Source organism: Corynebacterium silvaticum (genome assembly GCF_002162115.2).
Classification (GTDB): domain Bacteria; phylum Actinomycetota; class Actinomycetes; order Mycobacteriales; family Mycobacteriaceae; genus Corynebacterium; species Corynebacterium silvaticum.
This window is the reverse complement of record NZ_CP021417.2, coordinates 1,036,132-1,497,504: the sequence shown is the minus strand read 5'-3', so window position 1 is coordinate 1,497,504 and position 461,373 is coordinate 1,036,132. Positions and strand designations below refer to the sequence as shown.

General features: G+C 52.7%; 384 protein-coding genes, 13 tRNA genes, 3 rRNA genes, 18 pseudogenes and 1 riboswitch (2 of these 419 cut by a window edge). Of the genes and pseudogenes, 191 read left to right on the top strand and 227 right to left on the bottom strand.

The window, feature by feature from the left end; all coding sequences use genetic code 11:
- Positions 1–902, top strand: the 3' portion of a protein-coding gene (locus CBE74_RS19435; RefSeq protein ID WP_134315928.1) for a DEAD/DEAH box helicase. The gene continues 805 nt to the left of window position 1, outside the view; only the last 902 of its 1,707 coding nucleotides appear in the window; the start codon falls outside the window, past its left edge; its stop codon occupies positions 900–902.
- A gap of 160 nt (positions 903–1,062) precedes the next feature.
- Positions 1,063–1,572: a hypothetical protein gene (locus CBE74_RS19430; protein WP_087454105.1), complete on the top strand. Its 510-nt coding sequence runs from the start codon at positions 1,063–1,065 to the stop codon at positions 1,570–1,572.
- A gap of 82 nt (positions 1,573–1,654) precedes the next feature.
- On the opposite strand, the gene CBE74_RS19425 is transcribed toward CBE74_RS19430, so the two are convergent.
- Positions 1,655–3,232: an RNA polymerase sigma factor gene (locus tag CBE74_RS19425; protein WP_087454104.1), complete on the bottom strand. Its 1,578-nt coding sequence runs from the start codon at positions 3,230–3,232 to the stop codon at positions 1,655–1,657.
- A gap of 366 nt (positions 3,233–3,598) precedes the next feature.
- Positions 3,599–4,351 carry a polyphosphate--glucose phosphotransferase gene (ppgK, locus tag CBE74_RS19420; protein WP_087454103.1) on the bottom strand — a complete coding sequence of 251 codons (753 nt, stop codon included), beginning with the start codon at positions 4,349–4,351 and terminating at the stop codon, positions 3,599–3,601.
- Positions 4,352–4,580: 229 nt separating this feature from the next.
- Here ppgK and CBE74_RS19415 point away from each other — a divergent pair, with 229 nt between their 5' ends.
- Positions 4,581–5,513 carry an inositol monophosphatase family protein gene (locus CBE74_RS19415; RefSeq protein ID WP_087454102.1) on the top strand — a complete coding sequence of 311 codons (933 nt, stop codon included), beginning with the start codon at positions 4,581–4,583 and terminating at the stop codon, positions 5,511–5,513.
- Positions 5,514–5,706: 193 nt separating this feature from the next.
- Positions 5,707–6,000, top strand: a complete 294-nt coding sequence (locus tag CBE74_RS19410) for a DUF4193 domain-containing protein (RefSeq protein ID WP_087454101.1) — start codon at positions 5,707–5,709, stop codon at positions 5,998–6,000.
- Between the two features lie 150 nt (positions 6,001–6,150).
- Here the strand turns inward: CBE74_RS19410 and CBE74_RS19405 are convergent, their stop codons facing one another.
- A complete protein-coding gene (locus CBE74_RS19405) occupies positions 6,151–6,648 on the bottom strand; it encodes a DUF3093 domain-containing protein (protein ID WP_087454100.1) in 498 nt (165 codons plus the stop codon).
- A gap of 231 nt (positions 6,649–6,879) precedes the next feature.
- Between CBE74_RS19405 and dut the strand changes: the two genes are divergently transcribed.
- The 5 genes from dut (at position 6,880) to dxs (ending at position 12,453) form a co-directional block, all read left to right on the top strand.
- The gene (gene dut / locus CBE74_RS19400; RefSeq protein WP_087454099.1) at positions 6,880–7,344 is read left to right on the top strand and encodes a dUTP diphosphatase; all 465 of its coding nucleotides are present in this window, start codon (positions 6,880–6,882) and stop codon (positions 7,342–7,344) included.
- Between the two features lie 105 nt (positions 7,345–7,449).
- Complete coding sequence (locus CBE74_RS19395; RefSeq protein WP_087454098.1) at positions 7,450–8,262, top strand: DUF3710 domain-containing protein; 813 nt, start codon at positions 7,450–7,452, stop codon at positions 8,260–8,262.
- Between the two features lie 24 nt (positions 8,263–8,286).
- Positions 8,287–8,991, top strand: a complete 705-nt coding sequence (locus tag CBE74_RS19390; protein ID WP_087454097.1) for a DUF3159 domain-containing protein — start codon at positions 8,287–8,289, stop codon at positions 8,989–8,991.
- Complete coding sequence (locus CBE74_RS19385) at positions 8,992–10,311, top strand: class I SAM-dependent RNA methyltransferase (protein ID WP_087454096.1); 1,320 nt, start codon at positions 8,992–8,994, stop codon at positions 10,309–10,311.
- Positions 10,312–10,533: 222 nt separating this feature from the next.
- The gene (gene dxs, locus CBE74_RS19380; RefSeq protein WP_087454095.1) at positions 10,534–12,453 is read left to right on the top strand and encodes a 1-deoxy-D-xylulose-5-phosphate synthase; all 1,920 of its coding nucleotides are present in this window, start codon (positions 10,534–10,536) and stop codon (positions 12,451–12,453) included.
- A 24-nt stretch (positions 12,454–12,477) separates the two neighbouring features.
- Here the strand turns inward: dxs and CBE74_RS19375 are convergent, their stop codons facing one another.
- The gene (locus tag CBE74_RS19375; protein WP_087454094.1) at positions 12,478–13,683 is read right to left on the bottom strand and encodes an HRDC domain-containing protein; all 1,206 of its coding nucleotides are present in this window, start codon (positions 13,681–13,683) and stop codon (positions 12,478–12,480) included.
- Between the two features lie 10 nt (positions 13,684–13,693).
- Positions 13,694–14,302: a DUF3000 domain-containing protein gene (locus tag CBE74_RS19370; protein ID WP_087454093.1), complete on the bottom strand. Its 609-nt coding sequence runs from the start codon at positions 14,300–14,302 to the stop codon at positions 13,694–13,696.
- Positions 14,303–14,638: 336 nt separating this feature from the next.
- Between CBE74_RS19370 and hemQ the strand changes: the two genes are divergently transcribed.
- Entirely contained in the window at positions 14,639–15,343 is a 705-nt protein-coding gene (hemQ, locus tag CBE74_RS19365) for a hydrogen peroxide-dependent heme synthase (protein ID WP_087454901.1), read from the top strand.
- A gap of 76 nt (positions 15,344–15,419) precedes the next feature.
- Here the strand turns inward: hemQ and msrB are convergent, their stop codons facing one another.
- The 9 genes from msrB to CBE74_RS19320 form a co-directional block, all read right to left on the bottom strand.
- Positions 15,420–15,830: a peptide-methionine (R)-S-oxide reductase MsrB gene (gene msrB / locus CBE74_RS19360; RefSeq protein ID WP_023635823.1), complete on the bottom strand. Its 411-nt coding sequence runs from the start codon at positions 15,828–15,830 to the stop codon at positions 15,420–15,422.
- Positions 15,831–16,056: 226 nt separating this feature from the next.
- On the bottom strand, positions 16,057–17,337 hold the full coding sequence (locus tag CBE74_RS19355) for a glycosyltransferase family 87 protein (RefSeq protein ID WP_087454092.1): 1,281 nt from the start codon (positions 17,335–17,337) through the stop codon (positions 16,057–16,059).
- A 71-nt stretch (positions 17,338–17,408) separates the two neighbouring features.
- Positions 17,409–18,203, bottom strand: coding sequence for a pyrimidine reductase family protein (locus tag CBE74_RS19350; RefSeq protein WP_087454091.1), 795 nt, complete (start codon positions 18,201–18,203; stop codon positions 17,409–17,411).
- Between the two features lie 54 nt (positions 18,204–18,257).
- Positions 18,258–18,330 (bottom strand) — tRNA-Gly (locus CBE74_RS19345).
- 36 nt (positions 18,331–18,366) lie between these two features.
- Positions 18,367–18,441: transfer RNA gene (locus CBE74_RS19340), tRNA-Val, on the bottom strand.
- Positions 18,442–18,449: 8 nt separating this feature from the next.
- A tRNA-Cys gene (locus CBE74_RS19335) sits at positions 18,450–18,520 on the bottom strand.
- A 33-nt stretch (positions 18,521–18,553) separates the two neighbouring features.
- Positions 18,554–18,626 (bottom strand) — tRNA-Gly (locus CBE74_RS19330).
- 36 nt (positions 18,627–18,662) lie between these two features.
- Positions 18,663–18,737 (bottom strand) — tRNA-Val (locus CBE74_RS19325).
- A 23-nt stretch (positions 18,738–18,760) separates the two neighbouring features.
- A tRNA-Gly gene (locus tag CBE74_RS19320) sits at positions 18,761–18,836 on the bottom strand.
- 366 nt (positions 18,837–19,202) lie between these two features.
- Between CBE74_RS19320 and CBE74_RS19315 the strand changes: the two genes are divergently transcribed.
- Positions 19,203–19,277 (top strand) — tRNA-Val (locus CBE74_RS19315).
- A gap of 164 nt (positions 19,278–19,441) precedes the next feature.
- On the opposite strand, the gene CBE74_RS19310 is transcribed toward CBE74_RS19315, so the two are convergent.
- Positions 19,442–19,519: an excalibur calcium-binding domain-containing protein gene (locus CBE74_RS19310; protein WP_080669081.1), complete on the bottom strand. Its 78-nt coding sequence runs from the start codon at positions 19,517–19,519 to the stop codon at positions 19,442–19,444.
- 164 nt (positions 19,520–19,683) lie between these two features.
- On the opposite strand from CBE74_RS19310, the gene CBE74_RS19305 reads away from it, so the two are divergent.
- The 10 genes and pseudogenes from CBE74_RS19305 (at position 19,684) to CBE74_RS19260 (ending at position 29,841) form a co-directional block, all read left to right on the top strand.
- Positions 19,684–19,998, top strand: coding sequence for a hypothetical protein (locus CBE74_RS19305; RefSeq protein WP_225871134.1), 315 nt, complete (start codon positions 19,684–19,686; stop codon positions 19,996–19,998).
- A gap of 870 nt (positions 19,999–20,868) precedes the next feature.
- Positions 20,869–21,462, top strand: a complete 594-nt coding sequence (locus CBE74_RS19300; protein ID WP_087454089.1) for a copper resistance CopC family protein — start codon at positions 20,869–20,871, stop codon at positions 21,460–21,462.
- 3 nt (positions 21,463–21,465) lie between these two features.
- Positions 21,466–22,071, top strand: coding sequence for a copper chaperone PCu(A)C (locus tag CBE74_RS19295; protein ID WP_087454088.1), 606 nt, complete (start codon positions 21,466–21,468; stop codon positions 22,069–22,071).
- A 112-nt stretch (positions 22,072–22,183) separates the two neighbouring features.
- Positions 22,184–23,491 carry a Dyp-type peroxidase gene (locus CBE74_RS19290; protein ID WP_087454087.1) on the top strand — a complete coding sequence of 436 codons (1,308 nt, stop codon included), beginning with the start codon at positions 22,184–22,186 and terminating at the stop codon, positions 23,489–23,491.
- 233 nt (positions 23,492–23,724) lie between these two features.
- Positions 23,725–25,794 (top strand): threonine--tRNA ligase, encoded by a 2,070-nt coding sequence (thrS, locus tag CBE74_RS19285; protein WP_087454086.1) that lies wholly within the window; start codon positions 23,725–23,727, stop codon positions 25,792–25,794.
- A gap of 184 nt (positions 25,795–25,978) precedes the next feature.
- The gene (locus CBE74_RS19280) at positions 25,979–26,572 is read left to right on the top strand and encodes an ATP adenylyltransferase (protein ID WP_087454085.1); all 594 of its coding nucleotides are present in this window, start codon (positions 25,979–25,981) and stop codon (positions 26,570–26,572) included.
- Positions 26,565–27,248 (top strand): annotated as a pseudogene (gene pgsA, locus CBE74_RS19275) (phosphatidylinositol phosphate synthase); the annotation flags it as partial. The gene CBE74_RS19280 and the pseudogene pgsA, both read left to right, overlap by 8 nt.
- A 6-nt stretch (positions 27,249–27,254) precedes the next feature.
- Positions 27,255–28,172, top strand: a complete 918-nt coding sequence (locus CBE74_RS19270) for a phosphatidylinositol mannoside acyltransferase (RefSeq protein ID WP_087454900.1) — start codon at positions 27,255–27,257, stop codon at positions 28,170–28,172.
- 104 nt (positions 28,173–28,276) lie between these two features.
- On the top strand, positions 28,277–29,386 hold the full coding sequence (locus CBE74_RS19265) for a glycosyltransferase family 4 protein (protein WP_087454084.1): 1,110 nt from the start codon (positions 28,277–28,279) through the stop codon (positions 29,384–29,386).
- On the top strand, positions 29,383–29,841 hold the full coding sequence (locus tag CBE74_RS19260; RefSeq protein ID WP_087454083.1) for a LemA family protein: 459 nt from the start codon (positions 29,383–29,385) through the stop codon (positions 29,839–29,841). Before CBE74_RS19265 ends, CBE74_RS19260 begins: the two co-directional genes overlap by 4 nt.
- A gap of 12 nt (positions 29,842–29,853) precedes the next feature.
- On the opposite strand, the gene CBE74_RS19255 is transcribed toward CBE74_RS19260, so the two are convergent.
- From CBE74_RS19255 to CBE74_RS19245, 3 genes are all read right to left on the bottom strand, one after another.
- Positions 29,854–31,068 (bottom strand): aminotransferase class I/II-fold pyridoxal phosphate-dependent enzyme, encoded by a 1,215-nt coding sequence (locus tag CBE74_RS19255; protein WP_167552596.1) that lies wholly within the window; start codon positions 31,066–31,068, stop codon positions 29,854–29,856.
- Positions 31,065–31,799 carry a 6-carboxyhexanoate--CoA ligase gene (locus CBE74_RS19250; protein WP_087454082.1) on the bottom strand — a complete coding sequence of 245 codons (735 nt, stop codon included), beginning with the start codon at positions 31,797–31,799 and terminating at the stop codon, positions 31,065–31,067. The genes CBE74_RS19255 and CBE74_RS19250 overlap by 4 nt, the downstream gene beginning before the upstream one ends.
- 61 nt (positions 31,800–31,860) lie before the next feature.
- On the bottom strand, positions 31,861–33,327 hold the full coding sequence (locus CBE74_RS19245; protein ID WP_087454081.1) for a hypothetical protein: 1,467 nt from the start codon (positions 33,325–33,327) through the stop codon (positions 31,861–31,863).
- 220 nt (positions 33,328–33,547) lie between these two features.
- Here CBE74_RS19245 and CBE74_RS19240 point away from each other — a divergent pair, with 220 nt between their 5' ends.
- The 9 genes from CBE74_RS19240 to CBE74_RS19200 all read left to right on the top strand — a co-directional run bounded on the left by CBE74_RS19240 (position 33,548) and on the right by CBE74_RS19200 (position 43,909).
- Positions 33,548–34,408 (top strand): acyl-CoA thioesterase, encoded by an 861-nt coding sequence (locus tag CBE74_RS19240; protein WP_087454080.1) that lies wholly within the window; start codon positions 33,548–33,550, stop codon positions 34,406–34,408.
- Between the two features lie 281 nt (positions 34,409–34,689).
- Entirely contained in the window at positions 34,690–35,442 is a 753-nt protein-coding gene (locus CBE74_RS19235) for a YebC/PmpR family DNA-binding transcriptional regulator (RefSeq protein WP_087454079.1), read from the top strand.
- 413 nt (positions 35,443–35,855) lie between these two features.
- Positions 35,856–36,437 carry a crossover junction endodeoxyribonuclease RuvC gene (gene ruvC / locus CBE74_RS19230; RefSeq protein WP_087454898.1) on the top strand — a complete coding sequence of 194 codons (582 nt, stop codon included), beginning with the start codon at positions 35,856–35,858 and terminating at the stop codon, positions 36,435–36,437.
- A 162-nt stretch (positions 36,438–36,599) separates the two neighbouring features.
- Positions 36,600–37,214, top strand: coding sequence for a Holliday junction branch migration protein RuvA (ruvA, locus tag CBE74_RS19225; protein ID WP_087454078.1), 615 nt, complete (start codon positions 36,600–36,602; stop codon positions 37,212–37,214).
- A gap of 21 nt (positions 37,215–37,235) precedes the next feature.
- Positions 37,236–38,333, top strand: coding sequence for a Holliday junction branch migration DNA helicase RuvB (ruvB, locus tag CBE74_RS19220; protein WP_087454077.1), 1,098 nt, complete (start codon positions 37,236–37,238; stop codon positions 38,331–38,333).
- A 46-nt stretch (positions 38,334–38,379) separates the two neighbouring features.
- Positions 38,380–38,715, top strand: coding sequence for a preprotein translocase subunit YajC (yajC, locus tag CBE74_RS19215; RefSeq protein ID WP_087454076.1), 336 nt, complete (start codon positions 38,380–38,382; stop codon positions 38,713–38,715).
- Positions 38,716–39,054: 339 nt separating this feature from the next.
- Complete coding sequence (gene secD, locus CBE74_RS19210; protein ID WP_087454075.1) at positions 39,055–40,923, top strand: protein translocase subunit SecD; 1,869 nt, start codon at positions 39,055–39,057, stop codon at positions 40,921–40,923.
- Complete coding sequence (secF, locus tag CBE74_RS19205) at positions 40,920–42,041, top strand: protein translocase subunit SecF (protein ID WP_087454074.1); 1,122 nt, start codon at positions 40,920–40,922, stop codon at positions 42,039–42,041. Before secD ends, secF begins: the two co-directional genes overlap by 4 nt.
- A 227-nt stretch (positions 42,042–42,268) precedes the next feature.
- The gene (locus CBE74_RS19200; RefSeq protein WP_087454073.1) at positions 42,269–43,909 is read left to right on the top strand and encodes an ABC transporter substrate-binding protein; all 1,641 of its coding nucleotides are present in this window, start codon (positions 42,269–42,271) and stop codon (positions 43,907–43,909) included.
- 13 nt (positions 43,910–43,922) lie between these two features.
- Here the strand turns inward: CBE74_RS19200 and CBE74_RS19195 are convergent, their stop codons facing one another.
- Positions 43,923–44,057, bottom strand: a complete 135-nt coding sequence (locus CBE74_RS19195) for a hypothetical protein (RefSeq protein ID WP_259493860.1) — start codon at positions 44,055–44,057, stop codon at positions 43,923–43,925.
- 9 nt (positions 44,058–44,066) lie between these two features.
- On the opposite strand from CBE74_RS19195, the gene CBE74_RS19190 reads away from it, so the two are divergent.
- Together CBE74_RS19190 and CBE74_RS19185 are read left to right on the top strand one after the other, a co-directional pair.
- A complete protein-coding gene (locus CBE74_RS19190; RefSeq protein ID WP_087454072.1) occupies positions 44,067–44,624 on the top strand; it encodes an adenine phosphoribosyltransferase in 558 nt (185 codons plus the stop codon).
- Positions 44,625–44,699: 75 nt separating this feature from the next.
- Positions 44,700–46,979, top strand: a complete 2,280-nt coding sequence (locus CBE74_RS19185; protein ID WP_087454897.1) for a RelA/SpoT family protein — start codon at positions 44,700–44,702, stop codon at positions 46,977–46,979.
- A gap of 168 nt (positions 46,980–47,147) precedes the next feature.
- Here CBE74_RS19185 and CBE74_RS19180 read toward each other — a convergent pair whose 3' ends face one another.
- Positions 47,148–47,414, bottom strand: a complete 267-nt coding sequence (locus CBE74_RS19180; protein WP_087454071.1) for a hypothetical protein — start codon at positions 47,412–47,414, stop codon at positions 47,148–47,150.
- A gap of 409 nt (positions 47,415–47,823) precedes the next feature.
- The gene (locus CBE74_RS19175; RefSeq protein WP_087454070.1) at positions 47,824–48,678 is read right to left on the bottom strand and encodes a peptidylprolyl isomerase; all 855 of its coding nucleotides are present in this window, start codon (positions 48,676–48,678) and stop codon (positions 47,824–47,826) included.
- A gap of 198 nt (positions 48,679–48,876) precedes the next feature.
- Between CBE74_RS19175 and tpx the strand changes: the two genes are divergently transcribed.
- From tpx to hisS, 3 genes are all read left to right on the top strand, one after another.
- Complete coding sequence (tpx, locus tag CBE74_RS19170) at positions 48,877–49,374, top strand: thiol peroxidase (RefSeq protein ID WP_087454896.1); 498 nt, start codon at positions 48,877–48,879, stop codon at positions 49,372–49,374.
- Positions 49,375–49,432: 58 nt separating this feature from the next.
- Positions 49,433–50,071, top strand: a complete 639-nt coding sequence (locus tag CBE74_RS19165) for an MBL fold metallo-hydrolase (protein ID WP_087454069.1) — start codon at positions 49,433–49,435, stop codon at positions 50,069–50,071.
- Between the two features lie 83 nt (positions 50,072–50,154).
- Positions 50,155–51,426, top strand: a complete 1,272-nt coding sequence (gene hisS, locus CBE74_RS19160; RefSeq protein WP_087454068.1) for a histidine--tRNA ligase — start codon at positions 50,155–50,157, stop codon at positions 51,424–51,426.
- 66 nt (positions 51,427–51,492) lie between these two features.
- Here hisS and CBE74_RS19155 read toward each other — a convergent pair whose 3' ends face one another.
- From CBE74_RS19155 to CBE74_RS19145, 3 genes are all read right to left on the bottom strand, one after another.
- Positions 51,493–52,899 (bottom strand): L-serine ammonia-lyase, encoded by a 1,407-nt coding sequence (locus tag CBE74_RS19155; protein ID WP_087454067.1) that lies wholly within the window; start codon positions 52,897–52,899, stop codon positions 51,493–51,495.
- 232 nt (positions 52,900–53,131) lie between these two features.
- A complete protein-coding gene (locus CBE74_RS19150; RefSeq protein WP_087454066.1) occupies positions 53,132–53,668 on the bottom strand; it encodes a CE1759 family FMN reductase in 537 nt (178 codons plus the stop codon).
- Positions 53,656–54,258 carry a TetR/AcrR family transcriptional regulator gene (locus tag CBE74_RS19145; RefSeq protein ID WP_087454065.1) on the bottom strand — a complete coding sequence of 201 codons (603 nt, stop codon included), beginning with the start codon at positions 54,256–54,258 and terminating at the stop codon, positions 53,656–53,658. Before CBE74_RS19145 ends, CBE74_RS19150 begins: the two co-directional genes overlap by 13 nt.
- A 160-nt stretch (positions 54,259–54,418) precedes the next feature.
- On the opposite strand from CBE74_RS19145, the gene CBE74_RS19140 reads away from it, so the two are divergent.
- From CBE74_RS19140 to CBE74_RS19130, 3 genes and pseudogenes are all read left to right on the top strand, one after another.
- A complete protein-coding gene (locus CBE74_RS19140) occupies positions 54,419–55,186 on the top strand; it encodes an ATP-binding cassette domain-containing protein (RefSeq protein ID WP_087454064.1) in 768 nt (255 codons plus the stop codon).
- A 42-nt stretch (positions 55,187–55,228) separates the two neighbouring features.
- Positions 55,229–57,250 (top strand): YhgE/Pip domain-containing protein, encoded by a 2,022-nt coding sequence (locus tag CBE74_RS19135; protein ID WP_087454063.1) that lies wholly within the window; start codon positions 55,229–55,231, stop codon positions 57,248–57,250.
- Positions 57,251–57,285: 35 nt separating this feature from the next.
- Positions 57,286–60,049 (top strand): annotated as a pseudogene (locus tag CBE74_RS19130) (DEAD/DEAH box helicase).
- Positions 60,050–60,095: 46 nt separating this feature from the next.
- On the opposite strand, the gene ypfJ reads toward CBE74_RS19130, so the two are convergent.
- Positions 60,096–60,971 (bottom strand): KPN_02809 family neutral zinc metallopeptidase, encoded by an 876-nt coding sequence (gene ypfJ, locus CBE74_RS19120; RefSeq protein WP_087454895.1) that lies wholly within the window; start codon positions 60,969–60,971, stop codon positions 60,096–60,098.
- A gap of 320 nt (positions 60,972–61,291) precedes the next feature.
- On the opposite strand from ypfJ, the gene aspS reads away from it, so the two are divergent.
- The 15 genes from aspS (at position 61,292) to nusB (ending at position 78,709) form a co-directional block, all read left to right on the top strand.
- The gene (aspS, locus tag CBE74_RS19115) at positions 61,292–63,085 is read left to right on the top strand and encodes an aspartate--tRNA ligase (protein ID WP_180316378.1); all 1,794 of its coding nucleotides are present in this window, start codon (positions 61,292–61,294) and stop codon (positions 63,083–63,085) included.
- A 134-nt stretch (positions 63,086–63,219) separates the two neighbouring features.
- Entirely contained in the window at positions 63,220–64,551 is a 1,332-nt protein-coding gene (locus tag CBE74_RS19110) for a phosphotransferase family protein (protein ID WP_087454062.1), read from the top strand.
- Between the two features lie 204 nt (positions 64,552–64,755).
- A complete protein-coding gene (locus CBE74_RS19105) occupies positions 64,756–66,093 on the top strand; it encodes a replication-associated recombination protein A (protein WP_087454061.1) in 1,338 nt (445 codons plus the stop codon).
- Positions 66,094–66,325: 232 nt separating this feature from the next.
- Positions 66,326–68,998, top strand: a complete 2,673-nt coding sequence (alaS, locus tag CBE74_RS19100) for an alanine--tRNA ligase (protein ID WP_087454060.1) — start codon at positions 66,326–66,328, stop codon at positions 68,996–68,998.
- 365 nt (positions 68,999–69,363) lie between these two features.
- Positions 69,364–69,957, top strand: a complete 594-nt coding sequence (gene ruvX / locus CBE74_RS19095) for a Holliday junction resolvase RuvX (protein ID WP_087454059.1) — start codon at positions 69,364–69,366, stop codon at positions 69,955–69,957.
- A gap of 3 nt (positions 69,958–69,960) precedes the next feature.
- The gene (mltG, locus tag CBE74_RS19090) at positions 69,961–71,109 is read left to right on the top strand and encodes an endolytic transglycosylase MltG (protein WP_087454058.1); all 1,149 of its coding nucleotides are present in this window, start codon (positions 69,961–69,963) and stop codon (positions 71,107–71,109) included.
- Between the two features lie 117 nt (positions 71,110–71,226).
- Positions 71,227–72,102, top strand: coding sequence for a shikimate dehydrogenase (locus CBE74_RS19085; RefSeq protein WP_087454057.1), 876 nt, complete (start codon positions 71,227–71,229; stop codon positions 72,100–72,102).
- 56 nt (positions 72,103–72,158) lie between these two features.
- On the top strand, positions 72,159–72,689 hold the full coding sequence (locus tag CBE74_RS19080; protein WP_087454056.1) for a prepilin peptidase: 531 nt from the start codon (positions 72,159–72,161) through the stop codon (positions 72,687–72,689).
- 82 nt (positions 72,690–72,771) lie between these two features.
- Positions 72,772–73,986 carry a chorismate synthase gene (gene aroC, locus CBE74_RS19075; RefSeq protein WP_180709359.1) on the top strand — a complete coding sequence of 405 codons (1,215 nt, stop codon included), beginning with the start codon at positions 72,772–72,774 and terminating at the stop codon, positions 73,984–73,986.
- A gap of 8 nt (positions 73,987–73,994) precedes the next feature.
- Positions 73,995–74,591: a shikimate kinase gene (locus tag CBE74_RS19070; RefSeq protein ID WP_087454054.1), complete on the top strand. Its 597-nt coding sequence runs from the start codon at positions 73,995–73,997 to the stop codon at positions 74,589–74,591.
- A gap of 49 nt (positions 74,592–74,640) precedes the next feature.
- Positions 74,641–75,720 carry a 3-dehydroquinate synthase gene (gene aroB / locus CBE74_RS19065; protein WP_087454053.1) on the top strand — a complete coding sequence of 360 codons (1,080 nt, stop codon included), beginning with the start codon at positions 74,641–74,643 and terminating at the stop codon, positions 75,718–75,720.
- A gap of 2 nt (positions 75,721–75,722) precedes the next feature.
- A complete protein-coding gene (gene aroQ, locus CBE74_RS19060; RefSeq protein WP_087454052.1) occupies positions 75,723–76,163 on the top strand; it encodes a type II 3-dehydroquinate dehydratase in 441 nt (146 codons plus the stop codon).
- Positions 76,164–76,240: 77 nt separating this feature from the next.
- A complete protein-coding gene (locus CBE74_RS19055; RefSeq protein WP_087454051.1) occupies positions 76,241–77,335 on the top strand; it encodes a M24 family metallopeptidase in 1,095 nt (364 codons plus the stop codon).
- Between the two features lie 160 nt (positions 77,336–77,495).
- Entirely contained in the window at positions 77,496–78,059 is a 564-nt protein-coding gene (gene efp / locus CBE74_RS19050) for an elongation factor P (RefSeq protein ID WP_087454050.1), read from the top strand.
- Positions 78,060–78,067: 8 nt separating this feature from the next.
- Complete coding sequence (gene nusB / locus CBE74_RS19045) at positions 78,068–78,709, top strand: transcription antitermination factor NusB (RefSeq protein WP_087454893.1); 642 nt, start codon at positions 78,068–78,070, stop codon at positions 78,707–78,709.
- An 86-nt stretch (positions 78,710–78,795) separates the two neighbouring features.
- Here the strand turns inward: nusB and CBE74_RS19040 are convergent, their stop codons facing one another.
- From CBE74_RS19040 to CBE74_RS19030, 3 genes are read right to left on the bottom strand one after another with little or no spacing between them, the layout of a single operon-like run.
- Complete coding sequence (locus CBE74_RS19040) at positions 78,796–79,221, bottom strand: YbjN domain-containing protein (RefSeq protein ID WP_087454049.1); 426 nt, start codon at positions 79,219–79,221, stop codon at positions 78,796–78,798.
- Positions 79,214–79,687 carry a YbjN domain-containing protein gene (locus CBE74_RS19035; protein ID WP_087454048.1) on the bottom strand — a complete coding sequence of 158 codons (474 nt, stop codon included), beginning with the start codon at positions 79,685–79,687 and terminating at the stop codon, positions 79,214–79,216. The genes CBE74_RS19040 and CBE74_RS19035 overlap by 8 nt, the downstream gene beginning before the upstream one ends.
- A 4-nt stretch (positions 79,688–79,691) precedes the next feature.
- Entirely contained in the window at positions 79,692–81,071 is a 1,380-nt protein-coding gene (locus CBE74_RS19030) for a TIGR01777 family oxidoreductase (RefSeq protein WP_087454047.1), read from the bottom strand.
- A 572-nt stretch (positions 81,072–81,643) separates the two neighbouring features.
- Between CBE74_RS19030 and pyrR the strand changes: the two genes are divergently transcribed.
- From pyrR to secG, 30 genes are all read left to right on the top strand, one after another.
- Positions 81,644–82,216, top strand: coding sequence for a bifunctional pyr operon transcriptional regulator/uracil phosphoribosyltransferase PyrR (gene pyrR, locus CBE74_RS19025; protein WP_087454046.1), 573 nt, complete (start codon positions 81,644–81,646; stop codon positions 82,214–82,216).
- Between the two features lie 2 nt (positions 82,217–82,218).
- On the top strand, positions 82,219–83,160 hold the full coding sequence (locus tag CBE74_RS19020) for an aspartate carbamoyltransferase catalytic subunit (protein ID WP_087454045.1): 942 nt from the start codon (positions 82,219–82,221) through the stop codon (positions 83,158–83,160).
- An 18-nt stretch (positions 83,161–83,178) separates the two neighbouring features.
- Positions 83,179–84,537, top strand: coding sequence for a dihydroorotase (locus tag CBE74_RS19015; RefSeq protein WP_087454044.1), 1,359 nt, complete (start codon positions 83,179–83,181; stop codon positions 84,535–84,537).
- Positions 84,538–84,640: 103 nt separating this feature from the next.
- On the top strand, positions 84,641–85,873 hold the full coding sequence (gene carA, locus CBE74_RS19010) for a glutamine-hydrolyzing carbamoyl-phosphate synthase small subunit (RefSeq protein WP_087454043.1): 1,233 nt from the start codon (positions 84,641–84,643) through the stop codon (positions 85,871–85,873).
- A 21-nt stretch (positions 85,874–85,894) separates the two neighbouring features.
- Positions 85,895–89,257 (top strand): carbamoyl-phosphate synthase large subunit, encoded by a 3,363-nt coding sequence (gene carB, locus CBE74_RS19005; RefSeq protein ID WP_087454042.1) that lies wholly within the window; start codon positions 85,895–85,897, stop codon positions 89,255–89,257.
- Positions 89,258–89,278: 21 nt separating this feature from the next.
- The gene (gene pyrF, locus CBE74_RS19000; RefSeq protein WP_171483226.1) at positions 89,279–90,103 is read left to right on the top strand and encodes an orotidine-5'-phosphate decarboxylase; all 825 of its coding nucleotides are present in this window, start codon (positions 89,279–89,281) and stop codon (positions 90,101–90,103) included.
- 352 nt (positions 90,104–90,455) lie between these two features.
- Entirely contained in the window at positions 90,456–90,779 is a 324-nt protein-coding gene (mihF, locus tag CBE74_RS18995) for an integration host factor, actinobacterial type (RefSeq protein WP_013911603.1), read from the top strand.
- Between the two features lie 3 nt (positions 90,780–90,782).
- Complete coding sequence (gmk, locus tag CBE74_RS18990) at positions 90,783–91,358, top strand: guanylate kinase (protein ID WP_087454040.1); 576 nt, start codon at positions 90,783–90,785, stop codon at positions 91,356–91,358.
- Positions 91,359–91,479: 121 nt separating this feature from the next.
- Positions 91,480–91,758 carry a DNA-directed RNA polymerase subunit omega gene (rpoZ, locus tag CBE74_RS18985; RefSeq protein ID WP_013911601.1) on the top strand — a complete coding sequence of 93 codons (279 nt, stop codon included), beginning with the start codon at positions 91,480–91,482 and terminating at the stop codon, positions 91,756–91,758.
- Between the two features lie 105 nt (positions 91,759–91,863).
- Positions 91,864–93,117 (top strand): bifunctional phosphopantothenoylcysteine decarboxylase/phosphopantothenate--cysteine ligase CoaBC, encoded by a 1,254-nt coding sequence (gene coaBC, locus CBE74_RS18980; RefSeq protein ID WP_087454892.1) that lies wholly within the window; start codon positions 91,864–91,866, stop codon positions 93,115–93,117.
- Between the two features lie 168 nt (positions 93,118–93,285).
- Complete coding sequence (gene metK / locus CBE74_RS18975) at positions 93,286–94,515, top strand: methionine adenosyltransferase (protein WP_087454039.1); 1,230 nt, start codon at positions 93,286–93,288, stop codon at positions 94,513–94,515.
- 66 nt (positions 94,516–94,581) lie between these two features.
- Complete coding sequence (locus tag CBE74_RS18970; protein ID WP_087454038.1) at positions 94,582–96,627, top strand: primosomal protein N'; 2,046 nt, start codon at positions 94,582–94,584, stop codon at positions 96,625–96,627.
- Between the two features lie 129 nt (positions 96,628–96,756).
- The gene (def, locus tag CBE74_RS18965) at positions 96,757–97,266 is read left to right on the top strand and encodes a peptide deformylase (protein WP_087454037.1); all 510 of its coding nucleotides are present in this window, start codon (positions 96,757–96,759) and stop codon (positions 97,264–97,266) included.
- 41 nt (positions 97,267–97,307) lie between these two features.
- Positions 97,308–98,249 (top strand): methionyl-tRNA formyltransferase, encoded by a 942-nt coding sequence (gene fmt / locus CBE74_RS18960; protein WP_087454036.1) that lies wholly within the window; start codon positions 97,308–97,310, stop codon positions 98,247–98,249.
- Positions 98,246–99,760, top strand: coding sequence for an RsmB/NOP family class I SAM-dependent RNA methyltransferase (locus tag CBE74_RS18955; protein ID WP_087454035.1), 1,515 nt, complete (start codon positions 98,246–98,248; stop codon positions 99,758–99,760). The genes fmt and CBE74_RS18955 overlap by 4 nt, the downstream gene beginning before the upstream one ends.
- 83 nt (positions 99,761–99,843) lie before the next feature.
- Positions 99,844–100,518, top strand: coding sequence for a ribulose-phosphate 3-epimerase (rpe, locus tag CBE74_RS18950; RefSeq protein ID WP_087454034.1), 675 nt, complete (start codon positions 99,844–99,846; stop codon positions 100,516–100,518).
- Between the two features lie 13 nt (positions 100,519–100,531).
- The gene (gene ribD, locus CBE74_RS18945) at positions 100,532–101,593 is read left to right on the top strand and encodes a bifunctional diaminohydroxyphosphoribosylaminopyrimidine deaminase/5-amino-6-(5-phosphoribosylamino)uracil reductase RibD (protein WP_087454891.1); all 1,062 of its coding nucleotides are present in this window, start codon (positions 100,532–100,534) and stop codon (positions 101,591–101,593) included.
- 145 nt (positions 101,594–101,738) lie between these two features.
- Complete coding sequence (locus tag CBE74_RS18940) at positions 101,739–102,380, top strand: riboflavin synthase (protein WP_087454033.1); 642 nt, start codon at positions 101,739–101,741, stop codon at positions 102,378–102,380.
- 16 nt (positions 102,381–102,396) lie between these two features.
- Positions 102,397–103,743, top strand: coding sequence for a bifunctional 3,4-dihydroxy-2-butanone-4-phosphate synthase/GTP cyclohydrolase II (locus tag CBE74_RS18935; RefSeq protein WP_375167322.1), 1,347 nt, complete (start codon positions 102,397–102,399; stop codon positions 103,741–103,743).
- An 11-nt stretch (positions 103,744–103,754) separates the two neighbouring features.
- Positions 103,755–104,228 carry a 6,7-dimethyl-8-ribityllumazine synthase gene (gene ribH, locus CBE74_RS18930; protein ID WP_087454031.1) on the top strand — a complete coding sequence of 158 codons (474 nt, stop codon included), beginning with the start codon at positions 103,755–103,757 and terminating at the stop codon, positions 104,226–104,228.
- A 204-nt stretch (positions 104,229–104,432) separates the two neighbouring features.
- Positions 104,433–104,999, top strand: a complete 567-nt coding sequence (locus CBE74_RS18925) for a PH domain-containing protein (protein WP_087454030.1) — start codon at positions 104,433–104,435, stop codon at positions 104,997–104,999.
- 8 nt (positions 105,000–105,007) lie between these two features.
- Positions 105,008–107,035, top strand: a complete 2,028-nt coding sequence (gene uvrC, locus CBE74_RS18920; RefSeq protein ID WP_087454029.1) for an excinuclease ABC subunit UvrC — start codon at positions 105,008–105,010, stop codon at positions 107,033–107,035.
- 123 nt (positions 107,036–107,158) lie between these two features.
- Positions 107,159–108,022 (top strand): RNase adapter RapZ, encoded by an 864-nt coding sequence (gene rapZ / locus CBE74_RS18915; protein ID WP_216605323.1) that lies wholly within the window; start codon positions 107,159–107,161, stop codon positions 108,020–108,022.
- A gap of 11 nt (positions 108,023–108,033) precedes the next feature.
- Positions 108,034–109,062 (top strand): gluconeogenesis factor YvcK family protein, encoded by a 1,029-nt coding sequence (locus CBE74_RS18910; RefSeq protein ID WP_087454027.1) that lies wholly within the window; start codon positions 108,034–108,036, stop codon positions 109,060–109,062.
- 121 nt (positions 109,063–109,183) lie between these two features.
- Positions 109,184–110,173 carry a DNA-binding protein WhiA gene (gene whiA, locus CBE74_RS18905; protein WP_087454026.1) on the top strand — a complete coding sequence of 330 codons (990 nt, stop codon included), beginning with the start codon at positions 109,184–109,186 and terminating at the stop codon, positions 110,171–110,173.
- Positions 110,174–110,557: 384 nt separating this feature from the next.
- Entirely contained in the window at positions 110,558–111,562 is a 1,005-nt protein-coding gene (gene gap / locus CBE74_RS18900; protein ID WP_087454025.1) for a type I glyceraldehyde-3-phosphate dehydrogenase, read from the top strand.
- A 171-nt stretch (positions 111,563–111,733) separates the two neighbouring features.
- Complete coding sequence (locus tag CBE74_RS18895; protein ID WP_087454024.1) at positions 111,734–112,948, top strand: phosphoglycerate kinase; 1,215 nt, start codon at positions 111,734–111,736, stop codon at positions 112,946–112,948.
- Positions 112,949–113,067: 119 nt separating this feature from the next.
- Positions 113,068–113,847, top strand: a complete 780-nt coding sequence (tpiA, locus tag CBE74_RS18890; protein ID WP_087454023.1) for a triose-phosphate isomerase — start codon at positions 113,068–113,070, stop codon at positions 113,845–113,847.
- A 116-nt stretch (positions 113,848–113,963) separates the two neighbouring features.
- Positions 113,964–116,783, top strand: coding sequence for a phosphoenolpyruvate carboxylase (gene ppc, locus CBE74_RS18885; protein ID WP_087454022.1), 2,820 nt, complete (start codon positions 113,964–113,966; stop codon positions 116,781–116,783).
- 108 nt (positions 116,784–116,891) lie between these two features.
- Complete coding sequence (gene secG, locus CBE74_RS18880) at positions 116,892–117,128, top strand: preprotein translocase subunit SecG (protein WP_013241961.1); 237 nt, start codon at positions 116,892–116,894, stop codon at positions 117,126–117,128.
- A gap of 67 nt (positions 117,129–117,195) precedes the next feature.
- Here secG and pgl read toward each other — a convergent pair whose 3' ends face one another.
- The 5 genes from pgl to tkt form a co-directional block, all read right to left on the bottom strand.
- Entirely contained in the window at positions 117,196–117,906 is a 711-nt protein-coding gene (pgl, locus tag CBE74_RS18875; RefSeq protein ID WP_087454021.1) for a 6-phosphogluconolactonase, read from the bottom strand.
- A 20-nt stretch (positions 117,907–117,926) separates the two neighbouring features.
- Positions 117,927–118,886 (bottom strand): glucose-6-phosphate dehydrogenase assembly protein OpcA, encoded by a 960-nt coding sequence (locus CBE74_RS18870; protein ID WP_087454020.1) that lies wholly within the window; start codon positions 118,884–118,886, stop codon positions 117,927–117,929.
- 65 nt (positions 118,887–118,951) lie between these two features.
- Positions 118,952–120,517, bottom strand: a complete 1,566-nt coding sequence (zwf, locus tag CBE74_RS18865) for a glucose-6-phosphate dehydrogenase (protein WP_225870104.1) — start codon at positions 120,515–120,517, stop codon at positions 118,952–118,954.
- 204 nt (positions 120,518–120,721) lie between these two features.
- Entirely contained in the window at positions 120,722–121,804 is a 1,083-nt protein-coding gene (gene tal / locus CBE74_RS18860; protein WP_087454019.1) for a transaldolase, read from the bottom strand.
- 117 nt (positions 121,805–121,921) lie between these two features.
- On the bottom strand, positions 121,922–124,015 hold the full coding sequence (gene tkt, locus CBE74_RS18855) for a transketolase (RefSeq protein WP_087454018.1): 2,094 nt from the start codon (positions 124,013–124,015) through the stop codon (positions 121,922–121,924).
- A gap of 363 nt (positions 124,016–124,378) precedes the next feature.
- On the opposite strand from tkt, the gene CBE74_RS18850 reads away from it, so the two are divergent.
- Entirely contained in the window at positions 124,379–125,311 is a 933-nt protein-coding gene (locus CBE74_RS18850; RefSeq protein WP_087454017.1) for a heme o synthase, read from the top strand.
- Positions 125,312–125,458: 147 nt separating this feature from the next.
- Here the strand turns inward: CBE74_RS18850 and CBE74_RS18845 are convergent, their stop codons facing one another.
- From CBE74_RS18845 to mptB, 4 genes are all read right to left on the bottom strand, one after another.
- Complete coding sequence (locus tag CBE74_RS18845; protein ID WP_087454016.1) at positions 125,459–126,457, bottom strand: COX15/CtaA family protein; 999 nt, start codon at positions 126,455–126,457, stop codon at positions 125,459–125,461.
- 96 nt (positions 126,458–126,553) lie between these two features.
- Positions 126,554–127,354, bottom strand: a complete 801-nt coding sequence (locus tag CBE74_RS18840; protein ID WP_087454015.1) for an ABC transporter permease — start codon at positions 127,352–127,354, stop codon at positions 126,554–126,556.
- A gap of 1 nt (position 127,355) precedes the next feature.
- The gene (locus CBE74_RS18835) at positions 127,356–128,312 is read right to left on the bottom strand and encodes an ABC transporter ATP-binding protein (protein ID WP_087454014.1); all 957 of its coding nucleotides are present in this window, start codon (positions 128,310–128,312) and stop codon (positions 127,356–127,358) included.
- Between the two features lie 18 nt (positions 128,313–128,330).
- Positions 128,331–130,169 carry a polyprenol phosphomannose-dependent alpha 1,6 mannosyltransferase MptB gene (mptB, locus tag CBE74_RS18830; protein ID WP_087454013.1) on the bottom strand — a complete coding sequence of 613 codons (1,839 nt, stop codon included), beginning with the start codon at positions 130,167–130,169 and terminating at the stop codon, positions 128,331–128,333.
- 344 nt (positions 130,170–130,513) lie between these two features.
- Here mptB and CBE74_RS18825 point away from each other — a divergent pair, with 344 nt between their 5' ends.
- From CBE74_RS18825 to CBE74_RS18790, 8 genes are all read left to right on the top strand, one after another.
- Positions 130,514–131,287 carry a helix-turn-helix transcriptional regulator gene (locus tag CBE74_RS18825; RefSeq protein WP_087454889.1) on the top strand — a complete coding sequence of 258 codons (774 nt, stop codon included), beginning with the start codon at positions 130,514–130,516 and terminating at the stop codon, positions 131,285–131,287.
- The gene (sufB, locus tag CBE74_RS18820) at positions 131,284–132,738 is read left to right on the top strand and encodes a Fe-S cluster assembly protein SufB (RefSeq protein ID WP_087454012.1); all 1,455 of its coding nucleotides are present in this window, start codon (positions 131,284–131,286) and stop codon (positions 132,736–132,738) included. Before CBE74_RS18825 ends, sufB begins: the two co-directional genes overlap by 4 nt.
- 5 nt (positions 132,739–132,743) lie before the next feature.
- Complete coding sequence (gene sufD, locus CBE74_RS18815; protein ID WP_087454011.1) at positions 132,744–133,925, top strand: Fe-S cluster assembly protein SufD; 1,182 nt, start codon at positions 132,744–132,746, stop codon at positions 133,923–133,925.
- Between the two features lie 114 nt (positions 133,926–134,039).
- A complete protein-coding gene (sufC, locus tag CBE74_RS18810; RefSeq protein ID WP_087454010.1) occupies positions 134,040–134,798 on the top strand; it encodes a Fe-S cluster assembly ATPase SufC in 759 nt (252 codons plus the stop codon).
- Positions 134,795–136,084, top strand: a complete 1,290-nt coding sequence (locus CBE74_RS18805) for a cysteine desulfurase (RefSeq protein ID WP_087454009.1) — start codon at positions 134,795–134,797, stop codon at positions 136,082–136,084. The genes sufC and CBE74_RS18805 overlap by 4 nt, the downstream gene beginning before the upstream one ends.
- The gene (gene sufU / locus CBE74_RS18800; RefSeq protein ID WP_087454008.1) at positions 136,081–136,530 is read left to right on the top strand and encodes a Fe-S cluster assembly sulfur transfer protein SufU; all 450 of its coding nucleotides are present in this window, start codon (positions 136,081–136,083) and stop codon (positions 136,528–136,530) included. Before CBE74_RS18805 ends, sufU begins: the two co-directional genes overlap by 4 nt.
- A complete protein-coding gene (locus tag CBE74_RS18795; protein ID WP_087454007.1) occupies positions 136,527–137,018 on the top strand; it encodes a metal-sulfur cluster assembly factor in 492 nt (163 codons plus the stop codon). The genes sufU and CBE74_RS18795 overlap by 4 nt, the downstream gene beginning before the upstream one ends.
- Positions 137,019–137,125: 107 nt before the next feature.
- Positions 137,126–138,757 carry an ABC-F family ATP-binding cassette domain-containing protein gene (locus CBE74_RS18790; RefSeq protein WP_087454006.1) on the top strand — a complete coding sequence of 544 codons (1,632 nt, stop codon included), beginning with the start codon at positions 137,126–137,128 and terminating at the stop codon, positions 138,755–138,757.
- Positions 138,758–138,941: 184 nt separating this feature from the next.
- Here CBE74_RS18790 and CBE74_RS18785 read toward each other — a convergent pair whose 3' ends face one another.
- A complete protein-coding gene (locus CBE74_RS18785; protein ID WP_087454005.1) occupies positions 138,942–141,098 on the bottom strand; it encodes a DUF5979 domain-containing protein in 2,157 nt (718 codons plus the stop codon).
- Positions 141,099–141,456: 358 nt separating this feature from the next.
- On the bottom strand, positions 141,457–142,566 hold the full coding sequence (locus CBE74_RS18780; RefSeq protein WP_087454004.1) for an ATP-binding protein: 1,110 nt from the start codon (positions 142,564–142,566) through the stop codon (positions 141,457–141,459).
- A gap of 154 nt (positions 142,567–142,720) precedes the next feature.
- Between CBE74_RS18780 and CBE74_RS24615 the strand changes: the two genes are divergently transcribed.
- Positions 142,721–142,930: a hypothetical protein gene (locus CBE74_RS24615; protein WP_087454003.1), complete on the top strand. Its 210-nt coding sequence runs from the start codon at positions 142,721–142,723 to the stop codon at positions 142,928–142,930.
- Positions 142,931–142,991: 61 nt separating this feature from the next.
- Here the strand turns inward: CBE74_RS24615 and CBE74_RS18775 are convergent, their stop codons facing one another.
- The 5 genes from CBE74_RS18775 to acnA all read right to left on the bottom strand — a co-directional run bounded on the left by CBE74_RS18775 (position 142,992) and on the right by acnA (position 148,979).
- Positions 142,992–144,356, bottom strand: a complete 1,365-nt coding sequence (locus CBE74_RS18775; RefSeq protein ID WP_087454002.1) for a PFL family protein — start codon at positions 144,354–144,356, stop codon at positions 142,992–142,994.
- 21 nt (positions 144,357–144,377) lie between these two features.
- A complete protein-coding gene (locus CBE74_RS18770; RefSeq protein WP_087454001.1) occupies positions 144,378–144,647 on the bottom strand; it encodes an ACT domain-containing protein in 270 nt (89 codons plus the stop codon).
- 52 nt (positions 144,648–144,699) lie between these two features.
- Positions 144,700–145,419 carry a glutamine amidotransferase gene (locus CBE74_RS18765; RefSeq protein ID WP_087454000.1) on the bottom strand — a complete coding sequence of 240 codons (720 nt, stop codon included), beginning with the start codon at positions 145,417–145,419 and terminating at the stop codon, positions 144,700–144,702.
- Between the two features lie 77 nt (positions 145,420–145,496).
- Positions 145,497–146,075, bottom strand: a complete 579-nt coding sequence (locus CBE74_RS18760) for a TetR/AcrR family transcriptional regulator (protein ID WP_087453999.1) — start codon at positions 146,073–146,075, stop codon at positions 145,497–145,499.
- Positions 146,076–146,171: 96 nt separating this feature from the next.
- On the bottom strand, positions 146,172–148,979 hold the full coding sequence (gene acnA, locus CBE74_RS18755) for an aconitate hydratase AcnA (protein WP_171483210.1): 2,808 nt from the start codon (positions 148,977–148,979) through the stop codon (positions 146,172–146,174).
- Between the two features lie 378 nt (positions 148,980–149,357).
- Here acnA and CBE74_RS18750 point away from each other — a divergent pair, with 378 nt between their 5' ends.
- From CBE74_RS18750 to CBE74_RS18740, 3 genes are all read left to right on the top strand, one after another.
- Positions 149,358–149,870 (top strand): Rv1476 family membrane protein, encoded by a 513-nt coding sequence (locus CBE74_RS18750; RefSeq protein ID WP_225870088.1) that lies wholly within the window; start codon positions 149,358–149,360, stop codon positions 149,868–149,870.
- 572 nt (positions 149,871–150,442) lie between these two features.
- Complete coding sequence (locus CBE74_RS18745) at positions 150,443–152,083, top strand: DIP1281 family NlpC/P60 protein (protein WP_166741002.1); 1,641 nt, start codon at positions 150,443–150,445, stop codon at positions 152,081–152,083.
- Positions 152,084–152,224: 141 nt separating this feature from the next.
- The gene (locus CBE74_RS18740; RefSeq protein WP_134315908.1) at positions 152,225–153,355 is read left to right on the top strand and encodes a ferrochelatase; all 1,131 of its coding nucleotides are present in this window, start codon (positions 152,225–152,227) and stop codon (positions 153,353–153,355) included.
- Here the strand turns inward: CBE74_RS18740 and CBE74_RS18735 are convergent.
- Positions 153,328–154,108, bottom strand: a pseudogene (locus tag CBE74_RS18735) (hypothetical protein). The gene CBE74_RS18740 and the pseudogene CBE74_RS18735 overlap by 28 nt on opposite strands.
- Before the next feature lie 33 nt (positions 154,109–154,141).
- Between CBE74_RS18735 and CBE74_RS18725 the strand changes: the two are divergent.
- From CBE74_RS18725 to CBE74_RS18715, 3 genes and pseudogenes are all read left to right on the top strand, one after another.
- Positions 154,142–154,984, top strand: coding sequence for a DUF3097 domain-containing protein (locus CBE74_RS18725; RefSeq protein WP_087453995.1), 843 nt, complete (start codon positions 154,142–154,144; stop codon positions 154,982–154,984).
- 50 nt (positions 154,985–155,034) lie between these two features.
- The gene (locus CBE74_RS18720) at positions 155,035–155,463 is read left to right on the top strand and encodes an NfeD family protein (protein WP_087454887.1); all 429 of its coding nucleotides are present in this window, start codon (positions 155,035–155,037) and stop codon (positions 155,461–155,463) included.
- Positions 155,464–156,675: pseudogene (locus CBE74_RS18715) on the top strand (SPFH domain-containing protein).
- A gap of 70 nt (positions 156,676–156,745) precedes the next feature.
- On the opposite strand, the gene CBE74_RS18710 reads toward CBE74_RS18715, so the two are convergent.
- Both CBE74_RS18710 and CBE74_RS18705 read right to left on the bottom strand, forming a co-directional pair.
- Positions 156,746–157,318, bottom strand: a complete 573-nt coding sequence (locus tag CBE74_RS18710) for a MarR family transcriptional regulator (protein ID WP_087453994.1) — start codon at positions 157,316–157,318, stop codon at positions 156,746–156,748.
- Between the two features lie 90 nt (positions 157,319–157,408).
- Positions 157,409–158,110, bottom strand: a complete 702-nt coding sequence (locus tag CBE74_RS18705; protein ID WP_087453993.1) for a TVP38/TMEM64 family protein — start codon at positions 158,108–158,110, stop codon at positions 157,409–157,411.
- Between the two features lie 224 nt (positions 158,111–158,334).
- On the opposite strand from CBE74_RS18705, the gene CBE74_RS18700 reads away from it, so the two are divergent.
- The 3 genes from CBE74_RS18700 (at position 158,335) to meaB (ending at position 163,539) form a co-directional block, all read left to right on the top strand.
- The gene (locus CBE74_RS18700; RefSeq protein ID WP_087453992.1) at positions 158,335–160,146 is read left to right on the top strand and encodes a methylmalonyl-CoA mutase family protein; all 1,812 of its coding nucleotides are present in this window, start codon (positions 158,335–158,337) and stop codon (positions 160,144–160,146) included.
- Between the two features lie 5 nt (positions 160,147–160,151).
- Positions 160,152–162,359, top strand: a complete 2,208-nt coding sequence (gene scpA, locus CBE74_RS18695) for a methylmalonyl-CoA mutase (RefSeq protein ID WP_087453991.1) — start codon at positions 160,152–160,154, stop codon at positions 162,357–162,359.
- A 76-nt stretch (positions 162,360–162,435) separates the two neighbouring features.
- Positions 162,436–163,539 (top strand): methylmalonyl Co-A mutase-associated GTPase MeaB, encoded by a 1,104-nt coding sequence (gene meaB, locus CBE74_RS18690; protein ID WP_087453990.1) that lies wholly within the window; start codon positions 162,436–162,438, stop codon positions 163,537–163,539.
- A gap of 9 nt (positions 163,540–163,548) precedes the next feature.
- Here meaB and CBE74_RS18685 read toward each other — a convergent pair.
- The 5 genes and pseudogenes from CBE74_RS18685 to CBE74_RS18665 all read right to left on the bottom strand — a co-directional run bounded on the left by CBE74_RS18685 (position 163,549) and on the right by CBE74_RS18665 (position 168,048).
- Positions 163,549–165,021, bottom strand: a pseudogene (locus tag CBE74_RS18685) (SDR family NAD(P)-dependent oxidoreductase).
- A gap of 19 nt (positions 165,022–165,040) precedes the next feature.
- Positions 165,041–165,994 (bottom strand): DNA glycosylase AlkZ-like family protein, encoded by a 954-nt coding sequence (locus CBE74_RS18680; protein WP_087453989.1) that lies wholly within the window; start codon positions 165,992–165,994, stop codon positions 165,041–165,043.
- Positions 165,995–166,041: 47 nt separating this feature from the next.
- The gene (locus CBE74_RS18675; RefSeq protein WP_225871136.1) at positions 166,042–167,304 is read right to left on the bottom strand and encodes an ATP-binding cassette domain-containing protein; all 1,263 of its coding nucleotides are present in this window, start codon (positions 167,302–167,304) and stop codon (positions 166,042–166,044) included.
- A gap of 16 nt (positions 167,305–167,320) precedes the next feature.
- Positions 167,321–167,692: an ATP-binding cassette domain-containing protein gene (locus CBE74_RS18670; RefSeq protein WP_225870092.1), complete on the bottom strand. Its 372-nt coding sequence runs from the start codon at positions 167,690–167,692 to the stop codon at positions 167,321–167,323.
- Between the two features lie 270 nt (positions 167,693–167,962).
- A tRNA-Leu gene (locus tag CBE74_RS18665) sits at positions 167,963–168,048 on the bottom strand.
- 422 nt (positions 168,049–168,470) lie between these two features.
- Here CBE74_RS18665 and dhaK point away from each other — a divergent pair.
- The 6 genes from dhaK (at position 168,471) to CBE74_RS18635 (ending at position 172,264) form a co-directional block, all read left to right on the top strand.
- Positions 168,471–169,472: a dihydroxyacetone kinase subunit DhaK gene (gene dhaK / locus CBE74_RS18660; RefSeq protein ID WP_087453988.1), complete on the top strand. Its 1,002-nt coding sequence runs from the start codon at positions 168,471–168,473 to the stop codon at positions 169,470–169,472.
- A gap of 2 nt (positions 169,473–169,474) precedes the next feature.
- Positions 169,475–170,122 (top strand): dihydroxyacetone kinase subunit DhaL, encoded by a 648-nt coding sequence (gene dhaL, locus CBE74_RS18655; protein WP_087453987.1) that lies wholly within the window; start codon positions 169,475–169,477, stop codon positions 170,120–170,122.
- Complete coding sequence (gene dhaM / locus CBE74_RS18650) at positions 170,119–170,796, top strand: dihydroxyacetone kinase phosphoryl donor subunit DhaM (RefSeq protein WP_087453986.1); 678 nt, start codon at positions 170,119–170,121, stop codon at positions 170,794–170,796. The genes dhaL and dhaM overlap by 4 nt, the downstream gene beginning before the upstream one ends.
- Positions 170,797–170,901: 105 nt before the next feature.
- On the top strand, positions 170,902–171,438 hold the full coding sequence (locus CBE74_RS18645) for a YbhB/YbcL family Raf kinase inhibitor-like protein (RefSeq protein WP_087453985.1): 537 nt from the start codon (positions 170,902–170,904) through the stop codon (positions 171,436–171,438).
- Positions 171,431–171,823 carry a hypothetical protein gene (locus CBE74_RS18640; RefSeq protein WP_087453984.1) on the top strand — a complete coding sequence of 131 codons (393 nt, stop codon included), beginning with the start codon at positions 171,431–171,433 and terminating at the stop codon, positions 171,821–171,823. Before CBE74_RS18645 ends, CBE74_RS18640 begins: the two co-directional genes overlap by 8 nt.
- A 207-nt stretch (positions 171,824–172,030) precedes the next feature.
- Positions 172,031–172,264, top strand: a complete 234-nt coding sequence (locus CBE74_RS18635; RefSeq protein ID WP_087453983.1) for a hypothetical protein — start codon at positions 172,031–172,033, stop codon at positions 172,262–172,264.
- Between the two features lie 27 nt (positions 172,265–172,291).
- On the opposite strand, the gene CBE74_RS18630 is transcribed toward CBE74_RS18635, so the two are convergent.
- The 3 genes from CBE74_RS18630 to CBE74_RS18620 form a co-directional block, all read right to left on the bottom strand.
- On the bottom strand, positions 172,292–173,404 hold the full coding sequence (locus tag CBE74_RS18630; RefSeq protein WP_087453982.1) for a quinone-dependent dihydroorotate dehydrogenase: 1,113 nt from the start codon (positions 173,402–173,404) through the stop codon (positions 172,292–172,294).
- Positions 173,405–173,445: 41 nt separating this feature from the next.
- Entirely contained in the window at positions 173,446–174,465 is a 1,020-nt protein-coding gene (locus tag CBE74_RS18625; protein ID WP_087453981.1) for a hypothetical protein, read from the bottom strand.
- A gap of 115 nt (positions 174,466–174,580) precedes the next feature.
- Positions 174,581–175,483 (bottom strand): aldo/keto reductase, encoded by a 903-nt coding sequence (locus CBE74_RS18620; RefSeq protein ID WP_087453980.1) that lies wholly within the window; start codon positions 175,481–175,483, stop codon positions 174,581–174,583.
- Positions 175,484–175,510: 27 nt separating this feature from the next.
- Between CBE74_RS18620 and CBE74_RS18615 the strand changes: the two genes are divergently transcribed.
- From CBE74_RS18615 to CBE74_RS18570, 10 genes and pseudogenes are all read left to right on the top strand, one after another.
- Entirely contained in the window at positions 175,511–176,398 is an 888-nt protein-coding gene (locus CBE74_RS18615; RefSeq protein WP_087453979.1) for an undecaprenyl-diphosphate phosphatase, read from the top strand.
- Positions 176,399–176,512: 114 nt separating this feature from the next.
- The gene (gene mshC / locus CBE74_RS18610; RefSeq protein WP_087454886.1) at positions 176,513–177,772 is read left to right on the top strand and encodes a cysteine--1-D-myo-inosityl 2-amino-2-deoxy-alpha-D-glucopyranoside ligase; all 1,260 of its coding nucleotides are present in this window, start codon (positions 176,513–176,515) and stop codon (positions 177,770–177,772) included.
- A 63-nt stretch (positions 177,773–177,835) separates the two neighbouring features.
- On the top strand, positions 177,836–178,276 hold the full coding sequence (locus CBE74_RS18605; RefSeq protein WP_087453978.1) for a hypothetical protein: 441 nt from the start codon (positions 177,836–177,838) through the stop codon (positions 178,274–178,276).
- Between the two features lie 103 nt (positions 178,277–178,379).
- A complete protein-coding gene (gene metH, locus CBE74_RS18600) occupies positions 178,380–181,979 on the top strand; it encodes a methionine synthase (protein WP_087453977.1) in 3,600 nt (1,199 codons plus the stop codon).
- Between the two features lie 88 nt (positions 181,980–182,067).
- Positions 182,068–182,750: pseudogene (locus tag CBE74_RS18595) on the top strand (HAD family hydrolase).
- Positions 182,751–182,778: 28 nt separating this feature from the next.
- A complete protein-coding gene (locus CBE74_RS18590; protein ID WP_013241905.1) occupies positions 182,779–183,042 on the top strand; it encodes a phosphoribosyl-ATP diphosphatase in 264 nt (87 codons plus the stop codon).
- Positions 183,043–183,057: 15 nt separating this feature from the next.
- Positions 183,058–183,903 (top strand): ATP phosphoribosyltransferase, encoded by an 846-nt coding sequence (gene hisG / locus CBE74_RS18585; protein WP_087453976.1) that lies wholly within the window; start codon positions 183,058–183,060, stop codon positions 183,901–183,903.
- 467 nt (positions 183,904–184,370) lie between these two features.
- On the top strand, positions 184,371–185,678 hold the full coding sequence (locus CBE74_RS18580; RefSeq protein ID WP_087453975.1) for an anaerobic C4-dicarboxylate transporter: 1,308 nt from the start codon (positions 184,371–184,373) through the stop codon (positions 185,676–185,678).
- 379 nt (positions 185,679–186,057) lie between these two features.
- Positions 186,058–187,488: an aspartate ammonia-lyase gene (gene aspA / locus CBE74_RS18575; protein ID WP_087453974.1), complete on the top strand. Its 1,431-nt coding sequence runs from the start codon at positions 186,058–186,060 to the stop codon at positions 187,486–187,488.
- Between the two features lie 123 nt (positions 187,489–187,611).
- Complete coding sequence (locus CBE74_RS18570; RefSeq protein ID WP_087453973.1) at positions 187,612–189,261, top strand: formate--tetrahydrofolate ligase; 1,650 nt, start codon at positions 187,612–187,614, stop codon at positions 189,259–189,261.
- A 56-nt stretch (positions 189,262–189,317) separates the two neighbouring features.
- Here the strand turns inward: CBE74_RS18570 and CBE74_RS18565 are convergent, their stop codons facing one another.
- Positions 189,318–189,587 (bottom strand): HigA family addiction module antitoxin, encoded by a 270-nt coding sequence (locus CBE74_RS18565; protein WP_171483214.1) that lies wholly within the window; start codon positions 189,585–189,587, stop codon positions 189,318–189,320.
- A gap of 235 nt (positions 189,588–189,822) precedes the next feature.
- Positions 189,823–190,718, bottom strand: a pseudogene (locus CBE74_RS18560) (RecB family exonuclease).
- A 154-nt stretch (positions 190,719–190,872) separates the two neighbouring features.
- Between CBE74_RS18560 and CBE74_RS18555 the strand changes: the two are divergent.
- The 16 genes from CBE74_RS18555 (at position 190,873) to CBE74_RS18480 (ending at position 209,121) form a co-directional block, all read left to right on the top strand.
- On the top strand, positions 190,873–192,192 hold the full coding sequence (locus tag CBE74_RS18555) for a M18 family aminopeptidase (protein ID WP_166741006.1): 1,320 nt from the start codon (positions 190,873–190,875) through the stop codon (positions 192,190–192,192).
- An 8-nt stretch (positions 192,193–192,200) separates the two neighbouring features.
- Positions 192,201–193,037, top strand: coding sequence for a tRNA (adenine-N1)-methyltransferase (locus tag CBE74_RS18550; protein WP_087453970.1), 837 nt, complete (start codon positions 192,201–192,203; stop codon positions 193,035–193,037).
- A gap of 196 nt (positions 193,038–193,233) precedes the next feature.
- Positions 193,234–194,814: a proteasome ATPase gene (arc, locus tag CBE74_RS18545; protein WP_087453969.1), complete on the top strand. Its 1,581-nt coding sequence runs from the start codon at positions 193,234–193,236 to the stop codon at positions 194,812–194,814.
- Positions 194,811–196,343, top strand: a complete 1,533-nt coding sequence (gene dop / locus CBE74_RS18540) for a depupylase/deamidase Dop (RefSeq protein WP_087453968.1) — start codon at positions 194,811–194,813, stop codon at positions 196,341–196,343. The genes arc and dop overlap by 4 nt, the downstream gene beginning before the upstream one ends.
- A 100-nt stretch (positions 196,344–196,443) precedes the next feature.
- Complete coding sequence (locus CBE74_RS18535) at positions 196,444–196,638, top strand: ubiquitin-like protein Pup (RefSeq protein ID WP_087453967.1); 195 nt, start codon at positions 196,444–196,446, stop codon at positions 196,636–196,638.
- Between the two features lie 4 nt (positions 196,639–196,642).
- A complete protein-coding gene (gene pafA, locus CBE74_RS18530; protein WP_087453966.1) occupies positions 196,643–198,100 on the top strand; it encodes a Pup--protein ligase in 1,458 nt (485 codons plus the stop codon).
- Positions 198,097–199,086, top strand: a complete 990-nt coding sequence (locus CBE74_RS18525; protein WP_087453965.1) for a helix-turn-helix transcriptional regulator — start codon at positions 198,097–198,099, stop codon at positions 199,084–199,086. The genes pafA and CBE74_RS18525 overlap by 4 nt, the downstream gene beginning before the upstream one ends.
- Positions 199,086–200,075 (top strand): helix-turn-helix transcriptional regulator, encoded by a 990-nt coding sequence (locus tag CBE74_RS18520; RefSeq protein ID WP_087453964.1) that lies wholly within the window; start codon positions 199,086–199,088, stop codon positions 200,073–200,075. Before CBE74_RS18525 ends, CBE74_RS18520 begins: the two co-directional genes overlap by 1 nt.
- Positions 200,076–200,113: 38 nt before the next feature.
- Complete coding sequence (gene tatA / locus CBE74_RS18515; protein ID WP_087453963.1) at positions 200,114–200,401, top strand: Sec-independent protein translocase subunit TatA; 288 nt, start codon at positions 200,114–200,116, stop codon at positions 200,399–200,401.
- Between the two features lie 107 nt (positions 200,402–200,508).
- Positions 200,509–201,597, top strand: a complete 1,089-nt coding sequence (gene tatC / locus CBE74_RS18510) for a twin-arginine translocase subunit TatC (protein WP_087453962.1) — start codon at positions 200,509–200,511, stop codon at positions 201,595–201,597.
- An 18-nt stretch (positions 201,598–201,615) separates the two neighbouring features.
- Entirely contained in the window at positions 201,616–204,372 is a 2,757-nt protein-coding gene (locus CBE74_RS18505; protein WP_087453961.1) for a DEAD/DEAH box helicase, read from the top strand.
- A 39-nt stretch (positions 204,373–204,411) separates the two neighbouring features.
- Positions 204,412–205,554, top strand: coding sequence for a M24 family metallopeptidase (locus CBE74_RS18500; protein ID WP_087453960.1), 1,143 nt, complete (start codon positions 204,412–204,414; stop codon positions 205,552–205,554).
- Positions 205,521–206,294 (top strand): SDR family oxidoreductase, encoded by a 774-nt coding sequence (locus CBE74_RS18495; protein WP_087453959.1) that lies wholly within the window; start codon positions 205,521–205,523, stop codon positions 206,292–206,294. Before CBE74_RS18500 ends, CBE74_RS18495 begins: the two co-directional genes overlap by 34 nt.
- Before the next feature lie 38 nt (positions 206,295–206,332).
- A complete protein-coding gene (gene cbiE, locus CBE74_RS18490) occupies positions 206,333–207,601 on the top strand; it encodes a precorrin-6y C5,15-methyltransferase (decarboxylating) subunit CbiE (protein ID WP_087454885.1) in 1,269 nt (422 codons plus the stop codon).
- A 27-nt stretch (positions 207,602–207,628) separates the two neighbouring features.
- Positions 207,629–208,402, top strand: a complete 774-nt coding sequence (cobM, locus tag CBE74_RS18485; RefSeq protein ID WP_087453958.1) for a precorrin-4 C(11)-methyltransferase — start codon at positions 207,629–207,631, stop codon at positions 208,400–208,402.
- The gene (locus CBE74_RS18480) at positions 208,390–209,121 is read left to right on the top strand and encodes a cobalt-precorrin-6A reductase (RefSeq protein WP_087453957.1); all 732 of its coding nucleotides are present in this window, start codon (positions 208,390–208,392) and stop codon (positions 209,119–209,121) included. The genes cobM and CBE74_RS18480 overlap by 13 nt, the downstream gene beginning before the upstream one ends.
- A 2-nt stretch (positions 209,122–209,123) precedes the next feature.
- Here the strand turns inward: CBE74_RS18480 and CBE74_RS18475 are convergent.
- From CBE74_RS18475 to CBE74_RS18460, 4 genes and pseudogenes are all read right to left on the bottom strand, one after another.
- Positions 209,124–210,556: pseudogene (locus tag CBE74_RS18475) on the bottom strand (amino acid permease).
- 254 nt (positions 210,557–210,810) lie between these two features.
- On the bottom strand, positions 210,811–212,316 hold the full coding sequence (gene cobJ, locus CBE74_RS18470) for a precorrin-3B C(17)-methyltransferase (protein WP_087453956.1): 1,506 nt from the start codon (positions 212,314–212,316) through the stop codon (positions 210,811–210,813).
- Entirely contained in the window at positions 212,313–212,963 is a 651-nt protein-coding gene (locus CBE74_RS18465) for a precorrin-8X methylmutase (protein WP_087453955.1), read from the bottom strand. The genes cobJ and CBE74_RS18465 overlap by 4 nt, the downstream gene beginning before the upstream one ends.
- Complete coding sequence (locus CBE74_RS18460; RefSeq protein WP_087454883.1) at positions 212,960–214,135, bottom strand: precorrin-3B synthase; 1,176 nt, start codon at positions 214,133–214,135, stop codon at positions 212,960–212,962. Before CBE74_RS18460 ends, CBE74_RS18465 begins: the two co-directional genes overlap by 4 nt.
- A 484-nt stretch (positions 214,136–214,619) precedes the next feature.
- Here CBE74_RS18460 and cobN point away from each other — a divergent pair.
- The 4 genes and pseudogenes from cobN to CBE74_RS18440 all read left to right on the top strand — a co-directional run.
- A pseudogene (gene cobN / locus CBE74_RS18455) lies at positions 214,620–218,228 on the top strand (cobaltochelatase subunit CobN); the annotation flags it as partial.
- 88 nt (positions 218,229–218,316) lie between these two features.
- The gene (locus CBE74_RS18450) at positions 218,317–218,847 is read left to right on the top strand and encodes an FxsA family protein (RefSeq protein ID WP_087453954.1); all 531 of its coding nucleotides are present in this window, start codon (positions 218,317–218,319) and stop codon (positions 218,845–218,847) included.
- A gap of 161 nt (positions 218,848–219,008) precedes the next feature.
- Positions 219,009–220,565, top strand: a complete 1,557-nt coding sequence (lnt, locus tag CBE74_RS18445; RefSeq protein WP_087453953.1) for an apolipoprotein N-acyltransferase — start codon at positions 219,009–219,011, stop codon at positions 220,563–220,565.
- Between the two features lie 33 nt (positions 220,566–220,598).
- Positions 220,599–221,396, top strand: coding sequence for a polyprenol monophosphomannose synthase (locus CBE74_RS18440; protein ID WP_087453952.1), 798 nt, complete (start codon positions 220,599–220,601; stop codon positions 221,394–221,396).
- 85 nt (positions 221,397–221,481) lie between these two features.
- On the opposite strand, the gene CBE74_RS18435 is transcribed toward CBE74_RS18440, so the two are convergent.
- Entirely contained in the window at positions 221,482–221,874 is a 393-nt protein-coding gene (locus CBE74_RS18435; RefSeq protein WP_087453951.1) for an RNA polymerase-binding protein RbpA, read from the bottom strand.
- Positions 221,875–222,056: 182 nt separating this feature from the next.
- On the opposite strand from CBE74_RS18435, the gene CBE74_RS18430 reads away from it, so the two are divergent.
- From CBE74_RS18430 to CBE74_RS18420, 3 genes are read left to right on the top strand one after another with little or no spacing between them, the layout of a single operon-like run.
- Positions 222,057–222,383, top strand: a complete 327-nt coding sequence (locus CBE74_RS18430; protein WP_087453950.1) for a hypothetical protein — start codon at positions 222,057–222,059, stop codon at positions 222,381–222,383.
- Between the two features lie 19 nt (positions 222,384–222,402).
- Positions 222,403–223,095 carry a YceI family protein gene (locus tag CBE74_RS18425; protein WP_087453949.1) on the top strand — a complete coding sequence of 231 codons (693 nt, stop codon included), beginning with the start codon at positions 222,403–222,405 and terminating at the stop codon, positions 223,093–223,095.
- 14 nt (positions 223,096–223,109) lie between these two features.
- Positions 223,110–223,307 carry a hypothetical protein gene (locus tag CBE74_RS18420; RefSeq protein ID WP_087453948.1) on the top strand — a complete coding sequence of 66 codons (198 nt, stop codon included), beginning with the start codon at positions 223,110–223,112 and terminating at the stop codon, positions 223,305–223,307.
- A gap of 524 nt (positions 223,308–223,831) precedes the next feature.
- On the opposite strand, the gene CBE74_RS18415 is transcribed toward CBE74_RS18420, so the two are convergent.
- On the bottom strand, positions 223,832–224,812 hold the full coding sequence (locus CBE74_RS18415) for a bile acid:sodium symporter family protein (protein ID WP_087453947.1): 981 nt from the start codon (positions 224,810–224,812) through the stop codon (positions 223,832–223,834).
- A gap of 156 nt (positions 224,813–224,968) precedes the next feature.
- On the opposite strand from CBE74_RS18415, the pseudogene CBE74_RS18410 reads away from it, so the two are divergent.
- A pseudogene (locus CBE74_RS18410) lies at positions 224,969–227,894 on the top strand (FAD-binding and (Fe-S)-binding domain-containing protein).
- 233 nt (positions 227,895–228,127) lie between these two features.
- Complete coding sequence (locus CBE74_RS18405; RefSeq protein WP_087453946.1) at positions 228,128–229,513, top strand: MFS transporter; 1,386 nt, start codon at positions 228,128–228,130, stop codon at positions 229,511–229,513.
- A gap of 86 nt (positions 229,514–229,599) precedes the next feature.
- On the opposite strand, the gene CBE74_RS18400 is transcribed toward CBE74_RS18405, so the two are convergent.
- Positions 229,600–230,907, bottom strand: coding sequence for an SAM-dependent methyltransferase (locus CBE74_RS18400; RefSeq protein WP_087453945.1), 1,308 nt, complete (start codon positions 230,905–230,907; stop codon positions 229,600–229,602).
- A gap of 172 nt (positions 230,908–231,079) precedes the next feature.
- On the opposite strand from CBE74_RS18400, the gene CBE74_RS18395 reads away from it, so the two are divergent.
- Positions 231,080–232,438 (top strand): NAD(P)/FAD-dependent oxidoreductase, encoded by a 1,359-nt coding sequence (locus CBE74_RS18395; RefSeq protein ID WP_087453944.1) that lies wholly within the window; start codon positions 231,080–231,082, stop codon positions 232,436–232,438.
- 79 nt (positions 232,439–232,517) lie between these two features.
- Here the strand turns inward: CBE74_RS18395 and CBE74_RS18390 are convergent, their stop codons facing one another.
- The 3 genes from CBE74_RS18390 to CBE74_RS18380 form a co-directional block, all read right to left on the bottom strand.
- A complete protein-coding gene (locus tag CBE74_RS18390; RefSeq protein ID WP_225870105.1) occupies positions 232,518–233,045 on the bottom strand; it encodes a hypothetical protein in 528 nt (175 codons plus the stop codon).
- Positions 233,046–233,121: 76 nt separating this feature from the next.
- On the bottom strand, positions 233,122–234,804 hold the full coding sequence (locus CBE74_RS18385; RefSeq protein WP_233426103.1) for an ATP-binding cassette domain-containing protein: 1,683 nt from the start codon (positions 234,802–234,804) through the stop codon (positions 233,122–233,124).
- A 370-nt stretch (positions 234,805–235,174) separates the two neighbouring features.
- The gene (locus tag CBE74_RS18380) at positions 235,175–235,762 is read right to left on the bottom strand and encodes a class I SAM-dependent DNA methyltransferase (RefSeq protein ID WP_087453941.1); all 588 of its coding nucleotides are present in this window, start codon (positions 235,760–235,762) and stop codon (positions 235,175–235,177) included.
- 42 nt (positions 235,763–235,804) lie between these two features.
- On the opposite strand from CBE74_RS18380, the pseudogene CBE74_RS18375 reads away from it, so the two are divergent.
- Positions 235,805–236,880 (top strand): annotated as a pseudogene (locus CBE74_RS18375) (magnesium and cobalt transport protein CorA).
- A gap of 68 nt (positions 236,881–236,948) precedes the next feature.
- On the opposite strand, the gene CBE74_RS18370 reads toward CBE74_RS18375, so the two are convergent.
- Positions 236,949–237,446, bottom strand: coding sequence for a PaaI family thioesterase (locus tag CBE74_RS18370; protein ID WP_087453940.1), 498 nt, complete (start codon positions 237,444–237,446; stop codon positions 236,949–236,951).
- 247 nt (positions 237,447–237,693) lie between these two features.
- On the opposite strand from CBE74_RS18370, the gene gndA reads away from it, so the two are divergent.
- The 6 genes from gndA to CBE74_RS18340 all read left to right on the top strand — a co-directional run bounded on the left by gndA (position 237,694) and on the right by CBE74_RS18340 (position 245,448).
- The gene (gndA, locus tag CBE74_RS18365) at positions 237,694–239,151 is read left to right on the top strand and encodes an NADP-dependent phosphogluconate dehydrogenase (protein WP_087454881.1); all 1,458 of its coding nucleotides are present in this window, start codon (positions 237,694–237,696) and stop codon (positions 239,149–239,151) included.
- A gap of 121 nt (positions 239,152–239,272) precedes the next feature.
- A complete protein-coding gene (locus CBE74_RS18360; protein ID WP_087453939.1) occupies positions 239,273–240,622 on the top strand; it encodes a DEAD/DEAH box helicase in 1,350 nt (449 codons plus the stop codon).
- Positions 240,623–240,637: 15 nt separating this feature from the next.
- Positions 240,638–242,038, top strand: a complete 1,401-nt coding sequence (locus tag CBE74_RS18355; protein ID WP_087453938.1) for a hemolysin family protein — start codon at positions 240,638–240,640, stop codon at positions 242,036–242,038.
- A complete protein-coding gene (locus tag CBE74_RS18350; RefSeq protein ID WP_087453937.1) occupies positions 242,038–243,090 on the top strand; it encodes a hemolysin family protein in 1,053 nt (350 codons plus the stop codon). The genes CBE74_RS18355 and CBE74_RS18350 overlap by 1 nt, the downstream gene beginning before the upstream one ends.
- A gap of 2 nt (positions 243,091–243,092) precedes the next feature.
- The gene (locus CBE74_RS18345; RefSeq protein ID WP_087453936.1) at positions 243,093–243,980 is read left to right on the top strand and encodes a hypothetical protein; all 888 of its coding nucleotides are present in this window, start codon (positions 243,093–243,095) and stop codon (positions 243,978–243,980) included.
- 37 nt (positions 243,981–244,017) lie between these two features.
- The gene (locus CBE74_RS18340; RefSeq protein ID WP_087453935.1) at positions 244,018–245,448 is read left to right on the top strand and encodes a vWA domain-containing protein; all 1,431 of its coding nucleotides are present in this window, start codon (positions 244,018–244,020) and stop codon (positions 245,446–245,448) included.
- Positions 245,449–245,598: 150 nt separating this feature from the next.
- On the opposite strand, the gene CBE74_RS18335 is transcribed toward CBE74_RS18340, so the two are convergent.
- The 5 genes from CBE74_RS18335 to secA2 all read right to left on the bottom strand — a co-directional run bounded on the left by CBE74_RS18335 (position 245,599) and on the right by secA2 (position 250,701).
- Complete coding sequence (locus tag CBE74_RS18335) at positions 245,599–246,162, bottom strand: MerR family transcriptional regulator (protein WP_087453934.1); 564 nt, start codon at positions 246,160–246,162, stop codon at positions 245,599–245,601.
- Between the two features lie 123 nt (positions 246,163–246,285).
- Positions 246,286–246,909, bottom strand: coding sequence for a bifunctional nuclease family protein (locus CBE74_RS18330; RefSeq protein ID WP_087453933.1), 624 nt, complete (start codon positions 246,907–246,909; stop codon positions 246,286–246,288).
- Positions 246,910–246,926: 17 nt separating this feature from the next.
- Positions 246,927–247,682: a transcriptional regulator FtsR gene (ftsR, locus tag CBE74_RS18325; protein WP_087453932.1), complete on the bottom strand. Its 756-nt coding sequence runs from the start codon at positions 247,680–247,682 to the stop codon at positions 246,927–246,929.
- Between the two features lie 114 nt (positions 247,683–247,796).
- Positions 247,797–248,228: an oxoglutarate dehydrogenase inhibitor Odhl gene (gene odhI / locus CBE74_RS18320; RefSeq protein WP_087453931.1), complete on the bottom strand. Its 432-nt coding sequence runs from the start codon at positions 248,226–248,228 to the stop codon at positions 247,797–247,799.
- A gap of 175 nt (positions 248,229–248,403) precedes the next feature.
- Positions 248,404–250,701 (bottom strand): accessory Sec system translocase SecA2, encoded by a 2,298-nt coding sequence (gene secA2 / locus CBE74_RS18315; RefSeq protein ID WP_087453930.1) that lies wholly within the window; start codon positions 250,699–250,701, stop codon positions 248,404–248,406.
- A gap of 510 nt (positions 250,702–251,211) precedes the next feature.
- Between secA2 and CBE74_RS18310 the strand changes: the two are divergent.
- From CBE74_RS18310 to CBE74_RS18300, 3 genes and pseudogenes are all read left to right on the top strand, one after another.
- Positions 251,212–252,398: pseudogene (locus CBE74_RS18310) on the top strand (bifunctional alpha/beta hydrolase/OsmC family protein).
- 14 nt (positions 252,399–252,412) lie between these two features.
- Positions 252,413–252,802: a YchJ family protein gene (locus tag CBE74_RS18305; RefSeq protein WP_087453929.1), complete on the top strand. Its 390-nt coding sequence runs from the start codon at positions 252,413–252,415 to the stop codon at positions 252,800–252,802.
- Between the two features lie 75 nt (positions 252,803–252,877).
- Positions 252,878–252,951, top strand: a tRNA-Pro gene (locus tag CBE74_RS18300).
- A 581-nt stretch (positions 252,952–253,532) separates the two neighbouring features.
- Here CBE74_RS18300 and CBE74_RS24610 read toward each other — a convergent pair.
- The 11 genes and pseudogenes from CBE74_RS24610 to CBE74_RS18265 form a co-directional block, all read right to left on the bottom strand.
- On the bottom strand, positions 253,533–254,303 hold the full coding sequence (locus tag CBE74_RS24610; RefSeq protein WP_310795229.1) for a type IIL restriction-modification enzyme MmeI: 771 nt from the start codon (positions 254,301–254,303) through the stop codon (positions 253,533–253,535).
- Positions 254,290–254,490: a hypothetical protein gene (locus tag CBE74_RS18290; RefSeq protein ID WP_197913454.1), complete on the bottom strand. Its 201-nt coding sequence runs from the start codon at positions 254,488–254,490 to the stop codon at positions 254,290–254,292. The genes CBE74_RS24610 and CBE74_RS18290 overlap by 14 nt, the downstream gene beginning before the upstream one ends.
- A 66-nt stretch (positions 254,491–254,556) precedes the next feature.
- Entirely contained in the window at positions 254,557–254,649 is a 93-nt protein-coding gene (locus tag CBE74_RS24605) for a hypothetical protein (RefSeq protein WP_310795231.1), read from the bottom strand.
- A pseudogene (locus CBE74_RS18285) lies at positions 254,615–255,211 on the bottom strand (DNA methyltransferase). Before CBE74_RS18285 ends, CBE74_RS24605 begins: the two are co-directional and overlap by 35 nt.
- Positions 255,212–255,356: 145 nt before the next feature.
- Positions 255,357–255,650, bottom strand: coding sequence for an SdpI family protein (locus tag CBE74_RS24755; RefSeq protein ID WP_221337809.1), 294 nt, complete (start codon positions 255,648–255,650; stop codon positions 255,357–255,359).
- Between the two features lie 81 nt (positions 255,651–255,731).
- Positions 255,732–256,085, bottom strand: a complete 354-nt coding sequence (locus CBE74_RS18280) for an SRPBCC family protein (protein ID WP_197913452.1) — start codon at positions 256,083–256,085, stop codon at positions 255,732–255,734.
- 149 nt (positions 256,086–256,234) lie between these two features.
- Positions 256,235–256,648 (bottom strand): type IIL restriction-modification enzyme MmeI, encoded by a 414-nt coding sequence (locus tag CBE74_RS24600; protein ID WP_310795228.1) that lies wholly within the window; start codon positions 256,646–256,648, stop codon positions 256,235–256,237.
- 10 nt (positions 256,649–256,658) lie between these two features.
- On the bottom strand, positions 256,659–256,856 hold the full coding sequence (locus tag CBE74_RS24595) for a type IIL restriction-modification enzyme MmeI (protein ID WP_310795227.1): 198 nt from the start codon (positions 256,854–256,856) through the stop codon (positions 256,659–256,661).
- Positions 256,789–257,112, bottom strand: coding sequence for a type IIL restriction-modification enzyme MmeI (locus CBE74_RS24590; RefSeq protein ID WP_166741064.1), 324 nt, complete (start codon positions 257,110–257,112; stop codon positions 256,789–256,791). Before CBE74_RS24590 ends, CBE74_RS24595 begins: the two co-directional genes overlap by 68 nt.
- Complete coding sequence (locus CBE74_RS18270; RefSeq protein WP_134315893.1) at positions 257,109–257,843, bottom strand: hypothetical protein; 735 nt, start codon at positions 257,841–257,843, stop codon at positions 257,109–257,111. Before CBE74_RS18270 ends, CBE74_RS24590 begins: the two co-directional genes overlap by 4 nt.
- Before the next feature lie 86 nt (positions 257,844–257,929).
- Positions 257,930–258,481 (bottom strand): hypothetical protein, encoded by a 552-nt coding sequence (locus CBE74_RS18265; protein ID WP_134315892.1) that lies wholly within the window; start codon positions 258,479–258,481, stop codon positions 257,930–257,932.
- Between the two features lie 348 nt (positions 258,482–258,829).
- Here CBE74_RS18265 and CBE74_RS24815 point away from each other — a divergent pair.
- Positions 258,830–258,943, top strand: a pseudogene (locus CBE74_RS24815) (hypothetical protein); the annotation flags it as partial.
- A 195-nt stretch (positions 258,944–259,138) separates the two neighbouring features.
- Here the strand turns inward: CBE74_RS24815 and CBE74_RS18260 are convergent.
- The 11 genes from CBE74_RS18260 to CBE74_RS18210 all read right to left on the bottom strand — a co-directional run bounded on the left by CBE74_RS18260 (position 259,139) and on the right by CBE74_RS18210 (position 274,215).
- Positions 259,139–259,501 carry a recombinase family protein gene (locus tag CBE74_RS18260; protein ID WP_087453926.1) on the bottom strand — a complete coding sequence of 121 codons (363 nt, stop codon included), beginning with the start codon at positions 259,499–259,501 and terminating at the stop codon, positions 259,139–259,141.
- Positions 259,502–259,535: 34 nt separating this feature from the next.
- Positions 259,536–259,862 carry a type II toxin-antitoxin system HicB family antitoxin gene (locus CBE74_RS18255; protein ID WP_087453925.1) on the bottom strand — a complete coding sequence of 109 codons (327 nt, stop codon included), beginning with the start codon at positions 259,860–259,862 and terminating at the stop codon, positions 259,536–259,538.
- Positions 259,863–259,901: 39 nt separating this feature from the next.
- Positions 259,902–260,099, bottom strand: coding sequence for a hypothetical protein (locus CBE74_RS18250; RefSeq protein WP_310795461.1), 198 nt, complete (start codon positions 260,097–260,099; stop codon positions 259,902–259,904).
- A 1,559-nt stretch (positions 260,100–261,658) separates the two neighbouring features.
- The gene (locus CBE74_RS18245; RefSeq protein ID WP_087454880.1) at positions 261,659–262,963 is read right to left on the bottom strand and encodes an MFS transporter; all 1,305 of its coding nucleotides are present in this window, start codon (positions 262,961–262,963) and stop codon (positions 261,659–261,661) included.
- A complete protein-coding gene (locus CBE74_RS18240; RefSeq protein ID WP_087453923.1) occupies positions 262,956–266,342 on the bottom strand; it encodes an IucA/IucC family protein in 3,387 nt (1,128 codons plus the stop codon). Before CBE74_RS18240 ends, CBE74_RS18245 begins: the two co-directional genes overlap by 8 nt.
- 21 nt (positions 266,343–266,363) lie before the next feature.
- Positions 266,364–267,185 (bottom strand): ABC transporter ATP-binding protein, encoded by an 822-nt coding sequence (locus CBE74_RS18235; protein ID WP_087453922.1) that lies wholly within the window; start codon positions 267,183–267,185, stop codon positions 266,364–266,366.
- On the bottom strand, positions 267,185–268,216 hold the full coding sequence (locus CBE74_RS18230; protein WP_087453921.1) for a FecCD family ABC transporter permease: 1,032 nt from the start codon (positions 268,214–268,216) through the stop codon (positions 267,185–267,187). Before CBE74_RS18230 ends, CBE74_RS18235 begins: the two co-directional genes overlap by 1 nt.
- Before the next feature lie 4 nt (positions 268,217–268,220).
- The gene (locus CBE74_RS18225) at positions 268,221–269,189 is read right to left on the bottom strand and encodes a FecCD family ABC transporter permease (protein WP_087454879.1); all 969 of its coding nucleotides are present in this window, start codon (positions 269,187–269,189) and stop codon (positions 268,221–268,223) included.
- A 56-nt stretch (positions 269,190–269,245) separates the two neighbouring features.
- Positions 269,246–270,124, bottom strand: a complete 879-nt coding sequence (locus tag CBE74_RS18220; protein ID WP_375167321.1) for an ABC transporter substrate-binding protein — start codon at positions 270,122–270,124, stop codon at positions 269,246–269,248.
- Positions 270,125–270,280: 156 nt separating this feature from the next.
- Positions 270,281–272,971 carry a bifunctional lysylphosphatidylglycerol flippase/synthetase MprF gene (locus tag CBE74_RS18215; protein WP_087453919.1) on the bottom strand — a complete coding sequence of 897 codons (2,691 nt, stop codon included), beginning with the start codon at positions 272,969–272,971 and terminating at the stop codon, positions 270,281–270,283.
- Positions 272,971–274,215, bottom strand: coding sequence for an alpha/beta hydrolase (locus CBE74_RS18210; RefSeq protein WP_087453918.1), 1,245 nt, complete (start codon positions 274,213–274,215; stop codon positions 272,971–272,973). Before CBE74_RS18210 ends, CBE74_RS18215 begins: the two co-directional genes overlap by 1 nt.
- 236 nt (positions 274,216–274,451) lie before the next feature.
- Between CBE74_RS18210 and CBE74_RS18205 the strand changes: the two genes are divergently transcribed.
- The gene (locus CBE74_RS18205; protein WP_087453917.1) at positions 274,452–275,297 is read left to right on the top strand and encodes a class I SAM-dependent methyltransferase; all 846 of its coding nucleotides are present in this window, start codon (positions 274,452–274,454) and stop codon (positions 275,295–275,297) included.
- Positions 275,298–275,395: 98 nt separating this feature from the next.
- On the opposite strand, the gene CBE74_RS18200 is transcribed toward CBE74_RS18205, so the two are convergent.
- The 7 genes from CBE74_RS18200 to CBE74_RS18170 form a co-directional block, all read right to left on the bottom strand.
- A complete protein-coding gene (locus CBE74_RS18200; RefSeq protein ID WP_087453916.1) occupies positions 275,396–276,781 on the bottom strand; it encodes an anaerobic C4-dicarboxylate transporter in 1,386 nt (461 codons plus the stop codon).
- Between the two features lie 394 nt (positions 276,782–277,175).
- Entirely contained in the window at positions 277,176–278,804 is a 1,629-nt protein-coding gene (gene der / locus CBE74_RS18195; protein WP_087453915.1) for a ribosome biogenesis GTPase Der, read from the bottom strand.
- A complete protein-coding gene (cmk, locus tag CBE74_RS18190; protein ID WP_087453914.1) occupies positions 278,794–279,513 on the bottom strand; it encodes a (d)CMP kinase in 720 nt (239 codons plus the stop codon). The genes der and cmk overlap by 11 nt, the downstream gene beginning before the upstream one ends.
- Before the next feature lie 6 nt (positions 279,514–279,519).
- Positions 279,520–280,599, bottom strand: coding sequence for a pseudouridine synthase (locus CBE74_RS18185; RefSeq protein WP_375167315.1), 1,080 nt, complete (start codon positions 280,597–280,599; stop codon positions 279,520–279,522).
- Positions 280,600–280,697: 98 nt separating this feature from the next.
- Complete coding sequence (gene scpB, locus CBE74_RS18180; RefSeq protein ID WP_087453911.1) at positions 280,698–281,321, bottom strand: SMC-Scp complex subunit ScpB; 624 nt, start codon at positions 281,319–281,321, stop codon at positions 280,698–280,700.
- Positions 281,322–281,449: 128 nt separating this feature from the next.
- Complete coding sequence (gene bioD, locus CBE74_RS18175) at positions 281,450–282,139, bottom strand: dethiobiotin synthase (RefSeq protein WP_087453910.1); 690 nt, start codon at positions 282,137–282,139, stop codon at positions 281,450–281,452.
- 35 nt (positions 282,140–282,174) lie between these two features.
- Positions 282,175–283,473: an adenosylmethionine--8-amino-7-oxononanoate transaminase gene (locus CBE74_RS18170; RefSeq protein WP_087454878.1), complete on the bottom strand. Its 1,299-nt coding sequence runs from the start codon at positions 283,471–283,473 to the stop codon at positions 282,175–282,177.
- A 91-nt stretch (positions 283,474–283,564) separates the two neighbouring features.
- Here CBE74_RS18170 and CBE74_RS18165 point away from each other — a divergent pair, with 91 nt between their 5' ends.
- The gene (locus CBE74_RS18165) at positions 283,565–285,073 is read left to right on the top strand and encodes a peptide MFS transporter (protein ID WP_087453909.1); all 1,509 of its coding nucleotides are present in this window, start codon (positions 283,565–283,567) and stop codon (positions 285,071–285,073) included.
- Positions 285,074–285,117: 44 nt separating this feature from the next.
- Here the strand turns inward: CBE74_RS18165 and bioD (CBE74_RS18160) are convergent, their stop codons facing one another.
- The 29 genes from bioD (CBE74_RS18160) to CBE74_RS18020 all read right to left on the bottom strand — a co-directional run bounded on the left by bioD (CBE74_RS18160) (position 285,118) and on the right by CBE74_RS18020 (position 319,392).
- The gene (gene bioD / locus CBE74_RS18160; RefSeq protein ID WP_087453908.1) at positions 285,118–285,723 is read right to left on the bottom strand and encodes an ATP-dependent dethiobiotin synthetase BioD; all 606 of its coding nucleotides are present in this window, start codon (positions 285,721–285,723) and stop codon (positions 285,118–285,120) included.
- A 147-nt stretch (positions 285,724–285,870) separates the two neighbouring features.
- The gene (locus CBE74_RS18155) at positions 285,871–286,689 is read right to left on the bottom strand and encodes a segregation and condensation protein A (protein ID WP_087453907.1); all 819 of its coding nucleotides are present in this window, start codon (positions 286,687–286,689) and stop codon (positions 285,871–285,873) included.
- Positions 286,690–286,699: 10 nt separating this feature from the next.
- Positions 286,700–287,569: a ParA family protein gene (locus CBE74_RS18150; protein ID WP_087453906.1), complete on the bottom strand. Its 870-nt coding sequence runs from the start codon at positions 287,567–287,569 to the stop codon at positions 286,700–286,702.
- A gap of 226 nt (positions 287,570–287,795) precedes the next feature.
- Positions 287,796–288,728, bottom strand: a complete 933-nt coding sequence (gene xerD / locus CBE74_RS18145) for a site-specific tyrosine recombinase XerD (RefSeq protein ID WP_087453905.1) — start codon at positions 288,726–288,728, stop codon at positions 287,796–287,798.
- Positions 288,725–289,393, bottom strand: a complete 669-nt coding sequence (locus CBE74_RS18140; protein ID WP_087453904.1) for an NUDIX domain-containing protein — start codon at positions 289,391–289,393, stop codon at positions 288,725–288,727. Before CBE74_RS18140 ends, xerD begins: the two co-directional genes overlap by 4 nt.
- 38 nt (positions 289,394–289,431) lie before the next feature.
- Complete coding sequence (locus CBE74_RS18135; RefSeq protein WP_087453903.1) at positions 289,432–290,385, bottom strand: copper transporter; 954 nt, start codon at positions 290,383–290,385, stop codon at positions 289,432–289,434.
- Between the two features lie 21 nt (positions 290,386–290,406).
- Positions 290,407–291,600, bottom strand: a complete 1,194-nt coding sequence (gene steA, locus CBE74_RS18130; RefSeq protein ID WP_087453902.1) for a putative cytokinetic ring protein SteA — start codon at positions 291,598–291,600, stop codon at positions 290,407–290,409.
- Positions 291,601–291,693: 93 nt separating this feature from the next.
- The gene (recN, locus tag CBE74_RS18125) at positions 291,694–293,433 is read right to left on the bottom strand and encodes a DNA repair protein RecN (protein WP_087453901.1); all 1,740 of its coding nucleotides are present in this window, start codon (positions 293,431–293,433) and stop codon (positions 291,694–291,696) included.
- A gap of 65 nt (positions 293,434–293,498) precedes the next feature.
- A complete protein-coding gene (locus tag CBE74_RS18120; protein ID WP_087453900.1) occupies positions 293,499–294,458 on the bottom strand; it encodes an NAD kinase in 960 nt (319 codons plus the stop codon).
- On the bottom strand, positions 294,455–295,276 hold the full coding sequence (locus CBE74_RS18115) for a TlyA family RNA methyltransferase (RefSeq protein ID WP_087453899.1): 822 nt from the start codon (positions 295,274–295,276) through the stop codon (positions 294,455–294,457). The genes CBE74_RS18120 and CBE74_RS18115 overlap by 4 nt, the downstream gene beginning before the upstream one ends.
- A 28-nt stretch (positions 295,277–295,304) precedes the next feature.
- A complete protein-coding gene (locus CBE74_RS18110) occupies positions 295,305–295,466 on the bottom strand; it encodes a hypothetical protein (protein WP_166741065.1) in 162 nt (53 codons plus the stop codon).
- 6 nt (positions 295,467–295,472) lie between these two features.
- A complete protein-coding gene (locus CBE74_RS18105) occupies positions 295,473–296,456 on the bottom strand; it encodes an HAD-IIA family hydrolase (protein ID WP_087453898.1) in 984 nt (327 codons plus the stop codon).
- A 44-nt stretch (positions 296,457–296,500) separates the two neighbouring features.
- Positions 296,501–297,718, bottom strand: coding sequence for a hypothetical protein (locus CBE74_RS18100; RefSeq protein ID WP_087453897.1), 1,218 nt, complete (start codon positions 297,716–297,718; stop codon positions 296,501–296,503).
- A 190-nt stretch (positions 297,719–297,908) separates the two neighbouring features.
- Positions 297,909–298,025: ribosomal RNA gene (rrf, locus tag CBE74_RS18095) — 5S ribosomal RNA — on the bottom strand.
- Between the two features lie 120 nt (positions 298,026–298,145).
- Positions 298,146–301,229: ribosomal RNA gene (locus tag CBE74_RS18090) — 23S ribosomal RNA — on the bottom strand.
- A gap of 370 nt (positions 301,230–301,599) precedes the next feature.
- Positions 301,600–303,120 (bottom strand): 16S ribosomal RNA (locus tag CBE74_RS18085).
- The 16S, 23S and 5S rRNA genes sit together here, the layout of an rRNA operon.
- 872 nt (positions 303,121–303,992) lie before the next feature.
- A complete protein-coding gene (gene tyrS, locus CBE74_RS18080) occupies positions 303,993–305,273 on the bottom strand; it encodes a tyrosine--tRNA ligase (RefSeq protein ID WP_087453895.1) in 1,281 nt (426 codons plus the stop codon).
- Positions 305,274–305,320: 47 nt separating this feature from the next.
- Positions 305,321–305,506: a Trm112 family protein gene (locus tag CBE74_RS18075; RefSeq protein WP_013911392.1), complete on the bottom strand. Its 186-nt coding sequence runs from the start codon at positions 305,504–305,506 to the stop codon at positions 305,321–305,323.
- Positions 305,507–305,627: 121 nt separating this feature from the next.
- The gene (argH, locus tag CBE74_RS18070) at positions 305,628–307,058 is read right to left on the bottom strand and encodes an argininosuccinate lyase (RefSeq protein ID WP_087453894.1); all 1,431 of its coding nucleotides are present in this window, start codon (positions 307,056–307,058) and stop codon (positions 305,628–305,630) included.
- Position 307,059: 1 nt separating this feature from the next.
- On the bottom strand, positions 307,060–308,259 hold the full coding sequence (locus tag CBE74_RS18065) for an argininosuccinate synthase (RefSeq protein WP_087453893.1): 1,200 nt from the start codon (positions 308,257–308,259) through the stop codon (positions 307,060–307,062).
- Positions 308,260–308,535: 276 nt separating this feature from the next.
- Positions 308,536–309,027, bottom strand: coding sequence for an arginine repressor (locus CBE74_RS18060; protein WP_087453892.1), 492 nt, complete (start codon positions 309,025–309,027; stop codon positions 308,536–308,538).
- Between the two features lie 84 nt (positions 309,028–309,111).
- The gene (gene argF, locus CBE74_RS18055; protein WP_087454877.1) at positions 309,112–310,113 is read right to left on the bottom strand and encodes an ornithine carbamoyltransferase; all 1,002 of its coding nucleotides are present in this window, start codon (positions 310,111–310,113) and stop codon (positions 309,112–309,114) included.
- Positions 310,114–310,148: 35 nt separating this feature from the next.
- Positions 310,149–311,399: an acetylornithine transaminase gene (locus CBE74_RS18050; RefSeq protein ID WP_087453891.1), complete on the bottom strand. Its 1,251-nt coding sequence runs from the start codon at positions 311,397–311,399 to the stop codon at positions 310,149–310,151.
- Positions 311,399–312,334: an acetylglutamate kinase gene (gene argB, locus CBE74_RS18045; protein WP_087453890.1), complete on the bottom strand. Its 936-nt coding sequence runs from the start codon at positions 312,332–312,334 to the stop codon at positions 311,399–311,401. Before argB ends, CBE74_RS18050 begins: the two co-directional genes overlap by 1 nt.
- 66 nt (positions 312,335–312,400) lie before the next feature.
- Positions 312,401–313,561 carry a bifunctional glutamate N-acetyltransferase/amino-acid acetyltransferase ArgJ gene (gene argJ, locus CBE74_RS18040; RefSeq protein ID WP_087453889.1) on the bottom strand — a complete coding sequence of 387 codons (1,161 nt, stop codon included), beginning with the start codon at positions 313,559–313,561 and terminating at the stop codon, positions 312,401–312,403.
- A gap of 52 nt (positions 313,562–313,613) precedes the next feature.
- Complete coding sequence (gene argC / locus CBE74_RS18035; RefSeq protein WP_087453888.1) at positions 313,614–314,657, bottom strand: N-acetyl-gamma-glutamyl-phosphate reductase; 1,044 nt, start codon at positions 314,655–314,657, stop codon at positions 313,614–313,616.
- A 139-nt stretch (positions 314,658–314,796) separates the two neighbouring features.
- Complete coding sequence (gene pheT, locus CBE74_RS18030) at positions 314,797–317,307, bottom strand: phenylalanine--tRNA ligase subunit beta (protein WP_087453887.1); 2,511 nt, start codon at positions 317,305–317,307, stop codon at positions 314,797–314,799.
- 48 nt (positions 317,308–317,355) lie between these two features.
- Positions 317,356–318,411, bottom strand: a complete 1,056-nt coding sequence (pheS, locus tag CBE74_RS18025) for a phenylalanine--tRNA ligase subunit alpha (protein ID WP_087453886.1) — start codon at positions 318,409–318,411, stop codon at positions 317,356–317,358.
- A gap of 168 nt (positions 318,412–318,579) precedes the next feature.
- Positions 318,580–319,392, bottom strand: coding sequence for a TrmH family RNA methyltransferase (locus tag CBE74_RS18020; protein WP_087454876.1), 813 nt, complete (start codon positions 319,390–319,392; stop codon positions 318,580–318,582).
- A 205-nt stretch (positions 319,393–319,597) separates the two neighbouring features.
- On the opposite strand from CBE74_RS18020, the gene CBE74_RS18015 reads away from it, so the two are divergent.
- Complete coding sequence (locus tag CBE74_RS18015) at positions 319,598–320,140, top strand: hypothetical protein (RefSeq protein WP_087453885.1); 543 nt, start codon at positions 319,598–319,600, stop codon at positions 320,138–320,140.
- Positions 320,141–320,309: 169 nt separating this feature from the next.
- Here the strand turns inward: CBE74_RS18015 and rplT are convergent, their stop codons facing one another.
- From rplT to uvrA, 4 genes are all read right to left on the bottom strand, one after another.
- Positions 320,310–320,693, bottom strand: a complete 384-nt coding sequence (gene rplT, locus CBE74_RS18010; RefSeq protein WP_087453884.1) for a 50S ribosomal protein L20 — start codon at positions 320,691–320,693, stop codon at positions 320,310–320,312.
- A 63-nt stretch (positions 320,694–320,756) separates the two neighbouring features.
- Entirely contained in the window at positions 320,757–320,951 is a 195-nt protein-coding gene (gene rpmI, locus CBE74_RS18005) for a 50S ribosomal protein L35 (RefSeq protein WP_013241801.1), read from the bottom strand.
- 32 nt (positions 320,952–320,983) lie between these two features.
- Positions 320,984–321,505, bottom strand: coding sequence for a translation initiation factor IF-3 (infC, locus tag CBE74_RS18000; RefSeq protein WP_087453883.1), 522 nt, complete (start codon positions 321,503–321,505; stop codon positions 320,984–320,986).
- Between the two features lie 325 nt (positions 321,506–321,830).
- Positions 321,831–324,695, bottom strand: coding sequence for an excinuclease ABC subunit UvrA (gene uvrA, locus CBE74_RS17995; protein ID WP_087453882.1), 2,865 nt, complete (start codon positions 324,693–324,695; stop codon positions 321,831–321,833).
- Between the two features lie 285 nt (positions 324,696–324,980).
- Between uvrA and CBE74_RS17990 the strand changes: the two genes are divergently transcribed.
- The 3 genes from CBE74_RS17990 (at position 324,981) to CBE74_RS17980 (ending at position 329,157) form a co-directional block, all read left to right on the top strand.
- Positions 324,981–325,586, top strand: coding sequence for an MBL fold metallo-hydrolase (locus tag CBE74_RS17990; RefSeq protein ID WP_087453881.1), 606 nt, complete (start codon positions 324,981–324,983; stop codon positions 325,584–325,586).
- A gap of 251 nt (positions 325,587–325,837) precedes the next feature.
- Positions 325,838–326,683 (top strand): DoxX family protein, encoded by an 846-nt coding sequence (locus tag CBE74_RS17985; RefSeq protein ID WP_087453880.1) that lies wholly within the window; start codon positions 325,838–325,840, stop codon positions 326,681–326,683.
- A gap of 206 nt (positions 326,684–326,889) precedes the next feature.
- The gene (locus CBE74_RS17980; protein WP_087453879.1) at positions 326,890–329,157 is read left to right on the top strand and encodes a HelD family protein; all 2,268 of its coding nucleotides are present in this window, start codon (positions 326,890–326,892) and stop codon (positions 329,155–329,157) included.
- A 72-nt stretch (positions 329,158–329,229) separates the two neighbouring features.
- Here the strand turns inward: CBE74_RS17980 and CBE74_RS17975 are convergent, their stop codons facing one another.
- From CBE74_RS17975 to rpsA, 6 genes are all read right to left on the bottom strand, one after another.
- On the bottom strand, positions 329,230–329,670 hold the full coding sequence (locus tag CBE74_RS17975) for a universal stress protein (RefSeq protein ID WP_087453878.1): 441 nt from the start codon (positions 329,668–329,670) through the stop codon (positions 329,230–329,232).
- A gap of 367 nt (positions 329,671–330,037) precedes the next feature.
- Positions 330,038–332,137: an excinuclease ABC subunit UvrB gene (gene uvrB / locus CBE74_RS17970; protein ID WP_087453877.1), complete on the bottom strand. Its 2,100-nt coding sequence runs from the start codon at positions 332,135–332,137 to the stop codon at positions 330,038–330,040.
- A 44-nt stretch (positions 332,138–332,181) separates the two neighbouring features.
- A complete protein-coding gene (locus tag CBE74_RS17965; protein ID WP_087453876.1) occupies positions 332,182–333,420 on the bottom strand; it encodes a TIGR04053 family radical SAM/SPASM domain-containing protein in 1,239 nt (412 codons plus the stop codon).
- Positions 333,421–333,567: 147 nt separating this feature from the next.
- Entirely contained in the window at positions 333,568–334,182 is a 615-nt protein-coding gene (gene coaE / locus CBE74_RS17960; protein WP_087453875.1) for a dephospho-CoA kinase, read from the bottom strand.
- Between the two features lie 102 nt (positions 334,183–334,284).
- Positions 334,285–336,297, bottom strand: coding sequence for a glucose PTS transporter subunit IIA (locus CBE74_RS17955; RefSeq protein WP_087453874.1), 2,013 nt, complete (start codon positions 336,295–336,297; stop codon positions 334,285–334,287).
- An 815-nt stretch (positions 336,298–337,112) separates the two neighbouring features.
- Entirely contained in the window at positions 337,113–338,576 is a 1,464-nt protein-coding gene (gene rpsA / locus CBE74_RS17950) for a 30S ribosomal protein S1 (RefSeq protein WP_087453873.1), read from the bottom strand.
- A gap of 240 nt (positions 338,577–338,816) precedes the next feature.
- On the opposite strand from rpsA, the gene CBE74_RS17945 reads away from it, so the two are divergent.
- On the top strand, positions 338,817–339,605 hold the full coding sequence (locus tag CBE74_RS17945; protein ID WP_087453872.1) for a class I SAM-dependent methyltransferase: 789 nt from the start codon (positions 338,817–338,819) through the stop codon (positions 339,603–339,605).
- A 229-nt stretch (positions 339,606–339,834) separates the two neighbouring features.
- On the opposite strand, the gene CBE74_RS17940 is transcribed toward CBE74_RS17945, so the two are convergent.
- Positions 339,835–339,911, bottom strand: a tRNA-Leu gene (locus CBE74_RS17940).
- 140 nt (positions 339,912–340,051) lie between these two features.
- Between CBE74_RS17940 and polA the strand changes: the two genes are divergently transcribed.
- From polA to CBE74_RS17915, 5 genes are all read left to right on the top strand, one after another.
- Positions 340,052–342,712, top strand: coding sequence for a DNA polymerase I (gene polA / locus CBE74_RS17935; RefSeq protein ID WP_375167314.1), 2,661 nt, complete (start codon positions 340,052–340,054; stop codon positions 342,710–342,712).
- Between the two features lie 352 nt (positions 342,713–343,064).
- Positions 343,065–344,006: a DUF368 domain-containing protein gene (locus tag CBE74_RS17930; protein WP_087453869.1), complete on the top strand. Its 942-nt coding sequence runs from the start codon at positions 343,065–343,067 to the stop codon at positions 344,004–344,006.
- Positions 344,007–344,161: 155 nt separating this feature from the next.
- A complete protein-coding gene (locus CBE74_RS17925; RefSeq protein WP_087453868.1) occupies positions 344,162–345,061 on the top strand; it encodes an ABC transporter substrate-binding protein in 900 nt (299 codons plus the stop codon).
- 45 nt (positions 345,062–345,106) lie between these two features.
- Positions 345,107–346,063 carry an ABC transporter permease subunit gene (locus CBE74_RS17920; protein ID WP_087453867.1) on the top strand — a complete coding sequence of 319 codons (957 nt, stop codon included), beginning with the start codon at positions 345,107–345,109 and terminating at the stop codon, positions 346,061–346,063.
- A 2-nt stretch (positions 346,064–346,065) separates the two neighbouring features.
- On the top strand, positions 346,066–346,833 hold the full coding sequence (locus CBE74_RS17915; RefSeq protein WP_087453866.1) for an amino acid ABC transporter ATP-binding protein: 768 nt from the start codon (positions 346,066–346,068) through the stop codon (positions 346,831–346,833).
- A 110-nt stretch (positions 346,834–346,943) separates the two neighbouring features.
- On the opposite strand, the gene CBE74_RS17910 is transcribed toward CBE74_RS17915, so the two are convergent.
- The 9 genes from CBE74_RS17910 to CBE74_RS17870 form a co-directional block, all read right to left on the bottom strand.
- A complete protein-coding gene (locus tag CBE74_RS17910) occupies positions 346,944–347,717 on the bottom strand; it encodes a PhzF family phenazine biosynthesis protein (protein WP_225871140.1) in 774 nt (257 codons plus the stop codon).
- A gap of 24 nt (positions 347,718–347,741) precedes the next feature.
- Positions 347,742–348,485 (bottom strand): sulfite exporter TauE/SafE family protein, encoded by a 744-nt coding sequence (locus CBE74_RS17905; protein WP_087453865.1) that lies wholly within the window; start codon positions 348,483–348,485, stop codon positions 347,742–347,744.
- Positions 348,486–348,584: 99 nt separating this feature from the next.
- Entirely contained in the window at positions 348,585–349,073 is a 489-nt protein-coding gene (gene coaD / locus CBE74_RS17900; RefSeq protein WP_087453864.1) for a pantetheine-phosphate adenylyltransferase, read from the bottom strand.
- Between the two features lie 46 nt (positions 349,074–349,119).
- Positions 349,120–349,698 carry a 16S rRNA (guanine(966)-N(2))-methyltransferase RsmD gene (rsmD, locus tag CBE74_RS17895; protein ID WP_087453863.1) on the bottom strand — a complete coding sequence of 193 codons (579 nt, stop codon included), beginning with the start codon at positions 349,696–349,698 and terminating at the stop codon, positions 349,120–349,122.
- Positions 349,699–349,911 carry an acyl-CoA carboxylase biotin carboxyl carrier protein subunit gene (locus CBE74_RS17890; RefSeq protein ID WP_087454875.1) on the bottom strand — a complete coding sequence of 71 codons (213 nt, stop codon included), beginning with the start codon at positions 349,909–349,911 and terminating at the stop codon, positions 349,699–349,701.
- 78 nt (positions 349,912–349,989) lie between these two features.
- Entirely contained in the window at positions 349,990–352,104 is a 2,115-nt protein-coding gene (locus tag CBE74_RS17885) for an ATP-dependent DNA helicase RecG (protein ID WP_087453862.1), read from the bottom strand.
- A 3-nt stretch (positions 352,105–352,107) separates the two neighbouring features.
- Entirely contained in the window at positions 352,108–353,823 is a 1,716-nt protein-coding gene (locus CBE74_RS17880) for a DAK2 domain-containing protein (RefSeq protein ID WP_087454874.1), read from the bottom strand.
- Positions 353,824–353,834: 11 nt separating this feature from the next.
- Positions 353,835–354,554: a uracil-DNA glycosylase gene (locus tag CBE74_RS17875; RefSeq protein ID WP_087453861.1), complete on the bottom strand. Its 720-nt coding sequence runs from the start codon at positions 354,552–354,554 to the stop codon at positions 353,835–353,837.
- A 52-nt stretch (positions 354,555–354,606) separates the two neighbouring features.
- Positions 354,607–355,587 carry a thiamine-phosphate kinase gene (locus tag CBE74_RS17870; protein ID WP_087453860.1) on the bottom strand — a complete coding sequence of 327 codons (981 nt, stop codon included), beginning with the start codon at positions 355,585–355,587 and terminating at the stop codon, positions 354,607–354,609.
- A gap of 116 nt (positions 355,588–355,703) precedes the next feature.
- On the opposite strand from CBE74_RS17870, the gene CBE74_RS17865 reads away from it, so the two are divergent.
- Complete coding sequence (locus tag CBE74_RS17865; protein ID WP_087453859.1) at positions 355,704–356,672, top strand: DUF3515 domain-containing protein; 969 nt, start codon at positions 355,704–355,706, stop codon at positions 356,670–356,672.
- A gap of 76 nt (positions 356,673–356,748) precedes the next feature.
- Here the strand turns inward: CBE74_RS17865 and CBE74_RS17860 are convergent, their stop codons facing one another.
- Positions 356,749–357,831, bottom strand: coding sequence for a D-alanine--D-alanine ligase family protein (locus tag CBE74_RS17860; protein ID WP_087454873.1), 1,083 nt, complete (start codon positions 357,829–357,831; stop codon positions 356,749–356,751).
- Between the two features lie 23 nt (positions 357,832–357,854).
- Positions 357,855–358,850, bottom strand: a complete 996-nt coding sequence (locus CBE74_RS17855) for an NAD(P)H-dependent glycerol-3-phosphate dehydrogenase (RefSeq protein ID WP_171483258.1) — start codon at positions 358,848–358,850, stop codon at positions 357,855–357,857.
- Between the two features lie 370 nt (positions 358,851–359,220).
- Between CBE74_RS17855 and CBE74_RS17850 the strand changes: the two genes are divergently transcribed.
- Entirely contained in the window at positions 359,221–360,222 is a 1,002-nt protein-coding gene (locus tag CBE74_RS17850) for an NUDIX hydrolase (protein WP_087453857.1), read from the top strand.
- Positions 360,223–360,230: 8 nt separating this feature from the next.
- On the opposite strand, the gene leuD is transcribed toward CBE74_RS17850, so the two are convergent.
- Together leuD and leuC are read right to left on the bottom strand one after the other, a co-directional pair.
- Positions 360,231–360,821 carry a 3-isopropylmalate dehydratase small subunit gene (leuD, locus tag CBE74_RS17845; protein WP_087453856.1) on the bottom strand — a complete coding sequence of 197 codons (591 nt, stop codon included), beginning with the start codon at positions 360,819–360,821 and terminating at the stop codon, positions 360,231–360,233.
- Between the two features lie 6 nt (positions 360,822–360,827).
- Positions 360,828–362,276, bottom strand: coding sequence for a 3-isopropylmalate dehydratase large subunit (leuC, locus tag CBE74_RS17840; protein ID WP_087453855.1), 1,449 nt, complete (start codon positions 362,274–362,276; stop codon positions 360,828–360,830).
- A 77-nt stretch (positions 362,277–362,353) separates the two neighbouring features.
- On the opposite strand from leuC, the gene CBE74_RS17835 reads away from it, so the two are divergent.
- Entirely contained in the window at positions 362,354–363,079 is a 726-nt protein-coding gene (locus CBE74_RS17835; protein ID WP_087453854.1) for an IclR family transcriptional regulator, read from the top strand.
- Here CBE74_RS17835 and CBE74_RS17830 read toward each other — a convergent pair.
- Positions 363,074–363,649 carry an HD domain-containing protein gene (locus CBE74_RS17830; protein WP_087453853.1) on the bottom strand — a complete coding sequence of 192 codons (576 nt, stop codon included), beginning with the start codon at positions 363,647–363,649 and terminating at the stop codon, positions 363,074–363,076. The genes CBE74_RS17835 and CBE74_RS17830 overlap by 6 nt on opposite strands.
- Before the next feature lie 95 nt (positions 363,650–363,744).
- Here CBE74_RS17830 and bioB point away from each other — a divergent pair, with 95 nt between their 5' ends.
- Positions 363,745–364,752 carry a biotin synthase BioB gene (bioB, locus tag CBE74_RS17825; RefSeq protein WP_087453852.1) on the top strand — a complete coding sequence of 336 codons (1,008 nt, stop codon included), beginning with the start codon at positions 363,745–363,747 and terminating at the stop codon, positions 364,750–364,752.
- A gap of 195 nt (positions 364,753–364,947) precedes the next feature.
- Here the strand turns inward: bioB and CBE74_RS17820 are convergent, their stop codons facing one another.
- The 7 genes and pseudogenes from CBE74_RS17820 to CBE74_RS17790 form a co-directional block, all read right to left on the bottom strand.
- Positions 364,948–366,438, bottom strand: coding sequence for an ABC transporter substrate-binding protein (locus tag CBE74_RS17820; protein ID WP_225870130.1), 1,491 nt, complete (start codon positions 366,436–366,438; stop codon positions 364,948–364,950).
- 145 nt (positions 366,439–366,583) lie between these two features.
- Entirely contained in the window at positions 366,584–367,030 is a 447-nt protein-coding gene (locus tag CBE74_RS17815; RefSeq protein ID WP_259493885.1) for an ATP-binding cassette domain-containing protein, read from the bottom strand.
- Between the two features lie 130 nt (positions 367,031–367,160).
- A pseudogene (locus CBE74_RS17810) lies at positions 367,161–367,313 on the bottom strand (ATP-binding cassette domain-containing protein); the annotation flags it as partial.
- Positions 367,310–367,960, bottom strand: a complete 651-nt coding sequence (locus CBE74_RS17805) for an ABC transporter ATP-binding protein (RefSeq protein WP_087453850.1) — start codon at positions 367,958–367,960, stop codon at positions 367,310–367,312. The gene CBE74_RS17805 and the pseudogene CBE74_RS17810, both read right to left, overlap by 4 nt.
- Positions 367,961–368,005: 45 nt before the next feature.
- Complete coding sequence (locus CBE74_RS17800) at positions 368,006–368,767, bottom strand: ABC transporter permease (RefSeq protein WP_225870129.1); 762 nt, start codon at positions 368,765–368,767, stop codon at positions 368,006–368,008.
- 2 nt (positions 368,768–368,769) lie between these two features.
- A complete protein-coding gene (locus CBE74_RS17795) occupies positions 368,770–369,732 on the bottom strand; it encodes an ABC transporter permease (protein ID WP_087453849.1) in 963 nt (320 codons plus the stop codon).
- A gap of 64 nt (positions 369,733–369,796) precedes the next feature.
- Positions 369,797–370,537, bottom strand: a complete 741-nt coding sequence (locus CBE74_RS17790) for a PIG-L deacetylase family protein (RefSeq protein WP_087453848.1) — start codon at positions 370,535–370,537, stop codon at positions 369,797–369,799.
- A gap of 294 nt (positions 370,538–370,831) precedes the next feature.
- Here CBE74_RS17790 and CBE74_RS17785 point away from each other — a divergent pair, with 294 nt between their 5' ends.
- On the top strand, positions 370,832–371,653 hold the full coding sequence (locus CBE74_RS17785; RefSeq protein ID WP_225870128.1) for an MFS transporter: 822 nt from the start codon (positions 370,832–370,834) through the stop codon (positions 371,651–371,653).
- A 29-nt stretch (positions 371,654–371,682) separates the two neighbouring features.
- Positions 371,683–372,156 carry a hypothetical protein gene (locus tag CBE74_RS17780; protein ID WP_225870127.1) on the top strand — a complete coding sequence of 158 codons (474 nt, stop codon included), beginning with the start codon at positions 371,683–371,685 and terminating at the stop codon, positions 372,154–372,156.
- A gap of 430 nt (positions 372,157–372,586) precedes the next feature.
- Here the strand turns inward: CBE74_RS17780 and CBE74_RS17775 are convergent.
- The 6 genes from CBE74_RS17775 to gltX all read right to left on the bottom strand — a co-directional run bounded on the left by CBE74_RS17775 (position 372,587) and on the right by gltX (position 378,206).
- Positions 372,587–372,662, bottom strand: a tRNA-Glu gene (locus CBE74_RS17775).
- A 709-nt stretch (positions 372,663–373,371) separates the two neighbouring features.
- Complete coding sequence (locus CBE74_RS17770) at positions 373,372–374,781, bottom strand: cutinase family protein (protein WP_087453847.1); 1,410 nt, start codon at positions 374,779–374,781, stop codon at positions 373,372–373,374.
- Positions 374,782–375,035: 254 nt separating this feature from the next.
- Positions 375,036–375,108: transfer RNA gene (locus CBE74_RS17765), tRNA-Glu, on the bottom strand.
- A gap of 33 nt (positions 375,109–375,141) precedes the next feature.
- Positions 375,142–375,213, bottom strand: a tRNA-Gln gene (locus CBE74_RS17760).
- A gap of 102 nt (positions 375,214–375,315) precedes the next feature.
- Entirely contained in the window at positions 375,316–376,449 is a 1,134-nt protein-coding gene (locus CBE74_RS17755; protein WP_087453846.1) for a CE1 family esterase, read from the bottom strand.
- Between the two features lie 269 nt (positions 376,450–376,718).
- Positions 376,719–378,206, bottom strand: coding sequence for a glutamate--tRNA ligase (gltX, locus tag CBE74_RS17750; protein WP_087454872.1), 1,488 nt, complete (start codon positions 378,204–378,206; stop codon positions 376,719–376,721).
- Positions 378,207–378,235: 29 nt separating this feature from the next.
- Here gltX and CBE74_RS17745 point away from each other — a divergent pair, with 29 nt between their 5' ends.
- Entirely contained in the window at positions 378,236–379,354 is a 1,119-nt protein-coding gene (locus CBE74_RS17745; RefSeq protein WP_087453845.1) for an isochorismate synthase, read from the top strand.
- A 15-nt stretch (positions 379,355–379,369) separates the two neighbouring features.
- On the opposite strand, the gene CBE74_RS17740 is transcribed toward CBE74_RS17745, so the two are convergent.
- The 10 genes and pseudogenes from CBE74_RS17740 to CBE74_RS17695 form a co-directional block, all read right to left on the bottom strand.
- Positions 379,370–380,029 (bottom strand): class I SAM-dependent methyltransferase, encoded by a 660-nt coding sequence (locus tag CBE74_RS17740; protein WP_087453844.1) that lies wholly within the window; start codon positions 380,027–380,029, stop codon positions 379,370–379,372.
- 61 nt (positions 380,030–380,090) lie between these two features.
- Positions 380,091–380,888 carry a fumarylacetoacetate hydrolase family protein gene (locus CBE74_RS17735; protein WP_087453843.1) on the bottom strand — a complete coding sequence of 266 codons (798 nt, stop codon included), beginning with the start codon at positions 380,886–380,888 and terminating at the stop codon, positions 380,091–380,093.
- 108 nt (positions 380,889–380,996) lie between these two features.
- Positions 380,997–381,335 carry a hypothetical protein gene (locus tag CBE74_RS17730; RefSeq protein WP_087453842.1) on the bottom strand — a complete coding sequence of 113 codons (339 nt, stop codon included), beginning with the start codon at positions 381,333–381,335 and terminating at the stop codon, positions 380,997–380,999.
- 62 nt (positions 381,336–381,397) lie between these two features.
- Positions 381,398–382,009 (bottom strand): 3'-5' exonuclease, encoded by a 612-nt coding sequence (locus tag CBE74_RS17725; protein WP_225870126.1) that lies wholly within the window; start codon positions 382,007–382,009, stop codon positions 381,398–381,400.
- A pseudogene (locus CBE74_RS17720) lies at positions 382,009–383,873 on the bottom strand (putative nucleotidyltransferase substrate binding domain-containing protein). Before CBE74_RS17720 ends, CBE74_RS17725 begins: the two are co-directional and overlap by 1 nt.
- 120 nt (positions 383,874–383,993) lie before the next feature.
- Entirely contained in the window at positions 383,994–385,013 is a 1,020-nt protein-coding gene (locus CBE74_RS17715) for a 3-isopropylmalate dehydrogenase (protein ID WP_087453841.1), read from the bottom strand.
- Between the two features lie 222 nt (positions 385,014–385,235).
- Positions 385,236–386,831, bottom strand: a complete 1,596-nt coding sequence (gene serA, locus CBE74_RS17710) for a phosphoglycerate dehydrogenase (RefSeq protein ID WP_087454870.1) — start codon at positions 386,829–386,831, stop codon at positions 385,236–385,238.
- 154 nt (positions 386,832–386,985) lie between these two features.
- Positions 386,986–388,458 (bottom strand): hypothetical protein, encoded by a 1,473-nt coding sequence (locus CBE74_RS17705; protein ID WP_225870125.1) that lies wholly within the window; start codon positions 388,456–388,458, stop codon positions 386,986–386,988.
- 143 nt (positions 388,459–388,601) lie between these two features.
- The gene (locus CBE74_RS17700; RefSeq protein ID WP_087454869.1) at positions 388,602–390,416 is read right to left on the bottom strand and encodes a GmrSD restriction endonuclease domain-containing protein; all 1,815 of its coding nucleotides are present in this window, start codon (positions 390,414–390,416) and stop codon (positions 388,602–388,604) included.
- Positions 390,417–390,537: 121 nt separating this feature from the next.
- Positions 390,538–391,503: a cation diffusion facilitator family transporter gene (locus CBE74_RS17695; RefSeq protein WP_087453839.1), complete on the bottom strand. Its 966-nt coding sequence runs from the start codon at positions 391,501–391,503 to the stop codon at positions 390,538–390,540.
- Positions 391,504–391,676: 173 nt separating this feature from the next.
- Here CBE74_RS17695 and CBE74_RS17690 point away from each other — a divergent pair, with 173 nt between their 5' ends.
- Complete coding sequence (locus CBE74_RS17690; protein ID WP_225870124.1) at positions 391,677–391,988, top strand: hypothetical protein; 312 nt, start codon at positions 391,677–391,679, stop codon at positions 391,986–391,988.
- Entirely contained in the window at positions 391,948–392,262 is a 315-nt protein-coding gene (locus CBE74_RS17685; RefSeq protein WP_225870123.1) for a hypothetical protein, read from the top strand. Before CBE74_RS17690 ends, CBE74_RS17685 begins: the two co-directional genes overlap by 41 nt.
- 221 nt (positions 392,263–392,483) lie before the next feature.
- Here CBE74_RS17685 and ilvC read toward each other — a convergent pair whose 3' ends face one another.
- The 3 genes from ilvC to CBE74_RS17670 form a co-directional block, all read right to left on the bottom strand.
- Positions 392,484–393,497, bottom strand: a complete 1,014-nt coding sequence (gene ilvC, locus CBE74_RS17680) for a ketol-acid reductoisomerase (protein ID WP_087453838.1) — start codon at positions 393,495–393,497, stop codon at positions 392,484–392,486.
- A 138-nt stretch (positions 393,498–393,635) separates the two neighbouring features.
- Positions 393,636–394,154 (bottom strand): acetolactate synthase small subunit, encoded by a 519-nt coding sequence (gene ilvN, locus CBE74_RS17675; RefSeq protein WP_087453837.1) that lies wholly within the window; start codon positions 394,152–394,154, stop codon positions 393,636–393,638.
- Positions 394,155–394,163: 9 nt separating this feature from the next.
- The gene (locus CBE74_RS17670; protein WP_087453836.1) at positions 394,164–396,095 is read right to left on the bottom strand and encodes an acetolactate synthase large subunit; all 1,932 of its coding nucleotides are present in this window, start codon (positions 396,093–396,095) and stop codon (positions 394,164–394,166) included.
- Between the two features lie 428 nt (positions 396,096–396,523).
- Between CBE74_RS17670 and CBE74_RS17665 the strand changes: the two genes are divergently transcribed.
- The 3 genes from CBE74_RS17665 (at position 396,524) to ilvD (ending at position 400,881) form a co-directional block, all read left to right on the top strand.
- Complete coding sequence (locus tag CBE74_RS17665; RefSeq protein WP_087453835.1) at positions 396,524–398,224, top strand: mechanosensitive ion channel family protein; 1,701 nt, start codon at positions 396,524–396,526, stop codon at positions 398,222–398,224.
- Positions 398,225–398,275: 51 nt separating this feature from the next.
- A complete protein-coding gene (locus CBE74_RS17660; RefSeq protein WP_087453834.1) occupies positions 398,276–398,827 on the top strand; it encodes a PH domain-containing protein in 552 nt (183 codons plus the stop codon).
- A gap of 212 nt (positions 398,828–399,039) precedes the next feature.
- Complete coding sequence (ilvD, locus tag CBE74_RS17655) at positions 399,040–400,881, top strand: dihydroxy-acid dehydratase (protein ID WP_087453833.1); 1,842 nt, start codon at positions 399,040–399,042, stop codon at positions 400,879–400,881.
- Positions 400,882–400,949: 68 nt separating this feature from the next.
- Here the strand turns inward: ilvD and CBE74_RS17650 are convergent, their stop codons facing one another.
- Together CBE74_RS17650 and CBE74_RS17645 are read right to left on the bottom strand one after the other, a co-directional pair.
- The gene (locus tag CBE74_RS17650) at positions 400,950–402,401 is read right to left on the bottom strand and encodes a DoxX family protein (RefSeq protein WP_087453832.1); all 1,452 of its coding nucleotides are present in this window, start codon (positions 402,399–402,401) and stop codon (positions 400,950–400,952) included.
- An 89-nt stretch (positions 402,402–402,490) separates the two neighbouring features.
- Positions 402,491–403,312 (bottom strand): HNH endonuclease family protein, encoded by an 822-nt coding sequence (locus tag CBE74_RS17645; RefSeq protein WP_087453831.1) that lies wholly within the window; start codon positions 403,310–403,312, stop codon positions 402,491–402,493.
- A 164-nt stretch (positions 403,313–403,476) separates the two neighbouring features.
- Between CBE74_RS17645 and CBE74_RS17640 the strand changes: the two genes are divergently transcribed.
- Positions 403,477–404,556, top strand: a complete 1,080-nt coding sequence (locus CBE74_RS17640; RefSeq protein ID WP_087454868.1) for a glutathione S-transferase C-terminal domain-containing protein — start codon at positions 403,477–403,479, stop codon at positions 404,554–404,556.
- Positions 404,557–404,668: 112 nt separating this feature from the next.
- On the opposite strand, the gene CBE74_RS17635 is transcribed toward CBE74_RS17640, so the two are convergent.
- Positions 404,669–405,559, bottom strand: coding sequence for a LysR family transcriptional regulator ArgP (locus tag CBE74_RS17635; protein WP_087453830.1), 891 nt, complete (start codon positions 405,557–405,559; stop codon positions 404,669–404,671).
- Between the two features lie 70 nt (positions 405,560–405,629).
- Here CBE74_RS17635 and CBE74_RS17630 point away from each other — a divergent pair, with 70 nt between their 5' ends.
- The gene (locus tag CBE74_RS17630) at positions 405,630–406,367 is read left to right on the top strand and encodes a LysE/ArgO family amino acid transporter (RefSeq protein WP_087453829.1); all 738 of its coding nucleotides are present in this window, start codon (positions 405,630–405,632) and stop codon (positions 406,365–406,367) included.
- Positions 406,368–406,418: 51 nt separating this feature from the next.
- Here the strand turns inward: CBE74_RS17630 and CBE74_RS17625 are convergent, their stop codons facing one another.
- The 8 genes from CBE74_RS17625 to CBE74_RS17590 all read right to left on the bottom strand — a co-directional run bounded on the left by CBE74_RS17625 (position 406,419) and on the right by CBE74_RS17590 (position 414,522).
- Complete coding sequence (locus tag CBE74_RS17625; RefSeq protein WP_087453828.1) at positions 406,419–407,531, bottom strand: aldo/keto reductase; 1,113 nt, start codon at positions 407,529–407,531, stop codon at positions 406,419–406,421.
- Positions 407,532–407,707: 176 nt separating this feature from the next.
- Positions 407,708–409,213, bottom strand: a complete 1,506-nt coding sequence (gene gatB, locus CBE74_RS17620; protein WP_087453827.1) for an Asp-tRNA(Asn)/Glu-tRNA(Gln) amidotransferase subunit GatB — start codon at positions 409,211–409,213, stop codon at positions 407,708–407,710.
- Positions 409,214–409,374: 161 nt separating this feature from the next.
- Positions 409,375–410,403, bottom strand: coding sequence for an ATP-dependent 6-phosphofructokinase (locus CBE74_RS17615; protein WP_014525642.1), 1,029 nt, complete (start codon positions 410,401–410,403; stop codon positions 409,375–409,377).
- A 152-nt stretch (positions 410,404–410,555) separates the two neighbouring features.
- Positions 410,556–410,783 (bottom strand): transcriptional regulator, encoded by a 228-nt coding sequence (locus CBE74_RS17610; RefSeq protein WP_233426106.1) that lies wholly within the window; start codon positions 410,781–410,783, stop codon positions 410,556–410,558.
- Positions 410,784–410,917: 134 nt separating this feature from the next.
- Positions 410,918–411,421, bottom strand: coding sequence for a hypothetical protein (locus CBE74_RS17605; RefSeq protein ID WP_225870122.1), 504 nt, complete (start codon positions 411,419–411,421; stop codon positions 410,918–410,920).
- A gap of 193 nt (positions 411,422–411,614) precedes the next feature.
- Positions 411,615–412,685 (bottom strand): ABC transporter substrate-binding protein, encoded by a 1,071-nt coding sequence (locus CBE74_RS17600; protein ID WP_171483259.1) that lies wholly within the window; start codon positions 412,683–412,685, stop codon positions 411,615–411,617.
- A gap of 30 nt (positions 412,686–412,715) precedes the next feature.
- Positions 412,716–413,486: an ABC transporter ATP-binding protein gene (locus CBE74_RS17595; RefSeq protein ID WP_087453824.1), complete on the bottom strand. Its 771-nt coding sequence runs from the start codon at positions 413,484–413,486 to the stop codon at positions 412,716–412,718.
- Between the two features lies 1 nt (position 413,487).
- Complete coding sequence (locus tag CBE74_RS17590) at positions 413,488–414,522, bottom strand: FecCD family ABC transporter permease (protein WP_087454867.1); 1,035 nt, start codon at positions 414,520–414,522, stop codon at positions 413,488–413,490.
- Positions 414,523–414,571: 49 nt separating this feature from the next.
- Positions 414,572–414,766, bottom strand: a riboswitch (cobalamin riboswitch).
- A gap of 132 nt (positions 414,767–414,898) precedes the next feature.
- Between CBE74_RS17590 and CBE74_RS17585 the strand changes: the two genes are divergently transcribed.
- Positions 414,899–415,231: a hypothetical protein gene (locus CBE74_RS17585; protein ID WP_087453823.1), complete on the top strand. Its 333-nt coding sequence runs from the start codon at positions 414,899–414,901 to the stop codon at positions 415,229–415,231.
- Between the two features lie 29 nt (positions 415,232–415,260).
- Here the strand turns inward: CBE74_RS17585 and CBE74_RS17580 are convergent, their stop codons facing one another.
- Positions 415,261–416,709, bottom strand: a complete 1,449-nt coding sequence (locus CBE74_RS17580; protein ID WP_375167313.1) for a DHA2 family efflux MFS transporter permease subunit — start codon at positions 416,707–416,709, stop codon at positions 415,261–415,263.
- Positions 416,710–416,934: 225 nt separating this feature from the next.
- Here CBE74_RS17580 and CBE74_RS17575 point away from each other — a divergent pair, with 225 nt between their 5' ends.
- Positions 416,935–417,429, top strand: a complete 495-nt coding sequence (locus tag CBE74_RS17575) for a GNAT family N-acetyltransferase (protein WP_087453822.1) — start codon at positions 416,935–416,937, stop codon at positions 417,427–417,429.
- Positions 417,430–417,530: 101 nt separating this feature from the next.
- Here CBE74_RS17575 and gatA read toward each other — a convergent pair whose 3' ends face one another.
- Both gatA and gatC read right to left on the bottom strand, forming a co-directional pair.
- On the bottom strand, positions 417,531–419,015 hold the full coding sequence (gene gatA, locus CBE74_RS17570; protein ID WP_087453821.1) for an Asp-tRNA(Asn)/Glu-tRNA(Gln) amidotransferase subunit GatA: 1,485 nt from the start codon (positions 419,013–419,015) through the stop codon (positions 417,531–417,533).
- A gap of 4 nt (positions 419,016–419,019) precedes the next feature.
- Positions 419,020–419,313, bottom strand: coding sequence for an Asp-tRNA(Asn)/Glu-tRNA(Gln) amidotransferase subunit GatC (gatC, locus tag CBE74_RS17565; protein ID WP_013911300.1), 294 nt, complete (start codon positions 419,311–419,313; stop codon positions 419,020–419,022).
- Between the two features lie 401 nt (positions 419,314–419,714).
- On the opposite strand from gatC, the gene CBE74_RS17560 reads away from it, so the two are divergent.
- Positions 419,715–420,377 carry an ACT domain-containing protein gene (locus tag CBE74_RS17560; RefSeq protein ID WP_087453820.1) on the top strand — a complete coding sequence of 221 codons (663 nt, stop codon included), beginning with the start codon at positions 419,715–419,717 and terminating at the stop codon, positions 420,375–420,377.
- Positions 420,378–420,423: 46 nt separating this feature from the next.
- Here CBE74_RS17560 and ligA read toward each other — a convergent pair whose 3' ends face one another.
- Positions 420,424–422,508, bottom strand: a complete 2,085-nt coding sequence (gene ligA, locus CBE74_RS17555) for an NAD-dependent DNA ligase LigA (protein WP_375167320.1) — start codon at positions 422,506–422,508, stop codon at positions 420,424–420,426.
- Between the two features lie 71 nt (positions 422,509–422,579).
- Between ligA and CBE74_RS17550 the strand changes: the two genes are divergently transcribed.
- Positions 422,580–423,278, top strand: a complete 699-nt coding sequence (locus CBE74_RS17550; protein WP_087453819.1) for a 3'-5' exonuclease — start codon at positions 422,580–422,582, stop codon at positions 423,276–423,278.
- A 23-nt stretch (positions 423,279–423,301) separates the two neighbouring features.
- On the opposite strand, the gene CBE74_RS17545 is transcribed toward CBE74_RS17550, so the two are convergent.
- Both CBE74_RS17545 and mnmA read right to left on the bottom strand, forming a co-directional pair.
- Positions 423,302–424,273: a uroporphyrinogen decarboxylase/cobalamine-independent methonine synthase family protein gene (locus CBE74_RS17545; protein ID WP_087453818.1), complete on the bottom strand. Its 972-nt coding sequence runs from the start codon at positions 424,271–424,273 to the stop codon at positions 423,302–423,304.
- Between the two features lie 17 nt (positions 424,274–424,290).
- Positions 424,291–425,415 carry a tRNA 2-thiouridine(34) synthase MnmA gene (gene mnmA / locus CBE74_RS17540; protein ID WP_087453817.1) on the bottom strand — a complete coding sequence of 375 codons (1,125 nt, stop codon included), beginning with the start codon at positions 425,413–425,415 and terminating at the stop codon, positions 424,291–424,293.
- 118 nt (positions 425,416–425,533) lie between these two features.
- Here mnmA and CBE74_RS17535 point away from each other — a divergent pair, with 118 nt between their 5' ends.
- Complete coding sequence (locus tag CBE74_RS17535; protein WP_087453816.1) at positions 425,534–426,403, top strand: spermidine synthase; 870 nt, start codon at positions 425,534–425,536, stop codon at positions 426,401–426,403.
- Here CBE74_RS17535 and CBE74_RS17530 read toward each other — a convergent pair.
- From CBE74_RS17530 to CBE74_RS17505, 6 genes and pseudogenes are all read right to left on the bottom strand, one after another.
- Complete coding sequence (locus tag CBE74_RS17530) at positions 426,400–427,527, bottom strand: cysteine desulfurase family protein (protein WP_087453815.1); 1,128 nt, start codon at positions 427,525–427,527, stop codon at positions 426,400–426,402. The two genes, CBE74_RS17535 and CBE74_RS17530, sit on opposite strands and share 4 nt — an antisense overlap.
- Before the next feature lie 118 nt (positions 427,528–427,645).
- Positions 427,646–428,602 (bottom strand): electron transfer flavoprotein subunit alpha/FixB family protein, encoded by a 957-nt coding sequence (locus CBE74_RS17525; RefSeq protein ID WP_087453814.1) that lies wholly within the window; start codon positions 428,600–428,602, stop codon positions 427,646–427,648.
- A 20-nt stretch (positions 428,603–428,622) separates the two neighbouring features.
- Positions 428,623–429,417, bottom strand: coding sequence for an electron transfer flavoprotein subunit beta/FixA family protein (locus CBE74_RS17520; protein WP_087453813.1), 795 nt, complete (start codon positions 429,415–429,417; stop codon positions 428,623–428,625).
- A gap of 116 nt (positions 429,418–429,533) precedes the next feature.
- A pseudogene (locus CBE74_RS17515) lies at positions 429,534–430,746 on the bottom strand (THUMP-like domain-containing protein).
- Positions 430,747–430,763: 17 nt separating this feature from the next.
- Positions 430,764–431,570 (bottom strand): NUDIX hydrolase, encoded by an 807-nt coding sequence (locus CBE74_RS17510; protein WP_087454864.1) that lies wholly within the window; start codon positions 431,568–431,570, stop codon positions 430,764–430,766.
- Between the two features lie 101 nt (positions 431,571–431,671).
- Positions 431,672–432,520 carry an ABC transporter ATP-binding protein gene (locus CBE74_RS17505; RefSeq protein ID WP_087454863.1) on the bottom strand — a complete coding sequence of 283 codons (849 nt, stop codon included), beginning with the start codon at positions 432,518–432,520 and terminating at the stop codon, positions 431,672–431,674.
- Between the two features lie 94 nt (positions 432,521–432,614).
- Between CBE74_RS17505 and CBE74_RS17500 the strand changes: the two genes are divergently transcribed.
- The gene (locus CBE74_RS17500) at positions 432,615–434,630 is read left to right on the top strand and encodes an alpha-1,4-glucan--maltose-1-phosphate maltosyltransferase (RefSeq protein ID WP_087453812.1); all 2,016 of its coding nucleotides are present in this window, start codon (positions 432,615–432,617) and stop codon (positions 434,628–434,630) included.
- A 31-nt stretch (positions 434,631–434,661) separates the two neighbouring features.
- The gene (gene glgB / locus CBE74_RS17495) at positions 434,662–436,860 is read left to right on the top strand and encodes a 1,4-alpha-glucan branching protein GlgB (RefSeq protein ID WP_087453811.1); all 2,199 of its coding nucleotides are present in this window, start codon (positions 434,662–434,664) and stop codon (positions 436,858–436,860) included.
- Between the two features lie 60 nt (positions 436,861–436,920).
- Here the strand turns inward: glgB and CBE74_RS17490 are convergent, their stop codons facing one another.
- On the bottom strand, positions 436,921–437,814 hold the full coding sequence (locus CBE74_RS17490; RefSeq protein WP_087453810.1) for a tetratricopeptide repeat protein: 894 nt from the start codon (positions 437,812–437,814) through the stop codon (positions 436,921–436,923).
- 116 nt (positions 437,815–437,930) lie between these two features.
- Positions 437,931–438,248, bottom strand: coding sequence for a thiamine-binding protein (locus CBE74_RS17485; protein WP_087453809.1), 318 nt, complete (start codon positions 438,246–438,248; stop codon positions 437,931–437,933).
- Between the two features lie 201 nt (positions 438,249–438,449).
- Here CBE74_RS17485 and mce point away from each other — a divergent pair, with 201 nt between their 5' ends.
- Positions 438,450–438,908 carry a methylmalonyl-CoA epimerase gene (gene mce, locus CBE74_RS17480; protein WP_087453808.1) on the top strand — a complete coding sequence of 153 codons (459 nt, stop codon included), beginning with the start codon at positions 438,450–438,452 and terminating at the stop codon, positions 438,906–438,908.
- A gap of 53 nt (positions 438,909–438,961) precedes the next feature.
- Here mce and CBE74_RS17475 read toward each other — a convergent pair whose 3' ends face one another.
- From CBE74_RS17475 to rho, 17 genes are all read right to left on the bottom strand, one after another.
- A complete protein-coding gene (locus tag CBE74_RS17475; RefSeq protein ID WP_087453807.1) occupies positions 438,962–439,246 on the bottom strand; it encodes a hypothetical protein in 285 nt (94 codons plus the stop codon).
- The gene (gene nucS, locus CBE74_RS17470; RefSeq protein ID WP_087453806.1) at positions 439,246–439,929 is read right to left on the bottom strand and encodes an endonuclease NucS; all 684 of its coding nucleotides are present in this window, start codon (positions 439,927–439,929) and stop codon (positions 439,246–439,248) included. Before nucS ends, CBE74_RS17475 begins: the two co-directional genes overlap by 1 nt.
- A gap of 18 nt (positions 439,930–439,947) precedes the next feature.
- Positions 439,948–440,442 (bottom strand): DUF2550 domain-containing protein, encoded by a 495-nt coding sequence (locus CBE74_RS17465; RefSeq protein ID WP_087453805.1) that lies wholly within the window; start codon positions 440,440–440,442, stop codon positions 439,948–439,950.
- Between the two features lie 199 nt (positions 440,443–440,641).
- Positions 440,642–441,013 (bottom strand): F0F1 ATP synthase subunit epsilon, encoded by a 372-nt coding sequence (locus CBE74_RS17460; RefSeq protein WP_087453804.1) that lies wholly within the window; start codon positions 441,011–441,013, stop codon positions 440,642–440,644.
- A gap of 13 nt (positions 441,014–441,026) precedes the next feature.
- Positions 441,027–442,472 carry a F0F1 ATP synthase subunit beta gene (gene atpD, locus CBE74_RS17455; RefSeq protein WP_013911278.1) on the bottom strand — a complete coding sequence of 482 codons (1,446 nt, stop codon included), beginning with the start codon at positions 442,470–442,472 and terminating at the stop codon, positions 441,027–441,029.
- A 3-nt stretch (positions 442,473–442,475) separates the two neighbouring features.
- Complete coding sequence (locus tag CBE74_RS17450; protein WP_087453803.1) at positions 442,476–443,456, bottom strand: F0F1 ATP synthase subunit gamma; 981 nt, start codon at positions 443,454–443,456, stop codon at positions 442,476–442,478.
- A gap of 55 nt (positions 443,457–443,511) precedes the next feature.
- Positions 443,512–445,140 carry a F0F1 ATP synthase subunit alpha gene (gene atpA / locus CBE74_RS17445; protein WP_087453802.1) on the bottom strand — a complete coding sequence of 543 codons (1,629 nt, stop codon included), beginning with the start codon at positions 445,138–445,140 and terminating at the stop codon, positions 443,512–443,514.
- A gap of 61 nt (positions 445,141–445,201) precedes the next feature.
- Entirely contained in the window at positions 445,202–446,023 is an 822-nt protein-coding gene (locus tag CBE74_RS17440; RefSeq protein WP_087453801.1) for a F0F1 ATP synthase subunit delta, read from the bottom strand.
- Positions 446,024–446,028: 5 nt separating this feature from the next.
- Positions 446,029–446,595, bottom strand: a complete 567-nt coding sequence (locus tag CBE74_RS17435; RefSeq protein ID WP_013911274.1) for a F0F1 ATP synthase subunit B — start codon at positions 446,593–446,595, stop codon at positions 446,029–446,031.
- 33 nt (positions 446,596–446,628) lie between these two features.
- Positions 446,629–446,862, bottom strand: a complete 234-nt coding sequence (locus CBE74_RS17430; protein WP_087453800.1) for an ATP synthase F0 subunit C — start codon at positions 446,860–446,862, stop codon at positions 446,629–446,631.
- A gap of 89 nt (positions 446,863–446,951) precedes the next feature.
- Entirely contained in the window at positions 446,952–447,737 is a 786-nt protein-coding gene (gene atpB, locus CBE74_RS17425; protein WP_087454862.1) for a F0F1 ATP synthase subunit A, read from the bottom strand.
- A gap of 637 nt (positions 447,738–448,374) precedes the next feature.
- Complete coding sequence (locus tag CBE74_RS17420; RefSeq protein ID WP_087453799.1) at positions 448,375–448,809, bottom strand: Cg1360 family ATP-synthase-associated protein; 435 nt, start codon at positions 448,807–448,809, stop codon at positions 448,375–448,377.
- Positions 448,810–448,942: 133 nt separating this feature from the next.
- Complete coding sequence (locus tag CBE74_RS17415; protein WP_087453798.1) at positions 448,943–450,097, bottom strand: MraY family glycosyltransferase; 1,155 nt, start codon at positions 450,095–450,097, stop codon at positions 448,943–448,945.
- Complete coding sequence (locus CBE74_RS17410; protein ID WP_087453797.1) at positions 450,098–450,748, bottom strand: L-threonylcarbamoyladenylate synthase; 651 nt, start codon at positions 450,746–450,748, stop codon at positions 450,098–450,100.
- Between the two features lie 72 nt (positions 450,749–450,820).
- Positions 450,821–451,639, bottom strand: coding sequence for a peptide chain release factor N(5)-glutamine methyltransferase (prmC, locus tag CBE74_RS17405; RefSeq protein WP_087453796.1), 819 nt, complete (start codon positions 451,637–451,639; stop codon positions 450,821–450,823).
- A gap of 9 nt (positions 451,640–451,648) precedes the next feature.
- A complete protein-coding gene (gene prfA / locus CBE74_RS17400) occupies positions 451,649–452,719 on the bottom strand; it encodes a peptide chain release factor 1 (RefSeq protein WP_087453795.1) in 1,071 nt (356 codons plus the stop codon).
- Positions 452,719–454,794 carry a transcription termination factor Rho gene (rho, locus tag CBE74_RS17395; RefSeq protein WP_375167319.1) on the bottom strand — a complete coding sequence of 692 codons (2,076 nt, stop codon included), beginning with the start codon at positions 454,792–454,794 and terminating at the stop codon, positions 452,719–452,721. Before rho ends, prfA begins: the two co-directional genes overlap by 1 nt.
- 445 nt (positions 454,795–455,239) lie before the next feature.
- Between rho and CBE74_RS17390 the strand changes: the two genes are divergently transcribed.
- Together CBE74_RS17390 and CBE74_RS17385 are read left to right on the top strand one after the other, a co-directional pair.
- Positions 455,240–456,976, top strand: a complete 1,737-nt coding sequence (locus tag CBE74_RS17390; protein ID WP_087453793.1) for a long-chain fatty-acid--CoA ligase — start codon at positions 455,240–455,242, stop codon at positions 456,974–456,976.
- Positions 456,977–457,213: 237 nt separating this feature from the next.
- A pseudogene (locus CBE74_RS17385) lies at positions 457,214–457,888 on the top strand (helix-turn-helix domain-containing protein).
- Here CBE74_RS17385 and thrB read toward each other — a convergent pair.
- From thrB to lysA, 3 genes are all read right to left on the bottom strand, one after another.
- Positions 457,875–458,798 carry a homoserine kinase gene (gene thrB, locus CBE74_RS17380; protein WP_087453792.1) on the bottom strand — a complete coding sequence of 308 codons (924 nt, stop codon included), beginning with the start codon at positions 458,796–458,798 and terminating at the stop codon, positions 457,875–457,877. The pseudogene CBE74_RS17385 and the gene thrB sit on opposite strands and share 14 nt — an antisense overlap.
- 9 nt (positions 458,799–458,807) lie before the next feature.
- Positions 458,808–460,157: a homoserine dehydrogenase gene (locus tag CBE74_RS17375; RefSeq protein WP_087453791.1), complete on the bottom strand. Its 1,350-nt coding sequence runs from the start codon at positions 460,155–460,157 to the stop codon at positions 458,808–458,810.
- Between the two features lie 290 nt (positions 460,158–460,447).
- Positions 460,448–461,373: the 3' portion of a diaminopimelate decarboxylase gene (lysA, locus tag CBE74_RS17370; RefSeq protein WP_087453790.1), read on the bottom strand. It continues 406 nt past the right edge of the window; the window shows 926 of its 1,332 coding nt (coding positions 407–1,332); the start codon falls outside the window, past its right edge; its stop codon occupies positions 460,448–460,450.

Here is a 461,373-nt window from a genome sequence, read left to right as displayed (position 1 = left end):
TTGTGATCGCAACGGATAAAACGACGGCGCGCGCCTACGCCAAGATTTTGGAGCGTTTATCTTCCTCGCCTGTCACCGTGGTGTTGTCTGACGAGGCCGGGGCTTCGCAACGCATTGAAGACTTCAACGGCTCTACCGATGAATGGATGGTAGCAGTGCGTATGGTGTCTGAAGGTGTGGACGTTCCTCGCCTTGCCGTTGGCGTGTATGCAACATCCGCATCCACCCCGCTATTCTTTGCACAGGCAATCGGGCGATTCGTGCGATCCCGCCGAAAAGGCGAGACCGCATCGGTATTTCTTCCTTCTGTTCCCGTGCTGCTTGATCTGGCGGCGAAGCTGGAGAACTCTCGTGATCACGTTTTGGGTAAGCCAGATAGGCCCAGCGAAGGCTGGGATGACGAGCTATTAGCCCAAGCGAACAAGGAAGAGATTGAGAAGGATGACCTGCCTAGCTACGAGTCGCTGGGAGCGGACGCAGAGCTAGATTCGCTGATCTATGATGGTTCATCCTATGGGACGGGTACCTTCGCAGGATCGGATGAAGAGGCTGATTACTTGGGGCTTCCGGGGCTTCTCGACGCCGACCAGATGCGAGCGTTGCTCCGAAAGCACCAAACTGAGCAACTTGATGCGCGAGACGCGGAAGCGAAAGAGCGCGAAAAGAATGAGGAAAGCATTAGGACAGCGCAGCAGCAGGAACCTGCAGACAGGGTTGCAAGCGTTGAGATTCCTCGACTTCGCAAAGAACTCAATGCTTTGGTGTCGGTGACAGCTTCACGCACTGGTAGGCCCCACGGCGCTATTCACACTGAGGTGAGAAAAAAATGCGGTGGCCCTCCTACCGCCATGTGCTCGGCTGAACAGCTCCAAGCACGTATCGATTATTTACGACGTTGGTAAAAGATCGGGTGGGACTCGTGATCTGCTGAATACGTGATCTGCTGAATAGATTGCGCATGTCTGATTTAATTGAAAAAGAAACACTATTATTGCGAAACTAATTACCTTGATAGGCATAATGGAGCCTACAAGTATTGACACTTTTACTCGGAAGGACATTATGACCACCCCGAAGAACCCCTATGGCAATAATGAGAATGATTTTGGTGACGGCCTGTCACAATCGAATTCAATGCCTGCTTATCCTGGAACCGGGAACCCTGAAGGGGCTTATGGCCAAGATTCCTTCAACGGCATGAACTACGGCAATCAAGGGTATGGTGCAGTACCTCCGGCGAACAACACTATTGCTTATTGGGCGCTGGGCTTTGCTATCGTCTCTATTCTCGCCATCTTCAGTATCGTAGGCCTGGTTTTTGCCTTTATTCCAGCGCTCATTGCCATCATTCTGGCAATTATTGCGCTGATGAAAGCACGCAAGATGCCTTTAGGGTCTAAAACCCGTAAAGGTATGTCTATTGTCTCGCTGGTTCTTAGCGTGCTGGCTATCGTTGCTTCACTGGCAATCATTGCAATTGTGGGCCCCCTTGTCGTAGAAACGGTTAATAGCTGCGGTGACCTTCCTCAAGAAGCGCAGCAGCAGTGTATCGAGGATCAACTAACTAAATAAGGTGAACAACTAAAAGCATAAGCGTATGGCGGCCCTCCCGATCTGGGAGAGCCGCCATACGCTTAGCCGTAGCTATGACCAACTAATCAAGATAGTCACGGAGAACCTGAGAACGTGACGGGTGTCGTAGCTTAGACATAGTCTTAGACTCGATCTGGCGGATACGCTCACGAGTAACCCCGTAAACCTGTCCGATCTCATCGAGGGTTCTAGGCATGCCGTCAGTGAGACCAAAACGGAGTTTAACCACGCCAGCTTCACGCTCTGAGAGCGTGTGGAGGACATCCTGCAATTGATCCTGCAGCAGAGTAAAAGAAACTGCGTCGACAGCGATAACTGCTTCCGAGTCCTCGATAAAGTCGCCGAGCTGACTGTCACCTTCGTCGCCGATAGTCTGATCAAGGGAGATAGGCTCGCGCGCATATTGCTGGATTTCGAGGACCTTTTCCTCGGTAATATCCATTTCCTTAGCCAACTCCTGCGGGGTGGGCTCGCGTCCCAAATCCTGCAGCAGCTCACGCTGGATTCTACCCAGCTTGTTAATGACTTCCACCATGTGGACAGGGATACGGATGGTTCGCGCTTGATCCGCCATTGCACGGGTAATGGCCTGTCGGATCCACCACGTAGCATACGTAGAGAACTTGTAGCCCTTGGTGTAATCGAACTTCTCTACTGCGCGGATAAGACCAAGGTTGCCTTCTTGGATCAAGTCTAGGAAGGCCATACCGCGACCGGTGTAGCGCTTAGCCAGCGAAACCACGAGACGCAGGTTGGCTTCTAGCAAGTGATTCTTAGCCTTGCGGCCATCGCGAGCGATAGCACGAAGATCGCGTTTAACGGCGGGGGTTAATTTTGCTTCCCGATCTCCGTTGTTAAAAGCCTCTTCCATCTGCTCCATGCGGTAAGTGGCGTAGAGGCCAGCCTCAATGCGCTTAGCCAGAGAGACTTCTTGCTCAGCATTGAGCAGAGCGACTTTACCGATCTGCTTCAGATAAGCGCGTACCGAGTCTGCGGAGGCTGTGAGTTCCGCATCTTTACGCGCTTGACGTAGTGCAGCGGATTCGTCTTCGTCCCAGACTGAAGAACCCTCGTCCTCTTCCTCATCCTCAGACTCTTCAGAGGCTTCTTCCTCATCGTCATCACCGAGAACCGATACGAGATTGTCTTCTTCATCATGAAGATCATCGTCTGCGTCATCGAGAGGATCGTAGTCATCGCTATTGTCGGTCTCGAGCTCGTCTTCATCGGTAGCTTCCAGTTCGGGCGAAACCTCTACTGGCTCTTCGACTTTGGCTGCACGCTTAGGGGCTTTTTTAGCTGCTTTTTGGGCTGCTTTCTTAGCCGTCTTTTTAGCGGTTTTTTTAGCCGCCTTCTTCACAGGAGTGGAATCCTTCAACTCGACAGAATCCGATTCGATGGATGACGCGGTGGAGGATTCAGCTTCAATACCGCCGACGGGACCCACTGTTGCGGATACCGGCTCAGCTTTGCGCGGAGCAGCCTTTCGAGCGACCTTGCGTGCCGTCTTCTTCGCTGCGACTTTCTTTGCCGTCTTCTTTGCGGCAGGGGCGGCTGCTTCACCGGCAGGAGTGCCAGAAAGACCGGTGCCGCTAGCGCGTGCCGTTGCGGAAGATTCTGAATTATCAGTGGCTGCCACGTACGCCCTTTCGATTGGATGAGTGAGTTTCCTCGTAAAAAGTTTGATGCCGGATAAGACATGAAGAACAGAGCTGTTTCTTACCAGCCTAAGGGCGTTAACCCGATGGAAGCTTTAACGCCACAGGCCTCATTATTGTTCCCTGCTTAACATGTGCGCTTTAATAAAGCTCAACAAATGGGAGGACGCAGGGGGAACTAGAGGCTGGACGAGGAAGTTCCCAGGCATTTTACTCATTACGACTTGGACAAAGCGCCATTATAAAACATTTAAGGAGATCGCGGGGTTTGAGGGGTCGTTACTCGTAAAATACGACCGGTTTTAGTCGTAACGACCCCATGAGATGTGGGTGAGTTTTACGTTGTCCTAAGGCCGGATGTTTTGGTCTGCTGCCATTGCCGCTCCTACGATACCTGCGGTATTACGTAGTTTTGCAGGCACAACGGGTGTATCAATGGTGAGCTTGGGTATCCATTTATCGGCTTTGCGTGAGATTCCACCGCCTACGATAAAAACATCTGGCCAAAAGAGGCGTTCATATTCGCTGAGAACTTTAGAAACTCGCTTGGCCCATTTGGTGTAGCTTAGCTCTTCGCGCTCTTTTACTGCGGAGGAAGCTAGATGCTCAGCTTCTTTTCCTTCTACGATCATGTGCCCGAGCTCTGTATTGGGGAACAGGACTCCGTTGATAAAGAAAGCGGAACCGATGCCGGTGCCTAAGGTGAGTAAAATAGCGGAACCGCGGCGCGCTTGGTCTTCTCCAAAAGTTACTTCGGCGATGCCTGCCGCGTCGGCGTCGTTAAGCACTGCGACGCTGCGTCCACCTAGAGTCTTTGTAAATAATTTTTGAACATCAACATTGATCCATGATTTGTCGATGTTGGCGGCGGAAAGAGCTACCTGATTCCGGATTACAGAGGGGAGCGTTATCCCTACTGGTCCTTCCCACTCGGCCTCTGTAACAATGCGGGAAATCGTTTGAGCGACCGCTTCGGGGGTGGCGGGTTTGGGCGTTAAAATCTTGATCCGATCTCCGACAAATTCACCGGTATCGAGATCAACACGGGCGCCTTTAACCCCAGATCCACCAACATCAATGCCAAAGCCAATTCGTGTCATGAATTTGAGCTTACTGAATGGCAAGCGTCTGCGAACGCAATTGCCGCACATTGGCGTCTCTACGCGACATAAATAACTCACAGAGCGTGATGATGGATCTGGAAGGAGCTGTATGAGGACCTTTTGTGTCCGTTGTGCTGCATAATCTAGGGAAAGAAGCGAGAATGGGTTGCGAGTACGCAGTTTTGTAAAAGATGTCACTTTCGTGATCGAAGGACGGTGGAGCAGCATGTCAGACAACAATATTCACAGTGCCGATTCATATGTGACGCAAGAGGGCTATACGTGCATTCGGGACGAACAAGCGATAGCCCTTTTGACTACAGAGCACGATACCGAGATAAGCAATGCGGTCCAGCTTGCAGGCGATGCCATTGCGATTGCTGACTGCGCTGCGGCAGCTATTAGAAGACAGGTTGCGCAGCTGGGGGACATATCCGATTTTGTGCAGACGAAGTCTTCTCCGGTGGATCCTGTGACTGTAGTGGATACGGAAGCGGAGAGAATTATCACTGAAGAGATTGCTCGCAGACGTCCGAGCGACGGCATTATTGGCGAGGAAGGCAGCGATCTGGTGTCCGTCAGCGGGGTGACCTGGATCGTTGATCCGATTGACGGTACCGTCAATTTTCTCTATGGGATTCCTCACTATGCGGTATCGATTGCAGCTGCGATAGATGGCAAGGTCGTTGCCGGGGCGGTGGTAAATGTGGTCACCGGGCGGATATATGCAGCCGCAATAGGCGCGGGCGCGATCGCTGCTGATGAAGGCGGAGACTGGTCAGTCATTGGGGTTCGGTACGTTCGTGACCTAGCCACAGCACTTGTGGCCACTGGGTTTTCTTATGCAGCTAAGCGGCGGAAAGAACAAGCGGAATTGCTTGTCCATGTGTTGCCTCACGTGCGTGATATTCGCAGAATGGGGAGCGCCGCTTTAGATCTATGCTCGGTGGCTGAAGGAAAAATTGACGCTTATTTTGAACACGGGCTTAACTCATGGGACTACGCTGCAGGTGCCTTGATCGCAGCCGAAGCTGGCGCTGTTGTCCGAATTCCTGCTCTTTCTACGCCGGGAACGTCGGGGGAGATCTTGTGGGTATCCTCACCTAGCATTTCGATGGAGCTGGAAAAGCTTATTACCTCCCATAACGTGCGTAATTAAAAAGCCTGAATTAGTGGTTTCGATCCTTTGAAGTTACCCCCGCTGGGGAGGTTGGTGGAACTGAAGTGACAATCTGAGATTTGTGCCTTAATATGCGCGTCGATAGATGCCACACAGTAGTTCGGGCAGGGGCAGGCACACAACGCCGCTGGCGCGATGACTGTTCTGCAATTTACTTCAGGAAGCGAGACACATGGCGACTGACTACGACGCACCCCGACGTCGAGAAGAAGACGAGATCGAGACTGACTCCCTAGAGGGACTCAAAGCCGCAGAGTCAACGAAGAGTGATATTGATGATGACGGTGAGATCGTCGAACCTTTTGAGCTTCCTACGGTAGATCTTTCGGGAGAAGAGCTGAGCGTTACGGTGATCCCTCGCCGTTCCGACGAGTTCACCTGCTCCATTTGCTATCTGGTTCAGCGCAATAATCGTATTGATCACGTCGAAGATGACGGCAGTATTATCTGCAAAGATTGCGCGTAACGAGGCCGTAATAAGGCATAGGTGCACTATGATGCACTCATCGCGGGTAACCCGCGCAGTGAAGAGGCGTTAGCGCACAAGATTATAAGGTCAGGGGCTTGCTAGAAAGTAGCAGCACCTGACCTTACTTATGGTTTCAGCGAGATAGTGTCACACGTTGGTGGCGTGATGAGGCACAAAACTCTGGAGTAATTGCTCGGGATTCTTGGAGGAAATCAGCCAATACGGAGTGGGATCGTCCTCGTCGTCTAGCACGAGCATCACCATCTCGGGTACCCAGCCATGAGAGACCATAAAAGCGGCAGGATCAAACTGGCGGCCCATCGCGTTGCGCTTGGCGGAAGAAAGCACGGCCAAGGATCGTGAAACTACTGTGGCCGGTAGGTTAGCTTCACCGACAACAAGCCAACGAGTTCCGTCCGAGTCTTCTTCGACAGTAATTTTTGTGCCAGACCAAGAGACTAGGACCCACGTCGATAGTGCTGCTAGAAGGATAGCGGTGCCATAGAACCAGATATCAGATCGGTTGATCCCAGCCTGTGTCGCAATGAGGGCGACGAAGGCTGCGGCAAAAAGCCACCAGTACCACGGAACCCATTGTCGTTCGCTGTACAAGACTTTTACTTGATTACGTTCCCCATCAGTCACGCAGCACAGTCTACTGCAGTGCAAGTCGACCACAACTGCTGAGCACTGGGATGTCTTCAAGGTGCCTTCAAGCTTTGCGACGCCTATTGTGGTGGGATCATAATCTTATTCCAGATAGACGCCTCATAAATGTGAGAGTTTGTGCTTTAGTGTGGCATTCTTATGCGGTATTTGTGCCGCACCGGCGCAGAAGACTTAGGTCAGATGAACAACAGAGCAAGGAGCTGCATCGTGGGTACTTACAGTGACCACCAAATAGGACCTGTGTCGGTTAAGCGACTCGACAAGGATCTTCCACTACCTCAGCGTGCGCATCGCGGAGATGCAGGGGTGGACCTATATGCCACTGAAAGTGTCCAGATTCAGCCAGGGCACCGAGCACTCGTGGGTACTGGTGTGGCGTTAGCTTTGCCGCTGGGAACTGTGGGGCTCATACACCCACGATCCGGACGCGCTCTGAAAGAAGGACTCAGTATTGTTAATGCCCCAGGTACAATCGACGCAGATTACCGTGGAGAAATCAAGGTGTGCCTGATTAATCTTGATCCTCAGACCCCCATCTCTATTGAACGCGGTCAACGTATCGCTCAGCTCGTGATTCAAAAAGTTGAGCTGGTTGATTTCGTGGAGGTTGAGGAGCTGCTAGATAACACAGTGCGAGGAGCTGGCGGCTACGGCTCTACAGGGGTTAACTAGCTATAAGCAACATAATCTGTGGTTGAAACTAGTTGCGTTGCCTTGTGCTAGCAGCGGTTGATTAACCACAATGAATTGCAAGCATTGCAAGCGTGAAGGAAAAATATGTCTATCTGGCCCTTTGGTAAAAATAAAAATGAGTCCGCTGATAACCAGGATACGGACCGACAAGAAGACCCCGGATACGTGGTAGAAAACGATCCATCCCTGGTACAGGCAGACCCAGAGGCCGATTGTTTAGACAACAGCTCGGTAGCGGGCGAATCTGAAGAGGCAGATCCTATCCATGATGCGATCAATGGGCACAGGGGGCCCTTTGATGCCGGACACGTAGACATTGAAGAGTTTGATTTCTCTGATTTCTCCGATGGAACGCTTAATCTAGGCTCCTTGCTTGTCCCGCTCCCACGCCCTTCTGAGGTGCAAGTGGAAATGGGGCCAGAAGGGCCAAAGATGCTTCATGTCCTCACGGAGCATGGTCGTATTACTCCGGTTGCTTTTGCGACTCCTTCTTCCGCAGGACAATGGCGTGAATCGACCAAAGAAATTGCGGCGGGAATGCGTGAAGACGGACTCCTCGTGCATATAGAACAGGGGCCTTGGGGTCGTGAAATCGTTGGATCCGCAGATGGAGGAAACGGCATAATCCGCATCATTGGCGTAGACGGACCTCGTTGGATGTTGCGGATGACTCTTGCTGCTCCGGCTGAATCTGCTGACCAGATGGCTGAGCTGGGGCGTGAAGTTATCGCCCGTACTTTTGTGAATCGCGGAGATGCTCCTATTTTGGCCGGAAGCTCATTACCGGTGGCTCTTCCGCAACCGCTTGCAGAGCAAGTGCAGGAAGAGATGGCGCTACGAGCCGCGATGGAGAACGATCCGAATAATTCTCAACCTCCAGCGGCACCTTCTGAATAACCCACTGATAGTAAAAGGAATTAAGTGGACTCTTCTGTTACAGAACCTGAAGGAAAAACCAAAGATACTGGTACGTTTTTAGACCAGATGGGTGGTCTTGGAGGCTTAGTCTCCTCGACTTTACCTATTCTGGTTTTCGTTCCAATCAACAATAAATGGGGCCTTAATAGAGGTCTCTCGGCTGCGATTGCGATTGCGATAGCAGTCACCGTGTGGCGCCTGATGCGGAAAGAAAATCTTCAGCCTGCGATCTCAGGGTTTATCGGAGTAGGCATTTGTGCGGCAATCGCATGGTGGACTGGAGACGCCAAAGGCTATTTCCTCTATGGCATCTGGATGTCAGGCTTGATGGCTCTTGTGTTTATAGTCTCGTTGATTGTGCGCTGGCCGATGGTCGGGATCATCTGGAAGGGGATCAACGGCGAAGGCATGGCGTGGAGAACAAACGTAACGGCACGTCGTGCTTATGCTGTAGCTACTTTCGGATGGGCCTTAGTATTTGCAACGCGCTTTGTAGTTCAGCGTAATCTTTATGACGCAGACGCAACTAATGCGCTGGCGCTTGCCCGGATTCTTATGGGATGGCCGCTGACCGGATTAGTCACGCTCCTTACCGTGTGGATGGTTAAGAAAGCCGCGCGTGCGATGACCACAGAGCACAACATGCCTGTGGAAGAAACTACGGATCGGGAAGCTAACCCTGACGATCCTCAAGAAGGACATAAATAAATGACTGAGACGGCGTCGGATATGCCCGAGGGATCGAATACAACCATGCATAAGGGAACAAAAGTCGAGTTGACCATCGAGCGGTCAGCGCATGGGGGCGAGGGTATAGCCTTGTCCGAGGGGCGGGTGGTTTTTGTTCCTAATACCTATCCCGGGGACGTAGTCGAGGCCACGATTACGCAGGTGAAGAAAAAATTTGCTCGTGCGGAACTGGAAGCGGTGACACGAGCATCCGATCTGAGAACAGTTAATAGATGTCTGGCAGCGTCGCATGGCGCTGGATGCTGTGATCTAGGCGGCATTAAGCCTCAAGAAGAAGCTCAGTTCAAAGTACATATTTTGAAAGACCAGCTTCAGCGTTTAGGCAAAATCGCCACTATTCCTGCTATTGATGTGCAGACTATCGGGGAACCAGTGGGTTGGCGCACCCGGATGCGCCTTGGTGTCGATGCTCTGGGAAATGCCGGTTTTCGCCGTCGTAATTCCCACGACATAGTGGCGCATCATCCTTGTTCACAAGCTGTTCCAGGGTTGTTGGACGGGATTGTCGAATCTGAAGGAGAAGCAGTGAACTTTACGTTCACGCCAGGTTCTCAGATTGTGGTTGTCCTGGATGATGAGGGTAAACGCTCAGTTGTGGAGACACGAAAGCCATCGCGAGGGCAGCGTGCTGAGTCGATTCAAAAAGTACTGGAAGGCGACGGTAACGTCACTCAGGTTATCGGCAACGCGCAGTTTACTATTTCAGCAACAGCTTTTTGGCAAGCGCATAAGGCTTCGGCCCAGCATTATGCTTCCACTATTCAGCGCTGGATTAAAACCACGTTGCAGGAACTCAACCAAGAGGACCTTGCGCACCGCAGCCATATTGGATGGGACCTCTACGGTGGGGCAGGCGCTTTTGTTCCGGCGATGCTGGATGGGCTGGGAGATAGCGGCGTTGTCCACTCTGTGGAGCTATCGCCGGAAGCTGCAAAAGCCGGAAAACACGCGCTAAGAAGTGCTCACGACGCACAACGGGTGGTCTTCCATTCTTCGCTGGTGGAGCGCGCTGTTCCGAGGCTGCCCAAGCCTGTCGCAGTGGTGCTCGATCCGCCGCGGGTGGGGGCTGGGCGAGCAGTCATTGATGATATTGCGCTAGCCTCCCCCGAGGTCGTCGTTCATATTGGTTGTGATCCTGCCACCTTTGCTCGCGACATGTCGTATTGGCAGGAGAACGGATACGCGTTGATTCGTCTCCAGCTTGTGGATGCTTTTCCGGGTACTCATCATTTTGAGACCCTTGGTTTATTGGTGCGCGATAAGAGTCGCGAACTTTAATTATTGCGCTTGTGGCGACATGCGGAAGCAGTGGGCTTTGTTAGTCAGCGTGAATGACGGAGTAGAATGCGTTTAAGAATTTTGTCACTTCAGGCTTGTAGCTGCATGCGCCCCCAATCGCATGTTTCCTCAGATTGTCGTTTCCCCTCCAGTATCCTCAACTGAGAGCACTAACAGCTAGGCCCGTCGTCCGCGATCAATGAAAGGGTGCGCCTTTCCTCCATGGGTATTCTTCACACCGTCTCGTCTCCGGCCGACGTGAAAAGGCTCTCGTTTGATGAGCTTGATGCGCTTGCCGCAGAGATTAGAGAATTTCTTGTTGAAAAAGTATCTGCTACCGGAGGGCACCTGGGGCCAAATCTTGGAGTAGTTGAACTGACGATTGCTTTGCATCGTGTCTTTTCTTCTCCTTCGGACCCCATTATTTTTGATACGTCGCATCAGTCCTACGTTCATAAGATCCTGACGGGTCGTGTGGGGTTATTTGACTCGCTGAGGCAAAAGGGCGGCTTGTCCGGTTACACGGACCGCTCAGAGAGCCCTCACGACTGGACCGAATCTTCACACGCTTCAGCGGCATTGTCGTACGCAGATGGTCTATCAAAGGCGTTTGAGATTCAAGGGGAAACCCATCGCAACGTGGTTGCGATCGTTGGCGACGGCGCTTTGACCGGTGGAATGTGTTGGGAGGCCCTCAACAACATCGCAATGAGCAAAGACCGCAACGTTGTGATCGTGGTCAACGACAATGGTCGTAGCTATTCTCCTACGATCGGCGGTTTTGCCGATAACCTCGCGGGCCTCCGGATGCAGCCGTTCTACGACAAGATGATGGAGCAGGGGAAGAGCACACTGAAGGCCCTTGGTTGGGTAGGTGAGCGAACTTTTGAAGCGCTTCATGCCTTCAAAGAAGGCGTTAAATCTAGCGTTATTCCTACAGAAATGTTCCCTGAACTGGGAATGAAGTACATCGGCCCGGTTAATGGACATAACATCAAGGCTGTAGAAACTGCACTCCGTTATGGACGAGACCATAAAGGTCCGCTGATCGTTCATGTGGTCACCGAAAAGGGCAAGGGCTATGCCCCCGCAGAAAATGATGTTGCGGAACTCATGCATTCCACGGGTGTTATTAACCCCAAGACGGGTGAGCCCGTAGGGACGAAAAGCCCTGGCTGGACATCTGTGTTTAGTAAGGAACTCGTAGAGGTAGGCAAGGAACGTCAGGATATCGTGGCCATTACCGCTGCGATGGCAGGCCCGACTGGTTTGTCGGCCTTCGGCGACGCGTATCCGGAGAGATTTTTTGACGTAGGGATCGCTGAACAACATGCGATGACCTCTGCAGCGGGCCTAGCCTTGGGCGGCCTGCACCCTGTTGTCGCGGTGTATTCTACGTTCCTCAACCGGGCGTTTGACCAGATGGTCATGGATGTCAGTCTCCTTGAACTGCCGGTTACCATCGTGTTGGACAGGGCAGGCGTAACTGGTTCTGATGGTGCAAGCCACAATGGTGTATGGGATTTTGCTATAACCTCAGTGATTCCGGGGATGCGTGTTGCGGCTCCGCGAGATGGCTCGCAGCTTAAAGAACTCTTCCGTGAAGCCGTGTCTATTGACGGCCCCACAGTGGTCAGGTTCCCTAAAGGAAATCTTCCTGAGGAGATCCCGGCGTTAATGGGGCTTGACGACGGCGCGGAGGTGCTGGCTTATGCGGACACTGAAGGTGCTGATAGCGATTCGCCCAGTATCTTGATCGTTGCGGTAGGCATTATGGCGAAGACCGCGATGGAAGCATGTTCGACCTTGATCGAAGAAGGCTTAAACGTAACAGTGGTGGATCCGCGATGGGTTTCACCTGTTGCACCGTCGCTAATCGCTATGGCGGCAGATCATGATCTTGTGGTCACCATTGAAGACGGCATTATCCATGGCGGTATTGGCTCGATGATTAATGAGTCTCTTAACGCTGCAGAAATTGATGTGCCGGTTCGAAACCTAGCCTTCCCGGAGATGTTCCCCGAACATGCGTCGAGAAGCGAACTGCTTAAGATCGTTGGACTCGACTCTCACAGTGTGACCACCGCTATTTGTGGTTGGGCGGAAGATCTCTTTGGCCCTAGTGAGGCAGAGGCCGAATAGAGGAGAGGCTGCGTCGACAAGCTTTTATAGGAGCTTGCGACGCAGCGTGTCGAGGACAATCTGAATCTGCCACTCACGCGCCTGGTGATCTCTTAAGGCTTGCACGAGATCATCGTGAGAGGTAATTGAGTGCGTGGTGCAGCATAACCAGACGATTTCTCGGAGCGCTGAGGGCTGGAGAATATTCTCGACCGGAATCTCCAGGCGGAGAGACAGCGAACTCAAGGAGCTTTGTACGTCCTCCCACGCTGCGAAGACCTCCGGGTAGTCGCGTCCCCATAAAGATTTGGGTGGATAAGGACGCGGTGGGCGAGGAATTCTTTGTGGCCATTGATGTGACGGAATCTCACGAGCAGCTGTGACAACGCCTAACCACTTACGAGACGACTTTCGTAACCGAGAAGGGTAACCGGGGGAGCGATCTACTGCACGTATGCTCTGAGGCATAGAAAGCGCTAAACCGATTATTGCTTTATCTGGCAGTATGCGAGACACCGCCTTATCTACTTCACAAGCTTCTTTTTCTCGTGCAGTCCAGACTTCTCTGGCAATAACAAGTTGTTCTGGATTCTTAATAGAACCGAGCCCCTTGAGATCTATCCACTGCTTCGGTGGACGTGGATTCTCATATTCCGTGTAGACAAGGTGGGCAAACTCCTGCTCGGCCCATTCAAGTTTGCCTTGAGAATCGAGGAGTTCCGCCATCGCGTCAGCGAGATCCAAGAGGTTTTCCACATCGAGGGCAGCGTAATTGAGCCAGTCCGTAGGAAGAGGACGCGTGGACCAATCTTCTGCACCATGCCCTTTACGCAACGTGAAGCCGACGATTTCTTCAGTCATCGCAGCAAGATTGACGCGCGGCATGCCGATGAGCCGGCCGGCAAGCTCAGTATCAAAAATATTGGAAGGGCGTAGTCCCAACTCGCGTAGACACGGTAGGTCACTAGGAGCCGCATGGATTACCCAGGTGTGGAAGTTGAGCACTCTCCCGAGATGTTGGGTAACCGCCTCTGGGTGAATTGAGGGGTCAATAAGTACCGTGCCAGCTTGTCTCCTACGGATCTGCAGAAGAAATGCGCGATCATCATAACGGAAACCAGAAGCACGTTCTGTATCTACGGCAAAGGGGCCAACGCCAGATTCGAGAAGACGCGCTGCATCAGCTATTTCTTCTACCGTAGTGCACAGCGGAGGAAGGCCCTCCCGGGGTTCGTCGAGAAGCTCAGGCATAATCTACGTATTAGAGGCCTATTGCGGAGATGCCCTCAGGAGGCAGGCCTGCGACGTTAGCAAGGACCTTGGAAAAAGCGAGAACGTGTGGTGCAAGATCACAGGATTTTGCAGTCCACGATGCTCGCATCTCAACCTGATACGCCCGTGGCGGCCCCCCGATGTCTCCAAAGCGAACCGAGGACGTGGAGGTCACTGTTCCGCCTAAGTTGCTAAAACCTGCATCTGCTAGCCCCTCAGTAAGCCATTCCCAGGAGACCTCGGGAAGAAGGGGGTCGTTGGCTACAGAATCATCCATATCGGCCTGGATATAAGCAACGAGGCGCATGGTCCCTTCCCACGTATCCTCAGAGTGAGGATCATGAAGAAGGATGAGTCGACCAAAAGCATCGCCTTCGCTGCGGTCAGGGATGCACGACCCCTGACTCGGCTCCGATACCTCTAGGCCGATTGCATGGCTAAATGGAGCGAGACGCTGCGGGGGACGAATTGTCCCCAAAGTGATCTCAGGACGCAGTATGGCCTGATGCATGGATTCGACAGCCTGGGAAAACTCAGGTGGGGTCGAGTCCGTGGCATCCGAGAGGGTGGGCGTCGAAGGTGCTTGAGAATCAGTCACAAGGGAGAACGTAACTTTTGCTGTGCAAGTTTGGTGGGAGGCGCGCCGGAAGTGCGTAATGCTTGAACTGCGTATAGGAAATAAGCCAACGTGAGACGGGGTAAGAAAGAGCCGTGGCTTGTACAAGAGGCGAGGGGAACAGCGCTCTTTGACCATCGGTCGGAATAAAACTTAAGATTGATAGCCAGGCGGGAGTTTGGTGGATGAATCGAATTCGGAGGAGTCGCCTTCTCCATGAAGCCCTGTCTCATTAATCCGAACATGCAAGACGACGAGCACCACGCTGTAGCGGTACGTTATAGACGGCAACTTCGCGCAGATAGAAAGGGCTATACAGTGGCAAAGAAGATTGACTTCGATGAGTTGAACAGCTTGCAAAGGTATTCGCAGTTTGCGACGTTCAAAGCGATACCAGGAGCTTTGGGCACAGAAAGAAGCGATATCATCGCTCAGGCACAGGACTTTTTCGCCGAGCTGGAACGCGAAGGAGTGGTTTCAGTCCGCGGAATTTATGACTTGTCGGGGTGCCGAGCTGAAGCTGACTTTATGACCTGGTGGATTGCAGAGGAATTTGAACAGATTCAGGATGCATACTGTAGGTTCCGCCGAGACACCGTGCTGGGGCAGACCACAGAGGTCTTCTGGCTAGGTAACTCACTCCACCGTCCTGCAGAGTTTAACCGTTCACACCTTCCCTCATTCATTATGGGAGAAGAGCCCGGTCAGTGGATTACTGTGTATCCTTTCGTGCGTTCTTATGACTGGTACCTTATGGATCCACAAGAGCGTCGTGCCATCTTGGTTGAGCATGGCCAAGCAGCCCGCGAATACCCAGATGTTCGCGCTAACACCGTCCCTGCTTTCGCCTTGGGTGACTATGAGTGGATGTTGGCCTTTGAAGCGCCGAGCTTGGACCGTATCGTTGATCTGATGCATCAAATGCGTTACACCAAGGCGCGGCTTCATGTACGCGAAGAGGTGCCGTTCTTTACCGGTAAGCGAGTAACGACTATCGGCGATGTGATTTCTGTACTGCCATAACTTTTCTGGTTTAAGAAAAACTCCCCTCGTTTTGGCCCTTGTGTGGGCTCATAGACGAGGGGAGTAGTGGTTTTATTTAGTCGATGGGCTTCTCTTCTAGCTCAAGGCAGATTGAGTTAATGCAATAACGTAGGTCTGTGGGGGTGGAATAGCCTTCCCCTGCGAAAACGTGACCTAGGTGCGAGTTGCAGGTGGCACACAGGACCTCGGTGCGCACCATTCCTAGCGAGGTATCGGAGCGCTCGATAATCTTGTCTCCTGCCAGCGGGGAGAAAAACGAGGGCCAGCCACAATGGGAATCAAATTTCTCTGTGGATCTGAATAGCTCCGTTCCGCATGCTCGGCAGGAATAAACGCCTTCGGTCTTTGTATTTGTGTATTTACCAACGTGGGGAGCTTCAGTTCCGGCCTGTCGCAGAACCCGGTATTCTTCAGCGCTGAGTCGTTGCCGCCACTGATCGTCGGAAATCAGCTTGAAGTTGGTCATGGTAAGCACTCCTTGTTAGTCGACGGGCTTGGAAACCAAGCGCTAATGGATCTTATGTATCTATCAACACATGAGGTTTCCTGATATTTCCCTTTATGAGCCGATTCAGGAATTTAATAGCAATACAGCAGGATTATGGTAGCTTCCGACGCGAAAACGCAGGATAAGCGCTGAATAAAAAAGAAAGATAGGGCAGAGTGCTTTTTAAGACTTCTTCCTGGGAGCTTTAAGCGGTCGACGGCTTCAGCGCAGCATCGTTGTTGAGGTCTGCCTGCCGCCACGCCATGGCGCTGACGCTGATAGCGATGATGAGTAGTCCCCAGCCAAAAGTGGCCTGGAACGTAGTGATCCAAGGTCCTACTACCGGCCAATACGAGGAAGTCCAATCAAAAGGTGCAAGGACAAGTAATGCACCAATCCATGCTGTCCATGTATGCATAGGGGAGCGAGAAAGAAGAACGGTAAACAGCAGGGGGAAAAGCGTCATGGAATAGTACATTTGCCCCAGCGCGGATAAGAAAAAGCCGGCGAGGAGGAGAAGCGATGCTGTGGAAATAATCCACAGCAAAGGTTCCTTTGACCGCCATTGAAGCAGGAAGAGAAGACCCGCAATAACGAGCCCAGCAAAGAGCACGAAAAAGAAAGCGCTCACCCATGTCGGCGCACCGAAGTACACTGCCATGCCACGCAAGGAGCTATTGGCGTAGTCTCGAACTTCTTTAAGATAAGGCGCCGTACGGCTAAGGTACTCGGAAGCGCCTGGGACTAGGATCCAACCGACAATATTGGCAACTATCGGAATACCCAATGCAGCGCACAGAGTCCGCCAGTGCAGCAAAACTAGAGGGATAAAAAGGACTGGCAGGAAAACAGGTTTGACCACAATAGCCAGACCAATAATAATTCCGGCCCACCACCGCCGATTATCAAGAGTCAATCGGAGAAAAGCGACAAAAGCTAAAAGCAAAATTCCGTTGATATTGGAAAAGATGAGGGTGTTTCTTACGGCTTCTGTGAGGAAAGCTAGCGCGACGACGAGCGGAAAGACTGCGCTTTTGATCGAGTACCCAAAAAGCCGAGTGAGAAGCGCCAGCGCCGCGATGATGGCAGCGGCATTTGCAATGATGAACACCAGGCGCTGAAACGCAAAATGAGTGCCTAGGGCTATCGGCGACAGGAGAACAGTGGCTCCGGGGTTATAGAGATAATGTGGGTCAACGAAATAGTACGTCTCGTTATAGACGGGAACTCCGTCGAGGAAACGTCGTAAAGCATTATAAACGGTAGAGAAATCATCGGTGATGCTGCCGTTAACACCTAAAACCGCAACACTGTATATGACCAAGCCAATGGCTAGCGGATATAACGCCTTTTTTCCCGCGCTATCCCATGGTGTTCGAGCTGGCGCCGGTTGGGAGTAGGAGAACGAGCGGGATATCTCCGCCTGCCGACGCAACCATTGAGGGAAAGAAAAACGGGTGCTACGGGTAATTTGATTCTCGGTCACTTTGATTACCGTAGTGGAAAAACCCGTGGGGTGGGGGATTGAAACTGGTTAGTACCTCGAAAAATCTGTTGTTAAAGTTTGTTGCCTGAAGTGGCTTTGAGCCTGAGAAAAACTGACCCATCGGTGGCAGTGAGAGTTTCTTCTACGGCAAAGTGATACAAAGCGGTGTCGGTCGATGAGTCGGTGCCAAAACTGGGCGTTTCTACGGGTAACGCAATAACAGGTGCAATGGTCAGGTGAATGATGTCAATGAGCTGGGTCTGAAGAAGCTTCCGATACAAGGACGGTCCGCCTTCGCAACTGATGCGGGAAAAACCGTTTTTGTGCAGAGTTGTCAGCGCTGAGTGGAGGCCTGCGGGAGTTGATAAATCGGAAACCATAAGAACGACGATCCCCGCGTCAGTGAGTCGACGGTACCGATGCGCCCGCTGAGCATCCTGCTTATCGACGTTCTCAGTAATCACAAGTAAAGAACCTCGCGCGCTTGGCTCAAAGACAACCGAATCGCTGGGAAAATCGAGAGAACGACTGACTATGCCAAGGGCGGGAAGGGGAGTCTGTCCTCGGGTTTTTCGCTCTATCTGGGCTTCTGATGAGAGTAAAACAGGGACATAAGATTCGGCCTTGATAGTCGCGGAGGTAACCAGCACGAGGTCTGACCCTGCTCGCACAGCCGTGATCATCTCTGCGTCCAGAGGTGCGGAGGAAAACCCGGATACACCGTTGATGGTAGCGGATCCATTAAGAGTGGCTAAGGTGATAGCTCTTAGCTCCGGGTGCTGGACTGGCTGAACCTCTCCTAGTAACTGTTGTGCCTGCTGCTGCGGAGTTTGCGTTAGGGGAGACTGCTGCTGAGTAGTGGACATAAAACGATTAGACCATAAAAGGCGGCACCTCCTAAGAGGTGCCGCCTTATGCTGAGCGGATGACGAGACTCGAACTCGTGACCCTCACCTTGGCAAGGTGATGCGCTACCAACTGCGCTACATCCGCATGTTTCTACTGTTTGAAAAGCCTGAAACAAGGCTTTGGTGCGCGATACTGGGATTGAACCAGTGACCTCTTCCGTGTCAGGGAAGCGCTCTCCCGCTGAGCTAAACGCGCTTAATGCGAGGTGGAAACGGGAATCGAACCCGTGTGCACGGTTTTGCAGACCGTTGCCTCACCACTCGGCCATTCCACCGTGGCGTTACCGCCGTAGATACTAATGTACCTGAGCGGATGACGAGACTCGAACTCGCGACCCTCACCTTGGCAAGGTGATGCGCTACCAACTGCGCTACATCCGCATGTTTCTACTGTTTGAAAAGCCTGAAACAAGGCTTTGGTGCGCGATACTGGGATTGAACCAGTGACCTCTTCCGTGTCAGGGAAGCGCTCTCCCGCTGAGCTAAACGCGCGGGCGTTCAAATAAATTTGAACGTGGAGCGGATGACGAGACTCGAACTCGCGACCCTCACCTTGGCAAGGTGATGCGCTACCAACTGCGCTACATCCGCATTACAACTGTTGTTGCGAGATGAAACTTTAGCCTGAATTGTCGGTTTAGTACAAATCCCCAGTGAAACTAAGGGAACCACCGAATTTTATGCCTGCTGCGGTGATAGCGAGGGGATCTTTGTTGGGACATCTTCTTGACGGTGGCACTAGTTTGAGTGCGTCCTTGAGTGTGTTCAAAGAATCGATAGGGTTCGGTGATTATCCGGTTAGGGAATGTCTGGGAATGTCATAGGGGCATAGCATGAATCTCTGAACGGATATAAGACAGAAGGAGTCAAAATATGCTTCTGCATTGGGTTTTGAATAGAAATGTAGATGGTGCTAGATTCTAGATCTGTTGCACATTGTGTACGGCTTAATTTTAAGGTCCTATGGCTCAGTGGAAGAGCGTTCCGTTCACACCGGAAAGGTCGCTGGTTCGATCCCAGCTAGGACCACCACACGGAGATACCTCACGCCCTTGAGGGTGTGGGGTATCTCCGTTCATGTGTCTTGCCCTATTTGCTGGGGCAGGAGGTGCATAAACCTCACGATTCGGGGAAATCGAAAGCTAAGGCAGCCAAAGAGTCTTCATTGTTGCCTGGGGTATCCCTGTTGCTTGGCATTACTTTTTCTTATCGCAAGCAATACCGTCGTTATCCCCGTCAAGCCCTGATCTATAGCCAGGTTCTCCGCGGCGCATATGGGAATATCCTGCGGCTCGTGCTTCTCTGCAGCTGTTGAAATACACGTCTTGGTCTGGTGCCGGAGCTGGCGGAGGGGCTACGAACTGTTGCGGAGCTCGAGCGGGGGCCGGTGCTGGGTCAGGTGTCTGAGCTGGAGGGGGCGGAGGTGCCATGAACTGCTGTGGCGCTGGCTCTGCGGAAGGTGGCAGCTCGGGTGTCGCTGATGGCTTTTCAGACGTGCTTCCTTACTGTGCTGGGCTGTTTGCTTGCAGACGTGGGGGAAGATTTTGATGCGGTACTCGATGTTAGGGAAGAGGTGGGAGGCACTCTGGAAGACGTGGAGATTGTACTGGTTGTTGGTGCAGTCTTTTTAGAAGAGGCTTCTGTTGTAGGCATAAGTGCAGATCCGAGTATAAAAGCAGCAAGGGAGGCAAGTGTTACCTTTCCCCAATGGCGTTTGAGTGGTTCCGCACCTTTCTTTTCTCGCCTTTGGTGAAGCAACATCCATACGCCCGGCAAGAGCGGCATTAAACCGATCAATAGGAATGCGAAAAAGAAGCGGAAGTTGCTTTCAATAAACGCGCCAAATATGCCCAAGACCATGATGAATACGCCCAGGGTGATGGCTATGAGTGAGGCTACGACTTTCATGATTATTACCCTTTGAGTGTTTTCCTGAGTGGTTTGAGGGAAGGAGTAGGAAAGAAGAAAGGGTGGCATTGAGCGTTTGGTAAGAAGATGAGGGGTCTTCTATCTCTAAGAACACGGTATTATGCTTTCCCTATTGTTCTGAGAGTCTGCTAAACGCAACCCTTGCTTATCTCTGTAAAAATCGAGGGTTACTCCTAGTTTCTAGGCTATTGTACAGGGGAAGTGGTTATGCAGTTTTTATGAATTTGATATTCAATGGGGGTAATAAACCACTGCGGTAGGCATTGTTAGCCTTGTGTCCTAACTGCGGGATCGTGGTTGAGCTGTCGCGCTATTGGGCGTGTCGTCGGGCAGTTCCGGGTTCACATTGGATGTTGTGGCTTTCGTGCGCTGGGGAGACGATGGCGGGATTGGTGGAGCTGATATGGGAGGTTTTCTAAGACTTTCAAAGGGTCGGAAATGTAATGTCATCAGGTGACTTGCTATAGAGAGTTCACTGTGTCGAACTTTTCCGGGGGTATGTTTAAAGAAAATTAACCCTCCAGAGGAACTTCTATATCCAAAGAACCGACTCTTAATTGTGCTCGCGTCCTTATGTATTGAATGTCACTATAGATAGCTATAGACAGCTCATATCTTGTTACATAAGGGCATAGGGCAATTCAATATGGAAGAGTGGGAGATGTAAACAGCTTCGACGAATGGGAGAATCTAAGTGAGTGGTGCTGGGGACAGCGTGTGTAGTCGCGATACTCCCATCCTGGGTAGGGTAGCCGCTTGTGTTGTCGCGTTGACTGCAACCTGTGCGCTTTCTATAAGTGCAGGGTCTACTGCGTATGCCCACGATGTGGTTATCGATTCCAACCCTGGCAACGGCGCGACTATTGATTCTTTTCCGAGATCGCTTTCACTGGTCTTTTCTGGTGAGCCGAAGCCTGGGTTCAATACGGTTGCAGTGAGTGACGCGTCTAACTCCAAGGTGCTTTTTACTGCGGACCCTCATATTGAGGGGCGAAACGTGAGCGTTGATGTTCCCTCGGACATAACGCCGGGACCGGGCGATTATATTTTGGGCTTTCAGATTACGTCGTCGGACGGGCACGCCACCCGCGGCAAGACCACCTTTACTGTGGCCGGCGAACGCACCGAGGGGGCGTCGACAAGCTCGGATTCGAGTGGCGTGATGCCATCTGCGGGGTCACAGGGTTTTCCCGGATGGCTATGGCCTGTTATTGGATTGCTCGCGGTTGCGGGCATAGGCAGTGGGACTATTGTGGCACTTAGGTCTCGTAAACAGAAAGGTATTTAATATATGTCTATCGTTAGTTCTCGTATCAAGGTCGGAATGTGTGCTCTCGCTGTTACATCGCTTGCGCTGACTGCGTGCTCTAGCTCCGAAAAAGATTCCGCTAAGAAGGTAGATACCGCTACTTCTGCGGCGGCCTCTGCAGGCGCTAAAGCTTCCGACGCAATGTCCTCCAAGGACGTTGAGCTTGTCGACCTCTACGTGCGCGCCATGAGCGAAGGCAAGGACATGACCGCCATTTTCGGTCAGATTAAGAACCACACTGATAAAGAGATCACGGTTACCGGCTTCACCTCTTCTATGAACGCTAAGATGAACCAGCTTCATGAGGTTGTTGACGGCGTAATGAAAGAAAAAGACGGCGGCTTTGTGATTCCTGCAGGCCAGACCCTCACCATGGAGCCCGGTAAAGATCACATGATGCTCATGGGACTGGAGAAGCCTGTTGCAGCGGGAGATTCTGTAGACGTGACTCTGCAGCTTTCCGACGGATCAACCGTAGCCGTTAAGGAAGTTCCTGTTCGCACCGTTGCCGCTGGAGACGAGAACTATGCTGAAGATGGCTCTTTGCATAAGGAGACCGGTTCCACAGGAATGATGCATAAGCACTAAAGATAGCCGCCGCGTAATGTATTACGCGGCTTTTAAAAACTATGGTCTTACTTTAAGTCGAGTAAGGCCATCAGCCTTGTCGATACCCCATTAACTGACCCCGGAGCACACGATGACAGCCGCTCAATCCCATTTTGATTCCCAACTACAGTCAGAAAAATCGCCGCCGGTAAAAGGAATATCTCGTCGTAGCTTTCTTTTAGGGTCGGCTACCGGGGCGACGGTTGTCGGTGGGGCCGCATTGGCTGGATGCTCCAACGCAGAAAAACATGCGACAGCAAAGGATGCGTCGGTCAGTACCGCCTCCATAGCAGCAGCACGCGAGCCTTTTGATGGGACGCATCAGTCCGGAATTGCTACCTCTGCGCAAGCACACCTTACTGTCATCGCTTTGAACTTACGCGCAGGCGTGAACAAAGTTGGCGTACAGCGTTTGCTCAAGTTGTGGACGGAGGATGCTCGTCGTTTGACCCAAGGGGAGAACCCCCTGGGTAGCCTTGAACCGGAAATGGTGACCAAACCTGCGCGTTTGACCATCACATGCGGGGTAGGAAAGCGATTTTTTAGCATCATTGGGAAAGAAGATCAGCGTCCCGCGTGGCTTCAACCCCTCCCTGCGTTTTCCAAAGACAATTTGGATCCACGCTGGGGCGAGTCTGACATCGTGATCCAGATTGCGTGCGATGATCCGGTGACCATGGCTTTTGCCACTCGTCACATGATTCGCTCTGGCACGGACTACACGGAAACTCTGTGGGTACAAAAAGGATTCCTGAACGCCAACGGTGCTAATGAAAAAGGTGAGACGCCTCGTAACCTGTTTGGTCAGAAAGACGGAACTGTTAACCCACACAATGATCAAGAATTTGATGCTCAGGTGTGGATTGACAAATCAGATGATTCCCCAGCTTGGCTTCATGAGGGATCGTGCATGATTGTTCGTCGTATTGCCATGAACCTTGATACCTGGGAGATTCTTGATCGCGAATCCCGTGAGATAGTCATTGGTCGAGATCTAAAAGACGGGGCACCGTTAAGCGGTGGTTCTGAGTTTGATGCGCCGGATTTTCATGCTGTTGATGAGTACGGACTGCCTAAGATCGATGCTCGGTCGCATATGGCGTTAGCAACGCCGCCTTCTGACAGCCCGGATCAGAAGATTCAGCGCCGAGCTTATTCCTATGATGAGGCACCTATTCCAGGTTCGGGGCAGCTGTCGAACGTGGGATTGGTATTTTGTTGTTTCCAAAAAGACCCTAGGAAACAATTTATCCCTATTCAGCAGCGCCTCAATGATTCGGACCGACTGAACGAATGGATCACCCATATTGGATCAGCCGTGTACGCAATTTTGCCGGGAACCTCTGAGGATAGTGGAAGCAAAAAACACTACTGGGGAGCTGCGCTCTTTGAATCCTAACAACTAGTTGTAGGATGGGAGCTGAGCGTCGGTAAGCATTGGTGTGATACATCTACAGTCATGCTCGCATGAGTTTTGTGCTTGAGAAATAGTTCTTTTTAAGTACAACCTTGTGCGGGCATTTTCTTAACTAGCACAACTTTCATATCCAGCTTTGGCCTTCGCCGCTATCTACAGCCCACGCGTCCAGGTATGACGCTGAGCATGAGCGCAAGTAAGGAGCGCATTTTATAATGGCACATCTCATCGAGGCGACGCCTAATCTGCATCAGCCGTTCATCGTTCCCGCAGGAGTAGCAGCGGGTGCTGCTATGCGAGAGCTTGAGCTGCCCAATAAGGGGCCAGAAGCAATCGTCTGCGTCAAAGATTCCGAAGGTACTTTGAGAGACCTTTCCTTTGTCCCCGAGACAGATACGCAGGTAACCCCGGTACCAGCAAACACGGAGGAGGGCCGTGAGGTCATCCGCCACTCGTGCACCCACGTGCTGGCACAGGCTGTACAAGCTGAGTTTCCCGGGACCAAGCTAGGCATCGGCCCGGCAATCGAGAATGGCTTCTATTACGACTTTGATGTTGCAGAGCCTTTTACTCCTGAGGATCTGAAGTGCATTGAAAAGCGGATGAAGAAGATCATCAAGCAGGGGCAAAAATTTGAGCGCCGCACGTTTGCGTCCGTAGAGGAAGCAACAGAAGCACTGAAAAATGAGCCTTATAAGCTTGAGCTGATCCGGGATAAAGGCAGTGTCGATCCTGACTCTGATGAAGCCACTGAGGTTGGCGCTGGTGATCTGACGGGGTACTACAACCTCAATCCACGCACGGGAGAGGTCGATTGGTATGACCTTTGCCGTGGTCCGCATGTGCCTACCACCAAGTACATTCCTGCTTTTTCCCTTACTCGATCCTCCGCCGCATACTGGCGTGGAGATCAGTCTTTGGCTGATTTGCAGCGAATTTACGGTACCGCATGGGAATCTAAAGAGGCCCTTGAGGAATACCAGACGATGATGGCAGAGGCTGAGAAGCGGGATCACCGCCGTCTAGGAGCTGAGCTTGATTTGTTCAGCTTCCCTGATGAGATCGGCTCAGGCTTCCCGGTGTTCCACCCCAATGGTGGAGTTGTGCGCTTGGAGATGGAAGAGCACTCCCGCAAACGGCATATTGCAGCGGGGTACTCGTTTGTTAATACCCCGCACATTACCAAGGGAGATCTGTTTAAAAAGTCTGGTCACCTGGACTTTTATGCGGACGGAATGTTCCCTCCCATGCAGCTCGACGGTGAAGTCGATGAGGACGGCAACGTTACCAAGCAGGCGCAGGATTACTACGCTAAACCGATGAACTGCCCGATGCACAATCTCATTTTTGCGTCGCGGGGACGGTCGTATCGTGAATTGCCTCTCCGACTTTTTGAGTTTGGAACGGTTTATCGTTATGAGAAGTCGGGAGTTATTCATGGCTTAACCCGTGCCCGTGGGTTCACGCAGGATGACGCCCACATCTACTGCACGGAAGATCAACTGGAAGCAGAGCTCACTTCGGTTCTCGACTTCATTATCTCGTTGCTCAAGGACTATGGTCTTGATGATTTCTACCTTGAATTGTCTACCAAAGATCCAAACAAGTTTGTCGGATCGGATGAGATTTGGGAGCGTTCCACCTCGATCTTGGAGCGTGTAGCAACGAAGTCGGGTCTTGAGTTGGTTCCTGACCCCGCAGGTGCGGCGTTCTACGGTCCAAAGATCTCGGTCCAGGCTCGTGACGCGATTGGCCGTACGTGGCAGATGTCTACGGTGCAATTGGACTTCAACCTGCCGGATCGCTTCAACTTGGAGTACACGGCTCCTGATGGCAGCAAGCGTCAGCCGATTATGATTCACCGAGCCCTGTTTGGTTCCATTGAGCGCTTCTTTGGTGTGCTCTTAGAGCATTATGCGGGCGCCTTCCCCGCATGGTTGGCTCCGCACCAAGTTATTGGTATTCCTGTGGCTGATGCCTTTGTAGGACATTTGGAAGAAATGATGGCGCAGCTGCGTCAACGAGGCATTCGTGCAGACGTGGATACTTCTGATGACCGTATGCAGAAGAAGATCCGTAACCACACCACAGGCAAGGTTCCTTTTATGGTTCTTGCGGGTGCTCGTGATGTTGAGGCCGGTTCTGTGAGCTTCCGATTCCTTGACGGCACTCAGGTTAATGGGGTTCCAGTAGAAAAAGCTGTAGAGATTATCGACCAGTGGATTCGTTCGCGGAACAATGACCAGCCAACAGAGGAATCTGTAAGCGCCCTGATTCTTGATTAAAGAATCAAGCCACTGATATTGGATGGTTTTATCAGAAACACTGTAGCTGCCGAGCCCATTCTGTAGGGTAAGCGACTACGGTGTTTCTGTAGGTCGTAAAGCTGTTGTTATATGCAGCTGTTATATACAGCAGTGTATGGCAGCTGGTTTACGTAGTTTGTGAATGCTGAAGGAGTTCGCGGATATGCCCTCGTATGGGGAAAACGAGACGTACACAGATCAAGGTGTTGGTATATCCGACGGCTTAGAACGACTGTGGGCACCGTACCGGATGTCCTACATCCGTAACGATGGGTCTCGTGATCAACGCGATACCAACGAGCGGCCGGCTAATCCGTTTGTCCGAATCCCTGAACTTAGCGACGAAGACGGCTTAATCGTTGCGCGCGGTGAGCTTGTTTATTGCGTGCTTAATTTGTTCCCATACAACGCTGGCCACATGATGGTTGTGCCTTATAGGCAAGAGCGGAACCTGGAAGACCTTACCGCGGAAGAATCCGCAGAGCTTTTTTCTTTTGCTCAGGCTGCAATTAAAGTACTCAAGAATGTTTCCGCTCCGGATGCCATCAATCTCGGTTTCAACCTGGGGAAGGCGTCGGGAGGCTCAGTAGGAGAGCACCTGCACATGCACATTGTTCCGCGGTGGACAGGTGATGCAAACTTTATGACGATCATTGACGGAACAAAGGTACTGCCTCAGCTTTTGCGGGACACTCGCTCGCTTCTCGCACAAGCATGGGATGAGATGGACGGAATTCCAGGAGTCGCACATGCTTAGTGTTCATGGTAGAAAACCCGCAGCGGTTATCGTTGAGCCAGTTGCACAGTGTTTCAGCAAAATGGGTTTGTCTCCCAACAGCGTCACGGTGTTGGGAACAGTTATTACCGTAGCCATCGCAGTCTTTCTGATCCCCACTGGTCATTTAGTGGCCGCCACACTATTGACAGGCCTTTTCGCTGCCTTTGACATGGTCGACGGGACTATGGCACGCATGCGGGGTGGCGGAACAAAATTTGGCGCGACTCTTGATGCTTCGTGCGACCGCATCACCGATGGCGCGCTTTTTGGCGCCATTACGTGGTGGCTGGTGTATAGCTACGATGCGCATAAATCACTGGTGGCGGCGTCTCTTGTTGTACTCGTTTGCTCACAGGTGATTTCTTATGTCAAGGCTAGGGGAGAAGCCAGCGGATTCTCGATGGTTGGTGGGCTCGTGGAGCGCCCCGAACGCCTTATTATTGGCCTGATTGGAATCGGGCTGACAGGCTTTGGTGTTCCCTTTGCCATAGACGTTGCATTATGGATCCTTGCTGTAGGAAGCATTTTTACGGTGGGACAAAGGCTGTTTATTGCGTCCCGCTCAGAGTTCGCTCAAGATAAGATTGCCCCTCCCGCTGGGGTGAAAGAGCATCCTCATGGACAGGCTGTTGATGCCGGAGTCGCGCAGGAAGACAGACGTATGAGCAGTAACGCATCTTGGCGTGCGAGAGCATGGGAACAGGTGACATCATGGGGGTATCGCACTGGCTGGGCTGTCGTTCGGATGCTGCCCAGTCGGGTGGCTGACTCCATTTTTGCTTTTGGGGCCGACGTGGTTTCTCGGCGTGGCGCGGGAATGGAACAGCTGAGAAAAAACTTGGCTAGGGTCGTGGGCACTGAGAATGTGACTAAAGACTTAGTCCGGGCGTCGATGCGTTCTTACGCGCGATATTGGAAAGAAGCTTTTTGTCTTCCCAGTATGGCGGGAGACCCTCGTGTGATGCGTCGGTTGGACAATTGCATGCGCGGTAAAGAACATTTAGAAGCTTCTGTGCGTTCGGGTCGAGGGGCGATTGTGGTACTGCCTCATTCCGGTAACTGGGATATGGCCGGAATGTACGTTGCTCATGCTTTTGGCCCTTTTACTACTGTGGCCGAGCGCCTAAAACCTGAAAGTCTTTATCGAGCATTCGTGGCTTTTCGGGAGACCTTGGGTTTTGAGGTTTTGCCGCTAACTGGTGGTTCGGCTCCTTTCCCCGAGCTGAAAAGCCGATTGAATGATGGCGGTATCGTGTGTTTATTGGGTGAGCGCGATCTGCGAAAAACAGGGATTGACGTAGAGTTTTTTGGTGAGCCTACGCGGATGCCAGCAGGCCCCGTAAAGCTAGCTATGGAGACCACTGCTGCCCTTCACGTTGGGCATGTGTGGTTTGAAGGAGACGGCTGGGGGATAAGTATTTCTCCAGAAGTACAGGTCACTGATGCGAGTTCGACAGTGCAACGTGTTGCTGACATAATGCAGGAGAATATTGTGGCTCATCCCGAAGACTGGCATGTGCTGCAGCCGCTGTGGATTGCGGATCTGGACCAGGATCGTTTTCAGGCTGGGCTGTCCTAGTCGATCAGTGAGTAGGGGCCGTCGTTTGCCCCGAGGTTCTGTCTCAGATGACCACCTGAGCTGACCAATACCTAGTGGATGCCTAGTGAAACAAAGGAAGATACATGCGTATAGGAATCGTGTGCCCTTATTCCTTTGACGAACCCGGTGGAGTTCAAGCTCATATCCTTGATCTTGCTCGTAAGCTTATGGATATGGGGCACTATGTTGGTGTCATCGGGCCCTGCGCAGAATCAACGGATGTGCCTGATTTTGTTACCAAAGGCGGGCGTTCATGGCCGATTCCTTATAACGGATCAGTAGCGCGGCTGGCTTTTAGCCCAAAGACTTTTAGACAGGTCCGTGAGTTTATCCAGCAGGGGAACTTTGACGTACTCCACATCCATGAGCCGAACTCTCCGAGTTTTTCTTTAGCCGCCTTAAAAGTAGCGCGGGGGCCGATCGTGGCCACCTATCATGCATCGAGTAGCAAGTCGACTCTTTTGACGCTTGCGTTGCCGTTTTTGCGTGGTTCGCTGGAGAAGATTCGTGGTGGGATTGCGGTTTCTGAAATGGCGCGTCGGTGGCAAGTTCAGATGCTGGGAGGCGACCCTGTGTCTATCCCCAACGGCGTGGACACGTCGCTTTTTGCGCAGGCTCGTCAAAGTGCTTCTTTGAAGAACCCGAACGACCCAGTAGACATCGTGTTTTTAGGGCGTATCGACGAACCACGAAAAGGCTTGGACATCCTTTTGCAGGCTGTAGAGCAGCTTGATTGTGGTGTGCATGTCACAGTTATCGGTGGCGGAGCGGCGCGCCATAATACTGAGTCTGTGGAGTTCGTGGGAAGGGTCTCGGAGGAACGCAAAGCTGAGATTTTGGGTGCGGCTGACATTTATGTGGCGCCAAACACCGGAGGCGAGAGCTTTGGCATTGTGTTGGTCGAGGCAATGGCCGCTGGTTGCGCGGTGGTAGCAAGTGACCTGGAGGCTTTTCACGCGGTGTGCGATGCGGATTCCCCGACACCGGCTGGATTATTGTTCCGTAACGGGGATGCGTCTGCGTTGGCGGATGCGTTGCGCCTGCTTATCGACGCCCCAGCTCGCCGTGAACAGCTAGCTAAAGCCGGTGAAACGAGGGCGCGGCAGTATGACTGGGAGCGGGTTGCCTCTGAGGTAGTCCGAGTCTATGAGACTGTCGCTGATGGCACGAAAGTGGAGGCCTGGTCGTTATGACTACCGTGCTGATGACGGTTATTGCAGTCCTGCTCACATTTATCGTGGTCTGGGCATGGATGATGGCTCAGCGATTAAATCGCTTGCATATTCGCACAGATTCGGCGCTGCAGGCGCTGCAGGCGGCGCTTGATCGCCGGGCAGCGCTGGTGGCTGCATTGCACCCTGAGGCTATTGGGGATGCCCAGGCGGCACAGAAGATTCAGCTGGGCTATGAGACGTTTGCTGATCGAGCGGAGAAGGAGCGGGCAATCTCTGCGCGGATTGCTGCGATTGGCGAGTCCGCAGAACCGATGATTGTTGATGCGGAAGTGCGGCTTTCTTTAGCGCATCGCTTTTATAATGACGCTGTTGCAGACACTCGCGCGTTAAGAACACGAACACTCGTGCGCTGGCTGCGCTTGGGTGGTACAGCGAAGTTGCCCGAATTTTTCGAATTCGCCGATTATTTATAATGCGGGGTCCACTCATCGAGGGGCTTGAGGGAGCAGCCGCTGGATGGCCTCAGCAAGCCGTCTGAGCTGCTGAGTAGTGTGGGCTGCGGTGAGCGTGATTCTCAAGAGTGCTGATTGATGCGCCACGGTGGGATATCTAATAGCGGGGACAAAGAATCCTTCATCGGCAAGTGATTGAGAGACACGTACAGCGCGCGCGGAATCACCCACATGAATAGGGATAATCGGGGTATGCGGCATGGGTATACCAAGGAGCCGGCTGAAATATACGATGTTGTTCTGCAAAGCCTCTAAACGCTCAGGTTCATCTTCGATGACTGAAAGAGCAGCAGCTACGCTGACCACGGTTGCGGGTGTTGGAGACGTAGAAAAAACATAGCTTCGCGCCCTATTGCGTAGCAGCGTTGCGACCTCATGATTGCACAGGACAAAACCACCTTCGGAGCCTAGGGCTTTGCTTGCTGTGCCGATGAGGATTTCACGAGTGGGGTCAATGCCAGTTTGTTCAGTACTGCCTTTTCCTGTGGGACCTAGCGCGCCGACCCCGTGGGCGTCGTCAAGCAAGAGCGAAGCTTGATGTTTTTTGCAGAGGGCGCGTAGGGCGCTAATATGCGCGACTTCGCCGGTCATGGAGAAAACGGCGTCGCTGATAACCAAGGCATGGGGTGTTGTGCATTCTTTGAGCAGGTGTTCGAGCGTTTCCATGTCGTTGTGGGGATACACGCATACCTGAGCCTTGGACATGCGGCATCCGTCGATAATGGATGCATGATTGAGCTCATCTGAATATATGGTGGTTGAGGCCGTGGCAATCGTGGCGATCGTCGAGAGATTGGCTTGGTAACCGGTGGCAAAGAAGACGGCATCATCAACTCCAAAGAACGCTGCAAGTTGTTGCTCTAGAGCGGAGTGCAGATTGGTGCCCGTGGTCAGTCTGCTGCCCCCAGATCCTGTTCCAAAGTCGTGGATGGCCTGGATCGCAGCTTCTTGCACTGCGGGGTGGACTGACAAACCAAGATAATCTGAGGATGCAAACAAACACATCTCAGTGCCTTCAATAAGGGTCATCGGTGTTTGTGGGCCATCGAATCGCGCGGGAGTCCGTAGCAGTCCTTGTTCGGCCCAACAGCGGTTTTTCTCTGCTGCAAAGTCTCCGAGAAGAGAGGAGGCTAGTGCAGGGCGCAGGCAGGAAGACGCTGCGGGAGATGGAGAATCTGGGAGAGTCATAAAATTAAAACCGGGGTGTTTTCTATGTAATCGATTGCTGCGGCAACGCTTGCTTTCTTCGAGTCTAGGATGAATACCCTTCCACCCAGGGGAGAACCCAAACGCTTCATAGTGTGTACCCGAGTATAAACGCCGTTGAGGGAAACATACCCAGTGGTGTAATCGGGATCGTCTGAGATGCAGATCTCGGCGATAATTCCTGGCGCGCTCATAACTTTGGAGGATAAGGTGAGAGCCTCGTGGTAGTGGTTTTTCGTTGTTTCCGATTCTGGGCTGTGCGGCTCTGCTGGCGTTGATGGTGGTGCGGCACCGAAGTTGGAGGCGCGGACGCCTCTGTTGGGATCGGGTTCGCATCGGTGTGCAGAGTGAGCATCTAGGAGCACGGCCCCGCGCATGTTGCGGATGGTGAGAAGAAGCTCTAGGGCTTTGTGTGTAACTTCAGGGGAGCACACTGTTGCAAGCTGTTGTTGCACAAAGCCGTGGGCATCGGGGCAGTCCACCGCTTGATATTCTCGCGTGAGAAGCCGGGGTACACGTTGAATATCGGCGTCTGCAATACGCGTTACTTTTGTGGTGATTGAGTCAGGAGTACCTTTTGCATGGTTCATCGCGCGTTGGATGAACTGCGCGGTGATGTGGGGGACATCTGTGGGACAAGAAACAAGGGTTTCGGCCCCGGAGATATGTTGGCCTTGGAGGCTCGCCCGCATCCTAACGCTGTAAAAGGTCATAGTTGTGTAAGTATAAGCCACCGATTTGAACGATGTTCAATTATTCTCCGGTGGCCTGATGCTATGTCTGTTGTGTTGTAGAGGGGAAGCGAACGGACCGGCCGGGATACGATGACTGATTGGATACGATGCGCGGTGCCTGCGCGGCCCAATCCGTCGCTTGCTGTACAGCATGCGATTGCGTGTCTTCGGGGAGGTGCTCCCGGGTAGGAAGTTTTTCTGTTGCCGGAAGTGGTGCGATTTCTGCGACGGGACTTTCTTCTGCGTGCTCTGGCAATGGTGGCAGGACTTCGGCAGTCTTTGTCTGGAGTGGAGTGGGGTCACGATCCACAGCGGAAGCCCATATCGCCCACACGAGAGCGATGACAGTGGCCACGAGGTACAAGACATTGCGAATCACCAGCGCATTAACGCCGTTGGTGTGGTCAAAGGGGACCTGCATAATGCTGGGGTAATTCTGCGGATACACCTGCCAACTGAAATAGGCCAGCGCTATCATGAGCAGAGCCTCGATAGCCGCAAAGACAGACTTAGGTTTAACCAATAATACAATAGCGACGAGCGGACCTACCCAGATGATGTACTGGGGTGACAACACCTTATTGGTCACAATCAACAGCAAGACGACGGCAATCGACCAACATAACGTGGGATATGCCCGCCACGTGCCCAAAAGAAAATGCTTGAGCGCCCATAATAAAGCAAAAATAACGGTAGCTCCCATGAGCCAGGTGCTTATCGACGCCGCGGTGTCCACCCCAGGGCCTACAATTTCAAAGCTTTTCGACGTCGCGTAGAAGACCTCATACTGTTCAGGCGAGGTTATTGCCCGATACATAAAGAGGGTGGCTGGCAAAGACTCAATCTGCAATCCTCGATCGCTCTGATACGTCAGCGGTGAAAGAAGGCGCTCCCATCCATCTTGGATATAAACGATGGAGCCGAAGGCTACGAGGGCAATCGCAAAGGACAAGAGACGTAACCAACTTTTGCCCGAGGAGAATTTTCCTACCAGTCCAGCAGCAAGGACCCCCGGCCACAGCTTCATACTTGTGGCAAAAGCCAGCACCCAGGAGGCCACATACGGATGCGAGAACAGTGATAACGCGGCCAGGCCTACAAGTACGCCAGGGACGATATCCAGTCTGAGCACGAACACCTGCATAGTCGCTAGGCCAAAGAGGCACCAGTACAGGGCCGCTATGATGCGACCCCGCCATCGCGAGCTGACCAGGAAGGCGTAGAAGAGGGCGTCGACAAGCAAACACATGACTACAAAGCCAATGATGAAATGCTCTAGGTTGCCGCCGGTAATCCAACCGAGCAGGTTAATAGGCCATGTGCCTACCTCGGGATACTCTTTTAACGCGCCGGGTACGAGGCGGAACACGCCGACAAAATAGTATTTTACGTCCCCTACAGGGCTGGTCTCTTGCAAAACGAGCCGCACCAGCGTTACTCGCGAAGCTACCCACAACACCCACAACACAAGGCTCACCAAGGCGGTGCTTGGTATCAGTTTTTTCACTACGTGCACCCTACGAATAACGGACAGCATACGTAAGAAAACATACCGCACCCCCAATAGTATTAGGTGATCGGACACAGTGCGGAGGAGTAAAAGATCAGTCAGGGGTACCCAGTTCAGGCATATAGATCAGCTCCCTGAAAAGGCCTGGAAGTGCGGGTAAATTTGACGAGGATAGTGAGAAAATGAAGAAAGCGCAGATAACGGCGAGGAATTTTCTATGAGCAAGATATATGAAGTATTAAATCTTGAAAATATTGATAGAGATATTTTCCGTGGTCCGGCGGTGGCATCTTCCCTTACACGAACCTTTGGCGGTCAGGTGGCCGCACAAGCACTGGTTGCCGCCACCCGGACGGTGCCCACTGAAGACTTTATTGTGCATTCCCTTCACGCTTACTTTGTTAGTGCTGGTGATTCTTCTCAGCCCACGATTTTTCAGGTTGATCGGGTAAAAGACGGCAGGAGTTTTATTGCCCGTCACGTGACTGCAATCCAAGATGGACGCCCTATATTCAGCATGCAGTCGAGCTTTCATCGGCGAGACGACGTAGGCCCGGAGCACTCTGACCTCATGCGCCGGGTTCCTCATCCAGAAGACGTTCACGTAGACAGAGATGCCCTCCCCGCGAGCTCTCGGGCTCTTCTGAACGAATGGGGAGACTGGGACATCCGAAAAGTGTCCGACACTGACTTTGATCACAACCCCTATACCGCAAGCCAGCAGGTGATCTGGTTTAAATCAAAAGAAGTGCTACCCGACGACGAAACCTTTCATATCTGCACCCTTGCATATATGTCTGACATGACGCTATTGCATTCTTCGCTCGTTCCACATCCAAACGAACGCGTCAAATTAGCATCACTGGATCATGCGATGTGGTTTCTTCGTCCCTTTAGAGCGGATGAATGGCTTCTCTATGATCAGGTTTCTCCATCGGCACATGCAGGTCGAGCACTGACCCAAGGACGGATTTTTAATAGCTCTGGTGATCTTGTTGCCATGACCACTCAAGAAGGATTAACCAGAACCATCTCGGCTACCGAAGAGCCGCTTCCCTTCAATACTTCCGAGGCGTAGAGAGGATAACGAAAACAGTAGGGAAAGGCTGTGTAGAGGAAAACGAGGCCCAAAACCTAGGCCGAACACTAAAAAATTGCGGATTCTGCCGTATAATGGCGCCGTTGCGTTACATGACGACGTCGTACGTTCAGTTTTTATGACATTGCTGTTATGGGGTTGCGTTTGATAAAAATGCGCCCCTGTTTAGACAACGCTAGTAATGACATCGGAACCAAAATATCAGTGCTCACCTTGTAAGAAGTGGGGATTGTACGGCGCACCACTATGAAAGGGAGTCAATGTCAGGCCACTCCAAATGGGCTACCACCAAGCACAAGAAAGCTGCTAACGATGCTAAGCGTGGTAAAGAATTTGCCAAGCTGATCAAAAACATCGAGGTTGCTGCACGTACCGGTGGCGGAGACCCCTCTGCGAATCCAACCTTGGATGACATGATTAAGAAGGCCAAGAAGGCCTCCGTTCCTAACGACAATATCGAGCGTGCCCGTAAGCGCGGATCCGGTGAAGAAGCCGGTGGCGCTGACTGGCAGAACATCATGTATGAGGGCTATGGTCCCAACGGAGTCGCAGTACTTATCGAGTGCCTTACCGATAATCGCAATCGGGCAGCTTCTGAAGTTCGTACCGCTATGACTAAAAACGGCGGAAACATGGCGGAATCCGGTGCAGTGTCCTACATGTTTAAACGTCGCGGCGTAGTCATAGTAAACAAGGGTGAACTTACCGAGGATGACGTGCTCATGGCCGTGCTGGATGCCGGAGCGGAGGAAGTCAACGAGATTGGCGATAAGTTTGAGGTGCTATCCGCGCCGGGCGATACTCCTGCTATCCGAGATGCACTCACGGAAAACGCTATTGAGGTAGAGGATGCAGACTCTGATTTCCGTGCAGACGTCCTGGTTCCGCTTGATGCAAACGATGCTCGGAAGATTTTCCGCTTGATCGATGCGCTTGAAGATTCTGACGATGTTCAAAATGTGTTTACCAACATGGATCTCAGCGATGAAGTTCTCGCAGAGCTTGATGTTTAGTAGATAACTTGCCAGTTATTAGCCCACCGCAGCCAGTGCAATGAGTATTGCGCGGTGGGCTTTTCTATTGTTTTTGCGTCATGGAGTTGTCGGGGAGCTTAAGGAGACTGAGGAAAATGATTGGTGGCTAGGGGCAGACTCGCTTTGACTCTAGAAATTACATGGCGAAAGGTTTCGCAATTATGTGCTAAATTTGAAGAGCGTATGGAATCCTTGGCTTGCCGAGAAAATGGGAAGCGCCGAAAAGCAATCGCGCTTTAAGCGGACTGTTGTTTTTTGGGTAACCACGGACCGCCATTCGGGAAGGCATCGTCTTTCCGCTGTGGTAACGCAGCTGCGGTGATGCATACGAATATTTGGCAACAATGGCCTTAGGAGTGAGTCCCTAAGCGCACTGATAGGGGAACATGGGAATGAGCACCGAGGGTTTACGCGTGATGGGAATAGATCCTGGTCTGACTCGGTGCGGCCTATCCGTGGTGCAAGCTGGGCGGGGTCGGCAAGTTATGCCCATTGCTGTGGGCGTTGTGCGAACACCGCCTCAAGCTGACCTCACTGCGCGCCTGCTTGAGCTCAGCGATGCTGTGAACGAATGGATGGATGAATATCAGCCTGACGTAGTGGCTATTGAGCGGATTTTTGAGAGAGGCAACATTTCCACTGTCATGCACACCGCACATGGTGTTGGTGTGTTGGTGTTGGCGGCAGCTCAGCGCGGAATCGACGTGCACATGTACACACCCAGTGAAGCTAAAAAAGCTATCTCAGGAAATGGGCGAGCAGATAAGAAACAAATGACCGCAATGATTACGCGGATTTTGGGGTTGAATGAACCTCCCAAACCTGCTGATGCTGCAGATGCGTTGGCCCTTGCAGTCTGTCACTGCTGGCGTGCGCCGATGTTGGAAATACAACGTAGGACTGAAAAACAAAGTGCGGAACAGAAAAAGCGATTGGCGTTGCTAGCTAAAACCGCTGCATCGGATAACTCATAGAACCGGAGTCGGTTCCGTGCAATCCATAGACTGATAATTTTGGCGATACGATTGGTAGAAGAAAGCTAACTCGCTGCGGACCGTCTTTTGATGAGTCAAACAATGTTCCCGCAATATTCCCACGTGCGTGGAAAAGAAGATTTTCAATGAAAGGTATTAACCATGATCGTTTCCCTCCGCGGGACTGTAGCCTCCATCGGTCTTGGTAGCGCAGTTATTGAGTGCAACGGGGTCGGCTATGAGGTACTCGCTAGTCCTAGCACCTTGGCGCACATGAGCAGAGGGGAAGAATTCTTTGTTTTGACCACCATGGTGGTTCGAGAAGACTCCCAAACCCTTTACGGGTTTGCCAATGACGAGTCTCGTCAGATGTTTACGCTGCTGCAAACGGTCTCTGGTCTGGGGCCAAAACTAGCTCTGGCAGCACAATCGGTGTTGTCAGCCACAGATTTAGCACACGCGATTGCCAATCAGGATGCAAAGACTCTTCAACGCATACCAGGAGTGGGAAAGCGAGTTGCAGAGCGCATTATCGTTGACCTCAAAGACAAGGTTTCAGCGTTTATTACCGCTGGAGGTACTGCTGCTCCCGCGCCGGGAGGTACTTCTTTAGCCACGAGCGATGTTTCTGCGCAAGTACTCGAAGCTCTTCTCGGCCTCGGTTTTACAGAAAAAGTCGCAGAACCTGTGGTCGTTTCCGTGTTGGCAGAGTCTCCGAATGCGACTACGTCCCAGGTGCTGCGCCTAGCCCTGAGCGCGCTGGGCACAAAGAAATAGGACGAGGGACGGCTATAACTCATGGCAAATGTAGAAAAGACTGAATTCACCATTGTTCCGTCTGGGGGTGGGGCTGCTCAGACCGGCAGGCCTCAAGACGCCCCAGTGGACGCTCGGCAGCAGGCGGGGGAAAACGACACAGAAACAACACTGCGGCCAAGAAGCATTGATGAGTTTATTGGCCAGCCCAAAGTTCGGGACCAACTTAATCTTGTGCTGACAGGCGCAAAAAATCGAGGGGTGACCCCAGACCACGTGTTGCTGTCCGGCCCGCCCGGTTTGGGAAAAACAACGATGGCAATGATCATCTCCTATGAACTAGGAACGAGTCTGCGAATGACCTCGGGCCCAGCGTTGGAACGCGCCGGTGACCTGGCAGCGATGCTGTCTAACCTGATGGAAGGCGATGTGCTTTTTATTGATGAGATTCATCGGATGGCGCGCCCTGCAGAAGAAATGTTGTACATGGCGATGGAAGATTTCCGGATTGACGTGATCGTGGGCAAGGGTCCAGGAGCGACGTCGATTCCGCTCGAACTTGCGCCGTTTACCCTCGTGGGTGCTACGACTCGCTCTGGAATGCTCACCGGCCCATTGCGAGACCGATTCGGTTTCACCGCTCAGATGGAGTTCTATGAAAACTCTGATCTGACTAAGGTAGTGCTGCGCGCCGCTAAGATTTTGGGTGTCACTATCGACGATGATGCTGCGGTCGAAATAGCTTCACGCTCTAGGGGAACACCTCGTATTGCTAACCGACTTTTGCGTCGGGTGCGGGATTTTGCGGAAGTCCATTCTGATGGACATATCGACGTAGAGGCCGCGCGCGCAGCTTTAGTGGTGTTTGATGTGGACGAAAAAGGCCTTGACCGTCTCGATCGCGCCGTTTTGGAAGCGCTTATTAAAGGCCACGGGGGAGGCCCAGTGGGTGTTAGTACGCTTGCTATTGCCGTGGGTGAAGAACCCTCAACTGTGGAAGAGGTCTGTGAGCCGTATCTGGTACGTGCAGGGATGGTGACCAGGACGGGTCGTGGACGCGTTGCTACTGCTGCAGCGTGGCGCCACTTAGGATTAGTGCCTCCGGAAGGCCTCGCGCACTTTAGCGACGAGCGCAGCTAGGAGGCGGCTACCGCTAGTGCCGCCCTTTCTGGCAGACTGAGGTCCTATGTCTACTAATTTCATCCTGCTTATTGTCCTCCTCTTGGTTCTCCTTCTTCCGTCGTTTCTGTTTCAGCAGAAGCAGAAACGACGTATACAAGAGCTCAAGGAGCTACAAAATAACGTGATGATCGGAGACGTTGTTGTCACCACCGCTGGATTGCACGCCACGATCCGAGGCATCGACGCAGAAACTGTTGAACTTGAGACAAGCCCTGGAGTTGTCAGCACATATGAGAAGTTTGCTGTGGTGAAGAACCTGACCGCAGAAACCAATAAAGCTGCTGCGGAGGCTAAGTTGGAAAGTCATGAGGATGACAATCCGCTAGAACCACAGAACTAGCGCGGGTTGCTCAGCGACCTAGGGGGGCTGTGACGTGCCCAGCATCCCAAGCATGCGAACGTAAAAGATTTTTAATTATTAGGGTCACCTTAACCGGGTGGGGTGCGTGACAACCTACCGGAGTTATGCCGTACCATTAGCCGAGGATATTTCTGTTAGCGTTTTCTCAGGCGTGGAACGGAACGGTTGTGGCTGCGGTTTTAGCGTGAGTCCCGGCCGCTATCACACATAGATTTGATTTTGCTGACGACGAGCCACCGTGCACGTCTGCTGAATCATCGTCGCTCTCTCCTCTACATAAATAAGGGGAGGGCAGAATTGTTAAGAGGAGAACTTCAATTGCCTTCGCAATCACAGAAGGCGGCTAAAGGATCCAGAGCGTGGCCCAAGCAGGCGCTTGCTCTTTTTGTCCTGATTATCGCCGTGATCTATGCATTGATCTTTGCCACAGGTGACCATAAGACCACACCAAAGCTTGGTATTGACCTGCAGGGCGGTACCCGCGTTACTTTGGTACCGCAAGGCGCAAACCCGACCGATGAACAGTTGCGGCAGGCGCGGATGATCCTCGAAAACCGTGTGAACGGCATGGGAGTCTCCGGCGCAAGTGTTGTCACCGATGGCAACACCCTTGTTATTACTGTTCCCGGTGAAGACACTTCCCAGGCGCGCGCACTTGGACAAACGTCTCAATTGTTGTTCCGTCCTGTCGCAACTCCAGCGCAGCCAGATACTGCAAAGTTGCTAGAGTCTTTGGAGGCTATGGCAAACCGTTGGGTCTCTATCGGGGTTCTCAACGCCGATGAAGCAAACACTGCGCTTGAAAACACCTCCAAAGCTTTAGCTAAAGCTCAAGGCAAAGAGGAAAAGGACGCAAAGGCTCCCAAAGTCACCGCTGCTGTTCCGGAAACTCCAGCTAACTCCATCGAGGCCGAGGCTTTCCGTAAAAAAGTCATTGATGCGCTGAAGAAGGATCGCCAGTCTACTGATGCCACAACGCAGCTGGCTGCGAGCTCTTTGCTCAAGTGCACTGATCAGCCAGACCCGCTCCAGGGAACTGACGACGCAGCTCTGCCACTTGTCACGTGTGACCCCAGTAGCGGCCGCGTTTATGTACTCGACCCAGCTCCTACTCTGATTGGGGAGAATCCGGAGGCCAAGGACGCGAAGCGGCTTACCGGCAATGAGATTGATACTAACCGTCCGATCACCGGTGGTCTTAATAGTCAAACCGGCCAGATGGAGATTGGTTTCTCCTTCAAGTCAGAAAACGGCGATCAAGGTAGTACCACTTGGGCTGATCTGACTCAGAAGTATCTGCGGAAGCAGGTTGCTATCACCCTCGACTCACAGATTATTTCTGCTCCTGTGATCCAGTCTCCGACACCAGTTGGCTCGGCAACGTCGATCACCGGCGACTTTAGCCAGCAGGAAGCTCAAGATTTGGCTAACAACCTGAAATACGGAGCACTCCCACTGAGCTTCGCAGGCGAAAACGGTGAGTCTGGTGGAACCACCACCACCGTTCCTGCATCGTTGGGAACTGCGTCGTTGAAGGCCGGCTTGATCGCAGGACTCGTGGGCCTGGCATTGGTAGCGGCATTCTCCTTCTACTTCTACCGATTCTTCGGAATCATCTCGATCTTCTCCCTGTTCACCTCTTTCACTCTGGTGTATGGCTCCTTGGTCTTGCTTGGCCGCTGGATAGGCTATTCATTGGATCTAGCGGGCATCGCAGGTTTGATTATCGGTATTGGTACTACAGCTGACTCCTTTGTGGTTCTTTATGAACGCATCAAGGATGAGGTGCGGGATGGGCGCACTTTCCGTTCAGCCGTTCCGCGTGGTTGGGAGCGAGCTAAGCAGACGATCATCACGGGCAACGCTGTCACGCTTATTGGTGCGGTCATCATTTACATCCTCGCTGTAGGCGACGTTAAGGGCTTCGCGTTTACACTGGGTCTTACCACGCTCTTTGACATTGTGGTGACCTTCTTGGTCACTGCGCCGTTGGTGATTATGGCTTCACGGAAGCCTTGGACCTCTAAACCAAGCGCGAATGGAATGGGCAAGATCTTTAAAATCGCTCAACAGCGTGAACAGGAACGGAAGCTGCATCAATCCACGGTGGCTGACTCCGAACATGGGCTCGTCGGGGTATCCGCCGATTCCAAAGAAGCTGATAAGCATGAGGGAGACAACAAGTGAGTTCCAAAGGAGTTCTAAATAAGCTGTATACGGGCGACGGTGGCCTCGACTTTGTAGGCAAGCGTCGGACCTGGTACTGGGCAACTGCGGCGATCTTGCTCGTGTGCCTTGTCAGCATCGCTCTTCGCGGGTTCAGCCTGGGGATTGACTTTGTTGGTGGCACAAAAATCAACATGCCGGCAGGGAACTTGGAAACTACCTCAGTGTCCAAGACCTTTGAGGAAGCCACGGGCGTTGAACCAAAATTGGTTCAGATCGTAGGTTCTGGTGATACCCGAATCCTGGAGATTAATTCCAAGCGGCTGTCGGAGGAACAGATCGGTAGCGCCCGCCAGGCACTTTTTGAGGCCTATAAGCCTGCTGATACATCCGGGAAACAAACTCCAGACGCTATCGGCGATTCCACGGTGTCAGAATCGTGGGGCTCCACGATCACTAAGCGAATGTTGATCTCCATGTTCGTCTTTTTGGTCGCCGTGTTTATTTACATTGCGGTACGTCTGGAACGCGAAATGGCCGTGGCGGCTATTGCGGCACTTCTTGTGGACTTTGTCGCCATTGCGGGTATTTATGCCCTCCTGGGCTTTGAGGTTTCTCCCGCAACGATCATTGGTCTGCTTACGATCCTCGCATTCTCGTTGTATGACACCGTCATCGTCTTTGATAAGGTTCGCGAAAACACAGCCGGTTATTTAGGGAACCGATCTCGTACGTACGCAGAACACGCAAACCTAGCAGTCAACCAAACTGTGATGCGTTCCATTTCCACCACGGTTATCTCGGCGCTCCCGATTCTTGCTCTGATCGTGATTGCGGTGTGGCTGTTGGGTGTGGGAACGCTCAAGGACTTGGCACTTGTGCAGCTCATTGGTGTTATTGAAGGAACTTTCTCCTCTGTCTTCCTTGCAACTCCCATCCTTGTGAGCCTGAAAAACCGCTCGAAGGAGACGAAGGCTCACAATGCAAAGGTTGCTGAACATCGAAACCCTCAGAACGGTGCTCAAGATTCCGCGGAGAGTGCTGATGATGCGCATAGTACTGAGCTTTCCGACGCTCACAAGCGCACCGTAAGTTCCCCCACGTCTACGGGTGCGAGCTGGCGTCCACAGCGTCGTTAGTGCACAACACTCAATAACTGCCCCCTTGTCCTCTGCAGCAGGACAAGGGGGCAGTTGTCTGGAAACCACTCACCAGCACCGGGTGTAGGGGAAGAATATAATAAGGATTGATGTGGTCAGGGGGTTGCGTTCTATACTTTTTGATATGGAAGCGTAAGCTTCTCACTCTTTAGCTAAATGAAGGGCCCGTCTAATTGAGAGCACCGAAAGACCACGGACGTAGCCATATGCGTCGGCCATTGTCGGTAAAACATGGTTGGAACATAGGTTTTGCTTTGAAAGCGCTTGCGGCAGTAGTCGTGTCCTCAGTTCTTTTGACGGAGTGCGGCAGTGACAACGCGGGGGATGGTGCGGCTGGTAATAGCAAGCACTTTGGGTATGCGGTAGACGATTACCTGGTGACTACAAACGCCGGCACCAATGTTGGAGTTTCTACCAATGCCCAGCTGATGGCCGGAAGGCTCTACCCGTCGGCGTATGTGTCAGGTCCTAAAGGCCAATTGATTCCCAATAGAACTCTGGTGGAGACTCAGGTTCTTCCAGGTCCTAGCCAACGGGTTATTTATAAGATTGCTGATAGTGCCGTCTATTCGGATGGGAAGCCCGTAACATGTGATGCTTTCCTCCTGGCCTTTACGGCAGGCAGCATGGGGTCTTTGTTTGAGTCTCACATGCCTCTAGCCCAGCAGGTTGATCACGTCGAATGCGCAGCCGGGTCAAAGCAAGCAACGGTGGTGTATAAAGAAAACTTTGGTGCTCGGTGGCGCCAGCTTTTTGGAGCCGGTGTGCTCATGCCTGCACATGCTGTAGCGGCTAAAGCGGGCATAAGCCTTGACGAGCTCAATAGGCTTCTCAAATCCAGAGATTATGTAGCTTTGTCTAAGATCGCAGAGATCTGGAACAACGGGTTTAATTTGAATCATTTTGATCCAGAACTCCAGGTTGCCTCGGGCCCATTCAAAATAGAGTCGGTGGGGGACAAAGGCGAAGTGGTTTTTGTCCGTAATGATTTGTACAACGGGGAAAAAGCTGCGCTAGACCGCCTGGTTGTGTGGCCGCGTGGTGTTGACCTTAACGAGCTGCGCACTAAAGGCAGCCTGCAAATTGCAGATGTGACTAATACGGATTTGATTAGTTGGCTCGACCGCAATGATTCGCACAACCCCTACACAGTGGAAGCAGAGACTGGCTTGCTCACGGATTCGTTGATTTTGGGTGACGCCGGAATATTCTCGGATGTGGAAGCACGCCGGGCTTTGGCTGCATGCGTGGATCAAGCGAGCGTAGCCAAAGCCTCCAGTACTGCGTCGGGGGTGGATGTCCAGCCGGTTTATGCAAGAACCGTGCGCGCAACTGATGCCGTTAACGCACAGCTAAGGGACATTATCGAGCCGCACACCCACGTGAATATCGATGCAGCTAAGCGGCTAGAGGGCAAGACGATCAGGGTGGGATACGACGGCCCAGATACTCGGAAGAAAGCTATGGTCGAGGAAATCCGTAAGTCGTGTGCTGCCGCTGGAATCACGATTGAGGATGCTGCTAAAGAGGCTGCTTCTTTAGCTGATCTGAGCCATACTCACGTCACAGATTCGGGTGTCGGCCTTACCGAGGAAGGCACTATCGACGCCATCTTGATGGCAGTAGATCCAGCATCGGAGTATGCGGACGTGGCTAGCTTGAGCAATAACGTCCAAGCGACGCGGGCAGCGGAGCGACGTTCTTGGGAAGAAGTACCCACTATTCCTTTGGCTTCCCAGCCCCGAGTGTTTGTAGTGGATAAGGCAGTGGGTAACGTGGTTACTAATACAGACTTATCTGGGATTGGTTGGAATATGGATCGTTGGAACGTAGTGGGGGCTCGATAGTTTAGTTCGCTTTTTATGACTCGCTGAAGATGATGCTGCAGGTGGCGCTTGAGGGGGCGTCGACAAGCATTTTCTTGCCGCGTTTCCCGCTGACATCATGGCCGGAATACACAATTCCTGCCCCCATCATTTGAACACGTTGCTCCAAGGACAAAGCATGAGCCACCACACTTATATGAACGCACGAGATGCGCTTGCCTCGAAAACGAGGTTTGTTCCAGATTTTCCCGCCCCTGGCATTCTTTTTGAGGACCTGACCCCCGTACTGGCGGACCCCGAGGCATTTCGGCTTGTGGTAGATGAGTTGTCGGCTGCGGCGAAAACAATGGGGGCGGACCTCATCGGTGGGTTGGATGCACGTGGTTTTCTTCTCGGCTCGGCGGTGGCTTATAACACGGGTAAAGGAATCCTTGCCATTAGGAAGAAAGGCAAGCTTCCGCCTCCTGTGCATACTCAAGAATATGAACTTGAATATGGTACGGCTGCCTTAGAGTTGCCAGGTGAGGGGATCGATCTTCACGGTAAAAAGGTAGTCCTCATTGATGATGTTTTGGCCACAGGCGGTACACTCGTAGCAGCGAAGTCGCTGATTGAGAATTGTGGTGGAACAGTTGCAGGTTATGCAGTTGTCCTAGAAGTAAAAAACCTCAAAGGGCGAGAGCGTCTCAGCGATGCACCTCTTGTAGTAGTGAATGAACCGGAGACCATAAATTAAGCTCCGGTTAGCGGATGGATACAAGGGGCTGCCTTATCGGCCCTGCGTATACGGAAAGGGCACATGGGTGCGGTGATGGCGCAAGAAAAACGACCGCAGAAGCAGCAGAGCTCGATGCGGAGCATGTCGGCGCGTTTGGCGCGAAGCCTAACGGGTAACCGAGTCCGCGTTAATCCGGTGTTGGAACCATTATTGGCCATTCACCGGGAGTTTCATCCAAAGGCCGACCCTGTGCTTTTAGATCGGGCTTATACCACTGCGGAGCATCTTCACGAGGGAGTGTTCCGAAAATCGGGTGATCCCTATATCACCCATCCGCTCGCTGTTGCGACGATCGCCGCGGAAATCGGCATGGACACCACAACGCTGGTAGCGGCGCTGCTCCATGACACCGTAGAAGACACAGAGTATTCCTTAGCAGACCTCACGCGCGACTTCGGAGAAGAAGTAGCACGGCTTGTCGACGGCGTGACAAAGCTGGACAAAGTCGCCCTAGGTGCGGCTGCGGAAGCAGAGACAATCCGAAAAATGATCGTGGCTATGAGCCAGGATCCCCGCGTGCTGGTGATTAAAGTCGCCGATCGTCTTCATAACATGCGCACCATGCGATTCCTCCCCCCGGAGAAGCAAGCGAAGAAAGCGCGTCAGACTCTTGAAGTAATTGCGCCCCTGGCACACAGGCTGGGAATGGCCAGCGTGAAGTGGGAGCTTGAAGACCTCTCCTTTGCCATCCTCTATCCCAAAAAGTACGAGGAAGTCGTGCGTTTGGTTGCGGACCGCGCGCCCTCGCGAGACCGCTATCTCAAGGAAATCACGTCTCAGCTGCAACAATCTTTGAGAGAAAACCATATTGAAGCTGAGGTCATGGGGCGGCCAAAGCACTACTGGTCTATCTACCAGAAGATGATTGTTCGAGGTAAAGACTTTGAGGATATCTTTGACCTCGTCGGTATCCGCATACTCGTAGACAGCATCAATAACTGTTACGCAGCGATTGGCGTTGTCCATGCGCTCTACGCTGCGATGCCGGGGCGATTTAAAGACTATATTTCTTCCCCCAAATTTGGCGTGTACCAGTCCCTCCACACCACGGTGATGGGGGACGAGGGCAAACCGCTGGAGGTGCAGGTGCGCACCCATGAGATGCACTTTAATGCCGAATACGGCATTGCTGCGCACTGGCGCTACAAAGAGACCAAGGGTAAAAACAGCGGCGAGCAGGCTGAGATCGACCAGATGTCGTGGATGCGGCAGCTACTGGATTGGCAAAAGGAAGCGGCTGATCCTAACGAATTCCTCGACAGCTTACGCTATGACCTCACGAGCAAGCAGATCTTCGCTTTTACCCCCAAAGGCGATGTGGTCAACTTGCCAGTGGACTCCACTCCTGTGGATTTTGCCTACGCAGTGCACACCGAGGTGGGTCACCGATGCATTGGCGCCAAGATCAATGGCAAACTCGTAGCGCTTGAAACCACACTCAAGTCTGGCGACCGAGTCGAGGTCTTTACCTCTAAAGACCAAAACGCAGGCCCTTCCCGGGACTGGCAAGACTTTGTTGTCTCCCCGCGCGCTAAAGCAAAGATCCGGCAGTGGTTTGCCAAGGAACGTCGCGAGGAATACCTTGAGGCTGGTCGCGATGCCCTTGCCGCAGAAGTGCAGCGGGGCGGGCTTCCTATGCATCGCCTGTTTACCGCGCATTCGATGAAACAGGTGTCAACGGAGCTGCATTACCCGGACGTGGATGCTCTCTATACGGCTATCGGCTCGGGCTCAGTGTCGGCAGCACATGTGGTTAACCGACTCATGGCCACATTTGGCAGCACGGATGATGCTGAAGACACTCTGGTGGCGCGCACGCCGTTTAGCGAGCTCGTTAACTCTAAAACTCAGGTCACGGACAAAAACGGCATCTTGGTCGAGGGCAGCCCGGACGTTATGGCAAAGCTGGCCAAATGCTGTATGCCGGTTCCAGGTGACGACATCTTTGGGTTTGTCACACGCGGTGGCGGTGTATCGGTGCACCGGACGGATTGCACCAACGCGGATAGCCTGAAAAACGAGCCTCAGCGCCTCATCTCCGTCTCGTGGGCATCTGAAGGCGGCTCGGTCTTTGCCGCCACGCTTCAGCTGGAGGCACTGGATCGCGACGGCCTGCTTATGGACTTGACACGGGTGATCAATGAGCAACGAGTCCAGGTTATTGCCATGAACTCTAATGCTTCTGATGACCACGTGGCCACCGTACGCTTTACATTCTCTGTATCGGATACTAAACAGCTGGGATCATTGATGACACAGCTGCGAAACACCGAGGGCGTTTTCGACGTCTACCGGGTGACTTCTGGCGGATAGAACCACGCCTGTATGAGAGGACTGTCTTGGCACAAGGCGGTCCTTTTGTTATGACACTCGTGCCTGAGCTAGAGACATATACACGGAGTGTTGTGTGAAGAAGAAATAAAAAATCCTCCCCGTCAACGTTGCGGGGAGGAGAGCGGTCAAGGCCGCGTTAATCAAGATTTACTTGAAGAACTTGTCCAGGCGACCAGCGAAAGTCAGGATGGTGGTGATGATACCGATGATTGCGGAAACAACGCCGATCCATTCCTTGATGTCTTTTGGGCTGATGTTGCTGTCAGAGCTGCCGGAGCTTCCTTTGTCCTTAACTTCGTTAGTTCCAGAAGTAGAGGTAGAGTCCTCAGCGAAAGCCGGGGTGGAAAGGGAACCTGCTGCAATGGCAGTGGCGGTGGCAACCGAGATGAGAGCCTTGCGGGAGAGGAGCTTCATAGCTATTGGTCCTTTAGGTTAAGGGAATCTAGACTGACGGTGATGGTAGTCTAGTGCACACCTTTGCGCAACTTTTCTTTTTCACACGCTGTCAGGGGAAATAAGTATTGCCTTACTTTCCTGTGAAAGGTGGGGAGCTTGCAAAGATTGCATTTCCGATTCGGGAGAGTGGTGGAATAATTTTCAGGATAATTATATATTCTTGCAAGTGTTTGATCAACTTTTGTTAAGTTTTGAAGCGCTTGTTCTTGAATCATGATGACATAGCCACACAGGGCAAGAACGTAAATGGGACAATATAAAAACCCCATTGCCGCCCTGCTGTATACCAGGATCGCAATGAGGCTTTGAGGGTTATCGCCTGGGGAGCTCGTGCAGAGGCTTCCGCTAACAGGCAATGGTCGTGAACTTATGACTTCACGGTTGCCTTTTCAATCTTGACTTCTTCAGCAGGAGCTCCATCGGTGGCGCCGCCCTTGACACCTGCTTCCGCGATGGCGTCGAGAGTCTTCAGTCCGCTGTCTGAGATCTTGCCAAAGTAGGTGTAGTTCGGTGGGAGTGGGGAGTCCTTGTAGTTGAGGAAGAACTGGGAGCCGTTGGTGTCATTGCCAGCGTTGGCCATGGCAATGGTTCCACGTCCGTAGACAACCGGGGTGGTCGCGCCTTTCATCTCATCCGTTGGGTACTCATTGGCAAATTGGAAGCCTGGTCCTCCGGAGCCGGCACCGCTTGGGTCACCGCACTGGAGTACAAAGATGCCGTTGGTGGTAAGGCGGTGGCAAACGGTGTTGTCGTAGTAACCTTCGGACGCTAGGTGCTCAATGGCGTTCACCGTGCACGGTGAAACCGAGCGGTCCAACTCCAGCCCCACGTCGCCCTTGTTGGTTTTGAGATCAACTGTGACCGTGCCTTTGGTGGTCACATCAGAGGTTTTAGGCTTGGATACTTCTTTGGAAGCCTTGCCCGCATCCTTGTATTCGCAGGAGACGGAGTCTGGGAGGGCTTTTTCTCGTGTGAGCGATAAAGGTTTGAAATCCGGCTTTTCAGGCGTGGTTGTGGCAGCGGAGGAGGATTCTGTGGAAACCTGCTCATCGTTGGATCCGGAAGAGTTTGCCCAATAGATTCCACCGACGATAGCCAAGACAGCTACCGCAGCCGTGGCTACTACTCCGAGCGGTTTGGTCTTCTCGGAGCGATCCCGCGACTTAATTTCTTTTTCTAGCGCGCGCATCGATTCTTCGCGACGCTGCTTATTGTTGCTCACAGGTAGTTTCCTTACGTTTTATTGATCTTTGCGCGGATGAAGTCGCGGATTATTCTAACCTGAGCCTAGTGGGAGGCAACACTTGATAAAAACTGATGCCGTTATCTAGGTCAGTGTGAAAGCCGGGGTTATGGGAAATTTCAGGTTTTCTGACCTCAACTATGGCGAAGTTTGCCATTGGCACCTATTGTGGCTGGCATGGCAACGACACATTTTCATGGAACTAGCGTAACCACCAGCGGAAATCTTCCGAATGTGGGAGAACCGATTAAACGATTCACACTCACCGGAGCCGACCTTGCGGACCTTAGCGAGGCTACTTTTGCAGGAAAGCGCATTGTTTTTAACATCTTCCCGTCAGTAGATACTGATGTGTGTGCGGCATCGGTCCGTCGCTTTAATGAACTCGCAAGCGGGATGGATAACACGGTTGTTCTGTGTGTTTCTATGGACCTGCCTTTTGCGCTTAACCGATTCTGTGCTGCGGAAGGCCTGGATAACGTGATCCCCGCATCAGCTTTCCGCTCTGCTTTTGGTAAAGACTTTGGAGTTGTTCTGGAGGACTCGCCGTTGAAGGGCCTCTTTGGTCGGGCCGTGGTGGTTACTGATGAGCGGGGTGTTGTTCAGCACCGAGAGTTGGTTTCGGAGATCACTGAAGAGCCGCACTACGACTCTGCTCTAGCTGCACTGCAGTAGAGCAATCTGGAAAGTAATTCTTCGCGTTCAGTACGCTAGGGGCCTAAAATAGGGCGTTATGGAGATTCTTGGCTTTGCTACGGGCCCCTATCAAACAAACTGTTACGTCTTGGTTCATAGCGACCAAGCTAGCGTCATCGACCCGGGGATGCATGCCCAGTCTCACATTGAGGCCTTTCTTGCTGAACAGAAAGTATCCCTTGTTCAGGTAGTGCTCACGCATGGGCATATCGATCACATCCGTGATGCGGCGGCATTGGCCAACAAATGGGGTGTGCCAGTTTATATCCACGATGCGGATGCAGCTTTCCTGGATAAAGGTAAAGGAATGTCCAAGGAGTCCCTGTTGCTTTTTGCGGCCGAGGACATGGCGTTGCCCAATGACAGACAAAGCCTAGAACACGGGCAGCGCATCGAGCTTGGGGGAGAAGAGTTCGAAGTTCGACACGGGCCAGGGCATTCGCCCGGTTCTGTACTTTTGGTGGGCTCTGAGTTCTGTTTCTCTGGCGACATTCTTTTCAAAGGATCTATTGGACGGACTGATCTTATGCACTCCGACCCTCAAGCAACGCAAGAGACCCTAAAAAATCAAGTTCTTTGCCTTGATAATTCTCTTCAGATTTTGCCGGGTCACGGACCGATGACGACAATGCGCGCTGAGCGAATGAACAATCCGTACTTGCGCCCCTTGCTTTAAAAAACACACGAGAGTCCAAGCATGTGCGTGGTTGTGTGAACCCACTGCGCGTTCTTGGCTACTCATGACTAAAGTAGTTCGGTGTGAGTACAAAGAAGCTTCAGACAATCTCGGCACCGAAAGGCGTGCCTGACTATATTCCGCCGGTATCGCCGGAATTCCTTGGTGTTCGAGACACCTTCGCACATCAGGCCCATCTTGCTGGTTACGAGCACATCGAGCTTCCTGTGTTTGAAGAGACAGCACTGTTCGCTCGGGGTGTCGGTGAGTCGACGGATGTTGTCTCCAAGGAGATGTACACGTTTGCTGATCGCGGAGAACGCTCCGTGACGTTGCGTCCTGAGGGTACCGCCGGCGTTATGCGGGCAGTGATCGAACACAACCTTGATCGCGGTCAGCTTCCGGTAAAGCTCAATTACTATGGTCCGTTTTTCCGCTATGAGCGCCCACAAGCTGGCCGGTATAGGCAGCTGCAGCAAGTAGGCGTCGAGGCGATTGGCATTGATGACCCAGCGTTGGACGCAGAAGTAATCGCTCTCGCTGACAGATCTCTTAAAGCCATCGGTCTACGGGGATACAGGCTGGAGATCACGTCGCTTGGCGACGATTCCTGCCGCCCGGCGTACCGTCAAAAGCTTCAGGACTTTCTCTTTGCGTTGCCTCTCGACGAGGAGACTCGCCGCAGGGCTGAGATTAATCCGCTGCGTGTGCTCGATGACAAGCGCCTTGAAGTGCGTGAAATGACAGCCGATGCGCCGCTCATGCTGGATAATCTTTCTTCCGCATGCCGCGAGCACTTTGAAACAGTGACTGGTCTTCTTGATGACCTCGGGGTGGCGTACACAGTCAACCCTCGAATGGTGCGTGGCTTGGACTACTACACCAAAACCACGTTCGAGTTTGTCCATGATGGCCTTGGTGCACAGTCGGGTATTGGTGGTGGAGGTCGCTATGACGGCTTGATGGCACAGCTCGGAGGACAGGAACTTTCTGGAATCGGTTATGCCTTAGGCGTTGATCGTTGCCTACTGGCGCTTCAGGTAGAAGAAAAAACTGTCACTGACGGATCCCGCGTTGCTGTTTTCGGTGTTCCGATGGGGGCAACGGCTAAGCGGAGTATGGTTGGCATCGTCGATAAGCTGCGTGCACAGGGCATCTCTGCAGATATGTCCTATGGCGACCGTGGTTTGAAAGGTGCCATGAAAGGTGCCGACCGTGCGGGGGCTCGCTTTACGCTGGTTGTAGGAGACCGTGAACTGGAACAAGGTGTTGTTGCAGTTAAGGATATGGTCTCAAAGGAACAACACGATATTGCTATAGACGATCTGGTAGCTGAGCTAAAAGCACGTCTTTAACCGTGTGATGGGCGAAGGCCTTGACCCCAGAGCAGATATTTCTGGGGTCAAGGCCTTCAACTGTCTTTAGCACTCGGTGAGGTTCACTGGAAGTCCGAGGTTGGCTGCCAGGCCTCCCATGGAGGTCTCTTTGTACTTTGTGAGCATGTCTTTGCCGGTATCTGCCATTGTTTTCACGACTTCATCGAGCTTGACGCGGTGAGGCCCGGTCTCAATAAGCGACAAGCGTGCTGCGTTGATAGATTTCACGCCGCCGATTGCGTTGCGCTCGATGCACGGAATCTGGACTAGGCCAGCCACGGGGTCGCAGGTGAGTCCGAGGTTGTGCTCAAGCGCTATTTCCCCTGCATGCTCTACCTGCTCAGGGGTTCCGCCCATGACTTGGCATAGTCCGGCTGCCGCCATAGCTGACGCTGAGCCGACTTCTCCTTGGCATCCGACCTCTGCGCCTGAAATAGAAGCATTGAGCTTGATGATCACTCCTACCGCCGCTGCGGAGAGGAGGAAATCGCGGTGCCAATCAGCGGACAAGTCTTTGCGGAAGTCTCGGGCGTAGTGCATGACTGCCGGGATAATGCCGGCAGCTCCATTAGTAGGAGCGGTGACAATACGGCCGCCGGCAGCGTTTTCCTCATTGACTGCAAGAGCATAGAGGTTGACCCATTCCATTGCACGCAGGGTATCCTCGTGAGCGTTGTCTATGTCGCGGTGAAGATACTCGTGAAGCCCGGGTGCCCGGCGCTGGACGTTAAGACCACCTGGCAAAATACCCGGTGTCTTAATTCCCTGGACTACGCATTCCTGCATAGCTTCCCAAACCGCATCAATGTGCTTGATGACGGGTGCAGCATCCCTATGGATTGCCACCTCGTTGGACATCATGATCTCTGCTACGGAAAGTCCGGATTGCTTGCATACAGATAGCAACTCATCGCCCGTGCGGAATCGATATGGCAGGGGATCGTCGGAAGTAACCCGAGACGTTGTGGATGCGCCAGAACCAAGGGGTTCTTGCTGTGCATGGAATTCCTGCTTAGTCAGGATGAATCCACCGCCGACGGAGAAGTACACCTCGGGTTCTGCCAGCTGGTTTCCCGTGGAATCATAGGCGATAAACGTCATCGCGTTGGGGTGCTCTGGAAGGGGCGTGGGATCAAAAATAAGTTGGTAAGAGACGATGCCGTCGGGGCCAGTAACCGTGCCTTCAGTGGCTACTGGTTCGCCGAATGCTGGAGCGATGTCGGGGGTGGTAGTGGTTGGCTCATAACCTACAAGACCGAGTATGGTTGCGCGGTCAGTTCCGTGACCGACTCCGGTTGCAGCAAGAGATCCGTGCAACGTGACGGAAATTTTTGCGCCTAAGAGTTCTGGATGGGCGCTGGAAAAATGGTTCGCGGCGCGCATCGGTCCTACTGTGTGTGAGGACGAGGGGCCGATGCCGATACTGAACAAGTCGATGATGCTGATGGTCATCTGTGCTCCTTTAAAAACGGGTGAGTGAGATCCATAGTAGAGATAGAGCACAACAAGTTCAGCCCCCGAATGGTGGCGATATGGCGTCTAGCGATCTAGTGGTCTGTGATTATGGCGTTTAATAAGTCTGTTTTCTGGGGTAATGCAGGGTGTGATGATTCTACATTCGTGGTGAGAATTTTCTGTTATTGCCGTTATCACGGGGACTAAAACATCGTATTTTTTTAAAACCCTAGGGCGTTAAAAGAAGCGCAAGCTCGTGTGCCGCGCGGTGGATTCGTTGGCAGAAGGCATCGGAATTTTCCGGCAGTCTATCGTGTGGCGTGGCCAGAATTGCGGTGGGAACAGTCGCCGCTTTGAGATACGTAAACAATGGGCGTACGGCGTATTCAAGGACGAGCGCATGCCGCTGGGAACCTGCATTAGCGGCGATGATCACAGGCATTTCATGAATATCTTGTGGTTGTAATACATCAAAGAACATCTTGAAAAGGCCGGAATAGCTGGCCTTAAACACCGGGGTTACCGCGATGAGGGCGTCGGCGGAACGTACAGAATCAATAGCCTGCTGCAATTCCAAGGAGGTAGCGTTTTCTGTCACCGAGTGCGCGAGATCGACCGCAAGATTGCGTAACTCTATAACCTGCACTGTGAGCGTTTGCCCTGAGGCTGCAACTTCCTTGCGAACCTCAGCGGCGATTTCTTGTGCAAGAGATAAAGAGCTTGATGGCGTGGAGAGTCCTGCGGACACAATGGTCACTGTTCGCACGATGAAGAGGCCTCCTTAATAGATATTCCGGCGCGGCATCCCGCTAAGTAGATAGCGATGAGATGTTTTGTTGATGGGGCGGGGAGCGTTCCCATATCAAAGTGTGGGGGTGCGCATAGCGCGATAATCCCAGTGTAGAAGTCAATGCCGGAGATACTGGAATGGATAAGGCCTGTGGTGCGGAGATTCGTGTCGATTCTGCGGATCTGGGTGAAAAGTGCCTCGCGGGGTCTCACAAAATCGGGAGGAAGTTGTTTTTCCTCGGGTTGGACTAGCGCCGGGATAAGTATGTTGAGTCCGACAGCCGTGATGAGGTTAACCAGCTCATTGAGCTGGTCTAGTGCGGCTTCTTGATCGCAAGGTGGGGCGTCGGCTATGCGCTTGAGCTCAGCGACTCCACGGTCAGCGATAGCGATAATGCAGCTATGGACGAGGTCGTTACGCGTGGGGAAATTGCGATACAGGGTGGCAATGCCTACTCCGGCTTCCTCGGCCACTGATTCGAGCGTCATGTCCTTTCCATCCCTGATGAGCAGGGACATCCCGGCTTCAATGAGACTATTACGTCTGCGCATGGCGTCGGATCGCATTATGGGGTTCCTTGTGCTGGGAGGGGTATAAGCTTTGCTGAAGTATCTGTGCGCAGGCCTGTTTGACATTGCAGCACGGGGAGAGAAATATGTTGTTGACTCCAATGTGGAGGGTAACATCTCACTTTGGTTCTCGTAAACCAGTGAAGCAGAGGAATACATGGACCCGTCTGAAGCACACACGTCATCGCAGGCTCCCGACGAGCCGGTGGTGCTGACCGCTCGAGACCTCGTACTCACCAGCAGCACTGAATTGCCGTATCTTGATGTTGAACCGGGGTTGACATTGCTGCATTGCGGTCGCGAAAACTCGGCGACCACGCTGTCATTGACCCTGGCTGGGCGTATGAAGCCTAAGTCTGGGACAGTGATGCTTAACTCTGCATCAGGAGAAATGACTACTCCACGACAGCTCCATAAGCATGTGGCTTTGGCAGGAATCCCTGAATTTGATTCGCTGGAACGGCTTGTGCCGGTCAAAGCCGTGGTGCGCGAGCAGGCAGCGTGGACGAGTAGCTGGTGGCGTCGGGTGCCTTCTTCGATTGAGAAGATCGATAGCTTTGTTCAAGCGGCAGAGTTACTTGGTATCCAGGCCACTGCGAGTTTTGGCAAAAAGAAGGTCGGTGAGCTAGATCCGCTGGAACGCTTTGCGTTGAGGATTGCTTTGGCCTTGACGTCGCGACCCGATGCGGATCTTCTTATCGTGGACGATATTGACCAGATTAGGAGTCTCCGTCTGCGAGCGGATCTCTTACGCCAGCTGAAAGTAGTATCCGAGGTGCTTCCGGTAGTCACGGTGTCTGCTAACTCGGATGTGGACGGAATTTGCGATGCCGATGTACCGGTGGCCGGTGCGCTAAAACGGGCGCAGGATCGGGAGAAAAATGTACTCGATAACCTGTTGCAGCTGGGGGATAGCAATGAGTGATATGAAGCAACAACGCCAACGGATAGGAAAGGGGATAGGCGAGTGAACCTATTCCATATTGGGACCGAGTTTCGTCGGTTCGGGCATGGCAAGCTCCCCCCGCTGGCTATCGTCGTGATCGTTTTGATGCCGCTGCTTTTCGGTGGCCTTTTTGTCTGGTCTTATTGGGATCCAATCGGACGCCTTAACAAGCTTCCTGTGGCCGTAGTCAATTCTGACCAAGGCGCGACAAAGGACGGCAAAGATATTAAAGCCGGTGACCAGATTGTGGAAAAACTGGTTAACAATCCGGCGGCTAAATTCATTGAAGTCGATCCTGAGACAGCAAAAGAGGGCATAGCTAACGGCACCTATTATTTTGCCATCGAGTTCCCCTCTGACTTCTCTGAAGCAGCAATCAGTGCGAGCACGGATAAGCCACACCAAGCCAAGCTCAATGCCGTGTACAACAATGCCAATGGTTTTCTGGCCACCACGGTGGGAAATCAGGTAGTGGCACGCGTGCTAGCCAGCGTTAATGAGCGTCTTGGAACGCGAGTAGCAAACCAGCTGTTGGTGGGGTTTAACGCAATCGGCAGCGGGCTGCATGCAGCAGGCGACGGGGCGCACAAGCTTGCCGACGGCACCGGCACGGCAAAGGACGGCGCGCAAAAACTTGAGGGCGGTACGAAGCAGCTTCACGACGGCATCGAGGCTGCCGACCAAGGCGCGCACAAGCTTGCCGACGGCACAAAGCAACTCCACCAAGGAATCGGCACGGCAAAGGACGGCGCAGACACTCTAGCCTCTGGGTTGCAACGGCTTAATACCGCCACAGATACCCTAGGTGATGGGGCAGGGCAGGTATCGGCGGGCGTCGATAAGCTTGTAGGTGTTGCGCGTCAGGCAAGTAACGCCCAGGATCAGCTGACTATTCCGCTGGTCAATTTGAGTGCACAGCTGCGGGCAACGGGTATTCCGCAAGCAATCGACCTAGCCAATAGCGCAGATGCAATCATCGCGTCTATTACTGCACAAGGTATCGGCGGAAACTCTGAAATCATCGGGCAGCTCAATAAGCTTTCTCATGGAGCTGCGGAAATCCATCGCCAGCTTTCGGATCCCGCAGCGCCCTACCGTTCCGGCGTCAACCAGGCAACGGATGGTGCGCAGAAGCTCTCCACTGGGTTGCACAAGCTTGCCGACGGCTCCGAACAACTCGTCGTGGGAACGCAAACCCTTGCGGACGGAACGAGCCGGCTTTCTGAAGGCTCCCAGCAACTCACCGTTGGCGCTGCGCAGCTAAGCTCTGGCCTGGTCAAACTCTCCGAAGGATCTGGCGAATTAGCGCTCAAACTCAACCAGAGTGCAGACAAGGTTCCTTCTTTTGACGAAAAAACGATAGACGATGCCGCCCGGAATGTGTCGACCCCAGTCAAACAAGAAGTAACCAAAGACACTATGTCCCTCTTTGGAGTGGGACTTTCACCAATGTTTATTGCGCTCGGGCTATTCATGGGCGGAACCGTCACCTTTATGCTGATGCGTCCCCTGCAACGTCGAGCCATCGAAACCGGCGTAGCCCCCTTCAGAGCAGTGCTCGCATCGTACCTTCCTGCCGTCATCGTGGGTTGTTCGCAGGCGACAGTAATGTTCTTTGTCCAGCGCTACGCGATCGGTCTAGATGCATACAACGAGATCGGCCTTTGGGCGGCCATGTGTGTATCTTCCATGGCGTTTATGGCTATCACCCAAGGTTTCAACGCAGTCTTTGGCTCCACCGTTGGCCGAGTGCTCTGCATCGCCTTTATGTCCTTGCAGATTGTCTCCTCAGGCGGACTATATCCACCGGAAACACAACCTGCACCGCTGCGTTGGTTCCATACATACGATCCGATGACCTACTCGGTAAATCTCCTGCGCCAGATGATCTACCACACTGATATGACGCTGGATCATAGAGCGCTTCAGTCCCTAGTAGTGCTCTTCTTCATCGCTGCACTATTCCTTAGCTTCTCCACCTTTGCAGCACTGCGAGAACGGCAAATGAAGATGAAGGACCTACACCCAGAAGTTTCTGTCTAACGCTGAAGTCAAGCAGTGACCTAGACTTCTAATACATGGATCGTAGTCACCTCACCGCTATTCGAGGCCGCGCGCAACAGCTCATCTCCCTCAAAGATAGAGCCGTTGCCGTGGCCTCATATGTTTCTGGAGACCTCCCCACAGCTCGTGCCGTACACATGGGGATTGAGGCCGGATCGGTGCGATTGATTGACACATCCACTATCACCTGGCCACACGGGCTTTACCTGCACGCAGAGTTCGCCGAGGAAAAAGAAACGATAGCGGCCACAGTGCAGAGCTATTCTGCACTCATTAACCCACTGATCCCGTTGCTAGATCAGTCTGCGAACGCCGCAAACGGCCGGCTTTTCAGCTTCTTTAGCTCTACTAACGTCGCTGCCGCTCAACAAGCAACAGCCGAGCTAGAACGCCTCCTATCAAACCCCGCCATTGATAGCGCCACGCTGAGCATCATGCATATTCTTTCGCGTGCCGACGACGCCAATCGCGCCCAACACCTAGGCGTACACCTCACCCCAGGCATCCACGGCACACCAGAACGCTACCTTGCCGCTGCCCGCGGCTCCCTGGCACAGGCCCTTGGGATAGGCGTGGGAATAGGCACCGCGACTTTCGATTCCCTCGACCGTAGCTATGTGATCCCCGCCAGGAGACTAGTAACCCAGATAGAAAACGACCCCAATTCTGTCTCTAACCTGCGAGGGCAAGCAGAACACATTGCACGAGCAATCACATCGCGTCAAGCCTCCGAACTCGTACGCGGCCTACCGCTAGACGCACTCAAAGAAGTCACCAATGAGCGCCTAAGATTCACCGGGCTGGAAAACGTGGGAGTTTTTAGCGTGCTTGACGTGCTCTCAACCCCAGAGACTACGCTCACCCAGGTATCCGGGATCGGGGCCGCCACCGCCAAAAGAATCAAAGGCGCTGCCCAGACACTTTACTCTGAGGCCATGGCAGCACCACTGACCAACCTTGGAGACACCCGCACACCCGAACTAGTACAGCTGCTACAAATACTGGCCCGCTTTGAACAAGCCGACAACCTGTCGGAAGAGCAACGCAATAGAAGAGACCGACTCATCGGATACTTCCGCGGCACCCCACGAGACATCGCGCTTATCGGCGCCCCCTTCCTTGTCGCCCGCACGGCAAACCCCACAGGGCTTATCGACCCCTCCTCAACACAGCGCAGCACCGACGCAGATTATGAGCAGTTCATCGAAGACATCTCGTGGGCTAACGCAGCACCCCAAACATTTGCCACGCCTCCCGTTGCAGACCCTGGTGAAGCCGTGTGGGAGGACTACCAAACGCGCCCGGCGCACTACCAAACCCTCTGGTCTGCATTAAGACAAGTAGAAAGCAATGAATCAGGGCAATCTGCCCTGCCAGAAGAGACAATCGCCAAAATACGAGCTCTTCGCCTCGATCAATCACTGCTCACAGAGCTTTACCTTCGCGGATACCAAAGCTTTGGTGCCAAATTCGCTCTAGTACAAAAGAAAGTCATCCTCGGCGATGAAATGAGCCTAGGAAAAACAGTCCAAGCTATCGCTGCCGCAGCGCATATCGTCGCACAAGCAGACACCGCAGAAGACGCACGAATACTCGTGGTAGTGCCTGCGTCCCTCATCGTTAACTGGCGCCGAGAGTTCGGCAAATTCTCAACAATCCCTGTCCATGTGGCCCACGGAGAACTCAAAGAAGCAGCCCTGTCCACCTGGACCACCAAAGGCGGAGTGCTGATCGTCACCTATGAAGGCGCACGATCCTTACCAATCCCCGCGCCAGCCATATCCATCATTGATGAGGCACACTTCATCAAAAACCCCGCCGCCCAACGATCCCAAGCCGTCAAAGCTCTCATCGAACAGTCCGAATACGCACTGCTTATGACAGGCACCCCGCTAGAAAATCGACTGAGCGAATTCCGTCAACTAGTCGCTTACATACAACCAGACCTACTTACTAGATCACAAAGAAAACCTCCGCCCACAACAATTTAAAACCGCAATCGCGCCAGCTTATCTCCGCAGAAATCAAACAGACGTCCTTGACGAGCTCCCCACGAAAATCGAGACAGATGAGTGGATCGACCTCACAGAACAGGATCTCGCAGAATATAAACACGCCGTGGCAGAAGGCAATTGGATGTCCGCGCGCCGGGCTGCGATGGTCGCGCAACGCCCGCTGTGTGCAAAAGTTGAACGAATCATCGAACTCGCTGATGAGGCCGCCACCGAAGGCCGGAACATCCTTATCTTTAGCTACTTTAGAAATGTCCTTGATCGGCTACATCTTGAGTTTGGCCAGAGAAGCGTCGGAATCATCAACGGCGATGTTGCTCCGATTAAAAGACAAGAGCTCGTGGACAGGCTTGGGTCCAATGGACAAGACGTTTTGTTGGCTCAGATAAGTGCCGGGGGCGTGGGGCTTAATATCCAAAAGGCGAGCGTGGTGATGCTCACCGAAGTACAGGTAAAGCCTGCGTTAGAAGATCAAGCCATTGCCAGGGCGCACCGCATGGGACAAACAAAGCCGGTAAGCGTTTATAGGTTGCTCGGAGATGAGACCATCGATGAACGATTACTGGAGATCAATGCTCAGAAACGTAAGCTTTTCGACGAATACGCGCGCGAAGCAGCATCGGCAGACGTGCACGATGCGGTCGATGTGTCTGAAGCTCAACTAGCTAAGGATATTTTAGCTGCCGAGCGTGTGCGTCTTGGACTAGATTCTGCTGAGCCTTTTGAGACCGCGGATGCTGCAGAAAACGTTGCGGATTCGCAGTAGCATCCTGGTCTAGCGTGGCAGGTAAGCGCCTGCCTTGTGGAGGCGCTTACTTGTAGACGTTGCGTTGGAGGAAATCGCAGGAGCTCATCTTCCCCGAGCGATACCCGGCAAGGAACGCCTCTTGGCGCTGCTGAGAAGAACCGTGTGTAAAGGATTCTTTGTTGACTCGTCCGGTAGCGCGCTCCTGAATATTATCGTCTCCCACTGCGCGTGCGGCGTTGATAGCGTCGTTAACCTGCGCCTCGGTGATTGGCTCTAAGAAAGCGTTCTCGCCTTTATCCGCGTAATGTCCCCAGACTCCCGCGTAGCAGTCTGCCTGGAGCTCGATCTTCACTGCATTAGAATTAGGGCCGGGGTCATTGTAATTGGATAGGCCTAGAGTGCCCTCAATGTTTTGGATGTGGTGACCGATCTCGTGGGCAACGATGTATTCCTGTGCAAACGGGGTGTTTTTACCGCCGTATTTGGACAGTTGATCGAAGAAACTCACGTCAAAATAAGCGGTCTGATCGCTGGGGCAGTAAAAAGGTCCCGTAGCGGCGGATGCAGCGCCGCACCCCGTGTTGGTGGCGTTGTTAAACACAACTAGTTGAGGTTTTTTAAAAGCTAGACCGGCTTGGGCGGGGAGCTGTTCCGCCCACATTTGGTTGACGGAAATGCCAGTGAACTCTACGCGGCAATCTGTGCGCTGATTCGCGTCATCAGTCGTTTTACAGTGCTCCAATGTGCCAGAGCTTTGAGAGGTTTGTGGCTGGTTAGTGTCTCCCAAAAACTGGCCTAGGTCAGAAGGACTTCCACCCATGAGCAAAAAGATGCCCACGAGAAGGAGGGTTCCGATACCGCCGCCGGCCGCGATTTTTCCACCACCGCCACCAGTGCGCGCAAGGTTTTCAGGCTTTTCTATACCGCCACGGAAAGTCATGGAATTATCATGCCACACGACTTGACCCTTTCATCGGCGCTCAAGAGGAAAAGAAGGAAAGATTCAGCAATACTTCACCTAAAAGCCGAGAAAAGAATGAGAAATCCGTCAAAAGAATGCCCTCTGTCACGTGCTTAGGCTAGTCCAGGTCTTTGCATGGCCTTATGGGCAAAGGTTTTCCTGTGTCTTTCTACCTTGTCAATCACGGAATAATAATTGTGGCGCCCGCTGTCGCGCGGGGCGTACCTCAAGGGGTAGAATCGAGCAGTTGATAAGCAAAGGGCGGATTGAATCCGCACAAGCGAAAGGATTTGGTGCACGTGTTGCGCACTCATCTCGCGGGTGATCTCCGTAAGGATATCGCTGGGCAGACTGTTACCCTCACTGGTTGGGTTTCTCGCCGTCGTGATCACGGTGGCGTTATCTTCATCGACCTAAGGGAATCTTCTGGTCTTGTTCAGGTGGTCTTCCGTGAGAACGACGTGGCCGAGAAAGCTCACCATTTACGCAGTGAGTTCTGCGTCAAGGTTACTGGTGTCGTGGAAGCTCGCCCTGAAGGATCTGAGAACCCTAACCTAGCGTCGGGTGAGATCGAGGTGAACGTTAGTGATCTTGAGATCTTGAACGAAGCCGCAGCACTGCCGTTCCAAATCGACGATGCATCCCAAAGCGGCGGAGAAGTGGGAGAGGAAGCGCGACTGAAGTACCGCTACCTCGACCTCCGCCGTCCTACACAGGGTGGGGCACTGCGTCTGCGTTCAAAAGCTAACCAGGCAGCACGTCGAGTGCTCGATACCCATGACTTTGTGGAGATCGAGACTCCTACGCTGACTCGCTCTACCCCTGAAGGCGCACGAGACTTCCTAGTACCTGCTCGTTTGAAGCCTGGCTCATGGTACGCGCTTCCTCAATCACCACAGCTTTTCAAGCAGCTGCTGATGGTTGCAGGCATGGAGCGCTATTACCAGATTGCGCGCTGTTACCGAGACGAGGACTTCCGTGCTGACCGCCAGCCGGAGTTCACTCAGCTTGACATCGAGATGAGCTTCGTCGACCAAGATGACGTCATTGCTCTTGCAGAAGAAATTGTTACCGAGATCTGGAAACTCATCGGTTACAACATTCCTACCCCGATCCCACGTATGACGTATGCCGATGCTATGCGTCTTTACGGCTCTGATAAACCAGACCTGCGCTTTGACATCAAGATCGTAGAGTGCGCTGATTACTTCAAGGACACCACTTTCCGTGTTTTCCAAAACGAATACGTGGGCGCTGTGGTCATGGAAGGCGGAGCATCGCAGCCACGTCGTCAGCTCGATGCATGGCAAGAGTGGGCTAAGCAGCGTGGCGCAAAGGGACTTGCATACATTTTGGTGGGAGAAGACGGAGAACTGTCTGGCCCAGTAGCCAAGAACATCACTGAGGCAGAGCGCGCTGGAATTGCTGCGCACGTTGGGGCAAAACCAGGCGACTGCATCTTCTTTGCCGCCGGTGACACAAAGAGCTCTCGTGCCCTCCTTGGCGCAGCCCGTGGCGAGATTGCTCGCAAGCTGGACCTTATCAAGGATGGCGATTGGGCCTTTACCTGGGTCGTCGACGCGCCTTTGTTTGAATCTGCCGCGGACGCTACCGCTTCTGGTGACGTAGCTCTAGGACATTCCAAGTGGACGGCTGTGCACCACGCGTTTACTTCTCCAAAGCCAGAATGGATGGAATCCTTCGACGAAAACCCAGGTGAGGCTACAGCCTACGCTTACGATATCGTCTGCAACGGCAACGAGATCGGCGGAGGTTCGATTCGTATCCACCGCCGTGATGTGCAAGAACGCGTGTTCAAGGTCATGGGCATCACGGAAGAAGAAGCTCGTGAGAAGTTTGGCTTCTTGCTTGACGCCTTCGCTTTCGGTGCGCCGCCACACGGTGGAATCGCCTTTGGTTGGGACCGCATTGTCTCCCTGCTGGGCGGCTTTGATTCTATTCGTGACGTCATTGCCTTCCCCAAGTCCGGCGGCGGAGTTGATCCGCTAACTGACGCTCCTGCGCCGATCCCACTGGAACAGCGTCGTGAGACAGGGGTAGATTTCAAACCTAAGAAGAAGTCTGCGGAATAGTCTGGTATTAAGCGATCCCGCATTTGTGAGAGTTACCGAGGCTTGCCTCGATTATCATCCGAGTCGTTGTGTTTGGTTGTACACCTGCAGTTCGACTCGGATGTGGCACGACATGCTCGAGGAGGGCAGTGCACATGGGCCGAATGAGCAAGAACAGCAAACTTGGTGTCCAAGTGGTCGTTGACCATGCTGAAAACAAAACATCCGTCGAATCTATAGTGGAAGCGGCGCAAGAGCTCCTTTCAAAGCGATATGGCGGACGGCAAGAACTACTAGAAGTAGAAAAACTAAACGGCTCGGGTACTGCGATTGTGCTAAGAGCTAGGGTTGCTCCATCGCCGTTTTTACAGCAACGTTCGGTGGTCCTTAAATATATTCCCCCGACGGGACGGCTTATCGACGAATCCACGTTAATGCGGGAAGTGGTTTCTTATCAGTTCACGACTTCCTTGAACGAAGAAGTCCGACCTGGCCCTGTGCTGTTGGCGTATGACGTTGACGAGCACATCCTGGTCATTTCAGATTCTGGTGATGGCGATACTTTTGCTGACCTGCTTGATAGCTCAAACGCCGATTTGCGTATTGAAATTCTCCGCAATCTGGGAGAAGCGATAGGCAAGCTGCACGTGGGAACGGCATCCAAAGAGCAGGATTTTGACATCCTTTTGCACCGAATGCTGACCAAGCATCCTGAGATCACGGAGATGCACGACTTCCGTGAGCGCTTACTCCGAATGTATATCGAGGTAGGCATCAAGCTCATTGAACAGCAGGGGATCATTGTCCCCGAGGTGGTAAAGGAATTTGCTGATAATGCCCGACGTCGTTTGACCTCGGGGCAGCATCGAGCGTTTACGCCTTTTGACTTGTCTCCAGACAACATTATCGTTTCCGATAAGACGCATTTCTTAGACTATGAGTGGGCTGGGTTCAGGGATGCTGCTTTCGACGTCGCATGCGTGGTGGCTGGTTTCCCGCAGTTCCTCTTTGCTCGTCCAGTCATGGACGATGAAGCGGACATCTTTATTGACTCTTGGGCACAGCAGGTTGCAGGCATGTGGCCCAACGTTCGGAATCTCTCGCGACTCCATGCCCGTATCCTTACCGCATTGGTTGGTTGGGCGTTTTCCTCCGTGGCCATGATGCATATGGGATATGACAATGAAGCGTTTGAGGATCTCTATCAGGGGATGGTTTCCGATGGCGCGGAGTCCATGAATGTTGACGCAATAGTCGCGCGGCTTACGACTTCTGGTAACACTTTGTTGCACGACATCTTCCGTATTGCTGAGGAAGAAGACGATGAAAATGCCGTTTTTGATGAGGACAAAGAAGCTCTGCTCCTCATCAGAAGAGACCTGTATGAAACATTTGAAGCCTTGTACAGGTTTGCGCGGCGTGAGTCAGACTCCCGCTTCCCTGTAGTAGCGGATTTTGCAGGTAAGTTCGTAGAAAAGCTCGATTAACAGCGTTAAACCAAACGCTGGGCACAGAAAACGGCTGATTATTCAGGCCTCATTGTGTAGAGGTGCTAGGGATATACTGGCACCTCTATGTTTTTCACATGGGCTCACGTTCTCATGTTAAGGCTCACTCAACAATCAGGACTTAACGTGCAGCTGTAGCTTGACCGGATTGTGTTGAACTCAAAGAGGAGGGGCGAACACATCATGGAGGATCTCTTTAGCACCGGGGAAAAAGGAAACACTGTTAAACCTGAAGTCTTTGCAGCCGGTGCACATTCTCCTCTAGCTGCGAGAATGCGTCCGCGTTCGCTTGACGAGGTCGTGGGACAGCAGCACTTACTGGGGCCGGGGCGGCCACTACGGCGCCTCATCGAGGGATCAGGTGAGGCATCCGTGATTCTGTACGGGCCACCGGGCACCGGCAAGACTACGATCGCGTCGCTTATCAGCTCGGCCACCGGCCATCATTTTGTTGGCTTATCGGCGCTGAACTCCGGAGTAAAAGAAGTGCGTGCTGTGATCGACGAGGCCCGGCGCAGCCTTATCCACGGCAAGCGGACCGTTTTGTTTATCGACGAGGTGCACCGATTTTCTAAAACACAGCAGGACGCTCTCCTTGCTGCTGTGGAAAACAGAACTGTGCTCCTTGTTGCTGCCACTACAGAGAACCCTTCTTTTTCCGTCGTTTCTCCGCTTCTGTCCCGATCTTTGGTATTGCAGCTGCAACCATTAGATCCGGATGCTATTAAGGAAGTACTTCAACGAGCGATCGTCGATCCCCGTGGATTAGGGGAGCGAATCCAGGTCACAGATGAAGCTCTTGAGCAGCTGGTGTTGCTAGCAGGCGGAGACGCGCGCAGAGCGCTTACATATCTTGAGGCCGCAGCAGAAGCTATTCCTGATAATGAGCAGCTCACGGTCGACGCTATTCGCGAGAACGTAGACCGTGCCATCGTGCGTTATGATCGCGACGGCGATCAGCATTATGACGTGACCAGTGCCTTTATTAAATCAATCAGGGGCTCAGACGTGGATGCTGCGTTGCATTATTTGGCGCGAATGATCGATGCAGGGGAGGATCCACGATTTATCGCTAGGAGATTGATCATTCATGCTAGCGAAGACATTGGTATGGCCGATCCTTCTGCTCTGCAAACAGCTGTAGCGGCAGGGCAAGCAGTTCAGATGATCGGAATGCCTGAGGCTCGGATAACGTTGGCCCAAGCAACGATTCATTTAGCTACTGCGCCGAAGTCCAATTCCGTGATTTGTGCAGTAGATGGAGCTCTTGCGGATATCAGAAAAGGGAAATATGGCCCAGTGCCGGCACATTTACGTGATGGGCATTATGCGGGAGCAAAACAGCTGGGAAATGCTGTGGGCTATAAATATCCGCACGATGATCCACGTGGCGTGGTACAACAACGCTATGTGCCGCCTGAGCTAGATAATGCAGTGTATTACCACCCCACGAAACACGGTGCAGAAAAACGGATTTCTGATTACATTGGCCGGCTTCGTCGGATGATTCGGCCTTCGTAGCGTTGCCCTTCTGCGTTATTTTCGAGGGGACTCGGTGGTATTTGAGGGAGTCAAGCATGGAATCAGGACTGCGAGCGGGTAGAGTAGTAGCCCGACTGCCTAGATTCTTCCGCGTAGGGTGATGAAGGGCCTCATGAGGCGTGATGGTGTGTGATGCTGGATGCGTCGAAAAGCTGTTGCTGGCCTCGTGAGTATTACTAGATTCTTAAGACAACAAGCGAGGAACACTGCCGTGCAGACCCATGAAATTCGGGAACGCTTCACCAATCACTTTGTTAAAGCTGGCCACCAGGCTGTGCCAAGTGCGTCGCTGATCTTGGATGACCCGAACCTGCTTTTTGTTAACGCCGGCATGGTTCCGTTTAAGCCATACTTCCTCGGACAACAGAACCCGCCATTCCCTAACGGCACTGCTACGTCGATCCAAAAGTGCGTGCGTACTCTGGATATTGAAGAAGTCGGAATTACCACCCGTCACAACACGTTTTTCCAGATGGCTGGCAACTTTTCTTTCGGCCAGTACTTTAAAGAAGGCGCGATTACCCACGCATGGTCGCTGCTCACGGAGCCCGTAGCCGAAGGCGGATTTGGGCTTGATCCAGAACGCCTCTGGGTCACCGTTTATCTTGACGACGACGAGGCCGCCGATATCTGGAACAAAAAGATCGGCATCCCCGCAGAACGTATTCAGCGGCTAGGGATGGCAGATAACTACTGGTCAATGGGTGTCCCAGGTCCTTGTGGCCCGTGCTCTGAGATTTACTATGACCGCGGTGCCGCATACGGCAAAGAAGGCGGCCCAATCGCCGACGATAACCGCTACATGGAGATCTGGAACCTGGTCTTCATGCAGAACGAGCGCGGTGAGGGAATCGGAAAAGACAACTTTGAGATTCTGGGCCCGCTGCCTAAAAAAAACATTGATACCGGCCTGGGCGTCGAGCGCGTCGCGTGCATTCTCCAAGGCGTAGACAACGTCTATGAGACAGACCTGTTGCGTCCAGTTATTGATGTAGCAGAGAAGCTTACGGGTGCTTCCTATGGCGAGGGCGCACCGCAACAGGACCTTATCCGATTCCGCGTGATTGCGGATCATTCGCGCACTGGCATGATGCTGATCCTTGATGGCGTTACCCCAGGTAACGAGGGTCGTGGGTACATCTTGCGCCGTCTCCTGCGTCGTATCATTCGTTCCGCGCACCTTCTTGGCGCCAAGGGCAATACCCTGGAACAATTCATGAACACCATCATGGATACGATGACTCCGTCTTATCCTGAGATCGCGGACAACCGTGAGCGTATTCTCAAGGTTGCGCTTACAGAAGAGAAGGCCTTCCTTAAGACGCTTGCCTCCGGAACGCAGCTTTTTGAGGAAAAAGCAGACGAGGTGAAAACCGAGGGCAAGAAGCTTCTCGACGGCGCATCTGCCTTCAAACTGCACGACACTTACGGTTTCCCCATTGACTTGACTCTGGAAATGGCTGCTGAGGCTGGACTGGAAGTAGACACTGCTGGTTTTGATTCACTCATGGCTGAGCAACGTGCGCGCGCCAAGGCCGATAACCGGGCTAAGAAGCACGGACACGTGGATCTCAGTATCTACCGCGAGTGGGTAGACGAGCACCCGACCGAGTTCACGGGATATAGCGAGCTCAGCACGGAATCGAAGGTGCTCGGCATGATCGCCGGAGGAGCTAAGGTCCATGAGGTCGCCGCTGGTGATGAAGTCGAAATTATCTTGGAAGCCTCTCCGCTGTACGCCGAAGCCGGCGGTCAGATAGGAGACCGTGGCACAATCGTCATGGGCGATACCATAGTAAACGTCAACGATGTGCAGAAGATCGGCAAGAAACTATGGGTGCACAAGGCAACTGTGGCTCAAGGTGGATTAAGCATCGGGGATACGGTTTCTGCGAACGTCGATAAGCAATGGCGCCATAGCGCGCGCCAAGCGCACTCGGCTACGCACTTGATTCACGCGGCACTGCGTGACGTGCTCGGTCCTACTGCAGTTCAGGCTGGTTCCCTGAACCGGCCAGGGTATCTTCGCTTTGATTTCAACTACACCGAAGCACTGACGGCTGAGCAGCTCGCACAAATCCAGTTGATCACTAATCAAGCTGTAGACGTTGACTGGGCTGTGAACACCATTGAAACCTCGCTTGATGAGGCGAAAGCTATGGGTGCTATGGCGCTGTTCGGTGAGAACTACGGTTCTACTGTGCGTGTTGTAGAAATCGGTGGCCCATTCTCAATGGAACTCTGCGGTGGAACTCACGTTGAGCATTCCTCGCAGATTGGTCCGGTAGCTATCCTAGGTGAGGCCTCCGTGGGCTCCGGTGTGCGCCGTATCGAGGCATATTCCGGCCTTGACTCGTTCCAGTATTTGGCAAAAGAACGGGCATTGGTTGAAGGAATCGCTGCCTCGATGAAGGCCAAGACGGATGATGTTCCTGAGCGGATCGCATCTCTTACCCAGAAGCTCAAGGAGGCTGAAAAAGCCGTGGCCGATCTTCGCGCAGCGCAACTGCGTAACCAGGCCGCTACACTTCTGACGGACGCCGATGAGGTTAACGGAGTGACCGTTGTGGCCCATCGCTTGGCAGAACACGTTTCCAGCAATGATGTGCGTGCTTTGGCTATCGACCTGAAGTCACGCCTAGGAGATAAACCAGCCGTGATCGCTTTGATTGCGGAAGACGGCAGCGGCAAGACTCCATTTGTGGTTGCTGCAACGAAGGCTGGAGTCGCACAAGGCGTGAAAGCTAATGAGCTGGCCAAGGTGCTTGGTGGTTACATCCAAGGTAATGGTGGCGGTAAACCAGATATGGCTCAGGGGTCTGCGCGAGACATCGCGGGCTTTGATTCGGGTGTCGCGGCTGTTAAGGATGAAATCCGCAGCTAGTAACGGTATAACGTCTGTGACGTAGATCGTATAATGCTGCATACAAGGCACTGGTCCCCAAGGAGATAAGGTCTCTCGGAAGGGTCGGTGCCTTGTGCATATGGCGGCGTGAGACTCTGGACCGGGGTCACGGAAAGCGCCATTTTATGGAACTACCTATGTGTGAAAACTTGAGATTGAATTAATGATCGTTGGACGTTCCCGGTCACAAAAAGGTAACGTTGTTATGTCCCGTTCCATTCTTTGGAGCGCAGTCTTTGAGTGATTCGCCTTTTGTGCAGGTATACGCATTCTTTTTCTGAAGATGTTGTGGCGTGCATAGGTGGTTAGTCCAGGTTTTAGCTATAAGAGTTTAAAGGATACCTATGCCAATTACCCCCGATACCCCTGGTATTGACGATCCTGGAAATGGACGACGACTGGGTATTGACGTAGGCACTGTACGAATCGGCGTGGCCGCATCCGATCGGGGTGCTCGATTGGCGATGCCAGTGGAAACTGTTCCTCGTAAAACAGGCCTGAGAGATCGAGACCAGGGCGACATAGATCGGCTACTAGAGATTATTCGTGAGTACGCCGTGGTGGAAGTCGTAGTGGGACTTCCTAGAGACCTCAAGGGAAATGGCTCTAAGAGTGTCAAGCACGCCAAGGACATAGCTTTTAGGATTTCTCGACGCCTCCAGGCTTCCGAATCTTCGATTCCCGTACGGTTAGCTGATGAACGGCTCACCACGGTCGTCGCCACGCAAGCGCTTCGTGCTTCCGGCATTTCCGAGAAAATAGGGCGAAAAGTAATTGACCAAGCCGCTGCGGTAGAAATTCTACAATCGTGGTTGGATGGGCGACACGCGTATAAAGAGCGGAATGATATGGCAGGCTCGACAGAAGACGGCTACACAGATGCTTCGGTCATTCCAGAGGCAGCTTTGAATCCAGAATCCCCGAACGAAAGGCGTTGATCGATGCGAATGGAAAGTAAGTATGTCAAGCGCCGTCAGCGTGGCCTAGCCGTTTTGGTAGCAGCGCTTGTTTTAATCATCGGTGCTGTTACTTATATTGGTGTGCATCTTTTTAACGGTGGATCAGATTACAAGGGCGCTGGTAACGGAAATTATGAGTTAGTGGAGATTCCTGAGGGCTCTTCTCTCTCTGAACTAGGTCCTGAGCTAGAAAAGCGCAAGGTCGTAGCAACAAATAACGCTTTCCAATCCGCAGCGTTTTCCCACCCCAACGCTAGCCGTATTGAGCCAGGATTTTATCGGCTGCAGCAGCATATGAGTGCGGCTGAGGCAGTGAAGGCTCTTCTCGACCCCGCTAACAAGGTCGAGGCCCTGGGGATCCCTGGTGGTGCCACATTGCTCGATGTCACAGTTGTGAAGGGGAATACCCGCAAGGGCATCTATTCGATGATCTCCGACGTAACGTGTACTCAGGGATCTACAAACTGCATTTCCCCAGAGGAACTCCAAAAAGTGGCTGGTACCGCAGATCCCTCGGAGTTGGGAGTCCCTGCGTGGGCGGTTGAAGCGGTGAAGGCTCGGGGTAATGACCCTAAGCGCCTGGAAGGACTTATTGTCCCAGGAACCTACATCGTGAACCCCACTAGCGATGCCAAGGGCATCTTGAACGATTTGATTACCCGTGGTGCTAAGTCGTTTGAAAGCACGGACTTAGAAGGCCGTGCTAATGCCATGGGTATTAAGCCATATGACCTGCTTACTGCAGCATCACTCGTAGAGCGAGAAGCACCTGCGGGAGACTTTGATAAGGTCGCCCGAGTGATCTTGAATCGTCTGGCTAAGCCGATGCGGCTGGAATTCGACTCCACCGTTAACTACGGGCTAAGCGAGCAAGAAGTTGCTACCACGGATGAAGACCGCGGAAAAAAGACTGCGTGGAACACATACGCTATGGAGGGTCTACCAGCGACTCCGATTGCTAGCCCCTCTAAAGAAGCCATCGATGCAATGGAAAACCCAGCAACTGGCGATTGGCTCTACTTTGTTACCACCCATCGCGATGGAACAACAGTATTTAGCAATAATTTCGACGATCACCAGCGAGCAACGCGTGATTCGATCCAAAATGGCGTTCTAGATAGTAACCGTTAAAAAACCGGGCGACAGCTTCTGGGATAGCACACAAGAAAACCTCCGACCATGTTTCAGGCGGCACTTTTATAGTGACCATGAGACAAGGGGCGGAGGCTCTTTCTATACTTAGCTACCATGACCACACTGTCTGCATCGTCTGCTCCTTCAGTAACAATCACACACCGCGCTGCGGTGCTGGGCAGCCCCATTGAGCATTCTTTATCTCCCACGCTGCATAACGCTGGTTACCAGGCGATGGGGTTAACTCATTGGGAGTACGGCCGAATCTTGTGCACAGAGGCGCAATTGCCCGAAATAGTGGGCAACGCAGACGCCACGTACCAAGGTTTTTCTGTGACTATGCCGGCAAAGTTTGCAGCGTTGGACTATGCCACAGAAGTCACCCCTAGGGCCGCCCGGATTGGTGCAGCGAACACTTTAGTTCGCAGCGATACTGGATGGCTTGCGGATAACACAGATGTAGATGGGGTGACAGGCGCCCTTAGCGAATTATTCGACGGCGACCTCGCCGCGCTTCAGGGGGCGCATGCGCTCGTCATTGGTGCAGGAGGAACGGCTAGGCCTGCTGTGTGGGCATTGATTCAATCTGGGATCAAACACATCACGATAGCTAACCGCAGTGAGCGTAGCGTGGAATTTTATCCCCTTATAGAAGAGACGGATGAATCCTTGTCCTTCGCCCGTCTTGATGGGGACATAAGCGAGATCGCTGCAAAGTCTGCGGTAACAATTTCTACGATCCCGGCTCAGGGGAGCAGCCAGCTAGCGTATCAGGCTGTTCACGCCCCGCTTCTCGACGTCATCTATTCCCCGTGGCCCACCCCATTAACCCAAGCGGCAAGCGCGCATGGCACCCCTGCAGTAGGTGGGCATGTCATGCTGGCACATCAGGCCTTTGGACAATTCAGACTCTTTACCGGACACGATGCTCCACGCGAGGCAATGAGATCTGCCTTATATCGGGCGCTGCACATAGCTCCTGAGGAATAAAACGGCGAGGGGGAACGTACAGACGTCGAAAAGCTAAGAACGCTAGTGTTAGCAGCATGGGGGAGCAACATAACGTAGTAATGCTGGAAGAATATGCTGATGCAGCGGTAGTGCTCGTTGTTGTGGCATGGGCAGGTGGTCTGTGTCTCTACGATTTACGGTATCGCACGCTACCGGACGTACTCACTATTCCCGTGGCTATAGGTGTGGTCGTTGGGGCCGTAGAGATTGGTCGCCCGAGCTGCTTATTGGGCGGAATGGTGTGGGCAGGGATGTATTTTTTATTAGGACTAAGCCTGCAAGGTTCCATAGGCGGCGGTGACATTAAATTAGCGCTTATCACCGGTACCGTTGCTGCCATGCATTCGCCGTTAGCCGTAGTATGCGCGATGGCAGTGGCTCAGCTGGTTAGCCTATGCGCAGGGGCCATTATGGTCTTTTATCAAAAGTCTCACAGCGTGCAGGCGTGGGGTAGGAACGTAAAGAGCCATGGTGTCAGAGATTCTGTTCAACAGCGCACCGTACGTATCCCGCATGGGCCGGCAATGCTCCTGGCCACGGCTTTCTCCTATGTGATTACCCCCTAAAGGTGTCTCATGGGATGGGATAGGCGTCATTTTTGGCGCCGAAAGAGGGCTAATGTCATACCTTCATGTCATAATGCGAACCATGCTTCGTTGGACTACTTCAGGAGAATCTCACGGCCAGGCACTCGTTGCCATGCTTGAGAATATGCCCGCTGGTGTCTCTCTCTCTAGAGAAGACATTTCTGCTCAACTCGCGCGGCGCCGGCTCGGACACGGGCGAGGCGCTCGGATGAAATTTGAAGCCGACGAGGTCACGATTCTTGGTGGGGTTCGGCATGGCAAGACCTTGGGGAGTCCGATCGCTATCATGATCGGCAACACCGAATGGCCTAAATGGACTGCCATTATGTCTGCCGACCCATTGGATCCTCATGACCAAGAAGCCGCTGATGCGATGAACTCTGGTCGTGGCGCTCGGCTAACGCGTCCTCGCCCAGGCCACGCTGATTTTTCTGGCATGATCAAGTATGGATTTGATGAGGCACGGCCAGTGCTTGAGCGATCATCTGCGCGAGAGACTGCTGCACGGGTAGCGGCAGGAACCGTAGCCCGAGCGTTTTTGCGTGAAGTATTCAATGTAGATGTGTTGTCTTATGTCGTGTCCATTGGGCGCTCGGAACCTTATGAGGGACCGCTGCCTTCTGTGGAAGACCTCGATAGAATCGATGCGTCGCCAGTGCGTGCAGCTGATGAATCATCAGAAGCCTCAATGGTGAGCGAGATCGAGCAAGCAAAGAAACAGGGGGATACGCTCGGCGGAATCGTGGAAGTAGTAGTTTCCGGTCTCCCCATCGGATTGGGCTCGCATATTTCTGGTGACAATCGTCTTGATGCACAACTGGCAGCTGCATTGATGAGTATCCAAGCCATTAAAGGGGTTGAAGTCGGCGATGGCTTTGAAGAGGCGCGCCGTAGAGGCTCGGAAGCCCACGATGAGATTGTGCGTACGGCCGACGGTATCCAGCGTCTGAGTAACCGAGCAGGCGGACTAGAAGGGGGTATGACCAACGGAGAAACCCTGCGTTTGCGTGCGGCGATGAAGCCGATATCAACAGTTCCCCGTGCCCTGAAAACTATAGACATGACGGATGGAAAACCTGCGACAGGAATACATCAACGCTCGGATGTCTGTGCTGTACCCGCAGCTGGCGTAGTCACAGAGTCGATGGTGGCGTTGGTCTTGGCTCGTGCTGCCTTGGAGAAGTTCGGCGGAGATTCAGTTGCAGAAACTAAACGGAATGTGAATTCTTATTTAGAGTATGTACAGAACCGACTGTGCTTTGATGTGGAAAGCTAAGAGGGGCAATGCCTGACCAGACTGAGATTCCTGATGGCCCTGCGATGAAAGACCTTGAGGAAGGCGCTGCGGAGCAATCTGTTCCCAGGACACGTCCCCTAGTGGTGCTCGTAGGGCCACCAGGTGCGGGAAAAACCACAGTGGGGAAGCGACTCGCCAATGCGCTACACACTACTTTTGTGGATACTGACGCATTGATAGAGCAGTCCACTGGGCAATCATGCGGTGTGATTTTTAGCCAGATGGGCGAGCCCGAATTTAGAAAACTCGAAGAGGAGAAAGTACGAGAAGCCCTCGGCACCTCCGGCGTAGTTAGTTTGGGTGGGGGTGCAGTCTTAAGCCCTCTCACGCGGAGTTTATTGCTTGGGCATACCGTGATATGGATAGACGTGAACCCGGAGGAAGGCGCTAAGCGAACAGGTGCAGATAACTCCAGGCCGATTCTTCAATCGCAGGATCCTATTGCGCATTATCGCGAGCTTGTTGAGTCTCGTCGTCCGCTGTACCGGGAAGTATCACGGCATCGCTCTAACACCACGGGGCGAGGCCCGCAACGAGTAGTCGCAGACATACTGGGTTATTTAGAGTCCATCAAAGAGCACTGATACAGAAGTATTCACGCTTTCCTTTTCACGCAGTACAAGACGGGAAAATATGCAAACGATTGAAGTCAATGGAGCAGCGCCGTACAAGGTAATGATAGGACACAGTCTTTTTGAAGACGTGGCCAAGCGCGTGAAAGAGGTGGGCGCGGCGCAGGCTGCCATTATCATCCAACCAGTGATGAACGATGCGGCTAAGGAGCTTGCGAAGGTCATTGAAACGCAGGGTCAACAAGTAACAATCATTACTGTTCCCGATGCTGAAGATGGAAAAACCCTAAACGTGGCTGGCGACTGCTGGGATACGTTGGGGAAGAAGACCTTTGGGCGTAAAGACGTCATCATTGGTCTTGGTGGTGGGGCCGTGACTGATCTTGCAGGTTTTGTCGCGGCATGCTGGATGCGTGGGATCGCAGTGATACACGTGCCGACCACACTCTTATCAATGGTGGACGCTGCTGTGGGTGGAAAAACCGGGATCAATACGGAGGCCGGAAAGAACCTTGTAGGTGCATTTCATGAGCCTTCTGGTGTTTTTATTGATCTAGACATGATCGCCACGCTGCCAGATCAGGAAAAAATCTCGGGATCAGCAGAGATCATTAAAACAGGTTTTATTGAGGACACTAAGATCCTTTCGCTCTATGAGGAGAACCCGGAAGCCTGTTTCAGCGTAGAAGGGGATCTGCCTGAGCTTATTGCTAGGTCCGTGGCCGTAAAAGCTCGCGTGGTTGCTTCAGATTTGAAGGAAGCTGGTTTGCGGGAGACCCTCAATTATGGGCACACCTTTGGTCATGCAGTAGAGCTCAAAGAAAATTTTGAATGGCGACACGGCAACGCTGTAGCTGTGGGCATGATGTTTGTGGCAGCGCTGGCTCGTAATCGAGGCCTGATCACAGATGAGCTATACCTGCGCCATAAAAATATCCTTAGCTCCGTGGGATTGCCTACCGCTTATCCAGAAGGGCATTTTGATGAGCTCTACCAAGCCATGCTGCGAGATAAGAAGAATCGAGATGGGCGTATCCGGTTTGTTGCCTTGACCGGTGCAGGGGAGACTACTCGCATAGAAGATGCAGAAAAAGCCGAACTGATTGCTGCATATGAGACTCTGAACGCAAGGGGTGCGTAGCCATGAATATTCTGGTTCTTAACGGCCCCAATCTTGACCGCTTGGGTAAACGGCAGCCGGAAGTGTATGGCCGGACCACGTTAGCCGACGTGGAAAAAACACTTGTGGAGCGGGCAGCCGCGTTGGGTGTGACAGTTACCGTTAGACAATCCAATCATGAGGGAGAACTCATAGAGTGGGTGCACGAGGCCGCTGATGCCGGCTGGCCCGTGATTATTAATCCTGGTGGGTTGACCCATACCTCAGTGGCGCTGCGTGATGCTCTCGCAGAAGTTCATGAGGGTGTAGGGTTTGTAGAGGTGCATATCTCCAACATCCATGCACGCGAGGAATTCCGCCATCACAGTTTCCTTTCTCCTATTGCGCGAGGAGTCATAGCTGGTTTAGGTGTGATGGGATATGAGCTAGCCCTTGAGTATTTGGTGTCGAATAGTCATTCTTGAACTACGCAAAACTGAGGCGTTACGGAGCATTTAAAAGCACGAATTTTCTAGAGATCAATTTCAGATGGAGAACAGAAATGGCTTTGCACGACACACGATTTGAGACGCGTCGTAGAGCACTGGCTGCTGAGCTGGCCAGTCAGCGTATCGATTCCATGTTGATTACTCATCTCACTCATGTGAGGTATTTGTCCGGATTCTCGGGTTCTAATGCCGCCCTCTTTATCAATAAGGATTTGTCTGCGCGTATATGCACAGATGGTCGTTATACCACGCAGGTAGGGAAGGAAGTCCCTGATATTGAGGCTCTGATCAAACGTAATTCGGCTCAAGAGTTGCTCGCTCAGGTTGATGGGCCACGCCGGATTGGCTTTGAGGCTGATTATGTTTCCTTTGCTCACAAAGAGACGCTGCAAAAGAATTGTGGCGACGACATCACGTTAGTTCCTGTTTCCGGTGTGATTGAAAATATACGATTGCGCAAGGATCCACACGAGCTTGATCGGCTTCGCGAAGTCGCAGATATTGCTAACTCGTCGTTTCAAGAGCTTATCGACGCCGGTGAGATCGCAGCGGGCCGTACAGAGATGGAGGTCGCAGCAGACCTTGAATATCGGATGAGGTGTAAGGGCTCAGAACGTCCCAGCTTTGACACAATCGTGGCTTCCGGTCCTAACTCCGCTAAGCCGCATCATGGAGCTGGCTCTCGGGTTATCCAGGCAGGGGACATCGTCACGATTGACTTTGGAGCGCATGCTTATGGCTATAACTCTGACACCACTCGCACCGTTATGGTGGGGCACGCGACGGATTTTGCGCAAGAGATTTACGGCATCGTGCTCGAAGCTCAATTGGCTGGTTGCGCTGCTGCTGTACCCGGCGTGGAGCTAGTAGACGTGGACCGCGCTTGCCGATCTGTGATTGAAAAAGCTGGCTATGGTGATTTTTTTGTTCATTCCACGGGCCATGGACTTGGCTTAGATGTGCACGAAGCGCCCTCCGCCGCACAGACCGGTACCGGCGTACTTGAAGAGAACATGACATTGACTATTGAGCCCGGCATTTATGTCCCAGGTCAAGGCGGAGTACGGATTGAAGATTCCCTCATTATTAAGCATGGTGGTGCTGAAAATCTGACCAAGCTTTCTAAAGATCTGTTGATTCTCCCGTAAAACGAAAATACGCAGTCGCGTGCTGGCCTACCTAAGGCGTCGGTGTCCCACTCATGGATATTAAGAGCACCCTTGTTATGATTACATCAGGTTTCATGGTGTACCCTTGGTAGGCTATTGACAGCACTAGGCTTTCCAACCACAGAAAGAAGTTCTAAGCGTGGCAACCACCGCTGATTTCAAGAACGGTCTTGTACTTAAGATCGATAATAAACTGCAGCAGATTATCGAATTCCAGCACGTCAAGCCAGGCAAAGGTCCTGCGTTTGTTCGTACCAAGCTGAAGGACGTTGTTTCAGGCAAGGTTACGGATAAAACCTTCAATGCCGGCGTGAAGGTAGAGACCGCTACGGTTGACCGCCGTGACATGACCTACCTTTACAATGACGGCAGCAACTACGTGGTTATGGATGAAAAGAACTACGAGCAGGTAGAACTCGCTCCTCATATCATGGGTGAGGCTGCACGCTTCCTCTTGGAGAATACTTCGGTTCAGGTCTCCTTCCATGAGGGTGAGCCACTGTTCGCAGAACTTCCTGTGTCCGTCGATCTTCGTGTTGAGCACACTGACCCAGGCCTGCAGGGAGACCGTTCTACCGGTGGAACCAAGCCTGCTACCTTGGAAACTGGTGCGGAGATTCAGGTGCCGTTGTTCATTGAGACCGGAAACGTAGTCAAAGTTGATACGCGTGATGGCTCTTACCTGTCTCGTGTTAATAACTAGTTGTGGGCATGAGCGAATCTGAAACGAAAAGTTCCGAGGCTGGGAAAGCTTCGGAGTCGTCACGAGTACGTGGGCGCAAGCGCCATGGTTCCCGGTATAAGGCTCGGCGTCGTGCAGCGGAGGTTCTTTATGAAGCCGAGGTACGAGACGTAGATCCAGTAGCGATCGTCGAGGATCGAATTTCTCTGTCCTATCACCAGGATCTTGGGGTCGCTCCGGTTGCTGCTTATACAAAGGAAATCGTAGCGGGTGCTGCCCAGGAACTTGATCGTATCGACGGACTTATCGCTGCGAACCTAGCTGAGAACTGGGAACTTGAGCGTATCTCTGCTGTTGATCGAGCTATCTTGCGTGTTGCGGTATGGGAGCTCATCTTTAATGAAGACGTCCCTGTTGCTACCGCAGTTGTTGAGGGAGTGGAACTAGTAAGCCAATACTCAACTGACGTGGCACCTGCTTATGTCAACGCTTTGCTCGATAGTATCGCGCAGAATATTGAAAAGCATCGTGCTGAGCCCACTGAAGCACCCGCGGAAGAACCGTTGGAGCAAGAAGATTCAGCGGACGACACCACGGAAGTTGCGGTAGAGGATTCCTCGGTAAAAACAACTGACGAGGAGCGTATCGTTTCTGAATCAATTCCGGAGTAGCGTACATAAAGCACACCGGAAAGTGCCGTCAAAGACCAGGGCCGTTCCCATCGTGGAGAGGGAAAACGGCCCTGGTCTTATTTTTTTTAAGGCGCTGTTTCTGTGAGTGAGTTCGTGGCCGAGTCAAAGGCGTCGAAAAGCTTAAAAATTGTATTGATCGACGTCTCTAGGGCTGCGCCTAACTGCTTATCTGTCAATCCGGCTGCGCATGGGTTCTCTACCTCCGCCCGAAGAAGTGGCGGAGTTGTTCTGTCCACAATGGTTACCGAGCCCAATACTGTTGAATTATTAATGCTATTGGCAGCGATGCATAAGCCGGAGATTTCACCGGATGGACAACCCCGGTCGGAGCGTATGACGAGGGTCGAGAGCAGCGCCATGAAAACAAATTCTGCGCCGTTAAGATTTGCCATTGCGATTCCTCGTTGTGGATCAATAACGCGCAACGTGATCCCAAACGTGGACATCGCAGCAGTCACTCGATCCAGATTTATAGCTAGCGGCTTAGGCATCAGGATTCTCCCAACTGACGAGGTGTGGGAAAGCAACATCAAAGTGATTCCATAAACCCACGAAAGCATCGATGGTGGACACCAAGAAAGCGCCTACCTGGTTGAAACTAGCGCCCTCAGAAACTCGCAACACTCGGTGGGAAATGACCTGTAGGTTGCGCTCGGGTGTCTCATGAAATTTTACTGTGGGCAGCAGTGTAGTGAGATTCCACTCATTAACGTGTGCCAATAGTTGGGGAGCTTGATCAGCCGGGACAAACGCACGCCATTGGCTCCGTGCCAGAAGATAACCATCGGACATAGCGAGGCTGATGGAATTATTGATAAAACCAGTGTGCAGCATGTCCTCATCCCGCACATAGTGGAGGTCTTCTTGAGTAAGGATGGTCTCTAGTACGTCAAGGCTGAGTGAGCCGACGTCGAGTCGGTCGTGCTCTGTTGTCGAGGTGTCATAAGAAGTATTCATGCTGTTACTTTGCGGTGGTATCGGGGTCATTGGCCAGAGGTTCCCCACCTAATTCATGTGCTAGGCAGGCATCAACGTGCAGGTAGCGGAATGTGTGATCGAGCTGGAGCATCCGGAAAGGGGAGACTCGCTGATTAGCAAAAGCCACTTCTTCCGCTCCCTGGGCGCCCAGAATTAGTTTGGGACCGATCGATGGAATAGGAAACTTGGACGGCCGTTTGAGCTGAGTCCCCAGGGCCTTGGCAAAATCCTGGTTACGGATAGGGTTAGGTGCAACAGCGTTGATAGGGCCAGACATGGAGGGGTCGACTAGCGCTCTCACATAAAGATCACACAGGTCATCTATGGAGATCCATGAAACCCATGGGGCACCACCTTCAAATGAACCCCCTAAGCCCACAGAGAAAAGAGTTTTCAGCACGGGAAGTACTCCGCCGCGTCCGCTTAGCGTTGCGCCTGTGCGTAGATAGACTGCTCGTTTACCAGCTGCTGCAACTGCTGCGCTGGCAAGCTCCCAATCCTGCACAACGTCCGCAAGGAAACCAGATCCTGCTGATGAACTCTCATCCAGTACTTCATCCTCGCGTTGGACTCCATAAAAACCTATGGAGGACGCTTGTATAAGTGTGTGGCAGGTAGGACTCTCAGCGACTAATGCGGCAAGATGCTGAGATGGCTCGATGCGGGAATCCCGAATCGCTTTTTTGCGGGAATCCGTGAATCGTCCGGCTATTGACTCACCTGCGAGGTGTATCAGTGCATCCACGCCCTCAAGGAGATTGCTGTTGGGACTCAGCGGATCCCATAGACGTTCGCCGTCAGATGGGTGCGAGCGAACAAGCGGAATTACTGTGTGCCCCAAGGACGTTAGCTGAGCACGGAGTGCTTTACCTACCAAGCCGCGAGAACCGGTCATGGCTACGGTTAAAGAAGTCGTGGCACCTGAATTGCGCTGTTGTATTTCCGCAAATCTTTGACCAGCTACAATATCATGAATCAGCTGTTGTTGGCGGTACGCGAAGGAAGGTGCGAGCGTAGATTTAGGTGCGCGGGTATAAACCGTATCCGTAATCGCTGTGCCATGTGCGTGGTCAGAAAACTCGTGTACGTGCCGCCAGTTAGCTAAAGCCTTAATCGGGGATGTTACGCATACATCAGTGAATCGGTACCCTTTGACATACCCGGACAAATCATGACGGGCCTCCCATCGAAGTCCTGCAGGAAGCGAAAAAACGGTTGTTCCTGCCGCTAAGTCGGGGGTCTCCTGCGTGGGCGTCATGGGGAAAAAGGGAGGAGTAAGCCGCACAATAGCGCCTGGTCGGGTGTGCCACATCCAGACGTCATTGCGGGAAGCTGGTACCACGTGGGTGGTGCTAAAGCTCATGTGACTCCTTAAAACATGGCATGGGGGGCTACAGCTCTATTGTTAGGTCAGCATCGTGGGGCATATCTGACTGAGTGTATCCGCTAAACGGTCACTGTGGGGATCGGCTGGCGCGGCGTTTGGAAAACGTGTTTATGCGTTGGATGACGGTGCATCCAGATGTTCACAACTTTCCCAGACTCCGCATCCTAGAGTAGCGCTTAATATTATTTTGTTGGGAAACCTATTGTGCGTGTGATTCCGGACGTGGATAGAAAACAGGTGAGAAGCCGGTGAGAAGTCTATGCCAAGAAAAATCTGTGAACTCGACTTTTCTGAACGTTGTTTAACCTAAGGGGGTATCCCCAACATCGGGATATAGTCAAATGTGCGCCCTTTGTGTCGAATTGGGAAACTAAGTGCTACTATCACTTGCAGTCACGGTTTTTACGCTGTGTTTTCACCGTTCATAATAGGTTGTTCATTGGTTTCCTCAGGAACTTGATGGGCGAGTCATAATGGCTTGTGAGCTTACATATATATGTTCGACATCCTTTAACAGACCGCACAGAGAGGCGGGAAAGGAGGTCACGATGAGCGAAAACTCGCAAGGGATTATCGAGCTGCTTGGCAGCGACGATGTCTCTCGAACCGTCGCACGCATCGCGCACCAGATCATTGAAAAAACGGCCCTTGATTCTGAGGGCTCTTTACCGGTAATACTGCTGGGCATTCCGTCCGGAGGTGTTCCTTTAGCGCACCACTTGGCTGCGAAAATTTCTGAATTCGCCGGTGTAGCTGTTCCCGTGGGATCTTTGGACATTACGTTGTACCGAGATGACCTGCGGACAAAACCCCATCGTGCGTTACAACCAACTCTGATTCCTCAAGGTGGAATCGACGGTACGCACATCATTATCGTTGATGATGTTCTCTATTCCGGCCGCACCATCCGTGCCGCGTTAGATGCTCTCCGCGACATCGGGCGCCCCGAGACCATCCAATTAGCTGTTCTTGTTGATCGTGGACACCGTCAGCTGCCTATCCGTGCTGATTATGTAGGTAAAAACCTTCCGACTTCTCGTGAAGAAGACGTGAAAGTCCTAGTCGAAGCAATTGATGGCCGAGACGCTGTCATCCTGACTCGTGAAGCATCGGAGGCCTAGCCATGAAGCACCTTCTGTCTATCTCAGATCTCAGCAAGGACGAGATTCTCGGAATCATGGATGAGGCTGATCGTTTCCGCGAGGCACTTACTGGCCGAGAGATTAAAAAGCTTCCTACCCTCCGCGGTCGGACTATCTTCACGTTGTTCTATGAGAACTCCACGAGAACTCGTTCTTCTTTTGAAACCGCTGGAAAATGGATGAGCGCTGATGTGATTAACATTTCCGCTAGTTCTTCTTCCGTGAAAAAAGGGGAGTCGCTCAAAGACACCGGCCTGACCTTGTCAGCTATCGGCGCCGATGCCATCATCATCCGGCACCCTTCGTCTGGCGCGGCTCAGCAATTAGCGCAGTGGGTTGCGCCGGAGGGACAAGGCCCCAGCGTTATTAATGCTGGCGACGGTTCCCACCAGCACCCCACGCAGGCGCTTCTCGACGCCATCACGATCCGGCAGCGACTCGGAAACATCGAAGGTCGCAAAATCGTCATTGTGGGAGACTGCCTTCACTCTCGCGTTGTTCGTTCTAACGTAGACCTGCTCACCTGCTTGGGTGCAGAAGTGGTGCTTGTCGCGCCTCCGACGTTGCTGCCCTTGGGCATCGAGCAATGGCCCGTTCGTTGCTCATACACTATGGACACCGAGATTAAAGACGCAGATGTGGTGATGATGCTCCGCGTGCAGCAGGAGCGTATGCATGGCGGATTTTTCCCATCGCACCGCGAATACGCAGCGTTGTATGGCATGTCTAAGGAACGCGAGTCACGGCTGCAGGATCACGCAATTGTTATGCACCCTGGGCCAATGTTGCGAGGCATGGAAATTAACTACGCCGTGGCTGACGCGCCCCGCACAGCGGTGCTTCAGCAAGTAAATAACGGTGTACACACTCGCATGGCAGTTCTGTTTACCCTCATCGCCGGCACAAATACCCCCGGTTTCTAAAAAGGAGTTTGGCTCGAAGTGACTACCCCTAACGACTACCCAGAGACTGGACAACTTGCTCCCGCCCCAGAGCGGACTCTTCTGCTCACCAACGTTCGACCTTATGGTGAGGACGAACCGACCAGCGTATTCATCTCTCAAGGCACGATCACAGCCATGGGATATGACGCAGATAAGTACTCTGCAGACGACGTCGTAGATGGAGAAGGCAACATTCTCCTTCCAGGTCTCGTGGATATGCATGTTCATCTACGTGAGCCAGGGCGCGAAGATACGGAAACAATTGCAACTGGTTCCGCAGCAGCAGCTAAAGGCGGTTTTACAGCAGTTTTTACTATGGCCAATACTCTTCCAGTGTTGGACCAGCCGATTATCGCCGAATCCGTATGGGCTAAGTCGCAGCAGATCGGCCTATGCGACGTCCATCCTGTTGGCTCAATCACCAAAGGACTCCAAGGCAAAGAGCTCACTGAGTTTGGCATGATGGCCAATTCAGACGCCAAGGTTCGCATGTTCTCGGATGACGGAAAATGCGTTGATAACCCGCTTATCATGCGTAGGGCCGTGGAATACGCCAAGGGAATGGATGTTCTCCTAGCGCAACACTGCGAGGATCCTCGTCTGACCGATGGCGCTGTGGCTCATGAAGGAAAGATCGCCGCTGAGCTTGGACTCGGTGGCTGGCCGCGCGTTGCAGAGGAATCTATTGTTGCCCGCGACGCTATCTTGGCCCGTGATTACGGCGGCAGAACGCATATCTGCCATGCCTCTACTGAAGGCACCGTGGAGCTGCTTAAATGGGCAAAAGCGCAGGATATCCCGCTGACTGCAGAAGTAACCCCGCACCATCTTTTGCTTACCGACGAGCGCCTGCACACCTATGACGGCGTTAACCGAGTCAATCCGCCGCTGCGGGAAGCCCGGGACACACTGGCGCTGCGAGATGCGCTTTTGAATGGTTTTATCGACTGTGTTGCCACAGATCATGCACCGCACGGATCTGAGGATAAATGTTGCGAATTTGAGCATGCGAAGCCAGGAATGTTAGGGCTTGAAACATCGCTGCCGATCATTGCGCAGATTTTTGTGGATAGCAGCCTGGCTGACTGGAGATTCGTCGCAAAGGTCATGAGTGAGCGTCCTGCGGAGATCCTGCGTCTTCCTGGACATGGGCGCCCCATCGCAGTGGGAGAACCAGCAAACTTGACTGTGGTTAACCCCCATAGCCCTTGGACTGCGCATGGTTGCGATATGGCCTCCAAAGCAGAAAACACCCCCTTTGAAGGGATGGAGTTTACAGCCAAGGTAACCACCACGATCCTGCGCGGTCGGCTGACCTGCATTGATGGTCAACCGGCGAGCCCGCGATCCGCCTAGATACTTTAGTGTTCTCTGATTTGTTACCTCAGGTGCTGCAAAACACGTAAACCTGAGGTAAGCGGGTCCACAGCATGCTCCCCAAAATTTTTCAAGGGAAAACATGACCACAACTTATTCACCCCAGCGCGATTATCGCGGTGCGGATATAAATACAGCTAAGAAAGGCGACACAGTGACGTCGACGTTCCAGAATCGATCCGAAGCCGTCCTTGTTCTTGCAGACGGACGCATCTTCCGAGGTCAATCCTTTGGTGCTTTAGGAACCACGCTTGGCGAAGCCGTATTTACTACTGCGATGACTGGTTATCAAGAGACTATGACAGACCCTTCCTATCATCGCCAGATCGTTGTATCCGCGGCACCTCATATTGGTAACACCGGATGGAATGATGAAGACAGCGAGTCTTATGGGGAAAAGATATGGATCGCTGGTCTAGTAATCCGCGATCTTTCTCACCGCGTTTCCAACTGGAGGGCTTCTCGTAGTCTTGAAGAAGAAATGCAGGCTCAAAATATTGTCGGAATCTCTAGCCTAGACACCAGGACTATCGTCCGCCATCTCCGCAATTTTGGCTCGATCTCGGCAGGAATTTTCTCAGGGGAGGACGCTGCTCGGAGTCCTGAAGAACTCGTAGACATTGTTAAAGGGCAGCCGAGCATGGCTGGTGCCGATCTTGCCGGTGAAGTATCAACCGATGCGCCGTATGTGGTCGAGGCAGAGGGGGAGACCACGTTTACGGTGCTCGCCTATGACATGGGCATTAAAACAAATACTCCTCGAAACTTTGCGGCGCGGGGCATACGGACAATCGTGGTTCCAGCCAACACCCCATATCAGGAGATTGTGGGATATAACCCTGACGGTGTGTTTATTTCCAACGGCCCTGGTGATCCTGCCACCGCAGACGTTATGGTCGGGATCGTCCAAGAAGTTCTTGAACACAAAATCCCGCTATTCGGCATTTGTTTTGGCAATCAGATCCTTGGGCGTGCCTTAGGCATGAAGACTTACAAGATGAAATTCGGGCACCGAGGGATTAACGTTCCCGTCCTCAACCACCTCACGGGGAAAATCGACATCACAGCGCAAAACCATGGTTTCGCGCTAGAGGGCAAAGCCGGAGAAACATTTGAAACTCCGTTTGGGGACGCACACGTAACGCATACGTGCCTTAATGACGACACGGTAGAAGGCGTTGCCTTGGTCAACGGACTTGCTTATTCCGTTCAGTATCACCCCGAAGCAGCAGCTGGTCCTCACGATGCAAACCCGCTGTTCGATCAGTTTGTTGAACTGATGTCCACTCACAACTCCGCTGTTACTGCGAACTAAAACCAGGAAGGTTTTTAAAATATGCCTAAGCGTACTGACATTAAACACGTCCTGGTTATCGGATCCGGCCCTATCGTTATCGGTCAAGCCTGCGAATTCGACTATTCGGGTACTCAAGCATGCCGGGTGCTTAAAGAAGAGGGCCTTCGTGTGACCTTGATCAACTCCAATCCGGCAACCATCATGACGGATCCGGAGTTTGCAGACCACACATATGTTGAGCCTATTCAGCCGGAATACATTGAAAAGATCTTTGAAAAAGAGATAGCTGAAGGTCACCCGGTCGACGCAGTGCTTGCTACCCTAGGCGGTCAAACAGCGCTGAATGCAGCCATCCAGCTTGATCGCCGTGGATCCCTGAAAAAGTATGATGTGGAGCTCATCGGCGCTGATATTGATGCAATCGAACGCGGCGAAGACCGACAGAAATTCAAAGATATCGTTACCAAGGTCGGCGGAGAATCCGCTCGTTCCCGCGTGTGCCACAATATGGATGAAGTCTATGAGACCGTCGAGGAGCTCGGTCTTCCAGTGGTGGTACGACCTTCCTTTACTATGGGCGGACTTGGCTCTGGCCTGGCGTTTAACCAAGAAGACTTGGATCGCATCGCTGGTGGTGGCTTAGCGGCCTCACCGGAGGCGAATGTCTTGATCGAGGAATCGATTCTGGGATGGAAAGAATACGAACTTGAATTGATGCGCGATGGCGCGGACAACGTGGTTATTGTCTGCTCCATTGAAAACGTCGATGCATTGGGCGTTCACACAGGAGACTCCGTAACGGTCGCGCCTGCGCTTACTCTTACAGACCGCGAGTATCAGAAGATGCGTGATCAAGGTATCGCGATCATTCGGGAAGTCGGCGTAGATACAGGCGGCTGCAACATCCAATTCGCAGTGAACCCGGCAGACGGTCGATTGATCACTATTGAGATGAATCCACGTGTGTCTCGCTCCTCGGCTTTGGCTTCAAAGGCCACGGGTTTTCCGATCGCAAAGATCGCAGCGAAACTCGCTATTGGCTACACGTTGGATGAAATCACTAACGACATCACGGGAGTCACTCCTGCAGCTTTTGAACCGATGCTGGACTACGTAGTAGTGAAGGCACCCCGTTTTTCCTTTGAAAAGTTTGTGGGGTCTGATGACACCCTGACTACCACGATGAAATCAGTCGGCGAGGCCATGGCGCTGGGACGCAACTACATTGCGTCGTTAGGCAAAGTCATGCGTTCTTTGGAGAACAAGCAAGCAGGTTTCTGGACCACCAGCGATGAGGCTTTCGCGGGGGAGCGAGCACAAGACGTTGCTGCAGTGCTGGAAGATCTGAAGCGTCCTACGCAAGGACGAATTTATGACGCAGAACTTGCGCTTCGCCTGGGCGCTAGCATCGAGCAAATGCATGAAGCCTCAGGGCTTGACCCATGGTTCCTCGCAGAGCTGCAAGCGCTTGTGGATTTCCGTGAGGAGCTAGTTGCTGCACCAGTTCTCGATGAGCCTTTGCTACGTCGTGCGAAGTTCCTAGGACTGTCCGATAAACAAATTGCTGCTTTGCGTCCGGAGTTTGCGGGGGAGGACGGCGTGCGTCGTCTGCGCTGGTCTCTAGGCGTACGTCCTGTTTTCAAAACAGTAGATACGTGTGCTGCGGAGTTTGAAGCCACCACCCCGTACCATTACTCTTCCTATGAACTAGATCCGAATGCTGAGTCTGAGGTTCGCCCGCAGGTAGAAAAAGAGAAAATGATTATCCTGGGTTCGGGTCCGAACCGGATTGGTCAGGGCATTGAGTTTGACTACTCCTGTGTTCATGCCGCACTTGAACTTTCGCGCGTGGGCTATGAAACAGTGATGATTAACTGCAACCCTGAGACTGTCTCTACTGACTATGACACCGCTGATCGTCTTTACTTTGAGCCGTTGACCTTTGAAGATGTCATGGAGGTTTATCACGCAGAGTCACAATCCGGCACGGTGGCAGGAGTTATCGTCCAGCTAGGCGGGCAAACTCCACTGGGGCTTGCAGAGAAACTGAGAGATGCCGGACTTCCTGTTATCGGCACCAGCCCAGAGGCAATTGACCTGGCTGAGGATCGTGGCGAGTTTGGAAATGTCCTTAAAGCCGCACAGCTGCCAGCGCCGGAATTTGGCACGGCTACCTCGTTTGAGGACGCCAAGGAGGTCGCCTCCCGGATCGGTTACCCAGTGCTTGTGCGTCCTTCCTATGTCCTAGGCGGCAGAGGAATGGAAATCGTATATGACGAAAAAGCGCTGCATAGTTATATTGATCGCGCTACGGAGATCACGAGCGACCATCCGGTTCTTGTGGATAGATTCCTGGATAACGCCATTGAGATCGATGTTGACGCGCTGTGCGACGGCGAACATGTCTACCTCGCTGGCGTGATGGAGCACATCGAGGAAGCCGGAATCCACTCGGGTGATTCGGCTTGCGCGCTTCCCCCTATGACCCTGGGGGCAGAAGACATTGAGACCGTAAGGCGCTCTACTGAGGCGCTTGCGCATGGTATTGGCGTGCGAGGACTAATGAACGTCCAATACGCACTCAAGGACGACATTCTGTATGTCATTGAGGCCAACCCTCGGGCATCGCGTACGGTCCCGTTTGTTTCAAAAGCCACAGGAGTGCCACTCGCTAAGGCGGCTGCTCGCATTATGGCTGGTGCGACAGTTCCTGAGCTGCAAAAAGAAGGCATGATTCCCACGGACTTCGACGGAGGCTCTTTGCCGGAGCATTCTCCTATCGCGGTCAAGGAGGCTGTCCTGCCGTTTAACCGTTTCCGCCGGACAGACGGAAGCATGCTTGACACCCTGCTGAGCCCAGAGATGAAATCCACTGGCGAGGTCATGGGTCTCGCAGATAACTTTGGTGCGGCCTACGCTAAGGCAGAACAAGCTGCATTTGGGGCGCTACCTACCTCTGGCACCGTCTTTGTCTCGGTAGCTAACAGGGATAAAAGGACGCTCATCTTCCCGATTCAGCGTTTGGCGTCGTTAGGCTTTAAAGTGCTGGCCACATCCGGTACTGCGGGGATGCTACGACGTAATGGCATTGAGTGCGAGGTTGTCCTCAAACAGACGCAGGCGAGGGAAGCCGCAGAGCAGGGTGATCTAGGTGGGCGTCGTTCGATCGTCGACATCATCAATGCGGGTGAAGTTGATCTCATCTTAAACACGCCTGCCGGCTCGTCTGGTGCACGCCATGATGGCTACCAAATCCGTGCCGCGGCGGTCTCTGTGGGCGTTCCGCTGGTAACCACAGTTCAAGGTGTTACGGCTGCTGTGCAGGGCATCGAGGCGTTGCAGCAAGGCGAGCTCAGCGTGCGTCCGCTGCAAGAACTAGACCATTCATTGAGCGGAAAGTAAGACACAGTGGAACAACCACAGATAACTTTCGGTGAGCGGCTTCGGCACGCTGGAGCCGCTCACGGCAGGCTTTGTGTGGGCATTGACCCACATGCAGCTTTGATGGAGCAATGGGGACTTACTCCGGATGTCCGGGGCTTAGCAGCTTTCACGGAGATCTGCGTGGAGGCTTTTGCCGGAAATACTGCGCTGGTAAAACCACAGGTTGCCTTCTATGAATCCTATGGTTCCTCGGGATTCGCCATTCTGGAAGACGCGATCGCACACTTGCGTGACGCTGGCACGTTAGTGCTTGCCGACGCCAAGCGTGGAGACATTGGATCCACAATGGCGGGTTATGCCACCGCATGGTTAGACGATGCGTCACCGCTGTGCTGCGATGCGGTGACGGTGTCTCCCCATCTGGGCTATGGTTCGCTGAAACCTGTATTGGACATCGCAGAGCAGAAGAACCGAGGGGTCTTTGTCCTAGCTGCGACGTCTAATCCAGAGGCACGTGCATTACAAGACCAGCAGGATGGCCAGGGGAGAACGATATCCCAGCAGATCGTGGATTCAGTAGCTCAGACTAACTCTAGGCATGCTGAATCCGGTAACGCCGGAAATATCGGAGTAGTCGTGGGCGCAACCCTGGCGGAGCCTCCGCAGCTGTCTCAGCTTGCAGGGCCTGTTCTGCTCCCTGGAGTGGGCGCACAGGGTGCGACAGCGGAGGATATATCGCGGATTACTGAGGGAATAAGGGATCTTGCTTTCCCAAATATCTCTCGTGCGATTCTTGCGCAGGGCCCGTCGGTGGAGGCTCTTAAAGAAGCGGTAGCTCTCGCCGTATTAGATTTTAGAGATTAATGTTTTCCCAGCTAGTGGGAGTTTGATAGATCGCAGTTTGCCGTTTGGTGAACTGCGGTTTTTCAACTTTTTAGGTTGATTACCTAGACTTTTGCGATCTGATGCTAGACTAAACCGGAAATCAACGCGGTGCCGCGGGTTTTAGTATGTTTCATCGCAGCGCGGTGGATGGCTAAAGCTCATTGGATGCGGCGCTAGGATTGAAGTTTTCAGTGTGGTGCTTTCAAAGAAACTGAGCAAAATTTTTTGAGAGTGTTTGTGCAGTGGAGACTTCAAGAAATGTGTATCGTTGATTGCCGGCGCATATAGCGTCACAAATCCCCAATAATAAATTTCGAATCGGAGGAACCCCGTGGCCCTTCCCAAGTTGACCGACGAGCAGCGTAAGGAAGCCCTCGCTAAGGCTGCTGAGGCCCGCAAGGCACGTGCAGAGCTGAAAGAACAGCTCAAGCGCGGTGACATCACGCTCAAAGAGGTACTGAACAAGGCATCTTCTGACGAGATTATCGGCAAGACCAAGGTTTCCGCTCTCCTCGAGTCTCTTCCTAAGGTAGGCAAAGTTAAGGCCAAGGAAATCATGGAGGAGCTGGAGATTGCTCAGACACGCCGTCTGCGCGGTCTTGGCGATCGTCAGCGTCGCGCTCTGCTTGAGCGCTTTGGCTTCTCCGAGGATTAATCAATGACAGGCGATAACCCAAAAGGTCGGCTAGTCGTTTTAGCTGGACCATCTGCTGTGGGGAAGTCCACGGTGGTTCATCGCCTTCGCGAGGAAGTACCGAACCTTTACTTCAGTGTTTCGATGACCACGAGGGCACCGCGTCCAGGTGAAGTTGATGGTGTGGATTACTTCTTCGTGACTCCCGAGGAGTTTCAGTATCGTATCGACGGTGGGGACATGCTCGAATGGGCAGAGATCCATGGTGGGTTGCAGAGGTCTGGAACTCCCGCGGGGCCTGTGGAAGACGCGTTATCAGCCGGCCGTCCTGTGCTGGTTGAGGTCGATCTTGTTGGTGCTCGTAACGTCGCGGCGTTGAAGCCCGACGCAGAGACCGTTTTCCTAGCTCCGCCATCGTGGGAAGTCCTTGTAGATCGTCTTACTGGGCGGGGAACGGAGCCCGAAGACGTGATCAAGAGGCGGCTGGAGACTGCTCGTCAGGAGCTGGCATCCCAGGATGAGTTTAAGCACGTTGTAACCAACGATAAGGTTAATGAGACGGTCGCTGAGATTCGGGATATCCTGCTCGGGTGTTGCTAATCTCCCGTTTTGGGTGTGCAGCAGGAACCGTGGCAACGCCGCAGAATGAAACCTTGAGGGTTTATGCGGCCTAGTACAGCACAACTACTAAGCTTTTTAAGAAAAGGTGTCAGTGAGCAACGTGACCAACGTTACTGAGAACAACGATGGCGTTTATGATGCGCCAACCGGCATTACCGCTCCGCCGATCGACGATCTACTGAAGCGAGTATCGTCGAAGTACGCATTGGTGATTTTCGCGGCAAAGCGGGCTCGCCAGATCAATAGCTACTACCAGCAGGCGGACGAAGGCGTCTTTGAATTCGTTGGTCCTCTGGTCACGCCTGAGGCTCAGGAAAAGCCGCTGTCTATCGCACTCCGAGAGATCGAGCAGGGACTGCTTGATCACGAGGAAGGCTAATAACCACCGCGGTGTAACCGCTCTGGTTTGCTCTTACTTGGACCCCTTTATCTCCGGTTTCGGTGTAAAGGGGTCTTCTTCAATGAGAAAGGTCGGGTGCTTTCCGTGTCTAAACCTCGGAAGGTTGTAGTAGGTATCGCTGGGGGAGTCGCGGCGTATAAGGCTTGTCATGTGGTGCGAGCTTTCAAAGAGCTTGGCGATGATGTGCGAGTGGTCCCCACCGCAAATGCATTAAAATTCATCGGCGCTGCGACTCTGGAAGCGTTGTCCGGCAACCCTGTTACCGCCAGCGTTTATGATCGCGTGGATGAAGTGCAGCATGTGAACGTCGGCAATCAGGCGGATCTTATCGTCATAGCGCCTGCTACTGCGGATCTTCTCGCGCGGATGGTGGCAGGCCGTGCCGACGATCTCCTCACGGCCACGCTGTTGGTTGCTACATGCCCTGTGGTTGTAGCACCAGCTATGCACACGGAAATGTGGCTGCATCCGGCGACTCAAGAAAATGTTCGCACCCTTCGACGCCGTGGAGTTAAGGTTCTTGATCCGGCTCATGGTCGCCTTACCGGGGCCGACTCGGGCCCTGGTCGGTTGCCCGATCCCCAGCAGATTGTCGATTTAGCATTAGCTGTGTATGAAGGTGCTGATCTGCCTCGGGACTTAGAAAACCGCAAAGTGGTGATCTCGGCCGGTGGAACGCAAGAACGGATAGATCCGGTGCGCTGTATTACCAATAGCTCTTCGGGTCGCCAGGGATTTGCATGCGCGGAAATTGCTGCACAGCGAGGGGCTGATGTTGTCGTAGTTGCAGGCTGTACGGATGAATTGCCTGTTCCGTTGGGGTCGCGCGTGATTCGCGTGGCTTCTGCGCGGGAGATGCATGAGGCGTGCATGGCTGAAGCTACGGATGCGGATATCGTGGTGATGTCTGCGGCTGTTGCGGATTATAGGCCAGCGTCTGCGGCGCCTTTGAAATTAAAGAAGGGCTCAGCGGATGCTGCATTGTCTCGCATAGAACTGGTGGAGAATCCCGATATTCTTAAATCTCTCGTGGAAGCACGACATGATAGTCGGATCAAGGAATCGGCGGTTATTGTGGGGTTTGCCGCAGAAACCGGGGATTCCTCACATAGTGCACTCGATTTCGCCCGAGAAAAAATCCTGCGTAAAGGCTGCGACCTTTTGATGTGCAATGAAGTCGGGGAGGGTTTGGTCTTTGGGGAGACACGTAACCGAGGCTTTTTGTTGCATCCTTCTGGTAAACATCAGGAAATTCCCGATGGTTCTAAACTGCGCGTGGCCTCTAGCATCTTGGATGCCGCAGTGAAAAACCTTGATCAACAACGTGCAGTGGACTAGACCGGCCAGGTAGCGAAAGTAAGGTTCGTCTCATTCTTCGAGCTTGTCTTATTAGACAGCTTGGTCTATATTATGTGTTGTATATAGGAGACTAGGAATCGTCTTGCGAGCGCACACCAGTTGTTATGGCGTAATGCCTTCAGCACTCTTAGGTAAGGACAAAACTTAGTGACTCAGCACTCTCAGGCGAAGCTTCGCCTGTTTACCAGCGAATCGGTGACCGAAGGCCACCCAGACAAAATCTGTGATGCTGTCTCAGACACGATTTTGGATGCGTTGCTAACCGTCGATCCTCACGCACGTGTTGCGGTCGAGACTGTGACTACAACCGGTTTGGTCCATGTGGTTGGCGAGGTTCGGACATTGGGATATGTGGAGATTCCCAAGCTAGTCCGTGACAAACTGATCGAGATTGGATTCAATTCTTCCGAGGTCGGTTTCGACGGCCGCACCTGCGGAGTTAGCGTTTCTATCGGCGAACAGTCCCAAGAAATTGGTGCAGGCGTAGACCAGTCGCATGAGGTGCGTTCCGGTTCTCAAACGGATGAGGACGATCAGGCGGGTGCTGGCGATCAGGGGCTGATGTTTGGTTATGCAACCAATGAAACCACCACGCTGATGCCGCTGCCTATTGATCTGGCACATCGGTTGTCGCGTCGTTTAACGCAGGTTCGTAAAGAAGGCATTGTGCCAAACCTTCGTCCTGACGGAAAAACACAGGTTACCTTTGCTTATGATGAGGTCGGGAAACCGGTGCACCTGGACACCGTTGTGGTATCTACGCAGCACGATCCACAGGTCACCCAAGAATGGTTGCATGAGCAGATTCGCGAAAACGTTGTGGATTGGGTTCTCCGTGACGCCGGGATTGCTGGGAACCTAGCTGATAATGAGTACACGCTGCTGGTTAACCCTTCAGGTTCCTTTATTGTTGGTGGACCCATGGGCGATGCTGGTTTGACTGGCCGCAAAATCATCGTGGACACGTATGGTGGAATGGCTCGGCATGGTGGCGGAGCTTTCTCCGGAAAAGATCCGAGTAAAGTTGACCGTTCTGGCGCTTATGCCATGCGATGGGTCGCTAAAAACATAGTGGCGGCCGGGCTTGCCGATCGCGCAGAAGTCCAAGTTGCTTATGCGATTGGTCGAGCTAAGCCAGTGGGACTCTATGTGGAGACCTTTGGCACCGCGCACGCTGAGCTTACCGACGAAAAAATCCAGCAGGCCGTGCTAGAGGTTTTCGACCTGAGACCAGCTGCAATTATCCGTGATTTAGACCTACTACGCCCGATCTATGCTGATACCGCAGCATATGGGCACTTTGGTCGGGATGACCTTGATCTGCCGTGGGAAAAGACTGACCGGGTGGACGCTTTGCGCTCAGCTGTGGGCTTCTAGACCTCTCATGGTTGCGTAGAGAACCTCCGAGTGGTTTACCCACTCCACCACAATCGTGGAGTCAGAATGTATGATTTCCACATGCCTAAGACCCGTGAACCTGCTCCGCATTTGCCAGTGGCACGGGTCTTACCCCTTTTGGGTATCGCTCACCTAGACCGCCCTTTTGAGTACCTCATTGATTCGGCGCAAGATGCACTAGCACAGCCAGGAGTGCGGGTGCGAGTCCGCTTTGGGGGGCGCTTAGTCGATGCCTTGCTGCTTGAGCGGACTTCGGACCAAGAACACCAGGGACAACTCAAATGGCTGGAACGAGTAATCTCTCCGGAAAAGGTCTTCACCCCAGAGATGCGGGAGCTTGTCGACGCCCTAGCTGTCCGTTATGCAGCGGTTACTTCGGATCTTATCCGCGCTGCTCTTCCCTCACGTCATGCAAAGGCCGAAGAATCAGATACGGCTCAGCCGTGGGAAGACTTTGGTGAGGTAGAAGAGCCAGACTTATCTGCATGGGCTACATACGTGCACGGTCAGTCTTTTGTGGATGCGATAATTTCTGGCAAAACTGCCCGTGCAGCGTGGCAAATTACTCCAGGGGATGATTGGTCAGCCGCCATGGCAGCATTAGCAGCTAAAGTGGCCAAGGATGGCGGTGGGGTGCTCATCGTGGTCCCTGACCAACGTGACATAGATAAGATGGAGCAGGCGCTACGCAACCACGTTTCCGCGAAACACATCACTGTGCTCACATCTGCACTCGGCCCACAGGCTCGGTATCGCAGGTTTTTGAGCATCCTCCATGGTCAAGGCCGGTTGGTAGTAGGAACTCGTAGCGCGGCTTTCGCGCCGGTGGCCAACCTTGCACTGGCGATCATAAAAGATGACGGGGACGAGAATCTTTCTGATCCTAGAGCTCCGTACGTTCATGCTCGCGAAGTTTTGACCACGCGGGTAAGCCAACAACAGTGTTCACTGCTGATAGCAGGTCACTCGCGCACCGCAGAAACCCAGTTGTTGGTCGAGTCTGGATGGGCGCATGATCTTGTGGCTTCTCGTGACAGAATTCGCGCCCAGATGCCAAGGGTTCGTGCTGTTGCTGATTCCAATAGCGCATTGGAACGTGACTCTTTGGCGTTTTCCGCACGTATGTCCTCTGCCGCGTTTAAAGCATTACGAGCAGGGCTTCAGCGCGAAGAACCAGTGCTAATTCAAGTACCTCGCAAAGGATACGTTCCCACGCTTTCCTGTGGAACGTGCCGTTCTCCTGCCAGGTGCAGGCATTGCAATGGGCCGTTGGAGCTGCCTTCCGGGTCAGAGATGAATGGGATGACCTCTTTACCCACGTGTCGTTGGTGTGGACGTCCTGATTCGCACTATCACTGCCCACAATGTGGTTCAAACAAATTGCGTGCCGTCGTGCTGGGCGCTGAGCGAACTGCTGAAGAAATAGGTAGGGCCTTTCCCGGAGTAAAAGTGATTACCTCTGGTGGTCAAAGGGTCATCGACCGGGTACCTAGTGAACCCGCTTTGGTTGTGTCCACCCCCGGTGCTGAGCCAGAAGTTATAGCGGGGCGCTACGGTGCTGCTGTGTTTTTGGATGCCTGGGCTTTGATCGGCCGACAGGATCTTCGGGCAGGAGAAGATACGCTCGCTAAGTGGGCGGCTGCAGCAACGTTGGTAGCCCCGCATGATGCGGGCGGGGAAGTCATCATTGCGGCGGATGCTAGTTTGCCGCAGGTTCAAGCACTTATCCGGTGGGATATGGTCGGTGCTGCCCATCGAGAACTGTTGGAGCGACGAGAAGTACACTTCCCACCTGCGGCGCATATGGCGGCTATCGACGGAGCACGCACTGCGTTGGACGCTTTTCTTTCGTTTACTGATTTGCCGCCTCACGCTGAGATTTTAGGGCCCGTTGATTTGCCCCCGGGAAGTAAACTTCCTGGTGAATATGATGAACGTGAGTATGGGCCGCCCCAACGAATCTTGATTAGGACCCCACTGGCTGGGCGTAACCAATTAGGCCAAGTCTTACGCGCTGGGCTGATTGAACGTGGGGCGCGTAAGGAAGAACTGCCGCTTCGCATTAAGGTAGATCCCATTAAGGTGGGATAAAGCTTACGCAGCCCTGCTACCTTAAATAAAAGGATGCTGGCGAGCGTCGACAAGCTTCATCGCGACGTGGCGCAGCTAGCAGGCAAAATTTTATGTGAACCTATGAACTTAAAAAGGAACTGTATTCTCTTGACCATTCGTGACATCAGATTTTTTGGCGATCCGGTCCTTACTACACGCGCAGATGAAGTAACCGTCTTTGACAAGAGTTTAGAAAACTTGGTCAACGATATGCTTGAAACAATGGACGCGGCGGGTGGCGTAGGGCTTGCCGCCAACCAAGTGGGAGTGACCAAGAGAGTATTTGTTTACGATTGCTCGCATATAGAAGACGGGCTGCGTGGGCACATCATCAATCCGGTATGGGAGCCTATTGGGGAGGACACTCAATTAGGGCCGGAAGGATGTTTGTCGATCCCTGATATTCAGGAAGACACAGTTCGTTTTGAGACAGTGAAAGTCACAGGTCAAGACGTGTCCGGAAAAACCTTTTCCATGGTGGCCTCCGGTTTGATGTCACGCTGCATTCAGCATGAGACGGACCATCTCGACGGGATTTTGTTCCTTAAGCGGCTTGATAAAGAGCACCGTAAAGATGCAATGGCGACCATCAGACAGTCTGAGTGGTTCAACGCTTAGCCGGGACAATCAGTCGGATCAGCATACCCAAGAAGGATAAAATGCGTCTTATATTTGCGGGCACTCCAGAACCCGCAGTCGTTGCTCTGGAAAAATTACTCGCCAGTGATCACGAGGTGATCGCGGTTCTCACTCGCCCTGACGCGCCCAAAGGACGGGGGAGAACTCTCCAGCCTTCCCCCGTTTCTGCGCTCGCGCAACAACACGGTATAGAAATACTCACCCCAACCAGCATCAAGCCTGGCACCCCTGACGGGGAAGCCTTCCGTACTCGGTTGGAAGAGCTCTCCCCGGATTGTATCCCCGTGGTTGCCTATGGCAATTTGATCACGCAAGATCTGCTCGACGCAGTACCTCATGGGTGGGTTAACCTTCATTTTTCCCTACTTCCTGCGTGGCGTGGAGCAGCGCCAGTGCAATCAGCCATTCGCAATGGAGACACCATCACCGGTGCTACAACATTCCGCATAGACCAAGGGCTAGACACCGGTGACATCCTGGATACGTTGGAAGAACCCATCAACCCCACAGACACCGCAGATGATCTGCTCACCCGTCTGGCCTATGTCGGCGCTGACTTGTTGGTAAAAACGATGGACGACCTGGCAGCGGGGAAGGCAGAACCACGATCACAGGTCGGAGAACCCTCATACGCCCACAAAATTCTTACCGACGATGCACAAGTACAGTGGGACGCCCCCGGTGCAGATATCGACCGGCTCATCCGATCAGTCACTCCTGGCCCCGGTGCTTGGACAACACTAGATGGACAACGCTTTAAACTTGGCCCCGTGACGTACGTACCCGCAGAGGAATGCTCGATGGTGGCAGGGGAACTCATGATCGAGAAAAATCGAGTTCTGGTAGGCACAAATCATGGCTGCGTGAAGCTAGACATGATCCAGCCTCAGGGTAAGAAACGAATGCAGGCATCGGATTGGGCTCGTGGTCTACACAACAAGGAAGGACTGAGGTTCGAATGAGCCAAGGAGGATTCAGATCTCGATCGCGATCTGCAGGAAAAACTAATCCTGCTAGGACTGCAGGCAGGGATCCAGAAACGCAACGCACATACGGGCAAAAAAAGCGATCGCAGGGCAACCGCAGATCCGTCGATCGTGCCCGGGAAAACCGTGAACCACAAGGCGGATTCCGGAAACTATCCGGAGTGGACACCGCGCGAAGCGTCGCTTTTCATGTTCTCCACTGCGTAAGCTCAGAGAACGCCTTTGCCAACCTCACCCTGCCCAAACTTCTGAACAAAGCCAACGTGCACGGCAGAGACGCCGCCTTTGCCACTGAACTAACTTACGGAACATTACGCACACTAGGCGTGCTCGATGCGCTAATCGCGGAGTGCTCATCACGGGGACTCGATACGATTCATCCCGAACTATTGGATGCGTTGCGCCTTGGCGCTTATCAGCTGATGTACATGCGAGTGGAACCCCACGCAGCCGTAGACACAACAGTCCGTATCGTGGAAGCCCTAGGCCACGATAAAGCCAAAGGATTCGCTAACGGAATCTTGCGCACCATTTCTCGGAGCACACCCGCAGAATGGATGGATCGACTCGCTCCACAGGGAGAAGTCGCAAACATCGCGTTCCGTACCGCGCATCCCGAATGGATAGCACACAGCTTCTCGCGCGTCGTGGGACTCTCCAACCTGGAAGAAACACTTCGTGCAGACTCAGATCGCCCGATCGTGCACCTGGTGGCCCGCCCCGGCGAGATCAGTGCATTGGAACTATCCCTCATCACCGGTGGGGAACAAGGCAAATACTCGCCTTATGCCGTCTACCTTGAAAGCGGCGATCCCGGCGAACTAGAACCCGTTCAACAACAACTAGCAGCCGTACAAGATGAAGGAAGCCAACTCATCGCACGAGCCCTAGTAGAAGCACCCGTTGATGGCACTGACACTGGTCGATGGCTAGACCTATGCGCAGGACCAGGAGGCAAAGCAGCACTGCTCGGCGCACTCGCGCGTATCGACGTCGCCCACGTAGACGCCATAGAGGTCTCCGAGCACCGCGCACGCCTGATAGAAAAGACCGTTGCCGGCCTACCCGTTCGAGTAAAAGTCGCCGACGGACGCAACCCAGGACTCAGCAGTGAGTACGACCGCGTCCTCGTCGACGCTCCCTGCTCAGGACTTGGGGCCCTGCGCCGTCGCCCCGATGCCCGCTGGCGTAAACAAGAATCAGACATTACTGAGCTTGTCCCGCTCCAAAAGGAACTCCTGACCTCTGCATGCACACTCGTCCGCCCTGGCGGCGTCGTAGTGTACTCAACTTGTTCACCAGATCTACGCGAGACCCGCGACATCGTTGATCACGCACTATCTCATCTAGGAATGGTGGAAGAAGACGCAGCAGCATTGATACCCGAGATGTCCCACACTGGAGAATATAAATCCTTTCAAATGTGGCCGCATCAGCATGGAACCGATGCCATGTTCTTTGCCGTACTGAAAAAACCAAGCGCATAAATCCATCGCTCACATCTGGACTGGCCGCCCCCAATAACGCTTCTCGTTTCTTGCTGTTTAGGTCGCGGCTAAGATACTGAGTTATGACTACAGAAGCGCGCCAACCCATTATCGCTCCGTCGATCCTTTCCGCTGACTTTTCCAAGTTAGGGGAAGAGATCGCAGAGGTGTCACACGCCGATTGGATCCATGTGGACATTATGGACGGCCATTTTGTCCCCAATCTCTCTTTTGGTGCTGACATCACCAAGGCCGCCCATAAATCGACGGAACAACCCCTTGACGTTCACCTTATGATCGAGGAACCCGAGAAATGGGTCGATGACTACATCGAGGCCGGCGCTAGCTGCGTGATCTTCCATGTAGAAGCCACCTCGAACCCCAGCGCACTGGCACAGCACATCAGAGAACGAGGCGTTCGCGCCGGGTTTTCTTTGCGCCCTGGCACGGCTATTGAGCCGTACCTTCCGCACCTGGAGGAGTTTGATCAGGTTCTGGTGATGAGCGTGGAACCTGGGTTCGGTGGGCAAAAATTTATGCCTGATCAGCTTGAGAAAGTTCGGACGTTGCGTCAAGAGATCGATACACGAAAGCTAGACGTCATTATCGAGATCGACGGAGGAATTTCCGCAGAGACCATAGCGCATGCCGCTGAAGCCGGCTGCGATGCCTTTGTCGCTGGTTCGGCGGTGTATAAGCACAGCGATCGCAATGCGGCGATTGATGAGCTTAGAGAATTGGCGCAGCGTGCACGATAACAAGAAAATTGGCTTGCCCTTTGGACTTAACGGTCAAGGAGTGGGCCTTTTTAGTGAGCATAGAGATTTAACCACCTATGGTCTTTCTGCGTCAGTCCTGGCTGGTTTATATGCAGCTGTTGAACAAGGAGAATTCGCCCAAGGATCGACGAGCCCTAACCCACCGGTAGGTGCGGCCGTGGTGTCTCCGCAGGGAGACATCGCTGGGGTCGGATATACCCAACCAGTAGGTGGACCACATGCTGAGGTCATGGCGCTTCGAGCTGCAGGCACTGCTGCTCGCGGTGCCACGATTGTGGTGACGCTGGAACCTTGTCATCACCAGGGAAGGACTGGACCTTGTACCCAAGCGCTTCTTGATGCAGGAATCGCTGAGGTTGTCTACTGCCTTAAAGATCCAGGCGGAAAAGAAGGCGGTGGACACGAGTTTTTGCAGAAAAATGGAGTCCGCGTTAGCTTTTTGGATTTGCCTATTCGAGCCCTACGCCCCTGGCTTCAGTCTCAGCGCTTACAACGTCCCTATGTAGTGGGAAAATCAGCTCATACAATAGACGGGTTTATTGCGGCAGCTGATGGCACCTCGCAATGGATTACTGGTGAAGCAGCACGCAGTTATGCAACTCACCAGCGGCAATTTTTTGACGCAATTGTCGTAGGAACTGGAACTGCCTTGGCAGATAACCCGAGGCTTACCGCGAGAGATCCCAAAGGGGAGGAGCACTTGTGCCAACCTCTTCGCGTTGTGGTCGGCTCGCGGAGCCTACCGGAGAATGCACACCTCAATGATCCGACTGTCTTGAAGTTTTTGGATCTGGATGAGGCTCTGCACAATCTGTGGGACAGAGGATGTCGATATGTGCTTTTAGAAGGAGGCGCAGGGCTTATTACCTCAGCGTTTGAGAGAGGCGTTATTAATGAATTCCATGATTATTCCGCACCTCTATTCCTAGGGGCGGGTAGGAACGCTCTTGCTCGCAGCATTTCTCCCACTCTGAGTACTGCCACGCACATGCATACGCAACGAGTGGAGCTGCTGGACGAGGACGTCCTGCGGGTCTTAGTAAGGCAGCACTAGCGTTAGATCCCCAGGGAACAGGTGCCTTCGCAGAGCCGTGTGGTTGGCGGCTTTTCTTGCGGGGGCGCTAGTTCAGAATGCGTGGGACGTCGATAAGCATTTTCGTAGTACAACAATCGTGGGCAAGAGAATCGATAAGGAAAATATGTTTAGCGGAATAGTAGAAGAAGTCGGTACCGTGGCAGCCTTGGAAGAGCTATCGGATTCTGTTGTTCTTTCCATTGCAGCGCATAAGGTGCTTGAGGGCACGTCGTTGGGGGACTCCATCGCTGTGAACGGGGTGTGTTTGACCGTTACTGATATCCAAAAAGGGTTTTTTAGCGCGGATGTCATGCAGGAATCACTCGTACGTTCGTCTTTAGGGGAGCTCAAGGTAGGTGCACCGGTTAATCTAGAACGCGCATTACGTGCAGATGGGCGTCTCGACGGTCATATTGTCCAAGGTCATGTGGACGGCACTGCAGAGCTGATAGCACGAGAGCAATCAGAACATTGGACTGTTCTGCGGTTTACCTTGCCTGAAAAGTTGTCTCGCTATGTAGTGGAAAAAGGTTCGATTTCTGTGGACGGAACCTCTCTCACCGTCTCTGGTCTGGGAGAAACCGAGGGCAATCATTGGTTTGAGGTATCCCTTATCCCTACTACTTTACAAGCAACAACACATGGGCAGCGTCAGTTGGGTGACCGTGTGAACCTCGAAGTAGACGTATTAGCCAAATACGTGGAACGGATGCTGAGAGCGCAAGCGGTTCCCCCGACGAGCATCGTGAATCTGGACGCGCGCTAGAGTTATCATCGTGACTATCCATATCGACATACCTGGTCAGTCAGCTCACGATGACACTGGACACCCTGATCGCGTCCGCCTCGACTCCGTGGACACTGCGATTGCGGATATTGCTGCGGGGAAAGCCGTTATCGTTGTTGATAACGAGGATCGTGAAAACGAAGGCGACATTATTTTCGCCGCGGAAAAAGCAACGCCTGAGCTTGTGGCGTTCATGGTCCGATATTCTTCGGGGTATATCTGTGCGTCTTTGACAGGTGAAGATTGTGACAGGCTAGCGCTTCCTCCGATGGTTGCCCATAACCAAGATGCCCGAGGAACTGCATATACGGTAACAGTGGATGCCAACACGGGTTCCACTGGAATTTCCGCTACCAGCAGGGCGCATACCATCCAAACATTGGCGGATCCCGTTTCAACCCCGGGCGATTTTACTCGTCCAGGGCATGTGGTTCCTCTACGGGCCTTGCCCGGTGGTGTCCTCGAAAGGCCTGGACATACAGAAGCAGCTGTTGACTTAGCTCGGTTAGCTGGATTACGGCCGGCGGGCGTGTTGTGTGAAGTGGTAAGCGAGGACGATCCCACCGACATGGCCCGGGGGCCTGAACTGCGTCGATTTGCAAATAAACACGGCCTAGCCCTGATCTCCATTGATCAAATGATCGAGTGGCGCACAAAGCATGACCCAGTGAAACCCTATGAGGGGCCGGCGGCCGTGGACACGCAGGTTGCTACGCCAATAGCTGAACGGGTGGCATCCACCCGACTGCCCACAGACTTCGGATTTTTCACGGCTGTGGGATACCGGGCACTGTCTGATGGAGTGGAGCACGTGGCGCTCGTGGTCGGTGATATTGCTGATAATGACGGAACAGATGTCCTTGTTCGTGTCCACTCGGAGTGCTTGACTGGAGATGTATTTGGATCCAGGCGTTGTGACTGCGGGCAACAGCTCCATGCATCGATGGCAATGGTTCAGGAAGAAGGACGCGGCGTGGTGCTGTATCTGCGGGGCCAAGAGGGCCGCGGGATCGGCTTGGCTGAGAAACTACGGGCATATCATCTCCAAGATGGTGGGGTAGATACCGTAGACGCGAACCTTGCATTGGGTTTGCCCGCAGACGCCCGTGATTATGGCATAGCTGCTTTTATCCTGCGTGACTTGGGTGTGCAGTCAGCTAACTTGTTGAGCAATAATCCCAGCAAGCATGAGGGCTTGACTCGCTATGGCTTGGAGGTATCTGGTCGGACGCCAGTGGAAGTTTCAGTGAATGAAGATAACCTTCGCTATTTGACCACAAAGCGGGATCGGATGCGCCATGATCTGCCATGGATCGAAACATACGTGAGCGAGCACGAGTAACAGGAGGCTTTATGAGTAAAGATGGACTACCAGATATCACGCATGTCGACGCTACAGGCTTGACTATCGGCATCGTGACATCGACGTGGAATGAAGAAATCTGCCAGAGATTGCACTCAGAAGCGATCGCCGCGGCACAGCGGTGCCATGCGCAGGTGATTGAGCGCCGGGTGATAGGGGCATTAGAACTTCCGATAGTGGCGCAACGTTTGGCTAAGCTTTGCGACGCCGTCGTAGCATCAGGATGCGTCATCCGCGGTGGAACGCCCCATTTTGACTATGTCTGTGATTCCGTAACCCAAGGGCTTACCCGGATTGCTCTTGATGAACAGACTCCCATCGGCAATGGTGTGCTGACTACAGAGACTGAAGCTCAAGCTAGAGATAGAGCCGGATTTGAAGGCTCTGTAGAAAACAAGGGCGCAGAGGCTACAGTGGCGGCTCTCCATACAGCGGTGGTGCTTCGTTCTTTAGACGGTGCCTAGAACTGCCACGGGAGTATGGTAGAGCGATAAGGTAAAATTTTTCTAAATATGGTGAAAAGAAACAGCTGAGCAGCCAACGAGTGTGTAGCTGGCTACGCAACCGAGTAGGATGTTCAGCGATTCGTGTAAAGCAGGTAAAGGTGCCGTATTACCTGCCTCGCTGATCAGTGAAGACAACGTTGAGAAGGTCGTGGAGAACGTACAGTGGACGCACAGTCGGAAGAAAATGTGAAACTGGGTAGCCCGAGCTCCGAGGCACGGTCTGGGCGTCTCACTGAGGCGGAGATTCACCAGTACGTCGCGCAAGATGCGCCGCTGACTACGACTAAACCTTGGGAACAGGTTGTCACTTCCCGCAAGCTAAAAATATGGGCTTGGGTAAGTGCCGCTGTTGTTCTTGGCCTCCACATTTTTTTGGCAATCGTCGTTGCAATCGGGGATACCGGTACGACTGTCACGCTGATTGACCAGTGGGGCTATCTCCTCGTCGGAGTCGTTTTTGCTGGGCTATTTTTCCTCGCTTTATCTCGCCCCCGGGTTCGGGTCAATGAAGATGGCGTCGATGTGCGTAACTTCATCGGGTCCCGGTTTTATCCGTGGGTTTTGGTGTACGGTCTTAACTTTCCAGAGGGAAGTCGCATGGCGCGACTTGAGCTTCCTGATTTTGAATACGTTCCATTGTGGGCTTTCCAATCCGCAGACGGTCTTGCCGGGCTGCAAGCCGTAGAACGCTTCCGGGCACTTGAAGCAAACTATATGCCGGAGGATTAAGGCGAATCGTGGCTGATCCTTCAACGTATCGTCCTGCCCCTGGTTCCATCCCTACGGACCCAGGGGTCTATAAATTTCGGGATTCCCATGGCAGGGTAGTGTACGTGGGAAAAGCGAAGAATCTTCGCTCACGCTTATCCAATTATTTTCAGGATTTATCTGTACTACATCCGCGTACCCGCCAGATGGTGACCACCGCATCGTCCGTGGAATGGACTGTGGTGGGCAGCGAAGTGGAAGCGCTGCAACTGGAATATACATGGATTAAGAAATTCGATCCTCGCTTCAACGTGAAGTATCGCGATGATAAAACCTATCCGGTGCTTGCCGTTTCTGTGGAGGAAAGATTCCCTCGCGCATTCTTCTACCGTGGTCCACAACGCAAAGGTATCCGCTATTTTGGCCCGTACTCCCATGCCTGGGCGGTGCGAGAAACCTTGGACCTATTAACGCGAGTATTCCCTGTCCGGACGTGTTCAAAAGGAGTCTTTAACCGGCACGAGTCTCTGGGACGTCCCTGTCTCTTGGGCTATATCGATAAGTGCTCCGCCCCTTGCATCGGCAGAGTGACTGAACAAGAGCATCGCGATATTGTCAACGGATTTTGTTCATTCATGGCGGGGAAAACGGATGCAGTGGTGGCTTCTCTTAACTCACAGATGCTTACAGCTGCCGAGGAGTTGGATTTTGAGCGCGCCGCTCGGCTGCGGGACGATCTTCAAGCTGTACAGAAAATCACGGAACAGCAGGCTGTGGTGTTGGGTGATGGGACCGACGCTGACGTTATAGCGATGAGTGCAGATGACCTGGAAGCTTCCATTCAGCTTTTCCACGTTCGTGCGGGTCGAGTCAAAGGGCAGCGCGGGTGGATCGTAGAGCGCACAGATAATTCGGAAGAGGAGCTTCAAGAACTTTTACAGGCTTTTCTTATTCGTTTCTATTCAGATGCGGTGCAGCTGGAGGAAGAAACCAGTAAAGAAGAGGCGAATGTTGTACGGCGTGGGGTGGATCAGTTCTCATACGTCGATGAGCATTTAAGCTCCTATCAGTTACGAGGAAGCATGGTACCCAAGGAGGTACTTGTAGAAATTGCGCCCTTGGACATGGAGCACACCAAAGCAGCTCTTTCGCACTTGCGTGGGAGTGCAGTAGACCTACGGGTACCGGCCCGTGGCGATAAACGGGCGCTCACGGAGACCGTCCATGCGAATGCGATGGAAGCCTTGCGCCAGCATAAGCTCAAACGCGTTGGTGACCTTACTGCACGTTCGGCGGCACTGCAGGAACTGCAGGAAGCGTTATTTTTGGAGGAAGCACCGCTACGGATTGAGTGCATTGATATTTCCCATATTCAGGGAACAGACGTCGTCGCCTCTCTTGTTGTTTTTGAAGACGGTTTGCCCAAGAAATCCGATTACCGAAGGTACAAAATCAAGGATGCCGCGGGAGATGGGCATTCAAATGATGTGGCCTCCATTGCAGAAGTTGTGCGCCGGCGGTTTATTCGGCATCACAAGGATAAGCTCGTTGTTCCGGAGGCTGAAGAATTTGATGGCTATACGTTCTCAGATGAAACGGTGGAGCACAGTAAACGCTTTGCTTATCCGCCGCAATTATTCATCGTTGATGGTGGCGCGCCGCAGGTAGCGGCCGCTGATGAGGTCTTTGAAGAACTAGGCGTGAACGACGTTGCATTGGTAGGCATTGCGAAACGCTTGGAAGAGCTGTGGGTGGCTCAGGACGATGAGCCAGTCATTCTTCCGCGTAATTCGCAGGCGATGTATCTCATCCAACAAATACGAGACGAGGCGCACAGGTTTGCCATTACGTTCCATCGCCAGCAACGCTCTAAGAGGATGCGTGCCTCTGCGTTGGACGAGATCAAAGGCCTCGGTCAGACACGACGAAGCGAACTGGTCAAACATTTTGGATCGGTGAAAAAGCTGAAGGCTGCATCCGTGGAAGAGATAGCTGCGGTCAAGGGATTTGGCCCGCGATTAGCACAGAACGTGTTTGATGCTCTGCACACTGAATGACTTTTGGTTCAACCAGAATCGGCGCAATTCTTTCGGCTGCTGATCAAACTGGGACAACGTAGAAGGTATCTCGCTACACTGGCCTTTGTGAATGTAAATGTTAAAACTGATAAAGAACCACAGATGAAGATTCCTCCCGTTGTTATTACGGGGCTTTCCGGCGCGGGACTGAGCTCCGCTGCCCGCGTGCTAGAGGACATGGGCTGGTATGTTGCCCAGAATGTTCCGTCACAGCTGGTCGTTGAGTTTGTACAGCTATGTGCTGACCCGCATTCGCCAGTAGACAAAGTCGCTTTTGTTTCAGATGTTCGTTCGCGTGAGTTCAGCGGCAGCCTTGAACAAGTGATTACGGATCTCTCCGAGCTCGGCTTAAACCCGCTTGTGCTTTTCATGGATGCGCGTGACGACGTGCTCATTAAGCGCTTTGACAATTTGCGTCGTACGCATCCTCTGCAAGGAAGTGGCACGCTGTCCATTGGCATTGAGCGCGAGCGCGAAATCATGAATGAGATTAAAGAATCTGCTGATTTAGTCATTGATACTTCGGATTTATCTGTGCATGACCTGCGGCGTTCCATTGAGCTGAATTTTGCAGGCATTGCTACAAAGATTCAACACGTCACGGTGCAATCTTTTGGATTCAAACATGGATCGCCGCGCGACACGGATGTGCTTGTCGACGTCCGCTTCCTCCCGAATCCCTTCTGGATTCCCGAACTCCGCCCATTCCGTGGTGTGGATAAGCCGGTATCCGACTACGTCCTTGCTGATGAGGGCGCAAAAAAATTCTTGGACAACTTCATCACCATGCTTTTGGACATGCAGCCAGGTTTTAAGCACGAGGGAAAGAACTTTATTACTGTTTCCATCGGCTGCACAGGCGGACACCATCGTTCGGTTGCCATCGCGGAAGAAATTGGTCGTAGGCTACGGGAAGTACCGGAGCTAGACGTGAGCGTGTCACATCGAGACATTCAGCGAGGATAGGCGAGGCGAGTATGGCATCTCAGAAAGTATCTGACTCTCTCTCCGCAACAGATGGCAAGGGGCTCAAAGTAGCAAGCCTTGGTGGCGGACACGGGTTGTTTCAGACATTAAGGGCTGTGAGGCTGCTTGAGCCCTCTGCCATCGATGCAATCGTGACCGTTGCAGACGACGGAGGTTCCTCTGGCCGCATTCGTCGAGAACTAGGTCAAGTTCCTCCGGGCGATCTAAGAATGGCGCTTGCCGCTCTGGCTCCTTTCGACGAAGAAGGGCATGTGTGGGAACAAACACTCCAACACCGGTTTGGCGGACACGGTGCCTTAGCTGGGCATGCGGTGGGAAACTTACTGATCGCGGGGCTTTTTGCCACGCTGGGATGTGAGATCAAGGCATTAGATGTCGTCGCAAAGCTTATTCGTGCTGAGGGGCGCGTCCTACCGGTGTGCGCGGAAGCCCTTGATATCGCGGCAGAGGTTTCCGGGCTCGACGAGGACCCTCGCATAATGCGTGAGGTCCGGGGACAGGTAGCTGTGGCATCTACCCCGGGGGCGGTTCGTCGTGTGCGCCTCATTCCCGAGCGCCCACGTGCCACAGAAGAAGCGATAGTAGCAATTAAGCAGGCAGATGTGGTCACTCTAGGGCCCGGATCATGGTTCTCTAGCGTAATACCGCATCTTCTTACTGACGGTGTTCCTGAAGCGCTAGAGGAAACGCAGGCCGTGCGAGTGATAGTCCTCAATCTCACCGCAGAGCCAGGGGAGACCGCAGGGTTTAGTGCTGAGCGCCATCTGCATATCCTTGCTCAACATGCGCAAAGTTTGCGAGCGGATGTTGTGGTGGTGGACTCTCAGATGCTTCCTAATAGTGCAGATCGCAAGCACTTGGAACGCGCTGCCCAAGCACTCGGTGCACGCGTTGCTTTTCATGATCTCAGTGAGATCGATGAACGCGGACGGGTTATCCACCGGCATGATCCAGAAAAATTGGCACGTGCATTGCGCTTGGAAGTAAGCAGAGAAAGAGTGATGGGTAGGCCGTCGTAGGCTTAGTGCACCTGTGCTCTACTGCTCGATAGAAACAGGCTAAGCTAGCATTTTGTTTCCTTAACTGCTTTTTAACTGCTTTGCGGACAAGATTTGACTCACTAAAAAGGATGGAGAATCCGTGCCCAACCTTTCAGACCAGGCTAAAGAAGAACTCATCAAAGTATCGGTGCCTCGGCAATCAGCTCGTATCGCTGAGCTGGCAGCCGTGATCCGCTTTGCAGGGGCTATCGACGCTGTGGCTGGGCGAGTTGTCGTGGATATTGAGTTAGGCGAGGAGGCGCCGGCCCAAAGAATTGCTGCTGAGATTAAAGACCTATTTGGTGTGGAATCGCAGGTGCTTGATTTGGGTCCTCTGAATAGCAGCAGGAAGGCGCCGCGGCAGGTTGTTCGAGTAGCAGACAATGCCGATAACCTCATTCGTAGAGTGGGGTTGGTTACGCGAAGTGGGCATCAGGTTCGAGGCCTTCCTCCACATATCATTGCCGGATCTATTGCGGACTCAGAAGCCGCATGGCGAGGAGCCTTCCTAGCGGCTGGAAGCCTATCCGATCCCGGTAGAACGTCCGGTTTGGAAGTGGCCTGCCCCTGTCAGGAGGCCTCTTTGGCATTGGTGGGATGTGCGCGTCGTCTCGGTTTATCGGCAAAAACCAAAGAGACCCGTGGCGTGGAAAAAGTGGTGATTCGCGACGGAGACGCCGTGGGGGCTTTGTTATCGCGCATGGGAGCGCATGCTACGAGACTGCTATGGGATCAAAAGCGGCAACGCAGGGAGTCTCGCCCCGTAGGAAATCGGCTGGCAAATTTTGACGATGCAAATCTCCGACGTTCCGCGCGGGCTGCTGTTGCTGCTGCCGCTCGTGTAGAACGTGCCATGGCGATTCTTGGAGATGATGTTCCTGATCACCTTGCACAGGCCGGGCAACTTAGAGTGCAGCATCGCCAAGCTTCTCTAGAGGAGCTTGGTCGGCTGGCTGACCCTCAGATGACCAAGGATGCGGTCGCTGGACGCATACGCCGACTGCTCTCTATGGCCGATAAACGCGCGGAAGAACTTGGTATGCCGGACACTTCGGTGGCAGTTACAGACGATCTCCTTGATGAGGTTTAGCGCATCTAGACACTAAAACTTCCCATTATGATACTAATCACAATGGGAAGTTTTTCCCTTTTCTGTCTCAACAAACTGCGGTAAATGTTTGTGGACTATACCCCTCCGGTTAGGGGGTATTCTCCCAGCTCTGTATGGATACAAACGGGCAAGATCGCAACAGAAACAACATTTCGCCCTGTGTTGCCCCCTGTAAAGGTGGGGCAGGGTTGCTAAAAATAGCGATCGAGGTGAGTGAAAACATCTGCGAGTTTCCGATTGTGTCGGTACACTATGAAATTGAGGTTGTAACGGGCATCAAAGTGGAAATTTTCGGACACATTCGGAAAAGAACACACAGCTCTTCTTCCAAACACGATCACTCTATTGTGAGGAGATAAAACAGTGACGATTCGCGTAGGAATCAACGGCTTTGGCCGCATCGGACATAACTTCTACCGTGCTCTGACCGAGCGTGGTGCTGACGTTGAGGTCGTAGCTATCAATGACCTTACGGACAACCACACGCTTTCCCACCTTCTTAAATACGACTCTATCTTGGGTCGCTTGGGCAAGGATGTTACCTACGACGATGAGTCCATCACGGTTGATGGCCACCGCATCATCGTCACTGCAGAGCGCGATCCTAAGGATCTGAAGTGGGGCGAGTGGGGCGTAGACATCGTTATTGAGTCCACAGGTTTCTTCACCGATGCTCACGCCGCTCAGGCACACATCGAGGCTGGAGCAAAGAAAGTTATCATTTCCGCTCCTGCAAAGAACGAAGACGCCACCTTCGTTGTCGGTGTTAACCACACTGACTACGACCCGGCCAATCACCACATCATTTCTAACGCTTCTTGCACCACCAACTGCTTGGCACCTATGGCCAAGGTCTTGGATGAGAAGTTCGGTATCGAGAACGGCCTGATGACCACCGTTCACGCTTACACCGGCGATCAGCGTCTCCACGATGCTCCACACCGTGATCTGCGTCGTGCGCGTGCTGCTGCACAGAACATTGTTCCGACGTCCACGGGCGCTGCAAAGGCTGTTGCACTGGTTCTTCCTCAGCTGAAGGGCAAGCTCGATGGTTACGCACTTCGAGTTCCTGTGATCACCGGGTCCGCAACCGACTTGACCTTCTACGCTTCCAAGGAAGTTTCCGTTGAGGCAGTCAACGCTGCGATCAAGGAAGCTGCTGAGGGTGAGCTCAAGGGTGTTCTTGCTTACACCGAGGACCCAATCGTCTCCACCGACATCGTGACCGATCCTCACGCATCGATCTTCGACTCTGGCCTGACCAAGGTTATTGGCAACCAGGTCAAGGTTGTTTCGTGGTACGACAACGAGTGGGGTTACTCTAACCAGCTCGTTACCCTGACCGAGTATGTCGGCGAGTGTCTCTAAGCTTTCGATATAGAGCCAACTATGGCTCGTCTAACCCTGTAGCCCGGGGTGTGCCTCCCCGTGGTGCACCCCGGGCTATTTTGGGAGCATTATGCTTTGGTAGCGTGCCTATACGAGGGCTGCTTTATCCAAATGCAGCACTGCAGCACAAACGACGAAACGGAAGAATCAATGACTGTAAAGACCTTGAAAGACCTGATGGCTGAAGGCGTGGAAGGACGGCACGTTCTCGTACGCTCGGATTTCAACGTTCCGCTTAACGACGCACGCGAGATCACAGATGCCGGGCGTATCACCGCATCACTGCCTACCATTAAGACGCTGGTCGATGGCGGCGCTCGCGTGATCTTGATGGCGCACCTCGGACGTCCTAAAGGTGAAGTGAATGAGAAGTTCTCCCTCGCTCCAGTAGCAGAAGCCCTATCAGAAGCTTTGGGACAATATGTAGCTCTGGCTGCTGACGTTGTTGGTGAAGACGCTCATGAGCGTGCTAATGGCCTTAACGACGGCGACGTGCTCCTGTTGGAAAACGTTCGTTTTGATCCTCGGGAAACCTCCAAAGACGAGGCCGAGCGCGGAGAGTTCGCAGATCGGCTTGTTGCACTAGCAGCAGAAAACGGCGCATTTGTCTCGGATGGATTCGGCGTGGTTCACCGAGCACAGGCATCAGTCTACGATGTTGCCAAGCGTCTTCCTCATTACGCAGGCACGTTGGTGGAGAAAGAAATCACTGTGCTGCAGAAAGCAGTGGAGTCCCCAGGACGTCCTTACGTTGTGGTACTTGGTGGCGCCAAGGTCTCCGACAAGCTTGGTGTTATTGAAGCCCTTGCTGCTAAGGCAGACAAGCTCATCATCGGTGGCGGAATGTGCTACACGTTCCTCGCTGCGCAGGGTATCAACGTGCAGAAGTCGCTTTTGCAGGAAGACCAGATCGAGAACTGCCAGCGTTTGTTGGAAGAACACGGAGAGAAGCTCGTTCTTCCAGTGGACCTCATCGCAGCAGACACGTTTGCAGCAGATGCAGAGAAAACTGTGGTGGCTCTCGACGGAATCCCAGAGGGCTGGCAGTCACTTGACGTAGGACCTGAGACTGTAAAGCGCTATGCAGAGGTGCTGTCTACTGCTAAGACCATCTTCTGGAATGGCCCGACGGGTGTCTTTGAGTTCCCTGCATTCGCCGCAGGAACTCAAGGCGTTGCGGAATCCATCATTGAGGCGACCGCTCACGGCGCATTCTCCGTTGTAGGCGGCGGCGACTCTGCTGCTGCAGTGCGCCTACTGGGACTTGATGAGGACGGCTTTAGCCATATCTCTACTGGTGGTGGAGCGTCTCTAGAATTCCTGGAAGGCAAAGAATTACCTGGCGTTGCAGTCTTGGAAAGCTAGTTCTACGTCTTTTTAACGCTTGATGTGGTGCAGTGCAGCTCAACTAAAAGCCCGTAGCCTGCACCACTAGTTTTCTAGCGGGTCAACACTGATTTTGTAATAGAAAGGGAACCTTTCCAATGGAACGTACGCCGCTCATCGCTGGTAACTGGAAGATGAATTTAGACCACATGAAAGCTGTGGCAACAGTTCAGAAGCTAGCATTCGCGCTTCCTAAGGAGTATTACGAGAAAGTCGACGTCGCAGTCACCGTGCCTTTTACAGATCTGCGTTCTGTCCAGACTGTGGTTGATGGCGATAAGCTTCGGATCACCTATGGTGCTCAAGACGTATCAGAGCACGAATCCGGTGCTTATACCGGCGAGATCTCTGCCGATATGCTTGCCAAGCTCGGTTGCACATGGGTTGTGGTTGGTCACTCGGAACGTCGTGAATACCATGGCGAGTCATCGAAGCTTGTTGCTGCGAAGGCTAAGGCAGCGCTGGGCAAAGGCATAAGCCCGATCGTTTGTGTCGGTGAGCCTCTGGAGATCCGGGAAGCCGGCACTCACGTAGATTTTGTTGTGGAACAAACCCGTGAATCGCTTGCAGGCCTGACTGAAGAGGAGCTTGCTAAGACCGTTATCGCGTATGAGCCAGTGTGGGCAATCGGTACTGGCAAGGTCGCTTCTGCCGCTGATGCTCAAGAGGTGTGTAAAGCAATCCGTGGTTTGGTTCAAGAACTTGCCAATGAGGAAATCGCCGCAGGAATTCGTATCCTTTACGGCGGTTCTGTAAAAGAGGAAACGGTCGCAGAGATAGTCGGACAGCCCGACGTAGATGGCGGCCTTGTCGGCGGTGCTTCCCTTGATGGCGAGGCATTTGCCAAACTTGCTGCCAACGCAGCGACCGGTCTTTAAAAAGCGGCCTTGAAAAATAAGTAGTGAGCCTTTAGCGGCCCACCTTATGAAAGAAAGCACCGTCATCATGTAGTGGCGGTGCTTTTGCACTGTATAACGTGAGGAGCTTGAGCTTCATGCCTGTAAAAGCTACATCTGCAGGTCCACTATCCGAACAGCTTGTTGAGGATATACGCTTTCTAGGCGCTCTTTTGGGGGAGGTGATCAAGGAACAAGAGGGGACAGCCGCCTTTGATCGAGTTGAGGCAGCGCGACAGCTGGCTTTTAAAATCTCGCGCAAAGACGCACAAGTTGAAGACTTAGTGTCATTGCTCAAAGACATTTCAGCAGCAGACGCTATTCCGATCATTAGGGCGTTTAGCCATTTTGCGCTGCTAGCAAACATGGTGGAGGACCTGCACGATGAACTGGGTAGACTCCGGCGACAAGAAGCTGGTGAACAGGATCCAGATTCCACTTTGGGCGCGACTTGGAAAAAGCTTGCTCAGGCTGGAGTAACAAGCGAAGAAGTATCCGGTTTGCTGAAGAACTTTCAAGTTGCTCCGGTTCTTACTGCTCACCCTACGGAAACCCGTAGACGTACGATTTTTGATGCGCAAGAACATATGACGGCTTTGCTCAAAGAACGTCATGCGATCCTTAGCACAGATCCAAATGCGCTGACAGCTGCACGGCTGGAAGAGAATACTCGTCGGATTCGCCGGTGGCTGACTCTCATCTGGCAGACCGCGCTTATCAGAGTTGCCCGCCCTAGGATCGAGGACGAGGTAGAGGTTGGGCTGCGATACTATAAGCTCTCCTTGCTTACTGCGATTCCTGAGATCAATAAGCAAGTGGCGGATCATATTCAGCGAGAATATGGCGTTAGCTCCGACGACGCTCTGCGCTCCCTATTAATTAAACCGGGAAGCTGGATCGGCGGCGATCATGACGGTAACCCGTATGTCACTGCGGAAACTCTGCACTATGCAACGACGCGCGCTGCCGAGACCGTATTAAAGTTTTATGTACGCGAACTGCATCAGCTTGAACATGAGTTATCACTGTCGGATAGGTTGACTGATGTGAGCCCGGCTCTGCGCGAGCTTGCTGATTTAGGGCATAACGACGTGCCATCGCGGGTTGATGAGCCTTATCGTCGCGCTGTCCACGGTGTGCGTGGCAGGGTACTTGCGACGCTAGCCTCTCGGATTGGCACAGAAGCGGTAGAAGGCTCGTGGTATACCCGCCATGCTGCTTATTCTGACCCAGATGAGCTTGCGGCAGATTTGAATGTCATTGATGCTTCCCTGCGGAGAACGCACGATGAACTCATCGCAGATGATCGCTTACTGCGTATCAGAACAGCCGTATCAAGTTTTGGTTTCCATCTCTACTCGATGGATTTACGCCAAAATTCTGAAAGCTATGAGGACGTGCTTACCGAGCTCTTTGAACGAGCCCACGTAACCAAGCACTATCGCGAATTGGATGAGAGCGAAAAGATCCGCGTTTTGACCGCTGAGCTATCATCACCACGACCCCTCATACCGCGCGATGGCGGGCCATATAGCGAGGTAACCCAGCGGGAGCTCGACATTATTGCTGAGGCAAAGCGTGCAGTGGATGCCTTTGGCACAATGATGCTCCCGCATTCCATTATTTCGATGGCGGAATCTGCGAGCGATATTCTCGAGCCGATGGTCCTACTGAAAGAATTCGGATTAATCCGCATTCAGGAAGGGCAACTCACCGGACACATTGATGTCATACCTCTTTTTGAAACAATCGATGATTTGCAAAATGGTGCAAAGATTCTTCAAGATCTCTGGCAGATACCGTTGTATCGCAGTTATTTGGAGCAACGGGACAACCTCCAGGAGGTCATGCTCGGCTATTCCGATTCCAATAAGGATGGTGGCTACCTCGCCGCAAACTGGGCGCTATATGCTGCAGAAACTGACCTAGTAAGTATGTGTAAACAGCACGGCGTAGCGTTGAGGCTTTTCCACGGCCGCGGTGGAACTGTGGGCCGCGGTGGTGGGCCCTCTTATGACGCAATCCTTGCTCAGCCGCACGGTGCGGTGCAGGGCAGCGTGCGCGTTACGGAGCAAGGCGAGATCATTTCGGCAAAATATGGTTCGGTGGGCGCAGCTCGTCGTAACCTGGAAGCCTTGGCCTCAGCCACGCTGGAAGCATCGCTGCTCACAATCGATCAGGTAGAAGAGCAATATCCCGGGGCGTATGAGATTATGGGCGAAATCTCGCGCTTGAGCCAGCAAAAGTATTCGAGGCTTGCTCATGAAGACCCTGGATTTATTGAGTACTTCACATCCTCGACTCCTTTGGAAGAGATAGGCGACCTCAACATCGGCTCGCGTCCTTCATCGCGAAAACAGACCAAAAGCATCGACGATTTACGTGCAATCCCATGGGTGCTTAGCTGGTCACAGTCCCGTGTCATGCTTCCTGGCTGGTACGGAGTAGGCAGTGCTTTGCATGAGTGGGTAGAAAAAGGCTGCGTGCGCACAGCGGAACTCTCAGTAGATGAGCGCCTTGCTATCTTGCAGGAACTTAATGCTTCCTGGCCGTTCTTCTCTTCTGTGTTATCCAATATGGCGCAGGTGATGAGCAAAGCTGAGATGCAACTCGCCAAGCTCTATTCGGGATTAGTAGCGGATCAGGAAGCTGCAAACAGGATATTTGCTGACATCTCTGCAGAATTCGATCTCACTAAGACGATGTTCCTCAAGATCACCGGTTTCTCCGGGCTTCTCGACGACAACCCGATGCTTGCACGATCAGTTCGCTCGCGCTATCCGTATCTGTTGCCACTTAATACACTGCAACTTGAAATGCTGCGTAGGTATCGCGAGGGCGATACTGACCCAAAGGTGGTGCATGGTATTCGTTTGGCCATGAACGGCTTGGCTACCGCGCTGAGAAATTCTGGTTAGCTCTTAGCGATTGAAAGTGAGTTCCTGAACTTAGGTGGTGTATAGTTGCCTCGAGAAAAGGAACTCTAGTTCTGATAAAAGTACTTTTGTTAACAATTAAGGAAATCCATGGCACTTGCACTTCAGATCATTTTGGTCATCTCTTGCGTGCTGATGACCGTGTTCGTGCTGCTACATAAGGGCAAGGGCGGCGGACTTTCGAGCCTCTTCGGCGGTGGCGTTCAGTCCAACCTATCTGGTTCCACTGTGGTGGAAAAGAACCTTGACCGGGTCACTATTTTCATGGGCATCATCTGGATTGCCTGCATCGTAGGACTAAACCTGATTCAGGCTTACGCTCGCTAATAGTGAGATAGCACGAAGAAAAGCGTCGGTAAGTGATTACCGACGCTTTTTGTCTGCTCAAGGAGGCTTAAGGAGCCGCATCCTGAGCGACAATGAGCAGGGTTTCTTGGGCACCACGTGCGCCTGCAGCCGGCCAATCAAGAGGATTCGATCCAACGGCTACATGATGGGCGGCCTCTGCCTTTTCAGCCCCCGCAACAAGTAACCACACACGCTGAGCGCGGGCGATCGCTGGAAACGTAAGGGTTGCCCTTTCCGCTGGAGGCTTAGGAGAGTCCGTTACCGGAATGACCAAGCGAGTTTCTTCAGCAGCAGCCTCAGCGTAAGGAAATATCGAGTTGATATGACCTTCGCCTCCCATCCCGAGCAGGTGGAGATCAAACCCCTGAGGGGCATAGCTGTGGAGTACCTGTGCGTATTCTTCTGCGGCATCGGAGAGTGAAAGTTCTCCTAAACGATACCCATGGATGTTGTCTTCGGGAATATCTATACGATCTAGTAGCGCTTGCCGCGCTTGGCCCTCGTTGGACTCAGGGTCCGTGACCGGAACATTGCGCTCATCCCCAAAAAAGACATGAACTCGTGACCAGGTGATGGGGGCGTCGACAAGCTTTTCTAGCGTCCGGATACCTGCGCCGCCGCCAGTAAGGACTATGCGTACCGTGCCGTCGCCGGTTACGCCGCCAGTTTCGGCAGCAGATTGACATAAGTCAATGATCTTTTCAGCGGCTGTTTCGGCGATTGCGTCAAGATCAGATACTGGGCAAACAGTAACCATGAGGTCCCCTTTTTTTGAGGTTAGATGGTAGGGTAGCTGATTCTGCTGAGACCACGAAGCGCTCGTGCGTATGCTGCGTCGGGGTCGAGGTGCCTTAGCTCTTCTGCCAGGCAATCTGCTTGGCTGCGACGATTGATAGCAACAAGGGCTGCCTCACGTCCTGGGACTGTGACGGACAGCGTTTGCTCGTCTTCAAGAGCCTCCACGATCACAGTGCCAGATGGGCGTTCAAGTTCGATCCTACGAATCGGAATCTCTGAGAAGCCATCAGCATCAAAGGGAACAGATTCTCCCTCTGTATTGAACCGCTGAACCGAGACACCAAGGCGCTCAGAAAGCCAACCTGCGGCGAGATCGACGCTAGGACAATCAGATTCTCCATACAGTCGGACACTCTGGATCGGCTCATGAGGCGGCTGTTCCAGCGTTGATGCCAGGACTCCGCGCCACGGGGTCAAACGGGCCCAGGACACATCCGAGTCTCCTGGAGCATAGTGGTTGCGTCGGTTGTAGAGGGCGTCAACCGGCGGGTCATAATGAGCATCGGTGATCCGGCGTTGCGCAATCTTTCCGATCGGATCCTCGCTGGGGTTTATCGGGGCTGAGGTAGGCCACCATGCGACGATTGGAGTATCCGGAAGCAACAGGGGAGTAACCACGTGCACAAGGTGTTTGGCCACACGCCCACGAAGTCGGATCAAGATTATCTCCGAGGCTCCAGCATCGCCGCCAATGCGGACCTCTGCGTCGACCTGCGAGTCGCCTTCTACTGAGCCGGTGATTAATACGATGACACGAGAAGGGTGCTCTCGGGAGGAATCGTGGGTGGCATTTGTGATTGCCGTAATGTCATCCGACTCTTTGGCCACCACAATAAGGGTCAGTACTCTGCTAGTTGTGACTTGCCCACCTTTATCGCGGAGGCGGACGAGAGCCTTGGAGATCTCGCGCGTATCGGTATCGGGAAGTTCAAAGATCACTTCAGCGTCTCTTTTCTAAAAGGAAATGCGTACACAGGGGGAAAACGGAATACAACTGACACTGGTTAAGGTCGACGCCATGCGCGATCTACCCGCTCTAGCATGCGGTCTGCTGAAGCCGGGCCCCACGTTCCTGCCGCATATTCCTCTGGCTGTCCGCGCTCTGCCCAAAAATTAAGGATGGGGTCCAAGATATTCCAGCTGAGCTCAACCTCTTCATTTGTGGGGAAAAGGCTGGCCTCATCAAGGAGCGCATCTAATATCAGACGCTCGTAGGCCTCGGGAGACTCCTCGGTAAACGCTTCTGAATAGGAGAAATCCATATTCACGTCGCGTACTTCCATCGTCGAGCCTGGAACTTTAGAACCAAATCGCATCAGCATGCCTTCATCAGGTTGAACGCGAATGACCACAACGTTTTGTCCTTGGGAGTGGCGCGTGCCCTCGCTGAAAGGCTGGTGGGGAGCATCTTTGAAGACCAAAGCGATCTCAGTGACGCGTCGGCCTAAGCGCTTACCTGTGCGCAGATAGAACGGAACCCCAGCCCAGCGGCGAGAATTGATTTCCAAAGTGCACGCTGCGTAAGTCTCTGTGGTCGATTGTGGATCAAAATCGTCTTCTTCGCGCAGTCCCTTGACTAGCTCCGAGCCCTGCCATCCGCTGGCATATTGGCCGCGAGCGGTTGTCTTGGCAAAAGGACCGACAGGACGGGTTGCTCGTAACACCTTGATTTTTTCTGCCTGCAGCTGCTGTGGCGTGAAATCAATGGGTTCTTCCATCGCCACGAGGGCGAGAAGCTGGATCAGGTGATTCTGAATAACATCGCGAGCTGCTCCGATGCCGTCGTAATAGCCAGCACGGCCACCCAATCCGATATCTTCTGCCATCGTAATCTGCACATGGTCTACATAATGAGAGTTCCACAATGGGTCAAAGAGTTGGTTTGCAAAGCGGAGCGCCAGAATATTCTGGACGGTCTCTTTTCCTAGATAGTGATCGATACGAAAGACCGATTTTTCCGGGAAAACTGAGTTAATCAGGGTGTTGAGCTTACGTGCGGACTCTTGATCGTGGCCGAATGGTTTCTCTACGATCACTCGGCGCCATGAATTACCCTCAGCTTGAGCCATGCCGGAGCGCTGCAGCTGGTGACAGACATCGGAGAAATAATCTGGTGGTACAGAGAGATAGTATGCCCAGTTTCCTGCGGTTCCTTGTTCCTTATCCAAACGGCTCAAGAGTGCGGCAAGATCATCAAAGGATTGATCGTCGTCAAAGTTTCCGCGAGCAAAATGGATTCCCTCGGCCAACCTGGACCAGACGTTTTCACGAAACTCCGTACGCGCACCGGCCTTGACTGCCTCGTGTACGTAGTCCTCAAAATCTTGTTTGGACCACTCTCGGCGACCATAGCCCACTAGTGCAAAACCTGCAGGTAGCAGGCCACGGTTGGCAAGATCATAAATCGCGGGAAGGAGTTTTTTCCGCGCCAAGTCTCCGGTTACTCCGAAAATAACCATGCCGCTTGGTCCGGCAATCCGTGGAAGACGTTTGTCCTCAGAATCACGAAGCGGGTTAACCCAAGGATTCACCGATATAGGGGCCTCGGTTTGGTCTTGGTGTTCGGATATACCGAAGCCAGTAGTGTCTTCTGAAGTCACAGGTTCAATCACGTCCCTAGATTCTACCTACAAAGTAATCATTGCCCTATAGTCCGTGGCGTAGGCAGCCACAACAAAGCTTTAGTGGTGTGGAATTTATAACGTGGGATACGGAAAATTATTCCTCTGTGTCCTTGGACAACCCGTATCCCACGCTTTTAATAATGATGGCGCTTAGCTCAAGCGAGCTTTCATAGAATCGAGCAATTCATCCCACGCTGCCACGAACTTGTCGACGCCTTCTTGCTCAAGAACTGCAAAAACATCCTCGAAATCGACGCCGGCTTGAGAAATAGCAGAGAACGTCTCTTCAGCTTCCGCAGCGGTATCAGTCAACGTGTCACCTGCACCATCGTTGGCCTCTAGTACCGCGTCGATGGTTGCTTCTGGCATAGTGTTGACGGTATCCGGCCCCGCGAGTTCTGTGACATACAGCGTAGGGGAGTAGTCGGGGTTCTTAACACCAGTGGATGCCCAGAGTGGACGCTGAATATTCGCATTGTCAGGGAGCTGCGCAGCGGAAAAAAGCTCTTTGAAAACTGCGTAGGCACGACGTGCGTTGGCTACGCCAGCTTTGCCGCGCAAAGCTAGAGCCTCATCCGTTCCGATGGCTTCTAGTCGTTTGTCTACTTCCGAGTCCAACCGCGACACAAAGAAAGAGGCCACAGAGTGGATGGTGGACACGTCCAGGCCATTGTCTGCTGCGCGGTTGATGCCTTCAACGTATGCGGCGATAACCTCGCGGTAGCGGGCCACGGAGAAAATAAGGGTGACGTTAACGCTGATGCCTTCTGCGAGTGCGCCGGCTATCGCGGGTAGGGAACCGGCAGTTGCTGGAATTTTGATCATGACGTTGGGGCGGCCTACCTGCTTCCACAGCTCACGTGCTTGAGCGAGGGTGGCTTCGCGATCTTCGGAGATACGGGGGTCTACTTCGATGCTTACCCTTCCGTCAGCGCCGTGGGAAGACTCGTAGATATCAGCAAAAATATCGCATGCTTGCTGTACATCTTGGATGCTCATCGCGTAGACAGCCTCGTCGACGCCAACAGCGCGAGCCTTGAGATCCGCAATCTGTGCGTCATAAGCGGTGCCTTTACTCATCGCCGCAGCGAAGATCGCTGGATTGGTTGTTACTCCAACGATGGACTTAGTGGTGATGAGTTCGGAGAGATTTCCAGAGGTAATACGTTCACGTGAGAGATCATCTAGCCAGGTAGAAGTTCCTGCTTGTGCAAGTACGTCGATTGCATTCATGTGGGGTACCAGTTTCTTTGTGAAAGTGGGGAGCTGAAACGAGTGCGTAAGCCGCATACATCTATGAGGTTGTATGCGGCTTACATGGGATCTAGTTAGGTTGTGATGACTTTAACTTTAGGCGTTCAGAGAATCGTGTGCTGCTGCGACGACGGCATCAGTGGTGATACCAAATTCCTCAAAGAGCTTTTCATAAGGTGCGGATGCGCCGAAGTGCTCAAGAGAAACTGCGCGTCCGCGAGTGCCGAGGTGCCTGTACCAGGGCAATGCGAGACCAGCCTCGACAGAGACACGAGCAGTAACCTCAGACGGCAAAATGGATTCTTGATAGTCGCGGTCTTGTTCCTCGAACCAGTCAAGGCAAGGAACGGAGACTACACGAGTGGCAATTCCTTCTGCTTCTAGGCGTTGAGCAGCTTCAACTGCTAGCTGAACCTCAGAGCCGCTGGCCATCACGATGACGTCAGGAGTAGCCTTGGATGCCTCCACGAGGACATAAGCGCCTCGCTGTACTCCCTCGCGTGCCTTCTGCTTGGTGCCTTCCAAAACCGGAACATTTTGGCGGGTTAGTGCGAGGCCTTTGGGGCCTTCCTTATACATCAGAGCCGCGCGCCATGCCGCTGCTGTCTCATTAGCATCGGCGGGACGCAGCATGGATACGCCAGGAATTGCTCGGAGCGCAGCCATCTGCTCGATAGGCTGATGCGTAGGTCCGTCTTCTCCCAAACCGATGGAATCGTGGGTCCATACGTAGTAAGCGTCAGTGCCCATGAGAGCCGCGAGGCGAACTGCCGGACGCATGTAATCGGAGAAGATTAAGAAGGTTCCGGCATAGGGGCGTGTGGGCCCATGGAGCGAGATTCCGTTGACGATCGCACCCATGGCGTGTTCCCGAATTCCGAAGTGCAGGTTACGGCCATAAGGATCGGTCGACCACGTATCAGTAGTGATAGAAGTAGGGCCGAAAGATGGCTCGCCTTTGATCACCGTGTTATTGGAGCCTGCGAGATCCGCGGAGCCACCCCATAGTTCGGGCATGGTCTTGCCTAGAGCCTGAAGCGTAGCCTCGGAAGCCTTACGGGTGGCTACGCCCTTGTTGTCTGGTTCCCAAGTGGGCAGTTCGGCGTCGAAACCCTCAGGGAGTTCCCGACGAGAAAGACGGTCAAACAAGGCCTTGTTTTCTGGGTTCGCAGCGGCCCACGCGTCGAATTTCTCCTGCCAAGCTGCGCGAATATCTGCGCTGCGAGCAGAAAGTTTACGCGTGTGCTCTATGACGCTCTCGGCTACGTCGAAAGATTTCTCAGGGTCGAAGCCCAAAACTTCCTTTGTTGCGGCAACTTCTTCCTCTCCTAAAGCCGCACCGTGAACAGCTCCACTGTTCATCTTTGTCGGAGCAGGATAACCGATCACAGTGCGAAGCCGGATGAACGTGGGGCGCGTGGTGTCGGCTTTGGCTTCCGCTACAGCTTTTTCGATGGACGCGATATCCTCGCCGCCCTCGATTTCAATGACCTGCCAGTTGTATGCACGGTAGCGTTCCACAACGTTTTCGTTGAAAGCGATTTCCGTGTCTTCCTCAATGGAGATGTGGTTGTCATCCCAGAAAACAATGAGGTTGCCCAGTTGCTGAGTTCCGGCTAGTGAGCTGGCTTCTGCAGTCACGCCTTCCTGCAGGTCGCCGTCAGAAGCAATAACGTATACATAATGATCGAAAGGCGAGGTTCTGGCCTCTGCTTGCGGATCAAAAAGCCCACGCTCGCGTCGAGAAGCCATGGCCATGCCAACAGCAGACGCCAAGCCCTGTCCTAGCGGACCCGTGGTAATTTCTACGCCCTTTGTATGGCGGTATTCCGGGTGTCCAGGAGTAAGTGCACCCCACGTGCGTAGGGCTTTCAGATCATCTAGCTCTAGGCCAAAACCACCTAAGTATAGCTGAATGTACTGAGTAAGCGAGCTGTGTCCGCAGGACAAAACAAAGCGATCTCGGCCAGTCCATTCGGTATCAGCGGGATCATGGTGCATGATGCGCTGGTAGAGGGTGTAGGCCAGAGGAGCCAAGCTCATAGCGGTTCCGGGATGGCCCGATCCACACTTTTGGACGGCGTCTGCCGCGAGCACACGTGCGGTATCGACTGCCAAAGTATCTACCTCAGACCAGCCGTCAGGGTAGTGGGGGGTTGTCAAAGCCTTGAGCTCTGGAGACAAAGTCACGTAGTCCGTCCTTAAAATCGCGTAGGTCTTTGTTGCTGAAGCATAAGCAAGTGCAAGGGGCCAAAGCGCCCTTAACTTTTGTTACCTCTTCCTACCTTAATAGCGATAATTATCCAGGAGGGCAATGAGTGTGAGTTATTTGGCAGAAGCAGCGAAATAGATGTCATCAGAGGATAGCTTTTCGACGTCCCCTCCAACCCCCACAATTCACATAGCTACGGGGCCACCATCTCCACCTATGGGGTGTCGATGTGGGGAAAAAACGAATGGACGTTAGACTTGTGGGGCTACACGCTTGCTGTATGAGAACCAGCCGGTGATGGGCACATCCTGTTTTACGCATATTTCTGTTGGAGGACTCCCTTGGAGAAGATCAAGGCCTATATCGCGCTGACAAAGCCAAGGGTCATTGAGCTCCTATTGGTTGCAACCATTCCAGCCATGCTCCAAGCGGACCGTGGACACAGCAACATTGGGCTGATTCTGCTTACTCTTTTAGGCGGTTGGATGGGAGCCGCGGCGGCTAACACCTTTAATATGGTCGCCGACTCGGACATCGATCAGAAAATGGGTCGCACACGTGCACGGCCGTTGGTTAAACACACTGTGAGTAATCGACATGCCAGCATCTTTGCGTGGATTCTCACGGTGACGAGCTTCCTGTGGCTCTGGTTGCTGTGCGATTCTTTGCTTGCAGGTTTGTTTGTCATGTTGACAATCTTCTTTTACATTTTTGTCTACACCAAGCATCTCAAGCGTAAAACCCACCTGAATATTGTGTGGGGCGGGGCGGCTGGATGTATGCCCGTTGTTGTCGGTTGGGCCGTGATTACAGATAATGCGCCGGTGGGAACCCCAGCGCAATGGTGGCAAGCGATTGTCTTGTTCTTGATTATCTTCTTCTGGACACCTCCGCATACATGGGCACTGGCCATGAAATACAAGGATGACTATGCGCGAGCCGGAGTCCCGATGCTTCCCGTGGTCAGAGAACCTGTAGAAGTGACGCGCCAAATCGTGTGGTACACGTGGGCCACTGTGATCACAACGTTCCTCATCATTCCTGCAGCAGGTTGGATTTACGGGAGCATAGCTGTGATCTCCGGAATCTGGTTCCTCATTATGGCGATCCGATTGCACCAAGGCATTAAAGCCGGCGGCGAGGTCAAACCGCTCAAGCTGTTTATTCTTTCCAACAACTATCTGTCGATACTCTTTGTAGGCTTGTCACTCGATGCGGTTTTAGGACTAGAAACTGTTGGACAGATGCTGGGTTGGGTAACAACCTTCTTCTAAGAAAGACCTCTTGCATCCTCTACCGCGGAAATAATGCGATAACGCGGTGAGACTACCTGATGTTGAAAGCTCATACACAAGGCGGGGTGTTGCAGACCACTACAGTGGTTTTGCAACACCCCGCCTTTCTTATGCACAGAAGGCTTGCTACATCTTATTAAGCAGAGTCCGTTTCTGGTCTCCGGTCGGCGAACCTGTGACGTAGTCTCCACCGTTGACGCGTTGGATACCCGATGCCCAAAGCAAAGAGCTATAAGCAACTACTACAGAGCACATGCCAATGTGAACCGGAACCGACCAACGAGGCACACCGAGTCGGTATTGGATTACCCCTATGGCAGCTTGGATAAGAATCATCAGAATGAGCATCCAGCTGAGCTTTTGAGAACGCTGTGGTGCTAGCTGAAGAACAAGTCCCGCAGCGAGTAACACCGTAGCTGCTAGGTAAACATACATAGTCCAGGCGTGGACGTGTGCAATCCAGTCGATATCCACGTTAAGTCGGCCTTCCATGCCCACATTGCTATCGCCAGAATGCACGCCTGCGCCTGTGGTCATCGTTCCTGTTACAAGAACAAGGGTCAGCAGCGCTGCGCCCAAGGCCGCAAGCCCACGAAGCGAACTTGAGTAAGTGCGCTCAGGGGTGCCGTCGTCAGGCTCGGAGATGCGGACATACAAAATAGCCGCGAGCCATACCAGAAGGACCGACGGCAGGAAGTGGATCGCAACTGCCCACCATTTAAGATCCAGGTGGACGGAGATGCCGCCAATGACGGCCTGCACGATAATTCCGATGCCCTGAGCTAAACCATGGTTAATGATCTCTTTTCGTCGCTGCGCAGAAACTATCGAGACAAAAAGGGAAACGGCAATGGCAACAAGAACAAATGTCAGAAGCCTGTTGCCGAATTCGATTGCCTGATGCAACCACGGGGCAGCGCCTTTAACCGGGACAAGCGAGCCGGGGTGGCAATTAGGCCACGTATTGCAACCTAATCCTGAGCCGGTAACTCGGACAATCGAACCTGTTACTGTGATCGATCCTTGAGCTACAAGGAGCGCCATAGCTAGCGCACGCTGCGTAGAAATCTTTGGGGCGAGAGTACGGAACCATCCCGCATTGGCTGGTTTGTCAACGGTAGTCACGGCGTCAAAGTCTACCGAGTACGCAGAGATTAGGCGATTTTATCGGGATAACTTCAGCGTGTGATGCGCCACCTCAGTAGTTTTATGGAGAAATAATTAGCCAGCAAATTTAAACCAGCGGTTGGCCATCACAGAACCGAGCGATAACCAACCCAGCAAAATGATCACATCGGCGGTGGGGAAGGAACCACGAAAACCCGAATAGAGGCCGTCAGACAAGGCTACAGACGGGATTAGCTTTAGCCACATCGTTGGTTCCGCAGAGCCTCGAAACAAGATATAAGAGGCCACTCCGACGAGCACAACCCAAATTAAGTTAGCCAGGCCCAGAACCAGCTCGGAAGACAGGGTGCCACCCATCAGCAAACCGAGGGAGGTAAAGGCTGCTACTCCTATAAAAAAGACCAGGAGGCCTGTGGCCGCACCCGCTGCCGTGGTCGTCCACCCTAAAGCAAGTGCTACTGCCCCGAGAACCATTATCTGAATAAAACTGACCGAGAGAACACCCAGGACTTTGCCTGAAACGATCGTCCATGCAGGAACGCCGCTTGCACCAGTTCGCTGGAGAGCGCCGTAACGACGATCAAATGCCAGGGAGATGGCTTGACCGGTAAAACCTGAGCTCATGGAGGCGAGCGCAAGCATCATGGGAAAGCCCTTGGTCAGGGGGTTGGGATCGTCGAGAAGCGGTAGATAGGCCAGTGCCAGGAGCATTCCGAGGGGAATAATAAAGCTGAGAAGCTGTTGTTCTCCGTGCCTTAGGAATAATTTGGCCTCAACAAAACCCTGCGACCATACCATGCGTGCAATGCTGGCCCGTTGTGGATTGGGAGTGAATGTTCCAGGAGGGAAAAAATCAGCCGAAAGTGTGCTTTCTTGATGGGGATGTGGTGTCACGTTAACTCCTCAGCTCACGGCCGGTTAAGTCTAAAAATATGTCCTCAAGGCTTTTCGTCCTGGTTTCCCAAGACGTGATAAGAACGCTTTCTTTTGCTGCGGCTGCAGAGATCCTAGCGAGGGTATCGGGGGATAGTTCGCCAGTGATGCCGTAATGAAGCGGCTTAATTTCCTGTACCGCAAGGTCTTTGAGGGAGTTGCTGCTCAGAGGAAGCGGAGTCGAAGTGGAAAAGACTGCGGAGGTTCCGCTCTTCTCGTTTGCGCGGAGTTCCTCTGTGGTTCCTTCTGCGACCAGTTGCCCTTGATTTATAATCGCGACTCGATCCGCCAGGGCTTGGGCCTCATCCATGAGGTGCGTGGTGAGGATGACTGTGACACCGTCCGTTTTTAGGGAGCGGATGAGTTTCCATACGACAAGGCGGGATTGGGCATCCATGCCTGCGGTTGGTTCGTCCAGAAAAACGAGCTGTGGCCTGCCGACTAAGGCAAGTGCTAGGGATAACCGCTGCTTTTGCCCGCCAGAGAGGCGTCGATACGTTGTAGTGCGGTGTGAGTCCAGGCCTAGTACATGAAGCAGCCAGTCTGTGTCGAGCGGGTCTTTGCTGTAGGACGCAGTGAGGTTAAGCATCTCCTGCACGCGGATACCCGAATAGGAGCCCCCTCCTTGCAGCATTATTCCGACTTTCTGACGCACCGCATCGGGGTGTTGTGCTGGATCGATGCCAAGCACGCAGATGCTACCTGAAGTTGGTTTTTGAAACCCCTCGCACATCTCAATGGTGGTTGTTTTACCCGCACCATTGGGGCCTAGGAAAGCTAGCACCTGGCCTGGGTAAGCCCGAAGGCTTAAACCTGCAACGGCTTCCTTCGTGCCAAAACGCTTGACCACTTGAGTTAACTCAAGAACAGGAGAAGAAGACGCAGTTGGCTCGGAAGAAGTCGAGTTGAACGTAGTCACACTAGAAAGTGTAAAACATCAACGCCGAGCGCGTTTAAACGACCACCATAGGAGGAATAAAAGAACGGTCAAACCAAGGGCTGACGCAAAGTAAATCGAAAGTACGGTAGAAGGGGGCAGGGAAAGCCCTCGGGGCAGGACAAAGAAGGAAAGCAGTGCTGAATATAACGTGACTCCCATGCGGAAGAAAGCTCTGTTTGCCCATGCTGATAGCGGAAGAATCGCCCATAGCATGTACCAAGGGTGAACCACAGGAAAGAAGACAACCAAAACAAAAGTTGCAACCCCAAGACCGCCGATCGCGGGTATGCGACCCCAATATGTTGCAAGCAGCATTCTGAGCATGAAGATGCCCGCTAGTAAAACTCCGCAGCCGCGAGTTATCTGCAGCATGGCTTCCGTTTGATCACCAAGCCCAAGCAGCATGCCAAACCAGCCAGCAGCAACGCCGACGGCGGTAGACAAAGACATCCAACTACGAATTACTACCGCGCCGCCCTGTGCGTGGATCCAGCCAAGCCCTATGCCTGAAATAAGAGTCACAGCCGCTATAGAAACCACTAATGCGGCAATTTGAATGCCCACGGCGCATAACAGGGAAAAAGTATGGCTGCGTTCACGGAACCGGAAAGAGCGTGCGATAGCCATGCCTGTGAAACCAAGACCAATAAAACCGGTTACCTTCACCATGCCGGCGCATGAAATCAGCAAACCGGAAGCTCCAAGATAGAGCGCTGCATGTCCGAATATTCCCATCCGTAGGTAGTTGCAGCCGCGCAGTCCAAGCTCAAAACCGGCAAGAAGAAGCCCTAAGAGGATGGCTTCATTATGAATGCCGCCGACCAGATGCAAGATAGTCAAAGGGTTCAGTATTCCCAGCCATAAAGCCGCTTGGGGTGCCAATTTGCAGCGGATTGCTAGTCGAGAGATAGCCCAACCGGCAAGGGCGATGCCGGCGATAGAAAGAGTTCGGTGCAGAAATACTCCCCAGGCGATGCTGTCTCCGGTGATGTGGCTGATGAGGGATGCTAAGCCTAGGGCCACAGGGCCATAGGGGGAAGGAGAGTGAGCCCAGATAAAGGGGACGCTGCGCGCCAAGGGATGATCGGTGCCTAAAAGGTCTATCGGTCCTGCGGAATAGGGATCAAGGCCCATCCGGACTATCGAGCCATTGGCCAAATAAGAATAAATGTCTTGGGTGAACATAGGGGCGCTCAGCAGTATCGGAAGGCTCCATGCTGCAAAGGTTCGCCAGAGCAAAGACATGCTCACTATCCGAAGCCCATCGTTTTTGCCCGACTTGCGTGATCTTGAGGGGAGGGCGCCTGTAAACGGAGCTATGAGCAGCCAAGAGATGACTAGAAGTGCCACTCCGATGAAGCACACGATCATTGAGCTTTGGAGCATCCGGGCCATGATTGACCCGCCGATAAAGCTGGTATACGGGTTGTTGACCACTGGAAGTGCGCCAGCTCCGAGCGCTCCGAAACCGAGTAAGAGGGCCCCTAATGTTCCCATCCACCTGAACATTGCGAAGCGACGTAACTCTGCAAAAGTTAAATCCGAAGCAGCGCGTTCTCGCGGAAAAGCTGCGGGAGCACTTTCTGGCTTGTGCTTTGGTGGTGCTGCGGGGTCCAGAAGGTCGGCACCGGTAACCGCATTGATAAGCGGGGAGCCGCCTTGATAAGGATGATGCTCACCCAAAGTGGGGACTTGTGACCCATCTTTTACATCTGCACTATATGGCGATGCATCGTGCGTAGATACGTGAAGTTCGGCAGAACGCGAACCGGGTAAGCCTAAAGACGGCAACTCATCGCGCAGGGACTGCCAAAGCTTATGGGGATTGAACTTCACAGCGTAAATACTAGCGGTAGACCCTCGGTGAGGGGTCGACGATCAAGGGCGAGTTCGAGGAATCTACTCAACGATATGGCATGAAGCGCTGTGGCAGGGTTTGCCTTTAGGACATGGCTATTCTTCTGGCCTCGCAGAAAGTTTTAACCGATAAATCTAAAGATGATGGTGAGAGGCGCCAAAGGTTGGTTAGGGTGCGCTAACCAGCACTTTTTATGGTGTGTCCGTGTTGCCGGAATGAATACCGACATATTAATGTTGCTAAATGGTGTCCGCGGATAACGTCTCGAGGAGACGATCTATCCAACGAAACTTTTGGAATGGAAGAAGGTGACACACAGACTATGAGAACCACACCAACCACGCGGGGTTTGTCGGCTTCTCGTGGCAAGGCATCACGAAAATCGAGTCGTCCTGTTGCGGAAACGCGAAGTACTGACGGCGAGACTCGTCGGCAGATCATGCTGGTTATGCTCAAGTCTGGTCCCGTCACCGCGACTCAACTAGGGGAAACCCTCGGGCTTTCTGCAACGGGCATTCGGCGTCACGTCGACATCTTGGTTGAGGAAGGCCTTGCCGAAGTATCTCGGCCTAGAAAAATGGCTGGTGATAAAGCTCGTGGCCGACCCGCGAAAAGCTTCAGGCTCACAGCAGCCGGACGCGGACAATTTGGGCATGATTATGATTCTTTGGCCGCCCAGGCATTAGCCACACTGAAAGAAACAGGTGGCGAAACTGCGGTGAAAGAGTTTGCACGTAGGCGCGTTGCGGCAATCGTTGAAGGAATTGAAATCCCTACGGTGGAAGACGCTAACTCTTTGGAAAAGGCGGCATCTGCTTTGGTGGAAGCGTTTTCTGAGAGCGGATATGCCGCAACATTGACCAACGCGGCGAATGGCGTCCAAATATGCCAGCATCATTGTCCCATCGCCGGTGTCGCCGCAGAGTTCCCGGAGCTCTGCGAGGCCGAGCATGAGGCCATCGCGATGTTGCTTGGGCATCACGTGCAGCCGTTGGCTTCGATTGCTGAAGGTCATGAAATATGTACGACCAACATTCCGATAACTCCAATTCTAACCTCCACAACTAAGACTCCCAATGAAAGGAGTGGTTCATGACTCAGGCGACGCCGAAGGCACCGAACCTTGGTGTAACTGCACCTTCGACTGACGACGAGATCATCGAGTCCATGGGCCCGTACAACTACGGCTGGCATGACTCTGACGAAGCAGGTCAGAATGCTCGACGTGGTTTGGATGAGGATGTTGTTCGCTATATTTCTGCTCAAAAGAACGAGCCGGAATGGATGCTAGAGCAACGCTTAAAGGCGCTCAATACCTTTGAGAAAAAGCCCATGCCAACATGGGGACCAGACCTTTCCTTTATTAATTTCGACGACTTTAAGTACTATGTGCGGTCGACGGAAAAACAGGCGACAACCTGGGATGACCTTCCAGAAGATATCAAAAATACCTACGACAAGCTTGGTATCCCAGAGGCAGAGAAGCAGCGCCTTATTGCCGGCGTGGCAGCTCAGTACGAGTCTGAGGTTGTCTATCACCAGATCCGGGAGGATCTGGAAGAGCAAGGCGTTATCTTCCTTGACACGGATACTGCTTTGCGCGAGCATCCGGAACTGTTCCGCGAGTATTTTGGGACTGTGGTTCCTGCCGGCGACAATAAATTCTCGGCGCTTAACTCCGCAGTATGGTCTGGCGGCTCTTTTGTTTACGTCCCCAAGGGTGTCCACGTAGAAATCCCACTTCAGGCGTACTTCCGTATTAACACGGAAAACATGGGACAGTTTGAACGCACTTTGATCATCGTTGATGAGGGTGCGTATGTGCACTACGTCGAGGGATGTACCGCACCGATCTACCAATCTGATTCTTTGCATTCAGCGGTCGTGGAGATCATCGTTAAAAAGAATGCTCGTTGCCGCTATACCACCATCCAGAACTGGTCCAACAACGTTTTGAATTTGGTTACTCAGCGTTCCAAAGTCGAAGAAGGCGCGACTATGGAATGGGTTGACGGAAACATTGGTTCCAAGATCACCATGAAGTACCCAGCTGTATGGATGGTTGGCCCTCACGCTAAGGGCGAGGTTCTTTCAGCTGCTTTTGCTGGTGAGGGGCAGATTCAGGACACCGGAGCGAAGATGCAGCACATGGCTCCTTATACCTCCTCTAACATTGTCTCCAAGTCTGTTGCTCGTTCTGGCGGACGGGCCGCTTACCGAGGCCTGGTGCGCGTGTCCGCAAACGCACACCATTCCGTGTCCAACGTCGAGTGCGATGCGTTGTTGGTGGATAACATCTCTAGGTCTGATACGTATCCGTACAACGACATACGTAATGACCACGTTTCTCTCGGCCACGAGGCTACCGTGTCTCAGGTGTCGGAGGAACAGCTGTTTTATCTACAGTCGCGTGGCATCGCAGAGGACGAGGCCATGGCGATGATTGTCCGTGGATTTGTTGAGCCAATCGCTAAGGAGCTCCCTATGGAATACGCGCTGGAGCTTAACCGACTGATCGAATTGCAGATGGAAGGATCGGTGGGTTAACTCCGATGTCTCAGGTACAACAACAGTCTCGCGGTACTGTCCACAACAATAAGGGTGATTTATTCTCGTCCTTTGACGTTAATGATTTTGACGTTCCACGCGGCAAAGATGAGGTATGGCGTTTTATTTCGCTCCGTCGCCTCCGTGGGCTTCACGACGGCACCTTTGCCCCAGCAACCACTCCCAACGTAAGCATCACTATCCCTGCGGGAGCACAGGGAGTTACCCACGAGTCGGTGGAAAAGACGGACTCTAGGGTTGGACGCACGGGGGCTCCCATTGATCGTGTTGGAGCCCAAGCTTTCACATCGGCAGACAAAGCTAATCTCTTGACTATTACCGCAAATGCTGTGATAAACGAGCCGATTCGCGTTGAGGTAGAAGGCAAAGGCGACGGAAGCACGTCCTTTGGGCATCTGGTGGTAGAAGTCGGAACGAATGCTGAGGCTCTTATCGACCTGCGCTATACCGGATCCGGTACGCATGCGGACAACGTTGAATTCCTTGTGGGCGACGGTGCTCGATTGACAGTTATTGTTGATGCTTCCTGGAACGATGATGCTGTTCACCTTTCAGGACATCAAGCTGTGCTTGGACGCGACTCCGTTTTCCGTCATAACGCTGCCGTTTTCGGTGGAGAAGTTGTGCGACTCGTTCCTCGTGTCCGTTTTACGGAACCAGGTGCGGATGCTGAGATGCTCGGCGTGTACTTTGCCGATGACGGGCAGTACTTTGAGCAGCGCTTGCTTGTAGATCATGCCGTTCCCAACTGCCGTTCTAACGTTTTATACAAGGGAGCGATCCAAGGCGACAAGAACTCCAAGCTTCCTGACGCTCATGCCACATGGGTAGGAGACGTTCTTATTCGCGCTGGTGCGCAGGGTACAGATACCTATGAAGCTAACCGAAATCTCGTTTTGACTGACGGTGCTCGTGCAGACGCTATCCCTAACCTGGAGATTGAAACAGGGGAAATTGCGGGAGCCGGCCATGCCGCAACCGTTGGCCGGTTTGATGACGAACAAGAATTTTATTTGCGTTCCCGAGGAATCCCAGAAGATGAAGCTCGCCGGCTTATTGTCCGCGGATTCTTCTCCGAAGTCATTGGAAGAATTCCTGTGGAGTCGGTCCGAAATGATCTAGAAGAACGCATCACCGCCGAACTCAATACCCTTCAGCAGCGTTAACGCTCAATGTGACCCCCAGGGCGCAGGATAAACGTCGATAAGCCTAGCCCGGATCTTCCCACAGCACGCTAAAAAATTGCGCCCACAACACGAAGCGAAAAGAGAACAAACCCAATGAGCACCTTGGAAATTAAGAACTTTCATGCCCAAGTACTACCTACTGATGAGACTGCACAGCCCAAAGAAATCCTCAAGGGGGTAAACCTCACCATCAAATCCGGCGAGACCCATGCCATTATGGGCCCCAACGGCTCCGGTAAATCTACCCTTGCTTACACCCTTGCCGGACACCCACGCTACGAGATCACGGAAGGCGAAGTGCTTCTCGACGGCGAGAACATCCTGGACCTAGACGTTGATGAGCGCGCTCGCGCAGGGCTTTTCCTTGCTATGCAGTACCCCACGGAAATTCCTGGAGTTTCTATGGCTAACTTCCTGCGCTCCGCGGCTACCGCCGTGCGTGGGGAAGCTCCGAAGCTGCGTGAGTGGGTTAAAGAGGTAAAGCAGGCACAAGCAGATCTGAAAATCGACAAGGCTTTTAGTGAGCGCTCTGTGAATGAGGGATTCTCCGGTGGCGAGAAGAAGCGACACGAGGTCCTTCAACTAGACCTGTTGCGCCCAAAGTTTGCAGTCATGGATGAGACGGACTCCGGACTTGACGTAGATGCGCTTCGGATCGTTTCTGAAGGGATTAACCGGTATCAGGAGAAAACCAATGGAGGCATCCTGATGATTACGCACTATAAGCGAATCCTTAACTATGTGCAGCCTGACTTTGTGCATGTCTTTGCAAACGGCCAGATTATTACCTCGGGTGGCCCAGAATTGGCCGATGAGCTTGAGGCTAACGGATACGATCGTTTTCTCTCATGAGCAGTGCATATCTGACTGAGTCAGGAGAGCTCGATACGCAGCGGCTGCGTCAAGAGTTTCCTATATTGTCGCGGTCTGTGCGCGACGGTAAAAGCTTGGTCTATTTGGACTCCGGTGCAACGTCGCAACGCCCAGAACGGGTGTGGCGTGCAGAAGAGCGTTTTGTTTTGCACACTAATGCTCCCGTGCACCGGGGTGCTTACCAACTTGCCGAGGAAGCCACGGACGCCTACGAAGATGCTCGTGCCGCGATCGCAGGGTTTGTTGGGGCGGAGTGGGACGAAATAGCGTTTACTAAAAACGCCACGGAAGCTCTTAACCTAGTCGCATACGTGTTGGGAGATCCCCGAGCCGGTGACCTTCAGGTCACTGAAGGCGACACCGTAGTAGTGACGGAGTTGGAACATCACGCCAACTTGGTGCCTTGGCAAGAATTGTGTGCGCGCACGGGTGCCACGCTGAAGTGGTACTCGGTGACCGAAGACGGGCGTATCGATCTTGACTCTCTAGAACTTGATCAGACGGTAAAAGTGGTTGCTTTTACGCATCAGTCGAATGTTACCGGGGCAGTAGCACCGGTCGCAGAGTTGGTGCGTCGTGCCCGCGAGGTAGGTGCGCTTGTCGTCCTCGACGCATGCCAATCGGTCCCGCATATGCCGGTGAATTTCCACGATCTGGATGTTGATTTTGCAGCATTTTCGGGTCACAAAATGTGCGGCCCGAGTGGCGTTGGTGCGGTCTACGGAAAGCGAAAACTGCTAGAGCAACTTCCTCCTTTCCTTACCGGTGGCTCGATGATTTCCGTGGTAACCATGGAAAAAACGACGTTTGCAGACATCCCCCAACGATTTGAAGCCGGTACGCATATGACCAGCCAAGTGGTGGGATTGGGAGAAGCCGTAAAATTTCTGCAAGAGATAGGGATGAGCGCTATCGCTCGCCATGAGCACAAGCTCACGGACTACGCTCTCAACCGTCTGAGCAGTATTGATGGTCTCAGCATCTACGGTCCAACAACCAACGTAGGTCGTGGATCTGCTGTGAGCTTTAAGGTCGAGGGGATACACCCGCATGACCTTGGCCAAGTTCTTGATGATCACGGCGTGTGCATTCGGGTTGGACATCACTGCGCGTGGCCGGTGCACCGCGCGCTTAATGCGCAATCGACTGCGCGAGCGTCTTTCTACTTCTACAACACGGTAGAAGAGATTGACCGACTCGTTGAGGCGATTGAAGCGGCTAAAAAATTCTTTGGAGTCACTGACTCGGAAGGAGGAGCACTATGAACCTTGAATCCATGTATCAAGAAGTGATCCTTGATCACTATAAAAATCCGATGCATGCCGGTCTGCGTGAGCCTTATGAGTCTGAAGTTCATCATGTGAACCCCTCCTGTGGTGATGAGATCACACTCCGAGTGCATCTTTCAGAGGATGGCTTAACCGTTGCAGACGTTTCTTATGACGCGGAAGGTTGTTCCATCAGCCAGGCTTCCACGTCCGCCATGGCTGAAGAAATCGTTGGCAAAAGCGTTGCAGAAGCCATGGATAAACTCGAAGAATTTGAGCGGATGATTACGTCTCGCGGAACGATAGAAGGAGATGAAGACCTTATCGGTGATGGCATTGCCTTTGCCGGAGTGTCCAAATATCCTGCGCGGGTGAAATGCGCGCTTCTGGGGTGGAAAGCATTCCAGGCTGCGACGGCTGATGCTTTAGAGGAGAAGAAGTGAACGAAGAACACGTAGAAAATAAAGCTACGCAAGACCCGACAGACGCCCAAGCGGACACCCCGGTAGAGTCCCAATCGGAAGACCTATCTGAAGGCACTGCCACTGAGGCAACTTCCGAGGAGCAGTCGGATCTCGCAGCGGGTGCTTTGCGTCCGGAGCAATCAGAGAACGACATCGCTAAAGCTAGCGATGTGGAAGAGTATCTTCGCGATGTCATTGACCCCGAACTAGGCATCAACGTTGTCGATCTCGGTTTGGTATATGACGTATGGATGGTAGACGGCGTTCACGCACACGTGAACATGACTCTTACCTCACCCGCGTGTCCGCTTACCGACGTCCTAGAGGATCAGGCGCAATCTGCAGTTGTAGGAAACAAGATCGCAGACTCCCTGAGCATTCATTGGGTATGGATGCCTCCATGGGGCCCGCATATGATTACGGAAGATGGCCGTGACCAATTGCGTGCGCTCGGTTTCTCGGTTTAGGTTCTTAACCTAACGCGATAGCTCATCTATGTTCCCCTGCGCTCCATGATGCGCGGGGGAGCAGCCTGTTACAGGATAGGGATGGTTACTTGATATAATCCGCCGTTGTGATTGTGACCAATGATTTTGAAGTCCGCGTAGGGGCAAGAACCCTCCTAAATGCTCCTGGCCAGCATCTTCGTGTACAGCCGGGAGATCGAATTGGACTTGTTGGCCGCAACGGTGCCGGCAAAACTACTACGATGCGAATTTTGGCGGGGGAGACTGAACCCTATGCCGGCGTAGTGACTCGTAGTGGCGACATTGGTTATCTTCCGCAAGACTCGCGAGAAGGCAATATCGATCAATCCGCGCGTGATCGTGTTCTTTCTGCACGTGGACTAGACCAGATCAAGACCTCCATGGAACGCCAGCAGGAAATCATGGAGACCACAACGGATGGTAAAAAGCGCGATGCCGCTATTCGCAAGTATTCGCGGCTTGAGGAACGCTATCATGCGCTTGGCGGCTATGAGGCAGCTGCTGAAGCAGCACGTATCTGCGATAACTTGGGTCTTCCCGCACGGATTCTTGACCAACCACTCAAGACGCTTTCTGGCGGACAACGCCGTAGGGTAGAGCTGGCGCAAATCCTTTTCGCGGCGTCGGCAGGCTCTGGAAAATCAAGCATCACGTTGCTTCTCGACGAGCCAACGAACCACCTTGATGCCGATTCCATTACGTGGCTGCGCGATTTTTTGAGCAAGCACGAAGGCGGGCTCATCATGATCTCGCACGATGTAGAGCTGCTTGATGCAGTCTGTAATAAAGTGTGGTTCCTCGATGCCGTGCGTGGCGAAGCCGACATCTACAACATGAGCTTTTCTAAGTACAAAGATGCGCGAGCCACTGACGAGGCTCGACGTCGTCGCGAGCGGGCCAACGCGGAGAAGAAAGCCGCCGCACTGAAGGACCAAGCAGCTCGACTCTGCGCTAAAGCCACCAAAGCTGCCGCAGCTAAACAGATGCTGGCGCGCGCTGAAAAAATGATGGGCAACCTTGATGCGATCCGCATCGCAGACCGCGTAGCCAACATCTCTTTTCCTGAGCCAGCGCCTTGCGGAAAAACCCCTTTGAACGCGACCGGGTTGACCAAGATGTACGGTTCATTGGAAGTATTCGCTGGCGTGGATCTCGCCATTGATAAAGGATCCCGAGTAGTGGTCCTCGGATTCAACGGTGCAGGTAAGACGACACTTCTGAAACTTCTTGCAGGCGTTGAAAGAACAGACGGCGAAGGCGGAATTGTTTCAGGGCATGGCTTGAAAATCGGCTATTTTGCCCAGGAAAATGACACCATCGATCCACAAAAATCTGTCTGGCAGAACACCATCGACGCTTGCCCAGAAGCCGGCGAACAAGACCTCCGCGGTCTCCTCGGCGCTTTCATGTTTACCGGTGAGCAGCTCGATCAACCTGCTGGGACGCTATCAGGCGGTGAGAAGACGCGATTGGCGCTGGCCGCCTTGGTTTCGTCGCGCGCAAACGTCTTGCTTCTCGACGAGCCCACGAACAACCTTGATCCGGTTTCCCGAGAACAGGTACTTGACGCACTCCGAACCTATAAAGGGGCTGTGGTGCTTGTGACTCACGACCCTGGAGCAGTGCGTGCACTAGAACCCGAACGCGTCATAGTGCTTCCGGATGGAGACGAAGACCTGTGGAGCGAGGCCTACATGGAGATCGTCGAACTGGCTTAGCCCGACTGTAATAGTTTTGCGAATAACCTCATCGGATACCACATACGTATTAATCGTTGCGACCGGTGAGGGTAGTTAGAAGCCTTTGACCACTTAGTCATTGTTTATTTTTAACGATAAAAATGCTCGGCCCTTAGTCATCAAGCTAAGGGCCGAGCATTTTAGTGGATTCAGTGCCTAGAAGTTATTTCTTCTTTTTAGCGTTTGTAGTGTGCATCATTACGCCGCCCAGGCTGACTAAGAGGATAGCTAACAAGGCGATCCAAAGCACAGAAGCACCTGTTTTGGCTAGCACACCTTTACCGCGTTCTGGCTGCGGAGCTGTAGATGTTGGATGTGCTTGAGGGGTAGTTGTCGGAGCTGGGGTATTGGGTGAAGCAGTAGGTGCTGGCGGCAATACCGTAGGGACCGGGATAGGGATAGGAATTGGGATAATCGGCGGGACAGCGTGTGTCGTCGTCTTCGATGTCGTAGACGAGGACGACGTTGGTTCCGTGGTCTGCGTAGTGGTAGACGAAGAGGACGTTGGCTCTACAGGAGGTACCACGGGGGTGTACTTATTCACTGCAGTTACAACCAATGGAGTCTCGGAGCTGCTATCGCGAGGGGATACCGTGAACGGATTTTCAGAACCGCTCTTTTCGTCATTGGTTAGCCAGCTCAAAGAATGCGTATAGCTTACTAGCTCCACAGGGGCTTCAGTGATCTTACAAGTCGAATTGAGAGGAAGACCCTCAATCTTTACTTCTGAGTCATGGGAAAGCATGCTTTCACCGCTAACCTTTGTAGTCTCATTAGCGGTGCATTCCCATTTGAAAGTGAACTTCTCCGAGGTTTTTACACCCTCTACCTTTTTCTTAAGGGTGAAACTACCGGTTTGCTTTTGCTCAAATTTGTTGGTTGCAATGAGATGAACGGCCTCTTCGCTTGGATCCTCAATCGTGATATTCACGGTAGAGGTGGAATTGGAGCTAGTGACTTTGCCATCTTTGTCGATTACAACCCAAGATGTCGTAAGTTTCCTGCCTTCTTCTACCTGCAAGTCTTGCTCTTTGACTGTGCACTTTAGACCTTTATCCAAGTCTTTAATATGGGCAAAATCGCCGGACTTTACAGCGACCGTACCCTTTTTCTCACTACCACCATTATCAGATGTGCACTGATACTCAAATGTGTATTCTTTGGCTTTATCTTCTTCTGTGCCTACAACGTTTTTCTCAATGGTGAAACCACCTTTGCTGCCTCGCCCTAGGCCACCGGCGTTGGGGAAACGAACGTGTCCTTCAACATCAACGTTGTCGATTTTAGCTTTGTTCGTCACGATGCTACCTGGAGCAGGCTTGTTCTTTGTTACCGCTGTAAGCGTTACGATAGGGGCGGATTGATCAGACAAACCACGAGGGAATTCAACGAAGACTTCGTCTGGTGTGCAGTTCAGTTTGTAACTAGATCCACTTTGAGGAGCCTCGTTTTTTATATTGCTAAAACCTGTTAGCGTTCCCCCACTGGGGTAACCGGTGACATCGTAGATGGCATGACGGACTACTTCTGCTTGGCCATAACCGTTCTTAATGATGGAAGAAACGTATGCTGGGTAATAACCATTGGCGTCATTACCGTCGCAGGTAAACTTCCATCCGTCAGGGGCTTTATCTGTAACAAGAACCTGATGATTATCGTTTTGGTGTTTTTTAGGATCGATTCCTACTGACCACTGGATCTTGTAGTTGCCAGTCTTCTCATCGTAGCCGGTGTATTCACCGATTTTTGAGTCATCGTGGAAAAGCCCACCCTCGCGCTGCTCAAATTTTCCTGACAAGCTCCCAGTACTGCAGCCGGTGAAGTTTAGGGCTCCGTCAAAATTCTGGTTAGTGTCCCATGAGACAGAGACGAACGCGGTGCCTTCCACATTGAAGTTACGACTTTGAAAATCGGTCAGTTTGATAACGAAAGTTTTACCGGACCACGTACCAGTAGCAACAACCTCACCAGTTTTATCCCGAAGAGCAACTGTTCCAGTGTTCACAGCTTTTAATTCTTTTGGAAGGGTGAAAGTGATAATATCGCCGGCTTTGGCCTCTTTGTTGGCTTTCCAATCAAATTGGACTTCTGAAAATCCGCTCGGACCTACGTATTTGCCGTCTTTGATGTTCGGGCTATCGTCTTTCCATTTGATATTCGACCAGCTACCGCCTGTGCATGTTTCTTGTGCGGTGGCTGAAGGCGATTGCACTAGGAGAGGGGTGAAACTTGCAATGAGTAGCAAGGCGAGCAACACACTAAGCCAAGGGTTTTTTGTTAAACGATTGGCTGAAGCGTGCTTTGTATTAGTAAGCATCATAGAATTTCCATATCGCCATCATTAAATGATGGGTACTAAAATATTGAGATTTTCTTCAGGGTGAAGTGAGGGGAGTGCGGGGGAGATGGCACAAAAATAAGCGTTTTTGTTGATGTCTCATATGTAGCCTACTTTTATAGGGTCATGATAACAACCCAACATCGAAACGCTAAAAAATCTTTTATTTCACTAACAAACAGATGATATTAAGGGTCCCCCGTGCCCCTATTCGATGGTTTTGGGAACATCGAGTACATGTATTGTGGACTGATTTCCTATGATGGCTAACTGAATCGCAAGCGCTAGTGCCTGTAGCTACTCGCGCACTGCTGGTGTCACCTTATGGCGTGGAAGCCAGTTATAGATATTGCTCGGCATTGAGTCTCAAGTGCTCGCGCAGATAGGGGAGTGCAAAGTCTGCACGCCCGCGCCCCGTGGCAACGATAACGCCACGGTCAAGGAGTCGCCTGCGGTATGTGGAAGGCTGACTTCCGGGGATACCTAATTCGGCTCCCAGTTCATTAAAATTGGCAGGACCTTCGGCTTCTGCAAGCTTGATAAGGAATTGCATCTCGCGATAAGGGATTCCCTTCATTGCTGGCATATGTACTTGCTGGCCCATGCGTTCGATAACTAAGGGGAGGGATCTGTCGACGTGTTCTTCAGATATGTCATGAGAGCCTGCCATGGTCCATGCGATCGACCCGCATAGTTGAATGAGGTAGGCATACCCATGGCATGCGTGGGTAAGAGTGCTGAGCGCCTGATCGTCGATATCTTTTCCGCCATGTTTGACCGTTTGGGCAATGGCGGTGCGAACATCGTCATTATTCAAAGCTTCTATGGGGATGTGCATTGCGCGACGAAGAAACGTGGTGCCCTCATGGGCAAGGAGTTTTGATATCTCAAGTGGGAGGCCCGCCACAGCCAACGCGATATTGTATTCATTGCGCACGCAGTCTTGGATGGCATCCATGAGGAAATGAAGTGATTCGGGCAAAGCTGATTGCACCTCATCCATCGTGATCAAAAGGCCGGATCCGCTTGCCGTGAGGTCTCTCGCAACATCATTCATTATCGACCATAGAGATACCTGTGGTGGCAACTGAGAAGGCTTATCAAAGGTGATCCCTCCAATATTAGCAATGGATACGCCTGATACCCCTACATGTGGTCCACGAGGTTGTCTTTGTCTAAGCAGTTGTGGCAATGAGACATGGATGAGCTCGTGGTGTTCATGGTCGGACGCGCGGGCTCGAACGCATGTCCAATCTAATTCCTTGGCCCCTGCCTCTAGTTGATTTAGGAGGACGGTTTTACCGGTTCCGCGGGTTCCGCTAATAAGTATGAAACGATAGGGGGCGCCAATACCTTCTCTGAGTGCAAAGCCGAAATTATCCACGATCGAAGTTCTTCCGGCAACAACAAGAGGGTTGACTCCAAAACTGGGACGGAAAGGATTGCGCATATCCCCAACATACCTGATGTAGGTTTTGTAGGTAATGAAGTCGCTTGTAGGTTTTGTAGGTAAATCTCTGTTGATACACCAAGAAACCCCGTAGTATCAGATACAACAGGATTGTTTCTTCATCAGCAATAGCCATATGGAATGGAAAGAAAATATGAAAAAGTGGTTCACGCTAAACCCTACTGAACGAAAGATCGTTATTTCTGTTTTGGTTGCGGACGTGATAGGTAAGACTGCTGCATGGCATTTTCTCTATCACCTTCCGGCTCAAAAAATAATTGGGTCAAAGTGGTTGTGGTTACCAGTTACGTTTATAGGGGGACTGGGTGCACCAGCCTTTTTGGCTTTCGGAATAAAAAAGTAGTGTGCTGAGCAGTTATCAGTAGATAACACAGGTCAGCACACTATAAAACCGGAAGAAAAGATTAGTTCCTAAAACCATGCACCGGCGCGGGGATAAAACCACCGCGCTGGATAAAGGTCGAATTATCAACGGTGGATACAGGGATAACGGGGGCATATCCCAGGAGGCCACCAAAGTTGACCTCATCGCCGGGGTGAGTGCCAGGAACCGGGATCACGCGGACGGCTGTGGTCTTATGGTTCATCACGCCGATTGCAGCTTCGTCGGCAATCATGCCAGAAATCAGCTCTGCCGAGGTATCTCCGGGAATAGCAATCATGTCTAGGCCGACTGAACAAATCGCTGTCATTGCTTCGAGTTTACCCACGGAAATATTCCCAGCACGTACTGCGTCGATCATTCCCTTGTCTTCTGAAACAGGGATGAAAGAGCCGGAGAGCCCTCCTACGCGGGAACATGCCATCATGCCGCCCTTTTTAACTGCGTCGTTAAGTAGCGCAAGGGCTGCGGTTGTTCCATGAGTTCCCACTTGGTCAAGACCCATGTGTTCCATAATGTGCGCAACAGAATCGCCTAGTTCCGCGGTTGGCGCCAGTGAGAGATCTACGATGCCAAAAGGCACGCCCAAACGTTCGGACGCCATATTTCCGACCAGTTGGCCTGCACGGGTGATTTTAAAAGCAGCCTTTTTAATGGCTTCTGCAACCTGGTCCAAGCTAGCTCCATCAAGAGAACCAAGCGCCCTATCCACAACACCAGGGCCGGACACGCCGACGCTTACCACGCAGTCGGGCTCTTCCACGCCATGGAAAGCTCCGGCCATAAATGGGTTATCACCCACGGCATTGGCAAAAACGACCAATTTAGCGCAAGCAATTGCGCTGTTATCTTTAGTCAGTTCTGCCGCTTCTTTAATTACTCTGCCCATTTCCCTTACTGCATCCATGTTGATGCCGGCACGGGAGGAACCAATATTAACGGAAGAGCAAACAACGTCCGTGACAGTCAGAGCCTCAGGGATGGAGTCGATAAGCTTCTTATCTCCTGAAGTCATGCCCTTTTCGACTAATGCGGAATAGCCGCCAATAAAGTTGACTCCCACTGCCTTTGCGGCTCGATCGAGAGCCTTCGCAATTTCTACAGGGCTGCCATCGACAGCTGCAGCAATGAGTGCCACAGGTGTCACGGAAATACGTTTGTTAACGATGGGGATTCCGAGTTCACGCTCGATGCCTTCGCACTCGGATACTAGATCTTTAGCTACGGTTGTGATCTTGTTATAAATCGCATCGCACGTATCCTCCATTGTTCCCCGGACACAATCCAGAAGGCTGATGCCCATAGTCACGGTGCGAATATCAAGACGATATTTTTCAATCATCTCGATTGTTTCCAAGATATTGCTGCTTGAATGAAGCGTAGTCATGTGTCTGAAGTTCCTCAGGAGCTAGATTGTGTTCATAGCATCGAAAATGGCTTGGGACTGAATCCGGATGACCAGATTTTGATCCTTTTCCACTTCTGCCATGTGCTCTTGAATCGTTGCGATGTCTGTCGCAGAATCATCAAAGGAGACATGGAGAATCATGGTGAAATAGCCGTCCATGATTGTCTGCGACACATTATTAATATTGATTTCAAGCTCTGCGCACTTGGTAGCGACTGCGGCAATGATTCCGGTGTGATCTGCACCGGTGACGGAAATAATGGCGAACATGACGCTATCTTAGCGGGAGGCCGAATATATGGATCTTTCGGGGGAGAGTTACCTAGCGGTTATTTCGGCAGACCTCAATAAAATTCTGTAGCACTCTGTTGGAATACGTCGTGTCAATATGAGGGAGAATTGCAACGATAGAATCGTAGTCTTCCGGGGTGAAGTACCCATAGTCGAAATAGAAATCCATACGCGTTTTCATCGCGGCGGCATCCATTTCTGCATGGAACTGGCACGCCCATGTGGAGCTGTTGATTCGAACCATCTGGATCGGGCAGGTGGGTCCCGTAGCTAACAGCGTAACGCCTTCGCCGAGTTTTTCACCGCTTTCTGTGTGTCCGGTGAGCGAGCTAAACTCTGCGGGAAGATCGCGGGTGATTCTGTCTTGTTTCCCCTCAGCAGTGAGCTGAACGATCGTAGGACCAGATGCTTCAGGATAGGAGCGCCCGACTGTTCCGCCTGTCAGGGATATGGCAAGCGCCGTACCGTAACAAATAAAAAATACCGGGAGGGGAGCGTCGATAAGCTTCTGTATCTCTGAATGGACTTGAAGCTGCCATTGGTCATAGGAATCGTTGGTAACGTTGAGCGGACTCCCGCCAACGATTACTCCGTCAAATCCTTCCAGAGACCCCACAGTTGCTTCGGCGGTATCTAACATTCGTTGCGTGAGCTGTTCGGAAGAAAGTCCAGTAGCGCGAAGGACATCGTTGTATTCAGCGTGTGCAACTGATTCACCAGACCGCGGAGAAACTAAGAGAACGGAGACCATAGAAGCAACTCTAGACTACTTGGTCTAGAGTTGCAGAATGCGGTGTCATGATCATGCGGTTTGTCTGGTGCGGAGCCCTATGGCGTAGGTTTTGGGTGGGAGCGCACAGTTTCTTCTACAAGGTCGAGAACTTGATCAAGATCCTCTGTAGCGGTGCCGGAGGCTAGTCGGGAAATGAAGCCATCCATTACTGTTTCTAGGTAGGTGTGAAGAACCTGTATGGGAACGTCGTCACGCATTCTTCCTAAATGCGCATTTCGCTCAAGACGAGTTACCACCGCTTCATCTAACACTCGCTGATGCTCTTGCCACCGAGCTCTGAAAGCTGGATCTGTGCGGAGCATTTTGGCGATCTCTAGCCGTGTGGCTAGCCAATCGTGGCGCTCTGGATGGTCAAGCATATCTCGCATGACTTCAACCAAGCCGTTTTCTGCAACAACTTCCGCCATTCGTGCAGCATCTTCTCGCGCTAAAGCCAGAAAAAGATTTTCTTTGTCGTTGAAATGGTGAAAAATCGCGCCGCGAGACTTTCCTATGGTCTCTTCCAGACGACGTACGGTCGCTCCCTCGTAGCCGTGCTCAGCGAAACACCTGCGAGCCCCTTCTAGGATCTCTTGGCGACGCAGCGTCAGTTCGGTGCTACTTACAACGGGCACGAAGGACCCCTTCCTTCTGGTCTAAAGAATCGAGGACTCCGCTCAACGAGAATGGAGTCCTCGAAGTTCATGATCCTAAACGACTAAGGCTGCACACTAGCCCTTAATCATCTGACGGAGCACGAATTGCAGGATACCGCCGTTACGATAGTAATCAGCCTCACCTGGTGTATCGATACGAACAACTGCATCGAATTCAACCTTGTCGCCGGAATCCTTTGTAGCCGTCACATGAACGGTCTTTGGAGTAACTCCGTTGTTCAGCTCTTCGATGCCTTCGATGTCAAAGACCTCAGTGCCGTCCAAACCGAGGCTTGCATGCGACTCGCCCTCAGGGAACTGAAGCGGAATCACACCCATACCGATGAGGTTAGAGCGGTGAATGCGCTCGAAAGACTCGGTGATGACAGCCTTGACACCCAGGAGGTTAGTACCCTTTGCAGCCCAGTCACGCGATGAACCAGTACCGTACTCTTTTCCGCCTAGAACGACCAGCGGAATGCCAGCAGCCTTGTAGTTTTCGCATGCATCGAAGATAAAGGCCTGAGGCGCATCATTCTGTGTAAAGTTGCGCGTATAGCCGCCTGCCACATCTACCAGCTGGTTCTGCAAGCGGATGTTGGCAAACGTGCCTCGCATCATGACCTCGTGGTTACCACGGCGAGATCCCAAAGAGTTGTAGTCATTGCGGGATACACCGTTGGCATCGAGGTACTGCGCAGCAGGAGTGCCTGGCTTGATGGACGACGCAGGAGAGATGTGGTCGGTGGTTACAGAGTCACCTAGCTTTGCCAAAACACGAGCGCCCTTGATATCCGTGACCGGGGAAGTCTCCAGAGTCATGCCATCAAAGTAAGGCGCCTTGCGGATGTAGGTAGAGGACTCGTCCCACTCGAAAGTCTTGCCTTCTGGTGTGGGGAGGTTTTGCCACTGCTCGTCACCTTTGAACACATCGGCGTAGTCAGCTTCGTAGAGCTCACGAGAGATAGCAGACTCGATGGTGGATTCGATCGCCTCGGTAGAAGGCCAGATATCCTTCAGGAAGACGTCATTTCCGTCCTGGTCTTTGCCAAGTGCTTGAGTCTCAAAGTCAAAGTCCATTGTTCCCGCGATGGCATAAGCGATAACCATGATCGGGGATGCCAAGTAATTCATCTTGACATCTGGGGAGATGCGACCTTCAAAGTTGCGGTTACCAGACAGCACAGCGGTTGCGGTCAAGTCGTGCTCATTGATCGCGGTGGAAATCTCTTCTGGAAGCGGGCCGGAGTTACCGATACACGTGGTGCAACCAAAACCAGAGAGGTAGAAGCCCAGTGCCTCAAGGTCTTTCCAGAGGTCAGCGCGGCGGTAGTATCCGTCGACAACCTGGGAGCCAGGCGCACAAATGGTCTTGACCCATGGCTTAGCTTTAAGTCCCTTTTCGGCAGCCTTACGGGCGATCAGGCCAGCGCCAATCATGACGGATGGGTTAGATGTGTTGGTGCAAGAGGTAATGGAAGCGATAGCGACCATGCCGTGATCGAGCGTGTACTCACCACCGTTTGGAGAGGTTACTACTACAGGGTTGGACTGGCGTCCGGCAGCACCTGCGGCAGCGGACTCGCCATGGCCGGCGCGGGAAGCGTTGTAGTTAACGTTGGAGTCTCCCTCTTCCTGGGCAGCACCCTCGGCGTCCATGCGCTTTGCCGGAAGCGACTTATCAGCAGGTTCCGCAGAGCAGTAATCGGGGAGATCTTTACGGAATTGCTCTTTTGCCTCGGTGAGTAGGATGCGGTCCTGCGGGCGCTTGGGGCCAGCGATCGAGGGGACAACCGTGCCAAGATCTAGCTCTAGGTACTCGGAGTACTGAGCTTCTGGCGCGTCCTGGTCAAGCCACATGCCTTGAGCCTTAGCGTATGCCTCTACGAGAGCGGTCTGCTCTTCAGGACGTCCGGTAAGGCGAAGATACTTGACGGTTTCTTCGTCGATCGGGAAGATCGCACAGGTAGAGCCGAATTCTGGCGACATGTTGCCGATGGTTGCGCGGTTAGCAAGAGGAACGGACTTAACACCGTTGCCGTAGAATTCAACGAACTTTTGGACCACGCCGTGCTCGCGGAGCATCTCGGTAATGGTAAGCACAACGTCGGTTGCAGTCACACCCACTGGGATTTCGCCCGTGAGCTTAAAGCCGACAACGCGGGGGATCAGCATTGAGACCGGCTGGCCAAGCATGGCTGCTTCAGCTTCGATACCACCGACACCCCAGCCAAGAACGCCGAGGCCGTTTTCCATCGTGGTGTGTGAATCGGTGCCGATACAGGTATCGGGATATGCCAAGCCTTCATTGTCAAAAACAACGCGTGCGAGGTTTTCGATATTTACCTGGTGAACAATACCTGTTCCTGGAGGAACCACACGGAAATTGGAGAAGGACTTGGAGCCCCAACGTAGGAACTGGTAGCGCTCTGCGTTGCGCTCGTATTCAATTTCTACGTTCTTGGCTAGTGCGTCGTGGGAGCCGAAAGCCTCAACGATAACTGAGTGGTCGATAACCATCTCGGCAGGGTTAAGGGGGTTCACATCATCAGGGTCGCCACCTAGGGTTTTAACCGCTTCTCGCATGGTTGCTAGGTCAACAACGCAGGGAACACCGGTGAAGTCCTGCATCAAAACGCGTGCGGGGGTGAACTGAATCTCGATGCTTGGTTCAGCGCTGGGATCCCAGTGAGCAATGGCGTTGATGTGATCGGCGGTGATGTTTGCGCCGTCTTCTGTACGAAGAAGATTCTCCCCGAGAACCTTCAGGGAGTAGGGCAGATTCTCCATTCCTTCAACTGCATTGAGCGCGAAGTAATCATAAGACTTGTTGCCAACCTCAAGCGTTTGCTTGGCGTTGAAGGAGTTCTTGCTTTCAGTCACGGTGAGCTCCACTTCCAAATAGTGATCAGTTTCTTCTGTTCACAGCTGCTGCGTAGTGCTTTGGGCCGGTATCAGCAGCGGATCATGTTGTCGTCGTCACCCATCCCGTGTACCTCGAAACGGTGTATGGATAAGACGTCGCCTAACGCACATTCTAACAGTACGGGCGTTCTGTTGGCTAATGTTTCGCGCTGTGCGTTGTGATTTTCACCCCCTCGTGGCGGTCATTGGGTTCATAAATTCCGGAATAAATTCACAAGCAGGGGGTGTGTGGGTCGGGATTGCGGAGTTCAATTTTCCATACAGGGACGGATCTTCATATCTCGTTACCGGATAGATGCCTTTTGCTCCCGGACTATGCCGTAAATCTTGTTATATTTGACGCCTAAGGCTCTAGCTAATAATTACGGAAATACTGGAGGGGCGATGCTGCCGCAGGGGATCGATGTCAATGCTTATGAAGCTGAACTAAAAGCAAGCGGCGTAGTTTTGCAGACCCCTAACTCTGAAGTGCACGAGAAGCTTGTCGACGCCACCCAGGGGCGAGGACTTGCCATCGCCGTGGTTGATCAGACCCCCGAGCATCCGGCCGATTTGAGGGATCTGGCACAGGAGCTTCTCAATCGACTTTCCGCGGACGGTGAAGTCTCAACGGTGGCGGTGCGTTCTCCCCATACTGGAGCCATAGTAAGTAAGGGGCATAGTAGGGCAGAACTGGAAGCGCTGCAGCATCAGTTTTTTTCTGAGCCAAATTATGTGGCGGGAGTTACTCAGCTGGCGGCACATTTGGAGCATGAAACCATTCCGCTAGCCCCCATTGGTTTTTTGGCTATGCTGGTTGCTTTTCTTGCGATCGCTGGAACATTCATCTCACAGCGTCGTCGCGGTTAGTTCCGTGGTACAAGCCCTCAAATCCCCTTTAAATCAAGGAAGAGCACTTGATTTAAAGGGGATTTGTTTATATTTTGAGGGATCTTTTCGACGTTTTCTCTTTTGTGTGGCTGGCCTGGGCGGTTCTACTTTCTGTCAGGGCTAAAAGCTTGACCGTGGAGCACTTGCGAGATGCTTGAATGCATTCAAAGGCCTGCCTTTTTTGCCCGACACGCGACAATAGGTCAATTTGTGACATAAATAACAAAATGGGCATGTGTTTGTAGAGTTTGCAGGTCAAGTGCACGACTGTGACTGAAGTGGTTTTAGAGCATGGGTTGGACTAAAAGAAAAGATGAAGACAAAGTGGGAAAAGTGCTTTATGGTTCAATTGTCGACTCGCGAGTCGATTCGAGACCCTTGACCTAGCCAAAATCACGCATGTGAGGAAGCACGCGGAGGAAGAGGTTAGTCACGATCTCAACGTCGGTTCGCGAGTTGTTTAAATAGAAAGCTGTTTCCTCCTGGTTTTGCGCTGGGGTATAGATGTGTGCGGTTTTTCCGTCGCGTTTTGGAGACTGACAGGAGAACTCGTGACCAATTTCGCTTCACGCCGCGGCTATACGGCCGGAGTTAGTGCGTTAGGGAAAGCTCGCATTATCGTTGCATCAGGTGTTATCGTCGCATGCATCGGAAGTACCACGCCTGCGTATGCTGAGCCGGTAAACCCTTCTGACTCCGAGATTGCCGACGCTAATGGGGCTGTCGGGCAAGCAGAAGGTAAAGTCTCTGGCCTTGCAGCTTCCTTGTCCACCTCTGATAGTCAGATTGCTAGCCTGGAAATGGAAATGGGCGGTCTGCGAGAGGCTGTAAATAAAGCGCTTGTGGACTATCACGACGCCCAGAGCTCTGCGCAGCAGGCGCGTGATGGTGTTTCGGCCGCGCGCTCGCGCCTTGACGACACCCAGTCTGAGATTGTTAATGCTCAAAAAGTATTAGATGAGATCTCGCGGAGTGCTTATCGTCAGGGCGCAGCCCCCAGCGGAGTTGCGGGCGTTGCTGGAAAAACTGCGTCTGAGGACGCACTAGACCGGCAAACATACCTGCGTACCAATGCGGAGAAGCAGCGGGAAGCCGTCGATAAGCTTGATCGCCTCCGCACTGAACAGGCGAACGAGGAATCTCGGTTGCGCGAGGCTCGGAACCTTGCAGAACAGCGCGAAAAGGCTGCCGAAAGTGCTAAGGCGACGGCTCAGCAGGCTATCGACGATTCCAGCGCCAAGCTTGAAGACAACCTGCGCAAGCGTGCCGAGCTCGTTGCGCACCGAGACGAGGCTCAACGCGAGCTTGATGCTGCGCGAGGCAATGTCTCTCACTTGAACAACCAGCGCAACGAGTATAAAGAGTACAAGGAAGCTGAAGCCGCCCGTAAGAAGGCGGAAGAAGAGGCTGCTGCGGCCGAAAAGGCGCGTCAAGAGGCTGAGGCTCTAGCTGTACGGGCTGCCGAGGAAGCCGCAGCCGCAAGAAGGGAAGCAGAGCAACGGGCTGCCGCTCAGGAGCGTGCGCAACAAACCCGTCGAGATGCGAATACAGCATCTGCCACCGCGGCTGAAGCTCTTATCCAAGCCGCTATGCCGGACCATGCTTCGCTCAATAATTCTCAGACCGGCAACGGACTCAACACGGTGCAGTCTCCGCAAGCAGTGGATGCCGTTAACGGGGATTCCGTACTGCGGGACCTGGACGTTGTACAGCCAGAGACCTTAGACACGCTCACCAAAAAAGCGACGGCAGCGGCTGGAAATGCTAGCCGTTCTGCAAAAATTGAGACCGTTATCTCCCGCGCCCAAACTTATATTGGAACTCAGTATGCCTGGGGTGGAGGCAATGCAAGCGGCCCAACATTGGGTATTCGCGATGGCGGAGTAGCCGACTCCTATGGCGACTACAATAAAGTCGGTTTCGACTGCTCAGGCCTCACGCTTTATGCTTTCGCGGGTGTAGGTATCGCACTTCCTCACTATTCTGGTTACCAGTATCAGAAGGGGACAAAGATCAGTCCTTCTGAGATGGAACGAGGCGACTTGATCTTCTACGGTCCTAACGCAGAAAACCACGTTGCGATTTACCTGGGTGATGGAACAATGCTGGAAGCCCCACAGTCGGGTTCTACGGTGCGGATCTCGCCTGTGCGTTGGTCTGGAATGAGCCCATACGCAGTGCGCCTGATCTAATAGGTTGTAGTAGTTTTCAACGCCCCAGAGGTGGAATTGAGAAATCGATCTTCACTTCTGGGGCGGGTTTATGTCCCAGCATGCAGCAGTTCCTTTTACTTAATTTCTCCTGTGATCTAGAACAATGTTAGGCTTTTGCGCATGGCCGACTTTGATAGTGTGTACCGATCAAAAACTCTTCATTCATTACCTGCATGGAATTTAGTGGATGTTGATGCTGTACTGGTCTTATCTTTTGGGGGACCAGAAGGGCCTGAACAGGTTCTACCTTTTTTGGAAAATGTCACACGCGGCCGCGGTATACCACGTGAGAGGTTGGAAGAAGTTGCTGTTCATTACCATCACTTTGATGGAGTAAGCCCGCTCAACCAACTTAACCGTGAGATCGTTGCCAATATTGAGGCCGAGCTGCAAAGCCAGAATCTCTCTATACCGGTCTACTTTGGTAATAGAAATTGGCATCCTTACGCCAACGACGTTGCTGAAGAGATGTCGCGGGTAGGACACCGCAAAGTTATAGTGTTTGCAACTTCTGCGTGGGGTGGTTATTCAGGGTGCCGCCAGTATGGAGAAGACCTGATCAAATTGAATCAGCATCTCGACGCCGTGGGGCTTCCACAGCTGGAGTTTGTAAAAGTTCGGCAGTTTTTTGACCATCCCAGTTTTATTACTGAAGAAGCCGAGGTTGTACAGCAGGCATTCGAGCACTTTGGGGTGAGCGCTGAAGAAGGAGAAAAGCAGGGGATAAGGCTTGTTTTTACAGCTCATTCAATTCCGCTGATAGCTGATGAGACCTCGGGCATCGATACTGATGGAAATCTTTATTCACGTCAGATCGCAGAAGCATCGAGGCTTGTCGCAGATCGCCTCGGGGTCCAAAAATATGACGTGGTGTGGCAGTCGGCTTCAGGAAACGGAAAAATCCCTTGGCTCGATCCAGACATCGTAGATCACATTATCGACCTTCATTCTCAAGGCGTGAACAAAGTAGTTGTCTCCGCCATCGGCTTCATCTCAGATCATATGGAAGTGGTCTGGGACTTGGATAATGAGCTCCAGGTCGAGGCGGAGAAACGTGGTATCGAAGTGGTCAGGGCAAAAACCGTCGGGCACACTAGTACGTTTGCGTCGATGGTTGTCCAGCTTTTTCATGAGACTCTCAATCCAATGTCCGCTCAACACCTTGGGAGGGTTCCGTCGAGAGGCTGTTCCTTTAACGGAGCAGCCTGCGAACCGCAGTGTTGTCAGCCCGCTAAACGCCCCCATTCATGAACCGCATAGTTGACAGCCGTCATTCGAGCTTCCCGTATGTGTTTGCCAGGCTTAGGAGCTGCTGGTCAAAGGGATGATCGCCTAAAACATCTGTGACGGTCTCCATAATCGCTGTCACTCTATCTGCGCGCGCGATGAGTTTTGCTGCCCTAGGAGCGATAGCATCGGGAAGTCCAGGCGTTTCATAAAAATCGTTGAGCATGCCGACCGTAAGCCGCGGGTCAGCTAACTCGGAGTTGCGCATACCGCTGGACTGAATCAGCTCAGCAGCGGTTCTGGTTGCCTCGGTCAGCAGTCGATCGGCATCCCCCGGAGTTAGATAAGAAGAGGAAGGAAGGGGATCGGAAACCGCAAAGGTTTCCCACGTAGTAAAACCGTTGATCTCTTTCCAGCGTGGAACCAAAATGTGAGTGTGAGTCGACAATCCTCCTGTAATCACGATCGCACCTCCAGCTTGCTGCGCGCATGCCGTTGCTTCATGGTGCGCAGGTAGACCCACGGGTGTACCAGGCCCGTCAAGGACGATTCTGAGTAAGGGTTCTCCAGAGAAAGTGTCCACTAATGGTTTTGTGATTTTCTCAGCGTTTGAGCTAATTCAAAGAATCCAATGTCTCCATCCCCTAGGCGGTGTGGCCCTTCAAGGTTATTAAGCGCCTGTTCGGTGTGGTCATAGGACTCATGACCATAGAGCCATGCGGCGATCCATAACGCCGTATTTTGTAGCGGTGAATAGACATGTGTGCGGATGTTCATAACTGAAGTGAGTTTAGCGAATACTCTAGGTCTATGAGCTTTACTGACCCTTATTCCGGGAATATTCTTAACGGGCATTCTCGCCAGCAGCGACCATCTTTCCCCCAGATTCCGGCAGAGCCGGGTCTCGTCGTAGAAGTGTTGGCTGACGGTTTCGTAGGCGCCGTAGTCAATTTTGAGCGCACATATGATGGCGACTTTATCCGGCTTGAAGACCGACACGGGCGAGAACGAATCTTTAAAATGCGCGAAGGCACGTTCATGATAGATGGACAAAGAGTTTCCTTAACTCGTTACGTGCCTAAAACGGCCGAGCAGCGGTCTAATTCGGGCTCGCGGAGAGTGAAAAACGTGGAAGCCAAAGTAGCTGCGCCTTCAAGGATCTGGGTAGAAGGCATTCATGATGCAGCAATTGTAGAGAAAATTTGGGGACACGATCTCCGCGTTGAAGGGGTGGTGGTTGAGTATCTGGAAGGCCTAGACAACCTGCCTGAGCGGTTGGAAGAATTTCAACCGCAGCACGGACGCCGAGTTGGCGTTTTAGCAGATCACTTGGTCACAGGCTCTAAAGAAATGCGATTGACCTCTTCTGTTGGCCCGCATGTGCTGGTTACAGGGCATCCGTTTATAGACATTTGGGCTGCGGTGAAACCTGAGCGACTTGGACTCCGTGCTTGGCCAGAAGTTCCCTACGGTGAAGACTGGAAAACAGGAATTTGCCGCCGCGTGGGGTGGAGTGATCCTAAAGAGGGCTGGAATCGCGTTTATAACGCAGTGAGTTCTTTCCGCGACGTTGATTCTTCACTCATTGGTGCGGTTGAAAGGCTGGTTGACTTTGTGACCACTCCAGAGCTGAGTAAAGAGGATCTTGCTTAATCCTTAAAGTTTTCAACCGATTGAGCACTGTTTTTCAGTATGATGGTGGTGTGGCAGCTTTGATTTGGTTAATCGCAGGTATCTCACTCATCGGTTTGGAATTGCTTGCTGGTGAGTTGACCTTTCTTATGCTCGGTCTTGGGGCTTTAGCTGCGGCTGGAGTCAGTTTTGCAGACGTGCCCCTTTGGGTGGAAGCGACAACCTTTGCCGCCACATCTATCGCTTTTCTTTTTGTCCTTAAACCAGCTCTTAAAAAGAGGCTTTATAAGCCTGCTGCGTTGGATACGTCCGCTCGCGCTCTCATCGGATCTGCGACTGAGGTTATTGAGCCTATAACGGGAAATGGCGGGCAGGTTCGATTCGACGGATCCATATGGTCTGCGCGGAGCCTTGACCCGGGACATCATTTTGAACCGGGGCAATCGGTCACAGTAATAGAAATTGACGGTGCAACAGCAGTCGTCTGGAAGGACGCTTAGGTGTCTCTTATTTTTTTGGCGGTGGTGGTGGTCTTTGTTGCCCTGCTCATCGCAAAATCAATCGTCATTATTCCCCCCAAGGTGAGGCAGTCGTCATCGAGCGTCTTGGGCGTTATACAAAGACGGTTTCTGGCGGAGTAAGCCTCCTTGTTCCCTTCATCGATCGCGTTCGGGCAAAGGTGGATACAAGGGAACGCGTTGTGTCTTTCCCGCCTCAGGCAGTGATTACGCAAGATAACCTGACGGTTGCTATCGATACGGTGGTGACCTTCCAAATTAACGACGCTGCTCGCGCCATCTACGGGGTAGATAATTACATCGTCGGCGTTGAACAGATATCGGTAGCCACGCTTCGCGACGTAGTAGGTGGCATGACCCTAGAAGAGACCTTGACATCGCGTGAAGTTATTAACCGGAGGCTGCGCGGCGAGCTGGACGCTGCTACCACCAAATGGGGTCTGCGCATCAGCCGAGTTGAGCTCAAGGCCATTGATCCGCCACCATCGATCCAGCAGTCGATGGAAATGCAGATGAAAGCTGACCGGGAAAACGCGCCATGATTTTGACTGCAGAGGGTCGTCGGGAATCAGATATCCGTACTGCAGAGGGTGAGAAACAGGCTAAAATTCTTGCTGCAGAAGGCGAAAAGCATGCGGCCATTTTGGCAGCTGAAGCTGAGCGTGAGGCTACCATTTTGCGGGCGGAAGGCGACAGAGCAGCGAGGTATTTGGAAGCTCAAGGTGAAGCTCGGGCAATCCAGAAAGTTAACGCAGCAATTAAGTCGGCTCAGGTAACCCCCGAGGTCTTGGCTTAGCAGTACCTGGAAAGCTGCCTAAGCTTGCTGAGGGCAAAGCATCGACTATGTGGATGATCCCGAGCCAGTTTGGCGATTCTCTTGAACAATTCGCTAAAGCACTGGCTAAGAAAGACGATGATGGAGTTTTCCGGTACGAGAGCAGCGAGGTAGATCAACGCAGTCTCGACGTGGCGGAGGAAGATCACCATGAGGATTGGTTTAAAGCCTCATCGAATCCGGAAATCGAGGCAGCAGTAGCTGCAGCGAAGGCAGTGGCGAATAAGCCCGTGGACGAGCCCACGAGTGTTATGAGTTCTTCTGCAAAAGAAAAAGCAAGTGGCCAACCTGCAATTGAGCAGAAAATTCCTAGTCAGTCTGATGATTTGCTGTTAGATAATCCAGAAACTTTAGCGTAGCCACAAAGAAAATAAGCCGTTGCCTCCTCTTACTGAAGGCAGCGGCTTTTCGCATTAGTCCGAGATGCCCCTAAGTATCTTCTCGGTTTGCTCGCTTAAGAATCTGTATGGCCAGTCGGTATCCAGAGAGTTCTGCTTGCCAGCCAGCTGCTTGTAGTCGCTGGCTCATTGCTTGTTTTGATATCCCTAATTCTGCTGCGGCTTCGTTTTGATTGAAACCCGAACGCATGAGGCTTGTTGCTTCTCGTCCCTCGGGCGTCCGACGTGAGAGAACATAGTTGATCAAGGAAAAAGCTGATTGGATGGAATCTGCCCAATTTTTATCATGTTTGACTTTTGCTTTGATCGTGCCACCGCGTGCGCGATTGCCTAATGCCGTGGCTGCTAAGCCGAGAGCATCGTCTCGTGTGGCAGTGGGGGAATCGAGCACGCCTATCCCTATCGCCCAGTCGCCTCCAGCGATGAGCGCCATGACTGTGTCACAGGCGGCTTCGGCTGTTGTGATAACAGACGCCATGTCTTCTGCTCCAACAACCGTAAACTCATCCACTCCTTTTAGCGTGCTTAACGCTCGTGCGGACTGTTGAACGAACTGAGCGCGTCGGCGCTCTCGTCCACGGTATCGCGCATGGATAGCGAACAAGATACTTCCTTATAAACTATAAAAATAAATGAAGGTTAAGGGGAAGATGACCTTCCCCTACAAAACTATATGGATATGAGCATAGCCTATCTACCGGCGCGTTTTAACCGGCATGCGGGCGTCGATAAGCAATCCTAGAATGCCTAAGAATGCAAGCGAAGCTGAGAAGAGAAGAATTTTCGCATCTGCGCCGCGCAAGATGGAGTCTCCCAGAATAACAACCACGATGGTGCCGGGAGCAGAACCGACGAGCGTAGCTAGAGCGAAACCAAGAGGCGGAACTGCTGTCAGGGCAGCGACATAGTTCATGATGGAAAAGGGGACTCCGGCGATCATGCGCAATGACGCGACAGCCAGCCATCCCCGGTGGCGTAGGCGCTGGTTGATTCCAGAGACCGCTGGGTGAGTCAGTCTGGGTGCCATCCATTCGCCTAAGAGTTTGCGGATGATGAGCAAAGAGATGACTGCGGAGGCTGTTGTACACGTGAGTGCAACGATAATCCCTTTGATGGGACCGAAAAGAATTCCTGCGGACAAGGTGAGAAGAGTGCGTGGTATCGGAAACTGGGTGATCCCGATGTATAGAAAAGCGAACAAAATCACAAAGGCGCTACCGGCATCATCTGCCCACGACCTGAGCGTTTCTACGCTGGGGACATCTACGAGGATTGTAATGAGAATAAAAGCTATCCCTAGTGCGAAAACGCTAATATTCTTAGCTGCACTCCATGACTTAATAGTGTTTAATCCATCACGAAAAATGCCCCAAGCAAAGTTAAAAAAACTGTTCACGAGGCTTTACCTTAATGCCCGATTCCACCCATTCGGGAAAAAGGCCACAGAAAAGAATTGATGCGGACTACACTTAGAGCTTGTTGTGAGGCATTAGGTGCTTTAGGTGATCTGGTGCCCAGCGCCACGACATATCAACTCAAGACACAAACGGAGCTTGGAGCTTGCCCCTTTTCCAGGAGCAAACCTCAAGCCCACAAATGTGAGGGGAGTGGGTCCCACTCGTGACTGACACACGATTCGCCCAAACCGAAGAATTTGAAGCCCAGCAGCAGGCTTGGTACAAGGCTGTTGCCAAGGTTTTTGCCCGAGTACGTAAACAAGACGTCGCCGATATACCGCTTGATATCTGGCGCAAGCTGATTCGTACAACCTATGACGGAATCAACGTTAACCCGCTGTATAACCGTGTTGATGAACTCGCTGAAGTCACTCTTCCTGGAGTCTTCCCGTTCACTCGCGGTGCACGCGGCGCAGGAGCTGAAGAAGGCGTTGGTTGGGGAGTGACCGAGTCTTTCGGTCCTTCCGCTTCGAATGAACAGCTTTTATCTGCGTTAGATAACGGTACGACTGACATCGTTATCTACGGCACTGAGGGCGTCGAAAAGCTGCTGAAGGGAGTACTTTTCCAGTACGCTCCAGTGCGGCTTAACTCGGGTGAGGCCACTGCCAGCGTGGCAGAGGAACTTTATAAGCTTGTCGACGCCCAGGATGCTGACCCCAAGCTGATCGAGCTGGGAGCTTCTCCGCTTTCTTCTTGGATCGATGGATCTGCCTCTGTTGACCTGCCCACTGCAGTGTCTTTGGCCGTTGGTGCAGCAGAACGCAAGAATACTCGTGCCATCCTGATTGATGCTGTTTCTTTCTCTAATCAGAGTGCTACGGATGCACAAGAAATCGGTTTGGCCCTTGCCGCTGGAGCTCAGTATCTCAGGGAACTCACCGCAGCAGGCCTGAGTGTCGCTGACGCACTCGATCAGCTGTCCTTCCGCTATGCGGTCACCGATGACCAGTTTGCCCAGATCTCTAAGCTACGCGCCGCACGTACCCTGTGGGCACGAGTTGCGGAAATCGTCGGTGCAGCAGATCACGGTAGCGCCCCGCTGCACGCTTTGACTGCTCCAGTCATGTTCTCTCAGCGTGATCCATGGGTCAACATGCTGCGTTCGACGGTTGCTGCTTTTGCCGGTGGCGTTGGCGGTGCTCATGATGTTGAGGTGCTGTGCTTTGACTGGGCAATTCCAGGTGGCCTTCCTAAGATTTCTCGCCCATTTGCGCATCGTATCGCGCGTAACACCAACCTACTTCTTCTGGAAGAGTCCCACCTAGGCCATGTTATCGATCCGGCTGGCGGTAGCTACTACGTGGAGAAACTCACCTCGGAAATCGCCGAGAAAGCGTGGAAGGTTTTCACTGAGATTGAAGCTCAAGGTGGTTTCACCGCAGCCTTCGAATCCGGTGCGCTTACGTCCATGTTGGATGAGGCCCACGAGGCAATCCGAAACGACATCGCTCATCGCACTAAGAAGATCACTGCGATTAACGAGTTCCCCAACCTTGCAGAGGCTCCGCTTCCCGCAGAGCTGCGCGTGGAACCAACCCACGTTCGTCGCTGGGGCGCGCAGTTTGAGGCATTGCGCAACCGCTCAGATGCGTTCATGGAAGTTCATGGGAAACGCCCAGCAGCGGCGCTTATTCCACTAGGCCCACTAGCCAAGCACAACATCCGTACAGGGTTTATCACCAACCTATTGGGTACCGGCGGTATTGAGGCCCTCAACCCCGGTCAGGTCACGCCGGGAACCCCCGAGTTCGAGCAGGCAGCACATTCGGCTTCTATTGCCGTGATCTGTGGAACAGACGCGGAATACGATGCCTCTGGTGCAGAAGCTTTTGCTGCATTGCGCGAAGCAGGCGTTGAGACCATTTTGCTGGCTGGCTCACCAGGGCATGATTTCGAGCCGGATGATTACTTGAACCTCAAGATCGACGCAGGCGCTACGTTGACTAACCTGCTCGACAAGTTGGGAGCATAAGCACAATGAACACCATCCCAAATTTCGCTGAGTACTCTGCAGCCGCTGAGACAAAAGCTGCGGACAACGCTGATTCTTTGCGCGAACAAGTATGGACCACCCCAGAGGGCATTGACGTCCCGCGTGTATTTAACCGCGACGATCGTGATGATTCAGTCCCGGCTGAACAGCTGGATTCTTTCCCCGGCATGGTTCCTTTTATGCGTGGCCCCTATCCCACCATGTACACCAACCAGCCATGGACAATCCGCCAGTACGCGGGCTTTTCCACGGCCGCCGAGTCCAATGCCTTTTATCGCCGTAACCTTGCCGCTGGCCAGAAAGGCCTGTCGGTCGCTTTTGACCTAGCTACTCACCGTGGCTACGACTCAGATAATGAGCGCGTTGTCGGCGACGTCGGTATGGCAGGCGTGGCCATTGACTCGATTCTGGATATGCGAGAACTATTCGCCGGTATTGATCTCGGCAGGGTTTCGGTGTCCATGACCATGAACGGCGCAGTTCTTCCAGTCCTGGCTTTTTATATCGTGACTGCAGAGGAACAAGGAGTTGCTCCTGAGCAACTGGCCGGAACTATTCAGAACGATATTCTGAAAGAGTTCATGGTTCGTAACACCTACATTTATCCGCCGAAGCCGTCCATGCGCATCATCTCAAATATTTTCGAGTACACCTCGATGAAGATGCCGCGGTTTAACTCGATTTCGATTTCTGGCTACCACATTCAAGAGGCTGGAGCTACGGCAGATCTTGAGCTTGCCTACACGCTTGCAGACGGAATCGAATATATTCGTGCCGGTAAAGACGTCGGACTGGACGTGGACAAGTTTGCCCCCCGTCTCTCCTTCTTCTGGGGTATCTCCATGAACACGTTTATGGAGATCGCAAAGCTGCGCGCGGGACGCCTTTTGTGGAGCGAACTGGTTGCCAAGTTCGACCCGAAGAACCCTAAGTCGCAGTCTCTGCGTACCCACTCGCAGACCTCAGGTTGGTCCCTGACTGCGCAGGATGTGTACAACAATGTGGCTCGTACGGCGGTTGAAGCCATGGGTGCCACACAAGGACACACTCAGTCGCTGCACACCAACGCTCTCGACGAGGCCCTTGCGCTACCGACCGACTTCTCTGCACGTATCGCGCGTAATACCCAGCTTCTTTTGCAGCAGGAATCTGGAACCACAGCTCCAGTCGACCCATGGGCTGGTTCCTATTACATCGAATGGCTGACAGAACAACTCGCTGAGCGAGCACGTGCTCACATCGAGGAAGTCGAGGCCGCAGGTGGCATGGCCCAGGCAACCATCGAGGGAATTCCGAAGCTTCGCATTGAGGAATCTGCTGCTCGTACCCAGGCACGAATTGATTCCGGGCGTCAAGCGCTCATCGGCGTGAACAAGTACGTTGTTGAGGAAGACGAGCAGATTGAAGTCCTCAAGGTTGACAACACGAAGGTGCGCGCTGAGCAGATCGAGAAGTTAGCTAAGTTGCGTGCAGAGCGTGACGAGGCTGAAGTGAAACGCACCCTTGACGCTTTGACAGAAGCTGCCCGCATGGAGACCAAGAAGCCAGGCGATCTGGATCATAACCTCCTTAAGCTCGCGGTCGACTGTGCTCGCGCAAAATGCTCAATCGGTGAAATCTCGGACGCACTCGAAGATGTTTTCGGCCGTCACGAGGCAGAAATCCGTACGCTATCTGGCGTATACAAGGAAGAAGTCGGAAAGGAAGGTGCTGTGGGGAACGTCGATAAGGCTATCGCTATGGCAGACGCCTTTGAAGCGGAAGAAGGCCGCCGCCCGCGTATCTTCATAGCCAAGATGGGTCAGGATGGACACGACCGTGGTCAGAAAGTCGTTGCTTCCGCTTATGCCGACCTTGGCATGGACGTTGACGTCGGACCGCTCTTCCAGACTCCTGCAGAGGCGGCACGGGCTGCAGTAGACGCCGATGTCCATGTCGTTGGCGTGTCGTCTCTAGCTGCAGGTCACCTCACCTTGGTACCTGCGTTGAAGGAAGAATTGGCAAAGCTCGGTCGTGAGGACATCATGATTGTTGTCGGTGGTGTGATCCCACCGGGTGACTTCCAAGAGCTTTACGACGACGGTGCTGTGGCAATTTACCCACCAGGTACCGTCATCGCAGAAGCAGCGATCGACATGCTGACTAAGCTGTCAGCAAATCTTGGCATCGAGCTTCAGGTCGATGAAGCTTAGTTAAACCATGCCAACCTCGTCACCGGTCGCTCTTGTGCGCGGCCGGTGACGTCGTTTTCGACGGGAAGGATGAGCCATGACTATGGACAATGAATACCTCGAGCATCACTTAGGTTCCCTCATGACCACTTCGGGAACAGACCTAGGGGAAGCAACATCGGTTCCTCCAGAGATTGTTAAACGCGCCCGCCGTCGTATAGACGTGGATGAGCTCTTTGAAGGCGTTCGTCGGTGTGACCGCACCCTTATGTCACGCGCAATTACGCTGCTGGAGTCGACAGCCGCAGCACACCGCGTACTGGCGCAGGAACTACTGGTTAGGTTGCTGCCCTTTAGCGGAAAAGCACTGCGAGTGGGAATCACTGGTGTTCCGGGAGTCGGCAAATCGACTTTCATTGAGGCTCTCGGGATGAAGTTGATCACTGAGGGCCATAAAGTCGCGGTGTTAGCTATTGATCCTTCCTCGACCAAAACCCGAGGCTCTATCCTTGGCGATAAGACTCGAATGGCCAAGTTAGCGCGGGAAGAGAACGCGTTTATCCGCCCATCACCGTCAGCAGGAACGCTAGGTGGCGTGGCCAAAGCTACCCGGGAATCCATGGTGGTCTTTGAAGCCGCTGGTTATGACGTCATCCTCGTGGAGACCGTGGGCGTGGGGCAGTCAGAGGTAGCGGTTTCTCAGATGGTGGATTGCTTTACCTTTTTGGCACTTGCTGGCGCTGGGGATCAGCTCCAGGGAATTAAAAAAGGTGTCCTGGAAATGGCTGATCTCGTCGCAATCAATAAAGCCGATGGCCCCAACCTGAAAAACGCCAAGCGTGCTGCTAGGGAACTGGGTGCTGCGATGCGGATGGTTCGCCAAGAAAGCGACTTGTGGCACCCTCCAACCATGACGATGTCTGCGGTGGAACATGAAGGGGTGGAAGAGTTCTGGGATCATGTCCAGGAGCACCACAAAGTAATGCTGGACTCAGGCACTTTCGAGCACACCCGCAGAGAGCAACAAGTCCAATGGATGTGGTCGATGGTGCACGAGACGCTGTTGCAGCGATTGAACGCAGATCCTGAGGTTAGTTCTGTCCGCAAACTCGTGGAGACGCAATTACGACAAGCTCAGATAACACCAACCCTTGGTGCAGAAAAGATTCTTCGGGCTTTCGATCGCAGAGACGAGCATTGATACAGCTGCCTACCAGGGATGTGGCCTATAGTCTTTGAGGAAGCAGCCATAAAGATCGACCCCATTTTCGCCTTGGACTATGGGGTCGTAGACCCTGGCAGCACCGTCGACTAGATCAAGCGGTGCTCGGAAGCCTTCGTCAGCGAGACGTGTCTTTGTTGTGTGCGGGCGCTCGTCGGTAATCCATCCCGTATCTACGGCGGTGACCAGGACACCATGCTCGAACATTTCGGTGGCCGTGGTTCGCGTCAACATATTGAGCGCCGCTTTAGCCATGTTTGTGTGAGGATGGCCTGGTCCTTTGTATCCTCGGCCAAAAACTCCCTCCATGGCAGAGACATTGACCACGTATTTTCGACGCGCAGACGATGCCTCTAAAGCTGGGCGGAGCCTGTTAAAGAGGATGAAAGGCGCGGTGGCATTGCATAGCTGAACTTCCAGCATTTCTACAGGATCTATATCTCCGACTTTCGCTACCCAAGAGTTATGGTTGACCAAGTCGGGGATAAGACCGCCTGCGTCCACGCCGTGGGAGTCATTCCCTGCACGCATCGCCAGTGCCGCTATGCGCTGAGCATCGTTAGTGTCCAGGACTCCGGGGCTGTCCATGAGGCTTTGGTGGTTTTTCTTGTGCTCCAAAGACTCCGGATGAAGATTCGTTGCGACACCCAGTTCAAGAAGCTACATCATTCTGCAGCCCGCTAAGCGGCTGTGCTTCCGCGGACACCAACCCTGAATATGCTCCAGGCGATCTCCGAACGGTTTGGGCAGCATTATTGATAAGGATGTCTAGCGGGGATTCTCCTACCATGGCGGCAAGCTCCTCGACGCGTGCCGGGGGTTGCGCAAATCAATCCCTACGATGCGCAAGCGCTCAAGCCACTCGGAGGAGTCTGGTATTGCGGTAAACCTACGGACAGCGTCCTTAGGAAAGCGGGTAGTGATGGTCAGATGGGCGCCGTCGCGAAGCAATTTAAGCGCTATATACATGCCGATCTTTGCGCGTCCACCAGTCAAGAGTGCTCGCCTGCCTGTCAGGTCCACGCGCTGTTCACGGCGCTGCCGATTATCACTGGCGCAGTCCGGGCAGAGTTGATGATGGAAGGAATCGACCAAGGTATATGGTTGCTTGCAAATATAACAGTTATGCGATTTGTTGAGTCTTCCGGCAAACCCATGGGGTGTGGCTACCGCGCCGACTTCAAGCGGGATGGGCTTTTGGCCTTGCGGGGCAATGAGAAGGTCCGCTGTTTCATCGTCAATCCGGCGAGGGTTGGCCGTTGCAGTCGCGGCAAGCACTTGAGCGTCGGCAAGCCTTCTTTGCTGCTTTGCGACGCTCCTGCGGTTCTTTTTTACCGTCTTAAAAAGCTTGCTCACAGCGTGATGCAACGTGACAGCCTGAGGATGATCTTGGGGCAAGTCGCCGGCTTCTTTTAAGACTCGTAGCGCAATATCCAACTCGTCTGGATTGATGTCGGTCATTTGCTCTACTTTATCGTCGCTAGGAAGATCGGCCTATAATCACGCCTCCTGAAACCATAAAAGGCCAGGAAATGCCGTTTTTGGTCAGTACAGATAACGGATCGCACTGTGGGGAGAATAATACGTCGCGCTGGGTATAGGACATCAGGTACTCGTCAAAGGGCGGGAGCTGGATTTGGAGTTGCAGAGCGGCAGTGATCTCGCTGTCTGAGACATTGTTTTGCCAGCTCCCCATAAATACGTCGGGGGAGACTTCTAATAGAGCGCCGGAGTCGACCGCTTTTCTAGCTTCACGACGCACAACGGTCTTAGGCAACGTAGACCACCATGCGCAATCGGCTATGTGATCTGGGCCGCGGGTGGAAAAATAGTTGGTTACTAACGTTTCAATGCTTGCATCCCGATTCACGTCACAACCGGCAGTATCGGCGCGGATAAAAGTATCATGGTTACCTGTCTTAGCACCTTGGATGAGGTCGCCGGTACGGCCTAAACGGCGCATGACGTTGGACAACAGGGCAGAATCAATCCCGAGGTGGTCTCGTAGTTGCTGGCGGCTATGTGGAGTGACGCAAAGCTGTATGGTGCGTTCGAGGATCTCTGAATATTCTTGTTCTGTTATCCCAAAGCGCTGAGCGGAAGACTCAATAGTTCCCAAACCGCGCTTGCCTATAGCGGCTACAATCCACGCGTTATCTTTGTGGAGGAAATGAAGTGTGCCGCGTTGTGACCATGTACGGATAACCTCATAATTTTTCAGGCAATCGTCCAAATGGCTTTGTATGGTGCCGGTATACAGCTCGTGCACTCCAGTACGCACCGCCAGGCCCTGCAAACCACCGGCATAATTTTGTCCTTGAGTAGCCATCATCTGAAAAGCTGCATCCGATAGTGCCTTGGGCTGGGGATGCGCGTCGCTTGGGCTGAGATAATGGGCAATCATTCGCCGTGCGCGGATTTCCTCATCGTGCATAACTAGAAAGCTTACCTACTAGAATTCAGGACCGATATTGTGCCCAGCTATGCGGATGAGCCTAGGCAAAGCCTTTTCCCACGCCATTTGTCAATGAGCCATTGGTCGTGGCTAACTATCACTAAAGTTCCGGCCCATTCAGAGATTGCATCTTCAAAGGCTTCGATCGTGTCGAGATCGAGGTAGTTAGTCGGCTCGTCGATGAGGAGTATAGCCGGCTGCTCAGCAACGGCAACAGCTATCTGAGCGCGCCGTTGATTGCCCGCAGACAGTGCTGGCACCGGGGTATTCCACATGGAGGGATGAATAATTCCTGTGCCCATCTGGCCGATACCTTCATTCCATACGGTTTCTGTGAAGCCGGGATCGCCTTGCTGGGGGAGACGTTGCGGGATCAGCACTAGCCGATCATCTCGTGTAATCGTTCCGCTTGCATCACTATGAGCCGTAGTTGGTGGAGTTCCAGCAGCAATCCAATTCACCAACGTGGATTTTCCTGCTCCATTGGGTCCTGTGATCAGCAGATGTTCCCCGTGCATGAGATCAAAGGTTACTTCTTGCAGACGGTGAGGCAGTGTCGCATTCCGTGCAGATACAGCCACTCCCGTCTGTGCTGGTGCGTCGGCAAAGTCTAGGCGCAAGTCATAAGTGCGTAGTTTGCGAACCTCCCGGTTACTTAAATCATCGAGGCGTCGGTCATCATTACGTATCCGGCGCACTGCGGTGGAAGCCGCACGATCCGAGTAGAACTTGCGGGCCATGCCTGTCGCAGTTTTCATATGAGAACCGCCCTGAGCGATGTTTTGGCTGGTGGCTCGGTGCGCTTGAATTGAGCGTTTTTCTACCTGCTGGCTACTGTGTAGCTGCTTATGTGCTTCACGTGCCTGGGTTTTAGCAACAAGATAATCAGAGTAATTGCCCTGACATCTGTATGCACCAGGAATTGCGTCTAGCCCTGAGGCCGTCGCCAGTGCTTGCCAGGAAGCTATATCTAAGTCGTAGATGACCGTGGCTACTTTATTGATAAAGGCACGGTCATGGCTCGCTAAGATCACTGGGCCGGACCAGTCCATAAGCATCCGCACTAAAAAGTTACTGCCATCCTTATCAAGGTGATTTGTTGGCTCATCGAGCACCAAAACGTCTGGTCGCGACACCAACAACGCAGTTAGCTCAAGACGCACGCGCTGGCCTGGCGACAATGAGCTAAGGTGCCGTGATCGTCCAGCACTGGCTAGCTGTGGAAGCCCCAAGCCAGCAAGAGTTTCATCGATACGTGCATCGATTGACCACACATCTGGAGAGCTCATCTGGGTGAGCAAAGAGTCATATTCGCTTGCTAGCGTTGGGGTCATTGGGGGAGCTGGCTAGACCAGTGGTCACCTCGTCAAACCGCGATGAAAGAGCATAAAGGCCAGATAGCGCATGGTTGAAGAAGTCTTCGACGGTGGTGTGTTGCGTAGCGACCTTGAAGTTAAACGCATGTGACCGGCTGGCATCATGTGCCGGGTGCATAATGATGTTCCCGTTATCTGGAGTGATGTCTCCAGTGATGAGTCTGAGGAGGGTCGTTTTCCCGCAGCCGTTAGGCCCTACGAGGCAGGCGCGCTCGCCAGCGCCGATATGCAAAGAAATATGGTTAAGAAGTGGACGTGAGTTATACGCAAAAGTGACGTCGGTGAGTTCGACAGAAGTCATAGTTGATCTCCAAGAGCAGGGCAACGGTGTAAACGTCTCAGCTCAGCTGAGTAGAGATCAAATCAACATCGGAACGATAACCTCACACATTCGTTTTTATTCGACTTAAAGTGGATGAACCTAGCTTAGCCGCAATATACCTACATACCTACGGCGCTGCCATGCGGGATCTTGCTCGGGGAGATGAGCAACAGGGAAAATAGTAAAGAAAAACGGAGGTAACAATCTCTTTCGATTTTGTTACCTCCGTTAATACACATTAACTATTTGTGCCCGAGGGGGGACTTGAACCCCCACGTCCGTTAGTAGGACACTAGCACCTCAAGCTAGCGCGTCTGCCATTCCGCCACCCGGGCCGGGTAGTGCTTCCAGCCGCTTGGCTGTTGACTCGCTTAACTATATGAGCGACTCAATAGATAGGCAAATCGGCAGGTCACAATGGGTAAAAACATTTAAATGCATATACGTTGGCTTCTTCTACGTCACCGATCCGGTTATGCGGCGCGTCATCTTGAGCACCGTCGTTGCCATTGCTCTGCACGGTTATTGTGAATGATTGCACGGAAGGAAAATATTGTGCGTAAACAAAGCCATCTATGCCGAACCCAAGCTATCCGCGATCTAGATCACAACACAATGGGGTCAAAAATCCGTACAGTCGAACCCATAAAACCATTGCACCGGCAATATATACAGCAACATGAACAAACGGTGCTGTCGCTTACGTGAGGGTCTGTGAGCGATGCGATCAGCTTTCTATCTGCGAAAGGTTGAGTCTATGAAAAAGCTTGCTAATGATCCGCGAAAGGTTGTTCAAGAAGCCATCGATGGATTTGCTGCCGCCCACAAAGACATAGTTTCGGCACACAGTGATCCTCTATACATCACGCGTGCTCAGCTAAAACAAGAAGGAAAAGTAGCTCTTATATCTGGTGGCGGTTCTGGCCACGAGCCCCTGCATTCCGGTTTTGTCGGAGAAGGAATGCTCGATGCCGCGATACCGGGACCAGTTTTTACTTCTCCAACGCCAGATCCCATCGTGGAGGCCACAAAGGCAGTCAATCGAGGGGCAGGTGTGGTGTACATCGTCAAGAACTACACAGGCGACGTTTTGAACTTTGATACGGCCGCAGAACTAGCAGAGCTTGAAGGCATAGAGGTGGTCCAAGTAATCGTGGACGACGACGTAGCTGTTGAGGATTCTCTCTACACAGCGGGTCGTCGTGGGGTAGCCGGAACCATGTTGGTGGAAAAGCTTGCTGGAGCAACAGCTGAACGCGGGGATTCATTGGAAGAAGTCGCCGCTGTGGCTAAAAAAGCAGTAGAAAATGTTGCTTCAATGGGGGTTGCACTGTCGGCCTGCACGGTCCCTCACGTAGGAAAACCGTCGTTTGATCTTGAAGAAAACGAGATTGAGATCGGAATCGGCATTCATGGGGAGCCCGGTCGACGAAAAGTTCCGATGAGCGATGCCGACTCAATCACCGACCAACTTATAGACCCCATTGTCCACGATCTTCAGCTCCTCCGCGGAGAACGCGTTATCGCCTTGGTCAATGGCATGGGAGGGACTCCTTCGTCGGAGCTTTATGTTGTCTACAGGCGGGTTCAAGAACGTCTGGATGAAGCTGGAATCGTTGTAGAACGCGCGCTCGTGGGCAACTATGTGACGAGTCTTGATATGCAAGGCGCATCGGTCACCTTGATGAGGGTTGATGAGGAAGCATTAAAGCTTTTCGACGCCCCCGTTAATACCGTTGCTTATCGTAAAGGAATATAACCATGGATTTCCTCACTGTTGATTGGGCCAGCGATTGGATTAACCGATGCGCCATCGCAGCAAAGGAACACCGCGACGAGTTGATAGAGCTTGATCGCGCTATCGGTGATGCGGACCATGGGGAAAATGTCGATCGTGGTTTTAGTGCTGTCCTGGAGAAGCTAGACGGTCAGGAGGTGACAACGCCTTCTGAGGTTCTCAAAATCACCGCAGCGACACTCATTTCTACCGTCGGGGGAGCTTCAGGGCCGCTGCTTGGAACCGCTTTTCTGAGAGCGTCGAAAGCGATTAAAGGAAAAGAGAAACTAGATGCTGAAGCCATAGCTGGCCTTATCGACGGTGCTTTGGAAGGCGTCACAGCTCGCGGCAAGGCCACCACAGGGGAGAAGACCATGGTCGATGCATGGAGTCCCGCCGCCAGCGCCGCAAGAGACGCAGTGAATAACGGCGCTACAGCTGCTGAGGTGCTTGTTCGTGCAGCTGAATCTGCCGAGCAAGGAGCCGAATCGACTATCCCCATGATCGCTACCAAAGGTCGGGCCTCCTACCTAGGCGAACGCTCTGCAGGGCACAAAGATCCCGGCGCGACGTCTTCCGCATTATTCCTCAGAGCCGCAGCGGATGCTGCAAAGGAGTCAGCAGCTTCATGAGCAAACAAAAAGTGGGGCTTGTCCTTGTCTCCCATTCGTCCTCGTTAGCGGCGGGACTTTGCGAACTTGCCCAGCAAATGGCTACTGACGTGGCTATTGTTCCGGCAGGCGGGCGCGACAATGGCGGAATAGGTACTTCCTATGACCTAGTGGAAAGCTCAGTCGATGGACTTTTAGATAAGGGGCTTGAGGTTCTTATCCTCACTGACTTGGGTTCGGCAACGATGACGGTAGAGACCCTATTAGACTTTTACGATGATCAGCCCGTGGCTTTTGCCAACGTCCCCTTTGTAGAAGGCACAGTTGCCGCTGCGACTGCAGCACAACAGGGTGATTCTTTGTATGCGGTCATCAAGGCTGCCGCCTCTGCGGTTTCCTTGTTTGCACCGGAGCCTGTTACGTCTGTTGAAGAGCCAATACCATCTGGAGAATACGGGCGTCGGGTTACTGTGGTTGATGCAGCAGGCTTGCATGCACGCCCCGCTTCTATCATTTCTGAGATCGCATCGGAGGCCGAGGGAAGCATACACGTGAACGGGGCAGACGCTGCGTCCTCTTTGCTGCTTATGTCCCTTGGTATCCGTCAAGGTGAAACTGTCACGGTTTCAGGTTCTCCTACGGATCGCGCGTTTATCGATGCTATTGCAGAAGCCATAGAACGAGGACTGGACTAAAAAATTCAGGCTTGTCGACGCCACCGGGGTACGCAGGGGCTATCTCAACTATAAAAGAGACAGTTTTCATAGCCGTGGGACATATGTTCAGGTAAAAATGACCACATGAGTACCTACGCAGATCCACGTTTCCCCGGTCCTGACCCCTACGCTCCTTTAAAAGATCTTCCATCTTTTCCTCTGAGCTCCACGTCCTTTGGCGAGGGGGAAAAGATCCCGGAGATTCATGTGGCAGAAGCAGGACTATCGCCGCAGTTCTCATGGTCAGATGTCCCTGAAGGTACAAAATCACTGGCTATCACGTGTTTTGACCCTGATGCCCCCACGGCTTCAGGGTTTTGGCACTGGGCTGTTTTTAATATTCCGGTTACTGTTAGCAAGCTTGCTCAGGGTGCGGGAGATGAGACCCTTGGGGGCATCGAAAGCGTGATAACGCTCAAAGGCGATTCTGGTATCCGCGGCTACTATGGCCCTAATCCTCCCGCGGGTCACGGCCCACATCGTTATCTTTTTGCCGTGCACGCGGTAGATGTAGAAACCCTCGATATTCCAGCCGACGCGACACCGACTGTTCTCGGCTTTAACCTGTATTTCCACTCACTTGCTCGCTCGGTGTACTGGGGTTGGTACGAGAATGTCTAAGGCATCAGCAGCTCAGCCCTCACATTCTACAATTCCGGTGGGGATAAGAGTCGGTGGCGCCTTTGTTGCCATTGCATTCGTCTTATTTATCTTTACGTTCGTTCAAGTAGCGACCGTTGGATGGATGCAACCTGTTGCGGTGACTGCCCGATTTCTTTTCATCGTTATCGCAGCAGGAGTCTTTGGTGGATTTGCCACGATTCGGAAAGACCAGGCTGCATCGCGTCTCCAGGTAGGGGCGCTCATCGTGGCGTTGGCACTTGTAGTCGCTGGCCGATTTTTAAGCCCTGAACCGATAGTTGTGTGGCAGCAGTACTGGCTGCCTATTTACGGGACCTTAGCGCTTGTGTTTGGGCTTGTTGCTAGGCAAGCTGCCATAAAGTAAAAGGCTCTCGCCTCTTTCTCCGTTTTTATTCGTACAGTCCATCAATCTGGGGGAGGGAAAACGAAAGATTAGTTTCTTTTTCTATTCCTCCATGGAAAAACACTGCGTCAGTATTAATACTTAGTTATCATTCCACTAATAGGCAGAATAACGTCGTGTTTTACTGCTATGTGCCATTTGCCACGGACAACGCGAAGGGTCAGACTGATGCGAGGGCGAACAATCGCAGGAATCCTCTGCGAAATTGTGAGTGGGATTATGCTTGTTGGTGCGTGGTGGTTCAAGAAAGCTACTGCTCACGACTTCACCGAAAATAACGGCCCTATGGTGTTGTGTATAGGGGCGTTATTTTTTGCGATATCTGGTGCCGTCTTTTTGGCGACGGGGCGTTTTAAAAAACGCCGCCGCCGAGGAGTGATTACTACTGTCGACTATGAATAGCCCAACGGTTGGAAAGTGCTCCGTGTTTTAGTCAAGAGTCCACGGAAGTTCTGAACCAACGGCTTCCGCAATATTGTTTAACCCATGCGCGCGCAATTGGGCGGCTATTCCAAGGTGGATATCCCTGATCCAATCGGGGCCACCGTAGATAAGTCCGGTATAGCCTTGCAGCAAGGTTGCCCCTGCAGCAATTCTTTCCCAAGCTTGTTGGGGCGTTGCTATACCGCCAACGCCGATTAATACTAGGTCTTTTCCGACTCGGGTGTAGAGCTGACGGAGCACTTCCAGTGAGCGCTCTGCCAGAGGTGCACCAGAAATGCCACCTGCACCCATATCTTCAACAGCGCGTGCTGGAGTGACAAGGCCTTCTCTAGTGAGCGTAGTATTTGTTGCTACGATTCCGTCAAGGCCTAGCTCAACAGCAAGATCTGCGACGGCATCAATATCGTCGGCATCGAGGTCCGGTGCGATCTTCACTAGCACAGGGGTCGAGGTCGTTTCCTGCACGGCCTTTAAGATGGGACGAAGTGAATCGACGGCCTGCAAATCCCTTAACCCTGGTGTATTAGGAGAGGACACGTTGACCACAAGATAATCTGCGAGATCACCGAGCAAGGCTGCAGACCTGCGGTAATCGTCGACCGCTTTGTCCGCCGGCACCACTTTAGTTTTGCCAATATTAATGCCGATAACATCGTCAGAAGTACGACGGCGTAGATTGCCGGCTACCTGAGCAGCACCAGCGTTGTTAAAACCCATGCGGTTGAGGATGGCTTTGTCTGCGGGAAGCCGGAAAAGTCGTGGCGTAGGGTTTCCTGGCTGCGGGGATGCCGTTACAGTTCCCAACTCTGCATATCCAAATCCTACAGCTGCCCATGCATCGGGAGCATCTCCGTCTTTGTCAAAGCCCGCAGCAAGGCCTAAGGGACGAGGGAACACGGTACCAAAGACTTCCTGCGACAGTATGGGATCGTCAACGGCTACAATTTTGCCCAGAGCGGTGTTGATAGGACCGGCTACCTGTAGAACATTCATTCCCTTGCTGATGATGCCATGGATGCGCTCCGGGGACATCGTGAACATTCCTTTGAGCGCGAGGTTGTACATTTTCGTACGGAGGGGATGCTGGGGGATCGACATGGATCAAATGAGCTTTCTTTTGGTCAAGAGGGGATGAAAACTTAGGGTGCAATAATTTGGAGACCGTCGCCGGTGGCCGAACCCGCAATCACGGTGGCGTCGTCAAGCACCACCATCGAGTGTACGTCCGCAACGGAAGAATAATGGCGCTTAGGATCTGCAGTTCCGCTTGAAATGCTGTACGCAGTTAGCTTGTTATCGGAGGTCGTGCTCACCCACGCCTGCTGATTCTTTTTATCCCAAGCTACCGCCCATGGACTTACGCCCACAGGAGAGGATTGATGAAGCCTAATCACGTCTTCTGCGCCATATACCATCAGCTGACCACTAATGGTGTCGGATGCTAGGAGAATTGATTGTTCGGCGGGAGCAATCTGACCGACTCCGCGCCCAACGCGCAACAAAGCACCACCTTTGTCTTCTGACCAGTGAATGTCTTGGATGACAGTATGTTCGTTGTTAACGCGAGCCACAGCATCGGGCTGACCATCTACAGGTATGGCAACAATCTGATTAGTAATGAATTCTGTCTTGATGCTCTGTGTGGCTTTATTGCTGCGATGTACTTTCAAACTCGCCGTATCTGAGTCTCCCGCGATAATCTCGCCGCTTGTCGTTTTGATAGCGACTGTTGCTGGTTCTTGGGTCACCACATCATGAGTAGCGGGTGTTCTCGCATCTACAACGTGTACGCCATCGGGGCAGGGGAGAATAAACTCCTGGTCAGTTGCAGTAAGTGCACCGCAGGCTTCGTGTACATCAATCTTTTTTTGGGTTCCATTATAAAAATCTTTGATGGCCCCCACGTGAAACACAGTTTTTTCTCTCACCGCAAGGATATTTCCAGCTTTTTGCATCCCTAGGATGGACGCAAACGGCAGGACCTTACCTGATGGTGAGGAGGAAGCCGGCGATTTTTGTGCCGTTGCGTTTCCTTGCACTCCGGACTCCTGTGGATTAGGCCCGTTTTCTTTAGTACAAGCAGCAAGGCTTAAAGACAATGCGAGCAGCCCCGCGATCGCAGTTTTTTGGACTCCCGACTTACTCTGTGCGTTTCTCACACAGAATGACCCTACCAGTATGTCGCTCCTGATAACTCCATATGACCCCACATCTTTATCCCCGTTTTCCGGTTGCCTGAGAAAAGCGCATCTACAACCCGGTGTGGTGACGCGATTAGAGGGTTACGTCATCAAAAGCCTTGGAGATTGTGCGGGGGATGGTCACGTCCGCGCTCGTAATGAGTTCTTGGCAGTGATGCGTCGTGCGAGGAGTCGCAATCATAGCGCTAATGCCCGGTTGGCTAAGGACCCAGGAGGCCGCTGTGATAGCTGTGGAGATGCCTAGTCCCTCAGCTGCAGTTTTTAATGCTTCAACTACTGCATGACTTTCAGGGATTAAGCCATGCACGTCCGCATAGGCCTCGGGAGAAGCTGCCCGTGAGGTCCCTGGAATACTCCTGCGATACTGACCACTGAGTACTCCCTGAGCTAAAGGCGCACCAGCTATAACTCCGACACCCAAATATTGCGCAGCAGGCAGGAGATCGGTCTCGATGGAACGCTGCAATAAGTTATAAGGAGCCTGCGCAGAAATGATGTCCCGGTGGCGCGTTACCGCAAGCTGCCAGCCGCTATAGCCGCGCACACCCGCATAGCGCACTTTACCCACTTGGATCATATGGGCAAGAGTGTCGGCGACTTCATCTGGTGGCGTGTGAGGGTCCCAATAACCCACGTTCCATAGGTCTATGTAGTCAGTGTTTAAGCGCTGCAAAGTGGTGTCCAATTGATGCAGTAGATTGCGCCTCGAACAATCTACTCGTTGCCCAAAAGGTGCTGCGGGATTTACTCCGCTGCTTACAGACACAACAAACTCATGACGATCGGGAACGAGCTGACGCGCAATGATGTCAACAGCATTGGGGGAGACGTCGATAAGCGTTCCGCCTGCATCGCGGAAAACCCTAAGTATCTCTGAGGCCTCAGATTCAGGAGTGCTGCGTCCCCATGTTGTTGTACCGAGCCCTAAAGTAGACACTCTTAATCCGCTTGAACCGACTGTTGCTTCTCTCACCATGTCCACAGTAGAGTACGGTGATTCTTTGTGACTAAATCGATCATCCTTGCCGACAGCGTGTCGACTGTTTCTGCGGCCTCCGCAGACCAAATATCTTGGGCGCAAACCATTGTTTTATCGATTGTGCAGGGACTTACCGAGTTCTTGCCGATCAGCTCTTCTGGCCATCTGAGAATTATCTCCCAACTTTTTTGGAGGGAGGACGCTGGGGCAAGCTTTACTGCGGTAGTCCAACTCGGAACAGAACTTGCAGTGCTGGTGTACTTTGCCAAAGACATTGCAAAGATTGTCACTGGCTGGTTCCGAGGCTTGTTTAATAAGGATGCACGCGGTTTTGACTATCGCATGGGGTGGATGGTGGTCGTGGGAACTCTTCCCGTGGTCATCGTTGGTGTCTTGGCTAAAGATCTCATCCGTGATGCATTCCGTAATCTGTGGATCACAGCAACCGTGCTCATTCTCTTTTCTTTCGTCTTCATTGCTGCTGAGAAATTCGGATCGAAGAAACGCAATTTTGAAGAATTAACAATGAAAGACGCCATAATCATGGGCCTTGCGCAGTGTCTTGCCCTGATCCCGGGAGTCTCACGCTCCGGCGGAACGGTCTCTGCTGGTCTCTTTGTAGGACTTGACCGCGAAGTTGCTACGCGCTTTAGCTTCTTGCTGGCAATTCCTGCAGTATTGGGTTCCGGGCTGTTTTCGCTTCCCGACGCCTTTGCCCCGGATGCCGGCCAAGCCGCATCGGGAATGCAACTACTGGTGGGAACGGGCATTGCTTTTGTGCTCGGGTATGCGTCCATCGCGTGGCTGCTTAAGTTCGTGGGCAACCACTCATTTAGCTGGTTCGCGGTGTACCGCATCCCCGTTGGATTGCTGGTCATGGGACTGCTTGCGACTGGAGTCCTTGCTGCTTAAACAGCATTGAAAGATCACGTGCCTGCTAACAACAGGCACGTTTTCTGCTTTAAGGAACGTCCTGGACTGCATTGAGTTCGGTCAAGAGCAGTGATAGCGGTTATTCTGGTTGCCATGAAATCATGGCCCACACCAAAAATCCCAGCTGTACCGGGAGAAAAAGTAGCGCTTTCCCTATACGACACAGCTGACCGAGTGATTAAGCCGGTGGACTGCAGTAATGGGGAAGTTAGTGTGTATGTGTGTGGCATTACCCCTTATGACTCCACGCACCTAGGACATGCAGCGACATACCTCGCTTTTGATCTCATTAATCGGCAGCTTATCGACGCCGGCCACACCGTCCATTTTGTGCAAAACATTACGGATGTGGACGATCCGCTTTTCGAGCGTGCGGAACGCGACGGTGTGAGCTGGCAAGAACTGGGTACTGACCAGATAAACCTTTTCCGCTCCGACATGGAAGCCCTATCCGTGGTTCCTCCCCGCGACTACGTGGGAGCGATGGAATCCATCGATGAAGTCATCGAGATGGTTCAGACTCTTTTGAACAACGGTTCCGCTTACATCGTTGAAGTCGACCAATACCGTGATATCTATGCCTCGATCTCTGCAACGAACCATTTTGGGTATGAATCTAATTATTCGCGCGCCCTCATGGAGGAATTCTTTGCAGAAAGGGGCGGTGATCCTGAGCGCCCGGGGAAGAAAGATCCCCTTGATGCATTAATCTGGCGATCTGCACGTGACGGTGAGCCTTCCTGGGAGGCTCCTTTTGGAGCAGGGCGTCCTGGTTGGCATATAGAGTGTTCCGCGATCGCTACCAATAGGCTTGGACATCATTTTGCGATCCAGGGCGGAGGCTCCGACCTGATCTTTCCGCATCATGAATTTTCTGCCGCACATGCGGAAGCAACCCATCACGTGCACAGGATGGCCAATCACTACGTGCATACCGGAATGATCGCCTTGGACGGCACGAAGATGAGCAAGTCTTTAGGCAATCTAGTCTTTGTCTCTCAGCTCACAGCCGATGGGCATCATCCTTCTGCCATCCGACTCGGCCTGTACTCCGGCCACTATCGGGCTCCGCGCGAATGGTCGGAGAAGATTCTTTCTGACGCAGAAAAGCGCCGAGAACTATGGATTAATGCCGCACATGCAGCAACAGATCTGGAAGCAGCTCAGGATCTTGTGCATAACATGAGGATCCGCCTATCCCAAGACCTTGATACTCCGAAGGTGCTTGAGGCCGTAGATGCATGGGCACACTCAGTAAGCGCAGTAGAGAAGAGCGAATCTTCTCATGAGCGAACCGCAGCCGGCGATCTAGTGGCATGCGCCTTAGACGCTCTTTTAGGTGTAAAGATCTAGCTCTCGCACTGACGTTTTAACACGCGAGAATGAATACGTACTGGCTCAAGATGATGAGGAAGAATGACATCTCGATTTCAATGCGAGGATACTATTGCTGAATTTATTTCAGATCTCCGCGCTTTTGCCACCGGCAGCTACCTTCAAAAAGACGAATTGGAGTGGTGGGAGCCACCTTTTGAGGTAAGCGCGGTAGCGAAGATTGATGCGCTTCTTCAAGATTTTGCCCAATCACTTATTCCGATGGCTCAGCGTAGTAGCGACCGTTCTGAGGATCAGACTAGCTCTCTCGCACACTTAGACTTTGTAGCGAGAGTCGGTGTGTTGTTTAGCGCTATTGACGCAATCAATCACTCGTACGGATATGCAGTCATAGAAGCAGAAGAATATGCTGACCTTCAGCGGATCATTGAAAAAGCCGCAGAAGAAATAGGGTTAAGCTCCGAAGAAATAGCAGATTTACCCGCCTATGAAGAAGCTATCGCATTAGAAGATGAAAATTAGCTGATTGGGCAGGAGCTTCTGGAGTCTCTTTGTGAATATAAAGTATCGTCTCGCTGTAAAATGTTGACTCAGTTCACACAATACGTACTAAGCTGTCTACTCAATGACTACAGCAACTATAACCTTCCGAACAGAATTTCTTGACGCAATGAAAGACCGCGTCCTCATTGGCGATGGAGCCATGGGAACGCAGCTACAAGCATTTGACCTCGATGTGGATAAAGACTTCCTTGGATTGGAAGGCTGCAACGAGATTCTTAACGTTACGCGTCCAGACGTCGTAGCTCAGATCCATCGTTCATATTTTGAAGCTGGTGCTGACCTCGTTGAGACGAATACCTTTGGCTGCAACCTTCCCAATCTTGCCGATTACGGGATTGCGGAGAGGTGTCGTGAGCTTGCGTATGAGGGCGTTCGAATAGCTCGCAGTGTTGCTGACGAACTCGGCCCCGGCCGCGATGCTCTTCGTCGTTTTGTCCTTGGCTCTATGGGGCCCGGCACCAAACTTCCTTCCCTTGGGCATGTGCCTTTTGAAGAACTGCGCGAGTACTATGCCGAAGCCGCTACAGGGATGATTGAAGGTGGCGCCGACGCCATTCTCGTTGAAACTGCTCAGGATCTACTTCAGGTTAAAGCTGCTATTCATGGCTGTCAGCAGGCATTTGAGAAAATGGGGATCAAGATCCCTATTGTGTGCCATGTAACAGTAGAGACCACAGGGACCATGCTCTTAGGTTCCGAGATCGGGGCAGCGCTCACTGCTCTTGAACCACTGGGGATAGACATGATCGGACTCAACTGCGCAACTGGACCCGACGAGATGAGTGAGCATCTTCGCTTCCTTTCGCACAATGCAGGCATCCCGGTCTCCGTGATGCCTAACGCAGGTCTGCCCGTGCTCGGAAAAAACGGTGCCGAATATCCACTTTCTGCCCACGAGTTAGCAACCGCACTCAAAGGTTTTGTCAACGATTACGGGCTCAGCATGGTTGGAGGGTGTTGCGGTACTACTCCGTCCCATATCTCAGCGGTTCGGGACGCTATCGTTGGAACGGCTGATACCCCTGCCGCTCAGCAAGCACAGCGAAATCCAGCAGTGGGGGATGCCGTATCTTCTCTATATACCAGCGTGAATCTTACTCAAGATACTGGCATCACGATGATCGGCGAACGCACCAACGCGAATGGTTCTAAAGCATTCCGTGAAGCGATGCTGGCAGCGGATTGGGAGACCTGCGTTGATATTGCCAAGCAGCAGACGCGCGATGGTGCGCACATGCTCGACCTATGCGTGGACTATGTAGGCCGCGATGGGCGCCAAGACATGGCCCAGCTAGCGTCGTTGCTCTCCACGAGTTCGACACTGCCGATCATGATTGATTCAACAGAGCCTGGTGTCATTCAAGTCGGTCTTGAGCACTTGGGCGGTCGCTGTGCTGTGAACTCGGTTAACTTTGAAGACGGTGATGGTCCCGACTCTAGGTACCAGCGGATTATGCGCTTGGTTAAGCAACACGGGGCTGCGGTAGTAGCGCTGACTATCGACGAGGACGGGCAGGCGCGTACAGCTGCTCAAAAGGTTGCTATCGCGGAGCGTCTTATTACGGACATTACTCAAACATGGGGTCTTGAAGAAGACGACATCATCGTCGATTGCCTGACGTTTCCCATCTCTACGGGACAAGAAGAAATGCGTCGGGATGGTATTGAAACTATCGAGGCGATTCGAGAGCTAAAGAAGCGCTATCCACGTATTCACACGACAGTGGGGCTCTCTAATATCTCGTTTGGTTTGAACCCTGCGGCTCGCCAAGTCCTTAATTCAGTCTTCCTCAACGAATGCATCGGCGCTGGTCTCGATTCGGCTATTGCGCACAGCTCCAAGATTCTGCCGATGAACAAGATAGATGAGGAGCAGCGTCGTGTAGCTTTGGACATGGTGTATGACAGGCGCACCGCGGATTACGATCCTCTGCAGACTTTTATGCAGCTCTTCGAGGGCGTATCCGCCAGCAGCGCAAAAGACGCTCGCGCTGAGGCCTTAGCCGCAATGCCTCTCTTTGAACGTATCGCACAAAGAGTCATCGATGGCGAGAAAACAGGTATTGAGACCGACCTCGATCAGGCAATGGCAGAAAAAGAGCCGCTGCAGATCATCAATGAAGACCTGCTTGAGGGAATGAAAACTGTGGGAGAGCTTTTCGGTTCTGGGCAGATGCAGCTTCCCTTTGTGCTTCAATCCGCAGAGACGATGAAGCACGCCGTTGCGTATCTTGAGCAGTTTATGGAGGCCGAAGACGACACGGGTGGGAATGGAACGATTGTCATCGCCACGGTGAAAGGAGATGTTCATGACATAGGCAAAAACCTCGTCGACATCATTCTTTCCAACAATGGCTTTAACGTGGTCAATATTGGCATTAAGCAGCCTATTTCTAATATTCTTGACGCTGCCAAGGAGCATAATGCCGACGCTATTGGTATGTCGGGTTTGCTGGTCAAATCTACCGTGATCATGAAAGAAAATCTGCAGGAAATGAACGCTGCAGAGGCTTCCCATTTTCCCGTTATCTTGGGTGGTGCTGCGCTGACCCGTGCATACGTGGAAGATGATCTCACTGAGGTATACGACGGCAACGTTTATTACGCCAAAGATGCGTTTGAATCGCTTCGCCTTATGCAGGAATTTATGGCACGCATCAGGGGAGAAGGACTCGATCCCAATTCGCCTGACGCGATCAAGGCTGCGCAGAAGAAAGCTGAGCGTAAGGCACGTAAAGAACGTTCCAAGAAAATAGCTGCTGAGCGCAAGGCTAAGGCCGAACCGGTAGTGGTTCCTGCCAGGTCCCAGGTATCGGAAACTTCGCCTCTTGCCACTCCGCCTTTCTGGGGAATACGCATTGTCAAAGGCCTGAACTTGTCAGAGTACCTGCCGCTACTCGATGAACGCGCCCTGTTCATGGGACGATGGGGGCTTAAAGCTACTCGTGGTGCAGCAGGGCCGTCCTATGAAGAACTGGTGGAGACTGAGGGGCGACCACGGTTGCGCTACTGGATTGACCGGCTTAAGGCTGAAAAAATCTTGGATCATGCAGCTGTGATCTACGGTTATTTTCCTGCAGTTTCTGAGGGAGATGACGTCATATTGTTGGAGTCACCCGACCCCAGCGCTGCCGAAATCGCTCGTTTTACGTTCCCACGACAACAGCGCAGTAAATTCCTGTGTATCGCCGACTTCATCCAGTCACGGGCGCGCTCCCTTGAGCAAGGAACCGTCGATGTTTTCCCACTTCAGCTCGTGACTATGGGACAGCCCATCGCAGACTTTGCCAATGAGCTTTTCGCGGCAGATAACTATCGCGACTATTTAGAAGTGCATGGAGTCGGTGTGCAGCTCACCGAAGCCATGGCAGAGTATTGGCATGCTCGCGTGCGGAGCGAGTTAACGTTGAGCGACGGCTCCTCCGCAGGAGACAAAGATGCACAAAATCTTCAGCGCTTTTTTGACCTAGATTATCTGGGGGCTCGGTATTCCTTTGGCTACGGCTCTTGTCCGAACCTGGAAGATCGAAAAACCTTGGTTGAGCTGCTTGATGCGCAACGCATTGGCGTTGAACTCTCCGAGGAACTCCAGCTCCATCCAGAGCAATCAACAGATGCATTTGTGCTTTATCACCCGGAGGCGAAGTACTTTAACGTTTAGCTGATAAAGCGTCTACGGGGAGGGCGCGCGTACTAAGAGCACATAGCTTATCGACGCAACCAGCGCCCTGCCAGCTAGACTAGTGCGCATGCTCGAAGCAATTTTGTGGGATATGGACGGAACCTTAGTCAATTCCGAAGGCATCTGGGCGGAAGCCACGTTTGCTATGAGCGAAGAGATGGGTAAGCGACTCACCACCGATCAACAGTGGCAGACCGTAGGCGCAAGTTTTGATTTCACGCTACAGCTGTGTGCGCACAATGCCGGTCTCACCCTTGATCCAAGCAGTAGGAAATTCTGGGAGAATCGGCTCTTCTCCCAGGTGTCAGCTTTATTTGCAACTGAATTAACGTCAAACCCGGGCTCTCACATCTGCTCAGCTCTGCAGGTCACGCTGGGCTTCCTATGGCTATTGCTACCAATACCGTGCGTCGAGTTGCGCAACACTCTATTCGTTCCATCGGCGAATCTTATTTTGACGCCACAGTATGCGGGGATGAAGTAGCTAATCCCAAACCAGCACCTGACATCTATTGTGAGGCGGCGCGACGATTAAAAGCTCAACCACACAACTGTATTGCTTTTGAGGATTCCTACAACGGTATGCTCTCCGCGCTTGCAACAGGATGCGTAGTCATCGGTGTGCCAGAACAAGACGATATGCGCATCCCTCAAGGGGTGACACTTATGACCGACATCCACGGTTCTACCGATTTTACTGACGTCACGCTAAACACTATTGAGGGATGGTTTAACAAGCTTTCCGCGTAATTAACGGAAAGTATGTCACAATTGCTGCGTGAAAAACTTCGATTCTTTGTATGCAGAGCTCCTTGATCGTGCCCGCACCCGCCCAGAAAACTCTGGGACTGTTCACGCCCTCGATTCGGGAGTGCATACCCTTGGCAAAAAAGTCATTGAGGAAGCCGGAGAAGTATGGCTCGCCGCAGAATATCAGTCCGATGACGAGCTGGCAGAAGAGATTTCGCAGCTGCTGTACTGGGCCCAAGTGATCATGATTAAACGGGGTTTGACTCCCGAAGACGTTTATAAGTTTCTGTGAGATTGGGAGCCAAACATGCTTAAAATAGCTATTCCCAACAAGGGATCGCTTTCTGAAGCCGCCGTAGAGATACTTAAAGAGGCTGGCTACGCGGGGCGAGGGGAGTCAAAAACTCTCAATGTGTATGACAAAAATAATGACGTTGAATTCTTTTTCCTCCGTCCAAAAGACATTGCAATCTACGTAGCCGGAGGGCAACTCGATTTAGGAATTACTGGCCGTGACCTTGCGTTAGATTCTCGCGCAGAGGTATCAGAAGTCATGCAGCTTGGCTTTGGTTATTCCACGTTTAGGTACGCGGCTCCTGCTGGAGAAGCATGGGAACCAAGCGACTTAGCAGGGAAGAGGATCGCAACGTCCTATCCCAATCTCGTTCGTGATGATCTTGCGCACCGAGGCATCGATGCTTCAGTCATACGACTCGACGGAGCCGTTGAGATCTCCATCAAACTGGGCGTAGCCGATGTGATCGCTGATGTGGTTTCTACAGGTCGTACGCTGCGTAAGCAGGGTCTTGCGACTTTTGGCCAGCCGTTGTGTGAATCCGAGGCTGTGGTTGTGGGCCGAAAAGGCAACGCAATGGATGAAGAGCAGCGGATATTCCTGCGAAGGATAGAAGGAATTCTCCACGCGCAAAACTATCTCATGCTCGATTACAATATCGATCGCGACCGGCTGGAAGAAGCGAAGAAAACTACGCCGGGAATTTCAGGGCCCACCGTTTCGCCTCTTGCTCGTGATAATTGGGTGGCAGTGCGTGCGATGGTGCCTCGTATTCAGGCTAACCAGATCATGGATCAACTAGCCTCGCTGGGTGCCCAGGCTATCCTGGCATCAGAAATTCGGATCGCGCGTATTTAATACGTAACGGTTTCAGGGGCTTTCTTATCTGAAGATTGAGAAGAAAGCCCCTATCTTTTTCTTTCCAAAGTCTGACCCCAAAAGAGTGCCCTGCCCTAAGAAAAGCGGCCTGCTCCATATTCATAAACATCCCCACATCAAACAAATATCTGCATAAAATCCAGACGTCTGACATTGTGATCAATCTTTCATGCGCAGAAAATATTTCTTACTGGATTAAGTTTGACCTTGGCTTTAAGTCGGAGAGGTTTCCCTCTACTTATATTGTTTATGCATGTGGAAGGCGGTTATCTAACAACCTACAGGTTGCTCCTCACTGAGGGGGTAGGGCACGATGATAAAGTGATTGTAAATGATGGCGTCAGATGACAGTGATCGCGATCATTGACAACCCGTTTTTTGTTCTACGGTTTAAACCGCCCGCATCTGCTTACAGCAGACGTCCTTATTAAAGGCCAGGAGTAAAAGTGGTTTTTGTCCACATCATCATTGTTCTCGCCGCGATCGTTCTCGGCGCGCGCCTCGGTTCTATTGCGATTGGATTCGCAGGTGGCCTTGGCGTTCTTCTCCTAGGAGCAACAGGTGTACCTGTTACTCGTGAAGACATCCCCTTCGACGTCATCGGCATCATCATGGCCGTCATTGCAGCCATTTCCGCAATGCAACGCGCCGGCGGCATGGATTACCTCGTGCATCTTGCAGAGAGAATGCTTCGGAAAAACCCCAAGCATATCACATACGTGGCTCCAGTAGTCACCTACTTTATGACCCTCTTTGCTGGTACTGGTCATACCGCCTTTTCGACGCTCCCTGTTATCGTCGAGGTCTCCAAAGAATCTGGTGTACGTCCCTCACGTCCACTATCGATAGCCGTGCCGGCCTCCCAGATGGCCATTACTGCCTCCCCAATTTCCGCCGCCGTAGTCTTCTTGGCCACTGCGCTTGAGCCGCTTGGCGTGGGGTATCTCTCCCTGCTCGCTGTGGTTATTCCTTCAACATTCTTGGCGATCTTCCCAACCGCTTGGCTCTGTAATCGACTGGGGAAGAACCTAGAAGATGACCCGGTGTATCAGCAGCGTCTGGCCGAAGGTCTTGTCGCCGCACCAGGGCAGAAAGAAAAATACATTCCGACTAAGGCTGCCAAACTTTCTGTATGGATCTTCCTTGTCGCCATTGTCGCTGTGATGGTGTACGCGACCCTCATTTCCGATCAGGTCGGATTGATCACCGATCCTTCGCTTCCTCGCAATGAGGCAATCATGGCCATGATGCTCACTGCAGCAACCATCACCGTCATCCTTTGCAAGATTCCAGCAGGAGACATCCTCAACACGCAGGTATTCCGTTCCGGCATGTCCGCATGTGTATGCGTGCTTGGTGTGGCGTGGCTGGGTACCACTCTTATCAACCATTACATCGATGACATCAAGGGATTCTCCGGCGATATCCTTGAAAGCTCTCCATGGATGCTCGCGGTAGTCCTCTTTGCGGCGGCAGCTCTCCTCTATTCCCAGGCAGCTACGGCAAAGGCCCTCATCCCAGCAGCGCTGGCTATCGGAGTATCACCGCTGACGGCTGTGGCATCCTTTGCGGCCGTCTCTGCACTGTTTGTTCTTCCCACGTACCCCACGCTTCTCGCAGCCGTGGAAATGGACGACACCGGATCAACGCGAATCGGCAAGGCCGTATTCAACCATCCATTCTTGATTCCAGGAACCGTGGGCATCGCTATTGCAGTAGCCTTGGGCTTCCTCTTTGGCAGCGTCATCCTCTAGTCCCCGTCATTTCTGCTTAGTCGCTTAATGGCGGGCGTCGGAAAGCTATAAAGAAAATCCCTTAAGGCCAGTGTTTAACAGAGCACTGACCTTAAGGGATTTTTATAATCTGATCGCCCTATAGAGGGGCACAGCTCCTTAAATGGGGGTACATAATAGGGGGTAGTTTTAGGGGGTTGATAAGCGATGAGCAATGCCACATTGATTTCCATTAGGTTGTCTGTTTGAACAATACCGTTCTGACATGGATAAACACCTTTAATATCTACCTAATAGCAGGTAGGGGGTATATTTTAGCCTGTTTCAAGCAGAAAAATAACGGATTGGTGACGTACTCTTGGGGAGTCAGAAATAAGCCCTGAACCTAAGAGAGGTATCAATGGCAGAGAGCAAGAACAGCCGCATCGAGGTTGACCTACTCGGTGAAATGGAGGTCCCCAATGACCTCTATTACGGCGTGCACACGCTACGCGCGATCGACAATTATCAGATCTCCGGAAAAACTATCAATGAGATTCCTGAGTTCATCCGAGGAATGGTCCAGGTGAAGAAAGCCACCGCGTTGGCTAATCACCGCGTGCGCGCACTTCAAGGCGTGAAGAAGGATGCCATTGTATGGGCCTGCGATCAGATTCTTGATGAAGGCCGCTGCATGGACCAGTTCCCAATCGACGTCTTCCAAGGCGGCGCTGGTACGTCAGTAAACATGAACACCAACGAGGTTGTGGCTAACCTTGCGCTAGAACACTTGGGGCATGAAAAGGGCGAGTACAGCGTCATCAACCCTAACGATGACGTCAACATGTCACAGTCCACAAACGATGCTTATCCGACGGGCTTCCGTCTCGGCGTTTACTACTGCATGCAAACGCTCATCCATAAGCTGGACGAGCTCCGCGCAGCTTTTGACGCCAAAGGCGAGGAATTCTCCGGCATCCTCAAGATTGGGCGTACGCAGCTGCAGGACGCCGTTCCAATGACCTTGGGCGCTGAGTTCCATGCCTTTGCTAATAACCTCGCAGAAGAGCAAGCAGCACTCAAGACCGCATCTGAATCCATGCTTGGCGTTAACCTAGGTGCTACCGCTATCGGTACCGCACTCAATACCCCTGAGGGATTCACCGAGGCTGCAGCTAAGGCGCTAGCAGAAGTAACTGGTCTGGAAATTGTCTCTGCACTCGACCTCATCGAGGCAACGAGCGACACCGGCGATTACGTCCTGGTTCACTCCGCAGTCAAGCGTGCTGCTATGAAGATTTCTAAGATCTGTAACGATCTTCGCCTGCTATCTTCGGGCCCGCGCGCAGGTATCCATGAGATTAACCTTCCTGAGCGCGCTGCCGGCTCATCCATCATGCCGGCCAAGGTCAACCCAGTTATCCCCGAGGTTGTCAACCAGGTTTGCTTCAAGGTATTTGGCAACGACGTCACAGTCCTCATGGGCGCAGAAGCCGGCCAGCTGCAGCTTAACGTCATGGAGCCAGTCATTGCTTCGGCCATGTTCGAGTCGATCCAGCTCCTAGGAAATGCAGCAGACACCCTTCGCGAGAAGTGCATCGATGGAATTACTGCTAACCCCGAGGTTTGCCAGGGCTACGTAGATAACTCTATTGGCATCATTACGTACCTGAACACGATCATTGGGCACCATAATGGCGACATTATCGGTAAAGAAGCCGCAACCTCTGGCCGCTCAGTTCGCGAGCTCGTTCTTGAGCACAATTTGATGAGCGCGGAGGAACTGGACAAAGTTCTTTCCCCAGAAAACCTGATGAATCCAAAGTTTACTGGTAAGCTTTACGACGACTAGTAGCCCCCGACTAAGCGTTTAACAATCGCTTAGCCCAGACCCCGCCCCGCGTACCGTGGAGCGGGGCCTTTCGGTTACTCTTGAGCTACGTCACCGACCCCCGAAACAGGAGCGTTTACGACCATGCCCTCAGACGTCCAGATCGCCCAGGCTCACACTCTGGAGCCTATCGTCGATATTGCAACGCGTGCTGGAATCAGCAAAGAAGCTCTCATTCCTTATGGCAAAACAAAAGCCAAAGTTGATATCACTGCAGAAGGACTCCAACCAGACGGCAAGCTCGTTCTAGTGACTGGTATGTCCCCAACCCCTGCAGGAGAAGGCAAATCCACCGTCTTGATCGGCCTCTCCGATGCCATGCGGTTGCGCGGGCACAATGCCATTGTTGCCATCCGGGAGCCTTCCCTCGGCCCGGTTATGGGGATCAAAGGTGGCGCTGCTGGTGGTGGATATTCTCAGATCGTGCCCATGGAGGATATTAACCTTCATTTTACGGGTGATTTTCATGCTATTACGTCCGCAAATAATACCCTTGCAGCGATGATCGATAATCATATTCAGCAGGGTAATGAGCTAGGCATCGACGCACGACGCATTACATGGCAGCGCTGCCTAGACGTGAATGATCGCTCGCTGCGCAACGTTGTCACCGGTCTTGGTGGGAAGCCTCATGGCACTCCTGCCCAGACCGGTTTTACGATTACGGCCGCAAGCGAAATCATGGCGATTCTATGCTTGTCCACCGATCTATCGGACTTGGAAAACCGGATCTCTCGTATCGTTGTTGGGCAGAGCTTTGATGGTAAACCGATCACGCTAAAGGACCTGAATGCACAAGGTGCAATGACGGCTTTGCTGCGCGATGCGATTAACCCCAACCTTGTTCAGACTCTTGGTGGTACCCCTGCTTTTTGCCACGGCGGTCCTTTTGCCAACATTGCTCACGGCTGTAACTCTCTTATCGCAACCAAGACTGCTTTGCATTACGGCGATGTAGTTCTTACGGAGGCCGGTTTTGGATCCGATCTCGGCGCCGAAAAGTTCTTTGATATCAAGATGCGGGCAGGGGAGCTCTCTGCTTCAGCAGTAGTCATCGTTGCTACCATCCGATCTTTAAAATATAACGGTGGCGTTGCCAAAGACCAGCTCACCTCAGAGAATCTTGACGCTCTCAAGCAGGGAATAGTCAACCTTGAGCGGCACGTAGAAAACATTAGAAACTTTGGCGTGGAACCTGTCGTAGCACTCAACATGTTTACCTCTGATACCGCCGCAGAACAGAAGTATATGGAAGATTGGGCGGCTGGATTCGGGGTGCGATTGGTTCCAGTTCAGGTCTGGGCTAAGGGAGGGGAGGGCGCTCTTGAGCTAGCTGATGCAGTCGCCGACATGCTGGGTCAATCTTCTGCGCCACTTTACGACCCAAGCCAAGGCCTGGAGGCTTCTCTAGAGACTATCGCCACCAAAGTCTATGGAGCTAAAGAGGTCATGTTGAGCAAAGAGGCACAGCGAGACCTTGACTACCTCAAGGACAACGGCTGGGATACGCTTCCTGTGTGCGTATCAAAAACCCAGTATTCCTTTAGCGATGATCCAGCGGAGCTAGGTCGTCCGGAAGGCCATATACTGCATGTGAGAAGCTTGTTGCCTCGGATTGGTGCGGGGTTCATCCTGGCGCTCACTGGCGACGTTATGACGATGCCAGGCCTGCCCAAGCGTCCAGCAGCCGAGAAAATCACCGTAGAAAACGGAAACATCCACGGCCTGTTCTAACCGCGATGCGAAGCCACGGCCTTGTATGCTTCACCGAAAGCAACCAAACGCCGTGGCTAATCGGAGTCGTTTTCAGCCGTTTGGGCTAAGTCCCAGTCTTCTTGCCTACGCACCCACAGCTCCGGTGATTCATGGAAAAGGTGGCCAAGGCCAAAGGCAATCACATCGTTTACTGGAATGTGTCCAGCAATAAAACGATTCGCCATAGTCTCTGTAATGTGCAGTGACTTTGCTAGGTCATAGTGCGAGAGCTTCCGGGGCCTAAGGTAATCCGCATCAAGGATCTCACCTGGGTGCCGAGGCGTTGTATCTCGTTTGCTCAACACTATTAGCTGACCTTTCACGACTATGTCTGGTAAATAAAGGCTGCTTTTTCTTTTTCCTGAGCTTCTCAATCATGCAGAAGATGGATACAGTCCACTCACTATTGATCAAAGAACTTAAGGCCCAAAGAAGATGCGGAAACAGCAGTCTTATTTAGCTTAGGTCGAACTTTGGCATGTCCACTAGCTTGGTTAGGCTGACATATCAACCTTTTGGCTGACATGCACGGACTTACGCTTAAGGGGAAGGGCATCCTGGGTATTCAGGCGGTGTACCACCAAAAGCTGGACAGAGTGACTGATGGGAACACCAGCCGCACAGCTTTGACGTCTTGGGGCGGAAAACTCCTGTGGCTGCGTCGCCAAGTATTTTTTGCCATAGGTCGCCAAGCTCCCGCTCAAAGTACTCCAGCTCTTCTTTTGAAGGCGTAAGAAACATTGAATCGGTGACTTTGAGGTACATCAAACGGAGCTGGTCGGGGATTTTTCCGTAAAGCCGCCAATACACCAAAGCGTAGAACCGCATTTGAAAGACAGCCTGTTGGCTAAAACGCGGTATCGGTTTTTACCGGTCTTATAATCGACCACCCGGACTTCGCCAGTAGGGGCGATGTCCACGCGGTCTATAAAACCACGTACGGGAACACCGTTAGGCAATTCAGCAGATATATACATCTCACATTCGTGGGCGTCAAAGCCCTGCGGGTTCTCCATCTCAAAGTAGCCGCGAAGAAGCGTACGACATTCTAAAAGGAAGTCATGAGTCTTCTGCTCTGAAACAAGCTCTTTAAGTTCGTCGTCTTCATCGCACATTTTTGCCCACTGTGGCTTTAAGCGTTTTACGGCAGCAGGGTAGAGCCGCTGTTCGCGCGGCCATGCATGCATCTCTTCCAACACCGCGTGGACCAGAGTCCCTTTAACCTGCGCAACAGTCTTTGGCTCGAGCAACTTATCAATAGCTCGAAAACGGTAGAGCAACGGACATTGACATTGTTGATAGTCGTTGGCGCGCGACGGGGATAACGCTAGGCCTTGTGGGCGTTGAGGCTGTGCCTCACTGACACTCGTATCGTTTGCTTCCGGCGCGGTGCCTAGAAAGGGTGTCTCAGAAACTGCGTTGTTAGGATTAGTCACAGAACCAGCAATTTTTTGAACGTGAAAAGTACTACTTGCTCCACCACGATAAGCGGAAAACCACATCGAACCAAAAGTAGCGAGGCTTCACCTGCCACGCTGCAAGACAATCAGTATCGCTAAGGTAAAAGCCATGACCAATCAGGAGATAAAGATGGATTCCGGCAGTAACAGCAGCACCACTGACCACCAGGCAGTTGAGACTTTCGCCTGGGATTTTGTCAGTTACATCGCCAATTCTCCGAGTTCTTTCCATGCTGCACAACAAGGCGCTTTAATCCTTAAGGAAGCAGGCTTTGAGCCCATAGAAGAAACTCAAGAGTGGGACGCCTCACCTGGCGGGCACTATCTTATTCGTGGTGGAGCACTCATGGCATGGTTCGTTCCGGAAGGGGCTTCTGAAAAATCCGGTTTCCGGATTATCGGTGCACATACCGACTCGCCTGGTTTTAAGCTCAAATTATCTCCTAACCTTCACTCAGCGGGTTGGCAACAGGCAGCTGTGGAAGTCTATGGCGGGCCGATTCTATCTTCATGGCTTGACCGTGAGCTGGTCCTTGCAGGAAAGCTAGGGCTTATCGACGGCACCACAAAGCTCGTAAGCACCCCACCAGTTTTAAGAATCCCCAGCCTGGCGATTCACCTAGACCGAGACGCTAATAAAGCTCTCACACTTGATAAACAGCGCCATATGCAACCAGTCTTTTCGTGCGGGCACCCGGACCTCAGCATTCTGGACGTACTGGCTCACGCCGCCGACGTAAAAGCAGAGGACATTATTTCCCACGACCTCATCACCGCAGATGCCCAGCCAGGCGAAATCTTTGGAGCGACGAATGATTTTTTGGCTAGCGGAAGGCTCGACAATCTTTCCAGTCTTTACCCTGGACTTTGCGCTTTGGTTGAGGCCTCGCAAGATGTAGTGGTTGGCAAAAAGGGAAGCCCAGACATCCTCGTACTTGCGGCCTTTGATCATGAAGAAGTCGGCAGTGCGACTGTCACTGGAGCCGCAGGTCCGATACTGGAAGACGTGATTTATCGCACCGCAACGGCTCTGGGGGCAAATAATGAGGGCATCCGCCGAATGATTGCTGCATCAACGTGTGTGTCTGCCGATGCTGCGCACTCTATACATCCCAATTATCCGGAGCGTCACGACCCTACTAATTTCCCCGTCCTGGGTTCGGGACCGGCCTTAAAAATTAATGCAAACCAGAGGTATGCCTCTAATACGGAAACGGAAGCCTTATGGATTCAGGCTTGCCAGCGCTCGGGTGTTCCGTCGCAAGTGTTTGTAGGCAATAACGCTGTTCCCTGTGGCTCCACCATAGGACCGATTACGGCGACTCGTCTCGGTATCCCAACCGTAGACGTGGGAGTTCCGCTACTTTCCATGCATTCTGCTCGTGAGCTAGCTAGTATCTCCGATATCCATATGCTAACGCAGGCATTACATAGCTATCTGGTAGGTTAATCGCTCTCATGGCAAACTCCGGACCCTTCCAACCTGGTGATCGCGTCCAGCTCACCGACCCCAAGCGCAGGCATGCAACAATCGTTCTTAATGCAGGCGACAAGTACTTCACGCATAAAGGCGCTATCAACCACGATGACATCATCGGGGCGCAAGAGGGAAGTATCGTCAAGTCGGAGCAAGGATACGAGTATCTTTGCTTCCGGCATCTCATGGTGGATCACGTGCTGTCTATGCCCCGTGGTGCTGCCGTCATCTATCCCAAAGACTCAGCGCAAATCCTGGTCGAAGGCGATATTTTCCCGGGCGCGAGAGTGCTGGAAGCAGGTGCGGGATCCGGAGCGTTATCTATGGCGCTTCTCCGCGCGGTAGGGGAAAAGGGCACGGTTTTCTCCTATGAGATCCGTGAAGATCACCTGGAGTATGCAGAAAACAACGTCGATGAGTTCTTTGGAAGCCGCCCTGCAACATGGCAACCTCGGCTAGGAGATTTTAGCGACATCACTGCAGATGAGCTCGGCGGCCCCGTCGACCGAATTATTCTGGATATGCTTGCACCCTGGGAGTGCCTAGAAACAGCCTCAAAACTTCTTATCCCTGGTGGGGTGTTCATGACCTATGTGGCAACGGTGCCACAACTAATGAAGGTCATGGAAGGTATCCGGGAGCAAAAGTGTTTTACAGAGCCTCGCGCCTGGGAATCTCTTGTTCGTGACTGGCGCGTTGAGGGACTAGCCACCCGCCCTGAACACCGCATGAACGCGCACACTGCTTTCCTCGTGTGGACACGCAGGCTTGCCGACGGCGTGACCCCGCCGCGTCCCCAGCGACGTGCCCGAAAATAATTTTTGGGCCAGGCTAAGCTAATCGCTTGATACGGGCTGCACCTCGTGGGCTAATCATCATGAGTGATGTGTTCAGGGAGGTGCAGCTTTTATGCGTGATCGTTTCAGCTGGTAGGAGCACACCGCGTGCTTTGTAGCAACCACTAAAATCAACCCCGCCTCCTCCTAAGGCTTGTTGGTTAGTAAGGTAAGCATCATGCATTCAGCTCAAGGGAACGCTCGCGCAGAGGAATTAAACGATCAGCTGCACAACACTGAGGAACTCAAGGCAGCGCTCCGTCGACAGAAAAAGACAGCGGATGATTTAAGCGCTCGGAATGCCAAATTAGCCGAGTTACTCAAAGCCTCTCGTAATAAGCTCATGGTGTTGAATGAGCAGATTGAGGACTTGGCTACGCCGCCATCCACGTATGGCACGTTCTTGGAGTTTTCTTCAGACAAGAAGACAGCAGAGGTTTTTACAGCGTCGCGTAAGATGCGCCTGCAGATTTCTCCGCTTGTTAATAAGTCCTTGCTGGTGCCAGGCGTGCAAGTTCGCCTGGGGGAGGCCAGCCACGTTGTAGAGGTTTGTGACTTCGATTCCACCGGTTCCCTGGCGACCCTTGTGGAGATGATAGGGACAAACCGCGCGCTGGTCGCGGACTACAACGGCGAAGAGCACATCGTGCGGCTAGCAGCCCCTTTACTAGAAACCTTTTGCAGGCAACCACGTGCAGGGGACACGCTTCTGGCCGACCCCCGGGCTGGTTATGCCTATGAGGTGATCCCCAAGACGGAGGTCAGCAAACTAGCACTCGAAGAAGTCCCAGACGTCACGTACGCCGATATCGGCGGCCTCGATGATCAAATCGAGCAAATTCACGATGCCGTAGAGTTGCCTTTTGCACACCCAGAGCTCTACCGGGCCTACGATCTTCATCCGCCCAAAGGCGTGTTGCTTTATGGTCCTCCCGGCTGCGGAAAAACGTTAATTGCCAAGGCCGTCGTGCACTCATTAGCGCAGCGCATAGGGGAGGGAAATCAAAGCTATTTTATTAACGTCAAAGGCCCAGAGCTCTTAAACAAATACGTGGGTGAAACCGAACGCCGGATTCGGCTCATCTTCGAACGTGCTCGCGAGTTGGCAGAAGAAGGACGCCCCGTCATCATTTTCTTTGATGAGATAGAATCTATCTTTAGGACTCGTGGCTCAGGGGTGAGCTCAGACATGGAGACAACCGTTGTTCCTCAGCTGCTCACAGAGCTCGACGGTGTGGAAAGCTTAAGCAATGTCATCGTTATTGGTGCCACTAACCGTGAAGAACTCATTGACCCCGCCATCTTGCGCCCTGGTCGATTAGACGTGAAGATCCGAGTTCAAAGACCCGGCAAAAAAGCAGCTCAGGATATATTCTTTAGGCATCTCACAAAAGATATTCCGGTTACAGAACCAGTCGCTGACCTCATCCACACCACAGTGAACTATCTTTTTGCAGATAAACCTTATGTGGAACTAACGCTTATCGACGGCACCACGGAAATCCTGCATTACCGTGATTTCGTCTCTGGGGCCATGATCGCCAATATCGTCGACCGTGCGAAAAAATACGCGATCAAAGAGCATATCGCCGGGCACGGACGAGGAATCGCTGCCGCGCATCTACTTGCTGCAGTAGATGCAGAGAACCGAGAAAGCGAAGATCTACCCAACACCGCCAATCCAGATGAGTGGAGTCGGATCACCGGTAGGCAGGGCATCCGGGTATCCCACGCTAGAGTTTTAGGAGGACACCGGTGAGCTTCATCGGAACTGAAACCGAATATGGCATCGCAACCCCCTCGGATACCACGTTAAGTCCCATAGTGACGTCCACGCATGCGGTTGTCTCTTTCAGCATGAAAGAGCGCTGTGCTAGCGGCGCACGCTGGAATTTTGCAGCCGAGCATCCGCTAAGAGACTCCCGCGGTTTTGACCTGAAAAGGTACCATAGCGTCCCGATTATAGATCCCAACGCTATCGGCGTAGCCAATGCCGTGCTAACCAACGGTGGACGATTCTATGTGGACCATGCGCACCCCGAGTACTCATCTCCCGAGACTACAAACGCATACGATGCCATGCTTTACGACATCGCCGGCGACGTGATACTCAACCGCGCAGCCGAACTCGTTGCAGAACAAACCGCGGTGGGGGAATCCATACTGGATCATCATGATCCTTGCCCACCCCTTAAAATTTATAAAAATAACGTCGATGGAAAAGGCGCAAGCTACGGCAGCCATGAAAACTACTTGTACCATCGCGACACTAATTTTGATCTACTAGCGCAATCGCTTATTCCGTTTTTCGTAGCACGGCAAGTCGTTGTCGGGGCAGGGCGCGTGGGACTTGGGCAGCTGGGAGAAAAAGCTGGCTTCCAGATCTCGCAACGTGCAGATTATATCGAGCAAGAGATTTCCCTTGAGACAACACTCAACCGAGGAATCATCAATACTCGCGATGAACCCCACGCCGCTGCACAAAGCTACGGTAGGCTCCACGTGATCATCGGGGACGCCAATATGTCCCACACCTCGATTTTCCTCAAGCTAGGGATGACAGCGCTGGTCATTGATGCGATAGAAAAAGGGGTTGACTTCAGTGACCTGAAGCTCAGTAACGCTGTGGCTGAGGTAAGCGCAATGTCGCGCGACCTAGAGCTATCGCATCGCCTGACGCTGTCAGATGGCCGAAAACTCACTGCCCTTGAGCTACTCGAACAGTATCGCGAAAGGCTCAGCGCCACTACTGACGTCGAAAAGCACGTCATCAGTGCGTGGGACGAGGCCGTAGAGGCACTGAGCAAAGGACCAGAGCATGCTGCGCATCTACTCGATTGGTGCGCCAAACTTGCGCTAATACGGTCCTACGAAGCCCGTGGAGTTTCCATCGCAGACGCCAAGATAAAGCTCATCGACCTGCAATATTCTGATATCGACCCTGCCAAGAGTCTCTTTCATGCCCTGGTACGCAAAGGACGAATGCGTACCCTCGTCACCTCGGAAGAGATCGCTCATGCAGCTTGGAAGAGTCCTTTAGACTCTCGTGCCTTTTTCCGGGGCCAAGTGATTGAATCGTTGCCAGGAAAAATAGTGGCCGCTAACTGGGAAAGCATCATCATCGCCGATGAAACCTCCCACGTGAAAATCGCTCTCCCGCAGCTTGATACTCTCTGTTTTTCTTCTTCCCAAGACGCTTTCGCGGAGTTCAACGGCAATGTTGACAGCTTCATCCAACGGATCAGTCGCCTTGCTCCAGTAGAAAGATTGCTGCCGCAATCAGAATAAACCGCATCTCTCTTATACACGCGTAAGATCACGTTACGTTAGCCTAAGTTGTAATAAACGCAGTCCATCAATACCAGGATCAAGGAGATTTCTTTAACTCATGAGCTCCCAACAAAAAAACATTAATGCTGGCGGTTCCAACTCTAACGACGACTTCCCGGACCCCACGCTTGGCGCAGCCCAGACGCAGCTCTCAGCGACCGGCGTTGATGACCTCTTAGATGAAATAGACGGCCTTTTAGAAAATAACGCCGAGGAGTTTGTTCGTTCTTACGTGCAGAAAGGCGGGCAGTAATACCGTGTTGTCGCCGCATTCCCACGCAGTAGCACCACACGCGGCTTTTACCAGGCGAATCACTGGCGTTGAAACTGAGTACGGGATAACGTGCGTGTCCGAGGGAGGCAGTCGTCGCTTAAACGCCGACGAGATTGCTCGGTATATGTTCCGGCCAGTAGTAGAGCGCTGGTCTAGCTCGAACGTCTTTGTTCCTAATGGTTCTCGCCTTTACCTCGATGTAGGCTCGCACCCGGAATACGCTTCCGCAGAATGCGACTCTTTAGCGCAACTCGTTGCCTATGATCGCGCCGGAGACGTCATTGTTAATGAACTTGCCGTTACTGCGGAAAAGCGCTTGGAGGCTGAGGGCATCGGCGGCAGCGTTTATCTTTTTAAAAACAACCTTGATTCTTTTGGTAACTCTTATGGTTGCCATGAAAACTACCTGGTAGGCAGAGATGTCGTCCTGAAAACCTTCGGCAAACAACTCTTGCCTTTTTTGATTACCCGCCAGCTCATCTGTGGCTCTGGATCTATTCAAAATGGAGAGTTCCAGATTTCTCAACGCGCCGATCACGTGTGGGAAGGCGTGTCGAGCGCGACGACGCGCTCTAGGCCGATCATCAATACTCGCGATGAGCCACACGCAGATTCCCACCGATTCCGGCGACTACACGTTATCGTTGGGGATTCCTCTATGTCTGAGGTAACCTGCGCCCTTAAAATCGGCTCCACCCAGTTAGTTTTAGAGATGATCGAGGCGGGCTTCGACCTGGCAGATCTAGAACTTGATAATGAGATTGCTGCTATTAGAGATGTCTCTCGGGATACAACGGGAAAGGCTCTTATCCAGCTCAAGAATGGTTCGCAACAACAAGCCATATCCATCCAGCGCAGTTACGCAGAAGCAGCACAACGGTGGCTCGACATCAGGGAAGAAACCGGCGGAACTAGCAACGCTGCTATGGCAGACATAGTAAATCTCTGGCTCAAGGTGACAGCAGCAATCGAATCGGGTGATGTGAGCGCACTAGAGCGCGATATCGATTGGGTAATAAAGCTCAGTATGCTGCAGAAGTACCAAGCTCGACTGGGATTGGCCGCACATGACTTCCAGCATCCCAAGCTCGCTCAAGTAGATCTGGCCTATCACGATATTCGTCCAGGTCGTGGACTTTTTCGTGTCTTAGAGGCTAAAGGGTTGGTTAATCGGTGGATCACTGACCAGGACATCCATCATGCAGTAGATAACGCCCCTGACACCACGCGCGCGGCACTACGCGGTAGGTTCCTACACGCAGCACCGCGTCTAGGAGCCCCTATTTCCACGGATTGGCTAAGACTCAAAGTTAATCGTCCGGAACCTCAGATCGTGGAACTGGCAGATCCTTTTTCTGCGGTTGACGAACGCGTGGAGGGGCTCATCTCTTACATGGAACAGCACGCAGATTCTTATGCCCAGGAAGGTGTCCACGAGTGAAAAAAGACACTGTCATGGAGAGGATCGTCAACGTTACTTTTGCTTTCCTTAATGCAGAAAGCCGCGGACATCACTATCTCACCGCAAAATGGATTATCGAACATGTTGAGGGGTATAAGAAAAACCCAGAGACAGGGGAGACCCGTTCTTATGAGGCAGCACATCAATTGTTCAAACGGGACCGCACAGCGCTACTACGCGCTGGTATTCCCATTGAGACAGTAGCCACTCATGCACATACTGCTTACCGACTCCAGACGGAAGAATACCCACTGAAAAAAGTGAATTTCACCGCCGAAGAGGCAACGGTTCTTGCACTTGCTGGACAGATGGGTCTGGGAGATGAACTAGCAACGTTTTCTCGTTCCGGGTGGACTAAGATCGCGGCCTCAGGCATTGATCGCGAGTTAACCGCCACACCTCGTTTCCATCCCGTAAACGACTGGAACTCTCTTTCGGCGTCTCACTTTGACTCAATATTAGAAGCCTGCCGGAGTAACAAGCGGCTTCGTTTTGAATACCTCCGTAATAAAGCATCTGAGCCGCAATGGCGAATCATGGATCCCTGGGGGATTGTTTCCCACCGAGATCGCTTGTACTTAGTCGGTTTTGACATCGAGCGACAAGAAAAACGAGTTTTCCGCATTACTCGCATCGTTTCTGTAGCAAAGCCAGAGTCCATCCCGTCCGAGGACACGTTTCATTCCCCGCAACCAGGGATAAACCTGCAAGAACTTGTAGAAGAGCAGCTAAGACAAGGCCAGGTGCTCGTCGACGCCACCGTAAGGGTTAAAGAAGGCCACGGGTTTGAGTTCAGCTCACGCGGTACCCGTAATCACGACGGGAGTTATTCGCTTATCGACGTTGACCTGGATTGGCTAATACGAACCGCCGTGGCCCTCGCTCCCTCGGCAGTAGTTGTTGAACCTCAGGACGTCATTTCAGACATAGTTTCTTTACTTTCTTCTGCAGCGAAGGAGACTTGATGGCTACGTCGAAAAGCAAAAATAGGCGTTTGACAGATCTTGTCCGCCTGCTTAACCTCCTGCCATATTTTGAAGCTCACCCAGGTCGCTCAATGATGGAGGCGGCTACAGATCTTGGACTTTCTCCTAGTCAAGTTCAAGAAGACCTCAGTCGACTATTCTGCTGTGGTCCAGGGACTTTTCCAGACGAGCTTATTGATCTCGATGCAGAACTGCGTTCGGTGACCGTGATCAATAATCAGGGGATGGCTGCACCTCTGCGGCTCACCCACACCGAGGCGGGTGCCCTTTTGCTTGCACTGGAAACGCTAGAGCAGGTACCAGGACTGGTAAAGCGCTCAGCTGTGCTATCAGCGGCCGAGAAATTACGGCAAACCATGGGGGAGGAGACCCATGGAATCTTTGACTCAACAGCTCTGGGGAATGACCTTGCGCCCGAGCCGGATCTAGAAACGATCCGGGAGTCGATGAGCATGCGCACTCAAATTGAGTTCGATTATTACAACCGTAATCGCGACGAGTTATCCCACCGTGTGGTGAGTGCGAGTCGCATCTTTACCAACGGAGGAGAGACATACCTCACAGCTTGGGAAGACTCCAGCGAATCCCACCGGACATTTCGGGTCTCAGCCATGAGTTCTCTTGCGCTCACCCAGCTCCGAGCTACCCCGCGACTGGAACGGGCCACCTTTGATGACTCAGACCCCTTTAACTTTTCTGCAACCTCGGAATTTGCCAAACTTGAGCTCTCGGCAGAAGCGCTCTGGCTTGCAGATACCGTCCCGTTAGACGTCGAGCAGATCAACGAGAAGGGATGGTATGAGGTGGTCCTTCCGCTGGCTTCCAGGGAATGGGTTATACAATTTGTGTTAAGCAACCTTGATCGGGTGCGCGTGTTAGCTCCACCTGATCTTGCTCAAACAGTACAAGATCGCGCCAAGCTCGCATCGAGCGTGTATGATCCAAAACGAGTAACAAGCAGCAAATAAACGCTGTTTTGGTCCTATGTCACAGTGAGGGGTACGCCATGAACCTTGGTCCTACCGAAATCATCATCATTTTATTCATTGTTATTCTGCTTTTTGGCGCCAAGAAGCTTCCAGACGCCGCCCGTTCGCTTGGCCGTTCTATGCGTATTTTCAAGTCTGAAGTCAAAGAAATGAGCAATGATGACCAGCGTGCCGAGCAGCAGCAGGCACAGCTGATGCAGCAGCCTTATGTCCAGCCACAAAATGGCATTGTTCCTCCGCAAACTCAGGATCCGGTTGAGTACCCAACCCAGCAGCAGCAACAGCAGAATCCCCAGCACGGATAAGCGTTTTATTTAGCTACCGTGTTCTGAATAAAAGCCTTGTGGTTCCTAGCGATCTGTGGAAACCACAAGGTCACTATTTTACGTTAAGGCAGTAGGCAGGAATCTTAATGAGCTCGGTTGAAGCTTCCCCGCAAGGTGGCGTTGTCCCACGCCGTGGGTTTAAGAAAGTGTTTACGAGGGCAAAGAAACAAAACCATAGTGAAATGTCCCTGGTCGAGCACCTTCAAGAGCTACGACGCAGGGTGATAATCTCTGTTTTTGCCGTGATAGTCACAACGATCATCGGTTTTATCTGGTATCAGCATGCCGTTAACCTCTACTGGTTTTCTATCCCTTCCCTGGGGGATATTCTCCGTGGTCCCTATTGCGATCTTCCTCCGCAAAAGCGCGCAGATCTTACCCATGATGGCACCTGCAGGCTGATAGCAACCGCACCGTTTGAGATGTTCATGCTGCGTCTTAAAGTGGGAGCATTGGCTGGCCTGGTCTTTGCATCGCCGATCTGGCTGTATCAACTCTGGGCTTTTATCACCCCTGGGCTCATGAAGAACGAACGGCGCTGGACGTTTTCGTTTGTCAGCATTGCTGTCTTGCTGTTTATCTTTGGTGCGGTTCTTGCCTACTTTGTTCTTGACTATGGTCTTGAATTCCTCCTAGGCATCGGTGACGATGTCCAAACCGCTGCACTATCTGGTGACCGTTATTTCAGCTTCATACTGGCGCTTCTTGCCATGTTTGGAGTGAGCTTTGAGGTTCCACTCATTATCGCAATGCTCAATATTGTGGGGGTTCTCCCATACGAAGTGATCAAAGATAAACGACGAATCATTACCGTTGTTTTGTTCATTTTTGCGGCTTTTATGACTCCCGGCCAAGACCCCTTCTCCATGCTTGCCCTCGGAGTGTCGCTCACCTTGCTCGTTGAATTCGCCATGCAATTTGCACGGATAAACGACAAACGCAGAAATGTCTCGCGGCCCAGCTGGATGGATCTTGATGACGAATCAGCGTCACCGCTTGATCTTCATGCAGGAGGAGTCGATTCGCCTAACCCTGTTACGGCTTCAGAACCTGTGTCTGCAGCTTCTACTGTCGAATCAAGCGGTGGCATTAATGCTCAACCTATTACTCGGCCTGCTCCGCTTAAGCAAACAAAACCCTTAGATTCTGGTACCAACTTCGACGACGTTCTCTAGGCACAGTAGCCTTAAGGCATGACGATTACGCCAGCCTCTGACTCTCATCTCCGCGAGTTCATCTCTCGGCAAAAGTTTCCCCTCGATGATTTCCAGCTTCAGGGATGCCAAGCCATTGAAGATGACCGCGGAGTTTTAGTATGCGCGCCGACAGGGGCAGGCAAAACTATAGTCGGAGAATTCGCAGTCTCGTTGGCGCTTTCTCGTGGCACCAAGTGCTTTTACACCACGCCGATCAAGGCGCTCAGTAACCAAAAATTCCATGACCTGGTTGAAGTCCATGGTGAAGAAGCTATTGGCTTGCTCACCGGGGATGTATCCATCAACCATGATGCCGACGTCCTAGTGATGACCACTGAAGTACTCCGAAATATGATCTACGCGCGGTCAGAGGCTTTAACCCGACTTACCCACGTGGTCATGGATGAGATCCATTTTCTGTCCGATAAGTCTCGCGGCGCGGTATGGGAGGAGGCGATCCTCGGTCTTGACGAATCTGTCAGCGTGGTTGGCTTATCCGCCACCGTCAGCAACTCGGAGGAATTTGGCCGTTGGCTGGAAACAGTCCGGGGAGACACCGAAGTTATTGTTTCTGAGCATAGGCCGGTTCCCCTTAATCAGTGGATGATGGTGGGACGCCGTATTCATCCGCTATTTGAGCCAGATTCAGGCGGTGAGGTCAACGCTTGGCTTGAAGATCACATCGATCGGTTAGAAGGTAACGAAGCGATCGACCGAGGGCGTGCTCAGTTCAAAGCTGGAGGCTTCCGTGCGCGTTCATCCGGAGAGTCTCATAGTTCACGTTCAGGCCGTCCGCGACAAGACCGGTATCGCCCTCTTGGGCGTCCGGAGGTTCTTGATGTTCTACAAAGCCAAGACATGCTTCCAGCAATCACCTTCATCTTTTCCCGTGCTGGATGTGAAGGCGCGTTATATCAATGCATGCGTTCCAGCATCGTACTCACGGATCAACAAGAGGCAGAAGAAATCGCCCGGATCGTCGATGCCGGAGTAGCCGGTATCCCGGAGGAGGACCTGAAAGTTCTTGATTTCCGCAAGTGGCGATCTGCGCTGATGCGTGGTTTCGCTGCACACCATGCTGGAATGTTGCCCGCTTTTAGGCATATCGTCGAAGAGCTTTTTACTAAAGGCCTCGTCCGCGCTGTTTTTGCCACGGAAACTCTCGCACTCGGCATTAATATGCCAGCCCGGACAGTCGTCCTAGAGAAACTCGTCAAATACAATGGTGAAGCTCACGTAGATCTCACTCCTGGTCAATACACACAGCTCACTGGCCGCGCAGGACGTCGTGGCATCGATATCAGCGGAAACGCTGTGGTCCAGTGGGCACCAGCAATGGATCCGCGTTCTGTGGCAGGGCTTGCATCAACACGAACCTACCCGCTCATATCGACCTTCTCGCCCGGCTACAACATGTCGGTTAACCTGCTTAAAACCATCGGTTTTACTCCAGCGCACCGGCTCTTAGAAAAGTCATTCGCTCAGTTCCAAGCAGATGGCAGCGTGGTGGACGTTGTGAGGAATATAGAGCGCTCGGAAGCACGGGTTAAAAAACTTGAAACGCAGCTCAGCTCTCATATACCCGAAGAAGATATTGAGAAGTTTTTAGAATACATTGATCTCAGACGCGAACTTACTGATGAGGAACGCAGGGCAAAACGGCACTCATTCGAACAACGTGAGATAGAGGTAGCTCGGATACTAGCCAGTCTTAATCTCGGAGACGTGATTGCTATGCCGGGCAAAAAGCGCCCGCTATTAGCCGTGGTTGTGCAGCCTTCCAATAACTCTTCCGATCCTAAGCCTTGGGTGACCATGGAATCTGGTTGGTCGGGGAGAGTAGATACCGCTGCTTTCCCGATGCCTCCTGTGGTGGTAGGCCATATGAAGCTCTCTCGTGCCACGATTGCTCAGCCTCGGAAAAACTCCAAGTACGTGGTCAGACAGTTTGAAAAACTCTCCTACTCTCGACCTAAGCGTCTTAAAGCGCAGCAGCGTAATCGTCCGACGGAAAAGATCACTGAGCTTCGCGCGCGCATACGTTCCCACCCAGCTCATCAGTGGGATAACAGGGAGGACCTTGCAAGGATCGGAGAAAAACTCGCGCGTGCGCAGAAAGAGACATCTCGACTACGTACCACGGTAGAAACCGCCACCGACACCCTTGGGAAGACGTTTGACCGGATCCTGGGACTACTCGGAGAACTCAACTACGTGGAGTTTATCGATGGCGTTCCAAAGGTAACGGAAGAAGGGGAGAATCTCGCCAAAATTCACAATGAATCGGATTTGCTGGTAGCTCAATGCCTCAAACGCGGAATCTGGGATGGACTCGATCCCGCAGAACTTGCCGGCGTTGTCAGCATGTGCACATTTGAGAATCGTAAGGAAACGCGTGGTGAGCCGGAAGCTGCGACAGAACCCATGGCCGCGGCAATGAACAACACACTCCGACTCTGGGATGAGCTCAGCGTTAATGAACGACGCTACCAGTTACCTGTAACCAAGTATCCCGAGGCTGGTTTTTCTTTAGCTGTTCATCAATGGACTGCTGGCGCGCCACTCGGTTATTGCCTCGCAGCTGCCGCAGAATCAGGGGCGGAGCTCACCGCAGGTGATTTTGTGCGGCAGTGCCGTCAGGTTATCGATCTACTTGAACAGATTAGATCAACTGCCTACAGCAATGAGACGAAAAAATCTGCTCGGTCTGCTATCGAAGCAATACGGCGCGGTGTGGTCGCTATAGGCAACTAGGTGGCGTCGATAAGCTTTAAGTTCTCTAGAATAAGCACTATGTCTATCAATGAATATCAAGGCTTTGCCCCTGAGGTCTATGCGCATAGGATCGCACGCGCGGCTGTTCTTGCCCGCGAATCGGGTCTAAGTGGACTCATTATCGGGGCAGGCGCGCAACTTGCCTATCTCACCGGTTCCTGGATCTCAACCCACGAGAGGCTTACGGCCCTGGTGATTCCGGCTTCCGGGGCTCAACCCACCCTTGTTGTGCCGGACGTAGATCGAGGCGACCTACGGAAATCTGCTGTTCCGCTTCTTGGTATCAACGTTCTCGGTTGGGTAGACGGACAAGACCCCTACGCTGCAGTGGTAGCTGCGCTGGGGGAGCCTTCTCACGCTACCGTTGGCATAGGAGAAGACCTCACGGCTAACCACTTGATATCGCTCCAAAATATCCTAGGGGAACAATCAGCTACGGTATTGGCAACCGCCGTTCTAGCCGAGTTGTTCGTGGCCAAGGACCCCGAAGAAATCGAGCAGCTACGAGCAGCCGGCCAGGCCATCGACAGGGTCCATGCGCAAGTGCCTTTCCTCTTGCAACCAGGGCGAACAGAAGCCGAAGTGGCCGAGGACTTGGCTGTGCTCATCAAGAAAGACCATTCCAAAGTCGACTTTGTGATCGTAGGAAGCCAGATCAATGGCGCTAATCCTCACCATGATTATTCGGATCGCGAGCTCGTACTCGGAGACATGGTTGTAGTTGATATCGGCGGTACCTATGGTGTGGGCTACCACTCGGATTGCACCCGAACCTATGTTGTTGGGGGCGACGCTGACCTCTTAGAAACAGAAGCACGGCAAATGTACGACGTGCTTTTCCGTGCGCAGGAAGAAGCGGTTAAAGCTATTCAAGCGGGAGTCACCGCAGCAAGCATTGATAAAGTAGCCCGCGATATTATCTCGGAGGCAGGTTACGGTCACGCGTTCATCCACCGCACCGGCCATGGCATTGGCTTATCGACGCACGAAGAGCCCTTTATCATGGAAGGAAACGATCTTGTCCTCCAACCAGGCATGGCGTTTTCCGTCGAACCCGGCATTTATCTCGAAGGCCGTTTCGGCGCCCGTATTGAGGACATCGTCGTGGTAACAGAAAACGGCTGCGAATGCCTCAACAACCAGCCACGGACGCTCCAGTGACTTCTACCGTTCGTACCCTGCTTGTTCTTGGTGCCACCAGCGAAATCGGCGGGCAGATAGCACGGCTCCTGGCACCCGGCCGTCGTGTAGTTCTCGCCGCGCGTCGCACTGAAGATCTCAAAGACCTTAGCGCGGAGCTCATGGCGTTGGGAGCCGTGTCAGTGCAGACTGAATTTTTCGATGCTTCTGATCTGCACTCCCATCGGAAGGTAATAGAGAATTCCGGCGATATTGAACATGCCATAGTGTGTTTCGGCATTCTCGGAGATCAAGAGATCGCCGAAGTTGATGAGCACCATGCTGCGGACATCGCCACGATAGACTACATGGCACAGATTGTTGCACTTACTGTCCTCTCTGATCGCATGAAGCATAACTCTCAGCCCAGTACCATCACGGCTTTCTCGTCTATCGCTGGTTGGCGAGCTCGACGAGCTAACTACGTCTACGGGTCAACCAAAGCTGGATTAGACGCCTTTTGCCGAGGCCTCAGCATGGCTGTGCATGCAACGAATCTCCGCATGATCACTGCCCGACCTGGTTTTGTGATCGGAAGAATGACTGCTGGAATGTCTCCTGCTCCTATGTCTGTGACACCGGATGTTGTGGCCCGAGCGGTCGTACAGGAGATCAACAATGGAAAGGGGTCCACCACACTGTGGATACCTCGGCGCCTCATGGCGCTAGCCTTCCTCATGCGTGTGGTTCCTAGCTCAATTTGGCGGCACATGCCACGCTGATCACAGCGAATAGCTTTTGTATCGCTAAAATTTTTTCTATGAGTACGGAAGCGACCTCGTTACGGCGTATTGCGGTAGGGGATTCAGTAGCCAAAACGGGTTCTATCACTGTGGTGGGGATTAGCGCCGGTGGGGTAGACGAGCTGGGATCTCAAGCGCGCGAGGCAATCTATAACGCGGACGTGATCATTGGCTCGTGGCGTCAGCTAGGGCTCGTCCCTGACAATATCCCAGCGGAACGCCGCCCATGGCCGTCTCCGATGCTTCCCAAGATCCCGGAGATTTTTGCAGAGCTGACAGATCATAATGTGGTGGTCTTAGGCTCAGGCGACCCGATGTTCCATGGCATCGGGTCAACACTCATGCGTATGCTTCCACAGCATTCGATTACAGTGATCCCGCATAGCTCTTCAGCATCCTTGGCGTGCGCGCGTCTAGGGTGGCCCCTTGACAAGACTCCCGTTTATAGCTTGGTCACCAACACCGTAGATCATCTCGTGCTTCCGGTACAGCGGGGTGGAGATTTCCTGGTGCTCGGGCAAGATGAAAAAACTCCTGCCCGTATCTGCGACCTTTTAATTGAACTCAACCAATCAGACGCAAAAATAATCATACTTAGCGATTTGGGTAGCTCCGATGAGGCAGTTGCTGCAGGAACTGCAGAAAATCCTCCTACTGCTACGAGCGCCCTCAACGTTATTGCTGTCTCTCTACAACGTGCGGGTGAGAGCATGCTCCCTGGGCTTTCCGACACCCACTATGCCTCCGATGGCCAGCTCACTAAACGTCACATCCGAGCTCTTACGCTCTCGGCTTTGGCACCCCGTCAAGGCGAGACATTGTGGGATATTGGTGGGGGTTCTGGTTCCATCGCTATCGAGTGGCTTAGATCCACACCCGGAACAACTGCCGTTTGCTTTGAAGTAGTTGAGGAACGCCGCAACCGCATCGCAGAAAACGCACGGACACTAGGCGTTATCGACCGCTTAGCCATCCATAATGGAGCACCGCAATCTTTCGACGAGGTTCCTGCATCTCCGGACGTCATATTCATCGGAGGTGGCCTCACAGCACCTGGGGTCTTTGATGCCGCATGGGCTAGGCTTCCGATAGGCGGCCGTCTTGTAGCTAACGCAGTGACAATTGAAAGCGAATCGATGCTCTGGGAGCTAAGACAAGCATTGGGCGGAACCATGGCGCGTTTCGATATTTCACAGGACCATAACGTGGGATCTTTTACCACGATGAAGCCAGCGCTGCCGGTAGTCCAGTGGGTTATTACCAAACTCAACGCCACTGCTCATTAGTAAAACTGTAGAAAATTAAAGGTAAAAATGACTGTTTATTTTATTGGTGCTGGTCCAGGTGCCGCTGACTTGTTAACGCTACGCGCACAAAAACTCATCAGCACCTGCCAAGTGTGTATGTACGCCGGTTCCATTGTTCCGCCTGAGGTCTTGGACTCCGTCCCGGAAAATGCTGAAGTCACCAATACCGCTCGTATGCCGTTAGATGAAATCACCCGGCGCATTCTCGACGCACACGCCGATGGAAAAGATATCGCACGGCTGCATTCCGGCGATCCTGCTATCTATTCTGCAGTGGCCGAACAAGCCCGGCGTCTCACCGCGCATGGCGTGGATTATCAGATAGTGCCTGGGGTACCTTCCTTTGCAGCTGTTGCTGCGGCATTAGGCCACGAGCTCACCGTGCCTACGGTAGGTCAAACTGTCATCTTAACGCGTGTATCCGGACGAGCTTCGGCAATGCCGGAGGGGGAGGATCTGACCACGCTGGGGCAAAGCGGAGCCACGTTATGCATACATTTAGCAGCCTACGATATCGACCGCGTGGTAGCAGAGCTCATCCCTAATTATGGCGAGGACTGCCCGGTCGCCGTTGTCGCTTTTGCCTCCCGCCCAGAGGAGAAAATCGTTCGGGGAACTCTCGCAGATGTTGCAGCAAAAGTAAAAGAATCAGGCATTACTCGCACAGCGATCATCGTTGTCGGTCGGGTTTTAGCTGCCGAAGGCTTCCCGGATTCTTTCCTTTATTCCGATGGACGTCCTCGCGATGCAGAAGGAAGGACTATTCCATGCGCGCACTGATTCTTGGTGGCACTGGCGAGGCCAGGGACGTCGCCCAGTTGCTTTACGACGCTGGCTGGCATGTCACTAGCTCGCTCGCTGGAAGAGTTGCAAACCCTAAACTACCTGTAGGAGAAGTGCGCATTGGTGGTTTTGGCGGGCCTATGGGTCTTACCCAATGGTTGATCAAGGAAGGCGTAGAAGTAGTCATCGACGCCACGCATCCTTTTGCTGAGCGCATTAGCATTTCTGCTGCGGAAGCCACGAGAGCAACGGGAATTCCGCTTATTGCCCTCCATCGTCCAGCGTGGGTAGCTGGCCCCAGAGATCGTTGGCGGCCTGTCTCTTCAATGGTCGAGGCAGCCCGCCTAGCTGCTAGAGACTACCACCATATTTTTCTCACTATCGGCCGCCAGCAACTTGCGCCTTTTGCCGAGGATCCCCATAACTTGTATGTGGTACGCACCGTGGAACCTCCGCAAGTGCCGCTTCCACCACGGCACCGACTGATTATGTCTCGTGGTCCTTTTACCGTAGCTGAGGAAAAGAAGCTCATGGTGGATAACCAGATTGATTGCGTTGTAACCAAAAATTCTGGAGGTCCTTTAACAAGCGCTAAATTGGACGCAGCGCGCGAGCTTGGCGTTGACGTCATCATGGTCCAACGCCCTGTTTTGCCTCACGCTGCATACACAGCAACGTCTGCGGCAGAAGTCATGGACGCCATACAGAAGCTCTAAGGCTAACGCGCGTTATCCACACGGTGCTTGACGCGCGTAAAATACATCAGGGTCATCACTGCTAAAAAGCCGATTCCTACGGCAAGAGCTAGATGGTATTCAGGAAGCCACACCATGATTCCAAAAGTAAAAGCGATAAAGCCGATGGCAAAGTATTGCCCCCACGGCCACAGAGGAACTTTATAGCCCAGGGCGGATACTTCTGTAGCACTCATTTTCCTCCGTGAGAAGAGATGCGCCAGAAGAATCATCAGCCAGACATATACGGTGGCAAACGTGGCTAATGCTGCAACGACCTCAAAAACACGGTCAGGCAGTACCACGTTGAGGGCCGCTCCGATGATTAGCACGATGACCAAAATAACCGTGGTCATGACAGGGACATTACGGTAGGTATGCGCCATCGCTTTCGGCGCAAGGTTTTGCTTTGCTAGTCCAGTAAGGACTCGTCCCGCGCCAAATAAGTCCGCATTAATCGCCGACAATGCCGCCGCAATCACCACTACGTTCAGCAGGTCCGCCGCCCACGTTACTCCGAGGGAATCAAATATTTGCACGAAAGGAGACTCGTCTCCAGTAATAGTCCGCCACGGGTTGATCAACAAGATCACTAAAACCGCGAGAACATAAAAAGCAAAATACGCAGAGGAACAGTATTAATCGCTTGTGGAATCGACTTTTCTGGATTTTCTGCTTCTGAGCCTGCCACACCGATAATTTCAGTGCCGCCGAAGGCAAAGAGCACCAACATGAAGGACGCAATCATCCCCTTTATGCCGTTAGGGAAGAAACCACCGTCTGCAACGAGATTTGCAGGCCCAGTCTCTGCGTTACTCAGACCAAAAACAAGTACTGCCGCGCCACCAACGATCATCGCAATAACAGCGCCGACTTTGATGAGAGTGAAAAAGAATTCCAGTTCCCCGAATGCTTTTACAGTAGCTATGTTCGCCGCGCCCACTATCAGCAGAGTCACCACGACCCATACCCACTGGGAGACATGTGGAAGCCAAAACTTCATATAGATACCGATTGCAGTGAGGTCGGCCAAACAGACTATGACCATTTCAAAAGCAAACATCCACCCGGTGATGTAGCCAGCCCAGCCGCCCATATGTTCACGTGCATATTCCGCAAAGGATCCGGAAATAGGGTTGCGAACAGCCATTTCGCCCAATGCCCGAAGCATGAAATAAACTACCGCGCCACCAAGCACATAGACAAGCAAGACTGAAGGACCTGCTGCTTGTATCGCCCCAGCTGAACCATAAAAAAGACCGGAGCCGATGGCGGATCCTAAGGCAATGAAATGAAGGTGCCGATGTTTTAAGCCACCGTTGCGTCTAATCCGAGAAGTCCGAACCTGCCGCTGCTTTGTATTAATCGGTAACTCTGCCACGGATTGAGCAGGGGAGCCACTATCATTGGCGCTCATCGCAATGAGTCCTTTCTAAAAAGACCTCTCCGCCTACGGAATGAGGCCGCAGCTAAGATCTCACCAATGCAATAACGCGTATTCATCCGAACACGAAGTTTCTTGCCCCACGGTTTTCGTGCCGGCTTCAGCTACCCGGAATAGTCTAGACCGCTTTGTATTCAGTGCATATAACAGCCGTTCACAGCTCTTATTCGAGTCGCATCCTTAACCTATAGGCTACCGCGGTTTTTACACAGCGATAGCCTTCTGGGTTACTCGTAGCGTCGTGAAGTAAAAACGCGGATACCATCCGCACCCATGTACTGGTGCGTTGTCGACGCCCCCACGATCACCATTGTACGCATATCAACGATGTCTGGATCAAAGTCTCGCAGAGCCGTGACCACAACTTTTTCCTGGTCGGACCCCACAGCACGAGCCACAATGACGGGGGTATCTTCCGGCTGGTATTCCAAAACAATGTCCCTGAGTTTTGCTACCTGCCAGCGTCGCTCTTTTGAAGCGGGGTTATAGCAGGCAAAAGCCATGTCAGCACCTGCGAGCGCACGGATACGCTTTTCCACGATCTCAAAGGGCTTGAGCCGGTTAGACAAAGAGATCATCCCAAAATCATGGCCTAGCGGTGCACCTACTTGAGATGCCACGGCTTGCGCCGCGGTCATACCGGGGATAATACGAACCGGCACCTCGCGCCATTGTTCATCATCGGCTGTCTCTAGAACTGCCGCAGCCATGGCAAACACGCCGGGATCTCCAGAAGAAACCACCGCAACTTTTCTTCCCTGTTTTGCCATGTCTAAGGCCATGGCTGCGCGCTCAGCTTCCACCTTGTTGTCGGAGAGGTGTCGGCGTTGCCCGGCGCGCAGGGGCACGCGGTTGACATAGGTGGAGTATCCAACAATATCGGTGGCGTTTTTTAATTCTGCGGTGGCCTCGGGTGTTATCCACCGTGAGGAACCAGGCCCGAGGCCTACGACTACGACTTCACCTAGAGTACCATCCTGGCAGCACTCTTCGTGCGATACACCATGTTCTTGGTGCACCAACGAGGGGACAACAGCTACTGCGAAATAAGGAATAGAATCCGGATCGGCTTCAAGTACAGGGATTGTGCTTTGCCCCTCCATACCTACGCGCTTTACCACGTACGCCCGATCAGCAACTCCTGCATCGATGAGGCACTGTCGAACTTTTTTAAACGTACGGCCCAGTTTCATCACAACCGCTGTGTCACAATCGAGAAGTCGCTGCGTTAATTCAGCACTAGGAAGCGTTCCTGGGATGATCGAGAGAACTTCATCATCCTCAGATAGTGGCATGCCCAAGACATCAGCTGCAGCAGTAATAGAGGGGATTCCTGGGATGATCTCTGCCGGAAATTCTTCTGCAAGATATTTGTGTAAGTGCTGGTACGAGCTATAAAGCATAGGGTCACCCAGCGCCAACACGGCGACGGTTTTGCCTTGCTGTAGATACGTGCGGAGTCGCTGGATAGCATCAAGGTAGAAGTCGGCCATGGCCCCGGCGTATCCACCAGGATGATCAGTGATTCCCGTAGTCACTGGGTATTCCAGAAGCACGTGCTCTTGCGAGTCCGTTAAATAAGCTTCGGCGATCTTCCGCGCAGCCGAGGTCCCGTTAGATCGAGCATGATAAGCAACCACGTCTGCGGCTTGGATAGCTTTGATCGCTTTGACCGTTAACAGTTCGGGATCGCCAGGACCTACACCTACACCAATGAGTCTTGCCTTGCTCACGGGAGTATCTCCTTTTCTGTGGCAAGAGCATTAATGGCGGCGCATGTGATTGCAGACCCGCCACGACGCCCATGGACGGTAACAAACTCAGTACCAAGATCTGCAGCCACATTGGATAAAGCTGCCTTGGATTCGGCAGCGCCGATGAATCCTACGGGGATACCGATAATTGCGGCGGGGTGCGGCCGGGTGGAATCTTCGGCAAGCCAGTTCATCAAGTGGAAGAGCGCTGTAGGGGCGTTGCCGATAGCCACGATGGCGCCGTCGAGACGCTCAGCCCATAGTTCTACTGCCGCGGCAGATCGGGTTGTGCCGAGTCGGGCTGCAAGTTCTGGGATGCGTTCGTCTTGAAGCAAACACACCACATCGTTATTGGCGGGGAGTCGTTTACGAGTTACTCCGCTTTTCACCATGTTCACGTCAGTAAAAATGGGGGCTCCCGCTTTGAGCGCGTTTCGAGCTGCGGGAACAAGGTTCGCCGAGAACGCAATGTCCTCGGCGAGGTCTACCTCACCGGCGGCATGAATCATACGGACAGCAACTTGTGCTTGGTCTGGATCAAAGTTACTGAGATCGGATTCCTCACGAATCATCGCAAAGGATTGACGGTAAATCTCATTGCCGTCGGTGATGTAGTCAAAACTCACCTTGCTGATACCTCGTACTCTCCGTCGCCGGTGGCAACGTATTCCGTGTGATGGGATAGGGGATGACCGCAACGACGGTCGCACCCTGAAAAGTGTACAAGGCCCTCTGGTGCTTTACCTGAAAGGACCAACTGCGTTGCATCATTTTGGGTGTTGGATAAAGATTTCTGGCACCCCGGCAGGCCGGTGCACGCAGTTACTCGTAGCCATGGTGATTCCTGGTCAAAAAGCAGCCCGAGCGGTGCGAGTACTTTAACCACGGCATCCGCATCATGGTGCGGAAGATCATGAATCACGATTGATGCCCAGGGAGTAATCGTTGTCTCTGCATCTATAGCGCTCAAGATATCGGCAACCTGCGCGGTGAGGAAGCCAAAGCGGAGACCTGCTCCCAAAGAAACGCGTTCATCGCCAAGGTCAATCCAACCAACCGGACGCGCAGATCCCTCAATGACGGGAGGAGTTACCAGCTGTGTGTCCACAGCAAAGTGCGTCTGAACTTGGTCAAGGATGTGCGCGCGTATGGACGGGCTTTCATGGAGACGCCACGAGTCTTCACGATTTTCTTGCCACATGCGCGCAGCGAAAGTGAGTACCTCGGGGATGATCTCTAGGCTATTCAGATGAATCTCGGTAACCTGCCCGCCCAGGATCATATGGTGCGCATCATCAATTGCGATAACACCAAAGTCTGGCCTTTGGCTCAGGATGTCGCCTTCGCCCGCGTCAAAACCAAAGAGGGTACGCCCAGACAAGCCAGAGACTACATCATCACTTAAAAGCGCAGCGTCTAAGCTTTCCACCAGCGGCCATAGCTCAGGGTGCAGGGGAGAGGCCAGGATATTCCTGATCTTGTCGTGGCTCCGCGAAGGCAAGAACCCAGACTCTTCCACCACAGTGGCAAACTGTGCTTCATCTTTCACGCCGCGGAACTGCATATTGCCACGGGTTGTGATGTGGATTGTTCCGTCGCCAAGCTCGCGAGCGATCTGGGCAATCGTTTTCCATTGTTCTGTGCGTACTCGCCCGCCGGGGAAGCGGACGCGTCCGATAGATCCGTCCGTAGCGTGATGCAGCTTAAGTGCACCAGGACACATGTCAGAACGGCTACGGTCTGGGTGAGCAATCAGTACTGCTGATTGCGAGAGTTTAGGGTGGGTCATGCGCAACATGATAGTAAAAACAAACACACTTAAACCAACATTGTGACCTGTAAAACTTTGTTGAAATAAACACTTTTCTTAAGTTTTCTGACACTTTGCGCTCTGCACATGCCTGATAAGAATGGCGGATCCACAGAACGATCACACCGTTAGCGAGCGCTTTTACCCCCATACATGCCCAACTCGTAAAGCAGATTGGCTAAGGTAGTACACGCCCTTGGGCATGCTGTTAAAAAACAACGTAATAATGAAAACAGAGAACCGCATTGTGGTTCCCATGGTGTTGTGTACACGCTGAATAAGCCCAGCCTAGAGCGCCGAATTATTGTCGGAAAAGCTTATCTTCATGTGTCGATGAATCCGGTGAAATTCCGGACGGTCGCACCACTGTTATAGCCAGACCATCGACTTCATGAAAACCACGTGCCGCAACCGCCTTCTTAAACAACGCCGTCGATGGGCGCGTCACCCACGAAAGGACACCTTGCCTCGCATGATCACGCTTTTGTCTACATCGGATACAGATCTCCTTTCGGCCAAAGTAGCGGGAGAAACTGATAACGTCAGCTTCCATTGTGCTAACCCAAACTATGTCTCCGAGGAAAAACTCGACGAGCTTATCGCACAGACTGACGTCTTTGTCGTCCGTCTTTTGGGAGGAAAACGCGCATGGGAATCCGGCTTAGAGCAGATCCTCGCCTCTTCGGTTCCGTTGGTAGCCGTTTCCGGCGAACTCGCAGTGGACGCTGAGCTCACCGAGCTATCCACCGCACCGGCAGGAGTTGTCACCACAGCCCATACGTACTTAGCCGAGAGCGGCCAATCTAATTTTATAAACCTGCATAATTTCCTCTCCGATACGCTGCTTTTCACCGGCTTAGGCTTTGAAGAACCACAGCATATGCCGGTGTGGGGACACCTGGACAGAACCTCCACGGTTACGGTCCCACCGCAGGCTCCCCGGATCGGCATTATTTATTACCGCGCACAGCATTTAGCAGGTAACACCGCCTACATTGAAGCCCTCTCCCGCGCCATCGAAGAAAAAGGCGGACTACCCGTACCAATTTTTGCTGCATCCCTGCGCCAAGCATCAGAAGAATTACTCCAAGAACTGCGCACATGCGATGCCTTAATCACCACCGTGCTCGCGGCTGGCGGCACAAAACCGGCTACCGTAGGAGCTGGCGGAGACGATGAAACGTGGGACGTCGCAAAGCTTGCAGCTCTCGACGTGCCCATCATCCAAGGTCTTGCGCTCACCAATGCGCGCTCCGAATGGGAAGACAACGACGAGGGACTCAGCCCTCTCGATGTAGCCACCCAAATCGCAGTACCAGAATTCGACGGGCGACTCATCTCCGTACCGTTCTCCTTCAAAGAATACGACTCCGACGGCCTCATCTCCTATGTACCCGATGCCGAACGATGCTCCCGCCTTGCCGGAATAGCCATCCGCCACGCGGCACTACGGACTATCGAGAATAAAGACAAAAAACTCGTCCTCATGCTCTCTGCATACCCCACCAAGCACGCCCGCATCGGCAACGCCGTGGGGCTCGACACTCCGCTTTCTACGCTTCGCGTCCTTCAAGCCCTCAATAACGCAGGCTACGATCTCGGTAACACCAGCGAAATACCGGGGTACTCAGAAGACAGCGCTCATGATGGAGACGCGTTAATGCACGCCATCATCGCGGCAGGTGGACACGACCCAGAATGGCTCACCGACGAGGTAATCAAGAATAATCCCCTCAAACTTTCCCAAACGGATTATCTCAACTTCTTTGCATCCTTATCGCAAGCAATGCAAGACAAGATGACCCAACACTGGGGACAAGCCCCCGGCACTCATTACGTCAACCAGGAAACCGGCGAACTCTACATAGCTGGACTGCAGTTTGGCAACATCGTCGTAATGGTGCAACCACCCCGCGGCTTCGGCGAAAACCCTGTCGGCATCTATCACGATCCCGATCTCCCCGCCAACCATCACTACCTAGGGGTCTACTATTGGCTCCGGGAAATCTTTGGAGCCAATGCCATCGTACACATGGGCAAGCACGGGAACATGGAATGGCTACCCGGGAAAAACGCAGGTCTTTCCGCTGAATGCTACCCGGACCAAGCAATCAGCGAGCTACCACTCATTTATCCCTTCCTTGTCAACGACCCAGGGGAAGGAACACAAGCCAAAAGACGAGCCCATGCAACACTTGTCGACCACATGATTCCGCCCATGGCGCGCGCCGAAAGCTACGGAGACATCACCCGACTCGAACAGCTTCTCGACGAGCACGCAAACATTGCGTCCATGGATCCCGCCAAACTCCCCGCTATCCGCCAAGAAATCTGGACTCTGCTTCAAGCAGCAAAAATGGACAAAGACCTTGGTTGGGAAGAACGCCCTGACGAAGACGCCTTTGATGATCAAATCATGGAGATCGACGGATGGCTCTGCGAGATCAAAGACGCAGCCATACGCGGCGGACTCCATATCCTAGGAGAAGCAGTCACCGGGGAAGTCCGCATCGAGCTCGTTCTCGCAATGCTGCGCGCCCGCCAACTCTGGGGAGGCGACAAAGCAGTACCAGGTCTACGCGAATCCCTAGGATTATCCGAAGCCGGCGATGAAACCCTCGGCAGGGTAGATGCAGTAGAAAAAATCGCCCATGCTCTTCTCATAGAGCTCGACGCCGCAGACTGGAACCCCAACAGTGTGGACTCCATCCTGGACGCAACCGAACTACCTGGAAACGCAAACAAAGAAGAACTAGCCAAGCTCCTCAGCTTTGCATGCAAGGAAATCATCCCCCGACTAGCCCAATCAGAGCGGGAAATCGACCAGATCCTCCGCGCACTCGATGGAGGTTTTATTGAAGCAGGTCCCTCCGGCTCCCCCATGCGAGGCCTAGTCAACGTCCTACCCACGGGGCGCAACTTCTACTCAGTCGATCCCAAATCACTCCCATCCCGCCTAGCATGGGAAACCGGCCAACTCCTCGCAGATTCCCTCATCGAGCGATACCGGGCAGAACACGAAGGAGACTACCCAACATCCGTCGGGCTTTCCGTCTGGGGAACCTCCGCCATGCGCACCTCCGGAGACGACATCGCCGAAGTATTCGCGCTCCTTGGAGTGCGCCCCGTATGGGATGAAGCATCGCGCCGGGTGGTTGACCTAGAAGTAATATCGCTCGAAGAACTCGGACGACCACGCATCGACACAACAGTCCGCATTTCTGGTTTCTTCCGCGACGCGTTCCCTCACGTGCTTGCGCTTATCGACGATGCCGTCCAGCTAGTGGCCCATCTCGACGAGCCGCTAAACATGAACTACATCAAGGCCCATGCGCTTGACGAAGCCCAGCACGACCACGTACGACGCATTTTCGGCTCAAAACCAGGCACATATGGAGCCGGGCTGCTTGAGCTCATCGAGTCCGGCACCTGGCGCGATGATAAGGACCTTGCGGATGTCTATACCGCGTGGGGCGGCTACGCCTACGGCCGCGGTATGAGCGGGGTAGAAGCCGCTGACGATATGCGCACTGCTTATCGACGAATCCAGGCCGCCGCAAAGAACGTGGACTCCAAGGAACACGATATCGCCGACTCCGATGATTACTTCCAATTCCACGGCGGCATGATTGCTACAGTGCGTGCACTCACCGGCAAAGACCCTGAAGCCTATATCGGCGACTCGACGCGTCAGGAAACCGTCAAAACCCGCACTTTGCATGAGGAATCGCGCCGGGTTTTCCGTGCCCGCGTGGTCAACCCACGGTGGATTGCGGCTATGCGCAAGCATGGATATAAGGGCGCCTTTGAGATGTCCGCTACCGTTGATTATCTCTTTGGATACGATGCGACCACCGGGCTCATGGACGATTGGATGTATGAGACGCTGACGGATACATACGTGAAGGATCCAGAGAACAAAGAATTCTTCGAGGCATCTAACCCTTGGGCACTCCGCGATATTTCCGAACGCCTGCTTGAGGCTGCAGATCGTGGCCTATGGGAAAACCCCACAGCAGAAGCCTTGGATACCCTGCGTGGAACCTTCCTAGAGATGGAAGGCGCCTTGGAAGAAGATTCTCTCAATAAAAGTGAGAGTCTGACGGCCCCAGAAGCTGCTGAAACTGCTAGAGCATCATCGATAAGACAAAAACAGTAAAGTAAGGGCTATGCCGCTTTTTATTGGTCTTCCGTACATTTTGATTGAAGCTCTTGCCTTCTGGGGTGTTGCTCAGTGGCTAGGGACCGCCACTGCGCTCATCGCACTCATCGCTTTTCTTTTTGGCGGCTTATTTCTTGCGGCCTTTGAAATGCGAAGCATTTCACGGCGTCTAGCGGCCGGCAGCTCATCTCCCGGTCGCGCTGCTGGCGACCTAGGGTTATTAGCCGCCGGGGCAGTAGGAGTTGCGCTGCCTGGCTTTGTCACGAGCATATTCGGGCTTTTGCTTATTCTCCCGCCCACTAGAGCGTTCATTCGGTCGTTTTTGGCCAAAGGGCTTCGAAAAAAGATTGAAGACATGGGTGTTCGTAGTTTCGAGGCAACCAATAGCTATAGGCAACACGCCAGTTATGGAAGCTTTGGCGCCCAGTCAGTCATCGAACATGATCAGCTTAACGAGGAAGAGATTCAACAATGGTCCCGCGATATAAAGCCTGAGGATTTCGGGGGACCACACGGGCCGAACCCGCAACAAAAATAAGACGTTCTAGCTGCTAAGGCTTTTCATACAGAAACTTCTTTTGTAGCCTCACTCAATAGCGCTTATGTCTTTCTCAGGGAATGGTGGCACGTGGGCCAGCCATTTTCCACCCAAGTCTGGGCGTGTGTTCTTTCCCGTCTCTTGATCAGTGAGCAATGTTTATGTCTTTGTCCTCGCACGCCATGCGATCACTCCTTATCCGATCTGCGATCGCAGCTATCGCTGGACTGTCTGTTTATGCTTCCTACGCCCCCCTGGGGTGGTTTTTCGCGGCGCCCATCGGGATTGCACTCTTATGCGGTGCTTTAGCTCCATGGAAGGGAAACCACCCGTCAGGTAAAACTGGTGCGCTCCTGGGTTTTACTTATTCCGTGACGCTTTTTCTGCTTCTTTTGCCCTGGATAGGTGAGTTTGTTGGAGCAATGCCCTACATTGCGCTTTCCACGTTTCTGTCCTTGTATTCCATTCCGCTGGGAATAGTAGGCGTCCGACTTTTACAACATCGTTTGGGATGGGTCTGGTTCCCCTTTCTCATCGTGGCGGTGGAATGGGCACGGTCTAATTTTCCGTTCGGTGGTTTCGCCTGGGTTCGTACTGCGTGGGGCCAGATCGATGGCCCACTCGCAGAAGTAGCCTCTTGGGGAGGACCAGCCCTGGTATCACTTCTCACTGCGGTTATGGGAGCAGCACTCTGGCAATTCGTGATCAATGCCGCTTATCGACGCCAAACAGCGTCCATTATGGTCGCGGTTCTCCTAGTGGCGGGCGTCGCAACGCTCACGAACGGGCGAGCGCATGAACAGGGAACCGTGAAAGTAGCGGCTATACAAGGCAACGTTCCACGCTTAGGGCTCGATTTCAATGCTCAACGCCGGGCCGTGCTAGCCAATCATGTGAGGGAAACGGAAAAACTATCTGAGCAACCGGACCTAGTAATCTGGCCGGAAAACTCATCCGATGTTAGCCCGTTGAGCGATCAACAGGCCGGACAACTTGTTTCTCAGGCCGTGGCGCATGCACAAGCCCCTATCCTTGTAGGCACCATCACCAAAGATGCTGTGGGACATCGAAATTCCATGGTGGTTTTCGATCCGCAGACAGGCATAGGGGAGACCCACAACAAGAAATACCTTCAGCCCTTTGGCGAGTACATGCCGTGGAGAGATTTCTTTAGGAAACTCTCGCCATTGGTAGATCTGGCTGGAGATTTTAAACCGGGAGATGGCAACGGCGTTGTTCACATGACTGCCGCCACCACAGGACAAAACATAGCCGTAGGCATTGCCACTTGTTATGAGGTTGCATTTGATAAAGCCGGCCGCGACGCAGTTGCTGCTGGTGCTCAGATACTTACAGCCCCCACTAACAACGCTACTTTCGGGTTCACAGACATGACCTATCAACAATTGGCAATGAGCCGCATGCGGGCAATTGAATTCGATAGGGCAGTGGTCGTAGCAGCAACGTCTGGGGTCTCCGCGCTGGTCAAGCCCGATGGTTCCGTTATTTCTCAAACTAAAATATTCCAGTCTGCTACCTTGGAAGACGCGCTTCCTCTTCGCGACACGCTGACCTTTTCAGCTAGGTATGGCACCTATATTGAATACGCCTTGGTTATCATAGGAACCATGTGCGCTTTGTGGTCGTTGTTCTTTCAGAGCACAAGCACCGGTAGAGGAACCAGCCGCAAGCTGAAGCCTCGAACCGCTAAGCGCTAGTTTTAACCGCCTACCAAGGAGTCACTTAAAGCAATGACCAAGCCCAGCGATAAGACCCTGGTGATCATTCCCACCTACAATGAGCTGGAGAATCTTCCCCTCATCACCGGTCGTGTCCGTGAGGACGCTCCTGACGTGGACATTCTGATTGTCGATGACAACAGCCCCGATGGAACCGGCAAAGCAGCCGATGCTTTGGCAGAAAAGGATAGCCACATCAAGGTTTTCCATCGAGAGGGCAAAGGCGGCCTATGCGGTGCCTACGTGGCAGGCTTCCGTTGGGGCCTTGAGCGTGATTACACAGTGTTGTGTGAGATGGACGCAGATGGTTCTCACGCACCTGAGCAACTGCACTTGCTCCTTGACCAGGTAGACGCAGGGGCCGATCTTGTTATCGGTTCCCGGTACGTCCCAGGTGGCAAAGTAGTGAACTGGCCTAAAAACCGTTGGGTCTTGTCCAAGGGCGGCAACATCTACATTTCCGTTGCCCTTGGCGCCGGGCTATCGGATATGACGGCAGGGTACCGAGCCTTCAAGCGTGAAGTTTTGGAGGCTATCGATCTCGACGAGCTATCCAACACAGGTTATATTTTCCAGGTCGATATGGCGTGGCGTGTGGTACGCGCAGGGTTCGATGTTCGTGAAGTACCAATTACGTTCACAGAGCGCGAAATCGGGGAGTCCAAGCTAGATGGAAGCTTTGTTAAAGATTCTCTCCTCGAAGTCACCAAGTGGGGACTCAACCACCGAAAAGAGCAGATCACTAACATCTACCGCGAAGGTTCTAAGCTGGCGAAGCACGAGATCGCTGCTTTCCGAAAATGCACATGATCTAATCTCAAACATACAAAAGTGATCACCCCACGCGATGCTCCTACGAGCTGCGTGGGGTGATCACTTTGAAAGATCAGTAAAATTACTGACTATTTGCTTGCGCTGCAGCTTCTTCCTGCTGCTGCTTCAACAATCGCGCAGCGTTACGACGACGCTTACGCAGGAGTTCAATGCGCTCTTCTAGAAGCAGATCCAACTCTTCGATAGAACGACGCTCACGAAGCATATCCCAGTGCGTACGCGGTGGCTTTGCCGGCTTGGATTCAACGCCTTCACCCTCCATGAGCGTTCCGACCTGGCCGTTTTTGCATAGCCACGTACCTGGAATTTCCGCGTCATGTGCAAAGGGTACGTCAAAGATCTCGCCGGTTTCTGTCTTATATCGAACCATCTGACGAGGAGCCAGGTCATGGTCCCTGTCGGTTTCGTAGCTGACAGCACCCATGCGGCTGCCGCGCAAAACACGATCTGACATAGGGGATCAGTCCTTTCCATCTCAAAGGGGCACGGCGAAGTCTCCATTACGGAGAAAACGCTCAAGGTCTTCCACTATAACGTACGAACCAGTAGTTTTTGTTCCTCAGGTTCCTTAAATAGGGGATCACTGCCTTACACGTAACTAATCCAGGTGGGTCTTGGTGGTTTACACTGAAGTGGATGTCTACTTCAAGGCTTAATACGTGTGCATGGTGCGGTAAAGAATTTGCTAGTCCTGGACGCGGACGTCCAAAGAAATTTTGTTCACATTCCTGCAGGCAGCGGGCATATGAACAAAGAACCGCGAGTATAGGACCAGCGGTACCAGAAAACGCAGTAGTATTACGACCTGAGCGAGTTAGTGAGCTACGCGACTCTTTATTTGAGCTTCGCTGCGCCGCAGAAGACATCGCCACCGCTAGTTCAGAGGGCGCCGATCCAACAGAGATGCAGCAACTTTGTTCTGAACTGGTCGCATTAGCTAAACAGATAGAGAAACTCAGGTAGAAGGATAACTAGCGCACCCATGGAAAAAAAGCATAAACTCATTGCACTTGGCACGGCAGTTATCGTTGTTCTTTTGTCTGTTTTTGCCGTTGCCATGGCAATTATCCCACTCGTCAACGGACCCGGTGTAAAAACCGAAGCTCTTGATGCATCCGACGCGAAGGCCGCCACAACCGACATCAACGGAACGTGGAAAGTTATCTATGGCAAGGCCCCAAATATCAGTTCTGCGGGGTTCACTTTCTACGAGGTGCTGCCGGCAGAAAAACGCGTTACCTCTGGATCAACCCAAAGTGTAACCGGCACGGTCGAAGTGAAAGATCAGAAGATCGTTTCAGGAAAAGTAGCCATTAACATGGCAGACATCCGCACTGATAACGATAAACGCGATAACAACGTGCGCGCCAAGATCTTTGAAGTGGAAAAATATCCGGAAGCAACCTTTGAGACCACCGGATCCACGGATGTTTCATCCATCCCTGAAGATGGAACAACAACGGAGATTACGATCCCAGGCAAACTTACTATTCACGGTAAGACGAATGCGATCTCTCCCAACTTCACGATCGTTCGCGACGGAGACACCGTCAAGCTTTCTTCAACTATCCCGATTAATCGTCTCGATTATGATGTGAACACCCCAGAATTCGCGGCCGCTAAAATTGATACGAATGGCGAAATCAACGTCTTACTTACCCTTAAGAAGAACTAGAGAGTCACTTATTCATGGCATCAAGGATGATCCCCGGACTATGGCTACGCTTCATCGTCCTTCTAGGTTTTGCTGCTTTCATGATCTATGAAAAGCTACCGTGGTTGGCAGTTTTTGCAGCTGTTTTTTCCGTTATCACGCTCATTCAGCTTTATTATGCATATCGAGAGCGGAGGAATACAGGAGACAACGTTCAAGGAGACCACCAATAGCTAGAAGACCTAGTACAAAAAAATACATGCCCTTTATTACGTCACTGTGACGTAATAAAGGGCATGTATAGTCTCGTCGTCGCTCCAGGAAAGACCGTAGGGTAGAAAACATCTCAAAGCCTGTCGTCGGATCAAACGTGAGCCAACAGTCAGCAGATTAAAGACCTCACAAAACAGAGGTCGCAAAGCTACAAAGGGATTTCTCATCGCTTTACGTTCTACATCAAGCCCGATGCGTCAATGATTCACACACAAAGGCGTACACGACGTACACACGGAGATCTAACAAAAATAAAGAACAGCACAGCATCGCATTCAGGTCTTGACGAGAGAGCTATAACATTTCCACAAAGGCGCGAAGCAGCTATACACATATTCATTGACCGTCAGATCTGTCAGGCATAACCCCACAGTACTAATTGTCCGATAATGTACATTATGTCATTTTAGATCTGTCCTGCTGGAACCCCTACCGCGATATATCCCATACCGGCAGCTGCAAGCAGTCGATACACAGACAACATCTAGACTGCTCGATGACGATTTCGCATGATGGCCGCAAAAATAGCGCCAGACACATTCGCGTACATTGCTGCGATCGCACCCGGCAATGCCGCCTCAGGAGAATAAAACTGAGCAGACATTGCGGCAGCAAGACCCGAATTCTGCGTAGCCACCTCAATAGACGTTGTCCGACATGCAGCCTCATCCTCTTTAAGAAGCTTCGCACTCACATATCCAAAGACAAAGCCAATGAAGTTCTGAAGCGCCACACCTACGACCACAATAAGGCCAACCACTGCCAACTTATCTCGCGCTCCAGACACCACAATCACCATGACAAACCCAATGACGGCAATGGAAAACCATGGAAGAACTGGCAGGATTCGATCAATAATCTTCCCCGCCAGCCACCTCAGCGCAAGTCCTGCAAGGACTGGCACTAGAACAACCTTGAGCAAGCTAACGGTCATCCCCACAGCATTAAGTTCCGCGCTGCGTCCAGTCAGCAGCACCATCAATGCGGGCGTGGCTAAAGGTGAAACCAGTGTGGATACCGACGTCATTGCAACAGAAAGTGCAACGTCCCCCTTCGCCAAATATGCGATCACATTAGAAGCCGTGCCGCCCGGCACGGATCCCAACAAAATAAGCCCAAAGGTGATGGCCTCGTTAAAGCCTAATGCGCGGGAAATCAACAACGCCGATAACGGCATCACAATAAATTGACATGCCACGCCCGCGATAATCGGCAACGGCCTACGTGCCACCTCGCCCAGATCCGGCAACGTGATTGTTAATCCCATGGAAAACATGATCAGCATGAGCATGGGATTAACCAGAGGTTTAAAACCTACAAACGTTTCTGGGGAAAGGTACGCAATGACCGCCCCTACGAGGATCACCAGCGGAAAACATACCACCGCCACCTTCGCCGAGCGCTCTTCTGCCGTAGCTCCCCCACGTTCGTTTTCCACATGTTCGTGACTATCGAGCATTGACATATCAACGACCTCACTTCATTTCGCTTTCGAGAAAGCCTAGCAATGTGTTCCATACAGTGGGATATAAATCCCAAAACCACACCCATGAGGGTGAAATTTCCCGTTTGTACACATTTTTGAGGCCATAAGTGCCATCTGCACGCTTACCCTGAGACTATGAAGAAGCTATTCATCCCAGATCCAGCCAATATTGGACAGCCCGCCAGGTCCACCTCTCAAGCCGATGCGGCAGGTCCTGAACTATTACACGGCACGCCCCCATGGCTCGTCGATAAGCTTTCCGCAATAGTAGGACGCAAGAATGTTTTAGGCTCGTTATCAGATCTCATCCGTTTTGCCTCCGACGGTTCTCCCTACCGGCGTATTCCTCAAGTAGTGGTTCGTCCGCGAAACGAGGATGATCTTTCCCAATTGATGGTTTTTGCCAAAAGTGAACAGCGGCACCTCACGTTCCGGGCCGCCGGAACCTCGCTTAATGGACAAGCCTCCAGTGATGACATCTTGATCGACCTCAAAACCCACTTTCAAGGCCTAGAGGTACTCGATGACGGCAAAAAGCTCTGGTCCCGCCCAGGCACAATCTTAGGTGATGCCCAAGCCGTCCTTGGCAGGTCGGGAGTCATGCTCGGCCCCGACCCCGGATCCACCTCCGTGTGTACGATTGGTGGCGTTATCGCAGATAATGCGGGAGGAATGCGCTGCTCAATAGAGCGGGACACCTACCATTGTATAGAACATGCCCGCATTGTTTTACCCAGTGTCTCGGTAATCGACACCGCACAAGGAGACGAGGCTTTCAAGCTTCAGGAACCTGAACTCCATCAGGGTTTACTCGAATTACGCGATCGCATTCGCTCAGATTCGCAACTTGTTCAACGCTTGCGTACCAAGTTTTCCATCCGAAACACTAACGGATTGCGTCTCGACGCTTTTCTCGACGAAGACCAACCCGTACGCATTTTACTCAAGCTCATGGTGAGTTCGGAAGGCACCCTCGGCGCCATAACAGAATCCGTTATCCGCACAGTTCCACTACCAAATAAAAGGGCTGTGGCCTGGGTGATGCTTAATGACATTAGAGACGCAGCAAACTATGTCAGTCCACTCATGCAGACCGGAGCGGAAGCATGCGAATTGCTCGTTGCGCCTGTTCTTAAGCGGTCCGTCGGCAATTTCCCCGAAGCCCCTAGTTCTTGGGCCTCCATTCCAAACAACAGCGCTGCCCTACTTTTAGAAGTAGGTGGTGTTGATGAAAATGCGCTCGATAAGGCTATCGAACGTGCCACGGAGGTTTTATCCGAGGCACGACTCATCGCTCCGCTTCAGTTTGATAAGACCCCAGAGGGACAACGCGGAGCGTGGCACATCCGCAACGGACTTTTTGGCGTTATTGGGTCAGATCGCCCTCAGGGAACGGCCCTCATTACTGAAGACGTCTGCTTCCCGCCCGAAAGAATTGGTGAAGCTGCCGCCGATTTGCTCGATCTACTTGCCACGTACGGGTATCCCGAAATGGTCATGGGCCATGCAGCTTTTGGGAACTTGCACTTCTTCATCCTCCCGCACTTTGGCATGCAAGAAGAACGTGAAAATATGCCAGATTCCTTGATGATCTGGCGAGCCTCGTTCTTGATGGTTATGACGGTTCGCTCAAGGCAGAACACGGAACCGGCCTCAACATGGCCCCCTTCTTGGAACGCGAATGGGGAACGCAGGCCTGGAACCTCATGTGGGAAGTAAAACATCTTCTGGACCCAGTTGGGATACTCTCCCCTGACGTCAAGCTCACAAAGTCACAGGATATTCACCTCAAGAATTTTAAGACCTTCCCGCAGCTAGAAGAAGAGATTAATCCTTGCGTTGAATGCGGCTTTTGCGAACCTGTGTGCCCTTCTCGGCATGTCACGGTAACACCCAGGCAGAGAATCGTATTACGTCGAGAAATGGCGCGACAAAAGCAGGACTCCCCTGTACTGAAAAACTGCAGGAAGAATACCAATACGCCGCAATCAATATGTGCGCTGCAGACGGAGTGTGCTCCATCTCCATCGCCTGCCCGATCAGTATTGATACCGGAAAAGTGATGAAAGGCTTCCGATCTGCACAAACGACGCGTACTGCGCAAAAAGTCGCCTTATCAGGCGCACAAAAATGGGACGTCGTGGAAAAACTAGTCCGCGGTGGGGTTATAAGCGCCCATGCTCTTGGCACCAACACAATAAAAGTCCTCTCTGACACAGCTCGCGGGGTCATCAATCCCGATATCCTTCCCACTATCCCCGGCGAACTCCCCAAAGCAGCCCAACGATTGCCTAGCACCTAACGCGAGGGAGCTCGTGCGGTGTATTTTCCAGCGTGCATCAACAGAATGTTCGGACCTTCGCAGCATTCTGCCCCTGGCTCTCTTGATCTACCCCACTCCATCGTGGAGCTGGGGCGCCGAACCGGAGCACCCGTATGGATCCCAGAAAACGTCGCGGGGCTTTGCTGCGGCACGCCTTGGTCTTCAAAAGGATACGACGAGGCTTTCGCTTTTACAGTTGGATCACTGGTCAATGCCATGTGGAACTGGTCTTCCCAAGGCGAACTTCCCATCATTATCGATGCGTCAAGCTGCGTTCATGGACTACTAGACCATGCTCCCGACGCCCTTGACGGAGAAGACCTGCAACGATTCCACGCGTTAAGAATCTTGGACGTGGTGGAATGGCTCGACGCTGAAGTTATCGATCACCTTGCAATTACGGAAAATATAGGAACTATCGGGCTGCACCCTACGTGTTCCATCCAGCACATGGGGTTGGTCGACACGCTTACTCACGTAGCAGCCGTCGCAGGGACAGTGACGATTCCCTCCGGCGCACATTGCTGTGGGTCTGCCGGAGATTGAGTCATGCTGCATCCGGAACTCACGGAATCCGCCACTCGCGAGGAACGCGTCGCGCTCGACACAGGGAATTTTGATTGCTTTGTAGCCTCCAATCGCACGTGTGAGATGGGGCTTGAGATGATGTCTGGAAAGCCCTTCGAGCATGTGGCAACTCTCCTGGAACGAGTCTCCCGACCAGTAATATCCCCTTAAATAGGTAAAGGTTTTATCTCCACACCTTTCCAGCCACATCGTAGTGACCTGCACCATTTGGGCAGGTCACTACGCATTTCACCTGTTTCATACGATCTTTCCCTTCCTATGCACCTTCCCACACTCCACAAAATCCCACAAAATCCCACAAAATGATATTTGCATCCCACACTGCGGGAAGCTATGTTAGGGGTTCCACCCTCTCGGATGGATATCGATGCATAAGGAGTGTGATGATGAGCTCATCGACCGCCCCCGCCACGGCGGAACGCAATACCCATGGGACAGCACGTCCAAAAGTAGATAAAGCCATGAGACGTAAAATCATCACCGCTTCCCTGGTGGGAACTACCATTGAGTTCTACGATTTTTACGCTTATGCCACAGCCGCGGTTGCGGTGTTTCCCCACCTGTTCTTCCCCAAAAATGAAGATCCAACCGTTGGCTTGCTCGCGTCTTTTGCCACTTTCGGCTTGGCCTTTGTAGCCCGCCCATTGGGCTCTATCATTTTCGGGCACTTTGGGGATCGTATTGGACGAAAAGCCACTCTCGTAGGTTCCTTGCTTACGATGGGCATAGCCACTTTTCTTATTGCATTCCTGCCCACGTACGCCCAAGTAGGTATAGCCGCACCCGCGCTTTTGGCTCTCATGAGGTTTTGCCAAGGTCTAGGGCTAGGAGGCGAATGGTCAGGAGCTGCTCTTTTGGCAACTGAAACAGCCGAAAAAGGCAAACGCGCATGGGCCGCAATGTGGCCACAATTAGGAGCTCCTTTTGGTTTCCTCCTGGCCAACGGTTTCTTCCTGTTTTTGGTCACTACCCTGGGACACACAAACGGCGATCTTGAAGGCGCTTTCATGACATGGGGTTGGCGGGTCCCCTTCGCGATGTCTGCAGTAATGGTGATTATCGGTTTATGGGTTCGCTTTACCCTTGAAGAAACCCCTGTCTTTAAAGCAGCAGTAAAGTCCGGCAAGAAGGTAAAAACTCCGCTGACCGAGGCTTTCAAGACAGCTTGGCGCCCCATGATCTTGGGGACCTTCATCATGCTGAGCTGCTACACACTGTTTTACCTAGTCACCACATGGGTACTCTCCTATGGCATCGGCAAAAAAGATCTTGGCCTGGGCCTTGGAATCCCCTATATCGACTTCCTCAAACTCCAGCTTATTTCTATCGTCGCTTTCATCATTGGTATCCCTCTGGCAGGACAAATGGCAGATCGTCGCGGCCGAAAGTCCTCGCTCATTGGTATCTCGATAGTCATGATTGTTTTCGGGTTGTCGTTTAAGCTCTTCCTCAATCCCGCAACGGCTACCGAGGGCAGCGTCTTGGCTTTCCTCACGATCGGAATGTTTATCATGGGCCTCATCTTCGGCCCGATGTCTGCAGTCCTCCCAGAGCTGTTCCCCACCAATGTTCGGTACACGGGATCGGGAATTAGTTACAACGTTTCATCCATCCTGGGTGCTGCGGTGGCTCCCTTCATTGCTACTGCCCTTGTTCATTCTTATGGGGTCGGAGTGGTCGGAATCTACCTCATTGTCGTATCACTCATCACGCTAGTCGCGGTTTTCTGCATGAAAGAAACACGGCATTTTGACATGTCCGAGATCTAGCCCCTAGCAAATAAACACAATGCACCCCTGTGCGTGATCAAGATATCAAGGTCATGGCGCATGGGTGCATTGTGTCGTTTTATTGCTTATCGACGTCGCCTGCGGTTCCTTGTTGTCGCCGTGATCTGCACAGCGTCCAGCGCTCCAACGCGGAACAACGCTTCCCGAATAGCCAATTGGAATACCCATAGCCGCCGGTATACCGGGTCAAAACCATCTGCAGCGGCCTCCCGCAGGAGGCCTTCAAATGTGGCTCGCTGCAGGCGCAGCCCTTCCTGATAATGGCCCCCGACATGTGTTTCCGCGGTGATTCTCAAATCTGAGGAGACGTCGAAAAGCTTATGTACGTTCTCCATCGTCATAAGGTCTAAGGCTGGCCAAATATATGCTTTGCACACATTTAACGCACTTGTGGCAACATCCGGCATGAGTCCAGTCAGCACCACGGATTGCGCCGCAAGATAACCACCCGCGGTAAGCAGGCGATCAAGTGTTTGCACATAGCGTTTGCGCATCCGAGGACCCATAAACTCAAGCTTTTCTACGCTGGTAATCACGTCATAGCTCATGGGCCATGCAGCAGCTTCTGGCATCGAGGTATCAAGCAACTCCACATGGATGCTACCCTCGACTTTCGCGAGATCTAGCACGTACTTCATGTCTTGAGAATGTTCACGATCAGCCGTCAAGACGTCAACGGTTGCACGCCGATGTGCCGCATTGATGGCTAAGACAGGCCCAGAACTGGGGAAATCAAGGAGATGTGTCCCTGCATGCACGTGTGCTGCGTCGAGAAGCATCGTTGTTGCTCGTAGCTGTCCGTCCCCGAGGTCGGCTTTCTCCACTATTGTGGGGTCACTCACCGTAGTGACGTCTACAAAGTGACTCGCTGGTTCGTTAGCTTTTCCCGCGCCTCTGACAAAACTTCTTACGGAAGTTCTCTCTGTGGTGGGAACACCCGAGGAAAAGACGGTCCCATGAACGCTCATTCCGTCCCCAGAAAACAGCCTGACAAGTTGTGGCGGAATCTCTTTCCCCTGGTATTCGCCCCCTAACGAGGCATGGGAGCCCTTCGGGTTATACCCCACAGCAAAAAGCTTTACTAGTACGTCAACCAGCCGCTCAGACGTCCATTCTTCCGCCATGTAGCCTTCGGCAAGCCCAAGCCAGCCAGCCGCAGCTATTCGACGAAACAAGGTTTCCTCTACTACAACGAGATCCGGGTCCTCACCGTCAAGACGCAAGCCGGCTTTGAAACAAGCAGCAGCAAACTCTGATTCCGCTTTACGCGCCTTCATTGTAATCCGAAAGCCCTCAGGCACAGTGGCTATGCTTGGCCACATTTCGGCGTCGATACGCACAAGATGATCACGCGAGCCTGAATGTCCTTTCACAAGGGACAAGCTTAGTGTGAGCGAATCGTTTATGAGCGCAGACGCGCGAAGCAGGGAGCGGATGATGAATTACCAGCCAAGTAGGACTACCATAAAGAAGTCGCTCAAAAGCGGGCGAAAATCACACTAGCGAATGACTTTTTTCACTTTTTAGTCGAGGAGACAGTTTTCAATGTCTGACAACCCATTTCGCCCTGAAGGCGGCCGCCATCACGTCGTCGTGATTGGCTCCGGCTTCGGTGGTCTATTCGCGGTCCAGAACCTCAAGGATGCTGACGTCGATATTACTTTGATCGACCGGACAAACCACCACCTTTTCCAGCCGTTGCTCTATCAAGTAGCAACCGGCATCCTTTCCTCGGGTGAAATTGCCCCCCAGACACGCCAAGTCCTGCTCAAACAGGACAACGTCAACGTTGTCAAAGCCGAAGTCACCGACATTAATACCTCGGCTAAGACAGTGTCTGCGTCACTTGGCGAGTACTCCAAGACCATCGAGTATGACTCCCTGATCGTGGCCGCCGGTGCAGGGCAGTCCTACTTTGGAAATGATCACTTCGCACAGTATGCCCCAGGTATGAAGACGATCGACGATGCCCTTGAACTACGTGCGCGCATCCTCGGAGCCTTCGAGCGCGCAGAGATCTGCGATGATCCTGCCGAGCGAGACCGTCTTCTCACCTTCGTGATCGTTGGCGCAGGTCCTACAGGTGTTGAACTGGCGGGTCAGCTCGCAGAGATGGCGCACCGGACGTTGGCAGGCGAATACACTCGCTTCAACCCCGCCAATGCAAAGATCATCCTCCTTGATGGTGCCCCCCAGGTTTTGCCGCCTTTTGGCAAGCGTCTGGGATGTAACGCTCAGCGTGAGCTCGAAAAGATTGGTGTGACAGTTAAACTCAACGCCATCGTCACCGACGTTGATGAAAACTCAGTCACCTACAAATCTACGACGGATAACTCCACCCACACCATCAACTCTTTCTGCAAGATTTGGTCTGCTGGCGTCGCCGCTTCCCCTTTGGGTAAGGTTCTCGCCGATCAGCTCGGAGTGGACGTTGATCGCGCTGGACGCGTCCCCGTTAACCCGGATCTCTCTGTAGGCAGCGAGAAAAATGTCTTTGTCATTGGTGACATGATGTCGCTAAACAACCTTCCCGGTGTCGCGCAAACCGCTATCCAGGGTGGCGCGTATGTTGCAGAACAGATCGCAGCCGAGGTTGAAGGACGCAGTGCCGACGAGCGCGAGCCTTTTGAATATTACGATAAAGGCTCCATGGCTACCGTCTCTAGGTTCAATGCCGTGGTCAAACTTGGAAAAGTTGAGGTCACAGGCTTCATCGGGTGGGTCATGTGGCTCTGCGTCCACCTCATGTTCCTCGTCGGTTTCCGCAACCGCGCGACTGCAGCTTTCTCATGGGGAATCAACGCGCTGTCACGTAAGCGCTGGAACTTAGCGACCACTCGCCAACAGCTGCATGCACGTGGCGCGCTTGCAGAGCAGGATAAAAATTTGGAAGCCAAAAACTAGTAATCGACTTCCTGCGTGAGGTAAGGCCCCTTGCTACATGAAAATTTTCATGTAGCAAGGGGCCTTACCTCATTGGGACTTAAACTCTTTGGTTTCCGTCTTCTCGTTGTTGGAACCTACCGAGAAGGAAGAAACTTACTATCAAAGCAACAAAGCTGACCACCAGAGTTATATGCAACGGCGGCTCATCTATTACAAAAAGAAGATGTCTCCATGGCGTGTTTTCTAAGCTTTGCCACACTATGGTTTGAACAAGGAATTGCGCAATGAGTAGCAGCATAAGCGTATCTGTGCGTACAAATCCGCCGACTCCTATGCACAATCCCAGAGTGACAGTAGCTGTAGCTATATACGCAAATCGTGCACCATCATCTGCACCTAATGCAGCCATCCAGAGCAACCCCCACAGCACTATGAAAATAACGCCGTTAACCCATTTCCATGAATGCGATGAACCCTGCTCTAACCGCGATATCTCATTGCGAAATATCAAAACAACGTTAAAAGCGTAGGCTGTTCCAACAACGCCATTGAGAGTTACAGCATGCAAGCCACTGAGCCACGGTATATTAACGACCGTACTTCCAGCACCGTAGACTGCAAACATCACAATACCAGTTAATAGACAGGCCTCCCACAGTTTATGACCTCGGCAATAAAGAATCGTCCGTGATCGCATCATATTATCCTTGTACCGGACATAAAGCTTGACTTAGACGCTGCTCAACTTTGCTTATTTCAATCTGTTCTGCTGGATTCCACGGAAGAGTACTTCGCACAATGCCTATTTCCTGTGCACTTACTCCGCACAATTGACTGCCGGACCGAGCTAGCTCTAATGAACCAATGTAGTCAACGTAATCCCCCAGCACGCCTTCGAGAGACCGCTGTCCGCTGAATTCTAGATTTTGCTTCGAGACATCACCCCACGTCGCAGGACCATCTGCATAATGTTTCCATTCCAGAGGTGCGATGTGCCTAAAAATTTCGCGAGCTTGTGCATTGAGGTCCACGCTGTTCTTCGATACCTCTGGCCATGCACAGACATCATCAGTGCAGACCATATCTGAACGATCACGATCAATCACACCAAATGCATTCACGTTGCTGTTGATTAAGCCGCTTCCGATAAGGAATGCCAAACCTGTTATAAAGATCGGCATTGCATTAATCGGTCTAACTTTGAAACCAATAGCCAATCCGATCACCATGAGAGCAACGCTTACTACTGTTCCCGCTGCTACAAAGATAGCGCGGCTGTCTAAAACAGAATTTAGTGAACAGCAAGCAATCAGGTCGCCGACCATTCGGCGCACTGCCCCAGGTGGAGCCGCTGAAGGAAGCAATGCATACCATGTGTAGGCAGCAGCTGCAGAAAGGCTGACAGCGATTAACGGCCTAAGTATCAAACCAAATGTGCATCCTATAGCTACCCAACTTATACCCACGGCATACGAATAGGAGACCATTTCTAGAAATGTTATTGAATACAAGAAACGTAAGTTGTTTCCTAAAAATAACACTGCTAATAAATAACCTATTGTCGGGAAAAAAGAAAACAGCAAAATTCTACTTACAATAATTTTGCGGATGGCACTACTACCAAGATTGATAACAGCTTGAAATCTAGACATTTCCCATGCAACGGCAGCGGCAGTAGCTGGGGCCATGATATAAAAAGTAAGCGTTGACTGACCCAAGACAGTTTGGCTATAACCTGATGCCTCTATGCTTGATAGAGGCATCAAACACAGCACAGAAGAAATAGCGCATAGCCACAAAGAAGGACGCTTTATCCAATGCGCTCGTTCGTATATAGCAGTGATTTTTTGTTTGCTCAACGGATCTAGTGCTGCACTAGGTTCATCCAAAAGCAACGTATCCGAGCCTGAATTAAGAGCTGTGGAAATTGCTAAGCGAGCACGCTCGCCACCACTTAAGCTTTCACATCGTTGGCGTTCAGCATGGGAAAGGTCTACAAAATCAAGCCAGCTTGCGCAATCTCTGCGTGCATTTTTCCAAGACTGCCCCCGTAACCAAGCAACATAAGAACAATATTCAGCACAGGTAAAACCAACAATTGGACGGAAAGTTTGTTCTACACTAGCCACCACCCCAGAATTGCTCACTGTCCCTACATCTGGTTTTATTTTCCTTCCCAGAATTGAGAGAAGCGTTGATTTACCTGCCCCATTAACCCCCAATAGCAGCGTAGGCCGTTGGTCTATTACGAGTTGAGAAATATCAAGAATACTTCTCTTCGAACGGGTGACTTTAATTCCTTCAATATTAATAAACAATCTTGAGCCAATCGACGGTTGATCTATTCCAGTCAAAAATTCCAACGTGGGTTGAGTAGCCACCATTAGGGATCGATATCCCTGTTTACTAAACCCAAGATTTTGATTTGGATTTCAAGATAGTCTTCTCTACAGGGAAAGCGCTAGATACTGTTACCCAATATAAGAAAATCAACACATGCCTGGGGAGTCAGAACCTGTATCTTCCTATCTTTCACTTTCAGGTACCCGCGTAACGTTATCCTAGTCATGAAGTTACACGTGGAAATTTTATAAGCAAAATATTCCCAAGAAGGCAAATAAAGACGAACAAGCTGCCATACAATATTCCACATAAAAAGAACTCCTTGAGGTCTTGCTGCAGATATCCAATCCCAAGAAGTTCAATATTTTTATAAATTAATCAACGCAAAACATCGTTTTACATTTTTAGATGTTAAAGTCTTTTGCTCACAATCGAAACCAAAAATGTTGATTCTTCCGAAAACGGCTGTAGATCCCATGATTCAAAGTTAGCGTCGATGCTAAAACCAGCAGCACGAAGATCTTCAAAAAAGTGAGGGAAAATATATCCGCGGCCCGCACCAAAGCCAAAAATGCATCTACCGCCCACGGCCGTTGCGTCATAGATGTTCTTCAGTGCATCTGCACGATTTTCCGGAGCTATAAACGTCACTACGTTTCCGGCGCATACCACAAGGTCAAACCCGCTATCAGGAATAGCGTCACAGCCTAGGTCGGTGACATGCCAGGTAGCGTGAGGATAATTCAAACGTGCTTGGCTGATAAGGTAGTCGTCGATATCTACACCAACTACTGTGTGCCCACGTTCGGAAAGATAGCCGCCGACTCTTCCCTGCCCACAGCCGGCATCCAAAATACGAGCTCCTCGCTGCGCCATGGCGTCGATAAGCCGAGCTTCGCCTACGATGTCGTTTCCTGCAGCAGCTAAGTTATCCCACCTAGCTGCATAGTTGCGAGAGTGCTCAGGGTTACGTGTAGTCATGTCTTTCCAAGTTGGCATGTAAACAAGTATAGAGACCGCAAGTTTTGAGGAGGCCCATAGATGCCCGCAATGAGGCCACGCAAAGTCCACCAGTTTCCGCCACACCGGTCCGCGATGCCAGTAGAAGAAATCACTGACCACTGCCGAGTGTATGTTGATGGAAGCCTACAAACAGCTGCGCTAACGCATAATGAGGCACTCCGTAAGGTAAAAGACCTCAATAAAAACGGACACCACGCCTTTGTGTGGCTTTCTGTTGAGGAACCCACGCAGGCCCACATGATCCAGCTAGCTGAGGACTTTGATATCCATGAGCTGATCGTTGAGGATGCCGTTGCAGCCCATCAACGTCCAAAAGTCGAACGCTACGATGATCAACTTTTCATTGTGGTCCGCTCCGTTGTTTATCGTGACCACGAAACTGTCGATGATGCCTCCGATATCATCAACACAGGCGAGGTCCAGATGCTTGTCAGCGACGACTTCATCATCACCATCCGACATAAAACAAAGTTGCCGCTTCTCGACGCTCGACTCGATGCACCTGACGAGGTTAACGCTTATGAGCCAATGGGTATCGCGTGGGCCTGGTCCGATCACTTAGTAGATAATTACATCCGCATTGTCGGTGAGCTTAGCCAAGACGTCGATGAGCTAGAAGAAGAAGTCTTTACTCCCGGCAGTACCTTTAATATCGAACAGATTTATATGCTCAAGAGGGAAATCCTCGAAATGCGCCACTCTGTCGATCCTTTAGACCCGGCATTCCGTTTGATGATCGGCGCCAATAAAGACATGATCAACAAGCAGCTTCGCTCCTATTTGCGCGATGTCTTGGACCACATCATGGTGGTCAAAGATCAGGTCATCAGCGTCGATGAGCGCCTCTCTGCGCTTATCGACGCAGGCGTGGCCAAGATTACCCTCCAGCAGAACTCTGACATGCGAGCTATCTCTGCTTACGTGGGCATGGCAGCTGTTCCCACCCTGATAGCCGGCGTTTATGGAATGAACTTTGAGCACATGCCTGAATTAGGTTCTCAGTACGGCTATTATACATAGTCATCGCCGTCATGATAGGTATCGTGACATGGCTGTGGTGGTACTTCAAGAAGATGCGTTGGCTAGAAAAGTAAGTGACCGGCTCCCCCACCATCGCCTTCTCTAGCCTGTCGCTTTATACTCACCGACGCATCGGGAAATATCAGTCTGCGCTGATATTAAACTTGTCTTTCTTAGGGGCTTCAGGTTGTGGCGTGATAACGATCGTGCGAAGAGTCGCCCGCGCCACCAGCTTGTGCCGGTGATACAGGTCAATCCCTATCAATTGGCTGGTGCGTCCTGGGTGGATGACATGTGCATCCACATAAATGACCCCTGCGCTTACTGTTCCCAGAAAATCAGTCGTGCAATTAGCCCCGACAACGAGTTTTCCATTAGCCGCAATAACTCCGGCGACAGACCCAACGGTTTCCGCTAGCGACGAATACACTCCCCCGTTGACCATCCCAGAAACCTGCAAGTGAGCATCACTGACCGGGAGCTCTGCTTTCACCGACTGCGACGTTATTTCTGTAAAACGTAGACCGAGTGTTTTGCTGAAGCCTTCACTGAGAGAATTAAACTCATCAAGCTGCTCAATGCTCAAACCACATTGATTGAGCCCCTCAAGCATTTCCAACATTTTTGTTCCGTTGCCCATACGCCCTAATCTAACCGATTCATGGATTATCCGTAGTCCCTACTGCCCGATCAGACAGAAAATACGGATAGAGATCCATCACAAAGCAACACAAACAGGCAAAACATAGGCACGGGCTGTACATCGCTTCTTCCCGAATCCAACCACAGATCGGCACATCTCCTGTTTCTCCAGTTTTACAAGATGGAAATCCCTCTACATGGCGCTATTGTGCCCTTTCCTTACCCGCGGGGTATCCTCTGATGTTATGACTGATCAATCCAACTTGGCACAAATCGGCGTTGTCGGACTTGCGGTGATGGGATCAAATCTCGCCCGTAACTTTGCCCATAAAGGACACACCGTAGCTGTCTATAACCGCAGCTCCGCAAAGACCCACACGTTGATGCAGGAACACGGTTCTGAAGGAAACTTCATCCCCTCAGAAACAATTGAGGACTTCGTTGCTTCGTTGGAGAAACCGCGCCGGGCGATCATCATGGTCCAGGCAGGTCCCGCTACTGACGCTGTGATCAACCAACTCGCAGACGCCATGGAACCAGGTGACATCATCATCGACGGCGGTAACGCCTTGTACACGGACACAATCCGCCGCGAAAAAGACATCGCCGAGCGCGGACTCAACTTTGTTGGCGCAGGCATTTCAGGTGGCGAGGAAGGCGCTCTCAACGGCCCTTCCATCATGCCTGGTGGCCCCGTCGAGTCATGGGATGCCTTAGGCCCTCTCCTGGAATCCATCTCCGCCGTCGTCGATGGCACGCCCTGCGTAACTCATATCGGCCCGGATGGTGCGGGACACTTTGTCAAGATGGTTCATAATGGAATCGAATATGCCGACATGCAGGTTATCGGCGAGGCTTATCAGCTGCTGCGTTATGCGGCCGGCATGGAGCCTGCGGAAATCGCTGAGGTTTTCAAGACCTGGAACAAGGGTGATCTTGACTCATACCTCATTGAAATCACCGCTGAGGTGCTATCCCAGGTTGACGCAGAAACCGGACAGCCGCTTATCGACGTCATCGTCGATGCTGCCGGACAAAAAGGAACGGGCCGCTGGACGGTAAAGGCAGCTCTCGATTTGGGCATTCCAGTGACCGGCATCGGAGAAGCTGTTTTCGCTCGCGCCCTCTCTAGTGCAGCTAAGCAGCGCGCTGCGACCATCGGCAGCCTCCCCTCCGGAGCGCTTCTTACGCTCGATGAGCTCGACACAGACAAAGAAACATTCGTCGAAAACGTCCGCCGTGCACTCTACGCGTCTAAGCTTGTTGCTTACGCCCAGGGATTTGATGAGATCCAGGCTGGTTCCGAGGAGCACAAATGGTCTGTAGACCCTCGCGACCTAGCCACAATCTGGCGCGGCGGATGCATTATCCGGGCGAAATTCCTCAACCGTATCCGTGAGGCTTACGACGCAGACCCCGCTCTTCCTTCTCTTCTTCTGGACCCCTATTTCAAGGCTGAACTTGGCGGTCTTCTGGATTCATGGCGTCGAGTTGTTATCACGGCCACGCAGCTAGGACTTCCCGTTCCGGTTTTCGCTTCTTCGCTTTCTTACTACGATTCGCTTCGCGCAGAGCGCCTGCCTGCTGCTCTTATTCAGGGACAGCGTGACTTCTTCGGCGCACACACATACAAGCGCGTTGATAAAGAAGGCACCTTCCACACGCAATGGTCCGGCGACCGTAGCGAGATCGAAACGTCTTAAAGCTATCTCACGTATTTTTACGTGGACAACGCACCTGTTCCACTGTCGCACTAGGCGACAAGCGGCAGGTGCGTTTGCTACAAAATCAGTTAAATCCTCGCCGCAGTCTACACTCAATACAATGACTTCATTCTCCGACCTCGGATTGCCGGTGTCCATCGTCCATGTGCTCAATCGCCAAGGGATAACCACACCGTTTCCTATCCAAGAGGCTGCAATCCCAGATGCCCTTAAAGGGCGAGATGTTCTTGGGCGTGGCCCTACTGGCTCGGGGAAAACCTTCACCTTCGGTCTTCCCATGATCGCGGCCCTAGCCAAAACGGGGACCTCGGTTCCTGGGCATCCCCGTGGTCTGATTCTCGTTCCTACGAGAGAACTGGCAGCCCAGGTACGTGAGCGTCTCGACGAACCCGCTGCAGCCTTGGGGCTCAGGATTCTTGATGTTGTTGGCGGTGTCAACATTAACCGCCATATCACTGCGCTCGCGGCTCCTGTTGATATTCTGGTGGCAACACCGGGACGCGCACAAGACCTCGTGAACAATAAGAAGCTCTTCCTCGATAAAGTCCTGATCACCACTCTCGACGAAGCTGATCAGATGGCAGACATGGGTTTTCTTCCGCAAGTCCTTAAGCTCCTCGATCTCACCCCCCGCGATGCTCAGCGCTTGCTCTTTTCTGCAACCTTAGACGGCGACGTCAATAAGCTTGTCGAGCGCTTCATGCATGATCCCGTAACACATTCCACTGTGGAAGTAGCTGCCGCCGTGGACACGATGACGCATTATCGTTTGCACGTGGGTGACCGGGATGCCCGTAATGACGTCGTTCTGCGCATCGCAGGACGTAAGGGAAAAACAATCATGTTTATGCGGACCAAACACGGTGTGGACCGTCAAGTGAAAAAGCTGCGACGCATCGGCATTAACGCTGTCGGTATTCACGGTGATAAAGGTCAAAACACCCGCACAAATGCCATAGCAGGCTTTTCCGATGGCTCTGTACCGGTTTTGGTGGCTACAGACATAGCAGCTCGAGGCATAGACATTGGAGACGTTGACCTTGTTGTTCACGTCGATCCTCCTGCAGAACACAAAGCATATCTACACCGCGCAGGGCGCACGGCCAGAGCAGGTTCTTCTGGAACAGTGGTCACCCTTGTTATGGAAGAACAGATACAGGAAGTAGATACGCTCCTACAGAAAGCTGGCGTGGATGCAGAATCTCTGGAAGTCTCAGCTCATTCCCCAGAGCTAGTGCGTATCACTGGAGCTCAAAAAATTACGGGAGCGCCTTTGCCCCCGTTCGGTGCGGCACAGCCACAACAGCGGCAAAAAGGGTCACAATCAACGAGAAACACCGCGGCACGCCATAGGCATCCCCAACAACGTACTGCTTCCAAGTCGCGTGGTGGTACGACGGGCTTTAGAGGAAAGAATAAGAAAGATGGACAACGCGGTGGGCGTAGCTAATCCCCGCATCTAACAATGGACATATTGATAAGTATCCTTTCACTTTTTGGCTTTGTGCTTCTAACAGCAAGCACTGGCTTATTCGTTGCTGTTGAGTTTGCGCTCACGGGCCTCGAACGCTCAACAATCGAGAACGACGTACGTGAGCGCGGGGATAAGAAGTCACTAGCGGTTCAGCGTGACTATCAAAACCTCTCTTTCGTTCTCTCTGGCGCGCAGCTTGGCATCACGATCACGACACTCGCTACGGGCTACTTGGCCGAGCCTGTCCTGGCCAAGTTTCTTACGCCTCTTTTGGCGTTATTCGGGCTCCCCCATACTGCGAGCACTGCAGTCGCTCTAGTCTTGGCACTTATCATTGCAACTCTACTGTCCATGGTTTTCGGTGAACTAGTCCCCAAAAATATTGCGATCACCAATCCGCTCGGTACAGCACGACATGTTGTTGGCCCCGTCAATGCGTTCAATACCGTATTTAAAGGCTTCATCAACACGTTAAACAAGTCAGCGAACTGGACCGTGCGCAAGCTTGGCATTGAGCCAGCCGACGAACTGGCCACAGCCAGATCAACCCAAGAATTGACTGCATTGGTCCGTAGCTCCGCGGAAACAGGCGATATAGATGAAAATACTGCTCTGGTCCTAGATCGATCTTTGAAGTTTGGCGAGACCACCGCTGAAGAACTCATGACCCCGCGGTCGACGGTCGAGACACTTAGCGAAGACTCTACTGTTATCGACTTGATCAATCTTGCTATAGAAACGGGGCATTCTCGTTTCCCTGTTATCCGTGGTGATCTCGATGACACGATTGGCGTTGTTCACTTTAAAGATGCATTTTCCGTTCCCAAAGACCAGCGTCACTCCGTTCTTTTAAGTTCACTGGCTCGACCTGTTCCCATAATTCCAGCGAGCCTTGACGGGGACTCCGTGCTTAATGCCGTCAGATCAGCCGGTTCTCAGATCATTTTGGTTGCCGATGAATACGGAGGCACCGCAGGGCTGATCACGATCGAAGACGTAGTGGAAGAAATTCTGGGAGAAGTCTACGACGAACACGACGACGCAGAATCTGAACGAGATTTCCAGCGCTTTGGTTCTAGTTGGGAAGTATCTGGTCTGGTTAGGCTTGATGAGCTAGCTGAAAAGGTCGGCTATTTTGCTCCCGAAGGTCCCTATGAAACTCTGGGAGGCTTAGTCATGTGCGTTCTGGGACGCATACCAAAAGTTAATGACGAGATCCTTGCCCCCGAAAGCGATAATCCGTTTCTTGCCGAGTTTGAGTCTGGCTATAAGGGGCGCTGGATAGCCAAAGTAACTGTTATGGAAGATAGACGAGTAGATAGAGTGATTCTCTCCCCTATTACAGACGAGGAAGCCGCTCGTTTTACTAACGCAAACGAGGAGGATAACTGATGAATCTCCTCACTGCTATCGCATTAATAGCTGTTTTATTGTTGGCCAACGCTTACTTTGTCGCAGCTGAATTCGCTCTGATTTCTTCAAGAAAAGACCGCATCGAAAATCTCATTTCACAAGGAAGACCTGGGGCAAAACGGGTACTGTATGCCACCGAACACCTCTCTATCATGCTGGCTGCATGCCAGTTTGGTATCACGATTTGTTCCTTGATCCTCGGTAAAGTAGCCGAACCCGCCATTGCTCGTTTTATCGAAGAACCTTTTGCTTCCTTAGGCCTACCTGCGCATCTTTTACATCCCACCTCGTTTGTCATTGCCTTGGGTATCATCACCTTCCTGCATATCTTGTTCGGCGAGATGGTCCCCAAAAACATCTCGTTAGCGGGCCCAGAAACACTTGCGTTGTGGCTCATTCCCACGCTTATTGTCTTTTGCAAAATCACTCGACCATTTTTAGCCTTGATGAACTGGTCTGCGCGGATCACGTTGAAGGCTTTCGGCATTGAGCAAAAAGATGAGCTTGATTCCACCGTTGATCCAAATCAACTAGCCACGATGATCTCTGAATCACGCTCAGAAGGCTTCCTGGATGCTGAAGAGCATGCTCGACTCAACAAAGCGCTCAGAGTGGAAGACCGTTCTATAAAAGAGGCTCTTATCCCATTATCACGCGTAAGAACCCTTGATTTTGGTACCCGTGGCCCCAAGCTAAGCGACCTTGAGCAAGCCGTCGCAGAGACCGGTTTTTCTCGTTTTCCTGTGATGGGTAAAGATGGTTCCTATATCGGTTATGTGCATGTCAAGGATATTTTGGACCGTTTTGATACTGACACACCCGATCACATCATCCACCGCTCAGAAATCAGGCCACTAACTATCGTCGCCGCTACCGGAACGATGGATGAAGCTCTTCAGCTCATGCATAAAAAATCAGCCCATATGGCACAGGTCCGCGACCGAGGATCACTGCTGGGTGTGATTACGCTAGAAGACCTTATCGAGGAATACGTAGGTACTTTCTCCGATTGGACGCATGAACAGGGATGATGATGGCACAGCCTCACATACAGCTAACCCCCGAAGAATGGCAAGCGCGGAGCATCGCGCATCGTGAACGTGCGCGTAGCTATACTGCCGAGCACCTCACGCGGAGGAAAAGTGGCGCTAAACATCCTGTATTTGATTTTCTTTTTGAATACTATCCCGTGCGCATAGCTCACTTGGAGCGCTGGCACCCAGGTTTTGGTGTGCATCTTATTCATGAAAATGACTGTGAACCCCCGCATACGCAATGGAAAAACTATGTGACAACACACCACTCGACATCGGTAGATGTTCATTCTTTTTGGGCTCATCGTGGTCGAGCAATGTCATACATAGAGGATTTATTGGTCTCAACCAACGATAATCCAGTGCATTTCGACTGTTTCGGGCTACACGAATGGGCGATGGTCTACCAAGCTGATCGACCTCGCCACGATCTACCACTACGCCTGGGAGCTAGCGAAACCAATAAGGTGGTGGAAAACAGCGCTATCAAATGCACTCATTTCGATGCTTTTCGCTTTTTCACCCCCTCAGCGAGACCGCTTAACTTCACCATTTTGTCCCGTGAGGATCAGCCGAGTTTCGATCAACGCGCTTGTGTTCATGCAGCCATGGACTTATATAAGTGGGCCACAAAACTGGGGCCACTCGTATCCGGCGAACTGTGGCTCGATACATTCGAACTTGCCTGGGATGCTCGAATTTTAGACATGGAAGCCTCGCCATATGACTGTAGAGATTACGGCTTGGGGGTGGTTCCCATCGAAACTCCTGAAGGAAAAGCCGAATATGTAGCGCGGCAACGTGCATTATCACAACGGGCAGTTCCGTTAAGGAACCGGCTTGTCGCCGTCATTAGAGAGGCTCGGAACGCTACACTAACTGGATAGCGCGCTGTGATAGCAACCTCGAAAGGTGGAGGAACCCGTGGCAAAGCACTCCAATGGCAAAAACAATTACTCGGTGTCCAAGGGCCTTATTGGGCTTGTCGTTGCGATCATCGTCCTTGTCTCTGGTGTTCTGTGGTGGCTTAACACCAAGAATTCTTCTACTTCTGCAGCAAAAGACTGTATTCAAGGCGAACTAGTCCTTCCGGTTGCTTCCAGCGACAAAGGTGCTGCGCAAAAAGTTATCGACGCCTACAACGAAGCCGGCCGTACTGTCCGTGATCACTGTGTCGTCGCAAAGCTTAGCGACGACATCGCGACGGCCGGTGTCTATCTCAGCAGCGAATCGGACAACACAATAAATCAAGAGTTGAAAAAAGCCTCACGCTCCCCGGCCACTCTTGAATGGCCTACAGTTGCCACGGACAAGGTGGGAGTAGCGAGTAAAACTGGGCTAGCTTCATTTGATTCAGCGACCAACGTTGCTTATCCGATGAGCTCGGATGCAGTGGCGAGCGCGCTTGTTGCAGCAAAACTCCATGCAAATAACGTTGAAGCCACAAAAAACGCGCTGGGTGGTTCCCTACATCTGACCATAGAAGAAGCCACACAACAGCAATCAGAGACGATCGCCATCGCGGAATCTCATCTTCCTTCTGATTATTCCTTTGTCCCCGCAGATGGTCTGACCAAACCGCTACGCTCTGTCGCATTGAATGCTACGGATAAAGTACAGGAAGACACTATCCGGGCAGGCGCAGATTTTGGTGCTGCAATAGCCGATAATGCTGCAGGTGCAAAACCAACAGACAAGGCTTCCCCGGAATCTGTAACTGCAGCAGAGGTACTCGCTACGCTACAGACCCAGGCGCCAGAAGGCGGCGATAAATCAGAATCCGCACCTCCTGCACAGCCAACCGACACCTTATTTTTATTGGACACCTCGGTGAACATGGCTAAACCAGCTTCGGATGGCGATTCTTGGCAGTCCCATTCTGCGCAGGCAATTATTCAGGCTTCAATGAAGCTAGAAAACCTAGGGAAAAGCCTGGCACTGTGGAATTACTCCTCACCTCTTAGCCACGGCGCAACCCATGGTTGGCGTGACAATATCGGCTTTGGCACTGCTCAACCGGCAGAAACCATTTCCCGAGTTATTCAGGAGTTTGGCTTAGGCGGGCACCCGCTTACTCATGAGGCAACCGTGGCTGCATTGTCCGTCGCCGATGCACGTATCCGAGAAGGTCATGCTGTCAACCTTGTCATTGTCACCAGTGGTACGGACGATCCTGCTGTTTCACTTGCTACTATCCCTAAGAACGATCAGCTGCGCATCAATGTGGTGCATGTCGGAACCGCTCCAGTAGATCAGGAGCTCGCACAAGCTGCGCAAGCAAGCGATGGATCTGCACAAACTGTAGAGGACCCGCTACAGCTCAAAGCAGCGATCGATAAAGCAGCGCAGCTCTAAAAGCTTCTGTCACCGGGCCACCTTCATTCGTGTGATCCGGTTAATATCACAGGGTTAATTATCACAAGATGTTGCCCAAGCTCCATATAAAAAAGGTGTTCCCCCAACGGATCTGGCCCGTTGGGGGAACACCTTTTACATCATTGTGTTTTAGGAGGTCTTCCTCCTGCGACGGGCAGCAAGCTCATCAACGCCTACGACGTTGTCATCCATAAGGTCACTGATTTTCTCCGAAGGGAAAGCCGAAATCGTTCCGGTTAGCTCGCGAACGATTCCGGGAACGGCGATACCAAAGACACCCTGTCCTCCGCCCAGAAGGTCAATGACTTCTTCATTGGAGCGACACTCGTACACTGTAGTGCCATCAGAAACCAAAGTAATCTCTGCTAGGTCATCGACACCACGGTTACGAAGCTTATCTACAGCAAGACGGATATTCTGCAGGGAAATACCGGTATCGAGCAGTCGCTTCACAATTTTTAGAACCAAAATGTCTTTAAACGAATAAAGACGCTGCGAGCCAGAGCCACGTGCTGTACGGATGGTAGGTTCTACGAGCTTGGTGCGTGCCCAATAATCGAGCTGACGGTATGTGATACCAGAAACCTGACAAGCGATAGGAACCCGGTAGCCGACTTCCTCGTCTGGCCCCATATCAAAAAGGGCTTCCTGTACCGGGGTACTATTTCTTGCGGTCTCTTCAGTCACGGTCATTCTCCCTGCGATTTCTGGCTTTCGCGTTGAGCCTTGCTTTCTATTCTTAGCCAAGGGTAGAACAACGTCAAGAAGAAAACTCGCGACACGCCCAAAAGTTAAACCTCAAGTTGAAGTTTAGACTTATTTCCCCTTGTCGCTATCCGGGGAACCAGGGGAATCATCAGTATAGCCTTCCAAGGTATCGGGTGGCGATTCGATAAAGAGCTCATCCTCTGCCATTCCAAGATCGGCCATGAGTCGCAAGAAGTCAGCGTCTGCTTCAGAGTTTCCTGACGCAGAAAGCGAGGGAACTTCCCCATCACTTTCTACCGTGATGCCTAGATATGCTTCAAGATCTGTCTCATTAAGAAAGACGCTTACCTGATTAAGCATGGCTTCTTCCGCCATCACAGGAACCCCCAGCATACGGGCAACTGTGATCCCGTCAGAAGGGCGACAATCAATCTCTTCCCCGTCAGATAATACGAGAGAGCAAAGAAATACACCTTCGTGGCAACTCGCAATCCTTAGCTCTACAACTGGACTACCAATCCGGGACAGTGCATGAATGAGCACGTCGTGAGTCAGTGGACGGCGAGAACCGAACTGTTCATCTTCATCCCTTGCAGCAATGGCAAAGGCTTCAGTTTCTTCGATCCATATAGGAAGGATCCGGTTACGCTCAGGCCAGCGCAGGATAATGCACGGGTCGTTATCCGGGGATAAAACATGAACGGAGTGATACTCCATCTCGCAAAAAGACATTGTGTTAAAAACCGTCGCTACTGACCAAGCTCGTTGCGGACCATCGTTTTTACCAGCGTCGCATTGAGGGAAACGACAAGCGCACTCATCTGCTGCGACATCTCCTCTGCACGCTGCTTAGCACCATCACTCTTAGAACGAGCGGTGGGAGTAGCTGCACGAGTAATAAAGTCTGCTTGACGGCTCGCAGTATTTTTCAAAGACTTTAGGTGTCGCACATCAAACCCAAACTCTTTTAGTTGGGAGGCAATAGCCACTATCTGCACATCATCTGCAGTAAAAAAGCCGGAGTTATCAGGGCGAATAATCCCCGCCGAGCTTAGTTCTTGTAACAAAGATAATTCTGCACCACTGCGCTCAACAACATCGTGATCGCTCAGGCGAGTTGCCACCGGAGCCCGAAAATTCTCCGGGCTGACGATCGGCTTTGCATCTCCGCCACGGCTTATCGGAGTCACGGCACCGGAATCCATAGCTTCCAGCTGCTCGCGAATTACTTTCAGTGGAAGATAATTGTCACGCTGGGTGACCAAGATATACCGAAGACGCTCTACATCATCATGGGTAAAGCGTCGGTATCCCGAGGCCGTCCTTTTTGGTGCGATAAGCCCCTCTGCTTCCAAAAACCGGATTTTGGAAACAGTCACATCGGGAAATTCTGCTGTCAGTTTATCCAGGACCACTCCAATAGACATGGTCTTGTTACCAGTTCGGGGGCGATGTTGCCCTGGAACGACGGGTTGGGAACCAGAGCTCTGAGGAAGTGCACTCATCTATGCTTCGTTTCTCGGTGTGGTGGGTGTACTAACGGAAAGCAACAATTTTTAAACAGATTACTTTAGGAGCATAAACGCTCACAAGCAGTGGTAAGAACGGTTGCGGAGTTTTTAGCTCTTGGAGCCCTCGATGAAGACGAGACGGAACTTGCCGATCTGAACTTCATCTCCGGAAGACAAAACTTCTGAATTCCTAGGCTCGCGGTTGACGTAAGTTCCGTTAAGGCTTCCCACGTCAACAACCTCAAAGGAACCATCCTGCAAACGGAATTCAGCGTGTCGGCGCGACACGGTGACATCATCAAGGAAAATATCGCTCTCCGGGTGGCGTCCTGCCGTTATAGTTTCGCGATCCAAAAGGAACCGAGCGCCAGCATTTGGGCCGCGCTTAACAACAAGCATCCCTGAACCGGAAGGCGGGGTGACATCGCTACCAGTGGCCGGCGTCGCGTTCGCACCGGACTCCATTTCCTTGAGCAGATCTGCACGGAAAACCGACGTGGTCTCTACTTGCACGTCAGAAGCAGCGCTGTTGTCACTCATTATTCAACCTCCGAGTCAAACGAGCTTCGAATAAAATTCGAACTTTCAGTCAATGGTTTACATCATAGCCCTAGAGAACTACTGATGAAGAAGTACTACTGGTAACAAAGAGATAACACCAGTGACTTCTTAGGCATTCTTAAGTCGTGGAGCAATTCCACCAAACGCTACTAATCTACCGGAAAATACTACCGATTCCCCGCAGTACAGAATTTCCGTTACCGGACAAGGGGTTATCGCTGACCATATAGGTCCACGTAGCTGAGGGACGAGCCAGGCCATGTGCTTCCAAATGCACACCGTCTGCATCAATAGTGACGCTTGCAAATGTTTTCACGGCTTCATCAACCGCCCTCTGAGCTAATTGCTTGAATTCCCGCACAGCGATCCTGTGATATTCGTCGATAGGAGTTTCCCTCGCAATTGCCCGCAGGTGAATCGATTCCCGTACGTCATCCATGATTGCCAGATGGTCGCTCCAGCACCGATCAAGGTGGTAGAGCATGATGTCTCTGGCGGCTTGATGCAGTACATCAGAACTAATTTTTTCTTGCACTAATGATTCAGCTCGCTCAGGGTTTGCCTGGGCAAGCTCTTCCCATGCTTTATTTGTGTCCAACAGGTCGTTTCGCCGCTCGTCAATGATCACGCGTTGATCCGCAAGCAGCTTGTTGTACTTCCACGTCTGAGAGTGAATCTCTAATAGTTGACTTTCAGTCACTCTCTGACAATGTGCAATAAAATCGTTGATGCGTTTGGAATCGATCCGCCCATCGGCCTCAGGGCGAGCTTTCACCTCTTCCCCAGCACCGCCGACTGCGACGACGTCATCTTCCAGCGAGACAAAGAATAAGGACAGCCCCGGATCGCCTTGTCGGCCCGCACGCCCCCGCAGTTGGTCATCAAGGCGCGAGGTCCTGTGACGTCCCGTTCCGATCACAGCTAAACCACCCGTATTGGCAACTTCAGCGCGATCCGACTCCTGCGCCCCACCGAGTTTGATGTCAGTGCCTCGCCCGGCCATTTGTGTTGAGACTGTGACCCGCCCAAAGTCGCCGGCTTCTGCGATAATACGGGCCTCTTCAGCATCGTTTTTAGCGTTGAGAACGCTTACCTCAATGTCAAGGTCTCGCAGCGCTCTTGCCAGTCTCTCAGATTCTGAGACATCTTGAGTTCCTACCAGCACCGGTTGCCCCGTCGCATGAATCGCAGAGATTTCCCGAACAAGGGCATCAAATTTTTCTTCAATCGTGGCGTACACACGATCAGCCTCGTCAAAACGCTGCGACGGAACATTCGACTCTATTACAGACACTCTGAGGTCATAGAATTGCCGCAGCTGATCTGTTGCAGCAACCGCCGTACCCGTCATGCCGCAAACCAACGGATACCGCCCCATCAGCGCCTGCAAGGTCATTGTGTCCAGGATCCGCCCCCCTTCAGTGACCGCCAATCCTTCTTTTGCCTCTACCGCCGCCTGCACGCCGTCGGGCCAACGCTGCAATTCCGCTATACGCCCCTTGGAAGCGTCGATCAAAGCAACTTTTCCGTCCCTGACAATGTAGTGAACGTCTCTAATCAGCAGTGCTTTAGCGTGCAGCGCAAGATTAACTTGTACCAGTGTTGTGCCCACGTGTTGATCGTCGTAAAGGCTATTAATTCCCAGTGCTTGTTCGACAAGAGCCGCGCCGTCTTCAGTGAGGAAAGCGTTGCGACGATCGTCGTCAAGCGTGTAGTGCTCACCTTCTTTAAGACGACGTACGACCTCGGTCACCCTCCCCCCAGGCGCAGCTCCGGGCTCATTTCCGGCCAAAACGAGCGGAACGAGGGCCTCGTCGACCAAAACAGAATCGGCCTCATCGACAATTGCCACGTCCGCCCCATGCTGAACCGCATCTTTACGGTGTGTAATGAGCTGGTCCCGTAAAACGTCAAAACCGATCTCATTAACGGGGCCATAAACGATATCGCAGCTATAAGCTTGACGACGCTCCTCCGCAGTCTTCGATTCCGTAATCGAGGACACGGTCACACCAAAAAAGCTAACCAGCGGGGCCATCCACTGCGCGTCTCTCTCTGCAAGATAATCATTAACAGTGATCACATGAACTGACTTGCCCATGAGCGCATACCCGGTAGCAGCCATCGCGCCGACCAGGGTTTTTCCTTCACCGGTAGCCATCTGGATCACGTCTCCGTCTAATAGCCGGAGAACAGCCTGCAGTTGAACCGGGAAAGGTGTGAGGCCCAGTGTCCGAGAAGACGCCAGGCTCAGCACTGCCAAAAACTCGGCCTGATTCTTTATCTGACCAGATTCGGCTAGCTGTACAGCCGTCTCTCGCAACTGCGCGTCATCCAAAGACTCAAAAGCAGTTATCCGCGACTGCGCTTGCTCGACGATACCCAGGCTTTTAGCTTGGCTTCGGCTAGCTTTTCCACCCATTGCTTTCCAAAACCAGTCAAAGCCCGCCACGGTAGATGTCCCTTCTCCTTGCACACGCAATGCTTTTCACAGTGCCTTTACAGCAGTATTTTCCTTGTTTAGTTCTACCCCATCGCAGCACAGTCAGAGCATAAAAGGACCGTCAAACATCCTCATCAATCATCAATGTCATGATCTAGCCGGTACAGAAGTAAAACAAAATCAATCGGAAATTTAATAAAACTTAGTATACAGTCATACTAATTAAAGAAACCTAGACCCTCCCCTTGCCCCTTCCCACGCTTTGGGTGAGCATTAACCAAAAATTAGTCTCACGTGACGCACGCAGCACAAGGTACCCCATTTTGAATTAGGAGACAGATACACAAACCGTCGCCATCTTTCAGAACTTTTCCAGATATGCTGATGAACATCGTCCCTTACCCTCAGGGATGCTTTCTCATGCCTTCATAGGATATGTGGCCTTGTACATCCCAACTTCAAGGCCAGAGAGCCCCAAAGGGATACCACTATAAAGTCATATCCGGCGAGGAGTATGGAATGCATTCTGTAAGCGTGAAGGTACCTTCCAGCAGGGGATACCAGATGACTGGGACCATCGATTTCCAGACGCACCACCTACGGCCTTCGCGCTTTTTGCACACTGCTTTACCGGTTCCCGATTCACTCCAGCAGCCGCACGAGTATCTAAAACTTTGGCGGATCTTGGTATCGCTTGCCTTCGTTTCGATTTCCCCGGACTTGGTCAATCGGAAGGAAACTTTGCAGACACCTGTTTCAGTGAAAATGTGGAAGACATCCGCGCTGCAGCACAGTGGCTAACGGACAATTACACCGCCCCACAACTGCTCATAGGGCACTCACTCGGAGGAGCCGCCTCCCTAAAAGCAGCAACCGACATGCCAAGCATCAAAGCGGTTGCGACAATCGGCGCACCTTTTGACCCTGCCCACGCAGTCCTGCACTTTGCCGACAGGATTAGCGAAGTCGACGAGACCGGGGCCGTCACACTGTTGCTCGGCGGACGTGACATCACCATCTCACGAGACTTCCTCGAAGATCTTGCAGAAACCAACCCCGAGGCCTACCTCCCTCGACTGCGCAAGCCTTTGCTGATCCTGCACTCCCCTACTGACACAACAGTCGGAGTGGACAATGCACAGCTCATTTTCCGCACAACCCGCTATCCAAAGTCTCTTGTTGCACTCCATAAAGTAGATCACCTGGTCACAAAACAAGGGGCCGCACAGCACGCTGCACGCATTATCCATACATGGGCTGAACAGCACCTCACCGTTGAAAGCAGCTCCGAGAATTCCGACACAGTCTCCGAAACTACAGCTATTGCCCGCTCCATTCCTGCTGGTAGATTCACAGATCGTGTGCAAACCGGCATCCATAGCTTCACCACTGACAGGGAAAAGGCACAAGGCGGAAAGAATCTCGGCTACTCACCAACAGGGCTCATTGTCTCTGCTCTAGCATCGGCATCCTCGCAAGCGATAAGGGTTGCCGCTAAAGAAAAGCGCATCTCTTCCTTGAAAAACGTCAACGTTACCGTGGAAAAAACACCTACCACTGACGGCAGCGTTCAGCTGCGCCGGGAGATCGATCTCGTGGGAGAACTGTCACAGGAAGAGCGGAACATATTGCTCGCCGCAGTTAAAAATAACGAAATTGAAGCATTGCTCAGCGAAAATATCGCTATCGACGATCTCACCCGCTAGTACAGGCAATCCCCATGTCTCACCAGACCATAACTTGCCCATGCATGACGTCGTTGCCTTTGAACGAATGCTGCCAGCCTTTCCTTAGCTTCTCCAAGACTGCTCCCACCGCGACCGCCCTTATGAGGTCGCGGTTTACCGCTTTTGCGCTAGAGAACCCACAGTATCTCGTCGCAACGTCGCACCCCTCAACTCGACCTGCGGGCCTAGAACTTGATCCCGACCCCATATGGACACGACTCATCATTCACGACTCCATACGGGGCGGTTTACTGGACACTGAAGGAATCGTAGAATTTACCGCATTTTATGAATTTGAAGGATCACGAGGAAAACACCACGAGCACTCCCGGTTAACCCGTGTCGACGGCCTCTGGACCTACGTCGACGGAATAGTCACCTAATTTCCTACCTTTACCTGCGAATTCGCATTCTACAATCACAATGATGTAACCTATAGCAGTTGTCAAAAACAACATCGGACTGTGGCGCAGCTTGGTAGCGCACTTGACTGGGGGTCAAGGGGTCGCAGGTTCAAATCCTGTCAGTCCGACAAAGTATAAGTTCAGAGCATTTATAACAGCTTTGGACTGGTTTTATTTTCATAGCACCTGCTCAGAACATGTATCCTTTATGGCACGCCCGAAACAGTGGTTGAGGGTCTAAACCTCGAAATTACAATCCTTGGTAGCGGTCTGATTGGGATTGCACCTTGCACGGGTTGCACTGCCCGTTGATTCCGGTAGCTCCTCTGACAGAGGTGGTGAAGTTGTCCAGGGCCAAGACCTCGAAACAGGTTAGGCATCATCTCAGCCCTCGGCGAATAATCGCTGTCGCTCTTGCCGGAAGGCTGAAAAGCACGAGTTCACATTTTTGGGCAGTACAGAGCGCCTCTGGTGGTCCTCTGCAGCCGTGACCTACCCCGAGCCCCTCTCGGACCATCCGAAACTTCGCGGGAAAAACGATGCCTCAGTAGCCGTTTTAAGCTCTTTAGTTCCTCGGATGCTGAAAACCAACCTTCAAGGCCTTACCAAAAGCTCTGAAAATCAATTTAAGCGAAATGACCTTTCTAAACCCGCTGTTCAGATGCTAGCAAAATCGACTTAAAACAGGTAGTGCAGCTCGGAATCCGCTCTAGGCGTACTCACTCATCATCCTTGCGTAGTTAGCGAGCAGAATCTCTTGACGCTGCTTCTCCGTGGTGAGCTTCTTCGGTGTTCCCATAGCCTTATCAACCACTCGGTCCAGGACATCGTGTGCCTTGAGAAGAGCAGGGTCCATAGCCAACGGATTATAGTGGTTGGCTAGCGATCTCTTCCCCTCCGGGTGAGGTTCACAGGCTTCTAGGGCCTTCTTACCGGCCTCGATAATTTTCGTACGGGTGTCATCGTCCAGCTCGGGGACTGGAAAGGTATTCCACACCAGAGTGTTTGAGCATCGGAGACCCGACTTCAAACGGCCTCCTGCAGTCTTTTGCCACGCGATGAACATCAAGGAAGAAGCCAGCGCAAACATAAGGCTGTCTTCGTCTTCAACATGAAACAGCAGTTCAGAATAGATTAGTTCGGGCCCATAGCGCTGCACGGTGAAATACCGGCGCGTCTCGCTCACAACCTTCGGCAGCGCTAGATACTCTGTTTCAGGTTGCCTACGCTCTCCGAACAGGCGAGGTATTTCAACCAACTTTCGAGTTGCCTCCCTACTGCTCTCCAATCTGTGGTTCCGAGTATTCTTCAGTCGAGACTTCAGCACCGAAGAAGTTGCAAGGTCGCCTGGATTGAGATCTTCTAACCATAGACACCAGCACTTTAGCTTGTGAAGCATCTCACTAGATCCTCGGAACGACCGGAGGTACTTAGCCGCTGTTGCATCGGACTTAACAGCGTCATATTCATCTTGTTCCACGACTAGATTCCGCCATCGTTGGCCATGCTGCCGAAGACAGCGGGGCCAGTTCGTTAGAGAGCGGCTCGGGACGAGATACAACGAGAACCTTCGAACCATCGACTAGATAGGCATTAATTCCAGCTGTTACCTGTTGCTCTACTGGCCCACCTTTAGCATCTGGATAGTCCCAGAGTCGCTGCTTCACGAAGGTATCTCTGGTGAATCTGACAATCACACAATGGACAGCAGCTTTACCAGGTGCTTCGGAATCTCAACTAAAAGTGCGGTGGACGAACTTGATTCGCCAGTGCTCACGGAACAACAACGGGTCAAACAACGCAGGAACAGACTGCCCCTGAGTAATCGAGTTTGTGGTTACGAAAGCAAATTCTCCGTGGCGGTTGGCTAATACATCCTTTTGCCTTAGCATGCCAGGCCGTAACGTAATCGAGCCGGTTAGCACCCTTAGCGTTACCCCAGGCATCTCCCAATTCAGCCTTTTGCCACTTGGACATGATTCGAGCACCGATAAAGGGAGGGTTACCGAAAATGTATGTCTGTCCAGTGGTCTCGGGAAGTTCCTCTGACCAGTCTAGCTCTAGGGCGTTGGCGTACTTGATGTGAGCGGTTATCTCGATAGACAACCTGTCCAGGGCAGCTCCGATAGCCTGGGCTAACTGCTTATTCGCTTGGTGGTCAACCAAAAACATAGCCGTCTCAGCAATCTTTGCAGGCCACCAGTTCAACTCGAATCCGTAAAACTAACCGATACTGAGTTTCTGCTCCTACGACGCATCAAGCGCTATACCGGTGTTGCCTTCACGAGGTCGAATCTCAACGATTGTGTCCGTCTCAATCTGACGAAGCTCACGGTAAGCGACAACAAGGAAGTTGCCACAACCACCTGTTAAATCGTATAGTAAAATTAATACTTACAGATGCTGAATTTTTGTTAATTCAGGTGGGCTGCTAGTTCTACAAACCGGAATTTATAGTTAATATCTATTTCAACTTTCACCAAAAGCTTCTTTAAAGCATTTTCTATAAAAATTATAATTACAATAAAACTCATCATTTGAACAAATACACTAGCGAGTCACATCCACCACTATCGCACCAATTGACTTGCCGATAAATATCTACATGATCGCAATAGCTATAATCAATGCAGGAAAACATACACAGAGATATTTTCGCACAATATTTCTGCGAGAAATTCCATGTATCTTGGTTTTTCATAGAGCGTGATGTTCTATAGCCGCTTACATCATGGCTTGTTTTAAATTCCGGGCATAGATACCACGTTAATAATGATGCTGCCAATATCAGTAATGTTACTATGGAAATAAAAACCCAGAATCCCATAATTCACCTCCAGAAATTCTGACATATAATTCCCAATGAATACTATTTAGATTTTCTGAACAAAACTCACTTCATCACAATTTAGCCCTTTTTTAAATCTTTAAAATACAGTTTCTGCTGTTTTCTCAAATATAAACCTATAAACGGCTTTAATATAAGTTTTTTAGAAACTATATTTTCAGTAAAATCTAAAGTTGTTTTATCCCCATGCGAATAGAATTTCCCAATCCAAGTTCCCTTAATGTTTTCGTTTTCTACCTCAAATGACCAACATTGATTTTTAACACATTCCGTAACTTTAAAATATGTCTCAATTCCACTTTTAGTAATCTCCGCAAATTTCCCCTCATCTATAATTCTTATATTCTTTAAATCACTTCTCCAGGCATAATAATTTAATCTAGTTACCCTATTCCAAACTTTTCTATTGGACATAAAAGAGTAACTTTTGCATTAGCAATTGCCACAGCCGCCCCTCTCTCTATAAATTTATTTTTTCCTATACACTTTTGAGCAAATAATTAATTTATTGATCTAATATCATTTCATCTCATGTTTTATTTTTCTTGTAGAGGATCTTAAACCTAGTATTCATCGACACTATCTGCCGTTGTCATAATTATGACACGAGATCCACAAGCCGGGTCATAGAACACTATCTCTGATAGTGAGTCCCGGAAGTCCTTAAGCCTACGAAGGTTGGCTGGTGTATCAGCAAGAGCGAAAAGACGCTTAGATTCTGCCCGAAGTTCGTCCAGGAACAGCGGTTCAATCGTCTTTAAAATGTTGGTCTCGCTGGTGTAGTGTTCGCCATCGGCACGACATGCTTCTTTGGACTTAACCAATTGGAACATCGAGCCGAAGACAGCCGGTGAAATACGGGACCAGTTGAAACGACAAGCCGCTAGGAGTGCTTCTCGCATCTCGTTATCGAAATACTCCGTAGGCAAAGAATCGGCAAAGATGGAGCCGTTAACGTACGGAAACTTAGCCAGCATCTCCGGCACCCTACGACGCTTGGACTCCGGGGGTATTGAGAACCTCGAACAGCGCGTTGAGCTGAGAACCTAAATTCTCGTCGTTGGTGTGATTGAGAACGAAACGGTAAAATAAGTCCTCCTCCCACAATCCGGCATCGTCACCGAACAGCAGGAACAACAACCGGGTGAGATAGACCGAAAGACTTAGCTTCTCCCAGCACCACACCGGACCAAAACAGGTCAATGTATCCGTCGTTGCCGGATGATGCTCGCTTAGCGTCCCGTTCGTACAGATCGATTCGCTCCGGGATAACGCCGAAGCACCGGAGCCGATCAGACCAGAACGACTGTGCAAATCTCTTCTCGGTGTGCTTTGTGTCGTCTGCACGCCACTGGTCTACCCGTTTGCGCCAGTGGTGAGCAGAATCCTCGAGGTTGCTCTTTGCAACTGCTCGGGAAACGAGAATGCTTCCATGACTCATTTCCAACCATCCTGTTTAGCACTTGCGTTCAGGAAAATTCCGATTGCTGCTTGCACGTATGGAACTATGATTCCAAAATTAGCAACGTAATGACCACTACTGTCAGCATTTGAAGCGCCAACTAACTGAGTCCAACCATAAGCGTGAGATGCGGCACTCCCGGTGTTCCAAAGCCACGTTGTAGCGTCGTCCAAATTTGGGTTTACCAAACCTGCTTCTTGCTCTGTGAGGGCGTTCATTTCGTTGGCGAACTCTCGAAGCATCGTGGTTTCTGAGATTTTATTAGCGAGTCCCTGCATCCTGCGGTAATCTTCAGTAATTAAATCGACAAATTCCACAGGCGCTTTGGCTAATTCCATTTCTCTAAACTTTGTAGAATTGTCCGCAGCCATTTTTGCGTTTCTCAGCTCAGTTAGCAGTAGCTGCCTAGCCCTGGATAATCGCAAATCATGCTTGTCTGCAATTAAAATCCAAGTTGGTCTCGCATCCCCGAGCATTGCAGTCCTCAGCAGCGACTCCAATGCTGGAACGTACTTTATATCCTCTTTAATTAACAAAGTTCGGATGCTCACCAAGTCTCCCATAGCCTGATGTAATGAGAATTGCATACATCTATACAATGAAATAGTTTCACAAGTAGTCAGTGATTCTAGTTCATGTAAGATGCTTCCCTCAGCTGGCGAGGGAAGGAATTCACTTACATCTTTTTGAATCTCGTCAATTGCTGCCAAGTTGTGCTGTAAAACCTCCATGTCCTCTTGTGAGAGTCAACCCCAGACCTCTACCCACTAAATTCCTCCCTTGATTGCTTGTTCAATCAAATATACCTAACGAGCCAGTAAGCAGGGCTAACACTAAGTACCTCAGCAACCTTCATCGTCAGATGTCCAGCATCGGGATCAGTAACAGCCTCAACCTCTTCAGTCAAAGCCCGGTAGTACACCCTGTAATCCTTCGGAGGAAACATCTCGAGAACTACAGTCGGAATCCGCTGTGCAATGTCTTCAACAGTCAGTCCCCGATTACTACTACCGAATCTCCCATCGTGCGTTAGCAGCGATCTTACCCGCCCGAGAACGTCGCTTAGCACATTGAGTCGTCTCCTCCGTGGACTCGATAGGTCCAGGGCCTTAAGCTGATTAAGCGCCGTTGCCTGAGAGCGAATCTCCGAGATAAGCGGATTGATAGCCTCCTGCCCCATCGAGTCTTTCACGGTTAATGGGGCTTCTTTCTTAACCTTTTCCAGTAGTTGAATCTGGCCACTGGTCTTAGCGGCTCGTCCGAGAAGACGAACGTCCTCGTAATAGACCCCACAACTCAAGACCGGCCTTCCAGTCCCTTCGGTGCTTGTACTTCGTTTTTCCATCATCTTTAGTGACCCAAGAACGGAAATAGTACAGAGCCCTATGACACGCCGTCCTATAGACTGGAAACTACAGCGAACACACGAGGAAATAAATCTCCCCTGACAGCAGTTATAATCTTCTAATTATACTTTCAAGGGGTCGCAGGTTCAAATCCTGTCAGTCCGACCAAAGCCCTGTTCAGAAGGTGTTTTCACACTTTCAGAGCAGGGTATTTTCTTTCTATTCCCTTTTCAGGGCACCTACCTGGGCAAAAACAACTATACAGAACAACCGTAATCCGACAACATAGCCCGGTTGTCGTCGACCTGTGGTTTTAGCCTAGATTGGCATAGTAAGGAAACTTACCTAGCGGACGGTTTCAGGCGCGTTTGAACTTTGGACACGGCAGGCTTGTTAAAGCTCCGTCAACGTTCATCGCAGAACATGAGGCGTGGACATGGGTTAACCATCAGCTGAGCAGATAGAACAACCAACGCTGTTCTCCACTAACGGTCAGCACATTTAAGGAGCACGCACGATGCCAGAATGGATTGAGTTTTCCGTCACGCCCGGATTTTGGGATGACCGGCATCGAATGAGGCAAACTATCGATACTCCCGATGGACGATCATCGCTACTGTGCTCGCTACGGAAACACTAATCACGACGATGGACCCGTACTATCCAATTGAGTCCGCCTGTTTCCAGCTCTCATCGGACACACAGCTCCTCCTCGTCAATGACGGTGATTGGCGGCATCCGCAACCTATCTGCAACGCGACACCGCGCTGCTGCAAATCCGGCGCAATACCAAAGGCATCGTGGACACTGCTCGCCAGCAGATCCAGCTTCGTCATAACAAGCGTGTCTCCTGCACGGCATGCCGCAATCGCCTGCCCAAGACCGGGGCACTGGGTGTTGCGGCCAGAGCCTCCATGATCAAAATAGATTCGCCCCGCCTCCACGCCATAGGTAGCAAGCTGTTCTCGTTGAACCTGTAGATCTTGCTTCTCCGTGGACGCATGCGCATATCCGATAAGCATGACATTCACCCTTACTTCTTCGCGGTGCGACTAACTAAACGGACGCAAGTTTTTGGTTAACCAATGCGTTCAGCGAAATTCCCTCTGCCTTGGCAGCAATAGCCAACCGCCGATGCAGCGACGGAGACGTGCGCACATTGAACTTCCCCGAGTAACGACGACTACCCAATGGCATAGGAACCACCTCACCGGAGGCTTCCATATCTTCGACAACCTCAGCGACAAGATCAAGCAAACCGCGCTCGGCCTGTTGCCGGTCTGCATCCAACCACGACAATGATGGGAACTCAGCCACGGTTGCCACGTACTCTTGGTCTTCTTCCGACCAGGAGACTTGATAGGTGTACTTGTTAATGTCCATGCCGGCTACTCCGTTTCCTTCTTGTGTGCGCCTAGTTTTTCAATCGCTTCGAGAACTTGATTGACCTGATACGGCTTGGCGTTGCCATTCGCGTTTTTGAATATTGTCACGAGGATCGCCCAGCCACGGGGTCTTGTAGGTACGATGCGACGTCTTCTTTGACTTGCGGCTTTCAAAGTAGTGATCGCAGACTCTTTCCAAATCGGCAAACCTCACGTTCTTCGGTGCCCACTTCATTGACCGCACGATGTCGCCAATACTTTTCCCACATCAAAGTAGTACCATATGCAGTACTACTGAAAATTTTGACCACACCAGCTTGATAACGCCCGGCAAAGGTGGCCGGTTAAGGGTCCCATAGTGGCCATGTTTTACGCCGAGACAAACGCCGGCTTAGCTAATAATGGGAGTTCGGGGCTTTTCTCACGATGATACAAACCGATGTTTAACGGTCGCCAATTGTCCCCGTCTAGATGCATGGGTTATTAATGGTGGACACCACCGTGCCCCCGAAGGCAACCCCATATAAAACACTCCTTTACAAAAAACGGGAGCAGCATGGCGGTATATATACCAGTTACTTTAAATCTTAGTTTTTTAACGTAACTCCAATTACATAACCCCTACTACAGCGGACGCACGGTATGAACCGTTCAGACAAAACCTGGAACGATTTTGTCTGAATATGCGGTACGGTAGATCCGACTCTTCATGTGGTAGTTCCCGTAGGAATGATGGAGGCAGCAAGTGCCACTCGAGTATTTTGCGGTAGTTCTCCTTGTGCCAGATCAAGAAACTTCTCTTGCTTATTGACGTTTACCGGAAAACAGCAACCAGAATATTAGCACCTCCAAAGGAATACAGAACACAGAAAGCGTCTCTGGAATTTCTCAGTACCTCGCCAACAAAATCTGCCGTGAATACGGCGCCCGACCTCGTGTGGGGAATCAAAAAAGCCAAGAAAGACCAGGAGGAGCTGCCTCTGACGGCCTAAAAACAGCAAAAAATAGGCTCCTACACCAATAGGAACCTAATTTTCTCTCCTCAAAAAGAATCGCGCATTGCACGCCACTAAGAAGGTGGACCAGAGAAGAAGAATCCGAATGCGATAGTGATAATAATCGCCGGCGCTAGCACCGATAGCAATGCGGCGATATACAAGTCATACTTCTTTGTTTTATATGCAAGATAGCAGTTAAACACAAATAGAAGCTAGAGTTATACAGGTAATAACCACTGTGGGCCACCACAACTGCTTGCCAATAATCCAAAATAGATAACTAACAATAAAGGCAGCAACCATTGCACCCCACCCTAATAAACGGGGGGATTTCATTTGTGCCAAATCGCGATTCACCGACTTATTTAGCCCCATTTTCATGTCCTTCGTCAGAGACGACACTGTTAAAAACCAGAATATCGGCTTTCATTACACATTACGACCATGCCATCTAGGCACAACTACGATAGCTGCTTCAAGGTACGTTCGAGGCCATCCAGAATACTGACCTCTAATCTGACGCGACTTGTTGACAAACTCACGGTCGCAATCACACACCGGACGCTTAATATTCAAGCAATGATCGTGTCCCATACATGCTCGATCCAGTGGATTAATTGGGTCACCAGGACCAAGAGTTGTTCTTACCACAATTCGCTGCAGCCCGTTCTGTATCGAATCGTTGCGAACCATCAGGGCTGGTTACTAGATACTCGTCGAGAGTAGATAACTATTAAAGCTAATAGAACAACTATCACAGCAACCATTGGGTGTGGCAAGACATATCGACCTCCCCCTAGCCCACTCTCCTACTCCTCATCATTAATCCAAGGGCTGGCAGAACAAATAAAATATTGCCAGCAACCATGCAACTTATCATCACGGTTGCGCTTGCATGATCTGCGATGATTCCCAAGAAAAATGCCCCGCACGGGATGAGTGCACGATCTGTTTGGGAAATCCCGCTAAAAAGTCCCCTATGCACGTCTGGTGCTAGTACCAACGTGGCAACTCGGTTTGTTGTTCGATACAGCTGGCCAATAAGCCCAATACTCCCAATGAGCAAAAGGTTAAGCCAAGCGATGTTTCCGGTAGAAAGCGACGTCGCAAGTCCAGCAAGCGGGATGGACAGGAGAACAGCGCTATAAAAAGCCACTATCGCCGCAGGTTTTTTGATCCATCTCTTTATAACTAGCGCACCCAAAACGGCTCCGATGCCAGCAGCTCCCGCCATAAGTGCAACGCCATATTCTGCGTCGTCTGTGAAGGCTGAATGCGCTATAACGGGAAGCATCGCGGTATAAGGGAAAACAAAAAGCATCGGACCTGCGGCTAGGATAAGTTGTGCGCCAAGAGCTGGCTGTTTACGGATTTCTGCCCGAATAATCGCTAGGGTCTTCGTGTTTTTCTGTGGGGAAGCCTGTTTTCCAGATTCTTCGTCCACAGCGATGTCTTTCACTGCGACGTCGGAACTGTGCTTTCGGTTTGTTCCCCAAGCAGACATCTTTATGGCGATGACAGCAGCGATGCCGTACAACACCGCGCTTAGAGCAATGGCGAGAGCGACTCCACCAATCGCCATAAAAAGGCCCGACACTGCTGGTCCGATTGCAAGCGAGAGAGTTAAGACCAGCGACAGCGATGACATATTCGACATAAACGTTGTGTCCTCGCTCAGCTTGGTTAAGACCACATTTCTAATAGCTGGCTCAGCAGACGTTATTAATGCGCGAATAGCCACAACACCGCACACAAGCCACACTATGTGCCCGGTGCTTAAAACCGAGGTGCGCGCCGCTACTAAAATTAGCCCAGCTATGAGTAACGTGGCTGCGCTGCCGATAAAAAGCACAAACGCAAGCAATTGGGTGGGATCTTTCTTATCAGACATGGCTCCTAACTTGGGAGCAGCCAAAATCAGAGGAAATAACCTGGCAAAAGTGATAAGACCGACCAGCGTGGATGACCCTGTGGCATGAAAAACCCACCAGTTGAGTGCTACGAGCTCAGCGGAGCTTGCTACTCGAGAAAGCAATGCTTGGCCTATGAGCAGTCGAACACCATTCGGTTTATCATCTCCACGCATCAATAGTTTACGCATTGTCACGCAGTGGGTTTGTCACATCAATGTATATATCCGTTCCTGTTTTATTCATCCCCATGGATAAAAACCCTTTGCGTCGCATAGCTTCTCGACGCAACCATTGGGCATCGTTCTCCGGAAGCGGGCATGGTAGAGCATCGATAAAGCAGTCTATTTCCGCACGCACTATTTCCCATACGTCATCACTATCAACCTCGTGTAGGTGAGCAATCTCGGTGACAAAGCCATCCAGATTCCCAAAAACAGAGGCATAGAACCCCTTGTTGATGAATTCTTCATAATCATCTGTCAGGGTTATTGCATTGGGTTCAAATGGGTTTTGTTCGCACCATTGATTAAGCCTTGGTAGGTACGCGCGCAATCCAGAGAAATCTCTTAACAAGAGACCTCGATAAACAGGGGCTCCATCCACAAAAGCGATACGAACCATCGTGTTTTGCAAATGCTGTTCTAGGGCAATCCCCCGGAAACACATAAGGCCCAATACTGTGCTCATAAGGTCAAAGGTGTATCTGCGCAGAAAGTCCAAGCCGAGTTCCTGCAGCGGGCTTACCAGTATTCCCTCGTGCCCACGTAAGACACATGCGCTTATCGCGATTTCGCCGTCTTCTAGGTAGTTGGCGGCGTCGTCGCGTAGCAAAATAGATAAGCCACGCCTGGCAGCTTCATCTGTACTTCCAATGCTCCTGGCCAATGTAACTCCTGCTAGCTCAGGGATAACCTTGACGCGTCGAGAAGCACCCATGTTTTCCTGCACATAGGCAACCGCATTTTTCACGAGTTCGGCAACTCGTGGTGTCCCTAGCGCGCTATTTTGTGAAATAGAACGTCGCGTTGATGTGAGTACAACGTCGACCGCACACTTAATAAAAGGCCGTTGCCCTAGTACTGACGGCGCATGCGGGATAGCCGTGCGCAAAGAGATGGTGGGACGCACAGCCAGCGTCACATGGGGAATGATTACTATTAATCCAGCATGAATCTCCTGCTTATACGCCTCTGAGATCACGTGTTCCCATTGCCAAGGATGAACAGGAATGATCTCAAATTCATGCGGATTATGCCCCATCCTGCACAGTTCTTGCACTGCGGCATCAACATGGTTGGCAAAATGACGGGTGAAAAAAGCATGAAACCCCTCTGCTGCAGAAGTCTCCACTAGATCACGACGCACTGCTAATAGCCGTAAATCTACTGTGGAATAGGACTCGGGGCCATAGGCTACGGACTCTTCCGTGGAGAATCCTCGCCGAAGTTTTGCCAACGGATGCACATTGTGTCCGCTAATTCCTAGCGAGTCGGCAGCAACCATTGCCTCGTGTGACGGCAGTTCCTGGAGCATAGTCCATAGACTCCGGCTGTGCCTTCCTATGTGGTGCTCCACGTGAGTCCGAACGAGTGAGAGGTTCTCCGCCGCGTTCCTTATATCTTCTGCTAACGCCGTGAGGTCTTCCGGTGAAAGGCCTTCATCTTTAGCAGCAGCTTTCACGCGGTTGAGTACACGCGTTTCAGCCCATTTCCTGTTCCGCTCAATTTTTCTGCGTAGATATTGCTGCTCCAAAAAGTCTTTGTGTTCCAAGGGGTTGTGAGCAAACACATATTCCTGTTCTGTCACGGCACCGGAAAGACGCATTCCTAGTACTCGCTTAACCGGTAATTCACTGCCTAAAAAGCGCCCATAAACAAGTGACAGGTGCTGGTTCATGGGGGTTTCCATGGATGACTCTGATCCAAACTTAGCCGCACGGCTGCGCCAGTATTCACATGCAAGCAAGTATGCAAGCTTAGTAGAGATGCTTTTTACCTGCTGTTTTTCTAAAGAAAGACAGTCCAGGAGGTTCCGGTACAGATTAGCGACCAGCGGATAGAACACTTTATCCACAAGCCGCAACGCATCCTTTTCACTCAGCGCAGTACCGGCAACCTCATCAATAATGCCGCGTCCCATACTATGCTCGGCTAACGGCCCCTGAGACCACAGTCGGCAGCCTCCCAGATCTCGCACAAATACCTTGTGTGGCATGCCATCTCGCAATACCACAACAACATTTTGTGGGTGTGGCTCAAGCGCGATTCCCCAGCGCCCCAGCAAAGCAGAAGCCGGCACAAACAGCAATCGGCCTAGCGCAGTAAACCATTCCTCAATAAATTCTGTCGTTTCTCCGTAAGAACCGTGGGATAGTTCTTCAACTAACTCTTTGAATACATAGTTGCCGGTCAGTGGGTTTCGCGACATCAGCGTTGCGACGGGCAAAGCCACATCGCCAGAGCGCACATTCCGTGCAGGATCTTCTCGGAGTATCGCCCCCAAGCAATGCGATCGAATTCCGGTGTTTGCGTCCCATCGAACCGCGGCTTTATCTCGCACAAGGTTGAATCCGGGTTCATCTTCTAGAGTGCGAGGAACAAAGCCTGAATCCAGCGCCATAATTGAATCAACCACAGAAGAAATCAGCGGCGCTTTTACCGCACCTTCAGAAATACCTCGGACAGCCCCTGTAAGCTGCACTTCCAATGCGAGTTTGATATGGGCCGACCCTACCCCATCGCTTACGCGCACAGTCCGAACAGACATAAGAGGTTCAGCTGAAATAGTTGTATGGAGTAGACGCACTACACCGTCTGAAATTTCTTGAGAAAATTCTTTCTTAATCACCGATTGCCACTGAAATGGATGAACAGGGATGACTTCTTGGTCTTCTCTCCCCTCCTTTAGAAGCTCAGCTTCTAACATGCGAGAGAACTGTGGAAGTAGGTTAGCTAGTTCCTCGCGCATGCCCACCCCTGTGGCTACAACATATTCTTGAGGAACAGCCACAAACCGTAATTCATACGATTCGATCTGCTCAGGAAGGACGTCCTGCCAGGCTTCTCCTACGCCCAAGGAAGTCTTTGCAGCGGGGTGAGTTGGGTGCCCATCACACACTAATTGTTCACATCTAGCCAATAATGCAGATGAATCAGCCACCGGACATCGCTGTAGCATCGCCGCAACGAGTGTAGAAAAGGGGGTCTGCTCCAGACTGCTACGTGCTTCCGAGGAAAGCTCTTCGTGTTTTTCCTTCCAACGAGAAGAAATCCCAGCTCGAGCCCGTGCAAGCCCCGTTATTCCGTCTTCAATTTCTGCGCATGCCCGATCAAGGTTGGTTGCGTCTACGGCGAGTGCCTCTGATTCTGCCAGGTGGCGTAGCAGTTGTGCAGGAGAATCGCTCTGCAGAGATTGTGTCCTCGAGTCCTCTAGAACGGTCTCGTCACAAAGCAATTTTTCCTGTTGAAGCGCAGTAATCAGTCTCTGACGAATATCCTCCTCGGAGGCCTGGATAAACACAGAGAAATCTTTAAAGTGGCTAATTTTTTCAAATTTACTATTCGACATAGTAGCCAAGGCTACCTTTAGTCACTTGTTAATTCCATAGGCAATGGGAAGCTTTCTTCCAGTTTCTGGATCTGTCACCATAAGCGTCGAGATGTTAAAAGCCTTCTTAATCAGGGATGAATTCAAAGTGGACTCCGTCGGTCCTTGCTCAAGAATTTTTCCTTCCTTCATCACCACAACATGGTCAGAAAACTTAGCCGCATGTGCCATATCGTGGACCACCATCACGACAGTCCGCCCCTGTTTATTCAAAGACGTGACCAGATCCAAGATAGCCAACTGATGTGCAGGATCTAGAAACGTGGTGGGCTCATCAAGCAGCATGATAGAGGTTTCCTGCGCCAGAGTCATCGCAATCCACATGCGTTGTTTTTGTCCCCCAGACAATTCCATTGCAGAATGCCCCAGGAAATCATCAACGCTGGTAAGCCTGGCAGCCTCATCGATAGCTCGCTGATCTGATTCGCTTAAAGAAGCAAAGGCACCTGTATACGGATAACGCCCAAAAGCAATAAGCTCACGCACCGTCATGCCTTCAGGAACGACCGGTTGCTGAGGCAAAAAAGAGACTTGACGTGCAAAATCGCGGGCAGAGAAGGTGTCAAGGCCACGGTCCCCTAATGTGACTTGCCCCTGTTCGCTTTTTAATTGGTTTCCTAGCAGTTTGAGCAGAGTCGATTTACCACAGCCATTAGGGCCAATCAACGCAGTAATTTTCCCAGCGGGAATCGTCACCGAAACGTCTTTTATTATATGTTCTCCGCCATATCCCGCTGATACTCCTCTGCAAGCAAGCTGGGGCTCGTTAATGACGCATGCGTTATCGTTTTTCCGGTCAAACATTATTTCCCCTGAACTCTTGTCACGTTGAGAACCAGATAGATGAAATATGGTGCCCCAGCGATTGCGATGAGCGCTCCCACCGGGATCTCCGTCGGCGCGAAGGCCCATCGCCCCACCGCATCGGCTCCCACAACAATGGCTGCTCCTGCTAAGGCAGCAACTGGCACTTGTCTAGCCAAAGACTGCCCTACAAGTAATTTTGCGGCATGTGGGACGATGAGCCCCACAAAGCCAAGGACCCCTGCAGCCGCTACCGACGCAGCGCCACAGAGCACCGCAATCCCCATAGCTCCCAGGCGTAAAACCCGTACATGTGCTCCGATACTTTTCATTGTGGAATCATCCAGTGCCAAAGCATTGAAATGACGAGCCAGCACCATGACCACGATAAAGCTAGCAATAATAACTGGGGCAACCGTCATGGCATCACTCATCGTGCGCGCATACAAAGATCCTTTTAACCAGGTCATTGCTGCCCCTGCTTCAGGAGCCGCCCTGACTAGAAGCAGCTGCGTTACGGCAGCAAGGCCCACAGAAACCGCAACTCCAGTCAAAGCTAAGCGAGCTGGATCGATACTGGCTTTACCTGCCGCAGCAAAGACAAGGATGGCACCAAACAAAGAACCAAGAAAAGCAATCGGAGTGAGAAAAGCAGCTGGAAGCGTACTAAACCCCAGAAGAGCTAAAACAGCAAGTAATCCCCCACCGGCAGTAATGCCTAAAGTATCGGGTGCTGCAAGAGGATTGCGTAAGCCTGTTTGCAGCAAACACCCTGAGATAGCCATACCAATCCCAGCCAGCATTCCTACAACAACCCGTGGCATCCGGTATTTCCAATAGAGGTCTTCACCGGCAAGAACACCCGTTACAACATCAATAAGTGGTTTTTGCACAGCCCCGATCGCCATTCCGATAATGCACGCAAAAACCAGTAAGGCACTGCACGTAAACACAACAGTGGCAAACTTTTTGTGCGAATACCGTGGATTTTTATGGGAATTTTTCAAGACTAATTCTTTATTTCTTTTCATGGGGTTACCTTGACTTTCCTGTAGATCCCATACGCCGAATACCCCATAGCAGCAGCGGTACACCAGCAATCCCCGTCAGAATACCCACCGGAGTCTCTGCTGGAGCCCATAATTGTTGCCCTATCGTATCCGCCACCAGCAGCACCGTCGCTCCCACGCATGCCGCGGAGATGAGTACAAATCGATGTGTTCTCCCACATACTCGTTGCGCAATCACCGCTGCTAAAAGACCCAAAAAGCCAATTGGTCCAGCTGCGGCCACGCATGTCGCAGTAAGAATCACGGCGGAAACAACAACCCATTTTCTTACCAAAGCTGGGTTTGCCCCGATCGCTCTACTAACAGAATCGCCGGTGCTCAACGCATCCAATGCTCTTCCCGCTGCAAATAGGATTGGTAATAGAACAGCGACCGCTATGATCACGGGGATAAGGTCGGGCAACCGGATGCCACCAAGGCGCCCGTTAAGCCATGCCAGAACCGTGGTCAATTGAGCTTCATCCAAAACTAAGAAGATTGAAGTCATTGCGCTAAACACTGCGGAAACGGCAATTCCTAATAAAACCATTTTTTGGATTGCATTTGTTCCAGACAAATCCGGATTTCTTCCACGCAGGCTAAGCACCAGCGTGATACTAGAGGCCACTGCTGCTCCGGCAAGAGCACCGGGCAGCACATATACGCCGGTAGATGAGCCGGTGATAAAGCTTGATGCCACTGCGCCGAAGGCAGCACCTGCGTTAACTCCCGTGATATGTGGATCAGCAAGAGGGTTCGATGTCGCAGTTCGTAGTAGTACCCCAGCTGTTCCTAGCGCAGCGCCGATAAATAGTGCACTCAATAAGCGATCACGCGTTCCCAACCAGATCTCTTGATACAACCATGGCGCATCTTTTGGGGCCTCGACCTGCAGTAATTTCCACGAAGATAAGGCTCCGATGATAAGAATGCAGGCAAACACGCATATAGCCAAGGAGGCTCCCTTTTTTAGCGAGCCTCCTGTCTGTTTCTTCTGATACGCAAGCACGGCTAGGAATTAATAATCTGATCCAGCATTGCTTCTGCAGCCAATGGGCCGCGCGACCGTGACCACGTATCCTGTTCAACATCCACGATATTATGAACAACCCCAGCATAAGGGCTGGCGCGGAAGCCCTCGATATCGTTATACAAATACATCACGTCAAGCTTCATTTCAGGCAATTTGTCACCAGTCAGTTCTGCTACGTCAGTCTTGGACTCAATCGCAGATTTTTGCCCATCAAAACCATAGTCGTATCCAGCAGCAGTTAAGAGAGATCCGGGGAAGGATTCTTTTACCCATGTATAAAGCGTATTTTTGGACCATCCGATAAGAGCAGTGCGGGTACCGGGTTCCACTTTATTTTTAGCCGCTCCGATTTTAGATTCGATTCGGCTCCGAACTTCTGCGGCTTTGTCCTCTTTTCCTAGCTTTTTCGCAATGCTGTCCATGGAGTCAAGCACATCGATATAGCTCGTGTCCTGGTAAGCCTCAGTGGGAGCAATATTTTTTAGCTGCTCCATAATCCCTGCTTGGCGCGTGGGACTCGCGAGGATAAGGTCAGGTTCGAGGGATTGGATAACTTCTAAATTTGGCTGCTTAGCTTGTCCTACCGATGTGGCGTCTCCCAATTTTCCTTTAAGGGTTTGGGGTTCTTTTGACTTACCTATTTCCACTATTCCCACTGGTTGCACTCCAAGAGCGTAGAGGATTTCCTCATATCGCCAGTCCAGCGCAACGACCCGTTTTTGCGACGTCTTTTGTGCGTCTTGAGAACCTTCTGCGTTGGAATTCGTGCTGTTGGTCGTAGAACATCCTGCCAAGATCAATGCGGCAATAGTCATCATCGCTGCAGCTGCAATAAGTAGGGTATTCCGCCGAGACATACTCAAGAAATTAGGTTTGCTTTGCATATCCTAATACTGCAATGTCTGTGTCCTTTAAGCAAAATTATTTTTCACACTGCCACGAAGAAGCTTTCCTGCCATCCTGAGTGTTCCTGGTGAGAGCCCTTCGTCTCCACCAGGAACACTAAAAACCTCTTATGGCATTCGCTGTGCGCGCATCCACGTAGTAAGCGCGGCACGGGCGTCTTTAGCACTTAGCTGAGGGAGATAACATTGGGAAACAGCCAGGCCGATCGTTGGCAAAGCCAGCTCGTCGTCGTAACACAGATACCAGGCTTGATGCTCCGGATGGAACTTATATTTCGATGCTGCCAAGGACCTAAACCCGTACAACGGCTCAATAGCTTCGCCGGCTTTGTTCAACGTCGCGTCGAGAAGCGTGGGCATTGTTTGACCCGATGGCGGAGCAAGAGGAGCTCCGGAAAGGGAAATCCACGAACAGCCGAGTTCTTTCGCTTTGATCAGCGCTTCGGCCAACAAAAACTCAATGACAGGCCGGAATCCGTTGGCGTCGCGACGCATGAAATCCAAGGTGTAGCCGGCAAGAACGCCATTCTCGCGAACAGGAAGCCAGCTTGTTACTCCGTGCACATGGCCGTTTTCATCGACGGCAACAAGCAACTTGGTCTCAGAATCTTTGAGCTCTTCCAGGGTTCCAAGGGTGAATCCCATCTCAGGCAGGGCTTTTTCCGACACCCATTCCTCAGAAAGCACCACAATCCTGTTTTGCAGCTCGGGTGAGGCCTCCGACCAGGAGGTCCAGACCGTGCTAATCCCCTCTTTGCCAGCTCGATTGCGTGCGGTACGGATATTTTGGAACTTTTTACCTTTAAACTCGGTGTTGGTGGTTTGCAAGACAGATTCCTCTGCAACGTGCAGCTTTCTAAAGCCATCAACCCGGATTTCCTCGGCGAATTCTTCACGAGTGGAATACCAGGCGACCCGCCATCCACGCCCAGACGCGTACGCCTTGAATTCTCGTGCCACAGCCAAGCGGTCTTTCTGTTCCAAGACCACCGGCTCACCCAGCGTCACAGCAACACCTTTTACCAGTCTAAAAGCAACAAAACCGCGTGGAAGCTGTTCAGTGGCTGAGGCATCCTCGGCCACAGCCACATCATCTTGTGTCTGAGGTTCAGCAAACCAGAAGCTATTACCGTCCCACATACTCATCCAAGACAGATGATCGCCAGAGCCCTTGCGTAAGATCTTGCGCGCTGTGCTGATATCCGATGCACCATGGCCGGTCGCGGGGATACTCATAATGAGCCTGTAGAGAGCAAACAGGGCCACCATCCAGAACACCGCGCCCACCCATTGATAGAGAATCCACGCAAGTTGGCTTTCTGGATACAACACGTGCTCCAGTACCAAAGCTAGAGCCGGAGGCAGGTACCTACTGGGTAGTTCATAGAAGGCATAGAGCAGCGAATCCAAAGAACTAAAGCTGTCTGCCAAATAGTAAACGCCAATTACCCATATCAGGGCTGTGATCACGAATGTGGCCAAGATCAACGAAACATTTCGCACGACGTCTTTGCGTTCCACGCTGACAAAGAACAACCGACGGCTAACGCCAAGGGCCAACAACGTAATCAGCCAAGGCAGCATGACCTCAAAGAAGTTGACTGTGAAAATTATTGAATTGCCACGCTCATCGGTAATTGCCATGAGCTGAACTGCAATCGCAAGAATCGACAAGCACTGCAGCACAAGGGAAAGGCCCCACGCTACTCGACGTCCACGAATCAGCCCAATGCAGAAGATCAGCTGTGCGATAACTGGGACCAAATTAGCAAAAATAGCCGCAAAACCTGTTTGACGAACCAACGTCAGTGCGTCTATGCATTCCGGTGATGAGTAGTCAGGTGAACAAATCTCCGCGGCGTCCGCTGAGGAAATTTGCGGCTGCCACATCAAACTAGTCACTGCAGAAAACGGACCATTGGCATGGGGGTTAAACGCAACGACAACAGGACCCAACGCCACGCTCATACAGAGCACTGCTACCAGGATGCGGGATTCCCTCAGTGAGGGGCGTCGAAAAGCTACTTTTATCTTGTGGTACTTTCTTCCCCCGAGCTGAACGGCCCCGACAATAGTGCCGACGACGGTAGCAACCGTTGCTACTGAATCAGTCAAAGTTCCGGAGAACAGCACCAAGGTAAAGGACAAAGAAAACAGCATCAACCGAAGTCGCCGTCGCCACAGCGTAGACATCGAGGAAGACGCGACAGCAGCAGTGCCAAAAATCCACCCCGTGGGGCTCAGTAATGTCTCATTGAGCAGATCATTGCCCCATTGATTAAGCCCTAAAGTCTCAATAAATCGAGCGCTGAGCACGCCTAAAGGAATAGAAATCCCATTCATTACCCCAGCAGCTACCAGGAATCGAATCGACCCAAGAACAATCTCAGCGGGAACAGCTAAAAAGAGAACCCCGAGAGTCGCCAACACTGCGGACTGGTGTGACCCCACGGTAAGACCAGCGGTAAGAAGATGCCAAGATGGCAGTTTCTCCGAGGAGTTCAACCCAAGTACGTCCCGCGGGTGATCAATGCTTGCGTAGAGAATCCATAAAAGAGCAAGCAGCAAAAATGAGATCGGAACTCGCGTGATAATGCTTTTTCCAGAGGAAACTATAGGGAAAAGTATCCGTCGAATCGACGTGATAGGAAGCCACGCAACCCGCGTTGTAGTCAGATAATTACGCACTATCCTCGTGGATAGTTTCGCAGAAGTCGTGCTGAGTTCAGCATTAACCTCACCAGCTTCTTTTGTGTCTTCGTTGGTACGTTCTGTGGTTATACCCGTGATTGATGGCACTAGCTAAGGCCTCCTCGTTGAGCAATCCAATCAAAATGTTGCGCAATGGCATTTCGCCATGTCTTAAAGTCATGGCCGCCTTCCACTGTAAAATACTCCGTCTTCATCCCGGCTTTCATAGCAAGATCGTTAAGATGCATCAGCTCTTTTTGCGCTAGTAGATCTCCTTGACCAGCCACAAAGCACCCGGGGATTCCGTCGTAGCGCTTGGTGGTCAACAGCTGCGCGGGATTCACCGCTTGGAAAGCAGCCTCATTGCCTCCAAAGAATTGTTTAACGGTATCCCCATGGTTACCAACGGTCGGCTCCGCTTGCCCAGACATATTAAGAAATGCACCATAAGAATCCGGGTGATTGGTCATGATCTGCAGGCTGCACGTTCCGCCATAGCTTAATCCGCCAACAGTCCACGTCCGTTGGTCTTCATTGACCCTAAATTTTTGTTTAATCAGTGCTGGCACATCTTTGCTCATATACGTCATCACTTTATGCTGCGGACCATCCACGCAAATAGGATTTCCGGTGAATGTAGCGGTGCCATCGACGCTGATCACAATAGGAGATACGCCCCCATGGGTCTTTTGATAATGATCTGCAACTCTTCCGACTTGCCCCGATTCAAACCAATCTGAAGGCTGACCTGGATTCCCCGCCATCAGAACCAAAACCGGAAGACGTGTCTCTGGCTGAGACCAATACGCCGGAGGAACATAAGCTATGGCGTCTCGCGCCGGGAAACCTGAGCTAGTCCCGGCCAGAGGAACAGTCACGATCGCTCCTGTTTCCCCTGAGCTATCCGACGGCGCCCGCCGCGTGGCGTTGAACTCATCAAAGCTCATTTCTTTTGCCACAGGTTTTGGATTGAGTGAAGCCACATCTGGGTATGTTTGATAATGAATATTTGTCACTCCTACAGCGCACACTGCCGCGATCAGAACAGCTAGAGCTGTAGCGATTCGCGTACCGGAATGCGTAAGGGTGCAGAGAAACACGAAAATAACGAGACCCCAGGCTATGTATACGTTCGTGAGAACAGCGTCTGGGAAAGGCTTCCATACAACTTCAATAAAGTATTTGCTCACGATCACAACGAGAACTGAGGTCACAGCCCATATCATCGAAACGACCAGAATTCGTTTCGATTTAAGGCCTCTCAGGACCACCCAAAGCGCAATAACGCCACACCCATAAATCAACCAGCTCACGGGCGGATCTGTGAGGCTTATGTCTTTAAGAAATTGCATACAGAGATCTCAATCATCCTCAGGCTTAAAGCAAGCCTTATCTAGGCTTTCAGAACGAACTAACACTACACCGCTTTTATTAAATATATGCACCGGAAAACACATGTTCCCACTACATATCCCACGTAATCGAGTGCGCTTATTCACAAATATCAAACTGTGGTGTGAGCGAAAGAGCTTCAACGGACCATTATTTTATAGGCAACACCCCAGTCACCCACTACGATAAGTAAGCGATGTGCGAAAACCAATCTAGCTTCCGAAGCTCACATACCGTGTCTCAGGCCTTTGTCCCGCCGCCCAACGCACCTCCCGTTTCCCAACGAGATACTCCCAAATTTCATAGCAACGAGCACCGTAATCTTTCCGCTCGTGCATTTAAATCAGGGGCATACGATTACCACAAAGCTCGCCCCTCCTACCCTGCCCAAGTTCTTGACCTGTTAGAGGTTTCTGCCAACGCAAAGCTTCTCGACGTAGGCTGCGGTACAGGTAAGCTCACCGAACAGCTTAAAGAGCGCGGTCACCACGTCTTTGCCCTTGATCCCAGCGGAGACATGGTACGAACTCTGCGCAGTCATCTTGAGGTCCCTGCTTGGATTGCTACCGCGGAGCAGACCTCCGCAGCAAGTGGCGCTTTTGATGCAATCACGTGCGCTCAGACGTGGCATTGGCTCGATGCAGCCCTCGCTTCCAAAGAATTCGATAGGGTTACGAGCACATCGGGCCAGGTATTACTTGTTTGGAATACCTTAGATGTCTCTATCCCCTGGGTTCACCGGTTATCCCGCATTATGCACTCTGGAGACACTCTGAAAGAGGGATTCATCCCTACTTTTTACGATCCCTGGTTTATCTCAAAAGAAGTGCGGCTCAGATGGTCTCATCCCATGACCACTACGTCTATTCATCTGCTTACGCATACTCGCTCTTATTGGCTCAGATCTTCAGAAAAAACCCGAGAGAAAGTAACCGCCAATCTTTCCTGGTACCTCAACGAGCATCTTGGGTTTTCAGATACAGATCTCATAGAACTCCCATACCGGTGCGATGCCTTTGTGTTGTCCAAAAAACGTAGGTGACACAAGCGCAGTTTTCCCTATAAATAAAGAAAGTCCAGCACCACGTAGTTCAAGCGTGGTGCTGGACTTTTGCACTAAGCAATGCGTTTTTACGCTGTTTAGAGCAAAATCTGGGCCAAGATCGTACCGACTACGCAGGACGTAATCACGCAGATAAAACCTGGAATGATAAACGAGTGGTTGATCACGAACTTACCGATACGCGTGGTGCCTGTCTTATCAAATCCGATACAAGCGAGATCCGACGGATAGGTGGGCAAGATAAAGTAGCCGTAAGCAGCACCGATAAAACCAATGACAGTTTCCGGGCTCACACCTAGCTTCAAGCCAAGCGGAACAATAGCTACGATTGCCGCGCCTTGAGAGTTGACCAGTTTAGAGACAATCAGCAGAACAACCGCATACGCCCAGGCATGATTTTGTACAACGCCGCTGAGTCCATCAACAAGTTTGTCTAGGTGTGCTTGGAAGAACGTATCGGCCATCCACGCCACGCCAAATACCGAGAAGACTGCAGTCATACCGGCTTTAAATACAGTCGTCGAAGCAACCTTTCCAGCGTCTGCCTTGCAGAACAACATGATGCAGGCGCCCGCAACAAGCATGATCATCTGGATGACCAGGTTCATCGACAGTGCTTTCAAATCACCGTTCTTATCCGGGAAGCTCGGGCGTAGCCACTCAGCAGCTCCCAAAATCACCACAAGAACGATCGCGGCTAGGAAGATGTATGTGGCCCGATAAGCACTTGGCTCAAATTTCTGCCCGATAAGCGAATGTGAATCGCCATACACTGCTTCTTTGAAAGCGGGATCTTTGAGGCGTTCCTGGAACTCCTCGTCCTTGTCCAAGTCCTTGCCACGACGCAAAGACCACAGTGCAGCGACAAGAACACCGCTTAACGACGCAGGTAGCGCAACGGCAAGAATCTGAGGGATGGAAAACGCGGCGCCTGTCACTCCCGCATTTTCAGCGAGAATTGACGCAAGAGACACCATAGCTACAGACACTGGCGATGCAGTGATGCCCATCTGCGCTGCGGTAGAAGAAACCGCCATTGGGCGCTCTGGGCGGATGTTCGTCTTCACTGCGATGTCTTCAATAATCGGGAACATCGTGTACACAACATGTCCCGTTCCGCATAAAACGGTCAGGGTCCACGTGGTGATTGGCGCCAAAATCGTAATGCGCTCAGGATGTTTACGCAAGATTCGCTCAGCAAACTGCATCATTACATCCAGGCCCTTTGCCTGCTGCAACGTCGCTGCACATCCAATCACAGCGATGATCGTCAGCATCACAGATACCGGCGGATCTCCAGGCTTAAGACCAAAGACGAACGTCAGAATAAGAAGACCGATACCTGAAATTAGGCCTAGCCCCATACCACCATACCGTGTTCCCAGCACGAGGCAGGCGAGAATGAGGATTACTTGGATACTAGTGGCAAACCCCGACATCGGATCGAGGATTGTTGCGAGCATGGATGCTCCTTTCAGCGAAGAACAGGCTAGTTTTGTCCCCCAAGGAGACTCTCACTCGTTGTCGATCACAGCTTAAAACGCGTCAGAATACGTCATAAAACCGATAGATAGAGACATATTTCACTCTATTGCGATTTTGCAATACCGCGTCCAAGCACCCGATGCCAGTCATAAAAAAACGCCGCAAGTACCTGCAAAAATATCTACAAAAAGCCATATTTCCAAAAGAAAAAACAGCACGGCATGCTATTTTGACCAATCAAAATTATGCAAATTATTCATCTGGCACATTATCAATACCCCCGCTTTGAGGTATGCAATATTGTGATAGAATAAAAATATGAGGCTATATCTCGCAAGGAGAATATAGCCTCATATTTGAGCTACAGCAGTGTTATTTTTGAGATCGCCTCTCGCGCACCCTAACTGCAATCTTTACCGGAGTTCCCTCAAAACCAAATGACTCTCGGAATTTACGTTCCAGATAACGGCGATAACCGGCATCCAAGAATCCGGTTGTAAACAGCACAATCGTCGGAGGTTGAGTAGTGGCCTGGGTAGCAAACAAGACGCGAGGGACTCGACCACCCTTCATTGGCGGAGGATTCTGCGCAATAGTCGCACGCAACCAGGTGTTGAGCTGGCCGGTACTTACTCGTTTATCCCAGTTTTCAAGAGCCTCAAGCATATAAGGCTCTAGTCTTTGCAAAGCACGACCGGTTTTCGCAGAAATATTAACGCGCTTTACCCATGGGATATGAGCCAGTTGTTGATCGATTTCTCGATCCAACTCCCACCGACGATCCTCGTCCATCAAATCCCATTTATTAAAGACCAGCACTAAAGCTTTGCCAGATTCAAGGATCATTGCCAAAACCCGCTGATCTTGCTCTGATACCGGCTCGGAGGAGTCAATCATGAATACGCAGACCTCTGCAGCATCAATGACGCCACGGGTACGCAACGACGCATAGTACTCATGTCCCTGAGCATTCTTAACTTTTTTGCGGAGACCAGCAGTATCAATAAACTTCCATAGCTTCTGGTCTAACTGCACCAGCGAATCAACGGGGTCCACGGTGGTTCCGGAAACATTGTCTACCACCGAGCGGTCTTCACCAGAGATCTTGTTAAGCAAGGAGGACTTACCAACATTCGGTTTGCCTACCAACGCGACACGACGTGGCCCTTCCACAATCGAAGCCGACCTAGGTTCTTCTGGGAACGCAGCCAGCACTTGTTCTAGGACATCAGCGCCACCACGACCATGCTGCGCGGACACCGGCCATGGGTCTCCTAGGCCCAAAGCATAGAACTCTGCCATATCCGCATACTGGCTATCAGAATCGAATTTATTGGCTACGAGAAGAACCGGAACCTCAGCACGTTGCAGTTTACGAGCCATCACAGAGTCAGTCTCTGTGATGCCAACCTTGGTGTCTACCACCATAATGATGACGTCAGCCGTAGCCATGGCGACTTCGGCCTGTCGAGCGATCGCTCCGTGGATACCTTTTACGTTGGGATCCCACCCGCCGGTGTCCTGAACCCAGAATCGCTGACCTCCCCAGTCCGCCAGGTAGGAGACTCGGTCTCGGGTAACCCCCGGAAAATCCTCGACGACTGCTTCTCGACGTCCCAGGAAGCGGTTGACCAGGGAAGATTTTCCTACGTTCGGGCGTCCGACGATGGCAACAGTACAGAGACAGAGGTTCTCGCGAGTAATACCTTCAGCATCAATGCCAAAGCTCCGCTCGAGTTCTTCCCAGTCTTCCTCATCGTAATCTTCTCCGAAATCAGGCTCGGCAAACTCAGATTCGTCAAAAACGAAGTTTCCTGATTCATCCGTTGAGAATTCAAAGCTGTAGTCGTTTTGATCAAAATCGGAAGCTGCGTAGCCACCACCCGGGACCACTACGTCTTCTTCAGCGAAAACCTCAGCCGCATCCATCTCTCCATGTGGAGTGTGATAGACAAACGTTGTCTCATTATTTTCTTCTTGAGAAATGCGTTTATCGCTCATTGGAATTCCTTTCAGAAGAGCGTTCGATGAGCGTGACTAATGTTTCGATCACTTGCTCAAGGGAAAGTTCAGAAGAGTCTACAATCACTGCGTCGGTAGCCGGTCGAAGAGGATCGACGGCACGGGTTGAATCGATATAATCCCGTTTTTTTACGTCTTCTAAGACATCTTCAAAATTGACTTCGCAGCCGGCGGCTCGATCCTGTTCAAAGCGCCGAGTAGCCCGCACTTCTGGAGAAGCGGTAAGAAAAATCTTTGCGGGTGCATCTACTAAAACATTCGTGCCGATATCGCGCCCATCAAGGATGCAGCGTCGTGCAGCGGAAGCTAAACGACGTTGCAACGCAACCAAATTAGTACGCACGGCAGGATTGGCCGAAACCGCAGAAACATTCCGGGTAACTTCAACGCCACGGATCTCCGAAGCAACGTCCTCCCCATCGAGCATGACGCTGCGCGAGGCAGGGTCATCATTGATCGTCAAAGGAAGTTTTTCAGTCACTTTCGCCACTGCCTCATGATCATTCGGGTCAATCTTCTGACGCAAAACATGCAGCGTGGCCACACGATACATGGCGCCAGTGTCTAAATACTGAGCCCCGAGTCTAGCCGCAATCGCACGGCATACCGTTGATTTTCCGGCGCCGGATGGGCCGTCGATAGCAACGATCAGCCCGTTCTCCGGCATATTAGAAAGCTGTTTATCCATCAAGTTTTACATCCCTACAGCTTTATAAAGGCTCGCAAGCTCGTTACTGTTAAGTGCACGCACTACGCCTGGCGTTTGTTCACCCAATTGAATGGTATGGATCTTGGTTCGCACGAGCCTCTCTACCGGGAAACCAGCTGTTTTTAGCATCCGGCGAACAATATGCTTCCGACCTTCATGTAGCTCGATACGGATAAGGGACTTGCCCTGATGAGTGTCCACGATCTGCACAAAATCAGCCTTTGCGGGGCCGTCGTCTAGCTCAATGCCATCACGCAGTTGCTTTAACAGGCGCTTGTCGGCCTCACCTAGCACGGTAGCCAAATAGGTTTTGGCCACTTCATACTTGGGATGCATCAGGCGGTTAGCCAGTTCTCCGTCATTGGTAAGAAGCAGAAGTCCTTCTGTCGCGGCGTCGAGACGACCCACATGGAACAGGCGCTGACCAGCAGCGATCCTTTCACCCACGATGTCACCAACGCATGGTCGTCCCATGTCGTCGCTCATAGTAGATTGCAAACCGCGTGGCTTATTGAGCACAAAGTACTGCATGTCCTCATTAACGTTGATGCGAACGCCATCAACCCTAATGATGTCCGCATTAGGGTTCACACGAACACCTTGGGTCAACACGATCTTTCCGTTGACCTCAACGCGACCAGAGTCGATGAGGATTTCTGCATGACGGCGCGAAGCTACGCCAGCTTGTGCAAGAACCTTCTGCAGACGAACGCCTTCTCCGGTTGCGCTTCCGGAATCACGTTGCTCAACATTTTGCCGTTTAGCCGGGCGAGCATTGGACAGAAGCATTTCTGAGGGGCGCTCTTTCTTTTGCTTCTGTGGGCGCGCCTTTTTCGTGGTTTCTACCGGTTTATTATTCCGGCGAAAACCATAAGAGTCGTGAGTGTTCTCCCCGGTACGAAAAGTTTCAGAGCCTCGAGTGCGTCCCCCTTGGGCAGCGCGATTGCCGTTTGTTCGGCTGCTTGTTTCTGTGCGCTTGGGGCCTTCGCCACGCCTGCCGCGGTTGTCTTCGCGGCCCCGACGGGCTCTATCCGGTGTGCCATCTCGGCGAGCGGTTCGTGTCACGATACGTCCTATCGTTAGAAATTGTATGCGGTTATAAAGCACTGGCCACCTTAGCCGAATAACTCAAGACTAGCTAATTTTGGCTTTGGCCTGAAGCGCTAAAGAAGCTCATCAATACTGTCTATATCGGGAAGAAGAGGCGCTAATTCTGGTAAGCGGTCCAGGGAATCAATACCTAGAAGCTCTAGGAAGAGCTCCGTTGTCTCATAATGGTGAGCATTACCGGCTTCAGCAGTCTCACCCATATCAACTTCCCTAATAAGCCCGCGTAATTGCAGAGTCCGCATTACGCCGTCCACGTTAACGCCTCGTACTGCCGCTACCTGAGCACGGGTCGCAGGTTGTCGATAAGCTACGACCGCCAGCGTTTCCAGCGCAGCTCGTGACAACCGCGACTGAGTTCCATCCAAGAGAAACTTCTCTACGACTTCCGCGTTTTCCCGAACAGAATATAATCGCCATCCTTCTTCAGACTCACGCAATTCCATTCCGCTGCCCCTATGACGAAATTCTGTAGATATCTCTTGAAGACTCTTCTGCACCATCTCAGAATCAACAGTGAGCGCCCGCGACAGAGCTTCCACGCTCACTGGGGAATCAACGACTAAAAGGATTGATTCGATGCGAGAACGCAGCTGAGGGATTAGCCCAAGTCCTCGGTGCGCTAAAGAAGCAGACGAAGCATCGTCTGTTCCAGTATTTTCCGAATATTCGGTGCTCATATCTGCCTCTTTTAATGGTTCAGTGGATGTCTTTATCAAGCAGGTGTCGCACCTGATCTTTTCTCTCCGCCGAATTAATCTGCCGCTGAATAATCCGACGGGAAAATCATACAAGCACGTGCAACCACCTAAACGTTCTGTTGTGAAAGCTTCGAGCGCAAGTCCGGCAGCCCAAGCGAGGAGACAACCTGGGCAAACTCTTCGGGAGACATTCTTCCTGCACCTTCCGGAAGACATGCCCACAAAGGCACGCCTGTCACGGCGCTCATCTCATCGAGGTTAAGTCGGATAGCTAAATCCGGTTGTGCAGGCAAGCTTCCGCCGATAAGCCCAGCAACATGCAATCCGCGACGTCGCGCTGCTTCAACAGTAAGTTCCGCCATGTTGAGAGATCCCAGACTAAGACTAGTAACTACAATGAGGGGTGCTCCTAATGCCACAGCCACATCGGCCAACGTGAGCTCATCAGCAAGTCGGACCAATAATCCGCCAGCGCCTTCTACGAGGACAAGCCGATGTGGCGCGTCGAGGTCTCTGATCTTGTCCACCAACACATCAAGGCCCAGTTGTTGCATCCCTGCTCGCTTAGCCGCAAGATTGGGCGCCAAAGGCTCTGGATAACGCACGAATTCAATTCCAGCAACACCGGCTAGTTTTTCCACGGTCGTTATGTCTCCGCTTCCCAGAGGTTCGCCGGTCTGAACTGGCTTGACGGGAACCACCTCGAAGCCCAAAGACGCTGCATGCAGGGCAAGAGCCGCAGTCGCGATGGTTTTTCCTACATCGGTATTTGTTCCTGTGATAGCTACGATAGGCATAATGCTCCAATTCTGCGAAAACTAAACGGGCACTTCTAAGCACACAAACGGCACTGTTCAGCACTGACCACGGCTGCAATGGCCTCGCAGATGCTACCGATGTGTTCATCTGTAGATATAAACGGAGGCATCGTATAGACCAGACGCCCGAATGGTCTCAGCCACACTCCTGCAGCGATTGCGGCTTCCGTGGCCAAACGCATATCCACTGGTTCTTTCATCTCCACCACTCCAATTGCGCCTAGTACGCGGACATCGGCAACGGCGGGAGATTCTTTCAGCGGCGAGAGCCCCTTAAGAAGTCCTTGCTCGATCTCTGGGACTCGTTTCCGCCATGTCCCCTCAATCACCAGTTCAAGTGCGGCAGAAGCAACTGAACAAGCCAAAGGATTAGCCATAAAAGTTGGCCCATGCATCAACGCACCCCCGCCACCTGGCGTGTTAATCGCTGCGGCAATCCGCTCTGTTGTGATCGTTGCTGCCAAGGACATAAAGCCCCCGGTAAGCGCCTTGCCAACGCACAAAATATCCGGGGTAGCGCCCGCACCCGTAGTGGCAAATATTTCCCCAGTCCGACCAAAGCCAGTGGCTATTTCATCGGCGATAAAAACCAGGTCATGCCTATCACAGATATCGCGAATACCTCGGATCAGAGATTCATCGTGGAAGCGCATTCCCCCAGCACCCTGCACTATAGGTTCAATAATAATCCCAGCTGTTGAGCTATTGACATGAGCTTCTAGGGTATCCAGATACTGCTCAACGCTGCTTCTCGACGCCCCACGCGTAGGAGGAGCTGGCGCAAAATCATTGGAAGCGACCCTATCTGCCCACATTGAGTGCATTCCTCCAGTGGGATCACACACGCTCATGGTTGCAAAAGTATCGCCATGGTAACCACCTCGCCAGGTGAGCAAACGATGACGTTCTGGGTGCCCGATACCTCGCTGGTATTGGTACGCCATCTTCATCGCCACTTCTACAGCGACAGACCCTGAGTCTGAAAAGAAGACTTTTTCTAACCCCTTATCTGTAACGCTCACCAGCTTCTGAGCGAGAGCGATTGCAGGCGAATGCGTGAGCCCGCCAAACATCACATGACTCATTGTCTCAATCTGTTGATGTGCCGCTTCCTTGAGCTTTGGGTGTCCATGCCCAAAAGCTGCTGCCCACCAGGAGCTCATGGCGTCGATAAGCGTAGAACCATCGCTTAGCGTGAGATAAACACCTTCTGTGGACGCAACAAGCTGCGGCGCTATAGGGGCTGGCATCGCACTATACGGATGCCAGATACGGTCTTGGTCAAAGTGAACTTGCTGCTCGAATGGATTCACAGTCCCACGTTTCTCGTCTGAATTTAGAGTTTTGAGAACAAAAATTAATTTTTTTGCGTTTAACACCATTTTCTGGGCGTTACACGTCATAATGCATATTATGACTCATCTTGAACAACGTTCAACTGTGCATAAAAGTGACTTTTGGCATCACCCCATCGCGGTCCGCTCGATTATCAGCATCGAAGCCTGGGAACGTTTCAGCTTTTATGGCATGCAGGCCATCCTTGGCTACTACCTGTATTACACGGCCAGTAACGGCGGATTAGGCTTAGCAAAACCCGAGGCTACTGCACTTATCGGACCCTACGGGGCGCTTGTTTATCTGTGCACCTTTGCAGGAGGATGGGTGGGCGACAGAGTCCTAGGTGCAGAAAAAACCCTTTTCTTAGGAGCCTCGCTCCTCGTCATCGGGCACCTAATACTATCCCTCATCCACCCCATCCCGGGGCTAGCAACTGGTTTAACACTCATAGCGCTAGGGTCAGGATTTTTAAAAACAGCGGCAATTACCGTTCTTGGGACTGTCTACAGGGAAGACTCCCACAGCGACGCACATCGTGAGACCGGATTTCAATTCTTCTACCTAGGAATTCAAGTAGCGGCGGTAGCAGGACCACTGCTTACAGGGTGGCTAGCGCTCACCTACTCCTTCCACGTAGGTTTCCTAGCTGCAGCTCTCCTGATGATTATCGGCATGGGAGTATATGTGGCTCTACGAAGCCGTGCTCTAGAAGAAATGAGTGAACAGTCCCGACAATGCGTCCAATCTCCAGCGCATCCAGTAAGCAGACGGACAGCACTCACGATCACGTCCGTGGGGATATTGTCCCTCATAGTGGTGGTACTTGCTGTAACCCTGGGGATCTTCACAGCAGCTTCCCTTGCCCATTTCCTCCTCGGCATTACTATCACCGCAGCTGTTTTCCTTATGGTTACTATGTTCCGCTCCCCGCATACCACCCGGCAGGAACGCCACAGCATTCTTAATTACATCCCCATCTTCTGTGCTTCAGTGGCTTTCTGGGCCATTATGAATCAGACATATGGTGTTCTAGCCGTGTACTCCGATGTTCGGCTCAATCGCACAATTGCCGGCTTTGAATTCCCCGCTGCATGGACTCAGTCGCTGAATCCTATCTTCGTTCTTACGCTTTCCATTCCCCTTGCTTACCTGTGGGCAAAGCTTGGATCCCGCGGCCCCACGGCAGCTACCAAAATCTCCATCGGCGTTATCGTCGGAGGTTCCGGTTTCCTCGTGCTCATCCCCTTTGCAGGCAGCGGCCCCAATTCCACGCCGCTTCTCGTGCTTGCTTTAAGCATCCTCATCACCGCAATAGGCGAGTTATTCGCAGGTCCCATCGGAATGGCAGCCACCGCAAAGCACGCACCAGCGGCCTACCGCACCCAGTTTTCTGCGTTGTACTTCCTTACGATGTCCATAGGAACCGCGCTTGCCGGAAGTATCTCCTCCTACTACGACTCGGAATCCGCCTCCGCTGAGAGAATCTATTTCTTTGCGTGCGGGTCCTTGGCAATATGCATCGGGTTATGCACATGGGTAGCAGCACACAAGCTTGCACGAGCTACAGCCCAATAAGATTTTTGTTCGATGTCTTGCGCAACTTTTGAGGAGGTCTGCGCTTACCAATCTTTGGGAAGAAAAATCGTTGAAAGCGCCTGAGCAAACTGCTCCGACCCCAACGAACCAACGCCATCATTGAGGCTTCCCAAAAATGGCACGCCTATTGCACGGGATACTTCCACGAGGGTCAAACGCGTCCGCAGATCAGCCCCCGAAGGCAGTTTCCCGCCCAGCAGGCCCGCGACACGAGCGCCACAAGCACGCGCAAAAGCCACTGCTTGCACGGCAAGCCCCACTGCTCCCGAAGCCATGCCCGAAACCACAATCATGGGGGCATTTAATTCTGCGGCAATATCTGCGATTGTCTTACCGTTGAGCAAAGGGACGCTAAGGCCACCAGAGCCTTCAAGGACCACGGTAACTCCCGTGTCCGAAAGTTCTCGAACCTTTGCCAACGGATCTTCTTCAGAAGAAAAATCTTCGCCGCGGATACCTGTGAGTTTTTCGATTGTGCCGATGTCCGCTCCCGCAACCGACGTTCCTAAGCGAGCGACTTTAACGGGAACAACGTCCTTCCCCTTTTCCCGAAGAATCTGAACGATCGCTGCTGTCGCGGTAGTTTTGCCTACGCCTGTAGCCAATCCAGATACCACAACTACGCTCACGAGTTTTATCCCTCTCGCCGACACTAATAAGCAAACACTCGTTCCCCGATAGTAATCGTTTGTCAGGAACTAGCCATTACTACCCCCGTTGCAGTAGCGCACATGCTTTAAACGTGCGCTAAAAAACCTTAGTTTGTTTCTGAACAACTATTCCCAGTTACTTGATGCAACTACCGCCGGATCCACTTCAAGTCCAGTCCATGCTACTGACAATTCAGCCAAAGATTCATCTTGTGCAACGCTTATTGCTTGAGCTTTGTAGAGCTCTAAAAGAGCTAAAAATCTTCCCACTATGTGCATCGAAGCTGTACAATCCTGCGTCAAAGTAAGAAAAGAAACCCATTCGTCTTTACCAGCCAAACGCAACGTATCCAGGATTTTCCCCGCTTGTTCAGGCACAGAGACTGCTACTTGATGAATGTGCCCCGTGGCAACCGTCTCTGGGGGTTTAGGCCTAAAAACACTCGCAGCAAGCTGGCCAAAAGTGTCAGGGGTATGCCCCAGAACTACCGGTGGCAGCAAACTAGCAAACTGCTCCTCCATAGCAACTGTTCGCGGAAATCTACGACGTGCATCCCGCTGCCACGACGCAAAGATATCGGCGACTTGTTTATACGCCTGGTATTGCAATAATCGTGCAAAAAGAAGATCACGGGATTCCAAGAGCGCTAGGTCTTCTTCACTCTCCATCTCGCCCCTAGGAAGAAGACGAGCGGTCTTCAGATCTAACAGCGTCGCTGCAACCACCAAAAATTCAGTCACCACATCAAGCTCAGAATATTCTCCGAGTTGGCGAGTGTATGCAACAAACTCATCCGTCACCTTAGACAGGGCGACGTCAGTCACATCCATTTTCTTGGCGCTGATCAGTTGCAGAAGAAGATCAAAGGGGCCTTCAAAATTGTTGAGGACAATCCTAAAGCCAGTAATTTCTGGTTGATTATCCGGAATACGTGATGTCGCCACGTTCTAAGTTCTAGCTTGTGCGCTCGATGACTTCACGAGCAAGCTGACGGTACTGTTGGGCTCCCTGCGAGCTCGGGGCCCAGGTGATGATGGGCTCACCGGCCACAGAGGTCTCCGGAAACCGGACCGTCCGGGTAATGACGGTGTCAAAGACACGATCCTCGAAGACTTCCACGACTCGTGACATTACCTCGCGAGCATGCGTGGTGCGTCGGTCAAACATCGTGACCAAGATTCCCACGATGTCAAGGTTAAAGTTAAGACGATCGCGTACTTTTTCCACGGTATCAGTAAGCAAAGCAAGTCCACGCAACGAGAAATACTCACACTCCATGGGAATAATCACGCCATGGGAACAGGTCAAAGCATTAACCGTTAAAAGCCCCAAAGAGGGCTGGCAATCCAAAATGATGTAGTCATAATCCTTCATCACAGGGCGCAAAGCACGAGCTAGTGTCTGTTCCCGACCAACCTCATTGACAAGTTGAATCTCTGCCGCGGACAGATCGATATTCGCCGGAACCAGGTCAAGACCGGGAATAGACGTGTGATGAATCGCTTGATAGATCGAGGTATGCCTATCCACGAGGAGGTTGTAAACCGTAATGTCTAGTTCCTCATACGGGATACTCAATCCTGCAGATAAAGCCCCCTGCGGGTCAAGGTCTACGAGTAGAACCTTTCGCCCTAGTTCAGCCAAGCAAGCACCCAGGTTGATCGTGGAAGTGGTTTTACCCACTCCGCCTTTTTGGTTACACATGGAAATAATCTTGGCGGGTCCATGCTTTTCCAAAGGCGTGGGATCGGGGAACTTTTGGAGCGGACGCCCAGTGAGCCCCATTTTCGAGTCTGGTGTATCGAACAGTCCCGAATCACTCATGTCTATTCCACTTCCTTGACAGTCGACGACTCTTACTTCCCGTTCACCCCACCATGTACCCAACACCAGTCGGGTCCTATCATCTTCGGCGAGACTACAACCTAAATTACACTGTTGATATTAACCGCCTGAAGAAAATTCTTGCGTAGCGCCCGCAAGACGCGCCGATCAACCTGGAGAAATTCCAATAATTCAAGCCGAAAACCTTGACCAAAGAAGGGGTGGTTTAAGCCCTAGGATGCGACTGCACCCATACACTACGCAAATTATCCGCCGTCACATGCGTATAAATCTGCGTGGTGGTCACGGATGAGTGCCCCAAAAGTTCTTGTACAACGCGAACATCCGCACCGCCCTCAAGAAGATGCGACGCATAGCTATGGCGCAAAGTATGAGGCGAAATATCTTTTTGTATCCCAGCTCTCTGCGCAGAGTTCTTCAGTATTTGCCACGCGCTTTGCCGTGATAACGCCCCGCCGCGTTTATTCAAAAAGAGCGCGTGGCTCTTTCCTTTTGCCAGCTGTGGCCGCGACCGGACGAGGTAGCGTCGTAACGCTTTCTGCGCCATCGAGCCAACAGGAACAATACGATGTTTATCCCCTTTTCCCACGATCCGCAACATGCCCTCTGTCTCTTCCAGCACCGTCACCTCATCCACTGTGAGATTCATGATTTCCGATATACGAGCACCGGTGCCATAGAGCAGCTCGATCAGGGCTGCATCGCGTAAATCCTCAGGTGTAGCTATATCGTCCGTAGGAATCGCTCCGATAAGCTCATCGACTTCTGCGATTGACAGAGTATCCGGCAGATGCCGACCAGTCGATGGAGGAGAAACCTCGCCAGCTACGTCAATGGGTATCAGCCCCTCCATCAGTGCAAATTTATGAAGCCCCCGCGCAACCACAAGTGCACGGCCTGCCGACGAAGCAGCCAAAGGCGGCTTACCTGTATCCGGATCGCCCCGCCGTAGATCAAGAACATAGGACTCGATATCTCGAGAGGTCATAGCGGCTAGATCGTCGATGCCACGATGCGAGATCCAATCAAGATACCGCTGCACGTCGCGTCGATAGTTGCTCAGGGTGTTAGCGCTAACCCCACGCTCGATGGCTAAATGCGTTAACCAGCGATCGGCGGCTGCCTTAGGGGGCGTCATGAAGAAGTTTTCAGGTCGCGATTTTTAGCAACGTCTTTTCTGCGTTCAGCTAACCGGGTAGGGCGAAGATCAAAAGGTTGATCTGAGCCTCTAAGAGTCCGAGTGCCCAGGTTATGCGCCTGCAGCGCTAAAATCCCGGATACCGCGATCGAATTAACAATGTCCCCGGCAAAGACCCTATCGACTGCCTCCGCGAGCGGCACCCATTCCAAAGCCATGTCAGCTTCTTCATCCTTGGCTTCAGGGCGCTCCACATGCGATAGGCCGTGGGCAAGGTACACGCGAACTGCTTCATCGCAAAAGCCGGGGCTCGTGACCAGATCGACTAAGATTTCCCAGTCAGTTGCAGCAAGTCCAGCCTCTTCCATCAGCTCGCACTGTGCTGCGTCAAGGGGTGATTCATCTGCGACATCGAGTAGACCAGCAGGAAGTTCCCATAACCGTTGCCCAACGCTGTGTCGGTATTGCTTCACCATCGCGATGCTCTGACCTTGAACCGCAACAACTGCGACTGCCCCAAAATGCTCGACAATCTCACGATGTGCACTGGAATTACTAGGCATAGTGACGGTATCTCGGCGAACCGCCAAAATCGGGGCGTCGATAAGCAACTCAGAGCTGGTAACAGTAAAACGGTGAGTCATAATGCTCAACTTTAATAGCATTCGCGCGTATCGACGTGCAGGCCACTACGCACGAATGCTTATTGTTTGTCCTCACTCGGTGCGGGTGCCGTAGCATCAGCGTTTCCTGCAGCACCATAGGCCCCAGCACCACCGGAAAGCTGCTCTTTAAGAGCCAGGACGGTAGCAATCTTACCCCAGGAACGATCAATAGAATCCACTGAAGAAACCTGAGAAGCCGCCTTTTTATTAGCACGCAATTTCCCTAATGCCCCGCTGTCTGCCGCCATATGAATCCGACCCGCAAACACAACACCGGAACCACGAGAATCAAGCGCTTCTACAAAGGACACTTGGTTTTTCACCGTGAAATCAGCTCCGGCACCGTCGCTATCTCCACCGAGAACAACAACAGCTTGAGCAGGCAAAATCGTGCCTTCTTCATAGGAAAGATACCCGCCCTCCCTCAGCGCGTTGAGAACCAAGCTTCGTTCATCACGAGTTGCTTGTTCTTTAGCGTCTTGCGGGTTAAGCGTCAAAGCGCTTCCCAACACCTCGCCAGCATGGGTACCAGGGTCAAGCTTGTCTGTGGATAATTGAGCGCCAGCTGGCAAAACGGTAGAAACGATGTTCTTTAGACCGTCCGCACCATCCTGCGCAAAAAACTTTTCAGTCAACGAGATTGTTCCAGAGTTAATCGCACCAGCTCTCTTGAGATCCTCACCCAGGGCCTTCGCATCTTCATCCGAGGAATCAGCAGTCCGAATCATAAGAATAGGACGTTCCTTAAGCGTGTCAGGCAAGACTGATGCCGCTAGCTTATCCACAAAGTGATCTGCGCTGCTTGCTTGTGCCGCTTGAATATCCGCGCGCTCGCGAGCCTCATTGCGTTCTTTTTCCAGGGTGAGTCGCTGATGACTACTTCCACCCGACAAGTTCGGGGACAAAACATAGGTACCCAAACCCAGCCCTATGGCTAAGCCGAAGGCAAGACCTGCGGTAACCGCCGCCGAATGACCAGATTTTCGTGCCATATTCTGCTTTCCTCCTAAGAGCTATTTGAACAACCCTTGGAAAGCCAAGGCAATGTTATTCCACGTATCAATGAGGTTTTGTGTAAAACTCCCATCACCGGCTGTGCCTGCGATAACAACAGCTACAGCAATAGCCACTAAAATCCCGAGTATCGCCCACAGCCACGCAATACTTCCACCAGAGCGAACTGTGTAAAGCTTCTCAATGGCCTCGGAGTCTACTAGTCGCTCACCAATCTTTACCCGTGTAAGAAGCGCAGCTGGCGTAGCATACTCGCGCTCAGAGAAGATCGATTCCAGGTCAAAATGTGCCCCACAGCTAACAATCAAGTCCGCACCGTGGAAGTCTGCAAGTAAGAGTGCCAGATCCATAGCAGTATCCACTGATGTTGGGAAAGTCATCGCGCCGATGCCTAAATCTTGGATACGCTCCAGCCCACAGGCATGACCATCCGGTTCCGCCGGCAGTATGACGCGCGCACCGCTTCTTAATGCTTCTGCGCCCACACCTGAAGGATCACCGACTATATAGTCCGGCTTATATCCAAGCTCTACAAGCGTGTCTGCAGCAGAATCGACACCGATCAACACCGGCTCATACTCACGGATGAAGTTACGCAGATTTTTAACCTGCCCACGGTGCTGCGGTCCGGGGCTTACTACAAGGACTTTCTTTCCACGTAGATTTGCCCCGGTGTCTGGCACACCTAGGCCATCTATAAGTAGCGGAGCCTCAGCATGAATAAATTGGATGGTGTTGCCAAAATATGCTTCCATCCGTTCCACGAGCGACTGCTGTGCATCAACAAATTGTGCCTCTGCACGTACCGCATCAAGGACAGAACCCGAAGCGATAAGCTTTTCGCCATAAAAAAGCTGGCCTTCTTGCGTTAGCCGGGCTTTCTTTCCGTCTTTAAGAGTTGTCCAGATATCTACGCCGACACCTTCGACGAGAAGAATCCCGGCATCAAGCAGCATCTGCGGCCCAAAGTTCGGAATAACTCCAGTAGAAAACTGCCCGGTGTTCACAACAGCTGCAGGTTTCGCTTCTATCAGCTCTTGGGCCAAAGGACGAGAAATATCAGGGGCATCAATGACTGCAATGTCCCCTTTACTCAGACGTCCAAAGCCTTTTCCTCGCGACGAGCAGTCGCGTGTCACTGCATGAAGGCCCGGAAGGTCAGCGGATCGAGAGAACAGACTCATGGGTTGCATTGTCCAATGAAAACTGCTCAACCCGGTGAGGCGCGCGGAAGATTATCAAAGAATAAGGGAAGAAATACGATCTTTTCTTACACCTATTTTCTTTTAGTCCCGCCACTCCTTGATCTCTGACCTAGCCTTATCCAATAATTCTGCAGCATGAGCCCGACCGCTTTCGGTGTCTTCCAGTCCCGCGAGCATCCGAGAGAGCTCCTCCACTCGCCGCTCATCGCTAAGGTCCTCAACCCCAGAGGCTACAGAAGTATCGCCTACATTTTTAGCTACGTGTAAGTGTGTATCCGCATAGGCAGCTACCTGGGCTAGGTGAGTAACCACGATAACCTGATTCCATTGAGCAAGCCTTGCTAATCGACGTCCAATCTCTACGGCTGCACGACCTCCCACGCCGGCATCGACCTCATCAAAAACAAGAGTCGTTCCCCGCGAACCTGCAGAAAGAATCACTTCCAATGCCAACATCACGCGGGACAATTCTCCGCCGGATGCTGAAGATGCAAGCGGCCGTGGCTCAGTTTGAGAATTCGGAGCCAACCGAAATTCAATTGAGTCAATACCATGCGCACTAGGCTCAGAACGCTGAATATCCACCGAGAAAACGGCCTTGGGCATGGCTAAACCTTGTATCTCTTCTGTGACTTTAAGACTCAGGTTTTTAGCCGCTTTAGCTCTAGCTTGAGAAAGCTTTTTATTAACTGCATCGAGTTTCTTGGCCGCACGAGACACTGAGCGTTTAAGTTCCTCTAGCGCCTCCGGAGAGACGTCAATGGACTCCAACTTTTCTTCAGCTTTCATCCGCCATCGCAACACTCCTTCAATATCAGGAGCGTATTTACGGGTAAGGGATTTCAGGGCTTGCTGACGCTGGAGAGACTGCTCCAGTTGGTCTGCATCCATGGGCAATTCGCCCAAGTATTTTCCTAGTTCTCCTGATAGCTCCGCAAGAATTGTGGTGACTTGATCGAGCTGCTCAGCGATTCCCCTTAGCACTGGATCTGAGCTATTGTGCACGGCGGAGAAAGCTTGCCCTACAAGGTCAGAGGCAGCACCACCATCGCTATCGGCAAAATCTCCGAACTCACTAAGCGCCTCTGCGCCGTCGATAGCACCCAACGCGGTAGTGGCCTGTTCTCTCAGCTCGTCTACATCTTGTAGTCGGCGGATGAGAGATTGGATTTCAGCGTCTTCCCCAGGCTGCGGATCAATATCGGAAATTTCTTTGATGGCAAACTCCAGACGATCTACTTCCTGAGCGAGTTCCATCCGCGATTTGAGGCGCTCCCGATAATCTTTATCAAGCTTCCGCCAGTTTTTAAAAGCATGAGAGCATTCCTCCAGCAAAGGAGATATAGCCGGGTCAAAGCGGTCCAAAGCCTCCCGCTGCCGATCCGAATTAAGAAGCCTTAACTGGTCATTTTGTCCATGAATCGTGAGGAGTTCTGCAGAAAAATCCGAAAGGCTAGCAGCTGGCACAGCCCGGCCACCCAGATATGCTTTTGAACGCCCCTGAGCGCTCACGGTACGCGATGCAATGATCTCCCCATTTTCGTCCAAAACCCCACCCACGGAGGCAACAACCTCACGTCCGTGTTCTGCGATAGTTCCGCTGACGCTATCCAGGGTAAAGCGCCCTTCTACCGCGGCACGCGCTGCCCCTGAACGTACGCGCTGTGCATCAGCCCGGCCACCCGTCAGCAGCCTTAAGCCGGTAACAACCATTGTTTTACCCGCGCCGGTTTCACCTGTCAGGACGGTCAGCCCCCCACTCAATTCAAGCGAAGCGTGAGGTATAGCGCCAAGGTTTTCAATGGCAATGTCTGCAAGCATGCCCACATACTACATCAAACAGCCCAGATTATGCGAACATCCGTTCTACTTTTTGGGGTGAGGTTTTAAGAATCAGAGCAATTCTTTTCCGACAACCGAGCATTTGATGGACCACGCCATCCCTCAACAGGAAGTCGCAGCTTAGATACCAAACGGTCTGCAAAAGGCAAGTTATCTAATCGCACCCATTTAACAGAGCGTTGTCCTTTGCGCGCTTCCGTTCGTGCGCCCGGTGGCATTGCGATTGACCGGAAACCATCCATGACAGCCATTGCGGGAAAAGAATGTGGCTTGGATTCCACTGCGACCAAGGAGTGCGGACTAACAACCAACGGCTTAGTAAAGAGTGCATGCGCATTGTTGGGCACCACCACGATTGCATCAAGTTCGGGCCACAGAACAGGGCCGCCAGCAGAGAAAGCATAGGCAGTAGACCCCGTTGGCGTCGAGACAATCACACCATCGCAGCCAAAAGAGCTCACGGGACGCTCATCTACTTCCAGCGTTGCATCAAGCACACCACGTCTATTGGTGTTTTCAATGCTGACTTCATTCAGCGCCCATCCCCGTTTTAAAAGATTTCCCTCTTGATCTCGCACTTCAACATCCAGCGTCATCCGTTCTTCGACGCGATAGTCACCTTTCATAACACGGTGCACTGCCTCATCAAGCGAGTCTTTTTCCCATTCAGCGAGGAAACCAACATGTCCAAGGTTGATCCCCAGGACAGGCAAATCAGCTGCGTGGGCTAGATCAGCCGCTCGCAAGAATGTTCCATCGCCTCCTAGAACCAAAATAAGCTCTACGCCACTTGTTGCGTCTAAGGAATGCGTCACTCTTTCAAATTGGCTAAGCACTGGGTGGCTGGATACCGTGGTGTCTGATTCAGGGACCAGAATACGAACTGCAATCCCGGCGTCGTCGAGAAGCTCAGCAGCAAGAGCTGCCGTGGCCACATTAGAGTCACGACCCGTATGTGGCACGAGCAAAATAAGCCGATTCTCAGAGCTATGAAGCTGATTCATTGTGGTCCTTCCATAACAGCCTTATGAACCATTGCACGGAGGACATCTGGATCGGCGGCCGCCTTACCGCCATCTTTTTTTAGCCATAAGAAGAATTCAACGTTTCCCGAAGGACCGGGCAACGGCGATGCCACCGCGCCCACTAAGCTCAGTCCCAAGCTTTGTGCAAACTCGGCGACTTCCACCGTCACCTCTTCTCGCAGCTGTGGATCACGCACTACGCCGCCGCTGCCCAGGCGTTGCTTTCCTACTTCAAATTGGGGCTTGACCATGGGGATGAGGTCAGCACCATCAGCAAGACACTCCACGATTGCAGGTAGCGTGAGTTTGAGAGAGATGAAAGAGAGATCTCCGACCATCAAATCGCAGGGTCCTTGCGTGGCTTCTACGTCGAGGTTTCGTATATTCGTACGATCCAAGACAAGAACACGATCATCGTTTTGCAAACGCCATATGAGCTGACCATATCCAACATCAACCGCTACAACTTGAGAGGCTTTACGACGCAAAAGCACATCGGTGAAGCCTCCTGTTGACGCCCCTGCGTCCAAAGCTTTCTTACCCTCAATGCTTAACCCTTGGGGTTGAAAAGCCTCAAGAGCACCAAGCAGCTTATGCGCGCCACGCGACGCCCAATCGTTGATAGCGGATTCTTCAACCCGTATTGACACTTCTGGTTCTACTTGCGTCGCTGGCTTAGTGGCTAGTATTCCCTGGACGTACACTTGCCCACCACGAATCATATCCACAGCATGCTCACGTGAGCGCGCAATCTTGCGGCGCACCAACTCCGCATCAAGGCGTTTTCGAGAAGCCACTTACAGTCAAACCTTCCTACGGTAAAAATTACTGAAGCGCGCTGTGAAGGACTTCATGCGCACGAGCTAAAAGTTCAGATTCCGCTGCGAGATCACTCGGGGTCTCAGATAATATTTCCGCTAATTCGCTCTTCACCTCGTCTGGAGTTACTCCCTGCAGACGAGGATCATGGGGTTTCGGCGCCTCCACGATTTATCACTCCCAGTCTAAGAGCACGCGCTCAGCATGCTCCCCACGGGTAAGCAGCTTTCCGGTCCAGGCCTCGCGTTCCCAAGCAATACCGGCTACCGTACGCAACGCTTCCATGGACGTTGCGGCCGACGTCCCTCCGCTTAGCTCAATATCATTGCCACACCACTCGGCATGGAATTCACCTTGGCTACCAGGCAGAAGCTTACTAGGCAGTGCAAACAAATCGGATAAATTTAATCCTAGATATGTTGGGCGTTCAGAAGGAATAGCCCGTAGGAGATCCCAATGTCGGGATACACCAGTCATTACATGAAGCGTCGCCATATCTGCAGCTACGCCTCCCGCAATATCCGTATTGAGACGATCACCAATAGCCAACGGCTTAGAAACTCCCAGACGTTGAGCTGCTACGTTAAACATCGCAGCCTCTGGTTTTCCAGCAGACACAGGATGCACACCCGTTGCGTTCACAATAGCTGCAACCATTGAGCCATTTCCCACGCACAATCCGCGCTCGGTTGGCAGCGTCGAATCTAAATTCGACGCGAAGTAGCGAGCACCGTTCCGGATAGACATTGCGGCCTCAGAAAGCTCTGCCCATCCGGTTTCAGGATTATGTCCGTGGAACACCGCACGCGGCTTTTCATCAGCAGATACTGCCACTGTGTAACCAGCGTTTCGTGCTAGGGCTTTAAAGGAGTCAGTTCCAAGCACATACACTGTATCGCCAGGCTGCAGGTATTCCGAGGCAAGATCAATTGCTGCCTGTGCGGAGGTCAATACGTCCTCATCGCAAGCAGCAATGCCAATTTTTTGAAGCATCTCGGCCACAGCACTAGGTCCACGAGACGCATTGTTAGTGATAAACGCTACGGGCAGCGTATTCTTCTCAAACGCCTCCACCGCCATTGGCAATGCCCTGCCTCCTTCCCAGACGGTTCCGTCAAGGTCAAAGAACAGAGCATCATGATGCTGGAGTAAAGACATACTCTTCAGCTTAGTTCACGTTAGTAGAAGCAGATAATTAGGGATTAAGAGAACTCCTGCAAACGTTCACTTGCATCGGTGTAGCCATCCACATCCTGTTTTTCTGCGATGGCAAACCACTCTCGGGCATCGTCTTTTCGACCGGCAGCCAGCAACGCATCTGCATACGCGTAGGACAAGCGCACCGCGCCCAATCCGGTTGCAGCAGCATCAGGGTTCTCACGCTGCAAGATGACCACCGCAGAATCAGGCTGGCCTAAGTCTAGACGGGCTCCTGCTACTACGATTGCAAGCTCAATCCGGGTCTCCGGATCTAAGGATGCTGGATCTTCATCGCGAGCGAGTTCGATAGCTTTCTCTGGACGACCCAATCCCCTCTCACAGTCAGCCATAACAGCGATGAGGCCAGGGCCTCCGCTCATACGGCGCGCAGCACGAAGCTCAGCAAGAGCTTCTTTCCACTCTCCCGCATGATAAGCAGCAATGCCGCATGTCTCACGAACAACCGCTATGCGGCCGGCACGATCTTTAGCTGCACGTGCATGCTTCAAAGCGAGCTGCGCGTCATCTGCCATCCATGTAGCAGCCATAATCATGTGCTTAGCCACTGCGTTCGCATTGTCTTTGGCTAAAACCTTAAGATCCTGCAATACCATAGGATCCAGATCACGCACGTCGATGTCATCCGGCAAATCCGGTTCATTCACGCGATTATTGATGCGTTCTTCGCGGTAGCCTGGACGAATTGGCCCGCGCTGCTGTTTATCGCGGTCAGCTCCACCGCGTTGTGAGTGGCGGCGTTCCCCATCACGGCCACGATCATTACGTGGTCGATCAGAGCGTTCACCATCTCCACGGCGATATTCTGGGCGCCCGCCTCGACGGTGCTCACTATTACGCTCACCGTTCCAGTCTTTACGACGGTCATCCCGACGAGGCCCCCGCCTATCGTCATCCCAACGGGAACTCTGACGACGATCGTCGCGGCGTTCGTCCCCTCGCTTACCGCGATCATCAAAACGCTCCCTGCGATCTCTATCAAAGGGGCGTCCGGACTTACGGTCGTTCTCATCCCGGCGTCGTCCGTAGCCTTCTCGACGTCCGCCACTTGAGCTTCCAGCGCGTCGGTCATTTCCCTCATGGCGGTCATTACGTCCCCATGAGGTCTCACCACGGCGTCCCCGTTCACCACCTTGACGGCGGTCGTCACGAGACTTAAAGCCGCGCTGCGAGCGGCCTTCACGGGAATGAGAATCAGCCATAAAATTCCTTTATTAAAATGCGGAAATAGGGTGTGTAGTATAGAAGAAATTTTATCCTCCTACACAACACACACCCTATATAACCACTCTTCTATCAAATTTTTTGGTTGGCGGCGACCTACTCTCCCACACCCACCCCCAAGGGGGTAACACAACACACCTATACACTCTTCCTACATATCAATTTTTTGGTTGGCGGCGACCTACTCTCCCACACCCTCCCAGGTGCAGTACCATCAGCGCAATCGGGCTTAGCTTCCGGGTTCGGAAAGGGACCGGGCGTACCCCCGACACTATAACCACCAACACATCCATAACAACACAACACACAACAGGTGTCATGTCAGACACTGCACAGTGAACACAAGCAACAAAACTCTACTATTCTTTTTAAACGCTCCAGGCACAACAATACTCGCACCACAATGGGTGGTTGTTTATCGGTAAATTAGTACCAGTCACCTCCAAGTGTTACCACTCTTCCAGATCTGGCCTATCAACCCCCTAATCTCGAGGGAACCTCAAAAGAAACCTCATCTTAAAACAGGCTTCCCGCTTAGATGCTTTCAGCGGTTATCCCTTCCGTACGTAGCCAACCAGCCCTGCCACGGGCGTGACAACTGGCACACTAGAGGTACGTCCGTCCCGGTCCTCTCGTACTAGGGACAGCCTTCTTCAAGTTTCACGCGCACGGCGGATAGAGACCGAACTGTCTCACGACGTTCTAAACCCAGCTCGCGTGCCGCTTTAATGGGCGAACAGCCCAACCCTTGGGACCTACTCCAGCCCCAGGATGCGACGAGCCGACATCGAGGTGCCAAACCATCCCGTCGATATGGACTCTTGGGGAAGATCAGCCTGTTATCCCCGGGGTACCTTTTATCCGTTGAGCGACACCACTTCCACAAGTAGGTGCCGGATCACTAGTCCCGACTTTCGTCCCTGCTCGACCTGTCAGTCTCACAGTCAAGCTCCCTTGTGCACTTACACTCACCACCTGATTGCCAACCAGGCTGAGGGAACCTTTGGGCGCCTCCGTTACATTTTAGGAGGCAACCGCCCCAGTTAAACTACCCACCAGGCACTGTCCCCAACCCAGATCATGGGCCAAGGTTAAGGTGCTCAATCCGATCAGAGTGGTATTTCAACTTGCGACTCCACCACACCTAGCGGCGCAGTATCACAGTCTCCCACCTATCCTACACAAACCGAACCAAACACCAATACCAAGCTATAGTGAAGGTCCCGGGGTCTTTTCGTCCTGCCGCGCGTAACGAGCATCTTTACTCGTACTGCAATTTCACCGGGCCTGTGGTTGAGACAGCAGGGAAGTCGTTACGCCATTCGTGCAGGTCGGAACTTACCCGACAAGGAATTTCGCTACCTTAGGATGGTTATAGTTACCACCGCCGTTTACTGGGGCTTAAATTCTCCGCTTCGACCCCCAAAAGAGATCTAACAGGTCCTCTTAACCTTCCAGCACCGGGCAGGCGTCAGTCCGTATACATCAACTTCCACGTTTTCGCACGGACCTGTGTTTTTAATAAACAGTCGCTTCCCTCTATTCTCTGCGACCACCGTCAGCTCCATCAGTCTGTCACCAACAATGGTCCCCCTTCTCCCGAAGTTACGGGGGCATTTTGCCGAGTTCCTTAACCACAGTTCACCCGATCGCCTTAGTATTCTCTACCTGACTACCTGTGTCGGTTGAGGGTACGGGCCATAATGACACTCGCTAGAGGCTTTTCTCGACAGTACAGGATCACCAACATCAACCAAAAAGGTCTACGCATCACGCCTCACCCATAATGCAGCACGGATTTACCTATGCCACGGGCCACACGCTTACACCACAATCCAATAAGTGGCTCGGCTACCTCACTGCGTCACCCCATCACTTGGCTACTACCAACGAAGGTCCCACGCACAACCACACACACCCACACAATGTATGAACACATGCAATTAATGGGCGGTTAGTACCACTGATTCACCACTTGTCGCATCACCACGGGTACCAGAATATCAACTGGTTATCCATCGACTACGCCTGTCGGCCTCGCCTTAGGTCCCGACTCACCCTGGGAAGATTAGCTTAACCCAGGAACCCTTAGTCATCCGGCGGAAAAGTTTTCCACTTTTCATTCGTTACTCATGCCTGCATTCTCACTCGCACACACTCCACACCCGGTCACCCAAATGCTTCACCACATGCACGACGCTCCCCTACCCAACCAACAAAAATGTTGACTGCCGCGGCTTCGGCGGTGTACTTGAGCCCCACTACATTGTCGGCGCAGAACCACTCGACCAGTGAGCTATTACGCACTCTTTCAAGGATGGCTGCTTCTAAGCCAACCTCCTGGCTGTCTTCGCGATCCCACATCCTTTTCCACTTAGTACACGCTTAGGGGCCTTAACCGGCGATCTGGGCTGTTTCCCTCTCGACCAACGGAGCTTATCCCCCGCAGTCTCACTGCCACGCTATAACATTACCGGCATTCGGAGTTTGGCTGACATTGCTAAGATTGTAGTCCCGCTCAACCAACCAGTAGCTCTACCTCCAGCAAGAAACACGCAACGCTGCACCTAAATGCATTTCGGGGAGAACCAGCTATCACGGAGTTTGATTGGCCTTTCACCCCTACCCACAGCTCATCCCCTCAGTTTTCAACCTAAGTGGGTTCGCGCCTCCACAAAGTCTTACCTCTGCTTCACACTGGCCATGGGTAGATCACCCCGCTTCGGGTCCAGGACATGCCACTAACAACACCCTCGTTAGGATTCGCTTTCGCTACGGCTACCCACCAAAAGGTTAACCTCGCGACATGCCGCTGACTCGCAGGCTCATTCTTCAAAAGGCACGCCATCACCCCACAAAAGAGGCTCTGACAGATTGTAAGCACACGGTTTCAGGTACTATTTCACTCCCCTCCCGGGGTACTTTTCACCATTCCCTCACGGTACTAATCCGCTATCGGTCATTACAAGTATTTAGGCTTACCGGGTGGTCCCGGCAGATTCACAGCAGATTCCACGAGCCCGCTGCTACTCGGGGACATGCACAACCAGCGCACACATGCTTTCACGTACAGGACTCTCACCTTCTACGGCAGGCGTTCCCACACCACTTCCGCTAACACATGCACAAACCAGCAAAAAGATGGCAGCCTTTTCACGCACACACCCCACAACACCACACACGCAACCCCTGCCAGGTATCACACGCACATGGTTTAGCCTCATCCACGTTCGTTCGCCACTACTAACGGAATCACAATTGTTTTCTTCTCCTACGGGTACTGAGATGTTTCACTTCCCCGCGTAAACCCCCACAACAGCTATGAATTCACTGAAGGGTAACCACACATAACTATGGCCAGGTTTCCCCATTCGGACACCCTCGGATCAACGCTCTATTGGCAACTCCCCGAGGCCTATCGCGGCCTTACACGTCCTTCATCGGCTCATAATGCCAAGGCATCCACCGTGTGCCCTTAAAAAACAACACACACAAAATATGCAAACAAAAATACCAAGAACTAAAAGAATAAAGATTTATTACTCGCGTCCACTATACAGTTCTCACACAACACAACCACCACACACACCACCAACCCCACACAAGGATCACCAGCACACACAGCAGCCATCAAGAATCAACACCAACACCACAGTGCATCATCCCAGACACCCAACAGCATACCAACCACTCATAAACACAACACTTTATTAATCAACCACACACACCATCACACAACCATGCACAGCCACCATTCTGTTGGCAGCACACAACCACACACAACTTTGCTCCACCCGGATTCAAAATAAACAACAACAAACACCAACCAGTGAATGCTGGAAAAAATAAAACTCCTTAGAAAGGAGGTGATCCAGCCGCACCTTCCGGTACGGCTACCTTGTTACGACTTCGTCCCAATCGCCGATCCCACCTTCGACCACTCCCCCCAGAAAACTGGTTGGGCCATGGGCTTCGGGTGTTACCAACTTTCATGACGTGACGGGCGGTGTGTACAAGGCCCGGGAACGTATTCACCGCAGCGTTGCTGATCTGCGATTACTAGCGACTCCGACTTCATGGGGTCGAGTTGCAGACCCCAATCCGAACTGAGGCCGGCTTTCAGCGATTCGCTTACCCTTACAGGCTCGCAACGCGTTGTACCGACCATTGTAGCATGTGTGAAGCCCTGGACATAAGGGGCATGATGATTTGACGTCATCCCCACCTTCCTCCGAGTTAACCCCGGCAGTCTCTCATGAGTCCCCACCATAACGTGCTGGCAACATAAGACAAGGGTTGCGCTCGTTGCGGGACTTAACCCAACATCTCACGACACGAGCTGACGACAACCATGCACCACCTGTATACAAACCACAAGGGATAACGTATCTCTACGCCGATCTTGTATATGTCAAGCCCAGGTAAGGTTCTTCGCGTTGCATCGAATTAATCCACATGCTCCGCCGCTTGTGCGGGCCCCCGTCAATTCCTTTGAGTTTTAGCCTTGCGGCCGTACTCCCCAGGCGGGGCGCTTAATGCGTTAGCTACGGCACGAAAGTCGTGGAAGACCCTCACACCTAGCGCCCACCGTTTACGGCATGGACTACCAGGGTATCTAATCCTGTTCGCTCCCCATGCTTTCGCTCCTCAGCGTCAGTTACTGCCCAGAGACCTGCCTTCGCCATCGGTGTTCCTCCTGATATCTGCGCATTCCACCGCTACACCAGGAATTCCAGTCTCCCCTACAGCACTCAAGTTATGCCCGTATCGCCTGCACGCCCGGAGTTAAGCCCCGGAATTTCACAGACGACGCGACAAACCACCTACGAGCTCTTTACGCCCAGTAATTCCGGACAACGCTCGCACCCTACGTATTACCGCGGCTGCTGGCACGTAGTTAGCCGGTGCTTCTTATACAGGTACCGTCACAAAAAGCTTCGTCCCTGTCGAAAGAGGTTTACAACCCGAAGGCCGTCATCCCTCACGCGGCGTCGCTGCATCAGGCTTGCGCCCATTGTGCAATATTCCCCACTGCTGCCTCCCGTAGGAGTCTGGGCCGTATCTCAGTCCCAATGTGGCCGTCCACCCTCTCAGGCCGGCTACCCGTCGACGCCTTGGTAGGCCATTACCCCACCAACAAGCTGATAGGCCGCGGGCTCATCTCGTACCGAAAAAACTTTCCACCACACACACTAAAATGTGGTCCTATCCAGTATTAGACCCAGTTTCCCAGGCTTATCCCAGAGTACGAGGCAGATCACCCACGTGTTACTCACCCGTTCGCCACTCGAGTACCCCCGAAGGGGCCTTTCCGTTCGACTTGCATGTGTTAAGCACGCCGCCAGCGTTCGTCCTGAGCCAGGATCAAACTCTCCACAAAAAATCAGTCAAAAAAGACCAACCAGGCTTCGTGAAAAGCCCAACCAAAACTGGCAAAAAACAAACAACCAACAAAAAATAATCCATTGATCATTCATCAAAAAAATAATGAAAAAAGTAAAGCAAAAAACACTAGTGACCATCGATGCCTTGACGAGACAACACAACAATCACCACACACAACAACACCCCCATATAAAAGAATGCCCTTATGTGCTCATCCACACAGCAACCACACACAACCACAGGGATTCCCATGATCATTATGGTGGATAACCTGTTTCACAGGTGCTTTCACAACATTTTCTTGGCTACCAAAATCTTTTAACAAGCAAGCCATACTTGCCGGCCAAAGCGTGTTCACCGTGATCATCACATAACCATCATGTAACAATAAATGTGTGTCAGCGACAACAACCACACGTGGTTATCATCTACCATGTTGACTAATAAAAAATATATCTATAAGTACATTGGTACACTATTGAGTTCTCAAACAACACACCCACACCCACACACACCAACCATGTTGGTCTGTGATGACTGTAAGAATAATTTTTGTTTATCGCCTGCTTGTTTTCCTCTCGCCTTACACTCACTGATTCACAATCACCTTCGTGGTGTTTGCCTCTGTGAGGGGCGCTGTCGGTCGCGGCGACTTACATAAAGTTACACACCACTTACAGAACACACAAATCCCCAGCTCACAGGCGTATTTAAAGCAGATCAATCGCAGAGAGTTTTCAGATCTCCCCCTCAACGCTATTTTCAGCGCACCCAACAGCCCTAGATGGTGGATTCCCGATTACCAGGAACCGGATACGCAAAAGGACCTTGAGAAGAACTTCTTTCTTCTCAAGGTCCTTTTAATAGCTAAGCGTTAAACCGAACACCCGCAAAGTTCTTTTTCCCTTTACGTAGAACAACCCACGTTCCATGAAGCAGATCCTGGCTGCTCGGTTCCCAGGTTTCGTCGTTAATGCGAACGTTATTTACGTATGCACCGCCCTCTTTTACTGCGCGTCGAGCGGCACCCTTGGATTCCGCGAGGCCTGAAGCAACGAGTAGGTCAATGATGGTTCGAGCCTCACCGGCCGCAATCTCTGCGACTGGGGTTTCAAAAACCGCTCCAATCAGAGTCTGCTCATCAAGGTCTTCAAGCAAGGCTTTGCCAAAAAGGGCTTGAGCAGCTAATTCCACGGCAGTAGTAGCGGCTTCGCCATGGACAAGAGTTGTCATCTCTCGGGCAAGTCTCCGCTGTGCTTCGCGCTTATGAGGAGCCTCTGCTACCTGGACTTCCAGTTCCGCAATCTCGGACTCCGTTAGGAACGTAAACCACTTGAGGTAATCGATAACGACTGTGTCTCCAGCATTGAGGAAATACTGGTACCAGGAGTAGGGACTGGTCTGCTCAGGGTCGAGCCATAGCTTTCCGCCGCCAGTAGACTTACCAAACTTTTGCCCCTGAGCATCAGTTACCAGCGGAACCGTCAAAGCATGGACTTTTGTGCCATCAACTCGTCGGTTCAGGTCAACACCCGAGATGATGTTGCCCCATTGATCCCCGCCACCAATCTGAAGGATGCAATCGTATTTTTTGCGCAGATGGACAAAATCGTTTGACTGCAGAAGCATATAAGAGAATTCGGTGTAAGAGATGCCGTCTCTAGCAAGACGACGCTTCACTGTCTCTCGATCCAGCATCGTATTCAGCGAAAAGTTCTTTCCTACATCGCGCAAGAATTCGATCACTGACATCCCGGCAGTCCAGTCAGCATTGTTGACCATGATCGCATCGTTGTTCTGACCGGATTCAAAAGAGACAAAACGCCGAAGTTGCTTTTTAATAGCCTCAAGATTCTGCGCAACTTTATCCTCTGTGAGCATGACGCGTTCCCCCACCTCACGCGGATCGCCGATCATGCCTGTGGCTCCGCCGGCTAGAGTCAGTGGCCTATGCCCAAACTGCTGGAAACGGCGCAGCATAACCATAGGAACTAGATGGCCCGCGTGCAGGGAATCGCCGGTGGGATCAAAGCCGCAATAAAGAGTAATCGGCTGTTCGCATGCTTCTCTCAGTGCATCAATGTCTGTGGAATCGTTAATGAGACCGCGCCACAGGAGTTCATCAACGATATTGCCATGCTGGGACATGTAGATAGGTTCCTTGATTGTGTGAGTATTGTGAAATAAATGGAAAACTACTGGGTTTTCCCTTGGGGCCACGTAATCGCTTCATCTTCAAGCATTACCGGAATATTGTCTTCAATTCGATAGGCAATACCAAGGCGATCGTTGACCAAGACATTATCCTGCTCTAGATAACGCAACGGTCCTTTGTCTTGGGGACATGCGAGAACTTCTAGCAGCTGGGGATCGATACTCATGGTTTTCTAGCGTACAACATTGGCGCATCGCCCGACTGATGGACCGGTGATAGTCACAGAGCCCCGATACCCTATCTAGATAAAGAAATAGGGATCGAGGCTTTTCGACGTAGCAGGTTTACTAGCGAACAGGAGTTTCAGCCCAACGGCGTAACTCCGCAGACGCTAGTTCAACGCGTTCCCGTTGTTTGGCTACCTGTACCCCAGCGGTACCTCCGCGCGTCGCTCGTGAAGCGACTGCACCTTCCACCGTGAGCACGTCTCGAACTGCAGGGGTCAAACGTGAGTCGACACTTGCGAATTCCTCATCCGTGAGCTCATCGAGTCCCACTCCACGTTGCTCTGCAATCCGCACACATGCTCCAGAAGCTTCATGCGCTTCCCTAAAAGGCACGCCCTCACGAACCATCCACTCAGCCAGATCCGTAGCCAACGTATATCCAGCTGGAGCAAGCTCAGCCATACGTTCTTCGTGAAATTCAAGGGTAGACACTAGACCCGTCATCGCAGGCAGAAGCAAGTTCAACTGCGCAGCCGAATCGACAATGGGTTCTTTATCCTCTTGAAGATCGCGGTTGTAAGCCAAAGGCTGAGCCTTAAGGGTTGCCATGAGTCCAGCAAGATTGCCGATCAAGCGACCCGTCTTTCCCCTAGTGAGCTCCGCCACATCAGGGTTTTTCTTCTGAGGCATGATTGAGCTTCCGGTCGACCATGCATCAGACAACGTGACATAACCGTATTCCGGCGTGCACCAGTAAATGATTTCTTCTGCAAGGCGCGACATATCAACTGCAATCTGGGCCAAAACGAAAGCTGTCTCAGATGCAAAGTCCCGAGAGGACGTAGCGTCGATGGAGTTGTCCGCTGCAGAATCAAATCCCAGCTCTTCCGCGATCGCCTCAGGGTTAAGATTCAAGGACGAACCCGCGAGTGCTCCTGAACCGTATGGGGACACCGCTAAGCGCTTATCCAGATCCTGAATTCGGTCTACGTCACGCAGCAACGGCTGTGCGTGGGCTAGCAGCTGGTGAGCCAGCAAAACCGGCTGCGCAGCCTGGGAATGGGTCTTGCCTGGCATGATCGCTGCTGGATGCGCGCTCGCCTGTTGCACGAGGGCGTCGATAAGCTCGGTAACGCCGACAGCGATACCTCGTATCGCGTCCCTAACCCACATGCGGAAGAGCGTCGCAACTTGATCGTTCCTTGAGCGGCCTGCGCGCAAACGTCCGCCGACTTCAGGGCCTACGCGCTCGATGAGTCCGCGTTCCATTGCTCCATGGACGTCTTCATCGCTGGGCAAAGGAGTAAAAGACCCATCTGCTACGTCCTTGCCCAGCTGCTCAAGGCCAGCCAGCATGATCTCTAGATCTGAGCTGCTCAGCAACCCCGCCGCATGCAGTACCTTGGCATGAGCTTTGGAGGCTAGAACATCATAGGGAGCAAGAACCCAGTCAAAATGAGTGGACACGCTCAGCGCAAACATCGCTTCGCTGGGGCCGCCGGAAAACCTTCCTCCCCACAGCGCACCTTCATTTGTTCCGTGTTTATTCACGTTAGCGAGCCTCGCGGTCACGGCGGTTCGAGATCTTGGAAGACAAACCATGCAGCTCAACAAAGCCCTTGGCCAAGGTCTGATCGAACGTATCACCGGTGTCATAGGTCGCTAGATCAAAATCATACAGTGAGTGTGCGGAGCGGCGTCCGTTGACAATGCTCTTTCCAGCGTGAAGCACCATGCGGATATCACCAGAGACGTGCTCCTGGGTGGAGTCCACAAAAGCATCGAGCGAGCGCTTCAGCGGCGCGTACCACAGGCCGTCGTATACCTCCTCGGACCAACGTGCGTCGATACCGCGCTTATAGCGGGCGACCTCACGCTCAAGGGTGACGTCTTCCATAGCCTGGTGAGCAGTAATCAACGCAATCGCACCCGGTGCCTCGTAGACCTCGCGAGACTTAATGCCAACAAGGCGATCCTCGACCATATCCAGACGCCCGATGCCCTGTGCACCTGCACGACGATTCAGTTCTTCAATTGCCTGCAGAACAGTAACTTTGCGGCCATCAATGGCGACAGGAGCACCGGCCTCAAAAGTAATAATCAGTGCATCGGGAGCATTGCCCAACGCAGGATCTTCGGTGTAAGAGTACAAATCCTTTGTTGGAGGATTCCAAAGGTCTTCCAAGAAACCGGTTTCAACAGCACGGCCCCACACGTTCTGATCAATAGAGAAGGGCGACTTCTTTGACTGCTCAATAGGAAGATTAATCTCTTCCGCAAATGCAATAGCTTTATCGCGCGTCCACGCGTAATCACGCGCAGGAGCAATGATCTCCAACTCTGGCGCTAGGTTGCGGAAACCAACCTCAAATCGGACCTGATCGTTTCCTTTGCCCGTGCAACCATGTGAGACATGTGTACCGCCGTGCTCCTTAGCGGCCTCTACTAGGTGCTTTACGATCAGCGGACGTGAGATAGCAGAGACCAAAGGGTACTGCTTCATGTACATGCCGTTTGCTTTGATCGTAGGCAGACAATAGTCGTTGGCAAACTCATCTTTAGCGTCAATCACGATGGACTCAACCGCACCGCAGTCGAGTGCACGCTGCCGCACGGACTCCATATCCTCGCCGCCTTGGCCCAGATCAAGCGAAACCGCAACGACCTCGCCTCCGGTCATTTTTGCCAGATAAGGAATAGCTACAGAAGTATCAAGCCCGCCGGAGTACGCCAGAACGACACGATTGGTCATGTTTGCTCCTTAAAAATTCTCAACTGAATTGAATATGAGATGAAATTTTGATCATTATGCAGATTTTATGGAAAAGACGCAGGTTTATCGCTACTAAACTATCCATAAGTTTGGATGTTCTACATATATGAATTCTTCTTTAGGTAGTTTATGCACTCATCCCCATAAATTGCGAAGCGGGATTTTCCGTTCCTTGGAAAGAGGCCAGAAAACTCATGACTCAGGAAGCCATGACACTGCTTTTATTGCCACTAAGTCGAGTGAAAAACATCCAGATCAGTATCCTGAGCGTCTTTGGCTAAGGAATTCCCCAAGGTCCTGACCAGTCATTGGATCGCGTGCAAGAACAAAAACGGTGTCATCGCCAGCGATAGTTCCAACCACTTCTTCCATTCCCACACGGTCGATGAACGAGGCCAAGAATGGAGCACCCCCAGGTGGGGTACGCAAGACAGCAATGTTGCCGGAGTGGTCAACGGAAACGAGCAAGTCGTCAAGCATCTTGCGAAGCTTCTCCCGAGTGCCTACCGTCGACGGCACTGCTGCCTCATCTGCAGCTCCCACCGCATAAAACGCACGCCCGCCCTCAGGGCGAACCTTTTTTGCCCCGAGTTCATCCAGGTCACGCGATAGCGTTCCTTGGGTGATTTCAACGCCCTTCGCTTTAAGCAGATCGGACAATTGCATTTGGCTCGACACTTGGTTTTGTTCGAGCAAATCAAGAATCAAGGCTTGCCGAACCGTTCGCGTAATCGGACTAGTGCTCATGGATTCTTCCTCACAACTTTCTCTTCGCTCCCCTAAAGTTATGCGGGGCACCGAATTCTTTTATATCGCTTTTACGCATCTATCCTAGGCTGTCGGTTGGTGATCCAGCAGCCAAGACATGAGTGCTTTCTGCGCATGTAGGCGATTTTCCGCCTCATCAAAGACCACAGACTGCGGACCATCAATAACAGAAGCAGCAACTTCATTCCCCCGATATGCGGGGAGGCAATGAAGAAATATAGCGCCCTCATCAGCACGATCCATAATGGCATCGTTAACTTGATAAGGAATAAAAGGAGTTCGACGATCAATACCGTCTTTCTCCATCCCCATAGACACCCATGTATCTGTAATCACAATATGCGCCCCTGACACTTCATCAAGATCATCAGTCACAGTGACTACCGCCCCGGTTTGCTCAGCACGTTTTTTAGCACGTGCTACAAACTCTTCCTTAGGTTGAAAATCAGCTGGAGCAATAATGCTTATGTTTACGCCTGCCGTGGCAAAACCAATGAGATACGAGTTCGCCATGTTATTGCTGCCGTCTCCGAGATAGACAGCCTTTTTCCCACGCAAGCCGCTGGGACCTTCTTCTACACAAAGATGCTCAACACAGGTCTGCAGATCCGCCAAGATTTGGCACGGATGAAGATCATCAGACAACGCATTAATAATGGGCACCGTGGCAGTCTGAGCCATCTCCACAAGGTTACTGTGTGCAAATGTGCGCCACACGATGGCCGAGGTAAACCGGGAAAGAACTGCGCCGGTATCTTGATAGGTCTCTCCTTTGCCCATCTGGGAAGCGTTGGTATCTACAACGATCGCGTTTCCTCCCAGCTGCGCAATCCCCGCGTCAAAAGAAAACCTTGTCCGCGTTGATGTCTTATCAAACAAAACCGCGACTGATTGAGGCCCCTCCAGTGGGCGCAAAGAGTACGGATACTTCTTGAGCTGCGCGGCCAGTTCTAACACCTCACGCTGCTCCGAAGGCGTGAGATCATCATCAGCTAAAAAATGTCGCGCTAAGGCTTTTCCAGCCTTTGGAGCATCAAAGGTGCCAAAGGCGTCATGAGAAGTCATCGTTGTGTCCGTGTTCATTAGTGTGCAAGGTCCTTTCACTCAGTAGGGGCAGTCAGGGAATCAAGCAGACGCTCTATGCGCCCGACTGCTTCCACTATGTGTTCAGTGTCGATAATTAATGGCGGGGTGATTCTTAAGACGAATTCCGATGGAGCGTTGAGGACCACACCAAAATCTGCTGCCCGTTGCGCCGCAATTTTTGCGACAGGCTGCTTCAGCACTACCCCCAACATGAGACCTCGACCGCGCACATGATCGACGGATTTCAAGTCTGATAGCTTGTCTTTAAAGAGTTTCCCTTTTGCACGGACGTCGGTGATCAAACCCTCATTTATCACGTCCAGTACTGCGCCCGCCGCTGCGCAGGCCACAGGGTTCCCGCCAAAGGTGGTTCCATGCAATCCAGGAGTAAATAAATCCTTTGCCTTTCCATGCGCCACACATGCTCCGATAGGTAACCCCCCGCCTAAGCCTTTTGCCATGGTAACGACGTCCGGCAACACCCCATCGTGTTGGAATGCAAAGAAGTCTCCGGTACGCCCGACACCGGTTTGAACTTCATCGACCACCATCAGGATGCCGTTGTCAGTACATAAGCTCCGGACTCCTTGCAGGAATCCTTCAGGCGCTGGAATTACGCCGGTTTCTCCCTGAATTGGCTCGAGAAAAATGGCAGCTACGTCGTGAGGATTTATAGCGACAAGCTTGCGCAGATAGTCAAGGTCTCCATAAGGATAAAACTCGACGCCGGCAGGCAGAGGAGCAAAAGGAGCTTGTTTTTCTGGTTGTCCGGTTAGTGCCAATGCCCCCATTGTTCTTCCGTGAAAACCATAGTGTGCTGCAAAAATTCGGCTTCGCCCGCTCAATCGAGCAATCTTAAAAGCAGCCTCGTTTGCCTCGGTTCCTGAGTTACAAAAGAATACTCGCGTATCAGAAATTATCGCGTCCGAATCCGGTTGTCCGTGGCCAAACCATTGAATGATTTTTTCTGCGGCATTCACCACAGGTGCAGAAGCAAAAAGGTTAGACACATGGGAGAAGCTCTGGATCTGTGTTGTTACCGCCTCTGCAATAGCGGGATGCCCATGTCCCAAAGAGTTCACGGCAATTCCAGCAAGAAGATCAATATGTTCTCTGCCCAGGGAATCAGTGACTAGTGCCCCGTGTCCATCAACGAGTTCCAACGCTGGGGTCCCATAGGTGTTCATCAAAACGTCAGACCACTTTTCTTGCGCAGACTGGCGCTCAGCATGGTTTTTAGTCTGACATATATTTTCTTCCTTCATCATTTCCCTCCTTGTGTGTGTCTAAAAATTGTTGCTTCTGGGATCGCCGCATCCTGAGTCACCATCGTGCCAATACCGCCGGAGGTCAGAAGTTCCAGGAGAACTGCGTGCGGAGTGCGCCCATCAATCACATGCGCTGCAGGTACGCCCTTTATAACGGCGTTAAGGCAACTTTCCATTTTCGGAATCATGCCTGCATGCAAGGTAGGAATAATCGCGCGAAGCTCCGCTACGCTGATTTTGGAAACAAGAGAGCCTTGATCTGGCCACGCCGTATAGAGGCCCTCCACGTTGGTGAGAATAAGCAGCCGTTCCGCGCCGATGGCTGAGGCAAGTGCACCTGCCGCTGTGTCCGCATTAACGTTGTATATTTCTCCGTCATCACCGGGAGCAATCGTAGATACTACGGGTATTCTTCCGGCCTCGATGATATCCATGAGGCTCGCGGGGTTGACAGCTGTAATGTCGCCCACCAAACCAATATCGGTAGCTTGTCCGCCCACCGCTACAAGTCGTTTTTCTGCTTGAAACAACCCCGCGTCTTCACCTGATGTGCCAACCGCGTACGGGCCGTGGGAATTGATCAAACCTACAAGGTCCCGTCCCACTTGCCCAAAGAGCACCATCCGTACCACTTCCATAATTTCAGGAGTGGTTACCCGAAAGCCTCCTTTAAATTCGCCTTCTAAACCTAATTTATTCAGCATGGAGGAAATCTGCGGCCCTCCGCCATGCACTACCACGGGTTTTGCTCCGACGGTACGTAAAAAGACCATGTCGGCAGCGAATGCGGCTTTGAGAGATTCATCTACCATCGCGTTGCCGCCATATTTCACGACCACAATCTTGTCACGAAAATGCTGTAGCCACGGCAAAGCCTCAGCTAGCACCGTAGCCCTATCTTGTGCGCTGAGATGATCAAGCATATCTGTCATAGACAATGCCTTTCTCCGTTTCGGGAATGAGCGTAGGTCGTGATGCTCATTTTGTCCCTCTACTTGTTAGGAGGAATAAGCTGAGTTGATTTCCAGGTATGCATGGGACAAGTCCGTTGTCCGGATAAAGGCAGTTCCTGTGTGAGTAGTGCCCAAGTCAACGCGAACATCGATGTCGGTTCCGCTTAAGTCAACCTCTCGGGCATGAGGTGTTCCAGTCGATGCTAGGCATACTGGCTGGTCATTAAAATAAACTGAAATATTATCGGGGTCCATGTCGGCTTCTGCCATACCGATAGCCGCAAGGACTCTTCCCCAGTTTGGATCTGACCCAAACATCGCGCATTTAAACAGATTGTCCCGACCCAGAGTACGCGCGGCCTGAAGCGCTTGGTCATCGTTGGTAGCACCGGTCACTGTAATGCGAACCCGTTTTGTTACCCCTTCTGCATCCGATTGCAGCTGATCGGCTATATCAGCGCACACTGCACATATCGCAGCCTCAAAGGCTTCTGTGCTGGGAGTTATGCCCGATGCGCCGTTTGCCATCAGTATCACGGTGTCGTTGGTGGAGGTAGAACCATCAATATCGAGGGTATTAAAAGTCTTCGCTGCAGCTTTTTCCAACGCAGATTGTGCAACTTCTGAAGACACCGAGGCATCCGTAGTAATGCACACCAACATCGTGGCCAACGAAGGCGCCATCATTCCTACGCCTTTGCCCATTGCACCTACCGACCAATCGGCCTCTTTGAGCACTGCTTGTTTACTGACGGTGTCTGTAGTCATGATTGCTTCGGCTGCTTGTTCGCCGTGGTCGCCTAGGCCGTCGACAAGCACAGAAGTCGCCGCTAGTAGCTTTTCGACGGGCAAAGGTTCTCCGATCAACCCCGTAGAGCATGCCGCGATGTCGTTGCTTTTGAGCGAAAGTGACCGCGCCACTGCATCCACGATGGCTTGAGCATCCTGCTCGCCTTGTACCCCATTGCAGGCATTGGCATTCCCGGAGTTAAAGACAACGGCCTTCAAGGTTCCATCGCTTACCGACTTCTTGCTCAGTTTCACAGGCGCTGCCACAATTTTGTTTCTAGTAAAAACTGCGGCGGCTACAAACTCTGGGCCTTGGTTAACAACCACCGCCATGTCTTTATTACCGGAAGGCTTAATTCCTGCGGTTGTTGCGGCGGCAGAGAAGCCTTTAACAGCGGTGATGCCACTAGTGCTCATGGATAATGCGTCCTTTTCTTTTATCCTTTTGAACCGATACACAAGATCCGCCCTAGGGCGCAGTCCCAGTACGCGGAAGCCCTGACGTTTCTTCCCAGCCCAAAATAATATTCATGCATTGCACTGCGGCTCCGCCTGTTCCTTTTGTCAGATTGTCGATCGCAGACGTAACGATGAGCTTTTCTGCCGTGGAATCCACAGCTACCTGGATATGGCACATGTTCGAACCAACAACCGATTGAGTCTGAGGCTGCATTCCGGGAGGAAGCACCTGGACAAAAGGCTCCGACTCATAGGAACTAACGTATGCGTTATAGGCGTCGCTGTGAGAGACTCCCGGAGCAATCGGAGCTATCGCGGTGGTAAGAATTCCCCGAGGTAACGGAGCCAGAATTGGAGTAAAGCTCACTGAAACCGGCGAGCTTGAATATTCTGACAAATTTTGGACTATTTCCGGCGTATGCCTGTGGCTACCCGCGACGTTATATGCGCTTAATGATCCCATTGTTTCCGCACCTAGTAGCCCCACAGCCGGTTTTTTCCCTCCGCCGGAGACTCCCGTGACAGAAACAATAGATACGTCTGGCCTTACAAGGCCCATTTTTATAGCCGGCCATAGTGCCAACGTGGCCCCCGTAGGAAAGCACCCAGGTACCGCTACTTTGCGCGCACTCCTGATTTGTTCACGATGCCCCGGCATCTCTGGGATTCCATATGGCCACGAACCTGAGTAACTTCCCCCGTAATAGTGGTCCCAATCGCTTTGATTGTGAAGACGGAAGTCTGCAGCACAATCGATGACCACGCACGAGTCCTGACATTCCTTAGCTATTTTCACAGAATGTCCGTGTGGCAAGGCCAAGAAAACTACATCATGACCAGCAAGATGCTCTGGGGTCGTCGGTTGCACTACTCGATCCGCAAGCTCCGGTAAATGAGGCATGAGTTTGCCCAAAGGCTCTCCGGCAGTGGACGAACCGGTTAGTGTGCCAATTTCTAATTCCCCGCTCACATAACGCGGATGGTTAAGCAAAAGGCGGAGAATCTCTCCGCCTGCGTATCCGCTTGCACCCGCGACTGCTACCGTGATCGTCATGACCCCACTATATACATAGTATTCCGTAACATGTAAGTATTCCGAGAATATTTACCCCGATGCCCCCTGTTTGAAAAACACAAAAGCGCCACACACCCGACTTTTGGGATATATGTGACGCGTTAGCTACGTGTTTATATTAAGCACGCATGGCTGCACCAAACTTTTTTGTGGCTGCCTCAGCCGCTGCAAGTCGGCCTTCGGAGCATTCTTCATCGGTAAGAGTGCGATCTTGCGCCCGGAAAACCAAGGAAAAGGCCAGCGACTTTTTGTTTTCCCCGAGGTTATCGGAGCGGTAGACGTCGAAAAGCTCTACCTTTTCCAAAAGCTCGCCTGCGGCTTCCGCAATCACCTTTCGCACTGACTCTGCCGGTACGTCTTCATCCACGACCAGGGCCAAGTCTTGGTGCAGGGTTGGGAAGGCGGACAACACCGGAGCCGGGAAAGCATTATCAAATGGCATCGCAGTGATATCGAGTTCCATCGCACAGGTGCGCGGTGGCAAGCCCAGACGATCCAGAATCTGCGTATGCAGCTCGCCTGCATAACCTACAACTACCTCACCCACGCGTAATTCAGCACAGCGGCCTGGGTGCCACGGAAGATACTCCGCATTGGAGACTTCAAGCTCTACACCAGCTGCCCGCGCTACGACCCGTGCCGATTCCACGGCATCGGCATACGTATAGTCGCGTCCTTGTCCCCACGGGCCTTCATTTTCAATCTGTCCAGTGGCAACCGTAGCCACGTGAAGTGGCTGATACGGAAGCGATTCCAAAAGCCCCTGCACATCCTCCGCGCTTGGTCGACTGCGAACATCAAGCATTGGGGAAACGCCCTCGCCACGGTTAAAAGCAACCTGCTGTAGACCGAAAAGGCTTACGGAGTGCTGCCCACGGGATACGTTGCGAGCAACTGCTTCCAGCATGGACGGTAATAGCGTGGTGGCAAGGATTGCATAATCAGAGTCGAGTGGGTTCTGCACCTTCACCGTGCGTCTACGAGCGTCATCCGAGGGAAGCTCCCACAGGTCAAAGCTGTCGCTCTTGATAAAAGGCGTGGGCAGAATTTCCGCGTACCCGTTATATGCCAGAGAATGCCCTATTGCCCGACGACGTTTCTGCGCGCGGCTTAGCCCAGTGCCCACTGGAGCGGGAGGAACGATGGAAGGAATCTGCTCTAGCCCCTCCAAACGCAAGACTTCTTCCACCAGATCAGCTGCCATCGTAATATCGTGGCGCCATGTTGGCGGTGTCACAATAAGCTCATCGCCCTCGCGTTCCACCACGCAGCCGATCTCTTCTAAGCGAGAAATGACGGTTTCAGGAGAATAATCAACGCCCGCGATCGCCGCTGGGCGAAGCGCAAGCATGCGCACCTTCGTCATAGCAGGAACTTCCCCGATCAGGGTACGCTCCGATTCGGTGGTTCCGCCTGCGATCGATACCAACAGCGCGCACGCAGCATCGAGCGCTGTCTCCACTAACGTGGGGTCGACTCCACGCTCAAAGCGTCGAGAAGCTTCGGAGCTGAGCTTATGCCTGCGCGAGGTCCGAGCAATTGTAAGCGGATCCCAGTTAGCCGCCTCGAAGTAGACGTTTGTAGTCTCCGCAGAGATCTCTGAAATATTTCCGCCCATGACGCCTGCCAGTGATTGGATTCCAGCAGCATCTGCGATGACCACGTCTTCTTCCGAGAGTGTCCGGGTGATGTGGTCGAGGGTCTCCAGCTGCTCGCCAGCGTGAGCGCAGCGCACAACAAGGTCGCCGGTGATCACGTCTGCATCAAAAGCATGCATTGGCTGGCCCAAGAGCAGCATGATGTAGTTGGTCACGTCAGTGGCAGGATTAACTGGCCGTTGCCCAGACAGCATCAACTCGCGCTGTAGCCAGAAAGGAGACTCAGCAGCCGGGTCAATTCCAGTTACTTTACGCAGGCCAAAACGCACTGCCTTTGTTTCAGGCTTAAGCTCAACCGAAAGCGATGTGTTAGCTGCTCCAGGAACTGCAGAAACATCAATCCCCGCAACCCGAAGGTCTGCCGCAGGGTCAGCGTAGTCGAGGTTAAACGCAGAGGCTAGTTCCCGGGTCAAGCCTCGCGCAGAAAGCGCATATCCACGATCTGGAGTGACGTTAACATCAAAAATAGTGTCTTCTAAGCCCGCGATGGCGCGAGCATCATCGCCGGGTGTTCCCACGCCTTCCGGCAAGGTAATAATTCCTGAATTCTGCTTGTCCGCGAGCCCTAATTCAGCTGCCGAACAAATCATTCCAGCGGACATACGCCCATACGTCTCTCGGGCAGAAATTGCAAAATTACCAGGTAAAACAGCACCTGGCAGGGAAACCACCACGAGGTCGCCTTCGCGGAAATTACGTGCGCCACACACGATGGACTGCAGATCACCGGTCCCGTTAGCATCGCCTACGTTTACGTGGCAATGGCGGATGGGCTTTTTAAAGCCTGTAAGTTCCTCGATCGTTTCCACGCGTCCGAGCACCAACGGCCCGGTTGTCTCCGCGATTCCCTCATAGCCTTCGGTCTCAAACCCGACACGAACATAACCTGCGTCTAGTTCTTCCGGGGTCAAGTACCATCCCTTGTTGGAATGTCCTAGCAGTCTCGTTACCCAGTTTTGCGAGATAAGCATGTACAACTAACTCCTGTTTTGTCTTGAAAGATTCTCGGTGTGCGGGTTCTATGCTTGGACACCAAAAGGAAGAGTGAAGCGCACATCGCCTTCCACCATGTCGCGCATGTCGCTCAATCCATTCCTAAACTGAAGCGTTCTTTCAAGTCCCATGCCAAATGCAAAACCGTTGTAGATTTCCGGGTCAATTCCCGCAGCCTTGAGGACGTTCGGGTTGACCATGCCGCAGCCTCCCCATTCGATCCATCCAGCGCCACCCTTTTTATTAGGGAACCACACATCGATCTCTGCGGAAGGCTCAGTGAACGGGAAGTAATTAGTCCGCATGCGTGTTTTCGTCTCTGGACCAAAGAGGGTTTTAGCCAAATGATCCAAGGTGCCTTTGAGATGAGCCATCGTCAGGCCTTTATCTACCGCTAGTCCTTCGATCTGATGGAACACCGGCGTATGGGTAGCATCGAGTTCATCAGTACGGAACACCCTGCCTGGGCAGACAACATACACCGGAACATCGCGGGAAAGCATCGTTCGCATCTGCACTGGCGAGGTGTGCGTGCGCAGTACTTGGCTGGAGCCCGGCTCACCTACGTGGAAAGTATCCTGCAGCGTACGAGCCGGATGGTCGGGGATGAAGTTCAGGGAGTCAAAGTTAAAGTACTCTGCTTCTACTTCTGGACCTTCTGCAACTTCATAGCCCATTCCCACAAAAATGTCAGCGATGGTTTCACTGAGTTCTGTGATCGGATGCAAAGCACCGAGCTGTCGACGAGTGGTAGGCACTGTGACGTCGACACGCTCAGCTTTCAGTACTTCTGCATTACGTTTTTCTTCCAGAACGACCTTGGCCTCAGCAAAATGCTTTTCGACGCGCCCCCGGGCCATATTAACGAGACGGCCCGCTTCTTTTCGTTTTTCTTTTGCAATCGACCCCAAAGCGCGACGTGCTTGTGGAATCGGCGCGGAATCACCCAGGTGTGCTCGACGCGCCTCAGCCAAGTCTTCCAAGGTCTGAGCAGTGGTAAAAGCCTCAATAGCTGCCTCCACAGCGGCATTCAAGCTTTCTTCGGTTAAGTCCACCGACGAATTATCCGGTTGATCAGACACTCAGTGCTCCTCTGTTGGATCCATAGTCATTCGAGTAACCCTCACATCATACCCACACTGAGGTAGACAAAATGAGTCAGGGCAAATGAGGCGCAAGCATCATTCCGTTATCGTGCCCTTTACCCGATGCTTCCAACAGCTATATACAGCTTGCCTACAGCAGATTCTCTAGTCCGCTAAAAGCGCTTTTGAGGATTCATAAAGGCAAATTGACGCAGCAGTGGCAAGATTCAGGGATTCAGCCCTACCACGGATCGGGATGCTCACGCGGTAGTCTGCTTTCTCCATCAGCTCTGAGTCCAGGCCGTGCGCCTCATTGCCCATAAGCCAAGCAGTCGGGCCGGAAAGGACCTCCCCCGGATTATCCAGGTTTACTTCCCCTTGTGCGGTGGTCGCAAGAATCGTCAAACCACGCGCTTTGAGAGAATCCCAAACTCTCTGAATATTGGGTTCGCGCACTACCGGTATATGAAAAAGAGAACCCGCACTCGATCGCACCGCTTTCGGCCCCTGCGGATCCACAGTCTCTCCAGCAAAGATAATGCAGTCAGCGCCCATCGCATCTGCGACACGGATCAGAGTTCCGGCGTTACCTGGCTCTGCTGTTCCTACGGGGACGCATACTAAACGAGGCTGGCCTTTCAACGCAGACTTAATATCCCACAAGACAGGTCGGCATACCGCAAAAATTCCAGTGTTGTTTACCGTATCCGACAAGCTTTTTGCTGCACGGTCAGTGATCGGATGAACATACACGCCCATGTGTTTGGCAGCAGTTATCACATCGGCAAATCTTTGTGCCGCAGTTTCCGTAACAAACACGTCAGTGGCCGCACCGGTGCTTACCGCCGCTTCGACGCTATTTTCACCTTCAGCCAGGAACCGATCCGCCTTCTTTCTTCCTGCGGTGCGTAGAAGCTTTGCGGCGTTGACTACGCGGGGGGTTCTCTCGCTAAAAGGCTGATCAAAATCCAGTTCCATGGGGAAAACCATATCAGCAATGCTCGTTGCTTCCCGGTGTCCCCCTCCTTCCGTTAAAATCCGCAAAAAGTGAGTTGTGTATCACATCAAACAAAATCCAATACACAAGAATTTCAATGTTAATTTTAAGGTTGCAAAATATGTGGTGCGTCACCAATTTCAGTCATCCACCACAGCAACTTTAGGAAGGTTTCTCTCAAACACCATGAGTAACAAAGTTATCTACGGCGCACTAAGCCGCGTTTTTTCTATCGTTCTCATTGTCGTCGGCGCTGCTGTTATCTTTGGCGGCACATACGCACATGGTTTTGTGCGCGAGCAACTAGTCCAAGAAAAAATCACGATGCCAACGCAAGAAGGCATCGACAAACTCAAGGACCAAGAATCTAAAGAAATTCTGACAAAGTGGATCGGTCAAGACCTCACCACCGGCCCACAGGCTAAGGCTTACGCAGATAATTACATCTGGCAGCATATGCTGGCTTCCGCCGATGGAAAAACATTCCAGGAGATGGGAACTGTAATCAACGAGGCTAAGAAGAAGGGCGCATCCGAAGAGGAAATAGCTAAGCTGCAAAAAATACGCGACTCCCTTTTCCAAGGCGACACCCTCCGCGGCATCCTCCTGAGCGCTTATGGATGGTGGCTTGTTGGATCGATCGCCATGTGGGCAGGCATTGGAATGGCAATTCTTGGCGTTATCCTCGCCATTCTAGGATTCGGAGTTATGCGCACCAAGCGCGCTTAACCCATTTGTTTTCTAAAGCTCCTCTTCCGCCTTAGCGTGAACGGAAGAGGAGCTTTTTCATAAGCATGAAGCTTAACGACGCCTGCCCGATGCCCGCATCTCCATAAACAAGACATCCGCCTCGTACAAGAGTGACGAGGCGGATGTCTTGTTTAATTTTCAAGCTAAATTAGGCAGCCTTAGGAGCGTTAACGCCCTCAGGAAGAGCAGCCTTAGCAGCTTCGCAGATTGCGGAGAATGCAGCGAAATCATTTACAGCAAGGTCAGCGAGACCCTTGCGGTCAACCTCGATCTCAGCAAGGCGGAGACCCTGGATGAGACGGTTGTAGGTGATGTCGTTCATACGAGCCGCAGCGTTGATACGGGTGATCCACAGCTTACGGAACTCAGACTTACGCGCGCGACGATCGCGGTAAGCGTAGGTCATAGAGTGGAGCCACTGCTCCTTTGCCTTACGGTACAGGCGGGAACGCTGGCCGCGGTAGCCCTTGGCGGCCTTGAGAATCTCGCGACGCTTCTTCTTAGCATTCAGTGAGCGCTTGACACGTGCCACAGTGAAAACTTCCTTAATCGTTTTAGGTTCTTAAAGAGAAATGAGGATGATTGGAAGGCGCTATTACGCCATACCCAAGAGGCGCTTGACGCGCTTGGTGTCAGCCTTGGAGACGTCCTCAGTACCCTTCAAGCGACGAGTGCGAGTGGAGGGCTTGCCCTCGAGAAGGTGGCGACGGTTGGCGCGCTCACGACGCAGCTTGCCGGAGCCGGTGACCTTGACGCGCTTAGCGGTGCCCTTGTGGGTCTTCTGCTTCATGGAATTTACGTCCTTTTAGTGTCTTTAAAGTATTACTTCTTGCCCTTGCGGACCGGCCCGAAAACCATCGTCATATTACGACCATCTTGCTTAGGCTTTGTCTCCACAATGCCGAAATCTGCGACATCATCCGCAAGACGCTCCAGCAAACGGAAACCCAGTTCCGGACGAGACTGCTCGCGACCACGGAACATAATGGTGACCTTCACCTTGGAACCCTTTTCAAGGAACCGGATCACATTGTTCTTTTTTGTCTCATAATCGTGATCGTCGATCTTGGGACGGAACTTCTGCTCCTTGACCACAGTCTGCTGCTGGTTCTTCCGAGCTTCACGCGCCTTTTGTGCCTGCTCGTATTTGAACTTTCCATAGTCCATAATCTTGCAAACGGGCGGTTTAGCGTTAGGAGCAACCTCGACAAGATCAAGGTCTGCTTCGTAAGCGAGCTTGCGGGCGTCGTCGATACGCACGATGCCCACCTGTTCTCCGTTAGGACCGACAAGACGGACCTCGGAAACTCGGATGCGCTCATTGATGCGAGCTTCAGCGCTGATGGGGACTCCTCAAGTAGCAATTAATGTGATGTACCGCGCCCATCGCCCGTAGATTTCACCTAAATACATAAAGACATAGAAAAATCCCGTCCATCTTTAACAATGAACGGGAGATCCATACATGTGTGACTTTGAAGTCACACATGTACCCTTTTACCTTTGTCCTGCAAACGTACATTTGCGGCTTCAGGTGGGATGATCTCCACTTGCGACCTGAATAAACAAAACTACTCAACTTGAAAACAAGCAAGACGTTTATCCACCCAGGCGGTAGTAGAGCCAACCATATCAGCACTAGTAATATCTGCACAAATCGACGGCTTTACTAGGCCGGTTGCTTTCCTAAAACTTCCTTTAAAAAAGCTCCAGTGTAGGAACCAGGGACAGTCGCAACGGTTTCCGGTGTACCTTCTGCCACTACAGTCCCTCCGCCGGATCCACCTTCTGGTCCCATGTCAATAATCCAGTCAGCTGCCTTTATTACATCCAAGTTATGCTCGATCACAATGACCGAATTTCCCTTATCCACCAATCCCTGAATCACCAACATAAGCTTCCTGATGTCTTCAAAATGAAGCCCTGTTGTCGGTTCATCCAAGATATAAATGGTTCTTCCGTTAGAGCGCTTTTGCAGCTCAGAGGCAAGCTTTACACGCTGTACTTCACCACCAGAAAGGGTTGTCGCCGATTGCCCTAACCTAACGTAACCCAGTCCCACTTCCGTTAAAGTTTTAAGGTATCGATGAATTGAGGTGATCGGCTCAAAGAACTCAGCAGCCTCACTAATCGGCATGTCAAGAACCTCGGCAATGTTTTTGCCTTTGTACTTAACTTCCAAAGTCTCGCGATTGTAGCGAGCTCCTTGACAGACCTCACACGGGACATAGACATCAGGTAAGAAGTTCATTTCGATCTTCAGCGTCCCATCTCCCTGGCACGCTTCACACCGGCCTCCTTTGACGTTAAAGGAGAAGCGGCCAGCTTTATAGCCCCGCACCTTCGCCTCTGAGGTCTCGGCAAATAACGTTCTGATCTTGTCAAAGACTCCTGTATACGTCGCAGGATTAGAACGAGGCGTGCGCCCAATAGGCGATTGATCAACCTGAACTAATTTGTCTAAGTTTTCAATTCCTTCAACGCGCTTCGCACGTCCAGGAACATTCCGAGCCCTATTCAGCTCATTGCCCAGTACTTTCGCAAGAATCTGATTAATAAGAGTCGATTTGCCCGAGCCTGATACACCAGTAATGCAGGCCAACACTCCCAACGGTATTTCGACATCAATATCCTTGAGGTTGTTTTCTCGTGCCCCCACAACTTTGAGCTTGCGGCCCGGGTCAATATCTCGGCGATCATCTGGTACCCCAAGAACTTTTCGACCAGAAAGATAAGCACCAGTGATAGATTCCTCGCACTTGATGATTCCCTGGGGCTTTCCTTGATAAACAATTTGGCCGCCGTACTCGCCAGCCTTTGGGCCTACGTCGATAAGCCAATCTGCTGCACGAATAGTGTCCTCATCATGTTCTACAACGATGAGTGTATTTCCGATATCTCGAAGGCGCTCAAGCGTGGCGATCAAGCGCTGGTTATCCCGTTGATGCAACCCAATTGAGGGCTCGTCAAGGACATAGAGGACTCCGGCCAAACCAGAACCGATCTGGGTGGCCAAACGAATACGCTGGGCCTCACCTCCAGATAATGTGCCTGCACTCCGATTCAAAGTGAGGTAATTCAGACCAACGTCTAGCAGGAACTTTAACCTAGCGTTGATCTCCTTCAGCACAGCACCAGCGATGATCTCCTCACGCTTGCCCAGTACCAAGGACTCTAAAAATTCTGCAGCATCATTAACAGAGAGCTCGCTCAATCCTGCGATAGAAAGCTCGCCATGAGACGTAGAGCTGATGCGCACAGCCAAAATCTCCGGACGCAAGCGAGCACCACCACATGTTTTACATGCATCCTCACGGGTGTATTGGAGCAACCGATCCTTCTGCGATTCTGAGCCAGTTTGCTCTAATTTTCTGTCGATATAGCCCAGAACGCCTTCAAAAGGCGCTGTCCATTTGCGCACCCGACCATAACGGTTTTTATAGCGCACGGTCACTTCATCGGAACTACCGTTAATGAGTGCATTTTGTTGGGCTTTAGTTAACTCGCTAAACGGAGTTTCGGGATCAAATCCCAGGGCTGTTGCCAGTCCTTCAATAAGCTTTTGAAAATACTTATGATTTGGGCTTGAATTCCAAGGTTGAACGCATTGCATCACCGGAGCGTCTTTGTCTGGAATCAGAAGATCGATGTCTACAACCCTGCGGGTTCCCAAACCATCACAATCAGGGCACGCCCCATAAGGGGAATTGAAAGAGAAAGAACGCGGTTCAAGTTCATCGACGCTCAACACGTGACCATTGGGACACGCCATTTTCTCCGAAAAACGCCGAACTCGATTCGGGTCGGAGGCGTCGAGGGATACAAAGTCCAAAGCGACAACCCCGTCGGCTAGCCCCAGTGCCGTCTCTACCGAGTCTGTTAAACGCTGGCGCTGCGATGGCTTCACCTGAAGCCTATCTACTACCACGTCAATATCATGCTTGATCTTCTTCTTCAGCGTGGGAGGTTCCGTTAAGGAATACACTTCCCCATCGACCTGCACTCGTGAGAATCCCTGGGAAGCTAAATCTGCGAAAAGATCGACAAATTCCCCTTTACGGGTACGCACAACGGGAGCCAGCACTTGGAATTTCAGGCCCTCTTCCATGGCTAATACTTGGTCAACGATCTGCTGCGGAGTCTGACGCTCGATCACAGCATCGCAGACCGGACAATGTGCGGTGCCCGCTCGCGCAAACAGGAGTCGGAGATAATCGTAGATCTCTGTGATCGTGCCAACCGTGGACCGCGGGTTGCGGTTAGTGGACTTCTGATCAATGGATACTGCGGGAGAAAGTCCATCAATGAAATCAACATCCGGCTTGTCCATCTGACCCAAGAACATCCGAGCGTATGAAGACAGAGACTCAACATAGCGTCGCTGTCCTTCGGCAAAAATCGTGTCAAAAGCTAAGGATGACTTTCCCGATCCCGATAGGCCCGTGAACACCACCATAGAGTCACGCGGAATATCAATATCCACGCCTTTTAGGTTGTGCTCCCGTGCGCCACGCACTACAAGACGATCTGCCACTCTATTCCATTCCTCACCATTGCCGAGCCATTAATACCCGTTGTAATACAACGCTATATCCGCAGGCCCATGATTTTTATCAATCTCCTACTTATACGCAGGTAACCGCTAACTCCACAAGAGACGCATGGTACTTTCAACCTCTTTTACACAACTGGCCCATACAAAGTTGTATTCCCAATCTCGCACACGAGCTTAGGTATCCACAGACCATAGGCTTTCCATCAGACTACACCACATTCGAACATATGGACGCTTTTTAGGTTCTTCGCTATCGTAGATTGTATGAACAACCGAGACATAACACTTGCGCAGATTTCCGTGTCAGAAATGGATAACAACTGTTATCTCCTTTGTGTGGGGAAAGAGGCATTGCTTATCGACGCCGCCGATAACCCACAAGCCCTATTAGATCTAGCTGCTGAAAACGATGTCTCCATCACCGCAGTTCTGAGCACACACAGTCACTGGGACCATCTGCGGGCGCTCCCCCACATTCTTGAGCACACAGGTGCCAAGCACTTTGCGCCTCAACCCGATGCCGCGAATATTAATGCCCCCATAGATGTCCTGCTCACAGACTCAGATGTCCTTTCTTTTGCCGGCCACGATTTTCCGGTTCATATCCTGCATGGACATACTGCAGGTGGTGCTGCGATTGCAGTCCTTATCGGAGAAACCACGCATCTCTTTGTTGGCGATTCACTTTTCCCAGGAGGGGTAGGAAAAACAGAGAACAGCCAGGATTTTATAAAGCTTTTAGATGATGTATCGACCAAACTTTTCCAAAAGTACCCGGATACTACAGTTGTCCATCCTGGCCACGGAAAGCCCACCACATTAGGTGCAGAGCGCCCTCACCTCGACGAATGGCGGGCCCGCGGCTGGTAGGTCAGCAGCGCTCATCACCACAACAAGACCCCACGCACGTACTTCATGCATTAACAATAAGGGAGGAAAATTCCACCAACACAACGTATTGATATGTACCATGGCTTAAGTAGGCGTTGGATAACGCGCACGCTGTTGCTACTGCATGCGCAAACTCGGCTCGCTACCTTTTCTGGTGATTGCTTCATTGCTTTATCGCCAAGATCCCCCAACGGCTGCGCGTCGAATAAATTACGAAGGAGACTTTGCCCATGATCCGCAAGATCGCCCGACCGATGCTCGCTTCCGTTTATATTGCCGACGGCGCGGACACCGTTCTCAATAGCCAAGCACATGTGGAAGGGACTCAGACCGTTCTCGGTCACCTCCGTACAGTTCTTCCGCGGAAATACTACCGTCAGATACCGGATGATCCTAAGCTCATCACGCAGGCAGTAGGCGGTGCGAAGATTGGTGCAGGCACCCTGCTTGCGCTTGGCAAGTCCCCACGTCTTGCCGCAACGACGCTTGCCGCGCTGAGCGTTCCTACGATCCTTGCCCGTCACGCTTTCTGGGAAACTCAGGATCGTGAGGAGAAGACAGCCCGTAAACAAGGTTTCCTTACCAGCGTCGCGCTGCTCGGCGGACTGACTATCACCAGTGTCGATACAGCAGGAAAGCCAAGTTTAAAGTGGCGTGCCGATAAAGCAGCGCAAAAAGCCAGCACCCAAATTCAGCAGGCTCTTCCAACGAAATCTGAAACAGATAAACTCGCTGAGCAGGCACAAGAAACAGCATCAGCCTTTGCCTCCACTGCTAAAGACTGGATCGGCGATGCCACCGATAAGGTAACCGAGTATGCACAAGCTGCTCAGGGCTACGTAGAAGACAACAAGGATGACTGGCTCACAACGGCTCAAAGCAACGCAAAAATCGCTAAGAAAAAGGCAGTAAAAGTTGCCGCTAAGGCTCAGGAACGAGCTGCGGAGGCCTACGCTCAAGCTGAGAAGTCAACTGGACGTTCCGCTAAAAAGGCCAGTAAAAAAGCCTCTCGTTTGCAAAACCAGGCAGAAAAGGCTTTGAATAAAGCCATGAAACGTTTCGACGGAGCCTTCTAACTACCTCTGCTTTGTTTTGAGATAATGCCGGATCGGGTGTCCCGACCCGGCATTTTATTTACCCGAGGACTCACTGCACGCTCTTTTTGTTTTAACGCTATGCTGGATAACTCTTCAGACTCTCAACGGATCATGTTCTGTTTGTAGAGCACATCAGATGAAAACATATTGTCGAGTTTTATGCACGTAATGGGAAAGGCTGTGTATTGAAGTCTCAACAGGGGGCAGAGAATAGTCAACCTGATGCGGTCATCGCCGAGCAGAGGTACGTCGATAAGCTTTTTGGCAAACTTGACGCCGAGGTCTTACGCGCAAATGAACGACTCCGCGAGGTCATGCTCCACGTCGATCCTTCTAACCCGGATGCGGAAGCCTTGGTGCGCCGGGAAACCGAGTATCACTCCCTTAACCAAAAAATTGACCGCCTTAACATCGCCCAACTGGGTTTGGTCTTTGGCCGTATCGATGTCTATTCCGAGTCAACTGATGTCATCGATAATCCGGTGCCTGGGCAGCCCCATGTCGATCGCCGCTATATCGGCAGGATGGGATTAGACGACAGGGACGATGATTATCGGACGCTGTTGCTTGACTGGCGTGCCCCGTTGGCGAGGCCTTTTTATCTAGCGACAACCGCCAACCCTGAGAATGTCTGTGCAAGAAGACACATCCGAACTCGTGGACGCACGGTTACAGGTGTCGATGACGAGCTTCTCTCTGGCAATCAAGTTGCAGAAGCGACCGCAGCCAGCAACGTTGTCAGCGAGTCTGCACTCTATCGAGCTATGCATGAGGCCCGTACTGGACACATGACCTCCATCGTGGAGACGATTCAACGTGAGCAGGACCAGATCATCCGCGACGAGACACGCGGAGTGATGGTCGTGGAAGGTGGTCCCGGCACTGGAAAGACTGCCGTAGCGCTTCACCGGATTGCCTACCTCCTGTACACCTGGCGAGACCACCTGGCTAAATCTGGCGTACTTATCATCGGGCCCAATCGTACTTTTTTGGACTATATTTCTCGCGTGCTCCCTGAGTTGGGAGAAACTGGAGTCGTGCTTTCTACTGTTGGGGATCTCTACCCAACAGTTTCTGGTCATGCCTCTGAGCCGATCTTGACTCGGGAAATCAAGGGTAGCGAAGAAATGGTCACCATTTTGAGCAGGACTGTGAAAAATTATCAGACAGTTCCTCAGGATCCCCAAGAGATCATCATAGATGGCAACATTGCGCTTACTGTCTCCCCTAGCATTATCAAGGCAGCACGCACTCGTGCCAGAAGAACACGCCGACCCCACAATGAGGCACAACCGCTGTTCAAAGAAGCGCTCGTAGAACAACTCACCGCAGTTCTTGCGCAGAAAATAGGCGCGGATCCCCTCGGCGGCGTGAACCTTCTCTCCGCAGCAGATCGCGCGCAGCTTCACGACGATCTCCTCGATGACCCGAGCGTCGAAAAGCTCGTGCGTACCTATTGGCCTGCGCTTGAACCAGAGCAGGTACTCACCGCGCTACTCGAAGATCCCACGGTTATTGCTCAGTCGGCTTTCGACTACGACGAGGAAACGCAAGCAGCGCTTCTGCGTCCTGCAGGTAGCCCCTGGGCTTCTTCAGACGCCGCGCTTCTCGACGAACTCGCCGTTCTCCTAGGCATCCCCGATCCAGAAACTCAGCGCGCGGAAGAAGCCGCCCAATGGCGCGCGCAGATTGAAGAGGCTCAGGATGCTTTGGAAATTTTGACGGGCTCATCAAACACCGACTTGGACGACGAATCCGATGCCGAAATCCTTTCTGCCCACGACATCATCGACGCAGAGACTCTTGCAAAGCGACAGGAAGTCCGCGATGTGCGTACCACAGCACAGCGAGCTCAAGAAGATCATCTGTGGACTTATGGTCATGTGATCATAGACGAGGCCCAAGAGCTCACCCCCATGGAATGGCGCATGGTTATGAGACGAAGTCCATCGAGATGGATGACACTCGTGGGAGATACCTCGCAAACGGGTTCTCCTGCCGGCGTTGATTCTTGGGCAGACACCCTGAACCCTTTTGTGAAACATCGTTTTCGCACGCATCATCTCACCGTTAACTATCGCACTCCCCGAGAAATCATGGACGTGGCTAACCGAGTTCTCGCCTGTTATTCCCCTGAATCTGAGCCGAGCACTGCGCTTAGGGAATCAGGAAACCCCGTTCAATTTCTTCCCCTAGGAAGCGATTCGATCGCCATTGCGCGCTCCTTGCGAGAGCCCGATCCAGACCGACTCACCGCAATCATTGCAGCAGATGACGCTACCCGCGAGGGAGTGCTGGGAGTAAGCGACATTAAAGGCCTCGAATTTGACCATGTGATTGTCGAGGATCCGCACCACATTATTGAAGCATCTCCACAAGGATGGCAAGACTTGTTTGTTGCGCTTACCCGCGCAACGCAGTCCTTGACCGTTATCGGGGAACTTCCTATTTAAAACGGCGAAAGCCCAGTGCTGTTGTCACAAGGCGCTGGGCTTTTATTGTGTTTCAATGAAGATGCGGTTTGCTTAGTTCACTGTGTGAACGATCATCACGTCGCAATCTGATTGCCGGGCTACGTCGGCAGGCACAGATCCCAAAAGGCGACCTGTCAATGAGTTAATACCACGGTTGCCCACAACCAATAGTTCAGCATTGCTCTCTCGAACGATATCCATAAGAGCTTCTACGGGGGTGCCGGGGCGAACTTTCGTCTCCACTTTCACAACACCAAAGCTCCTCGCGTGCTCAGCTGCAGCATCAAGGTTCTTCTGAGCAGGATCGGTGCCAAGGACGGCCACGGAGTCTTGGCGAAGCGTCTTGGAGGCTTCTTCCTTACTCTCGTAATATGCACGACCAATAACGAGGGTGCTGTCTAGCGCCGCAGCAATCTTGGCGGCGCGCTCGACAGCAAGCATCGAAGACTTGGATCCATCAGTACCGACGACGATAGTTGAGTAATCGCTCATGAGAACCTTCCAATAGTTCATCTCGAAAATTACGGCGCAGGGCACACCCGGGACGACCATGCTATGTGGGGAGTCAGCCAGGCGAGCCAACGGAAACCGAGTTTAACAACAGGTACTAGTCAGCTAAGCGGCATGGCGGTGTGCTTTTACAGCCAGAAGCCAAAAACAATGACCGGGGTCACGAGTAGCGGAAATATGTACCATGCCCCACTACCGATTTGGGGGCAAAAATACCTTTTAAGATTTCCTCATAAAGCCAGTTCAGCGAAGTCACTCACCGACACCTTTCACCCTCAGCCTTAAGGTGAAACACGGCATAAAACACAGTCTACAGGCAGAAACAAAGAAGAAAATAGACTAAGAAAAACTAAAGGCCCAATTCTCTCATGCCCCGAAGTTCTTTCTTCAAGTCAACGATCTCATCTCTCAACCTACCCGCAAGCTCGAACTTCAGGCCCCTAGCAGCCTCCCCCATTTGTGCGGTAAGTTCAGATATGAGCGCCTCCACTTTGTCTGCGGGCATAGTAGAAAGATCCCGCTTCTCCGCAAGAGCTGCGTCAGCAGCAGCCTCCTGGGGAGCTGCTTCCCCTCGCGCCTCTTGAACCTGGTCCAAAATATCCGCGATTTTCTTTCGCAACGGCTGCGGATCAATGCTGTGTTCTGTGTTGTAAGCGATCTGCTTCTCGCGGCGCCGCTCGGTCTCATCAATCGCATACTGCATCGAGTCAGTGATTTTATCTGCATACATAATGACTGATCCGGACACATTTCTGGCAGCACGTCCGATTGTCTGGATGAGAGACTTGGTAGACCTTAAGAAGCCTTCTTTGTCCGCATCGAGGATCGCCACAAGCGAAACCTCCGGCAAATCAAGCCCCTCCCTGAGGAGGTTAATACCCACCAAAACGTCATATTCACCCAGCCTGAGCTGCCGCAAAAGCTCTACCCGCTGCAAGGTATCGATATCGGAATGGAGATACCTCACCCGAACATTGTTTTCCAACAGGTAATCAGTGAGGTCTTCCGCCATTTTCTTGGTCAGCGTGGTAACCAAGACGCGTTCCTCTTTCTGCGTTCTTTGCCTGATTTCATGAATCAGATCATCGATCTGCCCCTTCGTGGGGCGAACGTCCACCTGTGGGTCAAGCAAGCCGGTGGGACGAATGACCTGTTCAACGTATTCTCCCCCAGCAGCAGCAAGCTCGTAGTCCCCTGGGGTGGCGGACATATACACGGTTTGCCCGACTCGCTGTTCAAATTCTTCCCAGCGCAAAGGCCGGTTATCCAAAGCAGAGGGAAGCCGGAAGCCAAACTCAACGAGGTTACGCTTCCTCGACATATCGCCTTCAAACATGCCGCCGATCTGAGGAACAGTTACGTGCGACTCATCAATGATGGTGAGAAAGTCTTCTGGGAAGTAATCAAGCAATGTTGCAGGCGCAGAGCCGGTTTCTCGATCATCAAGATGTCTCGAATAATTCTCAATGCCCGAGCAGAAACCAACCTGCTCAATCATCTCAAGGTCATACTCGGTACGCATCCGGAGTCGCTGTGCTTCCAGGAGCTTCCCCCGGTTTTCCAAGTCCGTAAGACGATCCGCCAGTTCTTCTTTAATCCCCTCGATAGCTTTGGCCATGCGCTCCGGGCCTGCGACATAGTGCGTTGCGGGAAAGATGCGAACTTCTTCCACTCGTCTAATCACTTCACCAGTCAGCGGATGAATGTAGTACAAAGCATCAATCTCATCCCCAAAAAACTCCACGCGAACCGCGACTTCTTCATAAGCAGGGATGATGTCTACGGTGTCCCCCTTAACCCGGAATGCCCCTCGGGTAAACCCAATATCGTTTCGGTCATACTGGATGTCAACAAGGAGCCGCAGGAATCGATCGCGTTCGACTTCCTCCCCCACCTTAAGCATGACCGATCTATCGAGGTATGACTGCGGAGTTCCCAGGCCGTAAATGCAGGAAACCGAGGAGACCACAACAACATCTCTGCGGGACAAAAGCGAACTCGTTGCGCGGTGGCGCAGCCGCTCCACGTCATCGTTAATCGATGAATCCTTTTCAATGTACGTATCGGTCTGCGCAATATATGCCTCTGGCTGGTAATAATCATAGTAAGATACAAAATATTCCACTGCATTATTGGGGAGAAGCTGCCGCAGCTCATTGGCCAACTGCGCTGCCAAGGTCTTATTAGGTGCCATAACCAGCGTTGGCCGTTGTTGCTGCTCAATCAACCATGCCGCAGTCGCAGATTTACCCGTACCCGTTGCACCCAGCAATACGACGTCGCGCTCACCGCGAGTAAGCCGCGCATCGAGTTCTTTAATTGCGGCAGGCTGATCGCCCGCCGGCTTATAGTCCGATACAACATTAAACGTCCCACGTGCACGCTCAATGTCCCCAACCGGACGAAAATCTGATACGGATAATTCAGGATGTTCTGCAGCAAAAGCCATAGCGACGAGTCTACGCGGTAGCACTGCACCAACGCCGCTATATTCTAAAATTCCACAGATGTGTGTCCGGCTTCCGTCCACGCTTGCGGCATATAGGCACACGTGGGATCGGACGCTCTCAGGTCTCCGGTGAGTGCATATGCTGTTGATCGTGAGCCACCACAAAGATCGTGATACTCACACACCGAACATTTTCCGTGCCAATGATTGGGATCACGAAGCGCCTTAAAGGCCGGCGAATGCGCATAAATATCCTTGATTGAGGTTTCCTTCACATTGCCGCAGTGCAACGGCAGGAAACCGCTCGGATATACATCCCCCACGTGATCAATAAAAACAAATCCGGAACCCGAGTTCACCGCCATGGGAGGCCTAGGAGTCCTAGGATGTTCAGGAATTGCACCCAGAAGCCTTGTAGTCTCTGCTGTGAGATAGTCGTAAAGTTCTCCCCCTTTATACGGCGGCAGCTCGCCAGACATGCGCAGTTTATGCTGAATGACCACGCGACGATATTGCGGGGCTTCGGTGGTTTTGATGGCGATCCTATTGGCGACGTCGGCAAGCCAATAAAGAGCGTCTTCTCGTTCCTGCGGACTCAGAGCATTCAACGCTGCTCCGCGCCCCGTTGGCACCAGAAAGAAGACGTACCACATCTTCGCCCCCATCTCCATCACGGTTTTCAGGAGCAAAGGTGCCTCTCGAATATTATTTTTGGTCAGGGTCGAATTGATTTGCAGCCGGAAACCCGCATCAAGAATTGTCTGCGCCATCGAGACGGTTGCGTCAAAAGTTCCACTAAAGCCACGGAAGGCGTCATGCGTCTGAGCTGTGGCCCCATCCAATGACATCGACATTGCTTTGCCGCCGAGATCATGAAGACGGTGAATGCGTTCTGCAGTCAAACGGGGAGTAACCGATGGCGACAACGACATTGAAAGGCCCTGTTGTGTCCCGTATTCCACGAGTTCTTCTAGGTCTTCCCGTTCAAAGGGATCGCCGCCCGTAAGAACCACTAACGGGCGTGGTCTGTCATAGGAAGCCAAGTCCCGAAGCAGTGCAAAACCTTGCTCCGTGGTGAGTTGTCCGGGGTGAGGGTTATGCTGAGCATCCGCGCGACAATGCTTGCACACAAGGCCACAGGCTCGCGTAACCTCCCAAATCGCGATGAAAGGTTTATGGCTTATATCGCCACGCACGCGTCGTACTACTTTAAAAGCATCAGGGTTCCCCGGCAACGGCGAAGAATGTGAGGTGGACAGCGATTTCATTGGAGACGCGGCCATAGATGGATCCCTTCAGCAACACAACAACAAGTCATCCTTTTGGATGACTTCATCTACAAACTATCCTCCTACTTTTTCTGTTACTATTCCAGGAATAGGGCACCCGAAGAACACGAGTAAAACATAGTGAGAATGGACACGCTGGTATCACATGTTTTCCCGCGAGCGCGCCACCTGCAATAAATGCTCCCATAGTTCCTCTATGTGGGGTTCGAGCTCTGAAAGGGTCCGGGAATTATCAATGACGATGTCAGCTTTTTCCAGCCGAACAGCGTCATTTATCTGACGCGCGATTCGATTCCGCGCGTCTTGCTCTTGGAGACCCCGGAAAGCAACCAGCCGCTGAACCCGAATCTCAGCCGGGACATCAACGACTACAACCAAATCCACCTCCGCGGCAAGGCCCTGCTCAAGCAAAAGCGGATGATCGAGCACCGCAACACGATTCCCCTCTTCCCGGGCCTGAACAAGGCGCTCCCCAATCCGGCGGCGGATTTCAGGATGCGTAATCCCATTCAGCAGCTGCGTGTGTTCCTTGTCAACAAATGCTCGACTGGCAAGCAAGGAACGGTCAAGAACGCCATCCACTACCACGTCATCCCCGAAGGCTTGCGCCAAGTCCAAGAGGACCGAAGATCCCGGTTCCACAGCCTCGCGGGCAATCTGATCGGCGTCGATAATGCATGCGCCCTTGCATGCCAGTGCCTTGGACACCGTAGACTTACCGCTCCCGATTCCTCCAGTTAATCCAACAATGATCATGGATTAAGCCTAGCGCCGCCGCCTTGTACTACATAAGAAAACCGCCCCTTCACGTTGTGTAAAGGGGCGGCGAGACTTCCTTGCTCACAAGGAACCGTCTAATTAAGCCTTTGTGGTAATGACCGTGGTGTCAAAGTCAACGTGTGATGCTGGAGCACTGTTAACCTCATCAAACTTAACGGTGTTTGTTACCAGGACCGGGGTGATCATGTTGTAGCCCTTGGACGTGATGAAGTCCTTATCAAAGCTGATAAGCTTCTGCCCCTTGGACACATGCTGCTTCTTTTCCACGTGCACGGTGAAGCCTTCTCCACCCAGCTGAACGGTATCAATACCAACGTGGATCAAGAGCTCTACACCGTTGTCTAGGCGCAGTCCGACAGCATGTCCGGACTTTTGAACAGTCAGGACCGTCGCATCTTCAGGCGCAACAACATCCGCACCAGAAGGAACGATAGCAATACCTTTACCCAGCTTTTCTGCAGAGAAAATTGGGTCCGGAACCTCAAACAATGCAACAGCTTCACCTTCAAGTGGGCTGCTCAGCAAAGTAACAGCGCCGGCTTCCAGAGCCGTCTTGGTTGCCACTGCCGTCGCAACGGCTGCGCCACCAGCAACAGGAGCTGCAGCAGGCACAGGCGCAGGTGTGACCTCGTTGTTCTCAGCGGCACGATTAGCAGCAAGGTTTGCAAGAATTTCAGCCTTTTCTTCCTTACCGCGGTAATCGAAGAAGATAACCAGGAAGAACGAGGTGAAGAAGGCTGCAGCGATGGCGATAGCGTAGCCACCAATGGGATCCATCGCAGGGATCGTGAGCAGCGAGGTGAAGACAAAGGCAGAAGCCTTGATGTCAAAGATGCCGGCAACAACGCCACCGACAAAACAACCGGCGAGCAAGCGCGGGTAGCACTTCTTAAAGCGCAGAACCACACCGTAAAGCGAAGGCTCAGTGATACCCCCCAAGAGACCGGCCATCACGCCACCCAGCGAGACCTGGCGCATCTGTACGTTGCGTTCCTTGATGGAGAGAACCAGAACGCCAGCAACAAGACCGAAGCAAGCAAAGTTCCATGTACCCATGGGACCTTGGATGAAGTCATAGCCCAGAGTTGCAAGGTTGGAGACCATGATTGCGTTAAGCGGCCAGTGCAGACCCAGCGGAACCAGGAATGGGTACAGCAGCGGAATGATGATTGCTAGCACGAATGGCGAGAAGTCATTAACCGCGTAGAGGAAGTTGGAGATGAGGTTACCGATTCCGATACCGAAAGGACCGAGCAGGAACGCGGTAGCAGAGATCATAATCAACAGGGAGAAGAACGGCACGAACACCATCTGAACAGCGCTCGGGATGAGCTTCTTCAAGCCCTTTTCCACAAAGAACAGACCGATAGCAGCGAGCAACGGTGGGAAGACCTGACCGGAGTAATCGTTCAACACCAGCGGCATGCCAAAGATTTCAACGGTGTCGCCAGCCTTGCCCATCGCCAAGAACTCGGGAGTAAGCATAGCCGCGGGAATAGCGGCACCAACCCACTCGTTAGCTCCAAGCTTCTTTGCCGCAGTTGCGCCAATCATCACAGGCAGGAAGTAGAAGACAGAGCGCCACATTGCATGGAGCAGCTGATAACCAGCGGGTTGCTCATCAATGGGAGCACGGAAATCTTGCCACCCGAAGGTATCGGCAAGCACCAGCATGGTGATAATCAGTGAAGCACCCAGCAGAGCCCACAAAATGGGACGGAAAGTATCCGAGAGGAACTCAAAGGAATAGTCCACCCATGAGTACTTGCCGCGCACTCCACCGTATTGCTTCTTGGTAGAAGCATTTCCACCATCAGAATCACCGGCAGCCTTAGAGGCCATACCTGGCAAACGAACGATGTCTTGGTAGTAGTTAGCAACACCGCCGCCCATTACTACCTGAAGTCCAGTGGATCCCTGAGGGACAACACCAAGAACATCACTATTAGAGTCCAGAGCCGTTTGGTCTGCCTTGGACTGATCATGAAGCTGGAAGCGAAGACGCGTAGCGCAGTGCGTGAGCGATGCCACGTTATCCACGCCACCAACCTTGTCCAAAATGAACTCAGATGTCTGCTTTGTAGACGCCATGAGCCTACCTTTCAAACGTTGTGTTTGTTCTGTTCCCAACGTCGACACCTGTTCAAATGGTCACAGTCGGAACAAAAATCGGAAAACAATCACAATCCTAGTAATAAAACGGGCCGGATACAACACAGAAACAACAAGTTCAGAAACTCCCATCTCCCTTCATTCCCCCCGCTCAGCCCCCTCTTTAACTTTCTGCAGTCCGAAAGGCGTTACGCATGGCAAGTCTCGGAACACACACTCGCAAACGTGTTATAAATCACTCTCTTATCTTAATTATTTTTAACCTCATATTTTATTGACGGAAGAATTTTCTATCCGGGATTGACTAGCCATTCTCCTGCAAAGTCAGCAGGTCAGCTCTGCAACATCATTGCGATGGCAAAGAATGAAGACATGTGACTGCCCCCCTTTCCACACCCCCTTATTGCACAGCTTTTAAAGAAAGGGCGTGGAATTGCCACCTCGTGAATAAGCGCACTGTCAACGTATATTCCTTGATAATCCGCATTAAAGCTATGCCGAGAATATGTTTTCCCATCCGGATTGGAGCACTTATCGACGTTTGCGTTCTCGGCGGTTCAGGGACCACGTTAGGGTTCCTGCCCCCCTATCTCGCGGGCGTCCCACGGATCATAGAATCACAGAGGATGAATCTCGCAGCAAAGTCCTCAAACACTTCATAGAAGATTGCGCCCTACGACGAGGATTCACACCCTCTAAAAGTGATTCCACATTGCGCCAAAGACCTAAGGGCATAAAGAGAGCGCCTAAGGAATATTCCTTAGGCGCTCTCTTATTGAAGTACCAATTCAAGATTAGTTACCAGCGAGCTTCTCGCGAAGAGCAGCAAGCTGCTCGTCAGAAGCCAGGGAGCCACCCTCAGCCTCAGAAGCTGCTTCGGCCGGAGCTGCCTCAGCGGTCTCAGAGGAGTAGTTAGCTTCCTCGCCAGCTGCTGCTTCCTCTGCAGCTGCAGCTACGCGGTTCTTCTCAATCTGAACAGTGTGCAGCTGGAAGCGACGCTCGGACTCTGCGTAGCGAGCCTCCCATGCCTGACGCTGCTCGTCGAAGCCTTCCATCCACTCGTTGGTCTCCGGATCGAAGCCCTCGGGGAAGATGTAGTTGCCCTGCTCGTCGTAAGAGTCAGCCATACCGTACTTGGATGGGTCGAACTCTTCGGTGTAATCCTCGTCAGCCTGCTTGAGGGAGAGGGAGATACGACGACGCTCGAGATCGATGTCGATGACCTTGACCATAGCCTCGTCGCCGACGTTGACAACCTGGTCCGGAACCTCGACGTGGCGCTGTGCCAACTCGGAGATGTGGACCAAGCCCTCGATGCCCTCTTCGACGCGAACGAACGCACCGAATGGAACAAGCTTGGTGACCTTGCCCGGAACGATCTGGCCCACAGCGTGAGTGCGAGCGAAGACGCGCCATGGGTCTTCCTGAGTAGCCTTCAGGGACAGGGAGACGCGCTCGCGATCGAGATCAACGTCGAGAACCTCAACGGTAACCTCATCGCCGACAGCAACGACCTCAGATGGGTGATCGATGTGCTTCCAGGAGAGCTCGGAAACGTGAACGAGTCCGTCCACGCCGCCGAGGTCGACGAATGCACCGAAGTTGACGATCGAGGAGACAACGCCCTTGCGGACCTGACCCTTCTGCAGCTGGTGAAGGAACTCAGAGCGGACCTCAGACTGGGTCTGCTCGAGCCATGCACGACGAGACAGAACAACGTTGTTGCGCTGCTTGTCCAGCTCGATGATCTTAGCTTCGATCTGCTGTCCGATGTATGGATCCAGATCGCGAACACGGCGCATCTCGACGAGAGATGCAGGCAGGAAGCCACGGAGTCCGATGTCCAGGATGAGACCACCCTTGACAACCTCGATGACGGTACCGGTAACCGGCTCGTCCTTCCCCTTGAGCTCCTCGATGGCGCCCCATGCACGCTCGTACTGTGCGCGCTTCTTGGACAGGATCAGACGGCCTTCTTTGTCTTCCTTGGTAAGAACAAGAGCGTCGATCTGGTCGCCGACCTCGACGACCTCGTCCGGGTCGACATCGTGCTTGATGGAAAGCTCGCGTGAAGGGATAACACCTTCAGTCTTGTATCCGATGTCGAGCAAAACCTCGTCGTGGTCAACCTTAACCACGGTGCCCTCGACGATGTCACCATCGTTGAAGTACTTGATGGTTGCGTCGACAGCTGCGAGGAAATCCTCAGCGGAGCCAATATCGTTGATGGCTACCTGAGGGACGTTGTTGGTGGGCATATGTTAAGTGCTCCGAATTAGGTAGGAATAGTTGATGGACAGGAACGTATCTCTCAAAAAATCACTACTTGAGCTGCGATTTTGATCCCGCTAGAGCCGTACGCCATCCTCCTACTTGGGACTAACATATAGCTTAAGCACAGACACGCTCGCTCAAGGATAGTGCATTTTCCCTGCTAGATCAAGATTGACACTCCGTGTTTCTTCCCCCATCCTCGGCACGGGTTAGTCTTCAAGACTATGAGCAGTTTAGACCCCTGCACCCCAGATGCGATCACCGTTTCCACCCACGAGGCCGCCCACGCAAGCCAAACGTGGTGGGACAGCGATGCGCAGCGGTATCACGACGAACACCAGGAATACCTATCCGGCTTTTATTGGTGTCCTGAAATGCTCGCTGAGGAAGACGCTCACCTGCTGGGAGACGTCCGCAATAAGCGGGTATTAGAAATCGGCTGCGGTTCTGCTCCCTGCTCACAGTGGCTCGCTCGCAACGGCGTTGGCTTTATCACCGGCTTTGACCTCTCACTTGCAATGCTGCGGCACGCAAATCACGATGCTCCCCCACTCCCACTGGTCAACGCCGATGCACAATCGCTCCCATTCAAAGACACGTCCTTTGACATAGCGTTTTCGGCGTTTGGTGCTTTTCCTTTTATCCCAGACATCACCGCAACGCTTTTCGATGTCTCCCGCATCCTCACCGACGACGGTCGTCTAGTATTTTCCGTCAACCACCCCATGCGCTGGGTTTTCCCCGACGACCCAGGACAACCCGGCTTGATAGCTTCCATCCCGTATTTTCAGCGCAGTTACGTCGAAGAAGACGAGGAAGGTCGGCCTACGTACGTAGAGTTCCAGAGAACAATCGGCGATTGGGTACGTGCACTCACCCAGGCGGGCTTTATTCTCCAGGACATCATCGAACCGGAATGGCCCCACGATCTCACCCGTTCCTGGGGCCAATGGTCACCGCTTCGAGGAAAAATCTTCCCCGGCACTGCCATATTCGTGGCCCATAAAGCCTAGGACTTGGCCCCTTCTTTGTCGTTTTTGAGAACGCTAAAAATTCCGTCCTGGAGTTTTACAGGCACCACACCCGCTAGCGTTCTCAAAAACGACATTGTGGCTTCCTAGCGCAAAGGTGACAGGTCACATCAAATGAGACTGGAAACGTCCGCATCCCCTTAACTCTCAAAACACAACATCATAAAAAGCGCCATCTACCAGCATGAAGCTAGCAGATGGCGCTTATAAATGGTGCCCCTGGTGAGACTCGAACTCACACTGCACGGGTTTTGAATCCGTTTCCTCTGCCAATTGGGATACAGGGGCGCTGCAAAAAAATATTAGCGGACATGGGCGTAAAAAGGCTAATCCGCTCGTAGATAGGGAAAAGTTCGGATTTTCTCGCAAAGCTTGGCCCCAGTGGAAGCGGGGAGGTGAGTGAGACAAAAAATAACTAGACTAACCACGTGACTTCAACTAGCAACCGTTTAATGCTTATCGACGGCCACTCGATGGCGTTCCGCGCGTTTTATGCGCTGCCGGCCGAAAACTTTTCCACATCAGGTGGGCAAGCGACCAACGCTGTCTATGGATTCCTATCGATGCTCTCTTCTCTTTTGAACGAGGAGAAGCCGTCTCACGTGGCGGTGGCTTTTGATATTGGCCGGAAGACTTTCCGCACAGACATGTTCCCTGAGTATAAGGCTCAGCGTGAAGCCACGCCGCCAGAGTTCAAAGGCCAGGTCGAGCTCATTAAAGAGGTTCTTGAAGCTTTGGGGATCACCACCCTGGGAAAAGAGAACTACGAGGCAGACGACGTCATCGCTACGCTGGCAACCGCCGCGCAGCCACTGGGATTTGAGACTCTCATCGTCACAGGCGACCGTGATTCCTTCCAGCTTGTCAACGAGACCACAACCGTTCTTTACCCGATGCGCGGGGTCTCAGTGCTCCATCGCTTTACCCCTGAAGCGGTGGAAGAAAAATATGGCCTCACACCTGCGCAATATCCAGACTTTGCTGCATTGCGAGGAGACCCTTCGGATAACCTGCCCAACATTCCCGGCGTGGGTCCCAAAACAGCTACCAAATGGATCGTGGAGTACGGCAGCCTTGATCAGCTACTGGAGCACGCTGATGACATCAAAGGTAAAGCTGGCACGAGCTTCCGTGAGCGTTTAGAGCAGGTTCGGATGAACCGGACGCTGACGGAGATGGTAAAAGATCTTGAGTTGCCATATTCCCCCGACGAACTGGGTCTCAAACCGGCGCAGGTAGCAGGCGTGGCTGAAAAATTTGATGAGCTCGAATTTGGCACCAACCTGCGCGAACGCGTGATGGGAGCAGTGGGGGCCGATGCAAGCACAGCAATCACGGAAGAGCGTGCTGAAGTCACCGTGGAGCAGACAGCTCTTAGCGAGTGGCTAGCGCAACGTGAGGGCGAAGGTCTTGCTATATATGTGCGTGGACGAGGCACCCCGGCGACCGGAGATGCTGAAGCTTTAGCGATCGCAGATAAGCAACGGCGCGTAATCGCCATCGATCTTTCAGATATTGACCCGAAAGATGAAAAGGCTCTGGCGCAGTGGCTGAGTAGTGAAAGCCCCAAGTATTTGCACGAAGCAAAAGCGGCTTTCCATATGCTCTCCGGCCGTGGGTTTGATCTCAACGGAATTGCCCACGATACAGCCATTGCCGCATATCTTCTTAGGCCGGGTCAACGCACTTATGATTTGAAAGACGTTTATCAGCGCCATCTGCAGCGTCAGCTCTCTGGAGAGGAATCTCAGGGGCAGCTTTCGCTTCTCGATGCTCCCGGCTCGGAAGAGCTCATCGATTCTGTCATTGCAATTCTTGAGCTTTCCGAGGAGCTGACCAAGCAGTTAGAAGCTATTGATTCCTTCGAGCTATACCGCGATCTTGAATTGCCGCTCACGTTGATCCTGGCGCGGATGGAAGCCGCTGGCATCGCAGTTGATGTGGAAACTCTAGAAGATCAGCTAAAAGTTTTTATCGAGCGAGTTCAAGAGCATGAAGAGGCCGCTCGGAATATCGCGGGTGATCCATCCTTAAATCTTTCGAGCCCCAAACAGCTCCAAGTCGTTCTTTTTGAGACTCTGGGCTTGCCTAAAACCAAAAAGACAAAGACGGGATACTCCACAGCTGCTAAAGAGATTGAGGCGTTAGCTGTTAAACATCCGGACCCCTTCCTCGATCATCTTCTTGCACACCGTGAGAATCAGAAACTGAAAACAACGCTAGAAGGTCTCATTAAAGCAGTCGGGTCGGATGGCCGTATCCACACGACCTTTAATCAGACCGTTGCTTCTACAGGGCGTTTAAGCTCAACAGAACCCAATCTGCAAAACATCCCGGTTCGTACGCAAGACGGTAGGAAAATTCGATCGGCATTTGTCGTGGGCGAAGGGTATGAAACGCTCCTCACCGCGGATTATTCCCAGATTGAAATGCGTGTGATGTCCCATCTTTCTGAGGATCCTGGTCTTATTGAGGCCTATCGTAAAGGCGAAGATCTCCATAACTACGTAGGCTCTAGAGTTTTCGAGGTCCCGGTGGATCAGGTGACGCCAGAATTGCGTCGTCGAGTAAAAGCGATGAGCTATGGCTTGGTCTATGGGCTATCGGCCTTTGGTCTCGGGCAGCAGCTAAATATTCCTGCTGGCGAAGCCAAGCAGATTATGACGAGCTATTTTGAGCGTTTTGGTGGAGTAAAACAGTATCTGGATAACGTGGTGGAGCAGGCTCGAAAAGATGGATTTACCTCCACGTTGTTCGGTAGGCGTCGGTACCTTCCTGAGCTTGGTTCAGATAACCGAGTGGCTCGCGAAAACGCAGAACGCGCTGCACTTAATGCCCCTATCCAGGGAACAGCCGCAGACATTATCAAGGTCGCAATGATCCGTGTTGACCATGAGCTGAAAAAGGCTGGGGTTGCCTCTCGTGTGCTGCTGCAGGTTCACGACGAACTCGTGGTGGAAATTGCACCAAACGAGTTGGAACAGGTGCGTGAAATAGTGGAAAAGGAAATGAACGCGGCCATTTCTTTGCGTGTACCTCTTGAGGTCTCAGCAGGTAGCGGCCCTAACTGGGAAGTAGCAGCCCACTAGTCGGTGGATGTAACAGCTGAAAGTCCGTTTGTTGGCAAGGCAGCCTTCAAGCGCACTTTTGTTTTCACGTGTCGTGACCTGCTGCCTCGACGTTAGGAGCAAAATGTCGTTTTTGAGAACGCTAGAAATCTTGTCCTGGGATTTTACTAACGGCATACTCGCTAGCGTTCTCAAAAACGACATTCCTACCAATTTTCCTCCAATTCCTCCCCGCTTTTCTTCTTCACAATGCCGCGTAGGTTTGTGAGCCATCAGGACTTTCTTTAAAAAACCGTCTAAGGTGTCAAGCTGTACATTTTTAACAACTACAGTGGCCGCTTTCTTGCAACGGCCACCTAGAAGAAAGCGGTTCATGGCAGCCACACCCCAAGCGACTACCAGGTCCTCATCCTTCTCCGGTTCCATTTTGCACGTCATCGCAGGCGGACTTATTGGTCTTGCTGAGATGGTTCCCGGCGTTTCCGGCGGCACTGTTGCACTCGTCGTAGGTATTTATGAACGAGCTATCCACAATGGTCATGCCCTACTCCATTTAGTTCGCACCATGTTTACTAACCCATCCGGGTTAAAGGAAGCAGCACGACGCGTGGAATGGCTCTTCCTCGCATGCGTAGGATTTGGCATGGTGACCACGGTTCTTTTGCTTTCTTCTGTGATGCATAATTTCGTGGAAAATCATGGGCAATCCGCTCGCGCTCTCTTCCTAGGCATGGTGGCTGTTTCTATTACGGTGCCATTGCTCATGATTTCCCGAAAAGACTACTCGCAAAAACGCGTGGCTATCATTGCGGCTTTCGTTATCGCGGCGATCCTTACGTTTATCGGCACAGGTTTTACTTCTGAGGAAAAAACTGATCCGTCGTTAGTCGTGATCTTCTTCGCGGCTGCGATAGCAGTATGCGCCCTGGTTTTGCCCGGCATTTCTGGCTCTTTCATCCTCTTGTCTTTGGGCCTCTACGCTCCAGTCATCGGAGCGGTCAGCGACCGTAACCTCACGGTCATGGCCATATTTGCGCTTGGCGCATTGACCGGAATTGCGTGCTTTATCAAGGTTCTGGATTACCTGATTACTGTTCACCGAACAATCACACTGGCTACCATGGCGGGGTTAATGCTTGGTTCGCTACGTGTATTGTGGCCTTGGCAGGATCTTTCCGGCTCCCCTGCGGCACCTTTCGGAAACATCGGCATGACCATTCTTTTGATCCTTGTTGGAGGCGGAATTGTGGCAGCGATCATGCTGGTAGAACGTCGTTTTAACACCAAGCCCAACACCGAATCAGAAACCGCTTAGCTTAAGGTTTTCTCCTTAAACTCCACCGAGTTCGGCTGAGCAAAGCCATGGATGTGATAGCTCCCCTCGTGCAAGATATTGCGGGGTTGCATCGTTTTCCATGGCTTTTAGCCTGTCGATTAACATAATATGTAGGAAGCGGTATTATTTGCTCCATGAAATCCCTCACCCGTGTCTTGGCTTTGTGTACTGCAATTACACTTGCCGTCTCACTCAGCGCGTGTGTGACCAATGAAGAACAAGGTCACCCCGACGGCTGGGAAGAGGTCTCACCTCCCGCAGTACCCGACATTACTGCTCTAGTCCCCCAACCTCTTGCAGAAAAGGGCACACTGGTAGCAAGCGCTAACCCGCCATTCGCGCCTTTTGAGTTCAAGGATTCGCGGCATGAGATCATCGGGATGGAAATGGATCTTATGAGGGCTGCCTCATCGGTCATGGGCCTTAAGTACCAGCCGATCGAGCAGGATTTTTCCCTCATCCTCCCCTCCCTCAGCGCCGGAACCATCGATGTGGGCGCCTCTGGTTTTACGGATAATGAGGAGCGGCGGAAAAATTATGACTTTGTTGATTTCCTCTATGCGGGAGTTCAGTGGGGACAACAAGTTGGTTCACCTGTAGACCCAAATAACGCTTGTGGCTTATCCATCGCAGTGCAACGCACAACGGTCGCCGACACAGATATTGTGAGGCCAATGAGCGACGATTGCGTAGCCCAGGGCAAAAAGCCTATCGAGGTCCTGGCGTACGAGACCAGTGATCAGGCCGCGACCGCGCTTGTTCTTGGCCGTGCAGATGCTTTTGTCGCAGATTCGCCGGTGCTGGCATGGGCTATTTCCAGGTCCGAAGGAAAGCTAGAAGCAGTGGGTTCCATCAGCGATGCCGCGCCCCATGGCTTTGCAGTCCCTAAGGGATCTCAACTTGGTACGGCACTGGCCGCTGCGCTGCAGCACCTCATTAAAACTGGTGACTACCAACGAATCCTCAAAATGTGGGGAATTGATGCGGGTCTTGTTTCCTCAGCGATGATCAACGAAGTACCCATCGCTCAATAAGCATCCCTCTATTAACCGCTATCCCTAAAAACATAAGGAAACTACATGACTTCCCCACAACCGAAACCCATCCAAGCGAAGCCGCTGCGTCACCCCGGCCGCTGGGTTGCCGCCATCCTTATTCTTCTAGTGTTCCTCTGGTTTATCATCAGCGCGGCCACCAATGAAGCGTATGGTTGGGACACGTATGTTCAGTATCTCTTTGATACTCGTATCGCTTTAGCCGCAGGACATACTCTCGCCATCACTGTCTTGTCCATGATCTTGGGCGTTGTCTTAGGCTGTGCCGTGGCCGTCATGCGCATGTCGCCTAATCCAGTCCTGCGCACTGTCTCGTGGTTCTATCTGTGGATTTTCCGTGGAACTCCGGTTTACGTCCAGCTCGTCTTCTGGGGGCTCCTCGGTTCGCTGTATCAAACAGTCAACCTTGGCTTTACAGAAATATCCTTGGAAAATGCCCTTTCCAACATGTTCCTACTCGCGGTTTTAGGACTCGGTCTCAACGAGGCCGCATATATGGCAGAAATCGTCCGTTCTGGATTGCAGGCGGTTCCCGAGGGACAGACTGAAGCTTCCAAAGCCTTGGGTATGAGCTGGTGGATGACCATTCGTCGTACGGTCCTGCCCCAAGCGATGCGTATTATTGTCCCTCCTACGGGCAACGAGTTTATTTCTTTGCTCAAGACCACGTCCTTGGTCGTAGCAATCCCTTACACCGCTGAGCTTTACGGCCGCGCCACAGACATCGCTGCAGCACTGTTCGATCCGGTACCCCTGCTTCTGGTGGCCGCAACGTGGTATCTGGCTATTACCTCGCTGTTGATGGTCGCGCAAAGTTACTTGGAAAAGTACTTCGACCGAGGCGCAACGCGTGAGCTGACTGCTCGCCAGCTTGCAGCGCTTGCCGACGCAGAAGGCACCCTCCCCAAAAACGTCAATATCGTCGCCGAGCCTCCTATGCGGCAGCACCGACACCCACGTAACCCGCAGAAAGGCGCTTGATAATGACTGACAATCTCATGATTAGTGCGCAGCAGTTGTGCAAGAACTTCGGACAGATTGAGGTCCTCAAGGGCATCGATCTTGAAGTTCCTCAGGGATCTGTGACCTGTCTCATTGGCCCCTCGGGGTCGGGTAAATCCACGCTTTTGCGATGCGTTAACCACCTGGAAAAGATCAACGCTGGTCGTTTGTATGTGGATGGTGAGCTGATCGGTTATAAAGAGCGCGACGGAATCCTCTACGAGATTTCCGAGAAAGAAGCCGCACGTCAACGCGCCGACATCGGCATGGTGTTCCAAGGCTTCAATTTGTTCCCGCACAGAACCGCAATCGAAAACATCATAGAGGCTCCTATTCACGTCAAAGGTGTGCCGGAGCCCGAGGCTCGCGCCAAAGCCATGGAGCTACTCGCGCAAGTCGGTTTGCAGCATAAGGCAGACGCTTACCCAGCTCAGCTTTCTGGCGGCCAGCAGCAGCGCGTAGCCATCGCGCGTGCGGTAGCCATGGAACCCAAACTTATGCTTTTCGACGAGCCCACCTCCGCCCTCGACCCAGAGTTGGTAGGAGAAGTTCTGAGAGTGATGCGCGATCTTGCAGAAGGTGGCATGACCATGTTGGTGGTCACGCATGAGATGGGCTTTGCCCGTGAAGTCGCAGATACCGTCGCCTTCATGGATGGTGGTGTGATCGTTGAAATCGATGATGCTCGTCAGGTTATTGATAATCCTCAGCACGAACGCACCAAGACGTTCCTCTCCAGCTTGCTCTAAAACTCTTTAACTTTATGCCCGAGGCTCTGAGAACACAGCGCCTCGGGCATTGTTGTAGCTACATGTTCACGGTTCCGCTGATAGCAAGCGCGCATTGTCCTCCTACCCTCCTACCCACAGGGCGTCGGCACGCTGCGAGACAAAGATTTTCCGACCCGCCCTAGTACGGCCCCCTGACGCGCTGAGTAGGAGGAAGGGACTATCTCCTCACCGATAAGCCATTGAGCTAACCCCGCATTCAGGCTCCCTGTAACCGGGTCCTCCCCTATGTTTGGGTTGAAGGCGCGTACTTCCATGGCATCACCGTCGCTGGGGTCCAGGAGGCTGACCACTCCAAGCTTGAGCCCGCCCATCAGCGCATAGTGTGGATTAATACCTCGTATGTCGACTCCGGGACTAAGCAGAACGCCGATCCATCCTGTTCCATTGTCAATTCGCTGAATTTTTACGATGTCATCAAGGACTACACCCAAGGCCTGCGGAATGCGTTGGATCTGTTCCGGAGAAAGCGGCGACGTATCCAACAGGGCAGGCGCTTGAAAAGACAACACGTCTTTATTGATCTGTATCGGGACTAAGCCCACGGAGCATTCCTGGACAATGTGTGCTCCCTGCATCACTCCGCCTGCGGCAAGCCACGCGGCCGCAGAACCCAAGGTGGGGTGTCCGGCAAAGGGAAATTCCTTGGTGGGGCTAAAAATTCTGACTCTATAGTCTGCGTTGGGAGTTGTTAGCTCAAGGAGAAAAGTAGTTTCCGATAAATTTGTCCATGCCGCAAAGCGCTGCATCTGGCGTTGCGACAATTGGTCGGCATCGTGGACTACAGCCACAGGGTTACCGCTTAAAGGTCCGGTGGAGAAAACATCAACGTAGGAAACACGCATGAGTCAAATATATGTGTCTTAAGGTCAGAAGAGCCCTACCAAGACTCGGAGCAGAACCATAACGCCTCCTAGCGTTGCCACGCTCAGAGAAATCTTTCTTGCCGTAGAACGAGGAATCTTTTGGGAGGCTCTCGCACCAATAAAAATTCCAGCGATCATGCCGAGTATCCCAAAGATCCATACCCAGGGAGTCACCGATGCCACCGTTCCCGCCCCTGACGCTACTTTTACTGTCAACGAAACCAGGCCTGAGACTATGAAGATTGGTTGCAGCGTCGCCGCAAAAGGTACTTGCGGCCACCTAGCCACCTGCGCGTAAACAGTAATAGCCGGCCCTGCGATGCCAGCAAGGGTATTCATAAAACCAGCGATGATACCTGCGATAACAGCGGGCGCTCTTCCTTGAGCGTGGGGAATACGCTGAACCCCAAAGGTCACTATGGCAAGTGCACTGAGGAGCAGAGTTCCCACCACAACCTGCAACGTTGGCCCCGATACAACCGTAATGAGCCATGCGCCAGGAATCGCACCAAGCACGAGTACCGGAGCAATGAGCCAAAACTTTTTCCAATCGACGCTCTTGCGCACGATCACAGTGGTCATAGTTGCGTTGATAGCGGCTAGGAGGTTAACCACCAGTATTCCTTCTATCGGCCCCATCACGATGTTCAGAATCGAACCAGCAACTAGCCCCAGCCCCATGCCTGATACTCGCTGTAATAACGATCCGATAGCTACGATCGCAAAAACCAACAGCGCGAGACCCATACCGCTCCTAGCATCCAAAAGATTTGAGTGTGACTCAAATTACCAGAACCACACACAAATGTTGACGCGTCCCCCACTTTTAGGAGGCCGTTTACACCGCTAGCCGAGTTTTTGTTTCATTGCCGCAGAAACTGCAGCCGGGAGCATGTCATCAACATTTCCGCCGTATTTAACAACCTCTTTACACAAAGTCGAGGAGATATAACCATAAGCCGGATCAGTCATCAGGAATGCCGTATCAATCCCGGACAGCTTCCTATTCATCTGTGCCATCGGAAGCTCATACTCATAGTCAAGGGCCGTGCGTAGTCCTTTCACCAGAACGCTCACATTATGGGTGTTTGTGTAATCGACTAAAAGTCCGCCCCAATGATCCACAGAGACATTGTCCAGTCCCCCGACCTCTAGTACTGCCGCCCGAATCAGATCTTTGCGTTCTTCAACGTTGAACATGCCGGAGGGCTTATTCGGATTCGCGGTAACTAAGACAGTCACGTGGTCATACATTTCGGCAGCACGGCCAATAATGTCAATATGACCTTTTGTTACTGGGTCAAAAGAACCGGGGCAAACAGCGTGTATGGCCATCAAGCATCCTTATTAGTAAACGTAGCGTGCACAGTGCTGTAGTAAGTCAGTCTGAAACAAGTTCTTGGTGAAATACGGCCATGTCCATGCGCGCGATTCCAAAAGTCCGCTTTTTTAGCTTCTGCGTGGTGGGAACAAAGCATGCAGGCCATGCTGTCTCCGGCGACTCACGATGGCGCTCTACGACGACCGCTGCGCCGTCGACAAGCGTAGGAATCAGGGCCACAAGCATCTCCTCAATGTCTGAATCAGGTAGATCATAAGGAGGGTCGGCGAGCACCATGTCAAAGTATTCTTTGGGGGCGCTCGCCACATACGTGGAGGCCTTCATTTCCGCAACCGTAACGTTAGGATGTCCAACAACCTGTATATTGTGGCGAATAATCTGCACGGCCTTGGAGTTGTTTTCTACCAGTACTACTTCATCCGCACCCCGGCTTGCAGCCTCAAGACCTAGCGCCCCGGATCCGGCAAAAAGATCCAGCACCTTCGCGCCGACAAAGCCAAAGCGCACCTGAAGAGAAGAAAAAAGTCCTTCGCGAGCGCGATCCGATGTAGGCCGTGTTCCTTGCTCAGGCACCTTAATTGTGCGGCCTCGGGCTTCGCCAGAAATAATTCGAGTCATCTATGCTTCCTCCACGGTCAGTAGCACGTCCCCGCCCATGACATCGTCAAAGTTGTCTTTAGCCAAAGTTGCTACGATCCCTGGCCCCGGCGCGATGATGGGGGCCTCAAGCTTGATAGCTTCAACTGATGCGAGCTCTTGACCGGTATCGACGGTATCGCCGAGTCCTACTTTGTAGTGGACTATGCCGGCGAATGGGGCACAGATTTTCATGCTTTTAACCATAGCGTACGGTTTGTGAGCCTTTTGAGCTTAGGTGGGTGGGACGGCTCTGGTAGTGCGGTGATCTGTTTATGTTTTATCCAGATAGTCTTGCGAGCGGTCGTCGATGTCGCTCACCATGGATCGGGCTGCTTCTGGGTTGTGTTGGACTATGGCGGCGGCGTCGTGGTTGGCGCGTTGGATCAGTTCTTTGTCTTTGATAAAGCTGATGCGTTTGTGGGAGGCTCCTGATTGTTGTGCGCCTAGGATGTCTCCTTCTTGCCGGTATTCGAGGTCTATTTCTGCGAGGGTAAAGCCGTCTGTGGTGGCGGAAACTTTGTGGATGCGTTCGCGTGCAGGGGTATCGGGTTCTGCGGTGGTGTGGAGGAAGCAGATTGATTCTTTGCCGCCTCGTCCGACGCGTCCGCGTAATTGGTGGAGTTGGGAGACTCCGAAGTTTTCGGCTTCTCGGATAAGCATGACGGTGGCGTTGGGTACGTCTATGCCGACTTCTATGACGGTCGTGGCTACGAGGATGTCAATCGTTCCTGCGGCAAAGGCTGCCATTATGGTTTCTTTGTCTTCGGGGTGCATGCTTCCGTGGAGCATTTCTACTCGTAGGTCGTTGAAGATTCCGTGTTGTAGGGCTGTGGTGGTTTCTTCTACTCCGCCATGGTTTTTCACCCGAGGGCATACCACGTAGATTTGTTGGCCTCGTTCTACTTCTTCTCTAATGCGTTTCCACATGCGCTCGCCCCAGGTGGGGTTGTCGGAGCTGACGACAAAGGTCTTGATTGGTCTGCGTCCGCCGGGGAGTTGGCGGAGTGTGGAGACGCTGAGGTCGCCAAATGCGGTCATGGCGATTGTCCTTGGGATGGGCGTGGCCGTCATGACGAGGAGGTGTGGTGTGAGTTCTGTGTTTCCTTTGGCTCTTAAGTAGTCGCGCTGTTCCACTCCAAATCTGTGTTGTTCGTCGACGACGCAAAGACCGAGGTCGTAGAAGTTGACAGTGTCTTGGATAAGGGCGTGGGTTCCGATGATGATGTCGGCATCGCCGGACATGATGTCTAGGAGTGCTTTTTTGCGTTCAGCTGTGGGTAGTGATCCAGTGAGTAGTACGACGGTGAGTTGGATGTCTGCGGCGGCGAGCGTGGCTCGGATGCTGTGTGCGTGTTGGGTTGCAAGGACTTCGGTCGGGGCGAGAAGGGCGCATTGTTTGTGGGCATCGACGGCCTGGAGCATCGCGATGAGCGAGACGATGGTCTTTCCGGATCCGACTTCCCCTTGCAGCAGGCGCGACATGGGCGTGTTCTTCCCTAGGTCTTCTGCGATTTCTTGCGCTACCTGTTGTTGGCCTTCTGTGAGTGTAAAAGGCATGGCTTTGAGTAGCTTGGCGCGAAGGCCGGTGTGGGAGGCGGGCATGGGGAAGGCTTGACGACGTTTCATGTCCGCGCGTCGCAGCGCCATCACTAAAGCGATGCTGAGTGCTTCGTCGTATTTCAGTCTGTTGAGGTAGGGTTCGGCTCCCTCGCAGTCTGTCTCATGCACACCCCGTAGTGCTTGGTCGAGCGTAGGCATGTCATCTGGCGTGAAGTCTCCTAGCGGGTCCACGATAGGAGGAGTTTTACCTAATACCTCGTGTATTGCTCCTAGTATCCGCCACGTGGGCATTGCTTTTTTGGCTGGATATACCGGTATGTATGTGAGCGAGTTGATGATGTGGGTGACGTCGTCAAACTCTCCTGTAGTGGATAGTGCTTGTAGGCCGCCTGAACCGCGGGTTTTTGCGCCGGGATCGGGGAAGAGAAAAAAGTCTGGGTGCTGTAGCTGTGCTTTATCGCGGAAAAATTTGAGTTTACCAGTGAACATGCCGCGTGCGCCTGTGGTGAGGACTTTGGAGATCCAGTTAGCGCGGAAAAACGTTGCGCTGATGGTGGCTGTGCCGTCGGAGATTCCGATGGTGTAGATGAGGTTTCCGTTGCGGTCTCTTCGCTCGGTGGCCGAGACGATTTCCCCTATACACGTGATGATGTCGCCTTCTTGGGCATGGCCTGCGCTTAGTCCTGACCCGTGGGCGGCATAGGCTCTGGGTAGGTGCATGAGGAGGTCTTCAGCGCAGCGATATCCAAAGTGTTTGGCAAAGGCCTTGGCTTCTTTTTCAGGCAAGAGTTGCGTGAGTGGTCGCGTGTCGTGCCAGCCCAGCATGGGTTACTCCACTCCGATTTCCACGAGGCTGTCTACGTGGTCAGCTAGGTAGATGGTGAGGTCAAGTTCCGAGTTGGGAGGCATCATTGCGGCTACCTCGGATTGGTTAAGCCCAAGTGATTCTAACGCTATGATCGTGACGCGTTCTCCGCCGCCGTCTAGCATTTTGCGCACGGCTTGTTGGGTGCACGCGTAGATGTCTTCGTCTACTGCAATCGTCTCAGAACCGATTGTGGCAACGTAGTCACCTTTGGCGCAGGCGCCGGCAGCGGTGAGGGCAGCTTTTGAGGTGGGGCGGATCTTGGCCGTACGCATGCCAGTGATGGCTTCAGTCATGGCATAGGTATCTACAGCGAGTGCTTGGCTGGAATCGTGCATTGATAGTGCTGCTAGCCCACGGACGAGGCTACCTGTGGGCAGGATGGTGATTGATTGTTTAAACGACCGCGTCGAGCGTTCCACCGACGCCATCTCTCCCCTGGTGAGCATGCCGTTGGGGAGCAAAATCACTTCGGTCGCTCCGCTTTCATGCGAACGAGAAATGAGCTCGTTGACTATCGCCACCCCGTCTGTCAGCGGGGTGGGTTCCTGGCCAAGGTCGGTCGAGCCGACGATGGCAAACTGTTTGCCTTTTCGGACTACCACAAGTGCACCAGCTGCGTTGTAGAGCTCGGCCAGTGTTCCTTCCGGGGCAAGTGCTAGCACTATTCGGGTTGGGTGGTCGGTGCCGCCGAGGGACGGTAGTACCTCAATCCGAAGGTCGCTGACCTTTCCCATGGCATATGCCTGTTCGATGACTCGTCCTGCATCAAATGTGTGGATATGAATTGTTCCAGCTTTTTCGCCAATGCCCGCGATCACGAGGCTGTCTCCTAATGCGAGGAGCTCGCCTCGTAGTGCATCTAGGTCAACGTCCTCGATGTAGAACATTACTTCTAGGAAAGCCTCATGCCCGTGCTGGGAGAAGCTGTGGGAGTGTGGTCTATGCGAAAGTTCCGCTGAGTGATGAGAACCGTGGCCTGCGGTTTCTCCTTGAGAGCGTTGCCCTTGATGAGCCGCATTCATTGGATCTGTAAGCACGGCATCGACAAGAGCATCCAGGAGGATTACGAGTCCTTGGCCTCCGGCGTCGACAACACCTGCTTCTCTTAACACTGCGAGCTGTGAGGGGGTGTTGTGCAAGGCTACTCGCGCTGCGTCCGCAGCCACTGTGACGACCTCATAGAGATTGTCGGTGTCGCAGGTTCGAGCAGAAAATGCGGCAGCGCGCAGCACAGTGATCACGGTGCCTTCAACGGGGTCAGTAATCGCTGCAGCCACAAAATCGAGTGCGTTGAGAAGTGATTTTTGGATACAGGAAGCATCAATGACACCCGAGTTTGCTGCCTGCGCGATGCCGCGTAGTACTTGGCTTAAGACAACACCCGAGTTTCCCCGTGCCCCACGTACAGCACCGGAGGCCAACGCTGTGGCAACGTCGGAAGCGCTCAGTTCTCGGGGCTCATCGTGCGGGGTTTCTCCCCCGGTGCTGGCGATCAACTGGTGGACCGCCTCTACTGCAGCGTGCATGGTATGCGCCATATTTGAGCCGGTATCTGCGTCTGGTACCGGAAACACATTCAGGCTGTTGATCTCCGCCCGGCGCGCGACGAGCTCATCTGTTGCGCATTCCGCCCAGTGTAGGAGGCTGCGTCCGCTAAGAAACGTGATGTCGGGCATGGTAGAAAAGTTTACAATCGCCAATCGATGCCGGAGACTCCGAGGTCTTGAAGCAAGCTGTTTGTCCTGCTAAAGGGGCGAGAACCAAAGAATCCTCTCGATGCGGATAGCGGTGATGGGTGTGGGGACATAATGCAAGGTGTGTTCCCTAGGAATGCTTTGGTTGCTTGTGCGTCTCGTCCCCATAGGATAGCGACTAAGGGGGTGTTGCGTGCAGCGAGGGCTCTGATGGCTACCTCAGTGACTTCTTCCCAGCCGCGTCCGCGGTGGGAGCCGGCTTTACCTGGTTGGACGCTAAGTACCCGGTTAAAGAGTGCGACTCCTTGACGCGACCAAGGGGTCAGATCGCCGTCGTGGGGTGCGGGGATACCTAGGTCTTGCGATAGTTCTTTGAAGATATTGCTAAGGCTCCTAGGCAGTGGGCGCACGCCTGGTTGGGTGGAAAAGGACAATCCCATCGCATGACCTGGGGTGGGATAGGGGTCTTGTCCGACGATGAGAACTTTGACCTCATCAAAGGGATAGCTAAACGCGCGCAGTACGTCTGCGCCTGCGGGTAAGTATCCCCTACCTGCTTTTATTTCTTCCCGGAGAAAGTCTCCCATCGTGTGGATCTGTTCTTCTACAGGGGTCAACGGCTCTAGCCACGATGGGTGGACTGGTAGGGGTTGGTGCTGTTTTTGGGATGCAGAATTGTGCGGGGCACCATTGTTCGATGCAGTATCGGTCATTCGTGTTCCTCGTATCTATGTGCTGTGCTCTACTGCGGTTGTTCAGTGATAGTTAAAAGCTGACCCAGCCGTCGTCATAAGCGGGTGATTTCCCGCCGACGAGTACTTGTCCATGGTCGTGGCCTACGTGGAAGAGTCGTTTTCCTACGGTTCCGATGGCCCGGAATCCTGTGGGAGGTGCGCCGGCAGTGGTACCCATGAGTGTGTGGTCTTCGCCCCCTCCAAGGACCCATTGCCAGGGGTCGGCGTCGAGAAGCTCTGCGGCTTCCAGCATCAATGGTGTTGGAGCGATGGCTTCTGGGTCTAGATCCATGGATACGCCGGATTTTTTGGCCATGGTTCTTAAGTCGACGATGAGGCCATCCGAGTTATCGGTTAGGGAGCTTACTCCTGCTGAGCGTGCTACAAAGCCGCGGCCTTCTGGAACGATGGTCGCGCAGTGTGCGGTTACCAGTGGTAGAAATTTTTCTGGGATGTCCGTGCGTCCAAAGCGTTGAAGGAGCGCGTATCCAGCAGCGGATTCGCCGATTCCTCCCGAGGCGATGATTGTGTGTCCTGGTCGTGCGCGGTCGAGGGAAAGCTCTGGGAGTGAACCGCCTAGTTGCCCCACGGCGGTTACTGCGATCACGATAGCTTCGCCGTCTGTGATGTCTCCGCCGACGAGTTCTGCGGAATAGTCTTTTACTCGGGAGGAAATGCCCCTGGCGAGCTCAGAAACAAAATTAAGTCTGGTGTAGGCCGGCGCTGAGATCGCTAGGAGGGCTGCCACGGGGCGCGCTCCCATTGCCTCGATATCAGCAAAGTTTTGGGTGATTGCTTTGCAGCCTATCTCTGCGGGGGTGGACCAGTCGAGGCGGAAGTGTCGGTCTTGGACCAGCATGTCTGTGGTGACCACTGCACGGGAATTCGCGGAAGCATGTCCGAGTACTGCGGCATCGTCGCCGTTTCGGGAGCTGGGTGCATGCGCGATGATCACCTTGATCGCGGCGCGCTCTCCTACCTCGGCAAGCGTCGGATTCAGATGTTCTTTCACTAGTGTTCTCCTCCGTCGCGTATTTTATGACCTTATTTTTACAGTGTGCAGCAGTACACGATGCAATCGGCGGTGCGACCCGATCTTGTTCATCGCAGAAACTATGATTATTCTTTATGCAGAATGAAGCTTCTTTCAAACGAGGGCCCATCGCACTCGCGTTGGCATTAGCCATTGTATTGGTCGTGGGGGTGCTTGGAGGAGCGAAGCTGGTTTACGATCGGGTAGCCCACCGTCCGGTAGCAATGACTTCTGCAAATTCCCCTGAGGCTGAAAGTCCCGAGTGCACATCTCTTATTGGTGCGCTTCCGCATAAGGTTCTCGGGCACAAGCGTGCTGAGCTTGCCGATCCTGCACCTGCTGGTGCGGCAGCTTGGCAGTCAGACTCCACGCATCGAGTGACTTTGCGATGCGGAGTTAATCTTCCGTTGCAGTACACGCAGCTTTCGGAACTTTCGCTTATCGACGAAACATCGTGGCTAGAAGTCAGGGATACCACGCCTGGATCGACGTTTCGCACGTGGTATGCGGTAGACCGTTTTCCGGTAGTAGCCCTGACGGCTGATGATGCGGGGCTTGGAAAAGCGGCATCGCCCATCCCAGAGCTGTCCACGGCAGTTGCTTCTTTACGCAAGGAAACGGCACAGCCCAACCCGCTTCCTCTTCAATCGTTGCAGCAAGATGCGGATCCTCGCACAAACGCTCACTCGGGTCGTTGTACCGAGTTGATGTCAGATCTGCCGGAACATTTTGGGGATTCCCCGCAGTATTCTCGTCGTGATGTGCAAGGACTTCCAGCTGGCTCAGCAGCGTGGAGTGCATCAGGATACGAGCCTGTTATGGTGCGCTGTGGTGTTGCTTTCCCATCGGCCTATGAGGCTGGGGCGCGCATCCAACAGATAGATTCCGTTGCATGGTTTGAGGATACGACCTTAGGTAATGGAACCACAGCGTCAACCTGGTATGCACTCGGTCGTGACGTGATTGTGGCAGTTAGCGTGCCGCAGAACTCTGGCAATGCAGCACTCGTGAAGTTGACCAAAGCCATAGAAAAACACACGGCGGAGCCCTCTGTCACACGCTAGGCAGTCCCAAAGCAAAGAGGTAGGCACCAAATCCTGTGGTGCCTACCTCTTTGCTTAAGGGTTAGTGCTTTGGTTTTTATTGAGCCAGCGCCTGATCGATCAGGTGAGAGAGCAGCTCTGCGTACCCTATCCCGGTGGCTTCAAACACCTGCGGATACATGGAAATCGGGGTAAAGCCCGGCATCGTGTTCACCTCATTGAGGACTGGCCCCTGGGCGGTGATAAAAAAGTCCACGCGAGAAAGGCCTCGGCAGTTAAGTGCTTGGAAGGCTTCTAGCGACAGCGATTGGATGAGCTTGGTTGTTGCCTCATCAAAGGGCACTGGGATGGTGGCTGTGACTACGTTGTCTAGGTATTTGGTATCAAAACCATAGAAGCCTTCTTCGCCTTCATCAACGTCTTCTAGCTGTGCGGGCACTGAAGCGATCAGGGAGCCGTCGGCACGCTCAAGCACGCCGCACTCTACTTCTACGCCTTTAATCTCCGCTTCCACGATCACTTTGGTGTCATGCTCTCGGGCTAGTGCGAGGGCAGCATCGAAGTCGTCCCACTCGGCTACGCGGGAAATCCCGATGGATGATCCGCCTCGTGCGGGCTTCACAAAAACAGGGAGACCGAGCATGTGTTTATCGGCATCTGTGAGGGTTTCGTCCCCACGAAGGATCACTTCTTTGCCCACGGGCAGACCTTCCGCAGCAAGAAGTTTCTTGGTGTACTCCTTGTCCATGCCGCAGGCAGAACTCAATACTCCGGTGCCCACATAAGGAATACCAGAAAGCTCGAACATTCCTTGAATGGTTCCATCCTCACCGAATCGCCCATGCAGAGCCGGGAAAATCACATCGGCATGTGCGTACAGCGTTCCGTCCTCATACCGGAACTCACCGGCAGAACGAGGGTTCACGGAAAGCTTTACTTCACGAACAAACTCCACCTCTGGCATAACGCGGTCCACAGTCCGCAGCTTTGTGGCGTCGGTCTCCCCCACGGTCCACACGCCATCACGGGTGATTCCTACGGGAAAGACCTCGTATTTTTCTGGATCGAGGTGAGACATAATCGCCCCGGCAGAAACGCAGGAAACGGAATGTTCTGAGCTTTGGCCGCCATAAACTACGGCAACCCTGACACGGGGATTTTCGGAAGGATTCTGAGTCACAACCACAAACTTTACCTTGTGTACTACTCGGATTTCTTTGTACGCCCCATCAACGCCGCAACCATGTCATGAACACTTGCGCCCATATGGCACACACCGTAGACAGCCCGAGTAATAGGCATATCTACTTCATGGATTTCTGCTAGACGGGAGATAGACATTGAAGAGATAACGCCTTCTGCCACCTGCCCGTTGGTGGCGGCTTTTGCGTCCTCTAACGTCTTTCCTTCTCCTAGTCGCGCACCAAAAGTACGGTTACGCGACAGAGGTGAGGAACACGTAGCCACCAGGTCACCTAATCCGGCAAGTCCGGCGAACGTACGCGGATCAGCGCCCATTGCGGTACCCAATCGGGTAATCTCCGCCAAGCCGCGAGTGATCACGGTGGCCACTGTGTTTTCGCCGAGTCCTCTGCCAGCGGCCATGCCGCACGCTAATGCAATAACGTTTTTGCAGGCTCCACCGATTTCACAACCAATAACGTCTGTATTGGTATACGGGCGGAAGTACGAGGCGGAGAGCGCAGCTTGAACTTTTTGTGCGTTCGCCTCGTCGGTACACGCGATTACTGTTGCGGCTGGTTGTTCCTCAGCGATCTCGCGGGCTAGGTTTGGCCCGGAGAGAACGGCAATCTGAGTATCCGGAGTCCCAGCGACTTCAGCGATTACTTGGCTCATCCGCTCGAAAGTATCTTTTTCTATGCCTTTAGCCAGGCTCACAAGGATCGCGGTCTGTGGAATCGCAGCGGCCCACTCGGACAAATTATCTCTTAAGGTTTGGCTAGGCACTCCCAGCACCACAATGTCAGAATCTTCAAGCGCCTGCGCAGGGTTATCCGTGGCACGCAAGGCTTCCGGAAGGACTATGTCAGAAAGGTATCGGTTGTTGGTGTGCTGCTGGTTGATCTCAGCTGCGACCTCAGAGCGTCGTGCCCATAGGCGAACATCACACCCGGCATCTGCAAAGACCTTAGCCAGGGTTGTTCCCCACGATCCGGCTCCCATTACCGCAACTTTCACCGCATACTCCTCTGGTTGCACTATTGGACACTTCAGAGCTTCCGCCACGATGCGTGCGCTCTGTTTTACTTCACTCACGTCAATGTACATGGATATAGCAACTTTGTTGGCGTTAGGCTCTCTGTTGCGCCTCGTCCCTGCCACATGCGCCGAGCAATAACAGGACTCATGAGCAACAGTTATTCCCTATGTCTGCGTAGCCGCGGTGTAGTGTTTGTGCTCATGAGCAGCCCACGCTAACACCATCCGACGAGCTATGCACACCCACCCGAAGATGTTGGTCAAGTAACTAGGCTAGATATTATCCCCACTCCCGCCACCACCGTCATCATTCGCCACAGACCGCCACAGACTAAAGAAAGCTACAGCGATGCATAAAACCAGTCACACCGAAGCGACTAAGGACCTGCAATCTTCACTTGCTATCACGGGAAGATTCCAAAGCATCGTGGCTGAACCTGCGCAGGAATATAAACGCTCTACGCTTGCGGCAGGAGCGGTCTTGTGGCGTGGCGACCATACAGATCCTGATTCCATCCAATACGCAGTGATTCACCGACCGCATTATGATGACTGGTCGCTGGCCAAGGGCAAAGTCGATCCAGGTGAATCTTTGCCTGTTACGGCCGCTCGCGAGATTGTCGAAGAAACTGGATTCCGCGTGAGGCTAGGAAAGCTTCTAGGCAAGGTCACGTACCCCGTCGGCGACCGCACCAAAGTGGTCTACTACTGGACTGCCGAAGTTCTAGACGGAACCTTTACCCCTAATAACGAGGTGGACGAGATCCGCTGGCTCGATTTTCACCAGGCCCGCGAGCTTCTCAGCTACGACGTGGACAAAAACATCATGGATAAAGCCCGCAAGCGCTTTGAGGTTCCAGCGACTACCCGCATCCTGTATGTCCGGCATGCACGAGCTTTTCGACGCAGCAACTGGGCAGGCAACGATAATCTGCGCCCCTTGGACAAAAAGGGACGCAGACAGGCGCAATTGCTCGCCCCTTTGTTGGAGGCGTTTCGCCCCACCGCCATTTATTCTGCCCTACCAGACAGGTGCCAGCAGACCGCTGTCCCGTTAGCTAAGACCCTAGACCTTGAGGTTTCCGTAGACGCAAAGCTTGGCGACGAAGGCTGGCTATCCGCCATGACCGATTCCCAAGCAGCGTTTTCTCGGATTATCGATCAAGGCGGTGTGTCCGTGGTCGTCGCACAAGGCATGGTCATCCCTGACATGATCGCCTGGCTATCGGCCTCTGGCAGACTCCCCTTGGAAGAAATACCGGCAAAGAAAGCCAGTGTCTGGGTTCTATCCTTTACCAACAGCGAGCTAACGGGAGCCGATTATTTTGCCAGCCCGCTTCCGGCAAAATAGCGCAGCTCCTACTGGGTGACGGGCTTAAACGATGGTCGGGACTGCTCGTAGCGAGCGATCTCTGACTCCTGCCTAAGCGTAAGCCCAATGTCATCGAGGCCTTCGAGCAAACGCCACCGCGTGTAGTCGTCTACATCGAAGGTGTAAATGGAACCATCGCATTCCACAGTTCGGGTTTCTAGGTTCACTGTCACCTCTAGACCCGGCTGTTGCTCTAGCTGCTTCCACAGAAGCTCAATATCGGACTGCTCCATTTTTGCAGCTAAGAGCCCAGATTTCCCTGCGTTCCCCCGGAAAATATCCGCGAATCGAGAAGACAGCACCACCCGGAATCCATAGTCCATCAGTGCCCATACCGCATGTTCGCGGGAGGAGCCTGTGCCAAAGTCTGGCCCAGCGACGAGCACTGAGCCCCTGGAATAGGAAGGCTGGTTGAGCACAAAGTTGGGATCATTGGTGCGCCAATTGTTAAAGAGGCCGTCGTCAAAGCCCGTGCGTGTGACCCGTTTTAAGTAGACTGCCGGGATAATCTGGTCGGTGTCCACATTCGAGCGGGTCAGTGGGATTCCAATGCCCGTATGGGTTGTGAATTTATCCATAATTGTTCACTCCTCGTCCAAGTCCGCTGGGCTAGCCAATGTCCCTTTAATAGCTGTTGCTGCTGCGACTGCTGGTGATACTAGATGCGTTCTTCCCTTAGGACCTTGGCGGCCCTCGAAGTTCCGGTTAGAAGTAGAGGCAGAGCGTTCGCCAGGCGCCAGTTGATCCGGGTTCATGCCTAGGCACATGGAGCACCCTGCTGAGCGCCACTCAGCACCGGCAGCGATAAAGATCTTGTCTAGTCCTTCTGCTTCTGCCTGTTGCTTAATCATGGTTGAGGAAGGAACCACGAGCATCCGTACCGAATCCGCGATGGTGCGACCAGCAAGAATTTCTGCGGCTGTGCGCAGGTCTTCCATACGCGCATTGGTGCAGGAACCAAGAAATACTGTGTCGATCGCAATATCTCTTAACGGTGTCCCTGGGGTCAGCCCCATATAATCCAGCGCTTTGTGCGCGGCGGCTTTCTCGCTATCGCCAGCAAAGTCTTCAGGCGACGGGACGTTTTCACTGAGCGGAAGCCCCTGACCTGGGTTTGTTCCCCAGGTGATAAAGGGGGTGATTGCCGAGCCGTCGATGTCCACCACGGTGTCAAAAACAGCACCCTCGTCTGTAGGCAACGTCTTCCAATACTCCACCGCCTGATCCCAGTCCTGTCCTTGTGGGGCAAGCTCTCGACCTTTGATGTAGTCAAAAGTGATCTGGTCGGGTGCGATCATGCCTGCGCGCGCGCCGGCCTCAATGGACATATTGCACATTGTCATGCGTGCTTCCATGGACAGTTTCTCGATGGCCTCACCGCGATATTCAATAACGTGGCCTTGTCCCCCGCCCGTCCCAATCTTGGCGATGATCGCCAAGATGAGGTCCTTGGCAGAAACCCCAGGCTGCAATTCCCCAGAGACGTTGATCGCCATGGTTTTAAAGGGTTTGAGGGAAAGCGTTTGGGTGGCCATCACGTGCTCCACCTCTGAAGTGCCAATGCCAAAGGCCATAGCACCAAAAGCGCCGTGAGTGGAGGTGTGGGAATCGCCGCAGACAATAGTCATTCCGGGTTGAGTCGCCCCCAGCTGAGGCCCCACCTGGTGGACGATGCCCTGCTGCGCGTCCCCCATGGCATGAAGACGAACACCGAATTCCGCACAATTCTTACGCAGTGTTTCCACCTGTGTGCGAGAAACCAGGTCATTGATTTCTAGCAATGACCCTGCCGCAATGCCTTCCGTGGGAACGTTGTGGTCCTCGGTGGCAAGGTGCAGCTCAGGATGCCGCATTGTGCGCCCAGCCATGCGTAGGCCGTCAAAAGCTTGGGGTGAGGTGACCTCGTGTAGGAGTTGCAGGTCAATGAAGATAAGATCAGGTTGGTCGCCCTCGCCGCGCGAGATGACATGGTCACGCCACACTTTTTCTGCAAGGGTTAACTTCTCTTCTTTCGATACCACGGGGCTGGTCATGGATCGAATCACCTCTTTACATAATCAATTCCATACTCAAGGATGAATCCCATGAAATGGAATGCTAGTATCGTGTCATGGGAAAGATTAACATAGATCCAGCCGCCACAAGCGGCATTAAGGTTCTCGACCGCGCAGTAACCATAATGCTGACCGTTGCGGAGCGCCCCCTCTCTCTAACAGAGCTATGCGAGGCCACCGATCTACCCCGAGCCACCGCTCACCGTTTAGCCACAGCACTGGAAACGCACAATATCCTCACGCGCACTTCCGACGGAAAATGGACAATCGGCGCCGTGCTCACTTCCCTTGGGGCAGGAAGCTCCACCAAGCTTATCGACGTCGCCGCCCCCATCATGGCGCACCTCATGAACGTCACAGGCGAATCGGTACAGCTCTACCAACTCGCTGGAGCAACCCGCGTGTGCATTGCTGCGCAAGAACCCGCTATCGGACTCCAAAACACCGTCCCGGTAGGAACACGACTCCCCCTGACCGCGGGTTCCGCAGCGAAAGTCTTCCTCGCTTATTCCTCCCCCACACTACGCGAGGCCATGCTAGACGCGGGAGCGCAATTTACCGCAGAAGACCTCGAAGAAGCCCGCAGCAACGGCTGGGCCGAGTCGATTAGCGAACGCGAAGTTGGCCTGGCCAGCATCTCCGCCCCAGTCTTTGATAGCGAAGGCCTGTTTATCGCGGCGCTATCCATTTCCGGCCCCACCGAGCGACTACGCCCCGCACCATCAACGCTCTGGGCGCGCGACCTTGTTCTCGCGGCCCAACGACTATCAGAATCTCTATAAAGCTCCGAGCTTTTCCACCATAATCCCCATCTGCCGCAGCACAGGATTATCTTCCCCTAAGCGATCAGCAAGCACACCATACACACTTGCATACCACCATTGCTGACGTTCTTTCCCTGCATTAAAGCGCTCCCACAGCACATCCCCTAACGCATCATAATCGTGCAGTATGGAGGCAAGGTTATGAGACTTATCCGCAGCACATACGCATAGAGCCGCCTCGGAAGCGGAGCGAAGATGCTGCAGGTAGGCGTCGCTACGCTCCTGCCAGGAAGACAGCGACTCATCCTTGGTCACCTCCCCCACAATTTCCAAGACTCGTGGGCCAAAAGTCTCCTCGATCTGTCCTTCCGAGAACTCGTCCGGCGCATCTTCGAGGACGTCGTGAAGCAAGCAAGCTATAAGGATGTCCTCATCGTCCGTCATGGCGCTGGCGATATTCATCACCGCGAAAACATGAGAAACGTACGGAATAGCAGTTCCTTTGCGGTACTGATTCCTGTGGGCCATCGCCGCGACGTTTATCGCATTGATGAGGCGCGGGGAAAGGGCTAATTGTGCGTGTGTCATGCTTCCATCCTAACGGTAGCAAGGGCACCCAAAGCGCTATATGCCACAATCAATTTGCCCTACCAAGCGCAGCCAACAGTGGTTAAATCACATTCATGACCACCACATTGAACGATGTTCAAAACTTAAAAGAACGCGTACTCGCAGGTGAAATCATCGACCGCGACACCACCCTCGCGCTTCTCGACGCACCCCTCGATGAGCTCGCCCAAGCCGCCGATGACATCCGCCAACACTTCTGCGGCAACGGCTTTGACATGTGTTCCATCATCAACGCCAAAAGCGGACGATGCCCAGAAAATTGCACCTTCTGCGCCCAAAGCATCCGCTTTCCCAACATTGAAATAGACAAATACCCGCTCATCACCGTCGACGAGCTGCTTGCACAGGCCAAAGAAAACAAAGAAAAGGGAGTACTCCGCTTCTCCATCGTCACATCAGGTCGGAAATTACGACGCGATGAAGTAGAGCATATCTGCGAAGGCGTGCGTCGAATCCGCACAGAAATAGGCATCGAAGTCTGCATTTCCGCAGGACTTCTCACCGAAGAACAATTCACCTTGCTGCATAACGCAGGTGTAAGCCGCGTTCACTGCAACCTAGAAACATCACGCAACAACTTCCCCAACATCTGCACATCCCACACCTTTGAAGACAAAATAGAGACGCTAGAAGCCGCCAAGCGCGCCGGGATGAGTCTCTGCTCCGGCGGCATTCTAGGCTTAGGCGAGACCTTTGAAGACCGCATCGATATGGTCATCTCTGCCCGAGAACTCGGCGTAAAATCCATACCCGTCAACGTCCTGGTAGCCATCGAAGGAACCCCGCTCCAAGGGATGGTTCCCGTGACACCAGAAGAAGTACGCCGCGCAGTAGCAATCTTCCGGTTCCTCTGCCCTGACGCCGCAATCCGGCTCGCCGGCGGACGCGAATTACTTGGCGATCACGGCGAAGCCTGCTTTACCTCCGGCGCCAACTCAGCCATCAGCGGAGACATGCTCACCACCACCACTGGCTCTACCATTGCCAGCGACTTGGCGCTGGTCAAGAAGCTGGGGTTTGATGTGGCGCTGGATCATGACAATCGTACTGTGAACGGATAGCGCCCTCACTTTGTCGTTTTTGAGAACGCTAGCAGCTACAAGCGCTGAAAAACCCAGGAGGCAAATTCTAGCGTTCTCAAAAACGACAATTTCTTCCTACCGGCCCCTCAATATCACGCGGTTTGAGCAAGAAAGCCGATGCTCTTGTTAAGGAGCACCGGCTTTCTCTGATTCTTAGGCCTATCAGGGGTGTGATTACTTCTCTAAGAACGAGGAAACGTTGATAATGCCTTCACCTTTTTGGAAGACAAAGCCATCATAAATAGTGGTATTATGCACGGTAATCAGTTGTCCGTAAGCATAAGGCCGCGCAATGATGGTCTCTGCGTATATCTTCTCTAGTTCCTTGACCAGGCTTTCCTTTTCTTCTTTTGACCCGGACTTCACGTAAGCATCAGCACGTTGGTCAAACGTGGGATTCTTATACTTGCCAAGGTTAAAGTCTCCCAGCGTTGGGTCTGATGCACCCATCTGGACGATCGTCGATGCTCTCAATTGCGTTGGCCCCGACCACCCAAAGATCGTCATTTGGTAGTTAGGCTCTTGGGAGACGTCAAAGCCAGGCCATACATGCTCGTCAAGGGTGTCTGAGTCCATGGATTTTACGCGGACATCGAGACCAATTTTTGCCAGTTGCTGCGCAATGGTTTGTGCTGCGGCGAGCCGCAAGGCAGATTCTGAAGAAAGAAGCTCGATGTTAAAGGGCTTGCCGTCTTTGTTTGTGCGGAAATCGCCCTCACGCTTATATCCAAGTTTGTCGAGCATTTTTTCTGCCTTGGCGGTATCAAACTCATATTTGAGCGACGTATCTGCCCACGGCGAATGTGGTGAGTAAAAGCCCGCGGTGGGATGGTCGGCATGCCCCAGATAGACCCGCTCGATGAGCGCGTCCTCGTCTATGGCAAGGCTGATGGTCTGGCGGAATTCCACGTCTTTAAAAGGCCCCACGCTTGTATTCATGTAGATCATGTCATTTCCAAACCCTGGCCCGCTGGTTACTTTGAGGCTTTTCTCTTTCTCAAAAGTTTCGGCGAGCTCTGGCGCTAGGGCGGAGAATGCTGTCAAATATTCTCCCGATTTTAGACCCTGGTGGATGGCGGCGGAATCGGTGATGATCGGCATATTCAGCGTGCCGATTGCGGGTTTCCCTAGGAAGAATTCGTCATTAGCGGTAAGCACGTACTTCTGCCCTGGGACGTATTCGGTCAGTGAGTAGATGCCAGTGCCCACATGTTCGGTGACTTCATTAGCCTTTTTGTCTTCAAAGACATGCTTGGCAATGATCGGCATATCCGTCAGTACTTCCTCAACAAAGTAAGGATTTGAGTCGGCCAGGGTGAAGGTCACGTGGTTTCCGTCGACATCCATGGAGGAAATCCGGTTCGCAATGTTCTTCCAGCGAGCTCTGTCGCTGCCTTTGGCGTAGTTGAAGGTGAATGCTACGGCTACGTCTTCAGGCGTTAGTTTCTTCCCGTCATGCCAGCGCACTTTATCGCGGACCTCGATGGTGTACTTGGTGTAGTCACCATTGACTTCATATGACTTTGCTAGGTGCGGCTGAACTTGTGCATCCTTATCCACGCTAAAGAGCGCGTCATACACTAGACGCAGGGCGGTAAGCCCGGGGTTTCCCGTGACATAGCTGTAGGGATTAAGCGAGTTTTCATCTCGGTGAATAGGGATCACCGCGCTTGCGACCTTATGCCCCGACGCTGTGTTGGTCGAGGGTGAAGCCCCTTGAGTAGTACAAAGCGGCGAAGCTCAAAGCCATCACTGCCGCACATAGAAGGGAGAAGACTCTCCGCATAAATTTTCCTTTCAAAAATGCCCACTACCTGGACATATTGAGGTGACGCACATAGGCGGCAAGATCATTCGCCGCACAATCCATCTCCCGAACGTACGGTAGTTGACTAGTTGTTAAATCGTTGTTGTCCGTGATGTGTTCGATCATCTTCCCCTGACGCATCACAACGGTTGAATCTGCTATCCCTTGTGCAAAGGCAAGGTCATGCGTGACCACCACAACCGCAGCGTCGTGCTTCATCTCCGCAATTATTTCGCCGATTCTTTGGGTGTTTATGGGGTCCACCATCGATGTTGGCTCGTCCATCACGATGAGATCTGGTTGCATAAGAACGGCGCGTGCGATGTTGATCCGTTGTAGTTGTCCTCCTGATAACTCGTGGGGCCGACGCTGCGCTAAAGCTGAAAAATCCAGGCCTAGGCGAGAAAAAACCGAGTCGATACGGCGAGCGTCGATGCGTTTTTTTCGCAAGCTTGAACGGTTCCGCCATGCTCTGCTCTATGGTGAGCAGAGGGCTTAAAGACGTATAAGAGTCCTGCAGAACAAGCGCAGCCTGTTGTGCAGGAAAGACGCGCCCTGCGGTGGGCTTTATCAGGCCCAACAAGACGTTGATCAGAGTTGTTTTGCCACTTCCGCTTTCACCCACGATGCACGCAACATGGCCCGTGGGGAAATCGAGAGACACGTCCGAAACACCGATCGTCTTTCCATAGCGCTTGGTAATCCGCTCAATACGGATGGGACAGGTACTCATTGGCCCTCCTCAAGGGAGACAACAGAATCCACCAAAGCACTCATAATCCGCGGATCGTGAGAAACGAGGATCGCTGATAATCCCAGATGTTTTCTCAGCCTGTCCAGGGGAGCCACGATATGTGCTTCCACCAGCACGTCGAGACCTGTCGTTGCCTCATCAAGCACGACCATCCGGGGGTTGCAGGCCAGGGCGAGTGCGATGCAGACGCGTTGCCGCATCCCTCCTGAAAGTTCGTGAGGAAACTGTTCCGCAACGTTTGGGGCAAGCTCGACGACGTCGAGAAGCTCGCAAATACGTCGGTGCGAAAAATCTACGTTGTTTGCTTTGCAGGTTTCTTCAATGGTGGTTCCGATGCGAAACGACGGATTCAACGATGACATTGAAGACTGAGGAACAAGCGAAATATCACGCCACCACCGATGCGCTCCCATCGGCGTGCCAGAAAACAGGATTGTCCCCTCGACGCTCGTTCCGGCTGGGAGATTGCCAAAAATTGAGCGAATGATCGTTGCTTTTCCGCTTCCGGAGCTTCCCATAAGGCCCACGAACTCGCCTTCTCTTACCTTGAGGTCAAAGTCTTTGACCACCGGTTTTACCGCTCCCGGATACGTGACTGAGAGGCTACTGACATCAAGCAATAGCATAAGACAACCTCGCATCTGAGCGTTCTTCAATCTTGTAGGCCAACATCATGAGTGAAAACTCACCGCGATGATGCACATGACCGCAGGGAGTGCCCAATAAACCCAGGTACCAGTGGCGAAAGCGTGTCGGGCTTGGGCGTGGTGCAGGATTGTTCCCCACGATGTGGTGGTGAGGGCACCGATTCCCAGAAAAGCGAGCGTGGATTCTGTCAAAATAGTCGACTTAAACCTCAAGACATAGCGATAGACGAGCATGGGTGCGAGTTCTTGTAGAACGTGAACTCGCAAAATATAGAGGTCAGATGCCCCCATCGCGCGGATTGTTCGGATGTATCCGCGTCGTTTAATGTCAACGACTTCACCGCGCACAAGACGGAGAAGATAAGGCCAGCTCATGACTGTGAGGGCAAAGACCATCGACCAAAAACCTCCCTGCATGATCGCGGCAAGGAGCAGTATCGCCGGAAGCGCAGGGACAGCCATGAAGAACTCAGCTACTCGCATGATCGCAAAATCAGTAGCGCCTCCGCGAAGACCCGCAATCGCCCCTCCTACAAAAGCGGTCGTGAGCGTGATCAAACTAGCCACAGTCGCAATGGCTAGTGAGTGCCGGGTTCCCATAATCAACTCCGACAGGATGTCTTCTCCCAGGTGGTTCAAGCCGAGCCAGTGCTTGGCACTCGGTGCGCTAAAAGGGCGGCCTTGCTGCGCGGAGGGGTCATAAGGCGCAAGGGCTGGCGCGAAGATCGCAACGATTACAAGAATCGCAATAATAACGAGGGGCCACCAAGATCTGAGAAATTTCATGGTTATACCTCCGCCCCGATGTTGACTCGGTAGTACAAACGATCCGATAGGTAGCTGCTGGCCAACACCAAAAGCGAGATTGCAAGAAAACTCGACTGTATGAGCGGATAGTCCCGGTTGAACACTGCCTCAGTCATAACCTGGCCGAGACCGGGATAAGAGAAGACCGACTCCACAACAAGAGAGCCGGAAAAGAGATAGCCCACGTCGATCATGAAGATAGTAAATACCTGGGTTAAAACATTGCGCGTGATATACCACCGACGCACGCGGTCCTCGCTGATATTGCGTAACCGCGCAAGCTCAACATAGCTGTTGTTGATAACGCGCAATGTTCCCTGGCGCATTGCAATGAAGTACGTGGCAATCGTGCCAAACACCATCGCTAGGAGTGGGAGGGTTAGGTGGTGGGCAACATCCACGACCCATGCGATTCCCGAGTGTTTGTGCCACAGGTCTACTGCCCCTCCTAGCGGGAACAGGCGCCACTTAGCAGCAAACAGCGAAAGCAGCACAATACATACCCAGAAAATAGGAATCGAGCTCATCAAAGCTGCCCCGACAACATAGCGACGGTCTTTCCCCTCGCCTCTCTTGAGCGCGGAACGACGTTCCAGCCGCGCACCGATGAAGGTGGAGAGAAGCAAGTTTGCGCTGGCTAGAAGCAGTGTCCACGGTGCCGCACGTAACAGGATCGCGGTTATGGACTCTTTTTTGGCAAAAGACGTTCCCCAATTGAGCGTGAAAAAATCGCGGATGTAGAGGAAAAACTGTTGCCACAACGGTTTATCCAGCCCGTATGCCGATAGCAGGTTCATCCGGTCTGCTGCGGTTAATTCGCCCACGGCATCACCCGCGACGTGCTTGAGCGGAGAGCCGGGCATGAACCGGGGCAGGGCAAAATTCACGATGAGCAACGCGATAAACACGAGTGCGTAGAAGTATGCGCTTCGATTTCGATGCATCGACGGTGGCTTTTCAGGCTCGCGAATGGCGGTGTGGGCGCAGGGACTGGGCGATCTGCATGCGCTATAGGTGATCGACGTGGAACATGCCTACCTTGCGATATGCCTCGGCAAACGCAAAGTGACCATGACCCAAAGAACCGTTGTTCAAGTAAAGGGCACTATTGAACTCGCGCAGGGATTTCTTGCCCCGCTCAAGGTTATCCATCGTGGCCCAGCCAGGAACAATTTTTTCCATGGTTTCCGAACCGTGGTAGTGATCATAGTGCTGCGCAGAGAATTCCAGCTGCGATTCTAAAAGGTCGAGCGCTCCCTGTTTTTCCTCCCACACATCTGAAATGGACACGATGGTGCTGGGTGAATCAGGACTCATAAAATAGACCTCAGGCAGCGCCACGGGATCACCGAGTTCGATCCGCCATTGGCGAGCTGACAGCGCAATCGAGTCCAAAATCAAGTTCATTGCTTCACGACGATCCGGATCAAAATCCTCGACGGAGTGCTCGGGATCCTGCGTAATCAACACCTCAGGAGCCGCTGCTCGTATCGCCTTAACGATCTCAGCATTATGGGCCACGTCATTTTGTATTTCGCCCAGTACAAAGCCAAGATACTCAACCGAAATTTTAAGTTTTTCGCACGCCGCGGTGACCCCTGGGCGCATCTCCTCACCGCACAACATAATTGCGGCGCTCGACTGGCCGCCCCTATTCGCGTTTTTAAGAAGCGCACCTCCCACTTCCACAGCTTCCATTCCGTATACGCCTAGCAGCATGATCCGTTTGCCAGCTGGAGTGGTTGCCATGGTGAGGTCTCCTTGGTTATGGCCAAATATTGTCGAGCATTACGCGCCAATCATGAATCTAGATTCGTAATAACGTCTTAACGCTCTAATAAACAATTGAATGTTTACAAAGTATGGTGATTTTTCCTACTTTTTGCTGTTCTCTTGGCATGTTTGGGGTTCGCATCGGGGGTGTGTCATGACGGGTGTTTGCGCTACCCCCTGCAAATATCTAAAACTCTACGAACATCGACGCTTGCGGTAGATTAACGTTCATCGTTCAGTCCTCCTCATATCGTCGTTCACGCATATGCTATGACTAGTAAACGTGGTGATCTCTACTTAATGACTACTGAAGCCAGATCACAACATTCGGCGGGCAAGAACAAACTTCCGTCTGGCTTCGCCCGACTATGGGCGGGCGAGACTTTGTCTTCAACAGGAATGCAAATCACCGCCATTGCTGTACCAATCATGGTGATTGCTGCACTGGAAGCCAGTGCCTCCCAAGTGACGCTCATCAGCATGGCCGAGTCACTCGCGGTTATTTTGTTCGGTTTCCTCGGCGGGAGCGTTGCCGATTTGCCAAACCGCCGTCGCCTGCTAATAAGCCTCAATATAACTAGGGCTGCGGTGATCATGGTGATACCAGCCGCGTTCCTCGTAGGATACGAGTCACTGGAATTAGTCCTGCTAGTCGTGTTCTTCACTGCTGAACTGGGAGTCCTTTTCGATAGCACCATGTCTGGCTATATCCGCGACTTGGTTCCCACACCGCTTCTAGTGCGGGCCAATGGGTACATGCAGGCGACACAATCCACCGGTGAAGTCGGTGGCCCTAGCCTTGCCGGCGCGCTCGTCTCAGTAGTGACAGCACCGCTCGCGATCACCGTTAACGCGTTCTCTTATCTCGCGTCAGCGCTTTGCATCGCATTCACCACCCCGACAAGCACCCACAGACCTAAACAACCCAAAAATCAGCGAACCAATGCCAGCACCTACTCTACATTCCGAGAAGCGGTAACCTCGGGAATCACCTTGGTATGGAAAACTCCGGTGGTCCGCGCTACCACCGTGAGTGCCACTCACTTCAACTTTTCACCAGTATGTTCTTCGCTCTTTACCTGTTCCACCTAGTTTCAACGCTACGGTTGTCTCCTTTCGTCTTGGGGATCGTCTTCACGGGTGGCGGTATCGGTGGCGTCATCGCAGGGTTATTTGTGTCTCGAATCAGCTCGCGTTTGTCGACCTATACCTTATTGATAGCAACCTTCGGGATCCCCGGGTTAGCAGCGGCTGTAGTGGCAAGAATCGGTGTGCAAAACTTCGGTTCTATTACGCTTTTGGTCATCGCATCGGCTGTGTGGTCATTCTGCGTTGTGGTGAATATGTCTCTGTGCGAGTCCATCAAGCAGGTCGCCGTTAAATCTGAACAGATAGGGCGAACAACTGCCGCAGTCCGAGCGATCAGCTGGGGAGTTGAGCTTCTCGGTGCAGCAACAGCGTGGCTGCTGACGTCACAGTTCGCAGCTAGCCCTACTACAGTCATGACCTGGGCTGTCCTCGGCTTATTATCTTCTGGAATCTGGGTACTCTACTCCCGTTCCCATATCAACCGATATGATGTCCGGGTGACTTAAAACATTTGTTGGTGAACTCGAATCACTAGTTGATGCGGTTTTCCATCGCGTCGTGTTTCTCAGTAGTGACCAACTAGCCTTTCTTATGCTCAAAGATGCAAGGGCTACCATTCATCATCGATGCCCAAGGTATCCATGCGTCCACGAAAAACTAGTGGAATACTCGCTGGCTAGAAAAACCTCATGGAGACTTTTTCTCGAAAATTATCTGAATATCTCGTTCAATAATTCCCCGACCGCTTTTACCAATAATCAGTTTTCCCTGCTACTGGCTTTGCGGTTCTCAGATCCCATAGCCTGCATAACCATAGACAAAGAGCACTAAAACCACAGAAAATACCGCCAATGTCTATGGTTATGCAGGCACGTGTACTCCATTGCGCCCCAGCACAACAAAAACCACCCAAAGCACTGAGCTTTGGGCGGTAAGTGGTACCCCGTACGGGATTTGAACCCGTGTTACCGGCGTGAGAGGCCGGCGTCCTAGGCCGCTAGACGAACGGGGCAAGTCGTTCATCGCAAGCTTTCGCTGCGGACTCATAAGATATTAAGTGCAACTGCCATGAACTAGCAAATCGGCACGTAGATGGCCAGAAATCACAATCCCCACCGCCTGGAAAGACGGTGGGGACCCTTCTTGAGTAGATTAATCGTTTCAGCCCTAGGGGCTCTTCCTTATCAATCTTGAGGAACGCTCGAATCTCATCGACATGTAATGCGAAAGTTTCGTAAGCCGGCATCTCGCCGCTTCGTCCGCGTAACCCTGAAGGGGAAGTATGTCGGGATTGGCTAATACCTCTTGAAACTAAGGGACGTTACCGCTCCAGTAGTTCTTAGTAGCTCCGGCTTCACGCATCCCTGGCGCTTAGAAGTCCGGATTAGGGCACTGCCGGCGTTGAAAGAGCTGCCGACGCGGTAACCGGAATGTTCTGCTGATTCACTTGCTGCCACGCAACCTCCTTTGCTGGCTCGACTAGCGTGAGCTGTCGACCATAAAGGCCAGTCCCTAAGGAGGCTTTAGATTCCTAGCAGCGTCTTTTTATTTCCTCTAGGATCTTCACCCTTAAAGTTGTGACCTAATCGGTCTGACACCTCACAGTCTAGGCGGGTCACACCTCATTGTGAAGCACTTTTGCTTAATTTCCTCAAATGCCCAGCTCAATAGGATTTTATAAGCACTGTCCTCGATCAACATTACGGGGACAGCGCCCTTTATCAGAGGTCAAAATACTCCCATATGTCACGCGTCATCTTGCTGCGCTCTCCAAAAATCTTTTTGGTCAGCCACCAGATTGGCGCTCCCACTTTCTGGAGAAGCCCCATGCGCGCAGTCTGAGGAATTTCCGGCAACGCTGGCCCGCCCAGATGCGCCGCTACCACTTTGGACATATCGGTTTGGATCCAGTCATCTACCCGCTGCCCCTGGATGGTGGTAGGTGTGCTGCTATCGCCGGTATAAGAGACGTGCCTGGAAGTCACACCAAGCGCCAGGGAGGTTTCTGCAAGCCCAATTTTGCTGTGCAGCGAGCTGACAATATTGATGAGGCGATCCATGGCCATGTTGCCAGTCAGATGTTCTTGGGTAATGCCGAAGATCTTCGTGCTATCCAGGTAACGCATCACACTTGAGGTTTCCTCGGCTACGATTTCCAAGGCATTGCGCTGGGCGTCGTTAAGCCACGTGTTGCGCGATGCCGCGTAGAAGCCGTCGCGGACTGGTTGTGGCTCCCCGTAATAGAATCCAGAGAGGATCTGGCCAAGGTAAGGCCCCACGGAGATGACAAAGCTACCGTCTTTGAACATCGAACCCAAAGAAACGCTAGGACGGTCGTAGTTAATCTCTTTGCCCTCTTTGGTAGCCCATTGAGCTACCGCAGCCAGTGCACCATTGGGGATCACGCTGCACACCGGGTCGCCCGAGCTGCACACGGAACGAACTTTTCCGGGCAGGTTACTAAAGGCACCAGCAGGGCGTGGGCTAGCGATACCCACCGAGCCAGGGTCTGGGAGACCATAGTTCGTGTCAACCATGATCGCCCCATTTTCCGTCACTCTGCCGGAGTAACCGGTGGTCATGGTAGCGCTATTAGCTGTTATGCGCGACCGACCGGGATCCGCTAGGAGGTATGAGGCGAGAAGTTTTTCCGCAGTCACGCCTTTAATCTCACCGCGAGAAATGCGCTCAGTGATCGCCCCGGCGATATCCGCGCCCTGGGAGTATCCGGCCAAGATAAAGGACGTTCCTGGGCAAGCGGCAGCGACTTCTTCAACGTGCTTATGCAATGTGTCCACGCCACCCCGGTAGGAGTCGCCGTAAGTTAAAAAGCGATCGAATCCGGTTTTGCTTCCGCCACCGACAACACCGATTGAGGAGTAATACGGGGTTTGCCACACGCGCACATCCGAATGCAGACGGGCAACGTGCTTGGCAAAGTTTGTTCCGCCGAAGCTGAGGATGTCTTGGGGGTCATCCAAGGGGCTTGAGTTTCCCGATCCCCCAGTTACCGCGATCTCTATCCTCGGACACTGCGCCGGTTGCGCCCCCGCTACCGGTATTCCCACAATAGTGCTGCCAGCGCATGCAACTGCCACCAGGCCAAGATAACGCTTTATCCCACCACCCATAAGCGACCTATTCCTCCCTGCATCTTCACATCAATCTCAAACCACTTGGAATGTGCCCACATAAAGTGAACGGATAGGAAAAAACTCCTTTACGTTAAGCAAATATATACCTTTAGCCTGGATTGTTTGAAGACTTACCCGAAAATTCCCCAAAAAAACGCCCGCAACCATGCAAAATCTGTCACGCCCCACCTAATAGGTGGCTAAAACATGAAAAAACCACCTAAAGCTCAATGCTTTGGGTGGTCATTTTGTACCCCGTACGGGATTTGAACCCGTGTTACCGGCGTGAGAGGCCGGCGTCCTAGGCCGCTAGACGAACGGGGCATAGAACTTTCTATCAGAAGCGATTTCTCGCTGCTGGCCTACCAGGACTCGAACCTAGAATGACGGTACCAGAAACCGTAGTGTTGCCAATTACACCATAGGCCATCGCTTAACAGCTCGGTTTGCTTCCCAACACCTTACTGTGCAACGGGAACTAATATAACCACAACCACTAGAAGTGCACAAATCTGGTGGTCATAGCCCTTTTTATAAATGCTGCCGGCTCAAAAAGTTCCATGCAGCGGTAGAAGCATTGGGGGCCTGGTTCCATACGTGGCCTTGACCCAGCACCCGCATGTGTTCGGTCTCGGCAGCGCATCCGTTAAATATTTCGATCTCCACATCCCCGACCTTGAGCTGCGTCGGCTTTTCCGGCAGGCAGCCATTGCGTTGCGAGACAGTGGCAAGGTAGTGCGGAACGGAGTGATACGGGACGCCATGGCGATGTCCACCTTCATAAGCCACCACATGGTCAACCGTGCCATGTATATCCAGCGTAGGCACCGGCTTCCCCTTACATCCTGCGGTAACCGGAAGATAGTACGCGGATGAGACGCTCACTATTCCGGCAAAGACATCAGGAGCATGGCACCCGAGGATCGCAGCCATTCCCCCGCCGTTAGACATACCCGCGGCATACACGCGGGTGCGGTCGATAAGATAATCGCGGTCGATGGCTTCAAGGATCTGTTTAACAAACGCTATGTCTTCCCCAGGAGCGGCAACGGAATAGGGAGCGCCTTCCCAAGAGTTTTCACTCCCAGCGGGGAACACTACTAACGCATCGTTTCCTGCGTCTCCTTCGGAGAATTTGGATTCACGAGCAAAGTGCTCAGGGTCTACCCGCCATCCCGCAAACGCAAACAAGACTGGAGAGGGTGCCGGCCGCTCCGGCCTGTAGTTTTTCCCCACGTGTAAGAGATACCTACGGCGAACGCCATTAGCGGCTGTGATCTCTATATTGCGCATCTGCCCCGGTAGAACGGACGGGTGCGGGTTATACGTGGAGTCAAAAGGATAAGGGCCGGAAAAGACAGGCACTGTTTCCGCCGCACCGCCGTAGGGTGCAGCAGCACTCTGAGCAGGAGCATCGTTAGCCTGTGGAATGGCGGGAGTTTGCCTCACCACACTTTTGCTCACCAACGTAGGGTTCGCTTCAACATCACTAATCAAAGACACCGGCACAGCAAGACAGCCGATAAGGGCGGCTGAGGCGACTGCTATCGTCACGCGACGATCCCGCGTCAGAGCCCTCCACGCGCGCCTTTGGGCCGTGGGCCGTGCATGGCGCGGCCTATAACCTTCGGTGTGCGAGGCTTTCTCGCCGAATCCAAATATCACAAAGATTTACTTTAACTGCTTTATCGGCATTTTCAACGGTACATTCATTTACGGCGCGTCTCATTCACCATAAATCGCAAGGCCAATCTTATAAGTCCACCCTGTTCCCTATAGACCATGGTTATGCATCAACTTTTATGAGGATGCAAAACCCCCGAACCAACAACTAAAACAGCAGCTTAACCTGCCTGCATAATTGTCGGTTCGGGGGTTTTCTCGTTCTAAGTTCCATCGAACCTACTGGGCACTACGCCCACCGAGCTACTGCCCTACTGGGCCGAGTAAGGCGTCACCTTCAGAACAGCACGCAAGCGGTTAAGCGTGGACTCACGTCCCAAAAGCTCCATCGACTCGAACAGTGGCGGCGAGATAGCCTGACCGGAGACTCCCACGCGCAATGCACCATAGGCAACGCGTGGTTTGAGCTCTAGATCCTCGATGAGAGCCTTCTGCAACGCGGCCTCGATACCAGGAGTGGTCCACTCGTCAAGGGCTTCCAGAGCCGCAATGCCAGCTTCCAGTGGCTGCACAGCGGTCTCTTTGAGATTCTTCTTTGCGGATTTCTCATCAAGTACGAGGTCTTCATCCGCGGTATCGAGGAATTTCAGAAGCGCATAGGCGTCGCCAAGCATCTTGATGCGGGTCTGCACCAAGTCGGCGGCGATAGCAAACTTCTCCTCTGGGTAACCGGCAGAGAAATCCGTGTACTCCGTGAGGTAGTCGCGCAGGCGCTGTTTGAAGTCTTCTGGGGCCAGCAGTCGGATGTGGTCGGCGTTAATGGCCTCAAGCTTCTTCTGATCAAAACGAGCTGGGTTAGCCAAAACGTTCTTCACATCAAAGTTGGCAACGAGCTCGTCTACAGAGAAAATGTCCTTCTCCGACGACAGCGACCAACCAAGCAGCGCGAGGTAGTTCATCATGCCTTCAGGGATGATGCCGGCATCTCGGTGGTTGAACAGGTTCGACTGCGGATCGCGCTTGGATAGCTTCTTGTTGCCCTCACCCATCACAAAGGGAAGATGTCCAAACTCAGGAGTCTTCTCCGCCACTCCGATTGCCTTCAGCGCCTCATACAGCGCCAACTGCCTAGGGGTTGAGGGAAGCAGATCCTCGCCGCGAAGAACGTGCGTGATGCCCATGAGGGCATCGTCAACCGGGTTGACCAGCGTGTAGAGCGGTGCCCCATTGGAGCGGGCCACTACGTAGTCGGGCTGGGTAGCGGCTTTAAACTCGATCTCGCCGCGCACCAGGTCATTCCACTTCCAGTCCTGATCTGGCATGCGCAAGCGCCAGACCGGCTGGCGGCCCTCGGCCTCAAAAGCGGCGATTTGTTCTTCGGTGAGGGTGCGGTCGTAGTTATCGTAGCCAAGCTTGGGGTCCTCACCCTTGGCGCGATGACGTTCTTCTACCTCCGCGGCTGTGGAATACGCGGGATACACAAAACCTGCGGCTTTAAGCTTTTCCAGCACCTCAGCATAAATATCCATGCGCTGGCTCTGGCGGTATGGCTCGTGTGGTCCACCGACCACTACGCCTTCATCCCAATCCATCCCAAGCCACGTCAGGGAGTCAATGATTGCTTGATAAGACTCTTCAGAATCACGGGCTGCATCTGTGTCTTCGATGCGGAATACAAGCTTGCCGCCGGTGTGACGGGCCTGTGCCCAGTTGAACAAGGCTGTGCGCACCATACCCACGTGTGGAGTTCCTGTGGGTGATGGGCAAAAACGTACGCGTACTTCAGACATGTCTTTCATCGTAGACCAGTGCACTAGACTGGTTTGTCATGTGTGCCCACCGCCCCTCAACTGCGCCCGACTTTTTGTTGTCACGTGCCCATGGTTCCATCCGAACCCAAGGTGCTCAGAAAACCTTCTCCGACCCCTGGGAAGCCATAGAAGCGCTACACAACGGCACCGCAGATCTTGTGGTGGGTGCCCTACCCTTTCGCCGCGATCACGCGTGCGCGCTGACTGTGCCGGAAACGGTTATCCGGGAAGAAGGGCCACTAGAGCCGCATGCGTATTATCGCCACGGTGAGGGCAGCGTTTTGCACGCCCATCTCGATGCTCTGGTACCCGAATTAGACGAGCACCGGGATCGCGTCATCGCAGCGATTGAGACGCTCAAAGCAAGCACGTTAGAAAAAGTCGTCTTGGCACGAGCAGTGGATATGCGTTTTGATCCCCCCGTGGATCCACGCCTGATAGCTGCACGTTTGATCGATCTCTCCCAGAATCGCGATGGATTCATCGCAGACCTCTCTCCTGCTGGCGAAGACTTTGTGGGCGCAATGCTTGTGGGGTCTTCCCCGGAAGTACTGATTAAAAAACAGGGGTCAACGATTTCCGCATACCCATTAGCCGGTTCGGCTCCCCGCAGCGCAGATAAGCTTCTCGACGCCCGCGCGGGGGAAGAACTACGCCGTTCCCCGAAAGATCTCGCCGAACATTCCTACGTTGTTGATCACCTGCGCACACTGCTCGCGCCTTTGTGTTCTTCCCTTGACATCCCCCAGTACCCAGAGCTCACGCGGACTAACGAGATGTGGCACCTAGCTACCCCCGTCGTGGGCACGCTCAAAGACCCTGCGATGACCGCACTAGAGCTCGCGTTGGTCGTGCATCCTACTCCTGCTATCTGCGGCACGCCGACAGACGCAGCCGAAGAAATTATCGGAATTGCTGAGGGCGACCGCCGCTTTTATTCCGGAGCCGTGGGATGGTCCGACGCAGCCGGCGACGGTGAATACATGGTCGCCATCCGGTGCGCGGAGGTCAACGGAAGCGGAACCGCCGCACGGGCGTGGGCCGGCGGCGGCATCATCGCAGATTCCGACGCAGATGCAGAGGTCGAAGAGACCTCCGCAAAGCTGCGCACCATCATGCGAGCACTCGGACTCTAGCTCTGATTAAGAGTCCTACTTAAGGCGTGCGACGAGCACGTTATCAAGGGTATGCCCATGACCAAGTCCGGTAGCCACATGACGCTCACGGGACTCGTTGATCACGATTGTCCACTGCGACGCTGGCAGCATTTCTGCGATGCGTGAGGGGAAGAGATAGTCCTTTAGCACGTCGGGGCTCTGGTGCCCCGTAGCGATCATCTCTTCAAGATCGTGGTGCACGAGAACAAGGTAGCCGCCTGGGGCCACCAAGCTGGTAATCGCTGCAAGCCCCTCATCCCCCTTCACAGGAATATAGAAGCCGGTAACTAAGCCGTAGCGCTCCTGCAACGCCTGTGCAGTGTCAGAAATATCGGGTAGCTTTGCCACCTCAAAATCCGCAGCGATCCCGCGTTCCGTTGCCGCAGCTACGGCACGAGAAATAGCAATCTCCGACGGGTCCACCCCCACGGCTTTCCAGCCATGCTCTGCCAACCACACAACATCCGCGCCCTCGCCACAGCCAACATCAAGGCTCTGAGAAGCTGCGGAGTTCAGATCCAGCTCCTGAATCACCGCCACTAATGAGCTATTAGGGTTACCCGACCACACCGGTCCTGCTGAATCTGTATAAATATCATCCTCTGGATGCTTAGGAGGGGCATCGTGATGTGAATGGTGGTGTTCAGTAGTCATATGCAAAAGCTACCGCACTGGCGAGTGCCGTGCAGTAGCTTTTTTACAACGAGGCTTCCTGTTATGCCCGCTCTACAGGGTTGCCAAGGCTTCCCAGTCCTGGGATTTCTACCTCGATAAAGTCGCCTGGGACCATCTCCGCAGTACCTGCTGGCGATCCGGTGCAGATCACATCACCTGGTAGAAGAGTGAAAGAAGCCGTGATGAACTCTATGATCTCACCCAGGTTCATAATCATCTGATCAGAGTTGGAATCCTGCTTAGTTTCCGTCACTCCATCATGTGTGAGGTGAGCTTTGATCGGAAGATTGGTGGTGTCAATAGAATCTAGGTCTGTTTCAATCCACGGCCCAAGCGGCGCAAAAGTGTCGATTCCTTTAGCGCGTGCCCACTGGTCGTCTGCAAATTGGAGATCGCGGGAAGAAACATCGTTAATGATGGTGAACCCAAGAACGACAGACTTCCAGTCTTCCTTCTTAACATTTTTGCAAGGCTTGCCGATCACCATAGCGAGCTCGCCCTCAAACTCCACCTTGGTGGCAAACTCCGGAATCTTAATGGGCACACCCGGACCAATGACGGCGGTCGGCGGCTTGAGGAACAGCGTAGGAGGAAGATGCTCTGCGCTCTTTTGGAAAACCTCTTTAACGTGATCCGCATAATTGCGACCAATAGCCACGATCTTGGACGGAAGCATAGGGGCCAACACCCGCACGTTTTCTAGTTTCCACTCCCGACCCTTCTTTTTCGGCTCGGTAAACGGAGTGCCTTCAATTTCTTTGCACACAGTTTCTGCACCGTCGCCCTCGACAACGCAGAAGCACATGCCATCTGGGGTAGCTATTCGTCCAAAACGCATAGCAAAGATAGTACTCACTTAGTCGATTTTCCCACCACCACGGTTTTTCTGGGGTAGCGCGTGAGGTGCTGACTCCCGACGAGCGTCATAAGCTGGCGGCACGCACTTTTACATACTGTCAACCAAATTTTTCGCCTCAAGCAGGCCTAAGCCTGGGTACCAGATCCGCACCTTTTTCACAGCCTTAACCGTCTGGCCAGTAGCTTTTAACGCCCGAAGCTCATCAAGTTGCGCCTCAGAAAACTCCCTCAGCTCCCCGCCCGTTGTCCGTTTCAGTTTTTTATCTGAAATAATTTTGAGGACGGACCCCGCAATAAACAGTATGACCCCAACCACACCTATCCACGTGATAAGAAGATTCTCACCATAGTAAAAATTATGTCCAATCATGAACAGCAGATAGACATAACACAAGACGAGGCACGCGCGATAAAGGTAGGTCTTCATGATTCCACTTTACGTGTCCCCGGTAGTTATACTCACAAAAATTTTATTATTTTATAGAGACGTTATCCGTTCAGCGCCAGATAAAGCTCCGCGCACGCTAACGCGTCTGTCAGCGCATTGTGGCTGCGGTAATGGGGTAATCCATATCTATTGCGTACTCGCGCAAGCCTTAAGTCTTCTCCCCGAGGATACGTGCCCATGCGTTCCATATGTCTACGCTCTAACTCCATGGTGTCCACGTATGGTACCCGCAGCGGCGCTCCGAAGTGCCGACGGCAAGCAGCATCCCCAAAGCGCACTTCTATGGGGGCAAAGTGGGCAAGGAGTACGCGCCCACGGAGGGCGTCGAGAAGCATACCCACCGCGCTCTGTTCGCTCACCCCTTCCTCCAACATCGCGTCCGTAATGTTGTGGAGAGCCGCGGACTTGCCCACAGAATCCCTGTCTAAATTTTCCGGCCTAATCAACACATGTCCAGCACCTGCGAGTTGTATTTTTCCATCATCGATGGGCACCCAACCGATGGAAAGGATTCGTCCCTCCGTAGGAAGGAGCGCAGTCGTTTCCATGTCTACTGCCAAGAGCCGGGTGTGATCGTTTTTCTCCGGAAGCTCCTGATAGACCTGCGCCAACGGCCCCTGGGCTTTGCGGATGGCGTTACTCCCCCACCACATCACATGCTCCGGGTGGGATATTTAGTGCTCAACGCCTGCTGCATCCCCTTGATGATGTGGAAGGCATCGCGCACATGCTCACGATCCATCTTTCCTAGCTGCTCCGGGTCCACGTGATAGCTTGGTGCATTGCCCACGCGGAGATCCGTTGCCTGATGATCAAACGTAATGGTGTTAAGCACGTCAAAAGCATCCAACAGGTCATGTGCGCCTTTTCAGACACAGCCCCAAGACCCGCCGCAGCATTCAGCCTCTGACGAGTGTCCAACGCATCTGTCCCACACGTCAACGCATACAAACGTGCCATCTGAACAATCGCGTGAATCCCTCCCTTTTTGATGTCCAGGGTATGGGCATAGTCACCGCCGCGTTCCACCACAAAGCCACGGAAAAAACCTAATGGCGGTTCTCGTCGTGAAGCAACCGTTGCAAGGTGGGCATGGAAACGCCTCACAGAACGCGCCTGATCCAGGGAGCTGGCCCGGACGTTGGAGTACAAGGACTCATCGCCATGCACGAGCCTCATGTCAAAGAAGGTCTGCGCAAACATGAGAGCCTCTGGCTCAGGTGCAGTAACGAGGTAAAGGTAGATATCCACTCGCTTTCGGTGAGTCGCCACTGTGGGTTAAATGCCATCATGTCTCCAGGGCAAAGCACCTGACCGGCGAGGGCTAGGCCTTGACACACCCGGTTAGCGAGCACCGTGAAATACTCACCGTGTTCTTCCGGATTGAACGCATTGGACAGAATAAGGGCGTTATCTTGATCTGAGGCAAAACCCAATTCTTTGCGGCCTTGGGAACCCACCACAACAAACGCATAAGGAACGGGAGGCGGCCCAAGTTCTTCTTCTGCAAGGCTCAGCAATCGACGCGCCACTGCATCCGCCGAGTGAGAGAGCAGAGCCGATACTTCCTCCGGGCGCGCTGAACGCTCCACAAAACGTGCTGCTACGTCCTTGCTACGAGCGAAGACCTCTGCGAGTTCTTCCGCAGAGCTGCGCCTGGAAATATCCGCGGTGATGTAAATGGGATCATTGCGCAACAGCCGCATGATGTCGGGAGAACTGACGATTCCCACAAGCGGCTTATGAGGCTGTGTTTGTATCACACACAGGGAGATGATGGATGCCGTGTTCCGCCATAATCATCATCGCCTCAAACGCTGGCGTTGTAGTGGCCGCCGTTATGGGGTTCAGGGTCATTATCCCCGACACCGGCATATTTACGTCCACATCATCCGCGACGACTTTACTGCGCAGGTCGCGGTCAGTCACGATTCCGCAGATGTCCTCATCAGTAGCAATAACCAGGGAAGACACATTTTTATCCCGCATCGCACGAGCCGCAGACTGAATAGATTCCGTCGGATGCAACGTGGCGGGCTGGGTGGTCATAAAATCCCCCAGCCGCGCCCGCAGCGATTGAGAGCCGTCATTGTTGCGCACCTGTTCAGCCGCTGCACGCATCCGAGTTGACTGGCTGGAAAAGAAACGCGTGAAACTAGCATCCTTCTCAGCGACAGCGAGGAAATCCGCACGAGTAATAGTGATCAGGAGGGAGTCTTCCACTGCGATCATCGAATAACGATTCCGGTTCTCTCCGAGAATCGTGGAGTAGCCAAAAGAGCGTCCGGCCTCTCTCCTATCCAGGAGCACTCCGTTTTCATCGGTTATGTCCACTGCACCGCTGCGGATCACCCAACACAAATCATTGGGTTCTCCGCAGCGTAAGATAACCGAGCCACGTTTGCAGTAGCGTATCTCGGCAGAGCGTGTAAGCAGCGCACGCGATTCCGCAGGAAGCTGGGCGTAAGGCGCATTTTCTGCAAGGAAATGTTGCACCTCGTCTAGTTCGACGGTCATGAAGCGAATCATATATCGTGAGTTAGCTCACGTCACGAAAATGAGTCCTTAATGAGTCTTTTTACACCCAGCCGTCTTCTTGTTCAGGGGCTTCCTTCCTAGTCACCCCCTGAGCCTCTTCTACCCGCGCAGCGCCGCCGCGATGCGATCACCCACTTCTGAGGTCACAATTTTTGTGCCAGCGCGCGCAGAAACGTCCACAGCAACTGCAGCATCGATCCGGCAGGCGTTTTCCTCGTCTCCCAGGTGGCGCAAGAGCATTCCCGCAGAAAGGATCGCTGCCGTAGGATCTGCAATACCTTGGCCGGTGATATCCGGGGCTGAGCCATGAACAGGCTCAAACATCGACGGATTAGCGCCGCTTGCATCAATGTTTGCGGAAGCCGCAAGACCAATTCCGCCGGTCACTGCGCCCGCGAGATCGGTGAGGATGTCTCCAAACAAGTTGTCCGTCACAATGACGTCATAACGCGATGGGTCGGTAACCATATAAATCGTGGCGGCATCAATGTGGTTGTAATCGACCTGTACCTCTGGGAATTCTCGAGAAACCTCATCTACCGTGCGCTGCCATAGATCACCTGCATGAACCAAGACGTTAGTCTTGTGCACCAATGTCAGGTGTTTCCTGCGCTCCTGAGCCCTCCGGAATGCATCACGGACCACTCTTTCTACGCCATAGCGGGTGTTCTGCGAGACCTCGGAAGCAACCTCATGGCTCGTTCCTTTTCGCAGCACTCCACCATTTCCGCAATACAGGCCTTCGGTCCCCTCTCTCACTACGACAAAATCAATGTCGCCGGGGTTAGCCAGCGGAGACGTAGACGTAGGGTATAGCTTTGAGGGGCGCACATGGACATGATGATCCAGCTCAAACCGCATGGCGAGCAAAAGACCGCGTTCCAAAATTCCTGGCGCAACTTCTCCCGGCGCGCCAATTGCGCCCAGCAGGATTGCGTCGTGTTCGCGTAGTTCATCGAGGTCTGCTTGGGTGAGGAGTTCTCCAGTGCGCAGGTATCGACGCGCCCCTAGGTCAAAATTGGTTACGTGGATGTCATCGCGCACCGCATGAAGAACTTTGAGTGCTTCTGCTGTAACTTCGGGACCGATTCCGTCGCCACCGATAACCGCTAATTTCATTTTGCGGAACCCCTTTTCTCACACTGTGAAATATTTCTGGCAGTGTATCAAACCTATTGATGATGCCGCTAACCTCCTACTAACCAAAGCGGCGTACCATCCCCCTGTTCTTGGGGTCCCGCGTCCAATAAAAGAGATACCCCGCTTATTGCGCTGTACAAAGGCAGTTTCAGGCAATAAGCGGGGATATGGTGAGGCTATAGCGGGGATCGCAGAATGCGATTAGGCGTCAAAATCTACGGCAAAGGATTCTGCCTCAATTGACTGCGCAATTGTGTCCACCAGCGACTCGGGGGCGGGCTTGTCTATGCGCAGCACAAGAGTTGAGCCCTTTCCTTCAGAGTTTTGAGACAATGCAGCGGCGTCGATATTAAAGCCCGCTGCACCGAAAGCGGTTCCGACCTTACCCAAAGCACCAGGGGTGTCGGTGTATTGGAAGAAGACGTTGAAGCCGTGCGCGCGCAGGTCCAGACCTCGCTTGTTGATTCGCACGATCTTCTCCACGTGCTCAAGACCTGTGAGAGCACCGATCACGGATACGGCTTCACCGTCTGCCCCAATAGCGCGGACCTCAAGAACAGAGCGATGTGTAAGGGATTCGCTTGCCGTGGTGACGTCGAGTTTTACGCCTCGCTCTTCAGCAATTCTCGGGGCGTTCACAAACGTGACAGGCTCTTCTACCACTGCGGAGAACAAACCGCGCAGGGCGGAGAGCCCCAGAGCGTCAATGTCTTCCGTGGAAAGCTCACCGCGAGCCTCAACTTCCAGGGCAACCGCAGCTTTATCTAGCAGTTTGCCGGCAACCAGCCCTAGTTTCCTAGCCAGGTCTAGCCATAGCGCGACTTCCTCGCCGACTCGGCCACCGGACACGTTCACTGCGTCCGGGACAAACTCGCCAGCCAGTGCTTTAAGCACGGATTCAGCCACGTCTGTTCCTGCGCGATCTTGGGCCTCCACGGTTGATGCGCCCAGATGCGGAGTGACCACAACCTGCGGCAGCGCAAATAACGGCGAGTCGGTGCATGGCTCGGTAGCAAACACGTCGAATCCTGCGCCACGGATGTGCCCGGAGATGATGGCGTCGGCAAGCGCCTGCTCATTGACCAGGCCGCCGCGCGCCGCATTAATGATGATTTGCCCCGGCTTGGCTTTAGCCAGCAGTTCCGCGTCAAACATCCCTTGGGTTTCTGCGGTCTTGGGGAGGTGGATGGTGACAAAATCTGAACGTCCCATCAGCTCTTCCATCTCAACCAATTCCACACCAAGCTGAGCAGCGCGGGCGGGGTTTGCATAAGGGTCATAGGCGATAACCGTGGTTTCAAAGGCTGCGAGTCGGTGAGCGAAAAGCTGACCGATGTGGCCGAATCCAACAATTCCTATGGTTTTTCCATAAATTTCCACGCCCGTAAACGAGGAACGCTTCCACTCTTGTCCGCGAAGCGACGCATCCGCAGCAGGTATCTGCCGGGCGGTAGAGAGTAGGAGGGAAATTGCGTGCTCGCACGCAGAGTGAATGTTTGAGGTGGGGGCATTAACAACCATGACTCCGCGTTCAGTAGCGGCGGCAATGTCTACGTTGTCTAGTCCTACACCCGCACGGCCGACGATCTTGAGTTTCGACGCCGCATCAAATACTTCTTTATCCACAGTGGTTGCAGAGCGCACTAGCAGGGCATCTGCATCGGTAACCGCTGCAAGGAGTTCTTCCCTCTTGGGTCCATCGACCCACCGGACTTCAACCGAGTTACCCAGAGCATCGACGGTGGACTGCGCAAGTTTATCTGCAATTAGAACGACAGGTCGGCCATTCTGGCTCACGGTATTCTCCTCGATCCGTAATGTCCGGATATTCTGACACGACCGCGCCACAATACCCGGGCCCACGCCGGTTCGCTGGCGTGTGACCTCCACAGTGTAGATGAGGAGCCCCATCGGAACCTACTGGTCGACAGTTTTCCGATATGACGCTCGCCTAGCGCGAAATTATTAGCCCAAGTCGGGGGGAATGTACAAGCTCGGTTATCTCAGGAAGTGCAGACTCCTCCCCGCATTCAGGATCCTTGAGCACCGCTCCGAGCCACCCTTGAGGAAGGCGATCCAAGCTCTGCCCGATCTCCCCCGCCCGTTCACCCGAGGCACAGCTCAACCAGGTCCCAGCCACCGGAGCAAGCGTTGGATAATGCAGCTCCGGAAGCGATGTTGGTGATTGGCTCATCACCACCAATGCCTTTTGTGGCAGGCCATGCTCGCGCACAAATCGATCGAGCCAAGCCGCAGCATCTGTAACCGAACCATCATGGCGTTCTGCTCTCACGGCCACACCCATTGAAGGAAACATAAGTATGTCCTTGAGCGCAGCAAGCCTTGCGACGCCACCAGTAACCGCCGGATCAATAACCAAAAATCCGCGTTTTCCTTGTTCTTCTAACCCCTGAGCCCATTCCTTGGCAGAACGAATGTCCTGGTTGTCAAAGGAACCATGTGTTTCTGAAAGATAAAAAGCTTGGGTATCGCTTGCATTATCTGAGCGTTTGTCCACAGCCCACGTCGCACTGATTGGTTGGTGAGAAAAAACAAGTCCACGGCCGTTGTGAGGCCATACTCGTGTCTTCTCCCCGAAACGAATAACCTTGGCCAAGTTTTCCGCCGTGCCAAACTGCGAGCCTAGAGCAATGAGTGCTTCATCAGAAAGGCCTGCGACCATCGACATCGTCTCTTCGCTATACCTAGGATCAGCTACGGGCATCACCCTAATCGTGGCGCCATAGGACCGTGCAGTAGCAACGGCAGCAATGCCAGATTCCGGACTAGCAATCACGATAGGTGCCGCCTCCGCGTCCCTTTTTGATTGCAGGGGAAACGCCATAATCTTCTCTTGACTCTGACCTGACGGAGGCTGCGGAGAGTCTTCCAAAGTCAAAAGCGCAATATCCGCGGGGTTGAGCGTTGCTACTTTTTCAAGTACTTCCCTCTCCGAAATTTTCCTCGGTGTAAACCTTAACGAGGTCAGGCGACCCAATGCATCAAAAGAACCATCGTCTTTGATTACCCGACGGCTCCCGTCCACAGAGCTCAACGGCACATCGCCTACAGCCAACACGTATCGGGCACCCAACCGGCCGATCTCCGCGATGACTTCCGCGCGCGATTGATCAGTCATGGTCAGCATTGGCGCATGGGCGACCACCGCGATTGAGGACGCACGCAGTTGAGACGCCATCACGGAATCGGAGACGACAACCGTATCGGAGGCGTCGAAAAGCAATCGCGAGGCCGCCGCACCCGAATCATAGGGAGTGCCGATCACCTGTGGTTCGGGCGTAAAACTCGATGCCACGTGACGGTTGAGATTGCGCACCCGAGCTTCTTCCAGCACCGAATTGACGAGCGCATTCTTGCTTTGTTCTGCCCGCCGCGTAGACGTTGAACACGAGACAAGAAGCATGGCCACAATAAGGACGAGACAGCCGCGCGCTGCCAGCCCTTTCTGCGAAAAACCACGCAATGGATTCTCATACGCCGTCAACGTAGGACCCGAATCTATAGCCCCGCCAGCTGTATCCCCGTATCTTGCCGATAAGGCACTTTTTACTGCGGGCGGAAGGCATCAGGACCTTCTTCGCCGCCACCCAAGTTCGCCTCATCAACATCCATCACCGCAGAGCCACCGATAGCCTCTTCGATCATAGCGATCAGGCGTTGGCGCCGGTCTCGGAAAAACTCGTTGGCATTCGCACTCAACACAAGATGTGGGTCCATCATGTGTGTGGCTAGCACCTCATCAAATTCCTGATCATCCATCAACGACTTGGATTGGATCCTCGCCAGATAACGAGCAGGAGAAGAACCTTCTATCATCACGTACGTGCGACGTCCCATCGGCGTGTAATTTAACACGCTGTCAGCCAGTACTCGATCTACGTCATTGTCATCGCACCATACCTCCGGGAAAACCGGACGGAAGTGCACTCCCAAGGTCGCCGCATTATGCCGATCAAAGGCTTGTCCGGTACGCCAATCCCGCGCGCCTCGTCCCATTAATAAGGCATAGATTCCTTTATAAAGACCAGACTCGGGGCCAGCGCTGAGCAATCTCGATTCCACAAACCGAGCATTACGGATAGATTTTGGAGTCTCTACCTCATTATCCTTGCCAGCCTCAGCCGCCCGGATCCAAGAGGTGACCTCGTCCACATCCGTTCCCATGCGGACAGTAAGCGCTGGCGAACCATACAGTTCCCCAAAGACCCCACACCAGAACCACCGGTTAAGACGGTTCCACGCTTCCTGTTTGGACAGCAAGCCAGGCTCCTCCGCAAGCAGCGCAATAATCACAGCAAGGGGAATCAACTGCGGGGTGTAAGGCACCTGCGAGGTGGACAAAATGCACCGCTCGCTCATGTAATGAGCCGACTCATGAAACGCCGCACGCATCTTTTTGGCTGCCGGAGCGTAGTCCGCCACGCTCAATTTCAGGATCGATTCCCTATGCCCGCTCGCCCTGCCGTTGCGTGCAGAGACATACAGCGCCACAGCAGTGAGAAACTCCGTCTTTCCTATCCCATCCAAAGCCGGGTACTTCCTGAGCACCTCGTCGGTTTTCTCCCAATCCCTTAGCAGGTCAAAATCTGGATCCTGCGCAGCAAACAATGAGGTAAGAAGCTCAAAGACATCCATCTGCATGCCAGAAGAATTCGCCTGAGCAAAGATAGAACCTATGCCACCCTGGGCGGTTGCCCGGTCAAGACGCACCATCGGAATCGAATAGCCAGCAAGAGGCTTGACCACCTTATTGTTAAAGCGGCGAACGTTATCGCGCGCCTGAGCATCCGCCCCAGCAGCCATGTCAAAGAGCATGTCTGTAGCCTCATCCGACAACAAAGCTGACACTGGAATACAGCCATGAGCCAGCGCCGCCTCACGTGAAGTGATGCCGCCTTCTGGAGTCTCCGCAAAATGGGAGCGAACCACACCCGACTCATCCACAGAAATTACGGCCTCATCCGGCATAACCTCCGAAGAAACAGCTTTTTCTACGTCCACATAAAAGCGACGACGAACATTCTTACTGCGGAAATCAACCGACTCCACGAGCCCCTCGCCGCGCAAGCACTGATACAGGGAGGTGAGGCGCTGTTGTCCGTCGAGAAGCAAAAGCCCCGGTGATACATGATGCTCCGGTGCCCCCTGAAGGGGCCGCGGCCTAAACCGCATGGGCTCGTTTCGGGTATCTAACGCCATCAGCGCGCCGACCGGATAGCCTCGCAATACGGTAACGAGTAACGAACGAATCCGATCCACGTCCCAGCAATACGAACGTTGAAAATCCGGTAGTTGCAGGTCACCGCGATCGATGCGGTTAAACAAGTCTGCAAGATCATAGCTTGGCGTAGAAAAACCCATGGGCATGATTCTAGTCATCACGGCTCGTAGGTGCAGACTCCGAAACATATGATGCGCAACGCTTCCTGTGCATCGTCACTTTAAGCCTCTACCCACGCCCTCGTTGTGCGGTTCATATCAATCAGAAACGACGGCAATAATCCTCGTGAGCATCGTGTCCCTGTTCTTCAATCTGAATCGTGGCGTGTGCGACTCCCACGCTCTTAAGGTAGTCCTGCGCCGCGTCGAGAGGGGCACAACCTTCGTCAATATGCTCATCGACAACAAGGTGGCACGTTGCCATCGCCTCATGCCCATCTATCGTCCATACATGAAGGTCATGTACCTCCACGACCCCGCGAATACCCAGCAGGCCTTTCTCAATGGAATCAAGATCATAGCCAGCAGGAGTTCGTTCCAGCAGTACACCAAGCGCGCTCCATGCCAAATCCAACGACCTTGGCAAAATGAGCGCCGCAATGGCGAGCGAAGCCACCGTATCCACCCACAGCCACGACGTGAGATAGATAATGGTTGCCGACACAATCACGGCAAGAGAACCCACCATATCTAGCACAATGTGCAGGTAGGCCCCCTTGACGTTGATGCTCTCATCTTTATGCCCGTGTAGAAGGACTGCTCCCACGATATTGGCCAGCAAACCAACCACTCCGATCGCCAGAGTAAGCGGCGCATCAATCTCAGTTTTCTGACCCAACCGCTGAATAGCCTCCACCACGATCCACACGGAGATCACGGAAACTGCTACAGCATTAAAAAACGCAGCTATAACCTCAACCCTTTTATTGCCAAAGGTGGCTTTTACGGAAGCAGGACGCCGAGCTACGAGCATGGCGGCAAGAGCAACTATCAAACCCGTGGAGTCAGAAAGCATATGCATTGCGTCGGAAAGCAAAGCCAAAGACCCAGTCCATAGACCACCCACTAGCTCCACCAAGAAAAACACACTAGTAACGGCAACAACGGCCAGAAGTGCCCTCATACTCGATGGGACATGTCCATGAGAATGCTCGTGATCATGATCGTGCACATGATGAGCTTTGCCCTGTGGGCTAACCGCGTGTGATGAGCCTTGTCCCGTATCCATGCAAGCGACATTACACTTAATTTCCATTAAATGGAATTATTGAAAATAGCAAAACGTCACCGAACATACAAAGCCCCTGAAACGAAAATCACGCGTCTGTCATTTTGCTCAATTGAGACTGTGATATACCTTAATTGTTGATATGTTCTCATATTTAATTTAAGGAAAAATAAATGCTGAGTATAAAACGTGTTCTAGCGCCGGTCCTCACTATTGCGCTACTCACGACAGCCTCTCCAGTAGCCCAGGCCCAACAGCAGGAAAATGCGACCACAACAATCAGTACGAGTACCACCTTAGAAGGAGGCAGGACCTTCACCCGCAGCATCACTGTCGCGGCCCCTCAAGAAACACCCCAAGTCGAAAGCAATAAAACAGTCACCGTTAATCCAGGCGACACCATTAACGTCAAGCTCGAACTAAAAGTATCCAATAACGGCAACAATGGCTTCACTGATTTTATGGAGCACCTCTCACCTAATTGATTCCTTTAATCCCAGCACAGGAAAGAAAACCGTTGTAACTAAAGATACAGGAGCTACAGAGCCCTCTGTAACAGCTTTAGATCAACTCCCCAACAGGACGTTTAATAAAAAAGACTCGCGCACGATCGAATCGATAGTTAATAAAGGTGGCTTTGGAGAACTCGGTTCTCAAATAACCTACGAATACTCCTATACAGCAGCCAATACCCCTGGCACCTTCGTCACAAGTTTTCAAATGAAAGACCCAAGCACAAAAGAGTTTATGGAAAAATAACTGCCTCTTACCGTCGTCGTTAAAGGTACTGACGGCGGAAGCACACTGGGCAAAGTCTTTACTTGGCTCGGCGGTATTGCGGGAATTCTCTCACTTATCGGTGGCGGCGTGTGGCACCTACTCAAAAATGTCTTTCGCTTTTAATTAAGACGCGCATAGCACCATAAAAAGGGAATGCCGCGGCTATTTCCATATCAGCCGCGGCACTCGCCTATGTATGGTTACGCCGTCGCGTCGAGTGGGTTTTTAACCCAGCTCATGAGATCGCGTAGTTTGGTGCCAGTTTCCTCAATCGGATGCGCCGCGATTTCCTCGCGATATGCCTTCAGCTTTGGCTGACCAGCCTCTACGTCTGCGACCATATCGCGGACAAACTTTCCGGATTGTATGTCTGCGAGAACTGCCTTCATGTTCTCCTTGACCTCAGGCGTAATGATTCGTGGGCCTGCCATGTAGCCGCCCAGCTCTGCGGTCTCCGAAATGGAATAATTCATGTTCTCGATGCCGCCCTCCCAGATGAGGTCAACAATCAATTTCATCTCGTGCAGAACCTCAAAATAGGCCATCTCCGGGGCATATCCCGCCTCGGTAAGAACCTCGAAGCCTTTCATCATGAGATGTTCGAGTCCACCGCACAAAACGGCCTGCTCACCAAACAAGTCAGTCTCTGTCTCTTCGCGGAAAGTGGTCTGGATAACCCCGGCACGTGCACCGCCGATAGCAGCTGCATACGACAGAGCAAGGTCGCGCCCTTCTCCTCGTGGGTCTTGGTCCACGGCGATCAAGCATGGAACGCCTTTGCCGTCAACGAACTGTCGACGAACCAAATGCCCTGGCCCCTTCGGAGCAACCATGCCCACTGTGATGTCGCTGCTCGGCTCGATCAGATTGAAGTGGATGTTCAAACCATGACCAAAGAACAGCGCATTGCCTGGCTGCAGATTGGGCTCAATGTCGGTCTTAAAGATTTCCGCTTGCGACGTGTCCGGGGCCAGAATCATGATTACGTCTGCCCACTGCGCAGCGTCGGCATTGTTCTTTACCTCAAAGCCAGCTTCCTCTGCTTTTTCTGCAGACTTAGAGCCCTTACGCAAACCAATAACAACCTCAACACCGGAATCACGGAGACATTGCGCATGAGCATGTCCTTGGGATCCATAACCAATAACAGCTACCTTGCGTCCCTGAATCAAAGAGAGATCTGCGTCTGCATCGTAAAGAAGTTCAATTGCCATGATGATGTATACCTTTCCGTTACAACCATGCTACCAATCCACATAACGCCTATTGCGACGTGGAAATAAAGAAATATTTTCTGAAAGCTAGAGGAATGTGAGGCGCCTACTTGTTCTGAAGCGCCTCTATTCCGAGGACTATCGGTTACCCGGTGCCATTGTTTTTGATCCACGATGCAGGGCGATTTGCCCGGATGAAATCAATTCCAATACACCAAAAGGTTCGAGCACGTCCAAAAGCGCGTTAAGTTTTCCTTTGTTGCCTGTTGCCTCAATGACTACCGAGTCAGGTGCGACATCCACGACTCGAGCGCGGAAGATATTTGCTGCGTCAACTACCTGCGGCCGATTCGACGCATCCGCAGACACTTTAACCAGCATCAAGGCCCTAGCAATAGTGGTTTCTTTTTCTAGCCGAACCACCTTAAGTACAGGAATTAACTTATTGAGCTGCTTGGTAATCTGCTCAATGTTGACTTCGTCTGCGTCCACAACAATGGTAAAGCGATTAACGCCCGGTTCCTCAGTCTTTCCTGAGACAAATGACACGATGCTGAAGCTGCGGCGAGTAAACATCGCCACAACACGAGACGTAATGCCGTCAGTATCTTGAACCAAAACGCTCAAGATATGACGAGAAATATCCTTATTAGCCATCACTATCTCCTAGATCTGTTCCCGCGGAGCAAGATTTCTCTTCGCCTGCTTCTCCAGAGACAACAGCGTTGCCTCTTCAATCAAATCATCAATCTCATCGGGGGATTCTGCGGCAGATTCTTCCCCGTCAAAGAAGGGGCGGAGTCCCTTGGCGTACTGAATGTCCGAATTTGAATGACCTGCAGCAACCATGGGCCACACTTGGGCATCCTCACCCACGATAAAATCAATGACCACAGGACGATCGTTAATTGCCCGCGCCTTGCGGATCGTCGGAACGATATCCTCCGCACGCGTAACACGGAAAGCAGCGCAGCCAAGCGCTTCTGCGAGCCCAACAAAATCAGGCATGTAGTGGTCTTTTTCACGCAGTTTAGTGTTGGAGTAGTTTCCGTCATAAAACAGCGTCTGCCACTGACGCACCATCCCCAAGTTTCCATTGTTAATCAAAGCTACTTTGATCAGCATGCCCTCCACAGCAGCCGTAGCAAGCTCTTGATTAGTCATCTGGAAGCAGCCGTCGCCGTCGATAGCCCACACCTCGGTATCGGGTGCTCCGGCTTTAGCGCCTAGCGCAGCAGGTATGGCATAACCCATCGTGCCCAACCCACCGGAGTTAAGCCAGGTACGGGGTTTTTCAAAGTCCAGGAATTGCGCCGACCACATCTGATGCTGGCCTACGCCTGCCGTATATATAGCGTCTGGTCCGACTTCCTTAGAAAGCTCCCTGATCACTCGCTGCGGCTCAATCAAACCGGTCTCGCTCTTTTCCCAACCACGAGGGAAGTGTTCCTTCAAGCCTGCTAAATATTTCAGCCAACGAGCACTGCGGGGTAAATCCGCACGAGAAGCTTTATAGGCGTTAAGAAGCGCTTCCAGAACTTCTTTAGCATCGCCAACTATCGGGACATCAACAGAGCGAATTTTTCCGATTTCGGCAGGGTCGATATCTGCATGAATCACTTGTGCGCCCGGCGCAAAAGAGCTCAACGCCCCGGTGACCCGGTCGTCAAATCGCGCCCCAATAGCGATCAAAAGATCACTCATTTGCATCGCTCCCACTGCCGGAACAGTTCCATGCATTCCAGGCATCCCCATGTGCAGATCATGCGAGCTGGGGAAAGATCCAAGGGCCATAAGGGTGGTGACCACCGGGATCTGGGTGTATTCGGCGAAGGCACGCAAAGCTTCTGCAGCATTGGCTTTAATAACTCCGCCACCGATGTAGAGGACAGGTCGCCGCGCAGAGGATATCAGCTTTACGGCCTGTTCGATCGGGCGATTGTGTGGCACTGTAACGGGTTTATAGCCTGGAAGATCAATTTTAGGAGGCCAGATAAAGTCCACTTCCGCTTGCTGAATATCCTTGGGAACGTCGACAAGCACTGGCCCCGGGCGTCCTGTTTGCGCAAGGTAGAAAGCTTCCGCTAACGCCTGCGGAATCTTATTCACATCCGTGACCATCACGTTGTGTTTGGTCACTGGCATGGTGATACCGCGGATGTCTGCTTCTTGGAAAGCGTCGGTGCCAAGAAGTGAGCGTCCCACCTGTCCGGTAATAGCCACGAGAGGCACCGAATCTAAGTTGGCATCAGCAATAGGTGTGACCAGGTTGGTCGCTCCCGGACCAGAGGTAGCGATGCACACCCCTACCCTGCCGGTTGCCTGAGCGTATCCCGTTGCAGCATGTCCAGCCCCCTGTTCATGCCGGACCAAAACGTGCCTTAGCTTCTGAGCGGAGTACAACGCATCATAAAGAGGAAGAACTGCTCCACCAGGTAGGCCGAAGACTATGTCTGTGCCTAGTGCTTCAAGCGATCGCACGATCGCTTCTGCGCCCGTCATTCGCTCAGGTCGTTGTACCTGGGACCGCTTAGCCATCGCAGCGGGAGAAGGCGGGACCGAAGATGTGGTCTTTGTGATCTTTGTGGAGGCTGCCACGACTTCTAGCTCCTTGATTGTTCACGGATGTTGTTGTCCGAATCTAGACAAAGGTTTGGTTACCTGGTCTAGGTCGAATACCAATACACAGCTCTGCTAAACCACTGGGTTTCGGTTTAGATGATCTGCATATTCACTAGTTGAACATTAAGCGGATGATGGTGGTCCGCTACGAAAAAAGCCCCCGATCAGCACTTGTGATGCTGGCGAGGGCGCTTACGTTACGACTTGGTGGCCGTTACGGCAGGCGCCGCTCGGATAGCACTACAAGTCGAATAATGTTCATAGGATGGGATCCTACACGCCACAGAGTGGAATGTCGGCTCTTTTTCTTCAACTTACCCCCATATGGTGCAGGTCACTTCCCCATCCGTGGATAAGAACAAGCACACCCACCGAGATGGCTAACACCGCTATCCTCGGTAATCATGCGAACTCAATTCCTCTTGCACCAAACGTGGGACTGGTTCATTGACACAGGTCTTGACCTCCTCATCTTGGCTTTCCTTGCTTTCCTGGTACCCCGCCTTGGGCGCTTAGCCATGCGCATCGTGGAAAAGAAAGTCATAGATGAGCACGAGGACGAGTCAAAGGCGCATCTCGCTTTCGCCGGTGTGATGATCTACATCGCGCAGATGATCGCATACTTTGTGATTTTCGTGTTTGTTTTACAACAAATCGGCTTCACACTCGCCGGCGCTGCAATCCCCGCGACCGCAGCCTCCGCGGCCATCGGTTTAGGCGCACAATCAATCATCGCCGACTTCCTTGCAGGCTTCTTTATCTTGAGCGAGAAGCACTACGGCGTGGGCGACTGGGTTCGATTTGAAGGCGGAGCCACCAAAATTGAAGGCACGGTCATCCAGATCACAATGCGTGCGACGAGGATCAGAACACTCGCAGAGGAAACCGTCATCATCCCCAACTCCAAAGCCGGAGTATCCATCAATAATTCAAATTATTGGTCAAGCGCAGTGGTTACGATGCCCATTCCGCTGCTCGGGTCGGCTTCCATTGAAGAAGCCATAGAACGTTCAACACGCGCCACCCGACGGGCCTTACGCCGCAGCGACATTGCCCCAGAAATCCTCGGCGAGCTCAGCGTGCACCCTTCCGTCGCCGTACATCAACCCAGCACGGTCGGCCAGCCTTGGACAGTGGACATGCGCTTTGTGTGCCAGGTCAACCCAGGATCCCAGTGGCTTGTGGAACGCGCGATTCGCACCTCCATCATTGATGAATTCTGGCAAGAGTACGGCACAGCGCCTACTTTGACGGGTTCCCGAGCTGACACACTTGAGACATCCTCGCCTTCAGATATTGCCGATTCACTCTTCCGTCCAGCAATAATCACCAACGCGGATGCCTCGAAGACGGTTGCGTCGACTAGCTCCACAGGCGAGCTCTCCCAGCCCTTGAATAGCACAGGAAACACCGAAACCACCAAGGTTTTCCCAGGTACTTCCCTTATCACGCCCGCAGAAGATCCACGCACCACAGAGCTTCCCGACGCCCAATCTCCTGACCGCGGCGATCACGCAAAAGAAGATCCCGCCATTGTGGAAACTGGACTCATGGACACCGCCATTTCCAATAATGAGCAGCACGATCCCAACGATCAAGACCCCCACAACAAAGACGCACAAGCTCCAGCCACCTCATCCGATGCGTCTATGACAACATGGCGCCGAATCCTGACTGTCGGAGGACGCACCCGAGTCTCCACAACCATGCTTGTTGTAGGTTTTGCGCTCATAGTTTTGCTCAAGGGCTTCACACTAGAGCCTGACGACGCTTATCAGAATTCCCGCAGCGTGGCCCCGCCATCACCACAGCCCACAACCCCCGTTGCGCCACCGCCTCCCCCTGTCATCACCACACCAAAGACGACGGAGACCTCGATACCGCAAACCTCAAGCCAAAAGCCTTCTTCAGAAACCCCACCCCCTGCACCACACGGCAGCTCGGGATCCAGTGGAGGGGTTTCGGAAGAACCAGCGAGCCCCACAAGTCCGCAGGATCTTCCCACAGAGTCAACGGGTCCCGCCCCAGCGGCAGACCCCCACCCCCAGGCAGAAGGCGGCACAACCGACGCGGGTACACATAATTCGCGCGTAATAACTCCTTAAAAACTGCGGCAGACAACCCCGTTCATCCCCTGTCCGTTAGGATGTCTTCCCATGAGCGAAAAACCTTCAGCCGGCTCTCCTGCCGATCCCACTAAGTCCCCCGGTGTGCAATCGCCGAAAACAAAAGTTGTTTTCTCCCAGGAGCGCACCCATATCTTGGCGGCTGGCATTATGGCTGCGATGCTTCTCCTTATCATCGGTGCAGCACCGCTCTATCTGTTTTGGCTGTTAGCTTTCCCCGTGCTCTTTATTATCTGGGTGCTCAGAACTAAGACCGTCGTCGACGATTCGGGCATTACGGCTATGTATTTTCTCCAGGCTCCCGCACATGCGGATTGGGAAGACATCCAAGGGATCGAATTCAAGGGATCCCGGGCTATGCTCAAAACCACGCATAAGACCTTTCCGTTACCTGCGGTTACCTTCAACTCACTCCCCCGGCTAGAGGAAGCATCTGCCGGGCGTATTCCCGATGTCTTGTCCCAAGGTAAGAAGGCCGCAGACGATAAAGTTGTCATCGTGCATCGTGACGGCTACCAAGAAATGCTCACAAAAGAAGAGTTTGAACGACGCGAGGCTGCAAAAAATCGCAACGAGTCCTAGCCACAGAGCTTTATGAGATGAGCTATCCTACATAGTAGGAATATTCGATGCAGTCTCATCCACCCATAATGAGACTGCACGAGTCACCTACTTTCCTTGGGTTCCCCGCTAGGAGAGCAGCAGTTGAAACAAGCCTTCACTGCTCTACGCTGCCACGATCTCATCTGGCGCAGCACTACATCTATAGAATCAGCCCACACGTTAGGAACAGCATGTTTCCACTCCGTTCACGCGTCACTACTGTCGGTCGAAATGCCTCGGGCGCTCGCGCTCTCTGGCGGGCCACGGGAACTAAAGAGCACGAGTTTGGGAAGCCAATTGTAACGATTGTTAACTCCTACACGCAGTTTGTTCCAGGCCACGTGCATCTTAAAAATGTTGGCGATATTGTTGCTGACGCAGTTCGGGCAGCAGGTGGAGTTCCCAAAGAGTTCAATACCATCGCGGTAGATGATGGTATCGCCATGGGACACGGGGGCATGCTCTATTCCCTTCCCAGTAGGGAGATTATTGCGGACTCGGTGGAATACATGGTCAATGCGCATACTGCCGATGCCATGGTCTGCATTTCCAACTGCGACAAAATTACTCCTGGGATGCTCAATGCTGCAATGCGCTTAAATATCCCCGCTATTTTTGTCTCTGGCGGCCCTATGGAAGCTGGCAAAGCCGTAGTTGTTGACGGGATAGCGCATGCCCCAACCGATCTAATCACCGCTATCACTGCGTCAGCCAATGAAGCCGTAGACGATGACTCTTTACAGACTATTGAGGAATCTGCCTGCCCTACCTGCGGATCCTGTTCCGGAATGTTTACCGCTAACTCAATGAACTGTTTAACGGAAGCACTCGGGCTTTCTTTGCCAGGCAACGGAACTACGCTGGCTACGCATACTGCACGTAAACGGCTGTTTGAACAAGCAGGCACCATGATCGTGGACATGTGTCAGCGATACTACGGACAAGAAGACAAGTCGGTGCTTCCCCGTAACGTGGCCACAAAAGAAGCATTCCTCAATGCCATGGCCCTTGATATGGCGATGGGCGGCTCAACTAATACGGTTCTCCACACTCTGGCTGCAGCGCAGGAGGGTGAAGTCGATTTCTCACTCTCCGATATTGATGAGCTCTCACACCGGATCCCTTGTTTGTCCAAAGTTGCCCCGAATGGCAATTACCACATCGAGGATGTCCACAGGGCCGGAGGAATCCCCGCCATACTTGGGGAGCTCCACAGGAACGGCCTATTAGAAAAAACTGTCCATTCTGTCCTCTACTCATCGTTGGATGAGTGGCTTGGCGATTGGGATATACGCAGCGATAATCCTTCACAAGAAGCCATCGAGTTATTCCATGCAGCTCCTGGAGGCGTGCGCACCACTGAGGCGTTCTCTCAATCCAACCGTTGGGATTCGCTCGATCTGGACGCCGCCAATGGATGTATCCACGATATTGACCATGCATATTCCGCCGACGGGGGTCTAGCCATTTTGCGTGGCAACCTTGCCCCCGACGGCGCGGTAGTAAAATCTGCCGGAGTCGATAAATCCGTATGGACGTTCTCTGGTCCCGCTCGCGTGGTTGAAAGCCAAGAAGAAGCCGTCTCCATCATTCTGAATAAAGAGGTCCAACCCGGCGACGTGGTGGTGATCCGCTATGAGGGTCCCTCTGGTGGTCCCGGCATGCAAGAGATGCTTCACCCAACCTCATTCCTTAAAGGTGCTGGCCTGGGCAAAGCATGCGCACTGATTACCGATGGTCGCTTCTCAGGAGGCACATCAGGCCTATCAATCGGCCATATCTCTCCTGAAGCCGCTCATGGCGGGCTCATCGGTCTGATCGAAAATGGTGATCAGATCACGATTGATATTCAGAAGAGGCTGTTGCGCCTGGATGTGACTGAAGATGACATCGAGCGGCGTCGTAAAGCTATGAATTCACGAGAAAAACCGTGGGAGCCGCAAGACCGTCAGCGCCCCGTGTCCAAGGCGCTGCGTGCATACGCCAAAATGGCGACGTCCGCAGACAAAGGCGCAGTGCGTCACGTAGATTAGCAAGTACACAAGCAAAGACCCTGACCTCCGAAAACCTGGAGATCAGGGTCTTTAGTGCTTTTCTTGGTTTAGACCAGCGGGTTTACGGCGGCGCCGAACCACCACAATGCCACGGCTCCAGCGATGCCTAAGACGGCAAAGACCCACGAGCTAGCGAGTGGCCGTTTAGCCCAACTCCGACTTACGTCAAAGGAAATAAGACCAGGGCCGGTGAATTGCAGCACCAGCGAGATAGTGGTGAGGAAGAACGCAAACCAGATGGAGTTATTAAGACCAATCAGATTCAGCGAATCCGCGCTCGCAATATGGTGCACGGTGAGGAATGACGTCACAACAGTAGCCACAGCAGCAGCGACTGGTGTGAGCAGACCAAAGACGAGGAAAACGCCCGCCGCCAATTCCATAGCCGGGACGGCAACAGCCAACGTGCTGGCGTAAGCGTAGGAAGAGAACTGATCCTGCAGGCCGTTTATTCCTCCAGAATTCCCCATCGCAAAGAACACTTGAACGGCATCCAAAATCAGCCAAGCGCCAAAGACTACGCGCAGCACAAGCAAACCAAAATCGATTGTTCCGCGTTTGGCCGCAACGGCAACAGCGTGTGCGTCTACCGGTTCCGGCTGCGGTGCCGCTGGTGCAACCGCAGGTGCTTGCTCAACCGGGGATTCAGCAAAGGCGGTAGTAGCCGGTGCTGATACCGGCGCCGGCGTTACTACTGGGCTTGTCGACGGCGCAGGCTGCGCAGGTGGTACCGGAGGCACAGCGGGTGCGAAATCCTCATCCCTATAAGCCGCCCGCTCAGTAGGAGCAGGATCGCGGTATATCGAGGTGGGAGCGTCTGAAGCAAGCGGTTGGCTATGACGTTGAGTGTCTCGCCCCAGGGTTGTTGTCTTCTCTTCTCCTGGAGTTTTAGGAGTGACAGGCCTAGCGACGGAGGCAGCCGCGGCCGCTGGAGCTGCCGGCGCAGCACTAAACACAGTGGTTTTGTCTTCCGCAGGTGCAGGCTGCTTTGCCACGGTCTCTGTGCTAAAAGAATCCGTGGGCGGATGCTGCACCTTTGCTTGAGAAACCACCTCTGGTGCCACGGCGGGCTTAACGTCTGTGGCATCAGTCTTAGAAGCTAAAGGCTTCTGCGACACAGTAGTAGGCTCATCGGCTACTACCTTTTCTGTAACACGAGTCGGCTCCACGCGAGGAGAATCCGACACTGCTTCCGGTATGGATTCTTTGTGAGAGGTAGCGTCGACACGCTCTTTCTTCTCCGCAGGGCTCTCTACGTGCGGAGGCTGCACACTCGCAGGCTCAGGGGCAGCATTGCTTCGCGCTGAGGGTTGAATCGACTGGGGTGCCACGCGTCCCGCACGTTCATAAAGGCTCTTGGCGGGATCTACAGTTTTTTGTGAAGGTTCTTGAGGCGCTTCTGGAGACTCTTCACGTGGCGATGACGCGGAGGGGGCTTGGTACGTGGGAATCTCGTCGTCAAGATCGCTGGCGCGGTCGGGCTTGGCATTGTCGTTCATGCGCCCCAGAATATGCGAAAATGTTGAAGAAGATGGGAAGTCCTCGGCGCGCCCGGACGCTAAATTTTAGAAGCATCCGGGCGGATAGTCTAGGAACAGGACTTCAATGCTCCCGCTAAGGCAGCTTTTTCTCGGGTTGTTACGGTGAGCGCATATGTGGACTTTACTCGGATCTGGCGCTGTGCGTACTCGCATGTGAATGCTTTATTTGATGGCATCCATTGGTCTGCAGTTTTTGCTTTCTTAATGCGGTTTGCTTCTAGCGACGTAGCCACCAAGTTGATCGGATCGTTGGCAAAGTTGCGGCGCTTTTGTTCATCCCATGTGTATCCTCCGGCGTACCAAGCGTTGGCCAGCGGAACGATGTGGTCGATGTCTACGCCGTGCGTTTTCTTTCCGCCGCGGACAAAGTCAATGGTGCTACCGGTATAAGGATCGACCAGTTTTCCTTTTTCTATGATGCAATCCCTGGTCTTATTCCGAACAACTATGTCGGTGAGGTCTCGACGCAGGATGTCGTTTCTAGTGTCACATCCGTTATGTCCCCCTTCAACGTCCACGTCATCGCTCCACGCTTGACCAAATTGGTCCCGGCTGTATACCGGCTTACCTCCGAGAGCATCGTCGATGGGGAGCGATTCCAACGTTGCAGCGTCGGCAGTTGCCGCAAAAGTTTCCGGGACGATCCCTTCTTGAGGCACCTCTTGAGCAGGGAGTGGCTGTGCATCAATGAGAGGTAGGGGCGCATCCTGCGAGTCTGCTGCCCCGGCGTTGGATACCCACTGGCTAAAAGCGCCTGTGAGGTTTCCAGAGAACAGGCCAAGGCTGGTTACTATCGCGAGGGAAAGGATCGTCGCACGCATAAACGCTCGTTTTATTGCGCGGGGCAGGTTATTGGGCTTCATATTCATAATGATTTAAACGTAACAGTCCATGCTAACGATTGCATGTAAAAAATCTCACACCTTTAGGCAAACCTTATCACGAATTTAATATTAAAAAATCTATACTTGATGACATGTCACCAGCACCCTTGCAGCCCAGTTCCGCAGCAGACAACCCAGAAAACACCGCCATGCACAAGAAAGACTTCGACGGCTACGAAAGCTACACGTCCAAAGACGACAACGGAGAATTCCAACGCGACACCCACTATATCGACGATCGCATCCTCGCCACCGTTGACCACCCCACGCCACAAAAAGACGGTCGAACGTTCTGGCCTGTTGAGCCGGGATGTTACCGTCTCATCGCAGCCCGAGCCTGCCCGTGGGCGCACAGGGCAGTAATCACGCGCCGCCTAAAAGGTCTTGAAAATGTCATTTCCCTTGGGCTAACAGGACCAACCCACGATTGGCGCTCGTGGACGTTTGATCTCGACCCAGGAAAAGTTGACCCCGTCCTAGCCACACCGAGGCTTCGCGACACCTACCTCAAACGATTCCCCAATTACCCACGTGGGATCACCGTTCCGGCGATCGTCGAGATTGCTTCAGGAAAAGTCATCACCAACGATTATCCCAGCATGGTGCCCGATCTTAACGACCAATGGTCTGCCTATGAGCGTCCCGGCGCGCCAGACCTCTACCCAATAGAGCTGCGCAAAGACATCGACGCCATAACAAAGTTTATGTTTACCGAGATCAACAACGGGGTCTATAGGTGTGGATTTGCGGGGAGTCAAAAAGCTTATGATGCGGCCTACGATCGCCTTTTCTCGGCCCTCGACACCATCGAAAAGCGACTCTCTTCTCAGAGATACCTCATAGGACGTCACATTACGCTCGCAGATATCTACCTTTACACCACCCTCATCAGATTCGACGCGGTGTACCATGGGCATTTTAAGTGCAATCGCAATAAAATTACGGAAATGCCCATGATCTGGGGATATCTACGGGATCTCTTTCAAACCCCCGGGTTCGGCGACACCACGGACTTCCACGAGATCAAGCAGCACTACTACATCACTCACGCCGACATAAACCCCAATCAGATCGTGCCTAAGGGCCCCGACTTTGCCCAGTTTTTCACAGAGCATCATCGGGAAGCTTTCGACGGCACACCTTTCCGTGAAGGTGTTTCACTCCCCACTCCACTCTCCTACTCAGAGCGTCTAAAAAATCCCGTACCAGGACAGGCACACATTCTTTAAGAGACTTCCGCTATAGACACAGCACTTTCCGATAGTGTCGTGCCGTTCCCGCTAACCAGTCTTTCTCATGTGCGCGGATATTCCTATCGCTTTCGCCAACTCGTCATACCCATTACGCCGTGCGACTCATAGGACGCAATACCTGCGACGCTGCAGAAATGACCGATTCCGTAAGTCGGTCAAGGGACGGCGACTCTAGCCGCCACCTCTGCCAATACAGCGGCACTTCAAAAACAGTGGAATCTAGCATGACCACTTCACCGCTTTCCAGCAAAGGCGTAGCCTGCGATTCCGGTAGTAGCGCCCACCCCAACCCCACTCGAGCCGCCTCAAAGAAAGCTTCTGCCGAAGGTATTTCAGACACCCGACGCCGACGCGGTACTTGGCATAACCTGCGTTCAAGATCTTTATCTTGCAATGCATCCCGTGGGCCGAAACGCAGCACCGGCATCGTATTCCAGTCCACTGTCCCATCTTGATGTGTGTAACGGTCTAGAAGCCATGGGTTTGCCACGGATACGTAATGGAATGCCCCCAGAGCAATCGATTCACAACCCGATGCAGCTTTAGCCTCACCGGTAACTGCACCGAGCACATCTCCACGTTTGAGAAGGTCGAGCGAATAAGCCTCGTCATCGACCCGAACATGCAAGGTAGCCGAGTCCCACCGTGCGACGTCGGCAAGCACTGGTTTGAACCACTCTGAAAGCGAATCCGCGTTAACTGCCACGGTCAGCGGAACACGGTCAATACGCTCGTGGAGCTGTGCGTTTGCCTCGGCCTGTAGTAGTTCCATTCTGCGCGCAGTTTGGAGCAGAATCTCGCCAGCATCGGTGGGAGTAGGAGGCGATGTTCTACGAATGACCACCCGGCCGATGTCCTTCTCTAGCGCCTTGATTCTCTGACTTACCGCGGACGGCGAGACCCCCAAAATGGAGGCTGCATCTTCAAAGCTTCCCTCGTCTATGATCGCGGACAATGTTTGCAGGTGAAGTGGGTTCATGAAGCTATTCTAAACCAAGTGTAAAATCATTCATTTTACTTAACCTTACTGCACGGTGCATCCTTGAGACATGAGTATTGCAATCGCTGGATTCCTGATGGGATTGTCCCTTATCGTTGCCATCGGCCCGCAAAATGCTCTCATTATTAGACAGGGCGTCAAACGTGAGGGCGTCCTGGCCGTGCTTCTGGTCTGCATCATTTCCGATGTCATTTTGATCTTTGGCGGCACAGCAGGCGTTGGTGCGCTGGTAGAACGCGCACCTATAGCCCTCGTGGCGTTGAAGTGGCTCGGCGCCGCTTATCTCTTGTACTTCGGCATTAGCTGTTGGAGAGATGCTCTTAAACGGCGTGGCGACGCCCTCACGGTGGAAGAATCTGAACCCGAGTACGCCGAGAGCTCCGAAATGCATTCCCGGCAGCACGGCAACTCTAGCCTGATCACTGCGCCTAAAACGCGCCTAGGAAAGCCTTCACGACGATCCACGGAACAGCAGAACACGGCACACGACGCCCACCGCCCCTGGGTTAAACCCGCCTTAGCAGCGCTTGCTTTTACGTGGCTTAACCCTGCCGCCTACATCGACGTTTTAGTAATGCTCGGAGGCATCGCCAATCAGCACGGTGAGACTGGGCGTTGGGTCTTCGCTGCCGGAGCTCTAGCGGCTAGCTTTGTGTGGTTCCCATTCATCGGGTTTACTTCACTCCGCTTTGCGCATGTGCTTGCCCGTCCAACGGTCTGGCGCTACATCAACGTTGCCATCGGCGTGATCATGTTCATCATGTGCTTCCGCCTGCTGATGCACTAACAACCGTATAAGGGAAGAAGGCAGGCACCTTCTTCCCTTCACATTATTTTGCTAAGAGTCAGACTCCGAACCGTGAGTTTTCGATTTCGTTGCCCCAGCCCAGATGTTGATTCCGCCGTCGTTAGCAATCGTATCGATTTCATTGAGCTCTTCAGTGGTAAAGCTCAGATTATTAAGCGCATCAATGTTCTGATCTAGCTGTTCAACCGAGGAAGCTCCGATCAATGCACTAGTAACGGTCTCTATTCCGTAATCTCCTTGCTCCCTCAGAACCCATGCGATCGCCATTTGTGCAAGGGTCTGTCCGCGTCGCTTTGCAATCTCATTGAGCTTGGACACCATCTCTAGGTTGCTAGGAGAAAGCATGTCCGTTCCCAAAGACTTCCCAGCCGCGGCACGCGAGTTTTCCGGAATTCCATCCAGGTAACGGTCAGTCAGCAGCCCCTGAGCCAGAGGGGAAAACGCGATAACCCCGAGGCCAGAATCAGCAGCAGATTCCAGGAGAGAGTCCCCGTCTTCACCAGGTTCTTCCACCCAACGATTCAAAATGGAATAACTCGGCTGATGGATAAGCAGCGGGCATCCCTCTTCTGCCATCATCGCCGCAGCCTCACTAGTCAGCTCTGCACCGTACGATGAGATCCCCACATAGCGAGCCTTACCCGAAGCCACAATATCGCGCAGCGCATATACGGTTTCCTCCAACGGGGTGTCCGGGTCCGGGCGATGGTGATAGAAAATATCCACGTGTTCTAGGCCCAGTCGAGATAAAGAAGCATCCAAAGAATCCATCAGATACTTCCGTGATCCTCCGAAGCTATAAGGGCCTGCCCCCATATTCCAGCCGGCTTTGCTTGAGATCACTATCTCATCGCGATACGCCTTGAGGGCCTCCGAAAAAATCCGACCAAAATTTTTCTCCGCAGATCCTGCAGGAGGGCCGTAGTTGTTGGCCAGATCAAAGTGAGTAATTCCCCGATCAAACGCACGATGAACAATCGCACGCTGTGTTGCTAGCGGCTTGTCATCTCCAAAGTTATGCCAGAAACCGAGACTGATAGCAGGAAGCCGCAGACCCGACTGCCCGACAATCCGGTATTCCATATCCTTGTAGCGATCCGCAGCAGGAACGTATACAGGTTCTGTTTCTCTTGAATATGTCATGCCTACCAGTGTGCGCTCACACACCGCTCGTTGTCGAGGAAAAATACAACACCCTAATTTAAGCCACTGACCAAGCACAATGAGGCGTGCCACGATGTGCTAGCAAAAATCTACTAGCTACTGTGGTACGCCTCTTTGTGTTTTAGCAGCGCGGAAGCATTGCTCCTTTAGCTCAATTAGGCAAGCTTCTCCGCGATGAGCTTATTTACTTGAGCCGGGTCAGCTTTGCCTCGGGTAGCCTTCATCACTGCTCCGACGATTGCACCTGTAACCTTGGTGTTTCCAGCCCGGTACTTTTCTACGATATCGGGATTAGCAGCCAATGCTTCTTCGACAGCCTTTTCAATCGCACCATCGTCACGCACAACTTCCAAACCACGAGAAACAACAACCTGGTCAACGTCGCCTTCGCCGGCAAGAACGCCGTCGACAGCCTGGCGAGCCAACTTATTTGTCAGCTTTCCTTCTTTAACCAAAGCAGCTACGCGAGCAACCTGCGCGGCGCTAATAGGCAAAGCGTCAAGGTCTATTCCTTGCTCATTTGCTTTCTGCGACAAGTAAGCAACCCACCAGGAACGCGCCTCTGCAGGCGTTGCCCCTGCATCTACAGTTTCTACGATCAGATCAAGCGCGCCTGCGTTGACCAGATCACGCATCTCCTCGTCTTTAAGATTCCACTCCTGCTGGATACGCGAACGACGCACCCAAGGAAGTTCAGGAAGCGTCGAGCGGATTTCCTCCACCCACTCACGCGGTGCGATAACCGGTGGGAGGTCGGGATCGTTGAAGTAGCGGTAGTCTTCAGCTGTTTCTTTAGGACGACCCTTGGACGTAGTTCCGTCGGTTTCTTGATAGTGGCGCGTCTCCTGATCAATCGTCCCGCCATCTTCCAACACCTGAGCCTGACGCTGCATCTCAAAGCGCACTGCCTGCTCAACGGACTTCAAGGAGTTAATGTTCTTGGTCTCGGTGCGCGTACCAAATTCGACGGTTCCAACGGGACGCAGCGACACGTTAGCATCACATCGCATCGAGCCCTGATCCATGCGAGCATCAGAAACGCCCAAGGCTTTCACCAAATCCCGAAGCGCCCCTACGTACGCACGCGCAACTTCTGGAGCTCGCTCTCCGGCGCCTTCAATTGGCTTGGTAACGATCTCGATGAGTGGGATACCTGCACGGTTGCAGTCGACGAGCGAAGCTGTAGCTCCGTGAATACGTCCGTCGGCACCGCCTAGGTGAGTCAGCTTTCCGGTGTCCTCTTCCATGTGCGCGCGCTCAATCTCCACGCGCCACGGGGTGCCATCGTCCAGCACAACATCCAGGTAGCCGTCGTAAGCGATGGGCTCGTCGTATTGCGAAATCTGGTAGTTCTTTGGCTGGTCTGGGTAAAAATAGTTCTTACGAGCAAACCGTGAGGATTCTGCAATCTGGCAGTTCAGTGCAAGACCGATCTTGATAGCCCACTCAACGCCCTTGGCATTAACCACAGGCAATGCACCTGGCAGTCCTAGGGAAACTGGATCAACGTTCGAGTTAGGCTCGGCACCAAAATGCGCCGAGGGGGCAGAAAACATTTTAGTTTCAGTGGCCAACTCCACGTGAACTTCAAGGCCCATGACAGGGTCGAATTTCTCCAGGACCTCATCAAAGTCCATCAGGTCATACATTGCAGCGGTCATGACTCGAAATTCTAGTTCATCGCTACCGTTAATGGTTCATTGAGGTTGCCAGAACGAGGCTCTCCATGCTCGCGCTTGGAATCTGCGCAACGTTCACAGCCCAACAGGGTAAAACAATGGCCCTTCCTACTCGAAAAACAGGAAGGGCCACCACGAATGTTTTATCCAAAGAGTGCTCTAGCAGTCCGATACCGGGCCTCAGGAACTACCTTCAAAGTTCCTACGGCTTCTTCCAAAGGAATCAGATCAATATGCTCACCGTGGAGTGCCACCATCTTGCCAAAATCCTGTGTATGGCATGCACGAGCAGCGTGTACACCATATCGAGTTGCCAAGACGCGATCATAGGCAGTTGGGGTGCCACCACGTTGGATGTGCCCAAGCACAGTGGTGCGCACATCGTGTCCCAGACGCCTCTTGATCTCTTCTCCGATCACCTGACCGATGCCATTAAAGGTTTGATGTCCAAACTGATCCACGCACCCTTGGTCAAAGCTCATCGTCCCTTCCTTAGGCAGGGCACCCTCAGCAACGACAATAATTCCGTACTTCTCCCCCATTTGGAAACGACGTTCCATTGCCTTACAGACTTCATTGATGTCAAAAGGCTGTTCTGGAATCACTGTGTAGTGAGCTCCACCTGCCATTCCGGCGTGCAGCGCAATCCACCCGACATGGCGTCCCATCACTTCCACGATCATCACGCGATTGTGGGATTCTGCTGTGGTATGGAGTCGATCAATGGCATCGGTTGCTACCGACACTGCTGTGTCAAAACCAAAGGTGTAATCGGTACCGTTGACGTCATTGTCAATGGTTTTTGGCACACCCACCACAGGAATTCCGTTATCGGAGAGCCATTGGGCTCCTTTTAGTGTGCCTTCGCCGCCTATGGGAATCAATGCGTCAATTTCGGCGTCTGCCAGATTCTCTTTGATTTGTTCAAGCCCCGCTTTGAACTTATCTGGGTGAAGACGACCAGTTCCCAAGATCGTTCCGCCGCGCAAAAGAATACGATCAATATTTTCATCATCGTAAAGTTGAATGCGCTTGTCTTCCATGAGACCAACCCAACCGTCCTCATATCCCACAACGGTAGAACCGTATTCGGAACACGTGCGGACGATACCGCGGATAACAGCGTTGAGTCCAGGGCAATCGCCACCGGAGGTTAAAGTCGCAATTCGCATAGGCTTCAGTCTAGTCCTTCCCTGCCACTTTTGTGTTTGTTTATGCCCGCACGGAAACCCTTGATCCTCTTTTTGTTGCGAATACCCTTGAGCCTGTGGGATTTATCACCTGCTAAGAGTCCCCCATGAAGTCCTGAAGTCCGCACAAGATTTTAAGAGCTGCCACAGCCAGATTGCAATAGCTGCTTCAGCGCGTCCACATATTCCTCGTATTTCAGCGTCCCCTTTTCTGTAAGAGACACCCACACAACGTCTTTAGAACGACTGGACCCATAATCGCGAAACCTACGTACATATCCCACAGACTCAAGAAAGTTTAATTGCTTGGATAGCGATGATTCGCTCAAGCAGGTAAGCTTCTGAAGCTTAGAAAACTTCATCTCATTACGATCAGGAATCGCTTTTGCTGCCCACAAAGTGGCACAGATTTTTGTCCGCGGCACAGTATGTAAATACCGATCCAGCGACACAGGGCTCACAGCTTCCGACGACTGTGTCTCTCTTTCTTCCATTGTCACAACATCGCTTCCGAGTACTTGGCAAACCAGAATATGGCCACACCACTCAACAGCGTCGCTAGGGTAGCGCCCGCAACAATGCTGAAATCTCGTGCCGCAGAGACAAGAAGAGGGCTCAACACAAGCACCATGTACCCTGCCTGCATCCGCTTCCTCTGCCCAGGTGGAACGTCGTAAAACCAATTTTGTTGCATTGGCTTTCCGCTACCCCGCACGGCATGCCGGACTCCTCGAGTCCGATAACTGTACACGGATGAGGCACGGAAGATGGCCAAAAAGAAGAAAAGCACAGCGATGCTCAACCAAGGAGTACCAATGAGTCGAGAATAAAGAATGGCTAAGAACGACGCCCCTACTAGACTCTTCCTCCACCGGGGAGAGCTTGCTGAGACTTTGTGTTGAGCATCTTCAGCAGTAGTAAGAAGTTCGTGCAGGTCCACTTCTGGTTGCTGGAGCTCTTTATGTACACCTCCAGCTCGCGAGACTTGTTTGTCGCTCATAGCATCTTCCCTCTGCGTAGATTGTGGGTATGTAGCTCCTTGCCGCGCATTGGGTCAGCTACACAGCACTATTCCTCGCAACACATAAAAGGGCGAGGAATCCTCGCCTAAAACGTTACTTTCCCTGATGGAAAACGTACAGAGTTTCCATCAGGGAAAGTAATCAAAAGCAATCAGGAGGCGTTCAGATGCTTTAAGAAACAAACTCCTGGCCAGCTACAGAGCTAGGAAGTGTCAGCTTTGGAGTCATCTCAGACTGTGGAGCAAGGTTGAACTTTTCTAGGCCCTTACGCACATGCTCGGCGGCATCGATGTTGAGGGAACCTGAGGTCCACATTGTGTACGGCAAGTTGATAAAGCGATTCTCTTTTACCGCGGGAAGGTTCTTGGTCGCAGGATTTGCGCGGAGCTCTTCTACTTTTTCGTTGAACTCCTGACCTGGATAATCCACAAAGACAAAAGCATCCGGGGTAGCAGAAGCGATCTTTTCCCAGCCCACGCTGGTCCAGGTGTCCTCGATATCACCTGAAGCATTCTGGGCGCCTGCGGCTTCCAGAATCGCCTGCGGAGCACCAAACTTTCCAGAGGTGTAAACAGCATCGCCTCTTCCGGAGTCAAAGACGAAAACATTCGGCTTCTTATCCGCTGTCTTGAGCTTCTTCAAGGACTCAAGTCGATCAGTAAGGTCTTTCACCGAGGATTCTGCTGTTTCCTTGTTATTATTGGTGATGGCTCCGATGTTGGAGATGTCCATCTGGACAGCTTCCCATGGGTCATAGACCCCACGCTTATCTGATCCACTCTGCTTGCAGGACTCGCTCAGAATATAGGAAGAGATCCCCTGTGCTTTCAGGGATTCAGGAGTGAGATTCTTTTCCTCAGAAAAGCCATAATTCCAGCCTGCCATAAAGACGTCCGGATGCTTTGCCACCACGGCCTCCAGGGAGGGGTAATCCTTGGAAGTTTCGTTCAGAGAGTCAACGTGCTCGCCAAACTTTGCGCGCAGAATCTCCTTGTCACGCTGCAGTGAGCTGACATATTTGATCTTGTCGCTGGCGCCTGCGGCAAGCGCAATAGAGATGATGTTGCCATCATTGACAAAGAGCTCATTAGCCTTGTCAAAGGTCACTTCCTCACCACAGTTGGTGACGGTCACACCACTAGTTTTTGCGGCAGTCGACTCTTTAGCAGAATCGGAGGTAGCGCCCCCACATGCGCTAAGAACAAGGGAAACCCCAAGAATTGGGATAATGGCTTTCTTCATGGTCATGCTCCTTAAAAAAAATAGGAATTTTTAGAGTGAATCAATGATGACGTGGGAGCGGCTGGCACCAGGGTGCCGGGTGACAAATGCTTCCACTTCAAAGACTTTGCGCAAGTTCTCCGGGATCAGCACACTTTCCGGAGGCCCTGAAGCAACCACACCACCGTGATCAAGAACCACCACGTGATCAAAATGGCTCATCGCTAGATCAAGGTCATGAACCGTTGCAATAATCGTGCGCCCAGAGTCTCGTAGCACTTTGAGCAGGTGCAGCTGGTGGTGCACATCAAGGTGGTTGGTCGGCTCATCAAGAAAAATGAGATCCGTGCCTTGCGCAAATCCACGAGCAAAAAGCACTCGACGGCGCTGCCCACCAGAAAGCGACGCGCATTCCATCGCCGCACGGTCCTGCAAGCCAACAAGTTGCAATGCATCGTTGACCAAGCGCGTCTCTTCCTTGGAATCGAACTGCCACACTTTAGTGTGCGGGAGCCTACCCAGGCAGACTGCTTCTTTTACGGTCAAATCTCCAGGAGGTGTTTCCTCCTGTCCCACAAAAGTGAGCGTCTTTGCTCGCTGTTTTGACCGCATGGAATACACGTCAACATCGTCTATGAAAACCTTGCCGGCATGTGGTTTCCGGATTCCGGCAAGGACGCGCAAAAGAGTTGACTTTCCCACTCCATTGACGCCAACTATTGCGGTCATGGTGCCGCTGTCCACTGCAAAGTCAACGTCTCGGAGCAATAATACTGTCCGGTCAAATCCACACGCAACGCCTGCTGCTTGAAAACGTGTCATTTTAGTCCTGGCCCCCAAAATGATAGTTCTTTCTTCCCATAAGAATCAGGAAGAGCGGTGCGCCGACAACCCCTGTTACCACGCCCAACGGGATCTCCTGTGGCGGAGCAGCAATCCGGGCAAGTACGTCAACCCAGACCATAAAAAGCGCACCGAACACTGCAGCGATAGGCAAAAGACGACGATGAAGTGAGCCAACCAGTATCCGCGCCAGATGCGGAATTACTAGGCCCACAAATCCGATGCCTCCAGCCACAGCGACCATGCCGCCTACGAGGAGAGCTTGGACAAAAAACAGGCCTTGGCGCAGCAGCCCTACCCGAACACCCAAAGCGGCGGCGGTGTCGGGGCCTGCGGCAAGAGCGTCCATCTGGCGGTTACATAGCATCAAAATAATAAAAGCCACAAGCACCACGACTGCCGGTATGAGGAGCTTGTTCCATTGTGCTCCGGCTACTGATCCGAGCATCCAAAACATCACGCCTTGCGCAGCACGAGCATCAGGCCCCTTGAACACCAAAAAGCTAGCAAGCGCGGAGAAAGCGGAAGACAGAACCACACCGGAGAGGATGAGGCGCAGTGGCGTCAGCCCTCCTTGAGCGATAGTCACCGCATACACAGTTAACGTGGCCACAAGTGCACCAATCAAAGCCCCAGCTGAGAGTGAATAAAGGCCAAAGCCACTCAAGACGCCAAAGACGAGCACTGCGGTTGCACCTACGCTCGCGCCGGAAGAAATACCAAGCAGATACGGGTCAGCCAACGGATTTCGGACAAGCGTTTGCATTGTTACACCGGCAAGAGCCAAGCCTGCTCCCACAATAAGTGCAAGCAAACCACGAGGTGCACGAAGCTCCCAAACCACTGCGTCTACCGCTTGATCGGAGTAGGTCTCCCCTGCAAGGTGCTGACGTACTACTTCCCATATTTCCGAGCGCGAATAATCAACCGACCCAAAAGATAAAGACACCACAAAGCTCAGTGCCGCTAGTCCTACAATGATGAGGAAAAGCGCTGGAGTGGCAATTTTACGCACTACAAGACCCACTTGAGTCGGTCTGCCCGCCTAAATCGCGAGGCGGCAGAACAAGTCTGCTGACTAAGCCGGTCTTCGGACTTAGATACTCAAACCCACAATTACCGCCCTTCCCAGGAATCCAAACCCCAGTGGTATTTCAAGGTAATTGCAGTTGTATCCTCACCGCTGCGCGCCAGTTCTGGTTTTGCACCAGATTCCCGATGTGGCGCTGCCGCCACTCACTCAGTCACTGAAAATCTTCTTCAGTATAAATAGCAAGATACTAAGAAACCGAATCTCTCACTGGGACACCCCCGACGCAAAAGCTTCTCGACGCCCCTCTCCTACCAATCGCTCACGTCGCACGAATATCTCAGCCTGTAGCATGAGCACCATGGCACAATTTATGGGTTTTGACATCAAGCCTCCTGCGGAGGTCACTACGTCTGCGGTCGTTGCTAGTGGTCTGATAGGAGGTTGGCTTACTGCCCGCGAGACCGGCATACGGCCACTCGGTGGCGCGATCCTTGCGGCTGCAGGTGTGTGGGCTGGGCGCTCGTGGTGGGCAAAAGGCGGAGTCCTCCTGACGTCCGCTCTTGCGGCAACCTACATTGGAGCATTCGGACTTAGCCATCCGCTTGCGAAAAAGATCGGCGCATGGCCAGCGGTTCTCACGGTTACTGCTGCAACCGCAACCGCTTCCTACGCGCTATCAGACACCCGTTAACCACATTCCGGCTGCCTCCCCAAGGTTGACTAGCTATTATCCTTGGCCAAAAGGGCAGAAATAATACCGATGATAAGGAATCCCGCTCCCAACAGCACGGCTTCACCGTAGGCCACGCTTGGGCTCGCTACCATGATTCGCCATTGCAATACTGCCCCGATAGCCGCTGATCCCATGACCGATCCGATCTGGCGTGTGGTGTTGTACACGCCAGATCCCACTCCCATGTGATTCAACGGGAGGTCTCGCATCGTCGATGTAGAGTTGGGCGACCATACAAACGCGTTGCCAAATCCATAGATGATAAACGCAAGAAGAACCCAATAAACGGAAACCTCAAGAATCATCACGAGTGCAACGCTTCCAAGCCCGATGGCCATCGTCGTAAAGCCAAAAGCAGCGATATTATGCGGCGAACGTTTATCTGAAAGCTTGCCGATGAACGGGGAAAATAGCGCAGAAATAAGTGCTTGGGGGACTAAAAATAGGCCCGCCTGAAAGGCCGATAACCCGTGTACCTGTTGCAAGAACAACATGATTGGCAAAGGGGTGCCCGCAATAGCAAAGCCCATAGCGATGATGCCGATGTTTCCCAGTGAAAAATTGCGGATCGAGAAGAGAGACAACGGCATCAAAGCGTCTTTGCCTGCTTTTTCCGCACGTTCCTGCTGATAAACAAACAGCACGGCAACCACAAGTCCTACTACGATAAGGACCCAAATCCACCAGCTCCAACCAGCGTTTTCGCCTTCTTGGAGAGCAAACACAAGAGAAAACACGGCGACAACAGAGAGCACCATGCTCATGCCGTCAATGCTGCGATTGGTCGGACGCAACCGTGGGACAAGACGGATAACAGACCATACTGACACGATCCCGAGTGGAACGTTAATAAAAAAGATCCATTGCCAGCCAAACGAGGCCGTAATAAAGCCGCCGAGGATAGGACCAGTGAGAGTGGCCAAACCGGCTACGCTTCCCCATGCTCCCAACGCCGTACCACGGCGTTCACGAGCAAACATCCGGTTAATGAGGCTCATAGTCTGCGGAGTTAGAAGAGAAGCTCCAAAGCCTTGCACCGCGCGGGCGATGATCAACGTGATCATATTCGGAGCAAAACCGCACGCCAGAGAGCTGAGCGTGAACACGACCATTCCAGCAACATAGACATTTCGTGGACCAAAGCGATCGCCAAGACGCCCCGTGATAAGGAGAGGGACAGCGAAGGTGAGGAGATACGCTGACGTAACCCAAATGACCTCGTTATACGATGCCCCTAGCTCTTTTTGCAGCACTGGGGTAGCAACCACCACGATGGTTTGATCAAGCAGAATCATAAAAAAGCCAACGCACAATGCAATCAGTGCCGGCCACGCTTCTTTTTCTGGAAGCGGCATGGTCGGATACTGATTCGATCCTTGTGCACTGCGCATCCCGGCATCAGGATCAGCGTATGTGTCACGAGATTCGACGCTCATAGGACGTTCCTTCTTTCTATGAACCTGGGCTATTTTTCTGGCTCCGTATAGCGAGCACCCGGTGATGATAGAAGAAGAAAACCCCCAGCTCTGCGCCGTTAACCACCTTTTTCCTGCGGATACAGCATTCACAACAGAACCTGAAGGCTATCTGAGCGTCTTCTATGTTGATGCTCATTGCTTGTCCCACAATACACCGCGACGCTACGTATAGACTGTGCTGTCATGACCGAACAAAATATTGTTCTCGTCCCGACTCGTGAGGCTGACCGCACCTATATTGCGCGGCTCAACTTTCTCACGGACGTTTACGGTGATGAAGGCTCCGAGCTAAGCCAAAACTTTATCAACGACACATATTTTTATCTCGATCACTGGGACCCCACAGATGGCGGCTTTATCGCCTGGGACGATAACAGGATCCCTGCTGGTGGAGCTTGGCTGCTGTGGGGAACCTCAGACAACCACGGCTACGGTTACGTCAGCGAGGAGATCCCCGAAGTTGCTATTGCCATCGAACCGAGGTTTCGTGGCACAGGCGTAGCCTCTCTCCTACTCAAGGCCGCCATAGCGTTAGCCCAAAGCCTAGGCGCACCAGGAATTTCACTCTCCGTGGATAAAGCAAACACCAGGGCTCACCAGGTGTATTCGCACCTCGGATTCTCAGAGGTGACCTTTGATCAGGCATCAGGATTTTATGTGATGCAGATCTTGTTCTAATGCATCCATCGCGCAACACCTTAGGCATTAGATAAGAAAGACCCCTTTCCGCACTCAGCGCATTACGCTGAGCAAAGAAAGGGGTTGTGGCGCAAAAGCAGTTACTTGCGACCTGCTTCAAACGCGGCGCCTACCTTGTACAGGCGGTCATCGCAGAATGCCGGTGCCATGATCTGCAAGCCCACGGGCAACCCTGTGTCTTTTGCCAATCCCGCAGGAACAGACATTCCGCACAGGCCGGCAAGGTTCAACGGCAGGGTGCACAAATCAAAGTTGTACATAGCCAAGGGATCGGAGATTTTCTCGCCGAGCTTAAAGGCAGTGGTCGGTGTAGTTGGGGAAACCAAGACGTCGCACTTTTCATAGGCCGCAGCAAAATCTTGAGCGATGAGGGTACGTACGCGCTGTGCTTGCAGGTAATACGCATCGTAGTAGCCCACAGAAAGTGCATAGGTTCCCAGAATAATGCGGCGCTTTACCTCGGGGCCGAATCCAGCCGCACGAGACAGCGACATGACTTCATCCGCCGAATGCGATCCGTCGTCGCCTTCGCGCAGACCGTAACGCATGCCGTCGAAACGCGCCAGGTTGGAAGAAACCTCGCATGGCAGGATCAGGTAGTACGCTGCCAGGGCATCATCAAAGTGCGGGCAATCGACTTCCACGATCTCTGCGCCCTGGGAGGTGAGCTGTTCCACTGCGGCGTGGAATTGCTCCAGCACTCCCGGCTGATAACCGTCGCGGTCGAATTGCTTAACCACGCCAATTTTCACGCCGCTTAGATCTCCGTTTGCGCCTTCTCGTGCTGCTGCTACCACAGGAGCAACTGGGAGGTCTACGCTGGTAGCGTCGTATTTATCATGGCCTGCAATAACTTCGTGGAGCAGAGCTGTATCTAGAACGGTTCTCGCGGTTGGGCCGCCTTGGTCTAGCGACGATGCGCAGGCTACCAAGCCGTAGCGAGAGACAGTGCCGTAGGTTGGCTTCACTCCCACCGTGTTGGTTAGGGCTGCCGGCTGGCGGATCGAACCGCCCGTGTCGGTGCCTATACCGAGTGGCGCCTCACCGGATGCAAGAGCTGCGGATGTACCGCCACCGGAGCCGCCTGGTGTGCGGTCGATATCCCATGGGTTGCGGGTCGGGCCATAAGCGGAGTTCTCCGTGGAGGAACCCATCGCAAACTCATCCATGTTGGTCTTGCCCAAAATCGGGATACCTGCGGCACGGAGTTTCTGGGTAACGGTTGCGTCATAAGGCGCAACGTAGCCTTCCAGCATCTTTGAGGCGCACGTGGTGGGTGCATCCGTGGTAACAAAGACATCTTTGAGGGCAATGGGAACACCGGCGAGTGCGGATGCCGGAGCTTCTCCACGGTCCAACGCAGCGTCTACCTCGTCGGCAGCAGCAAGGGCTTCCGCAGCACCCACATGCAAGAACGAATTAAGGGTGAGGTCGACCTCAGCAATGCGGTCAAGATGAGCTTGGGTGACTTCACGGGAGGTGACCTCACGGGAATGAATCTTCTGGGCGAGTTCCGCAGCAGAAAGTGATGTGAGTCCGGACTCCGGTACTAGATAATTGGTCATCGGACTACTCCCCTAGAATCTGTGGAACGACGAAGCGCTGTTGGTCAACAGCCGGAGCCTGATCAAGAGCCTGCTCTGGAGTCATAATCTGTTCAATTACGTCTTCACGCATGGTGGTCTTAATCGAGTGCGGGTGGCTCATCGGCTCTACACCCTCTGCAGCGACTTTTTGAACAGCGCTCACGTTACCGATGATGCCGTCAATTTGCGCTGCAAAGCGGTCGAGTTCTTCGTCAGTCAACGCCAAGCGCGACAACTTGGCCAGGTGTGCGACTTCATCGCGCGAAATCTCAGGCACTTTTCGTCGATCCTTCTCACATTGGGTGCTAATTAAAACGTGTAAATCTCCATGCCATGCTCTGTCAGCACGAGGTCATTGTCATTCTTAAACATACTACTGCACAGCTCCTCTACTTCAGCATCTGCACCGTACTATCCCCAGGAAACCGCTTGTGGCTTTCCCCATGCGCCTTAAGACATTTCATTCACCGGTTTTCCATAGCGCAGGATTAATAGGAATTTCCCTCATAGAATCGATAAACATTGTGAATAGTGTCCCCTAGAAGGCCATCGCATAACATAGACAACGTATTATTATCGGCGCCTAGTATTTGATAGGTATTTTCCGAATCCTCCCTGTCCGCAGTGTCGGACTTATGTTGTTAACGGAGCTGCGCCCTAGAAAGGCGATGATTGTTCATGTCCTACCTCATTCGTGTTCATATCCCCGATGCACCAGGTAGCCTCGGACGTTTAGCAGAGGCCATTGGGCTTGTCGATGGCAATATTTCCTCCGTAGACGTCGTCGAGTCTTTTCCCGACGGCACCGTCATGGACGACATGGTGGTCGAGCTTCCTGCAGGCACGATGGCGGATGCTTTGATCACTGCCGCGCACGAGGTAGAGGGCGTAGACGTCGATTCCATTCGCCCGTTTTCCGGCCGCGTTGATCGTCGTGGGCAAATCGCAATGCTGGCATCAGTTGCCGGAGCTAATACACATTCTGATTCTCTGGCAAAACTCGTTAACAATATGCCGCAGGCGCTTACTTCAACGTGGGCAGTGCTTCTCGACGTCCACGGCGGAGTCACGCGCGTCACCGCTTCTATTGCCGCCCCTGAAGACGACGGTTCCAGCCCTGACATAGTCCCCATTGAACAAGCGCGCACACTCATTCCCGAGTCCGAGCCGTGGATCCCACAGTCGTGGGGGCTCCTGGATTCCTCGCTTGCTGCAGCCCCGCTCATCGGGACCAACCTTGTGCTTGTCATCGGGCGCGTGGGCGGCCCAGATTACCTCAGCAGCGAGGTAGAACACCTAGGAAACCTGGGAACGATCCTCGGCAGAATTCTGAATAAATAAAACAGGTGTAGAGAGCACCTCCCTCGCTGCTCTCTACACCTAGCGGTTATACCGATCCGTTTTCTAGTAGTCGGATAAACCCAGCTTCATCGAGAATGATGAGTCCGAGTTCTCGTGCTTTGGTTTCCTTAGAACCAGCGTTTTCTCCGACAACAACATAGTCGGTTTTTTTAGATACCGATGTCGATGCCTTACCGCCACGGCTAATAATGGCTTCTTTGGCAGAATCGCGACTAAAGCCTTCCAAAGAACCAGTAACAACAACGGTCATGCCCGCCAGCGTCTGCTCCGGTAGTTGAGAGGTCTCTTCGGCCATAGTCACGCCGGCTCGTGCCCACTGTTCTACGATGTGAACGTGCCAATCGACCTCAAACCAATCCTTGAAGCTTTGTGCGATGATGGCACCCACGCCTTCGGTATCAGCAATTTCTTCCGCGCTGGCTGCGCGCAATGCGTCCATAGAGTGATAACGGGCGGCTAGGGCTCGGGCAGCGGTGGGGCCAACGTGCCTAATAGATAATGCAACAAGCACCCGCCAGAGGTCAGCTTTTTTCGATTGCTCTAAGTTGGCCAGAAGCTTGGAACCAGTCGCGTTCAACGTCTTCTTCTCAGTCGTGTACACACGAGTCTTCAGCAGATCTTCTTCTGTGAGGTCGAACAACCCGGCTTCGTCGATAAGCACGCCCGTCCGGATAAGATCCTCTGCCGCTTTTTCCCCCAAAGCCTCAATGTCAAAGGCGCCGCGTCCTGCAAGATAGGTTAAACGTGCGCTGAGCTGGGCCGGACATGACTGCGAATTGGGACAGCGCCAGTCCGCATCGTCTTCTTTTTGTGGGGAGAGTCGGGTGCCGCAGGTAGGGCACAACGTGGGGAAAATGAACTCGCGTTCAGTCCCATCTCGCTTTTCTGCTACCGGTCCAAGGACCTCTGGGATCACCTCGCCTGCCTTGCGGATCACCACGGTGTCTCCTATGAGGACACCTTTACGCTTTACTTCCGTTTGGTTGTGCAGCGTTGCCATGGACACAGTAGATCCGGCAACAAAGACGGGGCGCATAACAGCGAAGGGAGTAACTCGTCCGGTCCTTCCTACTCCCACCTGAATGTCTAAAAGTTCCGTGGTGACTTCTTCTGGCGGATATTTGTAGGCGATAGCCCAGCGAGGGGCTCTGGCTGTAGCACCCAATGCCCGCTGCTCTGAGATGCTGTCCACCTTGACCACAACACCGTCCATCTCATGGGCTGCGTCGTGACGATGTTCCGCCCAATAAAGAACCTTTTCCTGTACCTCTGCTGCCGAGTGAACCAGTTCGGTATAGGGAGACACAGGCAATCCCCACGCCGCCAACGCCTCGTATGCGTGATACTGCGACGCTGGGGTAAAGCCCTGCGTTGCACCAAGCCCATGACAGATCATCCGAAGCCGGCGTTTTTTCACGGCCTCAACGTCTTTTTGCCTCAATGAGCCGGCAGCGGCGTTGCGCGGATTGGCAAAGGGCTTTCCCCCCTCTAATTGACGTTGCTCGTTAACCGCAGCAAAGTCTTCTACAGCGATGAACACTTCGCCTCGAACTTCCAAGAGTTCGGGAACAGGGAACTCTGCGTTTTCGCTAAGCTGATGCGGCACATCCGCAATCACTTTTGCGTTTTCCGTGACGTCTTCGCCTATCCGACCGTCGCCCCGGGTAGCCGCACGCCATAATTTCCCCTCACGGTAGATGAGATCCAGTGAGAGTCCGTCGATCTTTAGCTCGGTAAGATAAGACTGCGCCGGAGTTCTTTGGAGCCAGTCGGAAAGCTCCGCAGCGTCAAACACGTTATCCAAGCTCATGAGACGTTCCAGGTGCTCTACGTTATTAAAACTAGAGCCTAAAGCCACAGGGGCTCCGACTTCTAGCGTAGGGCTGTCTGGGACTGCGAGCTCGGGGTGTTCCTCTTCAAGCCTTTGGAGTGTCCGAAACAGTGCATCAAAGTCTTGGTCACTGATCTCAGGTGTGCCGTTGTAATACGCATCACGGTGATACCGTACTTGCTCGGCGAGTTCGTCCCATTGTCTGCGGAGTTCGATATTGGAATCAGTCACGCTAGCTAGTTTATCGTTGGTACTTAACTTCAGCGGCTTCTGACCCATATACAGCCCTTCATCGCTCATGAGCCACCGGGTTACACCGCGCGTTGAAGGGATTGTCTAGGGTGTGAGTCATGAACTCTCTTGACCCCAATGTTGCTGTCTTTGATCCCATGAAAGTCTTAAGCTTTGATCTTGAGACCACCTCTGCGAATCCCCATGAAGCTCGCATCGTGTCCTCTGCACTCGTCAAGATCGACAGCAATGGTGCCCACCCACAGGAACTTCTGGCAGACCCTGGAATAGAAATCCCCGAGGAAGCCGCAAAGGTTCACGGCATCACCACGGAATATGCACGCGAACACGGACGCCCGCATGAAGAAGTGCTACAGGAAACCGTAGCCGCCATCCAACAGGCGTGGGCTGACGGGCTTACGCTCATTGTTTATAACGCTGCGTATGACCTCACGGTGCTAAGAAAGCTCACTGGTGATTTTGTTGTTACCGGCCCAGTGTTTGACCCTTACGTCATGGATAAGGCCCTCGACCGGTTCCGTCGAGGCAAGCGCACGCTCACAGATCTCTGCCAGCACTACAACGTGCGTTTAGATAATGCCCATGAGGCTACCTCCGATGCACTAGCAGCGGCACGCATAGCGTGGGTCCAAGCAAATCGAAACTTCAAAGAGGAGATTTCGCAAAAATCCCTCAACGAGCTCATGGAATTCCAAGCCGTCGAATACTATGAGTTTCAGGCAAACCTCAAAAACTTTTTTGAGGGCAAAGGCAAAGACGCATCCTCTGTCAATACGTCCTGGCCGATGCAGGGCTGAACGCCTCCGCTAGCCCGCTAAGACTAAAGATCGCCTGCGTCGCGCTGCAGAATCTCCTCGACCTCCCGCAACGTGGCCAAATCATGGGCCACATCCACGAGAGTTGTGTCAATCCTAGGAGCAGATTGGGTTATGTCGGCGTGTGCCAAGGCATGACGCTCTATACCGAGTTCGTCGTAGAATCTGGCCACAGCGATAGCAAGATCGCGGGCGTGAGCGCCATAAAGCCCTAAGCCAGCGCGCATTCCCGACGCAAGTGCTTCCCCGAAGGCGTCGAGAAGCCTCGTTCCTTTAACGCGAGTAGGAGAGATGAGGATTTGATCTACCGCTGCAAGAACAGCAACGTCCACATTGGGTTCCCTGCCGGTCTCGTTGAGTAACACCAGGTCTACGTTCTCGCCACGCACCGCTTCTGCAATGCCGGCAAGCCGTTCCCCTAGATCTTTGGGGTGAACGGCTGGGATCGTATCAAAATCACTCGTGCCCTGGATCTCCCCACGGCGTAATGCAGAAAGCACTGGTTCATCGATCTGTATGCGGATGCGAGCGTCGAAACGCTTATGTAAGTCGGATACGTGTTCCCTCACTCCATGTGTCAGAGCCTCTGTGATGTCTCTCAGTGCACCCGAATCAGTGACAGCTCGATGTCCATTGGGCAATTCCATATGAGTCGCCAAGGTCCAAGGGCCCAGCACTTGCGCTTTGAGCGCAGGGGCGCTTCCCCACTGTTCCTGCATGTGGTCCAGGTCTTCTTCCATGCGATCCCAGATCCGGTGAGTAAGCAGTTGCGGTCGCGCGCTCAGACGCCAGGACCTCGGCCCTTTTTCTACCGGAAGATCGGGCATCAACGTACATGTCCGGCCGACCGCATCGGATCCCAACCCGCGACTGGGAAGCTGCGGGAGCGCTCTCATGTCCCCCGTTTCGCCCGCAATAACATCTGCAGCATCGATAATGCTCGTACCAGGCATAGGACCTAAAGCGAATGTTGCCATAGAAAATCTCTCCGCAGTTAGGCACTGTTGAGGCACGTGCCGGTGGACTTCTGGGTGCTGTAAATTGTCCCGGACCCAAGCACGATGTCTCCGCCGGCATCCGGCAAGTAGATCACCGCGGCTTGACCACGAGCCACGCCAGACAACGGCTTGTGCAGGGTGATCGTCATCGTATCGTTGTGCGAATCGACGCTCACCTGACAGGGCACCACGGAGCCATGCGCCCGAACTTGAACCTCTGCGGAGAACTCTCCGCTAAGGGCTGGATGGAGATACTTCAAGCGATCAGCATAAATCCGGCTCACCGAAAGGTCCTCACGCGATCCCACGGTTACTGTCCCCGTGGCAGCATCAATATCAGTGACATAGCGTGGTTTTCCGTCCACTGCAGGTTGCTTAATATCAAGTCCTTTGCGTTGACCGATGGTGTAGTTCCAGGCGCCGTCGTGCTCTTTCAGAGGCTGCCCCTCTGTATCCACGATCATGCCCGGCCTAAGGCCAATGTGCCGGCCCAGGAACGCCTGCGTATTGCCGTCAGGAATGAAGCAAATATCATAGGAATCCGGCTTTTTTGCCACAGAAAAGCCCTGAGCTGCTGCTTCTTCGCGAATCTTGGGCTTAACGGTATCGCCCACGGGGAACATGCAATGAGCGATTTCTTTCTCGCTGAGCACGCCAAGCACATACGACTGATCTTTTTCCGGGTCAATAGCACGGCGTAAATAGCCGTCACCGCCATCTGCGGGCTGGGTGAGCTGGGCATAATGACCAGTTACTACGGCATCAAAGCCCAAAGCGATCCCGCGTTCAAGCAACGCAGCAAACTTGATCTTTTCATTACATCTAAGGCACGGATTTGGTGTTTCTCCCGCTTCGTAGGCGGAGATGAAGTCATCAATCACGTCTTCTTTAAAGCGATCCGAAAAATCCCACACATAAAAAGGGATTCCCAGTTTGTCGCATACCCTGCGGGCATCCGCAGAATCCTCCAGTGAGCAGCACCCCCGAGAAGATTCCCGTACCGTTTGCGGATCCTGCGAGAGCGCAAGGTGAACGCCTACTACCTCGTGGCCTGCTGCGACAGCTCGCGCTGCTGCCACCGCTGAATCCACTCCGCCACTCATCGCTGCAAGAACTCGCATGTGATTCCCTGTACTCCTTATATTGTCCTCAGCGCCGAACATGCCCGCTACTTGTTCAACGGAGCTATCTTAGTCTTATTCCCGTCCGCTCAGCATAGGCACTGTAACCTTATCGCTCATAGGTAGGAAAAAGGCGGTCGGGTCTCACCCGGATAGCAACGCTAGCAATGGTCCCGTAGCAGGGGTTTATCCCACGTCTACGGGAACCATGGAACTTCGACCAGATTCTTTCATGTCTCGTGCTTGGGAGGTCTACGTCAACGGAGTACCGTCGAGCCATATATGCGAAGACCCAAGCAGGCTTGAGTACGAGTACATGCGGTGGATTGCCGCAGCAGTGGAGTGGTTTGTCACCGCACATGCGTCGCCGACTGCGCTCAGAGTCACCCATTTAGGCGGCGGGGCCTGCACGATGGCTCGCTATTTAGCTCACCAATACCCTAAGTCGCGGAATACCGTAGTGGAATTGGATGGCGAGCTAGCTCGATTGGCTCGCGTATGGTTCGATCTTCCCCGCGCACCGTTGTTAAAGATCCGCGTGGGTGAGGCCAGAGAGGTGACCAATTCTTTTGCCGATGCAAGCCGAGATGTGATTATCAGAGATGTCTTCGCTGGCGATTCCACTCCGCTCCCGCTGACAACCGTCGAGTTTTTCCGCCAGTGCCACCGCAGCCTTGCACCAGGAGGGCTTTACGTAGCCAACTGCGGAGATCACTCCGATCTCCGGGGCGCTCAGGCCGAGCTCAAAGGCATGGCAGAGGTCTTTACGCACGTCGCTTGCATCTCAGATCCCGCAATGCTCAAAGGTCGCAGGTACGGAAACCTCATACTGATTGGCACGGACTCTCCGCTCCCAGATCTTACAGCGACGCAACACATAACGCGTTCCTTGCTAGGAGGTGGAGTGCCTGCCCACTACAAGGACGATGCCTGGACTCGTAGTTTCATGGCCGCAGGAACACCTCGCTTCGACCCGCCAGCCGCCTAAGCCATACCTGCTAAACGCGCACGCCTGACGACGTCGGGTAGCTGTTGTACAAGCTTCTCGACGTCCGCCTCCTCCGTTGTCCGGCCAAGAGTAAAGCGAATGGTGCTGCGTGCAATTTTTTCTTCCACCCCTGCGGCCAAAAGAACATGGCTGGCCCTGTTCACCCCGTTTGAACATGCTGAGCCAGTGGATGCTTCCAAACCAAACGAATCCAGAAGCATAATGAGGCTGTCGCCTTCTGCTCCAGGGAAAGACATGTGAAGGTGCCCTGGCAATGCATCGTGGGGGGTGTGCACCACAACGTTATCGATCGTTTCTAGGATGCGACTGCGAAGCTCGTTGCGCAATGCTGTCACTCTGCGTTGTTCCTGCTCCATCTCGGCTACTGCTTCAGACAAAGCCGCAGCTGTAGCCGCAGCCCCAGCCACATCCACGGTTCCAGATCTGATACCGCGTTCTTGCCCACCACCATGGAAAATAGGACGAGGAGCAGGCGAGCGTCGCGCCAACAACACACCAACGCCCCGAGGCCCACCAAATTTGTGGGCACTCGCCGCAAGTGTGGTCGCCCCAAGCTCATGAAAATTCACGGGAAGATGCCCAACCACTTGCACTGCATCAACATGGAGAGGCGTGCCGGCAGCGGCAGCAGATGAAGCCACGTTGTGGATCGGCTGTATCGCCCCAGTCTCGTTATTCGCCCACATCACCGCGGCCACAGCAGCGGGTTCTTCCAACGCCGAAAGATCCGAGATAATCCCGTCTGTTCCGATAGGAAGCATGTCTACGTTGGCTCCACGCGCCTCAAGATATTTCAGCGTCTCAAGAACCGCCGGGTGTTCTATTCCCGTACTAACGATCCTGCGAAGAGAACTGGCCTGCCATAGCCCTGCAACACCGATGTTGTCCGACTCTGTACCGGAACCAGTGAATAGGACCTCAATGGGCTCGCACCCGAGCAACTCAGCGATTTCCTCACGCGCGGTGTCAAGGACGCTCCGCGCCGCACGCCCCGAACCATATTGGCTTGCTGGATTAACCAGATGAGCATTGTCTAGCCAAGCGTCTCGCGCAACCTTGCGGATTGGCGTGGTTGCGGCATGATCAAAATAACTCGACTGCATGGGGGCTGATTCTACTCGGCGCTGCACTCCGGGTAGAAAGCCGGTTCCCTGTTGACACAAAAATATGCCGAGTCCCTGTGGTACAAGACTCGGCATACTGTGAATCACAGCCGTATTTCTAGGCTTTCCGCTGAGCAATCTCCTGGACAAGCAGCGGGGTGATTTCATGAATATCTCCCACCACACCTAGGTCTGCGATGGAGAAGAACGGAGCATCCTCATCATTGTTGATGACGATAATCTTCTTAGAAGTCTGCATTCCAGACGTGTGCTGAATAGCGCCAGAGATGCCGAGGCCAATGTAAACATCGGGAGAGACGGTAACGCCTGTTTGCCCGATCTGGTACTGCGCCGAGTAATACCCCAGGTCAACAGCATCGCGGGTAGCACCCACAGCCCCGCCGAGAGCGTCGGCAAGCGGCTCGACGATAGAACCAAAGTTCTCCGCAGATTCCACTCCGCGGCCGCCTGCCACGACGACCTTCGCGCTGGTCAGATCCGGGCGGTCACCCTTAACCGCTGGAGTAAAGGAGGTTACTTTTACGTCTTTCACAGCTGCCGTGGGGATCTCCATGACAGATACGGTTCCAGCTGCCGGAGCAGGCACAGCCTCCACGCTTCCGGGACGCAATGTGTAAATCGGGCTTGCTCCCCCGACTGCAGCGGACACGTCGACAGTATCGCCAAACACAGAAAGATGCGCGGTCCTATCGGGGTTAATTCCGACCACATCGCACAACACGCCAGAGGCAAGGCGCGCAGCAAGGCGTCCCGCGATTTCATTACCGTGGACCCCTGCGTCCAAAAGAATCGGACCCGGCGCGGCTGCTGCAAGCATCGACAGCGCATCTGCCTGCGGGATCACGATGCGAGAATCCACGTCGGCGGCCTGCGCCGCAACGATGGAGCTGGCGCCAAGCTCGGCCAGCTTAGACACGAGCGGTTCATGAGTCCCCGGGGTGCCTACGACGACGGCCGTGACGTCGCCAAGCACTCGTGCAGCGGTGAAAAGCTCTCCTGTTGCGGGAAGAACCTGTCCATCGGCGTGTTCGACAAGTACGTAAACAGTTGACATTGTCTGTTCTTCTCCTTTGTTTAGATGAGCTTCTCAGCGGCTAGGAAGTCTGCGATAGCAGCGGCTGCTGTGCGTGGGTCGGTGTTGATCACGTCGCCACCTTGGCGGGCCGAGCGCTCCGTGGCTGCGGTAACAGCGGTGGCGGCATGTGCAAGCCCCACGTGTTCTGGGGCGACTCCTATGGACACCAAGTTAAACTGCTGAATTTCGGCCTTTTTAGCAGCCATGATGCCCTTGAAGTTAGGGAATCGAGGCTTATCCGCTTTTTCTGTGACAGCCACGATCGCAGGAAGCGTTGTTTCAAGAGCGAAGTCACCGTCATAGGTCTCCCTGATACCGCTGATGGTGTTCCCCGACAGGGTAATCTCACGCATGCTGGTGAGAGCGGGCTGCTGACGATATTCGCTGAGTATTCCGGGAACTGCTCCCATAGCGCCGTCGGAAGAGGCGGAGCCTGCAACGATGAGCGCGACATCTGGGATCTGGTTAATTGCGTTATTTAGTGCCCATGCGGTTCCCAAAACATCAGAGCCCGCGAGCGCGTCATCCGAGAGAAGAATCGCCTGATCGGCTCCCATAGCGAGCGCCTTGCGCAATGCTTCCTCGGAGCCTGCCGGGCCGGCGGAAAGGGCGACTACCGTATAACCAGCATCTGGATTGGACTCTTTAAGCCGCAGCGCTTGTTCCACCGCGTACTCGTTAATCTCATCGATCACAGAATCAACGTTGACGCGATCAAGGGTGAAATCACTCTCAAGCTTCTTTGTTGACCACGTATCGGGAACATTTTTGACCAGAGCCACGATTGCGGGCATCGGTGTCATCCCTTCTTTTCTTCTCTCAGGGCAGGAGTCGAGGTGACGTCCCTACCGAAAATCGAAACAGTCTCTTGTTTTATCTCGCGTCTCGACGACGCACACGTTGGGCAAGTCTAGTGCACAAAAGTACGGGGTGGTTCATCTGCGCACTCACGGGCCTCACAAATAAGCCCAACTCCTTGAGAACCGATGCGAGTACACAACACCGCCATGGGCCGCTTGCCTTTAAGCCCGAGCTTCTTTCTTAGTACATCCGGGTCCACGTCTACTCCGCGTACAAGGATCTCTAGGCTTCCGCAATCGTGCTTTTTTAATGCAGCTTTGAGCTTTTTCAACGGTACGGATTCCACAAAAGCAAAACCACTGCGTCCCTCTGGAATCACATCACCCGTCAGGTATGCGATCCGCTCATCTAGCATCCACAGTCCCTCGCGCCGGGCATAATGGCGTACCAGCCCTGATCTCACCACCGCACCGTCGGGGTCGATGAGATATTTCCCTGGGGCGTCCGCGCCGACATCGGAAGGCATAAGATCAGTAATTTTGTCTACGCGATGACTATCGGTGAGGTCTTCTGTTTTCGATGTGGTTATGAGAAGCGCCTCGCGAGTTTCTCCATCGCTCAATCCTGCTGTGTATAAGCAGGCCTCTTTTACTCCCCCCGTTCACGCTTGCCACGCTCACGAGTCCGTCCCACTCTGAGAAGTCAAGGCCCGGGGCGCATTTGATAGACAGCTCATGCCCCTGCCAGGTCTCTACGAGACTGGGAAGTGGCGGAATGAGTTGCGTCGGAGAAGTGATTCTTCGGCCACCGGCCCGGCGCGCGGGATCGGCCACAATGAAGCTTTCGCTTGTCGACGCCGGCCTGAGGGCGTCTGCTCGCGAGTAGAGAGCACGCGGCTCGTTAGACTGGGCCATCAACAAGCGGGCCTGATCGAGATCGCTGCCGTGATAGCCCACCCCGGCGTCGATAAGCGCGGCCCCCTCGGCGCCAATCGAACACGTGACATCGTGGACCAGCCCCTGGGGACAATGCGCAGCAATCCTTTCAGCCCTGCGTTGGGCTACCACGAGTGGAGTTGCTTGCTGTGCTGATTCGTGGCACATAAGCCACTGGCTAGGAAGTTTTCCTTTAGCCGCAGATCGGGAACTCACCAGTTCCATCACTGCACGTCCGTAGTCGCCAAATTCGGAACGGAAGAAAGCGCTGTCTTTGATGGCGCTTTCTTTGGTCATGGGGTGGTCTGCCGTCAGGCGTCGTTCTGCATCGGCGATTTTTTCCTCGTGGGCAACGAGGAAGCGCACCTCAGCGGGATGAAAACTCACGTGTAGGGCTATCTTTCTTAAAAACGTTTGGGAGGAACATACGTGAAAAACTCTTCGTAGAGAGGATCGTACTCAGGGATGCCCTTATAAGGCTTCATATCCGCTTTTCTCAAATGAGTGAGCAGGTCGGTCACGCAGTCGAACTGGTTCAGGGTCCATAGTTGCGCCCATGTGGGAAAGACTAGGCGTAAGAGCCCTGCCCTCCAGCCGTCCAAGATGAGCTCGGGGGAAAACCATCCGGTGGATGCCGCCTCACTGGTGTTTCCGTCCGGTTCTTGTCCTGGGGGTTGGACAGCGACGAAGGAAAACATGTCAAACCGGCGTTCGTCCTCATCGGGGCTCACCCACCTGGTCGAGGGGCGTAGCAACTCTGATCGCAGCATCAATCCGTTGCGTTCTAGCACCTGGGAGAGGGAAAGTCGGTGGCTTTCTAAAGCCAAGCGCTGCGAATGATAGGGAGTGGCATCCAAAATCGGGCGGCCATCTGCGTGCGAGGCAAGAAGGGTGCCGGTTTCCTCAAAAAGTTCGCGTACCGCAGCAAATAGTAGCGCTCGGGCTCTATTGCGATTAGTTCCTAACACTCGGGCCCAATGCATCAGGCTTGGGCCACCAAAAGTGTCATAAGGGGCATCTTCATGGCTCAGCTCAAAATCGCGAGCGTCAACGCCACCGCCAGGGAAAACGGTGGTGTTGGGGAACGTGGGCATAGAAGACACGCGCTCTTGCACGTACACTTCCATGCCTAGCGGCGAGTCGCGAACCATCAATACGGTGACAGCAAGCTTGGCGCCGCCAAGGCCCAACATCTCCTCAGGTTCGTGCATGATCACCCCCACGATGCGCTCTGCAATCGTTCTCGTAGCCTGTGAACAAACAACGCATTACTGCTGTTTACCGCCAGTTGTTGAATGGTCTAGCAACAAGTCTACTTGCGATGCCTCGTTGCGCGTCTTTGCCGTCGGGCAAAATACCGACCATCTATCTTATCCACAGCGATCGGCTGGTGGAACGCCCTCGTCAGGTTTTCACTAGTGATCACATCGTCAATGAGGCCTTGTGCCACCACGGCACCTTCGTCGAGAAGCAAAGCATGCGTAAACCCAGGAGGAACTTCTTCCACATGGTGAGTAATCATGACGATTGCCGGTGCATCGGCGTCCATCGCGAGCTCGCCAAGATAAGCCACCAGGTCTTCCCTGCCGCCGAGATCCATGCCAACCGTTGGTTCGTCGAGAAGCAAAAGCTCCGGGTTGGTCATCAGCGCGCGAGCTACCAAGACCCGCTTGCGCTCGCCCTCGCTCAGCGTGCCCCAGGTTTGATCTGCAAGGTGATAGGCGCCGACTTGCTCTAAAATTTCCGTAGCTCGCCCCAGGTCCCACTCTTCATATTCTTCTCGCCAGCGACCCAAAATCGCATAGCCTGCGGAGATAACCAGGTCAGACACTTTTTCATCCGCTGGGATTCGATTGCCCAGAGCGGACGAGGAGACACCAATCATTGCACGCAGATCGCGCATGTCAGTCCGACCGAGTTGTTCCCCCATAATCCAAAGCTTTCCTTTGGAGGGAAATTCCTCGGCGGCAGCCATGCGAATCAACGTGGTTTTTCCGGCGCCATTCGGCCCCAAAATCACCCATCGCTCATCGAGCTCAACCTGCCATTCAACAGGACCAACCAATGTTTTACCGCCACGTTTGAATTCCACCTCGGAAAAGTCGAGGAGTAGATCAGGGTTACGGGGCTCGATCTCAGCGTTTGTCATGCCTTCCATCATGACGGATTTCTCACTGTCCATGTGGAAGTGACACAGGTGAACTACGCTTTAAAGATAGGTAACCCATCGACACCAGGAAGCGAGCACTGCTGAAGTGACAGGAAGACTTGCCATCGAAGACGTACGCCCACGCATATCGGGAGGATCGCAGCCTTCCAAAGCTGTAGTCGGAGAGATGATTCCCGTGAGTGCCCTCGTATGGTGTGAAGGCCACGACGCGGTGTCGGCAACGCTCAACGTCACCTCCCCGAGCGGCCAGGTGACTCGTACGATCATGACCCCCGCTCCCTTCGACCAAGACAAGCTGTTTTCCAGCTTTGTCCCCGATGCGATGGGAACGTGGAGCTTTCAGGTCGATGCGTGGTCCGATCCTATGCGCACCTGGCGCCATGCGGTGATAGCAAAAATTGAGGTAGGACAAGACGAAGACGATCTTTTTAATGATTTAGAACACGGAGCTCAGCTCTTTGAAAAAGCCGCTGCGCAGGCACCGAAGTCCGCTGCACACAAGCTTTTTGCTGTGGCTGATTCTCTGCGTTCCAGCCAACCACTGCGGGCTCGCGTGGCACCAGCGCTGAGCAAGGAGATTCATTCCATTCTCCGCGAGCATCCCGTACGGGAGCTGCTTACCCGAGGACAAAGCCATACCGTGCTGGTAGAACGCCGCGATGCGCAGTTCAGCTCATGGTATGAGCTCTTCCCTAGATCTACTGGGGGCTGGGATGCTGATGGGACCCCCGTGCACGGCACGTTTTCTACCACGGCCCAAGCTCTTAAGCGAGTAGCGGCCATGGGCTTTGATACCGTCTATTTCCCTCCTATTCATCCCATTGGTTACATCCACCGAAAAGGGAAAAACAACACCCTGATCGCTGAGTCTGATGACGTCGGCTCGCCATGGGCAATCGGTTCCGCTGACGGCGGACACGACGCAGTACACCCACAGCTAGGAACGCTCAAAGACTTTCAAGACTTAGTGTCCACAGCCGAGAAACTCGGTCTTAACATTGCGCTTGATCTCGCGTTGCAGGCAGCCCCCGACCACCCCTGGGCGCGTACCCACCAGGACTTTTTTACGGTGCTTGCCGACGGCACAATCGCATATGCAGAAAATCCTCCCAAAAAATATCAGGATATTTACCCGCTGAATTTTGATAACAATAAGTCGGCTATCTACGCAGAACTCAAGCGCATCGTTCTGTTCTGGATTGCACAAGGCGTGACGGTATTCCGCGTTGATAATCCGCATACAAAACCTGCCAACTTCTGGGAATGGCTCATCAGTACCATCCATGACACGCATCCTGAGGTCATCTTCCTAGCGGAAGCCTTTACCCGCCCGGCGCGGCTTTATGGGCTTGGCAAGCTTGGCTTCACCCAGTCTTATACGTATTTTACGTGGCGTACCACCAAGACTGAGCTGGAAGAGTTTGGTACTGAGATAGCCGCGATGGCGGATTCCTCTCGCCCCAATCTTTTTGTTAACACTCCAGACATCTTGCATGAGAGCCTGCAGCATGGCGGGCGTGCCATGTTTGCGATCCGGGCAGCCCTTGCCTCCACATTGTCTCCGCTGTGGGGAGTGTACTCCGGGTTTGAGCTCTATGAGCACGAGGCAGTTTCAGCTGGCAGCGAAGAATACCTGGACTCTGAGAAGTATGAACTTCGTCCACGCGACTTCGCCGCAGCCCTCGAACAGGGAAATTCCCTCGAGCCCTACCTTGGCACGCTCAATGCAATCCGGCGCGCACACCCTGCCTTACAACAGCTTCGGGTTATTGACTTCCACAACACCGATAATGACAACATCATTGCTTATAGCAAAGTCGATCCCGTGTCTGGCGACGCCATCCTCGTGGTGATCAATCTGGATCCTGAACACGCCCATGCAGCCACCGTGGACCTCACCATGAGCGCTATCGGACGTGATGACACCGATCACTTCACTGTCACAGATTTAGTTACAGGTGCTCAATTCCCTTGGAACAAACGCACCTATGTCCGGCTAGATCCCTGCGCAGACGTCGCCCACATCCTGCAGCTTCCCGTTGTGGATGAAAACAAACGTGAAGCACTCTCCTGGCGCACGCCCACCGACTATTCCAACTAATTCTCATCGTTGAAAGGATCCCACCATCCCCATGATTTCTTCTTCCGATCCCGTCCGTATCGACGATGATGTTCTCGGTCGGCTGCGGTATTGCCAATTCCACGACCCTCACGCGGTCTACGGCTGCCACCCTATCGACGACTCCCACGCCGTCATTCGCACCCGCCAACTTGGGGCAGAGGCCGTCACAGTCACGCTGACAGACGGGTCAACACACGTACTATCTCCCATCGGCGACGATATCTTCGCAGCAAGTGTAGACGCATCGTTGGCCACTGATTATCGCCTCAACGTCTCGTGGGCCGGAGACAAGACGTTGACCACCGCCGACCCTTATCATTTCCTTCCTACTCTGGGGGAACTAGATATCCACCTCATCCGAGAAGGAAGGCACGAACGTCTCTGGGATGTCCTAGGCGCGCACGTTCGTACTTTTAGCACGGAACTAGGCAACGTCACAGGCACCTCCTTTGCCGTATGGGCCCCCAATGCCACGGGCGTTGCCGTCGTTGGCAATTTCTGTGGCTGGAACCCTAATCAGTACCCCATGCGCTCTCTGGGAGACTCGGGTGTCTGGGAACTGTTCGTCCCTGGCATTCAGGCTGGAGAAGTGTACAAGTATGCAATTCATACTCGGGAGGGGCACCGGATCGACAAAGCCGACCCGCTAGCGCGCCACGCAGAGGTAGCCCCTGCTACGGGTTCCATCGTCGCGGATTCCGGTTATGAGTGGCAAGACGCCGACTGGATATCCAAGCGTGCTACTCGCGACCATGCCGCTCAACCGATGAGTATCTACGAATGCCACTTGGGTTCGTGGCGAGAAAATCGAACCTATAAGGACCTCGCATCGGAGCTCGTCGACTATGTTTCTTCTCTCGGATACACCCACGTAGAGTTCCTCCCAGTCGCCGAGCATCCCTTTGGCGGATCCTGGGGATACCAAGTCTCCGGCTATTATGCTCCCACGTCGCGATGGGGAACCCCCGATGAGCTTCGCATGCTTATCGACGCTTTCCACCGCGCTGGTATCGGAGTCATCATGGACTGGGTCCCCGCGCATTTCCCCAAAGACTCCTTTGCTCTCGGGCGCTTCGACGGCCAGCCTCTCTATGAACACCCCGACTGGCGTCGAGGAGAACAAAAGGATTGGGGCACCTATGTCTTTGATTTTGGGCGCAATGAAGTCCGCAACTTCCTTGTAGCTAATGCCCTGTATTGGATAGATGAATTCCATGTCGACGGCCTGCGCGTGGATGCTGTTGCCTCCATGCTCTATCTTGATTACTCCCGCGAGGCCGGCGAATGGCTGCCCAATATCTATGGGGGCCGAGAGAATCTAGAAGCAGTGCAATTCTTGCAAGAAATGAACGCCACTGTGCATAAGACGTTCCCCGGTGTTCTTACCATCGCAGAAGAGTCCACCTCATGGCCCGGAGTCACCACTCCTACTGACCACAATGGCCTTGGTTTTAGCATGAAGTGGAACATGGGCTGGATGAACGACACCCTCGAATACTTCTCCCTAGACCCCATACACCGGGCTTATCACCACAACGAGATCACGTTCTCCATGGTCTATGCCTATTCAGAACGCTTTGTGCTTCCCTTTAGCCACGATGAAGTAGTCCACGGCAAGGGATCACTGTGGACGCGGATGCCTGGCGACGCATGGAATAAAGCCAGCGGGCTACGCACCCTCTACGCCTACATGTATGCCCATCCAGGCAAAAAACTGTTGTTCCAGGGTCAAGAGTTCGGTCAAGTGATGGAATGGTCCGAAGGTCGTTCTCTTGACTGGGACAACCTCGTCGGTTGGGAAGGCGCGTACCACGAGGGACTCATCAAACTCATCCGCGATCTCAACTTTGTGTACCAAGATAATCCTGCGCTCTATACCCAGGACAATGGTCCTGAGGGCTTTAGCTGGTCTAAGTCCAATGATGCAGACAACAACGTCTTGTCTTTCATCCGATATGGATCTACCGGAGAAAAGATTCTTGCAGTATTTAACTTTGGCGGTAGCTCCCAGCCGCATTACAAGTTGGGGGTGCCAGAAGGCGGACGTTGGGAATGCATACTCAACACCGACGCCGGCGTATATGAAGGCGCTAACAACCTTCTGGAACACACCATCACCGCATGGGATACCGAGTGGGACGGATACGAGCACTCCCTCACGGTTCATATTCCTGCGATGAGTGGGCAGTTTTATCGCTGGATAGGCTAAAAACACGAAGCCGCCGCATATGCGGCGGCAGACTGACTTTTAACGTCCCACATCGTGTACCTAGAACAACGCGCTGGCCATCTTTCCCCGCGCTGCAATCACCCGCGCGTCTGTGGGATCAAAAAGCGCGAACAGTTCCAATAACCTAGCCCGGACTTCATCGCGTCCTTTGACCATGGAGATGAGCCGGTCGAATGCCGCCTCAGGAACGCCCGCAGCGATTTCTGCATCCGCAGCGGCAAAAGCCAAATCAACGTCGTGTGGGTCTGCGTCTGCGGCTGCAATCGGATCCACATCGCCACGAGCTGTGTTCAATCGCGCAAGCAAGCGTGCATTATCGCGGGCCTGCAGAGCCATCTGATTTTTGGGTTCTTGAGCAAGAATCGACTCATACACAGCAATCGCGGATTCAAAGTCGCCGTTATTCAATGCGTCAGTCGCTGCATCAAACCGAGGATCGGACGCATCCTCTTCTTGGTCATGGGCTAATCCCTCTAGCTGGCCTGCTACGGCTTTGACCACAGCGTCGGTCCACTGCTTGAGAGCGTCGAGAGGCTGTCCGCCTTCAAAGTTTGCTAGCGGGCGACCGGCAGCAAGCGCGACAACCGTCGGCAAGCCTTGAATCCCAAACATCTGCGCGATGTCTGGAGTCGAGTCTGCATCTACGTAAGCAAAGATGAAGCTCTTCTGCGAGGCCTTTGCAAGCTGTGAAAAATCAGCTTTGAGTTGTTCGGATTCCGGGCTGCGCGCAGTCCCTAGGAGAACGATGACCGGTACCTGTTGAGAGCGCAGCAGCACTTCTGCCTCAACGTTGTCCCGGGTAACCACGACTACTGCCGGGATGCCGTTCGGTGATTGGGCTGCTTGTTGCCGTGCCTCCGCGCGCGACTTCACCTCACCCAAATCTATCGCGCCAGCCACAAAACGATGCGGTGTGGAGTTCGGATTAGTCACTTACGTATCCTCCTAATAGTTTCTTTCTGCAGCAGCTTTTCTAGAATGCCACGAAGCCAGATGTGGCGCATGACGGTGTTGTGTTTGTGCCCGTCCAGCGCAAATGTTGCAGCTTTCTAGGCCCCTTCTAGGCCTTCTGCAAGGTGATGCTCCACAGATTCCACTTTGGAACGAATCTGCCCGGTGTAGCCAGGCCTAATATCGGCTTTGATGACTAATCCAACGCGAGGCGAGACTGCCAGGACCGCGTCGGTAGCCTTTTTCACCACCTCCATAACCTCGTCCCATTCCCCCTCAATCAGAGTGAACATAGCGTTTGTTTCATTGGGCAGGCCAGAGTCTCGGACGACTTTTACGGCTCGCGAGACTGCCAGGGACATCTCAGCTTCAGAATTAGGAACTTCGGTGGGGACAACGGAAAACGCAAGAATCATGCCCCTAAGACTACTCGGATCGCTGCGCTCTGCGGTTAAGGTGGTGCAGACGCAGGGCATTCCCTAACTTTGAGTGCTGTGAGCGGGTCTGTGGTGCTACCAGTTTCTAGGAGGTAGTTCATGGCATATGTCATAGCGCATGGAGGACGTCACATTTTAAACCTAAACATGGCACCTCCCACGTCACTATGATGAGGAAGTATGAGTACTGATATCAACTCCATCGACATTCCTCATGAGCTCGTCACGTGCCTCGACCACGTCGGAATCGCGGTCCCGGATCTGGATGTCGCAGTCGAGTTCTACCGCTCTGCATTTGGTTGGGTCAATCATCACCAGGAGACCAATGAAGAGCAAGGCGTTATTGAAGCTATGGTGGGTCCCAAGAACCCCAAAGAAACTGATGGCATGATTCAGCTGTTGGCTCCGTTGAATGAAGAATCCACTATTGCTAAATTCATCGACAAAAAGGGCCCTGGTCTCCAGCAAATGTGTCTGCGCACCAGTGACATCGACGCACTATGCTCGTACCTCCGCGAGCAAGGTGTGCGGCTACTCTACCCCGAGCCAAAGACCGGTACCGCCGGCGCTCGCATCAACTTTGTTCACCCCAAGGATGCAGGCGGAGTCCTCCTTGAGCTGACCCAGCCTCAGAAGTAAATACATCCGCTTCCATACGTTGAAGAGCTAGGTTAACGCCTAGCTCTTTTTGCTTATCGACGTTCCCAGCACGCCCTGTGCCAATGGCGCCGATCCTCGGCCCCGCGCCCGGAATCTTTAGGCCACGCAACAATGTGGGCTATTCCTGGCGGGATATTCTGGTTACATCCCGGGCAAACATAAAATTTCGTGGCCGCGTGCGAACCCATATGGCGCATCATGTACATCTCACCATGTGTCCATGATGGCCCCTCAACAGCCTGGGTTCCATAGAAGCTAGCGCCGTCCCTGGGTAACGCACGGACCTCGGAGACAACGCGTCGATTCCGTCGGCCCATCAGAACAACCTGAGCTCGGGGGATTCAATACCGCGCAAGTTGTCATAGTCTAGGACAACGCATCGGATTCCACGATCTTCAGCCAAAGTCCGTGCCTGTGGCTTGATTTGCTGTGCGGCAAAGACTCCGGTGACTGGAGCGAGCAGTTCATCGCGATTGAGCAACTCCAAATAGCGCGTAAGTTGCTCCACACCGTCGATTCCCCCACGACGTTTAATCTCTACGGCAACGTTCAGCCCATCAGAGTCCCGGCACAAAATATCCACCGGTCCGATCGAGGTAGGATACTCCCGACGCACAAGAGAATAGCCTTCCCCTAGGGTCTCAATGTGCTCAGCTAAAAGTTCCTGCAAATGAGCCTCTACGCCGTCTTTTTGCAAGCCGGGGTCCTCACCCAGCTCATAGTACAAATCTGAGTGAACAGCCTCGACGGTAATGCGAAGCTGCTCCCCTTTCTTGTTTTCTACGATCCACAGCGCAACATTCGCACCGTCCTCTTCGACAGTGGTTTCCGTCAAAGTACACGGGGGCGTCATCCAGTTGAGCGGTTTATACGCCCTATCATCCGCGTGAATAGACACAGACCCATCGGCCTTTACCATTAAAAGACGGTCGGCTAGAGGCAAATGTGCTTCTAATCGACCAATATAATCAACCGAACAACGGGCTATGACTAAACGCATGTTCCATAGACTAGCGTGTCACCGATCGCGACGCTTACTCCGGTCAATCTTATTCTGGAGAATCGTATGATCCATGCGCTCTAACCTGCGACTAGGGGCAGATTCCAACCACGAGACAAGTCCCATAGAGTACGCATTATCCAGTGCGATCTCATAGCGAACCCCTCGGACCTTCAAAGAGTGAACAGTCGCACCATCGGCCAATAGCCGGATCTCACTGGGGTCCAGCTCCCGCGACCCCATGTAATCCACATCCTGACGATTAATAATCAGATCTGCCTTGGGAACCAGGGAACGCAGTTTAAAGTACTCAAGGGTCTCGCCCCTGTAGCGCATTGAACCGTGCCGCCAACGGCGCCCGGTGTCGGCTGGAAGCCTTCTAATCACAACCGCCGAGCCTTCACTCCGGACAACCAAAAAACGCCATGCGGCGAGCAGCATGACGAGAACGATGACCACCAAGATAATCCACAGGACGACCGACATCATACGCTCCACATCTGTCACTACCACACAGCGCTACGCCTGAGTTTTGTTTAATATCCTACAACGGTTCAAATCCTGTACAAACTGAGTATCTTGTTAAACCAAAAACTTTAAGCTATTACCAGCTCAAGAGACTTATAAGAAAGTTACTATACAAAGCATTATGGCCTCTCCGATCAATCGGAGAGGCCATAAAACTTAAGTGAGGAGGGCTACTGCCCTAATCCTAGGACTGCTTCATGCGACGAAGTGCCTTGAGCTCGGCCTGAGCGCGAGCCTTCTCGATGGCATCGTCGTCCTGCAGGTGGGACTCAGACTCTGAGGCGTTAACCTCGTCAGCCCATACTGCATACTCCGCGAGGATGGTGACCTTTTCCTTGGAGATGGAGAGGAAACCACCCTGCACGGCGGCAATGAGCTTGTCGCCGTTTACAGGACGGATGGTCACAACACCATTGTCGACCAACTGGCCGAGCATGGGCTCATGACCTGGCAGCACGCCGATCTCACCCTCGATGGTCTGCGCGGTGACGATGCTGGCCTGACCAGACCACAACATGCGCTCCACGGAAACCAATTCCACGGTGATGTCAGCCATGTGCTTGCCTCCCCTACTTCTCGGTCATCTTCTTGTACGCAGCCTCGACGTCGTCCAAGCCACCCAAGCCGTTGAAGGCCTGCTCTGGGTAGTGGTCAAAGTCGCCGTTGCAGATACGTTCGAATGCCTCGATGGTGTGAGCCAGCGGAACATAAGAACCTGGGATACCGGTGAACTTCTCTGCCACGAAGAAGTTCTGGCCCAAGAAACGCTCAAGGCGACGTGCGCGCTGAACGGTGATCTTGTCCTCTTCAGACAGCTCGTCCATACCAAGGATGGCGATGATGTCCTGGAGTTCCTTGTTCTTCTGCAGGATGTGGATAACGCGCTGAGCTACCTCGTAGTGACGCTCGCCGACAACACCTGGCTCGAGAATACGAGACGTAGATGTCAGTGGGTTCACGGCAGGGTAAATACCCTTGGAAGCAATAGCGCGGTCGAGCTCCGTCGTCGCGTCGAGGTGAGCGAAGGTGGTAGCCGGAGCTGGGTCGGTGTAGTCGTCGGCAGGCACGTAAACGGCCTGGAGAGACGTAATCGACTTACCCTTTGTGGAGGTAATACGCTCCTGCAGAACACCCATCTCGTCTGCCAGCGTTGGCTGGTAACCCACGGCAGAAGGCATGCGGCCTAGGAGGGTAGAAACCTCGGAACCTGCCTGGGTGAAACGGAAGATGTTGTCGATGAACAGAAGCACGTCCTGGTGCTGCACATCGCGGAAGTACTCCGCCATGGTCAGACCGGACAGCGCCACGCGCATACGAACTCCTGGAGGCTCGTCCATCTGGCCGAACACAAGAGCGGTGTCCTGAAGAACGCCCATCTCTTCCATTTCGAGGAAGAGATCAGTGCCCTCACGGGTACGCTCGCCCACGCCTGCGAACACCGAGGTACCGGAGAACTCGCGAGCGATACGGGTGATCATTTCCTGGATAAGAACGGTCTTACCCACGCCAGCGCCACCGAACAGGCCGATCTTTCCGCCCTTAACGTACGGGGTCAGCAGGTCGATGACCTTAATGCCGGTTTCCAGAATCTCGGTCTTACCTTCAAGCTGGTCAAAAGGTGGCGGGTCGCGGTGGATGCCCCACTGCTCACCATCACGGCCAAGACCTGGCTCGTCAAGGCAGTCACCCAGCGCGTTGAAGACGTGGCCCTTGACTACGTCACCAACGGGAACTGAGATCGGCTTACCGCTGTCGATCACAGCAGCGCCACGGACGAGACCGTCGGTCGGTGCCATGGACACGGCACGAACCAAGTTATCGCCGAGGTGCTGTGCAACCTCAAGGGTAATGGTTTTAGCGACTGCTTCGAGGGTGACCTCGACAGTCAGCGCGTTGAACAGTGCCGGCAACTCGCCACGCGGGAATTCCACGTCGACAACCGGACCGATGACGCGCACGACGCGGCCGGCGATAGCCGCCTGCTGCGTGTTCTGCTCTTCAAGAGCTGTGGTCATAATCTAGTCACTTTCTCCGCTATCGCCGAGCGCGCTAGCGCCGCCGACGATCTCTGTGATTTCCTGGGTGATTTGTGCCTGACGCGCCTGGTTAGCAACACGCGATAGGTCCTTAACAAGGGCCGTTGCGTTGTCAGTTGCAGACTTCATTGCGTTTCGACGGGACGCCGACTCAGCAGCTGCTGCTTCGAGGAACATAGCAAACAGGCTACGAGAAACGTACTGCGGAAGCATCGCCTCAAACAGCGTGTCTGCGTCTGGCTCAAATTCAACGTCTGGAGTAGGTTCTCCTGCATTCTGCAAGATGCCCTCATCGCTGATCTGAATTTCTTCGGTCTCAATGGCCGGTTCGATCGGGAGCAGCTGATGAGCACGAGCGGTCTGAACCAGCATGGATTCAAACTCGGTGTACACCACGTGAACTTGGTCGAAACCTTGAATAGGATCGCCCTCGCCTGTATTCAAGCCCTCGCGGTACTTTGCAGTACCCTTCGATCCGGCAATAAAGCCATCGATGAGGTGACGACGCACGCTGTGGGTTTCTTCCCAGGACGGATCCTGAGAGAAACCGGTCCATGCGCCTGCGACGTCCTCGCCACGGAACTTGTAGTAGCCGACAGCTTTGTTACCAGTAACGTAGCGAACTACTTCGTAGCCGTTGTCTTCAAGCAGCTTGATAAGCTCGGCTGCCTTCTTGAACACGTTGTAGTTATAGCCACCAGCCATGCCGCGGTCACTCGAAATCACGAGCACAGCGGCGCGCTTGCCGTCTTCATGCTCGTGCAGCATCGGGTGATCCAAAGAGCTAGCTGCGGCCAGACGTTCCATCACCTTGTGGATCTCGGTGGCGTAAGGCTGCGAAGCCTCGACCCGTGCTTGGGCTTTGGTGATGCGCGAAGTTGCGATCAGCTCCTGGGCCTTGGTGATCTTCTTAGTAGAGTTGACGGACCGAATTCGGTCGCGTAGCTCACGAAGATTAGCCATGGGTCTTTCGCCTCCCTTCTTTTCCTTGTGTGGTCATGGTTCAGGCCTTTACGCCTTACTTCTTGACCGACAGCGTGTTCTTCTTAACCTGGTCTGCAGGCAGAGCCTCAACCTCAGGTTCGTTGATCACGACCGTGCCGGCGGTGGTCTGGAACTTACGCTTGAACGTCTCTGTTGCGGAAACCAAGGTTGCCTGAGATTCCTCTGACAGCTGAGTACCGCCCGCAATCTGCTCAAAGACCTGCGGAGTGGTGCTGTGGAAGTACTCAATCAACTCGGACTCGAAGCGACGGACATCCTCGACGGGAACGTTATCGAAGTGGCCATTGCCTGCAAGCCAGATGGAGACGATCTGGTGTTCAACCGGCTGCGGAGCATTTTCAGCCTGCTTGAGCAGCTCAACAAGGCGGGCACCGCGATCCAGCTGTGCCTTGGAGGCAGCATCAAGATCAGATGCGAAGGTAGCGAATGCCTCGAGGTCGCGGTATGCGGCGAGATCAAGACGAAGAGAGCCAGAAACCTTCTTCATACCCTTGGTCTGCGCTGCGCCACCAACACGAGAAACGGACACACCGACGTTAATAGCGGGGCGAACACCCTGGTTGAACAGGTCGGACTCAAGGAATACCTGACCATCGGTAATCGAAATCACGTTGGTAGGAATGAAGGCGGAGACGTCGTTAGCCTTGGTCTCGATGATCGGAAGTGCGGTCATCGAACCTGCGCCCATTTCGTCGGAAAGCTTTGCAGCACGCTCCAAGAGACGGGAGTGGAGGTAGAAGACGTCGCCTGGGTAAGCTTCACGTCCCGGAGGGCGGCGAAGCAGCAACGAAATTGCGCGGTATGCCTCAGCCTGCTTGGTCAGATCATCATAGATCACCAAGACGTGGTTGCCCTGGTACATCCAGTGCTGGCCTAGAGCGGCACCTGCGAATGGAGCGAGCCATTTGAAGCCCGCAGAATCAGAAGCCGGAGCAGCCACGATAGTGGTGTACTCCAAAGCGCTCTGCTCTTCAAGAGTCTTACGGACGGCTGCAATGGTGGAGCCCTTCTGACCAATAGCGACGTAAATACAACGGACCTGCTTGGTCTTGTCGCCGGACTCCCAGTTTGCCTTCTGGTTCAGGATTGTGTCGATGCACACGGCAGTCTTGCCGGTTTTGCGGTCGCCAATGACGAGCTGACGCTGGCCACGGCCGATCGGGGTCATCGCATCGATAGCCTTGATGCCAGTCTGCATCGGCTCCTCAACTGGCTGACGCTGCAGCACAGAAGGTGCCTGAAGCTCAAGAACGCGCTGCTCTTCTGCTTCAATGGCGCCGAGTCCATCAATTGGCTGGCCAAGGGGGTTGATAACGCGACCAAGGAAGTTGTCGCCGACAGGGATCGAGAGAACCTCGCCCGTCCGCTTTACTTCGTCGCCTTCTTTAAGGGATTCATAGTTACCCAAAACCACAACACCGATGTGATCAGTATCAAGGTTCTGCGCGACGCCAATGACGCCGCCGGGGAACTCAAGGAGCTCATTTGCCATGACTGAAGGCAGACCAGATACCTGGGCAATACCATCAGCTGCGGAAATGACCACGCCGACCTCCTCACGGGAGGCCTCCGCGGAGTAGCTCGAGGTGTAGTTCGCAATCGCGCTACGGATCTCATCGGAGGAGATCGTAAGCTCCGCCATGTTCTTCCTGCTCTCGGTTGTTTCTTCCAGCATTATTAATTAATTGTTTCGTCGTGTCTGGCTATACGAGGCTCGCACGGAGACGCTCGAGCTTGCCCGAGGTAGATCCATCGATGACTTCGTTGCCGACTCGGATGACCAGTCCACCGAGGAGGCTGGGATCAACCTCAGAGTGGATGCTCATCGCACGACCATAAATGCGCTCTAGCTTCTGTACCAGTGCCTGGTTTTGCTCGTCGCTCAACGGGCCAGCAGAGACAACATGTGCAACGGAACGGCCTTGCAATGCAGCCGCTTCCTTGGACAATGCATTGATGTCATCGATGGCGTTGGACTCACGGCGACCAATAACCTGAAGTGCAAGGGCCTCAGTCACAGCGGTGACCTTGCCATACAGCACCTTCGCCAGCAGTTCGCGCTTCCTCGTGCGGTCGATGCTGCGGTCATCAAGAAGCAGCGTCAACTCGGATTCCTTTTCCAGGATCCGAGACAGGCGGAAGAGCTCGTCTTCGACCTGTGCTATCTGTCCTTGTCCCTCAGCGGACCTCAGGAGTGCCCGGCGACCCAAGGTAATCAAGCCTGCGCGGAATTCGCGGGAGTTAGACCACGACTCGCGTGCTGCAGAAATCAGCACTTCGAGGGTGGCAGGCGAAACCTTTCCGGCGAACACAGCAGAAACCAAACCGGTACGCTGGTCGGCAGTCGTGGATGCATCTGCGACAGCGATGCGCAATCCGCGCTCGTTGTCCAAGGCATCTACGACGTCGAAAAGCTCAGCGCCAGTCTGCGCTGCAGTAGCGATTGCGTTTTCTTTGGCCTCCCACAGAGCTACGTCTAGGTGAGAGATCACGCGTGCTAGTGCGTCGCGGCTCGCTGCGTGCATGGTGCTCACTTCCCTGCCGGAGACACGGTGTCGAGTTCAGCCAGGAACTTGTCGATCGTGCCAGAACGCTTCACATCGTCGGAGAGTTGGTCTCCGAGAAGGCGCTCTGCAAGGCTGATCGAGTTCTGGCCCATCTCGCGGCGAAGCTCTTCGACGACCTGCTCACGCTGAGCGGCCAGCTGCTTCTCACCGGACTCGATGATGCGGTTGCTCTCCTCGGTGGCCTTTGCCTTCATGTCAGCTTCGATCTGCTTACCCTTTGCGCGGGCATCTTCGCGGATTTCTGCTGCTTCGGCGCGTGCCTCTGCGAGTTGAGCATTGTACTTCTCAAGAGCTGCCTTAGCTTCAGCCTGTGCAGCCTCTGCACGCTGAATGCCACCCTTAATCCGGTCCTCACGCTCGGTCAGGACTTCTCGATACTTAGGAAGCACAAGCTTCTTAAATAGGATCGAGACAATTACGAGCACGACGAGCGACCAGACGATGTCGTAGCTGGCAGGCAAAAGAACGCTGGGGGATTCCTCCAGCGGCAATCCTTGCGCCTCAGCGAGGTAATTAATGACGTTCGTCATAATCTCGGCTTTCGTGTCGGGTGGTTGGAGGAATTAAAGGATGAAGCCTGCAACCAGACCGATGAGGGCAAGAGCCTCAACGAAAGCGATACCGAGGAACATGGTGGTGCGGAGCTGGCCGGCCATCTCGGGCTGGCGAGCCATGCCCTCGAGTGCCTTACCAACGAGGATGCCGAGGCCCGGGCCGATGGTAGCAAGACCGTAACCAACGGTTGCGATGGAGCCGGAAACTGCGGTGTCAGATGCAGCGAGTATGGCTTCGTTCATGAGAGGTTCGTTCCCTTTCTAAGTGCCCCATGGAAATCACGGGGCGGAGTGTCAATATTTCGAGAATGATGATCCGCGGTTCTGCGGGGTCAGTGTTCGTCGGCGTGCAGCGACAGTTCGAGGTACACGGCGGACAACAGGGCAAAGATGTAAGCCTGAAGGAAAATCACCAAAAGCTCGAACAGCGTGAACGCAATCCCCGCGACGAGTGTCACGGCGGACAGCGCGGTCCAGCCATTCAACTGCCAGAAGAAGAAGTTCGTAGCAGAGAACAACAGAACCAAAATGATGTGTCCTGCGAGCATGTTGGCCATAAGACGCAGGGTCAGCGTGGCCGGGCGCAGAACGAAGGTCGAGAAAAACTCGAGAGGCACGACAAGTAGGTGCAAGACCGGAGGAAGGTTAGGAATAACCACCGATGACTTGATGTACTTGAAGAAGCCATAGCGCTTCGCACCTGCATAAATAAACGCAACGTAGCCAAACAGTCCCAAGACAAGCGGCATACCAATGCGCGCGTTTGGCGAAATGTTTAGGAACGGGATGACCGAAGGAAGGTTGCAGAACAAGACGATGAAGAAGATGGTGGCAATAACCGGCAGGAACCGGTTGCCTTCCTTCTTGCCCAAAATGTCTTCTGCAATATGGATTCGGACAAAGTCCAAAAGATATTCAGCGCAGTTCTGGAGACCAGAAGGAACCAGCTTCGGGTTACGCATAGCGACTGCAAAGAATAGTACGAGGACAAGCGCCATAAGCAGGCGGACGAACATCAGACGGTCGATTGTGAACCAGCCGTTCGCCACGTCGGCGAACCAGATGGGATCCGGGAAAAATTCGTGATCCAAGGAGGGTGCATGGAATTCACCCTTCATGGCCAATGTTGTAACGCTCAGCGTTCTCTCCCGCGTTCGGGCCGCATATTTTACCCGCTTAAGCGGGTGTGCGGTGCGATGGACGTCTGAAAACTCTCTGCGACCACCACGGACTCCGTCGCACATCAGCATGGCGATCGCAGGGGATCTCGCTTAAAAGCTTACAACTGCAAACTTAAGCAACCCGCGGATTACCCTATCAGGCAGTTCACCGAATTTCCCATATAGCCCAGCCCTATGAACACCCCCTTGATGCCAGAAACCTTAATTAAGGCAATAAGCGGGGAAAACGCGGAATTGTGACGTCACTCACTGTACATACTTAGGGGTACTACCCCTGTCCCCCACCCGCACGCCTTTACGACGTTCCGCGCCGTCAAGTTCAGATAAAAAACGGATAACTTTAAGGCCACTTCCTCGCCTTTTCCCCTTCCTAGCGAGTCAGCCCAAAAGCGCCCCTCCGGAGCTCCGCGACGAGGAGAAGCCACAAAAATCTGCACACCAAACACGGCACTGTTTGGTTACAGAGAAAAACGGGGCTATTCCGTGATAGAAATTTCTCTCCACGGCATAGCTCCGAATCCACAAATAAACGCGCAAAGGTTCTATGGGAGTACCCCAAGGAGGGGCGCAGCCTTTAGCTCACGTAAGTCACCTTTGAGGTAATGACGCCCCAGACTTCGCAAGCAAGCACTACGACCAAGGCAAGAACGAGCGTGATAAGAAACGCATACTTGTCATAAAACTCCAGATTGCGGATGCCTACAAGCACAATGATAAGGACAACAATCTTCAGCAACCATCCGCCCAGCACTATGGCACCAGTAGTCGCAGCCGAGGTATTTGACGTTGCTAACACACTCAAAGCCGTGAGTAGCACAAAACCGCCGCCAATGGCTGCACCGAGCAGTACTCCCCACATACCGGGAAGATCTCGCGCCCAGCCCCACGCGGCTAGCGAAACCAAAGTTATGAGTACTAATGCACCGGAACCGTATTTCAGGGCTCGCAGTAATGGGCGCCGGTGATCGTCGTAAGGCGAAGTGCTTTGGCTGGGATTCAGGTTAGTCACGAGTTGAAATCCTATCGAGATCACTAACTATTAGGAAAACTACAGTCCATTGTGGGGCCACCTTGCCGAAACAAAACCCGCTTGGCCTCAGCCGAGAACCCTACAATAAACCTGATCTGCTAGCCATTAAGACTTATTTCTGTGTAGTTTTTCCCAGCTCGTTAGCGCGGCGCACTGGCCCTCGCGTGGCTAGGAAAGCTACGAACATAGCGATCACAATTCCAATGACCGAGGCAATCGGTGGCACCACAGAAAATGAAACAGCACCAAATGCTACGACGGAGACCCATAAGTAGAGAACCAACACTACGCGGCGATGAGTGTGCCCAAGCGACAACAGCCGATGGTGCAGATGCATCTTGTCCGCCGAAAAAGGAGACTGTCCTTTGTGTACCCGTCGAACGACAGCCATAACCAGATCGAGCATAGGGACAAAAACAGCGGCAGCCACCACGATGATCGGAGACATAAGAGCAATAACGTCCACAGTCCCATACAGGCTCATATCAATCTTTCCACTCGCCGAGGTGGACGCCGCCGCAAGTAAAAGTCCAATCAACATAGAGCCCGAGTCCCCCATAAAAATCCTCGCCGGCTCAAAGTTATGAGGAAGAAAGCCAGCGCACATTCCCACAAGTGCTGCCGCGATGATGGCCGGCGGGTACGCCGACACCATGCCCCCTTGATCATGAAGCACCGTCATAGAGAAAACCAGGATGGAAAGCCCAGCTATCATGCCAAGCCCCGCCGCTAGACCGTCGAGTCCATCCACAAAGTTTATGGCGTTGATCAGAGTAACCGTAAACAGCACCGTAACGATGGTTGACGCAACTTGGTCAAGGATGACGGTGGTACCGCCACCGAAAGGGACATAAAGCAATGACCAGGTCAGACCGAGGATGCTCATCACGATCGATCCGAGGATCTGCCCAAATAGTTTGGTTATGGCGTCAAGCTCGTAGAGGTCGTCGATAATACCCACGGTGACAATGACCACTCCCGCCCAAATCACTGCGCTCATCTCCGGAGTGATCGGCTGAAATCCTCTAGTCAAGGCGGGAAACTGGTCTGCAAGGAATACTGCCCCTAGAAATCCCGTAAACATTGCCACGCCGCCCAACCGAGGCTTCGGTTGGGTGTGAACATCGCGCTCGCGTATTTCTCCCATGCGACCTGAGCGGACCATGGAATAACGAACGATGCCTGTCGTGAGGTACGTCAGCGCGGCAGCCACCAAAATGACAAGCGCCAATTCCCTCATCGGCACACCAGCAACACCAGCGCCCATTTAGCGTAGCGTCTCCACATCGAGGTTCAGCACTTCTGCAATGCGTTCAGCGCTGATCGCGCCTTCGCGCAAAATTCGAGGCGTAGGACCAGAAAGATCAATAATCGTTGAGGCGGTCCCTACCGGTGTAGCACCGCCATCAAGATACGCACTCACGGCATCGCCAAGCTGCTCCTGAGCGGCTAATGCTGTAGCCGGTGGCTTCTGCCCCGAAATATTTGCCGAGGATACAGCCATCGGACCGGTTTCTCGCAGTAGCTCAATAGCAACAGGATGAAGTGGCATGCGCAGCATTACTGTGCCACGGGTGTCCCCCAGGTTCCATTGCAGGCTCGGTGCTTGAGCAACCACAATGCTCAAGGCACCTGGCCAGAACGCCTCTATGAGTGTTCGCATCTGCTCTGAGTAGGAGTGGACAAGCCCACGAGCTGTGTCCCAACTTCCCACGAGCACCGGCACGGGCATATCGGGACCACGATGCTTAGTAGCAAGAAGCTTTGCCACCGCATTATTGTCAAACGCATCGCAACCGATGCCGTAAAGAGTGTCCGTTGGCATGACAACAAGGCGACCGTCTTTGACGGCATCACTTGCTACTTTGAGTGCAGCGTTACGAATACTTGCGTCACTGCAGTCATAAATTCTGCTCACGATATATTTTTCTTTCGTCTTACGGCGTAGAGATAAATAATCTCTTCCGCAGTTTCGGGCACAACCGTTCTTTTAAGGAAGCTTACTCGCCGTAACAAATCGTTTTCGACCCGTCAGGTCCTCCAAAACGGCAATCTCGCAAAATCCTCCGTGTTTATGGAATTCTTGGAGCACGGCTAGAGACGTTGCATCATCATGCTCTATCCCCACTCGTCCCTTAGGAGCCAAGAGCTCATGGATGACAGGAATCAACAGTTTGATCGTGTCCATCCCATCCGCGCCGGAGAACACAGCCATTGCAGGATCGTGATAAACCTCGGGAGCAAGGTCAGGAGTTTCCGGCACATACGGAGGGTTGCTCACCACTACATCCACTGTCCCGGCCAACGACCTCAGCAGATCAGAATCCGTTGCATCGCCGATGACCAGATTCACGTTAGTAGGAAGGTTTTCCTGTGCGTAGCGGGTCGCAGCAGGAGAAAGTTCCACTGCAGTAACCTTCGCCGTAGGAACAAGCGTTGCGACGTAAGCCGCTAGGGCTCCCGACCCCGTACACAGGTCCACGACGGTTTCCCCACCGCCGAGTTGCTGCACCGCCCAGTCGGCAAGAACTTCTGTTTCTGGACGTGGGATAAAAACCCCCGGCCCCACTTTCAAAGTAAGAGGACCGAACCATGCTTCTCCTACGATGTGCTGCAAGGGTTCGCGCTGTGCGCGCCGTGCGACAAGAGCCTCGAACTGATCCGGGGTCGGTTCGCGCATGCGTAGCCCCAGTTCCATGGGAGTGCATCGTAGAAGATGCGCGGCTAGGATCTGAGCGTCGTTACGCGGGGAGGCCACCCCGGCTGCTTCCAGGGTGGCCTCGGCGTCTCTCAGAGAAGTAAATAACACGAAATTATTTTACTCAACTTCTAGGCGTTCCGCGCGTTCTGCTGCACGTAGCGCAGTAAACAGGTCATCCAACTCACCGTTGAGAACCGAATCAAGGTTATTTGCTTTAAATCCGATACGGTGATCGGAAATCCGGTTCTCTGGCCAGTTATACGTGCGGATGCGCTCGGAGCGATCCATGGTGCGAATCTGTGCAGCGCGTCCCTCAGCAGCTTCTGCCTCTGCTTGCTCTTCAGCCATAGACTGAAGACGCGCAGCTAGAACCTGCATGGCTCGTGCTTTGTTCTGAATCTGCGAGCGCTCCTTCTGACAGGTAACAACCAAGCCAGTAGGAAGGTGGGTAATACGCACAGCAGAGTCAGTCGTGTTCACACCCTGACCGCCTTTACCGGAGGAACGGTAGACGTCGATACGCAAATCTTTATCGTCGATCTCAATCTCCGCGACCTCATCAGGCTCTGGATACACCAGCACACCTGCGGCAGATGTTTGGATGCGGCCTTGAGACTCAGTGACCGGAACGCGCTGCACGCGATGGACTCCGCCTTCAAACTTGAACACGCTCCAGGCACCATCACGAGAAGGCGTCTTTGATCGGATAGACAGAGTCATATCCTTGACACCTCCTAAATCAGATTCAGAGGAGTCCAAAATCTCCACGGCAAAGCCATGCTTATCAGCATAACGCTGATACATGCGCACAATCTCGCCGGCAAACAAGGCAGCTTCTTCTCCGCCTGCGCCTGCCTTCACTTCCATGACGATGTCATCTCCATCATGGGGATCGCGAGGTGCCAGAAGGTCAGCGAGCTGTTCTTCAAGAACCACAACCTCAGATTCCAAGCGAGCTGCCTCTTCTTGGAATTCGTGGTCCTCGTGAGCCATCTCTTTGGCTACTTCCAGATCATCCCTGGCCTGCACCAGCTTGTTATTCACGTTGATGATCGGCTGCAGCTCGGAATAGCGCTTGGATAATTTCCGGAACAACATCTGGTCGCCCATGGTTTCTGGGTCGGCCATCTGAGCTTCAATACCCTGGTACTCCGAGACGATGTCATCGACTGCTGATACCTGGGCCATTACTCCTCCTCGGCGTCTGCAGCCATCGGAGCACTCGATGCAATCTGCATCAAGAACTCACCGTTGGATTTGGTCTTCTTGAGCTGCTTGATAAGCAGATCAATGGCCTGCTGGTTGTCCAAGGCCGCGAGAATCCTGCGCAGTTTGTGCATGATGCGAGCTTCCTCAGGCACCAGAAGAAGTTCATCTTTACGAGTTCCTGACGGGTTAACGTCCACTGCTGGGAATACGCGATGCTCGGAGATCTTGCGATCCAGCTTGAGCTCTGCGTTACCGGTTCCCTTGAATTCCTCGAAGATCACGGTATCGCCTGCGGAGCCAGTTTCTACCATCGCAGTGGCGATGATAGTCAAAGAGCCACCATTTTCGATGTTACGAGCTGCGCCTAGGAAACGCTTTGGCGGATAGAGGGCATTCGAGTCCACACCACCAGACAGGATACGGCCTGAAGCAGGAGAAGAGTTGTTGTAAGCACGGCCAAGGCGTGTGATGGAGTCGAGAAGCACCACAACGTCTTGTCCTTGTTCTACGAGTCGCTTAGCGCGCTCAATTGCCAGCTCAGCCACAGCGGTGTGTTCGCTTGGCGGGCGATCGAAGGTGGAGGCAATAACCTCACCCTTGACGGAGCGCTGCATATCGGTGACTTCCTCGGGGCGCTCGTCGACAAGCACCACCATCAAGTAGCACTCAGGGTTATTTGTGGCAATAGCGTTGGCGATGTTCTGCAAAATCGTAGTCTTACCGGCTTTCGGCGGGGACACGATAAGTGCACGCTGGCCTTTACCAATAGGCATGATCAAGTCGATCACACGAGTGGTAAGGATCTTTGGTTCGGTTTCCAAGCGCAGTCGCTGGTTCGGGTACAGCGGAGTGAGCTTAGAGAAGTCCGGACGAGCCTTAGCTTCCTCTATAGACATGCCGTTGACGGATTCAACGCGAACCAACGGATTGTACTTTTGACGATTGCGCCCGCGGTTGTGTCCATGATGTCCACCATGGCTGTTATCGCCATTCATCCGAACCTGGCCAATGATGGCATCGCCGGCGCGTAGGCCCAAGCGACGAATCATCTGGTTGTTTACGTAGACGTCTGCGGGACCAGCATGGTAGCCCGACGTACGAACGAAAGCGACATTGCTGTCCACGATGTCGAGAATGCCGGCGATGTTCTGCAAAACTTCGTCTTCACGAGGCTCGACGCTGGTGTTCTCCCGGTTATCATCGCGGTCACGACCACGTCGGTTACGGCGATTCCGACGGTTACGATCATTGCGATCACCTCGGTCGCCGCGCTCATGATGGCGACCGTTACGCTGACGAGGATGCTCGTTTTCAGAGCCCTCACGAGATTCCCGAGTCTGCTGCTGATCTGCAGCCTGATGCTCAGAAGCTTCTCGACGCTCCTCTGTCTTCACGTTATCCGCGGGTGCTTCTTTACGTTGTTCCCCGTCGTGGGAAGCCTGATCGTTCTCAGCACGATTGTCTTCTCGCTGAGAAACCTGTCGATCCTCGCGGTGTTCCCGACGAGCACGGTTACGACGAGCACGTCGAGCAGCCGAGCGCGATTCATAGCGATTCTCATCATCGGCATCGCCATGTCCAACAGCTTCCGCTGCCCCATCGTTAGATTCAACGGGCGTATCCGCTTTGTCACGTGAGGAGCTTTCTGCAGAGCCGTGCTTCTCTGAAGGAGTTTCTACACGACGAGTCGCGCGACGACGACGCGGCTTCTCTTCTTCCACGGGCGCAGATTCCTGTGTACTGGACTCGTGGGAGACCGCATCATTTGTTGCCTCGGCGGTTCCCGCGGTCTTCAGCACCCGACGACGGCGTGACTTTGACTCCTTGGCGGGAGCCTGATCAGCCTTTTCCTGTTGGGTCTTAGCGGCCTCTGGGGCTGAACTTTCTACAGGTGCAGAATCCTTCTCCACCTTGGGCGTAGCCTTTGCTTGGGTATTGTGCTTTGCTGCAGGAGCGGCGCTACGTCCACCCTGTGCAGCCTTTCCCCCCTGCGCACCGCTAATCGCGGCAATAAGGTCGCCTTTGCGCAGTGCAGAGGTGCCTTTTAGACCCATTTCAGCGGCAATCTTGCGCAGCTCGGGCAGACGCAATGCAGCAAGATTACGCTGTGCGCCGTTATCTGTTGTTGTCACAGATGTCCTTTCATCGCCTTTACCAGAGGGAAAAGAGGTCACCGGGAAAATATTCAACCAAGTAACCACCACTGGAAAGCATGCTGTGGAATTAACTGGATTCAGGTACTGATGGCGTAGGTGCCCGAGAATCCCTACCAAATGCGTTAAGAACGCACACATGCGAGGATGTATCGTCCCGCGCCGGCGCGGCCTTGACAGCAATTCGGTGGTGAACTTCTAAAGCGGGAACTGAACACTGCGTCTCGGGTTATTACTCGGCGAAACGCGGTCAGTACAAAAATTATTGTGAAGCTCGTAACGCAGTCTAACGCATAAATGCGTGTGAGGTGAACTTGAGGCAATTTTCGCAACTATGGTGTAAGTCATGCTCAGTACGATGCAGCCTATTCCGCTCAACCTTGCACAGATCCTCACCTATGGGTCACAGATCCATGCCGAAACTAAAGTGTCCACTTTTGAGGGCGACGCTATGCAAGAGACCACCTTTGCTGAGATTGCAGCCCGCGCCGCGGCCCTCGCCCATGCCCTCCGCGATGAGCTGGGCATCACCGCTGACCAACGCGTAGCATCAATGATGTATAACTGCTCGGAGCATCTAGAAACACTCTTTGCCGTGGGCTGCATGGGAGCCGTGTTTAATCCGTTAAACAAGCAATTGATGAACGATCAAATCCGTCACATCATCAACCACGCGGAAGATCACGTGATTGTCGCAGATCAGCGGTTAGCAAAGCAGCTGGGCACTATTTTGGATGAAGGCTGCCCCTCAGTCCGATCCGTAATTTTTATCGGCCGCGATGACATTGCCGCTGCAGCACGCTTTATTCCCGATACCATCACGTGCTACTCCTACGAGGCCCTCCTAGACGGCCGAAGCACAATTTATGATTGGCCCGTCATCGAAGAAAATAATGCGGTTGCCATCTGCTATTCCACCGGAACCACCGGAGCCCCCAAGGGCGTTGTCTATTCCCACCGCGCCCTCTACCTGCAGTGTATGAACCTGCGAACTACAGATTCTTTAGCAGTTACTCACGGACAATCGTTTCTCTGCTGCGTACCGCTCTATCACATTTTAAGCTGGTGTGTTCCCGTCGCCGCCTTCATGTCTGGAACACCATTGGTCTTCCCTGGCGCAGATGTATCTGGACCCTCCCTGGCAAAGATTATTGCCACAGCACTTCCCCGGGTCGCCCACGGAGTACCAACCCTGTGGATTCAACTCATGGTGCACTACATGCGCCATTCCCCCGAGCGCATGAGCCTACAAGAGATCTACGTTGGAGGTTCTGCGGTGCCTCCTATCCTGATCAAACTCTGGGAAGAGCGCTACGGCGTTGACGTCGTTCATGTCTGGGGCATGACAGAGACGCTCGCCATAGGCACAGTCGCACGTCCACCGTCGGGTGTTTCCGGTGAAACTCGACGGAGTTATCGAATCAGCCAGGGTCGTTTCCCCGCATCCTTGGAATACCGCGTTGTCAACGATGGCGAGGTTATGAGCGCCACCGACCGAAATCAGGGAGAAATCCAGGTGCGTGGAAACTGGGTCACAACCCGCTACTACCATTCACATTCGGAAGAGGGCACGGGTCCCGCTTCGATGTTTCGGGACCATCACGTTGAAGACGCTCCCGGGCAATTTACCTCCGATGGTTGGTTGCGCACCGGCGATGTGGGCTCCGTAACCCGAGACGGCTTCCTCACCATCCACGATAGAGCCAGGGATGTCATTCGATCAGGCGGCGAATGGATCTATTCCGCAATGCTCGAAAATGAGATCATGGCGGCAACAGTCGTGGTCGAAGCCGCCGTAATCGGCTATCCGGATCCCAAGTGGGGCGAACGCCCCCTCGCAGTTACCGTGGTCTCCCCAGATATTCCCCGCAATCACAAAACAGCCGAGCGCCTCCGATCACGGCTTCGCGATACCTTCCCCAATTGGATGATCCCGGAGTACTGGGCTTTTGTCGATTCCATCGATAAAACCTCTGTGGGCAAGTTTGACAAGATCGACCTGAGAAAGCATGTTGCCGACGGAGATTATGAGATCATCTCGCTGCTCGGCCCCGGCCATTCCGGTGATGATTCCCCGCAGTAACCTAACCAAAGGCCGCATTACGTCGCTGCATCGCGGCCAGGGGGCGTAACACCCAGCCGCGCCAATTGTTGCTCTTCAACCCTAATAGTCAAGCGATATAAATCATAGTGGGAGACTGAAGTGATACAAGACGTCTTTTATGCTAGAAATAGACGTTACAAACCACGCACCAAGAGCATTCTCAGTTAGGATGCGTTATTTCCATTTGTGTCAAGGTTTGTTAGATGAGGACAATCCATGAGCCAGCGAGCGCCCCGCCCTACTACGGAACTCTTTCCCGAGGCCCTAAGCCTTAGTCAAAGACAACGTGAAGTGTTAGACACCGTCGCAAGTTTTGAAGACGGCGCAAAAATCTAAGAACTCGCCGCAACCCTTGGCATGCATATCAATACTGCCCGTGGTCACTTAGATGAGCTTTTAGAGCGCAAGGCGATACAAACCGTCCCCGCTCCTAGTAAGGGCAGGGGCCGCCCCTCGCTGGTATACCGATCCAGGATTCCAGACAATAGGGCCGTGGCCTCGGAATACGTGACGCTCATTAGAATTCTCGCGCAGCGTCTCGCAGACGACAACGCATCCTTGGAAACAGCCAGGGAAATAGGTCTTGAATGGGGGCAGGTCATGCACAAGACCTGCCATCCGCGAAAAACCCCTGCGATCCTCGCTCGACGTCTCCGCCTCATGGGTTTTGACCCTATTGAACATGAAGACGAGCTACGCCTTTACTCATGCCCCTTTATCACGGGCAATGAAAAACCCATCAGCTTTCTCTGCGCCGTTCACGACGGAATGCTCCAAGCTTTAGTCCTCAATACGGACCTCGACGTCAGCCTCGAACCAGACCAGGATCCCACCTACTGTGCCGTTAAGATCAATAACGGCACCAAGCACCGCGCCGCTAGGAAACAGTGACAGACACCGGCGGAGCAACCTCTAGCGGGAGCACCCGCAAGCCGGCCTCGCGGGCGTTGTTAAGCACTGACTCATCGATCGGTTCTGTAGATAGCACCATCACGGTCGGGCCCGCGCCCGAAAGGTACGCAGCGTATCCCCTATTACGCAACCGATTCACCCACTCTGCGGTTACGGGCAATACGTCGGCGCGATATGGCTGATGCAACCGGTCGCGTGTTCCCTCCCACAGGAGTTCCGGGTGATGCTGCAGAGCAACGGTCATCACCGCGCACCTGGACACGTTGAATCGTGCGTCCACGTGAGTCACGTCCGTAGGAAGGACGCGACGGACAGCCTCTGTGGATGCATGAAAGTTTGGCACTAGCGCAGTCGCCATAATCGACTCGGCAACGGGAATAGTAACCGCCCTATATTGCGGCTCTGTCCTGCCATCCACCGGAATCTCAGTCCATGAGACTACAGCCTGCCCCAGAACAGACGCCGCTGCGTTATCTGGGTGCCCTTCAAAAGCAGACGACAGCTGTACCACTTGCTCATTACTTAAAGGAAAACCGGCTAAACCATTAGCAGCGCATACACCAGCTACTGCAGCGGCTGCGGAAGATCCCAAACCACGAGACTGCGGTATGGAATTATGGCACACCACTTTCAACCCTGGGGCGTGCGCATCCGCCGCTTTAAGCCCAGCACGCAGTGCTTTCACTACGAGGTGAGAACCGTCTAATGGCAGGTCTCCCTGGCCCTCGCCAAAGACTTCCACGCTAAGGCCTGAGGCAACAACTTCTACCTCGACTGTGTCATACAACGACACCGCAAGACCTAGTGTGTCAAAGCCGGGGCCTAGGTTGGCCGAGGATGCTGGGACGGTGACTGAGACCTTTTTACCTACTTCAAGCTCAATACTCATGAGTGATGATTACTCCCCCACCAAACGAATCACGCTGCTGATCTGCTTAACAGCATCGGAATTCTTGATATTGTCAACGGTTTTTTCCAGGTCCGCCTCAAGGGCCGTGTGAGTGACCACAATAAGCCGTGCGTGTCCGTCTTTTTCTTCCTGCCGGATCGTACTAAGTGAGATCCCATTGCTTGCAAAAATCTGCGCGAGGTCCGCAAGGACGCCAACGCGGTCTTCGACTTCCATATCGATATGGAAGCGCGTGAGGACTTCGCCAAAGCTTGCAATCGGAAGGTTTGCATACGTTGACTCGCCTGGAGCGCGTCCCCCGAACACCTTGTTACGAGCAGCGCCTACAATATCGCCGAGCACTGCCGACGCAGTGGGGTTACCGCCTGCACCATTTCCATAGAGCATCAAACGCCCTGCTGCCTCAGCTTCAACGAATACGGCGTTGAAGGACTTGCTCACGCTTGCCAACGGGTGGCTTCGAGGAACCAAGGTTGGGTGGACACGGGCAGACACTTTTTCTTCGCCGTTTTCTCCTTGGAGTCGCTCACAGATAGCCAAGAGTTTGATAGTGTGACCGGCCTGTTTCGCCGCCTCTATGTCTTTCGCAGTGATCTTAGAGATGCCCTCGCAGTGCACGTCATCCGAGGTAACCCGGGTGTGGAATGCTAGGGAAGCCAGAATTGCTGCTTTACTTGCAGCGTCATGGCCTTCAACATCGGCAGTTGGGTCGGCTTCTGCGTACCCCAGACGCGTGGCTTCAGCGAGCATATCGTCATAGGAGGCGCCGGTAGAATCCATCGCATCCAGGATAAAGTTAGTCGTGCCATTAACGATTCCGGCAACGGATTGCACCTGATCGCCGGCCAGAGAACGACGCAGAGGCCCGACTACCGGGATCGCTGCAGCTACGGCGGCCTCAAAGTAGAGGTCAACGCCTGCCTCATCAGCAGCTTGTGCAAGTTCAGCGGAATGTGCAGCTACCAGCGCTTTGTTGGCGGTGACGACCGATTTTCCAGAGCGCAAGGCTTTGAGGATCAGCTCACGCGGGTAATCAATGCCACCGATGACTTCTACAACGATGTCTACGTCGTCACGCTCGATGAGTGAGCGAGCATCATCCGTGAGGACCCCCAGCTCATCGGCCAGGGAGCCCTTGTGTTTTTCTTTGCTGGATGCAGCCACACCCTTGATTTCAAGTGGTCCCCCAGAACGGCTCTTGAAGTCGCTAGCGTTCTCAGTGAGAAGTCGCAGCACTTGGCTGCCAACTGTTCCGTAGCCCAAAATGGCAATACCTACCGGGACCCCCTCCCCTTTTCCAGGGTTGAACGTGGCGCTGATGTGCTGTTCAGTCGACATGAGACTCCTTTAGGGCAAAAAGTAGGAACACTAGCTTTCGAAGCATTGTAGCAGCGCCCTTACCGGTGAGTTCCCGTTCAGGGGACCCACGCGCTGTTTCCTCCCGACATCAGGACCCCACATTGAGGAAACGAACGCTATGAGTGTTTTAGCGCAATCGAGACGGTTAAAAGGATAGAAAACAGCTGGACATTCTCGTCAACGTCTTCACCATAAAAGTCTGTAACGTAAAAGCATGTCCAGCTGTTTTTCTTGCATTGCTACCACCATGTAGCGACGGTGATCTCCTATCAGCCCTCGTCCAAAGCAAGTAGATCCTCGATGGTCTCACGGCGAACCATTAGGCGAGATTCACCTGCTCTAACGCTCACTACTGCCGGCCGCCCCATCATGTTGTACCTGCTGCTCATTGCAAAACAATAAGCTCCAGTAGCCGCCAAAGCTATGAGATCCCCCTCAGCAATTCCGCTTGGAAGTTCCCGATCGTTGATCAGAATGTCCCCCGCCTCACAATGCGAGCCTACAACCCGACTGGGGACAAGGTTCCCTGCAACGTTGCGGTTGATCACCCGCACGTCGTACTCAGCTTCATACAGCGCAGGGCGAATATTATCGCTCATGCCACCGTCCACGGCGATATATCTCCGCAGCTGTTCATCCGTCACGTGGACGTCCTTCACAGTTCCCACGGAATACACCGTCACGGTGGACGACCCTGCGATGGCCCGCCCAGGCTCCACGAGCACTTCGGGGGCATCAATGCCTAAGGTGCGAGCTACCTCATCCACTGCCCCCAACAAATCTTGGGCCACAGAGGTAACGTCCAGAGGGGTCTCATCTTCGGTGTAAGCAATGCCGTAGCCGCCGCCTAGATCTAGTTGTTCTAAGTCGATACCGAGTTCTGAATGAATCTTTGAATACAGCGTCAGCACACGCTGGGCTGCCAAGCTGAAACCTTGGGCATCAAAAACTTGCGAACCCACATGACAATGCAGGCCAATCAGGTACAAGGGGTCAGATTCAATAACACGCTTTGCCGCCGCATACGCCGATCCGGAAGCCAAAGAGAATCCAAACTTCTGATCCTCATGACTCGTAGCAATAAACTCATGTGTATGAGCCTCAATGCCGGGCTTCACGCGAACCATCACCGGCTGAGTAACGCCTGCCTCAGCCGCGACTTTTTCCAAACGCTCTAGCTCAGTCATCGAGTCAA

What these genes read in the sequence shown, in the direction of transcription:
- CBE74_RS18335 (WP_087453934.1), bottom strand. Translation starts at nt 246,162, where the DNA reads ATGACCGTGACTGAAGAGACCGCAAGAAATAGTACCCCGGTACAGGAA.
- CBE74_RS19415 (WP_087454102.1), top strand. Translation starts at nt 4,581, where the DNA reads ATGTCAGACAACAATATTCACAGTGCCGATTCATATGTGACGCAAGAG.
- CBE74_RS18380 (WP_087453941.1), bottom strand. Translation starts at nt 235,762, where the DNA reads ATGCCAACTTGGAAAGACATGACTACACGTAACCCTGAGCACTCTCGC.
- CBE74_RS18770 (WP_087454001.1), bottom strand. Translation starts at nt 144,647, where the DNA reads ATGTTCGCCATTATTTCCGTCACCGGTGCAGATCACACCGGAATCATT.
- CBE74_RS18060 (WP_087453892.1), bottom strand. Translation starts at nt 309,027, where the DNA reads ATGAGCACTAGTCCGATTACGCGAACGGTTCGGCAAGCCTTGATTCTT.
- CBE74_RS17665 (WP_087453835.1), top strand. Translation starts at nt 396,524, where the DNA reads ATGCGAACTCAATTCCTCTTGCACCAAACGTGGGACTGGTTCATTGAC.
- CBE74_RS17975 (WP_087453878.1), bottom strand. Translation starts at nt 329,670, where the DNA reads ATGAGCGATTACTCAACTATCGTCGTCGGTACTGATGGATCCAAGTCT.
- ribH (WP_087454031.1), top strand. Translation starts at nt 103,755, where the DNA reads ATGAGTAAAGATGGACTACCAGATATCACGCATGTCGACGCTACAGGC.
- CBE74_RS19145 (WP_087454065.1), bottom strand. Translation starts at nt 54,258, where the DNA reads ATGCGATCCGACGCCATGCGCAGACGTAATAGTCTCATTGAAGCCGGG.
- CBE74_RS19375 (WP_087454094.1), bottom strand. Translation starts at nt 13,683, where the DNA reads ATGCCTGAGCTTCTCGACGAACCCCGGGAGGGCCTTCCTCCGCTGTGC.
- CBE74_RS17485 (WP_087453809.1), bottom strand. Translation starts at nt 438,248, where the DNA reads ATGATTCTTGCGTTTTCCGTTGTCCCCACCGAAGTTCCTAATTCTGAA.
- CBE74_RS18345 (WP_087453936.1), top strand. Translation starts at nt 243,093, where the DNA reads ATGGCACAGCCTCACATACAGCTAACCCCCGAAGAATGGCAAGCGCGG.
- CBE74_RS18390 (WP_225870105.1), bottom strand. Translation starts at nt 233,045, where the DNA reads ATGTTTGCAGTCTACGGTGCTGGAAGTACGGTCGTTAATATACCGTGG.
- CBE74_RS17430 (WP_087453800.1), bottom strand. Translation starts at nt 446,862, where the DNA reads ATGAACGAAGCCATACTCGCTGCATCTGACACCGCAGTTTCCGGCTCC.
- dhaL (WP_087453987.1), top strand. Translation starts at nt 169,475, where the DNA reads ATGGATTTCCTCACTGTTGATTGGGCCAGCGATTGGATTAACCGATGC.
- rho (WP_375167319.1), bottom strand. Translation starts at nt 454,794, where the DNA reads ATGGGTCTAAAAGGCACCTCTGCACTGCGCAAAGGCGACCTTATTGCC.
- CBE74_RS17560 (WP_087453820.1), top strand. Translation starts at nt 419,715, where the DNA reads ATGTCCTACCTCATTCGTGTTCATATCCCCGATGCACCAGGTAGCCTC.
- secG (WP_013241961.1), top strand. Translation starts at nt 116,892, where the DNA reads ATGGCACTTGCACTTCAGATCATTTTGGTCATCTCTTGCGTGCTGATG.
- CBE74_RS19350 (WP_087454091.1), bottom strand. Translation starts at nt 18,203, where the DNA reads ATGTCCACTACTCAGCAGCAGTCTCCCCTAACGCAAACTCCGCAGCAG.
- CBE74_RS17415 (WP_087453798.1), bottom strand. Translation starts at nt 450,097, where the DNA reads ATGGGCGCTGGTGTTGCTGGTGTGCCGATGAGGGAATTGGCGCTTGTC.
- CBE74_RS18620 (WP_087453980.1), bottom strand. Translation starts at nt 175,483, where the DNA reads ATGGTGAGAGAAGCAACAGTCGGTTCAAGCGGATTAAGAGTGTCTACT.
- CBE74_RS17725 (WP_225870126.1), bottom strand. Translation starts at nt 382,009, where the DNA reads ATGTGGTGGGGGAGTAACGCCATCCGCAAAGCCCAGGGGCCGTTGGCG.
- CBE74_RS18940 (WP_087454033.1), top strand. Translation starts at nt 101,739, where the DNA reads ATGTTTAGCGGAATAGTAGAAGAAGTCGGTACCGTGGCAGCCTTGGAA.
- msrB (WP_023635823.1), bottom strand. Translation starts at nt 15,830, where the DNA reads ATGACCAACTTCAAGCTGATTTCCGACGATCAGTGGCGGCAACGACTC.
- CBE74_RS19295 (WP_087454088.1), top strand. Translation starts at nt 21,466, where the DNA reads ATGTCTATCGTTAGTTCTCGTATCAAGGTCGGAATGTGTGCTCTCGCT.
- CBE74_RS18305 (WP_087453929.1), top strand. Translation starts at nt 252,413, where the DNA reads ATGTCTCACCAGACCATAACTTGCCCATGCATGACGTCGTTGCCTTTG.
- ruvA (WP_087454078.1), top strand. Translation starts at nt 36,600, where the DNA reads ATGATCGTTTCCCTCCGCGGGACTGTAGCCTCCATCGGTCTTGGTAGC.
- CBE74_RS17645 (WP_087453831.1), bottom strand. Translation starts at nt 403,312, where the DNA reads ATGAATATGAAGCCCAATAACCTGCCCCGCGCAATAAAACGAGCGTTT.
- CBE74_RS17920 (WP_087453867.1), top strand. Translation starts at nt 345,107, where the DNA reads ATGACTTCCCCACAACCGAAACCCATCCAAGCGAAGCCGCTGCGTCAC.
- CBE74_RS18495 (WP_087453959.1), top strand. Translation starts at nt 205,521, where the DNA reads ATGCCTCAACAACCAGCCACGGACGCTCCAGTGACTTCTACCGTTCGT.
- mce (WP_087453808.1), top strand. Translation starts at nt 438,450, where the DNA reads ATGAGTACTGATATCAACTCCATCGACATTCCTCATGAGCTCGTCACG.
- aroB (WP_087454053.1), top strand. Translation starts at nt 74,641, where the DNA reads ATGCAAACGATTGAAGTCAATGGAGCAGCGCCGTACAAGGTAATGATA.
- CBE74_RS17595 (WP_087453824.1), bottom strand. Translation starts at nt 413,486, where the DNA reads ATGACACGTTTTCAAGCAGCAGGCGTTGCGTGTGGATTTGACCGGACA.
- atpD (WP_013911278.1), bottom strand. Translation starts at nt 442,472, where the DNA reads ATGACCACAGCTCTTGAAGAGCAGAACACGCAGCAGGCGGCTATCGCC.
- cbiE (WP_087454885.1), top strand. Translation starts at nt 206,333, where the DNA reads ATGAGTACGGAAGCGACCTCGTTACGGCGTATTGCGGTAGGGGATTCA.
- CBE74_RS19165 (WP_087454069.1), top strand. Translation starts at nt 49,433, where the DNA reads ATGGAGATTCTTGGCTTTGCTACGGGCCCCTATCAAACAAACTGTTAC.
- CBE74_RS17965 (WP_087453876.1), bottom strand. Translation starts at nt 333,420, where the DNA reads ATGGCCGCGTCTCCAATGAAATCGCTGTCCACCTCACATTCTTCGCCG.
- CBE74_RS18330 (WP_087453933.1), bottom strand. Translation starts at nt 246,909, where the DNA reads ATGTCTTTTTGCGAGATGGAGTATCACTCCGTTCATGTTTTATCCCCG.
- tatA (WP_087453963.1), top strand. Translation starts at nt 200,114, where the DNA reads ATGAACCTTGGTCCTACCGAAATCATCATCATTTTATTCATTGTTATT.
- CBE74_RS19185 (WP_087454897.1), top strand. Translation starts at nt 44,700, where the DNA reads ATGGCGCAAGAAAAACGACCGCAGAAGCAGCAGAGCTCGATGCGGAGC.
- sufD (WP_087454011.1), top strand. Translation starts at nt 132,744, where the DNA reads ATGTCTCAGGTACAACAACAGTCTCGCGGTACTGTCCACAACAATAAG.
- CBE74_RS17985 (WP_087453880.1), top strand. Translation starts at nt 325,838, where the DNA reads ATGATCCGCAAGATCGCCCGACCGATGCTCGCTTCCGTTTATATTGCC.
- tpiA (WP_087454023.1), top strand. Translation starts at nt 113,068, where the DNA reads ATGGAACGTACGCCGCTCATCGCTGGTAACTGGAAGATGAATTTAGAC.
- sufB (WP_087454012.1), top strand. Translation starts at nt 131,284, where the DNA reads ATGACTCAGGCGACGCCGAAGGCACCGAACCTTGGTGTAACTGCACCT.
- CBE74_RS18420 (WP_087453948.1), top strand. Translation starts at nt 223,110, where the DNA reads ATGGCATCAAGGATGATCCCCGGACTATGGCTACGCTTCATCGTCCTT.
- CBE74_RS18765 (WP_087454000.1), bottom strand. Translation starts at nt 145,419, where the DNA reads ATGGTCTCCGTTCTCTTAGTTTCTCCGCGGTCTGGTGAATCAGTTGCA.
- CBE74_RS19290 (WP_087454087.1), top strand. Translation starts at nt 22,184, where the DNA reads ATGACAGCCGCTCAATCCCATTTTGATTCCCAACTACAGTCAGAAAAA.
- ypfJ (WP_087454895.1), bottom strand. Translation starts at nt 60,971, where the DNA reads ATGACTTTCCGTGGCGGTATAGAAAAGCCTGAAAACCTTGCGCGCACT.
- CBE74_RS18440 (WP_087453952.1), top strand. Translation starts at nt 220,599, where the DNA reads ATGACCAAGCCCAGCGATAAGACCCTGGTGATCATTCCCACCTACAAT.
- CBE74_RS17830 (WP_087453853.1), bottom strand. Translation starts at nt 363,649, where the DNA reads ATGACACACGCACAATTAGCCCTTTCCCCGCGCCTCATCAATGCGATA.
- CBE74_RS19040 (WP_087454049.1), bottom strand. Translation starts at nt 79,221, where the DNA reads ATGCCTAAGCCGCTAGCTATAAATCTGGATCGAGTGACTGCTGCGATG.
- CBE74_RS17885 (WP_087453862.1), bottom strand. Translation starts at nt 352,104, where the DNA reads ATGCTGGGCTGGCACGACACGCGACCACTCACGCAACTCTTGCCTGAA.
- gatA (WP_087453821.1), bottom strand. Translation starts at nt 419,015, where the DNA reads ATGACCAATTATCTAGTACCGGAGTCCGGACTCACATCACTTTCTGCT.
- CBE74_RS19105 (WP_087454061.1), top strand. Translation starts at nt 64,756, where the DNA reads ATGGAGGATCTCTTTAGCACCGGGGAAAAAGGAAACACTGTTAAACCT.
- ruvC (WP_087454898.1), top strand. Translation starts at nt 35,856, where the DNA reads ATGAGCACCGAGGGTTTACGCGTGATGGGAATAGATCCTGGTCTGACT.
- steA (WP_087453902.1), bottom strand. Translation starts at nt 291,600, where the DNA reads ATGCAACCCATGAGTCTGTTCTCTCGATCCGCTGACCTTCCGGGCCTT.
- CBE74_RS18630 (WP_087453982.1), bottom strand. Translation starts at nt 173,404, where the DNA reads ATGTCGATCCCCCAGCATCCCCTCCGTACGAAAATGTACAACCTCGCG.
- CBE74_RS17530 (WP_087453815.1), bottom strand. Translation starts at nt 427,527, where the DNA reads ATGCAGTCGAGTTATTTTGATCATGCCGCAACCACGCCAATCCGCAAG.
- CBE74_RS18220 (WP_375167321.1), bottom strand. Translation starts at nt 270,124, where the DNA reads ATGTCTCGGCGGAATACCCTACTTATTGCAGCTGCAGCGATGATGACT.
- CBE74_RS18675 (WP_225871136.1), bottom strand. Translation starts at nt 167,304, where the DNA reads ATGAGCTCTCCAGATGTGTGGTCAATCGATGCACGTATCGATGAAACT.
- CBE74_RS19030 (WP_087454047.1), bottom strand. Translation starts at nt 81,071, where the DNA reads ATGAGCTTTAGCACCACCCACGTGGTACCAGCTTCCCGCAATGACGTC.
- mshC (WP_087454886.1), top strand. Translation starts at nt 176,513, where the DNA reads ATGAAATCATGGCCCACACCAAAAATCCCAGCTGTACCGGGAGAAAAA.
- CBE74_RS17585 (WP_087453823.1), top strand. Translation starts at nt 414,899, where the DNA reads ATGGCACAATTTATGGGTTTTGACATCAAGCCTCCTGCGGAGGTCACT.
- CBE74_RS17510 (WP_087454864.1), bottom strand. Translation starts at nt 431,570, where the DNA reads ATGCACGAACCTGAGGAGATGTTGGGCCTTGGCGGCGCCAAGCTTGCT.
- gndA (WP_087454881.1), top strand. Translation starts at nt 237,694, where the DNA reads ATGACTGATCAATCCAACTTGGCACAAATCGGCGTTGTCGGACTTGCG.
- pheT (WP_087453887.1), bottom strand. Translation starts at nt 317,307, where the DNA reads ATGCTTATCTCGCAAAACTGGGTAACGAGACTGCTAGGACATTCCAAC.
- CBE74_RS18250 (WP_310795461.1), bottom strand. Translation starts at nt 260,099, where the DNA reads ATGAAGTGGGCACCGAAGAACGTGAGGTTTGCCGATTTGGAAAGAGTC.
- CBE74_RS18075 (WP_013911392.1), bottom strand. Translation starts at nt 305,506, where the DNA reads ATGAGTATCGATCCCCAGCTGCTAGAAGTTCTCGCATGTCCCCAAGAC.
- ilvD (WP_087453833.1), top strand. Translation starts at nt 399,040, where the DNA reads ATGTTTCCACTCCGTTCACGCGTCACTACTGTCGGTCGAAATGCCTCG.
- CBE74_RS17605 (WP_225870122.1), bottom strand. Translation starts at nt 411,421, where the DNA reads ATGAGCGACAAACAAGTCTCGCGAGCTGGAGGTGTACATAAAGAGCTC.
- metH (WP_087453977.1), top strand. Translation starts at nt 178,380, where the DNA reads ATGACTACAGCAACTATAACCTTCCGAACAGAATTTCTTGACGCAATG.
- CBE74_RS19180 (WP_087454071.1), bottom strand. Translation starts at nt 47,414, where the DNA reads ATGAAGCTCCTCTCCCGCAAGGCTCTCATCTCGGTTGCCACCGCCACT.
- ppc (WP_087454022.1), top strand. Translation starts at nt 113,964, where the DNA reads ATGCCTGTAAAAGCTACATCTGCAGGTCCACTATCCGAACAGCTTGTT.
- rsmD (WP_087453863.1), bottom strand. Translation starts at nt 349,698, where the DNA reads ATGACTCGAATTATTTCTGGCGAAGCCCGAGGCCGCACAATTAAGGTG.
- CBE74_RS17650 (WP_087453832.1), bottom strand. Translation starts at nt 402,401, where the DNA reads ATGAACGACAATGCCAAGCCCGACCGCGCCAGCGATCTTGACGACGAG.
- tatC (WP_087453962.1), top strand. Translation starts at nt 200,509, where the DNA reads ATGAGCTCGGTTGAAGCTTCCCCGCAAGGTGGCGTTGTCCCACGCCGT.
- CBE74_RS18385 (WP_233426103.1), bottom strand. Translation starts at nt 234,804, where the DNA reads ATGGTGGCTACTCAACCCACGTTGGAATTTTTGACTGGAATAGATCAA.
- CBE74_RS18360 (WP_087453939.1), top strand. Translation starts at nt 239,273, where the DNA reads ATGACTTCATTCTCCGACCTCGGATTGCCGGTGTCCATCGTCCATGTG.
- uvrB (WP_087453877.1), bottom strand. Translation starts at nt 332,137, where the DNA reads ATGGCTTTTGCTGCAGAACATCCTGAATTATCCGTATCAGATTTTCGT.
- cmk (WP_087453914.1), bottom strand. Translation starts at nt 279,513, where the DNA reads ATGGATAAACAGCTTTCTAATATGCCGGAGAACGGGCTGATCGTTGCT.
- CBE74_RS18535 (WP_087453967.1), top strand. Translation starts at nt 196,444, where the DNA reads ATGAGCTCCCAACAAAAAAACATTAATGCTGGCGGTTCCAACTCTAAC.
- CBE74_RS18395 (WP_087453944.1), top strand. Translation starts at nt 231,080, where the DNA reads ATGTCTGACAACCCATTTCGCCCTGAAGGCGGCCGCCATCACGTCGTC.
- CBE74_RS24615 (WP_087454003.1), top strand. Translation starts at nt 142,721, where the DNA reads ATGAAAAAGTGGTTCACGCTAAACCCTACTGAACGAAAGATCGTTATT.
- rpmI (WP_013241801.1), bottom strand. Translation starts at nt 320,951, where the DNA reads ATGAAGCAGAAGACCCACAAGGGCACCGCTAAGCGCGTCAAGGTCACC.
- CBE74_RS19240 (WP_087454080.1), top strand. Translation starts at nt 33,548, where the DNA reads ATGAGCAAGATATATGAAGTATTAAATCTTGAAAATATTGATAGAGAT.
- ruvB (WP_087454077.1), top strand. Translation starts at nt 37,236, where the DNA reads ATGGCAAATGTAGAAAAGACTGAATTCACCATTGTTCCGTCTGGGGGT.
- CBE74_RS19070 (WP_087454054.1), top strand. Translation starts at nt 73,995, where the DNA reads ATGCCTGACCAGACTGAGATTCCTGATGGCCCTGCGATGAAAGACCTT.
- ligA (WP_375167320.1), bottom strand. Translation starts at nt 422,508, where the DNA reads ATGGGTCAGAAGCCGCTGAAGTTAAGTACCAACGATAAACTAGCTAGC.
- prfA (WP_087453795.1), bottom strand. Translation starts at nt 452,719, where the DNA reads ATGGCCCAGGTATCAGCAGTCGATGACATCGTCTCGGAGTACCAGGGT.
- CBE74_RS18640 (WP_087453984.1), top strand. Translation starts at nt 171,431, where the DNA reads ATGTCTAAGGCATCAGCAGCTCAGCCCTCACATTCTACAATTCCGGTG.
- CBE74_RS19395 (WP_087454098.1), top strand. Translation starts at nt 7,450, where the DNA reads ATGTCTATCTGGCCCTTTGGTAAAAATAAAAATGAGTCCGCTGATAAC.
- CBE74_RS18805 (WP_087454009.1), top strand. Translation starts at nt 134,795, where the DNA reads ATGAGCAGTGCATATCTGACTGAGTCAGGAGAGCTCGATACGCAGCGG.
- dhaK (WP_087453988.1), top strand. Translation starts at nt 168,471, where the DNA reads ATGAAAAAGCTTGCTAATGATCCGCGAAAGGTTGTTCAAGAAGCCATC.
- CBE74_RS19270 (WP_087454900.1), top strand. Translation starts at nt 27,255, where the DNA reads ATGAGCAGTAACGCATCTTGGCGTGCGAGAGCATGGGAACAGGTGACA.
- CBE74_RS17790 (WP_087453848.1), bottom strand. Translation starts at nt 370,537, where the DNA reads ATGGCAACCACTCCAGCTGGCAAACGGATCATGCTGCTAGGCGTATAC.
- CBE74_RS17930 (WP_087453869.1), top strand. Translation starts at nt 343,065, where the DNA reads ATGGCAGCCACACCCCAAGCGACTACCAGGTCCTCATCCTTCTCCGGT.
- CBE74_RS17575 (WP_087453822.1), top strand. Translation starts at nt 416,935, where the DNA reads ATGACCGAACAAAATATTGTTCTCGTCCCGACTCGTGAGGCTGACCGC.
- CBE74_RS19155 (WP_087454067.1), bottom strand. Translation starts at nt 52,899, where the DNA reads ATGACCATCAGCATCATCGACTTGTTCAGTATCGGCATCGGCCCCTCG.
- der (WP_087453915.1), bottom strand. Translation starts at nt 278,804, where the DNA reads ATGAGCGATAAACGCATTTCTCAAGAAGAAAATAATGAGACAACGTTT.
- CBE74_RS17505 (WP_087454863.1), bottom strand. Translation starts at nt 432,520, where the DNA reads ATGATGGAAGGCATGACAAACGCTGAGATCGAGCCCCGTAACCCTGAT.
- CBE74_RS18105 (WP_087453898.1), bottom strand. Translation starts at nt 296,456, where the DNA reads ATGTCTTTACTCCAGCATCATGATGCTCTGTTCTTTGACCTTGACGGA.
- CBE74_RS18100 (WP_087453897.1), bottom strand. Translation starts at nt 297,718, where the DNA reads ATGGCTGATTCTCATTCCCGTGAAGGCCGCTCGCAGCGCGGCTTTAAG.
- CBE74_RS18255 (WP_087453925.1), bottom strand. Translation starts at nt 259,862, where the DNA reads ATGGACATTAACAAGTACACCTATCAAGTCTCCTGGTCGGAAGAAGAC.
- ppgK (WP_087454103.1), bottom strand. Translation starts at nt 4,351, where the DNA reads ATGACACGAATTGGCTTTGGCATTGATGTTGGTGGATCTGGGGTTAAA.
- CBE74_RS17785 (WP_225870128.1), top strand. Translation starts at nt 370,832, where the DNA reads ATGACTAGTAAACGTGGTGATCTCTACTTAATGACTACTGAAGCCAGA.
- odhI (WP_087453931.1), bottom strand. Translation starts at nt 248,228, where the DNA reads ATGAGTGACAACAGCGCTGCTTCTGACGTGCAAGTAGAGACCACGTCG.
- CBE74_RS17800 (WP_225870129.1), bottom strand. Translation starts at nt 368,767, where the DNA reads ATGAAATTTCTCAGATCTTGGTGGCCCCTCGTTATTATTGCGATTCTT.
- CBE74_RS19310 (WP_080669081.1), bottom strand. Translation starts at nt 19,519, where the DNA reads ATGCGCCGCGGAGAACCTGGCTATAGATCAGGGCTTGACGGGGATAAC.
- leuC (WP_087453855.1), bottom strand. Translation starts at nt 362,276, where the DNA reads ATGACCAGCCCCGTGGTATCGAAAGAAGAGAAGTTAACCCTTGCAGAA.
- CBE74_RS17580 (WP_375167313.1), bottom strand. Translation starts at nt 416,709, where the DNA reads ATGAGCGTCGAATCTCGTGACACATACGCTGATCCTGATGCCGGGATG.
- CBE74_RS17685 (WP_225870123.1), top strand. Translation starts at nt 391,948, where the DNA reads ATGGCTTCACTGATTTTATGGAGCACCTCTCACCTAATTGATTCCTTT.
- CBE74_RS17520 (WP_087453813.1), bottom strand. Translation starts at nt 429,417, where the DNA reads ATGCCCGCAATCGTGGCTCTGGTCAAAAATGTTCCCGATACGTGGTCA.
- hisG (WP_087453976.1), top strand. Translation starts at nt 183,058, where the DNA reads ATGCTTAAAATAGCTATTCCCAACAAGGGATCGCTTTCTGAAGCCGCC.
- atpA (WP_087453802.1), bottom strand. Translation starts at nt 445,140, where the DNA reads ATGGCGGAGCTTACGATCTCCTCCGATGAGATCCGTAGCGCGATTGCG.
- CBE74_RS18680 (WP_087453989.1), bottom strand. Translation starts at nt 165,994, where the DNA reads ATGCACGATGAGGAAATCCGCGCACGGCGAATGATTGCCCATTATCTC.
- CBE74_RS17475 (WP_087453807.1), bottom strand. Translation starts at nt 439,246, where the DNA reads ATGGGCCGACGGAATCGACGCGTTGTCTCCGAGGTCCGTGCGTTACCC.
- CBE74_RS18450 (WP_087453954.1), top strand. Translation starts at nt 218,317, where the DNA reads ATGCCGCTTTTTATTGGTCTTCCGTACATTTTGATTGAAGCTCTTGCC.
- CBE74_RS24590 (WP_166741064.1), bottom strand. Translation starts at nt 257,112, where the DNA reads ATGAGTCATGGAAGCATTCTCGTTTCCCGAGCAGTTGCAAAGAGCAAC.
- lnt (WP_087453953.1), top strand. Translation starts at nt 219,009, where the DNA reads ATGTCTTTGTCCTCGCACGCCATGCGATCACTCCTTATCCGATCTGCG.
- CBE74_RS17990 (WP_087453881.1), top strand. Translation starts at nt 324,981, where the DNA reads ATGAACAACCGAGACATAACACTTGCGCAGATTTCCGTGTCAGAAATG.
- CBE74_RS18435 (WP_087453951.1), bottom strand. Translation starts at nt 221,874, where the DNA reads ATGTCAGATCGTGTTTTGCGCGGCAGCCGCATGGGTGCTGTCAGCTAC.
- CBE74_RS17545 (WP_087453818.1), bottom strand. Translation starts at nt 424,273, where the DNA reads ATGGCAACATTCGCTTTAGGTCCTATGCCTGGTACGAGCATTATCGAT.
- CBE74_RS18235 (WP_087453922.1), bottom strand. Translation starts at nt 267,185, where the DNA reads ATGTTTGACCGGAAAAACGATAACGCATGCGTCATTAACGAGCCCCAG.
- CBE74_RS18120 (WP_087453900.1), bottom strand. Translation starts at nt 294,458, where the DNA reads ATGAATCAGCTTCATAGCTCTGAGAATCGGCTTATTTTGCTCGTGCCA.
- CBE74_RS17695 (WP_087453839.1), bottom strand. Translation starts at nt 391,503, where the DNA reads ATGGATACGGGACAAGGCTCATCACACGCGGTTAGCCCACAGGGCAAA.
- CBE74_RS17450 (WP_087453803.1), bottom strand. Translation starts at nt 443,456, where the DNA reads ATGGCTAATCTTCGTGAGCTACGCGACCGAATTCGGTCCGTCAACTCT.
- CBE74_RS19430 (WP_087454105.1), top strand. Translation starts at nt 1,063, where the DNA reads ATGACCACCCCGAAGAACCCCTATGGCAATAATGAGAATGATTTTGGT.
- aroQ (WP_087454052.1), top strand. Translation starts at nt 75,723, where the DNA reads ATGAATATTCTGGTTCTTAACGGCCCCAATCTTGACCGCTTGGGTAAA.
- glgB (WP_087453811.1), top strand. Translation starts at nt 434,662, where the DNA reads ATGATTTCTTCTTCCGATCCCGTCCGTATCGACGATGATGTTCTCGGT.
- argC (WP_087453888.1), bottom strand. Translation starts at nt 314,657, where the DNA reads ATGACGATCACGGTAGCAGTCGCGGGTGCAAGCGGATACGCAGGCGGA.
- argJ (WP_087453889.1), bottom strand. Translation starts at nt 313,561, where the DNA reads ATGAGCACTAGTGGCATCACCGCTGTTAAAGGCTTCTCTGCCGCCGCA.
- CBE74_RS17795 (WP_087453849.1), bottom strand. Translation starts at nt 369,732, where the DNA reads ATGCATCGAAATCGAAGCGCATACTTCTACGCACTCGTGTTTATCGCG.
- sufC (WP_087454010.1), top strand. Translation starts at nt 134,040, where the DNA reads ATGAGCACCTTGGAAATTAAGAACTTTCATGCCCAAGTACTACCTACT.
- CBE74_RS17715 (WP_087453841.1), bottom strand. Translation starts at nt 385,013, where the DNA reads ATGAAATTAGCGGTTATCGGTGGCGACGGAATCGGTCCCGAAGTTACA.
- CBE74_RS19110 (WP_087454062.1), top strand. Translation starts at nt 63,220, where the DNA reads ATGGGCCGAATGAGCAAGAACAGCAAACTTGGTGTCCAAGTGGTCGTT.
- CBE74_RS18015 (WP_087453885.1), top strand. Translation starts at nt 319,598, where the DNA reads ATGAGTAACAAAGTTATCTACGGCGCACTAAGCCGCGTTTTTTCTATC.
- dxs (WP_087454095.1), top strand. Translation starts at nt 10,534, where the DNA reads ATGGGTATTCTTCACACCGTCTCGTCTCCGGCCGACGTGAAAAGGCTC.
- CBE74_RS18775 (WP_087454002.1), bottom strand. Translation starts at nt 144,356, where the DNA reads ATGACTACGCTTCATTCAAGCAGCAATATCTTGGAAACAATCGAGATG.
- CBE74_RS18210 (WP_087453918.1), bottom strand. Translation starts at nt 274,215, where the DNA reads ATGCAATTTCTTAAAGACATAAGCCTCACAGATCCGCCCGTGAGCTGG.
- CBE74_RS17550 (WP_087453819.1), top strand. Translation starts at nt 422,580, where the DNA reads ATGAACTCTCTTGACCCCAATGTTGCTGTCTTTGATCCCATGAAAGTC.
- CBE74_RS17440 (WP_087453801.1), bottom strand. Translation starts at nt 446,023, where the DNA reads ATGCACGCAGCGAGCCGCGACGCACTAGCACGCGTGATCTCTCACCTA.
- carA (WP_087454043.1), top strand. Translation starts at nt 84,641, where the DNA reads ATGACCACAACTTATTCACCCCAGCGCGATTATCGCGGTGCGGATATA.
- CBE74_RS19265 (WP_087454084.1), top strand. Translation starts at nt 28,277, where the DNA reads ATGCGTATAGGAATCGTGTGCCCTTATTCCTTTGACGAACCCGGTGGA.
- rpsA (WP_087453873.1), bottom strand. Translation starts at nt 338,576, where the DNA reads ATGCCCACCAACAACGTCCCTCAGGTAGCCATCAACGATATTGGCTCC.
- CBE74_RS19055 (WP_087454051.1), top strand. Translation starts at nt 76,241, where the DNA reads ATGGCTTTGCACGACACACGATTTGAGACGCGTCGTAGAGCACTGGCT.
- rpe (WP_087454034.1), top strand. Translation starts at nt 99,844, where the DNA reads ATGACTACAGAAGCGCGCCAACCCATTATCGCTCCGTCGATCCTTTCC.
- dhaM (WP_087453986.1), top strand. Translation starts at nt 170,119, where the DNA reads ATGAGCAAACAAAAAGTGGGGCTTGTCCTTGTCTCCCATTCGTCCTCG.
- CBE74_RS17745 (WP_087453845.1), top strand. Translation starts at nt 378,236, where the DNA reads ATGTGTGCCCACCGCCCCTCAACTGCGCCCGACTTTTTGTTGTCACGT.
- CBE74_RS17690 (WP_225870124.1), top strand. Translation starts at nt 391,677, where the DNA reads ATGCTGAGTATAAAACGTGTTCTAGCGCCGGTCCTCACTATTGCGCTA.
- CBE74_RS17865 (WP_087453859.1), top strand. Translation starts at nt 355,704, where the DNA reads ATGCAGAATGAAGCTTCTTTCAAACGAGGGCCCATCGCACTCGCGTTG.
- CBE74_RS18260 (WP_087453926.1), bottom strand. Translation starts at nt 259,501, where the DNA reads ATGCTTATCGGATATGCGCATGCGTCCACGGAGAAGCAAGATCTACAG.
- CBE74_RS24755 (WP_221337809.1), bottom strand. Translation starts at nt 255,650, where the DNA reads ATGGGATTCTGGGTTTTTATTTCCATAGTAACATTACTGATATTGGCA.
- CBE74_RS18280 (WP_197913452.1), bottom strand. Translation starts at nt 256,085, where the DNA reads ATGTCCAATAGAAAAGTTTGGAATAGGGTAACTAGATTAAATTATTAT.
- CBE74_RS18480 (WP_087453957.1), top strand. Translation starts at nt 208,390, where the DNA reads ATGCGCGCACTGATTCTTGGTGGCACTGGCGAGGCCAGGGACGTCGCC.
- CBE74_RS18785 (WP_087454005.1), bottom strand. Translation starts at nt 141,098, where the DNA reads ATGATGCTTACTAATACAAAGCACGCTTCAGCCAATCGTTTAACAAAA.
- CBE74_RS18020 (WP_087454876.1), bottom strand. Translation starts at nt 319,392, where the DNA reads ATGGAACTGGATTTTGATCAGCCTTTTAGCGAGAGAACCCCCCGCGTA.
- argF (WP_087454877.1), bottom strand. Translation starts at nt 310,113, where the DNA reads ATGACTTCTCATGACGCCTTTGGCACCTTTGATGCTCCAAAGGCTGGA.
- CBE74_RS18065 (WP_087453893.1), bottom strand. Translation starts at nt 308,259, where the DNA reads ATGACCAATCGTGTCGTTCTGGCGTACTCCGGCGGGCTTGATACTTCT.
- CBE74_RS18725 (WP_087453995.1), top strand. Translation starts at nt 154,142, where the DNA reads ATGAGCTTTACTGACCCTTATTCCGGGAATATTCTTAACGGGCATTCT.
- CBE74_RS24600 (WP_310795228.1), bottom strand. Translation starts at nt 256,648, where the DNA reads ATGCTGGCTAAGTTTCCGTACGTTAACGGCTCCATCTTTGCCGATTCT.
- CBE74_RS18500 (WP_087453960.1), top strand. Translation starts at nt 204,412, where the DNA reads ATGTCTATCAATGAATATCAAGGCTTTGCCCCTGAGGTCTATGCGCAT.
- CBE74_RS17460 (WP_087453804.1), bottom strand. Translation starts at nt 441,013, where the DNA reads ATGGCTGACATCACCGTGGAATTGGTTTCCGTGGAGCGCATGTTGTGG.
- CBE74_RS18140 (WP_087453904.1), bottom strand. Translation starts at nt 289,393, where the DNA reads ATGCTATTAAAGTTGAGCATTATGACTCACCGTTTTACTGTTACCAGC.
- mnmA (WP_087453817.1), bottom strand. Translation starts at nt 425,415, where the DNA reads ATGCGAGTTCTTGCAGCGATGAGTGGCGGAGTGGATTCAGCGGTGGCA.
- CBE74_RS18670 (WP_225870092.1), bottom strand. Translation starts at nt 167,692, where the DNA reads ATGACTTCTGTCGAACTCACCGACGTCACTTTTGCGTATAACTCACGT.
- tal (WP_087454019.1), bottom strand. Translation starts at nt 121,804, where the DNA reads ATGAATGCAATCGACGTACTTGCACAAGCAGGAACTTCTACCTGGCTA.
- CBE74_RS17905 (WP_087453865.1), bottom strand. Translation starts at nt 348,485, where the DNA reads ATGGGTCTCGCGCTGTTGGTTTTTGCGATCGTAGCTATCGGATCGTTA.
- pgl (WP_087454021.1), bottom strand. Translation starts at nt 117,906, where the DNA reads ATGGTTACTGTTTGCCCAGTATCTGATCTTGACGCAATCGCCGAAACA.
- CBE74_RS18955 (WP_087454035.1), top strand. Translation starts at nt 98,246, where the DNA reads ATGAGCCAAGGAGGATTCAGATCTCGATCGCGATCTGCAGGAAAAACT.
- CBE74_RS18970 (WP_087454038.1), top strand. Translation starts at nt 94,582, where the DNA reads ATGTATGATTTCCACATGCCTAAGACCCGTGAACCTGCTCCGCATTTG.
- CBE74_RS18050 (WP_087453891.1), bottom strand. Translation starts at nt 311,399, where the DNA reads ATGAAGGAAGAAAATATATGTCAGACTAAAAACCATGCTGAGCGCCAG.
- CBE74_RS17525 (WP_087453814.1), bottom strand. Translation starts at nt 428,602, where the DNA reads ATGTCAACTGTTTACGTACTTGTCGAACACGCCGATGGACAGGTTCTT.
- tyrS (WP_087453895.1), bottom strand. Translation starts at nt 305,273, where the DNA reads ATGTCCCAGCATGGCAATATCGTTGATGAACTCCTGTGGCGCGGTCTC.
- cobM (WP_087453958.1), top strand. Translation starts at nt 207,629, where the DNA reads ATGACTGTTTATTTTATTGGTGCTGGTCCAGGTGCCGCTGACTTGTTA.
- coaE (WP_087453875.1), bottom strand. Translation starts at nt 334,182, where the DNA reads ATGATCATTGTTGGATTAACTGGAGGAATCGGGAGCGGTAAGTCTACG.
- bioD (WP_087453910.1), bottom strand. Translation starts at nt 282,139, where the DNA reads ATGCCTATCGTAGCTATCACAGGAACAAATACCGATGTAGGAAAAACC.
- CBE74_RS19035 (WP_087454048.1), bottom strand. Translation starts at nt 79,687, where the DNA reads ATGAATACTTCTTATGACACCTCGACAACAGAGCACGACCGACTCGAC.
- CBE74_RS17700 (WP_087454869.1), bottom strand. Translation starts at nt 390,416, where the DNA reads ATGGGTTTTTCTACGCCAAGCTATGATCTTGCAGACTTGTTTAACCGC.
- CBE74_RS17610 (WP_233426106.1), bottom strand. Translation starts at nt 410,783, where the DNA reads ATGAAGTTTTCTAAGCTTCAGAAGCTTACCTGCTTGAGCGAATCATCG.
- gltX (WP_087454872.1), bottom strand. Translation starts at nt 378,206, where the DNA reads ATGAAAGACATGTCTGAAGTACGCGTACGTTTTTGCCCATCACCCACA.
- CBE74_RS17635 (WP_087453830.1), bottom strand. Translation starts at nt 405,559, where the DNA reads ATGAACCCACTTCACCTGCAAACATTGTCCGCGATCATAGACGAGGGA.
- CBE74_RS18740 (WP_134315908.1), top strand. Translation starts at nt 152,225, where the DNA reads ATGGCCGACTTTGATAGTGTGTACCGATCAAAAACTCTTCATTCATTA.
- gmk (WP_087454040.1), top strand. Translation starts at nt 90,783, where the DNA reads ATGACAGGCGATAACCCAAAAGGTCGGCTAGTCGTTTTAGCTGGACCA.
- CBE74_RS18460 (WP_087454883.1), bottom strand. Translation starts at nt 214,135, where the DNA reads ATGTTGCGCATGACCCACCCTAAACTCTCGCAATCAGCAGTACTGATT.
- ruvX (WP_087454059.1), top strand. Translation starts at nt 69,364, where the DNA reads ATGCCAATTACCCCCGATACCCCTGGTATTGACGATCCTGGAAATGGA.
- CBE74_RS19410 (WP_087454101.1), top strand. Translation starts at nt 5,707, where the DNA reads ATGGCGACTGACTACGACGCACCCCGACGTCGAGAAGAAGACGAGATC.
- fmt (WP_087454036.1), top strand. Translation starts at nt 97,308, where the DNA reads ATGCGTCTTATATTTGCGGGCACTCCAGAACCCGCAGTCGTTGCTCTG.
- CBE74_RS19085 (WP_087454057.1), top strand. Translation starts at nt 71,227, where the DNA reads ATGACCACACTGTCTGCATCGTCTGCTCCTTCAGTAACAATCACACAC.
- CBE74_RS19385 (WP_087454096.1), top strand. Translation starts at nt 8,992, where the DNA reads ATGACTGAGACGGCGTCGGATATGCCCGAGGGATCGAATACAACCATG.
- CBE74_RS19255 (WP_167552596.1), bottom strand. Translation starts at nt 31,068, where the DNA reads ATGACTCTCCCAGATTCTCCATCTCCCGCAGCGTCTTCCTGCCTGCGC.
- CBE74_RS19140 (WP_087454064.1), top strand. Translation starts at nt 54,419, where the DNA reads ATGGACCCGTCTGAAGCACACACGTCATCGCAGGCTCCCGACGAGCCG.
- CBE74_RS18165 (WP_087453909.1), top strand. Translation starts at nt 283,565, where the DNA reads ATGCATATTATGACTCATCTTGAACAACGTTCAACTGTGCATAAAAGT.
- CBE74_RS17945 (WP_087453872.1), top strand. Translation starts at nt 338,817, where the DNA reads ATGAGCAGTTTAGACCCCTGCACCCCAGATGCGATCACCGTTTCCACC.
- recN (WP_087453901.1), bottom strand. Translation starts at nt 293,433, where the DNA reads ATGCTTGCAGACATTGCCATTGAAAACCTTGGCGCTATACCTCACGCT.
- CBE74_RS17435 (WP_013911274.1), bottom strand. Translation starts at nt 446,595, where the DNA reads ATGACGAACGTCATTAATTACCTCGCTGAGGCGCAAGGATTGCCGCTG.
- xerD (WP_087453905.1), bottom strand. Translation starts at nt 288,728, where the DNA reads ATGACGCCCCCTAAGGCAGCCGCCGATCGCTGGTTAACGCATTTAGCC.
- CBE74_RS17805 (WP_087453850.1), bottom strand. Translation starts at nt 367,960, where the DNA reads ATGCTATTGCTTGATGTCAGTAGCCTCTCAGTCACGTATCCGGGAGCG.
- CBE74_RS18550 (WP_087453970.1), top strand. Translation starts at nt 192,201, where the DNA reads ATGGCAAACTCCGGACCCTTCCAACCTGGTGATCGCGTCCAGCTCACC.
- CBE74_RS18265 (WP_134315892.1), bottom strand. Translation starts at nt 258,481, where the DNA reads ATGATGGAAAAACGAAGTACAAGCACCGAAGGGACTGGAAGGCCGGTC.
- CBE74_RS17740 (WP_087453844.1), bottom strand. Translation starts at nt 380,029, where the DNA reads ATGACTACTGAACACCACCATTCACATCACGATGCCCCTCCTAAGCAT.
- CBE74_RS18605 (WP_087453978.1), top strand. Translation starts at nt 177,836, where the DNA reads ATGACATCTCGATTTCAATGCGAGGATACTATTGCTGAATTTATTTCA.
- CBE74_RS17955 (WP_087453874.1), bottom strand. Translation starts at nt 336,297, where the DNA reads ATGGCGTCTACAAAGCAGACATCTGAGTTCATTTTGGACAAGGTTGGT.
- nucS (WP_087453806.1), bottom strand. Translation starts at nt 439,929, where the DNA reads ATGCGTTTAGTCATAGCCCGTTGTTCGGTTGATTATATTGGTCGATTA.
- CBE74_RS19280 (WP_087454085.1), top strand. Translation starts at nt 25,979, where the DNA reads ATGCCCTCGTATGGGGAAAACGAGACGTACACAGATCAAGGTGTTGGT.
- thrS (WP_087454086.1), top strand. Translation starts at nt 23,725, where the DNA reads ATGGCACATCTCATCGAGGCGACGCCTAATCTGCATCAGCCGTTCATC.
- CBE74_RS17615 (WP_014525642.1), bottom strand. Translation starts at nt 410,403, where the DNA reads ATGCGAATTGCGACTTTAACCTCCGGTGGCGATTGCCCTGGACTCAAC.
- CBE74_RS18430 (WP_087453950.1), top strand. Translation starts at nt 222,057, where the DNA reads ATGTCTACTTCAAGGCTTAATACGTGTGCATGGTGCGGTAAAGAATTT.
- bioB (WP_087453852.1), top strand. Translation starts at nt 363,745, where the DNA reads ATGACCACCACATTGAACGATGTTCAAAACTTAAAAGAACGCGTACTC.
- CBE74_RS18635 (WP_087453983.1), top strand. Translation starts at nt 172,031, where the DNA reads ATGCGAGGGCGAACAATCGCAGGAATCCTCTGCGAAATTGTGAGTGGG.
- CBE74_RS17915 (WP_087453866.1), top strand. Translation starts at nt 346,066, where the DNA reads ATGACTGACAATCTCATGATTAGTGCGCAGCAGTTGTGCAAGAACTTC.
- CBE74_RS19250 (WP_087454082.1), bottom strand. Translation starts at nt 31,799, where the DNA reads ATGACCTTTTACAGCGTTAGGATGCGGGCGAGCCTCCAAGGCCAACAT.
- CBE74_RS19080 (WP_087454056.1), top strand. Translation starts at nt 72,159, where the DNA reads ATGGGGGAGCAACATAACGTAGTAATGCTGGAAGAATATGCTGATGCA.
- CBE74_RS17735 (WP_087453843.1), bottom strand. Translation starts at nt 380,888, where the DNA reads ATGCGTTTTGGACGAATAGCTACCCCAGATGGCATGTGCTTCTGCGTT.
- CBE74_RS19235 (WP_087454079.1), top strand. Translation starts at nt 34,690, where the DNA reads ATGTCAGGCCACTCCAAATGGGCTACCACCAAGCACAAGAAAGCTGCT.
- CBE74_RS18415 (WP_087453947.1), bottom strand. Translation starts at nt 224,812, where the DNA reads ATGTCAATGCTCGATAGTCACGAACATGTGGAAAACGAACGTGGGGGA.
- CBE74_RS17705 (WP_225870125.1), bottom strand. Translation starts at nt 388,458, where the DNA reads ATGCTTCTTGTCTCGTGTTCAACGTCTACGCGGCGGGCAGAACAAAGC.
- CBE74_RS17875 (WP_087453861.1), bottom strand. Translation starts at nt 354,554, where the DNA reads ATGACCGATACTGCATCGAACAATGGTGCCCCGCACAATTCTGCATCC.
- CBE74_RS18895 (WP_087454024.1), top strand. Translation starts at nt 111,734, where the DNA reads ATGACTGTAAAGACCTTGAAAGACCTGATGGCTGAAGGCGTGGAAGGA.
- CBE74_RS18520 (WP_087453964.1), top strand. Translation starts at nt 199,086, where the DNA reads ATGGCTACGTCGAAAAGCAAAAATAGGCGTTTGACAGATCTTGTCCGC.
- aroC (WP_180709359.1), top strand. Translation starts at nt 72,772, where the DNA reads ATGCTTCGTTGGACTACTTCAGGAGAATCTCACGGCCAGGCACTCGTT.
- mltG (WP_087454058.1), top strand. Translation starts at nt 69,961, where the DNA reads ATGCGAATGGAAAGTAAGTATGTCAAGCGCCGTCAGCGTGGCCTAGCC.
- CBE74_RS18240 (WP_087453923.1), bottom strand. Translation starts at nt 266,342, where the DNA reads ATGTCGAATAGTAAATTTGAAAAAATTAGCCACTTTAAAGATTTCTCT.
- CBE74_RS18780 (WP_087454004.1), bottom strand. Translation starts at nt 142,566, where the DNA reads ATGCGCAATCCTTTCCGTCCCAGTTTTGGAGTCAACCCTCTTGTTGTT.
- CBE74_RS17850 (WP_087453857.1), top strand. Translation starts at nt 359,221, where the DNA reads ATGCATAAAACCAGTCACACCGAAGCGACTAAGGACCTGCAATCTTCA.
- CBE74_RS17835 (WP_087453854.1), top strand. Translation starts at nt 362,354, where the DNA reads ATGGGAAAGATTAACATAGATCCAGCCGCCACAAGCGGCATTAAGGTT.
- CBE74_RS18350 (WP_087453937.1), top strand. Translation starts at nt 242,038, where the DNA reads ATGAATCTCCTCACTGCTATCGCATTAATAGCTGTTTTATTGTTGGCC.
- coaD (WP_087453864.1), bottom strand. Translation starts at nt 349,073, where the DNA reads ATGGCCATACACGCTGTTTGCCCCGGTTCTTTTGACCCAGTAACAAAA.
- nusB (WP_087454893.1), top strand. Translation starts at nt 78,068, where the DNA reads ATGAGCGAATCTGAAACGAAAAGTTCCGAGGCTGGGAAAGCTTCGGAG.
- scpB (WP_087453911.1), bottom strand. Translation starts at nt 281,321, where the DNA reads ATGAGCACCGAATATTCGGAAAATACTGGAACAGACGATGCTTCGTCT.
- CBE74_RS17770 (WP_087453847.1), bottom strand. Translation starts at nt 374,781, where the DNA reads ATGGGTGGTGGGATAAAGCGTTATCTTGGCCTGGTGGCAGTTGCATGC.
- rapZ (WP_216605323.1), top strand. Translation starts at nt 107,159, where the DNA reads ATGAAGATTCCTCCCGTTGTTATTACGGGGCTTTCCGGCGCGGGACTG.
- CBE74_RS17390 (WP_087453793.1), top strand. Translation starts at nt 455,240, where the DNA reads ATGCTCAGTACGATGCAGCCTATTCCGCTCAACCTTGCACAGATCCTC.
- CBE74_RS18355 (WP_087453938.1), top strand. Translation starts at nt 240,638, where the DNA reads ATGGACATATTGATAAGTATCCTTTCACTTTTTGGCTTTGTGCTTCTA.
- CBE74_RS17910 (WP_225871140.1), bottom strand. Translation starts at nt 347,717, where the DNA reads ATGCGTGTTTCCTACGTTGATGTTTTCTCCACCGGACCTTTAAGCGGT.
- tpx (WP_087454896.1), top strand. Translation starts at nt 48,877, where the DNA reads ATGGCAACGACACATTTTCATGGAACTAGCGTAACCACCAGCGGAAAT.
- CBE74_RS18825 (WP_087454889.1), top strand. Translation starts at nt 130,514, where the DNA reads ATGAGAACCACACCAACCACGCGGGGTTTGTCGGCTTCTCGTGGCAAG.
- CBE74_RS18505 (WP_087453961.1), top strand. Translation starts at nt 201,616, where the DNA reads ATGACGATTACGCCAGCCTCTGACTCTCATCTCCGCGAGTTCATCTCT.
- CBE74_RS18370 (WP_087453940.1), bottom strand. Translation starts at nt 237,446, where the DNA reads ATGGGCAACGGAACAAAAATGTTGGAAATGCTTGAGGGGCTCAATCAA.
- CBE74_RS19190 (WP_087454072.1), top strand. Translation starts at nt 44,067, where the DNA reads ATGAGCCACCACACTTATATGAACGCACGAGATGCGCTTGCCTCGAAA.
- atpB (WP_087454862.1), bottom strand. Translation starts at nt 447,737, where the DNA reads ATGAAGGGTGAATTCCATGCACCCTCCTTGGATCACGAATTTTTCCCG.
- CBE74_RS18910 (WP_087454027.1), top strand. Translation starts at nt 108,034, where the DNA reads ATGGCATCTCAGAAAGTATCTGACTCTCTCTCCGCAACAGATGGCAAG.
- CBE74_RS18230 (WP_087453921.1), bottom strand. Translation starts at nt 268,216, where the DNA reads ATGAAAAGAAATAAAGAATTAGTCTTGAAAAATTCCCATAAAAATCCA.
- pyrR (WP_087454046.1), top strand. Translation starts at nt 81,644, where the DNA reads ATGAGCGAAAACTCGCAAGGGATTATCGAGCTGCTTGGCAGCGACGAT.
- CBE74_RS18135 (WP_087453903.1), bottom strand. Translation starts at nt 290,385, where the DNA reads ATGGCACGAAAATCTGGTCATTCGGCGGCGGTTACCGCAGGTCTTGCC.
- CBE74_RS19020 (WP_087454045.1), top strand. Translation starts at nt 82,219, where the DNA reads ATGAAGCACCTTCTGTCTATCTCAGATCTCAGCAAGGACGAGATTCTC.
- CBE74_RS18245 (WP_087454880.1), bottom strand. Translation starts at nt 262,963, where the DNA reads ATGCGTAAACTATTGATGCGTGGAGATGATAAACCGAATGGTGTTCGA.
- ftsR (WP_087453932.1), bottom strand. Translation starts at nt 247,682, where the DNA reads ATGAGTGCACTTCCTCAGAGCTCTGGTTCCCAACCCGTCGTTCCAGGG.
- leuD (WP_087453856.1), bottom strand. Translation starts at nt 360,821, where the DNA reads ATGGATAAATTCACAACCCATACGGGCATTGGAATCCCACTGACCCGC.
- aspA (WP_087453974.1), top strand. Translation starts at nt 186,058, where the DNA reads ATGGCAGAGAGCAAGAACAGCCGCATCGAGGTTGACCTACTCGGTGAA.
- meaB (WP_087453990.1), top strand. Translation starts at nt 162,436, where the DNA reads ATGACTATGGACAATGAATACCTCGAGCATCACTTAGGTTCCCTCATG.
- arc (WP_087453969.1), top strand. Translation starts at nt 193,234, where the DNA reads ATGCATTCAGCTCAAGGGAACGCTCGCGCAGAGGAATTAAACGATCAG.
- argB (WP_087453890.1), bottom strand. Translation starts at nt 312,334, where the DNA reads ATGACAGATATGCTTGATCATCTCAGCGCACAAGATAGGGCTACGGTG.
- CBE74_RS18555 (WP_166741006.1), top strand. Translation starts at nt 190,873, where the DNA reads ATGGATTCCGGCAGTAACAGCAGCACCACTGACCACCAGGCAGTTGAG.
- sufU (WP_087454008.1), top strand. Translation starts at nt 136,081, where the DNA reads ATGAACCTTGAATCCATGTATCAAGAAGTGATCCTTGATCACTATAAA.
- ilvN (WP_087453837.1), bottom strand. Translation starts at nt 394,154, where the DNA reads ATGGCTAATAAGGATATTTCTCGTCATATCTTGAGCGTTTTGGTTCAA.
- CBE74_RS18405 (WP_087453946.1), top strand. Translation starts at nt 228,128, where the DNA reads ATGATGAGCTCATCGACCGCCCCCGCCACGGCGGAACGCAATACCCAT.
- CBE74_RS18425 (WP_087453949.1), top strand. Translation starts at nt 222,403, where the DNA reads ATGGAAAAAAAGCATAAACTCATTGCACTTGGCACGGCAGTTATCGTT.
- CBE74_RS17925 (WP_087453868.1), top strand. Translation starts at nt 344,162, where the DNA reads ATGAAATCCCTCACCCGTGTCTTGGCTTTGTGTACTGCAATTACACTT.
- CBE74_RS17625 (WP_087453828.1), bottom strand. Translation starts at nt 407,531, where the DNA reads ATGACATATTCAAGAGAAACAGAACCTGTATACGTTCCTGCTGCGGAT.
- ilvC (WP_087453838.1), bottom strand. Translation starts at nt 393,497, where the DNA reads ATGGCAATTGAACTTCTTTACGATGCAGACGCAGATCTCTCTTTGATT.
- CBE74_RS18645 (WP_087453985.1), top strand. Translation starts at nt 170,902, where the DNA reads ATGAGTACCTACGCAGATCCACGTTTCCCCGGTCCTGACCCCTACGCT.
- thrB (WP_087453792.1), bottom strand. Translation starts at nt 458,798, where the DNA reads ATGAGTATTGAGCTTGAAGTAGGTAAAAAGGTCTCAGTCACCGTCCCA.
- CBE74_RS19260 (WP_087454083.1), top strand. Translation starts at nt 29,383, where the DNA reads ATGACTACCGTGCTGATGACGGTTATTGCAGTCCTGCTCACATTTATC.
- CBE74_RS18150 (WP_087453906.1), bottom strand. Translation starts at nt 287,569, where the DNA reads ATGAGTGATTCGGGACTGTTCGATACACCAGACTCGAAAATGGGGCTC.
- yajC (WP_087454076.1), top strand. Translation starts at nt 38,380, where the DNA reads ATGTCTACTAATTTCATCCTGCTTATTGTCCTCCTCTTGGTTCTCCTT.
- scpA (WP_087453991.1), top strand. Translation starts at nt 160,152, where the DNA reads ATGAACACCATCCCAAATTTCGCTGAGTACTCTGCAGCCGCTGAGACA.
- CBE74_RS17890 (WP_087454875.1), bottom strand. Translation starts at nt 349,911, where the DNA reads ATGAAAATCTGTGCCCCATTCGCCGGCATAGTCCACTACAAAGTAGGA.
- CBE74_RS17600 (WP_171483259.1), bottom strand. Translation starts at nt 412,685, where the DNA reads ATGAAGAAAGCCATTATCCCAATTCTTGGGGTTTCCCTTGTTCTTAGC.
- CBE74_RS19200 (WP_087454073.1), top strand. Translation starts at nt 42,269, where the DNA reads ATGCGTCGGCCATTGTCGGTAAAACATGGTTGGAACATAGGTTTTGCT.
- CBE74_RS17660 (WP_087453834.1), top strand. Translation starts at nt 398,276, where the DNA reads ATGAGCGAAAAACCTTCAGCCGGCTCTCCTGCCGATCCCACTAAGTCC.
- CBE74_RS17375 (WP_087453791.1), bottom strand. Translation starts at nt 460,157, where the DNA reads ATGTCGACTGAACAGCACATCAGCGCCACGTTCAACCCTGGAAAAGGG.
- CBE74_RS17640 (WP_087454868.1), top strand. Translation starts at nt 403,477, where the DNA reads ATGCACAAGAAAGACTTCGACGGCTACGAAAGCTACACGTCCAAAGAC.
- CBE74_RS18570 (WP_087453973.1), top strand. Translation starts at nt 187,612, where the DNA reads ATGCCCTCAGACGTCCAGATCGCCCAGGCTCACACTCTGGAGCCTATC.
- CBE74_RS17880 (WP_087454874.1), bottom strand. Translation starts at nt 353,823, where the DNA reads ATGCCCGACATCACGTTTCTTAGCGGACGCAGCCTCCTACACTGGGCG.
- carB (WP_087454042.1), top strand. Translation starts at nt 85,895, where the DNA reads ATGCCTAAGCGTACTGACATTAAACACGTCCTGGTTATCGGATCCGGC.
- CBE74_RS18205 (WP_087453917.1), top strand. Translation starts at nt 274,452, where the DNA reads ATGTGCGAAAACCAATCTAGCTTCCGAAGCTCACATACCGTGTCTCAG.
- CBE74_RS17730 (WP_087453842.1), bottom strand. Translation starts at nt 381,335, where the DNA reads ATGAAGACCTACCTTTATCGCGCGTGCCTCGTCTTGTGTTATGTCTAT.
- CBE74_RS18200 (WP_087453916.1), bottom strand. Translation starts at nt 276,781, where the DNA reads ATGCTCGCAACAATCCTCGATCCGATGTCGGGGTTTGCCACTAGTATC.
- gatB (WP_087453827.1), bottom strand. Translation starts at nt 409,213, where the DNA reads ATGACCGCTGCAATGTATGACCTGATGGACTTTGATGAGGTCCTGGAG.
- CBE74_RS17630 (WP_087453829.1), top strand. Translation starts at nt 405,630, where the DNA reads ATGAGTATTGCAATCGCTGGATTCCTGATGGGATTGTCCCTTATCGTT.